The 461,373-nt window shown below is 39.3% G+C and carries 424 protein-coding genes, 2 tRNA genes, 1 other RNA gene and 13 pseudogenes (1 of these 440 running past the window's edge); 164 read left to right on the plus strand and 276 right to left on the minus strand.

Annotation, left to right across the window (positions count from 1 at the left end):
- Positions 1-58 precede the first annotated feature (58 nt).
- On the plus strand, positions 59-1,324 hold the full coding sequence (xseA, locus tag H7R46_RS11690) for an exodeoxyribonuclease VII large subunit (RefSeq protein ID WP_005070235.1): 1,266 nt from the start codon (positions 59-61) through the stop codon (positions 1,322-1,324).
- On the plus strand, positions 1,314-1,508 hold the full coding sequence (gene xseB / locus H7R46_RS11695; RefSeq protein WP_002119890.1) for an exodeoxyribonuclease VII small subunit: 195 nt from the start codon (positions 1,314-1,316) through the stop codon (positions 1,506-1,508). The genes xseA and xseB overlap by 11 nt, the downstream gene beginning before the upstream one ends.
- A gap of 253 nt (positions 1,509-1,761) precedes the next feature.
- Here xseB and H7R46_RS11700 read toward each other — a convergent pair whose 3' ends face one another.
- Both H7R46_RS11700 and H7R46_RS11705 read right to left on the minus strand, forming a co-directional pair.
- Positions 1,762-1,980 (minus strand): hypothetical protein, encoded by a 219-nt coding sequence (locus tag H7R46_RS11700; RefSeq protein ID WP_002119919.1) that lies wholly within the window; start codon positions 1,978-1,980, stop codon positions 1,762-1,764.
- Positions 1,981-2,028: 48 nt separating this feature from the next.
- A complete protein-coding gene (locus H7R46_RS11705; protein WP_005070239.1) occupies positions 2,029-2,622 on the minus strand; it encodes a LysE family translocator in 594 nt (197 codons plus the stop codon).
- A 441-nt stretch (positions 2,623-3,063) separates the two neighbouring features.
- On the opposite strand from H7R46_RS11705, the gene H7R46_RS11710 reads away from it, so the two are divergent.
- A complete protein-coding gene (locus H7R46_RS11710) occupies positions 3,064-3,393 on the plus strand; it encodes a hypothetical protein (protein WP_005070242.1) in 330 nt (109 codons plus the stop codon).
- 459 nt (positions 3,394-3,852) lie between these two features.
- On the plus strand, positions 3,853-4,209 hold the full coding sequence (locus tag H7R46_RS11715) for a four-helix bundle copper-binding protein (RefSeq protein ID WP_005070246.1): 357 nt from the start codon (positions 3,853-3,855) through the stop codon (positions 4,207-4,209).
- Between the two features lie 608 nt (positions 4,210-4,817).
- On the opposite strand, the gene H7R46_RS11720 is transcribed toward H7R46_RS11715, so the two are convergent.
- From H7R46_RS11720 to H7R46_RS11730, 3 genes are all read right to left on the minus strand, one after another.
- Positions 4,818-5,225: a GFA family protein gene (locus tag H7R46_RS11720; RefSeq protein WP_086260906.1), complete on the minus strand. Its 408-nt coding sequence runs from the start codon at positions 5,223-5,225 to the stop codon at positions 4,818-4,820.
- A 27-nt stretch (positions 5,226-5,252) separates the two neighbouring features.
- Positions 5,253-5,654: a Cu(I)-responsive transcriptional regulator gene (cueR, locus tag H7R46_RS11725; RefSeq protein WP_005070253.1), complete on the minus strand. Its 402-nt coding sequence runs from the start codon at positions 5,652-5,654 to the stop codon at positions 5,253-5,255.
- Between the two features lie 75 nt (positions 5,655-5,729).
- Positions 5,730-8,201 (minus strand): heavy metal translocating P-type ATPase, encoded by a 2,472-nt coding sequence (locus H7R46_RS11730; RefSeq protein ID WP_005070256.1) that lies wholly within the window; start codon positions 8,199-8,201, stop codon positions 5,730-5,732.
- Between the two features lie 166 nt (positions 8,202-8,367).
- On the opposite strand from H7R46_RS11730, the gene H7R46_RS11735 reads away from it, so the two are divergent.
- A complete protein-coding gene (locus H7R46_RS11735) occupies positions 8,368-8,568 on the plus strand; it encodes a heavy-metal-associated domain-containing protein (RefSeq protein ID WP_001985155.1) in 201 nt (66 codons plus the stop codon).
- A 57-nt stretch (positions 8,569-8,625) separates the two neighbouring features.
- Here the strand turns inward: H7R46_RS11735 and mobR are convergent, their stop codons facing one another.
- Positions 8,626-10,296, minus strand: a complete 1,671-nt coding sequence (gene mobR / locus H7R46_RS11740) for a phenol degradation transcriptional regulator MobR (RefSeq protein ID WP_005070258.1) — start codon at positions 10,294-10,296, stop codon at positions 8,626-8,628.
- A 370-nt stretch (positions 10,297-10,666) separates the two neighbouring features.
- Between mobR and H7R46_RS11750 the strand changes: the two genes are divergently transcribed.
- The 7 genes from H7R46_RS11750 to H7R46_RS11780 all read left to right on the plus strand — a co-directional run bounded on the left by H7R46_RS11750 (position 10,667) and on the right by H7R46_RS11780 (position 16,387).
- A complete protein-coding gene (locus H7R46_RS11750; protein WP_000193471.1) occupies positions 10,667-10,954 on the plus strand; it encodes a phenol hydroxylase subunit in 288 nt (95 codons plus the stop codon).
- Positions 10,955-10,975: 21 nt separating this feature from the next.
- The gene (locus H7R46_RS11755; RefSeq protein WP_005070261.1) at positions 10,976-11,974 is read left to right on the plus strand and encodes an aromatic/alkene monooxygenase hydroxylase subunit beta; all 999 of its coding nucleotides are present in this window, start codon (positions 10,976-10,978) and stop codon (positions 11,972-11,974) included.
- An 11-nt stretch (positions 11,975-11,985) separates the two neighbouring features.
- Complete coding sequence (locus H7R46_RS11760; protein WP_005070263.1) at positions 11,986-12,252, plus strand: MmoB/DmpM family protein; 267 nt, start codon at positions 11,986-11,988, stop codon at positions 12,250-12,252.
- 45 nt (positions 12,253-12,297) lie between these two features.
- Positions 12,298-13,824, plus strand: a complete 1,527-nt coding sequence (locus H7R46_RS11765) for an aromatic/alkene/methane monooxygenase hydroxylase/oxygenase subunit alpha (RefSeq protein ID WP_004702709.1) — start codon at positions 12,298-12,300, stop codon at positions 13,822-13,824.
- 59 nt (positions 13,825-13,883) lie between these two features.
- A complete protein-coding gene (locus H7R46_RS11770; RefSeq protein ID WP_005070265.1) occupies positions 13,884-14,246 on the plus strand; it encodes a phenol hydroxylase subunit P4 in 363 nt (120 codons plus the stop codon).
- A 14-nt stretch (positions 14,247-14,260) separates the two neighbouring features.
- Positions 14,261-15,322 carry an NADH:ubiquinone reductase (Na(+)-transporting) subunit F gene (locus H7R46_RS11775; protein WP_005070268.1) on the plus strand — a complete coding sequence of 354 codons (1,062 nt, stop codon included), beginning with the start codon at positions 14,261-14,263 and terminating at the stop codon, positions 15,320-15,322.
- Positions 15,323-15,505: 183 nt separating this feature from the next.
- Complete coding sequence (locus tag H7R46_RS11780; RefSeq protein WP_005070269.1) at positions 15,506-16,387, plus strand: transporter; 882 nt, start codon at positions 15,506-15,508, stop codon at positions 16,385-16,387.
- Between the two features lie 49 nt (positions 16,388-16,436).
- Here the strand turns inward: H7R46_RS11780 and H7R46_RS11785 are convergent, their stop codons facing one another.
- Positions 16,437-17,396, minus strand: coding sequence for a LysR family transcriptional regulator (locus H7R46_RS11785; RefSeq protein WP_005070270.1), 960 nt, complete (start codon positions 17,394-17,396; stop codon positions 16,437-16,439).
- A 44-nt stretch (positions 17,397-17,440) separates the two neighbouring features.
- Entirely contained in the window at positions 17,441-17,569 is a 129-nt protein-coding gene (locus tag H7R46_RS11790; RefSeq protein ID WP_002011251.1) for a hypothetical protein, read from the minus strand.
- A gap of 106 nt (positions 17,570-17,675) precedes the next feature.
- Here H7R46_RS11790 and benA point away from each other — a divergent pair, with 106 nt between their 5' ends.
- The 7 genes and pseudogenes from benA (at position 17,676) to H7R46_RS11825 (ending at position 25,837) form a co-directional block, all read left to right on the plus strand.
- Positions 17,676-19,058 carry a benzoate 1,2-dioxygenase large subunit gene (benA, locus tag H7R46_RS11795; protein ID WP_005070272.1) on the plus strand — a complete coding sequence of 461 codons (1,383 nt, stop codon included), beginning with the start codon at positions 17,676-17,678 and terminating at the stop codon, positions 19,056-19,058.
- Positions 19,055-19,574: pseudogene (gene benB, locus H7R46_RS11800) on the plus strand (benzoate 1,2-dioxygenase small subunit). Before benA ends, benB begins: the two are co-directional and overlap by 4 nt.
- A gap of 52 nt (positions 19,575-19,626) precedes the next feature.
- Complete coding sequence (benC, locus tag H7R46_RS11805) at positions 19,627-20,643, plus strand: benzoate 1,2-dioxygenase electron transfer component BenC (protein ID WP_005070276.1); 1,017 nt, start codon at positions 19,627-19,629, stop codon at positions 20,641-20,643.
- 18 nt (positions 20,644-20,661) lie between these two features.
- On the plus strand, positions 20,662-21,447 hold the full coding sequence (locus H7R46_RS11810; RefSeq protein ID WP_032012889.1) for a 1,6-dihydroxycyclohexa-2,4-diene-1-carboxylate dehydrogenase: 786 nt from the start codon (positions 20,662-20,664) through the stop codon (positions 21,445-21,447).
- Between the two features lie 57 nt (positions 21,448-21,504).
- Positions 21,505-22,698 carry a benzoate/H(+) symporter BenE gene (gene benE / locus H7R46_RS11815; protein WP_005070280.1) on the plus strand — a complete coding sequence of 398 codons (1,194 nt, stop codon included), beginning with the start codon at positions 21,505-21,507 and terminating at the stop codon, positions 22,696-22,698.
- Positions 22,699-23,176: 478 nt separating this feature from the next.
- Entirely contained in the window at positions 23,177-24,535 is a 1,359-nt protein-coding gene (locus tag H7R46_RS11820; protein WP_005070282.1) for an aromatic acid/H+ symport family MFS transporter, read from the plus strand.
- A gap of 45 nt (positions 24,536-24,580) precedes the next feature.
- Positions 24,581-25,837 (plus strand): OprD family outer membrane porin, encoded by a 1,257-nt coding sequence (locus tag H7R46_RS11825; protein WP_005070283.1) that lies wholly within the window; start codon positions 24,581-24,583, stop codon positions 25,835-25,837.
- A 101-nt stretch (positions 25,838-25,938) separates the two neighbouring features.
- On the opposite strand, the gene H7R46_RS11830 is transcribed toward H7R46_RS11825, so the two are convergent.
- The gene (locus H7R46_RS11830; protein WP_005070284.1) at positions 25,939-27,045 is read right to left on the minus strand and encodes a beta-ketoacyl-ACP synthase III; all 1,107 of its coding nucleotides are present in this window, start codon (positions 27,043-27,045) and stop codon (positions 25,939-25,941) included.
- Between the two features lie 96 nt (positions 27,046-27,141).
- Positions 27,142-30,999, minus strand: a complete 3,858-nt coding sequence (hrpA, locus tag H7R46_RS11835; protein WP_005070285.1) for an ATP-dependent RNA helicase HrpA — start codon at positions 30,997-30,999, stop codon at positions 27,142-27,144.
- Positions 31,000-31,351: 352 nt separating this feature from the next.
- On the opposite strand from hrpA, the gene ahpC reads away from it, so the two are divergent.
- Both ahpC and H7R46_RS11845 read left to right on the plus strand, forming a co-directional pair.
- On the plus strand, positions 31,352-31,915 hold the full coding sequence (ahpC, locus tag H7R46_RS11840; RefSeq protein ID WP_003652649.1) for an alkyl hydroperoxide reductase subunit C: 564 nt from the start codon (positions 31,352-31,354) through the stop codon (positions 31,913-31,915).
- Positions 31,916-32,109: 194 nt separating this feature from the next.
- Positions 32,110-32,325, plus strand: a complete 216-nt coding sequence (locus H7R46_RS11845) for a KTSC domain-containing protein (RefSeq protein ID WP_005070287.1) — start codon at positions 32,110-32,112, stop codon at positions 32,323-32,325.
- 63 nt (positions 32,326-32,388) lie between these two features.
- Here the strand turns inward: H7R46_RS11845 and H7R46_RS11850 are convergent, their stop codons facing one another.
- Positions 32,389-32,976 carry an O-methyltransferase gene (locus H7R46_RS11850; protein WP_005070288.1) on the minus strand — a complete coding sequence of 196 codons (588 nt, stop codon included), beginning with the start codon at positions 32,974-32,976 and terminating at the stop codon, positions 32,389-32,391.
- 45 nt (positions 32,977-33,021) lie between these two features.
- On the minus strand, positions 33,022-33,240 hold the full coding sequence (locus H7R46_RS11855; protein ID WP_004702746.1) for a DUF1653 domain-containing protein: 219 nt from the start codon (positions 33,238-33,240) through the stop codon (positions 33,022-33,024).
- 256 nt (positions 33,241-33,496) lie between these two features.
- On the opposite strand from H7R46_RS11855, the gene ahpF reads away from it, so the two are divergent.
- The gene (gene ahpF / locus H7R46_RS11860) at positions 33,497-35,062 is read left to right on the plus strand and encodes an alkyl hydroperoxide reductase subunit F (protein WP_005069727.1); all 1,566 of its coding nucleotides are present in this window, start codon (positions 33,497-33,499) and stop codon (positions 35,060-35,062) included.
- A 172-nt stretch (positions 35,063-35,234) separates the two neighbouring features.
- Entirely contained in the window at positions 35,235-35,579 is a 345-nt protein-coding gene (locus tag H7R46_RS11865; RefSeq protein WP_002121546.1) for a hypothetical protein, read from the plus strand.
- A gap of 60 nt (positions 35,580-35,639) precedes the next feature.
- Here H7R46_RS11865 and H7R46_RS11870 read toward each other — a convergent pair whose 3' ends face one another.
- Both H7R46_RS11870 and H7R46_RS11875 read right to left on the minus strand, forming a co-directional pair.
- Positions 35,640-36,251, minus strand: a complete 612-nt coding sequence (locus tag H7R46_RS11870) for a glutathione binding-like protein (protein ID WP_002121577.1) — start codon at positions 36,249-36,251, stop codon at positions 35,640-35,642.
- A gap of 207 nt (positions 36,252-36,458) precedes the next feature.
- On the minus strand, positions 36,459-38,900 hold the full coding sequence (locus H7R46_RS11875) for an ExeM/NucH family extracellular endonuclease (protein WP_005070292.1): 2,442 nt from the start codon (positions 38,898-38,900) through the stop codon (positions 36,459-36,461).
- Positions 38,901-39,045: 145 nt separating this feature from the next.
- Between H7R46_RS11875 and trmB the strand changes: the two genes are divergently transcribed.
- The 3 genes from trmB to H7R46_RS11890 all read left to right on the plus strand — a co-directional run bounded on the left by trmB (position 39,046) and on the right by H7R46_RS11890 (position 41,234).
- A complete protein-coding gene (gene trmB / locus H7R46_RS11880; protein WP_005070294.1) occupies positions 39,046-39,762 on the plus strand; it encodes a tRNA (guanosine(46)-N7)-methyltransferase TrmB in 717 nt (238 codons plus the stop codon).
- Between the two features lie 172 nt (positions 39,763-39,934).
- The gene (locus H7R46_RS11885; RefSeq protein WP_005070296.1) at positions 39,935-40,309 is read left to right on the plus strand and encodes a hypothetical protein; all 375 of its coding nucleotides are present in this window, start codon (positions 39,935-39,937) and stop codon (positions 40,307-40,309) included.
- 298 nt (positions 40,310-40,607) lie between these two features.
- Positions 40,608-41,234: a glutathione S-transferase family protein gene (locus H7R46_RS11890; protein WP_005070298.1), complete on the plus strand. Its 627-nt coding sequence runs from the start codon at positions 40,608-40,610 to the stop codon at positions 41,232-41,234.
- A 14-nt stretch (positions 41,235-41,248) separates the two neighbouring features.
- On the opposite strand, the gene H7R46_RS11895 is transcribed toward H7R46_RS11890, so the two are convergent.
- The 5 genes from H7R46_RS11895 to H7R46_RS11915 all read right to left on the minus strand — a co-directional run bounded on the left by H7R46_RS11895 (position 41,249) and on the right by H7R46_RS11915 (position 46,490).
- Positions 41,249-42,028: a Rossmann-like and DUF2520 domain-containing protein gene (locus H7R46_RS11895; protein WP_005070301.1), complete on the minus strand. Its 780-nt coding sequence runs from the start codon at positions 42,026-42,028 to the stop codon at positions 41,249-41,251.
- A 93-nt stretch (positions 42,029-42,121) separates the two neighbouring features.
- Entirely contained in the window at positions 42,122-43,543 is a 1,422-nt protein-coding gene (locus H7R46_RS11900; protein ID WP_182924207.1) for an OmpA family protein, read from the minus strand.
- Between the two features lie 213 nt (positions 43,544-43,756).
- Positions 43,757-44,992 carry a dihydroorotase gene (locus H7R46_RS11905; protein WP_005070303.1) on the minus strand — a complete coding sequence of 412 codons (1,236 nt, stop codon included), beginning with the start codon at positions 44,990-44,992 and terminating at the stop codon, positions 43,757-43,759.
- 12 nt (positions 44,993-45,004) lie between these two features.
- Entirely contained in the window at positions 45,005-46,021 is a 1,017-nt protein-coding gene (locus H7R46_RS11910) for an aspartate carbamoyltransferase catalytic subunit (RefSeq protein ID WP_005070304.1), read from the minus strand.
- Between the two features lie 124 nt (positions 46,022-46,145).
- Positions 46,146-46,490 carry a hypothetical protein gene (locus H7R46_RS11915; RefSeq protein WP_005070307.1) on the minus strand — a complete coding sequence of 115 codons (345 nt, stop codon included), beginning with the start codon at positions 46,488-46,490 and terminating at the stop codon, positions 46,146-46,148.
- A gap of 240 nt (positions 46,491-46,730) precedes the next feature.
- On the opposite strand from H7R46_RS11915, the gene rlmKL reads away from it, so the two are divergent.
- Complete coding sequence (rlmKL, locus tag H7R46_RS11920; protein ID WP_025469846.1) at positions 46,731-48,941, plus strand: bifunctional 23S rRNA (guanine(2069)-N(7))-methyltransferase RlmK/23S rRNA (guanine(2445)-N(2))-methyltransferase RlmL; 2,211 nt, start codon at positions 46,731-46,733, stop codon at positions 48,939-48,941.
- An 18-nt stretch (positions 48,942-48,959) separates the two neighbouring features.
- Here rlmKL and H7R46_RS11925 read toward each other — a convergent pair whose 3' ends face one another.
- Positions 48,960-49,376 carry a hypothetical protein gene (locus H7R46_RS11925; protein WP_005070310.1) on the minus strand — a complete coding sequence of 139 codons (417 nt, stop codon included), beginning with the start codon at positions 49,374-49,376 and terminating at the stop codon, positions 48,960-48,962.
- 268 nt (positions 49,377-49,644) lie between these two features.
- Here H7R46_RS11925 and H7R46_RS11930 point away from each other — a divergent pair, with 268 nt between their 5' ends.
- Positions 49,645-50,139, plus strand: a complete 495-nt coding sequence (locus H7R46_RS11930; RefSeq protein ID WP_005070312.1) for a CinA family protein — start codon at positions 49,645-49,647, stop codon at positions 50,137-50,139.
- Positions 50,140-50,189: 50 nt separating this feature from the next.
- Here the strand turns inward: H7R46_RS11930 and clpB are convergent, their stop codons facing one another.
- Positions 50,190-52,769 (minus strand): ATP-dependent chaperone ClpB, encoded by a 2,580-nt coding sequence (clpB, locus tag H7R46_RS11935; RefSeq protein ID WP_005070314.1) that lies wholly within the window; start codon positions 52,767-52,769, stop codon positions 50,190-50,192.
- A gap of 299 nt (positions 52,770-53,068) precedes the next feature.
- Between clpB and H7R46_RS11940 the strand changes: the two genes are divergently transcribed.
- Positions 53,069-53,878, plus strand: a complete 810-nt coding sequence (locus H7R46_RS11940; RefSeq protein WP_182924208.1) for a M23 family metallopeptidase — start codon at positions 53,069-53,071, stop codon at positions 53,876-53,878.
- Here H7R46_RS11940 and H7R46_RS11945 read toward each other — a convergent pair.
- From H7R46_RS11945 to H7R46_RS11955, 3 genes and pseudogenes are all read right to left on the minus strand, one after another.
- Positions 53,875-54,301 (minus strand): annotated as a pseudogene (locus tag H7R46_RS11945) (GNAT family N-acetyltransferase). The gene H7R46_RS11940 and the pseudogene H7R46_RS11945 overlap by 4 nt on opposite strands.
- Positions 54,302-54,397: 96 nt before the next feature.
- Positions 54,398-54,820, minus strand: a complete 423-nt coding sequence (locus tag H7R46_RS11950) for an OsmC family protein (RefSeq protein ID WP_005070319.1) — start codon at positions 54,818-54,820, stop codon at positions 54,398-54,400.
- 78 nt (positions 54,821-54,898) lie between these two features.
- Positions 54,899-55,018: a hypothetical protein gene (locus H7R46_RS11955; RefSeq protein WP_002121587.1), complete on the minus strand. Its 120-nt coding sequence runs from the start codon at positions 55,016-55,018 to the stop codon at positions 54,899-54,901.
- Positions 55,019-55,258: 240 nt separating this feature from the next.
- Between H7R46_RS11955 and crp the strand changes: the two genes are divergently transcribed.
- Positions 55,259-55,966, plus strand: a complete 708-nt coding sequence (gene crp, locus H7R46_RS11960) for a cAMP-activated global transcriptional regulator CRP (RefSeq protein ID WP_005070320.1) — start codon at positions 55,259-55,261, stop codon at positions 55,964-55,966.
- A gap of 159 nt (positions 55,967-56,125) precedes the next feature.
- The gene (locus tag H7R46_RS11965; protein WP_005070322.1) at positions 56,126-57,175 is read left to right on the plus strand and encodes an NADP(H)-dependent aldo-keto reductase; all 1,050 of its coding nucleotides are present in this window, start codon (positions 56,126-56,128) and stop codon (positions 57,173-57,175) included.
- Positions 57,176-57,230: 55 nt separating this feature from the next.
- Here the strand turns inward: H7R46_RS11965 and H7R46_RS11970 are convergent, their stop codons facing one another.
- The 5 genes from H7R46_RS11970 to H7R46_RS11990 all read right to left on the minus strand — a co-directional run bounded on the left by H7R46_RS11970 (position 57,231) and on the right by H7R46_RS11990 (position 62,446).
- Positions 57,231-58,010, minus strand: coding sequence for a M48 family metallopeptidase (locus tag H7R46_RS11970; protein ID WP_002121572.1), 780 nt, complete (start codon positions 58,008-58,010; stop codon positions 57,231-57,233).
- A 115-nt stretch (positions 58,011-58,125) separates the two neighbouring features.
- Positions 58,126-58,443 carry a hypothetical protein gene (locus H7R46_RS11975; RefSeq protein ID WP_002121533.1) on the minus strand — a complete coding sequence of 106 codons (318 nt, stop codon included), beginning with the start codon at positions 58,441-58,443 and terminating at the stop codon, positions 58,126-58,128.
- Between the two features lie 122 nt (positions 58,444-58,565).
- Positions 58,566-59,885, minus strand: a complete 1,320-nt coding sequence (locus tag H7R46_RS11980; protein ID WP_002121613.1) for an adenylosuccinate synthase — start codon at positions 59,883-59,885, stop codon at positions 58,566-58,568.
- Between the two features lie 63 nt (positions 59,886-59,948).
- Positions 59,949-61,115, minus strand: coding sequence for an ATP phosphoribosyltransferase regulatory subunit (locus H7R46_RS11985; protein WP_005070329.1), 1,167 nt, complete (start codon positions 61,113-61,115; stop codon positions 59,949-59,951).
- A gap of 311 nt (positions 61,116-61,426) precedes the next feature.
- Entirely contained in the window at positions 61,427-62,446 is a 1,020-nt protein-coding gene (locus H7R46_RS11990) for a type I glyceraldehyde-3-phosphate dehydrogenase (protein ID WP_005070332.1), read from the minus strand.
- A 269-nt stretch (positions 62,447-62,715) separates the two neighbouring features.
- Between H7R46_RS11990 and alaS the strand changes: the two genes are divergently transcribed.
- The gene (alaS, locus tag H7R46_RS11995; protein WP_005070334.1) at positions 62,716-65,352 is read left to right on the plus strand and encodes an alanine--tRNA ligase; all 2,637 of its coding nucleotides are present in this window, start codon (positions 62,716-62,718) and stop codon (positions 65,350-65,352) included.
- 286 nt (positions 65,353-65,638) lie between these two features.
- A complete protein-coding gene (locus H7R46_RS12000) occupies positions 65,639-66,841 on the plus strand; it encodes a tyrosine-type recombinase/integrase (protein WP_001229162.1) in 1,203 nt (400 codons plus the stop codon).
- A 258-nt stretch (positions 66,842-67,099) separates the two neighbouring features.
- Here the strand turns inward: H7R46_RS12000 and H7R46_RS12005 are convergent, their stop codons facing one another.
- Positions 67,100-68,746, minus strand: coding sequence for a phosphoethanolamine transferase (locus H7R46_RS12005; protein WP_004793693.1), 1,647 nt, complete (start codon positions 68,744-68,746; stop codon positions 67,100-67,102).
- A gap of 178 nt (positions 68,747-68,924) precedes the next feature.
- Here H7R46_RS12005 and H7R46_RS12010 point away from each other — a divergent pair, with 178 nt between their 5' ends.
- A complete protein-coding gene (locus tag H7R46_RS12010; protein WP_001066069.1) occupies positions 68,925-69,698 on the plus strand; it encodes a membrane protein in 774 nt (257 codons plus the stop codon).
- A 144-nt stretch (positions 69,699-69,842) separates the two neighbouring features.
- Here the strand turns inward: H7R46_RS12010 and H7R46_RS12015 are convergent, their stop codons facing one another.
- The 18 genes from H7R46_RS12015 to H7R46_RS12100 form a co-directional block, all read right to left on the minus strand.
- The gene (locus H7R46_RS12015) at positions 69,843-70,388 is read right to left on the minus strand and encodes a glycoside hydrolase family 108 protein (RefSeq protein WP_001019728.1); all 546 of its coding nucleotides are present in this window, start codon (positions 70,386-70,388) and stop codon (positions 69,843-69,845) included.
- 43 nt (positions 70,389-70,431) lie between these two features.
- Positions 70,432-70,821: a hypothetical protein gene (locus H7R46_RS12020; RefSeq protein ID WP_000433907.1), complete on the minus strand. Its 390-nt coding sequence runs from the start codon at positions 70,819-70,821 to the stop codon at positions 70,432-70,434.
- A gap of 67 nt (positions 70,822-70,888) precedes the next feature.
- Positions 70,889-74,335 carry a host specificity factor TipJ family phage tail protein gene (locus H7R46_RS12025; RefSeq protein ID WP_017399363.1) on the minus strand — a complete coding sequence of 1,149 codons (3,447 nt, stop codon included), beginning with the start codon at positions 74,333-74,335 and terminating at the stop codon, positions 70,889-70,891.
- Positions 74,328-74,690, minus strand: a complete 363-nt coding sequence (locus tag H7R46_RS12030) for a hypothetical protein (RefSeq protein WP_000835157.1) — start codon at positions 74,688-74,690, stop codon at positions 74,328-74,330. The genes H7R46_RS12025 and H7R46_RS12030 overlap by 8 nt, the downstream gene beginning before the upstream one ends.
- Positions 74,687-75,193: a DUF1833 family protein gene (locus tag H7R46_RS12035; RefSeq protein ID WP_000368392.1), complete on the minus strand. Its 507-nt coding sequence runs from the start codon at positions 75,191-75,193 to the stop codon at positions 74,687-74,689. The genes H7R46_RS12030 and H7R46_RS12035 overlap by 4 nt, the downstream gene beginning before the upstream one ends.
- Positions 75,193-75,591 carry a hypothetical protein gene (locus tag H7R46_RS12040; RefSeq protein ID WP_004793699.1) on the minus strand — a complete coding sequence of 133 codons (399 nt, stop codon included), beginning with the start codon at positions 75,589-75,591 and terminating at the stop codon, positions 75,193-75,195. The genes H7R46_RS12035 and H7R46_RS12040 overlap by 1 nt, the downstream gene beginning before the upstream one ends.
- Positions 75,592-75,655: 64 nt before the next feature.
- Positions 75,656-75,817: a hypothetical protein gene (locus tag H7R46_RS12045; RefSeq protein WP_002121607.1), complete on the minus strand. Its 162-nt coding sequence runs from the start codon at positions 75,815-75,817 to the stop codon at positions 75,656-75,658.
- 504 nt (positions 75,818-76,321) lie between these two features.
- Positions 76,322-80,656, minus strand: a complete 4,335-nt coding sequence (locus tag H7R46_RS12050) for a tape measure protein (protein ID WP_017399364.1) — start codon at positions 80,654-80,656, stop codon at positions 76,322-76,324.
- A gap of 130 nt (positions 80,657-80,786) precedes the next feature.
- Positions 80,787-81,050: a hypothetical protein gene (locus tag H7R46_RS12055; RefSeq protein WP_001275792.1), complete on the minus strand. Its 264-nt coding sequence runs from the start codon at positions 81,048-81,050 to the stop codon at positions 80,787-80,789.
- Position 81,051: 1 nt separating this feature from the next.
- A complete protein-coding gene (locus H7R46_RS12060; protein ID WP_000721572.1) occupies positions 81,052-81,732 on the minus strand; it encodes a hypothetical protein in 681 nt (226 codons plus the stop codon).
- Positions 81,733-81,830: 98 nt separating this feature from the next.
- Positions 81,831-82,235 (minus strand): type II toxin-antitoxin system HicB family antitoxin, encoded by a 405-nt coding sequence (locus H7R46_RS12065; protein ID WP_000966688.1) that lies wholly within the window; start codon positions 82,233-82,235, stop codon positions 81,831-81,833.
- A gap of 92 nt (positions 82,236-82,327) precedes the next feature.
- On the minus strand, positions 82,328-82,510 hold the full coding sequence (locus H7R46_RS12070) for a type II toxin-antitoxin system HicA family toxin (protein ID WP_000838146.1): 183 nt from the start codon (positions 82,508-82,510) through the stop codon (positions 82,328-82,330).
- A gap of 325 nt (positions 82,511-82,835) precedes the next feature.
- A complete protein-coding gene (locus H7R46_RS12075; protein ID WP_025464105.1) occupies positions 82,836-83,351 on the minus strand; it encodes a hypothetical protein in 516 nt (171 codons plus the stop codon).
- A 70-nt stretch (positions 83,352-83,421) separates the two neighbouring features.
- On the minus strand, positions 83,422-84,339 hold the full coding sequence (locus tag H7R46_RS12080) for a phage tail tube protein (RefSeq protein WP_002121543.1): 918 nt from the start codon (positions 84,337-84,339) through the stop codon (positions 83,422-83,424).
- A 52-nt stretch (positions 84,340-84,391) separates the two neighbouring features.
- Positions 84,392-85,642 carry a hypothetical protein gene (locus H7R46_RS12085; RefSeq protein ID WP_002121592.1) on the minus strand — a complete coding sequence of 417 codons (1,251 nt, stop codon included), beginning with the start codon at positions 85,640-85,642 and terminating at the stop codon, positions 84,392-84,394.
- Between the two features lie 124 nt (positions 85,643-85,766).
- Positions 85,767-86,222, minus strand: a complete 456-nt coding sequence (locus tag H7R46_RS12090) for a hypothetical protein (RefSeq protein WP_001136775.1) — start codon at positions 86,220-86,222, stop codon at positions 85,767-85,769.
- Positions 86,223-86,884: 662 nt separating this feature from the next.
- Positions 86,885-87,121, minus strand: a complete 237-nt coding sequence (locus tag H7R46_RS12095) for a hypothetical protein (protein WP_000152665.1) — start codon at positions 87,119-87,121, stop codon at positions 86,885-86,887.
- A gap of 208 nt (positions 87,122-87,329) precedes the next feature.
- Complete coding sequence (locus H7R46_RS12100) at positions 87,330-87,674, minus strand: hypothetical protein (protein ID WP_002118344.1); 345 nt, start codon at positions 87,672-87,674, stop codon at positions 87,330-87,332.
- Positions 87,675-88,317: 643 nt separating this feature from the next.
- Between H7R46_RS12100 and H7R46_RS12105 the strand changes: the two genes are divergently transcribed.
- Positions 88,318-88,551, plus strand: a complete 234-nt coding sequence (locus H7R46_RS12105; RefSeq protein ID WP_000401164.1) for a hypothetical protein — start codon at positions 88,318-88,320, stop codon at positions 88,549-88,551.
- 174 nt (positions 88,552-88,725) lie between these two features.
- Here the strand turns inward: H7R46_RS12105 and H7R46_RS12110 are convergent, their stop codons facing one another.
- From H7R46_RS12110 to H7R46_RS12155, 10 genes are all read right to left on the minus strand, one after another.
- The gene (locus H7R46_RS12110; protein ID WP_001984397.1) at positions 88,726-89,277 is read right to left on the minus strand and encodes a hypothetical protein; all 552 of its coding nucleotides are present in this window, start codon (positions 89,275-89,277) and stop codon (positions 88,726-88,728) included.
- A 213-nt stretch (positions 89,278-89,490) separates the two neighbouring features.
- The gene (locus tag H7R46_RS12115) at positions 89,491-89,709 is read right to left on the minus strand and encodes a hypothetical protein (RefSeq protein WP_001017713.1); all 219 of its coding nucleotides are present in this window, start codon (positions 89,707-89,709) and stop codon (positions 89,491-89,493) included.
- A gap of 245 nt (positions 89,710-89,954) precedes the next feature.
- Entirely contained in the window at positions 89,955-90,209 is a 255-nt protein-coding gene (locus tag H7R46_RS12120; protein WP_000861102.1) for a hypothetical protein, read from the minus strand.
- The gene (locus H7R46_RS12125) at positions 90,181-90,657 is read right to left on the minus strand and encodes a hypothetical protein (RefSeq protein WP_001277128.1); all 477 of its coding nucleotides are present in this window, start codon (positions 90,655-90,657) and stop codon (positions 90,181-90,183) included. The genes H7R46_RS12120 and H7R46_RS12125 overlap by 29 nt, the downstream gene beginning before the upstream one ends.
- Positions 90,654-91,055, minus strand: a complete 402-nt coding sequence (locus H7R46_RS12130) for a DUF559 domain-containing protein (protein WP_000100165.1) — start codon at positions 91,053-91,055, stop codon at positions 90,654-90,656. The genes H7R46_RS12125 and H7R46_RS12130 overlap by 4 nt, the downstream gene beginning before the upstream one ends.
- Positions 91,055-91,270, minus strand: a complete 216-nt coding sequence (locus H7R46_RS12135) for a hypothetical protein (RefSeq protein ID WP_001288428.1) — start codon at positions 91,268-91,270, stop codon at positions 91,055-91,057. Before H7R46_RS12135 ends, H7R46_RS12130 begins: the two co-directional genes overlap by 1 nt.
- Positions 91,263-91,664, minus strand: a complete 402-nt coding sequence (locus H7R46_RS12140; protein ID WP_031978667.1) for an HNH endonuclease — start codon at positions 91,662-91,664, stop codon at positions 91,263-91,265. Before H7R46_RS12140 ends, H7R46_RS12135 begins: the two co-directional genes overlap by 8 nt.
- A complete protein-coding gene (locus tag H7R46_RS12145; RefSeq protein ID WP_000017854.1) occupies positions 91,661-92,068 on the minus strand; it encodes a hypothetical protein in 408 nt (135 codons plus the stop codon). The genes H7R46_RS12140 and H7R46_RS12145 overlap by 4 nt, the downstream gene beginning before the upstream one ends.
- Positions 92,065-92,814, minus strand: a complete 750-nt coding sequence (locus tag H7R46_RS12150; RefSeq protein WP_057066793.1) for a hypothetical protein — start codon at positions 92,812-92,814, stop codon at positions 92,065-92,067. The genes H7R46_RS12145 and H7R46_RS12150 overlap by 4 nt, the downstream gene beginning before the upstream one ends.
- Complete coding sequence (locus tag H7R46_RS12155; RefSeq protein ID WP_057066796.1) at positions 92,807-93,757, minus strand: YdaU family protein; 951 nt, start codon at positions 93,755-93,757, stop codon at positions 92,807-92,809. Before H7R46_RS12155 ends, H7R46_RS12150 begins: the two co-directional genes overlap by 8 nt.
- Before the next feature lie 226 nt (positions 93,758-93,983).
- Between H7R46_RS12155 and H7R46_RS12160 the strand changes: the two genes are divergently transcribed.
- The 5 genes from H7R46_RS12160 to csrA all read left to right on the plus strand — a co-directional run bounded on the left by H7R46_RS12160 (position 93,984) and on the right by csrA (position 96,613).
- Positions 93,984-94,193, plus strand: coding sequence for a hypothetical protein (locus H7R46_RS12160; protein WP_032063650.1), 210 nt, complete (start codon positions 93,984-93,986; stop codon positions 94,191-94,193).
- The gene (locus H7R46_RS12165; RefSeq protein WP_002061614.1) at positions 94,190-94,405 is read left to right on the plus strand and encodes a hypothetical protein; all 216 of its coding nucleotides are present in this window, start codon (positions 94,190-94,192) and stop codon (positions 94,403-94,405) included. Before H7R46_RS12160 ends, H7R46_RS12165 begins: the two co-directional genes overlap by 4 nt.
- A 1-nt stretch (position 94,406) precedes the next feature.
- Positions 94,407-94,622 (plus strand): hypothetical protein, encoded by a 216-nt coding sequence (locus H7R46_RS12170; RefSeq protein WP_000362184.1) that lies wholly within the window; start codon positions 94,407-94,409, stop codon positions 94,620-94,622.
- A gap of 209 nt (positions 94,623-94,831) precedes the next feature.
- The gene (locus H7R46_RS12175; RefSeq protein ID WP_002115333.1) at positions 94,832-96,112 is read left to right on the plus strand and encodes an aspartate kinase; all 1,281 of its coding nucleotides are present in this window, start codon (positions 94,832-94,834) and stop codon (positions 96,110-96,112) included.
- Between the two features lie 246 nt (positions 96,113-96,358).
- Positions 96,359-96,613, plus strand: a complete 255-nt coding sequence (gene csrA / locus H7R46_RS12180) for a carbon storage regulator CsrA (RefSeq protein ID WP_000906487.1) — start codon at positions 96,359-96,361, stop codon at positions 96,611-96,613.
- A gap of 67 nt (positions 96,614-96,680) precedes the next feature.
- Here the strand turns inward: csrA and rnhB are convergent, their stop codons facing one another.
- Both rnhB and H7R46_RS12190 read right to left on the minus strand, forming a co-directional pair.
- Entirely contained in the window at positions 96,681-97,247 is a 567-nt protein-coding gene (gene rnhB / locus H7R46_RS12185; RefSeq protein WP_002163155.1) for a ribonuclease HII, read from the minus strand.
- Between the two features lie 70 nt (positions 97,248-97,317).
- Positions 97,318-97,707, minus strand: a complete 390-nt coding sequence (locus tag H7R46_RS12190; RefSeq protein WP_002163174.1) for a hypothetical protein — start codon at positions 97,705-97,707, stop codon at positions 97,318-97,320.
- A 241-nt stretch (positions 97,708-97,948) separates the two neighbouring features.
- On the opposite strand from H7R46_RS12190, the gene H7R46_RS12195 reads away from it, so the two are divergent.
- Positions 97,949-98,506, plus strand: a complete 558-nt coding sequence (locus tag H7R46_RS12195) for a cytochrome b (protein WP_005070378.1) — start codon at positions 97,949-97,951, stop codon at positions 98,504-98,506.
- 45 nt (positions 98,507-98,551) lie between these two features.
- Here the strand turns inward: H7R46_RS12195 and H7R46_RS12200 are convergent, their stop codons facing one another.
- The 3 genes from H7R46_RS12200 to H7R46_RS12210 all read right to left on the minus strand — a co-directional run bounded on the left by H7R46_RS12200 (position 98,552) and on the right by H7R46_RS12210 (position 101,536).
- Positions 98,552-99,550, minus strand: a complete 999-nt coding sequence (locus tag H7R46_RS12200) for an adenosine deaminase (protein WP_002163181.1) — start codon at positions 99,548-99,550, stop codon at positions 98,552-98,554.
- A gap of 116 nt (positions 99,551-99,666) precedes the next feature.
- Positions 99,667-100,986: an NCS2 family permease gene (locus H7R46_RS12205; protein ID WP_005070381.1), complete on the minus strand. Its 1,320-nt coding sequence runs from the start codon at positions 100,984-100,986 to the stop codon at positions 99,667-99,669.
- A 322-nt stretch (positions 100,987-101,308) separates the two neighbouring features.
- Positions 101,309-101,536, minus strand: coding sequence for a hypothetical protein (locus H7R46_RS12210; protein WP_002163179.1), 228 nt, complete (start codon positions 101,534-101,536; stop codon positions 101,309-101,311).
- Positions 101,537-102,140: 604 nt separating this feature from the next.
- Between H7R46_RS12210 and H7R46_RS12215 the strand changes: the two genes are divergently transcribed.
- Complete coding sequence (locus H7R46_RS12215; protein ID WP_005070386.1) at positions 102,141-102,863, plus strand: pirin family protein; 723 nt, start codon at positions 102,141-102,143, stop codon at positions 102,861-102,863.
- A gap of 78 nt (positions 102,864-102,941) precedes the next feature.
- Here H7R46_RS12215 and H7R46_RS12220 read toward each other — a convergent pair whose 3' ends face one another.
- Positions 102,942-103,562, minus strand: a complete 621-nt coding sequence (locus H7R46_RS12220; RefSeq protein ID WP_002163161.1) for a TetR/AcrR family transcriptional regulator — start codon at positions 103,560-103,562, stop codon at positions 102,942-102,944.
- A gap of 524 nt (positions 103,563-104,086) precedes the next feature.
- Here H7R46_RS12220 and H7R46_RS12225 point away from each other — a divergent pair.
- The 4 genes from H7R46_RS12225 (at position 104,087) to H7R46_RS12240 (ending at position 108,480) form a co-directional block, all read left to right on the plus strand.
- A complete protein-coding gene (locus H7R46_RS12225) occupies positions 104,087-105,046 on the plus strand; it encodes a metal-dependent hydrolase (RefSeq protein ID WP_005070390.1) in 960 nt (319 codons plus the stop codon).
- Positions 105,047-105,111: 65 nt separating this feature from the next.
- Positions 105,112-105,945 carry an SDR family NAD(P)-dependent oxidoreductase gene (locus tag H7R46_RS12230; RefSeq protein WP_017386375.1) on the plus strand — a complete coding sequence of 278 codons (834 nt, stop codon included), beginning with the start codon at positions 105,112-105,114 and terminating at the stop codon, positions 105,943-105,945.
- 22 nt (positions 105,946-105,967) lie between these two features.
- A complete protein-coding gene (locus H7R46_RS12235) occupies positions 105,968-107,491 on the plus strand; it encodes a flavin-containing monooxygenase (protein WP_005070402.1) in 1,524 nt (507 codons plus the stop codon).
- Positions 107,492-107,604: 113 nt separating this feature from the next.
- Positions 107,605-108,480: a class I SAM-dependent methyltransferase gene (locus tag H7R46_RS12240; RefSeq protein ID WP_005070405.1), complete on the plus strand. Its 876-nt coding sequence runs from the start codon at positions 107,605-107,607 to the stop codon at positions 108,478-108,480.
- 11 nt (positions 108,481-108,491) lie between these two features.
- Here H7R46_RS12240 and H7R46_RS12245 read toward each other — a convergent pair whose 3' ends face one another.
- The gene (locus H7R46_RS12245; protein WP_005070407.1) at positions 108,492-109,505 is read right to left on the minus strand and encodes an AraC family transcriptional regulator; all 1,014 of its coding nucleotides are present in this window, start codon (positions 109,503-109,505) and stop codon (positions 108,492-108,494) included.
- 135 nt (positions 109,506-109,640) lie between these two features.
- On the opposite strand from H7R46_RS12245, the gene H7R46_RS12250 reads away from it, so the two are divergent.
- The 4 genes from H7R46_RS12250 to H7R46_RS12265 all read left to right on the plus strand — a co-directional run bounded on the left by H7R46_RS12250 (position 109,641) and on the right by H7R46_RS12265 (position 114,691).
- The gene (locus H7R46_RS12250) at positions 109,641-111,128 is read left to right on the plus strand and encodes a flavin-containing monooxygenase (RefSeq protein WP_005070408.1); all 1,488 of its coding nucleotides are present in this window, start codon (positions 109,641-109,643) and stop codon (positions 111,126-111,128) included.
- A gap of 44 nt (positions 111,129-111,172) precedes the next feature.
- Positions 111,173-112,027, plus strand: coding sequence for an SDR family NAD(P)-dependent oxidoreductase (locus tag H7R46_RS12255; protein ID WP_005070410.1), 855 nt, complete (start codon positions 111,173-111,175; stop codon positions 112,025-112,027).
- A 72-nt stretch (positions 112,028-112,099) separates the two neighbouring features.
- A complete protein-coding gene (locus H7R46_RS12260; protein WP_005070412.1) occupies positions 112,100-112,993 on the plus strand; it encodes an alpha/beta hydrolase in 894 nt (297 codons plus the stop codon).
- 27 nt (positions 112,994-113,020) lie between these two features.
- Positions 113,021-114,691: a GMC family oxidoreductase gene (locus H7R46_RS12265; RefSeq protein WP_005070414.1), complete on the plus strand. Its 1,671-nt coding sequence runs from the start codon at positions 113,021-113,023 to the stop codon at positions 114,689-114,691.
- Positions 114,692-114,754: 63 nt separating this feature from the next.
- Here the strand turns inward: H7R46_RS12265 and H7R46_RS12270 are convergent, their stop codons facing one another.
- The 3 genes from H7R46_RS12270 to H7R46_RS12280 form a co-directional block, all read right to left on the minus strand.
- Complete coding sequence (locus tag H7R46_RS12270; RefSeq protein WP_182924210.1) at positions 114,755-116,953, minus strand: OsmC domain/YcaO domain-containing protein; 2,199 nt, start codon at positions 116,951-116,953, stop codon at positions 114,755-114,757.
- Between the two features lie 251 nt (positions 116,954-117,204).
- Positions 117,205-118,485 (minus strand): OprD family outer membrane porin, encoded by a 1,281-nt coding sequence (locus H7R46_RS12275; RefSeq protein WP_005070418.1) that lies wholly within the window; start codon positions 118,483-118,485, stop codon positions 117,205-117,207.
- Positions 118,486-118,516: 31 nt separating this feature from the next.
- Positions 118,517-119,863, minus strand: coding sequence for an MFS transporter (locus H7R46_RS12280; RefSeq protein ID WP_005070421.1), 1,347 nt, complete (start codon positions 119,861-119,863; stop codon positions 118,517-118,519).
- A gap of 371 nt (positions 119,864-120,234) precedes the next feature.
- Here H7R46_RS12280 and H7R46_RS12285 point away from each other — a divergent pair, with 371 nt between their 5' ends.
- The 5 genes from H7R46_RS12285 (at position 120,235) to H7R46_RS12305 (ending at position 126,366) form a co-directional block, all read left to right on the plus strand.
- Entirely contained in the window at positions 120,235-121,920 is a 1,686-nt protein-coding gene (locus H7R46_RS12285) for an arylsulfatase (RefSeq protein WP_005070422.1), read from the plus strand.
- Between the two features lie 25 nt (positions 121,921-121,945).
- Positions 121,946-122,899, plus strand: a complete 954-nt coding sequence (locus tag H7R46_RS12290; RefSeq protein WP_080631214.1) for a formylglycine-generating enzyme family protein — start codon at positions 121,946-121,948, stop codon at positions 122,897-122,899.
- Between the two features lie 12 nt (positions 122,900-122,911).
- Entirely contained in the window at positions 122,912-124,099 is a 1,188-nt protein-coding gene (locus H7R46_RS12295) for an OprD family outer membrane porin (protein WP_005070425.1), read from the plus strand.
- Positions 124,100-124,332: 233 nt separating this feature from the next.
- Positions 124,333-125,409, plus strand: coding sequence for an aromatic ring-hydroxylating oxygenase subunit alpha (locus tag H7R46_RS12300; protein ID WP_005070426.1), 1,077 nt, complete (start codon positions 124,333-124,335; stop codon positions 125,407-125,409).
- A 12-nt stretch (positions 125,410-125,421) separates the two neighbouring features.
- A complete protein-coding gene (locus H7R46_RS12305) occupies positions 125,422-126,366 on the plus strand; it encodes a PDR/VanB family oxidoreductase (RefSeq protein WP_182924211.1) in 945 nt (314 codons plus the stop codon).
- Between the two features lie 43 nt (positions 126,367-126,409).
- Here H7R46_RS12305 and H7R46_RS12310 read toward each other — a convergent pair whose 3' ends face one another.
- The 3 genes from H7R46_RS12310 to mhpT all read right to left on the minus strand — a co-directional run bounded on the left by H7R46_RS12310 (position 126,410) and on the right by mhpT (position 128,984).
- Positions 126,410-127,102, minus strand: coding sequence for a GntR family transcriptional regulator (locus tag H7R46_RS12310; RefSeq protein ID WP_005802836.1), 693 nt, complete (start codon positions 127,100-127,102; stop codon positions 126,410-126,412).
- Between the two features lie 123 nt (positions 127,103-127,225).
- Positions 127,226-127,681 (minus strand): MarR family winged helix-turn-helix transcriptional regulator, encoded by a 456-nt coding sequence (locus H7R46_RS12315; RefSeq protein ID WP_005070428.1) that lies wholly within the window; start codon positions 127,679-127,681, stop codon positions 127,226-127,228.
- A 70-nt stretch (positions 127,682-127,751) separates the two neighbouring features.
- Entirely contained in the window at positions 127,752-128,984 is a 1,233-nt protein-coding gene (gene mhpT, locus H7R46_RS12320; protein ID WP_005070429.1) for a 3-(3-hydroxy-phenyl)propionate transporter MhpT, read from the minus strand.
- A 246-nt stretch (positions 128,985-129,230) separates the two neighbouring features.
- On the opposite strand from mhpT, the gene H7R46_RS12325 reads away from it, so the two are divergent.
- The 8 genes from H7R46_RS12325 (at position 129,231) to H7R46_RS12360 (ending at position 138,881) form a co-directional block, all read left to right on the plus strand.
- Positions 129,231-130,070 carry a p-hydroxycinnamoyl CoA hydratase/lyase gene (locus tag H7R46_RS12325; protein ID WP_170825830.1) on the plus strand — a complete coding sequence of 280 codons (840 nt, stop codon included), beginning with the start codon at positions 129,231-129,233 and terminating at the stop codon, positions 130,068-130,070.
- Between the two features lie 37 nt (positions 130,071-130,107).
- Positions 130,108-131,559 carry an aldehyde dehydrogenase gene (locus H7R46_RS12330; RefSeq protein ID WP_005070430.1) on the plus strand — a complete coding sequence of 484 codons (1,452 nt, stop codon included), beginning with the start codon at positions 130,108-130,110 and terminating at the stop codon, positions 131,557-131,559.
- A gap of 81 nt (positions 131,560-131,640) precedes the next feature.
- On the plus strand, positions 131,641-133,527 hold the full coding sequence (locus tag H7R46_RS12335) for a feruloyl-CoA synthase (RefSeq protein WP_171066748.1): 1,887 nt from the start codon (positions 131,641-131,643) through the stop codon (positions 133,525-133,527).
- Between the two features lie 74 nt (positions 133,528-133,601).
- The gene (locus H7R46_RS12340) at positions 133,602-134,741 is read left to right on the plus strand and encodes an acyl-CoA dehydrogenase family protein (protein ID WP_005070432.1); all 1,140 of its coding nucleotides are present in this window, start codon (positions 133,602-133,604) and stop codon (positions 134,739-134,741) included.
- Between the two features lie 81 nt (positions 134,742-134,822).
- Entirely contained in the window at positions 134,823-136,073 is a 1,251-nt protein-coding gene (locus tag H7R46_RS12345) for an OprD family porin (protein ID WP_000041308.1), read from the plus strand.
- 56 nt (positions 136,074-136,129) lie between these two features.
- Complete coding sequence (locus tag H7R46_RS12350; protein WP_005070433.1) at positions 136,130-136,666, plus strand: DUF3237 domain-containing protein; 537 nt, start codon at positions 136,130-136,132, stop codon at positions 136,664-136,666.
- A gap of 40 nt (positions 136,667-136,706) precedes the next feature.
- Entirely contained in the window at positions 136,707-137,096 is a 390-nt protein-coding gene (locus H7R46_RS12355) for a PaaI family thioesterase (RefSeq protein ID WP_005070434.1), read from the plus strand.
- Positions 137,097-137,129: 33 nt separating this feature from the next.
- Positions 137,130-138,881 carry a tannase/feruloyl esterase family alpha/beta hydrolase gene (locus H7R46_RS12360; RefSeq protein WP_005070435.1) on the plus strand — a complete coding sequence of 584 codons (1,752 nt, stop codon included), beginning with the start codon at positions 137,130-137,132 and terminating at the stop codon, positions 138,879-138,881.
- A 64-nt stretch (positions 138,882-138,945) separates the two neighbouring features.
- Here H7R46_RS12360 and H7R46_RS12365 read toward each other — a convergent pair whose 3' ends face one another.
- From H7R46_RS12365 to gudD, 4 genes are all read right to left on the minus strand, one after another.
- Positions 138,946-139,659: a FadR/GntR family transcriptional regulator gene (locus tag H7R46_RS12365; protein ID WP_000092886.1), complete on the minus strand. Its 714-nt coding sequence runs from the start codon at positions 139,657-139,659 to the stop codon at positions 138,946-138,948.
- A 241-nt stretch (positions 139,660-139,900) separates the two neighbouring features.
- Positions 139,901-141,487, minus strand: a complete 1,587-nt coding sequence (locus H7R46_RS12370) for an aldehyde dehydrogenase (NADP(+)) (protein WP_005070438.1) — start codon at positions 141,485-141,487, stop codon at positions 139,901-139,903.
- Between the two features lie 30 nt (positions 141,488-141,517).
- Positions 141,518-142,429: a 5-dehydro-4-deoxyglucarate dehydratase gene (gene kdgD / locus H7R46_RS12375; RefSeq protein WP_005070439.1), complete on the minus strand. Its 912-nt coding sequence runs from the start codon at positions 142,427-142,429 to the stop codon at positions 141,518-141,520.
- Positions 142,430-142,694: 265 nt separating this feature from the next.
- Complete coding sequence (gene gudD / locus H7R46_RS12380) at positions 142,695-144,029, minus strand: glucarate dehydratase (protein WP_005070441.1); 1,335 nt, start codon at positions 144,027-144,029, stop codon at positions 142,695-142,697.
- 285 nt (positions 144,030-144,314) lie between these two features.
- On the opposite strand from gudD, the gene H7R46_RS12385 reads away from it, so the two are divergent.
- The 3 genes from H7R46_RS12385 (at position 144,315) to H7R46_RS12395 (ending at position 148,313) form a co-directional block, all read left to right on the plus strand.
- The gene (locus tag H7R46_RS12385) at positions 144,315-145,673 is read left to right on the plus strand and encodes an MFS transporter (RefSeq protein ID WP_002120540.1); all 1,359 of its coding nucleotides are present in this window, start codon (positions 144,315-144,317) and stop codon (positions 145,671-145,673) included.
- A 70-nt stretch (positions 145,674-145,743) separates the two neighbouring features.
- Positions 145,744-147,291 carry a galactarate dehydratase gene (gene garD / locus H7R46_RS12390; RefSeq protein ID WP_005070442.1) on the plus strand — a complete coding sequence of 516 codons (1,548 nt, stop codon included), beginning with the start codon at positions 145,744-145,746 and terminating at the stop codon, positions 147,289-147,291.
- Positions 147,292-147,416: 125 nt separating this feature from the next.
- Entirely contained in the window at positions 147,417-148,313 is an 897-nt protein-coding gene (locus H7R46_RS12395; RefSeq protein ID WP_005070443.1) for a DMT family transporter, read from the plus strand.
- 15 nt (positions 148,314-148,328) lie between these two features.
- Here H7R46_RS12395 and H7R46_RS12400 read toward each other — a convergent pair whose 3' ends face one another.
- Positions 148,329-149,399 carry an AraC family transcriptional regulator gene (locus H7R46_RS12400; protein WP_005070444.1) on the minus strand — a complete coding sequence of 357 codons (1,071 nt, stop codon included), beginning with the start codon at positions 149,397-149,399 and terminating at the stop codon, positions 148,329-148,331.
- 129 nt (positions 149,400-149,528) lie between these two features.
- Between H7R46_RS12400 and H7R46_RS12405 the strand changes: the two genes are divergently transcribed.
- The gene (locus H7R46_RS12405) at positions 149,529-150,989 is read left to right on the plus strand and encodes a coniferyl aldehyde dehydrogenase (protein WP_005070445.1); all 1,461 of its coding nucleotides are present in this window, start codon (positions 149,529-149,531) and stop codon (positions 150,987-150,989) included.
- A gap of 261 nt (positions 150,990-151,250) precedes the next feature.
- On the opposite strand, the gene H7R46_RS12410 is transcribed toward H7R46_RS12405, so the two are convergent.
- Positions 151,251-151,616, minus strand: coding sequence for a DUF6882 domain-containing protein (locus tag H7R46_RS12410; protein ID WP_227591709.1), 366 nt, complete (start codon positions 151,614-151,616; stop codon positions 151,251-151,253).
- A 5-nt stretch (positions 151,617-151,621) separates the two neighbouring features.
- Between H7R46_RS12410 and H7R46_RS12415 the strand changes: the two are divergent.
- From H7R46_RS12415 to H7R46_RS12425, 3 genes and pseudogenes are all read left to right on the plus strand, one after another.
- A pseudogene (locus tag H7R46_RS12415) lies at positions 151,622-152,818 on the plus strand (NAD(P)/FAD-dependent oxidoreductase); the annotation flags it as partial.
- Between the two features lie 145 nt (positions 152,819-152,963).
- Positions 152,964-154,322 carry an amino acid permease gene (locus H7R46_RS12420; RefSeq protein WP_080631138.1) on the plus strand — a complete coding sequence of 453 codons (1,359 nt, stop codon included), beginning with the start codon at positions 152,964-152,966 and terminating at the stop codon, positions 154,320-154,322.
- A 365-nt stretch (positions 154,323-154,687) separates the two neighbouring features.
- Positions 154,688-155,047, plus strand: coding sequence for a hypothetical protein (locus tag H7R46_RS12425; protein ID WP_002120526.1), 360 nt, complete (start codon positions 154,688-154,690; stop codon positions 155,045-155,047).
- Between the two features lie 157 nt (positions 155,048-155,204).
- Here H7R46_RS12425 and H7R46_RS12430 read toward each other — a convergent pair whose 3' ends face one another.
- From H7R46_RS12430 to H7R46_RS12440, 3 genes are read right to left on the minus strand one after another with little or no spacing between them, the layout of a single operon-like run.
- Positions 155,205-155,885: a DUF799 domain-containing protein gene (locus H7R46_RS12430; protein WP_002120567.1), complete on the minus strand. Its 681-nt coding sequence runs from the start codon at positions 155,883-155,885 to the stop codon at positions 155,205-155,207.
- Positions 155,882-156,250 (minus strand): DUF4810 domain-containing protein, encoded by a 369-nt coding sequence (locus tag H7R46_RS12435; RefSeq protein WP_005070471.1) that lies wholly within the window; start codon positions 156,248-156,250, stop codon positions 155,882-155,884. The genes H7R46_RS12430 and H7R46_RS12435 overlap by 4 nt, the downstream gene beginning before the upstream one ends.
- A gap of 17 nt (positions 156,251-156,267) precedes the next feature.
- The gene (locus H7R46_RS12440; protein WP_086260892.1) at positions 156,268-156,936 is read right to left on the minus strand and encodes a CsgG/HfaB family protein; all 669 of its coding nucleotides are present in this window, start codon (positions 156,934-156,936) and stop codon (positions 156,268-156,270) included.
- A gap of 299 nt (positions 156,937-157,235) precedes the next feature.
- On the opposite strand from H7R46_RS12440, the gene H7R46_RS12445 reads away from it, so the two are divergent.
- Positions 157,236-157,706 carry a hypothetical protein gene (locus H7R46_RS12445; protein WP_005070475.1) on the plus strand — a complete coding sequence of 157 codons (471 nt, stop codon included), beginning with the start codon at positions 157,236-157,238 and terminating at the stop codon, positions 157,704-157,706.
- Positions 157,707-157,837: 131 nt separating this feature from the next.
- Here H7R46_RS12445 and H7R46_RS12450 read toward each other — a convergent pair whose 3' ends face one another.
- Positions 157,838-158,389, minus strand: a complete 552-nt coding sequence (locus H7R46_RS12450) for a TetR/AcrR family transcriptional regulator (RefSeq protein WP_025469850.1) — start codon at positions 158,387-158,389, stop codon at positions 157,838-157,840.
- A 920-nt stretch (positions 158,390-159,309) separates the two neighbouring features.
- On the opposite strand from H7R46_RS12450, the gene H7R46_RS12455 reads away from it, so the two are divergent.
- Complete coding sequence (locus tag H7R46_RS12455; protein WP_005070478.1) at positions 159,310-160,398, plus strand: YjgN family protein; 1,089 nt, start codon at positions 159,310-159,312, stop codon at positions 160,396-160,398.
- A gap of 20 nt (positions 160,399-160,418) precedes the next feature.
- The gene (locus H7R46_RS12460) at positions 160,419-161,519 is read left to right on the plus strand and encodes a M48 family metallopeptidase (protein WP_182924212.1); all 1,101 of its coding nucleotides are present in this window, start codon (positions 160,419-160,421) and stop codon (positions 161,517-161,519) included.
- Positions 161,520-161,530: 11 nt separating this feature from the next.
- Here H7R46_RS12460 and H7R46_RS12465 read toward each other — a convergent pair whose 3' ends face one another.
- On the minus strand, positions 161,531-161,854 hold the full coding sequence (locus H7R46_RS12465) for a hypothetical protein (protein ID WP_080631216.1): 324 nt from the start codon (positions 161,852-161,854) through the stop codon (positions 161,531-161,533).
- 529 nt (positions 161,855-162,383) lie between these two features.
- Between H7R46_RS12465 and H7R46_RS12470 the strand changes: the two genes are divergently transcribed.
- From H7R46_RS12470 to H7R46_RS12490, 5 genes are all read left to right on the plus strand, one after another.
- Positions 162,384-163,655: a tyrosine-type recombinase/integrase gene (locus tag H7R46_RS12470; RefSeq protein ID WP_086260890.1), complete on the plus strand. Its 1,272-nt coding sequence runs from the start codon at positions 162,384-162,386 to the stop codon at positions 163,653-163,655.
- A 219-nt stretch (positions 163,656-163,874) separates the two neighbouring features.
- Positions 163,875-165,269 (plus strand): hypothetical protein, encoded by a 1,395-nt coding sequence (locus H7R46_RS12475; RefSeq protein ID WP_182924213.1) that lies wholly within the window; start codon positions 163,875-163,877, stop codon positions 165,267-165,269.
- A 104-nt stretch (positions 165,270-165,373) separates the two neighbouring features.
- Positions 165,374-165,607: a helix-turn-helix transcriptional regulator gene (locus tag H7R46_RS12480; protein ID WP_086260889.1), complete on the plus strand. Its 234-nt coding sequence runs from the start codon at positions 165,374-165,376 to the stop codon at positions 165,605-165,607.
- Positions 165,608-165,992: 385 nt separating this feature from the next.
- Positions 165,993-167,174, plus strand: a complete 1,182-nt coding sequence (locus tag H7R46_RS12485; protein WP_086260888.1) for an inovirus-type Gp2 protein — start codon at positions 165,993-165,995, stop codon at positions 167,172-167,174.
- The gene (locus tag H7R46_RS12490; protein WP_086260887.1) at positions 167,171-168,235 is read left to right on the plus strand and encodes a hypothetical protein; all 1,065 of its coding nucleotides are present in this window, start codon (positions 167,171-167,173) and stop codon (positions 168,233-168,235) included. The genes H7R46_RS12485 and H7R46_RS12490 overlap by 4 nt, the downstream gene beginning before the upstream one ends.
- Positions 168,236-168,442: 207 nt before the next feature.
- Here H7R46_RS12490 and H7R46_RS12495 read toward each other — a convergent pair whose 3' ends face one another.
- From H7R46_RS12495 to H7R46_RS12525, 7 genes are read right to left on the minus strand one after another with little or no spacing between them, the layout of a single operon-like run.
- On the minus strand, positions 168,443-171,658 hold the full coding sequence (locus tag H7R46_RS12495) for a DEAD/DEAH box helicase (protein ID WP_086260886.1): 3,216 nt from the start codon (positions 171,656-171,658) through the stop codon (positions 168,443-168,445).
- 11 nt (positions 171,659-171,669) lie between these two features.
- Complete coding sequence (locus H7R46_RS12500) at positions 171,670-173,070, minus strand: EH signature domain-containing protein (RefSeq protein ID WP_086260885.1); 1,401 nt, start codon at positions 173,068-173,070, stop codon at positions 171,670-171,672.
- Between the two features lie 5 nt (positions 173,071-173,075).
- A complete protein-coding gene (gene zorB1 / locus H7R46_RS12505; RefSeq protein WP_031980558.1) occupies positions 173,076-173,807 on the minus strand; it encodes a type I Zorya anti-phage system protein ZorB1 in 732 nt (243 codons plus the stop codon).
- Positions 173,808-173,825: 18 nt separating this feature from the next.
- Complete coding sequence (gene zorA, locus H7R46_RS12510; RefSeq protein WP_086260884.1) at positions 173,826-175,886, minus strand: anti-phage ZorAB system protein ZorA; 2,061 nt, start codon at positions 175,884-175,886, stop codon at positions 173,826-173,828.
- A gap of 49 nt (positions 175,887-175,935) precedes the next feature.
- Positions 175,936-179,184: a type I restriction endonuclease subunit R gene (locus tag H7R46_RS12515; RefSeq protein WP_086260883.1), complete on the minus strand. Its 3,249-nt coding sequence runs from the start codon at positions 179,182-179,184 to the stop codon at positions 175,936-175,938.
- A complete protein-coding gene (locus tag H7R46_RS12520; protein WP_086260882.1) occupies positions 179,181-180,536 on the minus strand; it encodes a restriction endonuclease subunit S in 1,356 nt (451 codons plus the stop codon). The genes H7R46_RS12515 and H7R46_RS12520 overlap by 4 nt, the downstream gene beginning before the upstream one ends.
- Complete coding sequence (locus H7R46_RS12525; protein ID WP_086260881.1) at positions 180,536-182,821, minus strand: type I restriction-modification system subunit M; 2,286 nt, start codon at positions 182,819-182,821, stop codon at positions 180,536-180,538. Before H7R46_RS12525 ends, H7R46_RS12520 begins: the two co-directional genes overlap by 1 nt.
- A gap of 300 nt (positions 182,822-183,121) precedes the next feature.
- Between H7R46_RS12525 and H7R46_RS12530 the strand changes: the two genes are divergently transcribed.
- Together H7R46_RS12530 and H7R46_RS12535 are read left to right on the plus strand one after the other, a co-directional pair.
- Entirely contained in the window at positions 183,122-183,292 is a 171-nt protein-coding gene (locus H7R46_RS12530) for a YhfG family protein (RefSeq protein ID WP_079454551.1), read from the plus strand.
- A gap of 12 nt (positions 183,293-183,304) precedes the next feature.
- Positions 183,305-183,900 (plus strand): annotated as a pseudogene (locus H7R46_RS12535) (putative adenosine monophosphate-protein transferase Fic).
- Positions 183,901-183,967: 67 nt separating this feature from the next.
- Here H7R46_RS12535 and H7R46_RS12540 read toward each other — a convergent pair.
- The 7 genes and pseudogenes from H7R46_RS12540 to merT form a co-directional block, all read right to left on the minus strand.
- A pseudogene (locus tag H7R46_RS12540) lies at positions 183,968-184,543 on the minus strand (ISL3-like element ISPpu12 family transposase); the annotation flags it as partial.
- Positions 184,543-184,623: pseudogene (locus tag H7R46_RS12545) on the minus strand (mercury resistance protein); the annotation flags it as partial. The pseudogenes H7R46_RS12540 and H7R46_RS12545, both read right to left, overlap by 1 nt.
- Positions 184,620-184,883, minus strand: a complete 264-nt coding sequence (merD, locus tag H7R46_RS12550; protein ID WP_001277458.1) for a mercuric resistance transcriptional repressor MerD — start codon at positions 184,881-184,883, stop codon at positions 184,620-184,622. The pseudogene H7R46_RS12545 and the gene merD, both read right to left, overlap by 4 nt.
- A 16-nt stretch (positions 184,884-184,899) precedes the next feature.
- The gene (merA, locus tag H7R46_RS12555; RefSeq protein WP_086260879.1) at positions 184,900-186,585 is read right to left on the minus strand and encodes a mercury(II) reductase; all 1,686 of its coding nucleotides are present in this window, start codon (positions 186,583-186,585) and stop codon (positions 184,900-184,902) included.
- Between the two features lie 38 nt (positions 186,586-186,623).
- Entirely contained in the window at positions 186,624-187,049 is a 426-nt protein-coding gene (gene merC, locus H7R46_RS12560) for an organomercurial transporter MerC (RefSeq protein WP_000522996.1), read from the minus strand.
- A 27-nt stretch (positions 187,050-187,076) separates the two neighbouring features.
- Complete coding sequence (merP, locus tag H7R46_RS12565) at positions 187,077-187,352, minus strand: mercury resistance system periplasmic binding protein MerP (RefSeq protein ID WP_004178136.1); 276 nt, start codon at positions 187,350-187,352, stop codon at positions 187,077-187,079.
- A gap of 13 nt (positions 187,353-187,365) precedes the next feature.
- Positions 187,366-187,716, minus strand: coding sequence for a mercuric ion transporter MerT (merT, locus tag H7R46_RS12570; protein ID WP_001294659.1), 351 nt, complete (start codon positions 187,714-187,716; stop codon positions 187,366-187,368).
- Between the two features lie 71 nt (positions 187,717-187,787).
- Here merT and merR point away from each other — a divergent pair, with 71 nt between their 5' ends.
- A complete protein-coding gene (gene merR, locus H7R46_RS12575) occupies positions 187,788-188,222 on the plus strand; it encodes an Hg(II)-responsive transcriptional regulator (RefSeq protein ID WP_025467725.1) in 435 nt (144 codons plus the stop codon).
- A gap of 32 nt (positions 188,223-188,254) precedes the next feature.
- Here the strand turns inward: merR and H7R46_RS19230 are convergent.
- The 3 genes and pseudogenes from H7R46_RS19230 to H7R46_RS12590 all read right to left on the minus strand — a co-directional run.
- Positions 188,255-188,467: pseudogene (locus tag H7R46_RS19230) on the minus strand (transposase family protein); the annotation flags it as partial.
- A gap of 21 nt (positions 188,468-188,488) precedes the next feature.
- A complete protein-coding gene (gene lspA / locus H7R46_RS12585; protein WP_000905420.1) occupies positions 188,489-189,001 on the minus strand; it encodes a signal peptidase II in 513 nt (170 codons plus the stop codon).
- A gap of 3 nt (positions 189,002-189,004) precedes the next feature.
- Entirely contained in the window at positions 189,005-189,901 is an 897-nt protein-coding gene (locus H7R46_RS12590) for a cation transporter (RefSeq protein ID WP_004964805.1), read from the minus strand.
- A 95-nt stretch (positions 189,902-189,996) separates the two neighbouring features.
- Between H7R46_RS12590 and cadR the strand changes: the two genes are divergently transcribed.
- Positions 189,997-190,404: a Cd(II)/Pb(II)-responsive transcriptional regulator gene (gene cadR / locus H7R46_RS12595; RefSeq protein WP_001219642.1), complete on the plus strand. Its 408-nt coding sequence runs from the start codon at positions 189,997-189,999 to the stop codon at positions 190,402-190,404.
- 190 nt (positions 190,405-190,594) lie between these two features.
- Here cadR and H7R46_RS12600 read toward each other — a convergent pair whose 3' ends face one another.
- The 7 genes from H7R46_RS12600 to H7R46_RS12630 all read right to left on the minus strand — a co-directional run bounded on the left by H7R46_RS12600 (position 190,595) and on the right by H7R46_RS12630 (position 195,662).
- Positions 190,595-191,491, minus strand: a complete 897-nt coding sequence (locus H7R46_RS12600; protein ID WP_017395932.1) for a hypothetical protein — start codon at positions 191,489-191,491, stop codon at positions 190,595-190,597.
- Positions 191,492-191,630: 139 nt separating this feature from the next.
- Positions 191,631-192,704 (minus strand): YqaJ viral recombinase family protein, encoded by a 1,074-nt coding sequence (locus H7R46_RS12605; protein WP_086260878.1) that lies wholly within the window; start codon positions 192,702-192,704, stop codon positions 191,631-191,633.
- Positions 192,705-192,848: 144 nt separating this feature from the next.
- Positions 192,849-193,886, minus strand: coding sequence for a DUF932 domain-containing protein (locus H7R46_RS12610; RefSeq protein WP_182924214.1), 1,038 nt, complete (start codon positions 193,884-193,886; stop codon positions 192,849-192,851).
- 111 nt (positions 193,887-193,997) lie between these two features.
- Positions 193,998-194,297, minus strand: coding sequence for a hypothetical protein (locus tag H7R46_RS12615; RefSeq protein WP_058972173.1), 300 nt, complete (start codon positions 194,295-194,297; stop codon positions 193,998-194,000).
- Positions 194,298-194,410: 113 nt separating this feature from the next.
- A complete protein-coding gene (locus tag H7R46_RS12620) occupies positions 194,411-194,791 on the minus strand; it encodes a hypothetical protein (RefSeq protein WP_058972172.1) in 381 nt (126 codons plus the stop codon).
- 11 nt (positions 194,792-194,802) lie between these two features.
- Positions 194,803-195,384: a hypothetical protein gene (locus tag H7R46_RS12625; protein ID WP_058972171.1), complete on the minus strand. Its 582-nt coding sequence runs from the start codon at positions 195,382-195,384 to the stop codon at positions 194,803-194,805.
- 17 nt (positions 195,385-195,401) lie between these two features.
- Positions 195,402-195,662: a hypothetical protein gene (locus tag H7R46_RS12630; protein ID WP_002058491.1), complete on the minus strand. Its 261-nt coding sequence runs from the start codon at positions 195,660-195,662 to the stop codon at positions 195,402-195,404.
- 1,043 nt (positions 195,663-196,705) lie between these two features.
- On the opposite strand from H7R46_RS12630, the pseudogene H7R46_RS12635 reads away from it, so the two are divergent.
- From H7R46_RS12635 to chrA, 4 genes and pseudogenes are all read left to right on the plus strand, one after another.
- Positions 196,706-197,047, plus strand: a pseudogene (locus H7R46_RS12635) (tyrosine-type recombinase/integrase); the annotation flags it as partial.
- A 72-nt stretch (positions 197,048-197,119) separates the two neighbouring features.
- Positions 197,120-197,998, plus strand: a complete 879-nt coding sequence (locus H7R46_RS12640; protein ID WP_000027438.1) for a TIR domain-containing protein — start codon at positions 197,120-197,122, stop codon at positions 197,996-197,998.
- A 333-nt stretch (positions 197,999-198,331) separates the two neighbouring features.
- Positions 198,332-199,270, plus strand: a complete 939-nt coding sequence (locus H7R46_RS12645; RefSeq protein ID WP_002065076.1) for a chromate resistance protein ChrB domain-containing protein — start codon at positions 198,332-198,334, stop codon at positions 199,268-199,270.
- 46 nt (positions 199,271-199,316) lie between these two features.
- Entirely contained in the window at positions 199,317-200,738 is a 1,422-nt protein-coding gene (gene chrA / locus H7R46_RS12650) for a chromate efflux transporter (RefSeq protein ID WP_002040866.1), read from the plus strand.
- 115 nt (positions 200,739-200,853) lie between these two features.
- On the opposite strand, the gene H7R46_RS12655 is transcribed toward chrA, so the two are convergent.
- The 4 genes from H7R46_RS12655 to dmeF all read right to left on the minus strand — a co-directional run bounded on the left by H7R46_RS12655 (position 200,854) and on the right by dmeF (position 206,748).
- Positions 200,854-201,986, minus strand: a protein-coding gene (locus H7R46_RS12655) for an IS3 family transposase (RefSeq protein ID WP_223235881.1) whose coding sequence is annotated in 2 segments (ribosomal slippage) — positions 200,854-201,734 and positions 201,734-201,986 — 1,134 coding nt in all. Because the reading frame shifts where the segments join, the coding sequence is not laid out codon by codon here.
- 553 nt (positions 201,987-202,539) lie between these two features.
- Positions 202,540-204,495 carry an alkyl/aryl-sulfatase gene (locus H7R46_RS12660; protein WP_000693745.1) on the minus strand — a complete coding sequence of 652 codons (1,956 nt, stop codon included), beginning with the start codon at positions 204,493-204,495 and terminating at the stop codon, positions 202,540-202,542.
- Positions 204,496-204,577: 82 nt separating this feature from the next.
- A protein-coding gene (locus H7R46_RS12665; RefSeq protein WP_085944219.1) for an IS3 family transposase occupies positions 204,578-205,722 on the minus strand; the annotation gives its coding sequence in 2 pieces (ribosomal slippage) (positions 204,578-205,458 and positions 205,458-205,722; 1,146 coding nt in all).
- Between the two features lie 90 nt (positions 205,723-205,812).
- Positions 205,813-206,748 carry a CDF family Co(II)/Ni(II) efflux transporter DmeF gene (gene dmeF / locus H7R46_RS12670; protein ID WP_001175951.1) on the minus strand — a complete coding sequence of 312 codons (936 nt, stop codon included), beginning with the start codon at positions 206,746-206,748 and terminating at the stop codon, positions 205,813-205,815.
- Positions 206,749-206,803: 55 nt separating this feature from the next.
- On the opposite strand from dmeF, the gene H7R46_RS12675 reads away from it, so the two are divergent.
- Positions 206,804-207,073, plus strand: coding sequence for a metal/formaldehyde-sensitive transcriptional repressor (locus tag H7R46_RS12675; protein ID WP_000018740.1), 270 nt, complete (start codon positions 206,804-206,806; stop codon positions 207,071-207,073).
- A 31-nt stretch (positions 207,074-207,104) separates the two neighbouring features.
- On the opposite strand, the gene H7R46_RS12680 is transcribed toward H7R46_RS12675, so the two are convergent.
- The 14 genes and pseudogenes from H7R46_RS12680 to H7R46_RS12745 form a co-directional block, all read right to left on the minus strand.
- A complete protein-coding gene (locus H7R46_RS12680; protein WP_000733641.1) occupies positions 207,105-207,230 on the minus strand; it encodes a YHYH domain-containing protein in 126 nt (41 codons plus the stop codon).
- Positions 207,231-207,321: 91 nt separating this feature from the next.
- Complete coding sequence (locus H7R46_RS12685; RefSeq protein WP_000895211.1) at positions 207,322-208,629, minus strand: MFS transporter; 1,308 nt, start codon at positions 208,627-208,629, stop codon at positions 207,322-207,324.
- A gap of 80 nt (positions 208,630-208,709) precedes the next feature.
- On the minus strand, positions 208,710-209,348 hold the full coding sequence (locus H7R46_RS12690; RefSeq protein ID WP_000282061.1) for a hypothetical protein: 639 nt from the start codon (positions 209,346-209,348) through the stop codon (positions 208,710-208,712).
- A gap of 11 nt (positions 209,349-209,359) precedes the next feature.
- Entirely contained in the window at positions 209,360-210,073 is a 714-nt protein-coding gene (locus H7R46_RS12695; protein ID WP_001165581.1) for a HupE/UreJ family protein, read from the minus strand.
- Positions 210,074-210,078: 5 nt separating this feature from the next.
- Positions 210,079-210,450 carry a hypothetical protein gene (locus tag H7R46_RS12700; protein WP_000181823.1) on the minus strand — a complete coding sequence of 124 codons (372 nt, stop codon included), beginning with the start codon at positions 210,448-210,450 and terminating at the stop codon, positions 210,079-210,081.
- Between the two features lie 11 nt (positions 210,451-210,461).
- A complete protein-coding gene (locus H7R46_RS12705) occupies positions 210,462-213,590 on the minus strand; it encodes an efflux RND transporter permease subunit (protein ID WP_000460236.1) in 3,129 nt (1,042 codons plus the stop codon).
- Positions 213,591-213,604: 14 nt separating this feature from the next.
- A complete protein-coding gene (locus tag H7R46_RS12710; RefSeq protein WP_001041870.1) occupies positions 213,605-215,080 on the minus strand; it encodes an efflux RND transporter periplasmic adaptor subunit in 1,476 nt (491 codons plus the stop codon).
- 10 nt (positions 215,081-215,090) lie between these two features.
- Positions 215,091-216,290, minus strand: a complete 1,200-nt coding sequence (locus H7R46_RS12715) for a TolC family protein (RefSeq protein ID WP_000039774.1) — start codon at positions 216,288-216,290, stop codon at positions 215,091-215,093.
- A gap of 48 nt (positions 216,291-216,338) precedes the next feature.
- Positions 216,339-216,794 carry a hypothetical protein gene (locus tag H7R46_RS12720; protein WP_002086797.1) on the minus strand — a complete coding sequence of 152 codons (456 nt, stop codon included), beginning with the start codon at positions 216,792-216,794 and terminating at the stop codon, positions 216,339-216,341.
- Between the two features lie 156 nt (positions 216,795-216,950).
- On the minus strand, positions 216,951-217,847 hold the full coding sequence (locus H7R46_RS12725; RefSeq protein ID WP_000589670.1) for a hypothetical protein: 897 nt from the start codon (positions 217,845-217,847) through the stop codon (positions 216,951-216,953).
- 212 nt (positions 217,848-218,059) lie between these two features.
- Positions 218,060-219,103, minus strand: a complete 1,044-nt coding sequence (locus H7R46_RS12730) for a YqaJ viral recombinase family protein (protein WP_001090272.1) — start codon at positions 219,101-219,103, stop codon at positions 218,060-218,062.
- A gap of 168 nt (positions 219,104-219,271) precedes the next feature.
- Complete coding sequence (locus H7R46_RS12735; protein WP_000951122.1) at positions 219,272-220,315, minus strand: DUF932 domain-containing protein; 1,044 nt, start codon at positions 220,313-220,315, stop codon at positions 219,272-219,274.
- 58 nt (positions 220,316-220,373) lie between these two features.
- A complete protein-coding gene (locus H7R46_RS12740) occupies positions 220,374-220,661 on the minus strand; it encodes a hypothetical protein (RefSeq protein ID WP_000058781.1) in 288 nt (95 codons plus the stop codon).
- A 215-nt stretch (positions 220,662-220,876) separates the two neighbouring features.
- Positions 220,877-221,242, minus strand: a pseudogene (locus H7R46_RS12745) (glycine zipper family protein); the annotation flags it as partial.
- Positions 221,243-221,317: 75 nt separating this feature from the next.
- Here H7R46_RS12745 and H7R46_RS12750 point away from each other — a divergent pair.
- Positions 221,318-222,525, plus strand: a pseudogene (locus H7R46_RS12750) (IS256-like element ISAba26 family transposase).
- Positions 222,526-222,561: 36 nt separating this feature from the next.
- Here the strand turns inward: H7R46_RS12750 and H7R46_RS12755 are convergent.
- Positions 222,562-224,349 (minus strand): annotated as a pseudogene (locus H7R46_RS12755) (glycine zipper family protein); the annotation flags it as partial.
- 613 nt (positions 224,350-224,962) lie between these two features.
- Here H7R46_RS12755 and H7R46_RS12760 point away from each other — a divergent pair.
- From H7R46_RS12760 to H7R46_RS12770, 4 genes are read left to right on the plus strand one after another with little or no spacing between them, the layout of a single operon-like run.
- Positions 224,963-225,217, plus strand: a complete 255-nt coding sequence (locus H7R46_RS12760; protein ID WP_005271760.1) for a hypothetical protein — start codon at positions 224,963-224,965, stop codon at positions 225,215-225,217.
- Positions 225,218-225,219: 2 nt separating this feature from the next.
- The gene (locus H7R46_RS19430; RefSeq protein WP_005271762.1) at positions 225,220-225,348 is read left to right on the plus strand and encodes a hypothetical protein; all 129 of its coding nucleotides are present in this window, start codon (positions 225,220-225,222) and stop codon (positions 225,346-225,348) included.
- On the plus strand, positions 225,349-225,576 hold the full coding sequence (locus H7R46_RS12765) for a hypothetical protein (RefSeq protein ID WP_005271766.1): 228 nt from the start codon (positions 225,349-225,351) through the stop codon (positions 225,574-225,576).
- 12 nt (positions 225,577-225,588) lie between these two features.
- Positions 225,589-226,242, plus strand: coding sequence for a hypothetical protein (locus H7R46_RS12770; protein WP_000838342.1), 654 nt, complete (start codon positions 225,589-225,591; stop codon positions 226,240-226,242).
- Between the two features lie 57 nt (positions 226,243-226,299).
- Here the strand turns inward: H7R46_RS12770 and H7R46_RS12775 are convergent, their stop codons facing one another.
- Both H7R46_RS12775 and H7R46_RS12780 read right to left on the minus strand, forming a co-directional pair.
- Positions 226,300-227,250 (minus strand): inovirus-type Gp2 protein, encoded by a 951-nt coding sequence (locus tag H7R46_RS12775; protein ID WP_000284561.1) that lies wholly within the window; start codon positions 227,248-227,250, stop codon positions 226,300-226,302.
- A 386-nt stretch (positions 227,251-227,636) separates the two neighbouring features.
- The gene (locus tag H7R46_RS12780) at positions 227,637-229,352 is read right to left on the minus strand and encodes a hypothetical protein (RefSeq protein WP_005271769.1); all 1,716 of its coding nucleotides are present in this window, start codon (positions 229,350-229,352) and stop codon (positions 227,637-227,639) included.
- A 184-nt stretch (positions 229,353-229,536) separates the two neighbouring features.
- Between H7R46_RS12780 and H7R46_RS12785 the strand changes: the two genes are divergently transcribed.
- On the plus strand, positions 229,537-230,274 hold the full coding sequence (locus H7R46_RS12785; RefSeq protein ID WP_005271770.1) for a hypothetical protein: 738 nt from the start codon (positions 229,537-229,539) through the stop codon (positions 230,272-230,274).
- Between the two features lie 30 nt (positions 230,275-230,304).
- Here the strand turns inward: H7R46_RS12785 and H7R46_RS12790 are convergent, their stop codons facing one another.
- Entirely contained in the window at positions 230,305-231,225 is a 921-nt protein-coding gene (locus tag H7R46_RS12790; RefSeq protein ID WP_005271772.1) for a hypothetical protein, read from the minus strand.
- Positions 231,226-231,402: 177 nt separating this feature from the next.
- On the opposite strand from H7R46_RS12790, the gene H7R46_RS12795 reads away from it, so the two are divergent.
- Positions 231,403-231,669, plus strand: coding sequence for a helix-turn-helix transcriptional regulator (locus tag H7R46_RS12795; RefSeq protein WP_182924215.1), 267 nt, complete (start codon positions 231,403-231,405; stop codon positions 231,667-231,669).
- A gap of 55 nt (positions 231,670-231,724) precedes the next feature.
- Here the strand turns inward: H7R46_RS12795 and H7R46_RS12800 are convergent, their stop codons facing one another.
- From H7R46_RS12800 to H7R46_RS12810, 3 genes are all read right to left on the minus strand, one after another.
- Positions 231,725-232,939, minus strand: coding sequence for a tyrosine-type recombinase/integrase (locus H7R46_RS12800; RefSeq protein WP_000235462.1), 1,215 nt, complete (start codon positions 232,937-232,939; stop codon positions 231,725-231,727).
- Positions 232,940-233,107: 168 nt separating this feature from the next.
- Positions 233,108-233,197: transfer RNA gene (locus tag H7R46_RS12805), tRNA-Ser, on the minus strand.
- A gap of 85 nt (positions 233,198-233,282) precedes the next feature.
- Complete coding sequence (locus H7R46_RS12810) at positions 233,283-235,313, minus strand: NADPH-dependent 2,4-dienoyl-CoA reductase (protein WP_005070485.1); 2,031 nt, start codon at positions 235,311-235,313, stop codon at positions 233,283-233,285.
- 297 nt (positions 235,314-235,610) lie between these two features.
- Between H7R46_RS12810 and argG the strand changes: the two genes are divergently transcribed.
- Positions 235,611-236,969, plus strand: a complete 1,359-nt coding sequence (gene argG, locus H7R46_RS12815) for an argininosuccinate synthase (protein WP_014206117.1) — start codon at positions 235,611-235,613, stop codon at positions 236,967-236,969.
- A gap of 61 nt (positions 236,970-237,030) precedes the next feature.
- Here argG and H7R46_RS12820 read toward each other — a convergent pair whose 3' ends face one another.
- Positions 237,031-238,293: a GGDEF domain-containing protein gene (locus tag H7R46_RS12820; protein ID WP_005070488.1), complete on the minus strand. Its 1,263-nt coding sequence runs from the start codon at positions 238,291-238,293 to the stop codon at positions 237,031-237,033.
- 149 nt (positions 238,294-238,442) lie between these two features.
- On the opposite strand from H7R46_RS12820, the gene pyrC reads away from it, so the two are divergent.
- From pyrC to H7R46_RS12835, 3 genes are all read left to right on the plus strand, one after another.
- Positions 238,443-239,477: a dihydroorotase gene (gene pyrC, locus H7R46_RS12825; RefSeq protein WP_005070491.1), complete on the plus strand. Its 1,035-nt coding sequence runs from the start codon at positions 238,443-238,445 to the stop codon at positions 239,475-239,477.
- Complete coding sequence (gene rnt / locus H7R46_RS12830) at positions 239,462-240,124, plus strand: ribonuclease T (RefSeq protein ID WP_002117536.1); 663 nt, start codon at positions 239,462-239,464, stop codon at positions 240,122-240,124. Before pyrC ends, rnt begins: the two co-directional genes overlap by 16 nt.
- An 18-nt stretch (positions 240,125-240,142) precedes the next feature.
- Positions 240,143-240,218, plus strand: a tRNA-Glu gene (locus H7R46_RS12835).
- A gap of 89 nt (positions 240,219-240,307) precedes the next feature.
- Here the strand turns inward: H7R46_RS12835 and H7R46_RS12840 are convergent.
- Entirely contained in the window at positions 240,308-240,895 is a 588-nt protein-coding gene (locus H7R46_RS12840; protein ID WP_005070495.1) for a DUF2726 domain-containing protein, read from the minus strand.
- A 305-nt stretch (positions 240,896-241,200) separates the two neighbouring features.
- Between H7R46_RS12840 and H7R46_RS12845 the strand changes: the two genes are divergently transcribed.
- A complete protein-coding gene (locus H7R46_RS12845; protein ID WP_005070498.1) occupies positions 241,201-243,315 on the plus strand; it encodes a TonB-dependent siderophore receptor in 2,115 nt (704 codons plus the stop codon).
- A 41-nt stretch (positions 243,316-243,356) separates the two neighbouring features.
- On the opposite strand, the gene H7R46_RS12850 is transcribed toward H7R46_RS12845, so the two are convergent.
- From H7R46_RS12850 to H7R46_RS12875, 6 genes are all read right to left on the minus strand, one after another.
- The gene (locus tag H7R46_RS12850; protein ID WP_005070501.1) at positions 243,357-244,601 is read right to left on the minus strand and encodes an NADH:flavin oxidoreductase/NADH oxidase family protein; all 1,245 of its coding nucleotides are present in this window, start codon (positions 244,599-244,601) and stop codon (positions 243,357-243,359) included.
- A 188-nt stretch (positions 244,602-244,789) separates the two neighbouring features.
- Positions 244,790-246,385: an ABC transporter ATP-binding protein gene (locus H7R46_RS12855; protein ID WP_086260997.1), complete on the minus strand. Its 1,596-nt coding sequence runs from the start codon at positions 246,383-246,385 to the stop codon at positions 244,790-244,792.
- Positions 246,360-247,370 carry an ABC transporter permease gene (locus H7R46_RS12860; RefSeq protein ID WP_005070506.1) on the minus strand — a complete coding sequence of 337 codons (1,011 nt, stop codon included), beginning with the start codon at positions 247,368-247,370 and terminating at the stop codon, positions 246,360-246,362. Before H7R46_RS12860 ends, H7R46_RS12855 begins: the two co-directional genes overlap by 26 nt.
- Entirely contained in the window at positions 247,370-248,422 is a 1,053-nt protein-coding gene (locus H7R46_RS12865; RefSeq protein WP_005070508.1) for a microcin C ABC transporter permease YejB, read from the minus strand. Before H7R46_RS12865 ends, H7R46_RS12860 begins: the two co-directional genes overlap by 1 nt.
- A gap of 31 nt (positions 248,423-248,453) precedes the next feature.
- Positions 248,454-250,289: an extracellular solute-binding protein gene (locus H7R46_RS12870; protein WP_005070509.1), complete on the minus strand. Its 1,836-nt coding sequence runs from the start codon at positions 250,287-250,289 to the stop codon at positions 248,454-248,456.
- A 15-nt stretch (positions 250,290-250,304) separates the two neighbouring features.
- A complete protein-coding gene (locus H7R46_RS12875; RefSeq protein ID WP_005070511.1) occupies positions 250,305-253,520 on the minus strand; it encodes a LysM peptidoglycan-binding domain-containing protein in 3,216 nt (1,071 codons plus the stop codon).
- Positions 253,521-253,753: 233 nt separating this feature from the next.
- On the opposite strand from H7R46_RS12875, the gene dnaQ reads away from it, so the two are divergent.
- From dnaQ to nudC, 3 genes are all read left to right on the plus strand, one after another.
- A complete protein-coding gene (gene dnaQ / locus H7R46_RS12880) occupies positions 253,754-255,133 on the plus strand; it encodes a DNA polymerase III subunit epsilon (RefSeq protein WP_005070513.1) in 1,380 nt (459 codons plus the stop codon).
- 130 nt (positions 255,134-255,263) lie between these two features.
- Entirely contained in the window at positions 255,264-256,907 is a 1,644-nt protein-coding gene (locus H7R46_RS12885; protein ID WP_005070515.1) for a hypothetical protein, read from the plus strand.
- On the plus strand, positions 256,907-257,650 hold the full coding sequence (gene nudC, locus H7R46_RS12890) for an NAD(+) diphosphatase (RefSeq protein WP_005070517.1): 744 nt from the start codon (positions 256,907-256,909) through the stop codon (positions 257,648-257,650). Before H7R46_RS12885 ends, nudC begins: the two co-directional genes overlap by 1 nt.
- Before the next feature lie 28 nt (positions 257,651-257,678).
- On the opposite strand, the gene H7R46_RS12895 is transcribed toward nudC, so the two are convergent.
- The 3 genes from H7R46_RS12895 to H7R46_RS12905 form a co-directional block, all read right to left on the minus strand.
- On the minus strand, positions 257,679-258,542 hold the full coding sequence (locus H7R46_RS12895; RefSeq protein ID WP_005070519.1) for an alpha/beta hydrolase: 864 nt from the start codon (positions 258,540-258,542) through the stop codon (positions 257,679-257,681).
- Positions 258,543-258,545: 3 nt separating this feature from the next.
- The gene (locus H7R46_RS12900) at positions 258,546-259,253 is read right to left on the minus strand and encodes a BON domain-containing protein (RefSeq protein WP_002117601.1); all 708 of its coding nucleotides are present in this window, start codon (positions 259,251-259,253) and stop codon (positions 258,546-258,548) included.
- A gap of 79 nt (positions 259,254-259,332) precedes the next feature.
- Entirely contained in the window at positions 259,333-259,734 is a 402-nt protein-coding gene (locus tag H7R46_RS12905) for a YraN family protein (RefSeq protein ID WP_005070523.1), read from the minus strand.
- Positions 259,735-259,943: 209 nt separating this feature from the next.
- On the opposite strand from H7R46_RS12905, the gene rsmI reads away from it, so the two are divergent.
- Complete coding sequence (rsmI, locus tag H7R46_RS12910; RefSeq protein ID WP_005070526.1) at positions 259,944-260,780, plus strand: 16S rRNA (cytidine(1402)-2'-O)-methyltransferase; 837 nt, start codon at positions 259,944-259,946, stop codon at positions 260,778-260,780.
- 2 nt (positions 260,781-260,782) lie between these two features.
- Here rsmI and H7R46_RS12915 read toward each other — a convergent pair whose 3' ends face one another.
- Positions 260,783-261,673, minus strand: coding sequence for a LysR family transcriptional regulator ArgP (locus H7R46_RS12915; protein WP_005070528.1), 891 nt, complete (start codon positions 261,671-261,673; stop codon positions 260,783-260,785).
- A gap of 105 nt (positions 261,674-261,778) precedes the next feature.
- On the opposite strand from H7R46_RS12915, the gene H7R46_RS12920 reads away from it, so the two are divergent.
- Entirely contained in the window at positions 261,779-262,381 is a 603-nt protein-coding gene (locus tag H7R46_RS12920; RefSeq protein WP_005070532.1) for a LysE/ArgO family amino acid transporter, read from the plus strand.
- A gap of 55 nt (positions 262,382-262,436) precedes the next feature.
- On the opposite strand, the gene H7R46_RS12925 is transcribed toward H7R46_RS12920, so the two are convergent.
- A complete protein-coding gene (locus H7R46_RS12925; RefSeq protein WP_005070534.1) occupies positions 262,437-263,078 on the minus strand; it encodes a cation transporter in 642 nt (213 codons plus the stop codon).
- Between the two features lie 65 nt (positions 263,079-263,143).
- Here H7R46_RS12925 and H7R46_RS12930 point away from each other — a divergent pair, with 65 nt between their 5' ends.
- Positions 263,144-263,545, plus strand: coding sequence for a Cd(II)/Pb(II)-responsive transcriptional regulator (locus H7R46_RS12930; protein WP_005070536.1), 402 nt, complete (start codon positions 263,144-263,146; stop codon positions 263,543-263,545).
- 38 nt (positions 263,546-263,583) lie between these two features.
- Here the strand turns inward: H7R46_RS12930 and H7R46_RS12935 are convergent, their stop codons facing one another.
- The 5 genes from H7R46_RS12935 to H7R46_RS12955 form a co-directional block, all read right to left on the minus strand.
- Positions 263,584-263,835 carry a hypothetical protein gene (locus H7R46_RS12935; protein ID WP_002117665.1) on the minus strand — a complete coding sequence of 84 codons (252 nt, stop codon included), beginning with the start codon at positions 263,833-263,835 and terminating at the stop codon, positions 263,584-263,586.
- Between the two features lie 207 nt (positions 263,836-264,042).
- Positions 264,043-265,275 (minus strand): FAD-dependent monooxygenase, encoded by a 1,233-nt coding sequence (locus H7R46_RS12940; protein ID WP_005070538.1) that lies wholly within the window; start codon positions 265,273-265,275, stop codon positions 264,043-264,045.
- Positions 265,272-266,480, minus strand: a complete 1,209-nt coding sequence (gene ubiH / locus H7R46_RS12945; RefSeq protein WP_005070540.1) for a 2-octaprenyl-6-methoxyphenyl hydroxylase — start codon at positions 266,478-266,480, stop codon at positions 265,272-265,274. Before ubiH ends, H7R46_RS12940 begins: the two co-directional genes overlap by 4 nt.
- Positions 266,481-266,511: 31 nt before the next feature.
- The gene (pepP, locus tag H7R46_RS12950; RefSeq protein WP_005070543.1) at positions 266,512-267,834 is read right to left on the minus strand and encodes a Xaa-Pro aminopeptidase; all 1,323 of its coding nucleotides are present in this window, start codon (positions 267,832-267,834) and stop codon (positions 266,512-266,514) included.
- Positions 267,835-267,901: 67 nt separating this feature from the next.
- Positions 267,902-268,531, minus strand: a complete 630-nt coding sequence (locus tag H7R46_RS12955; RefSeq protein WP_005070544.1) for a UPF0149 family protein — start codon at positions 268,529-268,531, stop codon at positions 267,902-267,904.
- A 64-nt stretch (positions 268,532-268,595) separates the two neighbouring features.
- Between H7R46_RS12955 and H7R46_RS12960 the strand changes: the two genes are divergently transcribed.
- The 3 genes from H7R46_RS12960 (at position 268,596) to ssrS (ending at position 269,814) form a co-directional block, all read left to right on the plus strand.
- Positions 268,596-269,156 carry a hypothetical protein gene (locus H7R46_RS12960; protein WP_002117619.1) on the plus strand — a complete coding sequence of 187 codons (561 nt, stop codon included), beginning with the start codon at positions 268,596-268,598 and terminating at the stop codon, positions 269,154-269,156.
- A complete protein-coding gene (locus H7R46_RS12965; RefSeq protein ID WP_005070547.1) occupies positions 269,153-269,437 on the plus strand; it encodes a cell division protein ZapA in 285 nt (94 codons plus the stop codon). The genes H7R46_RS12960 and H7R46_RS12965 overlap by 4 nt, the downstream gene beginning before the upstream one ends.
- Positions 269,438-269,629: 192 nt before the next feature.
- A non-coding RNA gene (gene ssrS, locus H7R46_RS12970) (6S RNA) lies at positions 269,630-269,814 on the plus strand.
- A 139-nt stretch (positions 269,815-269,953) separates the two neighbouring features.
- Here the strand turns inward: ssrS and H7R46_RS12975 are convergent.
- The 3 genes from H7R46_RS12975 to H7R46_RS12985 all read right to left on the minus strand — a co-directional run bounded on the left by H7R46_RS12975 (position 269,954) and on the right by H7R46_RS12985 (position 270,938).
- Complete coding sequence (locus H7R46_RS12975; RefSeq protein WP_005070549.1) at positions 269,954-270,274, minus strand: hypothetical protein; 321 nt, start codon at positions 270,272-270,274, stop codon at positions 269,954-269,956.
- 93 nt (positions 270,275-270,367) lie between these two features.
- A complete protein-coding gene (locus H7R46_RS12980; RefSeq protein ID WP_002117788.1) occupies positions 270,368-270,481 on the minus strand; it encodes a hypothetical protein in 114 nt (37 codons plus the stop codon).
- A 112-nt stretch (positions 270,482-270,593) separates the two neighbouring features.
- Positions 270,594-270,938 (minus strand): hypothetical protein, encoded by a 345-nt coding sequence (locus H7R46_RS12985; RefSeq protein WP_005070552.1) that lies wholly within the window; start codon positions 270,936-270,938, stop codon positions 270,594-270,596.
- A 223-nt stretch (positions 270,939-271,161) separates the two neighbouring features.
- On the opposite strand from H7R46_RS12985, the gene H7R46_RS12990 reads away from it, so the two are divergent.
- From H7R46_RS12990 to H7R46_RS13010, 5 genes are all read left to right on the plus strand, one after another.
- Positions 271,162-271,746 (plus strand): 5-formyltetrahydrofolate cyclo-ligase, encoded by a 585-nt coding sequence (locus tag H7R46_RS12990; RefSeq protein WP_005070553.1) that lies wholly within the window; start codon positions 271,162-271,164, stop codon positions 271,744-271,746.
- A gap of 461 nt (positions 271,747-272,207) precedes the next feature.
- On the plus strand, positions 272,208-274,637 hold the full coding sequence (gene lon, locus H7R46_RS12995) for an endopeptidase La (RefSeq protein WP_002117591.1): 2,430 nt from the start codon (positions 272,208-272,210) through the stop codon (positions 274,635-274,637).
- Between the two features lie 303 nt (positions 274,638-274,940).
- Positions 274,941-275,420, plus strand: a complete 480-nt coding sequence (gene rlmH / locus H7R46_RS13000) for a 23S rRNA (pseudouridine(1915)-N(3))-methyltransferase RlmH (RefSeq protein WP_002054393.1) — start codon at positions 274,941-274,943, stop codon at positions 275,418-275,420.
- Positions 275,421-275,532: 112 nt separating this feature from the next.
- A complete protein-coding gene (locus tag H7R46_RS13005) occupies positions 275,533-276,309 on the plus strand; it encodes a DODA-type extradiol aromatic ring-opening family dioxygenase (RefSeq protein WP_005070556.1) in 777 nt (258 codons plus the stop codon).
- A 168-nt stretch (positions 276,310-276,477) separates the two neighbouring features.
- A complete protein-coding gene (locus tag H7R46_RS13010) occupies positions 276,478-277,587 on the plus strand; it encodes an META and DUF4377 domain-containing protein (protein WP_086260996.1) in 1,110 nt (369 codons plus the stop codon).
- 46 nt (positions 277,588-277,633) lie between these two features.
- Here H7R46_RS13010 and gdhA read toward each other — a convergent pair whose 3' ends face one another.
- Positions 277,634-279,037, minus strand: coding sequence for an NADP-specific glutamate dehydrogenase (gdhA, locus tag H7R46_RS13015; RefSeq protein WP_005070561.1), 1,404 nt, complete (start codon positions 279,035-279,037; stop codon positions 277,634-277,636).
- A 272-nt stretch (positions 279,038-279,309) separates the two neighbouring features.
- Here gdhA and H7R46_RS13020 point away from each other — a divergent pair, with 272 nt between their 5' ends.
- Together H7R46_RS13020 and nth are read left to right on the plus strand one after the other, a co-directional pair.
- Positions 279,310-280,101 carry an RnfABCDGE type electron transport complex subunit B gene (locus H7R46_RS13020; RefSeq protein WP_005070562.1) on the plus strand — a complete coding sequence of 264 codons (792 nt, stop codon included), beginning with the start codon at positions 279,310-279,312 and terminating at the stop codon, positions 280,099-280,101.
- On the plus strand, positions 280,102-280,791 hold the full coding sequence (gene nth, locus H7R46_RS13025) for an endonuclease III (protein WP_002117539.1): 690 nt from the start codon (positions 280,102-280,104) through the stop codon (positions 280,789-280,791). It begins immediately after the preceding gene.
- Positions 280,792-280,828: 37 nt separating this feature from the next.
- Here the strand turns inward: nth and H7R46_RS13030 are convergent, their stop codons facing one another.
- The 4 genes from H7R46_RS13030 to H7R46_RS13045 form a co-directional block, all read right to left on the minus strand.
- Entirely contained in the window at positions 280,829-280,966 is a 138-nt protein-coding gene (locus tag H7R46_RS13030) for a hypothetical protein (RefSeq protein ID WP_002117672.1), read from the minus strand.
- 71 nt (positions 280,967-281,037) lie between these two features.
- A complete protein-coding gene (gene adk / locus H7R46_RS13035; RefSeq protein WP_002117671.1) occupies positions 281,038-281,691 on the minus strand; it encodes an adenylate kinase in 654 nt (217 codons plus the stop codon).
- 86 nt (positions 281,692-281,777) lie between these two features.
- Positions 281,778-283,091 carry a membrane protein gene (locus tag H7R46_RS13040; RefSeq protein WP_005070566.1) on the minus strand — a complete coding sequence of 438 codons (1,314 nt, stop codon included), beginning with the start codon at positions 283,089-283,091 and terminating at the stop codon, positions 281,778-281,780.
- 61 nt (positions 283,092-283,152) lie between these two features.
- The gene (locus H7R46_RS13045) at positions 283,153-283,671 is read right to left on the minus strand and encodes a hypothetical protein (RefSeq protein ID WP_005070568.1); all 519 of its coding nucleotides are present in this window, start codon (positions 283,669-283,671) and stop codon (positions 283,153-283,155) included.
- Positions 283,672-283,906: 235 nt separating this feature from the next.
- Here H7R46_RS13045 and mrdA point away from each other — a divergent pair, with 235 nt between their 5' ends.
- Together mrdA and rsmD are read left to right on the plus strand one after the other, a co-directional pair.
- Positions 283,907-285,925: a penicillin-binding protein 2 gene (gene mrdA / locus H7R46_RS13050; protein WP_002117576.1), complete on the plus strand. Its 2,019-nt coding sequence runs from the start codon at positions 283,907-283,909 to the stop codon at positions 285,923-285,925.
- Complete coding sequence (gene rsmD, locus H7R46_RS13055; protein WP_005070570.1) at positions 285,925-286,476, plus strand: 16S rRNA (guanine(966)-N(2))-methyltransferase RsmD; 552 nt, start codon at positions 285,925-285,927, stop codon at positions 286,474-286,476. Before mrdA ends, rsmD begins: the two co-directional genes overlap by 1 nt.
- A gap of 42 nt (positions 286,477-286,518) precedes the next feature.
- On the opposite strand, the gene H7R46_RS13060 is transcribed toward rsmD, so the two are convergent.
- The 9 genes from H7R46_RS13060 to H7R46_RS13100 all read right to left on the minus strand — a co-directional run bounded on the left by H7R46_RS13060 (position 286,519) and on the right by H7R46_RS13100 (position 292,714).
- Positions 286,519-287,088, minus strand: a complete 570-nt coding sequence (locus tag H7R46_RS13060) for a HupE/UreJ family protein (protein ID WP_005070572.1) — start codon at positions 287,086-287,088, stop codon at positions 286,519-286,521.
- 9 nt (positions 287,089-287,097) lie between these two features.
- Positions 287,098-287,712, minus strand: coding sequence for an urease accessory protein UreG (gene ureG / locus H7R46_RS13065; RefSeq protein ID WP_002117800.1), 615 nt, complete (start codon positions 287,710-287,712; stop codon positions 287,098-287,100).
- Between the two features lie 24 nt (positions 287,713-287,736).
- Positions 287,737-288,402, minus strand: a complete 666-nt coding sequence (locus H7R46_RS13070; protein WP_005070574.1) for an urease accessory protein UreF — start codon at positions 288,400-288,402, stop codon at positions 287,737-287,739.
- Complete coding sequence (gene ureE, locus H7R46_RS13075; protein WP_005070577.1) at positions 288,389-288,871, minus strand: urease accessory protein UreE; 483 nt, start codon at positions 288,869-288,871, stop codon at positions 288,389-288,391. Before ureE ends, H7R46_RS13070 begins: the two co-directional genes overlap by 14 nt.
- A 70-nt stretch (positions 288,872-288,941) precedes the next feature.
- Positions 288,942-290,642: an urease subunit alpha gene (ureC, locus tag H7R46_RS13080; protein WP_005070581.1), complete on the minus strand. Its 1,701-nt coding sequence runs from the start codon at positions 290,640-290,642 to the stop codon at positions 288,942-288,944.
- A gap of 12 nt (positions 290,643-290,654) precedes the next feature.
- Positions 290,655-291,113 (minus strand): GNAT family N-acetyltransferase, encoded by a 459-nt coding sequence (locus H7R46_RS13085; RefSeq protein WP_182924261.1) that lies wholly within the window; start codon positions 291,111-291,113, stop codon positions 290,655-290,657.
- Positions 291,103-291,423, minus strand: coding sequence for an urease subunit beta (locus H7R46_RS13090; protein ID WP_005070586.1), 321 nt, complete (start codon positions 291,421-291,423; stop codon positions 291,103-291,105). Before H7R46_RS13090 ends, H7R46_RS13085 begins: the two co-directional genes overlap by 11 nt.
- Before the next feature lie 11 nt (positions 291,424-291,434).
- Complete coding sequence (gene ureA / locus H7R46_RS13095; RefSeq protein WP_005070589.1) at positions 291,435-291,737, minus strand: urease subunit gamma; 303 nt, start codon at positions 291,735-291,737, stop codon at positions 291,435-291,437.
- A gap of 101 nt (positions 291,738-291,838) precedes the next feature.
- Positions 291,839-292,714, minus strand: coding sequence for an urease accessory protein UreD (locus H7R46_RS13100; RefSeq protein ID WP_025469851.1), 876 nt, complete (start codon positions 292,712-292,714; stop codon positions 291,839-291,841).
- A gap of 201 nt (positions 292,715-292,915) precedes the next feature.
- Between H7R46_RS13100 and H7R46_RS13105 the strand changes: the two genes are divergently transcribed.
- Positions 292,916-293,239 carry a hypothetical protein gene (locus H7R46_RS13105; RefSeq protein ID WP_005070594.1) on the plus strand — a complete coding sequence of 108 codons (324 nt, stop codon included), beginning with the start codon at positions 292,916-292,918 and terminating at the stop codon, positions 293,237-293,239.
- 186 nt (positions 293,240-293,425) lie between these two features.
- Entirely contained in the window at positions 293,426-293,896 is a 471-nt protein-coding gene (locus tag H7R46_RS13110) for a copper resistance protein NlpE (protein WP_005070596.1), read from the plus strand.
- A gap of 56 nt (positions 293,897-293,952) precedes the next feature.
- Here the strand turns inward: H7R46_RS13110 and H7R46_RS13115 are convergent, their stop codons facing one another.
- Positions 293,953-295,557: an isocitrate lyase gene (locus H7R46_RS13115; RefSeq protein ID WP_002117581.1), complete on the minus strand. Its 1,605-nt coding sequence runs from the start codon at positions 295,555-295,557 to the stop codon at positions 293,953-293,955.
- A gap of 587 nt (positions 295,558-296,144) precedes the next feature.
- Here H7R46_RS13115 and H7R46_RS13120 point away from each other — a divergent pair.
- The 3 genes from H7R46_RS13120 to H7R46_RS13130 all read left to right on the plus strand — a co-directional run bounded on the left by H7R46_RS13120 (position 296,145) and on the right by H7R46_RS13130 (position 300,491).
- Positions 296,145-297,134 (plus strand): LysR family transcriptional regulator, encoded by a 990-nt coding sequence (locus H7R46_RS13120; RefSeq protein ID WP_004703082.1) that lies wholly within the window; start codon positions 296,145-296,147, stop codon positions 297,132-297,134.
- Between the two features lie 123 nt (positions 297,135-297,257).
- Positions 297,258-298,583, plus strand: a complete 1,326-nt coding sequence (locus H7R46_RS13125; protein ID WP_002117726.1) for a hemolysin family protein — start codon at positions 297,258-297,260, stop codon at positions 298,581-298,583.
- 570 nt (positions 298,584-299,153) lie between these two features.
- Positions 299,154-300,491: a CitMHS family transporter gene (locus tag H7R46_RS13130; protein WP_002117607.1), complete on the plus strand. Its 1,338-nt coding sequence runs from the start codon at positions 299,154-299,156 to the stop codon at positions 300,489-300,491.
- A gap of 44 nt (positions 300,492-300,535) precedes the next feature.
- On the opposite strand, the gene H7R46_RS13135 is transcribed toward H7R46_RS13130, so the two are convergent.
- Positions 300,536-301,048 (minus strand): hypothetical protein, encoded by a 513-nt coding sequence (locus H7R46_RS13135; protein WP_002117749.1) that lies wholly within the window; start codon positions 301,046-301,048, stop codon positions 300,536-300,538.
- A 213-nt stretch (positions 301,049-301,261) separates the two neighbouring features.
- On the opposite strand from H7R46_RS13135, the gene H7R46_RS13140 reads away from it, so the two are divergent.
- Positions 301,262-301,819 carry a DUF2239 family protein gene (locus H7R46_RS13140; RefSeq protein ID WP_005070602.1) on the plus strand — a complete coding sequence of 186 codons (558 nt, stop codon included), beginning with the start codon at positions 301,262-301,264 and terminating at the stop codon, positions 301,817-301,819.
- A gap of 52 nt (positions 301,820-301,871) precedes the next feature.
- On the opposite strand, the gene cysN is transcribed toward H7R46_RS13140, so the two are convergent.
- From cysN to lysS, 5 genes are all read right to left on the minus strand, one after another.
- Positions 301,872-303,485: a sulfate adenylyltransferase subunit CysN gene (cysN, locus tag H7R46_RS13145; RefSeq protein ID WP_005070603.1), complete on the minus strand. Its 1,614-nt coding sequence runs from the start codon at positions 303,483-303,485 to the stop codon at positions 301,872-301,874.
- Between the two features lie 30 nt (positions 303,486-303,515).
- Complete coding sequence (gene cysD / locus H7R46_RS13150) at positions 303,516-304,424, minus strand: sulfate adenylyltransferase subunit CysD (protein WP_000140408.1); 909 nt, start codon at positions 304,422-304,424, stop codon at positions 303,516-303,518.
- Positions 304,417-304,548, minus strand: a complete 132-nt coding sequence (locus H7R46_RS13155) for a hypothetical protein (protein ID WP_002117520.1) — start codon at positions 304,546-304,548, stop codon at positions 304,417-304,419. The genes cysD and H7R46_RS13155 overlap by 8 nt, the downstream gene beginning before the upstream one ends.
- A gap of 253 nt (positions 304,549-304,801) precedes the next feature.
- A complete protein-coding gene (locus tag H7R46_RS13160) occupies positions 304,802-306,256 on the minus strand; it encodes a capsule assembly Wzi family protein (RefSeq protein ID WP_002117621.1) in 1,455 nt (484 codons plus the stop codon).
- Between the two features lie 185 nt (positions 306,257-306,441).
- Positions 306,442-307,971 carry a lysine--tRNA ligase gene (gene lysS / locus H7R46_RS13165; protein WP_005070604.1) on the minus strand — a complete coding sequence of 510 codons (1,530 nt, stop codon included), beginning with the start codon at positions 307,969-307,971 and terminating at the stop codon, positions 306,442-306,444.
- Positions 307,972-308,227: 256 nt separating this feature from the next.
- Here lysS and H7R46_RS13170 point away from each other — a divergent pair, with 256 nt between their 5' ends.
- Positions 308,228-308,716: a YqiA/YcfP family alpha/beta fold hydrolase gene (locus tag H7R46_RS13170; RefSeq protein ID WP_005070605.1), complete on the plus strand. Its 489-nt coding sequence runs from the start codon at positions 308,228-308,230 to the stop codon at positions 308,714-308,716.
- A gap of 15 nt (positions 308,717-308,731) precedes the next feature.
- On the opposite strand, the gene H7R46_RS13175 is transcribed toward H7R46_RS13170, so the two are convergent.
- A complete protein-coding gene (locus tag H7R46_RS13175; RefSeq protein WP_005070606.1) occupies positions 308,732-309,172 on the minus strand; it encodes an SRPBCC family protein in 441 nt (146 codons plus the stop codon).
- A gap of 447 nt (positions 309,173-309,619) precedes the next feature.
- Here H7R46_RS13175 and rubA point away from each other — a divergent pair, with 447 nt between their 5' ends.
- The 4 genes from rubA to oxyR all read left to right on the plus strand — a co-directional run bounded on the left by rubA (position 309,620) and on the right by oxyR (position 312,972).
- Positions 309,620-309,784, plus strand: a complete 165-nt coding sequence (gene rubA / locus H7R46_RS13180; protein ID WP_000760495.1) for a rubredoxin RubA — start codon at positions 309,620-309,622, stop codon at positions 309,782-309,784.
- 94 nt (positions 309,785-309,878) lie between these two features.
- A complete protein-coding gene (rubB, locus tag H7R46_RS13185) occupies positions 309,879-311,060 on the plus strand; it encodes a rubredoxin reductase RubB (RefSeq protein ID WP_005070610.1) in 1,182 nt (393 codons plus the stop codon).
- A 52-nt stretch (positions 311,061-311,112) separates the two neighbouring features.
- A complete protein-coding gene (gene estB, locus H7R46_RS13190) occupies positions 311,113-312,057 on the plus strand; it encodes an esterase EstB (RefSeq protein ID WP_005070614.1) in 945 nt (314 codons plus the stop codon).
- 6 nt (positions 312,058-312,063) lie between these two features.
- Positions 312,064-312,972 (plus strand): LysR family transcriptional regulator OxyR, encoded by a 909-nt coding sequence (gene oxyR, locus H7R46_RS13195; RefSeq protein WP_005070616.1) that lies wholly within the window; start codon positions 312,064-312,066, stop codon positions 312,970-312,972.
- A gap of 29 nt (positions 312,973-313,001) precedes the next feature.
- Here the strand turns inward: oxyR and H7R46_RS13200 are convergent, their stop codons facing one another.
- Positions 313,002-313,592, minus strand: a complete 591-nt coding sequence (locus tag H7R46_RS13200) for an SPOR domain-containing protein (protein ID WP_025469853.1) — start codon at positions 313,590-313,592, stop codon at positions 313,002-313,004.
- 57 nt (positions 313,593-313,649) lie between these two features.
- Here H7R46_RS13200 and H7R46_RS13205 point away from each other — a divergent pair, with 57 nt between their 5' ends.
- Positions 313,650-313,778 carry a hypothetical protein gene (locus H7R46_RS13205; protein ID WP_002117691.1) on the plus strand — a complete coding sequence of 43 codons (129 nt, stop codon included), beginning with the start codon at positions 313,650-313,652 and terminating at the stop codon, positions 313,776-313,778.
- A 60-nt stretch (positions 313,779-313,838) separates the two neighbouring features.
- Here the strand turns inward: H7R46_RS13205 and ppk1 are convergent, their stop codons facing one another.
- Together ppk1 and mtgA are read right to left on the minus strand one after the other, a co-directional pair.
- A complete protein-coding gene (gene ppk1 / locus H7R46_RS13210) occupies positions 313,839-315,917 on the minus strand; it encodes a polyphosphate kinase 1 (RefSeq protein ID WP_005070619.1) in 2,079 nt (692 codons plus the stop codon).
- A 105-nt stretch (positions 315,918-316,022) separates the two neighbouring features.
- A complete protein-coding gene (mtgA, locus tag H7R46_RS13215; protein ID WP_005070629.1) occupies positions 316,023-316,700 on the minus strand; it encodes a monofunctional biosynthetic peptidoglycan transglycosylase in 678 nt (225 codons plus the stop codon).
- Between the two features lie 76 nt (positions 316,701-316,776).
- Between mtgA and H7R46_RS13220 the strand changes: the two genes are divergently transcribed.
- Positions 316,777-317,586, plus strand: coding sequence for a rhomboid family intramembrane serine protease (locus tag H7R46_RS13220; protein WP_005070631.1), 810 nt, complete (start codon positions 316,777-316,779; stop codon positions 317,584-317,586).
- Position 317,587: 1 nt separating this feature from the next.
- Here H7R46_RS13220 and H7R46_RS13225 read toward each other — a convergent pair whose 3' ends face one another.
- The gene (locus H7R46_RS13225) at positions 317,588-320,047 is read right to left on the minus strand and encodes an ABC transporter permease (RefSeq protein WP_005070632.1); all 2,460 of its coding nucleotides are present in this window, start codon (positions 320,045-320,047) and stop codon (positions 317,588-317,590) included.
- Positions 320,048-320,050: 3 nt separating this feature from the next.
- Entirely contained in the window at positions 320,051-320,743 is a 693-nt protein-coding gene (locus tag H7R46_RS13230) for an ABC transporter ATP-binding protein (protein ID WP_005070633.1), read from the minus strand.
- 44 nt (positions 320,744-320,787) lie between these two features.
- Here H7R46_RS13230 and H7R46_RS13235 point away from each other — a divergent pair, with 44 nt between their 5' ends.
- Positions 320,788-321,411, plus strand: a complete 624-nt coding sequence (locus H7R46_RS13235; RefSeq protein ID WP_005070634.1) for an arylesterase — start codon at positions 320,788-320,790, stop codon at positions 321,409-321,411.
- 35 nt (positions 321,412-321,446) lie between these two features.
- On the opposite strand, the gene H7R46_RS13240 is transcribed toward H7R46_RS13235, so the two are convergent.
- Positions 321,447-322,061 (minus strand): carbonic anhydrase, encoded by a 615-nt coding sequence (locus H7R46_RS13240; protein WP_002117769.1) that lies wholly within the window; start codon positions 322,059-322,061, stop codon positions 321,447-321,449.
- 284 nt (positions 322,062-322,345) lie between these two features.
- Between H7R46_RS13240 and H7R46_RS13245 the strand changes: the two genes are divergently transcribed.
- Complete coding sequence (locus H7R46_RS13245; RefSeq protein WP_005070648.1) at positions 322,346-323,371, plus strand: alpha/beta fold hydrolase; 1,026 nt, start codon at positions 322,346-322,348, stop codon at positions 323,369-323,371.
- A 26-nt stretch (positions 323,372-323,397) separates the two neighbouring features.
- Positions 323,398-324,405 carry a hypothetical protein gene (locus H7R46_RS13250; protein WP_005070650.1) on the plus strand — a complete coding sequence of 336 codons (1,008 nt, stop codon included), beginning with the start codon at positions 323,398-323,400 and terminating at the stop codon, positions 324,403-324,405.
- A gap of 23 nt (positions 324,406-324,428) precedes the next feature.
- On the opposite strand, the gene H7R46_RS13255 is transcribed toward H7R46_RS13250, so the two are convergent.
- A complete protein-coding gene (locus H7R46_RS13255; protein ID WP_005070652.1) occupies positions 324,429-326,693 on the minus strand; it encodes a TonB-dependent siderophore receptor in 2,265 nt (754 codons plus the stop codon).
- A 169-nt stretch (positions 326,694-326,862) separates the two neighbouring features.
- Positions 326,863-327,501, minus strand: coding sequence for a Fe-S biogenesis protein NfuA (nfuA, locus tag H7R46_RS13260; RefSeq protein WP_002117617.1), 639 nt, complete (start codon positions 327,499-327,501; stop codon positions 326,863-326,865).
- Between the two features lie 159 nt (positions 327,502-327,660).
- On the opposite strand from nfuA, the gene H7R46_RS13265 reads away from it, so the two are divergent.
- From H7R46_RS13265 to H7R46_RS13285, 5 genes are all read left to right on the plus strand, one after another.
- Positions 327,661-328,278, plus strand: coding sequence for a rhomboid family intramembrane serine protease (locus tag H7R46_RS13265; RefSeq protein WP_002117778.1), 618 nt, complete (start codon positions 327,661-327,663; stop codon positions 328,276-328,278).
- Positions 328,279-328,446: 168 nt separating this feature from the next.
- Positions 328,447-330,123 carry an arylsulfatase gene (locus tag H7R46_RS13270; protein WP_005070656.1) on the plus strand — a complete coding sequence of 559 codons (1,677 nt, stop codon included), beginning with the start codon at positions 328,447-328,449 and terminating at the stop codon, positions 330,121-330,123.
- Positions 330,120-331,124, plus strand: a complete 1,005-nt coding sequence (locus tag H7R46_RS13275) for a formylglycine-generating enzyme family protein (RefSeq protein ID WP_005070657.1) — start codon at positions 330,120-330,122, stop codon at positions 331,122-331,124. Before H7R46_RS13270 ends, H7R46_RS13275 begins: the two co-directional genes overlap by 4 nt.
- 109 nt (positions 331,125-331,233) lie before the next feature.
- Positions 331,234-331,398, plus strand: a complete 165-nt coding sequence (locus H7R46_RS13280; protein WP_000854552.1) for a hypothetical protein — start codon at positions 331,234-331,236, stop codon at positions 331,396-331,398.
- Between the two features lie 554 nt (positions 331,399-331,952).
- Complete coding sequence (locus tag H7R46_RS13285) at positions 331,953-333,500, plus strand: hypothetical protein (RefSeq protein ID WP_005070660.1); 1,548 nt, start codon at positions 331,953-331,955, stop codon at positions 333,498-333,500.
- Between the two features lie 47 nt (positions 333,501-333,547).
- Here H7R46_RS13285 and H7R46_RS13290 read toward each other — a convergent pair whose 3' ends face one another.
- Both H7R46_RS13290 and H7R46_RS13295 read right to left on the minus strand, forming a co-directional pair.
- A complete protein-coding gene (locus tag H7R46_RS13290; protein ID WP_005070663.1) occupies positions 333,548-334,882 on the minus strand; it encodes a D-serine ammonia-lyase in 1,335 nt (444 codons plus the stop codon).
- Between the two features lie 165 nt (positions 334,883-335,047).
- On the minus strand, positions 335,048-336,679 hold the full coding sequence (locus H7R46_RS13295) for an inorganic phosphate transporter (RefSeq protein ID WP_005070664.1): 1,632 nt from the start codon (positions 336,677-336,679) through the stop codon (positions 335,048-335,050).
- A 464-nt stretch (positions 336,680-337,143) separates the two neighbouring features.
- Between H7R46_RS13295 and metH the strand changes: the two genes are divergently transcribed.
- Complete coding sequence (gene metH, locus H7R46_RS13300) at positions 337,144-340,830, plus strand: methionine synthase (RefSeq protein WP_025469855.1); 3,687 nt, start codon at positions 337,144-337,146, stop codon at positions 340,828-340,830.
- A gap of 60 nt (positions 340,831-340,890) precedes the next feature.
- On the opposite strand, the gene H7R46_RS13305 is transcribed toward metH, so the two are convergent.
- The 6 genes and pseudogenes from H7R46_RS13305 to H7R46_RS13330 form a co-directional block, all read right to left on the minus strand.
- Positions 340,891-341,598, minus strand: coding sequence for a retron Ec48 family effector membrane protein (locus H7R46_RS13305; protein WP_005070669.1), 708 nt, complete (start codon positions 341,596-341,598; stop codon positions 340,891-340,893).
- Positions 341,599-342,777 (minus strand): reverse transcriptase family protein, encoded by a 1,179-nt coding sequence (locus H7R46_RS13310; protein ID WP_005070670.1) that lies wholly within the window; start codon positions 342,775-342,777, stop codon positions 341,599-341,601.
- 435 nt (positions 342,778-343,212) lie between these two features.
- Positions 343,213-344,217, minus strand: coding sequence for a transketolase family protein (locus tag H7R46_RS13315; RefSeq protein WP_086260995.1), 1,005 nt, complete (start codon positions 344,215-344,217; stop codon positions 343,213-343,215).
- A 10-nt stretch (positions 344,218-344,227) separates the two neighbouring features.
- The gene (locus H7R46_RS13320; protein ID WP_080631221.1) at positions 344,228-345,073 is read right to left on the minus strand and encodes a transketolase; all 846 of its coding nucleotides are present in this window, start codon (positions 345,071-345,073) and stop codon (positions 344,228-344,230) included.
- A 19-nt stretch (positions 345,074-345,092) separates the two neighbouring features.
- Positions 345,093-346,394 carry an MFS transporter gene (locus H7R46_RS13325; RefSeq protein ID WP_025469856.1) on the minus strand — a complete coding sequence of 434 codons (1,302 nt, stop codon included), beginning with the start codon at positions 346,392-346,394 and terminating at the stop codon, positions 345,093-345,095.
- A gap of 77 nt (positions 346,395-346,471) precedes the next feature.
- A pseudogene (locus H7R46_RS13330) lies at positions 346,472-347,220 on the minus strand (SDR family NAD(P)-dependent oxidoreductase).
- Between the two features lie 184 nt (positions 347,221-347,404).
- Between H7R46_RS13330 and H7R46_RS13335 the strand changes: the two are divergent.
- Positions 347,405-348,280, plus strand: a complete 876-nt coding sequence (locus H7R46_RS13335; protein WP_032036302.1) for a LysR substrate-binding domain-containing protein — start codon at positions 347,405-347,407, stop codon at positions 348,278-348,280.
- A gap of 11 nt (positions 348,281-348,291) precedes the next feature.
- Here the strand turns inward: H7R46_RS13335 and H7R46_RS13340 are convergent, their stop codons facing one another.
- Positions 348,292-348,738 carry a hypothetical protein gene (locus H7R46_RS13340; protein ID WP_005070682.1) on the minus strand — a complete coding sequence of 149 codons (447 nt, stop codon included), beginning with the start codon at positions 348,736-348,738 and terminating at the stop codon, positions 348,292-348,294.
- A gap of 192 nt (positions 348,739-348,930) precedes the next feature.
- On the opposite strand from H7R46_RS13340, the gene H7R46_RS13345 reads away from it, so the two are divergent.
- Positions 348,931-350,076 (plus strand): aldose epimerase family protein, encoded by a 1,146-nt coding sequence (locus tag H7R46_RS13345; protein ID WP_005070683.1) that lies wholly within the window; start codon positions 348,931-348,933, stop codon positions 350,074-350,076.
- Between the two features lie 67 nt (positions 350,077-350,143).
- On the opposite strand, the gene H7R46_RS13350 is transcribed toward H7R46_RS13345, so the two are convergent.
- Positions 350,144-351,364: an MFS transporter gene (locus H7R46_RS13350; protein WP_005070691.1), complete on the minus strand. Its 1,221-nt coding sequence runs from the start codon at positions 351,362-351,364 to the stop codon at positions 350,144-350,146.
- Between the two features lie 106 nt (positions 351,365-351,470).
- On the opposite strand from H7R46_RS13350, the gene H7R46_RS13355 reads away from it, so the two are divergent.
- Positions 351,471-352,259, plus strand: coding sequence for an AraC family transcriptional regulator (locus tag H7R46_RS13355; RefSeq protein WP_005070692.1), 789 nt, complete (start codon positions 351,471-351,473; stop codon positions 352,257-352,259).
- Here H7R46_RS13355 and H7R46_RS13360 read toward each other — a convergent pair.
- Both H7R46_RS13360 and def read right to left on the minus strand, forming a co-directional pair.
- On the minus strand, positions 352,226-353,548 hold the full coding sequence (locus tag H7R46_RS13360; protein WP_002060167.1) for a glutaminase: 1,323 nt from the start codon (positions 353,546-353,548) through the stop codon (positions 352,226-352,228). The two genes, H7R46_RS13355 and H7R46_RS13360, sit on opposite strands and share 34 nt — an antisense overlap.
- A gap of 178 nt (positions 353,549-353,726) precedes the next feature.
- Positions 353,727-354,209 carry a peptide deformylase gene (gene def / locus H7R46_RS13365; protein WP_005070696.1) on the minus strand — a complete coding sequence of 161 codons (483 nt, stop codon included), beginning with the start codon at positions 354,207-354,209 and terminating at the stop codon, positions 353,727-353,729.
- A 233-nt stretch (positions 354,210-354,442) separates the two neighbouring features.
- Here def and H7R46_RS13370 point away from each other — a divergent pair, with 233 nt between their 5' ends.
- On the plus strand, positions 354,443-355,741 hold the full coding sequence (locus H7R46_RS13370) for an MFS transporter (RefSeq protein WP_005070697.1): 1,299 nt from the start codon (positions 354,443-354,445) through the stop codon (positions 355,739-355,741).
- A gap of 61 nt (positions 355,742-355,802) precedes the next feature.
- Here the strand turns inward: H7R46_RS13370 and H7R46_RS13375 are convergent, their stop codons facing one another.
- From H7R46_RS13375 to H7R46_RS13440, 14 genes are all read right to left on the minus strand, one after another.
- Entirely contained in the window at positions 355,803-356,999 is a 1,197-nt protein-coding gene (locus H7R46_RS13375; protein ID WP_005070700.1) for a hypothetical protein, read from the minus strand.
- A gap of 155 nt (positions 357,000-357,154) precedes the next feature.
- The gene (locus tag H7R46_RS13380) at positions 357,155-358,795 is read right to left on the minus strand and encodes a thiamine pyrophosphate-binding protein (protein WP_005070702.1); all 1,641 of its coding nucleotides are present in this window, start codon (positions 358,793-358,795) and stop codon (positions 357,155-357,157) included.
- 38 nt (positions 358,796-358,833) lie between these two features.
- Positions 358,834-360,300, minus strand: a complete 1,467-nt coding sequence (locus H7R46_RS13385; RefSeq protein ID WP_005070703.1) for an aldehyde dehydrogenase — start codon at positions 360,298-360,300, stop codon at positions 358,834-358,836.
- Positions 360,301-360,313: 13 nt separating this feature from the next.
- Complete coding sequence (locus tag H7R46_RS13390; protein WP_005070705.1) at positions 360,314-361,105, minus strand: aspartate dehydrogenase; 792 nt, start codon at positions 361,103-361,105, stop codon at positions 360,314-360,316.
- Between the two features lie 15 nt (positions 361,106-361,120).
- On the minus strand, positions 361,121-361,915 hold the full coding sequence (locus tag H7R46_RS13395) for an SDR family oxidoreductase (protein WP_000009972.1): 795 nt from the start codon (positions 361,913-361,915) through the stop codon (positions 361,121-361,123).
- Positions 361,916-361,930: 15 nt separating this feature from the next.
- A complete protein-coding gene (locus H7R46_RS13400) occupies positions 361,931-362,755 on the minus strand; it encodes an alpha/beta fold hydrolase (protein ID WP_005070712.1) in 825 nt (274 codons plus the stop codon).
- Positions 362,756-362,790: 35 nt separating this feature from the next.
- Entirely contained in the window at positions 362,791-363,312 is a 522-nt protein-coding gene (locus H7R46_RS13405; RefSeq protein ID WP_002117566.1) for a cupin domain-containing protein, read from the minus strand.
- A gap of 23 nt (positions 363,313-363,335) precedes the next feature.
- Entirely contained in the window at positions 363,336-364,559 is a 1,224-nt protein-coding gene (locus H7R46_RS13410; protein WP_005070715.1) for an MFS transporter, read from the minus strand.
- Positions 364,560-364,601: 42 nt separating this feature from the next.
- Entirely contained in the window at positions 364,602-365,813 is a 1,212-nt protein-coding gene (locus H7R46_RS13415) for an NAD(P)/FAD-dependent oxidoreductase (RefSeq protein ID WP_005070717.1), read from the minus strand.
- 28 nt (positions 365,814-365,841) lie between these two features.
- Positions 365,842-366,771 (minus strand): VOC family protein, encoded by a 930-nt coding sequence (locus tag H7R46_RS13420; RefSeq protein ID WP_005070721.1) that lies wholly within the window; start codon positions 366,769-366,771, stop codon positions 365,842-365,844.
- Positions 366,772-366,782: 11 nt separating this feature from the next.
- Positions 366,783-367,547: an SDR family oxidoreductase gene (locus tag H7R46_RS13425; RefSeq protein WP_005070723.1), complete on the minus strand. Its 765-nt coding sequence runs from the start codon at positions 367,545-367,547 to the stop codon at positions 366,783-366,785.
- Positions 367,540-368,607, minus strand: coding sequence for an aromatic ring-hydroxylating oxygenase subunit alpha (locus H7R46_RS13430; RefSeq protein ID WP_005070727.1), 1,068 nt, complete (start codon positions 368,605-368,607; stop codon positions 367,540-367,542). The genes H7R46_RS13425 and H7R46_RS13430 overlap by 8 nt, the downstream gene beginning before the upstream one ends.
- 16 nt (positions 368,608-368,623) lie before the next feature.
- Positions 368,624-368,923: a recombinase-like helix-turn-helix domain-containing protein gene (locus tag H7R46_RS13435; protein WP_005070730.1), complete on the minus strand. Its 300-nt coding sequence runs from the start codon at positions 368,921-368,923 to the stop codon at positions 368,624-368,626.
- Between the two features lie 27 nt (positions 368,924-368,950).
- Positions 368,951-369,256, minus strand: coding sequence for a non-heme iron oxygenase ferredoxin subunit (locus tag H7R46_RS13440; RefSeq protein WP_002117586.1), 306 nt, complete (start codon positions 369,254-369,256; stop codon positions 368,951-368,953).
- A 273-nt stretch (positions 369,257-369,529) separates the two neighbouring features.
- On the opposite strand from H7R46_RS13440, the gene H7R46_RS13445 reads away from it, so the two are divergent.
- On the plus strand, positions 369,530-370,342 hold the full coding sequence (locus H7R46_RS13445) for an IclR family transcriptional regulator (protein ID WP_005070731.1): 813 nt from the start codon (positions 369,530-369,532) through the stop codon (positions 370,340-370,342).
- A gap of 44 nt (positions 370,343-370,386) precedes the next feature.
- On the opposite strand, the gene H7R46_RS13450 is transcribed toward H7R46_RS13445, so the two are convergent.
- Positions 370,387-370,686 (minus strand): hypothetical protein, encoded by a 300-nt coding sequence (locus tag H7R46_RS13450; protein WP_005070733.1) that lies wholly within the window; start codon positions 370,684-370,686, stop codon positions 370,387-370,389.
- Positions 370,687-370,700: 14 nt separating this feature from the next.
- Positions 370,701-371,282 carry a nicotinamide riboside transporter PnuC gene (gene pnuC / locus H7R46_RS13455; protein WP_005070736.1) on the minus strand — a complete coding sequence of 194 codons (582 nt, stop codon included), beginning with the start codon at positions 371,280-371,282 and terminating at the stop codon, positions 370,701-370,703.
- A gap of 247 nt (positions 371,283-371,529) precedes the next feature.
- Here pnuC and H7R46_RS13460 point away from each other — a divergent pair, with 247 nt between their 5' ends.
- On the plus strand, positions 371,530-372,318 hold the full coding sequence (locus H7R46_RS13460; RefSeq protein ID WP_005070739.1) for a crotonase/enoyl-CoA hydratase family protein: 789 nt from the start codon (positions 371,530-371,532) through the stop codon (positions 372,316-372,318).
- A gap of 103 nt (positions 372,319-372,421) precedes the next feature.
- Here H7R46_RS13460 and pgaD read toward each other — a convergent pair whose 3' ends face one another.
- The 5 genes from pgaD to H7R46_RS13485 form a co-directional block, all read right to left on the minus strand.
- The gene (gene pgaD / locus H7R46_RS13465) at positions 372,422-372,841 is read right to left on the minus strand and encodes a poly-beta-1,6-N-acetyl-D-glucosamine biosynthesis protein PgaD (protein WP_005070742.1); all 420 of its coding nucleotides are present in this window, start codon (positions 372,839-372,841) and stop codon (positions 372,422-372,424) included.
- Between the two features lie 83 nt (positions 372,842-372,924).
- Positions 372,925-374,184, minus strand: coding sequence for a poly-beta-1,6-N-acetyl-D-glucosamine synthase (pgaC, locus tag H7R46_RS13470; protein WP_002117710.1), 1,260 nt, complete (start codon positions 374,182-374,184; stop codon positions 372,925-372,927).
- 13 nt (positions 374,185-374,197) lie between these two features.
- The gene (pgaB, locus tag H7R46_RS13475; RefSeq protein ID WP_086260994.1) at positions 374,198-376,192 is read right to left on the minus strand and encodes a poly-beta-1,6-N-acetyl-D-glucosamine N-deacetylase PgaB; all 1,995 of its coding nucleotides are present in this window, start codon (positions 376,190-376,192) and stop codon (positions 374,198-374,200) included.
- 243 nt (positions 376,193-376,435) lie between these two features.
- Positions 376,436-376,774 (minus strand): FKBP-type peptidyl-prolyl cis-trans isomerase, encoded by a 339-nt coding sequence (locus tag H7R46_RS13480; RefSeq protein WP_002117532.1) that lies wholly within the window; start codon positions 376,772-376,774, stop codon positions 376,436-376,438.
- An 87-nt stretch (positions 376,775-376,861) separates the two neighbouring features.
- Positions 376,862-377,392 carry a YaeQ family protein gene (locus H7R46_RS13485; RefSeq protein WP_005070748.1) on the minus strand — a complete coding sequence of 177 codons (531 nt, stop codon included), beginning with the start codon at positions 377,390-377,392 and terminating at the stop codon, positions 376,862-376,864.
- 189 nt (positions 377,393-377,581) lie between these two features.
- On the opposite strand from H7R46_RS13485, the gene dctA reads away from it, so the two are divergent.
- Positions 377,582-378,844 (plus strand): C4-dicarboxylate transporter DctA, encoded by a 1,263-nt coding sequence (gene dctA, locus H7R46_RS13490; RefSeq protein WP_005070751.1) that lies wholly within the window; start codon positions 377,582-377,584, stop codon positions 378,842-378,844.
- A 45-nt stretch (positions 378,845-378,889) separates the two neighbouring features.
- Here dctA and H7R46_RS13495 read toward each other — a convergent pair whose 3' ends face one another.
- Entirely contained in the window at positions 378,890-379,888 is a 999-nt protein-coding gene (locus H7R46_RS13495) for a CobW family GTP-binding protein (RefSeq protein ID WP_002117661.1), read from the minus strand.
- 500 nt (positions 379,889-380,388) lie between these two features.
- On the opposite strand from H7R46_RS13495, the gene H7R46_RS13500 reads away from it, so the two are divergent.
- The gene (locus H7R46_RS13500) at positions 380,389-380,589 is read left to right on the plus strand and encodes a hypothetical protein (protein WP_005070754.1); all 201 of its coding nucleotides are present in this window, start codon (positions 380,389-380,391) and stop codon (positions 380,587-380,589) included.
- 131 nt (positions 380,590-380,720) lie between these two features.
- On the opposite strand, the gene H7R46_RS13505 is transcribed toward H7R46_RS13500, so the two are convergent.
- The 4 genes from H7R46_RS13505 to H7R46_RS13520 form a co-directional block, all read right to left on the minus strand.
- Positions 380,721-381,236, minus strand: a complete 516-nt coding sequence (locus tag H7R46_RS13505; RefSeq protein ID WP_005070756.1) for an acyl-CoA thioesterase — start codon at positions 381,234-381,236, stop codon at positions 380,721-380,723.
- A gap of 250 nt (positions 381,237-381,486) precedes the next feature.
- A complete protein-coding gene (locus H7R46_RS13510; protein ID WP_002117499.1) occupies positions 381,487-382,101 on the minus strand; it encodes a MarC family protein in 615 nt (204 codons plus the stop codon).
- An 11-nt stretch (positions 382,102-382,112) separates the two neighbouring features.
- The gene (locus H7R46_RS13515) at positions 382,113-384,179 is read right to left on the minus strand and encodes a choline transporter (RefSeq protein ID WP_005070759.1); all 2,067 of its coding nucleotides are present in this window, start codon (positions 384,177-384,179) and stop codon (positions 382,113-382,115) included.
- A gap of 121 nt (positions 384,180-384,300) precedes the next feature.
- A complete protein-coding gene (locus H7R46_RS13520; RefSeq protein WP_005070761.1) occupies positions 384,301-385,923 on the minus strand; it encodes a BCCT family transporter in 1,623 nt (540 codons plus the stop codon).
- 264 nt (positions 385,924-386,187) lie between these two features.
- Here H7R46_RS13520 and betI point away from each other — a divergent pair, with 264 nt between their 5' ends.
- The 7 genes from betI (at position 386,188) to H7R46_RS13555 (ending at position 395,177) form a co-directional block, all read left to right on the plus strand.
- Entirely contained in the window at positions 386,188-386,811 is a 624-nt protein-coding gene (gene betI, locus H7R46_RS13525) for a transcriptional regulator BetI (RefSeq protein WP_005070763.1), read from the plus strand.
- Positions 386,804-388,276, plus strand: a complete 1,473-nt coding sequence (betB, locus tag H7R46_RS13530) for a betaine-aldehyde dehydrogenase (RefSeq protein ID WP_005070766.1) — start codon at positions 386,804-386,806, stop codon at positions 388,274-388,276. The genes betI and betB overlap by 8 nt, the downstream gene beginning before the upstream one ends.
- A gap of 95 nt (positions 388,277-388,371) precedes the next feature.
- The gene (gene betA, locus H7R46_RS13535) at positions 388,372-390,030 is read left to right on the plus strand and encodes a choline dehydrogenase (protein WP_005070767.1); all 1,659 of its coding nucleotides are present in this window, start codon (positions 388,372-388,374) and stop codon (positions 390,028-390,030) included.
- A 510-nt stretch (positions 390,031-390,540) separates the two neighbouring features.
- Positions 390,541-392,181, plus strand: coding sequence for a malate dehydrogenase (quinone) (mqo, locus tag H7R46_RS13540; protein WP_005070768.1), 1,641 nt, complete (start codon positions 390,541-390,543; stop codon positions 392,179-392,181).
- Positions 392,182-392,272: 91 nt separating this feature from the next.
- Complete coding sequence (locus H7R46_RS13545; RefSeq protein ID WP_005070770.1) at positions 392,273-392,743, plus strand: hypothetical protein; 471 nt, start codon at positions 392,273-392,275, stop codon at positions 392,741-392,743.
- 215 nt (positions 392,744-392,958) lie between these two features.
- On the plus strand, positions 392,959-393,837 hold the full coding sequence (locus H7R46_RS13550) for a homocysteine S-methyltransferase family protein (RefSeq protein ID WP_005070772.1): 879 nt from the start codon (positions 392,959-392,961) through the stop codon (positions 393,835-393,837).
- Positions 393,838-393,842: 5 nt separating this feature from the next.
- Positions 393,843-395,177 carry a basic amino acid/polyamine antiporter gene (locus H7R46_RS13555; RefSeq protein WP_005070775.1) on the plus strand — a complete coding sequence of 445 codons (1,335 nt, stop codon included), beginning with the start codon at positions 393,843-393,845 and terminating at the stop codon, positions 395,175-395,177.
- Between the two features lie 55 nt (positions 395,178-395,232).
- On the opposite strand, the gene H7R46_RS13560 is transcribed toward H7R46_RS13555, so the two are convergent.
- The 7 genes from H7R46_RS13560 to H7R46_RS13590 all read right to left on the minus strand — a co-directional run bounded on the left by H7R46_RS13560 (position 395,233) and on the right by H7R46_RS13590 (position 404,500).
- The gene (locus tag H7R46_RS13560) at positions 395,233-397,146 is read right to left on the minus strand and encodes an esterase/lipase family protein (RefSeq protein WP_182924216.1); all 1,914 of its coding nucleotides are present in this window, start codon (positions 397,144-397,146) and stop codon (positions 395,233-395,235) included.
- A gap of 149 nt (positions 397,147-397,295) precedes the next feature.
- Complete coding sequence (locus H7R46_RS13565; protein ID WP_005070779.1) at positions 397,296-398,003, minus strand: YoaK family protein; 708 nt, start codon at positions 398,001-398,003, stop codon at positions 397,296-397,298.
- Between the two features lie 191 nt (positions 398,004-398,194).
- On the minus strand, positions 398,195-399,883 hold the full coding sequence (locus H7R46_RS13570) for a T6SS phospholipase effector Tle1-like catalytic domain-containing protein (protein ID WP_005070781.1): 1,689 nt from the start codon (positions 399,881-399,883) through the stop codon (positions 398,195-398,197).
- 13 nt (positions 399,884-399,896) lie between these two features.
- Entirely contained in the window at positions 399,897-400,313 is a 417-nt protein-coding gene (locus H7R46_RS13575; RefSeq protein WP_002117504.1) for a hypothetical protein, read from the minus strand.
- Between the two features lie 201 nt (positions 400,314-400,514).
- Complete coding sequence (locus H7R46_RS13580) at positions 400,515-400,958, minus strand: hypothetical protein (protein WP_005070782.1); 444 nt, start codon at positions 400,956-400,958, stop codon at positions 400,515-400,517.
- 8 nt (positions 400,959-400,966) lie between these two features.
- A complete protein-coding gene (locus tag H7R46_RS13585; protein WP_005070783.1) occupies positions 400,967-401,872 on the minus strand; it encodes a DUF4123 domain-containing protein in 906 nt (301 codons plus the stop codon).
- Positions 401,873-404,500: a type VI secretion system Vgr family protein gene (locus H7R46_RS13590; protein WP_182924217.1), complete on the minus strand. Its 2,628-nt coding sequence runs from the start codon at positions 404,498-404,500 to the stop codon at positions 401,873-401,875.
- Between the two features lie 412 nt (positions 404,501-404,912).
- On the opposite strand from H7R46_RS13590, the gene H7R46_RS13595 reads away from it, so the two are divergent.
- Entirely contained in the window at positions 404,913-405,188 is a 276-nt protein-coding gene (locus H7R46_RS13595; protein ID WP_000061136.1) for a hypothetical protein, read from the plus strand.
- Positions 405,189-405,201: 13 nt separating this feature from the next.
- Here H7R46_RS13595 and H7R46_RS13600 read toward each other — a convergent pair whose 3' ends face one another.
- Positions 405,202-406,092 (minus strand): LysR family transcriptional regulator, encoded by an 891-nt coding sequence (locus H7R46_RS13600; protein ID WP_005070785.1) that lies wholly within the window; start codon positions 406,090-406,092, stop codon positions 405,202-405,204.
- 185 nt (positions 406,093-406,277) lie between these two features.
- Between H7R46_RS13600 and H7R46_RS13605 the strand changes: the two genes are divergently transcribed.
- The 5 genes from H7R46_RS13605 to H7R46_RS13625 all read left to right on the plus strand — a co-directional run bounded on the left by H7R46_RS13605 (position 406,278) and on the right by H7R46_RS13625 (position 411,708).
- Positions 406,278-407,222, plus strand: a complete 945-nt coding sequence (locus H7R46_RS13605) for a dihydrodipicolinate synthase family protein (protein ID WP_000050871.1) — start codon at positions 406,278-406,280, stop codon at positions 407,220-407,222.
- A 172-nt stretch (positions 407,223-407,394) separates the two neighbouring features.
- Positions 407,395-408,780 (plus strand): MFS transporter, encoded by a 1,386-nt coding sequence (locus H7R46_RS13610; protein ID WP_005070787.1) that lies wholly within the window; start codon positions 407,395-407,397, stop codon positions 408,778-408,780.
- Between the two features lie 77 nt (positions 408,781-408,857).
- The gene (locus H7R46_RS13615) at positions 408,858-410,204 is read left to right on the plus strand and encodes an OprD family outer membrane porin (RefSeq protein ID WP_005070788.1); all 1,347 of its coding nucleotides are present in this window, start codon (positions 408,858-408,860) and stop codon (positions 410,202-410,204) included.
- A gap of 636 nt (positions 410,205-410,840) precedes the next feature.
- The gene (locus H7R46_RS13620) at positions 410,841-411,125 is read left to right on the plus strand and encodes a hypothetical protein (RefSeq protein WP_005070789.1); all 285 of its coding nucleotides are present in this window, start codon (positions 410,841-410,843) and stop codon (positions 411,123-411,125) included.
- Between the two features lie 280 nt (positions 411,126-411,405).
- Positions 411,406-411,708 carry a hypothetical protein gene (locus tag H7R46_RS13625; RefSeq protein WP_005070790.1) on the plus strand — a complete coding sequence of 101 codons (303 nt, stop codon included), beginning with the start codon at positions 411,406-411,408 and terminating at the stop codon, positions 411,706-411,708.
- A gap of 5 nt (positions 411,709-411,713) precedes the next feature.
- On the opposite strand, the gene H7R46_RS13630 is transcribed toward H7R46_RS13625, so the two are convergent.
- From H7R46_RS13630 to H7R46_RS13670, 9 genes and pseudogenes are all read right to left on the minus strand, one after another.
- On the minus strand, positions 411,714-412,664 hold the full coding sequence (locus H7R46_RS13630; protein WP_005070799.1) for a hypothetical protein: 951 nt from the start codon (positions 412,662-412,664) through the stop codon (positions 411,714-411,716).
- Positions 412,665-412,915: 251 nt separating this feature from the next.
- A pseudogene (locus tag H7R46_RS13635) lies at positions 412,916-413,826 on the minus strand (GIY-YIG nuclease family protein).
- 133 nt (positions 413,827-413,959) lie between these two features.
- Positions 413,960-415,363: a restriction endonuclease subunit S gene (locus tag H7R46_RS13640; RefSeq protein ID WP_005070817.1), complete on the minus strand. Its 1,404-nt coding sequence runs from the start codon at positions 415,361-415,363 to the stop codon at positions 413,960-413,962.
- Positions 415,363-416,925, minus strand: a complete 1,563-nt coding sequence (locus tag H7R46_RS13645) for an N-6 DNA methylase (protein WP_005070819.1) — start codon at positions 416,923-416,925, stop codon at positions 415,363-415,365. The genes H7R46_RS13640 and H7R46_RS13645 overlap by 1 nt, the downstream gene beginning before the upstream one ends.
- Before the next feature lie 20 nt (positions 416,926-416,945).
- Positions 416,946-420,461 carry a type I restriction-modification system endonuclease gene (hsdR, locus tag H7R46_RS13650; RefSeq protein WP_005070821.1) on the minus strand — a complete coding sequence of 1,172 codons (3,516 nt, stop codon included), beginning with the start codon at positions 420,459-420,461 and terminating at the stop codon, positions 416,946-416,948.
- 400 nt (positions 420,462-420,861) lie between these two features.
- On the minus strand, positions 420,862-421,452 hold the full coding sequence (locus tag H7R46_RS13655) for a hypothetical protein (RefSeq protein WP_005070823.1): 591 nt from the start codon (positions 421,450-421,452) through the stop codon (positions 420,862-420,864).
- Positions 421,453-421,704: 252 nt separating this feature from the next.
- On the minus strand, positions 421,705-422,148 hold the full coding sequence (locus tag H7R46_RS13660) for a hypothetical protein (RefSeq protein ID WP_005070825.1): 444 nt from the start codon (positions 422,146-422,148) through the stop codon (positions 421,705-421,707).
- Positions 422,149-422,373: 225 nt separating this feature from the next.
- Positions 422,374-424,422 carry a DUF262 domain-containing protein gene (locus tag H7R46_RS13665; RefSeq protein ID WP_005070827.1) on the minus strand — a complete coding sequence of 683 codons (2,049 nt, stop codon included), beginning with the start codon at positions 424,420-424,422 and terminating at the stop codon, positions 422,374-422,376.
- Positions 424,423-424,913: 491 nt separating this feature from the next.
- Complete coding sequence (locus tag H7R46_RS13670) at positions 424,914-425,579, minus strand: hypothetical protein (RefSeq protein ID WP_001050367.1); 666 nt, start codon at positions 425,577-425,579, stop codon at positions 424,914-424,916.
- 148 nt (positions 425,580-425,727) lie between these two features.
- Between H7R46_RS13670 and H7R46_RS13675 the strand changes: the two genes are divergently transcribed.
- The 4 genes from H7R46_RS13675 to H7R46_RS13690 all read left to right on the plus strand — a co-directional run bounded on the left by H7R46_RS13675 (position 425,728) and on the right by H7R46_RS13690 (position 429,101).
- A complete protein-coding gene (locus H7R46_RS13675) occupies positions 425,728-426,363 on the plus strand; it encodes an SOS response-associated peptidase (protein WP_000332605.1) in 636 nt (211 codons plus the stop codon).
- A 141-nt stretch (positions 426,364-426,504) separates the two neighbouring features.
- On the plus strand, positions 426,505-426,999 hold the full coding sequence (locus H7R46_RS13680) for a LexA family protein (RefSeq protein WP_068560402.1): 495 nt from the start codon (positions 426,505-426,507) through the stop codon (positions 426,997-426,999).
- A gap of 3 nt (positions 427,000-427,002) precedes the next feature.
- On the plus strand, positions 427,003-428,301 hold the full coding sequence (locus H7R46_RS13685) for a Y-family DNA polymerase (protein ID WP_057695197.1): 1,299 nt from the start codon (positions 427,003-427,005) through the stop codon (positions 428,299-428,301).
- Between the two features lie 134 nt (positions 428,302-428,435).
- A complete protein-coding gene (locus H7R46_RS13690; protein ID WP_057695196.1) occupies positions 428,436-429,101 on the plus strand; it encodes a hypothetical protein in 666 nt (221 codons plus the stop codon).
- A 136-nt stretch (positions 429,102-429,237) separates the two neighbouring features.
- Here the strand turns inward: H7R46_RS13690 and H7R46_RS13695 are convergent, their stop codons facing one another.
- The 39 genes from H7R46_RS13695 to H7R46_RS13885 form a co-directional block, all read right to left on the minus strand.
- Positions 429,238-429,783: a glycoside hydrolase family 108 protein gene (locus tag H7R46_RS13695; RefSeq protein WP_068560399.1), complete on the minus strand. Its 546-nt coding sequence runs from the start codon at positions 429,781-429,783 to the stop codon at positions 429,238-429,240.
- 42 nt (positions 429,784-429,825) lie between these two features.
- Positions 429,826-430,215, minus strand: a complete 390-nt coding sequence (locus tag H7R46_RS13700) for a hypothetical protein (RefSeq protein ID WP_057082113.1) — start codon at positions 430,213-430,215, stop codon at positions 429,826-429,828.
- A 59-nt stretch (positions 430,216-430,274) separates the two neighbouring features.
- Positions 430,275-430,817 carry a DUF4376 domain-containing protein gene (locus H7R46_RS13705; protein WP_005070349.1) on the minus strand — a complete coding sequence of 181 codons (543 nt, stop codon included), beginning with the start codon at positions 430,815-430,817 and terminating at the stop codon, positions 430,275-430,277.
- Complete coding sequence (locus H7R46_RS13710) at positions 430,814-438,775, minus strand: phage tail protein (RefSeq protein WP_086225813.1); 7,962 nt, start codon at positions 438,773-438,775, stop codon at positions 430,814-430,816. Before H7R46_RS13710 ends, H7R46_RS13705 begins: the two co-directional genes overlap by 4 nt.
- Positions 438,776-438,830: 55 nt before the next feature.
- Positions 438,831-439,496: a tail assembly protein gene (locus tag H7R46_RS13715; protein ID WP_032046679.1), complete on the minus strand. Its 666-nt coding sequence runs from the start codon at positions 439,494-439,496 to the stop codon at positions 438,831-438,833.
- Positions 439,480-440,235, minus strand: a complete 756-nt coding sequence (locus H7R46_RS13720) for a C40 family peptidase (protein WP_068551068.1) — start codon at positions 440,233-440,235, stop codon at positions 439,480-439,482. The genes H7R46_RS13715 and H7R46_RS13720 overlap by 17 nt, the downstream gene beginning before the upstream one ends.
- Positions 440,232-440,402: a hypothetical protein gene (locus H7R46_RS13725; protein WP_164528212.1), complete on the minus strand. Its 171-nt coding sequence runs from the start codon at positions 440,400-440,402 to the stop codon at positions 440,232-440,234. The genes H7R46_RS13720 and H7R46_RS13725 overlap by 4 nt, the downstream gene beginning before the upstream one ends.
- Positions 440,403-440,409: 7 nt before the next feature.
- Positions 440,410-441,108, minus strand: coding sequence for a phage minor tail protein L (locus H7R46_RS13730; protein WP_086225812.1), 699 nt, complete (start codon positions 441,106-441,108; stop codon positions 440,410-440,412).
- A gap of 9 nt (positions 441,109-441,117) precedes the next feature.
- Positions 441,118-441,468, minus strand: coding sequence for a hypothetical protein (locus H7R46_RS13735; RefSeq protein WP_068560390.1), 351 nt, complete (start codon positions 441,466-441,468; stop codon positions 441,118-441,120).
- Positions 441,469-441,524: 56 nt separating this feature from the next.
- Complete coding sequence (locus tag H7R46_RS13740) at positions 441,525-441,866, minus strand: phage tail protein (RefSeq protein WP_032046671.1); 342 nt, start codon at positions 441,864-441,866, stop codon at positions 441,525-441,527.
- Between the two features lie 108 nt (positions 441,867-441,974).
- Positions 441,975-442,259, minus strand: coding sequence for a hypothetical protein (locus H7R46_RS13745; protein ID WP_032024118.1), 285 nt, complete (start codon positions 442,257-442,259; stop codon positions 441,975-441,977).
- A gap of 62 nt (positions 442,260-442,321) precedes the next feature.
- Positions 442,322-446,404: a tape measure protein gene (locus tag H7R46_RS13750; protein WP_086225810.1), complete on the minus strand. Its 4,083-nt coding sequence runs from the start codon at positions 446,402-446,404 to the stop codon at positions 442,322-442,324.
- 128 nt (positions 446,405-446,532) lie between these two features.
- A complete protein-coding gene (locus H7R46_RS13755) occupies positions 446,533-447,222 on the minus strand; it encodes a hypothetical protein (RefSeq protein ID WP_057077659.1) in 690 nt (229 codons plus the stop codon).
- Between the two features lie 145 nt (positions 447,223-447,367).
- A complete protein-coding gene (locus H7R46_RS13760; protein ID WP_057077658.1) occupies positions 447,368-447,772 on the minus strand; it encodes a type II toxin-antitoxin system HicB family antitoxin in 405 nt (134 codons plus the stop codon).
- A gap of 91 nt (positions 447,773-447,863) precedes the next feature.
- The gene (locus tag H7R46_RS13765) at positions 447,864-448,046 is read right to left on the minus strand and encodes a type II toxin-antitoxin system HicA family toxin (RefSeq protein ID WP_057077657.1); all 183 of its coding nucleotides are present in this window, start codon (positions 448,044-448,046) and stop codon (positions 447,864-447,866) included.
- A 68-nt stretch (positions 448,047-448,114) separates the two neighbouring features.
- Positions 448,115-448,375, minus strand: a complete 261-nt coding sequence (locus tag H7R46_RS13770) for a hypothetical protein (RefSeq protein ID WP_081033405.1) — start codon at positions 448,373-448,375, stop codon at positions 448,115-448,117.
- Between the two features lie 2 nt (positions 448,376-448,377).
- Entirely contained in the window at positions 448,378-448,911 is a 534-nt protein-coding gene (locus H7R46_RS13775; RefSeq protein ID WP_057077656.1) for a hypothetical protein, read from the minus strand.
- A 46-nt stretch (positions 448,912-448,957) separates the two neighbouring features.
- Positions 448,958-449,887, minus strand: coding sequence for a phage tail tube protein (locus H7R46_RS13780; protein WP_057077655.1), 930 nt, complete (start codon positions 449,885-449,887; stop codon positions 448,958-448,960).
- Positions 449,888-449,995: 108 nt separating this feature from the next.
- Positions 449,996-450,208 carry a hypothetical protein gene (locus H7R46_RS13785; protein WP_057077654.1) on the minus strand — a complete coding sequence of 71 codons (213 nt, stop codon included), beginning with the start codon at positions 450,206-450,208 and terminating at the stop codon, positions 449,996-449,998.
- Between the two features lie 6 nt (positions 450,209-450,214).
- Positions 450,215-450,418, minus strand: coding sequence for a hypothetical protein (locus H7R46_RS13790; RefSeq protein WP_057077653.1), 204 nt, complete (start codon positions 450,416-450,418; stop codon positions 450,215-450,217).
- Position 450,419: 1 nt separating this feature from the next.
- Complete coding sequence (locus tag H7R46_RS13795) at positions 450,420-450,818, minus strand: phage tail terminator-like protein (protein WP_057077652.1); 399 nt, start codon at positions 450,816-450,818, stop codon at positions 450,420-450,422.
- Between the two features lies 1 nt (position 450,819).
- On the minus strand, positions 450,820-451,188 hold the full coding sequence (locus H7R46_RS13800; RefSeq protein WP_057077651.1) for a hypothetical protein: 369 nt from the start codon (positions 451,186-451,188) through the stop codon (positions 450,820-450,822).
- Entirely contained in the window at positions 451,154-451,564 is a 411-nt protein-coding gene (locus tag H7R46_RS13805) for a hypothetical protein (protein WP_086225809.1), read from the minus strand. The genes H7R46_RS13800 and H7R46_RS13805 overlap by 35 nt, the downstream gene beginning before the upstream one ends.
- 11 nt (positions 451,565-451,575) lie before the next feature.
- Positions 451,576-451,746, minus strand: a complete 171-nt coding sequence (locus H7R46_RS13810) for a hypothetical protein (RefSeq protein ID WP_164528213.1) — start codon at positions 451,744-451,746, stop codon at positions 451,576-451,578.
- A gap of 2 nt (positions 451,747-451,748) precedes the next feature.
- Positions 451,749-452,015, minus strand: a complete 267-nt coding sequence (locus tag H7R46_RS13815; RefSeq protein WP_086225808.1) for a hypothetical protein — start codon at positions 452,013-452,015, stop codon at positions 451,749-451,751.
- Positions 452,015-452,383: a glutamate 5-kinase gene (locus tag H7R46_RS13820; RefSeq protein ID WP_086225807.1), complete on the minus strand. Its 369-nt coding sequence runs from the start codon at positions 452,381-452,383 to the stop codon at positions 452,015-452,017. Before H7R46_RS13820 ends, H7R46_RS13815 begins: the two co-directional genes overlap by 1 nt.
- Positions 452,383-452,760 carry a hypothetical protein gene (locus H7R46_RS13825; RefSeq protein ID WP_057090125.1) on the minus strand — a complete coding sequence of 126 codons (378 nt, stop codon included), beginning with the start codon at positions 452,758-452,760 and terminating at the stop codon, positions 452,383-452,385. The genes H7R46_RS13820 and H7R46_RS13825 overlap by 1 nt, the downstream gene beginning before the upstream one ends.
- A gap of 3 nt (positions 452,761-452,763) precedes the next feature.
- Positions 452,764-453,363 carry a HeH/LEM domain protein gene (locus H7R46_RS19360; RefSeq protein WP_227591710.1) on the minus strand — a complete coding sequence of 200 codons (600 nt, stop codon included), beginning with the start codon at positions 453,361-453,363 and terminating at the stop codon, positions 452,764-452,766.
- A gap of 42 nt (positions 453,364-453,405) precedes the next feature.
- Positions 453,406-454,383, minus strand: coding sequence for a hypothetical protein (locus tag H7R46_RS13835; protein ID WP_057090124.1), 978 nt, complete (start codon positions 454,381-454,383; stop codon positions 453,406-453,408).
- 2 nt (positions 454,384-454,385) lie between these two features.
- A complete protein-coding gene (locus tag H7R46_RS13840) occupies positions 454,386-455,153 on the minus strand; it encodes a hypothetical protein (protein WP_078210446.1) in 768 nt (255 codons plus the stop codon).
- A gap of 89 nt (positions 455,154-455,242) precedes the next feature.
- Complete coding sequence (locus H7R46_RS13845) at positions 455,243-455,794, minus strand: hypothetical protein (RefSeq protein ID WP_057090136.1); 552 nt, start codon at positions 455,792-455,794, stop codon at positions 455,243-455,245.
- A gap of 121 nt (positions 455,795-455,915) precedes the next feature.
- Positions 455,916-456,068: a hypothetical protein gene (locus H7R46_RS13850; RefSeq protein WP_005802759.1), complete on the minus strand. Its 153-nt coding sequence runs from the start codon at positions 456,066-456,068 to the stop codon at positions 455,916-455,918.
- A 15-nt stretch (positions 456,069-456,083) separates the two neighbouring features.
- Entirely contained in the window at positions 456,084-456,326 is a 243-nt protein-coding gene (locus tag H7R46_RS13855; RefSeq protein ID WP_005802761.1) for a hypothetical protein, read from the minus strand.
- A 98-nt stretch (positions 456,327-456,424) separates the two neighbouring features.
- A complete protein-coding gene (locus H7R46_RS13860; RefSeq protein WP_000965230.1) occupies positions 456,425-456,853 on the minus strand; it encodes a hypothetical protein in 429 nt (142 codons plus the stop codon).
- A gap of 9 nt (positions 456,854-456,862) precedes the next feature.
- Positions 456,863-457,966 (minus strand): minor capsid protein, encoded by a 1,104-nt coding sequence (locus H7R46_RS13865; protein ID WP_086225733.1) that lies wholly within the window; start codon positions 457,964-457,966, stop codon positions 456,863-456,865.
- Between the two features lie 9 nt (positions 457,967-457,975).
- Complete coding sequence (locus H7R46_RS13870; protein WP_086393480.1) at positions 457,976-459,316, minus strand: DUF4055 domain-containing protein; 1,341 nt, start codon at positions 459,314-459,316, stop codon at positions 457,976-457,978.
- A gap of 40 nt (positions 459,317-459,356) precedes the next feature.
- Positions 459,357-460,649: a terminase large subunit domain-containing protein gene (locus tag H7R46_RS13875; protein WP_057090122.1), complete on the minus strand. Its 1,293-nt coding sequence runs from the start codon at positions 460,647-460,649 to the stop codon at positions 459,357-459,359.
- The gene (locus tag H7R46_RS13880; protein WP_057090121.1) at positions 460,609-461,124 is read right to left on the minus strand and encodes a DUF2280 domain-containing protein; all 516 of its coding nucleotides are present in this window, start codon (positions 461,122-461,124) and stop codon (positions 460,609-460,611) included. The genes H7R46_RS13875 and H7R46_RS13880 overlap by 41 nt, the downstream gene beginning before the upstream one ends.
- A gap of 58 nt (positions 461,125-461,182) precedes the next feature.
- On the minus strand, positions 461,183-461,373 hold the 3' portion of the coding sequence (locus H7R46_RS13885; protein ID WP_057090120.1) for a putative metallopeptidase. The gene runs 448 nt beyond the window's last position; only the last 191 of its 639 coding nucleotides appear in the window; its start codon lies beyond the right edge, outside the window; the stop codon is at positions 461,183-461,185.

Consider the following 461,373-nt stretch of genomic DNA (forward strand, 5'->3'; position numbering starts at 1 on the left):
TTGCCTTGATTGGATGGCTTTTATACTATCTAGTTTGGCCCTTTAATTTTTACTTCGTATGTCTGAACCTCAGTTTTCCCTTAGTGAATATCTCGGCACAGTTCAGGAAGTCATACGTGTGGCTTTTGATGAGCCAGTTTGGGTAAAAGCAGAAATTCGAAATTTAAATATTAAGGGCGGTCATTACTATTTAGAACTCGCAGAAAAAGATGCAGAGACGGATAAAGTCATTGCCAGCTGTAAAGCCACAATCTGGAAATTTTCAGCGAGTAAAATTGTTTTAAAGTTCGAACGTGAAACTGGAATTGAGATTTCAAGTGATTTAAATGTACTCATCAAAATTAGAGCACGTTTTGATCCTCAATATGGATTTTCGGTCAACATTGAAGAGATTGACTCAAGCTTTACATTGGGTGAAATTGCTAAACGTTACCAGCAAATTATTGAACGACTTACTCAAGAAGGTTTAATCCATAAAAATAAACTTCTTCCCACTCCTTTTGATATTCAAAATGTTTTAGTCATTGCCCCTCAAAATGCTGCGGGCCTTGGTGACTTTAAAAAAGATGCAGATGCACTTGAGCGAAATGGGGTTTGCCATTTTGTGTATCACACCGCTACTTTTCAAGGAAACACGGCTGCAACCAGTTTGATTGAATCCTTAGGTTCAGGTTTAAGACAATGGGCCAGCACCTTTAACTTTCCACCTGATTTGATTGTGATTATTCGCGGTGGTGGATCGGTCAATGATTTAGCTTATTTAAATGATTATGAACTTGCCGCCCTACTTTGCAAACGTAGTGTACCGATTTGGGTAGGTATTGGTCATGAAAAAGACCGTACAATTCTTGATGAAATTGCTCATCGCTCATTTGATACACCAAGTAAAGTCATTGCTGGTATCCGAAACCACATTGTTGAACGCGTCCAAGAAGCTGTAGATAGCCTGCAAACGATTAAGCTACTTTCTCAGCATCAAATCACGACCTATCAAAGCAAGAATGATCAACTGCTTCATCACATTAAGTCATCCGCACAAAATCAACTCAACTCGGCGCATCGCCTGCTTGATCAGATGAGAGAACGTATTCAGTTCAGCTCACAGCAACAAGTTAAATTTTCATTAGCTCAAATCGAATCTTTAATGAAGGAAATTCTTTTGCAAAATCCTAAACAGGTCCAAGCCAAGGGCTATGCAATTGTCAGATCCGAAGGAAAAGCGATTCGCTCTATCCATCAAATTTCAAGCCCTGCCATTGCTATTGAAATGCAAGATGGTGTGGTTGAAGCCAACATTACGCAGGTAATTCCAAATGAAGAATGAAGAGTTAACGTTTAAAGATGGTCATGACATTTTGAAGAAAAATGCCGAATTACTTGAATCTCAGGAAAGCCCAGATATCGATAATTTAATGAAGATTGTTGAAGAATCTATTACGGCTTATAAAGCGTGTAAATCACGTATTGAAGCTGTTCAACAAGCTCTAGATGAGACATTCAAAGAATAAAAAAAGCCCACTCCTACTTCTCATTGAAGGAATGGGCTTAGTGAAATCCACTTAATCCTGAAATGCAAAAATGTGGATTAGGTCACATTTTTACACAGGCATAGTCCCATAACCATTTTAGATGTTCAATATTTTAATTGTGTCTATACGTTAGTTTGGCTTAATTTTCACCATCTCTTAACTAAATGACTTCTATTAAGAACATACAAAATACAAACTCTGCTCATGGTTATTGTTAAATTTAATTTAAGAGTTATTCCTCACTGAATGGACCAATTAACTGATAAATTTTGCCGTCTCTAGGGTTTTCATAGAGCAAATCCATATTGGGTAAAATAATATCGTCATTAATTTCAATATGTTCAACACTTTTATGAAGCTCAAGCGCATGGTCATTCATGGGTCTAACTTTTGCCAAAGCAATTGATTCTTTATCAAACTGATCCTTGATAATTACTTTTAATCTTGTCATGAAAATCTCCTGAAAATTAAATTTTTTAATATAAATAAAGGGTTAAGTTTAAAATGAGCTAATCGCAGAATAGCCGATTGGCATCGCAAAAAAAGTTAAAATAAATGCAGCCGTACGTTGTAAATTACGTTGGTTTAACCAAGTTACTCTGTTTGAAATTAATACGGTTCCAAAAGCAATCCATAAAAATGCAATGGGTGTAATTAATGATAAAAAAATAGCAATATGCACAAAATAAACGTGAAGCACTTCCCATGCTGCATGTGGAAAAATAGCAGAAGCAAAGAGTAAAGCTTTAGGATTCAAAAGTGTTGCAACAAATAAAGCCTTAGGCGTAATTAGTGGGCTGTCTAATTTGATATCATTTGTTGATGTTATCCAAAGTTTAAATGCAAGGTAGAGAATAAAAGTTGCACTTATTAACTTTAATAAGGCAGGAAGCCAAGGGATAAAATGTGAAACTGACTCAAGCAAAACACCCCATGAAGTAATTGCAATGAGATAACCCATCACTTCAGCAGGAATAAGTTTAAGAGACTGCTTCACCCCTGCTTGTATTCCAGCCGAGGCTAACAATGTATTTGTTGGGCCTGGAGTCAACAAAATGGTGACCACAAGTCCAATAAACATAAATGACACCATAGGCAACGAACTCTTTAGTTATGCTAGGCGAAATATGTCAAAAAGGAATATCTATTGTCGACATAATGGTTGTAACAAGAAATATTAAAGTTTATTTTTTTAATTTTAAAACAAATAATTAACTCCACCTGACTACAAATTCACTTACTATTTCAATAATTTTAAATATGCAAAATTGATCACAGAAATATAGAATAAGCGCTATTTTTTCTGCTCGCTAAACTATTAAATCAAGCTTTTTTTCACAGAAAAATAGGCCGTTATTTTTAATATTTAGTTCTTATTCAGTTTATTTAATAAACACTTTTTTCTGACTTGAAATTTGAGAATTGATCAATATATAAACAACTAGAAATCGTGATTTTACTGAATATGATGTCCCGTTCCCCATCAATTCTTTGATTGTCGCTTTCATCAAATAAATCAGATGATGGAGGATGCATGATGAATGCTTATGTTCGCCCTCATCCAGATGGTTTTAAATCTTATTTAGGCAAGAATCAGAAAACCGGACTCTACATTGTACGAGTTGGTTGGACGGTTTATGAAACGAATGGCAATGGCTCTGTGCTGTACATTGTTAAGAATGAAGATACGATTCCGTTGGATGTAGAAAAGTTTAAAACTGATCGTCCCAAAATTTATGCTGCTCTTCTAAGTGAAGTCCAGTTTCAACGCAAGAAACAACTCGCGATTGATCTCCAGCAATCAAACATCCCTTCTTATGACCGTAAAGCCTACAAAAAACGGCGTGGCTTTATAGACTCTTAATTAAAGGTATTTACTTTAAACTCATATAGAAAAAGCACCCTTAGGTGCTTTTTCTTTTAACGACCAGTTGTAATTAATATGAGCATACTCAGTATTAAAGTGCTTAATGATCGTTTGCAATGTATGTGGACTTCATGCTCAGATCCGTGAGCAAATTGATTAACGTTTTCCATTTCGTGTGCCCTTAAAGTTCACACTGATAATTTGCACAATTTTCACACAATAAGAAATTAGCCAAAAGTATTATATAGAATCAAATTTTAAATCTAATGCTGGGCAAGTAGTTTTGAAATTTATAACTGAAGTAGCTAGATGTAACATTCTTATACGAGGTTAAACCCTATTGAGCGTTTGTAGACCTTTCATTTCAAACTCACCTACCAAAGAAATGATTTTATAAAATGAAAAGAGATAACAATATTCTGTTTTTTAATAATAGTCTTCGACAGGAGAACTTTTATGGAAACTCAACAAGAAACCAACTCTTCTTTATTTTGTAATGCTTCTACCTCAATTCAAGCATGTATTGAATGTATGATTGCCTGCAAAACATGTGCAGCTGCATGTTTGCAAGAAGAACATGTGCACATGATGCGTGAATGTATTAAGCATTGCATGACATGTGTAGAAACCTGCCAACTTTGTACGTCTTTAGAACTCAGAAACTCTGAACTAGCAGAATCAGCCATGCAACTTTGTGCGAACGCTTGTCAACTTTGTGCAGCAGAATGCAGTAAACATGACCATGAACACTGCCAAGTTTGTGCTAAAGCGTGCCTTGCTTGCGCACAAGCTTGTCTGGCATATCGTGCCTAAGTGGTATTTACAACTTTAAGCCTACGCAATCTTTAGATCGTAGGCTCATTAAAATATTTTAAATAACATTGAATTAAATATTCTTTATTTAAACTAATTACAATTTTTACTTTTTTATAGGCATAAAAAAAACCCGCATCTTGGGGAAAATGCAGGCTCTTAGATCTCCCACAACGACCATGAGTTCATTATTAAACTTGAACTTTAAACCGTTAACCAAATGTACCCCTAATAAAAACAAATTGCAATACAGAAGAGTCTGTATATTTGAAATATTTTATTATTTTTACATTACTTTTTCATAAGTATTTTAAAAATATAAGATATTTCCAAATAAGAAATAGTTTTTTTACAGGCATTAAAAAAGCCCGTTTCACGGGCTTTTCTGCAACGGTGAGCAATATAAGCGTTGTGTCTATCCAACTCTTGTTTGCTCTTTGCTAGCTATATGTAAGGTCTTATCGTATCTTTTGCCCTGTCCCAAGTTTCCCTGTGGAGCGAGGAGATATTACGATTACCTTAAGTACATTTATAGCACATTATTTATTCATGACTAGTCTTGTTCACGTTTTTTTACAAATGAATAAAATACGATCTATCCTTAATATTTAAGGGTTTTCTACTCCATTTGGATATTGGCGAGCATCATCACAAATTGGATACCACTTCACTTGTGAATTGACAAAAGCATGAGAGATGACTGGCGTCGATATTTCTTCATTAATAAGTCCAACCCTCAGGCGTACCACTTCTGGCTTATCTAGACGTTCACTCCAGATCGGTGAACCACAAGTTTTACAGAACACTCTCTTTTTATTAGGTGATGCAAAAAAAGCCTGTAACAGGTTTTCACCCTGAACAATGTTTAAATCAGTTTTCTGTACCTGTGTAATAGCTGCAAAAGCAGCCCCTTGTGCTTTTTGGCATTGCTTACAGTGACAAACCATAATGGGATTTAATTCAGCATTAATACTGAGTTGAACACCATTACAAAGACAAGAAGCTGTATAAGTCATCATTTTTCCTTTTTATTTTTATAAGTTTTAGCTTACACCCACGCCTTTTTCTATGTGATCTAAAATGGCACAAGAAGCTTGTTGGTTACCACAGCAATCATCGGCTGAAGCCTGCAAGATATTAACCATTTCTTGTAGGTGGGCAATTTTTTGCTTTAATTCGGCAATGTGTTTTACAGTTAGGGCTTTCACTTCTGCACTATGCCGATCTGTGTTTTTCCAAAGCGAAATAAGTTCTTTCATCTGTTCAGATGAAAAACCTAACTCTCGAGCATGCTTTAAAAAGTTTAAAGTTTTAAGGTCTGTTTCTGAATAGATGCGATAGCCAGAAGCAGAACGCTGAGCTGCTTCAAGTAAACCGATTTCTTCATAGTAGCGAATCATTTTCGCCGAAATGCCCGAATGTTTGGATGCCTGACCGATATTCATCTCACACCTCAAATACTAAATTTGGTTTAAGACCTGCTGTCATGATCTTAAACCAAAAGTTGATTTTCAGCACGCTTACTGTACTGGCGCATGAAAGCGTTTTAAGCGTAATGCATTACCTAAAACAAAAACCGAAGAAAGTGCCATTGCACCTGCTGCAAACATTGGCGAGAGTAAAACGCCAAATGCTGGATATAACGCACCTGCTGCAATTGGAATTAGGGCTACGTTATATACAAATGCCCAGAACAGGTTTTGACGTATGTTTCGCATGGTGGCTTTACTTAATGCAATTGCATTCGGTACGCCTTTTAAACTACCTGACATGAGCACAACATCAGCTGCTTCGATGGCAACATCTGTTCCTGTACCAATAGCTAAACCGACATCTGCTTGCGCCAAGGCTGGTGCATCGTTAATACCATCACCAACAAAAGCTAAGCGCCCATACTGTTTTTGCAGTTGGCGGACTGTGTCCACTTTGCCCTCGGGTAAAACCTCTGCCACAACTTCGTCAATGTTCAGCTTTTTGGCAATTGCTTGCGCCGTATGACGGTTGTCTCCTGTAATCATAGCAACCTTGAGACCTAATTGATGCAAGGCCTCAATCGCAGCATAGGTTGTTTCTTTAATGGGGTCTGCCACAGCAATAATTGCCGCAAGTTTTTGATCAATAGCAACGTATAGCGGGGTTTTGCCTTCTTCACCTAACTGAGCAGCAATCGCTTGGAAAGAGTTGGTGTCCAAACCAAGTTGGTGCATATAACGATCTGCGCCTATTTGTACTTTTTGGCCTGAAACTTCAGCTTCAATACCTGAACCTGTAATCGAGTTAAAAGCGGTTACGGGTAATAAGTTTAGGCCTTCGCTTTCTGCTGCTTGAACAATCGCGAGTGCAATCGGGTGTTCAGACTTGGCTTCGACTGAGGCAACTAAAGTCAGCACTTGTTTGCGTTCAAAGCCCTGTTGCACATTAAAGTCAGTCAGTGTCGGTTTGCCTTCGGTGAGTGTGCCCGTTTTATCAACTGCAACTACTTGCGCTTCTTGTAAAAGCTGCAAAGCTTCACCTTTACGGAACAAGACACCTAACTCGGCACCACGTCCAGTACCGACCATAATAGAAGTTGGTGTTGCAAGTCCCATCGCACAAGGACATGCAATAATCAGTACTGCAACGGCATTCACCAATCCAAAAGTGAGCGCAGGTTCTGGCCCAAAAATAAACCAAACCAAGAAAGTAATTGCAGCAATTAACATCACTACAGGTACAAACCACATGGTGACTTTATCGACTAAGCCCTGAATCGGAAGTTTAGAACCTTGGGCTTGTTCAACCATACGAATAATTTGTGAAAGTACAGATGAGCTACCCACTGCGGTTGCCCGAATGTTCAGTGTTCCGTTTTGATTGACCGTGCCTCCAACCACCTGTTGTCCCACTACTTTTTCAACAGGAACTGGTTCACCCGTAATCATAGATTCATCAATGTAGCTGTGCCCTTCAACCACCTCACCATCAACAGGCACACGTTCACCCGGACGAATTTCTACAATAGTTCCACTGACTACTTCGGCAACAGCAACTTCAACCACTTGACCGTCACGTTGAATACGGGCTGTTTTAGGCTGCATTCCTACCAAATGTTGAATAGCTTGCGAGGTTCGTCCTTTAGCTTTGGCTTCAAAATATCGTCCGAGCAAAATTAAACTGACAATAACTGCAGCCGCTTCAAAATAAGCATTGACCGTGCCTTGGGGTAATACGTGTGGCATAAAGGTTGCCACAACTGAAAAACTGTAGGCAGCTAAGGTTCCAACAGCAACCAGCGAGTTCATATCTGGCGCTAAACGCCATAAGGCTGGAATCCCTTTTTGGTAAAAGCGGCGACCAGGAAAAACGAGTACTAAGGTTGTTAAAACAAATTGTAAAAGCCAGCTATTGTATTGACCAATGGTGTGCATGACCCACATGTGAAAAGCTGGAATGAGATGTGAGCCCATTTCCAAAATAAACACAGGTAAAGCCAACACAATCGAAATGATCAAATCTTTTTTAAGCTGATCTAACTCTGACGCTTTTTTATCGAGTTGCTCATCTTGATTTTTTTCAGATGCTTTCGCGTCGTAACCTGCTTTTTTAACAGCGCGAATTAAGTCTTCAACATTAACTGATGCATCTGCTTGTACCCAAGCCTGCTCTGTTGCTAAGTTGACTGTGGCTTCTTGAACGCCGTCTACTTTTTTAAGGGCTTTTTCAACACGTGCAACACAAGATGCACAGGTCATGCCCTCAATAGACAACTCCACTGGCGCAGCTTTTGGAACATCATAACCTGCTCGTTCAACTGCTTTAACTAGTGCTTCGCGCTGAATCGGTTGATTTGAATAAACAACGGCTTTTTCTGTTGCCAAATTAACGTTAGCAATCTCTACATTTTCAACTTTCTTAAGTGCTTTTTCGACACGACCTACACACGAGGCACAGGTCATGCCTTCAATTGGAAGTGTTTCACTATATGCTGGCAATTTTGTGTTTTTTGAGTCCATCAAACACCTCTGCAAATCTGCAAAATTTAATATTCTGTATTGAGCATACAGATTCCCATCATGGGAAGGTCAAGCATATTTTTTTAAAAAATTGGTCTTGACCTTACAATCATGACAAGGTTTAGACTCAGTATTATCCAAACAAACATCTCATTCTTGATGGAGTATGAACATGAAACTACTTATTGAAAATATGACTTGTGGTGGCTGCGCTCGTGGCGTGACTGCAACGATTCAGGACGTCGACCCAAATGCAAAAGTAGATGTAGATTTAGCGACCAAAATCGTGACTGTTGAAAGCAGTGAAAGCGTCGATAAAATTACCGAAGCGCTTGAAGAAGATGGTTTCCCAGCGAAAGTGCAATAGTCGATAAGGCCTAACGTTTAAAGTTAGGCCTTTATTTTTGAGTTTGTTGATATTGATTCAAAGCTGAAATTTTTTAATTCGATAATCTAATGCTGCCCGAGATATTCCCAATAAACGTGCCGCTTCAGACACATTATGATTTGCCTTTTTTAAAGCCGTTAAAATTAACTGCCTCTCGTGTTCTTCTAAATTAAACTCTGGCTGTAATAAGTGCTCAAAGTCACTTTCAACAGTCACCGCCTGCTCTGGGTCGTGCTTGATCTGTGGGAAAATGGCATTTAACTTTATCAGTTGCTGATCGTCCGTTAATAAAACAGCCCTTTCTAATAAGTTTTCTAACTCACGAATATTGCCAGGCCATTCATATTGCTGCATAAAAACTTTGGTCTTTTCACTTACACCCTGAATGGTTTTGCCGTACATTTTTTCAAAGCGACGAAGAAAATGTTCAGCCAGTAAAGGAATGTCTTCACGGCGCTCTCGCAAAGGCGGAATCTGCACTGGGAAAATATTTAAGCGATAATATAAATCTGCCCGAAATCGCCCTGTTTTTACAGCCTGCTCAAGATCTTCATTGGTTGCTGTAATTACACGGACATCTAAAATACGTGTCTGTGAATCTCCTACTCGCTCAAACTCTCCTTCTTGCAAAATGCGTAATAGTGCTGCTTGTGCACGAGGAGAAAGCTCAATCACTTCATCTAAAAAAATCGTACCACCATTGGCTCGTTCAAACTTCCCCAAGCGAGATTGATGCGCCCCCGTATAGGCACCCTTTTCTACCCCGAATAATTCGGACTCAATTAACTCTGGGGGAATCGCTGCACAGTTTACCGCAACAAAAGGTTGGTCTTTTCTTTGGCTATTTTCATGAACTCCTCGAGCAAAAGCTTCTTTACCAACGCCGGTTTCACCTTGTAGCAAAATAGAAACTTTCGAACCTGCTGCTTTTGTTAATAATGCACAGACCTGTTTATAAGATGCTGACTTACCCACAGAACTAAATAATTGGTAATCGGCTTCACTGTCGCTATAAATTGATTTTTTAAGTTCAAAAAGTTCAGCCTGCAACGCAATCAGTTCTTTTTCCATGGGTTCGGGAGACATGAACTGAATCAGTTCATCAGCATTTTCCCACTCTTCTAAAGGCTTACCAATAATACGGCAATGCTCATCGCCGCAAGCTTTACACTCTATTTCTTGATAAATAATGGTCATGCCCGTCGCAAAACTACTGTAGCCGCACGCATAACCCAGAAGCATCCAGCACGCAGGTTCATCACTTGGGCCAAAATGCTCTAAATGCACATCAGCTTCAAAAGAGTTAAGCCAATTTAAATCGGCATAAAACTGTTTTTTATCGTGGCTTAAATTGAGCTGGTTGGCCTGTACTTGCACCATTCCACGAATGGCGTGCATTTGTGGGCCTGCCATAAAAGCATCGTGTTCATTTAGATCTGGACGCATTTTTGTTGTCACTTCTGCATCCTTTAACCCTGCTTGATACCCTAAACGAATAAAGAAACGCTTGGTTCGCTCAAGCCCAATCATGTTCGCTAAATCTTTACGCAAATATCCCATAATGCTGGTGTGTAAAAGCAGCATCCGATATTCATCAAACCAGATTTGGCCGTGGGCAGTATCAAAGTGCAATTTAGACAGCAAATCGTGAATTTCTTGCGGATGATCTGCGTATCGTCCCGTTGTATCGTATTTTACTCGAGCCATGAGTGATCTGTTTTAATCCATTAAACACATTTGGGTGTTATCTCATCTTATCGAAGAACCACATAAATGTCCTAGTACCTTAAAGACATAACTTCATACTAAAAAAGTATTTCTAAATCTCTCCTTTTTAAAGCCTCAAACAAGCTAAAAATAAATTTTTGCGGCCCTCTTCATCAAATCATGAATCTGTCTATTTCACCATTCAAAAAAATTAATGAAATGGTGAATTTAAAAAATACCTCACTTTTAATAAAAATACTAAGCAATTGTTTTTAATTATAAAAATAAAGTTGGCATAGCTTTTGTAAAGCTTATAGCGAGAGCAAGGAGCATTCATCAATTTCAAGACCATGTCTTGATGGAGTACAGCATGACGCAACCTCAAGTCGAAGCATTAACCAAATATATTCGGGTCACTGGCGACTTAAACGCAGAGTTTATCGAATTCGATTTTGCCATTCATGACCCAAGTCTATTTGTGGAACTGGTTTTGCCTAAACATGCATTTAATGATTTTTGTAAGACCAATCAAGTGGTTGAAATGACCCAAGAGCAGCAAGCTTTTAACGATGCGCAGGAAGAAAAATGGCGCTATGGCACTGAAGCAACCTTAGTCGGCACGCAACGTAATAGCAACGATCACGATGATCAAATGTAAAAAATATAAGGAGATAAAGCCATGACTTTAGAAATCAAGACATCAAATGTCGAACCTATTCGCCAGAACTACGCCTATATCGAAAGACGATTTGGTAGTAAGCCAGCAACTCGATATCAAGAAGTAAGTTTCGATGTACAGGCAGAAACTAACTTTCACTATCGTCCTTTGTGGAAACCTGAAAAGACCTTAAATGATAAAACCCATACTGCCCTGCAAATGCAAGATTGGTATGCATTTAAAGATCCACGTCAATTCTATTATGGAACTTATGTTCAGCACCGTGCACGTTTACAAGACACCGCCGAAAGTAATTTTGCTTTTTTTGAAAAACGTCAGCTTGCAGAACATTTGTCTGATGAAGTCAAAGCTAAGATCATTGAATGCTTATTGCCATTTCGCCACGTTGAACAAACGGCAAACTTACACATGATGTCTGGTAGTGCCTATGGTTATGGCACCGTGCTTACCCAAGCTTGTATCTATGCCGCGATGGATCATTTAGGTATTGCGCAGTACATCTCACGGATTGGCTTAGCTTTAGATGGTAATAGCGGCGACTCACTACAACAGGCAAAACAGGCTTGGATGCAGCATCCTGCATGGCAAGGCTTACGCCGTCTATGTGAAGAAAGCCTCACCGAGCAAGACTATTTCAAACTTTTCTTATTACAGAACCTTGTGATTGATGGCTTTGTGACAGAGCTGGTCTATCAACAGTTTGATCAGTGGTTAGTCACTCAACATGCTCGCGACTTAGCCATGCTGACTGAGTTTATGAAAGACACTTTAGGTGATTTACGTAAGTGGTCAGACACTGTCATTAAAACTGCGGCAGCAGAATCCAATCACAATAAACAACTATTAAATGAATGGTTCACCCAGTCTTTAGCTCAAGTAAAAGCAGCTTTTACGCCGTGGGCAACAGCAGCCTTAACAGCAGATGCAGTTGATCAAGCAGAACAAGCCGTTATTGAACGTGCAAAAAAACTCGGCCTGCAACCACTTACAAATGCTTAAGGAGAAGCAACATGTCTAAAGTCTATCTCGCATTACAAGACAACGATACTTCACGCTACATCCTCGAAGCGATTGAAGAAGATAACCCTGAAGCTTCAATTCAGTATTTACCCGCCATGATTCGCATTGAAAGTGAAACTGATTTGGTGATTAAAGCTAAAAGCGTATCTGAAAAACTAGGCCAAGATTGGGACATCCAATCGTTACAACTCAACATGATTACGCTAGGCGGCAACGTCGAAGAAGATGATGACACTTTCCGCCTTCACTGGAATTAATCACAACATAGATGTTGTTTAACAAAGATTTAAGGATGATCAATCATGACAACTCAAACGAAAGAAACCAGTAAAAAATTAAATGCGAAAGATCGTTACCGTGCATTAACCCGTGATCTGGACTGGGACTTTTCCTATGCTGACCGTAAAGAGGCCTTCCCTTATGAAGAGTTTGAAGGCATCAAAATTACGGACTGGTCTAAATGGGAAGATCCATTCCGTTTAACCATGGATGCTTACTGGAAATATCAGGCAGAAAAAGAGAAAAAACTTTATGCCATTTTTGATGCGTTTGCTCAAAACAATGGTCAGATGAATGTCAGCAATGAACGCTACTTAAATGCGATCAAGCTCTTCTTAACAGCGGTGACGCCACTTGAATATCAGGCTTATCAAGGCTATGCACATGTAGGCCGCCAATTTAGCGGTATTGGAGCACGTATTGCTTCTCAGATGCAGTCGATTGATGAGCTGCGTCATGTGCAGACCCAAATTCATGCCATGAGCCATTACAACAAGTTCTTTGATGGCTTTCAGGACTGGGCGCACATGCATGACCGCGTTTGGTATTTGTCTGTGCCTAAATCATTTTTTGAAGACGCTCGTTCCGCAGGCCCTTTCGAGTTTTTATTAGCGATTAGTTTTGCTTTTGAATATGTGCTTACCAATTTACTGTTTGTACCGTTTATGTCAGGTGCAGCTTATAACGGCGATATGGCAACCGTGACCTTTGGCTTTAGTGCGCAGTCAGATGAAGCACGCCACATGACGCTTGGTCTTGAAATCGTAAAATTCTTACTCGAACAGCATGAAGACAATGTGCCGATTGTGCAGGAATGGATTGATAAATGGTTCTGGCGTGGGACGCGTTTGCTTTCAATTGTAGGCATGATGATGGATTACATGCTGCCAAACAAAGTGATGTCTTGGAAAGAAGCTTGGGAAGTTTATTTTGAACAAGCAGGCGGTGCGCTATTTAAAGATTTAAGCCGCTATGGCATTCGTATGCCGAAATATAGCGATGTCATTGTGAAAGAAAAAGAGCATGTCTCACATCAGGCATGGTGGATTTTCTATAACTTTGGTCATGCTGCCGGTTTCCATACATGGATTCCAACCGACGAAGAAATGGATTGGTTATCTGCTAAATATCCAGACACTTTCGACAAATACTACCGTCCAAAATGGGAATTGGCTCGCAAAATGGAAGCTGAAGGTAAACGCTTCTATAGCGCAGGTTTACCACAGCTTTGTCAGGTTTGTCAGATTCCAATGACCTTTACTGAAATGGGCGATGACCCGACTCAGTTTAGTTATCGCCATAGCATCTATCAAGGCGAACGCTACCACACCTGTTCAGATGGCTGTCATGACATTTTCGAGCGTGAGCCTGAGAAATATATACAAGCATGGCTACCTGTAAATCAAATTTTGCAAGGCAACTGTGGTGGCGGTGACCTCGAAACCATGCTCCGCGATTATTACCGCATGAATGTCGGGGCCGACAATCTGGATATTGAAGGCTCACCAGACCAACAACGCTGGAAAAAATGGAAAGGCAACGCAGCTTAAGCACAAGGAATTGTTCAGGCAGTCATCAAACTGCCTGATCGGAAATAAGGAGATTGAATATGACTGTTCGCGCGATACACAACAATTATCAATTTGAACCACTTGATTTGCAAAAAAATTATGGCGATCAATTCTTACTTTACGTGGGTTGGGATCATCACACACTTTTTTGCTCAGCGCATGCCATGCTTGCCTCACCTCAACAAACTTTGGGACAGTTGATTGAGCAACAAATTACAGGTGGTTTTGCCCAACATCCAGATTTTGCCAAAATTGATTGGTCAAAAGTGCAATACACTTTAGATGGTCAAACAATCAATCCAGAGAATACACAAAGCTTGGCAGAGCTTGGTTTTGGGCATAAGTCATTGCTTCGTTTCGTTACGCCAGAATTAAATGGCTATAACGACAGCTACGTTTAATTCGGAGGTGTGTCATGAGTTATCAAGTCACCATTGAGCCGATCGGAACAACGATTGAAGTAGAAGAAGACCAAACCATTTTAGATGCCGCTTTACGTCAAGGCGTTTGGTTACCCTTTGCCTGTGGTCATGGCACTTGCGGGACATGTAAGGTTCAAGTCACCGACGGTTTTTACGATGTTGGTGAAGCCTCGCCATTTGCGCTCATGGATATTGAACGTGATGAAAATAAAGTGCTTGCCTGTTGCTGTAAACCACAGTCCGACATGATCATTGAAGCCGATGTTGATGAAGACCCAGATTTCTTAGGCCATTTGGTTCAAGACTATCAAGCGACAGTCATTGAAATAAAAGACTTATCGCCAACCATTAAAGGAATCCGACTACAACTAGATCGCCCAATCGAGTTCCAAGCTGGCCAATATATCAATGTCCAGTTCCCAGATATTGAAGGAACTCGAGCGTTTTCAATTGCCAATTCACCAAGTGAAGTGGGCATTGTTGAGTTGCATATTCGTAAAGTTGAAGGTGGTGCAGCGACGACTTATGTACATGAACAACTTGCCACAGGTGATCAGCTTGATATTTCAGGCCCTTATGGTCAATTTTTCATACGCAAGTCAGATGATCAAAATGCCATCTTCATTGCAGGTGGTTCAGGTCTTTCAAGTCCACAATCGATGATTTTAGATTTACTTGAATCTGGAGATAGTCGCACGATTTACCTCTTCCAAGGAGCACGAGACTTGGCAGAGCTATACAACCGAGAATTGTTTGAACAACTCGTGAAAGACTATCCGAACTTCCGCTATATCCCTGCCCTGAATGCACCAAAACCAGAAGACCAATGGACTGGATTTACCGGATTCGTGCATGAGGCTGTTGCCGATTACTTTGAAAATCGATGTGGTGGACACAAAGCGTATTTGTGCGGTCCTCCAATCATGATCGACTCGGCAATTTCAACACTCATGCAAAGTCGCTTATTCGAACGGGACATTCACACTGAACGGTTCTTAAGTGCAGCCGATGGCGCTGCTGGACAGTCACGTTCGGCTTTATTCAAACATATTTAAAGATAAACCTTTAAGCACTCCACTTTTTAAAATGAGCTTTGTATTTGTAATTTAGAGAGTAAATACAAAGCTCACAGGAGTTCTGCATCCCAAATTTTTAGGTTAAACAGACTCAAATTTTAAAGACCGTTAAGGAATAACGTTTTTTAGTGACAAGCCAAACAATACAGAATAGGACATTCTATGAATAACAAAATTGCTGCAATCATATGTGGTGTAATCAGCGCCCTTTACCTTCCCTCTGCATTTGCGACAGAAAACGGCTCGGACTCTTTTGCTTTAGGTGCCGAAGGTATGATGGCGGGTGCCTTACCACCTGCTGGGGTTTATCTACTCAGTTATTATCAAAATTATCACGCATCAGAGTTTCAAAATGGTCCCGATCAGTTCCATGTTGATGTCAACGCCGTGGTTCCTCGGTTGGTCTGGATGACCGATCAAAAAATTATGGATGGACAACTCGGGTTTTATGCAGCCCAGCCATTGGTTGATCTAAGACTCAAAGTAAATGGAATGGCTGACTCAAACCAAGGTCTCGGAGACTTGATTTTGGGTGGCATGCTCGGCTGGCACCAAGGAAATCATCACTGGATTGCAGCCCTAGAAACTGTGCTCGGGACAGGAGAATACGACACTCCAAGTACGACACATCCAGTTGAAGCTAATCTCGGGAAAAACTATCACACCATTCGACCGATTATTGCCTATAGTTATGCCAACGCAGCAGGTTTAGACCTTTCTACTAAACTGTCTTATAGCTGGAATACGCGTAACGACGCGACTGACTACCAGTCTGGACAATACATTGCGGGTGACTATAGTTTGGGTTATCGCATTAACCCAAAACTCAAAGTTGCAGTTGAAGGCTATGCCTTTAGACAAACCACAGATGACAAAGTAAACGAAAGTGACATTGGGTTTAAAGGACAGGCTTTTGCAATTGGTCCAGGCATTCAATATGCCGATAAGAACTGGTCTATTGAAGCCAAATTTCTAAAAGAAACCGAAGTCGAATATCGTCCCGAAGGCCATACTAGCTGGCTAAAACTGATTTGGGCTTTCTAAAACACATCAACGCATAGCTTCAACTTTTGAGGCTATGCACTTCTCTTATTTAAAAATCGATACCGTTTGAATCATCTATCGGGTTTTGATCGAGTATAAAGACAGTCCGTTGATAAGATATCCCTTCTAAGTCATAAACCTGATAAATACAATCAAATAGTGACTGTAAATCTTCACTTCGGTCCATTGCCCGTGCTGTAATAAAAATTGGGCTGACCGCGCCGTTATCTAAAATCGGAATATAGTTTAGGTGTGGAAATCGAATGGTATCGGCACTTGCTGGAATAATGCAGATCCCTTCTCCCGCTGCAACTAAGCCCAAAGCCAGTTGAATTTCTCGTATTTCATGCATATTTTTTGGAACCAAACTATGCTCGGCAAAAATATTCAAAAGCTGAGTTGAAAAATTAGGCTTTGGCGAAGTGGGATACATAAACATCTTTTCATCAATGAGATCGGCCAGATATACCCCTTCCGTACGCTGTGCAATAGGATGACTCGTATGCGCAGCAACCACCAAGCGTTCTTTACGTAGCAAAATACGTCTCACAGCAGGATCACTAATTCTTAAACGTCCAAAACCGACATCAATACGTCCTTCTTTTAATGCCTGTAGCTGTTCAGTAGTACTTAACTCCATAAGCTGAATATTCAAATGGGGTTGCTGCTGGCGAAATAAATAAATAATTCGAGGTAACAAACCATAGAGTAAAGACCCAACAAAACCAATGGTCATACTTCTTTCGATGAGACCAATACGTTTGGTCATACTTTTTATTTCTTCAGCATTCGACAAAAGTTTAAGGGCATGCTGATAAAAGAAATGTCCGGCTGGGGTTGTCTGTAAAGGACGGCTTCCGCGCTCAAACAGTTGAATTCCAAGCTCACTTTCCAGATTTTGAATCTGGCGACTCAAAGGTGGTTGAGCAATAAATAGTTTTTCGGCTGCCTTTGTAAAGCTCTGCTCTTCAACAACCGCAACAAAATACCGTAAATGTCTTAGTTCCATAAGGTTTCCATACCTTTAAGATATAAAAAAATGCAAATTCAGTCTTAGACACAGTTTAACCATTCTTTTAAGGTATATACAAGCAACAAACCGATGAAGTGATGAATTGCTTTGTGAACAAGCCTTTTGCCAATCTTCCAGTTATTCATCTTCATCAATTCACGGTTAAACACTCAGCGCACTCATGCGCTTCATTGAAAATATTAGGATATCAAGACCTTGTAGATCGTAGCTAAGGCCTTGGTGACTTCCACACTTTTGGAAAGTCGGAGAACGGACATGCCACGTATTCCTGTAATCAATACTAGCCATCTTGACCGTATTGATGAATTACTTGTCGATAACATCGATACAGGTGAGTTTAAACTTCATCGCTCAGTGTTTACTGACGAAGCTCTTTTTGACCTCGAAATGAAATATATCTTCGAAGGCAATTGGGTTTACTTAGCACACGAAAGCCAAATTCCAAACAATAATGACTACTACACTACTCATATTGGTCGTCAGCCTGTCATTATTGCACGTAACCGTAACGGTGAATTGAATGCCATGATCAATGCGTGTTCACACCGGGGAGCACAACTTTGCCGTTACAAGCGTGGTAACAAAGCAACGTATACTTGCCCTTTCCACGGCTGGACGTTTAACAACTCAGGTAAATTACTCAAGGTTAAAGATCCAAGTGAAGCAGGCTATTCTGACTGTTTTAACCAAGACGGCTCACATGACCTTAAAAAAGTGGCTCGTTTTGAAAGCTACAAAGGCTTCTTATTTGGCAGCTTAAATCCCGATGTTCCTTCACTTGAAGTATTCTTGGGTGAAACCACCAAAATCATCGACATGATTGTTGACCAGTCTGAACATGGTTTAGAAGTTTTACGTGGTTCATCTACCTATACCTATGAAGGCAACTGGAAACTCACCGCTGAAAATGGTGCCGATGGTTATCATGTTTCTGCTGTTCACTGGAACTATGCAGCAACAACTCAACACCGTAAAGAAACTCAAGCGGCGGATAACATCCGTGCGATGAGTGCAGGTTCTTGGGGTAAACAAGGCGGTGGTTCATATGGCTTTGAAAATGGCCACATGTTGCTTTGGACACAGTGGGCAAACCCAGAAGACCGTCCAAACTTCCCGAAAGCAGATGAATACACCGAAAAATACGGTGAAGCGATGTCGAAATGGATGATTGAGCGCTCACGTAATCTTTGTCTCTATCCAAATGTTTATTTGATGGATCAGTTTGGTTCGCAAATTCGTGTACTTCGCCCACTTTCGGTTAATCGAACTGAAGTCACCATTTACTGTATCGCACCTAAGGGCGAAGCACCTGAAGCTCGTGCACGTCGTATCCGCCAATATGAAGATTTCTTTAATGCATCAGGTATGGCAACACCAGACGATTTAGAAGAATTCCGTGCTTGTCAAGCAGGCTACGCAGGGATTGCACTTGAATGGAATGACATGTGCCGCGGTTCAAAACACTGGATTTATGGACCAGACGAGGCAGCAAATGAAATTGGTTTAAAACCCATGTTAAGTGGGATCAAAACTGAAGATGAAGGCCTGTATCTTGCCCAACATCAATATTGGTTATACACCATGAAACATGCGATTGCATCAGAGAAAGAAATTGCTGATCAGGGAGAAACAGCATGAGTGCTCAAGACAAAGCAACTTTAGAAAATATTGCTCAGTTTCTCTATCGTGAAGCTCGTTTTTTAGATGATGAACAATGGGATGAATGGATTGAATGCTATGCACCGGAAGCTTCTTTCTGGATGCCAGCTTGGGACGACGACGATAGATTAACTGAAGATCCACAATCTGAAATTTCACTTATTTATTACCCAGACCGTCAAGGTTTAGAAGATCGTGTGTTCCGTATTAAAACCGAGCGCTCATCTGCAACCATGCCAGACACACGCACAAGCCACAATATTGCCAACGTTGAAGTCGTAGAGCGTGACGGAGACAAAGTTACTGTTCGCTTTAACTGGAATACCTTGAGTTTCCGTTACAAGACAAATTACAGCTATTTCGGTATGTCACGTTATGTGATCGATTTTTCAGGTGATCAACCAAAAATCTTGAGCAAGTATGTCGTTTTGAAAAATGACTACATCAATCAAGTCATTGATATCTACCACCTTTAAGACATACCCCCTCAGTTAAACGGACTGTTGACTGAGGGTAAAAGTTTCAAATATTTTGTAGGATACATGCCATGTCAAACCATAATATCGCACTTCAATTTGAAGATGGTGTTACACGTTTCATTAACGTAGCTCAAGGCGAAACCCTATCTGACGCAGCCTATCGCCAAAAAATTAATATTCCTTTGGATTGCCGTGATGGTGCATGTGGAACTTGCCGCGCATTTTGCGAGTCCGGTAGTTATGACATGCCAGAAGAAACCTATATTGAAGATGCATTAACCCCAGAAGAAGCTGAGCAAGGCTATATTCTTGCTTGCCAATGTCGCCCAACTTCCGATGCAGTATTCCAGATTCAAGCCTCATCAGATGTTTGCAAAACAGAAATTCATAGTTTCCAAGGTACTTTAGCCCGCGTTGAAAACTTATCAGATTCAACCATCACATTTGATATTCAACTTGATGAAGGTCAACCGGATATTCATTTCCTTGCAGGTCAGTATGTAAATGTTGCAATTCCAGAAACTGGCGAAACCCGTTCATATTCATTTAGCTCAAAACCGGGCAACCGCTTAACGGGCTTTGTGGTCCGTAACGTACCGAACGGAAAAATGAGTGAATTCTTAAGCAAGAATGCTAAAGCTGGCGACAAAATGACATTTACCGGTCCATTCGGTAGCTTCTACTTACGTAATGTAGCGCGTCCTGTGCTTATGCTTGCAGGCGGTACTGGCATTGCCCCATTTATGTCGATGTTACAAGTACTTGAAGAAAAAGGTTCAGAACAACCAGTTCGTTTAGTCTTTGGTGTAACCAATGACTTTGATTTGGTTGCTTTAGAAAAACTCAATGAGTTGCAGGCAAAATTCCCATGGTTTGAATATCGAACTGTAGTTGCAAGCCCTGAGAGCAACCATGAACGCAAAGGCTATGTCACCAGTCATATTGAAAGTGAATGGTTAAATGGCGGTGATGTCGATGTTTATCTATGTGGCCCAGTACCAATGGTAGAAGCTGTACGTGGCTGGTTAGAAACTGAAAATATCAAACCTGCTAATTTCTTGTTTGAAAAATTCTCTGCGAATTAATAGGTGGAGAAATTATCTATGTCAAACCTTCAAAGATTTACAGATAAGGTCGTGATTGTTACGGGTAGTGCTCAAGGCATTGGTCGTGGCGTGGCACTGCAAGTTGCAGCTGAAGGCGGCCAAGTCATCATGGCTGACCGCTCCGAATATGTTGAAGAGGTTCTCAAAGAAATTCAGAGTGCAAATGGCAATGCCGTCACGGTTAATGCTGACCTTGAAACCTATGCAGGTGCACAAGCGGTTGTTGCAAAAGCCATTGAACATTATGGTCGGGTAGATATCCTGATTAATAATGTGGGTGGCGCGATCTGGATGAAACCTTTTGAAGAGTTTTCCGAAGAAGAGATCATTAAGGAAGTAAATCGCTCATTGTTTCCAACATTATGGTGCTGCCGCGCCGTGTTACCTGCCATGATTAAGCAACAATCGGGTGTAATAGTAAATGTATCTTCAATTGCAACCCGTGGCATTAACCGTATTCCCTACTCTGCATCGAAAGGTGGTGTAAATGCTTTAACGGCATCACTTGCTTTTGAACATGCCAAAGACGGAATTCGTGTCAATGCTGTTGCGACTGGTGGAACCGAAGCACCACCTCGCAAAGTACCGCGAAACGCCAACCCATTAAGTCAAAATGAAAAAGACTGGATGCAGCAAGTAGTTGATCAAACAATAGATCGAACATTTATGGGGCGTTATGGCACAATTCAAGAACAAGTGAATGCAATTTTATTTCTTGCATCAGACGAAGCATCATATATGACTGGCTCGGTTATTTCGGTCGGAGGTGGAGATCAGGGTTAACCCTGATCTTTTTGCATGATTGGGTAAATAATATGATTTGCATGGAGGCAATCACACATGGCAACCCTGTTAAAGACATTAAAAAATGACTGGTCCATATCAGCAACAGTTGCTGGCTTTCTTGCGGTTTTAATTTCTTATTCAGGCCCACTGATTATTTTTTTCCAAGCTGCTCAGCGTGCTCATGTGTCCACCGACATGATGGTGTCATGGATTTGGGGAATCTCAATTGGTGCCGCCGTTTCAGGTATTTATCTTTCGATTAAATATAAAACGCCTGTCATAACCGCGTGGTCTGCACCAGGTACAGCCCTGTTAGTTACCTTATTTCCAAACGTCTCATTAAATGAAGCAGTAGCCGCGTATATTACTTCTGCCATTGTTATATTCTTAATTGGTTTTACAGGTTACTTCGACAAGTTACTGAAGTGGATTCCACAAGACGTCGCTGCGGGCATGATGGCGGGTATTCTTTTTCAATTCGGTATTGGCCTATTTACCGCGTCTGATAGCATGCCTTTTATTGTCTTTAGCATGCTTATTGTCTTTTTAATTGCCAAACGTTTAATGCCGCGCTACACCATGATTTGGGTGTTAGCTGCAGGAGTTTTATTAAGCCTCATTTTAGGCAAAATGAATCCGGTTGATGTGAGTTTTAGTTTAGCTATTCCACAGTGGATTAGCCCAGAATGGACATGGAACTCAACATTGAACCTCGCCGTTCCTCTCATTTTAGTCAGTCTAACCGGCCAATTTTTACCGGGTATGGCGATTATGAAACTCAGCGGTTACGATACCCCAGCCAAACCCATTATTACTGTCACTAGTATTGCCTCTTTAGCTGTTGCCTGCGTCGGTGGTATTACCATTGTGCTTGCCTCAATTACCGCCGCTTTATGTATGGGCAAAGATGCACATGAACTGAAAGAAAAACGCTATATCGCAGGAATTGCCAATGGAATTTTTTATATTTTAGGAGGCTTATTTGCTGGCAGTATTGTCATGCTATTTAGCTTACTTCCTAAAGAGTTGGTTGCAGCATTGGCAGGTTTAGCCTTGCTTGGAGCAATTGCCACCAATATTTCTGTTGCCATGAAAAATGACAATCAACGTGATGCTGCACTTATTACCTTTTTAGCTACCGCATCAGGCATGCATTTTCTTGGATTAAGCTCAGTTTTTTGGGGTATTTGCATTGGTGTAATCGCCCATTTCATTCTCACCCCACGCTCAACGCCAGCCACAAATTAAGTTTTTTATCTAAGCGCCTACCACTAAAATAAAGCCTCAATCGCCAAATCAGGATGCAAATAATTTGCTAATTCTGATTTGGCGATTTTTATTAAATATAAATTAAATTTCATTTTTAAGATCAATTTCTAAAATAATTAAATAATAGATTTTAGTATTTTGTTTTTATATTTTTACTTCAACTCATAATATAAATTTAACGATATTTTCAAGCGTGATTATCATCAATAAAATCTATAAAAAAACATCTCTAAAATCCTTAAAATTCTCATAATACAATATTTAACCCTATTTTAAAGACACAACAAAGCCAACTAAAACAATAAAAATAAATACATGTTTTTCAAATAATTAAATTAATAAAAGCACAATACCTTAAAGACATAAAGATATATCAATTAGGTTTTTGACTCTAATCCAACAACAAAATAGTTTATTAAAAAATAACGCGATGCTTCACAAATTGGAGGTGAAGAAAATGGATACGAGTAAGGTTAATATTAATGAGTTAATTGATAAAGCTAGTTTTACATCTTTTCATTGGAAAGTTTTAATCTGGTGCTTACTTATTATTATTTTTGATGGATATGATTTAGTTATTTATGGGGTTGCTCTTCCTCTGTTAATGCAGCAATGGTCATTAACTGCTGTTGAAGCTGGTTTACTCGCCAGTGCTGCGCTATTCGGGATGATGTTCGGTGCTATGATTTTCGGCACACTTTCAGACAAACTGGGACGTAAAAAGACCATCCTGATTTGTGTCACCTTATTTAGCGGATTTACCTTTATGGGTGCCTTTGCCAAAGGACCAACAGAGTTTGCTATTTTGCGCTTTATCGCAGGTCTTGGGATTGGTGGCGTTATGCCAAATGTTGTCGCACTTATGACTGAATACGCACCCAAAAAAATCCGCAGTACATTAGTCGCAATCATGTTTAGTGGCTATGCAATTGGTGGCATGACATCTGCTCTACTCGGTGCATGGCTAGTAAAAGATATGGGCTGGCAAATCATGTTTTTAATTGCGGGTATTCCCCTGTTGCTGCTCCCACTCATCTGGAAATTTTTGCCAGAATCTCTCGCCTTTTTAGTGAAATCAAACCATAGCGAGCAGGCGAAAGGTATTGTGAGTAAAATTGCACCTCAAACTCAGGTAAACGCCAATACTCAACTGGTATTAAATGAAAGCACCACAACAGATGCACCTGTCCGTGCGCTTTTCCAACAGGGTCGTACCTTCAGCACATTTATGTTCTGGATTGCTTTCTTTATGTGCCTACTCATGGTGTATGCCTTAGGAAGTTGGTTACCTAAACTCATGCTCCAAGCGGGCTACTCATTAGGTGCAAGCATGTTGTTCCTGTTTGCACTCAATATTGGCGGTATGGTCGGAGCAATTGGTGGCGGTGCTTTAGCAGACAGATTCCATTTAAAACCTGTTATTACGATCATGTTTATTGTGGGATCGGCAGCTTTAATTCTGCTTGGCATTAATAGTCCACAATTTATTTTATATAGCCTGATTGCGATTGCTGGTGCTGCCACCATTGGTTCACAAATCTTACTCTACACTTTCGTGGCACAGTTCTATCCGACAGCACTTCGTTCAACTGGCATGGGCTGGGCATCTGGAATTGGTCGTATTGGCGCGATTATCGGACCAGTTTTAACAGGAGCCCTACTCACACTTGAGCTTCCTCACCAAATGAATTTTTTAGCGATTGCAATTCCGGGTGTGATTGCTGCACTTGCAATATTTATGGTCAATCTCAAAGCCTCTGTTGCCGCACAAACGCCTTCAACCTTTAACCCTCAAAACACGCTTACCCAGCAATAAATATAAATGCGCCGAGGACTGGCGCATCTTTTTTGGAAATGGATTATGGAATTATTTCACCGTTTTAAACCACACACTTTAGCCGTTGCCACTTTATTACTGATGTGCAGTAACTCATGGGCCGCAAATCCAAATCAGCAAACTGAAGATGAATGGAAATTCACTTTAAAAAATGCCTATATCAACCGTAATTTTGATAATGATTCACTCAAAGATACGGGCAGTTGGTCTCAGGCAGCGTCTTTATTTTATAAATCGAAAATGCATGACACTCCGTTAGTCATAGCAGACAAGCCAATCACAATTGGGGCCGATGCATCGGTTCAATACGCCGTGCGCTTGAGTTCAGACAAACATGTCGCTGACACAGTTTTGCCTTTTAATAAAGAAACGCAATCTCAGGCTTCAGATTATTTAAAATACGGCGCGACTTTAAAGCTGGGTTATGACAAAACTCTTTTAAGTGTCGGTGAACTCTGGCTAGATTTACCTGTAACGGCTGTAGATGCTAGTCGTCAGTTACTCACTTCATATTGGGGAACCAATTTAAAGTCACAACTTTCAGATCAGCTTTATGCCGAAATTGGACGGGTTGAAAAAGTCTCTCCACGTAATGAAGAAGACTTTAAAAAGTTTTCCTTTACTGCAAATGGAGTTACTAAAGAATCTGATGGGTTAAATTATATTGACCTACGTTATCAATTCACGCCGTCTTTAAAGGGTGAATATTACTTCGGTAATTTAGAAGATCTGTATAACAAACACTATGTAGGACTTGAACATACGTGGAAACAGCCAAGTTTTGCTCTGACCTCTAAGTTTAAATACTTTAATGCAAAAGATGATGGCAATACCTTTGATATTGATGCTCAAAACATCGGGGTGCTAGAAACGCTCAAAGTAAAAAACCATACCTTTGGCTTGGGGTACCAGCAGATTATCGGTGAGTCGGCTTATCCATTACCAGATGGTTTCTTACCAGAGACGTATTTCATTAACTGGAACGCAACTGGATTCTTTAAAGAAGACGAAAAGTCCTATCATGTAATGTATGGCTACGACTTTAAAGACTATGTACCGGGCCTAAATGCGATGGTGAAATATGTCTATGGCCATGACTTTAAAGCAGCCAATGGTGAAAAAAACCATGAAACTGAGTCGAATGTGATTTTAAACTACGCATTTCAGCAACCGTTCCTAAAAGGTGTTGCCCTGCAATACATTCGTATTGATTACAACGTTAAACATGGTAATGACTTTGGTGAAGATCGCCTGTTTGTAAACTACACCAAAAAGTTTTAATCATTTTTGATTCAATTGAAGCGGGCTAATTTTAGTCCGCTTTATTATTTTTGACTCATAAAAAAACGCTCTTACGAGCGTTTTTTAATTAACTTTGCAACTTAAGCAACGTGCTTTTGTACAACAATCGAACCGACTGAATAACCAGCACCGAAAGATGAAATCACACCATATTCGCCATTATCTACTTCATGGCCTGTACGGTGTAAAGCAATAATCACACCTGCTGAAGAAGTATTGGCAAACTCATCTAGAATAATTGGGGCACGGCTTAGATCTGCCTCTTTACCAGCCACATATTTCAAGATTAATTCATTCATGTTGGCATTGGCTTGGTGTAACCAGAAACGCTTAATATCGTTTGCAGTTAACTGCATTTTTTCCAACTGCGCATTAATAATTTTTGCTACAAGCGGACAAACATCTTTAAATACCTTGCGGCCATCTTGACGGAATAGCTTGTCGTCAACAACTGCATCTTCACTACGGTTTAAGAAACCAAAGTTATTGTGAATGTTGTTTGAAAATTGAGTAAATAAATGAATATCTAAAATTTCAAAACCAGTTTTAGTAGTGGTTTCTTCAATAATAGAAGCCGTTGCAACATCACCAAAAATGAAGTGACAATCACGATTACGGTAATCTAAGTGACCCGATGTAATCTCAACGTTCACCAATAAAACACGACGAGCACCCGAGCGAATTGCATCTGCCGCTTGTTTCAAACCAAAAGTTGCAGCTGAACATGCAACGTTCATGTCGTAGGCATAACCTTGAATGCCAAGTGCTGACTGAATTTCAATCGCTACAGCCGGATAAGCACGCTGCATGTTTGAGCATGCCAAAATTACAACATCGATATCTTCAGCAGTTACGCCTGCATTTTCCATTGCCTGCTTCGCAGCAATAACGCCCCACTCTGCTTGAAGTGAAAGTTCGTCATTTGAACGTTCAGACAAACGAGGACGTAAACGATTTGGATCGAGAATACCTGATTTCTCAATCACGTAACGGCGCTTAATACCAGACGCTTTTTCAATAAATTCAGCACTAGAACCACGTAATTCTTCTAGCTCACCTGCTGCAATTTTCTCTGCATTCTCTTGGTTATATTGTTCCACATAAGCATTTAAACTGTCGGCCAGTTCTTCATTAGAAATGATTTCTGTTGGGTGAAATAACCCAGTACCTGTGATACGAATGCCCATGTAAAACTCCTAAAAAAATGAATAGGGTCTGTTAATCTTTCATTTATAAATTGCGTTGTAGGCTAAACAACAGCATAAACAGACCCCCGATCTATCTTAACTGATTCCCAAACGATCCCATAACTTTTGCAGTCGAGTTGGCGAAATAGGCATCTTGGTTTTCATCGGTTGAGAAAATAAAGAAATGCGGAATTCTTCCAACATCAAATACAATTCTTTGATTTTGGGGTTGTTTTTGAATTTAAACACCTTGTCCATCCATGGATCGACATCATCAATAGCGGCATGATCTCGCTGTAGATTATTTGGCAATCGATCTAAACGCAATAGCAGCGCTTTTAAATATCGCGGATATTCCTGCCAAAGATCGACGGGTTGGCAATAAACAAAATTGCTAAGTGACATTAAATCTAGCTGATCTTCAATATCATCAATACTGCGTCCAAACACCCCTGCATCAAGTACTAAAAGCTGACGACGGATTTGCTGCCATTGAATATAAATATCACTTAACTGCTCAAGTGCTTTCTGACCATAACTCAAAAATTGCTTTTTGACTTGCTCGAGTAGTTTATTAAATTCATCTGCATTAATTGGCAAAGTTGTAATTGCCATTTGCAACGTAGCATAGACCAACATCTGCTCAAGCTTAGCTTTATCACCCAAAGGTGAATAAGCCAACGCGAGCGGTTTTGAAATCTGCTTTTTCAACTGACGAACTAAATCACCAAGTTGCATATGGACTAGACGAATAATACCTTCACGATGCTGTTTAATCGCCTCAGCTTGATCATTAAACGTTTGAATAACAATGCCTGACTCATCTTTAGCTTCGAGGTCAGCAAAAGCCTTGGTCGGAACTAAAGCCTGATATTGTTTAACTACAACGCCCGTGACTTTATGAGAAGCCTCAAAAGTAAAGTTTTCAGGAAAGTCTTTAAACTCACCTTTTTGCTGTTTAACTGGACGATGCGTTTCTACGCGGCAACGCGCTTTTAATTCAGGTAAATCGCGGCCTTTCGCAATCAGCTTACCTTTTTCATCAATCACTTTAATGAAAGGCACCAAATATGGATCAATACGTTCAAACGAGAAATCTTTTTCAGTAATTTGTTCACCACGTAAGGCAAAAGCTAAATAACTAAAAATATGTTCACGTAAATGTACTGCATCAACCCCTTGCATGAGCTTACGAGCTGTATCAGGAATTGGCACCACATTACGACGCTTGTCTTTAGGTAAAGCTTTGAGTAAAGCCTCAATTAAATCTTGGCGCCAACCTGGAATTCCCCATGACCAGATATTTTCATCCACTTGAGGCAGCGCCTGTACAGGAATTTGAACAGTAGCACCATCTTCGTCATGGCTCGGGTCAAAATGATATGTGGTTGCTAAACGCAGCTGCCCATTATGTAAATGATCTGGGAATTGCTGCGTTGTTGGTCGATCATTGAGCCAGAGCGCCTCATCGTCAATAAATAAATAACGAGGATTATTTGCTTCTACTGTCGCACGCCAGTCTTCAAAACTACGGCGGCTCGCAATTTCTTCCGGAATTTTCGACGCATAAAACTGATAAATCGTTTCTTCATCGACGACTAAATCACGGCGACGCAATTTATCTTCAACTCGCTCCACTTCTTCAAGTTTAAGCAAATTATGTTTTAAAAATGGTGGAACTGTACCCAAGTTACCTGTGGTTAATGCATCGCGTAAGAAAATCTCATGAGCAGCAGGTTGGTCAACTTTCTCAAAATTAATTAACCGCTTTGGCTCAATAATTAAACCGAATAAAGAAATTTGTGCATACGCATTGACGATTCCCGCTTTCTTAGACCAATGTGGCTCGAAATAGTGATATTTCAATAAGTCGCGTGCAGCAAGCAAAATCCATTCAGGGTCAATTTTGGCTAAAGTACGTAAGTATACTTGAGAGGTTTCGACCATCTCAAAAGCCATCACCCAAGATGTATTGGTTTTGTGCAGCGTACTTGCAGGGAAAACTTTAGCCTTTTGCTGACGCACCGCCATAAAGGTATTACGTTCATCTGTTTTATTAGCAATAAACGATAATAAACCTGTCAGCAATGCACGATGCAAGTTTTCATAATTCGCAGGTTTTTCATTAAAACTGAGTTTTAAGCCTTCGGCTAACTCAACCAATTGCTGGTGTGTCTGTTTCCATTCACGTAAACGCAACCAGCTTAAGAAATGCTGCTTGGCAAATTGACGTCGTTTATTTTCCGACATCCCTGCTTCGCCTTTAGGATTTAAAGTCTCCCAAAGTTTTAAATAAAACAGAAAATCTGAATCCGCTTCTTTGAATAATGCATGCTTTTGGTCAGCTTGCATTTGTTTATCAGCTGGGCGCTCACGCGGGTCCTGAACAGCTAAAGCACTTACCACAATTAAGATTTCTTTGAGTACGCCAAAATGAGCACCGCCCACGATCATACGAGCGAGTCGTGGGTCAATTGGCATACGTGCCATCATTTGCCCAACTTTGGTCAGCTCATTTTTCTTCTCGTTAAGTGCGCCTAACTCAATCAGCAACTTACGCCCATCATTGACTAGACGGAAATCTGGCGGCTCAATAAAATCGAAGTTTTCTAACTCACCTAACCCTAAGCTCTGCATTTGCAAAATAACAGATGCTAAGTTGGTTCGTTTAATTTCAGGTTCGGTAAATTCAGGACGACTTAAAAAATCTTCTTCGCTATATAAACGAATACACACACCCGGAGCAATACGGCCACAACGCCCTTTACGCTGATTGGCTGCGGCTTGAGAAATTGCTTCAATTGGTAAGCGTTGTACACGTGAACGATAGTTATAACGCGATATACGAGCAAAACCGCTATCAATCACATAGCGAATATTCGGAACCGTAAGTGCAGTTTCGGCCACGTTCGTCGCAATAATAATACGACGGCCTTTTCCGCCAGGGCTAAAAATCTTCTGCTGTTCAGAAACGGCTAAACGCGCATACAAAGGTAAAATTTCGGTGTGTCTTGGCCCGTACTTTTGCAAGGTTTCCTGCAACTCTCGAATTTCTTGTTCGGTGCTTGAGAAAATCAGAATATCGGCATGTTCAGGATGACCTTTTGCTTCTGCATCAGCAAAGCATTCTTCTACCGCTTGTACCACTGCACGAGGAAGGTTTTCTTCAAAATCATCAAACTCATCGTCATCACTGCCGCCGATATTCATTTCTGAAATTGGGCGATAAAGCACTTCGACAGGATAACTACGCCCCTCTACTTCAAAAATGGGGGCGTCATTAAAGTAATTACTAAAGCGATTTACATCTAAAGTAGCTGAAGTCACAATAACTTTTAGATCTGGGCGTTTTGGCAGTAATTGCTTTAAATAGCCCATAATAAAATCGATATTGAGTGAGCGTTCATGCGCTTCATCAATAATGATCGTGTCATATTTAGACAAGAAGCGGTCATTACCTAACTCAGCAAGCAAAATACCATCGGTCATTAACCGTACGATTGAGTCCTGCGAACCTTGCTCATTAAAACGAATTTTAAAACCAATCGATTCGCCAAGCTTTTCACCGACTTCTTCTGCAATACGCTGAGAAACACTACGTGCAGCTAATCGACGAGGCTGTGTATGACCAATCATACCCGTTAAGCCACGACCTGCTAGCATTGCAATTTGAGGAAGCTGAGTGGTTTTACCTGAACCTGTTTCACCCGCCACAATAATGACCTGATGCTTTTGAATCGCATCAATTAAACGGTCAGCATATTGAGAAACAGGTAATTCCTGATTCAGTTTAATTTTAGGTAGGCGTTCAAATCGTTGTCTTACTTTGGCATTCGATTGTTCAAATAATTTTTCAATCTCTGCTGCATTGGCTTTTTTATCTTTACGCAAACGATTTAAACGGTAACGATCTCTTGCCATCACCCACTGATCAATATTTAAATCATTCTGCACAGACAAATTTTCCTGAAAATACAACAATCCTCTATTTTACGCTCTAATGACCATAAGGTAAAACAGTTGGTTTTTTATATATTTTTAATTTTTTAAAATTTTACCCTTGAATTTTGATTCACTAGACTTCATGTTGTTAGGCAAGTTTCTTTTACGATAACTGTCATTTGATTTACATGTTTTTGCAGTCAAATCGAATACAGTGTGTGGGGACTTAAAAATCGTAAATTTATCACTTATTCGATTTTCCGATTTTAGTCATGTAAAAATACTATTTCCCCAATAAAGAATTTTTATTTATTCTACATCTCGTAAACAAGTTTAAATATAAACCTCAATCATGGAGACAATGATGAGCTTGATTAATACTGAAGTTAAACCATTCCAAGCAACTGCTTACCACAACGGCCAATTTGTTGAAGTTAACGAAACTAACCTTAAAGGTAAATGGTCTGTTGTATTCTTCTATCCAGCTGACTTCACTTTCGTTTGTCCAACTGAACTTGGTGACTTAGCTGACAACTACGCTGAATTCCAAAAACTTGGTGTTGAAATTTATGCTGTATCTACTGATACACACTTCACTCACAAAGCTTGGCACGACACTTCTGAAGAAATCAAAAAAATCCAATACCCATTAGTTGGTGACCCAACTTGGACTCTTTCTAAAAACTTCGACGTTCTTATCGAATCTGAAGGTTTAGCTGACCGTGGTACTTTCGTTATCGATCCAGAAGGTAAAATCCAAATCGTTGAACTCAACGCTGGTGGTATCGGCCGTGACGCATCTGAACTTCTTCGTAAAGTAAAAGCTGCTCAATACGTACACGCTCACCCAGGTGAAGTTTGCCCAGCTAAATGGAAAGAAGGCGAAGCAACTCTTGCTCCATCTATCGACCTAGTTGGTAAAATCTAATCTCTTATTAGATTTTAAAAACTCAAAGAACCATCCTTCATCGGATGGTTCTTTTGTTTTGAATAAGCACATCACATTTTCTACTGATACTTTTACAATTATGCCCTTCCCCATTACATGAAGTTTGAGTAATGTCGAATAAATAACCGATGTTTTTTGAGCTTAAGTAATATGAAATAAAAGGGGAAAAATTTATGGCGAATACTGTGGCAGTCACTTCATGGAAATACAATGCGACTTCACGTCATCTAAAAATATTTTATAGCGATGGTTCGGGCGAACTTTATCATCCTGTACCAGAATTTATTTATGACAACTTATTACGATCAACAGACAAAGCTGCTTTTGTACATAAATATTTAGAATTCGACTTACACTTTACTCGCCTATCTTTAGTGAATGCTTCATAACATAATGAAATAAGGCCTGCTTTAACAGGCCTTTATGAATGAATAAATCATTTTTTAAATGGCTTACCTTGCCACCACAATACATAAACCAGCACCTACAGGTAAAATACTGCTCATAAAATTTTCATCTTTTTTAATTAAAGCTAAGAATGAACTGACTTCAGCCGCATGTGAAATAACATTATCAATAATGAGTACGCCACCTTTTGGCTTCATTAAACGTTTTAAATCTGGCCAATAATTCTCATAAGCAGGACGCTCAGCATCTAACAAAATAAAATCGAAACTTTCCTGAGCTTCTTTTAAATAATCGGCTGCATCTCCAACCCAAAAATCAACCAATTCATCTAATGCTAGTTCGGTTGCATGGCGTTTAGCTTCATTACTACGATTGGCGTCAATTTCAAGCGTGGTTACTTTTCCATGAGTAGCTTGAACAGCCTCAGCAAGCCATAAAGTAGAATAACCTGTTGAAGTACCGATTTCTAAAATTGATTTGGCTTGCTGCATCCGAATAAATTGCGATAGTAATTTTGCAGACTCCGCCTCAATATTACGATACCGCAGCAAACGATCTGTCTGCTGTGCATCATGTCGTTTAAAGGTGTCATATAAATCGGCAACTCTTTGTAAGAAAAAAGTATTTGGCATATATTCACCCTTTAAAATCGTTATTTTATATAAAAGTCGTTTGAGTTAAGTGCTTTGAATTAACTTGAAACGCGGCACGATACTTCCATCAGCCATTTGAACCGTTTCAGTAAACATATCTAAAGGACGTACCCAAGTTGAATAGTCACCATAAAGACACTGATAAACGACTAACTCTTCTTCAGTCTCGCTGTGTTTTGCCACAGAAAAAACTTGATAGAGATTACCTTTATAATGCTGATAAATGCCGCGTTGCAATGACATGAAAGTACCTTTTAATGTTATGACATAAAATCTTTACAGCCATATAACATATATAAATTTTTAAATACTTTCACTTTAAAACACTACAAAACATAAAAAAGAACATTTTAGAGATAAATTATTGATCTTACTTATTAATAGCCTCAATAATTCAAAAAACCGATCAAATATATAAAAACATACTGTTTTACCTATTCTGTGTTTTCACGTACTATGCATCTATTGAAAGAATTTGGATGCATTGGAGTAAAAACAGATGTTAGATCAAAACATTAAAACTCAATTAAAAGCTTACTTAGAACGTCTAGAAAGTCCAATCGAATTAGTTGCTGCCTTAGATGAATCAGATAAAGCTGCTCAAATTAAAGAATTAGTGACAGAAATTGCTGAGCTTTCTGACAAGGTGACTGCCCGTTTTGACGGTAATAATACACGTCGTCCAAGCTTTGGTGTGGCTAAAGCAGGTGAACAACCTCGTGTATTCTTCGCAGGCTTACCAATGGGTCATGAGTTTACGTCTTTGATCTTGGCTCTGTTACAAGTGTCTGGCTATGCACCTAAAGTGTCGGATGAAGTTTTAAATCAAATTAAAGGCTTAAACCTCAAAGCTAACTTTGATGTGTTTGTATCATTAAGCTGTCATAACTGTCCGGATGTGGTACAGGCGCTTAACCTGATTGCCATTTATAACCCGAACACTACAGCAACCATGATTGATGGTTCATTCTTCCAAGATGAAGTGGAACAACGCAAAATCATGGCTGTGCCAATGGTGTTCCAAGACAACGAACACATTGGCCAAGGTCGTATGACCCTTGAAGAGATTGTAGCGAAACTCGACACTAACTCAGCTGAAAAAGATGCAGCAGCACTCAATGCTAAAGATGCATTTGATGTGTTGGTGATTGGTGGTGGTCCTGCGGGTGCAACGGCTGCGATCTATGCTGCACGTAAAGGCATTAACACTGGTATCGTGGCTGAACGCTTCGGTGGTCAAGTGATGGACACCATGGACATTGAAAACTTCACTTCTGTGCAAAAGACGCAAGGTCCTAAGTTTGCTGCCGAGATGGAAGCCCATGTTCGTGAATATGATGTCGATATCATGAACCTGCAACGTGTCAGCAAAATCACGGGTGCCAACCAGACTGCAAATGGCTTGGTTGAAGTTGAACTTGAAAACGGTGCAAAACTTGAATCGAAAACTGTAATCCTTTCTACAGGTGCACGTTGGAGAGAAATGAATGTACCGGGTGAGCAAGAATACCGTACCCGTGGTGTTGCCTACTGCCCACACTGTGATGGCCCATTGTTCAAAGGCAAACGTGTTGCCGTGATTGGTGGTGGTAACTCAGGTGTTGAAGCAGCAATTGACCTTGCAGGGATTGTTGAGCATGTCACTCTGGTTGAGTTTGACACCAAGCTTCGTGCTGACCAAGTGTTGCAAAACAAATTGCATAGCTTGCCAAACACAACGGTGATTATGAATGCCTTAAGTACAGAAGTGTTAGGTGATGGTTCACAAGTGACTGGTCTTAAATATAAAGACCGTGCGACTGATGAAGAGCATGTAGTCGAGCTTGCAGGGATCTTTGTACAGATTGGTTTATTGCCAAACACTGACTTCTTGAAAGACAGTGAAGTTGAATTAACCAACCGTGGCGAGATCATTGTCAATGACCGCAACGAAACCAATGTGCAAGGTGTATTTGCTGCAGGTGACTGTACGACTGTACCTTACAAGCAAATCATTATTGCTACAGGTGAAGGTGCTAAAGCATCGCTCTCTGCGTTTGATTACATCATCCGTTCTGGGCAGTAAAATCGGTCAAAATTATTATTATTTATTTCAAGCCTAGCATTACAAAATGCTAGGCTTTTTTAATACTAGAGTTACAACTTTTTAACAATTTTCGATCTTTATTAATCATTTACTTTATGTTTATATTTTAGACATCCATATTTGGATGCCATGAATTAGAAGGAAAAACACAATGAATAAATTACTTGTTGCTTTAGGTCTTGCTGCGACTGTTGCCCTTGTTGGTTGTAATAAAGATAAAGCTCCAGAAACTGGTGCGACTACAGGTGAACACTTAGAAAATGCTGCTCAACAAGCAAGTGCTGATATCAAATCTGCTGGTGATAAAGCTGCTGACGATATTGCAACTGCAACTGATAATGCTGCTGAGAAGATCGATGCTGCAACCGATCACGCTGCTGATGCGACTGCTAAAGCTGCAGCTGAAACAGAAGCGACTGCACGTAAAGCGACTGCTGATACAGCTCAAGCTGTTGAAAATACAGCTGCTGAAGTGAAAAAAGACGCTCAACACTAATCGTCTTTAGTATAAAAAAGCCCCTATTGATTAGGGGCTTTTTTTGGCACTTAAAATCTTTTATGAAATTAAGCCTTCGTCACGCATCGCAATTTGTACAGATTGACGCTCTGCAACTTTATTACGTAATGCAATAATGTGCTTATACGGTGTTAAGTCGTGCTCAATTGAGTTTGACCAATTTGTTAAAACAAATAGATAAGCATCTGCTGGACCAAAATTATCATTTACCAAATAATCGTAATCAGATTCAGACAAATAGTTATCGATATATTTTAAAAGACGGTCGATTTCAGCATAAGCTTTGGTTTTTTCATCACTTGTTAACGGTGCCCCAAAGAAAACTGCATAAGCATCATGCAATTCAGAGTTCAAATAACCCAACCATTCCAATACTTTCGCACGGCCCATCCCTGATGGCGGAATTAAATCCTGCTTAGGATCGTGCTGAGCAAGGAAAGGTAAAATCGCAACGTTCTCAGTTAACATTAAACCAGGGTTAATTTCTAAAGCTGGTACATATCCTTTTGGATTAATCTCGTAATAATCTGCACCTTTTTCTGTTTTATGTGTTTTTAAATTTACTCGTTCTAAGTCAAAATCAACATTAATTTCATTTAAAATAATATGTGCAGCTAAAGAACATGCGCCTGGCGAATAATATAATTTCATATCTGATCCTTGTTATCTCATATTAACGTTTTAAATTGCTTCTAGAAAACCTGCAAGGTTTGCACAATTCTTTAATTGTAAAAAAGCGTAAACTTATAAAATACTTACACCATCTAATATTCTTGAAAAATTTATTCCTTGCAAGTTGTCTTGCGTGACGATTGTTTAAAATATGATAAAACACATTTACGTCACGCAATTTTTCCATTAATTACGTTTAAAAAGCTGGCTAATCCAATTCATTAATTCAGTTAAGAAATCAAAAATACCGTTTTTCTTATCATCATCAGGCTGGCTTGAATCTTTACCATTTAAATCTAGATCAACAATTATCGGATCATGATCCGAAGAACGATAAGCATTTTCAACATAGAACGATGCCTTTTGCTCATCAGTTTTATATTCTTCGTTGTAGTCTAAAACGGTTGGCTCATCTGCATTGATATGCCATGCAAAGGTTCTCACTACTTTTGGATATAGAGCTGCGTCAGCAATTGCATGGTCTAAGTTACCCGCTCCACCATTTCCGTTGGCATCACTCGCAACACCAAACACATAGCTATATGCCTGAGCACCCTGTCCTACCTTAGCGTCATTCAGCAAAACTTTGTAGTTTGCTTTTTCAAATGACAAAATAGGTTCTTCTTTTGCATAGCTATTCATATCCCCTACAAGTAAAGCATTTTGCTTAGGCACTTGAGTCGGATTTTTCGCTAACCACTGCACAATTTGATCTACTGCTTTCACACGAGTCGGGTTCCAACAGCCTTGACCATCTTTTTGGTCTGCATCAATAGAGCTAGCATCCACCCCACTACAGCTTTTCGATTTCAAGTGATTTGGAATAACGGTAAACGTTTTATTACCACGAACTGCTTGGAAACTTTGCGCCAATGTTGTTCGGTTCTTGTCGCCCAAATCAAGCACAACAGGTTTATTCAAAGGTCTAACACGCTTGCTGTTATAAATAATAGCAACCGCAATCGCATCACCACCTAAACGGTCTAAGTTTTCAGGAACAACGTATTTCCAATCACTACCTAAAGCACTGGTTAAATGAGCAATTGCACTGTTCGGACCATAACCATTGTTCGCAATTTCCATTAAACCATACACATCGGCATCAATTGCTTTGAGCGCACTCACAATTTTACGGTGCTGTTTATCAAACTCAGCTTGTGTGGTTGCACCACGCTCTGTTGGGAAACCAGTTGCACCATTGTCATAGTTCAAAACGTTAAATGAAGCTACACGAATGTGATTGGCATTTTTGGTAATGACATTTTGACGCGGGTTTGTTTGAGTAATTACTTCAGGCTGATTACGTCTAAGCACTGGTTGCACACGCCAACCATTAAAACGGTATTCCAAAATACCTTCAGCATTCTTAAGTTGATAACCCGAACGTAGGGTATTAGCAGCACTAAAATTTGACGGTAACCATGGAGTACGGTTTTGATTGTTATAGCCGTCATCAAAAATAATTTTCGACAATAAATTCTTCTGAGCAAGAGCTTTAGCTTCAGGAGATAACGCTGGATATAAATTAGTCGGAATATATAAGCGGCCTAAGCTTAGAGATAGTTCACCATAACGGCCGTAATTGTAATTCTCACTCACCGTTAAAGTCTGAGGTAGTTTGACCAACATACCTTGATAACGCTGCGGAGAATGGGTTGAACCACCTGTTAAGCTAGCAAATGGAAGTTCAACGCTAATCGGCTGTACCTGATTTGCCATATTGCTATTACAAGTTTGAATATCTTGTTGTAATTGATCTAATTGCAATTGGTTTTGATAAGTTGTTAAACGACCACGCAAAATAACTTCATCGCCAACTTGTCCACCTTTTACAGCACTGCTATTTGGAATATAAACAAAAATCGCATTGCTAACATTCGAACGTGCTTTCGTATCTGGTGTCTGAACATAGAAACCAGAGAAACCATTGGCATAACGATAGTCAGCAGTTATCACCCCACGCACGGTATAAGTTTGATTTTGTGCTGCGGTTGATAAATCAGCAATTGGTGTATCGGAGCTTGAACAACTTACTGTTTCAACAGGAGGCTGTGTTGTTGATGAGCCAGATAAATTTGAAAAGTCATTTCTATTTGTCCAAGCCGACCATGAACGGTCCAAATCAAATGCTGCAGTTGCATCAATACTTAAAGCTGGGTTCTCAGTTTCAATACGCTTAAAACTATTTCCCAAGCTCGAAACGGCTGTTCCCCACCCCGCCTCTGGTCGCTCACCAATACGCCCAAAACGGTCTACAGGTGTGCCTTTATAAACAAGTACAACGGCATCATCACCGTTAAAAGATAATGCAGCGACCTGATTGACCTTACTACCAAGTTCAGCCTGTAACTCAGAACGACCTACTAAAAACTTTTGCTTACTGGTTAACGTCCCTTGTAAACGGAAAGTCGCTGTTTTTGCTGTACCGCCATTATTAAATTGTTGAATTTCATAGTCGGCTAAATTAACTGTAGTCCCGTCTGGATTATAAATTTCCAAACCTTTGCGGTTACTACTGCCGTCAACATATTGACTAAACATGAGCTGTGCTTGTGCCCAAGGACTATATGTAAAAGCACCAAGTGCCCCTAATAGCACAGAAAGTGTGCGTAATTGAAAAGTTTTCATGAGTAAAAATGTTCATTTGAAATTTATATAGATTCTTAGATTAAATATTGAACATGACATCTACATGAAGAAAAACATCGAAACATTTGACTTGACCACATGAAGACTTAAAATACCGCATTTGAATTTCAATATTGCCAAGGTTATGTCGATCGATCAGTTAGAAACGCAAATTGCAGACTTAGACAATTTGCCTGAACACCGTGAAATTGTGACGTTTATGCGTCGTTCAGCACCACTTAATACGTCTCAACGCACGGCATTAGAACAACATCGCGATTTAATTTTGGAATATCCTGTTGGCGACTTACGCCAACACTTCGAACATCCAGAACGTCCTTTAACTGTTGAAATCGGTTTTGGTATGGGTCGTTCGTTAGTGCTTATGGCAAAAGCAAACCCTGAACGTAACTATGTGGGTATTGAAGTCCACGTACCTGGCATTGCTCAATGCCTATATGAAGCAGGTATAGCAGAAGTTAAAAACTTACGTGTACTTGATGCAGACGCGATTCAGGTTTTACGTGAAATGCCAGACAACAGTATTAACTGTGTACAACTTTACTTTCCAGACCCTTGGCAAAAGAAACGTCATTTCAAACGCCGTTTTGTTATTCATGAGCGTATGCAATTGGTTGAACAAAAACTTGAGCTTGGTGGTACATTCCACGCAGCAACAGACTGGGAACCGTATGCTGAATGGATGCTTGATATTTTAGACAACCGTCCAGATCTTGAAAACTTGGCGGGTAAAGGCAACAGCTACCCACGTCCAGACTGGCGCCCAGTAACTAAGTTTGAACGCCGTGGTATTGAGTCAGGCCATAAGATTAATGACTTTATCTTTAAGAAGATAAAGTAAATAATAAAAAAGGCCTAGTTTATTACTAGGCCTTTTTTATTTTAAAACCAATCTAGTGAATAAGTAGAATTAAAAATTAACTGAGTATAAAGATTTAAATGAAAATAACTTTTGAATTATTAGTTATATAAATATAATAATAACCACCATTTTAACTAGACAGAAAATAACAATGAAGCTTTTCGCATTTCTAATTTGTGTAATTGTATCAAGTGGCTGCTTTGCCTCAACTCAAGAAGACTTTGAACTTAAATATTACAAGTTAATGGAACGATACATTCAAACACAATCGGACAGAAATCAAGTCATTTCCACAGAGGCAAAAACTGAGCAAGAAGATCTAGTTAGGTCTAATAAACTCAAAACTCTAGATTGCAAAGGATGGAAAGAAAATATTGAACTTTTTGACTTTATTTTAAGTAGATTTAAAGAATATGAATCAGCCTCAGAAGAAGTTCGAATAATGGGATATACTAAAGAAAACCTAAGAGAAGATTCTGAATGGCTACGCGAACAATTAGACAAGCCAGAGAACAAATGTAAATAAACAAAATTCAAAGAACCGCCGAAATGAAGTGCGGTTTTTTATTACCTGCTAAAAGCGGATACAAACAACGTAACAACCGGATACTCATTTTGTTTCCAAGTACCAGCATCCCCCTCTTGAGGTATATTATCTTCCTTTATTCCCCCCTAAAATAAAAAGCTCTCATTCATTATAATTTTCTTTAAATGTCACTTTATCTATTCTCTAGACTTATTAATATTCATAAATCATGTTAAACATATAAAAATGAACGCTTCAACAACTAATTACTTAAACTCACGAGAAGTCAGAAAACACTATGTTAAAAATTTTAGGGCGCGATAACTCCATTAATGTTCGCAAAGTCTTATGGCTGTGTGAAGAACTAAATCTTGAATATGAAAGAGAAGATTGGGGACGAGGCTTTCGCTCTGCTCAATCACCTGAATATTTACAATTAAACCCAAACGGGCAAATACCTGTTGTTATAGATGGTGATTTAGTGCTTTGGCAGTCCAACAGTATTATCCGTTATTTGGCAAATGCTTACGATAAAGAACATCAGCTTTACCCTACTCAAGCAAAAGAAAGATTTTTTGTTGACCAATGGATTGATTGGCAAGCGATCGAGCTGAATAACAGCTGGACTTATACAATTATGTCTTTACTTAGACATTCACCAGATCATCAAGATCCAAACTTATTAAAACAAGGTATTGATGACTGGAATCATCATATGCAGATTCTCAATCAGCAACTTGCAAAAACCCAAGCCTATGTTGCTGGTTCACAATTTAGCTTGGCCGATATTCCAATTGGCCTGTCTGTACAACGTTGGAAAGCCACTCCTTTTGACCATCCAACGCTTAAGCATGTTGACCAATATTTTGAACGTTTAAATCAACGTGCGGGTTTCTTAAAATGGGGCAATAACGGCGAACCTTAATTTTTAAATAAGCTTTAAACCGAGTGATGGCGCTTCACGATGCCATCACTTAAAATTTGATAGACCTGTTTTAAGTCATCTTGATTTGCTTGAGCCAATAAGCCTTGATGCATTGTCAAGATATTTTGATCCCCCCTTACGGCAGGCCCTGTTTGCATTTGCTTTGGATCATTTTCAGTCGCTTTTTTTGCTGTTTCCAAAATTAAAGGATAGAGCAAACTAAAGTCGACCTGCTCTTTATCTACTACCTGCTTTGCCATATCAAAACAATAATTAGTAAAATTACAGGCAAATACTGCTGCCAAATGCAAAGTTAAACGCTGTTTTGAGGTGTATTGATATACTCGATTACTTAGGCTATTTGCTAAATCTGAAAGTAGTTCTTGATCAGTATCTGTTACCGCTTCAACAAATAATGGTGTGGCTTGCCAATCGACGTCTCTTTCAAGACTGAAAGTTTGCAAAGGATAAAATACCCCTGCTTTTGTATGTACCTGACTGATGACTTCAATATCAGTACTACCAGAGGTATGAACCATAAGTGTGTCAGGAAAGAATTCATGAACTTTTTTTACAAGCTCTGCAATAGCACTATCTGAAACCGCTAAAATGATAAGATCGGTCGGTTGAAATTCGCGAAGAGACTGACATGCTTTTGACTGGAATTGCTCTGCAAACTTTTGGGTTTTCTCAAAATCACGCGCATAGACTTGTATGATGTGATGACCTTGGCCCAATAAAGCCTTTGCCAAATGAAAGGCAACTCGCCCACTTCCAACCAAACTGATTTTCATATCAATCCAACACTATTTATTTCAACAAAAAAGCTTCTCAAAATGAGAAGCTTTTTTCAAATTAAAATAACTAATTTTTAATTCATCAGAGCATTATTGAGCTACTGAAAACTCGATACGACGGTTTTTAAAACGTCCTTCTTCTGTCGTGTTCTCTGCAACTGGTTGATCAGAGCCATGACCTTGTGCAACTAATTTAGACCCGTCTACACCTTTAGATATTAAATAGTCAACTACTGCTTGAGCACGGCGTTGTGATAAAGCTTTATTTGCTGCTGCATTACCCGTCGAGTCAGTGTGACCACCCACATTTAATTTCACACCACTGACTTTATTTAAAAGTGTTGCAGCTTGATCAAGAATAGCTTTGTTGTCTGCTGGAATATCGCTTGAGCCACTCGCAAAGTTAATGATTTGCAAGTTAAGTGCTTTTACTAATGCATTTACATCGACATTATTCGGATCAATTGAGCCTAGAGCAGTTTGCGAAGCAGTTAAGCTATTGCTTACAGATTGCTCAGCTGTTTCTGGTGCAGTAGAAACAACTTCAGTGTGAGGAACAAGAGCTTTTACTTTTGCGGTTAATGCTGCTAACGCTGCTGCATCACCTGCTTTCAAAGTAATTTTGTCACCTATCCATTCTAAAGATGCATTTGGCACACCTTTTAAGGCACCAAGCACGCCAGCAAGTGCATCTTTATCTGTAAATCCAGATGCATAAGTTTGACTAGTATCAACGTTACAATCTTGAGTTGATGAGAAAACCTGTTTAACTTGAGTTTGTAGGGTTGCTAAGAATCCTTGATCGCCAATACCTGCCTGACACTGGCTAACAGCACCTTTATCATCTGTGCTTAAGGTTAAACTCGCAGGTGCAGCTGCGGTAGTAGCCTCAACACCACTGGCAGCCGTTGGTTCAGGTGCTGGTACAGCTTCTTTATGCTGGCAAGAACGCCATAACCAAGCAATTATAAGACCCAAAATAATTAAGGCAATAATAGGGAGGAACCCACGAGATTTGCCTGTTTTTTCAGTCGCAGCGGCAAGTGGTGGTGCTGTTGACGGTGTAACAGAAGACAAGCCTGCATCAAGCCCTAGTGGCGCTAATAGGCCAACAGCCCATCCCGGTAAATGTGAACGAATTGTTTCGGCATGCTGACGTAAATAATTCACAATACTTTGTTGATCATTTCCGGCAACATCCGAAATTGCATTAAGGCTGGGTTTAATTGCACTATTGAGTGTACTTTCGATTTCATTATTTGGTGCCGTACCGCTTAAATGAGTAAGTACCGTATTCTTGATTTGGTCATTATGAGAAAAGAGGTCTGATAATGAAGGAGTCAAACTATTTTTTAATTGTCCAATAAGATCAGGTTTAGCAGCTAACAATGAAAGTAAAATTGGATAAAACTTAGATAAAGCATTCGATTTTTCGCCTAGGTATCCGTCCTGATTATTTAATATAGTTGATGATACTTTTTCTTTAAGCAGTTCTATAGGGTTTATCGACATTGGTTATTCTCCCGAATTTTATACGTCGTAACCAGCAACTTTTGATTATTCAAATACTTCTCTTTGCTGATAGTTTTTTATTCTAATCTGCGTTCAATCTTTTATTGTTTTTTAAATAATTTATATACAAATTTGCATCTAGTCTTTACAAAACAGGCAGATCTTATTGATCTACCTGTTTATATTTTAAATTTACTTTAAATAACCACTTTATCAGTTAGCAAAAGTTTGAAGTACTTTACCGCTAAGGTTTTGGCCCAACAATGGAGTATTTTTCCCTTGCGATAAAATCGTGTCTTTGCTTACTGTCCAGCTTAATTCAGGATCGACTAACACCCATCCTGCTTCATCTTTCCAACGCGTAGTCATATTGGCAACCTGCGCAGGTACGCTAGTCACTTTCTCCACCCATTCTAAAGGTTCAAATAAGCCTTCATTAATGAGTTGAATGCCTAAAGATACATAAGTATCAAAAGCAGTAATGCCCGGTTGAGTTTCAGCAAATGGTGCCATTTTTGCGGAGCTGCTTAAAGGTTCGTGATGCGTACAAATTGCATCAATCACGCCCTCTTTTAAACCTTGACGTAAAAGTTCTTTATCTTGCTCAGAACGCAATGGTGGACGAACATGTGCTAGCGAATTGAAACCATCAGTTAAGTGTTCAGTTAAATGCAACTGATGCATTGCTACATCGGCAGTCACAGGTAAACCTTTTGCTTTTGCTGCGCGGATTAATTCAACCGATGCACCACAAGATAACAAACCAAAGTGGGCTTTTACGCCAGTTGCTTCAATCATAAGCAAATATTTCGCAATCGCCACAGTTTCAGCAATTGCCGGAATCATTGGCAAACCTTGGCGAGAAGCAATAAAGCCTTCGTGTGCACATCCGTCTTTAGCAATCTGTGGCTCTTCAGCATAAAACACAACCGTTAGACCAAGACCCGCTGCATATTCCAAGGTACGAATAACTACATCGTCATTTTCAAAAGCAGCATTCGCATTAGAAACAGCAGTACAACCACCTTTTTTCAGGCCCGCCATGTTTGCTGGTTGCTTACCATTTAAACCTTGGGTCTGAGCACCAATGATATGCATATGAATGCCCCCATCATGCCATGCCTTTTCAATCAAGCCATGAATGAGAGCACCGTTGTCTTGTACAATCGGCTTTGAATCAGGTGGTGTAATAACATGCAAAATACCATTGCCACGTGCTGCCTTACCTTCCGATTTCAATGTCCCATGTTGCTGTTGACCTGGTTCACGCAAACGCGCGCATAAATCAACCATGGTTGGCATTAACCATTTACCTTGGCCGTCAATGGTTTGCTCCACTTGCTCTACAGGAGCAACCAACTTTCCATTTTCAATATATACAGTTTGTACGCTATCTGTTTTTTGGATTGGGTCTAACACACGTACATTTTCAATTTTTACAATACTCATGTGATCCATTCCTTACAACGTAATCGCTTCAATTAAACCTTGCTCTTGGAGTTGGCCTTGCATTGATAACGCCAATACGGCCATACGAACTGCAATACCATTGGTTACTTGTTTCAAAATAACCGACTGATCTCCATCAGCAACACTTGAATCAATTTCTACACCACGGTTCATAGGTCCCGGATGCATCACAATGCAATCTGGTTTAGCTAAACCAAGACGTTCTTTGTTTAAACCATACATTCTGTAAAATTCAGACTGTGAAGATAACGCTGGAGAGTCAATACGTTCGTTTTGAATACGTAAGGCAATAATCACATCACAACCAGTAATGCCTTCATCCATCTTGTTAAACAAGCGGACATTCTCACCATATTCAGAAAAGCCCACTGGCAATAATGTATTCGGTGCAATCACGCGAATATCTTTACAACCTAGGGTTTGTAATGCAGCTACATCCGAACGTGCTACGCGAGAGTGTTTAATGTCCCCGATAATGGCAACGCTTAAATCTTCAAATGGTTTTTTAGTTTCACGGCGAATAGTCAGCATATCAAGCATCGCTTGCGTTGGATGCGCGTGACGCCCATCCCCTGCATTAATAATCGCGACCTTTGGACATACATCTTTAGCAATGAAATGTGCAGCACCCGAAGATGAATGGCGAACAACAAAAATATCCGCGGCCATTGCTTCAAGGTTCCAGAGAGTATCGCGCAGAGTTTCACCTTTTGAAGTACTTGAACGTGCAATATCAATGTTCAGTACATTGGCAGACAAACGTTTTGCTGCTGCTTCAAAAGTAGTACGGGTACGTGTGGAGTTTTCAAAAAAGAGATTCATAACCGTCAATCCCTCTAAGAGCGGACGGTTAATTAAATTATTATTATCATCTAAAAAGCTTTGTGCGGTATCTAAAATCTTGGTGAGGTTTTCTTTTGAAAGTCCCTCAATCGTTAAAAAATGTTTTAAATTTCCGTCTTGATTGAGCTGAACCTGGCTCGGTTGATGCAACGCTGCAATATGCATAATGGATTCCTATGGGTCGAATCGCGAAAACGTGCATAGTGTAGCTGAATTCCGCTCTTTTCGCAGAAGAACTTTACAGAATAAGGCCCTAAATTAACCAGAAAATTTAGGACCTTGATCTAGATTATCTCAAGGCACCAATATAATGATGTGGAACTTGTGCTCGATAAATGTCTTCGGCACTGATTTCTGAATCTTCATCATCGTTAACAACAGTAATTTTTTCTTTCAGAGAAAGCTCCGGTATTGTGTCAACCAACGATCTTAATCGTTCAACACATCGTTTTAATTCGTCATCGTCCGACTCTAGTGCAAGCCCAATGACATATTTTGCATAATCTTTATTTTGAACCACATACAGGGCATCTATTACCCGCCCCGTCACCCTACGCATGCGTACATATATTTGTGTAGCTACTGAGAAAGCATCTGCATTAGAAACAAAACCATTCCCCATCATGTCTTTCATTTATAATTACCCCATCAATCTAAAATAATAAAAATGGTTAAAAAATAGCTGTGTTTGTTAAATAAATAACCATTGATAGGATTGACTTAGCAAAATACATACCACTTTTACTGTATTAATCTTTAAAAATCAGTTTATTGGTTGGATTATGATAGGTTGCAATAATTTAAAAACCTTTACACATCAAAATAAGTTAAACTTTGCATCGTTAATATTTATATGTTTTGGTCAATCGAGTTTATGAATACCTCTTTACGTTTAAACCACTATTGGATTACTTGTGCTGATGGTTTAGAAGCCCTCTTACAAGAAGAAATAGAACAGCTTGGCACCAAAGTGACAGAACGTAAAGCAGGACGTTTAATCATTGAAGGGACGCTTGAACATGCTTATCGCATCTGTATGTGGTCTCGTCTAGCATCTCGTGTTTTACTTCCAATTCATACTTATGAACTCGAACATACACATGATGCACGTGATGTAGCTGAAGAGCTTTATGAAGGTGCGATTAGCTTTGACTGGTCACTTATTTTTGCACCACAAAGTACCTTCGCAATTCGCTTACATGCAGAACGTGAAATTAAGGTTAATACTCAATTTGCAACACTTCGAGCAAAAGATGGTGTTGTCGATTCTTTCATGGAAGCTGTAGGTCGTCGTCCGAGCATTGACACCAAACAACCAGAAATTACGTTATATGTTTTAGCAGGTAAAACCGAACATACTTACTGCTTAGATTTATCTGGTGATTCATTACATAAACGTGGTTACCGTCGTTATATGACGGATGCACCAATCAAAGAAAACCTTGCGGCGGCAATCTTACAAAAAGCTCAGCTTCAACAACGTAAGCCAGAGATTGTGCTCGACCCAATGTGTGGTTCTGGTACATTTATTATTGAAGCATTAATGATTTTGACTGACCGTGCGCCAGGACTTGTTCGCCGTTTTGGATTTAATGGTTGGCATGGTCATGACCGCGAACTTTGGCTTTCAATTAAAGCTGAAGCAGCAGAACGTCATGAAAAGGCACTTGAATTACCTTTACCTAAATTTTATGCCTACGATGCAGACTGGGAAGCTGTAAAAGCAACCCGTGAAAATATTATTGCGGCTGGCTTTGAAAAAGTATTAGGTCAAATTCAGATTGAAGAACGTACTTTAGCGGACTGGCCTGATTTTTCAGCTGAAGGCAAAACTGCATTTATTGTGACAAACCCTCCCTACGGTGAACGTTTAGGTGATAAAGCATCTAACCGCTCTCTTTACCTAGGTTTATCTGCGCTTTTACAAAAACATTTCCCAAATCAATATGCAGCAATTATTGCAGCGCAAATTGAACAAGCCGATGTTTTAGCGTTTGAAGCACCTGAAACTTTACGGTTAATGAATGGTAAATTACCGATTTACATTCGCTTTGGTTCAATTAAGCCGGAAAAAGTTACACAACCATTCTTAGCAACTTGGCAAGCTCAACCTATTGAAATGGAAGAAGCTCAAGATTTTGCTAACCGTTTGCAAAAAAATATGACTGCCTTGAAAAAATGGGCAACGAAAGAAAATATCTATTGCTTACGTTTGTATGATGCAGACTTACCTGACTTTAATGTCGCTGTAGATTTATATGGCGATCGCTTACACGTTCAGGAATATGCCCCCCCAAAGACAATTGATCCTGAAAAAGCAAAGAAACGTTTTAATTTAGCACTTGCTGCAATTCGTGCTGTTACTGGTTTAAACCGCGATGCCATCTTTATTAAGACACGTGCGCGCCAAACAGGTACAAATCAATATACAAAACAAAGTACTGCCTCAAAACGTTTTATTGTTCAGGAAGGTAAAGCTAAAATTTTAGTTAACCTGACAGATTACCTAGATACGGGTTTATTCCTTGACCATCGTCAAATGCGTTTACGTATCGCTCAAGAAGCTCGTGGCAAACACTTCTTGAATTTATATAGCTATACCTCTACAGCAAGCTTACATGCTGCTTTAGGCGGTGCAGCAAGCACGACAAGTGTAGACTTATCTAATACTTACTTAAGCTGGTCAAAAGAAAACTTCGTTTTAAATGGCCTGACTGTAGATCATGCAGATGAACAGCACATGTTCTTTGCAAGTGACTGTTTTGAATGGTTAAAAGAAGGTCATGAACAATACGACCTTATTTTTATCGATCCACCGACATTCTCCAACTCTAAAAAGTTCTACGGTACTTTCGACGTCCAACGTGACCATGTTTCACTCATTAAACGTGCAATGAACCGTTTACATAGTGAAGGCACACTCTATTTCTCAAACAACTATCGTGGTTTTGAAATGGACGAAGAGATCGAAGCTATTTTTCAGGTTGAAGAAATTACTTCTGAGACCATTGGCCCTGATTTTAAACGTAATCAAAAAATCCACCGTGCATGGAAAATCCAGCATCCTGGCCTAGATCAATATTAATAAGACTAGAGGTTATTATTACTTCACGGTAATAATAACCTCACCATGAACATTTTTTGATTCAAAATCATATTTGGTAAATCGGTCTGCTCTTTCGGGTAATGCCATCATTTCCAGTTTCTTCTTTTCTTTACTATCGATAACATGGTTTTGTTTTTGTTCTTGATAAGGTGAAAGTACACTTGTTCTAAGTGCATCCCATCGAACTTGTTGTAAATAATTATCCCCTAACACCTGACGTGCTTGTTGTTGTTCTATCATTGGTTTCTTAGCATCGTCTTGAGCTTTCGCAATAATCACAGGTAAGGCTGCGTTCACCGCTCCTGTTTGCGTTGCTAAGGCCCCCTCACTTAGAGGCTGCGCAGCCCATACGTTAATTGGTATCAGTATAATACAACCTAAAATACACAGCGCAGGTCCTTGTTTATTGTTCATTGCATTTATCCTAAATTGTTATTGTTCGTTATATCGAACAAAATTAACAATTTTTTAAACATGTCGCAATGTTATAAATAGACTTCCCGACAATTAACATTGATCATTTTAAAACCTGAAATATTTCACAAGCATTTAGTGAATATTCAAGTTGTTTTATAGATTTTTATTTCAGACTTGTACGACACTGCTAAATCACTTACTGTAATTTTAAAATTTATCTGTAAATTGATTTTATTTATAAATAAACACCATTCGAGGTGAAATAATGCTTCAGCAGTGCTGCCAATTATTAGAAGATCGCCAGTTCAAAATTGCTTTTATTGAGAGTGCGAGTTCGGGTTATTTAACAAGTCAGTTTTCTATTCACAAAAATAGTGGTGCAGATATTTTACTAGGTGGCTTAGTTAGCTACGACCCAAGCATTAAAATTAGTATTTTAAATATCGATCCAAAGTTAATAGAGACTTACACGGCAGAGTCACCGCAAGTCACAGAAGAAATGTGTAGGCTGGGTCAAAGCTTATTTCAACAAGCTGATATTATTGTCAGTTGTACTGGGCTATTAAAATCTGGAGGAAGTGAAACCCCAGAAAAACCTGTGGGCACCTTTTTTATTTGCATTTCTTACCAACATCATATTTATCATTATCGTTATTTTTTATCTGGTCACTCAGAACAAAAGTTAAAGACATTAACTCAGAAAGTTTCAGATGCCATAATTGCTTTGCTCACATCAACCCTAAAAACTGATTCACCATAAAAAAAGAGAATATGTTTCCATATTCTCTTTCCGGTTTTAGCAGACAAAGCTTAGCTGAGTTTCATTTTATCGAAGACTAAATGCCCATTTTCGCCTTTAACTAGAATAGTATCACCTGCGACAAAATCACCCGACAAGATTTTTTGTGCTAATGTGTTTTCAATCTGTTGTTGAATCGCACGTTTCAATGGACGCGCGCCATAGACAGGATCGAAACCAGCATCAATCAATAAATCAAAAGCGGTATCATCTACGGTTAAACTCATGTCACGATCAACAAGACGCGAACGTAATCGATCCAACTGAATATCGGCAATGCCACGAATTTGTGCTTTTTTGAGTGAATGGAAAATTACAAGCTCATCAATCCGGTTAATAAATTCCGGACGGAAATGCTGACTAACTGCATTCATTACAATGGTACGCACTTCATCGTCTGTTGCACCCTCGCCTAGCTCACGTACATCTTGTGAACCTAAGTTCGAAGTCATCACAATTACCGTATTTTTAAAGTCTACTACTCGACCTTGTGAGTCTGTTAAGCGGCCATCGTCCAACACTTGGAGCAAGATATTGAATACATCTGGATGTGCTTTTTCAACCTCATCAAACAACACCACACTATATGGCTTACGGCGAACAGCTTCAGTTAAAACACCGCCTTCTTCATAACCGACATATCCTGGAGGTGCACCAACCAAACGGCTAACAGAATGTTTCTCCATGAATTCACTCATATCGATACGAATCATGGCATCATCACTGTCAAACAAGAAGTTAGCCAGCGCTTTAGTCAACTCAGTTTTACCAACACCTGTTGGACCCAAGAACAAGAATGAACCACTTGGACGATTCGGGTCAGACAAACCGGCACGTGAACGACGAACTGCATTCGACACCGCAACAACAGCTTCATCTTGCCCAACTACGCGGTCATGTAAAAACTCCTCCATATTAAGAAGTTTTTCACGTTCGCCTTGCATCATTTTAGCAACGGGGATACCTGTCGCAGCACTAACAACTTCGGCAATTTCATTTTCAGTTACTTTAGTACGAATGAGTTTTGGCTCTTCGTTCTCTTCTGCAACTTCATCTTGCTCCAGTTGTTTTTGCAACTCTGGAATTACGCCATATTGTAAGCGTGCTGCCTCAGCCAAATCACCTTCACGCTGAGCTTTCTCAAAAGCAATACGCGCTTTATCAAGTTCCACCTGAGCCTGTTTAGTACCCTCGACAAGAGTCTTCTCAGATTTCCAGATTTCTTCAAGATCGTTGTACTCTTTCTCGACTTCAGCAATCTGTTTTTCAAGATGAGTGACTTCAGCTTTACTGCCGACATCTTCATCTTTTTTCACAGCTTCCAATTGCATTTTCAACTGGATTAAACGGCGATCGAGCTTATCAAGTGCTTCAGGTTTAGAGTCAATCTCCATTTTAATACGAGAAGCTGCCTCATCAATCAAATCAATTGCCTTGTCTGGTAATTGACGATCAGTGATGTAACGATGAGACATTTTCGCCGCAGCAATAATCGCAGAGTCTAAAATTTGCACACCATGGTGAGTGGCATATTTTTCTTTAAGTCCACGTAAAATTGCAATCGTATCTTCAACACTTGGCTCATCAACCAGTACTTTCTGGAAACGACGCTCTAAAGCTGCATCTTTTTCAATATATTGACGATATTCATCTAAGGTCGTCGCACCCACACAGCGCAATTCACCACGAGCCAACGCAGGTTTTAACATATTACCTGCATCCATCGCGCCATCACCTTTACCTGCACCTACGAGTGTATGTAACTCATCAATAAACAGGATGATTTCGCCTTCGTGTTTTGCCAAGTCTTTTAGAACAGCTTTTAAACGTTCTTCAAACTCACCACGATATTTAGCACCAGCCAGTAATGAACCTAAGTCGAGGGATAAAACACGTTTATTTTTTAATCCCTCTGGCACTTCACCATTCACAATACGCTGTGCCAAACCTTCAACAATAGCGGTTTTACCTACACCCGGCTCACCAATAAGAACAGGGTTGTTTTTGGTACGACGCGATAACACCTGAATGGTACGGCGAATTTCATCGTCACGCCCAATGACAGGATCAAGTTTTCCAGATAAAGCACGCTCTGTTAAATCAATCGTATATTTATTAAGTGAGTCACGTTGGTCTTCGTGATTATTACTCATGACTTTGTCATTACCTCGAATATGTTCAATTACTTTGCGTAAGCTGTCGGGAGTTACACCTACCGCACTTAAAATATTTTTAGTTTCGCCTGTCTCTGCCAAACCTAATAAAACCCAGTCAGTTGATAAAAATTCATCACCTGCCTTTTGCGCATATCTGTCTGCCAAATTAAGCGCTTTAACGGCTTCTGGGTTTAAGTTGACATCACCCGTTGGGTTGGCAATTGTCGGCGCATCTTTTATAGCCTGTTCAAGTTTTTGTTTAAGTTCAGGTAACCGTGCACCTGCTTGTTGCAACAAACTAATATTTGATGGCTCTTCTAACAAGGTAGACAAAATATGAATACCTGCGATAGCGGTATGGTCTTTACCCATCGCTAAAGATTGAGCATCTGAGAGGGCTTGCTGCAAGCGGTTTGTAAATTTCTCAAAACGCATTCTTGTTATTCCTCACAACAAATTTGTACTTGTCTAATAGATGGGAACACTTCTTCGGATTTCAAATAAATTTTTATATATTTTTCATAATGTTATAAAAATAACAATGAGTAAAACTCCATTATAATATGGGATTGTTTTGTATATATTTCAAGTACAGTTCAGCTACATTTTATTAAAATGATTGAATATTTAGATTCATGCTTATTCTTACTACGCTTTTCACAAAGTCCTCATTGAGAATGTAGTGATTAAGCTTTAGTTTATCTTGCTAGTTTCCTACTCGTTTTGAAATGAAAATGCACTTTAAACACATTATATTAACAACAACTTGTCTTTTTACTTCGGCACTAGCAATCGCTCAGCTTCCACAAGACTCCAGACGACCTGGTGGAATTGCAGTTGTTCCTCTAAGTACTGATATTACTCAGGTCACTTTTCAACAAAAGCCTGTTTTAATTAGCCAAGAAGGTCAGCAGCGTTATGCCGTGCTTGGTATTCCTTTATCTACTCCAATCGGCAGTATTCAACTCGACACAAATAAAGCCCCGATTCAAATAGAAGTTAAGTCTTATCATTACGCAGAACAACGGATTAAAGTCACGAACCAAGATTATGTGAACCCTAATCAAAGTCAATTAGACCGCTACGCTCAAGAAGCAAAAGAACAAAATGATGTGTATACCTCATTTACACAGAGCTCATGGCAAATCCTACCTACATTTATACGCCCGACTTCAGGGAAATTTAGCAACTCTTTTGGAAGAAAACGCTTCTTTAACGGCGAGGAACGCGCGCCTCACTCAGGTCTAGATATTCCTGCGCCAGTAGGACAAAAAGTTGTTGCTCCCGCAGATGGTGTGGTTATCCAAACTGGATCTTATTTTTTTAATGGACAAACCGTGTTGATTGATCATGGCCAAGGCTTAGTCAGCATGTTCTGCCATTTAAGCGCAATTAAAGTAGAGAAAGGCCAACATATCCGCCAAGGAGAAACACTAGGTTTAGTAGGCAAAATAGGACGCGTGACAGACCCTCATCTGCATTGGGGCATGAGCCTTAATAATGCTCGGGTAGATCCTCAGCTCTTTCTAAATACAGCTCGTTAATTTAAAGCTTTACGAAAATACTTTGGCGCTTCGATATAGCCTTCTCTTAGGTAAAATTGATGTGCCAAAGGTCTTTGCATTCCTGAATGCAGTTCCATTCGATCACACCCTCGGCGTCTGGCTTGTTGCTCAGCCTCCTTTACAAGTAAATGCCCTACACCTTTGCTACGCATATTCTCATCAACACACAGATAGCATATTTTGGCAAAGTCACCGTGTAAGGCAATTTGCGGAATAAAGTAGAGAGATAAAAAACCATAAATTTTACCCCCTCTCTTCAGCAATCAAAATTTGTGAGTTAGCGTCATTATGGAGTATCTCAAATTTTTCTTGAATAAGAGCAAGAGGCTGTGGGTATCCCATCTGTTTAAGTAGATCACATATGGCTTGAGTATCTTCTAATTTAGCAGAACGAATATTCACTTTTCTTCTCTCTATTATTTTTTAGTTATTTTTGACAATAAAAAAAGCCAACTCTCATGTCAGCTTTTTTTAATTTCTAGTTATCAAAAAAATGCCTTATTCCGCTTCAATAATTTCGAAGTCATGTGTAATTTCAACACCACCGTCAGAAAGCATTTTACTCGCTGAACAATATTTCTCGGCAGACAATTCAACTGCTTTTGCAACCTGCTTTTCTTTCACAGCTTTACCAGTTATCACAAAATGTAAGTGGATTTTAGTAAACACAGCCGGAATTGCGTCAGCGCGCTCAGCTTTTAAATTACATACAACATTTGTCACATCTTGGCGAGATTTCTTTAAAATGGTCACAATATCAAACGAAGCACACCCACCAAGTCCCATTAATATCAATTCCATAGGGCGTGGACCACGGTTTTCACCACCATACTCAGGTGAGCCGTCCATGATGACACTATGCCCACTATCCGATTTCGCTTCAAAAGCAACATTCTCTAGCCAATGTACACTTGTTTGCATTGCAACTACCCAAAAAAAATTATAAATTTAAGCAGGGTCTGTTGACATTTCATCTATGGATTGCGTTATAGCTAAAAATTAATCCAAATAAGACGCAAAACCCAGACAATGGCAATCCTTTGTCCAGTTTTGTAATAAAGTTTGTGAAATTTCAGCCATAATCTGAGTTGCAATTAAAGCAGCGCAGGCATAGCGCAAGACCAAGTTATTTTGTACGTTCCATTGTTAAGATCTATTTATTTAGAATGGCTAAATTTCATAGTTCTTATTTGGTACGTCTAAAAGAATTGTCTTATGTTGCAACCATCTGTGAAATGTCAACAGGCCCTTGTTTTGTACACTAACATAAAATGAGTTGATAAGGAATTTCATCTCTTCTGTGTAATAGCTCATCTCGAGCTTGTGTGAATTGTTTACCCTATTCGGAACATATTAAGCATGACTTCAAATTTTTCACAACTCAGCACAGATGCTTTATCTCCGGGGCAACTACCTGAATCCGTTAAAGCATTGTTAAAACGTGCTCACATCAACAGATATCCAAAACGAACCACAATTGTTGATGCCGGAACAGAGTCAAAATCTTTATATTTAATTTTAAAAGGCTCAGTTTCAATTATTTTGCGTGAAGATGACGAACGTGAAATTGTTGTTGCGTATTTAAATCCGGGCGATTTCTTTGGGGAAATGGGGCTTTTCGAACCGAACCCTCAACGTACAGCCGAAGTTCGAACTCGTGATGTCTGTGAAATTGCAGAGATCTCTTATGACAACTTCCACGAACTTAGCAAACAATACCCAGACTTAAGCTATGCTGTTTTTGCACAATTAGTTCGCCGTCTAAAAAATACGACTCGTAAAATGACAGATCTTGCGTTCATTGATGTGTCTGGCCGTATTGCACGTTGCTTAATCGATCTATCTTCTCAACCAGAAGCAATGATTTTGCCGAATGGTCGTCAAATTCGTATTACTCGTCAAGAAATTGGCCGTATTGTTGGATGTTCGCGTGAGATGGTTGGTCGTGTACTTAAAACCTTAGAAGATCAAGGTATGATCCAAACTGATGGTAAAGCCATTCTTATTTTTGATGCATCATTAGAAGAAAACACTGTTTCTGATGATGACTACGACGATGAAGAATAATATTCATTAAATTTTTAATAAAAAGCAAACTTCGGTTTGCTTTTTTTATATGCAACAATGAGTTAATACACAAAACTTACAAACTATTCTAATTTTATGATTTAAGTTGAATACATATTCTCCGTTAGGCTAACTCAAAATTTCCAAGGATTCCGCTGTATGCAATTTAACCCACTTAGTCGCACAGGCCTTAAACTTCCAGAAATTTGTTTAGGCACCATGACATTTGGTGAGCAAAACTCCCAACAAGAAGCTTTTGAACAACTCAATTACGCCTTGGCCCATGGTTTATATTTTTGGGATACGGCAGAGATGTATTCCGTTCCACCAAAACCTGAAACTTATGGCGCAACTGAAACGATTATTGGCAATTGGTTTGCCCAAAATGGACAACGTGACAAAGTCTTTCTCGCATCTAAAATTGCAGGTCCTGGCTTTGGAGGAACACACATCCGAGAAGGCAATACACGCTTTAACAGTGACCATATTGCCAAAGCTCTAGATGGATCACTTAAACGCCTCCAAACGGACTATATCGACCTTTATCAACTGCATTGGCCTGAACGTCATACCAACTTTTTTGGTACGCTCGCTTATGGTAATCAGCAAGCTGAAAATGATTACGACACAACACCTCTAGAAGAAACATTACTTGCTCTACAAGAAGAGATTAATCGCGGACGCATTCGCTATATTGGTTTATCAAATGAAACCCCGTGGGGCACCATGAATTTTTTACATTTGGCCGAAAAGCTAGGTGTCAGTAAATTTGTAAGTGTTCAAAACCCTTATAGTCTTCTTAACCGTACTTATGAAATAGGTATGTCAGAGATTGCTAAATATGAGGATGTCGGCTTGCTCGCCTACTCTCCTCTGGCTTTTGGTTACCTAACTGGCAAGTTTAGAAATGGTGCACGTCCCGCTAATGCTCGTGTGACACTATTCCCTCGCTTTAGCCGCTACAGTAACCCTCAAAGTGAGTGGGCAACAGAACAATATGCACAGCTAGCAGAAAAGCATGGACTAAGCTTGACTCAGATGGCCTTAGCTTTTATTAAACAACAGTTCTTTGTGACCAGCACAATTATTGGTGCCACTAATTTAGATCAACTCAAAGAAAATATTCAGGCATTTGAGATTGAATTACCAAGTGAAGTTCTAAAAGGTATTGAGGCCATCCATACCCAACAACCCAACCCTGCTCCTTAAATAAAAAAACGGATGCTTAAGCATCCGTTTCCTTTATCTATATAAAATTTACATCTTATTTGCGGCTATTATAAACTGCCATTGCCGCAGGTAAGTTTTTACGCATATCACCAATACGTTGTGAGTTAGATGGGTGAGTAGACAAGAATGATGAACCACCGCCACCTTCAAGCTTATTCATTTTTTCCCAAAGCGTAATCGCTGCATTTGGATTATAGCCTGCACGCGCCATCAACATTAAACCACCTTGGTCAGCACGACTTTCCAAGCTACGAGAATATGGTAAGCCTACACCCACTTGTGTACCTAACTGAGCGGCAGCAGTACCAAGCTGGCCTACATTATTACCCGCATAGCTTAAACCGATGCCTAGAGCTAAATCAGTTAAAGCTTGTGCACCGATTTTACTTTTTGCATGCTCCTCTAAAGCATGTGTCATTTCATGTCCCATAACAGCTGCAATTTCAGCATCTGTCAGGTTCAACTTATTCACAATACCTGTATAGAACACGACCTTGCCACCAGGTGCAACGTAAGCGTTAATTGTATCTGATTTCAACACCGCTAACTGCCAGCTAAATGGTTGACCAGTCTGATTCATCTGGTTGGCATATGGTTTTAAACGGTTGAATACAGCATTAATACGGTTATATGTACTAGAGCTTGTATCGAGAGCACCCTTACCACGTGCTTCCTGCACCATCTTATTAAAACCTTGAGCAGATTGAGCATTTAAGGTTGCAGTATCTGCACCAGCCATGTCCGCTACTGTTGCACAGCCAGAAATGGTCATCACACTTGCTGCACACAAGCTTAAAAAGAGTTTTTTATTCATAACACGGATCACCTAAATCGATAAAAAGCTGTTTATTCTTTTGCACTTATTATAAGAAATACCACTCATGCTTTGAATGTCTCATTTCTTCATGATCATAGTATTTATGTAACGATCAAGTAGATAAAGTCATCAAATAAATCCAGAAAATTAAACAGATTACATTTAAACCCAGATAAACATGACTTAAGGTTTTAACTTTCTCTTCAAGATTAGGACTTTCCCGTTTCCAGAGTAAATAACTATTTTGTATGAGTACAACAGGAATTAACACACATGCGAACAAAACCGACAAACTCATAAAAGCAGTCATAAAGAAATCTTCATGATATTCCTGTCCATAAATAACCAACATCGCCAGCGTGGGTGAACCACCAATAGCAAATAAAAAAGAATAAAAAATTGTTTTTGAAATAGTTGGTTGCAGCTTCATCCTGAGCCCATCCTTCCTTATCTATATATAACGTTTTAATCTGAATCTAATAAAACGAAAACTGCACTTTAGTCGGGTATAAAAAAAGCCCCCTTTCAGGAGGCCTTTTTAATCTTTGCTAATTAAGCAGAGAATGGATGACGTAAAACAATTGTTTCTGCACGATCTGGACCAGTTGAAACGATATCAATCGGACATTCGATTAATTGTTCAATACGCTTAACATAAGCCAAAGCATTTGCTGGTAATTGATCGATACTAGTTAAACCAACAGTCGACTCGCTCCAACCAGGCATAGTTTCATAGATTGGCTTCAAGCATTCAAAAGAAACCGCATCTGAAGAACCGACACAACCTGAATCTGTATTTTCATAACCTACACAGATTTTTACTTCTTCCAAACCATCTAAAACGTCAAGTTTAGTTAAGCAAATACCTGAAAGTGAGTTTACATCTACAGAACGGCGAAGAATTTCAGCATCAAACCAACCACAACGACGTTGACGGCCAGTAGAAGCACCAAATTCATGACCAACTGTACCTAGGTGTTTACCAATCGGATCACCAGAATCAGCAGCTGCATCGTAAACCAATTCAGTTGGGAATGGACCTGCACCTACACGTGTTGTATAAGCTTTAGTAATACCTAATACATAATCAAGATGTAAAGGCCCCATACCTGAACCAGAGCTTACGCCACCCGCAGTTGTATTTGAACTTGTAACATACGGATAAGTACCGTGGTCGATGTCTAGAAGTGAGCCTTGAGCTCCTTCAAACATTACAGCCTTACCTTCTTTGCGATAGTCATGCAACACTTTAGTAACGTCAATCACTAATGGAGCAAGCACTTCACGCCATTGGTTGCAAAGAGCCAATACATCTTCAAATTTAACAGCTTCTACACCGTAGAACTGAGTTAATTGGAAGTTATGTAACTCAAGCATTTCTTGAAGTTTTTCTTCTAACGCTGCACCACCACGAACAAGGTCAGCAACACGCACTGCACGGCGAGCTACTTTATCTTCGTATGCAGGACCAATACCACGACCTGTAGTACCGATTTTAGCATTACCACGTTTCTTCTCACGTGCCTGATCAAGTGCAATGTGGTTAGGCAAAATGAGTGGACAGTTTGGAGAAATACGTAGACGTTCTTTAACAGGAACACCTTCTGCTTCCAAAATTCCCATTTCTTCAATTAACGCGGCTGGTGAAAGTACTACACCATTACCAATTAAGCACAATACGTTTTCACGTAAAATGCCTGATGGAATGAGGTGCAATACAGTCTTTTTACCACCTACGACAAGAGTATGACCTGCGTTATGTCCGCCTTGATAACGTACTACCGCAGCCGCCTGATCTGTGAGCAGGTCGACGATTTTACCTTTACCTTCGTCGCCCCATTGGGTACCAAGTACCACAACATTTTTGCCCATAATAGCCTCATTACATCATGCTGTTAAAATTGGAAACCACCAGTAAAAATTTACCGTTGGCGATTAAATCTTTTCAATATTCCATTGTCCATTTTGCGACACGAGTTGATGGGTCGCATATGGAATAGAACTTAAATCATCATTACCTAACAATTGAACTACACGTAAACCTTGAGCACGTGCATTCGAAATTGCTAAGAGTAAATCCTGTTCTGAGCCTTTTGGAGCAACAACAGTTTCGATTTCGGCGAACTGATTTGCACCTAGGGCATATAAATCACAACTAAAGCCAGTAGCAGGACGTGCGCGGCCAAAGTGCTCACCAATACCATCATAACGACCACCCTGCGCTAAAGGCGCGGCACGATTCGGTGCATAGACCGCATACATTAAGCCAGTGTGGTAGTGATAACTACGTAGCTCTACAACATCAATACCGATATTGAGATTTGGCCAACGGCCTTTAATTTGCGCAAGTGTCGTTTTAAGTGCATCTAATGCTGATTTAAACTCAACATCTTGTAAGATGTTTGCACTTAAATTCGCCTGCAATGCTTCTAGATCACTAGAATAGCGGCCAAGTGCATAGAAATCAGAACCCATATTGAGGTTTTGAGTAAATTCAGCTAACTCTGGTAACGCTTTTCTTTGATAAAGATCTGAAAGCTCATGCTCTTCATTTTTTGACAGTCCAGCACATTTTACTAAACTGCGGAACAATCCTACATGACCCAAATCTAAATGCGCGCCTTGTAAAGTATAGATGTTCTCGATCAACCCCAGCATAACATCGACCATTTCGACATCAGCTTCGATACTGTCATGCCCGTATAACTCTGCACCTAATTGTAGAGGTGCACGTGTGGCATTGAAATTTTGTGGTTTAGTATGTAATACAGTCCCTGAATAACAGTAACGTGCAACGCCTTCAACTGGTCTTACATGTGCATCGATACGTGCAACTTGCGGCGTCATATCAGCACGAACACCGAGTAAACGGCCTGAGAGCTGATCAATGACCTTAAAAGTTACTAAATCTAAGTCTTGATTTGATTCTGATAATGAAGACAACGATTCGATGTATTCGATAAATGGTGTATATACCAATTGATAACCTCGTACCGCGAGGAAATCTAAAGCTTCACGGCGAAGTTTTTCAATGACTTGCGCCTGTTCCGGCAATACATCTGCTACCCCGTCAGGCAGCAACCATGTCTCTGAAATGGTCATATTTCAAGCCTAAAATCTGATCAACGTGGAACGACCCCACATAAAAAAATCGGGAACACACCCGATTTCTCTTAGTGTAGCATGATACTTTGTGCCATGCACCTGACAATTTGCATAAATCTTTCTTAATAAACTCTAAAGTCAAAAAGAAGATTTTATGATTTAATAATAATATTCAACATCTTATTCTCATTCACTCATATCATAGACAAAAGTTCTTCGACCAAAGAATGGGCCAATATCTGAGCTATCTCCTTGTTGCCAGTTAACCAGATTTAATCTTTGAATAGCTTTCTTAAGGTATTTTAAATTTAGAAAGAATCACACAGATCCAATAAACGATTTGCATAGCCCCATTCATTATCGTACCAAGCGAATACTTTAGCTTGATGGCCAACAACCATCGTCTGAGTTAAATCAACGATGAGTGAGTAAGGTGAATGATTGAAATCACTCGAAACTAATGGCTCATCTGTTACCGCCATAATTTCCGCATAATCTGTTTGAGATGCTTTAATTAGCAACTCATTAATGTGATGCACAGTAATTGGAGATTGCGCGATAAAAGTTAAGTCAATTGCAGCTACATTAATAGTCGGTACACGAATTGAATAACCATCAATACGGTCTTCCATTTTAGGCATAACACGTTTTAATGCGCCGAGTGCACTAGATGTGGTCGGGATAATATTTTGCCCTGAAGCTCTAGCACGACGTAAATCACGATGTGCGTGGTCAAGAACAGATTGATCTGCTGTCACTGCATGAATTTCTGTCATAAGCGCAGTTTCAATACCGAAAGCATCATCAATGATTTTTACTAATGGAACCAAAGCCTGTGTAGTACATGAAACACTTGATATGATCTGATCAGTCACTTTGACTTCATTATGGTTCACACCATAAACAATGGCTGCATCGACATGATCAAAAGGTGCTGCACCAATAATAACCCGCTTCGCCCCTGCTTGTAGATGACGTGTTGCATCCGCATGAGAACGGAACAGTCCCGTACACTCAAGTACCACATCAATATCTAAACTAGACCATGGTAAAACTTCGGGTTGTTTCTGCTTTAAAACCTCAACTTTTAACGCTCGTTGATTTGACTGAATATTCAAAAAAACTTTTTCATTTTCAATCAATATATCTACATTTCCATTGAAGCGGCCATGCGTAGAATCATATTTAAATAAATGCACTAATGTCTGAACATCTGCTATATCGTTAATCGCCACGATTTCAAAATGAAATTGTTTTGGGCTTTCGAACCAGGCGCGTAAAACATTACGTCCAATCCGACCAAACCCATTAATGGCGATACGTTGCATGACCTATCCTTATCAACAAAACTACAAACTAAAGAAGGCATATAGTAAAGCACGTCAAGGCCAATTGAATATAGATTTTTAGCCAAATCACAGTTTTGTAAGATATTCCTTTTAAAATCGTTGGTTCGGTGGGGTTTTTCCGCTACAATTTAGCGTTTTTAAAAAATAAGCCCCGTATCACATGCAAGGTTTGGCATAAAACAAACAGGCATTGATACATTTAGCCAAATTCGAAAATATGGAGTGACTTGGTTGTGAGTACTCGTTTAATGACATCTGCTGAAATTCGTGAAGCATTTTTGCGCTACTTTGAAACGCAAGGGCATACACGTGTCGCGTCGAGTTCTCTTGTTCCTGCCAACGACCCAACTTTACTATTTACAAATGCTGGGATGAACCAGTTTAAAGACTGCTTTTTAGGTCTTGAGAAACGTGACTATGTACGTGCAACAACATCTCAAAAATGTGTACGTGCTGGCGGTAAACATAATGACTTAGATAACGTTGGTTATACTGCACGTCACCATACATTCTTTGAAATGTTAGGTAATTTCTCATTTGGTGATTATTTCAAACGTGATGCACTTAAATTCGCATGGGAATTTTTAACCAGCGAACAATGGCTTGCTTTACCAAAAGATAAACTTTATGCCACGGTTTACCACACCGATGACGAAGCTTACGACATCTGGAACAAAGAAATCGGTTTAGCGCCAGAACGTATTATCCGTATTGGTGATAATAAAGGCGAAAAATACGCATCTGACAACTTCTGGGCAATGGGTGATACTGGCCCATGTGGTCCATGTTCTGAAATTTTCTTTGACCATGGTGATCACATTTGGGGTGGTTTACCAGGCACACCTGAAGAAGACGGTGACCGTTTCATTGAAATCTGGAACAACGTTTTCATGCAGTTTAACCGTACTGCTGATGGCGTGCTTCACCCTCTCCCTGCTCCATCTGTTGATACAGGTATGGGACTAGAACGTATTTCTGCTGTATTGCAACATGTTAATTCAAACTACGATATTGACCTGTTCCAACACTTATTAAAAGCTGCTGCAAATATTATTGGTATTGAAGACCAAGGTCAGCCTTCTTTACGTGTTGTTGCAGACCATGCACGTTCATGTTGTTTCCTCATTGCTGATGGTGTAAACCCAAGTAATGAAGGTCGCGGTTATGTACTTCGCCGTATTATCCGCCGCGCCGTGCGTCACGGTAATAAACTTGGTGCAACTGGTACGTTCTTCTACAAAATGTTGCAACCTTTAATTGAAGTTATGGGTGATGCATATCCAGAGCTTGCAGCGCGTAAAGATGTGATTGAAGCAACTTTAATTCGTGAAGAAGAACAGTTTGCTAAAACACTTGAGCAAGGCTTAAAACTACTTGAAGGCGAGCTTGCTCAATTAAAAGATAAGACGATTCCTGGTGCCACTGTATTTAAACTTTACGACACTTACGGCTTCCCGACAGACTTAACTGCTGATATTGCACGTGAACGTGACTTTATTATTGATGAAGCTGGTTTTGAAGTAGAAATGGCAGCACAGCGTCAACGTGCTCGTGATGCTGGTAAGTTTGCAGTTGACTACAACAACATTGTAAAAGTTGAAGGCGAAACTCAGTTTGACGGTTACATCAACACCACTGGTCAAGGTCAAATTGTAGCGATCTACAAAGATGGCGTACAAGTTGATGAAGTTTCTGAAGGTGATGAAGCGCTTATCGTTTTAAACCAAACTCCTTTCTATGCTGAAAGTGGTGGTCAGATTGGCGACACTGGTATCTTCAAAAATGAAACTGGTATTTTTGAAGTTCAAGATACTAAAAAGTCAGGTGGTGCCTTTGTTCATCAAGGTATTGTGACCGTTGGTAGTCTTAAAGCCGATCAAAATGTTGAAACGATTGTTAAAGCAGACATTCGTGAAGCAACTGCACGTAACCACTCTGCAACTCACCTATTACATGCTGCCCTTCGTCAAATCTTAGGTTCACATGTACAACAAAAAGGTTCTTTAGTTGCAAGCGATATCTTACGTTTCGACTTTGCTAATGACCAACCTGTAACTTTTGAACAGTTACAACAAGTTGAGCGCTTAGTGAATGCAGAAATTATTGCAAATAGTGCTGTAACAACCGAACTTCTTGATATCGAGGCTGCAAAAGCTAAAGGTGCCATGATGTTGTTCGGTGAAAAATATGGTGATGAAGTACGTGTACTTTCTATGGGTTCAATTATTGATGAGAAAAACTTCTCAATTGAACTTTGTGGTGGTATCCACGTTAAACGTACAGGTGATATTGGTTTATTCAAAATCACTTCTGAAGGTGGTGTAGCTGCCGGTGTACGTCGTATTGAAGCTGTTACAGGTACTAAAGCGCTAGATGTAGTACAAAAAACTGATGCTGATATCCAGCACATTAATGGCTTATTAAAAGCACAGAAAGACCAAACTGTTGAGCGTGTACAAGCCAATGTTGAATTGGTTTCTGCATTACAAAAGCAGATTGAACAGCTCAATCAGAAATTGGCAAACTTCCAAGCGTCAGAATTGATTGACCAGGTACAAACCATTGCTGGTCGTCAAACGCTTATTACCACTGTTCAAGGTGTAGATGCAAAATCACTTCGCAACTTACATGACAGTGTTAAATCGAAATTAGAGAATGCAATTATTGTGTTAGCTGGTGTAGAGGGTGACAAAGTCAGCCTACTTGCTTCAGTTGCATCACAATACACTGCAACTCTAAAAGCAGGTGACATCATCAAACATCTAGCAACCGAGTTAGGTGGTAAAGGTGGTGGTAAACCTGACTTAGCACAAGGTGGCGCGCCACTTAACGAGAAGTTTGGACAAGTTATCGCAGCATTGCCTGCATGGCTTGAACAAAAATAAGACTTCACTTTTTGTGTAACTGACCCTGAAAAGCCTCTCAGGGTCATGGCTTATATGGAACAACTATGGCATTAATCGTTCAAAAGAATTAATGCCATTTAGCCACTCTAAGACACACCAAGACAAAAACAACAATAAAAGCCTTATTTCTCAATATTTCCCTCGTTTTTAATATAGACATACTAAGACATTTTAGGACAGAATAAGTCTCATTAATTATGTACACATACGTGTACATATTAGTACTTATCTCTTACTTGACCAAAATTATGTACACAGGTGGACTATGGCTTTAACTGAAGTGTGGCTGAAAGCTAATAACGGCAAGGCACGTGATAAAGTTGAAGAAATAGCAGATCGGGATTCAATGAGTGTCAGAGTCTCACCTAAAGGTAAAATTGTTTTTCAGCTTCGGTACCGTTTTGCTGGAAAAGCTGAACGTTTAGACCTTGGTACCTACCCTCATATCTCTCTCAAAGATGCACGTGTAAAAGCTAGTGAAATGCGTTCACTATTAGATAAGGGAATGAATCCTAAAGTTGAGGTTCGTGTACAGCAGCAAAAATACATCGATGCAAGCACATTTGAAGATGTCTTTAATGACTGGTATGAAAGTTATTGTCTAAAGAAAAAGACTTCTGCACAGCAAATTAAAAACACCTTTGAACAACATGTCATCCCTGAAATTGGTGATTTACCAGTTGACCGCATTACTCTGCAACAATGGTTGGCCTTACTTGAAGAATTAGCTGATGATGTACCTTCGATCGCAGATCGGGTATTAACGAATGCAAAACAGGTTCTAAAATGGTCTAAAAAAAGACAATTGCTTGAAGTGAATGTCTTATCCGATATCTATGCTAAAGAAGATCTAGGAATTGAAAGAAATAGAGGTACCAGATTTCTTTCGGATGAAGAAATTAAAATGGTTTTGATGGCTATTGAAGAATCAAATATTTTGCCTAAAAACAAAATTTTCTTAAAACTATGTTTAATGTTTGGTTGTAGAAATGGCGAACTCAGAAAAGCCAAAAAGACAGATTTCGATTTAAATAGAAAGGTTTGGATTGTTCCTGTAGTAAACAATAAGACTGGCAAGAAAACTGGCCGTGAAATTATTCGCCCTATTTTGCCTGAAATGGAGGCATTAATTGTCGAGGCTTTTGAATACAGCACATGTGAGTACTTCTTAACTAATGACAGTGAAGCAACCCCTATGAGCCATGGTTCTTCAAATTCATTGCCTGGTTATGTAATGGAACGCCTTAGAAGACATCATGATTATCACATGAAACATTGGTCGCTTCATGATCTACGAAGAACTGCTCGTACTAATTTCAGTGCATTTACATCGCGTGATGTTGCACAACTCATGATTGGCCATGTAATGTCTGGTGAACAAGGCACATATGATTATTATGAGTACCTACCCCAGCAAACTGAAGCATATGCAAAATGGTTAGAAAAAATTAAATTACTTACTAAATAATTGAGAATTAAGAAATGAAATATTGGGTTTACTTTTATATCGAGCATACAATTAAATATGGTGAACCTTTCTATAAAGAATCTGGGTGGTCTTTGGGTTTTAAGAATAATTATATTGTTGTAAGTTTGATGCATAGCTGACGAAGGTTTATTAAATAATTTTAGAGGGATCTTAAAATGTGTGCTAATTACGAACCAATACATTTTATAAAACGAAACAAGTCTATTTTGCTTCGTTTTATATAAATTAAAAATATATTTATTTACATTGGCTCAACATATCAAGTTTGTTATTTACTACCTTAGTTTTTACATCCAGCAAACTTAACAAACTTGGGAATAAATTATCCTGACTTAACTTTTGTTTAGTTTTTTGGCTTAAACAATTCACTTGAGCAAGATTATGTTGTTTCCAACTTTCAGAGAACCACATAATCATTGGTACATGTGTTTGTTGGCTCGGTGCGATTGCATAAGGTGAACCATGTAAATATAAACCATGTTCTCCGGTTGATTCGCCATGATCAGATAAATACCATAAACCTGTCTGATACTTTGATATTTCTTTTAGAGTATTAATCATTTGGCTTAATACATGGTCTGTATATACAATTGTATTATCATAACTATTTAGCAATTCAGTATGCGAACAGCCCTGTATCGCATTAGTATCACAAGTCGGTTTAAAAGGTTGATATGCCTCAGGTGCACGCTTGTAATATGCAGGTCCATGACTACCCACTTGATGCAGAACAATCAAACGCGGACGATCATCATCTTTGGCAATAGTAGCCAAATACTGCTTTAAGCTGTCAATGAGAATGTCATCATAACATTCGCCATCTTTACACCATTTTTTCTTTAAGTTTTCTGGAATCTGGTATTGTTCAACGCGATCACATACACCTTTACAACCCGAGTTATTATCAATCCAAGTCACTTGGTAACCCGCACGTTTTGCAATATCTAATAAACCTTCGCGGTGACTAGCTAATTGCTCATCATAATCTACACGTGGCATACCCGAGAACATACATGGCACAGAAACAGCTGTCGCCGTACCGCATGAGCTCACTTGCGAAAAGTTGAAAATATCTTGTTTAGAAAGCTCCGGATTCGTATTTTTTGCATACCCATTTAGAGAGAAACTTTCGGCACGTGCCGTTTCACCGACAACAAGTATCATTAACTTAGGGAGGTTCTTTTGTACTTGCTGAACTTGATGAGCATCTTGTCCATATATCACAAGAGGCAGATTTTTCTTCGGAGCCTTCTTATGATAGTAAGACATAAGCGATGAAATACTATTTTGCGGTGAAATCATCCCTTTTAAATCACGATGCTCACGAAATATTGCAGCGAAATCGACATAGTAAGTAAAAAGTAAAACACCGACCACTGCAAATGAAGCTACCAGTGAGAATACTTTCTTCAATAACAACCGTGATGCTTTTTCTTGTTTAAATTTAACTTGAGTAATTAAAAAAATGGGCAAAATAACAAAAAAAACTGTCCATAAAACAAAGCGTAAAGAGATTAGATCGGTAACTTCCGAAACATCGGTCTGCACCATATTTTGAATTTGGTCGGGTGAAATAATGACACCCAATGTATTTACAAAATAAGAGCTAAAACCACCAATAAATATCAATAAAATTGCAAAGATTTTGGCAGTCCATTTCCAATTTATTAATTGAAAAATTAAATTATATGCCGCTATTAAAATAACTAATGTCGCCCCTAAGAAAAGAACTGACTTAATACCATTATAAGGTGTAAGTTGATGGATTTTTTTAAAAAAACCTATATTCAGAAATAAACCTAGCCAGATAGATAAAAGCAAATTAAAATTTAATAGTGTAATATTATTACATATCTCTTTGAATTTTAAAAAATTTACTAGCATTTAAAAACCACTAAATATTAAAAACTCGAAATCTTAGCTAGTAAAACTTAAATAGAAATTAAAAAATGAGCTTAGTAACCAATAAGAATACAAAGCTATATTATTAAAAACAAATCTTTAAGCTCATCTTAATTTTAAAAATTTATTGTTTGATAAATTTATCATTTGAGACTCTTAGATGAATAATTCAAGTCATGAAATGAGTGAGTATATAACTAAAGTCCCCCAAGTTACCCTTCTATTCTGGATTACTAAAATCTTCGCAACTACTTTTGGTGAAACTGGCGGAGATAGTTTTTCAATGTCATTGAAACTTGGGTATTTAACTAGTACTTTTATTTTTGCCATAGTTTTTATTATCTTATTGATCTGTCAAATTAAGGCAAAAAGTTATAAACCATATTTATATTGGTTTACCATTATTGCGAGTACAACTGTTGGTACAACATTAGCAGACTTTGTCACTCGATCTTTAGGTATTGGTTATAGTGGAGGAAGTAGCTTACTCCTCGGCTTAGTCATCTTCTCATTATTGGGTTGGTATAAAGTTGAAGGCAGCGTCTCCCCTCATACCGTTAATAAACCTAAATCAGAAGTCTTTTATTGGTTAACAATTACCTTTAGCCAAACTTTGGGTACAGCTCTTGGTGACTGGTCAGCAGATACGATTGGATTAGGCTATAGTGGCGGGATTGCTCTTTTCTCAGCACTCATTTTATTGATGGTGTTTTTGTATAAATTCACTTCTGTTTCACGAACATTTTTATTCTGGAGCACTTTTATTTTAACTCGTCCTTTGGGTGCTTTAGTTGGAGACTTTCTAGATAAGCCCCTTTCCGCTGGAGGTTTAGACTTAAGCCGTTTTGCAGCATCAGGAGTAATATTAGTTGCTATTTTAATATGTATTTATTTTAGTAAAAATAATCAGTTAGGTAATGTAAAAAATGCATAAATTGTAAAAGCTCTCCTCAGAGGGCTTTCACACAAATACCAACACTCACATTGTTATTGATCGTATGAGCTGTGCATCCTGAAAATAGAATGCACAGCAGTGTGATTGTGAAAGCTATCTTTGAACGTCTGTATTGAAAGAAAGTCATATAACAACCCGATTGGCAATCCAACCATAGAAAAACTGTTCCTGCTTTGGATTACGCTCACAGATTTCAATGTAGCGTTGTCCTTGCATAATATTGAGAACTCGCACCAGAACTTTCTCGCCTTCTTTCCCGCGTTTGGCCAGATAGGTTTTTAGAGCTCTAAGAGTTTCAGATCCATAAACACCATCAACCTCTAAATCTGCATATCCAGCTTTACCTTGGTTGTTTAGTAAGTTCAAAGCTCGTTGTAAAAGAGGTTTTGCAAAGCCGGTACCGCAATTCACACCAGTGTCTAGAAGCTCTTCGGCCACTGCTGAGCTGATTGTATTTACTTGGTCAAATCGCGGAGCTGTCCAATAGTTTTTGCGGTAAATTGCTTTGGCCACATCCAGAGGTAAATCTTTCATATTACCCTTATAGCCGTTTTCACGTGCTACAGCTTGAGTTATACCGTATTTGGTTGCACCGCCCCGATCTGCTGGGTTATTTACGTAACCACCCTCGCGCTTAATTAACTCATCAAGATATTGTTCAATATTCATCTCAGTTTCCTTTAGATATAAAAAAAACCGCCCGAAGGCGGCATTAACTGTTTTCAATGTCTTTTCTGGCTTTTTTAAACTCTTTGATCACTTCAACGATCGTTTTACCTTCCTGCTTATCAATGAAGTTAAAGATCCATCGGACCAAAGCCCAACCGGGTAATCCACAAACAAAGAAGAATCCACCAAGTGCTATCATCCCCCATACATCAGTAACCCATTCATGAAGCCCCCACTTCACAATGATGAACGAGCCACCAGCCAAACTTGAAACAACCGTACAGATCAAGCCCACTGCCCACTCTTGTGGTGAACGTGGCATACGAGTCATTAATACCACTGCTGCAACCAAACCGACCGCTAAAGTCACCATGATTGCAATCCCGTACAATTTTAGTAGTGCTGTAAAACCGCTTGTGGAAACTGGTTCCATTAATATCTCCAAAAAATTTAGACAATAAAAAAGCACCCGAATTGGGTGCTCAAAGTTCTTTTAAAGTTTAAAGTGTTTGTAAGATTTTCCCTCCATTAATCAATTGAGTTGTCAGTGGTGCAACTCCCACAATTGCAGGTCCACCCGGCCCCGGCTGACCTTCAGTCGTTCCATGGTATTGCCAGTTCCACGTTCCATCATTAGTGGACTTGGTACCACGTTCGCCCCAGTTTCCGCCATCACCTGATAATGGAGATCCATAACGGTCATTTTGGGTTCGGTAACCTTTACCGGGCACTGCAGCTTCAGCATCGGTTACTTTGACAACCATAAAGTCACCATTTAAGTACCAACGCCAATCTTGTGAGTCGCTAGTAATAGGCTGTCCTGTCATTACCCGACCAAAAGGTGCACCAGCTCCTCCCGGAATACCCTGAACCCCATACGATAATCCTGTATAAATACCACTTGGTGTTGCTCCACCACCTGAACCGCCTCGAGCTAACGTCCCTCCATCGATAATCAGGTTTAGTTTGCTGTGTCGGTTTAATAAACCTGGTGCACCTTGAAATCCATCACGGCGGGTTTTGGTAAAGTTGTAATCCGGATCCGTTTCCCAAGCGCCAAAGGCCAAATGAGGCAAACCGCCATCTCCACCACGTCCAACAACAGCACCTTTAATCGTTAGATTCACCACCAGATCAGGTGGGAACTCCCCTGTATCTATCGCTGGTAATTCAGTTGCAGCAGGAACGATATACTCTCGTTTTGCAGGACTAGACTTATAGTCGAATTTATAGACAAATCTGGTTTCCGGTCGATAAGAACTTGAGCTTGAAACTAGTGCACCTGCTTCAACTACAAAACTGATTTCTCCAGTCGTTGGCAAATCCCCTCTTTGCATCTGATATAAACGTGCCAGATTAATATCCAGCTGGTCATATCGAATGTAAATCGGTGAATCATCAACCGGCACATCAATAAAGTCCTTGTCATTGAGGTAATAACGTTCATCGTAATTAATTGCAGTAATGGTATTAGAGAACTGGTCAGCCGGTTCTCTTTTTGCAACCAGATAAGGCAGTGAGCCTTTGGTATCGTCATTAACTACGGTGTAGATAGTATTCACAAAGTCATCGGGACTAAGCTTTAAGGCCCCGTTCGGTAAACGCCCTAAAACTACTTTGTTCTTGGCTGAACCCGGCGTAACGGGAATCAGGTCCACGGTACCATCCCCCATTTGCAGATAGATCACATAGCTCTTGCCTGCAATGAAATCGACATCATGGCTTAGGGTGAGAATTAAACCTTCTTGCTGTACCACCTCGCCGCTTTGATGAATACCATTGCGATAATCCGCTACAGCAATCCGGTCACGTAAAACCAGTAATTCTGATTCTGGTGCCGCATCAAAGGTAATGGATTTGCGCTGGAAGCGAAGCTTGTTCCAAAGCCGGTACGCATTAAAATGAGCTTGCCACTTGTTACGCACACCTACAGATTTCACCTCTTTGGGGTTCTTGGCCCCTTTATCCGGTAGATAGATATTGATACGACTATCGTCGGTCGGATCCGTGTATTCATAGATCAGTCCGTCGTAGTCATCCATCACGCCAAAGGTCAGGTCATGCTTGTAACTATCCGGAATGATATTCCTGAAGTTAAACAGCATTACCGAGTTATCAGTTGGACGTTCAAAATAAAGCTTGAGCTTATTATTTTGCCGATATGCAGTACAAAACACGGCATCACAAAGATTGGTGACCAGCTCTTCAAAAGACAGGTTTGTATCATCAATCGTAGTACAGAACTCAGCCGCAAGTGGTGTACCAAAATAATCAACTACATCGTTATATGTGCGATAGATGTTTTCCAGATCAATCTCATCAATCGTACGGCGACCAATCTTCTCATCCAGTGCCATTGAGACTAGTGCATCAGCAAAGCTAGACGTTGGATATAGCTCTGTTGTCATTGCCCCGTTTTTATAAGTCGGCAACATTCGCTGGAGATCAAAATTGATCTTGCGGGACTTAACAGATAAAGCTCCAGTGGTTGCATAAGTACGCGCACGAAAAACCGTTTCATGCTCATACACTGTACTTTGCAAAGGATAAGCACCGTAAAGCGCCTGCCACTTTACTTCATCAACAACAGTGGTAACTGCCGGTGTTGGAGTTAAACGGCGTGCACGGACACTACAGCGACCCTGAAAAGTCACCATATCCAGCGTTGCACCAACTGTCTGACGTGACTTTGCTGAACCCTTTAGAATGATCTGCTTCAGCATTGGATTGCCAATGGCTGCACCAGATTCATTTACCGGTGTTACCTCAACTTCAATCGTGACGTTTACAGCACCCTGATTTCCACCTGCTGAAACGGTATAAAGTCCATTTGTGGCCACAAAATTACACAGCACCCGGCTACGTTCAACATTGTCCAGAATGAAAGGACCAATCCACTTTTCACCTATTGAACTTATCTTTGGTGATAAAGCTGTTGTTTGTTGGTTACTTAACTCTTTAAGCTTTAACCAGTTGGAGTTTACCGCAGCCGGATTAGACAATGCCATACGGTCATCAGCTACCGATAGAACGCTATATGTACCGTTTAAATCATAAGTCTGGCCGTTAAAAGTAAACGAAGCATTTGTGATTTCTACCCGGTCATTACTAACAAACTTAGTGGTTAAATCCGTATTGTTTGCAGATGCACGCAAGATCTCATTTGGATATGCAAAAAGAAGATAGTTGGTACCTTCCAAGCTTTGAGTATCTGCCGGACGCAAGATCTGGCCATTCACCGAGTTTTGATGCTGAACCGTTAGTGGCGGCGTGGTAATTTCGGTACCAAGCGAAAAATATGGCTCACCCGAGACAATATCGACACCCGGTCGATAGACTTCTACCGATGCACCGGCAATATCAACAATGTTGGTTTCACCGTCATATGCACCGTTAATTTTATAGTGACCACGACCAATACAACCAACAACATGCTCTACTTCGACATTGTTTTCATATACCTTGTAAGGCACAGTAATCAGATCAGGGGTATCGTGAGCGGCACCATAAATATCTGCGATACGACCATTTACGCGAGTTTTATTTTCACGGTTTGATAATTCGTTATTTGCAGACGAGGATTGATTGTTATTCTGGTTGGTTTGGGTAATTGATGGTACTGGCATTAATAATGCAACAGCCACACCCATAACTATAGAGGCAACCACTATCCAAGCTAGAGTTATGGGGTCCATACCCTTGGGATTCTCAATTACAATGAAAGTGCCTGGCAAGAAATCGAGCTGCTTTAATTCATATGCATTCTTCGGCGTGACTTCATTCGCAAATGAAATTTCTGCATGATCCATATTGCTTGTGGTATGAAAAATACGGACATGCTCAGGCATATGGTCATATTTTGAAGTAAGCCATTGACCCAAAGTTTCGGCGTGTTCAATTGTTTTGTCTTCGGATAAAGGGTCTTGTTTATAAATAATCTTAATCATAGAAACTCACACGATTAAATCCAAATGCTTGAACGACTTGAATTGGCATCCATGAAACGCCTGATTCCTGCAAATGCAAAATACGCCCCAAACGAAAAAGCCCCACATGTGGGGGCTTGTTTCGGTATCTAGAGTGAAAGGCGACTATGCAGCCTTCCTTAGGCATAGGCAATGGATTTAGTAACTTCAATCTTGATGGCAGAAATACCTTCTCTTTGACGGGCTTCATAAAAAACTCAAGCGCCTCTCCTCGATCAATATCATATAGATCCATTGCAGCTTCATGCGCGAAGTGAACACAGTTGTAGTATTCCTCGTCATATTGCTTATCGAGCAAATGATCGTGACTCTTCATATAGCCCCCTTCAAACCACTAAAACGATCCAGTGCAAAGATATCTCCAGTCTTCGCAGTATTTAATCGTGGTGATTCAGCCTTGAATGTCACAGCTTTATGATTCATGGCAACACTGGAGAGTTGTAGACCTAGTAGATAAAACATTGGTGTATTCAAGTTATCTGAACTATAAAGGCGGTAATTTACGGTCGGCTTTACATTAGAATATTGCCCCTCAATTACCCGTTCAAACTCATCCGGCAAAATATCACCAAGCCCAGATATTGAAACGGTCAAAGTCTGGTCCAGATCACCGAGCATTCCGGATCTTTGAATTGTCATTGGTAGGTATTCGTAAAATACTTGCCCCGCGCCTTCATTGTGCTGAACATACACCCCGCGATCATCATTACGGACCACCCGGTAAGTATTCATAAAAGAAGGGTGTGATAGTTCAATACATTCCAGTTGATAAACATCTACTTTTCGATTGAAAAAGAATTTGGCATATTCGTTATCCATTAGACCTCCCAATCTTTGATAAGTGCCTGATCAGCGATAAGGTTAGGCTGGTTTTGAACAACTTCGAGCTGTGCATTTACCCGGTAAAGGTTGCCATTCACTTCATTGGTCTTGAACGAGTTTGGAATGAAATTGCATAGATATTGCTGACGTGCTCCCTGATCAATCACCAGATCCGCATAAAATGAAGCTGGCTTATTCTGATAGATCCGCCAGAAGGCCATCATTTTATTGAAATCGGTTTTACTTAAATTCCAGTTCACATCAACAATGTGGCTATTACGTTTTACATCGATGTAATAGCGACCACGTCCGCCATCCATCTGCTGACGTTTCACATCATCACCTGGTGTTACGCCATAGCCGCTGGTCTGGGGATTTAGCTTTAACTTGTACATAACTTTCCTTCAGGCAATAAAAAACCGACCTTTAATTAGGTCGGTTCTTAATATTCAAATTGATTTATTTTAATAATAGCCATGCAACGCCTCCTAAAGCACTTATCAAAACTGAGATTGCAATAATAAGTAATGCATAACTTTGGATCTTACCTACATAATCAGCACCAGATTCGCTCATTTTTCCATCTACCTTTAAATGTGATTTTGATGTATGATTTGTCATATAGAGATTTCTCCTCTTAACTTTGATCGGTTGAGTTGAATTGAAAACCTCAGTGCGCCAACACTGGGGTTTTTGCTTTTTGGAACTTTATAAATTTCCAACCTGTTTATCCTCATGCGGTTTTTCCGCATACAGACATAAAAAAACCACCCGAAGGTGGTCATTTCATAATATTGGCTGTCAATGGGTTTTAGAAGTAGATGTAGGTTTAAGGTGTCAACAGCTCTTGCCCTTCTATAAGGGTAGCGTTAAATTATCCTCCTTATACCCACCTCTTTAAAAATTAGCTATTACCTTCCATTAACTTTCCACTCCACTCTATAAGTACAATGTTAAATTTATCTCTCCTTATACCTGTTACTTTAAAAGGTATCTGTTACGCTCCATTAACATTTCTCTCTTCTATAAGTGCAACTTTAATTTTTCCTCCTTATACCGTTATCTTTAAAATGTTTTAGTTACATTCCATTAACATCTCTTCCTTCTATAAGGGGGAATCTAAAACTATCGATTCCGTCTTGCTGTCGTATTCTCAGTCAAAGACCGACTAATAGTTGAGTTTGGATTACCAATTTGGTCACTTACAAGTTTCGGTACCTTTCTTGGAAGCTGCTTATCCAGTTCATCTGTAACAATGATCCGGACTGTTTGCTCGTCCAGTTGTTCGGCTTCAACTGTCGCCCCACTCACCTGATTAATCACTTCAATTTTGAAATTGATTGTCGGTGTAGAAGGTTCAATTGAAGGCATCATCTCAGCTTGAGGGCGTGAAATACGTCCTAAAGTAAAATCCTGAACATCATCCAGATTTGAACGATTCTGAACTAAACCATTAGATGAGAAGTAGACCTTGCCATCATGGAATAAGTCAGAATTTGCCGAAGACGCCAACTTAGGTGTGTCTCTATTAACTTTATAGATAATCTGAGTATCTTGAACCGATTGATTAAAGATGTCAGCTTGCTTTTGGCTTTCTATAAAGGCATTAGAGCTCATCATTGCACGGCGCATGACACTATCAGCTGAGGCATTGTTATTGAGAAAAGCTTCAGGGTTTGCACTCTTACGCATTTTCTCAACTAAACCAACTCCCCCCCAGCGTTTAATATCTTCTTGGGACCAGACCACCTCTCCTTTATGGACAATACCAGCAGGCTGATATTTCCCACCTCGACCTGTATAACCACCTTCCGCAAAACCTTGATCTTTGATTGCCCGGATGTTTGCAATGATGCTTGCACCCTGTGCAACAGCTCCAGCAATTAATGGAATGTTAAGAGGAAAACCAGCTTTTGAAGCTGCTGCAATATTTTGCTGAATCGCAATACCCGCAGCTGCAATCGCATAAGCTTTATCTGCAGCGAACATGATTTTGTAAGCTTTAGATTGCTCTCCAAACATTGAACCAAACATAGATGTAAGAGAACCCATCATTTGGCCACCAAATGCAATTTGAGTGTTCAAGCGGTCTTGCTGATACTTATCTTCAATATCCTGAGCATTCTTTGCATATTCGGTGGCAATCTGATTACGTTGATCTTGAGCAGCTTGAATGATAGCTGTTTTTTGATTTTCGTAATCCTGCTGCTTAATTAGCCCTGCTTCGAATTGAGCGTTCAAACCATCTAAAGAGTTTTGCTCATTCAGGTCGGTAGCAGCAAATTGACTATCTGCTAAATCATTTGCAGCATTTAAACGGCTAAAACGTTCCTGATCCTGTCTGAAAAACTCGCCAGCACCATTCATATCGGCTTGGATACCACCCCAGTTTTGAACAGCGTTATTCACTTTATCGCGTGTCTCTTTATCCTGATTGGCTTTAGATAATGCGATTAGCTTTTGCCGCTCTTCTATAGAAAGCTTGGTATTCTTAAGAATTTCCTCCCGTTCGAGTCTGTAACGTTCCTGCATGGCTTGCGTTTCCGAAAGCAATGATAAACGTGCCTGAAATAAACGCTGTTCCTGAGCTAATTGCATTAACCCAAGTTCTTGCTTTAATTGTTGAGCTAATAGATCAACAGCCTCTTTACGCTGATCTTTAGTTAAATCTAGGTCATGCTCGGCCTCAAACTGACGCTTGGCATAGCTATCTTTTAATATTTGCTCTTCCGTCTTTGTGTAGTCTCGGAATGAATCAAGCTTAGTCTTTGTAGCTTGCTCAGCAATAGCAATATCATTATCTGCACGTGCTTGAAGTTCTGCTTTAATTTCGGCCTTGCGTTCTGGGCTAAAGTTAGCTTTATCAACATCCTCAAGTTTTTTGGCCAGATCATTCCTAATCTTTGTTACTTGATTAGCAACCTCATTCTCTAACTGAAGGCGAAGTTTTGCCTGCTCCTCAGCCATTTTAGTTGTATCTTGAATAAGCTTATCAAAGTCTTTTGATGAAATATCGCCAGCAGAATAGCCATTAATACCAGCCATATAACTTTGATAGTCTTTCCAGTATTGATTATTATTTTTACCAATACCTTTACCCTTCATTACATTGCCTTCACCTGCATGGTATGCACGTACAGCCTTTTCTAAATCACCTTTAAAAAGCTTCAAAAGATAAGACATGTACTTAGCCGCACCTTCAGCAGACTGTGCTAAATCAGTGCGGTCTTTTACGCCATATTGCTTGGCAGTACCTTCGAGAAACTGAAATCCACCAGTCGCCCCGGTTTCTTTGTTATAGGCTTTTGCATTACCTTTCGATTCGATCATATGAATCGCGGATAATGTTCCTGATGGAAGTTTGTATTTAGACTCTAGATCTGCAAAGCCGAATTTTGAAGCATTCGCTAGGACTTTCGCATTTACACTTAGTACTTTTTGCTGATTTTTAAGCTCCTTGTTTTGCTCACGTATAGAATCAGTTCTAGCATCCGTGATGGCTTTGATTGATTCTTCTGCTTTCCAAGTATCCGTTAATGCTTTCATAGCCTCTCGGTCTGCTGCCTTAAGACCCTTAGCTAATGAATCTTTATAAAGCTTCAGTAAATCATTAGCCTGAGACTCAGAAAAACCTTTTTTCATTACTATCTCGACAAATTGCGTATCCCACAATTTATCTGCATACAATTTCTGTAAGGACTTTTGAGCCTCATCTGCAGCCTGTTTTGTATTCTTGATAGCATCAGCATGCTTCTGTTGCTCAATTGCTGCATTTTGGGCTTTATTACCCGTTAAGGTAACTTCAATACCAAACAATTTAATGGCTGTTTTGGTCTTATCAGCCTTTTCATAAGCTTCATTATATTTGTCGATTTGCTCCTTTAATGCATCTCTTAGGCTTGGGGGTAACTTCTGCTTTGCAAGTTGCTCCATAGCCTCCTTGTAGCTAATCGTGCCCAATCGAGCTTCATTAGAAATCCTTGTAAGTTCAACATTACCTTTACCGTAGTTTTGAATATCAATTAAAGCTGAACCAACAGCCATTTCTGTTTTTTTCAACTCCTCATTTTGAGCTTTAAAAGCCGTTGTTAAGTCATTAATAGCTTTGGTTTTTGCCTCACCTTTTAAGCCTTTTAATTCTTCAGCAGTACGGTTAGCCACTTCGGCTTGTTCAGCGAGAGTTCTATTCGCTTCTTCTGCCTTACCTTTAAAATAAGTGTAAGTTGCAGCCAGAGCGGATACACCTAAGGTAATTGCTCCAATTGGACCCCCGATAAGTCCTAATGCTCGGCTACCAATACTACCAACTAAAGAAGAAGCTGCTGAGAGGCGTGTTTGCGCAGCAGTTTGTGCATTTGTAGCAGCAGTTACTGCTGCCTGTGCTTGTGCGTATCGAGTTGCTGCCGCAGTTGCTCCAAATTTAGCTTGGGTTTCTGCATTTGTTGCTCGCACATTCGCGAGATGAGCTTTTGCTGCATTCAAAGCAGCGGTAGCTTCTGCATATTCTGCTTGAGCATTTAATACAGATGCTTGGCGGCTCGCTAAAGTTGAAGCCATTCCCTCTTTAATAGCAGCGCTCTTAATCAAAATTGCACGAGTTATATAACCAATACCAACGACCAAAGCCCCATCAGCAATTAAATCTAAATTACTTGCAAGAGTTTGAACTGATCCAGCTAATACCTGTGCCGCACCACTTCCCTTACCTGCTTCGCCAACAAATTTTGTGATCTCGTTGTTTAGGAGTGTGAGAGACTGCCCGATTGTGATATCTGTTTTAGCAAAAAGAGCATCAACATCAGATTCTACATTTCTAAGCGCTTTTACAATTTCTTGTGAAGTAATTTTTCCTTCAGCCGCAACTGAACGCAACTCTCCTACGGTGATCCCCATACCTTTAGCAATAGCCTTTGCTAGAGCTGGTGTTTGTTCCATAACTGAGTTGAGTTCTTCACCACGTAATGTACCGCTTGCCAAAGCCTGCCCGAATTGAACTAAAGCTGCATCAGCTGCTTCTGCACTTGCACCACTGATCGCAACTGCTTTTGATACTGTTTCAGTTAGTCGAGCAGTGTCATCCATAGTTAAATTCAGTGTTTTAGCATTATCACTAAAACGTTGATATACCTGTAACACAGAATCCCAAGCTGAATAGGTTTTTTGAGCAATTCGGAAAGTGTCTTCCGTAGCCTTGTTTAACTCAGCTTGATTGTTAGTGACTAACTTAAGGCGATTTTGTAATCCAGTATATGTATCCATCTTTGAAATGGCTGAACCTACTGTTAATAAACCAGCCATGTGTCCAGCTAAAGCTCTGGTGGCTACAGACAAGCTGTCCATAGACTTAGATGCAAATTCACCTTTACGTTCAATGCTAACAAGTTCATTGCCTAGATTACGCGCATTACGTTCAGCATTTTGCGAATCAATAACAATGACCAAACGGGATTCTTGTGCCATTTTACTTTCCTCTAGGCAATAAAAAACCCACTCAATGAGTGGGTAGTTCTTTTTAAGTTAAATATAATTACCAAGCAGGGTAGTTAAACCAATTTTAAAAAGCACCCTAGGGTGCTTTTTATACAAGATATTATTTATTCTCATGGTAACGAAGAATACTAGCTACTTTTTGAAATAAGTAGCCTGCAAGGAATCCATTAAATATAATTCCGATTCCTGTTGCTATCATAACTCCAGACCAAACCGTTTCTTTACCATAGTAAGAAGCTACTTCAATTCGACCAAATGCAAGAATAAATAAAAAACCTGCGATAAAGCCGAGAGCTATTAACACCCACCCGATAGCATTACAAACTTCACTTTCTCTCATTGGTTTATATTGTGGTGCACTCATCTTAATCTACCTTGTTAAAGTTCTTCAAAACTTTGTAAGTAATATCTTGATTAGTGGCATCAATTACTTCCAATAAAGCACCTTTATAACCTATTTGCTTAGATTGGCTTAAATCATATTCAACATCATTATTGAATGCAGGACGTGCTTGATTACTTGAGAATTCACGGTACCCGACATTAATTTTATTTCCAAATTTTCCACTATAAATTAATGTTTGTTGGAAGGAATTATCTGATGCAATTGCTACTGTCTTCATAGTAGCTTGATGTTTATCAGTACAGTTTTTTGCATTAAATACTGTTACTACACAGAGCTTACCTTCAGTATCTAACATAACTACTTTAAATGGGTCAGCTAAAGGGTTTTTCTGAACCATCCCCCCACCACTGACAGTGTTGAATGGCTGAAAATATTGCCCTTTTTCATTTTTGCCTGTTTTTAAGTAAATGCCTGAAGTAAGTGAATAAGCAAAACTAATTTTAATATTTTCAGGGACGTTTAGAACTTCACGATCAACCACCATTCCCTGTTCAAGCATTTGATCCCCTACAAATGCTTTATTAACTGATCCAATTGGCGGTTTGCTTATATTTTTAGGTATAGCTTGATAATTATAGGCTGGAGTAGCGCACCCCACCAACCCAAGACCAATTAAACCCGCAGCCAATATTTTTTTCATGAATTTCACCGTTTGTTATAAAGTGTACTAACTTTAACAAACTGGTTACTAAATGTCACATAAAGGAAAACCACCCGAAGGTGGTCTTTTAAATCAGGCTATGCATGTAAAAGTTTTTCAGCACCAGCAGCCAAGAAAGCCGATCGAGTAGTATATCTCTTACCTTTACCTACATTCTCATCAATTTTACGAATCAAACGGCTTGGTAAAGTAACATTGATTTTTTCTGGTTTACCCAGATAACGACTAACATCAACTTCGGTAACCGCCCAGATCATTCCTTTATATTCAGGATCATCGACAAATTTAACTAGTTCGGAAGCTAATGGGATTTCCTCACCATCTTCAGCCAATATTTCTAAATGGCCTGAAATAGCTTCTTTAACATTCTCAATAGCTTCTTCAAGTGTGTCACCAGCACTAAAACAACCTGGAATATCAGGAACAGTGACACCAAATGCCTCAGTATCTGATCCTCGTTCAATTGCAATTGGATATAACATCTCAACACTCCATGCCCTTGGCATAAACATATCGCCCACTGCGTTATGATTAGTTGTAAGGGATATAGTATTTAAAGTCGGGAAACAGCGGGTCAATTTAGACCCGCTTGTTTCAAAATGCTTTTAACAGTTCCGTTTGGTAAATCCTTTTTAGGATGTGGGATTGTAACTAACCCCTTTTTGGTTGGGTGTTTAAAGTGATGATGACTTCCTGAAACCCTAACCTCATACCAACCATCTGCTTCAATCATTTTGATTAAATCCAGACTTTTCACACCAATCCCTTATTAACTTGATGAGATAATAATAACCCTAGAGTTATTATATGTAAATAACTCTAGGGTTACTTTTTTGAGGACTTGGAATTTATTTTTTTATGGGCTTCATCTAAAAACAAGTTATCCAATGCAAAAATACAGTCATTAAAGATATGAGCAGCTACTGGTAAATCATTATGCTCTGCATAGACATTGATTGCCTGCTGATCTAAAGATAACGGGATGCCCTGCTCATACCGTCTGGATCTGGCAATAGTACTAAATGCCGAAAAAATAGAGTCAGCCGCATGCGAATATTCTGGCGGATCCGGAATACGGCCACCTAAGAACTTGATTTGCTCGATTTCGTGCGGCGTTTTCGACGCATACGTTTTTTGATATTTGTAGAGCTCGATGACTTTCCCAGAATTAAAGCCTTGTCCTTGTCTGCGTCTTCCTGAATCTTCTGGGCCTGTTCTTTAATGAATAGCCAGATTGAAATACCAATATCACCAAGATTAAGAAGCTTTGAGGCATTCTCAGGTGTATAGGGCTTTTCAGACTCAACAGTTTTACCGTCTACGATTTCGGCAAATACCACACCCTTCCAGTCTTCTATTAAATGGGCAGCACATGCATCCATTAACAACTCGTGATAAAGCTTGGCATCTTCATCTTTGACCATTACATCGTAGCCCTTAGACGAGATCTGGTTACCTGCTCGTTCAATGGCTACCTGAAAAGGCTTATAAGCGATACCACGGACTTTGAACTCTGCCTGTACTTCGCCATCAACCCCCTTGTATTCACACCATTTTGATACGTCCGAGCTTTTAATAATTCCGACTTTTAAAGCCATAACAACCTCTGAAATTTTAGAAATAAAAAAGCCCATGGGATTCCATAGGCTTTGTTACTGAATGAGCTGATTAAACAAGAGCACGCACAATCGTTGGCGCTGTACGGACTTGGGCAAAGTTGATGTCTACAGTAATAATGTCGTCACCACCGCCATCTGGGTGATTGGCTTCCATGACTTCCAGTTGCGGGAAGTTAAACGAATATTTACTGCCTTTGCTGTCTTTAATATCAAAGGTCAATGTAAACACATCTCGGGTTTTAATGGCATCAATCCACCCTGCTGAAGTTGACGAGAACATGAAAGAAGCATTCGCCTCAATATCCATCATCTTTTCAATATAGAACTCTGGTGTGTACTTACCCGAACCGATACAACGGATTGCTTCAAGGTTGTTATTGATAGAAATGGTAAGAGACTGTAGACACGCTTTACCCTGAATTGACTGGCCGTTTACAAGCAAGTTTTCCACGTTTGGCATACTGACCAGTGGACGTGTTGAAGCTGCAACCGGATTTACAACAGGGTTGACTTGCTGTCTAGTAAATGAGCTACCTACAAGACCAAAGTTACCAGTGATCTTTCCTGTAGTCTGGATAGTAATTTCACCAGAATTGACCTGAACTCCACGGTAAATAAACACCTGCCCAATATCTTCAAAAACTTTAACTAACGTTAATGATTTTCGAACAGTACCGCCAATTGTTAAGCTGTTTGTCGCCCAGTTATTAAAGGCTAAAGCACTTAAGAATAAGTCAAATGTTCCAAGAGATAGTTCAAACTCTAACTGCCCTGCCACTTCGGCTTCAGTAACTACCCCGCCTTGTCGATAGCGTGAATCCACTACTTCGCTGCTTTCTTCAGTAGATACGTTTTCTGATAAGCCATCTGTTACTCTTCGAACGGTGTACCAAATTGGATTTGCTGGAGTCGTCCCTAATACTGCTTCTTCACAAGCATATAATCGAATTTTTGCGCCTGAACTCATTTATGGTTCTCCAAAATTTAGGCAATAAAAAACCCGCTGAAATAGCGGGTCATTAAAGTGTTTCGTCTGTATCCGAGATTTCTGGCGGTTCCACACCATTCATGGCTGCAGCTACAGCCTCGGATAAATTTGTTGGTTGAAAGTCTATAGGAGTCTCTGTTGGAATAATTTCGGAATCTGGCTCAGGTTCTTCATGTAATCGAATATCGATCCAACGGGTTAATGGAATATCCATTGGATTTTCATGATCAGCAACAACTGCAGCAAGCTCAAAATCAAATTTACGCTTATAGGTCTTAATTGAAATGTCGCCATTTTCTAGAGTTGAATACTCTACGGCAACCACTGTATTACCGTTGGCATCTTTGGGTAACTCAATGTACCAACCTTCTTGAGCAAAACCCAAAGAACCTTTTAGAAGATAATTACCTACATCAATTTTTTCAAATTCAACCGGCTGTTTTCTTGCTTGGTCATTTAATTCTATTGAGTCAGCAAATAACTTAACGATTGGTGAAGATGACTTAATAAACCCATTTGCATCTACGGTAGTATTTGACTGTGTCCAAAATTTATACCAAGAACTCCATGCTCCCCCCAATTTACGACGAATTGAAGGAGAAATTAATTTAGTGTCTCCTCCATTACCATCGAACGAAATTTGTGTCTGATAATTAGGACCATCAGATGCTAGATTTAATTGCAGTACTGTTTGCCATTGAGAAGTAGTGCCTGAGTTCGTCCAAGTTTGCCCAGAATAAATACCACTCGGTAAGTTTGCAGTATTTAAATCAATACTATTCGTAGCCTGTAGAGTGTTTAATCCTAGACCAAAATTATTGTAAGTTTTACCAGTACGATAAATATCGCCACCAGCAGAAATAAAAAGGTTTGCAGCCTCATTTCCAGCTGTAACCTGATTAAATGTTGGTAAAGAGCGAAGCTTACTATTAAAGATAGTTGTATTTGCTGTCACATTTAAAATGCCCGCTCCCGCATTAGCCGTATCACCGCCTGTAGCAAGCAACCGAACATCGTAATCAGTAGGAGCTCCAGATGTGTGAAAATCAATAAAAGTATTGCCCGCTACTGACGTTGAACCCATTTCTATAGCAGTGGCAGAGGAGCTTGCTGATGTACCTAAATCTAACCGCTGCGCTCCCTGACAATTAACAAGAATACCTGTCACACCAATTACATTTCCATCTGCATTTCCAATATTGGCTGCAGCAGCTGTACCTGCACCTTGAACTTGAGAAAGCTGTGGATTTAAGTTTGGAATACCCGAGGCAAATGGCAGCATAAACTGCCGTTTTCCCTGCGAAGCGTTATATGGGAATGGCCGATGATCCCTTCTGTAGAATCCATTATTCTCACCCAAAAAAAACCGCCCTAAGGCGGTGGCTAAACTCACAGGCAATATAGTATTACTTCTTAAAAGTTGCCTTATAAAGCTTTGAATTAAAGTAATCCGTAATTTCTTTACCTTCGTTTTGAATTTTTTCCTCATTTAAGGGTAAAAAATCTAATTCAAATTTCAAGCTCATATACTCTGGAATAAACTTCTTTATAGGCGGAGGTGGTTTAGGTCCACCTTCTGTAATTTTTTCGATTAATCCAGCTAACCATAAAATATACTCACCTTCTGAATTATGAGGAGGAATCAAACTCACATCTATTTTTACTTTACATTCATCTAATGGTCTACTGAACAATTCAACAAAATCAATAAAATTATATTTTAATTTAAATTCTGTTCCCTCAATTTCTCTGCGTATACATGTCATAAGTAAGTTCATATTTTCAATACAGTCATGTGAAAACAATTCCTCATCTTTAATTTTGTTATAAATATTTTCCGCAAACATGAGATACTGTGGCATTTCAGCAGCTCCTCATTTTTATAAAGTATTTTTCTTAAGGTAATCCTATTATAACAATGTTGCAACAAGAAATTTTCCATTTTTAGTTTAAGGAAATTTTAAAAATTATAAAAACGATTATATTCAATAAATTAGTACGAATAAAAGCTAGGGAAGTTTGATTTTTCTATTGAGCTTTAAAATGGATTATTGTGTTTAAATTATCAATTTAAAAAGCTTGCCTAGTAGGCAAGCTCCCCCTTTTTTTGATATTTGCGCTGATCAATAAGGTTTAGTGTTACTTAAAGCAACACACTGATAATACTGAAATATTTAAAAATAAAAAAGCCCACTTCCTATTTTTATTCAGAAATGGGCTTAGCGAAAAAAAACGCTTAGACCTGAAATAGGAAATATCTATTCGGAAATATCTCCAACTTCATATTGGCATAATATTTAAGCACTAGCAATAGGGATTGAATTAAAAATATCAAATATTCATATTTAAATAGATAAAGATTTCTTTTTAAATAGTTTTATTTTTAGCCTACATAATTTTTTTACTTATCAAGAGTTATAAAGAATATGTGCCCATCAATAGGTAATACTTAATAAGGTCTTATGTGTAGTAACCATTAGGCTCTAGAGAGTAAGAACTCAAACTGACTAAAAATAAAAAATAATTAATTTTCAATATTAATGATCATATACTGCAAAGTTATGTATATTCCAACTTCTCCATTGTTGAGTGCCTCATATAAGTCTTCATCAACGAAATCTCCAGATTCATCATATAGCCATTTATGAATTTGAATAATTTGTATATTCCCTTTTTTGTCTATTCTTGCTATTGGGTCTATTACGGACCGAACTATCACCTTCTTCTTCGTCTTAACATCGAGCAATGTGATAATTGTCATTTTAAAATCCTTATAAATATCCTGTATAACAACTACTCTCAATCAATAAAGATTTTTATATTTAAATTACTTAAATAGCAATCTTTTCAATCTAAAAAATAAATAAAATACACTTCAATAGTATGTGCCTATTAGAAAAGATACCTTAAATATTCTACTAGCAATAAAAAACCGCTTTAAGGGCGGTTCATCTAAAATTCACAGGTACTTAATGAAGATTTTTTTTCTGTCTTTGCATCTTTCTGGGCACACAAATTTTTCCAATAAAGTTAGTTAACCACAAAATACTTTCTTCACGATCTTCAAAATGAGGTATAAGGCTTAAATCTACTTTTATTTTGCGATCAGCTAAAGGCAAACTTAAACAATGTTCAAAGTCTATTGAGCTGTACTTCAATTTGAGTCTTTTTTCTGCAGCTTGATTCTTTATCTCAGCCATAATGCGATTTAGATTAACAATCAAATTATTTGAAATTTTATTATTTTCATATACCCGTTCGTAAACTGTCTCAGCTACATCAATGTAATTTATTAGCTCTACATTCTTATTCATGACATTTGTACTCCGTTTTTTATAATTATCCGTCTAAAATAATGTTTATTTGAGTTACTAAATTCATCACGTACGTAAATATTGTTAAAGTTTTATCACTTATTTTTAATTTAAATATTTGAATTTATTTAATAATTTTATAATTTACTAATATTTATACACATCTTTGTTCTTAACACCCCTTTTTTCTATCACTTGCCCATTGAGCTCACCATCAACGCAAATAAACATTGTACTAATCCATAAAATTATGGAGATCAGCTTAACACAAAAAGAAAAAGCCCCCACTAATCAATAGTGAGGCTTTGCCGTATTTCCCGGCTAGCACATTTAAAAATCGATAGCTAAAAAAAAGCCAACTTGTTAGAGTCAGCTTAATTCAATCGTTTGAGAATCATGCTTGCATAGTTATTGTCCGTTGCAATCTTCTATCATTTTTATTTTTATAAATATAATTTAAACCAGCCATGTGACATTTTGATTAAATTTCACTCAACACTTTTTTTTGTTAAATAAGTCACATTTAATCTTATTAATGCACTAACCATTACAACCAATAAACACAATGTGTATCAATTACTTCTGCTTGATTTTGTAAATTACAGTATCCTTAGTTTACCTAACTGCCAAAATCAATAACACAATGGAACACCAAACACTTTTAGACGAATTAAATTCGCAGATTGAATATTACTCAAAAAGAACTGACTGCCCACCAACTAGAATTCGTATTGGGTATAAAACCTATTACAAATTAATGCAGAATCCTAAATTTGCCGATGAAGTATCAAACTCCGCTTTAGATCCAAACAAACGCAAATACAAAAAATTAAAAATAAAAGTTACTAAGGATGACAATCAACTTGAACTTGAATGATTTCTCATAAAAAAAGCCTACTCTTTCAAGTAGGCTTTCCCCTTATGACTTTTGCGCTGATCATTAAGGTTTATTGTTGTTTAAAGCAACACTCAGATCTTACAGAAATACTTAACAATTAAATAGCCCCGCCAATAATCGATATTTAGCAGAGCTTCTTAAAGCTTATACAGTTTATCGTGGAAGATATCTTTTTGAACCTGTGCTATTAAGGCAGTAATGTCCACCTCTAGGCCCAACACAATAAGTTCCAGATGTGCAGTAACAAGAGTTATTAGTCGTTTTACTATAACTTCTTGGAGTCCGTGTAGTAGCAGAACTTCTAGTTCTAGTATTATTATAGCCTTTTGATTCTCTTTGAGGAGTTGAGTAAACAGGCTGCCTGTTATCAAAACTCCCTTTTGAATATCTATAGGTGACTGGTGGAGTATAACAACCAGCAAAACTGCACAAATATTTAGTATCAATCCATTGTTGTCTATCCATATTTGGATTTAATAACGCCCATTCATCTTGGTACCAGAATACATAAACTTCACTTCCCCCTTTCAATTTAAAGATTTCTTTGCCATTTGGCATATCCTTGACTGGAGCGGTATCAACACTAATCCAATTTTTAACTGGATTAAACCTTTCAACTTTTTGCTGCGAAAAGTCTATGGACGGTATAGATACACATCCACTAATACCCAAAGTAATAACTAACCCTATTAAATAATTTTTCATTTTATTAACTTCTTAGAAAGAATAATTTTAATGCGAAGTAAACAATAAGCTACCTAATAAAAGCAACATATACTTTCATCTAATTTAAATACATAAAGAAAAATTAAAAAACCCGCTTCTAAAAAGAAACGGGTCAAAAAACAAAAAACTTTCAGCGCAGTATTTGTGACATATCATACAAGTTAGAAGATGTATTTACAATATACTTTAAGCTTAATTTTTTGATGCTCTCAAAATATCCAAAACTCGCTTTGACATTTCATGCAAGTTGGACCCTATTGGTAGCCAAAAATGATAATTAATGTTGTCACGGTTAAAAACTTGCTTGTAGTACTCAGTTTTGAATGATGGATCAATGTCAGAAGCCTTAAGTAATCTGCCTTCTTTTTCGATCACTTGCCCATCTAATTCACCACCAACACAGATATTCATTTTTACCAGCCTGGACTATATAGCAAAAAATAAAAAAAATCCGTACCTTGGGGAAAGTACGGACTAAGCTTTTCAACTGAAAAACACTATAATGGAAATAGACATCATATAGTAAGTTTAATATACGATAAATTTCATGTTTTTTCAAATCCTAATTAAAAGCCCACGATTAAGTGAGCTTTTAAAACAAATTGGTGCAACGCTTATAACTTTGTCCACTATATCAAAAATATGCCATAAAGCGTCTAGACAGTCAACAAGTCTAAATTATGCTTTTCTACTAATTGAGAAGCTTTTAAACGTTCAACGATTTTAATCATTAGATCATTGGCAGTTATAACGTCGATTCCTTCAAATGCTTTTAGTGTTAATTGCAATTTATTATTAATTACATTTGTAATTATTGATATTTTACCAAAATAATCAGGGTAGTATTTCAAAGTTTCATTAACTTTCTCCCGACTAACGCCTTCATATAGTTTTACAGTGTATGTTTTCATTTGAACCTCCATTTTGTCTTAATCTTTTATCATGACCTAATAAATAAAATCTAGCGCAACTCACCATAATTGCGACCTGAGCTTTAGATTGGTTTGTTTCTTGAGCAACCTTCAACAATCCTTTATTTTCAACCTTATTTTTAATTAAACAAATTAATGCAAACTTAGTTGTAAAATCTGTTTTATCAGAATTTAATAGACTTCGTAAAAGTGCTTGAATTTGATCCGCCTCATAATCACTGATCTCACATCGAATATAAGATTTACTTTTTTGTACTTCTTTGCCAGCTTCACGCATCAACCAGTAAATTTGATTGATATGAAGCCCATCTGGCAAATCACCCCCTTTCATTCTAACTGTTTCACACCATGCGCCAAACTGCTCTAACCAACCGTCAATAGTATATTTAGACCAATCCATTTGTTGTGTTTTTAAAACTGCACTCATTTTTCACCTACCAATTGCTCAATTTGTTTAATCGCCACGCCTGCTTTCACTTGCTCTGTGCTGAACCGTAAAACTGTAAAACCCATCATTGCTGCGGAGTTGTATTTCTCCATATCCCCTATATAGCCTTTGCCCCTTGTATGACGGCCTCCACTCCAGATCCCGCCTTCAACCTCAATCAAAATTTTTGTACCAGTAATCAGAAAATCAGCTCTCCATTTGCGTTTTGGATGGAACTTATATTCCTGTTCAAAACCGATCTTGCATGCTCTTAAATGCGTTGCCAGAACCATTTCACCCACACTTGGTTGTCTGGCAACTTGCTTTGCTGAACGCCGCTTTTTATTTTTCTTTATAGGAAATAACTTGCGGTATTCAGCAATGCTGACTGATGACATCAAGCACCACCTTTCAGCAAATTTTTCAACTGATTAGCAAAGCAGTTATAAACTCGTGCTTTATCTTGATCGCCAAAAAGGCTTGAAGCATGAGCATCGTGTTTATACTTTTGAACTAGGTTTTCAATTGAACTTCTTAGCTCAACTAAATTCGCTTGTTGTTCTTTTTGAATCTCCCAAGCCCACTTTCCAGATTTACCCTCAAACTCACTCATGACTGGCTCCTTTATAATTCTCAAAGAAGAACGTCACAGGTTTTGTCTTAATTTCAATCAAACCGAAACGAAGTAAATGACGAGCATGTGTGCTATCGCGTAGTAACTGCACATCACGGTAATGTGTAAGCATCTTTCGCCACCCTTCCAGCGGCATAGACGATTTGTTTGTATTGCAAGAAACACATGCAGGGTTCATGTTTTCTAAAGTGTCGTTTTGCGGTCTAGTCATTTCACCCGTAATTAACTTTCCACCACCCACATGAATTAAATCTCGCTTCACTGCTTCGATATGGTCTGCATGCCACTTATCGCCAAGCAACTCACCACAGTAAGCGCAATGTCCACCAAACTTTTGTTTTAGCTCAGCACGTTGCTGTTTAGTTAACTTCATCGGCTATGCTCCACTTTCATACCGTCAAACTCTTGATCAATTACGGCCATACCGCGCACTACAGCTGCTTGTGAAGGAAGCTTCTTAAAATCAATAGTGTTTACTTCATGGCAGTGTTTGCACATAAACTTATTTTTCTTTTCAAGCTTTGCCTGTATTTCACGGACCTCTGCCAGCATTCTGTTATTACGTTGGGTGACTTGATTCAATTGGTCTAAATATTTGGCAATCCATAAAACTGGATTAAGTTTTGTTTTGCAGTCCATACAAAGGATCTCATTATCTTCCTTTGATATTTGAATACGCCCGTGATCACACTCCACAATCTCATTTCTACGTGTGAACTTGATAACTTGATTTTGTTCATCAACATGAATCACATGCTTATCTTGGAAATGGCTCATACATTCGCCCCTTCAATTAGCTGAAGAATATTTCTAGGTATCGGCATACCTTCTCGGCGACACATCTCTGCGTATTCATGCGGATTGTCGAAAGGATCTGGCCCTAATTCTTTTGCAAGTTCTGGCACTTTTTCCTTAGCCTCAAGTTTTTGAACTGGTGCAGGTTTACGACCATTGATTTTTAATCTTTCCATCAATGATTTGAGATGCTTCTGAGCCTCGTCATTGCTCACAGGAACGTGTTCAGGTTCTTTATGCTCTAGTTGTAGCGGCGGTATGTAAAACTCTTGCTGACGACCTTTCAATTGAGCTTTAGCCACCATCACGTTGTAGGTTCCGAAGAAATTATCTTGAGCTGCTCGCATTTGGCCGGCTTCGATCAAATACATCACTTCGTCTAATGCATATTTTGTAATTTGTGTAATAACCACGGTACTGTCAGTCGTAAACTTACATGCACGTGACCAAGCTTCCTCTGGAGACATCCAACTTTCACCAATACACCAGGTGCGAAACTCAGCAAATGACGGCATAAAACGTCCACCTGCTGTAAGTAATCGAGCAAGTGCGTTGTTAAATTGGTTTTGTTGAACGCCAACCAGTGTTTTAAGTGCGATTTGCTCAACCACTGACAGAGGAATTGCGCTTTCGCCTGTTGCTGGAAATTGCTTATTGAACTGAGCAGCGTAAACAGTGCGAAGAGATGCGATTAATTGACGCACTTCGTTCAAGGTAATCTCATGCATGACCTACCTCCTCACTCACTAGAAACTTTTTTGAAGGAGTTACATCCACGATTTGAGATTGGTTTTGTTCTTCAAAAAGATTTGCGAAGTAACTCGGCTCTTGTGTTTTTTGACCAGATGAAGTGATTTGCTCTTGTTTCTTGCGGTTAGCAGCAACTTGTTTCTCGTTGTTTTGAACCCAAGAGAACCACTTAACCAACCAGATGCTTGGTGTATTCAATGAACTTGATTCGTTTGCAAAGTACCAGTCACCGAAATTTTGAATCATGGTTCTCAAGTCGATTTCAGGTACAGAAACAAATCTTTGTTGAGCAAGTGAGATGAAATCGTATTGAAACTCTGAGTATTCAGAAATGAATTCACGCATTGAGTAACGCTTGTGATCATCGATCTGATACTGAGCAAATTGAATTGGGGTTAATTGCGAATTTTCTCCACGCGCATTACTACTACTATCAATAATTGGTTCTTGGTTTATGGTTAATGGTTTATGGTTATTGGTTGGTTGCACGCCCGTTTGTTCTTCGTTTAACGGATTTTCAACGACCGTTGAATTTTCGTTAGACGATTGATCATCTTTTGATGAACCACTGTTGGACGAACCTTTCTTTTTCGCTGCACGTTTTGCAGCAGACGCTTTACCAGCCTCACTCGCTTGTTTCTTTTTCCCGTGATATTCAGCAATTTCTCGTTCACAACGATTATTGCGATAAACACCTTCTTCAAGAATGAAAAACTCATCAAGTACATATTTGAGAGCTTCTTTTTGCTCTTCAGTAGTACATTGCAAACGACGTGCTAAACGATCAATGCTTGATGCATCAATCGCCTTCTCGGTGTCGTAATACATGTCTAATAAGTCACGGTAAATCGCACGCTCAATTAAACTGAGGTGGCGAGTCGCATTGTTAAAGTCACCAATATGGTGTTGGTAATAATTCATGCGGCCCTCTCTTTTAATACTTTCTCTAAGCGTTCTTGCTGCAATTCGTAATATTGAGGGTTCAATTCACTCCCTAAATATGGGCTGATGCACCTGATGTTACCCCCGAACAAGACTATATGACTATTGATGAAGATTTAAATAGTGTATGGGCAAATTATCATAATGATCCGCCTTCACACTGGATGCATTTTCATAGTGTGCCAAACGTATCTGGAGCTGAACAATGAGCATAACACTTAGCGGTCATCAACTAAAAAGCCTTCTCGAATTTGTAAATCCAGATGGTGAGAAAGATTTAGATCAACTTGATAATGAACTAACAATTAAATTCTTTGAAGATGGCCACAGTGGAAAAGGCTATTACTTTTGGATGACCGAATATCCAGAAGAAGGTGCAATGAAGTTGGATATTGAATCGGGAGCTGAGGGATGAGTGAATTTGAAATACTTGAATCAGCACCAAAAGATGCTACCCATTATTTTCTTGTGCCTAATGGATCTGGTGAACCTTATTACGTTCTTGAAAAAGAAAAAAAGTTCTACTGGTTTCACGGTCAGGATGAAATAACTAAGCCACACATTTTAAGTTGGATTAAGTCAATTGAATCACTGAAAGAAGTTAAAGCGGAAAGTAAGGAGGGGTAAGGTGGATAAATATCTGACATCTAACAATGTGTGTGAGATGTTTCATATTACTAAACGCACACTTAATCGGTGGGAAATTAACACACCTTGGGGGATTCCATTCCCAGCCCCGGCATTAAGTTCTGAGGGCGGAACAATGAAAAGATACCTCGCTACTGATGTAATGAAGTGGGAGGAAGAATGCCAGCAAAAGAAGCAACTAAAAAAAGCTATATAAGTTGTACCGAAGCTAACAATCAGCAAACTTGATGAAATTAGTCCAGATCAATGATTGTTAGCATATTTACGTTACTATATACTGTCCGCCGAATCACGGCTTGCTAGATAAACTCAGCAATTTCATTTATGTACATAATGGTGTACATATAATGAAACCAAGGAAGCAAGAATATACTTTTCCCGTTTAATTATAAGGGTTTAGGCGATATGGCATTAATCGTTCAAAAATATGGCGGTACTTCTATGGGTACCCCCGAGCGCATTTTAAATGTTGCTCGTCGTGTGAAGCGTTGGCATGATCACGGTCACAAGGTTGTTGTGGTCGTATCTGCAATGAGTGGTGAAACAAACCGCTTACTTGCTCTCGCTAAAGCCATTACCGAAACACCTGACCCACGTGAGTTAGACCAAATGGTTTCAACCGGTGAACAGGTGACGATTTCCATGTTAGCTATGGCACTTAATTCGATTGGTGTGGAAGCTAAATCCTATACCGGACGTCAAGTCGGTATTAAAACTGACAGTGCATTTACCAAGGCGCGTATCGAGTCTATTGATACAGATGTCATGACCAATGACCTAGATGCAGGCCGTGTTATTGTGGTTGCCGGTTTCCAAGGCTTTGATGCTAATGGAAATACCACAACACTAGGTCGAGGTGGTTCAGATACTTCAGGTGTTGCTCTTGCTGCTGCTTTAAAAGCTGACGAATGCCAGATTTACACTGATGTAGATGGTGTTTACACTACTGACCCTCGCGTTGCTCCTAAAGCCAAAAAAATCGACCGTATTTCTTTTGAAGAAATGCTAGAAATGGCATCATTAGGTTCTAAAGTTTTACAAATTCGCTCAGTAGAGTTTGCCGGGAAATATCAAGTTCCTTTACGTGTATTATCAAGCTTTGATAATGACGACGACGGCGTTTTTGACGACGAATTTAAAGAAAATGTTGGTACACTCATTACTACTGAGGCAGAAGATACTATGGAACAGCCAATTATTGCAGGTATTGCTTTTAACCGTGACGAAGCAAAATTAACGATTTTAGGTGTACCTGATGAACCAGGCATTGCTTCTAAAATCTTATCACCAGTAAGTGATGCCAATATCGAAGTCGATATGATAGTGCAAAATGTTGAAGAAGATGGCACAACAGATTTCACTTTCACTGTAAACCGTGTTGATTTAGCGAAAGCTGAAAAAATCTTAAACGAAACTGCTAAAAATATTGGCGCACGTGAAGTTTCAACACGTGATGACATCGTTAAAGTATCTATCGTTGGTGTAGGTATGCGTTCACACGCAGGTGTAGCGAGCAAAATGTTCACTGCCCTTGCTGATGAAGGTATCAATATTCTTATGATTTCAACTTCTGAAATTAAAGTTTCTGTGATTATCGACGAGAAATACCTTGAACTTGCTGTTCGCTGCTTACATACCGCTTTTGGTTTGGATCGTGAACATGGTGAAAGCAGCGCCCGCGCTTAATTTTACCAACCGGTCAAGAATTCATTAAAAAATGTTTACTTGTCCGACAATAATCAAAGAAAACACAGAGCCGCTATAGTTTTTTTTATAGCGGCTCTGTTATATTAAACGGAAAGTTTTTTGGCAGAGATTATCAAAATATGACTTTGTTCTCATATTTCTGTTAGAATCTGACTGAAAACTGAGGTTGAGCTTTTTATTTGGGTACCAATATTGCAGTTTTAAGCGTTTAGCAAGGAGATAAACATGCTGATTCTGACCCGCCGTGTCGGGGAAACATTAATGATTGGGGATCAAGTCAGTGTTACTGTGCTTGGCGTCAAAGGAAACCAGGTTCGTATCGGTGTGAATGCACCAAAAGAGGTTTCTGTTCATCGCGAAGAAATTTATCAACGTATTCAACATGAACGTGCAATGCATGAACACCTTCAACATCTTGATCAAGATTATCAAGTTTCTTATGAAGATGATAATTATGCACAGAAAAACTTCAATCGTTAGTATGAAGTTGTTCTCTCCCTAATTAAAGCGACTTTATAGTCGCTTTAAATTTTTTAAGTGGTTGTATTTATAGACCTAAAGCACGTTTAACAGGTGCGTAACTACGACGATGCTGATCAATCACGCCATGCACGGCAATCGCTTCAAAATGTGCTTTGGTTGGATATCCTTTATGTTTGGCAAAACCAAATAACGGATATTGCTGATCTAATTCTGCCATCTGTCGATCTCGTGTCACTTTTGCCAAGATACTTGCTGCACTAATTTCAGCATGGCTTGCATCTCCACCAACAATGGCTTCACAAGGAATAATAATTCCTTTCGGAATTTGATTACCATCAACGATCACTTTTTGAGGTTGAGTTTTCAAGCCGTCAACAGCGCGTTGCATAGCCAAAAAAGTCGCCTGTAAAATATTTAGTTCGTCAATTTCAGCATGAGTTGCTTCAGCAATTGACCAAGCTAAGGCTTTTTCTTGTATTTCAATAAACAACTTTTCACGTTTCTTTTCAGTTAATTTTTTAGAATCATTTAATCCTAAAATTGGATTATTCGGATCTAAAATAACGGCTGCTGCCACAACCGAACCTACTAAAGGTCCCCGTCCCGCCTCATCTACACCAGCAATAAACATCAACTCACTACCTTTAAACAAAAGAGGCTGATCAATAGTAATCAGCCTTCTTTAACACATAATTTATTAATTACTTTTGTAAAGCTTCTGCCACACAAGCATTTACAGTTTTAGAAACCACTTGGTTTACGATTGTAGCACGTGTATTTACATCAAGTGCAGCTGCAGCTAATTCTACTGCTGTCACACTGTTTGGAGCCTTTTCGCTCACACAACCACAAACATTGGTTTGGATGCTATCACGTTGCTCAGCAGTCATATATTTTGTTGCTGTTTTCCAAGCTGCGACATTATTAATCTCTGTAATACATTTAGCATTTACAGCAACCTTTAACGCAGCAACTCCCAATTGTTGAGTTGTGGTTTGTGCAGAAGCAGCACCTGTAGCAGTGCCTGTAGTTGTTGCACATGCTGTTAAAGCTAAAACAACTGGTGCTAGAGCGAGCATCAATTTTTTCATCATTTTTTCCTTTGATTGAACGTTGGCAGCGCGTATTGTGCCTAAACTCAACTTTAGAAGAAACAAATAATTTGATGCATTTATGCAAACTATTTTGCCGACCGAAACCCAGCTCATCAAATGCTTTTTTTATGCAGTAAAACGTTCTGTTTTTAGCACGCTCTGTCACATTTAAAACATTTCTCAAAATCTGTGCTTTCCCCTAAAATCACAAATCAAAACGACAAAAAAAGGGTCTTTTATGCCTGCTGCTTCCTCTCAGTATTACACCCGTATCGCACAAATTCTGCATTGGGTGATGGCAATCATTTTCATAGTCGCATGGGTTATTGGCTTTTATAGTGGAAATTTTTTAAGCTATGACGTTGATGGCAGCTTTAAAGGTGATGTGATTACGTTGCACAAGAACATTGCAACCACAATTATCTTTTTAGTAATTATCCGGATTTTATGGCGCTATACACATCCAGCTCCAAAACTACCTGACACCATGTCACCGATGATGAAAACTCTGGCACACGTGGGTCATCTATTCCTTTATGTAATTTTAGTGGCTTTACCTGTCACTGGTTGCTTGTTTAGTTGGAGTGCTGGTCACCCTGCCCCTGTTTTATATTTATTTGAAATTCCGCGTTTAGTGCAAGATAACCCAGAGCTTTTAGCTATTGTTAAACCATTACATATTTATATTTCTTGGTTTGCAGGTTTTCTTATTGTTGGGCATGTACTTGCAGCTTTAAAACATCACTTTATTGATAAAGACAATATTTTAAATAGTATGACTAAACAGCCTAAATAAACCCGATGTATAAAAAAAACCGCCTATCTCGGGCGGTTTTTTTATTTAGATTTTTTGGATTTCTGCAATCCACTTTTGTTTCTCTTCATCTGAAATGAAAGAGGCTTCAAAAGAGTTAATTGCGAGTTGTTTCAACTCATCATTGTTTAAGTCTAAAGCTTGCTGGATGGCAAAGAAATTATCATTCATATATCCACCGAAATATGAAGGATCATCTGAGTTAACAGTCACGTGTACGCCTTTTTGTAAAAGACGGCGGATATTATGATCTTTCATATCCTTAACAACACATAGCTTTAAGTTACTTAAAGGACAAACCGTTAACGGCATTTTTTCATTAATTAAACGCGCCATTAATTGTTCGTCTTCTTCAGAACGTACACCATGATCAATACGATTCACTTTAAGTAGATCTAAAGCTTCCCATACATATTCAGGGGGACCTTCTTCGCCAGCGTGAGCAACGATTAAGAAACCTTCTTCACGTGCTTTTGCAAAAACACGTTCAAATTTAGCTGGCGGATGCCCTACTTCACTTGAATCGAGACCGACTGCAATAATGTCTTGTTTAAATGGTAAAGCTTGTTCAAGTGTTTCAAATGCAGCTTCTTCACTTAAATGACGTAAGAAACACATAATCAGTTGAGAGCTGATACCAAACTTAGCTTTGGCATCTGCACACGCACGCTTTAAACCATTAATCACAGTTGAGAACGCAACACCACGGTCAGTGTGGGTTTGCGGATCAAAGAACATTTCTGTGTGAACGACATGATCTTCGGCACATTTCTCAAAATAAGCCCATGCTAAATCATAAAAGTCTTGTTCATGTACAAGAACATTTGCACCAGCATAATAAATATCTAAGAATGATTGAAGATTATGAAAGTTATAAGCTTGCTTTACTTCTTCAACAGATTTGTAAGGAATCTGAATCTGATTGCGCTGGGCAATTGCAAACATTAATTCAGGTTCAAAAGTCCCTTCAATATGCACATGCAATTCGGCTTTTGGTAAGGCGCGAATCAGCTCGACTTGATTCATATTAACTCCACGTCTAAAGAAAAAAGGGTGTGGTCAAAATCACACCCTTTTATAATTTTCTTCTTATTGAAAACTATGTCTAAGATAGCTCAAGAAGAAAATTATAAAAAATCATATTAACCGCCAAACGCGATAAATTTAAATACCCAAAGCGCAGCAATAATCCATACCATGTACGGTACAGTTTTTGCCTTACCCGTGAATAATTTAACTAATGCATAGCTAATAAAACCCATTGCAATACCATCAGCAATTGAATAAGTGAATGGCATAAATACAATGGTTAAAAATGCTGGAACAGCTTCAGTAATATCATCCCAATCAATGTGAGTGATCCCTTGGATCATCAACACACCAATAAACAATAAAGCTGGCGCCGTTGCAAAACCTGGTACAGATTGAGCAAGAGGTGCTAAAAATAAACAGCAGATAAATAAGACTGCAACTACAACAGCAGTTAAACCAGTACGTCCGCCTGCTGCTACACCTGAAGCTGATTCAATATATGGTGTGGTTGAAGATGTACCTAATGCTGCACCTGCAACGATTGCAGTAGAGTCTGCAAATAATGCTTTCTTCAAACGAGGTAATTTACCGTCTTGTAAAAGACCTGCACGGTGTGAAACACCAACCAAAGTACCTGTACTGTCAAACAAGTCGACAATAAAGAATACGAAAATGACGCCGACCATACTTGCAGTAAATAGACCTTCAAAGTCCATTTGCATGAATGTTGGTGCAATTGAAGGAATTTGACCCACTACACCTTTAAACTCATTTAAACCTAAAGCAGTAGCGATGGCCGTAACAACTAAAATACTAATAATGATTGCACCGCGAACCTTTAACTGGTGTAAAACCACAATCATTAAAAATCCGAATAGCGCTAATAATACTGTAGGCTGTTTGATATCGCCCAAACCGACTAATGTCGCTTGGTTATCAACAATGATTCCAGCATTTTTTAGTGCAATCAGCGCTAGGAACAAACCGATACCACCGCCAATTGCAAACTTAAGTGACATTGGAATGGCATTAACAATCGCTTCACGAATTTTAAAGAAGCTAATTGCAAGAAAGACAAGGCCTGAAACAAAAACAGCGGCTAAAGCTGTTTGCCATGGCACGCCCATTCCCATACAAACCGAGTAGGTAAAGTAAGCGTTTAAACCCATACCAGGGGCCAGTGCGATTGGATAATTTGCAATGATCCCCATTACTAAACATCCGATTGCTGCTGCCAAACAGGTTGCAACGAATACGGCACCATGATCCATGCCGGTTTCAGATAAAATGAGTGGATTGACAATAATGATATAACACATCGTTAAGAATGTAGTTACACCAGCAAGAACTTCAGTTCGGAAAGTGGTTTTATTGTCGCTTAGCTTAAATAAACGCTCTAACCAGCCTGCCGAAGAATTGGGCGCCGCCATAAGTAGCCTCTATGCAAAATCTGAACTGTGGAATATTTACGTCTATGTAGGTCGCTGAACAATATTGTTTTTCTGTTCAGTCCTATAAACAAGAATCTCAAATTTAAGAAGCAACAAATATGCCACTCATTTGATTTCTAGCTTTATACATAGCAAACAACCACAGCCCCTCTTGAAACACAAAAAAGCTGCATAACCCCTATGCAGCTTTTTTACTATACGTTCAATAAGTTTAACAGATTCAACAGAAACATGATCAAAATTTATGAAAAGATATGACCAATGACACTGTAAAAAGTTAGAAATTTATAGCTCGTTATTGTTAGAAAATAATTTTTTTCTCGCCTATATATTGTTGCATATGAAAAGAAGCTAAATTGCTGTGATGAGCATGATTCGGATTTCGTTCGATACTTTGCAGGTTTTTTTCAGCTTCTTGTATGATCTGCATTAGCTCTTGATGTCTTTTATTTTGAGTATCTAAATAAGCCCAATACCCTAATACAAAGACGATACCCACACACAACACTATTAATACTTTATTGATCATTATTATTATCTCTATGTTTTTAATGTTAATGATCTTAACAAAAAATTATAGCTTTGTGAATATTTTCACATTTATTTACAATAGCATACTCTTATTCAAATTATTGAAAATAAAAGTTATTTTAAAAATATCATTAAAAAACCTACTAAATACTAAACTTTTCCATTGAAAAGTAACTTTATTTAATAAGAGCTTATTTTAGTTATTTTTAATATTATCTTTTTATAGGTTTTAACTCTTAAGTTATTTTAAAGATAGAGCATAGACAAATGCGTATACGGCTTGAAATTTCTTTTTATTTGCTAAGCTTTAAATGAGATAAAAAGGAGCTATTTTCGTTAATGTACTTTTCTTTAAAATTGTTTCATTAGCGACTAATTTCTATGTTGCATGTTTAGCATGGAAAGTAAAAATTCATCTCAAAGAAATCTTCATCTTATTTAAAAATATTTTTCTCCTTTAACTCTATTGGTTGACTAGCAAAATTACGTCCAAGTTTCATCGTTCTATAAATCGCACCAAGCTTTCTATTTTCATAGATTCATTCCAATAAACGCTACGATAAACTGTACTCAGATAAAAAATTAAATTAGGAGAATACATCATGTTTGATATGCGTTTATCTCACGAGCGTGGTGCAGCACATCATGGTTGGTTACAATCAAAACATAGCTTTTCATTTGCTAACTATTGGGATCCTAAACAAGTTGGTTTTTCGGATCTGCTTGTAATTAACGATGATAACGTTGCTCCATCTAAAGGCTTTGGTACTCACCCTCACCGTAATATGGAAATTATTTCCTATGTGCTTGAAGGCGCATTAGAGCATAAAGACTCGATGGGTACAGGTTCTGTAATTGTACCAGGCGATATTCAGCTGATGAGTGCAGGTCGTGGTGTTGCTCATAGTGAATTTAACCATTCAGCTCAAGAAGGTGTTCATTTCTTGCAAATTTGGGTTGTTCCAAATGAAGTGAATACAGAGCCAGGCTATCAACAAGTTCATATTGATGAAGCAGACAAACGCGGTAAATTGCATTTGATCATCTCACCAAAAGGTGGTGAGAAAACTTTATCGATCAAACAAGACATTAATATTTACTCAGGTCTTTTTGATGGTGAAGAAACTGCTGAATTTGTAATTCCTGAGGGTCGTTATGTGTACCTACACGTTGCCAAAGGTCGTGTTGATGTAAATGGTAAAACTTTTAATACTGGCGACGCAGCACGTATTCGTGACGGTGGAAGCTTATCGTTTACCAATGGTGATAACGCCGAAATTTTGATTTTCGATATGCGTCCTGAAGAAGTTCCAACCATGCCATAATGCAACTAAGCCCTCACATAAAGTTTATGTGAGGGCTTTTTATATTGTTTAGTCGACTTATGAAAATGCTATCTCTGCTCAATGCTCTTCTGAACGCGCCATCTCTGTGTTGATATAACTCATGATCATAGTGGTTAGCCCCTGTACCATTTCATCAAAACTAATATAAGGGTTTGGCAAAATAAGATGCCGTGCGACATTAAAAATTCCACTATTGATACAGATATAGGTAATTACGGGTAAATTATTAATTTTTAGGTATTTGGGATTATGCATCATATATTTCATGATGACTTCCATTAAAGCCTGTTCAATTTTGGGAATGTATTTGTCGTACTGCAATTCCCCTGCATAGCGCAAAACAGTCAAATAGCGGTCATTATTTTTCTTTAATAAATCACTAAAAGTATAAAAAATCATTTCAATGACAGGCTCTAACTCCAACTGTAAAATCGTCGGTGTAAGCTCTGTAATCATGTCCAGAATTTCCCGAACAAAAAAGTGATTCATCGCATCATAAATTTCTTCTTTATTTTTAAAATATTCGTATAAAGACCCGACACTCACTCCTGCAATTTCTGCAATATGACGTGTCGTGGTTCCACTCGGTCCATGAAGTGCCACCGCAATAAAACCTGCTTCAATAATCGTGTCGACAGTGACTTTGGCTCGAGTTTGACGAGGTTTACGCGTAGTCATACGATCTAATCAATAATCCGAACATAAAGTCAGATTAGCATGTAATCTAACTCGGTAGAAATAAAAAAACAAAATCCGAATAGTTGTCAAACTTAGGTGAAAAAACTGAGAAAAACAGATCTCAACTTATCAATCAATCGATGCTTTTATTTACTATTTTCCGAGATCAGGAATAAATTTAATTTGTTATATTTCAAAAATATAAATCAAATTTATTTAAAATTATTATTACAAAGAATGTCTATAAAATACTTTTATATATTTAAAAATTTACCCGAATTGAATCCGAACATAATGTCAGATTAATATGAAAAAATTAAAGAAGAGTCATTCAGCAGCTCTTGTCTGCCTCGGTTCTTCTTCCGTTATTCAGCCAAATAATCAAACAAATAACGGAGCAACAACACCGTAGTCAATACAGAGAATCATCTGTTTTTGAAAATGGAATTTTACAGTGCTTTGTTGATCATTGAGTTTATTGATTTTCATCAAAATGCACCACTACTTTGCCTCAGGGTGTCGCCATGATCTCGACCGCAGTTAAAAAATCATTCAACAAACTTAAATTTCAGCGTGAAATTGAGCTACCAGATTTTGCTAGCAAAAGCTCAATTCCAATCAGACATTTAAATATTGGTTTTGATGGTAAAGAAATTGATGTCAGATTCTATATGGACAATCAATTTGCTACTTTGTTTTTTGCCACACTCTCAGTGTTTTTAACTTATGGCGAAGATCTGGTTATTGAAACCGCTCGCCATCACCGTGAATTTATCAAAGATCCAATATTAAAGCAGCGAGTAACGTCGTTGATTGGCCAAGAAGCAATTCATTCAAAATTGCACAATGAATATAACGATGCCCTTCAAGATGCTGAATATCCTGTTGCGCTATATCGTTTTCTTGGCTCAAACTTCTTTAAGTATGTTTTCTTAAAGTTTCCACAGCCACTCAAATTATCAATGATGGCAGGTATTGAGCATTTTACTGCGGTACTTGCTGAATACATGATGAAGCATGAAAAGAATTTCTATTATTCAGATGACGAAAAAAGCCGTGCATTGTGGATGTGGCATATGCTTGAAGAATCTGAGCATAAAGATATTGCCTACGATGTCTATCAACTTTTAAATGGTAGCTATGCACTACGCGCATCTGGTTTCTTCCTCGCGCTATTTACCATTTTAGGTTTAATCCCTGCGACTACATTATTTGTGCCTGTGTTAAGAAAGCCACAAGAGATGCTGACTTTGAAATTCTGGAAAGATGCTCGTCGCGGTGTAGGCTTAATCTTTGGTCCAAAAGATGGGGTTTTCGGTAGTACGATTGGTCAAATTCTTGACTACTTACGTCCAGACTTTCATCCGAATGATCATGATACAACTGAATATCTTGAGTATTACAAAAAGAAATTGCTGACCGAAGGCGGCGCAATTGCTCCTTACTTTGTTAAAGAATTTACCCCACCAGTACGCATGTCTTAATCGTCCTGCATTTCCAGCTATCAAAGAGGTAGCTGGTATCTCTTCAAGCTATTTATGGATGAATCATGATTTTATTTGGCAAAAAGAAAGTTAAACCAAGCCAAAAAGCTTATGCCGTAGTGACGGGTGCAGGCAGTGGGATTGGTCGAAGTTTTGCAATTGAACTTGCGAAACGTGGTGGCAGCGTAGTCTGTGCAGATATTAATCTGGAAGCTGCTGAAGAAACAGTAAAACTTCTTGAACAAGAAGGTGCAAAAGCTTTTGCTATGCGCTGTGATGTGGGTAATGCTGAACAGGTTAACCATCTCGCTGAAACTGCTGAAATCTTGCTTGGGCACCCTGTAACTCTTGTCATTAATAATGCTGGTGTGGGTTTGGGTGGTAAATTTGACGAACTCAGCCTAGAAGACTGGAACTGGGTCATGAATATTAACCTTTGGGGTGTTATTCACGGTTGTCATGCATTTGTTCCCAAGTTTAAAAAGTTAGGTTACGGCGCGATTATTAATGTGGCATCTGCGGCATCTTACACGGCTGCACCAGAAATGACTGCTTATAACGTGACTAAAGCTGGCGTACGTGCGCTTTCAGAAACGCTTTCTGCCGAACTGCGTAAGTTTAACATTAAGGTGAACGTGCTCTGCCCGACGCTGGTACCCACCAATATCATTAAAAATGGTCGCATTCCGGGACGCTATTCAAAACTGGCAGACCATGCACTGATGAACTATGCGCTCACCACAAGTGATGATGTTGCAAGATTAACACTTAATCGCCTTGATCAGGATGAGATGTATACCATTCCTCAAATTGATGCGAAGTTATTCTGGCTAATGAAACGTGCATCCCCAAGCTTGTATACCAAGTTCCTTGGTACATCGTACAAATTATTTAAATAAGAAATTTATAGGTAGTACACATATGACTGCTCAAATGAAAACAAATGCATCAGCAAAAAAAGCTGTCAAATCACCAAGCCATATTTTCGATACTTTTATTGTGGGTGCGGGCATTTCTGGGATCGCTGCTGCCATTCGCCTAGATCAAGTTGGTTATACCAATTATAAAATTATTGAAAAAGCTAGCCGCGTGGGTGGAACATGGCGTGAGAACACCTATCCGGGTTGTGGTTGCGATGTACCTTCTGCTCTTTATTCTTACTCATTTGCACCAAGTGCAAAATGGAGCCATTTATTTGCGCGCCAACCAGAAATATTAAGTTATCTGGAAGATGTAAGTAACGAGTTTAATATTGCATCTAAAATTGAGTTTAACAACGAGTTGCTTAACGCAGCATGGGATGACTCACGTCATGTGTGGGTGCTTGATACCACTACTGGTCAATATTTGTCTAAAACCGTTATTTTTGCCACAGGTCCAATTACCGAAGCTCAAATTCCACGTCTTGAAGGCTTAGAAACATTTAAAGGCGAAATGTTCCATTCAGCAAAATGGAACCATGATTATGATTTAACTGGTAAACGCATTGCCGTGATTGGTACTGGTGCATCTGCCATTCAGTTTGTGCCACAAATTCAACCAAAAGCGAAAGAACTGTTTGTGTTCCAACGTACAGCACCTTGGGTATTACCAAAACCAGATACAGACTTGGGCGAGTTTAGTAAATCAGTCATTGCTAAATATCCGGCGATTCAGGCGAGCTGGCGTAAAAGTGTAGCGTTAACACTGAATGCAATTAACTTTGGTTTACGTAATCCACTTGCCCTAAAACCAGTAAATGTATTGGGTAAGCAATTACTTAAATTACAAATTAATGACCCAGTGCTACGTAAAAACGTAACGCCGAACTTTGACATTGGTTGTAAACGTATTTTATTCGCTAACAACTACTACCCTGCACTACAAGCACCGAACACCACACTCATTCCTCATGGTTTAGTGAAAGTTGAAGGCAACACAGTGGTTGCTGAGAATGGTGAACGCCACGAAGTTGATGTGATTATTTGGGGTACAGGTTTTGAAGTATCTCACCCACCAATTGGTAAACGTGTCCACAATGAAAAAGGTCAATGTTTACAAGATATTTGGAAAGATAGTTCACCAGAGGCTTATTTAGGAACCAATATTGAAAATGTACCAAATGCATTTTTAATTTTAGGACCTAACGTACTGGTTTATGACTCTTTCATTGGTCTGGCAGAAGCACAGCTCGACTATATCGTAGATGGCTTATTGAAAATTAAAAACAAAGGAATTAGCAAGTTAAATGTTAAATCTGATGTGATTAAAAAGCATAATGATTTAGTACAAAAGCACTTACAAACAACGGTATTTAATAGCGGCGGGTGTAAGAGTTATTACCTTGATGCCAACGGTCGTAACTTTGCTGCATGGCCTTGGTCATTGAAAAAACTTAAACAACGTTTGAAAAAAGTAGATTTGAAAGATTATGAAGTGACGTATCAAACGACAAAAGCTCACTAATTTGTATTTTCGATCAAATCAGTTGTAAGAAATAGGCAGTGTATTTTAGGTTCTCATGAAATACACTGCCTTCTTCGTTGAATATCTTCAAGAAATAAAAAAACAGGATAAAGATGAAAGAAGGACAATCAAGTCGTACTGCTGAAGCTGCTGCTGCCTTACGAGCCAATCATTTTCAAAATACACAGAACCCTGTATTTTCTGACCCTTATGCTTTTGAGCTGACCAGTAAAGGCTGGAAAAAACTTCTCTCTAATTCACTGATTGTTAAAGTGATGAATTCTGCGGTTTTAAACCGTACTTTAGGTCTACTTACTGGACAAGTGGTCGGTCGCTCTCGTTATGCCGAAGATTTACTTGCTCAGGCAGTTCAACACAACACTAAACAATATGTATTAGTGGGTGCTGGCCTAGACTCTTTTGCACTACGCCAATCACACCATTACCCTGCTTTGAAAATTTTTGAAGTGGATCATCCTGATACTCAAGCGGCCAAACAGGCCAAGCTAAAAAAGTTAGGAAATATTCCTACTACCGTTGAGTTTGTCGCGATTAACTTTGAAAAAGAGTCTATTTCGGAAGCTCTGACCAGAAGTGTCTATGATTCATCTGCTCCTGCATTTTTTTCGTGGTTAGGCACAACGCACTATTTAAATCCGCAAACGACGTTACAAACTTTAAAAAGTATTGCTGAATTTGCTGCAAACGGTAGCGAAGTAGTACTCGACTATTCGACCGATTTTCAGGAATTAAACGGTATTGAGCGACTTGGAAGTATGGGGGTTGCGCAGTTTACTCATTTGCTGAAAGAGCCTTTATTGGGCCAACTTAAACCAAGAGATTTACATCAGGCCGTGGAGCAGATGGGATTTGAAGTGATCGAAGATCTTTCAGGTGAAGCCATTACTGAACGATATTTTAATGCACGGACCGATGAAATTCGCCACACCTCAGCAACACGGTTATTGCATTTGCGTTTAAAGAAATAAAGATACCTTGATTATTGGTTGTTAAGTCGCATGGCATGAGGTGTTTTCCCATGCCATCTTTTATAAGCATGAATAAAACTGGCAGGTTCGGCATAACCCAACCACTCGGCAATCTGTTCAACCGAAGCTTTTGGTAATGCCAAATATTGCTCAGCTAGAACTTGCCTTACTTCTTCACGTATCTGAATAAAAGTCATCCCCTCTAATGCCAAATGACGGCGTAAAGTACGAACATTTAAATGCAAACGTTCAGCCACGATTTGCATAGAAGGCATTTCCCCTCGCACATTCATAAGCTGCTGTTGCACTAAGGTTGTAAATTTATTTTGTGATTGGCGTTTTTCTAATATTTGACGGCATTGTTCTTCGGCTGTATGTAAAACTAATTCATTTGCCATAAGCAACTTTTGGTCTACTTTTTGCGGATCAAGAATTACAAAGCTTTTCGCAGCACCAAATTCAGGCATCACGCCAAATAAGTCCTGATAAGGCTTGGCATCACCTTTGAGTTGGAAAGAAAAAGCCAAATATTGGCAAAAATTATCTTGGACTAGATCGCGTTGTACCGTAATTAAAGCGGCTGCATCACGTTCAATAATAAATTGACGAACTGATAAAGGAATATCTTGCTCATCAATTTCGATGCGAACTCCCTGTGATGTATCAGATACATCAAAGCGGGTAAAAGCAAAGGTTAAAGTAAAATAGGTTAAAGCCAAATCTAGTGCTTCACGAATGCTAGCACTACTCATCAGAGCCATACCTAATGGCCCAAATGTGGTGAAATGATAACGTGTGCCCACTTCTAAACCTAATGTCGGTCTGCCTCCTAGTTGCTCAACCAAGTTATGAATGAGCTGTAATTCCTGATGGCCTGTCACCACCATATTAGGGTCGAGTAATTGTTGTTGGCTAAGCCCTGTCCCTTGCAAAATCGTCTGATAAGAAATGCCTGATTCCACCGCAAAATCAGCCATTAACCGAACACTATGTACACTGCGTTCAAAAGCCCATGCATACTTCACTGTATTGCTCAGAATGTCCTCGAATCACAATATTTTGTCCTCATCCATCCTCTAAATCAAGCAAATAAACGTCTATTCTGCATACAGGAAATTGCGATTTTTTCGCTCACTGTTTTTAAGGATTTAGAGCAGCCCATGTTTAATTCGTCGTCTAATTCAAATAAAAATGTACGCATCGCCATTATTGGCACTGGTTTTGGTGGTCTAGGACTTGCCATTCGTCTCAAACAAGCAGGTTTTGAACAATTTACGCTCTTTGAAAAAGCTGCTGATGTAGGTGGTGTCTGGCGTGACAATACTTATCCGGGCGCTGCCTGTGATGTGCCTTCTCATCTGTATTCTTTTTCTTTTGAACAAGAGCTAGGCTGGAAAAATCGCTACGGTACATCTCAAGAGATTTATCAATATTTACGTCACTGTGCCGATAAATATGACATTCGTCCACATGTTCAATTTAATACTGAAATAGCCAGTGCCAAATTTGATGCCCTGCAAGGTGTATGGCACATTCAAAGCACGACTGGCGAACAGTTTGAAGCTGAATTTTTAGTGGGCGCGGTAGGCCAACTTAACCGTCCTGCTTATCCAAAACTTAAAGGCATTGAAAACTTCAAAGGTAAGGCATTTCACTCAGCACGTTGGGATCACGACTATAATTTAACTGGCAAACGTGTTGCAGTTATTGGCACAGGTGCAAGTGCAATTCAGTTCGTACCTGAAATTGCTAAACAGGTTGCTCACCTAGACGTTTATCAACGCTCAGCGCCGTATGTTATTCCCAAACCGGATCGGATTTATCAACCTTTAGAGAAAAAAGCTTTCCGCAAACTACCGATTTTGCAAAGTCTAGACCGCGCCTTGCAATATGGACACCATGAAATTCGCCTACTTGCTTTTACAACTTCACTCAATGAAATGCCGTTGGTGGAATATTTATTCCAGCGCCACATCCGTAAAGTCGTTAAAGATGGGAAGTTACGCCACCGCTTAATGCCGGATTATCCAATTGGTTGTAAACGTATTTTAATCTCTAACCACTGGTATGAAACGCTGACCCAACCTCATGTTGATGTGATTAATACGGGCATTCAAGAAATTACCGAAAATGGCGTTGTAGATACGGAAGGAAATCTGCGTGAAATCGATACCATTATTTATGGTACAGGCTTTGCCGCAACAGAATTTATGGCGCCAATGCAGATTACAGGTCTTGATGGTCGTATCTTAAAAGACACATGGAAAGATGGTGCAGAAGCTTATCTCGGTTTAACTGTTAGCGGCTTTCCAAATTTCTTTATGCTCTATGGTCCAAATACCAATCTTGGACACAACTCAATTGTGTATATGATTGAAAGCCAAGTGAACTATATTTTAGATGCCATCCAGACCACCCTACAAAACAAACTTTTGTTCACCAATGTTCGTGCAGAAGTTCAACATGAGTTCAATCAAAGTATTCAAGAAAAAATGAAAAAAACCGTATGGGCTCAAGGCTGTACCAGTTGGTATCAGACTGCGGATGGAAAAAATACCAATAACTGGCCAGGTTTTACCCTTGAATATCGACAACGTACTCGTCGCTTCGATGTTGAAAACTACACTCAGGTTGCGGCTATTTCTTAAACAAGCTTCACCATAGGAAATGAGAAAAATAAACGGAGAATTTTATGAAGTCTTTTAAAAATAAAGTCGCAGCTGTGACAGGCGCGGGTTCTGGTATTGGACAAGCAATTGCTATAGCACTCGCAAAACAAGGTTGCCATCTGGCACTTTCTGATATTAGTGAAGCTGGGTTAGCCAAAACAGTCGAACTATTAGCATCCTATTCTGTCAAAGTCACCACTCAAAAAGTTGATGTGGCTAAGCGTGATGAAGTTGCAACTTGGGCAAAGGCAATTGTAGACGAACATGGCCAAGTTAACCTGATTTTTAATAATGCTGGTGTCGCAATAGGTAGTACGGCTGAAGGTGTGAGCTATGAAGATCTTGAATGGCTCATTGGTATTAATTTTTGGGGCGTGGTTTATGGCACCAAAGAATTTTTGCCTTACTTAAAGCAAAGTGGTGATGGGCATATTATTAATATTTCCAGTATGTTCGGCTTAACAGCTCAACCAACTCAAAGTGCTTATAACGCTAGTAAATTTGCCGTTCGTGGCTTCACTGAATCCCTACGCCAAGAACTCGATCTACAAAATGCTGGAGTGAGTGCGACCTGTGTGCATCCGGGTGGTATTCGTACCAATATTGCCAAAGCTGCCCGCATGAATAATAGCGTCCAGTCTTTAGGAATGGATCCTCTAAAAAGTCAGGATGCTTTCGATAAATTACTTCGCACCCCTGCTGATGATGCAGCTCAACAAATTTTAGAAGCTGTTCGTAAGGACCGCCGCCGTTTACTTATTGGAGCCGATGCGAAAGCCGTTGATGTGATTCAACGTATTCTGCCACAAGGCTACCAAAAGATTTTTGCAACTGCCACTGCCTTGCAAACCCGTCTACTCAACAAATCAGCAAAATAAAAACAGTGGTCAGCATACTCTTCATTTTAAGAGATGCTGACTGATATTAAATGCTTAGTATGAGTCCTTATTATGAAGCAGCTTCTTGCATGGACTATTCGTACCACACTACGTCCAGCTTTATCCCCTAAAACACCACTAAAGCTACAACGTTTTTGTAGCGATGCAGCCAGTGCAATTGTGCTTGGGCCACGTGGATATAAAACAAAAAAGCAAACCATTGCGCAAGTACCGACAGTCCATATTCAGCCCAAAAAGACTCAATCAGGACGTGGCATTTTGTATTTACATGGCGGAGGCTATGTGGTGGGTAGCTCAAAAAGTCATACCAAGCTTGCGGCGCAAATCGGACATGCAGCTCAAGCACAAGTCTGGTTACCTGAATATCGCCTAGCCCCAGAGCACACAAGCCCTGCTGCGATTGAAGATGTCATTGCTGTCTATAAAGCTCTTCTTGCTCAAGGACAAGACCCGAAAAAACTCGTGATCGCTGGCGATTCTGCGGGCGGCGGACTGAGTTTAAGTACTGCAATTGCAATACGAAATGCAGGGTTACCGTTACCAGCAGCATTAGTTTTACTTTCACCGTGGGTTGACTTAAGCCTAGCTGGAAGCACGATTAAAACTCATGCAGCTCAAGATGCGATGCTGTCAGAAGACTGGTTAGCTTGGTGTGCAAAAAACTATTGCGGACAAAATTCGGCAACCGATCCAACCTGTTCCCCACTCTATGCCGACTTAACTGGATTACCACCTGTTTTAATTCATGTCGGTACCGAAGAAGTTTTATTGGACGATGCAAAACGTCTCGCTGAACAAACCGAAAAGTATGGTATTCCGACGAACTTAAGGGTTTATGACCGAGTCGGACATGTTTTTCAATTCCACGCAGGTATACTAAACGAATCTAATGACTCGATTGAGCGCATTGGGCAATTCATTGATAAACATACACAGTCAATATAAAAATATCGCCAGAGAGGAGTCCTCGGCATGACAACAAACAATTATGACTATGATTACCTCATTATTGGTTCAGGCTTTGGTGGTAGTGTTTCTGCTTGCCGTCTAACCGAAAAAGGCTACTCTGTTGCTGTAATGGAAATGGGGCGACGCTGGGAAGCTAAAGATTTTGCTAAAAATAACTGGAATACCCGTCGCTGGATTTGGCGTCCGGGCATGAAACTTTTTGGTTATTTCAACATGCGTTTTTTTCGCCATGTCACCATTATTTGCGGTAATGCTGTAGGCGGCGGCTCAATCACCTATGCCAATACCTTACTTGTTCCACCTGAACATATTTGGGATGAAGGTACATGGGCAGATGCGGCGGACTGGAAAAATGAAATGCCACAGCACTATGCTGAAGCAGAACGTATGCTTGGGGTGACTGATAATAAAATTTTCGGTCCTGCCGATCAAATGCTTAAAAAAATGGGCGATGCAGTTGGTGTTGGACATACGTTTAAGCCGACGCGTGTTGCAACGTTCTTTCCACCCGAAGGTGAACAAGGTGGCAAGACCTATCCTGACCCGTACTTTAACGGCGACGGTCCAGACCGCGGAACTTGTACGGCATGTGGCGGCTGTATGACAGGTTGTAAACACAACGCAAAAAATACATTAGATAAAAACTATTTGTACTTTGCCGAAAAAAATGGTGCCAAGGTGTACGAAGAAACCAAAGTTGTTGACGTTAAACCACTCAATGGTAAAGCCGATGGCAGCGATGGCTATGAAGTTACGACTGAATGTTCAAGCTCATGGTTTAACAAACAACGCCGTACATGGCGTGTTCGTAATGTGATTTTCTCAGCATCTTCTTTAGGTACGCAAGAAATGCTGTTCCGTTTAAAACAGTCTGGTTCTCTGCCAAATATTTCTGATGATTTGGGTAATCGAGTACGTACCAATGCCGAGTCGATTTTAGGCGTTCGCTTTTTTGGTAAAGATGTCGACATGAGTAAAGGGGTTGCGATTGGTTCAAGTATTTACCTTGACCATGACACTCACATTGAAGCGACTCGTTACCAAACTGGCTCAGATGCCATGGGCCTTATGTGTACTTACATGGCTAAAGGTAAACCGGGTTGGACGCGTATCTTCTTTTGGTTATGGGCACTCATTTGCCATCCATTTATTTTCCTTCGCATGAGTAACCCTGTCAGTTTTGCACGCCAGACTTTAATTTTCTTGGTGATGCAAACAGCAGATGCCTCTATTAACATGCGCTTGAAACGTAATTGGTTCTGGCCTTTTGGCAAGGTGTTATCGAGCGAAGGTAAAAAGCTACCTGTGTATATTCCGCAGGCCAATGCATTTACCGAAAAAGTCGCCAAAATGTTTAATGGTCATCCAATGACGACTATTACCGAAATTTTGTTTAATGTACCTTTTACAGCCCACTGTATGGGTGGTTGCGCAATTGCTTCAAGCCCAGAGCGTGGCGTGGTAGATGGACAAAACCGTGTCTTTAACTATAAAAACTTATATGTTGTGGATGGTTCAATGTTAGGTGCAAATTTGGGGGTTAACCCAAGTCTCACTATTACAGCTCTTGCGGAACGTGCAATGTCGTATATTCCCGCTAAACATACTTTGGATGAGCAACAAGGTTATAGAGCAGATGCAGAAACCATAGAGATCACCAAAGCTTCTGCTTAAACTGCGAGTTGTTTTATAAAAAAAGCCTATTTAAAAATAGGCTTTTTTCCTTCGCTTTTTAAATTACATCGCTACGGCTTTAGCACGAGCTGCATGCAATTTTTTATAGCTCTCGATCAGACGTAAATGGCGATCAAGTCCTTCTAGTTTCATGCTTGTTGGTGTTAAACCATAGAAACGAACGCTACCATCGACAGAACCTAATACTGCGTCCATTCGTGTGTCACCAAACATACGGCGGAAATTAGTCAGGTAGTCTTCAAGCTCTAGTTCTTCATCTAACATCACTTCAAGCACCACGTTCATGCACTGATAGAACAAGCCACGCTCAACGGTATTGGTGTTGTATTGCAAGTAAGTTTCGACAAGCTCTTTTGCCTCTTCAAATTGTTGTAAAGCAACATAAATTAGCAATTTCAATTCTAAGATAGTGAGTTGACCCCAAACTGTATTGTCATCAAATTCAATACCAATGAGTGTGGTGATTTCAGTGTAATCGTCTAACTCGCATTCCTCTAAGCGCTCAACCAATGCCTCAAGCTGCTCATCATCCAAACGATGGAGATTTAGAATATCTTCACGGAATGAAAGTGCCTTATTTGTATTGTCCCAAATCAAATCTTCAACAAGATAAATTTCTGAATAATCTGGTACTAAAATACGGCAAGCAGTCGCACCTAAGTGCTCGTACACTGCCATATACACTTCTTTGCCCATCTCTTCGAGAATGCCGAACAATGTTGCAGCTTCTTCTGCATTCGACTCTTCGCCTTCGCCAGAAAAATCCCATTCAACAAAGTCATAGTCAGATTTAGAACTAAAGAAGCGCCAAGATAGCAAACCGCTTGAGTCAATAAAGTGCTCAACAAAGTTGTTTGGTTCAGTGACTGCATTACTTTGGAAAGTCGGTTGAGGTAAATCATTTAAGCCTTCAAAACTACGACCTTGAAGTAATTCGGTCAGACTACGTTCCAATGCAACTTCAAAACTTGGATGCGCACCGAAAGATGCAAACACCCCACCCGTACGCGGGTTCATTAAAGTTACACACATTACAGGGAACTGACCGCCTAGTGATGCATCTTTCACTAATACAGGGAAGCCTTGCTCTTCTAGACCTTTAATACCAGCAACAATACTTGGGTATTTTGCTAATACGTCTTCAGGAACATCTGGAAGTGCAATTTCACCTTCTAAAATTTCACGTTTAACAGCACGTTCAAAAATTTCTGACAAGCATTGAACTTGGGCTTCAGCCAAAGTGTTGCCCGCACTCATACCATTACTTAAGTACAAGTTTTCAATTAAATTTGATGGGAAATAGACAACTTCACTGTCTGACTGGCGCACAAAGGGTAACGAGCAAATGCCACGTTCTACGTTGCCTGAGTTGGTATCATATAAATGTGTGCCAAGTAACTCATCATCTGGGTTGTAAATCTCAAGACAATATTCATCTAAGATTTCTTTAGGTAATTCACCATTTGGACCCGGTTTAAACCATTTTTCATCTGGATAATGCACAAATTCAGCATTAGCAATATCTTCACCCCAGAACTGGTCGTTATAGAAGAAATTACAGTTTAAACGCTCAATAAACTCGCCCAATGCAGATGCCAAAGCACTTTCTTTAGTTGCACCTTTACCATTGGTAAAGCACATCGGAGACTGGGCATCACGAATATGTAACGACCATACATTTGGAACAATATTACGCCAAGACGCAATTTCGATCTTCATGCCCAAATTTGCCAAAATGGCAGACATATTGGCAATAGTTTCTTCTAATGGCAGGTCTTTACCTTGAATAAAAGTATGGGTTTCTGAAGTTAGACTTGGCAATAACAATGCTTGCGCATCTGCATCAATGCTTTCAACTTCTTCAATAATAAATTCAGGACCCGTTTGAATCACTTTTTTAACAGTACAACGGTCAATCGAACGTAAAATCCCTTGGCGATCTTTCTCTGAAATATCGGCTGGTAATTCAATTTGAATTTTAAAGGTTTGCTTATAGCGGTTTTCAGGATCAACGATATTATTTTGCGATAAACGAATGTTATCGGTTGGGATATCTCGAGCTGCACAATACACTTTTACAAAGTACGCTGCACACAATGCTGACGATGCTAAAAAGTAGTCAAATGGGCCCGGTGCCGAACCGTCACCCTTATAGCGAATTGGTTGATCGGCAATTACCGTAAAGTCATCGAACTTAGCTTCCTGTCGAAGATTGTCGAGATAATTAACCTTGATTTCCATGCTGGCACCTAAATATTTTTATGTGTCAGCACAGACACATAAAATTCTAAATATTGAAAAATAAGCCGAATCACAGCGAAGAAATTGACTTAAAAAAATGAGAGATTAAAGCCATGTGTTTAATGAGAGACTCAATTGGCTTTAATAAGATTGGCGGTATTATAGAGGGATTTTGTGCAGTTGATAACTAAAGTTAAAACATTGCTGCTCACAATGTTTTAACTTGTCTTTAATTTAATAAATATTGAACATTAAAATTTAAAGGTGTAATCGACATTCAACCGCGTTTCATTTGTCGAATGAAATGTCATATTACTTGGCATATCGTTGCGATAGTGAGAAAAACGAGCTCGCATACCTAAGCCTTTTAACTTACCTTCAGGAATTTTATAGCCCAAATCAAATTCCATCGACTCCTCTTTAAAACGTTGGTCGCCATATTGCAATAAATCAATGTCTTCACCTTTTGCATAGCGAGTCATAAAGCGTAATCCATTTAATGAAAAATCACCTACCCGCGCATTTTTAAAGTCATACTCATAACGAATTGAGTAGACTTTTTCATCTTTATTCGAGTAGTCCGAACTCATAAAATCAAGCACAACCGGACTTTCGGTTCCCGACAAAAAAGGCAGACCAGTCGAGCCAAACGACTGCATGTAGCCCAAAGAAACCGTATGATTTTGATAGTTCAAACCAAATAAGCCACTAATATGTCGGTTGTCGAGCTCTCCTATTTTTTTACTTCCAGTTTCTTCGCTATTAAAAAAACGCACGTCGCTTAAAAAATTAAGTTGATCATTTAAAGGTTGTTTGCCGTTAAAACCTAAAAATTGTTGCTGGTAAATGTCTTTGAGTTCAGCATGGTAAGCCCGTAGACGATAATCCTTTAACTGATAGCTTCCACCTAATGTATAAAAAGAATCGGTAGTTGCCGCTTTGTCAAAACGATGGTTGATATTGTCTGTTCCAACATCGGTATAACGAATTGAATCACGTTGACGTACTTCATCGACATAAAAGCCTTCGAGTTGAAGATTTGGAATTTCATTTGAAACAAAACGGATACCACGGTAAGTCTGAGGGAACAAACGCGCTGGCGATGAAAAAATGGTCGGTAATTGTGGAACTAAGTCCCCCACAAAAAGTTCATTTTTCCTAAATTTAGCCTTTCCTGTAATGCCTATTTTTCCATAATAATCATCACGCGAGTTATCGGTATTCACTGGTAATAAGCCACTACGCGCATAGTCATCAGCTCGGCTTCCCATTAGGTTAAAACCTGCGATTGCCAGTACATCTACACCAAACCCAACTGTCCCTTCGGTATAACCAGACTGTCCTTTAAAAATTAGACCCTGCGCCCAATCTCTGGCTGCTGTATAGGGATATGGATCTTTTTTATAGTCTCGATCAAAGTAAAAATTACGTAGTGTCAGCTCAGCTTTACTGTCTGCAATAAACTCGGCATGCACAATTTGACTAAATAATGGGCACAAGCATACCCCCACCCATAATGGTGTCTTTTTCATTTTTTATCTCAACTATTTAATTTTTAATGGATTAAGGTGCTGTTTTAAGTGAGTAGCTTTGCTCTTTCTTATTTCGGTAAAAAGCACTACCCAAACTTAAAATCAGGAAAATAGCCAAAATAAACACCACACCGTAATAGGCATACAGCGTTGCGGGTGCTATACCTTTATCTAAAAAAATGCCTGCGACCGTTGGCGATAAAATTGCCCCAATTCGTCCAAAACCAATCGCATAGCCCACACCGCGACTACGAATTTCGGCATCATAAATTGTTGGAGAAATCGAATATAAACCTGCCACACAGCCATTAATAAGTGTGCCCAGTAACAACCCCACCATGAGTGCAATACTGACTTGAGCAGAAACTGCGACAAATAGGAAAACACATGCCGAGGTTAGCCCTAAAAACAAACTTAAGGCATAAAAGATTTTCATACGTGATGCCAATAAACCAATAATGGCTGCCCCGAAAATCCCGCCAATACTAATTAAAATACCGGTACTTACGCCTTGTTGTGGCGACATACCCATTGAAATAAGAATTTTTGGTGTCCAGCTCATCACAAAGTAAAAGCCAAACATCACTAAAAAGAAGGCAAACCATAAACAAAGTGTTTGAAATCCAAGTTGTCCAGCAAATAATTTGCCCAGTTCACTACCATTTTGCGTGCTGATTTTTTCATAACGCGGCATAACGGGTAATTCGTTTAGCCCCATACGATTTACAGTTGCATTAATTCGTTCTAGTGCCTGATTTGGTCGTTTTGCGAGTAAGTAATCTAAAGATTCAGGTAATAACCATGCACTGATCAGCAGCATTGCAATGGTAGTCACCCCTCCTGCTAAAAAGATTGAGCGCCAACCTAAATGCTCAATCAATGCCAGTGATAGTACCCCGCCAAGTGTCGCGCCAATTCCATAACCAGTAGACATTAAGCTCACAGCAAGACTGCGCCAGCGAGCATTGGCATATTCACTTGCCAGTACATTACTACTAGCAAGGATGCCACCCACCCCAATTCCGGTAATAAACCGAAGTGCTGCTAACATGCCGTGGCTTTGTACAAAAGCACAGCCCAACATGCTCAGACCTGCAATGACAAGACAAACCAAGATGAGTAAACGGCGACCGATTTTATCGGCTAAAGGTGCAAGAAAAATGGAACCGGCAGCCATTCCAAAAAGGCCAGCACTTAACAACAAGCCTATTTGTGCCCCTGAAAGTGACCATTCTGCTGACACGGATGGAGCAGTAAATGCCATTACCATCACGTCAAAGCCATCAATAATATTGAGACAAATACAGATCAAAATGACGAACCATTGGTAACGGCTCATGTTGTTTTGATTGATCTCACTTAGAACGTCTCTTTCCATTTGTGTATCTCCCTTGGATAAGACATACACACGACATTGCCGATAAGAGCGATTGGGTGGTTATGCATATCCGTATCCATAATGACCTAGAGGAATATTTGTTTTTTGAGCATCCTGCTCTTTTTCTATACTGAATATTTGGATCCAAAAAATCAACTAAAATTATAAATGGATTATTAAAAAGTATATAAACACATAAATTATATAAGTATAAAATTATTAAAAACATAAAACTAGAATGCTTGAATATTTTTATGGATCCATATTAAAAAATCCATTATGATCGATTCCAGAGCATTTTTTAGCCAAAAAAGCTCAGTTTATTTCCAGGAAATGCAAGATGCATTTTAAAACTTCAAAGGATTGTTGTTATGAAACTCAAAAGAGTAAGCCAGCTTACATTGGGACTTTTTTTTGCCGGCCAATTGTTTTACACAGCGCAAGCAGCACCTCCCAAAAACCAACAACCACCTAATATCATGATTATTTTGGCCGATGATCTTGGATTTTCAGACATTAGCGCTTATGGCGGCGAAATTAAAACCCCTCATATTGATAGCCTGTTAAAGCAAGGAAAAATGCTTTTTAATTTTCATGCTTCATCAATGTGCTCACCTACTCGTGCACAGCTTATGACAGGTGCAGATAATCACTTGGTGGGTTTAGGTGCCATGTATGAAACTTCAAAACGACAAGAAAAATTGGTTGGCGCCGATAGTCCGCGTGCACTACTCAAAATTGATGGCTATTCAGGTCATTTAACGCAAAATGCTTATACACTCGCAGAGATTTTAAAGACAAAAGATTATTACACCTTCATGGTTGGTAAATGGCACTTAGGCTATGCGCCCGATCAAAACCCTAAAGCCCGTGGTTTTGATCAATCTTTTGCTCTGCTCGATGGCTTCGATTTACATTTTAAAGACCAACCTAAAAACTATCCGCGCAACACTCAATATACTGAAAATGGTCAAAAGACCACTTTGCCTGACAACTACTACTCGACCGACTTTTTTACACAAAAAGCGTTTGAATATTTAGACAAAAATAAAGCGCAAAAACCATTTTTTGCCTACCTCGCCTATACCGCTCCACACTGGCCACTACAAGCACCTGCTCACTATAGAGACCTATATAAAGGCAAATATGATCAAGGCTACGATGCAATTCGTAAACAACGCTTTCTTAGACAAAAGCAATTAGGATTAATTCCTGCAAATGTAGAATACCCAGTCGAACTTGGCAATCAAGCTTTAGGCACCAAAAGCTGGAATGAACTCACCCCACAAGAGCGCAAATATGAAGCGCGTAAAATGGAAGTTTATGCGGGCATGGTTACCCAGTTAGACGACCGCGTGGGCGATGTCATTCAATATCTTAAAAAGCATCATTTATATGACAATACTTTAATTGTGTTTATGTCAGATAACGGCGCTGAGGGTGGTGATCATAATTTCCCAATGGGTGATGCCGACAATCGCTATGAAAATATAGGCAACGCCAGCTCATATGTTTATATGGGACCACGATGGGCTGAAGTAAGTAGTACGCCATTTACTTATTGGAAATCAGCCGCTTCAGAAGGTGGAGTTCGAGTTCCATTTATTGTTAAATCACCTGTGCAAATTTCTAAACAACGTGGAATTAACAATAACTTTGCGACAGTCAGAGATATATTCCCCACTGTAATGGAGCTAGCAGGCATTCAAAATAGTCAAATTTATCCAGCAACTAGTACCAAAATCAAACCATCAGGTTTTAGTTTAATTCCTGCTTTTAAAGATAATACAGCCCGTATTCGTCCTGTTAATTATTATGACTTCAAAGAATTACATGGCAGCCGCTACGCTAAAACTGACGAATGGAAACTTGTTGAAAACTCACCTTCTAAATTTAAGAGCCATGGCTGGGAGCTCTACAATTTAAAAACAGATTTTAATGAGCAACATAATGTTTATGCAGCCCATCCTGAGATCGTCAAAGTCTTAAATGACAAATATTTAAGATATGCCGATGAAAATGGTGTTGTGGATTTTGAGCAATACAACAAAAAGTAGAGAAAACCAGATGAAACAGATCATAATGCTTTCATCTTTCCTGTTACTTTGTGCATGCCAAAAAACTACACCTCAACTAGAACAGACCACCTTGCCCAACTTAGGCAGCAAAGCTAAATGTAATTCTTATTCAGGCCTTCCTTCGGGATGGCCTAACAATAAAGAAGCAGGCATGGCCAAGCTTCCGCAAGGAAAAATTGTTCTAGGCACCACACAAGGTTATGAAGATGAACGCCCATTAAATTTACAGACAACTTCCGTTCCCGCTTTTTTAATTGATGCAACTGAAGTCACCAATGCCCAATTTCAAGAGTTTGTTAAACAAACGGGTTATGTCACCGATGCAGAGAAGCAAGGCGGCGCAGCTATGTTTGTACAGCCAGATCATCCAGTTGAAGAATTACAGTGGTGGAAATTTGAAAAAGGGGCCAATTGGAAACACCCATGGGGCCCAAACAACCCTAAACAACCAGCACCTCACGAGCCTGTTCGTATGGTGACATGGAATGATGCTTACGCTTATGCAAACTGGCTAGGTCATGACTTACCGACTGAGCTTGAGTGGGAATATGCAGCCAAAGGTTTTCAGCAAAACTCCGATATTGGCCCTACTCATGAAGGCCATATTGTAGCCAACTTCTGGCAAGGTGAATTTCCATACAAAAATGTTCAGGAAGATGGTTTTAAGGATGTTGCCCCTGTTGGCTGTTTTAGTAAAAACCCATTTGGTTTATATGACTTGATTGGCAATGTATGGGAATGGACGCAAACACCCTATACAGGTCCACGAGATCACCATATGGGGGATCCATCGAAATATCGGCAAAGTCACGAACAGATTTTGCAATACACGATTAAAGGTGGATCTTATTTATGTGCAACCAACTATTGCGCGCGTTATCGTGCTGCCGCGAGGCATCCACAGGAACTCGACCTTGCCACCAGCCATGTCGGATTTAGAACAGTAAAACGCTTTTAAACGGATTTAAAAATGAAGCATATTTTTATTTATGGGATTTTCTTCTCAGGGACAACCCTTGCCTGTTGTTTAGCTCATAGTGAAGTAGATGTTAATTTTCAAAATACACTCACACTAAAAACATTCAACTTCGACAGACAATATGAAAATGGTACTAGTCCCGATACTCATAGCTTGAGCCAAGGTCTGATTTATCGTGGTGACTGGTCAACCAAGCTTAATGATGTACAGCTCCACCTCAATCCAAGCATTCAATATGCTTATCGCCTAAGTAGCGACCAACACACCAATGATATGGTCATACCTTTTGACCCTAACACTAAGAAACAAGCACAAGATCAAGTTAAATATGGCTTAGGTGCTGGAGTTGAATATCAAAACTTTCGCATGAATATAGGGGAAATTATTCCCGACTCACCCCTTACCCCACAAGTTGATACACATCAATTATGGGTGAACTATAAAGGCTTAGAATTAAAATATAAGACACCACAACAAAATTTCGAGCTGGGTTTGATTAACCGTTATTCACCAAAAAATGAGGAGGACTACCACAAACTCGCCATATCAAAACATGAATCTGATGGGCTTTACTTTTTCCAGTGGGATGGGAAAACGCCTCAATATCATTGGAAATTTTATAGTGGCTATTTAACTGACCTCATCAATCAAAGTTACTTAGCTTTTGATTATCAATGGACAAAGCAGCACACCACAAAATTACGTGTGTTTCGCCATGATGATGTCGGCAAATCAAAACTTGGAGAATATGACAATACATCCGTAGGCGCTATGCATTTTATCAAACATGGCAACTTTACAACCGGAATTGGCTATCAAGAAAACTTTGGCAAAGATGGTATTCCAAAACTCGACAATATGCCGATCCCCCATATGGTGAACTGGACCTTAGGCGCGTTTACCAAAGCAGACGAAAAGTCGTATCATTTCGTTGCCTCGTATGACTTTAAAGACTATATCAAGGGTTTAAAAATCACCTATAAATATATTTATGGCGATTCATTTCAGACCATGAACCAAAAGGATTTTGAGCAAGAAAGTGACGTGTTGATTCAGTACGATCTAAATGCTTGGGTTAAAAATCTTAAGTTTCTTTTCTTAAATATAAATTACGACACCAAACATGGCAAAAGTTTGGATGAACAGCGCATGATGCTTCACTACACGGTTAATTTCTAAATCTTTACACCCCCATAATGGCTTAACTAAAGCTATTATGGATCCAAATAAAAACCAATAAAAATTTCGCCCTAAAATTCCAAAGAATAGTAGAAGTCCTTAACAATACTTAAAAATACACAATTTAACCAACTTTAAAGATCAATATTTCTCAAAAAATATACTGCTTATCAATTGACCAATATTTTTATTTATTATAAATTGGATCCAATAAGTGATAAGGAGTCGTCACAATGTTTATTAAAAATGCTTGGTATGTTGCCTGCCGTCCAGAAGAAATCCAAGACAAACCATTAGGTCGCACTATTTGTGGTGAAAAAATTGTTTTTTATCGCGGTAAAGAAAACCAAGTTGCAGCCGTTGAAGATTTTTGTCCCCATCGCGGCGCCCCACTTTCACTTGGCTATGTCGAAGATGGAAACCTTGTATGTGGTTATCATGGCTTAGTTATGGGTTGTGATGGAAAGACCGTCTCAATGCCAGCTCAACGTGTAAATGGTTTTCCTTGCAATAAATCATATGCAGTTATTGAAAAGTTCGGTTTTATTTGGATATGGCCAGGCGAGAAAGCTTTAGCAGATGAAGCAAAACTGCCAACTTTAGAATGGGCAGATCATCCTGAATGGAGCTATGGCGGAGGCCTGTTTCACATTCAGTGCGACTATCGCCTAATGGTCGACAACCTGATGGATTTAACCCACGAGACCTATGTTCACTCAAGCAGCATCGGGCAAAAAGAGATTGATGAAGCCCTGCCAGTCACTAAAGTTGACGGTGACCATGTGATTACCGAACGCTATATGGAAAATGTGATCGCACCTCCATTTTGGCAAATGGCCCTTCGCGGCAACCACTTAGCAGATGATGTACCAGTTGATCGTTGGCAACGTTGTCACTTCTTTGCTCCAAGTAATGTTCATATTGAAGTGGGTGTCGCACATGCTGGACATGGCGGTTATCACGCACCGAAAGACAAAAAAGTGTCCTCAATCGTGGTCGATTTTATTACACCGGAAACTGAAACCTCTCACTGGTATTTCTGGGGAATGGCGCGTAATTTCCAGCCAGATAATGCTGAACTCACCGATCAAATTCGTGAAGGACAAGGCAAAATCTTTACTGAAGATTTAGAAATGCTGGAGCAACAGCAGCAAAACATTTTAAACAACCCACATCGCAAGTTACTGATGCTTAATATCGACGCAGGCGGTGTCCAGTCTCGTAAGGTGATTGAGCGACTGCTTGCCGAAGAAAATAAAACGCCTCCTGAAACATCCGCACAGAAGTTTCCAAACATTCGGATTATTTAAAGGAGTATGAACATGGACGTTATTATTCAAAAAATTCACCAGCTTACCCCGACCATTCGTGCATTTGAATTGGTTGCAGCAAATGGTACGGAGCTACCTAATTTTGAGGCAGGTGCACATATTGATGTGCATCTTAAAAATGGTCTCACCCGTCAATATTCACTTTCAAACTGCTGCACTGAAAAGCATCGGTATGTCATTGGTGTTTTACATGATGCCAATTCACGCGGTGGTTCACGTTGCATCCACACTGAATATCGTGAAGGTGACCATTTAAAAATTGGTGAACCGCGTAATTTATTTGAGATTCACCCACAAACCAAACAGGCAGTTTTATTTGCGGGGGGTATTGGTATTACCCCTATTTTGTCGATGGCATATCGGCTTAAGTCGGCCAATATACCTTTCGAATTGCACTACTTTGTTCGTAGCCATGAAATGATTGCTTTCTATGGCAACTTAACCGAGCACTTTGGTGCCCAAGTTCATTTTCATATTCAAGACCAACCAGACACTGAATGTAATATGGCAGAAGTTTTGGGCCAAGCTTCACCAGATAGACACTTATATGTGTGTGGGCCTACAGGGTTTATACAGTTTGTCATGAGCTCGGCCGAACAAGCTGGCTGGCACAACAAGCAATTACATCAAGAACATTTTGTCGCGCAAAAAGTAGATACGTCCAACGATGAAGCTTTTACCATTGAAGTTAAAGGTACGGGCCGCCGAATTGAAGTATTACCAGAGCAAACTGCTACTGAAGCATTAATTGCAAATGGTTTTGATATTCCTGTTTCGTGTGAACAAGGCATTTGTGGTACCTGTATTACTCGTGTTGTAGAAGGCACACCAGATCATCGAGATATGTTTATGACCGATGAGGAACATGCTTTGAACGACCAATTTACGCCCTGCTGTTCTCGTGCAAAAACTAAAAATCTTGTGATTGAGCTTTAATACTCAAGTTCCTTTATTCGAAAATAAAGGAACTTCTTTCACATTAAGCGCTGAGAACATTTCTTAGCGTTTCACCCAAAATCACCACACTACTGTGCTCACGCATTAAAGTTTCAGCACGCCCTGCCTGACGATGTACCAATGCATCGAAAATCGAACAATGCTGTAAATGCGCATAGTGCAAACGACGATATTCAGACAAAGCTTGATTCTGGTCATAGGTAATGGCTTGAGCAGACGCCATCGGCAATTGATTGTTTTTCGCTAAGGCTTGGATGAGTGCGACGTTTTGCGCGCCTTCAATAATCGTGTCATGAAAAATGACGTTGAAATGGTGATAACGTTCCAGTTCAGCATCACCAAACTCGTCTGTTTCATTAAATAGTTTTTCAGTTTCTTGAATGCAATGTTGCAGCGTCTTTTTCTGCTCTTCGCTTAAGCCTTGTTCTGCCAAAGTTTTCGCAGCCAACCCTTCCAACACACCGCGTACTTCGAGCGCATCATGAACAAGTTGCTCTGAAATTTCACGAACCGTGTAACCACGAGTTGGGTTTTTAATGAGAAGGCCTTCTTGCTCGAGCAAGCGAAAGGCAATACGAACAGGCTGCCTTGAAACACCAAGTAACTCGGCAGTCGGAATTTCGGCAATTCTGGCACCGCCTTCAAGTTCCCCTGAAATAATCATTTTTCTTAGTTTAAGTAAAACTTGTTGTCCTGAAGACATTCGCTGCCACACATCACCAAAAACGTCACTTCGATGCTAGCAAGTTCATTTGCAAAATGAAATAAATTTTCTGTGTGAATCAGTGCTTAAGCATTTCTGTAGATTTTAATAAATTAATTTAAAAACCACATTCAATTAAAGGTTTTTAAGATTATTCACCATAATATCGAGGTTATTCCGAATTAAATAAGCCAAGTTAATATCAATGCCTTCAAGCATTTTTTCTTCAACTTTTAAAACCACTTCATTACATTTATTTAGCTTTTCGACACCGCTTTCAGTCAGGGTAATTAAAATACGGCGACCATGTGTTGGGTCTGGTTTTTTCTCAATCCAGCCATTCACCAGTAAATCTTGCAAAATTTTGTTGGCCGATTGCGGCTTAATAAAAGAGCGCTCAGCAAGTTTGGCATTGGATACATTACTTTTTGAAGCTAAAACAGAAAGTGCAGTAAATTGCGGCAAGGTAATCTCAAGCTCTTTTAAATGTTCTGTTAAATGTTTACTAATAATTCGGTCAACACGAGCAATCATGTAACTTAACTTAGGCTCATCTTCTACTTTTTTTTGAACTGAATTCGAACGTACCATAACCTTTCAATCATCATAAGAAAATCTGTAGTGAAAGTATGAGGTTCTAACCTCATACTTTCGTTAAAACTTAGCGAGCACCTGAGCTTTGTACTAAATGTACAGGCTGTTTAGGTTTTTTGACAAGAAGTAATGCAGAGATCGCTGCAATTAAAATCACTGGAATGCTTGAACCAATTACAATGGTCGAGCTTTGTCCAAGTGAGAGTAAAAAACCAGCCATTAAAGGCCCAGCAAAAGAACCAATACGCCCGATTGCAACTGCCGCACCTACTCCAGTTCCACGCATTTCGGTTGGATAATACATGGCTGCCAGACCATACAACGCCGATTGTCCACCCACAATGAATAAGCCACAACCCACTGCCGAAAGTGCTAGTAAAGCCACTGTTGGAGAAATTGCTAAACAGCACAGTGAGAATAAAATGCCGAGATAAATCAGCTTAATCACAAAGCTCATGCGTAATTTATCAAGCAATACGCCCATGAGGATTGAACCTAAAATTCCGCCAACGTTGTAGCCCATCTGTACATAGTTTGCCTGTAGTTTTGATAGGCCTTGCGCACCCATCAGCAATGGTAACCAGTTCAACAAGAAATATAGGACTACCAGCGTACAGAAAAAACTTATCCAAAGCTGAATCGTCGACATCCGACGTTCTTTCGCAAATAAAACTTCCAAAAATGGTGTCGTTTTTTGCGCTTGAACTTTACGTTGTAAATAGTCATTTGACTCAGGTAAAAAGCGCATAATCAGTGGAATGAGTAAAATAGGTGCAATCCCACCAATATAGAAAATATGACGCCACTCTGCATCGCCTGCCAACGACATGGCGACAACAGAAGTGAGTAATCCGCCAAAAGGAATGCCGCTATACATGATGCTAACAGCAGTACCTTTGTGCTGGTCAGGTACAGCTTCAGAGGCAAGTGTAATCATCATTGGTAATGCCCCACCCATTCCTAAACCTGTACAAAAACGAATGAGTAACAGCAAACTAAAGTTAGCAGCATAAGCCGTTAGCAAAGACATAATTCCAAAAAGTAAGATACTAAAAATTAGAATTTTCTTACGCCCGACAATATCGGCAAATCTACCGCCTAATATTGCGCCTGGTAACGTCCCTAAAATTGCAGCACTAAATGCCCACGCCATCTGGGCATTGTCTAACATAAACTCAGCCCGCATTCGTGGGGCGGCTACCCCCATTGATTGAAGATCAAACCCTTCAAAAATTGCTATGGCAAAGCACAGTAGCAACGTGATTTTTGCCCTTGAAGGCTGTCCTAATATCTTTTCCATTGTGTTGTCCTTTATTGACTAGTCGTTCCATTTAGCCCTTTGTGTATTATTTTTAAACACACCAAAATATCAGTTAAACTTACTAAAAAATCAACATATTTTTATATTAAATTAATTTAAAAAATAATTAACATTTAAAATACAATGAATTAAAAAATATTTATGAAATTTTATAAAAAAGACTTGAATGTAAGTTTAACTGATATTAGATTAAATCCCAGAACAGCTAAAAATCATTCAAGGAGTATGAAGATGAGTTATGAAAACCGCTGGGAAACAGTAGATGTTAAAGTTGAAGAAGGAATTGCATGGGTCACCCTGAACCGCCCAGAAAAGAAAAATGCCATGAGCCCAACACTCAATCGTGAAATGATTGATGTGCTCGAAACTCTTGAGCTTGATCAAGATGCGCGTGTTTTAGTTTTGACGGGTGCTGGTGACTCTTGGACAGCGGGTATGGATTTGAAGGAATATTTCCGTGAAGTCGACACTCAGCCTGAAATTTTCCAAGAACGTATTCGCCGTGACTCTTGTCGCTGGCAGTGGCAACTTCTTCGTATGTATTCAAAACCAACCATTGCTATGGTCAACGGCTGGTGCTTTGGAGGCGGTTTCTCACCTTTAGTGGCTTGTGACCTCGCAATTGCAGCAGATGAAGCAACTTTCGGTTTATCTGAAATTAACTGGGGGATCCCACCGGGCAACCTTGTAAGCAAAGCAATGGCAGATACCGTAGGTCATCGTGCATCTTTGTACTACATCATGACGGGTAAAACCTTTAGTGGTAAAGAAGCTGAAACCATGGGCCTTGTGAATAAAAGCGTACCGCTTGCCCAATTAAAAGCAGAAGTGACTGAACTTGCAAATTGCTTACTTGAGAAAAACCCTGTGGTTCTTCGTACCGCTAAAAATGGCTTTAAGCGTTGCCGCGAACTGACATGGGACCAAAACGAAGACTACTTATATGCCAAACTTGATCAATGTATCCACCGTGATACAGAAAATGGCCGTCAAGAAGGTTTGAAACAATTTTTAGATGAAAAATCAATTAAACCAGGTTTACAGAGCTATAAACGTACTGGTTAACTTTTGATTCTCTAATGGCAATGTAAGGACACAACCCATGCAAAATGTACAGTTACTTATTCACGGTCGATCTGTTGATGCATCAAATCAAGCAACTTTTGAGCGTATTAGCCCAATTGATGGATCAGTGGCCAGTAAAGCTGCTGCCGCAACACTGGAAGATGTTGACCGTGCAATCGAATCGGCACAACAAGCTTTTAAAGTATGGTCGAAACTCTCGCCTACCGAACGTCGCTTACGTTTATTAAAAGCAGCCGATTTAATGGACCAAAAAACCGAGCAATTCATTGAAACTGGAATGCAAGAAACAGGTTCAACTGCAACATGGTATGGGTTTAACGTTCACCTTGCTGCCAACATGTTACGTGAAGCCGCAGCCATGACCACACAAATTGACGGAAGTCTGATTCCATCAGATGTGCCGGGCAATCTTGCGATGGGTGTACGAGTTCCTTGCGGTGTCATTGTTGGCATTGCACCTTGGAATGCACCTGTCATCTTGGCAACGCGTGCGCTTGCTATGCCTTTGGCTTGTGGTAACACGGTTGTGTTAAAAGCATCGGAAGCCTGCCCAGCAACACATCGTCTCATTGGTGAAGTGTTACATGAAGCAGGTCTGGGTGAAGGTGTCGTGAATGTGGTTACGCATGCCGCCGAAGATGCACCACAAATCGTGGAGCGTTTAGTGTCTCATCCCGCTGTGAAACGCATTAATTTTACGGGTTCAACCAAAGTCGGAAAAATTATTGCCGAGACTGCTGCTAAATATTTAAAACCAGTTTTACTTGAATTGGGTGGTAAGGCGCCTGTCGTGGTTTTAAATGAAGCTGACATTAATGAAGCCGTAAATGCAGTTGCTTTTGGAGCATTCTTTAATCAAGGGCAAATATGTATGTCGACCGAACGTGTTTTGGTTCAAGACAAAATTGCCGACCAGTTTATTGAAAAGCTGATTGAGAAAACTCGCTCTATTCAGGCAGGTAATCCAACCTCAAAAGATAATGTACTCGGTGTTTTAGAAAGTCGCCGTGCTGCAAACCGTATTCAGCATTTGCTGGAAGATGCCCAAAACAAAGGTGCTGACTTACCTTTAGGTATTCATATTGAAGATACCACCATGCAACCGACACTGGTGCTCAATATTAAACCTGACATGCTGCTTTACCGTGAAGAATCATTTGGACCTGTATGCACAGTTCAACGTTTTTCAATCATTGAAGAAGGCGTAGCACTGGCAAATGACAGCGAGTTCGGCCTTTCTTCAGCAGTGTTTAGCCAAAATATTTCGCAGGCATTAGAAGTCGCTAAACAGATTGATTCGGGTATTTGTCATATTAACGGCGCAACCGTACATGACGAAGCTCAAATGCCATTTGGCGGAACAAAATCGAGTGGTTACGGACGTTTTGGTAGTAAAGTCTCTGTTGCCGAATTTACCGAACTACGCTGGATCACCATTCAGACCCAATCACGTCATTACCCGATTTAGTTAGGGTAATGCGGACAACAACATATTAAATAAAAATTGCATGATGCAAAAAGTAAAGCGCAGTGATGCACTTTCCATGGAGTGAAAGAAATGCAAATGAATGCCACTCAATCACAAGACCGCGAACGGTTCGTAAAATTAGGGCAACATGATATTCATTATCACCATAAAGATGACACGCTCTATATCAGCCCAAAAGAGCAATTAAAACCGTATCCACAAAAACTGACAGATCGTTTAATTCATTTTGCACAAACCCAACCCGACCATATTTTTGCAGCAAAACGCAATGCTCAAGGTGAATGGGTCAAACTGAGTTATGCAGAAGTTTTACAACGTGCATGGCACATTGCTCAAGCTTTACATGAACGTAAGTTAAGCCAAGAGAGACCACTCGTTATTTTAAGTGGTAATGATCTCGAACATTTAACACTGTCTATGGGTGCTATGTTGGCAGGTGTGCCTTTCTCGGCTATTTCCCCTGCCTACTCTCTTATTTCTCAAGACTTTGGCAAACTCAAACATGTGTTTGAAGTGCTTACACCTGGTATGGTCTATGCCAGCGATGGACAAGCTTTTGCCAAAGCCATTCAGGCATGCATTACATCCGATATTGAAGTGGTGACCAATAAAGGTATTGTAGGCGATCAGATCTGTACGTCTTTTCAATCGCTGTTAGATACGCCTGTTTCAAATGTTCAAGAGTTTTATCAAACTCTTGATGAAAACCAGATTGCCAAATTCTTATTTACATCAGGTTCTACCAAATTGCCTAAAGCTGTACCGACCACGCATTTAATGTTATGTGTTAACCAGCAAATGTTATTGCAAACTTTCCCTGAGTTTGAAGAAACACCGCCTGTCCTACTCGACTGGCTATCTTGGCACCACACCTTTGGTGGCAGTCACAATGTCGGTATTGCGCTCTATAACGGCGGTACCATTTACATTGATGATGGCAAACCCGTTGCAGGAAAATTTGACGAAACCATTCGTAATCTGAAAGAAATTTCTCCAACCGTTTATTTAAATGTGCCAAAAGGTTGGGAAGAACTCACCGAAGCTTTAGAAAAAGATGAAGAATTAAGAGACCGCTTTTTTGCCAAAGTTAAAATTCTATTCTTTGCAGGTGCAGCGCTTTCAGAAGCGGGCTGGAACAGACTCGATAAAATTGCTCAGCAACATTGCGGAGAAAAAATTCGCATCATGAGCGGCTTGGGCATGACCGAAACTGCTCCCTCTTGTGCTTTTACCACTGGTCCACGCGTAATGGCTGGCTTTATTGGTTACCCTGCTCCGGGATGCGAAATTAAGCTAGTTCCATGTGGTGACAAACTTGAGTTCTGTGTCCGTGGCAAGCATGTCATGAAAGGCTATTGGCGTCTAAAGGCAGACCAGCAAAGCACTGTGTTTGACGATGAAGGCTTTTTCCATACGGGTGATGCTGTGCGTTTAGTCGATGTGAATGATCCAACTAAAGGACTGATGTACGACGGACGAATTGCAGAAGACTTTAAACTCAATACAGGTACTTTTGTGAATGTGGGCACACTACGCAACAAAGTACTGATTCAAGGTAATTTACTGGTTCAAGATGTTTGTATTACTGGTTCAAACCTAAATGCGGTTGGCTTTTTGATTTTTCCAAAACTAGAAGCGTGTGCTCAATATGCAGGTCTTAAGCTTGGTGAACATTCTGCAACAGAGATATTACAGCATCCTAAAGTCCAACAATGGTTCCGCCAATTTTTAACCACCTTTAATAAAGATGCGACTGGCAGCTCAAATACAGTCTCAATGCTTTATTTAATGACCGAGCCACCTCAACTCGATGCAGGCGAAGTGACAGATAAAGGCAATCTCAATCAAAGCAGTATTACGAAACGTCGTGCCGCTTTAATTGATGAGCTTTATCAAAAGCAGACTGATAACCCGCTGATTATTCGGGTACCCACCTTAAAACAATAAGCAATTGAAATAGAAAAGGAAGCTCAAATTTCGGTTTGAGCCTTAGCCTCACTTTTGCCAAAAAAAGGTTCAACATGCCACACGATACAGAATTTGAACTATTCCGGGATAGCTATCGCAGGTTCTTAAAAGAACAGGTTGCCCCGTATTACGAACAGTGGGAACACGATGGCCTTATCCCACGTGATCTATGGCTTCGTCTTGGGGAAAATGGCTTTTTATGCGTCGATGTACCCGAGGAGTATGGCGGTTACGGCGCTCCTGTGCACTACTCACTCATGTTGGTTCAAGAAACTGCTCAAGCTGGTTTTGCATCTTTGGCGGTTGCCATTGGCGGGCAAAATGAGTTGGTCTCTCCTTACCTGCAAAATATTGGAACTGAAGAGCAAAAGCGTTATTGGCTACCAAAAATGGTGACAGGTGAAGTCGTGACTGCAATTGCCATGACAGAGGCCAATGCTGGCTCAGACTTACAAGCCATACGCACTCAAGCGATTTTAGAAAATGACCACTACCGCGTGAATGGTTCAAAAACGTTTATTTCAAATGGTTTGCATGCCGACCTGATTGTTCTGGTTGCGAAAACTGATCCGCAAACTAAAGCAAAAGGCATTTCCATTTTATTAGTCGATGCTGCGTTAGATGGCGTTAAAAAAGGCCGTTCATTACAAAAAATCGGGCTGCATGCCCAAGATACAGCCGAACTGTTTTTTGATGATGTTTATGTGCCTGCAACTCAGCGTTTGGGTGAAGAAGGACAAGGCTTTGCTTATTTAATGCAAGAGTTACCTCGTGAACGTTTAAGCATTTCAATGATGGCGTTGGGGTCAATTTTAGGCGCCATCGAACTGACCAAAGACTATGTACTAGAACGTAAAGCTTTCGGACAACCTTTAAGTCAAATGCAAAACACACGGTTTGTACTCGCAAACGCGCAAATTAAAGCAAAAGCCGCTCAAGCTTTTGTAGACCAATGTGCAGCGCTGTATCAACAACACCAGTTAAGCGTCACTCAAGTTGCCGCACTCAAATGCTTTATCACCGAGGTCCAATGTGAAGTGATTGATCAATTACTTCAGCTTTTTGGTGGTTACGGTTACATGCAGGAATACCCAATCTCACGTTTTTTTGTGGATGCAAGGGTACAAAAAATTTATGGGGGAACCAATGAAATTATGAAAGAAATCGTGGCCCGAGAACTGCTCGGAAAATAATTCGATTTAAAAACCAAACAAGGCAGACACAACAACTATGCCTTGTTGAAAACAAAAAATGATATTTCAGGAAGAAATGCTATGTCGAAATTATGGATGTACTCTACCCTTATGCTCTCAGGTTCAGTGTGGGCTGGCAGTTTTATTGACAACAGTTCAGTAGAACTCACCACACGAAATTTCTATTTTGACCGCGACTACCAAGAGCAATCTGCTTACCCTGCTGCCAAGGACTGGACACAGGGGTTTATTCTTAAAGCCAATTCAGGTTATACCGAAGGGACTGTCGGTTTTGGGCTGGATGTGCTTGCAACGGCGGGTTTTAAACTTGATGCCGATGCAGAGCATGGAGGTACAGGTAACTTACCTAGAGACACGCGCACCAATGAACCTGCTGACTCTTATGGCGAAATTGGGGTCACAGCAAAAGCGAAAATGAGCCAGACCGAGCTACGTATTGGTACGCTAATGCCGATGAACCCTGTTTTAGTAGCGTCACCTGCTCGTTTGCTTCCTCAAACCTATCGAGGCATTTCACTAACCAGTAAAGATATTAAAGATTTTGATTTACAGGCAGCCTACCTCGATAAAGTGAATCATCGGGATTCGACCAACTATGAAAAAATTAAAATTTCTGGGGTGAATGGACGTTTTAAAAGTGCGGAAACTGATGGACTCTATTATTTAGGTGGAAACTATCAGTTTAATCCTGCACTCAAACTCACCGCTTTCTACATGGATGTTGATGATCTTTATAACCAAACCATGGTCGGTGCTTTACACCAACATAAAATTAATGACACCACCAACTTTAGCTCTCAATTACGTTACTACCGCAGCCGAGATGACGGACAGGCAAAAGCAGGCTTAGTCGATAATGACCTCTATCATGCGCATTTCGAACTCAAACATCAAAACCATAAATTTATTTTTGGGACTTTCCAACATCATGGCGACACCGCCTTTCCATATTTGACTGGCGGTGAAACTGGACTTCTTATTGATACCTGGCCGGGCGAGTTTTTAAACCCAAAAGAAAAAGCCTATAGCTTCCGTTATGAATATGACTTTAAAGATTATGTTCCGGGTTTACGTTTTATGACTCGTTACACCACAGGTCACAATATTTATGCACCTAACTTAGGTGGGACCAATTTAAAAGAACGCGAAACAGACTTTGATTTAGGCTACACCGTTCAAAGTGGCTGGTTAAAAAATCTAGGGCTACGCGCGCGCTATGCCATTTATGACAACAACATGCTCTCTACAGCCAATATCAAACCTGTAAACGAAACCCGTATCAACATCGACTACACATGGAAATTTAAATAATTAAAACCAGAGGTTCTGTCACACATAGAACCTCTTTTTATTTCGGGAAATTCATCATGAAGAAAGTTGTAACGCTACTCTGCGGAATTTGTCTCATTGGCCTGACTCATGCAGAAACGCAATATAGCCCACCACCCATTCAGCTTGAGCCTTTAGCAAAATTTAGTGTTGATCTAAATGCGCCTGTTTGGGAATTAGGCACGACCAGTGATGCAGGTAAACGCCGAATTATTCCCATTACAGGTGGGACATTCGAAGGGAAATCACTTAAGGGCCGCATTTTAAATAATGGCGCAGATTGGCAAATTGTCGACAGTAAAGGACTAGCCATTATTGATACGCGATATTTGTTAGAAACCGATGACGGTGCACTGATTTATCTTCAAACCAAAGGTTACCGACATGGCTCAGCAGAAACACTAAAACAGCTTGCTCAAGGCAAAGATGTCGACCCGAAAAATTACTATTTCAAAATTACCATGCAGTTTGAAACCAGCTCACCTAAATATTCATGGCTCAATCAGACCGTTGCGGTAGGCAGTACAATGCGCTTGGGTAAAGCAGTTATTTATGATGCCTATACCCTGAAATAATAATTTTTATAACACCTACAAAAAGGATGGAGCCTTCATTATGGATCAAAAAACTTTAGAACACTTACCGCCCATCCATCAGCATTTGGGTGGACATAATATCCATTGGAATGACAAAAACACTGAACTCACCATCCACTACACGGCGCTAGAAAGCTTTACCAATCCACGCGGCACCGTTGAAGGCGGCATGATCTGCGCCATGCTTGACGATGTGATGGGGCTTTTTGCATTTCTTGCAAATGACAGTAAACCCGCCACCACCATCAACTTAACAATGGATTTTTTAAGGCCCTGTGTTGTGGGAGAAGTCATTACGAAATGCCGATTCATTAAACAAGGCAAAACTGTACTGAATCTCGAAAGTGAAGCTTGGCAAAACAACAAAATGATTGCACGAAGCACTGCTAATTTTCTGGTTTTAGATTAATTACAACCATTCATTCAATAAGGATATGAATAAATGAATTACACCAACAATAAACGAATTTTGACCCACTCCGCTTTAGTGCTTGCCATGCTTGGCGCTTTGACAGGCTGTGGAAGTGATAATGATGACACAACTGTTCCCTCAACAACAAAACCACCTCAGTTGTCTCCGGCTGTGGGCGTAAAAATGACAGGAAGCTGTTCAGACTTACTCGGATTTCAATACAACAATACAGTTATTAGCTCAGCTACCCTTCAAGAAGCAGGCACATTGACGGTCGCCAACAAACCGATTGGCGCACATTGTTTGGTCAAAGGTTATATGGATCAACGGGTAAGCCCTGTCGATGGACAAACCTATCAAATTGGTTTTGAAATGCGCTTACCAATAGACTGGAATGGTCGTTTCCTCTATCAAGGCAATGGCGGAACCGATGGCAATTTAGTCCCTGCAACGGGTCAGGTTGGTAGCGGTGGTCCACTCACCAATGCCCTACATGATGGTTTTGCTGTTATTTCCTCCGACGCCGGACATAATGCTTCACAAAATCCAATGTTTGGTTTAGACCCTCAAGCCAGAATTAACTACGGCTACGGTGCGATTACCAAACTCACGCCTATGGCAAAAAAACTAATTAAAGCCGCATATGGTAAATTGCCAGACCGCTCCTATGCAGGCGGCACATCGAACGGCGGACGTCATGCCATGATTGCTGCAACTCGTTTGGGTGACCAATATGATGGAATTTTAGCAAGCACACCGGGTTTTCACTTACCTCGTGCAGCCGCAGCCCAACTCTACACCGCACAGCAGCTTCGTCGTGTCGCAACAGATGAAAATGACCTAAGTACCGCTCTTACTCTTCCAGAGCGTAAAGTTTTAGCAAAAGCGATTTTAGATCGATGCGATGCTTTAGACGGTATTGCAGATGGACTGGTTCAAGATGTCGAATCTTGCCGTAAGGCTTTTGATATTCACAAAGATGTACCCGTTTGCCCAAGCACAAGAGATGGTACTTGTTTAAGTACCGAACAAATTGATGTATTAGCCAATATTTACCGTGGTCCTGTAAATTCGGCTGGACAAGCACTCTATGCAACCCAACCTTTCGACCCGGGTTTAGTCGGTAGTAACTGGGCAAGCTGGAAATTCGAATCTTCGGTGGGAACAGCACGTGACCCCGTTGCAGTCGGTATTCTTTTTCAGGTTCCACCAGACCCAACTGTGACTCAAAACTCTAGACAATTTGCCTTTAATTTTAACTTCGATACCGACTATCCAAAACTCTCGGCAACCAATGATGTATATACCGAAAGTTCCATGTCATTCATGATGCCACCCGATGAACTCAATCTAGATAAACTCCGTAATCACGGTGGAAAAATGATTGTGGTACAAGGCACAGCAGACGGCGTTTTCTCTGTAGATGACACTCAAAATTGGTACGATCAACTGCTACAACACTATAAAAATGATGCAAAAGGTACAGCGCCTGAATTTGCGCGTTTCTTTAGAGTTCCGGGTATGAACCATACCCGTGATGGCATTGCGACCGACCAATTTGACGCATTGACTGCTTTAGTTAATTGGGTGGAATATGGGCAAGCACCTGACAAAATCATTGCAACTGCACGCGGTGCAGGTAACCCGAGTGGTCAAGTGAATACTGAACTTCCACAAGACTGGGCACCAAACCGCACCCGTCCACTTTGCCCTTACCCGCTGATTGCCCGTTACAATGGTCAAGGTGATAGCGAAAAAGCCGAAAACTTTAGCTGTAAATAGCGCCTTATAAAATTAAAAGAGAGCTAAACAGGCTCTCTTTTTTATCTTGATCTTAGCTCAAGCTTTACTGCTTAAACTTTTTAATACTTTTAGACAAATGAGCTCGCATCATTTGTCGGGCCAATAAACCGTCCTGATCCACAATTGCGTTATAAATATTGACATGATCATGGTGAACCGCTTTTAAATATTCTTCGCGATTTTCAGGACTTTGCTCAATAGATTTAACACGTGCACGTGGAATAATTTTTTCACCCAGATACTTCAAAAAATCAACGAAATATTGGTTTTCAGAAGCTTCAGCAATGGCAATATGGAAATCATAGTCAGCTTTTACCGTACCATCATTTGCATCTGAAGAAATATGTCGTTCAAAGTCTTCAAGCGCAGCTTTCATTTTATCGATGTGGATTTGCTTACGGCGCTCAGATGCTAAAAAGACAGCTTCAGACTCAAGACTAATCCTAAGCTCAAGCAAGGAAATAATGTCATTAATGGTTTCTAAACTGGCATTAGACAGCAAAAAATTCTGTTCAACCGTCTGCTCTTTTACAAAAGTACCAATCCCGTGACGAGTCTCGACAAACCCTAAAGAACGCAACTCAGTGATTGCTTCACGAATAACAGAACGGCTTACTTCAAAAGTTTCAATTAATTCAAGTTCGGTCGGAATTTTCTCTCCGACTTGGAAGTCTCCAGACTGAATTTTTTCGATCAGTTGTTCTACAATAATCTGGCTTAGTTTTTTTGTTGATCTAGGTTTAATTGCGCTAGACATAATCTGAAGAACTCATGAAATGTTGAAAAAATTAGAAAATTCATTTTACTATAAACTTAGACGATAGTCATATTCGGTTTTTATACCTCTAAGTTATTAAAATCAAAATATTTTATCTCCGTTATCAAACCCTCACACATATTTAAAAAGTAAGCAACTTATGCTTCTGTTGATATTTAATAATGCGTTGAATAAGTTAAAAAATATGCAGCTCAATACCATTGATTGAGCTGCACAACTTTTAAATTTGAGCCTGAGTTAATTGCCCATTGACCAGACGAGTAATCTGTAGTGGATTACTATCTTTTAATGCATCGGGTAATAAAACTTGTGGGGTATTTTGGAAACATACCGGACGCAAGAAACGCTCAATCGCTCCCGTACCCACCGAAGTTCCGCGTGCATCACTCGTTGCAGGGAAAGGGCCACCATGCACCATGGCATCAGACACTTCAACTCCAGTCGGGAAACCGTTAAACAATACACGGCCAGCTTTACCAGTTAACAAATGAAGAAGTTCGCCTGCTTCGGACAACTCATTTTCATCACCAATAATCGTTGCCGTGAGCTGTCCACCTAAAGCCTCGATCCCTTTTAACAAAGTCGCTTCATCCTCTACGCCAATCACAATCGACATTGGCCCGAAAACTTCATGTTGTAGTTTTGGGTTGCCTGACAATAAAACAGATTGATCCGCTTTAAATAGATGTGTTTTTGCTTGAGAAACTAGCTCGGCCTCTTGTCCTGTCGCAATAACTTCAAAACCAGCTTCACTGTTTAGAGCATCAATACCTAGACGGTAACTTTTTAAAGTTCCTTCATTCAGCATGACCTGAGGCACAGCTTTTTGCGTGCTTTCAGCTAAAGCTGCTACGAAACTGTCAAATTCAGGTCCTTCTACACCTAAAATTAACCCCGGTTTTGTACAGAACTGGCCACATCCCATATTAAATGAGGCAACCGTATCCTGAGCAATTTGTTCACCACGAGAACTCAGCGCTTGAGATAAAACCACTACAGGGTTCACACTCGACATTTCAGCAAAGAATGGAATTGGCTGAGGACGACTCTGCGCAAGGTTATAAAGTGCCATTCCGCCTTCAAGAGACCCCGTAAAACCAGCTGCCTGAATCAGTGGATGTTCTACCAAGTTTGCGCCAATACGACCGCCAAAAATCATATTGAATGTGCCTTTAGGCATATCGCAAACTTCGATTGCTTGTTCAATGGCTTCTGCAACAAGCTCAGCAGTTGCCATATGACCAGAGTGTGCTTTAAAGACAACCGGACACCCTGCTGCTAATGCAGCTACGGTATCACCGCCAGCTGTTGAAAATGCAAGTGGGAAATTACTCGCGCCAAACACAGCAACCGGTCCTACCCCAACTTTATATTGACGCAAATCGACACGCGGCAAGGGCTTACGTTCTGGTAATGCCACATCAATACGAGCACCATAAAAATCGCCACGGCGTAAAAGTTCAGCAAACAGTCGAAGCTGACCAGTAACACGGCCTGTCTCTCCTTGAAGACGAGCAAGTGGTAAGCCTGTTTCAAGTGAAGCGACTTCTTGCAGGTTCGCACCTAATGCTTCAATTTGGCGAGCAATTTCTTCAAGAAAAGAGGCTCGTTGCTCTTGAGAAGTTTGGCTATAAACTAAAAAAGCGTTATGTGCAGCTTGAGCAGCTTGATCCACTTCTTCAAGGGTCGCCTGACTAAATACATAACCTGTTGGCTGATAGTCTTTTGCAGCTATACTTTCTAGGGCTGGCGCATTTGCAGCAATACGTTGACCATTAATAAACTGCCGACCGTTATTTTTACTCATTTTAAAGCTCCAATACCTAAACAGTTAGAATTATTGCGGACCAAGTGTCGCAATGAGCGCAGCCAAATCTTCATAGTCTGCTTGAGTTAAATCACTTAATGGCGGACGCACTGGACCTGCATCATGCCCAACAATTTTGGCACCTGCTTTAATCATGCTTACTGCATAACCTGATTTACGGTCGCGAATTTTTATCAATGGCAAGAAGAAATCTTTAATCAAACGATTGGTTGTTTCAAAGTCATTACTGCGAAGCGCGTTATAAAACTCCATTGCAGTCTTTGGAATAAAGTTAAATACAGCTGATGAATAAACTGGACAACCTAAGGCTTTATATGGCGCTGCAAAAACTTCTGCTGTTGGTAAACCACCTAAATACGACAAACGATCACCCATAGTCTGAGTCACTGCTGTCATCATATCGATTTGACCAGAGCTGTCTTTAAAACCGATTAAGTTCGGGCACATCTCGGCTAACTTTTGGATTGAATCGAGATTTAATCTTGATACGCTACGATTATAAAAAATTACACCAAAGTCTACTGAGTTACATACTTGCTTAACGTGTTCGATCAAACCTTCTTGGCTTGCTTCAGTTAGGTAATGTGGCATTAACAAAATACCATGTGCACCTAAGCGCTCTGCTTCTTTTGCCTGTTCAATCGCCTGACGTGTCGGACCACCTGCCCCAGCAATAATCGGTACACTACCTTTACAAGTATCGACAGCTGTTTTAATCACGTCAGAGTATTCACTTCCAGTTAACGAGAAAAACTCGCCTGTACCACCCGCAGCAAATAATGCACTTGCACCATAAGGCGCTAACCATTCAAGACGTTTTGCATAAGAAGATTTGTTAAAGTCCCCACTTTGGTCAAAGTCAGTAACCGGAAAAGAAAGAAGGCCATCAGAAACAATGTTTTTTAACTCAAGAGCATCCATTAGAAAATATCCATACATGTTTATGTTGTCAGACATCTTACATCATAAATTTTATTTTAATCAATATATTTTTCCTCTGAAAAATTAAATTTTTAAAAAAGATCAAAGTTCATTATCTAAAATAATTTAACCTTTTGTTTTATAAAATATCTTCAAAAACTCTCAATATTAGGACTAATCGTTAGACATAAAAAAGCTGCCCATATGGACAGCAAAGCATTAAGAAAACTCAAAAAGCGAATTTTTCAAAGATATCGGTAAAACATTAACGAACCAAACACGGCTTTTTATTATTAAATGACCAATTTGGTATTAAAAATTGCATCGCATCGGCATCATTACGAGCTCCTAAACCTTTTAATTTATACAGTTCATGGGCTTGATTAATTCTATCCCAGTCCAGCTCAACCCCAAGTCCCGGTGCTGTTGGCACCTGAATTTTACCATCTTTAATTTCAAGCGGTGCTTTAGTGAGCTGATCTGTACCTTCTTGCCAAATCCAGTGCGTATCAATTGCCGTTACCTTACCTACCGCAGCGGCAGCAACATGGGTAAACATGGCAAGTGAAATATCAAAGTGATTATTAGAATGCGAACCCCACGTTAAGTTATACATATTGCAGAGCTGTGAAACTCGAACCGAACCTTCCAATGTCCAAAAATGTGGATCAGCCAAAGGAATATCAACAGCTTGCAATTGGATACTATGCGACATTTCACGCCAGTCCGTAGCAATCATATTGGTCGCAGTGGGTAAACCTGTTGCACGTTTAAATTCGGCCATAATTTCACGGCTTGAATAACCTTGTTCTGCACCGCATGGGTCTTCCGCATAGGCCAGCACACCTTTTAAATGTTTACCCAAAGCAATGGCCTCATCTAAAAACCATGCTCCGTTTGGATCAAGTGTCACACGCGCTTCTGGAAAACGGCGCGCGATTGCTGTAACAGCTTCAGCTTCTTGTTCGCCCTGTAACACGCCACCTTTTAACTTAAAGTCTTTAAAACCATAACGGTCATAAGATGCTTCTGCTAAACGCTGTACTGCCTCGGGTGTTAACGCTTTTTCATGACGGACTTTATACCAGTCATGGTTATGCTTAGGTGTAGTCGCATAGTCTAATGAAGTTTGTTTTCGGTCACCGATAAAGAATAAATATCCTAAAACTTCAACTTCACTACGTTGCTGGCCTTCACCTAGTAAGCTTGCGACATTCACATTTAAATGCTTGCCAAGCAAATCCAGTAATGCTGACTCATAAGCCGTTACAACATGAATTGTGGTACGTAAATCAAAGGTTTGATTGCCTCGACCACCACTGTCACGATCAGCAAAAGTTTGCTGAATTTTTTTAAGTAGATTTTTATATTCGCCAATCGGCTGCCCTTCTACCAAGGCTTTAGCATCATTTAATGTCGCTAAAATTTTTTCTCCACCCGGAATTTCACCTACACCAATATTTCCAGAGTTATCTTCGATAATAAGTATGTTACGAGTGAAATAAGGTCCATGAGCACCACTCAAATTGAGCAGCATGCTGTCATGTCCAGCAACAGGAATTGCTCGAATTGATTTAACGATAGGTGTAGAGGTCGCCATTAAAATACTCCTTGGCATTCTGATACTATTTTTTCATTACCAAAACTTATAAGACATCAGACAACTTGTCAATATAAACCCGCATAAAAATTATTTTTCGACCCTACTTGCCAAAATAATATTTTTAATCATATGATGTCATACATCTAAAGACGCGGTTTTAGAACTAGGACTATAGAGTAGATACAAAATTCCGTTTTCTCATCTATTCTATCGATGAATTTGACATGACGTCACCTATTTCACGGATATGCAAATAGGTCGATTATTAAAAAGAGTTTGTATATGGATAATCTGCAAACAAATATTGCTGTAGTGACTCAGCAAAGAGCCAAACATACAAAAACTCGCTACTACATTCTTGCGATGATTTTTTTGGTCACGGCTTTTAATTACGGTGATCGTGCAACCCTTTCAATGGCTGCAACGCCAATGTCTCATGAGCTGGGAATCGACTCAGTCACCATGGGTTATATTTTCTCGGCCTTTGCATGGGCCTATGTAATTGGTCAAATTCCAGGTGGTTGGCTACTCGATAAGTTTGGTGCTCGCCGTGTATATTTCTGGAGTCTATTTTTATGGTCGTTATTCACGGTTTTAATCGGTTTTACCGACATTTTAGGTGATACTGCGACCATCATTACTTCACTCTTTGTACTCAGATTTTTAGTTGGTTTGTCTGAGTCGCCTGCTTTTCCGGGTAACAGTAAAATTGCTGCCGCATGGTTTCCAACCAAAGAACGTGGAACTGCCGCTGCCATTTTTAACTCATCCTCTTATTTCTCAACCGTACTTTTTGCTCCCCTAATGGGTTGGCTTGTTGCAACCGTCCACTGGCAGTCTATTTTCTGGGTCATGGGTGGTCTCGGAATCATTCTTTCCTTTATCTGGCTTAAGGTCATTTATAGCCCGACCAATCATCCAACAGTAAATCCCGAAGAAGTAAAATATATTGCTTCAGAAGGTGCTTTACTCGACATGGGTGAAAATAGCCAAAATAGTAAAAAAGAGAAAATTACTTGGAGCAAAGTTAAGCAGCTGCTTGCTTCACGTATGATGCTCGGTATCTTTATTGGACAATATTGTGTAAATACACTGACCTATTTTTTCTTGACTTGGTTCCCTGTTTACCTTGTCAAAGAAAGACATCTCAGCATTTTAGAAGCAGGTTTTGCAGCAGTTGCACCTGCACTCTGCGGCTTTGTAGGTGGAATTTTAGGTGGCTTGATTTCAGATAAGTTAATTCGAATGAATTACAGCTTAAGCTTTTCAAGAAAGCTACCTATCGTAGTCGGATTCTTGGTTTCAACCTCAATTATTATGTGTAATTACGTCGATTCTCAAGCAGCAATCGTATTCTTTATGTCCTTATCTTTCTTTGGGAAAGGCATCGGCTCTTTAGGTTGGGCAGTCATGTCTGATGTTGCACCAAAAGAAATGGTGGGCTTATCAGGCGGAATGATGAATGCATTTGGTAATACAGCAGGAATCGTGACCCCAATTGTGATCGGCTATATCTTGGCAAGTACTGGTTCTTTCAACCTTGCATTGACTTATGTCGGTGTGCATGCGATTGCAGCAGTAATTTGCTATACCGCTATTGTGGGCAAAATCCAGCGCTTCGAGTTAAAACCTACCTCTTAAAACTTTAAGTCATAACGCTTAACTAACTTAAGCGTTATGACCTCTCTTCAAATGTATACAAGGAATGATCATGCTGAAGCCTCTCCTCATAAAAATTAGTCCTCTTGATAATGTAGCCATTGTAGTGAATGACGGCGGTTTACCACCTTCTACACATATTGAAGAATACCAACTCATCTTGGTTGATCATGTGCCACAAGGACATAAAGTTTTATTAAAGTCATTAAAGCAAGGTGAAGCAATTGTTCGTTATGGGGAAATTATTGGTTATGCAAATAAAGATTTATCTGCAGGCTCATGGATAAATGAAGCCGTTACCCAAATGCCTGAGGCACCTGAGCTAGATGATCTTGAGTTAGCAACTCGCCCCGACCCCAAGCTTCCAATCTTGAGCGGATATACATTTAAAGGTTATAAAAATAAGGATGGCAGTGTCGGCACAAAAAATATTTTAGGTATCACGACCAGTGTTAACTGTGTAGAAGGTATTGTCGATTATGTCGTTAAGATTATTGAACGTGATTTACTTCCTAAATATTCAAATGTAGATGGAGTAGTTGGATTAAACCACTTATATGGCTGTGGTGTAGCAATTGATGCACCCGCTGCAATTGTTCCTATTCGTACCATACATAATCTTGCACTCAACCCTAATTTTGGTGGAGAAATTATGGTGGTGAGTCTGGGCTGCGAAAAAATGCAACCCGAACGGCTTTTAAATATTCCTAAAGAAAACAAATATATTCCCCTAGCAAACGAAGATATTATTCAGTTGCAAGATGAACGCCACAACGGTTTTGAAAGTATGGTGAACCATATTTTAACCGTGGCAGAACAACACCTTGAAAAGCTTAATCAACGTACTCGAGAAGAAGTTCCAGCCTCTGAATTAGTTGTAGGAATGCAATGTGGTGGGAGTGATGCATTTTCCGGAGTTACCTCTAACCCTGCCGTTGGTTTCGCAGCTGACTTGATTGTGCAATGTGGCGGTACAGTCATGTTTTCGGAAGTTACAGAAGTCCGTGATGGTATTCACCTACTTACTCCACGCGCAGTAAATGAACAAGTTGCCAAAGATCTAATTCGGGAAATGAAATGGTACGATGACTATTTAGCAGCAGGCCAAGTAGACCGAAGTGCCAATACCACACCGGGTAATAAAAAAGGTGGACTGAATAACATTGTAGAAAAAGCGATGGGATCAATTGCAAAATCGGGCCGCTCACCGATTGTAGAAGTTCTCGCACCGGGCCAAAGACCGACTAAAAAGGGTTTAATTTTTGCGGCCACCCCTTCGAGTGACTTTATCTGTGGTACGCAGCAAATGGCATCTGGAATTACGGTCCAAGTCTTTACCACAGGTCGTGGTACACCCTACGGGCTGGCAGCCGTACCTGTTATTAAAATGGCAAGCCGAAACAATATTGCAAACCGTTGGTATGACCTGATTGATATCAGTGCTGGCGATATTGCGATTGGAAAGAAAACTATTGAAGAAGTGGGCTGGGAACTTTTTGAGCTGATTTTACAAGTAGCTAGCGGTGAAAAACAAACGTGGTCGGACCGTTGGGGTATTCATAACTCACTCGCTGTATTTAACCCTGCACCCGTGACCTAATAAGGTTTAAAAGATGAGGCATATCACCTCATCTTTTCACATTTCCCCTATTAATTACGACACATTTCACTAAAACTTAACAGCGCTGCTAAAATAACATCGAAAATTAAGAACTGTATTTCTCTATGCAAAATCAGACTGCTTCAAACCTCCCCTCTACACAACTTGGAAAAGCACTGCTTTGTCTTATGACGTCGGCATTATTATTTTCCATAATGGGAGTGTGCATCCGTTTTGCTTCACAAACGGTAGACAACGCGACCGTCGTGTTTTTTAGAAATGCAGTGGGTTTATTTATTTTTATTCCGATGCTCTTTAAACAAGGTTTAGACTTTATTAAAACCGATAAACTTTGGATGCACACTTGGCGAAGTATTGTCGGGCTTGCCGCCATGTATGGTTTTTTCTATGCCATTGCCAACTTAAAACTATCTAATGCCATGGTTTTTAGTTACTCATCTCCCATCTTTATTCCACTCATTGCATGGCTTTTTTTAAAAGAAAAAATCACCAAATCAATGATTTTTGCCGCCGTTATTGGGCTAATTGGGGTTTTATTTGTTGCTAAACCTGACCAAGGCTTATTGAATGCGTTATCTTTTATTGGCTTGGGTGCATGCTTTTTATCTGCAATGGCCTTTGTCACCGTAAGGGCTTTAACCAGTACAGAGCCGCCTGAACGTATTGTTTTTTACTTCTGTATTTTTGGTAGTTTAATTTCCTCTATTCCGATGTTCTGGCATTGGCGTATTTTCACTTGGCATGAACTAGCTCTACTCATTGCCGCAGGACTTTTAGCTAATATTAGCCAACTGTTTATGTCTTATGCTTACAGCCTAGCCCCGGCAGGACAAATTGGCCCAATGAACTACATTGCCATTATTTTTGCAGGAATATGGGGATTTGTTTTTTGGCATGAATTACCGGATCTATTCAGCATTATCGGTATATTTATTATTTTATTTGCAATTTTACTCTGTAATCCATTTTTGCAGAAAAAGTTACTTTCTCGATTTAAATAACAAACAAACCTTAATCTAATTTAGGTACTGTATTCGATACTCATTTGGTGAAATGCCTGTCCAGTGACGATAGGCTTTTCTAAAATTAGAAGTATCTGAAAAGCCAATTCTCTCAGCAATTTCATCTACGGTTAAAGTTGTTTCTCGCAAGTATTCATCAGTAAGACGGCGCCGAGTTTCATCTAATAATTCTTGATAGGTTAAATTAAAACCCGCTAACCGCCGATGTAAGGTACGCTTTGACATATGTAAACGTTCAGCCATTTCTTGGGCCGATGGAAAAAGCCCTGTTCCATCCAATAATATTAAACGGATTGTTTTCACCAATTCGGGTTCTTCAAGTTCAGCTGTACCTAACATCCGCTCACAAAAAGACTTACACATATCCGCGGTAATCGGGTTGGCATTTGGGCAAGGTACGTCAAGCCACTTTAAATCAAAATGCCATTGCATCACCCCAGCATTAAACTGAACAGGGCAATGAAAAACTTTTTCATATTCTTCTGCATAGTCAGGCGCTGGATAGGGTAATAAAAGCTTCTTGGCTTGAAATGGTCCTTCAAGCACCCGTTCAATTAAGGTTTGCATTGAGCTAAACCAAAACTCACACACTAAAGGCAAAAGCTTACCAAGTGCAATAATGTCCTGCCCTTCAAAAACGGCAACGTCATCCCGAATATAAAAAGACTTCTTTAAAATAGGCCCTGCAAGCTTAATGTGTCGAATGCCAAGCTCGACTGCTTGTCTAAAATTACGTGAGGAATATAACGCATAACCATACACTCCAAAATCTGACAGTCTCTGCTTTTGTCCTGCTCGTAGTCCAATTAAGGGATCATGAGATAGCTTTTGAATATTTTGAAATAACTGAATTTTTTGAACTTGAGAAATATATAAAGAGGATTGATTCATCGCATCTGGCGAAATATTTGTGCCAGATAGAACATCTGATATTGAATGGCCTTGCGAACCCATTTCATCAAATAAACTGGTCAAACCTAGTAAATATGTATTGGCACCTAAGGATGTATTATCATAATTTCCTTCGATAACCGCATTTGTATTTTTATAAACATTATTAGGCATTTAATTCACACCATCCCTAGAGTGACGTGCATAATGGCACTAAACTACCTCTTGTTGTCTCAATTTAACATCGACCATACAACGCTTCAAGCATAAAGTATGATAAGCAAAAGTATGGAAGGAATAATAATGGAACAGTCTACCTTAAAAGAATATAGCGGCTCTGCCACTGAACATATGGAACTTATTTTTTCCAAACAACGTGCCAATTTTGAGGCAGATCCTTACCCAAGCCTTGAAGCACGCCGCACCAGACTGCATCAACTCAAAAAACAAATTATCCGTTATCAAGATGCTTTAGCTGCTGCGATTAATTCTGATTTTAGTTCAAGATCACTTGATGAATCTAAGCTATTAGATTTGCTTGGTTCTGTGTTAGAAGCTGATCATGCGATTCATCATTTACGCCGCTGGATGCGCCCAAGTAAACGCCGTACCGAGCTTTTATTTTTATCAAACCGTTTAAGCGTGCAATACCAACCTAAAGGCGTGGTTGGTGTGATTGTGCCTTGGAACTTCCCCGTTTATTTAGCACTTGGCCCACTCATTGCCGCATTAGCTGCAGGCAACCGAGTGATGATTAAGCTACCTGAAATTACCCCAAATACCAATGCAATGCTTCGACGCATGCTTGCTGAAGTCTTTAATGAAGATGAAGTGGCGGTTTTTGGTGAAGAAATTACAGACCCAGCAAGATTTACTTCGTTGCCATTTAACCATATCGTCTTTACTGGTTCTCCTGCGATTGGCAAGATCGTCATGCGAGCAGCAGCTGAAAATCTAACACCTGTTACGCTTGAGTTAGGCGGTAAATCACCAGCAATTGTAAGCCGTAATTACCCACTTGCCGATGCGGCAAAACGTATTACCCATGGCAAAGCAACTAATAGTGGTCAAATCTGTGTAGCACCTGACTATGCGTTGGTTCCTAAAGAAAGTATTGATGAGTTTGTGGATGTAGCAAAATCCAGCTTTATAAAAATGTTTGGTCAAAACATCACAAACAATGAGAATTATACATCTATTGTGAACGACCGCCATTTAAAACGTATTCAAGATATTTTGACCGATGCACAAGAAAAAGGTGCTCGTGTTATTCCTTGCGATACGTATAGCTTTGACCAACAAGGTCGCAGGATGCCTGTACAGATTGTGCTGAATTGCACACCAGATATGCGCATTATGAAAGAAGAACTCTTTGGTCCTATTTTACCTGTGGTGGCTTATGATTCTTTAGATGATGCAATCACCTATGTAAAATCGGATGAACGACCTTTAGCACTTTATTGCTTTACGCATAGCTCGATAGAACGTGATCGTATTTTACGTGAAACTCATTCGGGTGGTGTGACCATCAATGACTGGGGATGGCATGTAGTTAACCATGACGCTCCTTTCGGTGGTATCGGCAACTCAGGCATGGGGTCATATCATGGTGAGGAAGGTTTCCGTGAACTTTCACATGCAAAAACTGTATTTATTCGCCATCGGTTTTTCCCGACTCAGCTTTTCCACCCTCCTTATGGAACATTCCTACAAAAATTAGCGATTCGCTTTTTCTTGAAAAAAGGCGATCCAAATATTAAATAAGGATGATAAAAAAGCCTCGCAATGAGGCTTTTTGGTTAATTATAGAATTGATTAATGCAATAGAGTTATATCCCAATTACTTATAGACCAATTCAGAATTTTTAGTACCAAAACCTAGTATGAGTAATAGCTATACTGTTCCTATTACAGTAGTCAATAAAATGGTACATAATTAAAAAAAGCTTGGATTACCAAGCTTTTTTAATACTAATAAAATATCTATATTTAAATAAATAATTGTCTACAACTAATCATCAAAGTTTATTTACTATCATTTTTAAAAACAATATAAATCCAATTACCATTCACTTTACCTCGATATGCTCCATCAGCTTTTGCCAAATGTGCTGCTAAAGCAGTAAAGTTCCATGCTTCTTCTTCACTACAATAAACTAATTTTTGTTGTAACTCAGCAATTTCATATTGTTCTCCGTAATTTTTAACAATTAAAGCCACTTCTTGCAGATCCTGTGGAATAGAAGGATGTTCCCATGCCCACATAAATGTTTGGTTTCTCTCATCATAAGTTCCTATCACATTAATTTCAAAAAACTCTTGTCGATCACCAATATTAAATGTTATGCCCCCTATAACAAGATCAATATCCCACTCATCTACAATATTCATACCCGGGTTCATCTACGGCCTTACATTTAGCTGAACAAGGCGTAGAGACTGTTTTATTAGAAAAAAACCGTGTAGGTAGCGCAGCTTCTGGACGCAATGGCGGACAACTCACCCCTGGTTTAGCTCGCTGGGAAGCTCAAGAAATGGCCGATCGCTTGAGTTATGAAGATGCCAAAAAACTCTGGCATTTTACCTCTACAGAAGCGATGCAACTGATTGATGACATTTCGGAAAAATACCAACTCAACTTTGACCGCAAATACGGCCACATTACCGCCGCCGTTCATGAAGGGCATTTAGTTGGTTTAACACAAGGCGCCGATGCACGAAAATACTTAGGTGAAGACCATACCCGCATTGTGGGTAAACATGAACTCATGGACTATATTAAATCTGACTACTATACAGGTGGTTTAATTGATGAGTTAGGTGGACAAATTCATCCTTTAGCTTTAAACCGTGGCTTAATTTATGGCTTTTGCCAAAATGGCGGTACTGTTTATGAGCAAACAGAAGTCCTTTCAATAGAAGAAAAAGCAGATGGTATTTATGTTCAAACTGCAAATGCGGTCGTAAAAGCTAAAAAGTCTGTAGTTTTAGCAGTACACCATGCTTCATTTAAACTTTTATCAGAGCAAAACAATACCACAATTCCGTTCTATACTTATGTTGCGACGACTGCCCCGCTAGAGCTTGATACAAAAGAGCTTTTACCATTTGGGCATCCGGTCTATGACACTCAGTTCCAAATTGATTACTATCGCCCCGTATTTAATAACCGCTTATTGTTTGGTGGCCAAGGCACTGGCACATGCTGGGGTCCAGAGAAAACATTAAATTATCTAGAGCATCGAATTCACACTGTTTTCCCTCAAATTAAAAATCTAGAGATGGATTTTGTCTGGAGTGGAACTACTGATTTAACCGTAAATGGTGCAGTCGATAGCCGTAAGTTTGGTCATAAATTCCCAATCTATGCTGTTCATGGCTGGAGTGGTCACGGCGTTGCTCAGACGGTACGCATTGGTAAAGCCATTGCAAATGACTTTGTTGGGCAATCTAACGACTTCGAAATGTTATCTAAAATTGATCATCAAAATATTATTTTTGGTCGTACCCTTGCTCCCGTTGTTATTCCACTCGCTAAAAGCATGTATGGTATCGGTGCAATGATTAATCCGGGCAAAATGGTATCTTTCTAATTTATAAAAACATCATTTTATAAAAAGGATTCGTATAGCTTTGTACGAATCCGTTTTATTTAGCTGAGTAAAATCCTTTTCAAACTAGGTTATCCCTACCCAATCTATTACAATAGCGCCAGCTTTTTTATTCAGCGCATATATTTTGAGCAATTCATCTTCCCAATTAAAACGCGGACTTAAAAATCGCCATATCCAGTTGATCGCTATGGGTGGTGCTGTCGGGACAGGTTTATTTTTAGGCTCTGCACAAGTCATCCAGTCTGCTGGTCCTTCTATTATTTTAGGTTATGCCATTGTCGGTTTGGTCGCATTTTTAATTATGCGCCAAATGGGTGAAATGATCGTAGAAGAACCTGTGGTCGGTTCCTTTAGTTACTTTGCACAAAAATATTGGGGGAAATTCCCCGGTTTTTTATCGGGCTGGAACTATTGGGTGGTTTATATTCTGGTCGCGATGACCGAGCTGACAGCAGTTGCTAAATATGTGCATTACTGGTGGCCCCACATTCCTGCTTGGATATCAGCCTTATTTTTCTTTGTTTTGGTCACATGTTTGAACTTAGGCAACGTTAAATTTTATGGTGAATCTGAGTTTTGGTTAGCCATTATTAAAGTTGCAGCAGTCATTGCCATGATCGTATTTGGCTTATATTTATTGCTCACCGCAGGTAATGATTCTATCGCTAGCTTTGCGAACTTGTGGCAGCATGGCGGATTTTTCCCGCATGGGTTCTCGGGCCTATTTTATATGCTCGCCTTCTTAATGTTTGCTTTCGGCGGTATTGAACTGATTGGGATGACTGCCGCTGAAGCTGAAAATCCTGAAAAAAGCATTCCACAAGCCATTAACCAAGTCATATTTCGAATCTTGGTTTTCTATGTGGCTTCGCTTGCTATTATTATGTCGCTCATTCCGTGGAATCAGCTTGACCTCGGTGGTTTAGATAAAAGTCCATTTGTGATGATTTTTAGCCAGCTTGGTATTGGCTGGGCAGCTCATTTACTTAACTTTATTATTTTGACGGCTGCACTGTCGGTTTATAACAGCGGTATGTATGCAAACAGCCGTATGTTATATGGACTCGCAGTACAAGGCCACGCATCTAAAATTTTTACAAAAGTCAGCAAACAAGGGGTTCCAACACCTGCTGTTATCTTTTCTTCTATTCTGATTTTTGGTTGTGTATTACTGAACTACTTTATCCCAGAAGAAGCTTTAAGCTATCTTATGTACATGGCTGTGGCTGCGCTGGTTTTAAACTGGGCAATTATTAGCTTTACTCATTTAAAGTTTAAACGTGCCATGAAACTTGAAGACAAAGTTGCCAAGTTCCCTGCTCTATTTTCACCATTAAGTAACTATATCGTTTTGATTTTTATTGGCATGATTTTATATATCATGTGGACTCAAGGGTTTGAAAAATCTGTTATTTTAATTCCAATCTGGATTACATTCATGTTTGGACTATATAAATTTTTGAGTTGGAAAAAAGCACTCTAATATTCAAAAAAGGCTTATTCAAATAGGATAAGCCTTTTATCATTTACCAGCTTGTCACCCTAAGTAACTTCAGAAAAACCCTTCACATTCTATTCATCATTATTGAATTGCTCTCTGCTAGACACATGAATATGTAAACCTTAGTCATTCTAAACATTGGTATTTAGTGGGATAATTATTAAAGTACAAGTGTTTACATGATCTATAAATATTTGTGTCAATGTTCAGCTAAAATCAAAGCAGACCAGTTTATCGTTACGATCACTCAATAGGCAAAAGATACTGCATCGCAAGACAGGTTCTTTACCCACTGCACTGATTTAGCCGTCAACTGTGTCACTCAATGATGAAAGACAGGAAATTTTATGGAAAAAGCTCTGCAATGTCCTAAGTGTGGTTCTACAGAAATTGAAGCACGTGACCATGACAAATTACTTAGAACAACTGGCGGTGTTTTACTCACAGCTGCCGGTACAACGGCAGGCACTGTAGGTGGCGCTGCGACTGGTGCTACTGTTGGAGCAGCTATTGGTACTGTTGCTGGTCCTTTAGGTGTAATTGTTGGCGGAACTGTAGGGACTTTTGTTGGTGCCATTAGTGCAGGAATTACTGGCGGTGTAGTTGGTAATATTTTTGGTAAGAAAGCTGGCGTAATAATCGACAAGAATATTTTTCAAGATTATCGCTGTCTAAAATGTAAATACCGTTTTAAGCAAAAGAAGTAATTTAAATTAAATAGGAGAACTAGTTACTCTAGCTCTCCTACCTAATCAAAAAATTTATAAACTATCTGAAATAATAAATTTTTATCTAGCATTTCATATAATTAAACTAGATTGCAGCCTATTTTTAATAAAGTAAAACTTTAGTTAAGACTTTAATTTACTTAGCTACTACTCCATCTTGTTGATATTTTGGTGAACGTGGACCATATAACAACCCCATACCCGGATTATAAGTCGTCGGGGTAAAAAGTTGAGTATTTACCATACTCGCTAATGGATAAGCCCGGTCAGTAAAGCTGCCAGCAATCTGTTCAACTAAAGCACCGACGACCATTCCGATTAAACCCGCATTACCATCATTACTTGCTTGAACAAGTTTTTTCTCACCTGTCCAAATCACATCTCCAGTTTTTAAATCAACAAGCTTTGCATCAGCACTTACTGTCGCGACACTTTGAATCACTTGGTATTTAGAACCATATTCTTTAATTCGAATATATAAAGCTGCGTCTGCACCAAAAATCTCTTGTAATTTCTGGGGTGCAATAGACTGAGCATCACTGCCATTAGTAACCCCATTCTCTTTAAACATATTGTCTACGACAGAGATTGGGAAAACGTAATAACCAGCTTCTGCCACAGGTGCCACCACAGTAGGCCAATAACTATAAGTCGCTTTTACATCAGGCGAATCATTGACTGGAGGCAATACCAAAATCGATTTTGGCATATGAGCTTTATAAGCTGTAATATCTTTATTAGGTTGTGGAGTAACGGCACATCCAGTAAATGCAAGGCTAGAGATAACCAAACCAGCAATTAGAAATTTCTTCATCATGATTTTGCATTCCCACCATTAGCATTCATTTTTTGCAATAAGCGATCCATTAAAACTGTAGATTCTGGATATACTTGTCGTTCAAGCTGGAAATACTCAATTGCTTTTTGAGAATTATTCTCTTGTAAATACAATAATCCTAAATGCGCATATAAACCTGGCGGAACGGCTAAGCCCTTGCCTTTAGTTTTCTCAATTTCAGCTTCTAATTTTGTGATTTGCGTACTTGGTGTCGCTTTCTCAGGTGAGTTATACATCAAATAGGTTTGATGAGTATAAGTTCCCCAATTATATAAAGGTTGAGGACCAGCGGCACACCCAACCAATCCCATAGCAAGAAAACTGCTTAAAAGAATTTTTTTCATTTAACACATATCCAAAATTATTGAATTGACCAACGGTTATTTTGAATATCTGTTACAAGATTATTAACTGCTTCACGAACAGCTAAATCAAGTACTTTGCCATTTAAAGTCGAATCGTAAGAAGCTGTAGTACCAAAGCCTAAAACTTCACGTGCGCCTAATGCATATTCACCAGCACCTTGTACCGAATGCACAACTTCTGATGTTTTTACATCAACAATATTTAAATTAACTTTGGCATAAGCAACTTGCTGTTTACCGCGACCTAAAATACCAAATAACTGTTGATCGCCTACTTCTTTACGACCAAATTCAGAGACATCACCAGTAATAACGTAGCGAGCACCTTTAATAGATTGAGCAGTATTGCTATAACCTACTTCTTGTTTAATTTCTGATAGATTGTCACGGTTTAAAACTGAAAAATAGCCAGTTTGCTGTAAATGTGTTTCAAGAATAGTTTTCGCCTGCCCACCTAAACGATCGACATTATCAGAGAAAACGCCTCTCTTATAACTAGAGCGATTATCAAACTTACCAATAGAAATAGGAGTTTTTACTCCGGTATATTTTGTTGTAGCAGTAGCAGCAGTGACTTGTGGACTTTGTATCGTTCTTGAAGTTTCAGTAGTTGAACAAGCAATTAAACCGAAAGAACTCAAAGTAATGATTAATATTTTTTTCATGTTTACTCTATAAAGATAAATAAATAAAAAGAATACATATTATATACAAAAAGACTATCAAATAAGCGTATAAATTAGGACTCTAATAAAAAATTTACTTAATTTGTTTAAATAATTTTTAAAGAAGCAAAAAATTTATTCTATAGATAGTTAATTATATGAAACCTATTATTAGTAAATTAATTATGGTTTGCCGTGGTATAGAAAAATCTATCTATAATATAAAAATCAGCTACTTACTTTACGCTTTAAAGAAGATATGAAACAATTATGCCCTAATACAACTTCTGAAATTACAAATGAAAAAATTATTAATTTTAAGCTTAGTTAGCATTTTCAGCTCATATAGTTTTGCAGAGGACAATAGCTCGATTTATCGGGGACTTGGTACTGGTCCTGAAGATTTTTTAAAGTTTCAAATTCTTAAACAAAAAGGTTTCCTAGCCAAAAAACCTAATATTTCAAGAGCAGACTATAACGATATATACAAACTCAAAAAACCTTATGAATTTATGGGACAAAACGTTGTGCTTATTTCAGATGAATATATGACTGAATATGTGGGCTGTTGTGTGAGTGAAGGTTGGGGAGCTGTATTTAAGCAAACCACCAATTTAAAATTAATTGAAAAATTTGCAAAAAAGAATCAATGTAATATCGCTCCGATAGAAACCGATAGCACTTACTATGGGTTTAAAATTAGTTCTCTGCCAAAAGGTAATTACTATGAATTATCCTGCCGTAAACGTGATTTAGATGAGTCTCAATAAGTCAAAATTAAACTCTGAAAATAAGAGCCAATATTCCTGTTTAACTTAAAATATCAGACCCATATAAACTAAGTGAGCAAGATGCTTTTGAACTACCTTTTCAAAAGCATCTTGTTCCAAAGCACTATTCATCAAGTTATTTTAAAAAACCGCTCCAACACCTCATCCCTTTCACTCAAACTATTGGTACTTAAAAACCCAAACATCAAACCATCTATTAGATTTAAAACCATATCGGCATCAGGTTTTAAGCCCCGACTTTCTAGACTAAATATCAAATCAAATAACTCTTTAAGCAGCCATTTTCTATATTCAATCGCCATGCGGTAAGCCCGTGGATAAAGCAGTTTTAATTCAAAAATGGCTTTAAACAAAAGATAGTAAAGGCTATTCACATCGACATGTAAGCGAACAATTTCTTTGAGTTTATCGGCTGCGGTTGGGTAGCTGTGTGAATAGACAATTGCCAGCACCTCTTCTTTAAGTCGGCTTTTTTGAAAGATTAGGCACATTTCAACAAGTCCTTCTTTCGAGTGAAAGTAGTTATAAAACGTGGCTTTTTGAATTTTGGATTTTTTGATAATCAGGTCTACCCCTGCATTATGAAATCCATGCGTGGTAAAGAGTTGGATGGCAGTTTGAACAACCTGTAATTTTTTGGAAGATATTTCTAAAGTTGGCATCGTTTTACCGTTATAAATTCTTGTTGTGTCTAAATGAGATAAAAAGCCTGTGCCCTTTCTGGGAGAAAAAAAGGCGCAGCAATGCCGTAAGACGGTGCTTGGCACATCTCAAGTTTTGTTTTGCTAAGTTTTAAGTAAAAATGACTTAAAGCCTGAAAACCTTATGGCATTCAAACTGCTTTAAATTTTTAAGTTGTGTCGTTATAGCTTTTGGCAAAGGCTGCCAAGAAATAATGAATGTGCAAAGCCAACTCCTTTTTTATTGGGAGTTCTGCCAAATCATTAAAATTATGGTGGCAGAACGAAAGGGGGTTCGCAGACTGGTCATAGATCCAGCACACCCGTGGGTGTCCCCCTCCCGTTCCACCGTAGAGGGGGCACGAGGGGCTAGACACTAAAGGTATAAAACCTTTAATGCTTCTATGAGACGGTCTGCGACAACTGACTGGCAATGTGGCCAGCATGCGAAGAATAGTATTCAACTCTCTTACAGTCAAGCACACAAAATGACATTTGTTTTAAATTAGATCATTAAAAAGTAAGGATAAATAATGAATGAGTTATTGTTAAAGTGGGGTTTATAACGGGATTGAAATTTATATAGATATATTAGTTTCAACAGGTAAGATTAGAATATAAAAAATGGTAAATGATGAAATTAATGATGTAGAAAGTTTTTCTTAGAATTACTACTAAATTTACAATCACAATAAGTCACCGATGCCTTTAAACCTATTATTTATACTTCTCGCGATAAGCTTTCTGCTCGAAACAACTCAATAAGAATATAATGGTAAAAATAGTTGTTTGCTTTTCATTCTATTTATTTCAATTTATAAAAAATATATAATATTCTCAATAGTTTTCTAATTATCTATTACATTCAATCAAGATCATATATTTTCAATAAAGAGAATAAAATGCAAGACCAAGCTTTAACCGCTCTTCCTCAAGATGTAAATGAGGATCAAAATATTACAACTCCACCAATTTCACACTCAGGAATTCATCATTTTAAGTTTCATGGGAATGCCTCAGAATATTTTGGAATCTGGATCGTTAATATTCTTTTGACTATTATTACCTTAAGCTTATATGCGCCTTGGGCTAAAGTTCGTCGCTTACGCTATTTCTATGGTAATACAGAATTTTTTGAACGCCGCTTTGATTTTACAGGGATTCCAACCAAGATTTTGATTGGACGTTTAATTGCATTAGGAATTTACGTCGTATTTGCAATTTCATCACAGTATTCAATGATTGCGACTGTGGTTGGACTAGTTGCGCTATATGCAGCAGTACCTTGGCTAATTCGCGCTACTTTGCGTTTTACGGCAAGAAATAGTAAGTTCGGCAACGCACGTTTTTATTTTGGTGGAACGATAAAAGAATCTTATAAAGTCTTTCTTTTGAGTATATTGGTATATATTTTCACTTTAGGAATCTTTACACCTGTAGCTATTTGGCTATATAAAAAATATTATCTTAACAACTTATATGCTGGACAATTAAATTTTAAATTAAACGCGAAATGGTCTGCATATATGGCAGCAGTTTATATACCAGTTTTTATTGCAATTGGTATAATTTCTATTTTTTCAATCATTTACTTTGCTATGGCAGGAACAATTTCTGGGTTCTCACCAAACGCTATATTCTTCGGAATATTTACGGTATATGCATTTATTGGATTATTTATTTATCCATTAATTGCTGCACGTATTTTTATTACGACATGGAACAATACTACAGTTGGAAACAGTCAATTTAAAACAGACTGTAATCAATGGCGTTTTGCATGGATTGTAGCATCGAACTGGATTGTAAAAATCTTATCCATAGGTTTAATGTCTGCTTGGGCTGCAGTTCGTATTCACAAATATCAGATTGAATCGATGAGTTTAATTTTATTAGATGATCCAGATCAAATGATGAATCTAGCTCAACAAGAGCAAAGTGCTTTAGCTGAAGAAATCAGTGATATTTTTGATATCGACATCTCTTTATAACAATCTGAGTTTAATAATTTATGTCCCACGCAGTAGATATCACTTTCTATGATGGCCTAGTGTCTAAACCATACCGTGCTCAGATTTCAGCTCAATCTGAATCTGAAGTTCTAATTCGGTATGGTGAGCAATTAGAACTTCAGCGCCATTATCAATATACTGATATGAAATTGATTGGTGCGCTGGGACAGTTACACCCAGTAATTGAATTATCTGATGATGCACGGATTGAATTTCATAGTGCATTACCTGAATGGTTTAATTACTCAACTAAAAAGGTTCAACATTCGATCTGGAAATTTGAACGCTCTCCGGGTCTTATTCTTTTTAGTGTAATTTTTGTGATTACTTTTGCGATCAGTCTAGTCAAATGGGGGGTTCCAGCAACGTCCCATTATCTTGCTTTTCAATTACCTGAGAATACTTTAAAGAAACTAGGTGATGAAGCCGAGAATTATGTATTAAATAATTGGACTGCACCCAGCCAATTAGCACAAACTCAAAAAGACCAAATTACTAAACAGTATTTGAATACTGTTGCTGAAAACAAACCAGCCAAATTAGTCTTCCGTAAAGGCGATCAGTTAGGGGCTAATGCTGTAGCGCTACCCAATAATACGATTATTATCACAGATGAACTAATCAAATTGGCACATACGAATCAGGAAATCTTAAGCGTATTAGCCCATGAACAAGGCCATTTGGTTTATCGCCATAGTTTGCAACAAGGGTTAACGAGTTTAGGTCTAAGTATATTATACATTGCAATGACAGGAGATAATTCAGACTTATTTACGTCCTTACCTGCCGCTATGATTGGTGCAAATTATTCACGTAAATTTGAGTCCGAAGCCGATCTATATGCTTTACAGCTGATGGATAGGAAGCATATCGAAGTCTCCCACTTCGCAAATTTCTTACAACGTTTAAGCGATACAACGGAAGAAGGTCTCGATAAGAAAAATCAGTCCACCCCACCAACTTCTCAAGAAGAATCTTCAGCTAATAAACTATCTACAGCTGTTCTTGATGCTTTATCCTCACATCCTGCAACCGAAGAGCGTATTCGAATGGTTCATGATTATGAGAAAAAACAGAAAGGCGCACAAAATAATTTATAGGCTCACAAAGTCTATCTAGAAAATTTATGGTCTTTAGGAAGTGGAGCATCACATGGTTGATCTGTCTTTACGTTGACCATTTTCACAGGTCCATCATTGTAGATTGTTACCTTGCAGCCTTTTACGACATATTCTTGTTGAATGCCACCATACATTTCATCCTCAGAAACAGCAGATGCAACATCACATGCCTCGTCAGCACGGCATGCAGTCTCCCCTCCACCAGCCTCTACAGCTTCTGCTCCAGCAGCTTCCATGGCGTCTCCAGCACTCTCCTGTACTTCAGCATCTACAGTTTGTATCTTTGCTGCATATGTATTTGAAAGATTCATCATAAGAAAAATTGCAAAAAAGAACTTACTACTGTGATTTATTAAATTCATGAATTATCCATATCTCTTAATTTAAATTTGGTACATATCAGTCAATTTTACTTTGCAAGTTAGTGATGCAAAGGGATTGGTATTATAAGGAGCTATTCTACTCATAATTATACATATAGCAGCAATAGTTGCCCCGAAAGAATTCTTCAAACAATTACAAGATATTGAGCATTATGAGGGTGCGATTAACTACACAATATAAAATTAAACTGAAATCAAAATCTGTCTAACTCAATCCAAATTTTTATGTGGGGTAGAATGAGGGGTAAAATAATAGATATAAAAAAGCCCCTGCTTTTAACAGGGGCTTTTCGAATTTGGCGGAAGCGGTGTCCGTCTAACAATAGTCCTAAGCAATCCAAATAAATATTATAAACATATATATTTCAATGTTTTAACATTTTAATCATCCTAAGCCGTCTTGCCCAATCCTACCATTTCCAGTATTTTATGAGGGGTAGGTTGTGGGGTAAGTTAGAACATGCCAAGGAAATCTAAAGAGCTATCTGCTCTCAGTGTAGCAAAAATTAAGAAGACTGGGCGACATTCTGTAGGGGGTGTTGATGGTCTTTGCTTGAATATAGAAGGCAATTCTCGTGTCTGGATTTTGCGTGCGGTAGTAGGTAAACGTCTGGATAAAAATGGAAAGTTAAAACCCCATCGCCGTGATATTGGTATTGGTCCCTACCCTGAAGTTTCTTTAGCTGAAGCCCGTGCTAAAGCAACAGAATTAAGAATACAAATTCGAAATGGCGTTGATCCAATTGCACATAAACAGGAACAACTTACAAAACTACATATCCAGAAACTACGTGACAAAACATTCATTGAGTGTGCAAAAGTTGTTATAGCAAATAAAACCCGTGAACTTAAAAATGAAAAGCATATTGGACAGTGGACATCTACATTAGAAACCTATATCTACCCAACTCTAGGTGATATTAGTATTAGTACAATTACTAAAGTCGATATTGCCGAAGTTCTTAGACCTATCTGGACTGAAAAGAACGAAACAGCTAAACGTATTCGTGGTCGTATAGAAACAATTTTTGATTATGCCAAGGCTATGGGATATTTTGTCGGTGATAACCCTGCCGAATGGAAAGGTAATCTTGAGCCAATCTTAGGCAACTTAAAGCAGGAATCACGCCCTCACCCATCCTTACCTTATGAACAGGTCTCTGAATTTATTCAACACCTGAGACAGAAAAAAGGAATTTCATCTAAAGCTCTGGAATTTGCAATTTTAACTGCCTGTCGGTCTGGTGAGATTTTTGGAGCTATATGGCAGGAAATTGATTTTGAGAATAAAATATGGATTATTCCTAAAGAACGAATGAAAGCAGATACAGAGCATCGTGTTCCTTTGTCTCAACAAGCTATTAGTTTACTTAAATCAATTCAAGCATATACTCAGCCACAAGATTTCATTTTTCCTGCGCCTCGTAATGGGCAGATGCTTTCTGATATGTCATTGACCACTCTAATCAAACGAATGCATGAACAAAAAGTTAAAGAAGATGGCTTAGGTTATATAGATCCTAAACAAAACAGAGTGATTACGACACATGGTTTCCGCTCTACTTTCCGTGACTGGTCAGCAGACAAAACAGATTACCCTAGAGAAGTTTGTGAGCATGTACTGGCACATAAGCTACCTGATGAAGTCGAAGCAGCTTATTTACGTGGGGCATATCTCGAAAAACGTAAAGGATTAATGGCTGACTGGGCTGAGTTTTGTTATAAATTATGATCAGTGTTAATTTAAAATTCACATAATAAAATTACCCGTTCAACTACAACTCACCCCTGTATATTTACAGAATATTTTATTCGTGTATATTGATGATATAGTTAATAATTACCCAAAACTCCGTACTGAAATAACGCATAAGTATGTACACTTTGGATCAGGGCATAAAGACTAAAATTTACAATAATGTTCAATCAAAATATTGAGTGTAAGGAAATAATGGACACCGTAGAAGAAAGTTCTGAAAATCTCTCTTTTGATGACCAAATCAAAATTGTAAATGATTTGGAACAGTATATATTTGAAAAAATTTATTCTAGTTTAGAATTCCGCTCAAAGATACATAATCAAATAAAACTAGATCCTCTAAACTTAGTCAAACTCAAGTATACGATATTTGATAAAAGTTTACTTTGCCAATCTTTTTATCAAATTCAAGCTGCTACACCTTTAAATTTCTTCAAACTTATTCATGACAAAATTCTTAAAACAGCAATCTATATATTACATGATCAAGGTATGTTTAAAGAATCAGATGAAGATCGAGTAAAAAGGTTATGTAGGGACACTGTCAAAAAACCTATTTCTTGTCCAAAAGATAATGATGAAGTTCCTTGTGAGATTTGTAAAGATAAAGTGCTTTGTAAAAAAGGTGATGATATAGCTGAGAAACTGGATTTTGAATATTTACCTAAACATTATCATGAAATTATTCAAGACATAAAAAATTATCGTTCCGATATCGAAACTAAAAATTATATGCAAGCCAATATTACTTATACTACTTTATTCCAAGAATACTCAGAGCATTACGATTGTTATATTATCGAGGTGTTGCCTGAAAGCTTTCAAAATAAAATTGATAAGATTCAAAAAAACAAATTGTCTAAAATTCAAAAGTCCAATAAAAAGAACATGTACATTTCCTTTGTAAGTTCATTTATTAAAAAACATGAAAATAATACTGAAAAACTTTGGGATGAAATAGGTTTTACGTCTTCCGAAAAAAAACTACTCAAAAATTCAACTACAATACTCTCAGAACAAAAAAACAAGTTCAAAAGTAGTTTTTCAAAACGAAGTAATTTTAACGAATCTGAAGAAAATTTAAATAAAATTTATGATTTATTGAATCTACTAATTGAGCATATAAATGATTTAGCTGAAAATAATGTAAAAGAAAAAATTCAGAAAGAGCATAATAGTAGAATATTATCTTTACAAGTACAAATTAATAAGATTAATTATATTTTGCAGCAAAAATTTCTCCACCCCCCAAAAACCAATTTACTGAATCATTCTAAATCACTTTATTCAAAGAAAAAATTAACACCAAAACAAACACTCAAACTGTTACATTTATTCGAACCAAATATATCTGTGCATCATCGTTCTGAGTTAATTGAAATCAGAAAAAAAAGAGAAACACTAGAAAATAAATATCAAAAAAAAGTCAAAGAATATCGAGAAGAAGCGGAAAGTAACCATAATTCAGATGAGAAAACAAAAAACTATTTTGGAAACATACAAAGAATTCTTACTGAAAATGAAGAATTATACTTAGGCTTATGCAGCCTATTAAAATGTAATGACAAAAATGATAAAAAAAGTTAAAAACTGGTCACGCACTTTTCCACGAACACAAAAATTTTTTAGTACCGTCTATTCGTTGGTTCAACACCTTCCAGATTGAACCAACGCCATAGAAGGAAATCTAAATGTCTACTATCCAAAACACAATTCAAATGCTACGTCTACCTGAGCTGATTAAACTGATAGGTTTATCTCGGTCATCCATTTATGACCGACTCAACCGACGATCTAAACGCTATGATCCCGACTTCCCGCAGCCTGTAAAATTAAATAATGCTTCACGGTGGTTACTCTCTGAAGTTGAAGCGTGGATTGAAAGCAAAATTTCAACACGTAATCAAGGGAATACTGAGAGCTAACGCTGTACTTGTAAATTCAAAACATAATGCAGCTGTGCAATGCATTCTGAAATTATAAGTATGGCTAGGCTATCATTTTAATTTTCAATGAATTACGGTCTTATATATTTACTATTACTCTATATCTATAAATCAAAGAATATTCTATCTATTTATAGATGATCAGTAGTTTTAAAGTATTCAGATACATCAATACTCATATGACCATATAGGTTGTTGGTGTATAGACGTACTGGTGTAGTAAATATGACTAAAACTCATCCTAAGTTAACTTAACCAACTTACATCCCATCTTGGATACTGCGCTAAACAGTATCCATTGGATGCCTATACCCAGAATACTGATCACAGTTGCGCTTTTAACTTTAAATCGAGTTTAATTTATATGCGCATTATAAATGTAAATGCTGGTCGACATATGGGAACACATGACCAATGGCTCCAGCAATTTGAAACCGAACTGCAAATTACTCCAGTCAACGATGGTTATAAAACCACCTTTTTAGTAAATTCACAGGATAACATCCTAGCTCCTGCTATAGGGAAAGCTAAACTGGTCAAACAGTTCAAAAAACGTAACTTCCCTGAAGTCACAGCTGAAACGAAAAGACTATCGAATGGTCGCTATGGCTTTGCCGTCAAACACCCTGCTCAAATGAGTAATTTACCTTCTGATATTGAAGAACTTCTCAACTATTCTACGCATTCAGACATTATCAGCGGTCTTGATATTCAAGCATTTGATTATGCACTAAGCCAGATGTCAGAGGATGAGTTAGAGCTTCTACGTAATGGCACACCTTTACCTTCCAGTCTAAAGGAGAATTTGCTCCCGTACATTAATGCAATGAATAAGTTTATTGGATTAATTCGTGCCTTTTTTCGTCGCCCGAACATCAGACGCAAAGTTTATGATGAGCGGAAGAATCTGAAAAAAAATAAGTCTCGAATGATCGAAATGTTCAACTCTTTAATTGAACGGTATTCACGTGTGGTCGTTGTTCGACTTGATTTATATCTCAAACATAAACCTGAAACATTACTGCAAACCTGTTTCAAAGCTGAAGATTGTTTATCTAAAAATGATTTTGATGCATTTAAAAAGTGTGTTGAACAACTACTAGAAAACAAACGGCATAATCCTGTGTTGAAACAAGCCATCGGCTATATTTTTCGTTTTGAATATACGCCAAGACGTGGATTCCATCTGCATACATTCTGGTTTTTCAATGGGAATAAAAATCAGGAAGACATTAGCCTCGCACAAGGTATTGAAAAGCTTTGGAAAAAAGTGACCAATGATCAAGGTTATGCCTACATCTGTAATATGCGGAAGCATACTTACGAAAACTGTTTTTTAGGCACGATTGAATATAACCATACGCAGAAAAGAAAGTGGCTTGAAGAGGGTTTTGAATATCACTGTAAAACCAGTCAGTTATTCATTTTCAGCAATATGAAAAATGGAAGACGTTTCCAGATTAGTCAGCCTTTAAAACCACAGACTCGTGGTCGTCCGAGAAAAAACCACCTTGATGTCAATACGTTTACGGGAGATGAAGTATGATTAGATTACAGCCTGATGAATCCTATACATCTCTACTCAGTACTCACCATATCACTCAAGCGTATATCCAGCCTTTTATTGGCTATATACCCAATAATCGCCCTCCTGTTGGCTTGGATGATTATCTGAAGTTGTATCTCATGATTACTGAAAATAAGACTTTTAAGATTATCTCCAAACAACCAACTTACGACTATCTGGTGCCTCATGTTTATCTAACACCCAAGGGTGTTAATTTACTCAAGATTATTCAAGATATTCCGATTAATCCTTTTCTGACGGGTAAATTTTCAGACGTGATCATCAGACCAGAGATCAAGCTGATGGTTGATTTGCTGTATAAACATGGACTCATCAACTTTCCACTTGGATTGTATCAACAGTTTGAAGCAGTTGTTGATGGGTTCTGTCAGGATCTGAAAGTGAGATCTAAAACACGAGATTTTATGAGCTTGAAAAATCACTGGGATTCTTCATTTGGCAATTCTAGAAAGGCTTATAATCGTTTTGAAGAAGCTGTCTTATGTAACAATTCAATGTTTCAGGTTCATTCATTGCTTGTTTCTGCTGAGTTTATGAATGTTGATGATTTTTCAATGGATCAGAAAACATTTAGTCCTGTGACTGTTGAGGATATGCTGCGTGCCACGTCAGGTAAAATTATCGAAGCAGTCTGGGCTAACAATGCTGAGAATCACACTCTAGGTATTTTGTCGAAACAGGAAACGACTATTCGAGGTTTTAGGAGTATTCGGCTCATATTTTTTGTAGCACGCGAAGATACCGACTTTACCCCTTTTGCTGAATCTCAACTCTATACAGATGTTGAACCTTTTGTATTCCGAGAAGGTAAAACCAGTATTGGGTGGAGTGATATTACCTGCATGAACTCAGGGGTAGAACCTTTAGTTTATGGTATAGAATCCAATTTTTACGATACAAATCAGAACTACATTGGTATGCGTCTTACCACTTTAAAATACAGTTTGATTGGTCCTGAATATTGGGTTCGGTTCAAGTACACCAACACAACGTTTAAAGTCGAAAAAAGCTCATATTAATCAATCGAATTATATTTAAATACACTGCTGTAACCCCGAAAGTTTCGGCTTTCGGGTTATATCGTCTGACCTTAGTGTATTAGTTCAGACTTAATCTGACAGCCTCAATCAAATATCGGTAACTGTCAGATCAGGTTTGATTTAGTACATTTAAAATGATGAAAAGCAATTACACAAAATTATTTACAGGCTCTGTAAATAATCACACTAGTCTATTAATTGCATTAACTCTTTACTCACATCCGTTTTCGGTTGAAGCATATCTGTTGCAAGTACACGTTTACTCCATAAAAGTCTATCCAACTTGACTTCAAAAGTTTCTAATTCCTCCCCATCAGGTGCAGATATCGTTGGGTAATACACATAAACTTCTTTCTGCTGTCCGATACGATAAGCGCGGTCAGTTGCTTGATCTTCTTTAGCAGGATTCCAGCTACGTGTATAATGAATAACATGATTTGCCGCTTGGATATTTACTCCAAACCCTACTGCTGTAGTGGAAAGAAGAATTACATTAAATCCTGGCTTTTCTTGAAACTTATCAATTAAATTTTGTCTAGTTAACCCACTTTTGCTGCTTGTATTAGTATCCCCATTCACAGTCGTTACATTTAAGCCAAAACGTTCCATTAAAACACGCTTCAGAAATACTTGGATTTCTCTAAATTCCGTAAAAATAATGGCCTTTTCATTCCTTTGCTGAATCATCTGCAGGGTATGGAACAACCAATCTACTTTTGGTGAATCTTTGAGTGTTGCCATTGGATCTTCTGCTAAAGGATGCGCACAAATCATTCTCAATTTGTGTAAGCTACTAAGCATGGCACCACGATTTCCCTCAGCCGACAATTGATGAAAATGTTGGGCCGCATAGGCATATAATTTTCTTTGCAAGTCACTAATATGAATTGTTTTACAACTATCTACTTCAGTTTTAGGTGGTAAATCAGCGACCTCTTTTTTCATCCGTCTTAAAACTTGGGGGGCTATCAATTTACGGAGTTGCTCTAAGATTTGCTTATCTACATCTTCCGACGTTTCAATTGGACGTCGATATATTTTATTAAACTCACTTAAAGAACCGAGTAAATTTTCTTGTATAAAATCAAATAAGCACCATAAGTCAGTGAGTGAATTTTCCACTGGAGTACCAGTACATGCTATTTTAAAGTCTGCCTTTTGAGCTTTAGCCGCTTTTGTCACCATAGCCGTAGGTACTTTAATTTTTTGTGCTTCATCGCAAACCATAATCCCCCAATCAACTCGCGCTAAAGAAAACTCTAGATCACGCATCGTTTCATAGGTTGTGAGGACAATATCCGCATCACCTAACCACTCTTCTTCAAGCAAATGCGTAATACCGTGATCGTCTCTCAATTGAGCAGAAATTAAATGCTTGGGAATTTTTCGATCTTTTAAATTCTCACCATATAGACTTAGGATCTTAGCAAATTTAGCACTGAAGAACCGATTTGCTTCTGCCTCCCAATTTTCTAACAATGAAACTGGAGCAACCACTAAAACTGGTTTTTTATCTTTTGCATTTTCTAAGTATTCACCAATAAAGCACAACAATTGCAGGGTCTTCCCCAATCCCATATCGTCTGCTAAAAGACAGCCACTTACCTGTTCCGGTGCATATTGATGTAGATTCTGCAACCATGCAACTCCATACTCCTGATGCGGTTTTAAACCGAATTCCTGACTTCTGAAACTTGAAGGCAATCTAGCTGGGGGATGGTTCTTCTCATCAAAAACCAATTGATCTGCTCGTTGTTTAGTAAACTCTGCTTTATCAATATTATTCGCGATAAGTAATGTATCTTTCTTTTTTTTCTGTAGATTAACCGTAGATTCTTCTAATGTTTCGATAGGCTCTTTTCTATTTGAATCGCTCAGACTATTTAATAATTTTTTAGCGTCATCTACTGAGACTTCAGTGTTCGCATTAGGAATTAGAACCTGATCTTTACCTTCTTGCTCAGCCTGTTTGATACGCTGTTCAAGCACCTCTATTGCTTCATTAGACAAGCGATCTTGTAGTTGTTCTTCCAACTCCATGAGATGCTGTGGCAACCACTCTGATTCACCGCTGTCCCTTTGAATGAACTCAGAGTTAAGTTTTTGTGCCTCACCAATACCAATAACCCGGTCACTGTAATTGGATAGATCTAAAACTTGCTGTGCTTGTAACTCATCTTCATATTTTTGGATTTCTGTTAGATCATTTTTTAATTCTTGAACCTGATGATCTAAATAACTTGTTTTATCAATTGTATAACCCGCCCACATGAAAATTGGTGATGGCTTTTCATAAGCAGAGATAAAATATTTTGTTTGCTCTAGATTGGAGAGTTCCAACAGAATCGGTTGTTGTTCACGACCTGAATTTTCATTAAGAGTTAATTGAGCAGAAACATAATGCGCTAACTCATTATAAAATTTATCTATCTGTAAGCTGTAACTATAGATTTCTGCATCTTGCTTTGATTTTTCAAAACCTTCAGGAGAGATGACCTCTGTGGCATCATCTCCTAATTGCGCGAAGGGGTTATGCAAAAATGTTTGAGCGCGCTCACCAGATACACGTCTATTCGGCATCTTTTTAATTTCACTCAGTACATTTTTGACTTGAGGATCAATGACTACATGAGCGACTCCACCATCTGGTAGGCTAATGCTATATTGATCTTGTACCTGATTATAGTGATCAAAAGTTTGCAACCAATTTGACGGTGCCTCATCAAAGTCGGGCTGTACTTCTACAACTGATTCCTGACTAATCAAGTTTTTACGTAGATTTAATTGTAATTTTTCAGGTGCAAGTACCACGGTCTTACGAAGAAACTCATCTAAATTTGCCTGACTTCGATTAGCTAAACTTCGTATTTGAGCCCAATACTTTTGATTGAGCTTATTATCTTTATTTGATATACGAGCAAATTCTTTAACTTTTTCTATAAGTTTCCAAGTCGCTTCATCAAGTAAATATTCTTGACCATCAACATTCAGTACGGGACCTATTCGTTTAATTAGGCCTTTAGACTTAATCCTATTTTGATCACACCATCCATCCAGAATGATTTTAAAATCAGGATCACTTAATCCTCCCTCACTACGAATCACTGGATGTAAATTCGTTGAACTCGGTAAGTTGAGTAAATTAAGTACGTTACTATGTTCGGGATCTTGCTGAAGCTGAAACAGCTCCTCCCATGGCAATACATACTGATCATCCAGGAGATACGCGATATCTTCTTCTTCTAGACTTTCCCAATAAAAATCTGCATCAGTTTTAGCATTTTGTTGATAAGGATAAATCAATCCTACTTCATCATATTGTAAAGACTTTAGACTCACCACCAAGTTATCTTCAACAACAGAGTCAGTACTTTTTTTCTTTTTCCAGAATGCTAGCTTCATGCCATTACCTTTTAATAATGCCTTTTATATCTTGAATTAGAATTATTTGCTTGACTGGAAAAGATTCCCAATTCAGCTAATTTTTCATCAAATCGTATTTGCCAACCTGGTGTATGACTTAATTTTAATAAGTGTACCCATGGTTTGAGCTCATCAATACTGACCTCCCTTGCTCTTTCACTATAAGGTATTGAATTTGTAATATAACAAGCATTACCTACACTCGAAAAATCCATAACATAAACATTTTCAATTTTGAGCATAAAAGCATTATTATTTGCAGTCGATCGAGTTAAACGTTTTAGCCTTCCTTTATTCATTTCTCTAAATTTAATATGCTCTGCCTGAGTCGAGTGTAATGCATTAGGACCTAAGAAAATCTGGGAAAAAGAAATCTTATCAATATATTTAATCCAGTAATTAAAACGTTCTATATCTGCTACGCGACTGAATAAATTGAAAAAAGCTTCTAAATCTGCCCTTACAAACCACTGAATCACCATTTTTTTGGTATCAACATTTACGTTATTCCATCCCGCTGATGATTCATACTGAGGATTACCCCACTGATCCAATGCTAGATGTTTTAATACCTCATGTACTTTCTCTCTCTGAGAGGTACTAGCATACCGTTCTAGAAGCGCAGCTAAAATATCCGTCGCATATATTTTATTTTTTTCAAGCAATACTAAAAAACGTGGGATAATTTGAAAATACTCATCTTCTTTCATTGTCTTGATCGACTTAATTGCAGATCGAATCAAATCATCCCAAAACCAACTAACCGAAGCTATTCTTAAACTTTCTAATTGATTAGCAACTCTGTTTTCATCATTATCTTGTAAAAATTCACGTACAAATTTTTTCGTAGGTTCTGTGGTTAAAACCTCTGAATTATCTATAAGAGTCGTCATCCATTTTTTAGGCCGAGTTGAAGCTTTAAATATCGAAGATTTATTTTCATCTAGTATTTTTCTTAACTGAATCCAATTACTAGGTAAGTTTTCTAGTTCATGTTGCTCAAAAGCAAAATAACTATACAACAGTGGAAAATAAACAAACTGGAGTTGGTCAATTCCCAATTGGTTGAAATAATCAATTAATCTTACACCTACAGGTGTGAATAAAAGTTTTTCTTCATAATTGGGCAGTTTTTTACTGAGAGACCAAGCCAAATTTTTCCAATCTCGTTTAGTCATCCCATCAAACCCATGTTGTTCAAGTTTGAGAACTGATTTGATAATTTTTTCTTCTAATGGTTGTACATTTTCAAGATCATCGAGTTTATGCTCAATAATCGACAATGTTTTCATTAAACGCTGAGGTCTAACAAATTTAGTCTGTATATGAGTTGGTTCAGAAAATACACTTATTTTTTCTTCAAGACGACGTTTCAGATTCGCAATACTCATCACTATCACCGTGTCAATTGGCATGTTTCAACAGGTGCTGAAACAAAATGAGGTTGCGGTTCAGCGTTCTCTTTTTCTTTTAAACCATAGAATTGCATCCGTAGCTCAACACGACGTGAGGCTTCTTTACTATCCTTAGCTGAATTAAAAGAGACCCCACCAGCTAAAAATAATTGTTTAACCTGGTTCTTTTGTGCTTCAGTTAAACTTAACCCTTGGCTAAACTTGGGATCAAGTAAATTGCACATGACCCATTCTGAACGACGTAAACTTAAGTTTAAGTTATAGAGATATGAACCGTCCGTATCTGTGAATCCTTCAATCACAATTTGTTTAAACCATTTTTTTCCATTTTCACTATTAGCAGCATTTAAAACAATGGGTACTAACGTATTTAATGCCTCTACACCTGCTGCATTTAACCGGTAGTCATTATGGCCAAACCGACCAGCTTCTCCAAAGTTGATACGATTGTCCTTACAATCAACAGCAATAATCTTGTTTTTCAACGCGGCGTCATTTTGAATACTAGTACAAATATCCAAAATCTCTGAACTGCGTTGATTTTCGGCTTGAGTCGCTTCATTGATTTTTTTCGTTACGACCATTAATGACACAGCCATTACGACTAAAAACAAGGTCATTAATGCTGTCATTAAATCAGCGAATGAAATCCAAAAAGGTTTTTCACCATCATCTTTAGAACGTGGTTTCTTAGAGTACCTGTTACCTAACATTAATCATGTACCCCAAAATTAGTTTTTCTTTTGTTGTACAAGATCTTCCAGATCTTCTACAAAATTACCCAAGCCCTCTACACCAGTTGCAAGGCGTTTTACAGCTTGATCAAGGGTATTATCAAAAGCTCCTAAAGAATGATTTAAGCTGGTTTCCACTGAGGAACCAAAACTGTCAAAACCTTTCACCAGCACATCACTGACTTGCTCAAGATAATCCTGCATTTCTTTCTTCACTTGATTCAATGCATTTGTCATGTGATTCATATCTTCAAGCATTTTGGTACTCATACCAGCTTCAGATTGAGCTTGTTTAATCAAACCATCTAAAGTACTGATTGCCTGTTTGACACTCTCTTGTGAGTCTTTATAGTCTTTCAATAGAGAGATTAAATTGCTGCTTGCGCTGGTCAAATGCGTAGAGGTGGTACTTACTTCTGCAATTAACTGTGATGTCTTATCAGTCACTGTAATCAAAGAACTGCCCGCAGTATTAAACTGTTCAGAAGCTAAGCGCATTTTTTCAGCACCGTTATTCATACCCGTAATACTATCCGTTGTCACTTGAGATAATTTCTGAATATTTTCTTTATAGACTTGGACCGCATTTTGACTGTGTGCAATCAAATCTTTAATTTCAGTTCCTAAATTATCAATTAATGCAGATGATTGTTCGTGCAATTTTTGCTGATTTTCTAGAATTACACGATCTTGTTCCATACGCTGTTTCGTGACATCTGACATTAACTCAGACATCGTTCCGCCTAGATTCCCCATCAACTCCGAGACTTTGCCATTTAACTGCTCAATCGCATGTTGACCTTGTTCTCCAATTTTTGCGGCACCTTGAGATAAATGATCCACCATTAAATTCATTTGATCAGACATCTCATTTTGTTTTTGTTGAATATCTTCAATCATTTTCGACATCTGTATTTCTAATGTTTTCGTCGAAGTTTCACTATTAATTTTCATATCTGTCAGTAATTGAGAGAAACCTAATTGCATTTCCTTCATAGCAGATACTGATTGAGTCATCATCTCATTCATGCCCGTCATTTGACTGCCGAACGTAGACTCCAATTTACTCATAAAGGCTGTAAGCACATCAGTCATGAGTTCTTGGACGGCTGAACCTTGGTCACCACTCACTTGTTGTACGCTAGACGCAATTTTATCTAGAGGTGCTTGCAAGGTATCCGTAATCGATTGACCAATCTGAGTCGCCATATCCTGACTTGATTTCGCATAGCTTTCACTTAACTGTGCAGCAAAAGCAATCTGATTCTTTTTATTTTCCTCAACCAAATTCGTCATCATGACTTTTAAGTCATTAACAAGGCTATCTTTTAATTGACGAGCATTGGTTTCGTTTGCTTGAGAGGATTTTAATAATTTAGCTAGATACTCTTCTCCAGTGGAATCAGTTTCAAAAAGCTTATCAATTTCTGTCGTTAAAGTTTCTAACTGTTCATAACACTGACGCAACCACGATTTTTCGCGCCAAGTGATAATCATTGCAGTCCCTATCGCAAGTGCAGAAGCCATAAATGCTTCACTTACCCCACCTAATAACAAGCCTAAACTGTCTTGAACTTTTGCTGGATCGCCTGCGGGATCAAAAGCTAATAATCCAAATAGAAGGCCGGCAAATGTAGCAATAATACCTACACCAGTGATGATACCTGGCAAGTGCTTATAAAACTCAACTCTTAAAGGGGTATCCACAATGACAGCTTGTGAAAAAAATACATCACTTGATACCGTTGCACGTGAGGAAACTAGTACATCTTCTCCATCTACAGTTTCATAGATGTCATGAAAAGAATTTTTGTAATTCAACCAAGCATGTTTTAAAGGCGTATCATTTTCGAATTTTGCATCTAATGAATGCTTATTTAGACTAGAGTTTTTATCCATTCCTTTTAAGGCATTAATTAGTACTGATAATTGCTCACTAAGGTTTTTAGCAGGTTTGATATATTTAGAATAGAATTTAAACCCAATCCATAATACAAAAATGAGCATTCCCACAGGAATGATAAAATAATCCTGCAGAAATTCAGCAAAAGCCAACATATCAATACACCCCTTTACTCAAAAATTTAATTCTAAAAATGTTTAAAAACTATCGACTGCTCAACATATCAAAGATCACTCTCGCAAAGATGCTGGCCTTCGCCGGATCAGACAGCAACTGCATCATCTGTTCCTGATGTGCCGCACTACTGCCAAGAATGGCATCATCCATGGCTTTCGGGAAATCACCCAGCATGGCCTGTTCGCGGGTATTGTTGGCGATCTGCTTCATGACAATTTCATTCTCAGCCAGTTTGTCACGTACCGTATAGGCATAGTTGAGCATATCTTTATCAGTCAGGTTATCGGTGATAAAGACATCATTCAGACGCTCAATAATCTGTGACAGGAACTCTTCTTTCTTATCACGTGGCTTGGCTGCACCGAGGTCATTGCCCGGTTCTAGCTTAAAATCTTCGGCATCTTCTTTCAGCTTGATGTCCTGCTGACGGATCTTGGACAAGCGGTAATGGCTCATGCTGACATTACTTAAGTCCACCTCATCATCTTTCGTTGCGGTTTCACGCAGCAATGGACGCAGGTTACGCGCATACAGACTAAGTTTTTCCAGTTCTTTGTCATCGTAGTCCACGATCTGCGACATAAACTCGTAAAAACGAGTAAAGCTTCCCAAGTCTTTTTTAAAGATTTCCAGCTTGTCTTTTTCGAGCTTGGCCTCTTTAAAGGCATTGTCGGCATTAGCAATCAGCACCGCATCATTGGTTTTCTTGCAGCGTTCCAGCATATCTCGGGTGGTGTTATAGGCTTCGATGGCCTGACTATAACGTTTCTGCCAGCGTTCAACCGCCGGTTTGCAGATATTACTAATCGCAGCATTGGATTTGTTCTTGGTAAAGAACGCATCGACAAACTGCTCGACTTCCGTCCACAGAAAAATCTTGGTAGCTTTCAGCTTTTCAAACAGGTCAAAGATCTGATCCGGATTCGATACATCAGCCAGTTCTGCGGTTTGATAGTAAGGCTGGAAGGCCCCAAGAATGTCTTCAGGATCGTTAAAGAAGTCCAAGACAAAGGTGCCAGATTCCGCTTTGCCTGGATAGGTACGGTTCAAGCGTGACAAGGTTTGTACGCACTCAACACCACCCAGCTTTTTGTCTACGTACATGGCACACAGTTTCGGTTGGTCAAAGCCAGTCTGGAACTTGTTAGCCACCAGCATCACCTGATAATCATCACTGTCAAAGGCCTTACGCATTTCCCGCCCTTTCAGTCCCGGGTTCATGTTGCGTTCATTAAAGGTCTGCCCGACTAAACCACTGCTGTCGGTATCCTTGTCATTAAACTCAACCTCACCCGAGAATGCGACCATAGCCTGAATGGACTTATAGCCCTGATCCGTCACGTATTTGTCAAAGGCCAGCTTGTAACGCACGGCTTCTTTACGTGAACTGGTCACCACCATGGCTTTAGCCTGCCCACCCAATAAGCCCATCACGTTATTTTTAAAATGTTCGACAATAACTTTCACTTTCTGGGAAATGTTGTGGTCATGCAGGCGTACCCATTGATTCAGCCTGATCTTGGCTTTTTTGGCATCGACCTGTTTGTCGGCTTGTTCAATTTTTTGTTTGAGCTTATACACCACTTTATAGTTGGTGTAGTTTTTCAGCACATCCAGAATAAAGCCTTCTTCAATGGCTTGACGCATGGAGTAGACATGGAAGGCTTCCGGCTTGTTTTGCTTGGATGGCGGTAGCTCAGGATTGGGTACACGGCCAAACAGTTGCAGGGTTTTGTCTTTCGGTGTCGCGGTAAAGGCATAGTAGCTGAGGTTCTTACTGCCCTTACGTGCAGCCACCACCGCATCCAGAATGTCTTCCGAAGACAGTTCTGCATCTTCTTCACGTTCTTCCAGCATCAACACTTCTTTCAGCTGTCGTGCCGTAGAGCCGCTTTGCGAAGAATGCGCTTCATCGGCAATCACCGCATAGCGTCGCTGTTTCAGGTTGATGCTGTTTTCAATGGCACGTAACACAAAGGGGAAAGTCTGGATGGTCACAATGATAATCGGCTGTGAGGTTTCCAGTGCCTTGGCCAGTTTTTCCGATTTGGAGCCATCGCCTTCTTTGTTATTGATGCGTCCGACCACGCCATCGGCATGTTCAAACTGGTAGATGGTGTCCTGTAGCTGGGCATCCAGAATGGTACGGTCAGTGACCACAATCACCGAATCAAACAGTTTCTGATTGTGTTGATCGTACAGGGTCGACAGCTGATGTGCTGTCCAGGCAATCGAGTTGGACTTACCTGAACCTGCACTGTGCTGAATCAGATATTTCTGCCCAGTGCCCTCCTCTAAGGCGGCATTGATCAGTTTGGTGACCACATTCCATTGGTGGTAACGTGGGAAGATCAGCAGTTCTTTTTTGTATTTGCGTCCTTCCCAGTCTTCTTTTTCTTCAATTTGCAGATGGACAAAACGTCCAATGATATTCAGCAAATTGTCCGGCGTGAGGACTTCATTCCACAGATAGGCCGTAGCGTACTGATTCTGGTCTTCTGGCACATCATTGCCTGCGCCACCGTCATGTGTGCCTTTATTGAATGGCAGGAAGAAAGTATCTTCTCCGGCCAGTTGGGTCGCCATATAGACTTCGTATTGACTCACGGCAAAGTGTACCAATGCGCCACGCTTAAACATCAGCAAGGGTTCAGGTTTGTTGGTTTCTGGATCTTTCGGCAAGCGGGTGCGTTTGTACTGCAACATGGCATTCTGCACCGCCTGTTTAAACTCGGACTTGAGTTCGAGAGTAGCAACAGGAAAGCCGTTAATAAACAATACCAAGTCAATACGCCATTTCTTGGCCTGTTTGCCCATGTCCTGTAACTCGGCAGCCGTAGCATACGGGCTATAGACCAGCTCCGGCACAATGCGGCAGATGTTCTTCTTGTAGTTGGCTAAGGTATCCGGATTCAGCGCATGTTCAGGTTTAAACTGACAGAGGAAAAATCGTGCGCTGCGGGTTTTCACTCCGTGACGCAGCACACCTAAAGTGCCATAGCTACGTGACTGTTCATCGGTGGCATTGATGTCGGCTTTCTTCAGCTGGGCAACCACGGCTTCCAGAAAATGCCGTTCGGTATCCTGCGGAAAGATGCGCTGAAACTTCTGCCAGTCTTGTGCTTGGGTTTGTTGCACAAAATCTAGTACGTCCTGCTCATACAAGGCGGTTTCACGGTTGTAGCCTTGTGGCGTACCCAGTTGCCAACCCTGTGCCAGCATTTGGGAAATAATATCGTTCTGGAAAATGCTTTCACGGGTGGCGTCTAGACTCATGCGCTTAACTCCGTGTGTGCCTCAGCAACTGTTGGGGCTTGCCAGTGGCGAACATCAATTTTTCCAGTCACTGCGGCTGAGATCAGGGCGGTGCGGCGTTCTTTTAATAATTCAATTTGCTCACAAGCTCTACCAATTAAATGACTAAATTTTATTTTTTGTTCAGCTATGAATACATAAATAGCTTCTTGCTCATTTGTGTCTGGTGCCACTGCTACAATTTCATTTAATATTGCAATATTGATAACTCCCATCGTTCCCCCTCTAGAGAGTTGCTCAAATTGCTTAAATACAGCTTCACTCTTAAGAAATTCTCGATAAAAATATGAATTATGATCTTTAGAAAGAGTAGCTTTTATTAGGCGAGGGTTAATTATGCCTTTTTCCCCATTTGAAGGAAAAACGGCTATTTTACCGAATGTACCCACACAACTTATTAGAATATCTCCTGGATCAACCGCATATCTAGCTAACTCTTTATAGTTTTTTTCAGAAATATAATAATCGCCTATTTCAAAATTATTTGGAATTACTTGCTCTTGACCATAAACTTTAAAACCTTGATTAACATACATATCTTTAGTAATACTAGAACCAAATGGTCCAGCAACAATACTGTCACACAAGAATTTAAAACGAGTTACTTTCCAATGCTCCGGCACTTCCCCTAACCATGCCACACCCGAATCTTTCATCGGGACATTCGGATCAAGCCCTTTGGTCACAGCATGGCTAATTACCGCTTGGCGCTTTTCTTTCAGCAGTTCGATCAGTTGTTGTTGTTTTTCAATCAGATGATCGATTTTGGCAGTTTCGTGGTCGAGGAAGTTGGCGATCTTTTCCGCTTCAATATAAGGTATCTTGACTAATAAAGCATTTCTTATCAGTTCTTGATTAAGAATATTTGCACCATAAATATTGGTTGAAGCATTCTCGATAACAAATTTAGGCAAAGCATAATACAAATAAGACAAAGGCAGTTTTGCTGAATGTAGAAATGATGCGATTGCTTCATTGGTATACATATCACAACCAGCAAATGAAACAGTTCCAACAGATAACTTAAAGCTATACATCAGAGAGCCTTTAGGGGTGATATCCATAGATGCTTCTAAAGCGGCTTTATCAGATATCTGCTTAACCGTATTGTTAATTACCTTACCTTTTAAATCTGAAATATTAACCCAAAGATTATCTCCAATAAAATTGGAATCATTTTTAGTCGGCGGAGTCCATCCCACTTGAAATGGAGCTAAGTATTTAACTTTACTGACAATCCAATGTTCAGGAATCTCACCTAAAAAACCAACCCCTGAATCCTTATACTCTGCATAGGCCTGATACTTCGCCATTATGAATGCACCTCTTGTAGCAGCTGCATAATCTCGGCACTCACCGCATCCAAATCCGCATCAATCTCAGCTAAATCACGCGGTGGCTGGTAAACGTAGAAATGACGGTTAAACGGAATTTCATACCCAACAATACCAATCTCGCCATCTTTTTCATCACGCTTGTCGGCATTGATCCAGGCATCCGGCACGTGTGGCTGTACTTCACGTTTAAAGTAATTTTCAATCAGCTCGGTAGTGCTGACTTTTGGGTTCAGTGCGATATTCTCGGCATCACGCAAGTCGCCATCCTGTACAAACTCCACCACTTTGCCCTGGTAGCTGAACTGGCCATATAGTGGATTTTCCGCCTGTTTCACGACCTTGTTAATCACTGGTTCTGCTTCCGGATTCTTCCAGGTAATGGCATCTAACAGTTGTTTCTTCTCTTTGGCATCCAGCTTGATGTCGGTTTGCTTGAGGGCTTTTTTCAGCACTTCATCAAACTGGTTAAAATCATCAAACTGCTCAGTACCAATCACATTCTGTAAGGCTTGGGCTTTTTCCATCAAGGCTTTCTGGAATAGCCAGATTTTGCTGTCCAGTACCTCTTTAATGTCTTTTTCTTTTAGCTCAGGGAATTCCGCTTTAATCAGGGCACGCACCTCAAGCGCCACATCCTGCAACTGACCATAAGTTTCAGCTGTCCATGCTGTACCAAAGGCTGTGCCCAATTGTGCATCGATACTTTGCATCAGGGCATTAAACGGTTTTGGCGCAAAACGTAATGCAGCAATCGCGCTATCCGTGATCTGTGCCGATAAACGTAATGGACGTTCAATGGTCACGCGACGATAGCCAAATTCATGGCTGTCAAAGATTTTGCTGGCGAATGGTTTTTGCTGTTCGGTTTCACCATCGTTTGCCAAAGTATCTACCGCCACAAAGTCACCGTAATTTTGGGTAATGGTGGCAATTTCAGCTTCAGTCAGATAGTTACGTTTTGAACCCAGCGACTTACGCATTTTGGTACTGAGGTTTGAGGCATTGATCAGCTGTACCTTGCCTTTGCGTTCAGCGGCTTTTTTATTGCTGAGTACCCAGATATAGGTGGCAATGCCGGTGTTGTAGAACATGTCGTTCGGTAAAGCAATAATGGCTTCCAGCAAGTCAGCTTCTAAAATGTAGCGACGGATCTCACTTTCGCCACTGCCTGCACTACCGGTAAACAATGGTGAACCATTCAGGATAATCCCGATGCGGCTGCCACTCTCGGTACTACTGGCATCACGCATCTTGCTGATTAGGTGCATCAGGAATAATAGTGAACCATCCGATACCCGTGGCAAGCCTGCACCGAAACGGCCATCAAAGCCTTTTTGTTCATGTTCATCTTTAATGTCTTGTTCGATCTTTTTCCAGTCCACGCCAAAGGGTGGATTCGACAGCATGTAGTCAAACTGATCCACAGCAAGCTGGTCATTTGACAGCGTGTTACCGAGTTTGATTCGGCTTACATCCTGACCTTTAATGAGCATGTCGGCTTTACAGATAGCGTAGGATTCTGGATTGAGTTCCTGACCAAAGGCACGCATCACCGCATTTGGGTTCAGCTCATGCAGATATTCCATGCCTGAAGACAGGAAGCCACCCGTCCCCGCAGTCGGGTCATAAATGGTCCGGATAATGCCGTCTTTGGTCAGCACGTCATCATCTTCCATAAACACCAGTGCCGTGGTCAGACGCACGATGTCACGCGGGGTAAAGTGTTCCCCTGCGGTTTCATTAGAACCTTCGGCAAAACGACGGATCAGTTCTTCAAACACCAAGCCCATGTCATGGTTGGATACGTTCTTTGGACTCAGATCCGTGGTGGCAAACTTTTGCACGACTTTATACAAAAGGTTGGCATCATCGAGGAGGCCCACAAATTCGATGAAGTTAAAGTATTCAAATATCTCACGGGCATCTTTAGAGAAACTTTGCACATAAGTGCTTAAGTTGGCCTTGATATCACTCTGCCCCATTTTGCTAAGATCCATAGGGGAGGTGTTAAAGAAGGCTAGACCGTTGGTGGCACGCAGCAATAACTTTTCTTGAGCTTCTTCTGGCAGATTCAGCTTGGAGACTTTTTCATGTTCTGCCAGTACCGCAGCCTTGCTTTCTTCCAGTACACATTCCAAACGACGTAACAAGGTAAATGGCAGAATGATGCGACCGTATTGCGATTGTTTGAAGTCACCACGCAGCAGGTCGGCAACCGACCAGATGAAAGAAGCGATTTGTGAAAAGTTATTGTTGGTCATAGTCGTGAATCAATTCCTGAATTCTTATCTGTGATCAGTATCTGGCGACACTTCGGTTGCTAGAGATAATACTGATAATTTTTTAACTGTTGGATAATATTATATTATTTAAAAGCAGATTGTTGATTATTCATTTATTGCATGAGAGTTAAGCGACAAATTTTGTCGTCTGGTTTCAGATTTTTCTCATAGAAGGTTTATCCACCATAACGCTACAACCCTGCTTTTGAAAGCCGTGCCTATTTATAAGCCCATCTGCTAAACTAGGCTTGCATTACCTTTGTTCAAGGAAATTCCAGAATGCTAAACACTCTCGAACAGAAAAAAAAATATATCCAAGCTACGCGCCTACAGAATTATCAGGCCAGTTTAAAGTTGGAAGGGATCCAGCCATCTTCAACCGCCCCAACATTAGATAAAGCACAGATTTTAGAAAAATATAAAAAGTTCTCACAAACTTCGGAATCGTGATCAGGCTTCCTTATGGATAAATATGGTGAAATGGGTGACAGCATTTACTGTTACCCCACTCGGACGTCCTCAAAAACAAACTGAACATTCAGGATGCTAAAATTCTGCAACAAGCAGAACTGGAGTTGACTGAGTATGCCAGCACACGAATTGAGTATGCGGAGCCACCTTACAATCTCAAATACCTGCAATCCATTCACTTTCAGCTCTTTTCAGACCTGTATGCCTGGGCAGGTGAACTAAGACAAGTGGATATTGCCAAAGGCGATACCCGCTTTTGTACCTTCCCGCGTATTGAAATTGAAGCCAATAAGCTCTTCAAGCAACTTGAGCAGCAGCACTATTTTCAAGGTTTAGCCAAACCAGTACTTATCCAAAAAATCGCTGATTTTTATTGTGAAGTCAACGTGATTCACCCATTTCGTGAAGGCAATGGACGCACCCAGCGTATCTTCTTTGAACACCTACTTGCTCACTGCGGCTATGGGGTACAGTGGAGTAAAATTAACAATAAGGAAGTCTGGATTCAGGCCAATATTGATGGATTCAACTGCCGGCTAGATGGACTGATCGCTATTTTTGAAGCCTGCATTATCACTCCTGAATAACAAAAAAATGGGTATACGGATTTAATGGTTGATGGGGCACCTTCACCCCATCAATCTGATACCACCCTCAGATGGTTGATAGATCGACTCCGTAGTTGAGTTCCTCTGCGAAGTCCGGCAGTCCGTAACCGATGGTTTTCTTGTAGAAAGGAGAGACCTTCGCAGTCGGTGCCTTCTTCTTGTGCTTCGTGGTGTAGAGCATTCGTGCCCGCATCACCTCGAAGGAGTAACCGCGCCCTTCACGGTTCTTGTCCTTGGCCAGTCGGTTGATGGACTCCGTGTAAGCGTTGGTGACGGGCATGTCCGTCTCGAAGTAGGTCATGGTCTCTTCGCGCCAGTTTCCCACTGCCCTGACCAGATCGCTCCAGACTTCCTTTTGGCCCTTCGGGATGGTGGCTATCCACTCGTCCAGGGCGGCTTCTGCCTGGAGCCGTGTGGTGGCGTCCCAGATGCCGTAGAAGCGCTCCTTGTGCTCGTAGGCGGCCAGCAGTTGCGGGAACGCGCCTGTCCAGGTCTCCATGATGAGGCGCTCCCGGTCTGAGACTTCGTGAGCGCGTTTCAGCAGGATTTTCCGGTCTCCCTTGAGAGTCCGGCTCTGGGACGGTTTCAGCTCCTTTCTGAGGCCCTTGCGCACTCTCTCTAGGTCAACACGGCCAGCGCACCCCACAGGTAGCCGGAAACGGGTTGGCGCGTCTCGGGCGGCAGTTTGTCAGGGGCGTTCACGGCAATGCCTCCTCGTGCGCCCGCTCGGCTGGCATGGAGGCCAGTTGCGCGTCCAGATGGGCCAACGCGTCCAGGCCGATGCCCGCCTCGAAGGCCGCCCGCACGAAGCACAGCCGTTGCAAGGCGGCATCATCGAACAGGCCATAGCCGCCCGGGGTGCACGCCACCGGACGCAGCAATCCGCGCAGCAGGTAGTCGCGCACGATATGCACGCTCACCCCGGCATCAAGGGCCAGCCGGGACACGGTGTAGGCGCTCATTGAAAACCTCCTTTTTTTATCCAGCGCAGCAGGAAAGCTGCTTCACGTCCTTGTTGAAGGTCTGCGCCGCAAGCTTCAACCCCTCGACCATTGTCAGGTAGGGGAACAACTGGTCAGCCAGTTCCTGCACCGTCATGCGGTTGCGGATGGCGAGCACCGCCGTCTGGATCAGTTCGCCCGCTTCCGGGGCCACCGCCTGCACGCCGATGAGCCGTCCGCTACCTTCCTCGATGACCAGCTTGATGAAGCCGCGTGTGTCGAAGTTGGCAAGCGCTCGCGGAACGTTGTCGAGTGTCAGCGTGCGACTGTCGGTCTCGATGCCATCGTGGTGCGCTTCCGCCTCGCTGTAGCCCACGGTGGCGACTTGCGGGTCGGTGAACACCACTGCCGGCATCGCGGTCAGATTGAGGGCTGCGTCGCCGCCGGTCATGTTGATCGCGGCACGGGTGCCGGCGGCCGCTGCCACGTAGACGAACTGCGGCTGGTCGGTGCAGTCGCCGGCCGCGTAGATGTTCGGGTTGCTCGTGCGCATGCCTTGGTCGATAACGATGGCCCCTTGCGCATTGACAGTGACCCCCGCCGCGTCCAGCGCGAGGCTGCGCGTATTCGGTGCCCGACCGGTGGCAACCAGCAACTTGTCAGCGCGCAATTCACCGTGTCCGGTGGTCAGCACGAATTCGCCGTTCACATGGGCGACCTGGCTGGCTTGCGTGTGCTCCAGCACCTCGATGCCCTCGGCACGGAAAGCGGCTGTCACCGCCTCGCCGATGGCCGGGTCTTCACGGAAGAACAAGGTATTGCGCGCCAGGACCGTGACCTTGCTGCCCAGCCGGGCAAAGGCTTGCGCCAGCTCCAGCGCCACCACCGACGAGCCGATTACGGCAAGGCGTTCGGGAATGGTGTCGCTCGCCAGGGCCTCGGTGGAAGTCCAGTAGGGTGACTCTTTCAAGCCCGGAATCAGCGGGACCGCCGGGCTGGCACCCGTGGCGACCAGGCAGCGGTCGAACATCACGACGCGCTCGCCACCCTCGTTCAAACGGACGGTAAGGCTCTGGTCGTCCTTGAAGCGCGCCTCACCGTGCACAACGGTGATGGCCGGATTACCGCCCAGGATGCATTCGTACTTGGCGTGCCGCAGTTCGTCGACGCGGGCCTGCTGCTGGGCCAGCAGCTTACTGCGGTCAATCGTAGGCACAGTTGCCGCAATACCGCCATCGAACGGGCTTTCCCGGCGCAGATGGGCGATGTGGGCGGCGCGGATCATGATCTTGGACGGCACACAGCCGACATTGACGCAGGTGCCGCCGATGGTGCCGCGCTCGATCAGCGTGACCTGCGCGCCTTGCTCGACGGCCTTCAGTGCTGCCGCCATTGCCGCGCCACCGCTACCAATGACGACGACCTGCAACGGGCGTTCGTTGCCACTGGGCTTATCAGCGGCCCCTATCCAGCCGCGCATCTTGTCGAGCAGGCCGGCGCGGTTGTCCGTCGGTGGCGCATCGGCAAGCGTTGCCTCGTAGCCCAGTCCGGCCACGGCGGTAGTCAGCGCATCCGATGACGTGCCCGCCTCAATGGCGAGTTGCGCTGTGCCCTTCGGATAGGACACCAGCGCCGATTGCACGCCGGGCACTTTCTCCAAGGCTTCCTTGACGTGAGCCGCGCACGAGTCGCAGGTCATCCCGGTGATTTTCAGGGTGGTCATGTATTTTTCCTTTTCTGTGGTGGCTACGGCTGTTGCCGTCAGCCACGTTGTTCTGGCAATTCACAGCTGTCCGGCCCGCAGCGGCGATGTGCTGGCGAGATGAAATCCCAGACCGACACCCCAACCATCAAGGCCAGGCCGACATAGAGCAGTCCACCGCTCTGCCAGCCGTAAGCCCGCATTAAAAACACCGCTGCCAGCACCAAGATCGGGCCTATCGTGCCGAGCGCCGTGCGTCGCCACTGTCGATGATTGAGCCAAGCGATAGCATTGGCGAGTAACGCGATGCCGGCGAACATCGGCAGCAGGATGCCAATGAATAGCCCCTCGTACTGGCTCAAGAAGCCCAGTCCGATGGCCGCGCCAAAGCTGGCGATGGCAGGAAAACAGGCGGCGCAGCCCATCGCGGAAACGACGCTGCCGAGCGCGCCGGTTTTGCCAGCGATGCGCGTGATGAGTCCCATGTGTCGCTCCCGAGTTCGGTTAACGGATCAGCGTTTGAGGCTGGACGGATAGCCCGCGTCCTCGGTCGCCTTGGTCAACTTCTGGACGTTGGTCTTGGCATCGTCGAAGGTGACGACGGCCTGGCGCTTGTCGAAACTTACGTCGGTCTTGCTCACGCCCTCAACCTTGGAAAGCGCGTGCTTGACAGTGATCGGGCAAGAGGCGCAGGTCATGCCAGGCACGGACAGCGTTACGGTCTGAGTGGCGGCGAACACGGGGGCAACGAAAGCGGCGAGAGCGAGGGAGGCAAACAGCTTTTTCATGATGAACTCCTGATTAGTAGAAAAATGGCATGACGTAGGGAAAACCAAGCGCGACCAAGACCAACACGGCGACGAACCAGAAAATGAGCTTGTAGGTGGTGCGCACTTGCGGAATCGCGCACACCTCGCCCGGCTTGCAGGCTGCGGTCGGTCGGACGATGCGCCGCCAGGCAAAGAACAGTGCAACCAGCGCCGCGCCGATGAAGATCGGCCGATACGGCTCCAATACCGTCAGGTTGCCGATCCATGCCCCGCTGAACCCCAAGGCGATCAAAACCAGCGGCCCCAGGCAGCAGGCCGACGCAAGAATGGCGGCCAGCCCACCGGCGAAGAGCGCGCCGCGCCCGTTTTGTGGTTCAGACATACGCTTGTCCTTTCAAATTTGGTTTGGATAGCTTAAGCTTACTTCCGTAGTTATGTACGGAGTCAAGCGATATGCAAATTAATTTTGAGAATCTGACCATTGGCGTTTTTGCCAAGGCGGCCGGGGTCAATGTGGAGACCATCCGGTTCTACCAGCGCAAGGGCCTGCTGCCGGAGCCAGACAAGCCCTATGGCAGCATTCGCCGCTATGGCGAGGCGGATGTAACACGAGTGCGGTTCGTGAAATCGGCCCAGCGGCTGGGCTTTAGCCTGGACGAAATCGCCGAGCTACTGCGGCTGGAGGATGGCACCCATTGCGAGGAAGCCAGCGGCCTGGCCGAGCACAAGCTCAAGGATGTGCGCGAGAAGATGGCCGACTTGGCACGCATGGAGGCCGTGCTGTCTGAACTGATGTGCGCCTGCCATGCGCGGAAAGGGAACGTTTCCTGCCCGCTGATTGCGTCACTACAGGGCGAAGCAGGCCTGGCAAGGTCAGCTATGCCTTAGCGTGCTTTATTTTCCGATTTCTGAGGTGCCCCCACCCAGAGAGTGACCCGCTTGCCGTGGATGGGCAGATCACGATAGGGAACGTCACGCTTGCCGAACCGTACGAACTCACCCTGCACGCCGCATTCCTCGCAGGCGATGGGATCGGGCACGTCCACCTCGAAGTGCATTTCGTCGTCGGTTGATTTGCAGCCCAGTACTTGGTATTGCGGCAGGTCAAGGATGTTGTCGGGAAGTTCGGTCATGGTGTTGTATAGGCGTAGGTGTCAGTCAGATCCATCCGACTCGGCATTGGTGTTTGCTTTTTTACCCAACAAGCTGCTGGAAACTAAAAGTAAGGCACCGAGGACAATTGCAATATCAGCCAGGTTGAAGGCCGGCCAATGCCAGTCTCGCCAATAGAAATCAAAGGAATCCACAACATAGCCGCGAAAGACCCGGTCAATCAGGTTGCCCATGGCGCCACCGAGGATAAGACTGTAAGCGATGGCTTCTCCTTTATGACGATTTTCAAGGATCAGCTTGATCAGAAAAATCGAGACCACTACCGCGATTCCGATAAAAAAGTAGCGCTGCCAGCCTCCACCATTCGCAAAAAGACTGAATGCGGCACCGGTATTCCATACGTGTACCCAGTTAAAGAATGAGGTCACTGAAATAGACTCGCCATATGCCATTGATTGTTGCACCAGCCATTTTACGGCCTGATCAGACGCTGCCAGCAGGCCCGATATGGACAATAGGGCATACGGCGAGAGCTTTTTGCCAATAATGAGCATTATTTAACCCTTCAACGCCAAAATGCGTCTAGCACCGTTAAGTACAATTACCCCCACGATGGTGCCGATAATCAGATCCGGATAATTGGACCCGGTCCACGCGACCAGAGCGCCGGCGGTGATGACCCCCAGGTTGATCACCACGTCGTTGGCCGAGAATATCCAGCTTGCCTTCATGTGCGCTCCGCCCTCCCGATGTTTGGATATGAGCAGCAGACAACTGGTATTGGCAATCAATGCGACGAAGGCGATCGCCATCATCATCAGCGATTCAGGCTCACTACCGAAAACAAAGCGTCGCACCACCTCGACGAGTACGCCGATAGCCAAAATCAGTTGCAGTACCCCTGCCAGATGCGCGGCACGTACCTGCATTTTCGCACTGCGCCCTACGGCATAGAGAGCCAGACCATAGACGGCTGCATCGGCAAACATATCCAGGGAATCAGCGATCAGGCCGGTAGACTGGGCGATCAGGCCAGCAGTCATTTCCACCACGAACATGATCGCATTGATACCGAGCAACACGCGCAGAGTGCCTGACTCCTGCGTAGCAGAGACTGCCGAGCTCTCAGCGGCCTTGATCGTCTCTGGGTCGGCAATGACGGTTTCCTGAAGCGAGGCGCCTAGCCCCAAGGTCGCCAGTTTCGCGGTAATGGGCTCAGCCTCGCCGTCATGCACGACCTTCAACCGGCGGTTCGACAAGTCGAAGGACAGTGCCCGAATCCCCTCAACGCCGTTCAGGGCCAGGCGAATCATGCGCTCTTCTGATGGACAGTCCATCTTCGGCACGGCATAAACACTGACCCATCTCCCTGGCGCCTCGGAGGAGGCCTGCATATCGATATCCGCCGCAGGCCTTGCATGGTCGCCACAGGGGCCTCCGCAGTTTTTACTCATGATATGACTCCACTTGAATGTGATCGGGTTTTCATTTAAAACTATATAGTAGCTATAATGTCAATAGCGTAGAGAATCCGTTGCGGAGGAACCCGATGCGTATTGGTCAGTTGGCACAGTCAGTAGGGGTAGATACACAGACGATCCGCTTCTACGAACGGCAGGGCTTGTTGCCGCCGCCTGGTCGGCAGGAGAACGGTTACCGTGTCTATACCGAGAAACACGTTGAGCGGCTGGCCTTTATTCGTCGCTGCCGCATCCTGGATCTGTCACTGGCAGAAATTCACGAACTAAAGCGCTATCAGGACGACCCTCATCAGTCCTGTACCGCTGTCAATGCCTTGCTCGATGATCACATCTCTCATGTGCGCTCGCAGATAACCGCTCTACAGGCGCTTGAGAAACAACTCGTTTCACTAAGAGCGCGTTGCAACGATGACCGGGAAGTTAAGGCGTGTGGGGTTCTTGCTGGAATTAGCGAGGGAAGCATGCATCAGCAGTAGGTTGGAGTGCCAACCAGATAATCCGATGAGATGCCGGTTTGCCTCACTCTCATGCAAAGGTAAGATCAACCATTTAATCCGCTTACCCAAAAAAATTAAGGGAGCCAAAGCTCCCTTCAATTAGTGACTAGCCAACTTGTTCAGAATCCATTAATTGACTTACCAAACTGACTAGATAATTCAACTGTGCTCAATTCACAGCTCTAACACTCTGCTGCAACCCCTGCTGAATCTCCTGCACATAGCTCAATTGCGCTGAATGCTCTGTATCTACAGCACTGTCACTGTGTGGATAAAACTCCTCCAGCAATTCCATCCCCTCCTCTGCATGCACCTCAAACTTGGCATTGGCAAAACCCTGCCGTGCAATCTGATCTAATGCCGCCTGATCAAACCCTGCCTGTTTTCCCTGTTGGTCAATCTCCTTGGCTGTCTGAATTGCTGTTTGTAAATCCACGCCTTCCCGTAACGTTAAATCCACGTAATACACGGGCTGACGATAGCTTTGGGTTGTGCTTTTCCCACGCAACGTGAGCTGCAACGGCAAACACGACAACAAACCACCTGATGCCGCATGGTAGTAATTCAAACGTGCTGCCAAAGTGCGAATGCTGTTAAAACCAGTGGTTCTGAAGATAAAAGTCCCAAACTCATCGGCTTCGCCTAAATTGACATGCAGGCGTCCATAAGGCTTACAATGTCCACCCTGTCCAAGTGGGCATAAGTCGGGGGATGGACAAGGATGTTGCTCTACACCTTGTGATGTCATACGCTGACACGTCTGACCATTCCCCACACAAATCGGGCGACCTGTCTGTCGGTCAAATAAACTATATTCAGCTCGAAGATTGAGTTCAGGGTCATTGAAGATCATACGTACAGGGATGCTACGCAGCTTTTGATTCGGTGCTTGACTACGCAATTGCTCATCCAAGGGGTGTTTAATCCAACCGTCCTTACCCTGTATTTGACTGGTAATGGTGAACTGATCGTCTTTCTCTGGCAGACGCTTGCCATTCTTTTCTATTACACGGCCAATACTGATCCGTCCCAAGATGGGTGGTGTGATTGCTAAACCTTTAATCATGTTGAAATTCCTCTGTCGTTGAGATGTTTAGATGTGTTGTCCTATGTGCTTAAAATAAAATCGGCATAAAAAAATCCCATGCAGGGCTGCACGGGATTTCAGATTTCTTCTTGCTGAGTGATTAACTCTAAACTTTGAGCTAATCGTGATAAATGTTGAAACGACGACTGCCTGCTTTCTGCAGTGGGTACTGTTGGATGAGTTCAGGTTGGTGCTGAAGTAAGGACTTGATGTCTAGGCTGATACTGTCCTTGCTCTTTTTCCAAGTCACCGAGCCTTGCTGAAATACGGCACGTTCATGTTCCTGCATCAGTGCCTGAACACGGTGTTTAAGTAGGTCAAATTGGCTTTGGTGCTGTTCAATCTGCTGTTTCTCCTGTATCAGCTGATCAAACAGTTCATTGGCAAGTTCCACCTCCGTTAGATCAACACAGCTCAGTGGGGTATGTTCAGGATAGAGCTGTTGTAAAGCTTTGGCTGCCGATTCACTGGCATCCACTGCTGGTGGAACATCATTTTCTACACATTCCCAAAACAGCCGTTCTGCCTGAATGATCTGTTCAATCAGAGCTTCATTACGACTGACTTTGTAGATTTTGGTTTCCTGCCCACACAGCAACACACAAATATGTGCCGCTTGCTTGCCTGTCACCGCCAGTTGATGTTGTACTTGACACAGTACATACAGAGGTACGCCTTCCTTCCACAGTTTGGCACCATATTCCCCTGCAGTTTTGCATTCCAGTATTTGTACTTCTTCATTGCCCACCACGGCATAATCCAAGTTTGCCAACATAAAGGCTTTGTCAGGATCAGGATGCTGCAGTACAGCATTGACCCGACGGACTTTATTGTTGGTGTGCATGCTGTAGTATTCTGCGACCAAGGGTTCCAACTGTTTGCCCCAATATAAAGGTGCATGTCCTGAGCTTTCATCTTCAATATTTTGCTGTACCCGTCCTGTTTTAATCATCCACAGTTCTAGCATCGACATATAAGGATTCAAGCCACAGGCAGCTGCGGCATCACTGCTGCCTATTCCCTGTTTACGCACTTCCAGCCATGCCTGATAGTCCAGTTGTTTGGTGTTGATCAGACGTTTGGCATTTAAGCTGCGTTTTGAACCTGATTGACTTTGTTTAGGCTTGTCATTGGCTATAGTTGGTAAATACTGAGATTGAGACGTTACTGTTGGGTTTATAATCTGATTCATGGGTTTATCCTTCTATCATTGATTTTAAAACGGCATAAAAAAAGCCACATCCGAAGATGTGGCAAAGAGGGATCGTTGATTAGGAGGACACTTGATCGTGCTGATCACATGCCCTGATGATAAAATCTCAAGATTAAATCAAGCTTAAACAGCTAAGTGTAAAGCTTGTTCCAATCCACGTTGTTTCAATGCTGCGCCTGCACCAAACCAAGCAGAGTCAAGGCGGTGATCGGTACTCATCGCGCGACGTTCATGATCTACAAATTCGGTGATTGCACAAAGCAGTCCATAGGCGGTGTCTTTGGCTGAAGATAAGTCTGCCCGACGTCCCTGCCCATTAAACATATTCATGACTTTGGTCATGGCACGTCCATTCGGTTCAGTTTTATTGGGTTGTGGATTGGCTTGAGACGCGACATTACGGTAGTACTGAATAATGTTATCCTCCTGTTCCATCGCACTTAGGCTATTGTTGTTAAATACCGCATCAAAATAAGCTGCTGCTTCCTTCTGGGTGACTTTACGTTGGGTAAGTTGTTTCATTTCATACATGTGGTCGTACCATGTTTTCACTGAAATACCGAGTTGATCTTTGACTTTGTCGGCATCAAACTTAGTACTGTGCGGTACTTTGACCACGCCTGCATTGGAACTCTGCCCTCGTAAGGCAATCGCTAAGGTGTTATTGCACACCACACGGATATTGGTGAATTGTGCGGTTGTGGCTAAGGTGCCATCACATGCTGTTGCCAGCAGGATATAGCCATTGCTGACATCCCCACCTTCCAATTCTGCTGTTTGGCCTGTGCGTGCCAAGGCCCAGAACTTTTTCCCACCTTTAAGTACACCTGCGGTTTCCAGTTCAAAGCCGGATTGCTCGGTTAGATCACGGTAGAACTCCAGAATTTCCATCGGTTGGACTTCCTGATAACGCTGACTCACCACCGATAAAGGGGCATGAGTATCTGAACGGTACAGTACCCGTTGTTCTTCATACGGCATGATGATGCTTTGTCCACGTGAGTTTTGAGCCATGTAACTGACATTGGATGATTCAATGCGCCAATCCATACCTGCTTGCTTGGCCCAGACTTCAATCGGTTGGTTTTGGCTAAGTTGATTGCCCAGACCATGCCACGGGGTTTGTCCGACATACGCCATTTGTTCAAGTTGATGTGCCATTTTGATTATTCCTTAAATAAAAGTGAAAGATGTGAAAATGCAGAAATGCGCTGTAAGGGTTTAAACAATCCATCTATTCAAAGATGTAACCGTGTAAAGTCAGAGATGCGATTACGGCACCCATGCAAACGTTTGTTGGCAATCCAAACAGAGATACTGCTCGGCATTGCTGTAATATTTTTCATAGCAGTACTGACTGACAATAACCAATACACCACCCACCACAACACCGATGGCTGCGCCTGTAAAAGGCGGGAATCCTGCCTTTTTGGCAAGCTGCATGCCGAACAGCGCCATCTGTGTCGGTGAAATACAGCGTTGCAGTTGTTCGAAATAGTTGGCGTTTGCATGACTTGAATCAGTCTGTCTGACATAGGTGGATTGACAATAGGGGCATTGAATTAAGGACATTGAATATTCCTTGTTAAATGAATTGGGTACGAAAAGCTGAATTGAGGGCATAAAAAAACCGTGCCCATTGAGGACACGGTTTGATTTAAATTTCACTTTGGCGAGGAGAGTCGCTATTGAAAGTTATAGCTTGCAGTGCCTTTATCTGTTTCGACATCAACCTGCACCACATTACTGTAGCTACAGTCTGTTAATTTCAGTCTTAAACGTTGCCCCATCTTAAAATGCTGCGGATATTCCAATGATCGACGATAGCCTTCATAACGGCATTGTCCATGATTGACAGAAACATGGCTGACATCGATAGGCTCTGCAATATTGGAACGGATGGTCAATACCGTAGCGGATTGATTTTGGGCATACCAGTTACTGGTATCAATTACATCGAGTTCGACCGTAAACGTGTTTGGATCAAGACCTGCATTACAGCCACTCAACATGATGCCTGTCGTTGTAGTCACTGCGATGAGTAAGGGTTTTAAAAGTTGCTTCATCTAGTTCATCCTTAGCAGTAGTTATAGCTCACGCCATAATCGCCTGTATTTAAATCAATGCTGGCCAAATGGATTTCACAGTCTGTGCCGTTATCAAATTTATAAACGTAGTAGCGATTACCCGCTTGCTCCGACTCCAGTGCGCCATGTTCTTGCAAGCTAAAGTCTTGCACTGATTTGCCTGTATCTTTTGCGGCTTTGGCAAAGATATAGCGTTGATACTTGTCTATATTGTCCTGCTCAAATTCAGGCAGTTGATCATAGGGCAGCATCGACAGTAAGGTATCCACCGCCTTAAGGTTTTGATCAAACTCAAAACTCAGCAATTCAGGTTCATGATCTGATGGACTTAGACTTTTTCTTCCCGTGGTCAATTCTTTGACATCGATCCCATCCACTTCTGCTGCTGCAATCTCAGTGGATACTGCTTCTGAACCGGCGGATTCTAAAAGTTGTGCAGAGCTGACCTCAGAAGTGTTGGCTGGAACCGTTTTTTCAGTTGCGTATTTAGGGCTAAAGAAGTAGAAGCCTGCGATGCTGATCAAGGTCAGGGCTAAGATTGCCGCCAAGCCCAATATGGTTTTTTGGGTCATTTGAATGTTCCCCTCATTTAGTTGGGCACAGTGACTTGACCATTCTGCGCATTAAAGTGAACAAAGCGTGGACAACCACCTTGAAAGTTCACCGTGAAATTACGCCAACCACGATTGCCAGGATTGGTTTTATAAAGACATTGATAAACCCCACCGCCTGTATGACGTGCTTGAACAAGGTAGGATTCACTGGCTTGTGCAAACCAGCCTGCCTGCGCCAATGATGCGCCTGCAAGTAGTGATGAAATCAGGGTCGTTTTTAGGAAAGTTTTAAACATCATCATTTTCTCTTTTTATAGGCATCACTGGTCTTGGTCTTAATCAGACACAGTGTTCCCCATGTCATAAATGTTGGAATGAATATCTATGTTTTTTGAAGTGTTATAGACGATAAAGCACACAAATCTACGCCCCTCAAAACAGCATGAGAGATTCATCTTCATATCGGTAATATGTACTTGAAAAAGTTTTATTCTTAGAAAGTCATGGACACAGCTATGCACAAAATACACGGCATCAGGTCTAATCACCCAACGGCACAAACATGAAAAAAGAGAAATGTAAAAGACGGTCTTGATGTAAGCGCATGGCGTACTCCTTGTGTGAAAGAGTTCTACCAGAATCACTGTCAATTGATGGTGGCAGAACGAGAAAGGGTTGACAGACTGACACACAAGAATCAGCACGTACAAGGCGTCCCTCCCTCGCCCTACCGCAACGAAGGGGGACGAACGAGTTCGCCACCAAAAAATTACTTTTTTGATGTGCTAGATGATAACGGTCTGTCAAAACCGACTGACGATGTAGGTCAGCAGGCTAGGGATAATCTGCGCAATGTAGAGCGTCAAGCAAGCTAAATAAATGGGGAGTGAAAATATTTATAATTAAGAAATGTTTGAATAAGAATATAGTTAGATTTAGATACAGTTTTTTAAACTACATTCCTTAATCTTCTAAATACGGCTAAAAGAAACCAATCCAATCCAAAATTTGATGAGGGGTAGGTTGTGGGGTGAAACCACAGACAAAAAATAAGCCCTTGTAAAAACAAGGGCTTATTTAGATATTTGGCGGAAGCGGTGTTAGTCAAATTAAACAACCAAACCACTGATAAACATACAAAAAATAATTTAATTTTAGTTTTTTACTGTTATTTTTACTACAATAAAATTTCAACCAATCATTTGTTTATATTTCATTCACCTGACACTATTCTTGCTTAGTAAGCTAATGATTGTAAATTACAAATCATCTTAAACTACCCATTCTAAGACAGTTCATGTAATTTTACCTCAATTAAGAGTTCATTCGAGAATATATTCAATTAGAAGATTTTATATTCCCCGCCCCACGTAGTGGTGAAATGCTTTCCGACATGCCATTGACTACACTAATCAAGCGTATGCATGAACAAGAACTAAAAAATGGCTTAGGCTATATTGATCCAAAACAGAATCGTATAATTACCACACATGGCTTTCGGTCTACTTTTCGTGACTGGTCTGCGGAAAAAACTAATTATGCGCGTGAAGTCTGTGAACATGTATTAGCGCACAAACTACCAGATAAAGTTGAAGCTTCTTACTTGCGTGGAGATTAACTAGATAAACGTAAAGAATTAATGGCAGATTGGGCAGAGCACTGCTCTACGCTTACAGAGTGATGTAACACATAAACCTTGTATTTCGCCTAACCAAATAATAATCTTACCCTTTATATTTATCATAGAGCCAACATGTCAATACAAACTATAAGCAGTACCATAACAAGGTTAAATAAGGAGTTAGCAGATATTACTCATCGAATGAGCTTAGAGCAGAAAAAGGGAGCTGATATAATTTCTAAAATTTTACAAATTCAAAATTCTATCGGGAAGACAACTAGCCCCTCTACATTAAAAACAAAGTTATCAGAAATTAGTAGGAAAGAACAAGAAAACGCTCGTATACAATCAAAACTTTCAGACTTACAAAAGAAAAAGATTGATATTGATAATAAGCTGCTGAAAGAAAAGCAGAACCTTATAAAAGAAGAAATACTGGAAAGAAAAAAATTAGAGGTCCTGACTAAAAAACAGCAGAAAGACGAAATTGAACATCAAAAGAAGCTGAAACGTGAAATTGATGCTATTAAAGCTTCTACCCAATATATTACTGATGTTTCAATATCATCTTACAACAATACAATACCTGAGACGGAACCAGAATATGATTTGTTTATTTCACACGCTTCAGAAGATAAAGAAGATTTTGTCAGACCGCTTGCAGAGACATTACAGCAACTTGGAGTAAACGTTTGGTACGATGAATTCACGTTAAAAGTTGGGGACAGTTTACGTCAAAAAATTGATAGTGGTCTCCGAAACTCTAAATACGGTACCGTTGTTCTTTCAACTGACTTTATTAAGAAAGACTGGACCAACTATGAACTTGATGGCTTAGTAGCTCGAGAAATGAATGGCCATAAAATGATTTTACCGATTTGGCACAAAATTACTAAAAATGACGTTTTAGATTATAGTCCGAATTTAGCCGATAAAGTCGCCTTAAATACTTCTGTAAATAGTATTGAGGAAATTGCCCATCAATTAGCTGATGTTATCTTAAATCGATAAGCGCCTTCTAAGAATTAAAATTTTGACTGAGATTTACAAATAACCTAATTCTCAGTCAACTTTTGAACACCCTACAATTTAGACACTTTACAATCAATAATTTAATTATAACTAAAACAATTTTTTTTGTGATGAGTAATACTGAATTCACAAATATTGATGTATATTGAAACAATAAAACCAAATAATTTATATAAAATCAAAAACTTAAAAAATTCTTCTTTAGCCATTTCCGCCCTTTAATATTTCTTTTGATATAAGAAATCGATTCTTCATATTTGTATCCAAGCCAAATTAATGTTATATATTTAACAAATAAGTTGAGTATACAACATGAAAATATCTTTACTCATATCCTCTTTGCCTACACAGAACACATCTACACGTATGAGAGTATGGCGTTCTCTTAAAGCAAGTGGAGCCGCAATCCTTAGAGATGGTGTGTATTTACTTCCCATTTCTCATAGCGAGAAATTTGATCCTATTGCAAGTGACGTTATTTCAGAGCAAGGCTCTGCGTATGTATTCCATGCGGAGCAGCCTTTAAACCTTGAATTAGCTCCTTTCTTCAGTCGAAAAGAAGAATACGATGTCCTCTATAAACAACTCTCTGAGTTAAGAGATCGTCAATCTAAAGATGAAAAGAAAGAGCTGCTCAAGCAAATCCGTAAATTAAGAAAAAGTATCGATGCACTCGTAGAAATTGACTATTACCCCGATGAGACTCAAGCACAGGTACTAAATGAACTTTCTGCTTTAGAGCTTTCAATAGCTCGACTTGGTGAAGTGAATGAGCCTCAAGCAATACAAGCACATATTCAACTTCTAGATAAAAATAGTTATCAAAACAAAATATGGGCAACTCGTAAGAGACCTTGGATTGATCGTCTAGCCTCTGCATGGCTAATCAAGACTTTTATTGATTCAACTCCTACATTTATTTGGTTAGAAACACCAAGTGAATGTCCAGAAGAAGCTTTAGGATTCGATTTTGATGGTGCAGCTTTCAGTCATATCAATCACTGGGTTACCTTCGAAGTTCTTTTACATAGTTTTAATTTAGAAACACCTGCTTTGAAAAAAATTGCAGAGATTGTCCACTATCTTGATATTGGCGGGATTGAGCCACCCGAAGCTTCAGGCATAGAAACCGTCTTTGCAGGAATACATGAAAACATTACAGATGATGACCAATTATTAGTCGCATCAAATGCAATCTTTAATGGCCTATTGTCTAGCTTTAATAAAAATAGCTCTGTACTGAATGATTAAACGCATCAAATACTTTTTAAATTTCAAAAATTTAGGTGAAATAGCAATGAATACAAATGAAGATTCCACTGCTTTAGCTGAAAGCATTCCCCCACATGAACTTCATGGTGTTTCATTTCGTGAAGCTTTTTGGGTATGGCTTAAAGTAGCTGCGCTTAGCTTTGGTGGACCTGCGGGGCAAATCGCAGTAATGCATAAAATTTTAGTTGAAGAGAAACAATGGATTAGTGAAACGCGTTTTTTACATGCCTTAAATTACTGTACACTTGTTCCTGGTCCTGAAGCACATAAGTTGGCTGTATACATAGGTTGGTTATTACACCGAACACGTGGCGGACTCGTTGCGGGTACTCTCTTTATTTTACCGGGTCTACTTGCATTAGGAATACTAAGCTGGATTTATGCAAGTTATGGTCAGATTAGTATTGTTCAAGCATTATTCTTTGGATTAAAAGCAGCCGTACTTGCAGTAGTTCTTGAAGCTGTCATGCGTGTAGGTCGTCGAGCCTTAAAAAACAAGGTGATGGTCATTGTCGCTATCTTGTCATTTATCGGCATCTTTATCTTTGCTTTGCCTTTTCCATTTATTATTTTAGTTGCTGCGCTTATCGGTTACATCGGAAATAAAAGTGGAAGTAAAGCATTTAACGCCTCCTCATCTCATTCTGACGCTAATAGCTCTAATGCTTCATTAGCAGCTATTGATGCTGCTTTTGCTAAGCAGATCCCAGAGCATGTACAACCTTCCCATACAAGAGCTCTAAAAATTACTCTCATTGGTTTGGTCTTATGGCTCGGCCCACTTATAGCTTTTATTACTTTAATGGGCAAAGATAATGTTTATACGCATATCGCTCTATTCTTCAGCAAAATGTCCGTACTTACGTTTGGTGGTGCTTATGCAATTTTATCTTATGTTGCACAGCAAGCCGTCGAAAACTTCCATTGGCTTAAACCTAGTGAAATGCTGATCGGACTTGGTATGGCTGAAACCACCCCTGGCCCCCTGATTAGTGTAGTTCAGTTTGTAGGCTTTATGGCAGCGTATCGAGACCCAGGATCATTGAATCCTGCCTTGGCTGGTACTCTTGGAGGTATATTAGCGAAATGGGTAACATTTGTACCCTCTTTTCTATTCATTTTTATTGGTGCTCCATATATTGAAGCATTAAGAAATAATAAGGCTTTAAATGCCATACTTTCGACAATTACAGCAGCTGTTGTTGGAGTGATCCTTAATCTATCAGTGTGGTTTGCATTACATACATTATTTGCTGAAGTTAATGTAATTCATAAATATGGAATGGTTTTACAAGTTCCAGTTTTATCCAGCATTAACCCATGGTCACTAATGTTATCAATCATAGCTATGCTTGCTTTATTCCGTTTCAAACTTGGAATGATGACTACTTTAGCTGGTTGCTGCGCTATAGGAATTATTCTTCACTTTTTCGGGATAAGCGGCTAATCACTTATAACTATATAAAAATGTTTTAGTTGGACTTATTTGTCCAACTAAAACAGAGGTGGTCCCACATGTTTGAACAACTAAAAGCTTATTTATAAGTGATACTCTGCTCTAGTTAAGCTACCTTATTTTGTTGTGGTAGCTGGTCATAGTAAAACTCATCTGGAGTCATTTTGTCCAGACTCGAATGAGGTCGTTTCAAATTATAAAATTCAAAATATGCGTTTAATTGCTTCTTCGCATCCAAAACATTGCTGTAGGCTTTGAGATACACCTCTTCATATTTAACGCTCCGCCATAATCGTTCAACCATCACATTATCAACCCATCGACCTTTACCATCCATACTGATTTGAATGCCATTTGATTTCAATACATCAATAAATGCATCACTGGTAAACTGACTGCCTTGGTCTGTATTAAATATTTCAGGTCGACCATATTTTTCAATAGCTTCATTTAATGTTTCTATGCAAAATGTAACCTCCATACTAATCGATACTCTATGCGCAAGTACCTTGCGGCTATGCCAATCAATCACAGCACATAAATAAACAAAGCCTTTTGCCATAGGGATATACGTTATATCCGTAGACCACACTTGATTACTGCGCTGAATAGCCAATCCTTTGAGCAGATATGGATATTTGCGGTGAGCTTGATTAGCCTGGCTTAAATTTGGTTTGCAATATAACGCATTAATGCCCATTTTCTTCATTAAAGTACGTGTATGACGTCGTCCTATATGATGTCCTTGACGATTCAACAAATCACGCATCATACGGCTACCTGCAAAAGGGTATTGCATATGTAACTCATCCATACACCGCATCAGCTTCAGATCTGATGCACTCACAGGTTTTGGGCGATAGTAATAACAACCACGGGAGACTTTCAGCAGCTGAGCTTGCTTAGATACTGAAATCTGAAGTGAGTCATCGATTAACTTTTGTGGTTGAAGCGGCCCAGTTTCTTCAACACACCTTCTAAAAAATCAATTTCTAATGCCTGCTCACCGATTTTTGCATGTAGTTTTTTTAGATCGATGGGTGGTTCTGTTGGAGCTTTTGATTGATCGAAAGCTTGCGAGGAAGCTGAAATCAGTTGATTTTTCCAGTCGATAATTTGGTTTTGATGAACATCAAATTCAGCACTCAATTCAGCAAGTGTTTTTTCTGCTTTAATCGCAGCAAGTGCTACCTTAGCTTTAAAATCATTTGAATGATTTCTTCTTGGTCTACGTGCCATAAAATACTCCATATATTGATGTTTATAACATCATTTGGGGAGCAAAATATCACTTATAAGTGTTGTTCAAATTTCCTGATCCACCTCTAAAATATAAGCTTGGCAAAACAAATATTGAGCTCTTAAACTATCGGATATTGATATGATCATCATGACCTATATATTTACTCAATATAATCATCAAATAGTGCAATCAAGTTAACCTAATATAAAAGCTTATTTTCAATAAAAAACACATCATAATACCCCCTTGCCTTTTAACCACAAAAATATTGAAGTTATTATTTAGAAGCAATTAATAGAAAAATAAACAAATCTTTTTTAAACAAGCTACTAATAAAAATATCTCCATCGAAAATAAAGTATAAAAATTCAAAAACCATTTAATAAAGTATCAATAGAGTTAAAATACATATAGCTTACTTTTAATTTTAAAGAGGAATACAAGAAATAATTTCTTGTATTCCTGTTATAAGATTGGGAGAACCAAGTTGATAATTTCACCCATTTCTTTGGATCTATTAATTTAAGTTTCGACTTTACTTATTTGAGCTTAGCCATTTGGTCGAGTCACAATCGGGAAAATTGAATCTGGACGTTTAAACATTGCAAAGAATTTTCCAATTTTCAGTGGATTACCTTTGACTTTACTGTCTTTAGAAAGCAGGACTTTTACCCCTTCTATTTGACCTGTAATCATTTTTAGATATAAGGGCTTGGTTAAGGTTAATGTAGGGCAATCCAATGCCAAATCTTTACTTTCATCATAACGCTTAAACTGCATGACTGAGTTTTCAACCCATAATGAAAAATGCTCTTTGGTATCCGACAAAACCAGATTGATACACTGGTTTTCATTTTTTAAATTTTCCACATCTAAATTTGTCGCCATAGCTTCAAGAAATCTTTCAGTTGGTGTATGAATCAATAAATCACTCGGATCAGAAGTATTTTGTAGGGGTACATTATTTTGTAGCTCTTGAGCGCCCACCAAAAAGAAATTACGCCAAGTTGAAGCCTCAGCAGCATAGCCCAATTGACGATAAGTATTCGCCAATAAGTCTTTTGCTTGTTGGTTTTGAGGGTTATTCAACACAATATGTTTTAAAATCTCGGCAGCCCATCTATAGTCAGCTTGAGCGTAGGCATCCCGCGCATTTTTCAATGCATTGTTCTCCCCACCTGCTAACTCAATATATTTTTTTGCAACAGCTTTAGGGGGTAATGGATCTAAATTGGAAGGATGGGCATCGAACCATCCCATATAATATTGGTATACTGCTTTTACATTATGTTTTAGGGTTCCATAATAGCCATGAGCATATAGTTTTTGATCAAGTGCCGCTGGAAGCTTAATTTTTTCGGCAATTTCAGCGCCATTAAAACCAGAGTTCATATATCTCACCGTCTGATCATGCGTGAACTTATAAACATCTCGCTGGGTTTTAATAAAATCTTGAATATTGTCATTGCCCCAGACAGGCCAATGATGCTGTGCAATCAATACATCGGATGCTTTGGCATGCTGCATTGCTTGGTCTAGATAGCCCACCCATTTTAAGGCATCACGGACTTTAGCACCCCGAAGGGTATAAAGATTATGCATGGTATGAGATAGAATTTCTGCGCCGTTATAAAGTTTCAATGATGGGATAGAGAACGTTAATTCTGCTGGTGCTTCTGAACCCGGCACGTTATAAAACACAAAATCCAAGCCATCAACCGTCATTTTCTGTTCTGGTTGAGTGATCAGTTGTGTAGGCTCAAGGATGCCCATTTTTCCCACAGCAACAGCCTTACCTAAACCTGTATCCACCAATCCTTCCGCATTTTTAGGTAGAAAAGTTCCATACATATAAGTCGCACGACGTATCATGGCTGAACCTGCCATCACATTTTCACTGGTCGCTTCTTCCATAAAGCCTTTTGGCGCAATAATTGGAGTTTTTCTAGCGTTAATTTCTTCGCTAGAAAGAACGCCTAATGCACCACCAAAATGATCGATATGGCTATGGGTAAAGATAATGGCTGAAATTTTTTGCTCACCTAAATGCTGTCTAGCAAATTTAAGTGCTGCTTCAGCCGTTTCTTTAGAGGTTAATGTATCCACAATAATCCAGCCAGTATCACCCTGAATGATGGTCATATTTGCCAAATCAAAACCACGAATTTGCCAAACTCGATCTGTTACTTTAAATAGCCCAACATTGTTGTTTAATTTTGCTTGTCGCCATAGAGTGGGATTAACGGTATTTGGTGCTTGATCTTGTAAAAAACTAAATGCATCAAAATCCCAGATAACATTGCCTTTCTCACTTTTAATTTGACCTGTTGGCTTGGCAATAAAGCCCTTTTGAGCCTGATTAAACTCAGTCATATCCTCTAAGTTATACTTCGCCTTATATGTATTATTTGATTCAATGACCGCTTTTTCTACTACAGTATTTGCTGCAAAAACAGAAAATGGCAGAATAAGCATCAATGAAACTGTTAAAAACTTAATTTTCATCTTCTTTCCTTTTTTTAAATAAGAGGTGGTCCCACATGTTTGAACAACTAAAAGCTTATTTATAAGTGATACTCTGCTCTAGTTAAGCTACCTTATTTTGTTGTGGTAGCTGGTCATAGTAAAACTCATCTGGAGTCATTTTGTCCAGACTCGAATGAGGTCGTTTCAAATTATAAAATTCAAAATATGCGTTTAATTGCTTCTTCGCATCCAAAACATTGCTGTAGGCTTTGAGATACACCTCTTCATATTTAACGCTCCGCCATAATCGTTCAACCATCACATTATCAACCCATCGACCTTTACCATCCATGCTGATTTGGATGTCATTTGATTTCAATACATCAATAAATGCATCACTGGTAAACTGACTGCCTTGGTCTGTATTAAATATTTCAGGTCGACCATATTTTTCAATAGCTTCATTTAATGTTTCTATGCAAAATGTAACCTCCATACTAATCGATACTCTATGCGCAAGTACCTTGCGGCTATGCCAATCAATCACAGCACATAAATAAACAAAGCCTTTTGCCATAGGGATATACGTTATATCCGTAGACCACACTTGATTACTGCGCTGAATAGCCAATCCTTTGAGCAGATATGGATATTTGCGGTGAGCTTGATTAGCCTGGCTTAAATTTGGTTTGCAATATAACGCATTAATGCCCATTTTCTTCATTAAAGTACGTGTATGACGTCGTCCTATATGATGTCCTTGACGATTCAACAAATCACGCATCATACGGCTACCTGCAAAAGGGTATTGCATATGTAACTCATCCATACACCGCATCAGCTTCAGATCTGATGCACTCACAGGTTTTGGGCGATAGTAATAACAACCACGGGAGACTTTCAGCAGCTGAGCTTGCTTAGATACTGAAATCTGAAGTGAGTCATCGATTAACTTTTGTGGTTGAAGCGGCCCAGTTTCTTCAACACACCTTCTAAAAAATCAATTTCTAATGCCTGCTCACCGATTTTTGCATGTAGTTTTTTTAGATCGATGGGTGGTTCTGTTGGAGCTTTTGATTGATCGAAAGCTTGCGAGGAAGCTGAAATCAGTTGATTTTTCCAGTCGATAATTTGGTTTTGATGAACATCAAATTCAGCACTCAATTCAGCAAGTGTTTTTTCTGCTTTAATCGCAGCAAGTGCTACCTTAGCTTTAAAATCATTTGAATGATTTCTTCTTGGTCTACGTGCCATAAAATACTCCATATATTGATGTTTATAACATCATTTGGGGAGCAAAATATCACTTATAAGTGTTGTTCAAATTTCCTGATCCACCTCTAACCATTCAATAATTCAAATAAAATGTATTTCAACACTTGCATGCACAATTTCTTCATGGATAGAGAGTGCCTGTTTCACTACATCTGGTGTTAAATCTACACCTGTACTCTCTAAAGCCAAGATGCAAGAAAACTTGCCTCTACCAACTTTCCAAACATGTAAATCAGTAATATTAACTTGAGGAAATTCCTCTATAACCTCTTTGATTTCATCAACCACAGGGTGAGACATTTCTGCATCGAGTAGTGTCTTTCCTGTCTCATTTAATAATCCCCATGACCATTTAGCGACAAGAATAGCTCCAACTACACCTAATAGTGCATCTAAGAAACTCCAACCAAAATATTTCCCCGCAAACAATGCAACAATTGCCAATACAGAAGTAACCGCATCAGCTACTACATGCAGAAACGCCGCCTTTTGATTTAAGTCATGATGATCGTGGTGGTGGTCGTGTTCATGGTGATGATCATGCTCGTGGTGATGGTGGTGGCCTCCGTCATGTAATAACCATGCACAAACCAAGTTTACCAATAAACCAACAATTGCAATTGGTATTGCCTCATTGTAATGAATATTCACGGGATTCATTAATCGATCGATAGATTGAATACCCATTAAAAGTGCTACAACCATAAGTAAAATAGCACTACTGTACCCTGCTAGAATCTCAATTTTCCAAGTACCAAAACTAAATCGCTGATCATGAGCATAATGTCGGGCCATTCGATATGCGAAATAAGCTAAGCCGAGAGCAACCATATGTGAACTCATATGCCAGCCATCTGCGAGTAAGGCCATCGAATTAAAAATCCATCCCCCCAATATCTCTAGTACCATCATGATTGCTGTAAGAATTGTCGCAATCAGTATTTTCTTTTGTGCTAAAGGATTTCCTTCATCGAATTGATGAGAATGACGACGATCTAAGTTACTATGAAGTTGCATAAATTTTATCTTTCCAAGATACTCCCCCCAGTATATATTTTTTTTAGGAAAAATCATGTCTCATTTGCATCAAGATAAAAAAATACTTAATCGCATCAAGCGGATTCAAGGACAGGTTACTTCTGTTGAAAAGTCATTATTAACACCTGAAAGCTCTTGTCTTGAAGTATTACAACAAGTTGCAGCAATTAAAGGTGCTGTTAATGGGTTAATGCAGCAACTTCTTGAACAACATTTAAGAGAACATGTATTGAAAGGGGATCAAAATTTTGATGAAGAAGAAATGAAACAGTACTTATTATTATTAGATCGTTATTCAAAATGAGTAGAACAAAATGTTCTACTCATTTTTATTATTAATGGCAGTGACGATCCCCTGTCTTGCTATTCGTGTGGCAGCCTGAAGAATCAGTACCACCTGAATGAGCAAAAGCATTTGTTACCGCAAGCCCCATTAAACATACCAAGATTAGTTTTTTCATGTTGTTCCCCTTTTTTTATTGAACAATAAAATAAGCTTATAATTGTACAACAAACAAACGGAATCTTTCTAAGTCATTAGTCGAAAAAGAGTTATTTAGGCCACTTTTCATGATAGTCATCAATAATATATTCATGGACGTGTACTCCATTGATTCGATGCTGCTGCAAATGCTCATGATCTGGAGGTAAATCATCATGACTGTGGGGTAAAAGAGCCTCATCCTGTGATGGCCACAAACGCATTGCAAGTAATAAAGAAATCGTTGCAATCACTGCCATCGGTATAAAAGTTTGTAATGTTCCTATGTTAGTAGTGAGCCATCCAACCAAGGGATAAGTCACTAACCAGCAAGCATGTGAAAACGCAAATTGCGCTGCGAATAGAGAGGTCCTACTCTCACTCGATGCAGATTTTCGAATCAAACGGCCTGTAGGTGTTTGTGAAACAGAATATCCAATACCAAGCACAAACCAAAGTACAAGCAAACCATTATAAGATGTAATGAAATAACCACTTAACAGCCCAATTACAAGAATTGTTGTTCCCGTCAACATCACTGATCGATCTGGGAACTTATCCAATATCTTAGGCAAAATGAAAGCCGAAAGCATTGAACCAAATCCAAATAAACCAAAAGCCCAAGTAGTCGCATTTTCAGTTAGCTTAAATGTCGATTGAACCAATACCACGGTATTTACAATCACTACAGCGCTTGCTGACGCAATTGCTAAATTGAGAGCAAGCAATGCTTTAAGTCTAGGCGTATTAAAATAAATTTTAGCTCCCTGCTTAATACGGCTATAAACACCTCTAAACGCAGGTACTTTGGCAACTGGTAATTTCGCACTTACCACAAACAAAGCAGAACCGATAAAACCTAATACCGTTCCCAAAAATAAGTTGTGATAACTCATCAAAGTTAATAAAAATGCCGCGAGCATCGGACTAATAATATTTTCTAAATCATAGGCCAATCGTGATAATGATAGCGCATTGGTATAGTCTTTTTCTTCAGGTAAAACATCTGGAATCATTGCCTGAAATGTTGGTGTAAATGCAGCAGAAGCAGATTGCAAAATAAAAATGAGAATATAAATTTGCCAAATTTGTGTCACAAACGGTAGACACAATGCTGTTAATGCTCGAATAACATCTAGCCCAACCAATACTTTTTTTCTTGGTAATCGCTCAGCAAATGCAGATGCTATAGGCGCTACACCGATATAAGCAATCATCTTAATTGCCAATGCAATACCAAGAACTTGGGCTGCTTCCCCCTTTGCAATATCGTACGCCTGTAAAGCTAGGGCGATTGTGATTAACCCCGTTCCGATTAGCGCTATTACTTGGGCCAAAAACAAATGCCGATATGTTGTGTTTTTTAGTACTTCTAGCATCTTATGGATTCCTTTTAGAACCTGACTTCTTTAGCAATTGAATCTCCTTGGAATATTATTCCAAGGAGATTGATCAAAACTTAAAAGACTTTCTTCATTTCACTAAACTGCCCTTCTACAAGTAGAGTTACAGTCACTGGATTTTCCGTACGGTTACGCCAGAACCAACCATGCTTGCCATCAAAAGCTGCCTTTAAGACACCCTGCTGAGTTGTTTCATTCTTTCCTTTTCCATAGCCATGATAGAACCCTTTAGGAGCGTTCACTGGATCACCATGGGTATCATAATTAAGACCACCTCCAACAGCTTTCCAGTCAAAGTTGACACTTGCACTTTGTGGCATCGTCAGTTTCACTTCGGTTGCTTGGCCCGGTTTAAGCTCAATACTAATGCTCTCTTTATTAATAGCAGGCATAATCATTTGAGCATTATCAGTTGCCGTTTGAGTCGAAGTTTCTACTGATATTTGTTCAACACTATTCACTGCCTGTGCAGCATTGATACCATTTTCTGACTCTTCAGTTAGTGATTGTTTGATTTCTCCCATTTTCGTTAAACCAAGCACTTTACCCATACCTGTCGGATCAATTGCATACTCCGCAGGCATGACACAGGTAACTAGCACAATAACGGCACTTACGGCAGCAATTGCTGTTGATTTAATTAACTTTTTTGATGAAGGTAATTCGATATCTTTTGGAATTTCAGCGTTATACATAATTTAGATCCTTATTGAGTAATGAAGCCAGTAAGTTGATAGCCAACAAGTAAAAAACCGAGGAACATGAGGAAGACATTGCTTTGATAAGCTGTTTTAAAGAAATAAGGTGTCTTTCTCCAAAACGTCATTAATAACAAGATGATGCACAGAGCCATAAACTGGCCTAATTCAACCCCAATATTGAATGAGATTAAATTTGCCAACAGTCCATCACTCGGAACTTCATATTCCTGAATTTTTACTGCGAGTCCAAAACCATGAATCAGACCAAAAATTAAAGTCGCGATTTTCGTGTTTGGTTGAAAACCAAACCAACGCTGATAAGCCCCCAAGTTATCTAGAGCCTTATAAACAATCGAAAAACCAATGATTGCATCAATGATGTAGGCGTTTATCGAGATATTGTAATAAACACCCACCAGCATCGTAATCGAATGCCCAAGTGCAAATAGGCTGACGTACAAGCCGATATCTTTCATTCGGTATAAGAAGAAGATAATGCCAACAAGAAATAGTAAATGGTCATATCCAGTGACCATATGCTTCGCACCCAAATAGATGAATGGAATCACATGAATGCCATAAATTTCTTGAATATAGCCCTTATCACCTTCCGCTACTCCATGAGCAAAAAGTGTAGGGCTTACCAATGTAATGAATAAAGCAAGTAATAGCTTTATGTAAGCACTTAATTTCACAATGTGTGAAGCAATAATTTGCATGTATATCAAACTCCAAAATTTAAAATGAATTGAAAATCCATTAACTTTTTGGGCGGTTTAAAAATACGACTCACCATCAGATAAACATATTCTTTTGACCAATCTAAAATCGAAATCCCTTTTAAGAGATGAGCTAAAGCGGCCGATTTAAGTACGTCATAGCCAACAAAATGTTCATAGTAATTATCTTGGTGACTATGTGAATGTTGTTGGCTTATCTCATGATGGTGAGAGTTAATTGCATCAATTGAAACGTGTCTCTGAAATTCATTTTCAGTTACATGCTCTTTAAAGTGCAAACATAAAGCGAGACTGATCATGCAGACTAGCAACATCATCACAAATTTGTTTTGTTTATCTCGCAATATATTTGTCATTAAAGATGCCCCTAAACAACCTGTTTAGCAGCTTCGTTTGATTTTCTTGACCTACCTTGGTTAAACCACACATATAAGGTTGGCAAAATAATCAAAGTCAGTAAGGTTGATGAAATAATCCCACCAATAACAACAGTTGCAATTGGGCGCTGAACTTCAGAGCCAATGCCTACGTTTAAGGCCATCGGAATAAAACCTAATGAAGCGACTAAAGCTGTAATCAACACGGGACGGAGTCTTTCCATTGCACCATGTTTCACTGCATCAATGACACTTTCACCTTGAACTCTAAGTCGCTGAATGGCTGAAACAAGAACCAAACCATTCAGCACAGCAACACCCGATAAGGCAATGAAACCCACAGCCGCAGAAATTGAGAATGGAATATCACGTAGTGCTAAAGCAATCACACCACCTGTTAGTGCAAATGGCACACCTGTGAATACCAAGATACTGTTTCTAACATTACCTAAAGCCATATAGATCATGGCAAAGATCAGAATTAAAGCAATCGGTACTACAACCATAAGACGATTTGAAGCAGATTCCATTTGCTCAAACGTACCGCCCCAAGTCAGCCAATAACCATCTGGTAATTTAAAATCAGCATTCAGCTTAGATTGTGCTTCTGAAATGTAACTACCAATATCAGTTCCACGAACATTTGCTGTAATGACGATACGCCGTTTACCATTTTCGCGAGAAATCTGGTTTGGTCCTTGAACGTTTTTTAACTCGATCAATTCTGATAAAAGAACACTCGAACCATCAGCTAAGCTCACAGGAATCTGATACAGCTTTTCTAGATCTGTTACCGAGTTTTGATCCATACGTACCACAATGTCGAACTTTCGATCTCCTTCAAACACCTTACCTACTGTCTCACCTGTGATTAGGCTAGAAACCTGTTTTTGTACATCCTCTGCATCAAGCCCATAGTTGGCAATCATGTCTTTTTTCAGCTCAACAGAAACCATGGGTAAACCAGACATCTGTTCGACTTTAAGATCAGCAGTACCTTTGACTCCCTCTAAAATCTTAGCGGCAGCGTTTGCTGATTCAAGCAACTGCTCTAAATCATCACCATAAATTTTTACGGCAACATCTGTTCGGACACCTGAAATAAGTTCGTTAAAACGCATTTGAATCGGCTGTGTAAACTCATAATTGTTTCCATATACGCCTTTAGATACGCGTTCAATTTCAGCAACAACCGCAGACTTTTCCTTATCAGGATTAGGCCACTGACTACGAGGTTTCAGCATGACAAAGTTATCTGCTACGTTAGGTGGAACAGGATCAGTCGCAATTTCAGCAGTCCCCACTTTGGCAAAAATAGTCTGAACTTCTGGAATTTTCTTAATCTCTTTTTCTAACGTGTATTGCATTTCAATTGCTTGAGTCAACGACGTACCAGGGATACGCAAGGCATGTAGTGCTACATCTCCCTCATCCAAGGAAGGTATAAACTCTGAGCCTAAACGAGTCGAAAGACTTGCACTAAAAACAAAGAAAATAGAGACAAAAGCGATTAGCAAATATCTGTGATTTAAAGACCAATCTAGAATTGGGTTATAAAATCTTTTGATGCCATGGACGATTTTTGACTCTTCTTCTTTAATTTCACCAGTAGTGACCAATGCCACCATTGCAGGGACAAACGTAATTGAAAGAATCATTGCTGCCACTAAAGCCATAACCACTGTTGCAGCCATTGGTGTAAACATCTTTCCTTCAACACCAGTCAGAGTCATTACAGGTAGATACACCAAGATAATGATCAATTGACCATAGAGAATCGCTTTGCGGGATTCTTTAGTCGCCTCAAACACAGTCGTAAAGCGTTCTTGCCTTGTTAAAACTCGCCCAAGCTCTTTTTGTTTAATTGCCAACTTTGCTAAGGAGGCCTCAACAATTACAACAGCACCATCTACAATAATCCCGAAATCTAGTGCCCCAAGACTCATAAGGTTTGCACTAATTTTCTGGTTCACCATACCTGTGATTGTCATCAGCATGGATAAAGGAATGACCAAAGCGGTAATCAGCGCAGCACGGAAGTGACCAAGAAATACAAACAGAACAACGATTACCAGAATCGCACCTTCTAAAAGATTCTTTTTCACCGTCTGTATCGTTGCATCAACCAAAGTTGTACGGTTATAGACAGCTTTTGCTTCCACACCTTCTGGTAATGATTTTTGAACCTGTTGTAGCTTTTGATCAACAGCGTGAGCAACATTTCGTGAGTTCTCACCAATAAGCATGAATGCTGTACCCAGTACAATTTCTTGCCCATCTTTAGTTGCAGCACCTGTACGTAATTCGTGACCAATAGATATTTTGGCAACATCTTTCAATCTGAGGATATAACCATTGCTCGTCGTAATCGGGATATTCTGGACTTGCTCAATCGAGTTAATTTGAGAATCAGAACGAATTAAATACTGTTCACCATTTTTCTCAATATACCCCGAGCCTTTATTCATGCTGTTCTTAGAGATAGCCTCTAAAATTGTCTTCTGATCCAGCCCTATGCTACGTAAATAAGCATAATCAGGTTGAACTACAAATTGTTTGAGATAACCACCAATGGTATTGATTTCATTAACACCCTCTACATTTCGAAGCTGAGGTTTAATCACCCAGTCTTGTAAGGTGCGTAATTCCGTTGGTGAAAGTGGATTAGGATTGTTCTTGGCATTTTCAACGGTATACATGAAGATTTCGCCAAGTCCTGTAGAAACAGGCCCCATAGAAGTTGCAATTCCAACGGGAAGATTTGGTGTCACTCCTTGTAGCTTCTCATTGACTAATTGTCGGGCAAAATAAATATCCGTCCCTTCTTTGAAAATTGCCGTTACTTGAGATAGACCATATCGAGATACGGAGCGTGTATAGTCTAAATTTGGAATACCTGCCAAAGCAGTTTCAATGGGATAGGTCACTTGAGACTCCATCTCCATTGGAGAGAGTCCTTGAGCTTCACTATTAATCTGGACTTGTACATTCGTAATATCAGGGACTGCATCAATCGGTAACTTGAAATAGTTATAAACCCCTAATGCACCAACAAATAAAAATACGATAAGTACAAGCCAACGATTCTTAATCGAGAGCTTAACAATCTGGTCAAACATAGTCGCTACTCCCCTTAGTGGTCATGAGTAGCGCCAGATTTCCCTAGCTCTGCTTTTAAAAGATATGAATTTCCAGCGGCATAAACCTGTCCTACGCGTAATCCAGATTTAACTTCCACATACCCATTGTACTTTTCACCAAGCTCCAGAGGCCTAGCTTCAAAATCATTGCCAACACGAATGAATACAACATCCCAATCACGGAAGCTCTGTAGAGCATCTTCACGCACAACCATCGGCTTCAAACTTTGATTTTCAAAAATTTGGGCCGTGATTAACTGTCCTGAGCGCCACTTAAACTGGTTTGGTACTTCAATAAAGACCTGTGCTGTACGTGTCTTTGGATCAATGACATCACTGATATATTTAATTCGTCCTAAAGCTTCTTCTGTATCCACAGGGCTTTGAGGTTTAACTTTAACCTTATTGTTAGGATTTATAGCATTTAGCCTGTCAGCGGGAACATTAACAACTGCTAAAAGTTGAGAAGTATTTGCGATTTTAAAAATAGGTGTTGAAGAACTTACATTTGATCCAACAGCACCAAGGACTTCTAATATTGTTCCAGACATTGCAGCACGAACTTCAACAGTACCATTACTAGAACCACCATAAGAGTTGATTAAGTTATTCAACTCATTTGCACGAGTTTGTGCTGCGTCAAAGTCTCGTTTTGCTGAAATATAATCAATTTCAGGTGATACACGCTTTTGCCATAGCGCTCGTTCCTGTTCCATTTTTTGACGAGCAAACTGTAGGCTGTCCAAAGCAACTTTACGATCGGCATTCAAACGAATTACATCTTGGCTTTGAACTACAGCAAGTAAGTCTCCCTGACTCACCTTATCACCTAGATTACGGTAAGTTTTGATCAATGTCCCACTGGCTTTAGGCGTAATAAAGCTTTCAAAATTATCAGGAAACTTCAGTTCGCCTTTTAACTCCAAAGCATTTTCAAACATCTTTGATTCAACTTTTAAAAGCTCTAATCCACTGCTCTTAATACTACTGTCCAACATGGTGACACGGCCTTCCTTCGTATCCCATTTCCAAGTATGCTTTTTCCCTTGATAATCAACGTTTATCATCATTAAAAAGGAATGTGGCTCGTAAACAATTTCATTCCCAATTAAGTAATCACTCTCAGGTTGAAATTGAATATTTTGCTCGGCATCCAAACGTTTGATGTAGATATTTGCTGTTAAGTCTTCAGGTTTAAGTAGTTTATCTTTCAAATACCCATAAACACGGAGGTGTGGTTCCACTCCTTCCTCAAATATCTTGACCTCAGCAGAGAAATCTCCATCTCGATATAAACGACCACCGTGAGGCCCTTTCTCATCTCCAGCCACAGCTACTTTTTCTTCGGCGACCTCACCATGTGCGCTCGCTTGTGTTTTATTGCCCGATTTATACCAAGCAATTGCACATAAGACGATAAGTAAGGCAACGACACCAGTTGCAATCAATGTATTGGTTTGTTTATTCATATTCTTGCCCTTATTCTTGATCTAAATGAGTAATGTAGTTACGTTCGACATCTGCAATTTCAGTTTGCAAAGCCAACCACATATCGAATCGAGCAAGATGTTTGTCTAACCAAATTTGCTTAATATTATTGAATTCAAGTAAAGAGTTTTTCCCTGCTTGGTATCCCATTTCAGCAATTCGGAGACTCTCATTTGTTGCGGGCAAAACCGTTTGATCATATTGCTTAATCGCATCAATCAAGTTGGAAACCTCAATAGCCTTGTTTTCCAATTCAATTTTAGAATTACGATTCACAAGCACCGACTGTGTTTCTGCTTTCGTATGCTCTGCTTGAGCGATCGCAATATTGCCTTTATTTCGACTAAAAATATTGAGGGGTATTGATGTCGAAACCTGAAAGACTTTGTCATTGGTTTCTTGGTAGTTTCTAACCCCTACTCCCAAAGTAATATCTGGTATTGCTTCTTTACGAGCCAACTCAAACTGAGCTTTTTTCAGCTTTGAACTTAAAGTTGCTTCTTGCTCAGACAAACTTATTTTGTCTGTGAAATTAAAGCTTAGCGGAACCTCCAATGCACTACTGGGCAGGTTGGAAGTGAACTTAGAACATAGATTTTTCTGGAACTGAATCTTCTTCACTTCATTTTGATGGCGCAATTTCGACTCAGATGAAAGTGCTATGCTTAGTTGAGCATCGGAAGGAATTACTCGCCCGTACTTAAGACGTTCGGAAAGAACGTTAGCTTGTCTGGCATTCAATTTACTCTCAGAAGAATAAATTTCAGCACGCTGAGTAGCTACATACCAGTTCGCCATACAGATTCTTAAATCTGCTTTGAGTTCAGCCTGACGCTTTGCTATTTCGAACTGATTACGATCACCTTGAAAACTCGCAATCTGTTTTCTCAAGGAAAGTTTATTACTGAGGGGGATCTCTTGTGATAGCCCCAGCAAGGTTGTTGGGCCATCCAAATCTTTCAATTTTGAATTACCGAGATTATCCAACTCCATATTGAAAGTCGGATTAATTAATCTGCCAGCAAACTTTTGATTGATTTCATAAGCTTGCTCGGACTGCTGTAAGCTATTGAGTACAGCATCATTTGCGATTACCTGCTTTTGTAGTTCTGCATAATTCGTTTCTGCGAATACATTTGCTGCTGTTGCTACAAATCCACAGGTAAGAAATATCTGATATTTTTTAGACATGACTTTACCTATACAAAAAAATTAAAAACTATTTTTTGTATAGAAAGATCAATTACGTAGGACGATTAAATCTTTAGAGAAAGTATAAGAATTACTAAATACTAGAGGGGATCGCCGCTTTAAAAAGACTCGATAAACGGGCTTTTCAAAAAGCTGGAAAAAGAATAAAACTAGTGGAAGTGCGAAACTAAGAATAAAGATTGGATCTATGCTGAAATCACTATCAGAAGAAATTGGCTTTACTGAATGATGATAGATCGGCTCATCAAAATTCTTCCACGTATGTGCTTCTGCATCATGATCAGCAGAACTTTTTAGAGAATCATCTGAGTGCTGTAAAGACCAATGACTAGAAGCATCATCCTCTACAATGATACTCAACTCATGCTGATGTTCAATATTTTCAAGTAGAACAGGCGCCCACGCATGAACTCCCGTAATTGTTATGGTAAACAAAAACAGGACAAATGCGAGTATAAGCTTAGAAAACCTACTTGAACGCATAGTCATGAACATACTTCTGATTTGCTACCAAAATACTAAAAAGCGTTATTAAAGTAAATCCATCTCTCAAAAATTCTAGGAGTGAGTATTTTCTTATCTACAGTCCAAAATCTGCAAAAAAAAGAGTACAAGTACTCTTTTCTAACTAGGTCCATTTCAATTGAGAGCCTGCACAGAATGCTGCAACCCTTTCTGAATGTCTTGAACATGAGTTAAATCACTAAGCTGCTGACCCTGCTCTGGTTTTGGTTCATTGATATAAAACTCCTCAACAATATCCAGTCCCTCCTCACCTCCTACCTCAAATCTGGCATTACCATAACCTAGCCTTGCCACATGATCTAAAGCCTCCTGATAAAACCCTGCTGTCTTGCTTTGTCCATCGATCTGTTTGGCTGAAGTAATGGCTTCTTGTAGATTGATTCCATCACGTAAGGTTAAGTCCACGTAATAAATTGGGGTACGGTAACTTTGCGTTGTGCTTTTTCCTCGTAAGGTCAGTTGCAATGGCAAACATGAAAGTAAATCACCTGAAGCCGCATGGTAATAACGAAGCCGTGCAGCTAAGGTACGAATGCTATTGAAACCTGTAGTCCTAAAAATGAATGTACCCAACTCATCCGACTCATCTAGATTGACGTAAAGCCGCCCATAAGGCTTGCAGTGTCCACCTTGGGCCAAGGGGCATAAATCAGGTGATGGACATGGATGCTGTTCAACCCCGTTTTGTCCAAGTCGCTGACAGGTTTCACCATTACCAGTACAGATGGGCCGACCAGTTTGTCGGTCGAATAGAGTGTACTCAGCTCGCAAGTTGAGTTCAGGATCATTAAAAATCATCCGGACAGGAATGGTTCTGAGTTTCTGGTTTTGTGCCTTGGCTCTTAGCTGCTCATCCAGTGGGTGTTTCACCCAGCCATCCTTATTCTGAATTTGGCTAGTAATCGTAAATTGATCATCTTTTTCAGGCAGACGTTTACCATTCTTTTCGACCACTTTACCGATACTAATTCTGCCGAGTATTGGCGGTGTAATCGCTAAACCTTTGATCATGTTGTTTGTCCTATAAGTAAAATTTTACTGATTACCCCTTGCTATGTAAGTAAACAGAAATATGAAAAGCTACGACTTCGCAAAAACCGCCATTGTTGGTCTACCGCTCCTTCGGGAGTCGGTAGATCGGGGGTGGTTTTTTTGCGCTTTTGGGAAGAATGGATATTTCATGCATATATAGTTAGCGATATAGATGCATGGTTTTGATCGGGTCAGTCATCATTGCTATAGATTTGAAAACGTCGTGTCCCCACCTTGTTTTGTGGAAACTCATTGATTAGTTCAGGATGCATTTTCAATACAGCCTTATTATCTAAAGCAATGGAGTCTTTAGATCGTTTCCACGTCACTGAACCATTGGCAAAAGTTGCTCGTTCAGCATCTTTCATTAACATCTGAATTTGATGCTTAGTTTCATCAAAGCTGTTTTGGTGTTTTTCAATATGATGCTTTTCTTGAATCAGTTGAGCAAACAACTGATTGGCTTGTTCATTTTGACTGAGATCTTCGACACTGAGTGGAATATGTTGAGGATAGAGTTGCTGAATGGCTTTAGCTGCCGATTCACTGGCATCGACTGAAGGTGGCGTGTCATTTTCCACACACTCCCAAAAGTATCGCTCTGCATTCACAATATGTTGAATGACTGATTCACTGCGTGCCACTTTATAGATACGAGTTTCATGACCACAGATCAGCACACAAATATGCGCTGCCTTTTTGCCTGTTACAGCGAGTTGATGTTGCACCTGACACAATACGTATAAAGGCACACCATCTCGCCATAACTTTGCTCCATATTCCCCTGCGGTTTTGCATTCTAAAATCTGTACTTCCTCACTACCTACCACCGAGTAATCTAAGTTAGCCAGCATAAAATGCTTATCCTCATCAGGATGTTGTAGTACGGCATTGATACGACGAACTTTGTTGTTGGTATGCATGCTGTAGTATTCAGCGACCAAAGGTTCAAGTTGTTTACCCCAATATAAAGGGGCATGACCTGTGCTTTCATCTTCAATGGATTGTTTAACTCGACCTGTCTTGATCATCCACAGTTCTAGCATCGACATATAGGGATTAAGTCCACAGGCTGCGGCACAGTCACTACTGCCAATACCTTGGCGTCTGACTTCAAGCCATTCTGCTTGAGTCATATTCTTTGTATTGACCAAGCGTTTGGCTGTGAATAATTTTGGGGCAATAAATGGGGTACTTGCCTGTTGCATAGATGGATTTAAAATTGCGGTATTCATATTGAAGTCCTGATTATTTTGCTATGTAAAATGATGGGGATCACAAAAAATGGGCATAAAAAAACCACAGCCGAAGCTATGGTTTTAATAATTTTTAAAATTCGAAATTCCATTTAAAAATGCTTAGTTAGGTCTAACTTTCCATGATTGAAAAATGTATATTCCGCACTATGCAAGCATGTTAAGTGCCTGTTCCAATCCTCGTTGTTTGATCGATGCGCCAGCACCAAACCAAGCTGAATCAAGCCGGTGATCGGTACTCATGGCACGACGTTCGTGGTCTATAAATTCTGTGATTGAACACAGTAATCCATAGGCTGTTCCTTTGGCTGAACTTAGCTCCGCACCTCGTCCTTGACCATTAAACATTTCCATAGCTCGACTCATCGATTTGGCATTTGGTTCAGCTTTGTCCTTGCCATTGGCTTGGGCTTGTAAGGCTACATCACGGTAGAACTGGATGATGTTGTCCTCCTGATCCACCACGTTGTTCATTGTGCTGTTATTGAACACGGCATCAAAGTAAGCGGATGCTTCCATCTGACTCACTTTACGTTGTGTCAGTTGCTTCATTTCATACATGTGTTCATCCCATGCACGTACTGAAATACCGAGTTGCTGTTTGACCTTATCAGCATCAAATTTAGTACTGTGTGGAACTTTGACCACACCTGCACTGCTGTTCTGTCCTTTTAAGGCAATCGCTAAAGTATTGTTGCACACTACTCGGATCGAGGTAAATTGTGCGGTGGTGGCAAGGGTTCCGTCACATGCTGTTGCCAAGAGCATATAGCCATTACTGACATCTTTGCCCTTCAACATGGATGTTTGCCCTGTACGTGCTAGTGCCCAGAATTTCTTGCCACCTTTGAGTACACCTGCGGTTTCAAGTTCAAAACCTGATTGCTCGGTGAGGTCACGATAGAATTCTAAAATCTCTCTCGGTTGCACTTCCTGAAAGCGTTGACTGACGACTGACAGTGGAGCATGGGTATCAGAGCGATATAAAACTCGTTGTTCTTCATAAGGCATGATGATGCTTTGCCCACGGTCATTCTGCGCCATATAACTGACATTAGAAGATTCAATCCGCCAATCCATACCTGCCTGCTGTGCCCAGACTTCAATCGGTTGGTTTTGTGTCAGTTGATTCCCTAGTCCGTGCCAAGGGGTTTCTCCGACATACGCCATTTGTTCAAGTTGATGTGCCATAGTTTTATTCCTTTTAATTTGAAAATGAAATTTGAATTTGTGTGGTTACTAACGATCTTTAATGCAAAAGGTGCGCTGGAAACTTTTGGTAGCAGTTGTGGCAGAAGCATAAATTCTGCTGTGGTGGTGTGCTTTGTTCGGTAAATGAATTCAACACACTGCCGAGTACCGTTCCTGCTATTCCACCGACAATCGGTGGCAGATTGAAAGACTTTGCGACCGTGGTTCCCAATGCACCCAATGTGGTCGGTGTGACCAAATTGGTTAAGGTCGTATTTGATTGTTGTGTACTTGCTTCAACCAATATCACATTCGTTGAATGGCAAAAGGGACAGCTCAAGCTCATAGCTCGACTCCTTAAATTTTGTGCATAAAAAAAGCCTGCTCGATGGCAGACTTTGTTTTCATATTTTCATGAAGAACTCAAAAGAGTTTCATGATTCTCATTAGGATATTATGTGTCTGAAATTATTTGGAATAACTTTTAATTTACTAATTCAATTAGTAAATAATCTCTCCAATTTTTTATTTCAAATACAACTATCAATATTATTCCAACACTCAAGCAGGTTTAAGCTGATGAGTACGATTAGGCTGTGCTGAATCAGGTTTGGCAAGTTCCCTATAAATCTCTAATTGACGATTAATTTCATTAATTTTTGGCTGTAGATCAACTGATATAAAATTACTTGACTCATCAATAGCCACCCAACCAGCTTGAACCTTTTCCATTTCATTACCTTTTTGCAACTTATGTAATATCCATTGGTTCAGATGATAGGCACGCATATAAGCTTCATGTTGATAGATCAATAAAGTACTAAAAGTAATAATACGATCAGCATTATTCAACATATGAGTTTCAAAACTTTGTAGCTGTTTGAATAGCACATTTGTTCGATGAACCAATAAATTTTCATTGAACCAGGGACTGTTCTAAATTTTGTGTAAGTACTTAATTTTCATTTATCCTTCAGAGGATAATTACAAAAGGTACTTCACATGGATGAAGCAACAATCAAAAGTATGGCTGCCGAATTGGCTAAAGGTCTAAAAACACCAGAAGACTTAAACCAAATGACAGCAGTCTTTAAAAAATTCATGATTGAAACTGCACTCAATACTGAACTTTCAGACCATCTCGGTTATGAAAAGCATCAGCCCAAGAAAGGCTCAAATAGCCGTAATGGGTTTAGTTCTAAAACCATTACAACTCAAGATGGACAACTGGCTTTAGATATTCCCCGTGATCGAGAAGGTTCATTTGAGCCACAAATTATAAAAAAGCACCAAACACGCATCACCAGTATGGATGACCAAATCCTCTCACTGTATGCAAAAGGAATGACTAATAGGGAAATTGTAGCCTTCTTCAAAGAAATGTACGATGCCGATGTGTCAGCATCTCTCATCAGCAAAGTTACCGATGCTGTGATTGAGCAAGTGACTGAGTGGCAAAATAGAGCCTTAGATAGCCTTTATCCTGTTGTCTATCTTGACTGTATTGTTGTCAAAGTCCGTCAGCACTCCAATGTGATTAACAAGTCCGTATACCTTGCTTTAGGCATCAATATGGATGGGCAAAAAGAATTACTGGGTATGTGGATTGCTCAGACAGAAGGTGCCAAATTCTGGCTGTCAGTCATGACAGAGCTAAAAATCGAGGAGTACAGGACATTCTTGTTGCCTGTGTAGATGGATTAAAAGGCTTTCCTGACGCGATAGCCTCTGTTTACCCTCATACTGATATTCAACTGTGTATCGTGCATGTTGTACGCAATAGCCTGAGATTTGTAAGCTGGAAAGACTACAAAGCTGTTACGTCGGGTCTGAAAGCGATTTATCAGGCAAGTACAGAGGAAAATGCTTTAAAATCCCTAGACATCTTCTGTGATCAATGGAATCACCAGTATCCCAAAATTGGAGAATCCTGGCGGGCCAATTGGGAAAATATCCGAACGATCTTTAGCTATCCAGCCGAAATACGTCATGCAATTTATACAACAAATGCGATTGAGTCGTTGAATAGCGTAATACGCCATTCAACGAAGAAAAGGAAAATCTTTTCATCTGATGACTCAGTAAAGAAGGTCATTTACTTAGCAACATCAAATGCTGCGAAGAAATGGACGATGCCAATTCAAAATTGGCGTTTAGCAATGAATTGGTTTACGATTCAGTTCGATGATCGATTAAAAGATCATTTATAAAAAATGGAACTTACACAAAATAATTTACAGGCTCTTGAACCACGCTGCGAATTCAATGAGTAATTTCACTACGATATCTCTCTGATTACACAAGGCTTCTCGATTCATACTATTTGCACCTGTAGAACCAGCAACCCCTCCCATATATGCACCAATACCACTCGCAACAATGACTCCAACACCACCTGTAGCAAGACCTGCTAATGCGCCGAGTAGCATTGACCCTGTCATTGCACCTCCAGCAATTGCAGCAGTTTCTTTGCCAACATTTTTTAAGTATTGCTCGCCATCCACTTTACCTGAATTAAAATCACCATAATTACGATATGCCGCTAAACCAATCGTTAATAGTGGGATTGGTAGCATATCTCCTACATCCGCAAAATCTGAAACTTGCTCTAGTCCTACACCAGTAGTTTCCTGAACAGCTTCATAGCTTAAAGTGGTATCCACTAACACCATCGGATGATTACCTAGCTGCTCTGCAAGTTCACTGTTCACAATCACTGGAATATCTGGATACTTATCAAAATGACTTAATACATAATCAGCATCCATTGAGCACTTAACTTGCATCGGTGTGCCATCAACAATCAAATCATAACCAGCTTGGTTTGCGCTATCGGGAAATTCAACTGTATGTCCTTGTTGTTGTAAATTCAGTGCAACCTGTTGTTCAGCAACATAACCAGTTAAACGAGTCACTGCTCCTGCACTATCTAGTGTATTCGCTGAAATGTCTTGTAAAGTATTTAAGTTTTCAGGATTTCCTTTTGATGCAAAGCTCAATGCATCTAATACAGATGGATCAATATGTGCATAATCCCAAATTAATCCTAAAGAATATGCGGATGCCGTTAAGCCCACACCCACCTTTAGCCCTTGATCAGATAATATTTTTTCTAGCTCTTTTTGTGCTTTTTGATTTTGGTTAAGACACTCAACAATTTTTTTATTTTTCAAAAGTTTTGGTGCACTCGCAATAATTCCTTCACTATATGGAATCTGCGAATCACGCCCTCCAAAAAATGTACCAACTCCCTTACTAAAACTATTTAGCCCACGTCCCATGTCAGCTAAGAAATTCGTATCTTCAGGACGAGTTGCAATAACGTCTTCTGGTAAAAGGGCTGTTATAGCACGATTGAGTAGATTCCCTTGTAATGCTCTATCTTTCGCATCGTCTATAGAGCAAAGTAAATATACAGCATATTGCAAATCACCAAACTCTCCTTTTTCCTGATTATAGATAACATTCTTCCGCATTATTAAACATTCAAGATAATCAAAATATAATGTTTCTTGATAAGAACAATGCTCAAAATAGTACTCAAACTTTTCTATAGCGCTAGTATAGATTTGACTACGTTTGTACACTATCGCCTGTGCTTTAATGACAGCATTGCTAGGCTCACGCTCAAATAAAATTTTTAAGATCTCTCGACTAATCTGTAAATGTTCACTTTTTTCAATCTTCGATAAATACCGACTGACTAATTCAGAAATATTCATCGACGCTTGATGCTTGAGTTTGAATAAAATACATTGCTCTAACCAAGCATAATTTTTTGCATGCCCCTGATAGTGAGGGATAAATACTGTTTCAATCAATTCAACCAATTCTAAAGCAACGCCAATTTCCTCAGATGAATTGATAGAAAATTCCCATTTTTGTGGAATAGTCACACTAAATAAGCGAGAGAAAAACCCCGAATTAAGATCAGCTTTTTCTTGAGTAACTAACATCAACATATCTTCTGGAGTAAGTGTATGTTTTTGAGTTTTAATTCTATCTAGTCGTACTTTAAGTAATTTAAAATTCATATATCCCCCTAATTTTTTGAATTTTCAGATAATTTACTATTTTAGACATCAGAATTATATTACTTAAAATTGAAAAAGTACTAGTGTATTAAAAATAATAAAATTATTGATTTATTTATATATTTTCATTAGCTGAATTGACTAAACCCATCCTTAATTTTATCATTCAACTGCTGGCCTACATTGTCAGTCGGTTTTAGCAGACCGTTTCATACAGCGCATCAGGGTTTATTCTTCTGAGTATCTCTTATGCGTAAAACCTTCTCGTCCCCCTTTGCGGTAGAACGGGAGGGGGACGCGTCCGCGCGTGCTGGTTCTGTATGTCCAGTCTGCTAACCCCTTTTCGTTCTGCCACCATTATTTAGCAGTAAGTTGGTAGAGCTTCTTAATACATACAGGAGTAGTCGCCATGACTAAACTTTTTCTATCTTTATTGTTTTTCCTAAAACGATTTTCTATTCCTCTATTGCATTAACAGCATTCATAAATTTTTTGCTTATTTGACTAATCTAAACGCTGTCTAGCCTTGGAAAGCTTTGTCACATCTACACTTTAGTTCATTCAGCAAAATTTATTACACATCAAATAACACAATAAAAAATTAGGGGAAATGATGAAAACGCTTACTTCGCTTGCACTCATCTCACTTACATTGATGATTGCAGGTTGTGCCAGTAAAACAGAACGCCAATTTATCAGTGGTTGTAAAACAGGCGGCATTGATGGCAATACCTGTTCATGTATCTACGACAAACTTGAAGATAAATATGGAGAGGATGGTCTTAAAAACAATCTGTACACCCTTCAACAAACTGAATCCTTCCAGATGGATATGGTCAATGTGTCCTATCAGTGTATGAAGGAGTAGCCATGAGAACACTTGCAGGCATTATCTGCGTCATCGCTGTGATTTGTGTACTGGGTCTACCCTTCATTAGCTTCATGATCGTGATGGGACTATTTATTGCATTGGCAAAATATGCAATTGGGGGAAAGTAAATGAATTCAAATATTAAGACATGGGTGATTAGTAGCTACTTGGTGATTGGTTTTTTCTTTGCCATCTATCAACACTTTTGGGGACAGTATAACTACAAGCCATTTACTTACAATTTGGGGCAAGGCTTAGTGTGGCCTGCTGTAATGTTTCCAGTCATCGGTAAAATTGTTGGTGGAATTTTGATTCTACTATTCGTCTGGTTTGTTGTTATTCGTCCTAAATTATAAGGGAGTGCAATCATGAAATCATTATTTTCCACCATTGCCTTGTGTTCCCTGTTAATGGCATGTAGCCAGAACAATCAACCACCAAAAACTGATACTTCAGGTGAGCCTACCAATAATGCTGCTCAGCATACTCAATCAATCTATGCTCCTTATACCGAGGAAGCAGTTAAAGCTAAACTCAATGAAATGCAGATGATTATTGACAATGGTCATGTCTATTTACCTGCTGAGGTCAAGGAAGCGGAGTCTTATATCAGTGGATGGAATAAGTATCCTGATGTGCTGAAAGCCATGATGGAAACTGACCTTAATCCAAACAACACTCAGGAAGCTGCTGACATTCCGCTTGAGAATGAATCTGCACAAGTTAGCGATCTAAATGTTAAGGCTCGCATTAGTGCTAGAGAATCTCAATCTGCTTTTAATGTACAAGGGGCAATTGAATATATTCTTGAAATTCAATCGACCAGCAATCAGCCTTTTGTTCTACAAGGCATGAAAATTAATCGTGGTCGTTGTGGTTATTACACCGCTGACTTTCATAGCAAGATGCCTGTGCAAATGAGCTATAGCTCTACAGTATCGTACTTATTGAAATGCCGTGGTGATCAGGTGCTTGAAGCTGAATTAATCACCGATCAAGGAAATGTAAGTTTGTCTTTTTGATGTCAAACTGTACAAGATAGAGAATACATCTGATAGTCGTGTTCTCTATTTTTAATATCATAATGACTCATTTTGTTCAATATCTCTGCGCCATTTTACTTCAAACTGACCTGTACCAAAAGTCCGCATCTGTGGAGAGGTTTTAGCCCGTAAGCGCTGATCTTCTTTTTCAGGATTGACCAAGTACATCGCTGCACGAATCGCATTTGTAACTTGTATTGGTTGATCACGATGAATCATTCCAACCCCAAGCAATCCATTTTTATCAAATTTTTCCTTGTTGTCTTTGGTATTACAGTTGTAGTGAGTACCCTGTTGATTGGTGATGTGCTTCCAATACTCAGCCACCAGTTTTGCTAAACCTGAATCCTCTATACGACTATTCCCATCATAGATGAGTAATAAATGGCAGTGATAGCCTTTTTCTACACCCTGCTCTAATGCCCATACATAACCTTGTAAGTGCTTAAAACAGGTATCTTTATTTGACATACGATTACATAGAATATCCAATGCATACTTAAAGTCTTGAATACCCCAATGGATTTGATATTCTTTAAGAATAGAGATATCTACTCGAACAAACTGTAATCTAGCATAGTGTGTAAGCAGTTTATTTAGGTAGCATTCCAGTTTAAAGCGATTACGTTGTTCTTGACGCTGAAAATCGAATTGTTCTCGTATTGTATTTTTCATCTCATGTTGAATTATGCCTTGAATATGGAAGATGTGGTTTAGTTCAAATCGTAAAATATCTTCATAAAGATGGGAGTCCAATTTATCCATAATGTAATCTACGAGATTAATCACTCTTTTGAAAACATTAATGATTCTGGAATAAGTAAAATCTTCTCTGTAAATCACCTTAAAAGCACACACAGCATCCAACAGCTCTCGCTTGAATTCTTCATGATCATCAACAAATTGCTCATGGCATGTACTAACCATAAAATCTTCGATTGAGATAAGAATGGATGATTCACTTTCTAATGGATTATTCTGGTACATTTAGGTTCTCACTGAAACATAAGGTTCATATCTAAGTGAGAGATGTAAAATTTTACTGATCATGATTCTAAAGCAGGATGTTGTGGTCATCCTGCTTAGCTGAACATGCTTAGAGACTTTGGAACATACTATAGGGTTAATTTAGAATGCTTTTAGTGATTTGATATTGATACATTGTCTATAACCCATTTGAGTATGGGCTATACTTAACTAAATAACTCACTGTATTTAATCAACGATATAAGTTATTGTTTATATTATTAATAGATAATAATATATATTACCTGTTAAGCAAACCTGTCTAGACTGACCATTACCCCGCTGTCCCATACAGCGAGAATAACCAAATTATGGGAATGTTGCAGAAGCTAAAGTTACGCTACTTTTTAATTCAGCAATTCAGTTCCTCCTGTATAAAACTGATCCAGCAATCCATATTTTTTCATGTCATTAACACTAGGTTCAGTGAATTTCAGCAAACAGTCTTCACTCGAAAATTCATCCTCTTTCTCACGAATTGGATAAGGCATATCGATCAGAAAAAACTCATCTTTAGTGAGTGTTGAATCGGGCACATAGATACAACTATACATTTTCTGCGACTCGACTTTTGGTATAATTTGAAAAAACTTGCCTGCTACATGACTGAGTCTTCGTGTACTTTTTAAAAATGGTAAAATCTGATTTTTGGCAATCAAATTCAAACAAAATAATAAGAATTCCAGGATGACTAGTTGCTCCTGCTTCTCCAGCTTCTGAATCTGTATTTGAATGTCTGCATCTAGGTCGCCTTTTTTGATTAAGCCAGGATTTGCAATCAATTCCAAACGGTATTTTTCCTGAAAGACAAAAGGATAAATATCTTTTTCAATTGTAGTTCGATTTAAAATATCCACACCATATAACAGTGAACCCTGTATAATCTGCTGACGTAAACCCCGCTGATCAAGCAGTCTGCAACACCATGATTCAAAATAACATTGCATCATGGTCAAATTTGAATCCAAATCATTCAATTTGATATGTTGTTTCTTTTTATTGATTGATGCTTGTTTGAACACTTTTGCAAATACTGTCAAATCTCCTTGTTCCTGATGGCATTGTTGTAATTGTAAATAATGAATTAGACATTCTTTAATGAAACTAGAAATCGTCTCCTGAACTTGTGATGAAGCCTGGATACGCTCAATCATTGTTCCAGTAATAATGTTGATTATATCTGAATCAAGACGCTTAAGAACCAATTCCGTAAGATGATTGAGATCGCGTGAGTTGTCAGAATCCAACGGCTGCACCTGCTCAGAAATTACCGTAAAAATATCAGCAATCATTTTTATTTCAAAATGATGTCTTTCACTGGCTTCCGATATATAAAACCGACCATACCGAGCATGATTGCCCCAAAAGGCATGAGATAAATTCAACATGTAGATTGGCGTTATATTTTTTATAAATTTGTTATTGATCGTCCCATGCACATGTACCCGAAGCAAACCTATTTTTTTCAAAAAGCAGATCGAATCAAATATTGCTTGCTTATTTAACCCTGTTTTAGCAACCAGTTGTGTTGTACCTATATTACGTATCACCCCATAAACATCACATGAGCGAGTCAGGTGTAATAGCGTCAATAATACCCTAAAATCCAGTTTTTGTTCGGGTAGTAAATCAAACTTTTTAGTGGTCACTCTGACTTGAGATAATTTGATAAAAATAAGCATTAAAAGGTCAAACTGCTTAATCGCTCTCTTAAGGCGGACATACCTATGATGGGATGTTTCATGTTGATTAACTTTACTCAATAGCTGATTTAAATAATCTAAATTCAGCTGTATGGTTGTAACTCTTGCCCGCCGACCTGTTTCTGGATATGAAAACTCCAATATCTCAAAGCCTGATAACTCCTCCAATACCAGTTTTAATTTTTTATGTTGCACACCTATCTTTTCAGACAATTCCAACAATGAATCGTTGGTTTTTTGTGTACCAAAGAGACTAATAAATTTAATCAGCACCAGTCTAGCGTAGGAACTTAATCTATGTGGTGATAACTCATTAAAATTAAAAATGAGCTGCTTATGCTCTTCTGTCATTTCATCCATACATTTTTATTCATTCAACATTGCTATTAGTAAATTTTAGAATTATTTTTAGATAGGCACAAATATTTACTATAAAATAAATTTAAAACAAATAAACATTTACTAAACGTATTTAGAAATGTTTATTCCACCTTAATTAAAATCTATAATCATATTAGAATTTCAAACATCATAGAACATCAAAATGGCAAGAAAACAACTGACATTGCAACAATGGCTTGATAAAGATCAGACATTAAAATCCTTGTTTTTAGAGCACGAATGTAACAAAGAACAGGCACTACTGCAGATAGTCCAGCTTCCTGATGGACGATTGCAAATTCAGCCCATCGAAACCATGATCCACCCATTACTCGTAGCAGAAATAACGAATCAATGGGTACTTTTACTCAATGAAAAATATTTTTCCGATCTGAAAAATAGATTCAGAAATTTCAAATATTCCAAGAAAAATCATGCGAATGTGAGAAAGCAATTTTATCTAACCTCACATACAGCAAAAAAAATGGAGACATTGACTGAAAAACTCAAACTTAAAACTGAGGCAGAGTGTCTAGAATTCCTGATGAATACGTATGAGACAAAGCAAACGCTCCCTCTACCCTATAAGCAAAAATTAAATGAAAAAGACATGATTATTGAGGAATTGAACCAACGCATCAAAGCCCTTGATAAAATGCTTTATATTAAACAGCTTCAGGTACGCAAACAGGATGAAGTTATCCAGAAGTATCTCATTAATGAATTAATCAATAGTAAAATTACCATTAATGAATTAACCAATAGCCCCCTTCAGGACGCCAGTGAAATTCAGAAATTAAAACTCCAGTTTTTAAAGGAAATACAGAAAAATATTCAGCTAGAGCAAATCAGGCACCTATCCGTTGATCAAATTGCTTCTGATACTTTTGGTAATGAATAAGTTGATGATTGTTTTTTTGAGTACTTCTTATCACTTTTGAATAAGAATATCCTGTAACAGTTCAGGACAATCTCTTAAGTGGTGAAGAATACTTTCATCATTATAAATGGTGTTATAGGGTATTTTTTTCCCCAGCAGCAAAGCAGGGTCAGTTGACTTCTGAGCAATGATTAATTCGTTTATTTCTAACTGAAGTTTGTCGATCCTGTTCTGATATTTACGATTCTGATAAACCTTTCCATGATAATTTTCATTCTGTTTATTATGGGAATTAATGAGTCGTCCCTTTTCCAATTCTTCAATCAATGCCAGCTTAGAATCTATTTCATTCTGAATCCAGACCAGATTATTTTTTTGATATTCAAGTCTAAGTATTGGCAAAATTGATTTTACCGCCTGTGATAAATTCTCCCACCGACCATTTTTATGAGCTTCATCCCTTAAAACCCGATACAGAATTTGATGGCGTGGGTATACATTCTTATCATTACGAACTTTGACTGCACGAATACCTCTCATTCGTTTCAGAATCTTTAAATTGCGTTGGGTGCAAATATTTTCATCCAAAGCCTGATAAGCCTGTAAAATTACACTATAACGTTTTTTTTGAATTGTATTTGAAAGCGTACCAAACTCGTCTTTTAATACATCCAGCTGTTCTAATAGTACCAATATCTGCATAGGTGAAATGACCGTATTCTCACCTAAAATCAGTTGATGAAATTCATTTATTTCTTTCGGAATTAAATCGTTAAGGTGTAGTCGCTCGTTCAGCACCTTCCGCTGCATCTCATTTAACTCAGAAACGATAATTCTTTTTTCTGGCTCATCAGCTGTTTTTATACTTCCACTTGCCTCACTCTGTAGAAAGCTGGATTCATAATAATTAAACAGACAATCAAAGAGCTCCTGCTCCAGTTCGCTTAAGTCTTCAAATTTCATAATACTCATATCATTATATTTCAATATGTTAACAATGTATAATAGTACTATTTTTTTATAATTATGCACTGTTCTTTTATCACTGTATACCACTGTCTATCATGAGCCATATGAAAGTATGCAATGTTCAATATCAATACTTTCATACTGTTAATATTTATGTGTATAAAATCCTAGAGGTGGAAAATGATAGAACAGCATTATCGTGTCAAAGACTTAGTCAACTACCCTGAACGCCCTGCCAATGACTATGTAGATCGTGGTGGTCGCAGACGAAAGCTATCTTATAAGCCTGCAACCAAAGGGATATTGAATATTGCAGAATCCACCTTCTGGAAAATGATTCGTCGGGGTGATTTTCCTGAACCTACCTATTTAACAGCAAGTATGCCCACATGGGCTGAAAGCCAGATTATTGAATGGCTTGAACTCAAAGAGCTTAAAGCAGCATAAATTAAATAGCCTGTCGTTTGACAGGCTATTTTTTTATCATTGGATTTTCATCTTTTTACTGTTGCTGATCCAGCAATGATTCTAGGTAATTCGCCCACTCCTGCATCATCTCCCGACGATTGTTTAAAAATTTGGTTCGATTGTAGGCTGTACCATTATTATCTTTTACTTTATGTGCCAATTGATGCTCAATAAAGTCTACACGTTGTTCTAATATTTCATCCAACATGGTTCGTGCGGTTGCACGTAATCCATGTGCCGTTTGCTTCCCAGCATAGCCCAAGCGTTTTAACGCTGAGTTAATCGTATTATCAGAAATAAAAGTTTTACCATCCCGACCCACGAAAATGTATTCACTGTATGGGTGCAGATCAATAATTGAATCAATTAAGTCAAAGGCCTGATCTGACAATGGTACAATATGAAGCTGCTTGGTTTTACTAGCTGTAAATTTAAAGCATCTTTCTTCACAATAGAAATACTCCTTTTTCAGCTTGCGTATCTCCCCAGGTCGCTGAAAGGTCAACACGGAGATTTTTAACGCCACTTGTGTGATATGTGAACAACGTGGATAAAGTTTGGAGTAGTTCCAAATTTTATTGAGCATTGGAGCTAGTTCCTGCTCCTCTGTCACGGCTGCAAAGTTCCCACCCTGTGGTTTGGGCAGTTCAATATCCTCAATAGGATTGTATTGAATCAGCTTCTTTTTACGTGCTGACTTAAATATCTGGTTCAAGTCCGATTTTAGGCGTTTGGCAACTGACAATGCACCACGTTCAATAATGCGCTTAAAGACCTTAATCTCAAGAATTTCCAAGGTAAGCTGTGGAAAGGTTAAATCACCAATATAGGGATAGACATCGTGCTTTAAACGACGGATCGTCTCTTCATCCTGTTTTTGCTCTAGCTCACGTTTATATAGCCATGCTTCAGCAACAATACGAAAGGTATTTTCTGCTTCTTTCTGTTTCTGGGACTTGGTTTCAATCCGCTCCATTGCTGGATCGATGCCCTGCTTAATGAGCTTCTTATATTCATCACGAATAGTGCGAGCATCATCCAGTGAAACTTCAGGATAAGTACCTAAAGATAAATCATTACGTTTGGCTAAAAATGGACGTGTGTAATTGAATATCCAGTACTTGCTACCACTCTGATCAATACGCAGGTACAGGTTTCCCCCATCAGACAGCTTATACATCTTGTCAGGATCAGGTTTAGCTTTTTTAACTTGTAAAGCACTAAGCTTATTGATTCCACGAGTCGCCATAATTCAGACATAAAAAAATGCAGTAAGAAATAATCTTACTGCATTTTTTACTACTTTATAACTACCGATTGGCGTAGTGCGTCACGGCTTGTCATATCGTATATTTCCAACTTTAACCTTATAAATCATAAACTTATATAGTGTTAAACAGTGTCAGAAACTTGAATTTGGCGGAAGCGGTGAGATTCGAACTCACGGAGGACTCACACCCTCGTCGGTTTTCAAGACCGGTGCATTAAACCGCTCTGCCACGCTTCCATGTGCGTAAGAATACAAAGCTTATTCATTTTATTCAAGAAAAATATCATCGCTTTGTGTTCAAGTGCATATTGTTTCATCAATTTTACAGTTGAGCAGCCAATTCTGCTCCTTCTTTGATCGCACGCTTCGCATCTAGCTCTGCTGCAAGCTTTGCACCACCAATAATATGGTAGTTCGCTATAGTCGACTCACCTTCTTTTGGCATCAAGTCTTTTACCGACTCTTGACCTGCACACACCACCACAGTATCTACACGTAAAAGCTGGTCTTGACCATTGTGCTCAATCCAAAGCCCTTCATCAGTGACTGCTTTATATTGCACACCACGCAGCATACGTACACCATGCTTTTTAAGCTGTGCACGGTGTACCCAACCCGAAGTCTTGCCAAGACCAATACCAAGTGGTGTGGTTTTACGTTGTAGTAAATAAATTTCACGGATTGCTGGTTCAACTTCTGGCGGCTGCATACCACCTTCAGAAACATAGTTCGGATCTGGGTCCACCCCCCATTCACGTTGCCAATCTGCCAAAGGTTGAGGCTGTGGTTGATGTGCCGGTTTAAGTAAAAACTCTGACACGTCAAAACCAATACCACCCGCACCAATCACTGCAACTTTTTGCCCGACTTCTGCCCCTTTTAAAACTTGAGCATATGAAAGGACTTGTGGTGCATCACTTCCTTCAATTTTTAATGCACGAGGGATTACACCTGTTGCAACAATCACTTCATCAAAACCTTCGCGTTCGAGCTGCTCACGATTTACGCGAGTATTTAAACGTACGTCCACCCCTGTTTTTTCGAGTTGGACTTTAAAGTAGCGGATCGTCTCGTGAAATTCTTCTTTGCCTGGTACAACTTTGGCAAAGTTAAATTGACCACCTACATCCGAAGTTGCCTCAAACAGCGTCACTGCATGGCCACGGCTTGCCGCAACAGTTGCCGCCGACATACCCGCTACTCCACCGCCAACAACTGCAATTCGCTTAGGCTGTTTAGTCTTTAAATAGACCAGTTCAGTTTCATGGCCTGCACGAGGGTTAACCAAACAAGATACACGCTTATTTTTAAAAGCATGGTCTAAACAGGCTTGGTTACATGCAATACAGGTATTAATTTCATCAACGCGGTTAGTCGCAGTTTTATTTACCCAAAATGCATCGGCCAATAAAGGACGTGCCATTTGAACCATATCTGCTTTGCCAGTTGCCAAAATTTCTTCGGCAGTTTCAGGCATGTTAATACGGTTTGACGCAATAATCGGAATAGAAATATGTTGTTTTACATGAGCAGTGTAGTCGACAAAAGCTGCACGAGGCACAGATGTTACAATGGTCGGCACACGAGCTTCATGCCAGCCAATGCCGGTATTTAATAAAGTCACCCCTGCTTTTTCTAAAGCTTTGGCTACAGTCACCACCTCTTGCATGGTGTTACCGTCATGGACTAAATCGAGTAAAGACAAGCGGAAACAGATAATAAATTTCTCACCGACTTTGGCACGAATCGCTTTAACAATCTCGACTGGAAAGCGCATACGGTTTTCAATTTCACCACCCCAACGGTCAGTACGCTGGTTCACGTGGCGACTTAAAAACTGGTTAATTAAATAACCTTCCGAGCCCATAATTTCGACGCCGTCATAACCTGCTTTTTTGGCAATGTCAGCGCACTGTGCGTAATCTTCTATTGTGCTCAGAATATTTTTTTCAGAAAGCTGGCGTGGTTTAAAAGGTGAAATTGGAGATTTAATTGCAGTTGAAGACACAACAAACGGCTGGTAACCATAGCGACCTGCATGCAAAATTTGCATTAAAATTTTTGAACCATGTTTATGCACAGCATGTGTAACCAGACGATGCTGTGGAATATCAAATAAGCTATTCATGGTTCCGCCAGCAGGTGCTAACCATCCTTGACGGTTCGGTGAAATACCACCTGTCACAATCAGGCCAACCCCACCTTTTGCACGCTCTTCAAAATAAGCTGCCAGTTTTGGATAATTGTAAAAACGGTCTTCAAGCCCCGTATGCATGGAACCCATCACCACACGGTTTTTAATGGTGGTAAAGCCTAGATGTAATGGTTTTAATAAATTGGCGTAACTTGTCATGCTGCGTCCCAATAATTTTTTGCAACTTGTTGCATAGTACTTTAATACTTTTTTGATAATTTTGGATGACCATGCAAAGAAATTTATCGGAGCTTATGGTCAATCCATTTATTTAAGAACAATACTTCATTCACTTCTTCTTATTCTATAAATAGCCTTATATTTTTTATCAAATTAAAACTTCGAATCAGAACAAGTGAATTAATGCTTTTTTTGCGAAAAAAAGCACCATGAATAGTGCTACAATAGCCGCCATTCAGAATTCTCAAGACCGCCTATATGGGGTCTTTTTCATAAATGTTAGGATTAGCAATGACTGATAATGCAACTATCTTGCAGCATGTACCAGTAGGCAAAAAAGTTGGGATTGCCTTCTCCGGAGGCCTAGACACTTCAGCTGCCTTATTGTGGATGAAACAAAAAGGCGCAGAACCTTATGCATATACTGCAAACTTAGGTCAGCCTGATGAAGATGACTACGATGCAATTCCAAAGAAAGCAGAACAATACGGCGCTGTAAAAGCTCGCTTAATTGACTGCCGCTTACAACTTGCGCTTGAAGGTATTGCTGCAATTCAGTGTGGTGCATTCCATATCAGTACAGGTGGTGTTCCTTATTTCAATACGACTCCACTCGGTCGTGCAGTAACAGGTACAATGCTAGTTACCGCAATGAAAGAAGATGATGTAAACATCTGGGGTGACGGTTCAACTTATAAAGGTAACGATATTGAACGTTTCTATCGTTATGGTTTGTTGACTAACCCGAATCTTAAAATTTATAAGCCTTGGTTAGATCAAAACTTCATCGATGAGCTCGGTGGCCGTGCAGAAATGTCACAGTTCCTGATCGACAACGGTTTTGACTACAAAATGTCAAAAGAAAAAGCTTACTCGACTGACTCAAATATGTTGGGTGCGACTCACGAAGCAAAAGATCTTGAATACCTAAATGCTGGTATCAAAATCGTTGACCCAATTATGGGCGTTGCTTTCTGGAAAGATGAAGTTGAAATTACTCCAGAAGAAGTGACTGTACGTTTTGAAGAAGGTGTACCTGTTGCATTAAACGGTCAAACTTTTGACAATCCGGTTGAGCTTATTCTTGAAGCAAACCGTATTGGTGGCCGTCATGGTTTAGGTATGTCTGACCAAATCGAAAACCGTATTATCGAAGCAAAATCTCGTGGTATTTATGAAGCACCGGGTATGGCTCTTCTTCATATTGCTTATGAGCGTTTGGTTACTGGTATTCATAACGAAGATACGATCGAACAATACCGCATTAACGGTTTACGTTTAGGTCGTTTACTTTACCAAGGCCGCTGGTTCGACTCTCAAGCACTTATGTTGCGTGAAACTGCACAGCGTTGGGTTGCTAAAGCGATTACTGGTGAAGTGACTCTTGAACTTCGTCGTGGTAATGACTACACCATCATGAACACTGAATCTCCAAACTTAACGTACGAAGCTGAACGTTTAACAATGGAAAAAGGCGATTCAATGTTTACGCCAATGGACCGTATTGGTCAGTTAACTATGCGTAACCTCGACATTACCGATACACGTGCAAAACTTGGTATCTATACAGATGCTGGTTTGCTTTCAATCGGCCAAGGTTCTGCTGTACCACAACTCGATAGCAAGAAAAAATAATTTTCTTACTTAATAAAAAAGCCACCGACAAAGGTGGCTTTTTTATTTCAAATATTTGTGCTCAAACAAGTTCTGCTACTTCCAAAGGTTGATAATAAATCTGGTTACGTCCAAGCTGCTTAGCCCGATATAAAGCTTGATCCGCAGCGTGAATTAATTTTTCCTGATTTACTTTAAAACCTTCTGTATAAACAGTAAAACCTAAACTAATCGTGACATGCTTAGAGACTAAAGATGCTGCATGAGGAATCGCTTGTCGCTCAATCGCTTTATAAATATTTGCAGCGACGGCATAGGCGCCTTGAGCAGGTGTTTTCGGTAACAGCACGACAAACTCTTCTCCACCATAACGGGCAACAAAATCAACATGCCGAATCGAATTTTTAATTGCAGCGGCAATAGATGAGATGACTTTATCCCCCATTTGGTGCCCATAAAAATCGTTATAATTTTTAAAAAAATCGATATCAATAAATAAAACAGCCAATGGGCGCTTTTCTTGCTTTGCACGATAGTAAAAAAAGTCGAACATCTCATCAAAAGTACGTCGATTTGAGATATTCGTCAGTGCATCCTGCTGGCTTAAATGAAGCAATTCAGATGCTTCAATACGTAAAATCTGTTCGTTAAGCTCAGCAAGCTGATTATTTAAAAAAAGGCTTCTTTCTCTTGAGGTAAGCATCGTACTAATTGAAAAACCTAAAATACAACTTCCAAACAGCGCTCTTCCCAAAGCAATAAAATCACAATTCGCTTGCCATAAAATCAGTAGGGAAAAAACACAAAAGGCTGCTGTTAAACCTACATAAAGCATATGTAGAGGCTTTATTCCGCTTAAAATAAAACCCAGCATATATAAGAAGGAAAGTAATAACATCGACTGGTTTTTAAGAGCGACATTTTCTACGCTAAGGAGCAACATTGCATTGATAATAATAGTCAAAAATACAATGCCACATGCGGCGATATAAAAATATTCAGTGAGTTTTTTAAACTTTGCAAAAACCCAAAATAACAGCAGTGCACAAGCAATATTAATTGCGCTAAGTAAACAGTAAATAAAATCCCAAGTAATATAAGGCACCCCTATGACCAAATAGTCTGTAGGTAGAGCCAGCAATATGAAAATGAGATAGGTTAAAACGCCACTTGCTAAAAATTTTGAGATATTCTGTTTAGTTCGCTCAAGATTTAAACACCAGAATTTTTTTTCTAATTGATGTGGCAGAGGTATATTGGCATAACGATGGGTATGTAGAGTTACTAAATATTCTATTTCTTCTTTTGCTTTGAGTAATTCATGTACATTTCCCCTATTTGCCACTACTTGATTCCTGCCTCTCACACATTAACAAAATATAACATTATTTTTTAAGGCCTCTGGCGCTTTATTTTGCCATTTGTCCGTAATTCTCGTTACCATTTTCACACTTTATCGATTATCATTTGTTTTATTTCGAAGTTTGAACTGCCTTGGACTCTATTACCCTGCTCCAGCCAGATGACTGGCATGCACATTTACGTGATGGTTTAGCATTAAAACGTACTGTACCTGATTTGGCCAAACAATTTGCTCGTGCGATCTGTATGCCAAACCTTGTTCCACCTGTAAAAACTGTGGAAGAAGCACTGGCTTACCGTGAACGTATTCTTGCTCATGTTCCAGAGGGTCTTAACTTTGACCCACGTATGGTGCTTTATTTTACTGATTTCACCTCACCAGATGAAGTTCGTAAAATTAAAGAATCTGGACATGTAAATGCTATTAAACTTTACCCAGCAGGTGCGACCACCAATTCTGATAACGGTGTAAGTGACATCCGTAAAGTTTATGCAGTCATTGAGCAACTAGAAGAGCATCAAGTTCCGTTATTACTTCATGGTGAAGTGACTCATAACCACGTTGATATTTTTGACCGTGAAAAACGCTTCTTAGATGAAGTTTTATCACCGTTATTAAAACAGTTTCCAAAACTTAAAGTGGTACTTGAGCACATCACAACAAGCGATGCTGCACACTTTGTTTTAGAACAAGACCGCAATGTGGCTGCAACGATTACGCCTCAGCATTTATTATTTAATCGTAATGATATGTTGGTTGGTGGTATTAAACCGCATTTCTATTGCTTACCAATTTTAAAGCGTCAAACTCACCAGACTACTTTGCTTGAAGTTGCAACGAGCGGTAACCCTAAATTTTTCTTGGGTACAGATAGTGCTCCTCACTCGCAAAATGCAAAAGAAAATGCGTGTGGCTGTGCGGGCTGTTATAGTGCGCCTAATGCAATTGAACTTTATGCTCAAGCATTTGATCAAGTAGGTAAACTAGAGCGTTTAGAAGGTTTTGCAAGCCACTTTGGTGCAGACTTCTACGGGCTACCACGTAATACTTCTACCATTACTTTGGTAAAAGAAGATAACCTCGTTCCGGAATCTTTTGATTATTTAGATGATCAAAAAATTATCCCGCTGCATGCCGGGAAAACGCTGCAATGGAGAAAAGTGTGACACAAGAAACCTCTGTCCCGGTCATTGGCCAACGTTTTCGTGGCTTCTTACCTGTTGTTGTTGACGTTGAAACGGCAGGTTTTAATGCCCAGACAGATGCATTGCTAGAAATTGCGTGCATTCCAATTGTGTATGATGCTCAGGGACAATTTGTCCCTGGTCCAGCATTTCATGCACATATTAACCCGTTTGAAGGGGCTAATCTCGATCGTCGTTCGCTAGACTTTATTGGTATTGATCCATTCAATCCAATGCGTATTGCAATGGCTGAAGATGAGCGCACTGCATTACGCCGTATTTTTAAATCGGTGAATGAAGTCCGTAAACAGCAACATTGTACACATGCAGTCTTAGTGGGCCACAATGCTCATTTTGACCTTGGTTTTGTGCAAGCGGCGATTGCGCGTACAAGTACAAAAAACCAAAACCCATTTCATAGCTTTTCAGTGATGGATACGGTTACTTTAAGTGCTGTTATGTTTGGACAAACTGTGCTTGCGAAAGCGTGTATTCAAGCTGGAATTGAGTTCGATGGCAAAGAAGCACACTCTGCTTTGTACGATACTCAGAAGACTGCTGAACTGTTTTGCTATATTTTGAACAAACTGTCACCTTACCTCCTTGACAGTTTGGTGGCGGCTTCTTAAGATACCGCCATCCTCAACGTCCCTATCGTCTAGAGGCCTAGGACATCGCCCTTTCACGGCGGTAACCGGGGTTCGAATCCCCGTAGGGACGCCATATTCTTTCTATCTATAAAGAATCCTATATCCAAATTATTTTATCTCACTTCAAATATCATCCATGAGATAAATTTCTTATTTTCAAAATCAAGAATTCAACTTTACTTCATCAATATGTTGAGTGGGTTGTACACGTGGATCATCTCTCTCAATAATTATTGCATCAGCAACTAACTTTGTATTTGTTAAATCTGGTTCTATTGAAACTTGAGCTAATGAACTCGATGCAATATTAAAATCACTATGTATTTGTGCCAATTCTGGTGTTCGTTTATAGCGTATGACTTTAAAACCAGCTTCTTGAATTAAAGCATCTCGCTCTGCATCAAGGTTTTCTTTCCCCTTATGGCTAGAATCATCCAGTTCAACAATAACAACTATATTAAACGCTTTATCCAACACAACAAAATCAGCAACTTTGCGATTAAATAAATTACGCGTCGCGTATCCTTGTGCTGTCATAAAAGCACTGAAAGCAACTTGCGCCAAAATAATATGTTCGGGCAAAGCTTCCTTTAGTTTCATAAAAGTAGGTTGTTCATTCATAGTAATGATACGCTTTCCCTTGATTGGGTTACGTTTTACATTTCTATTTTTGCTTTCCCCTTTCTTTAAAACATTTAAAATTACCAATATCATCATGGCTATTAAAAATATACCAACAATCGCAAACATCGAATTTCCCCTAAATAAATATAAAAAACTATTTTGATTTTCAAAAATACAATTAGAAACGGCTAGCTATAAATTATTTAATTGATTTTAAAAGCTATTGTTCTATGTATTTGATACCCTATTTTAGTCTGTAATTTATAATTATTTAAACTTATCAATTCTTGTTGTTTAATTTTTTGCCATTTGTATTTCCCAATAAAATACACTTGTACATATATATCACTGATCCAGTATTTCCTTTACATAGATTTACAATATAATAATTCTTATTTTTATACTGATATTTATTATCAACAAGGTTTTAAATGGATCTTAAGCTTCGCCTTCTCTCCCTGAGCATCGCTCAACTATGCTGTATTTCAAGTACTTTCGCAGAAACCCATAATTCCTCAACAACGCTCGCTACCATTAAGATTAAAGCCCAACAAGCTGCCGATCAAGCTTATAAAGTCGACAGTTCAAGTAGCGCAACACGTAGTGAAGTCGCATTAAAAGATACACCACAATCTGTCAGTGTAGTTACTCAAAAAGTAATTGAAGATATTGGCGCGACACGTTTGATTGAAGCGCTTGATTTAGCTGGCGGGGTGACTCGTGCTAATAACTTTGGCGGCCAAGGGTTAACAGGCTTTAATCTTCGTGGTTTCACTAGCGGAGAATTTTATCGTAATGGATTCCCGATTAACCGTGGTTATCCAAATGCTCCAGATAGTAACACTATTGAACGTGTAGACGTTTTACGTGGCCCCTCTTCTAGCTTATATGGCCGTGGTGACCCAGGTGGTACGTTTAACTTAATTTCTAAAACACCGAAGTCTGAGCAACAAACCACTTTAGGTGCTCAGCTCAGTAGTGAAGGTTTATATCGCACTACGGTAGATACCACAGGTACTATCCCTAATACAGAAAATATTGGTTATCGCCTAAATGTGATTGCAGAAGGCGGTGATAGTTATCGCGATCATGTCGAGTCCAAACGATATGGAATTGCACCAGTCATTCAATGGCAAGCTTCTGACGCAACAAAAGTTACTTTTGAAGCGGATATTTTACGAAATCAACATCCACTTGATCGTGGCCAAACACGTTATGCAGGCCAGAAGTCCTTTAATAGTTCACCCGAAACCTATTTGTGGGAAACAGGTAAATACAACAACCGACTCTACAATGATAACAATATGACTCAATTACGAGTCGAGCACGACCTTGGTAATGACTGGAAGCTAAATGCTGGTGTGCAATATTTAAATGGCAAATTGCATGGCTATGCGGTAGAGGCAAATGGCATTCAAGATGACGGAGAAACTTTAAACCGAAATTACAACTATCGCGAATTAAAATGGCAAGATACCGATGCCCAAATTAATCTAACAGGTAATTTCCAACTTTTAGGTCTAGCTCATACTTTAGTGACTGGGCTTGAATATGAAAACTATGATTATAAGTCATATATTATTCGTTCAGATGCTAAGTCAAATAACTACCCGATCAATATTTATGATCCAGTTTTAGGCCAACCTCTACCCGAGCTTAAAAACATTACGACCCATGACCGTGAAAATTTAAAAACAACTGCCCTTTTTGTACAAGACCAAATCGATTTAAATGAGCGTTTAAGTGCACTAGTGGGTTTACGTTTTGAGCACTACGAACATGATTACAAAAATCTTTTACCGAATACTGCAAACTGGAATACCAGTCATGACGCATTTATTCCGCGTTTAGGTTTAGTTTTTAAAGCGCGTGATGACCTTTCAATCTATAGCAATGCTGCAAAATCTTTTAAACCTAACACTGGTGCTAGCCGTAATGGAGAGGGATTTGACCCAGAGGAAGGCATGGCTTACGAGTTAGGCTTTAAATGGCAAGCACTCGACAATATGCTATCGGTTGACTCTGCGATTTTTTATGCAAAAAAAGAAAATGTCTTAACTCTCGATCCTGTAGATTCAGCCTATAAAGTTGCTGCTGGTGAAGTTCGTAGCCAAGGTATTGAGCTAAATGTTGCAGGGCAAATCACTCCAGCTTGGAAAATTATTGGTGGATATGCCTATACAGATGCAGAAGTCAGCAAAGATAATACTTTGAAAAAAGGAACCACTTTAGCCAATATTCCAAAGAATAGTTTTAATCTTTTAAATATCTATGAATTTCAGGATGGCCCTTTACAAGGCCTAGGTCTGGGCATTAATCAAAAATATATTGATAAACGTGCAGGTCAAACAGCCAATAGTACTTACACAATGAAAGGTTATGCTGTTACAGATTTAGTTTCTTATTATCAGGCAACACCAAAACTTCGTATTAACTTAGATCTGAAAAATCTTTTTGACAAAGTTTATGATGAAAGTGCTTTCAATCTATATGTATATCCGGGTGAATCACGTACTGTTCAATTAGGTATGAGCTATACGTTCTAAAACAAATACGCCATTTCAGTTATTGAAATGGCGTATTAGAATTATGCAGACTTACGTGAATTAACTTGTCCTTGAATCACCGCTTTAATATTGCCTTTGGCGTAATTGAAAAACACTACCAGTGGTGAAAGTTTTGGATTTGGCTTTTTACCTTTGCCAATCGTTTTAAATTGAGCTGCATACCAAATAATTTCCATAATTGCCATCTTATCAACAAATGGTAAGCCTGTTTTAATTGGTTTTACTGCATAGCGAACATCTTGCCCTGCAATTAAACGCTCAGTTAAATCAGTTTCTACTGCAAATGGACGAGCAATACCAATAAAGTCACATGCACCACTTTCAAGTGCGGCATTCATGCCTTCTACAGTACGGAAACCGCCTGTCACCATGAGTTTACACTTAACATGCTGGCGGATTTTCTCTGCAAAATCTAAAAAGTATGCTTCGCGTGCAATCGTACTTGCTTTACGTTTGTCGGCCTTAGCTCCAGCCATTGCTGGTGCTTCGTAAGTACCGCCTGAAATTTCAATTAAATCGATACCAGCTTCATCCACTGCTTTAAACACTGAAATTACATCTTCTTCGCTAATACCACCACGCTGGAAGTCAGCTGAGTTAAGTTTCACTGAAATGATAAAATTATCTGAAGTCGCTTCACGTACCGCTTTATAAACCTCTAGTAAAAAACGACTACGATTTTCAACTGAACCGCCCCACTGATCTGTACGCTTATTGGTTAATGGCGATAAAAACTGACTAATTAAATAGCCATGAGCACCATGTAATTGTACTCCCTCAAAACCTGCTTTTTCACAAATGTGAGCTGCTGTCGCAAAACGTTTAATAATATCTAGAATTTCGTCATGAGTAAGTTCACGTGGCGTTCCAAACATGGTTGCTAAAGCTGGGCTAAAAGGTACGGCTGAAGGCGCTACAGTTTCTTTATTTAAACCTTTTGGACACTGACGACCTGGATGCGATAATTGAATCAACTGAACCATGCCATATTTTTTACCTAATGCCGCCCATTCTTTTAAGCGCTCTAGGTCGCGTTCAGTTTCAATAACAACAACACCTGGTTCATTTTTTGCGCCGGCATTTACCATGACGTTGCCAGTAATGGCACAGCCAAGCTCACCTTTTGCCCATGCACCATATAAACCCAAATGTAAGTCATTTGGCTGGCCTTCATAATTTGCAAGTGCCTCACTCATTGCACCTTTAATAATTCGGTTTTTAAAGGTGGTATTGCGAATTGTGATGGGTTCAGCAATCTGGTTCATGGTTAACCTCTGTTCTTTGAATTTTAGAGCAATTACTCTAATTTAAATGAGTTATTGGGCATGTCAAGTCATAATCGATAACTGACAATAGCACATGTCAATTTTAAAAAATATAAAAATATGCAACTTTTTGCATTAGAAGTTTAACCAAAATTTATTTATATAAAACAATTAATTAAAAAATATCTTTAAAAGGATGCTTTAATTAACTGTTTCGTATATTCACTGTTAGGCTTAGAAAATAAGAGTTCAGTTTCCTGATATTCAACAACTTTTGCATGACGTAATACCATCACTTTATGGCAAAGTGCTTTTACTATATTGAGATCATGACTAATAAAAATATAACTTAACTGCTCAGTTTGCTGTAATTGTCTCAACAACTTGATCATGGCTTTTTGCGTGGTCCGATCTAAGGCCGAAGTATGTTCATCCAAAATTAAAAGTTTAGGCTGAACCACTAAAGCTCTAGCTAAGGCCACACGTTGACGTTGGCCACCTGAAAGCTCATGAGGATAACGGTGTTGAAAATCTTCAGTCAATTCAACTTTTACCAAAGCAGATTTAACTTGCTGGGTTACCTCTTTTTCATTCACAGCTTTTAACTTTAACCCTTCAGCAATAATCTGCCCTATTGTCATACGCGGGTTTAAACTACCAAAAGGGTCTTGGAATACAAGTTGAAAATCTGATCTTATCAAACGCAAGGCTTTTGGCTGCAACTGATTCAAATCTTGCCCTAAAAAAACAATCTGCCCTTCACTTTTAATAAGTCGGACCAAAGCCATCGCCAGTGATGACTTACCAGCACCACTTTCTCCCACCACCCCAAGTGATTCACCTTGAGCAAGATCAAAACTCAAATCTTCTATTGCGGTGAAATACCCTTGAATGCGATTTAAAATTCCTTTTCTTATAGGAAACTGCACGCTGAGCTGTCGAACTGATAAAACATTCTGTTGAGCAGGTCTAGACTCTACACTTCCAAAGTCATGATCTAACAACTGTGCCGTATAACTTGTTTTAGGATTTGTAAAGATTTGGCTCAGTTCACCTTGCTCTACTACACGCCCACTTTGCAATACAATAAGTTTCTCAGCATAGCGATGTACTAAATTGAGGTCATGGCTAATTAAAATAAGTGCCATCCCATATTTGCTTTGCAAAGATTTTAATAGCTCTAAAATCTGTATCTGTAAAACCACATCCAATGCAGTAGTAGGCTCATCAGCAATCAAAATTTTAGGCCGAAGCGCCAATGTCATCGCGATCATGACACGTTGTCTTTGCCCACCAGAAAGCTCATGTGGATAGCGTTTTAAAATTCGTTCTGGTTCAACAATTCCCACATCTTTTAGCAGCTCAACTATTTGTTGTCGAATTTCAAGTTTTGAGAAACCCGATAATAGAAGGTTTTCCCCTATAATTTTTTCAACACGATGGAGCGGATTTAACGCGGTAGCAGGCTCTTGAAAAATCATAGCGATTTGTCGACCACGTAAATTTGATTGAGCTCTTTCATCTAGCTCAAGCATATTTTGCGGTCCAATCCAGACCTGCCCCGTTATTTCTAATTTTTCTTGTAGCAAGCCCATTATTGCTAAGCAGCTCATCGATTTACCTGAACCACTTTCGCCCACAATAGCCAATGTTTCCCCTTCATTTAAGTAAAAATTCAGATCTTCCAATAAAACCTTTTTGTCTTTAGTTTGAACCGAAAGTTGCTCTACTTTTAATAATGCTAAAGCGGGATTTAAGTTATTTTCTTGGGTCAAAAGCATCACGAGCCGCCTCCCCAATATAAATTAAAAGTGAAAGAACAATCGCCAGACTAAAAAAGCCTGAAATTGCTAGCCATGGCGCATCTAAATTATTTTTACCTTGTAGTAATAATTCACCTAAAGAGGCCGCATCTGGCGGTAGTCCATATCCTAAAAAATCAAGAGCAGTTAAAGCGCTAATGTTAGTTGTTAAAATAAAAGGTAACTGAGACAAACTCGAACTGATCGCATTTGGCAAAATATGCCTAAAAATAATCGCACGATCAGTCACTCCCAATACTTGGGCTGCACGAACGTAATCAAGCTGACGAGCTTTTAAAAACTCTGCCCTAACAATGCCCACCAAAACGGTCCAGCCGAAAAACAACATAATGAAAAATAGCCAATATACATTTGGAACAAACATACTCACTAAAATCATGACCATAAAAAGCATGGGTAAGCCATTCCAGACTTCAACTAAACGTTGCCCCAATAAATCGACCCAGCCACCATAGTAACCTTGAATAGCGCCTACGGTAATTCCAAATAAAGCAGAACAAAAGGTTAAGGCTAAGCCAAAAAGCAACGACACTCTTAAGCCATAAAGAATACGCGCAAGAACATCCCTTCCTTGATCATCTGTTCCCAACCAGTTTTGCTTGGAAGGTGGTGATGGCACAGGAACTGCCAAATCTAAATTAGGAGTTTGATATGAAAATTGAATGAGGGGCCAAACTGCCCATCCCTTAGTATTAATAAGCGCTTGTACAGCAGGGTCTTTATAATCAGCTTCTGTTTCAAACACCCCACCAAACGCCGTTTCAGGATAAGTTTTCAACACAGGCAAATAGTAAGAATCTTCATACTTCACTAACAGCGGTTTATCGTTAGCAATTAACTCCGCGGCTAATGACAAAACCAAAATTAGACTAAATAAAATAAAGCTGGCCCAGCCCAATTTATGCTGCCTAAAACGCTGTAATCGTGTACGCACAATCAGAGACATTATTTGCCTCCTTGTGTATCAAAGTGAATTCTTGGATCAATCCATTGGTACAATACATCACATATGAGACGTAAAATTAGGCTAAATAAAGTAAAGAAAAATAAAACCCCAAAAATAACAGGATAATCACGCTGAACAATTGCTTCAAAGCCCAACAACCCCACCCCATCTAAATGAAAAATAATTTCTACAAACAGGTTACCCACAAAAAAAATGCCCGCTAACGCTTCTGGCAACCCTGCGAGCACAACTAAAATAGCATTACGAAAGACATGCTTATATAAGACCTGTTGGCTGTCCAACCCTTTTGCATAGGCTGCCAAAACGTAGGGCTTATTGAGTTCTTCTAAAAATGAGTATTTAGTTAAATAGGTTAAACTGGCAAAACCGCCTAATACCATGGTAATGAGTGGCAGAGTCATATGCCATAAATAATCGCTAACTTTGCCCCAGAGACTGAGTTGATGAAAGTTATCTGAGACTAAGTTTTGTAGTGGAAACCATTGAAAATAAGACCCACCTGCAAAAAAAACAACTAACAAAATGGCAAATACAAAACTTGGTACGGCGTATCCCACTACGAGGATTAAAGAAGTGGAGCGATCAAACCAAGAGCCCTGCTGTTTTGCCTTTTTAATTCCCAACGGAATAGAAATGAGATAAATGAGTAAAGTACTCACCAGCCCAAGTGAAATGGAAACAGGCATTTTTTCCCACAACAATTGCACAACAGGTTTATCTTTAAAGAAACTTTGTCCAAAATCTAAAGTTAAATAGCCTTTTAACATTAAGAAAAACCGTTCAGGAGCAGAACGATCAAAGCCGTACTGAGCCTTAATTTGTTCAACCATTTCAGGGCTTAAACCTTGAGCACCTTGATAATAAGTTTCTGCACTCAATGCACGGCCAATTCCCAAATCGCTTTGTGCCTGATGTATTGCTTGCTCAACTGGCCCACCCGGTGCAATTTGCACAACCACAAAATTAATCAATAAAATGACAAACAATGTGGGAATCATTAAAAGAAGTCGCTTGAGAATATATGAACCCATATAACAGGATTTCCTTTATGGCAGCTGCTTTTTATTGTTGATGTAAATATTTGGCAACTTTTTGGGCCTTGTTTGCATCACTCCACCAATATTCTATTCCAGAAGAAAGTGCTGGTTTAACTTTAGGTTGTTGATACATATTCCAATAAGCATACCAGTTTTCACCTTTACCATAGGTCGGGATTTGATAATAACCAGCTCTAAGCAATCGATCGAGAATGCGAGTACAAATAAGCTGCTGTTCACGATTTTTACTCGCAACGAGTTTTGAAATCACTTGATCAATTACTGGATTGCGAATTCCAGCATAATTGTAATTTCCATCCTGAGCTGCGGCGATACTCCCCCAAAATTGAGTCTGTTCATTTCCCGGATTGAGAGATTGAGGCAAATTCATTGTGGTCATATCAAAATCGTAACGACGAGTCCGTTCTAAATATTGCGGAGCATCAACCTGACGCAAATTAACTGCAATACCTAATTTTTTTAAGTTACGAATAAAAGGTAGAAGTGTTCGTTGTTTACCATCTTGCTGAATTAGAAATTCAAGCTGAACTTTTTTTCCTTCAGGTGTAAATAGCTGCCCTTCTTTAACTTTATAGCCAGCCTGTATAAGTAATTGCCGTGCAGTTAACAAGTTCTGACGGTTGAACCCACTTGCATCCGACACTGGATATTTCCAGTCAGCTAAAACACCTTGTTGCATGAGTGGAGATAACTTAGGCAATAACGGTTTTAACAACTCTAATTCAGGTTTTGAAGGTCGACCTGTTGCTGCTAATTCACTATTTTCAAAATAACTTTGTAAGCGCTGATATTGTCCATAAAACAAAGCTTTATTCTGCCATTCAAAGTCATAGGCATAGGTTAAAGCTTGTCTAAAACGAATATCATTTAAAGGTTTTCGTCGTGTATTAAAAACATAGCTTTCAGTGGCAATAGGATTATGGTGACGAAACTTATATTGAGTAACCAACCCTGCTTTTACGGCTGGAAACCGGTAATCAGTTACCCATTTTTTAGGATTAGTTTCTTCATGCAAAGTGTATTGCCCAGATTTAAATCCTTCAAAAGCAATATCCCAATTTCGATAATAAACATATCTCAAGCGGTCAAAGTTATAACGCCCCTTATTAATAGGCAAATCTTTTGCCCAATAATTTGGGTTCCGTTTATAACTAATGCTTCTGCCCGGATCAATTCGATCAACCACGTAAGGTCCCGAACCAATAATCGGTTGTAGGGTAATTCGGCTAAAATCTCTTTTTTGCCAATCTGCTTTTGAATAAATGGGTAAGGTTGCCAAAATGAATGGCATTTTAGGGTTATGTGTAGACTTAAAACTAAACTTTACTTGATGAGTATTTATTACTTCTGTTTTAGCCAAATCGGCAAGGTACATTTGCAAACCTAAATTGGACTTCGTCTGATAGGCATCAAAACTAAATTTAACATCTGCCGCAGTGACTGGCTGCCCATTACTAAAACGCGCTTTAGGGTTTAAATAGAAAGTCACTGATTGTGTTTTTTCTGGGTCATAACTCACTTTCTGTGCCAAAAGCGGATATAAAACCCCGACCTCATCAAGTGATTGAGTCATTAAGGTATCAAAAAGATAATTCACTCCTTCTGTAGCATTCCCCTTCCCATTCATACTATTAAGGTTATCAAAAGTTCCTTGAGCTGCCTGACTTAATAGGCCACCTTTAGGAGCATTAGGGTTTGCATATGGCATAGCCATCATTTCTAAATATTTAGGTTTGGAATAAATTGCTATATATGATGTGGTTTGCTGTGCAGAAAAAACTGCATTCGAAACGACACTGAGCCCGACTAGCAGGCTCAGTTGAAAATTTAATTTATGCATAAGTGGCTAATTATTTTACAAATTAGGCACTTTAATCACATCACCAATGCGAAGCTGAGTAGAAGGCGTTAAATTATTCAGCTCAGCCAATAAATTGGTTTCTAGACCATATTTACTCGCAAGACCAATTAAGGTATCGCCACGCTTCACTTTGTATTCCACGACAGTTTTTGGAATCACAATATTCTGACCGCGCTGTAAGTTAGCATTTGCTTTTAATGCATTCATTTCAGCCAGTTCACGCACTGAAATACCCGCACGGCTCGCGATACTATTTAAAGACTCACCAGATTTAACCGTATATCTTTCAGTGTTTTTACCAGCGGCAACTGTTTTAGTTGAAGACTTAGTATCTGCTTTAGCTGTTTCAACTGTAGGCACATCACCCGTTAGCTTTAAACGCTGCCCCACACGAACGCTACTGTTGCGTGAAAGACCATTTAATGAAGCAAGGTAGTCCAACTGTAAGTGGTAGCGATTAGCGATATTACCTAAGCTATCACCAGATTTAACTGTATAAGTTTCCGGTGTTTCTTCTTTGGCGTTTTTAGAAGATTTAGTTGGCGCCTCTTCAACAGTTCCTGTTAGTTTTAAGCGTTGACCAGCACGCAAACCCGCAGTACGAGATAAACCGTTTAGGTCAGCCAAATAGCTTGTTTGCAAATTATATTTACTCGCAATTGCATTTAAGCTATCGCCAGACTGTACAACGTATTGTTCTGGAACACTTAAGCCTGCCGGTACTTTTAAAGTTTGACCAAGCTGCACATGGCTATTTGCTTTTAAGTTATTTAACTCGGCTAACTCAGCCAGGCTAATTTTTGATTTAGTTGCAATACTCGATAAAGTATCACCACGTTGTACTTTATAGCCTTCTGTTTTATAAGAAACACTTGCTGGTGCTTTCTCGGATTTACTAGAAGCCTTAGTTTCAGCAACATCATCTACAGAAATATCTTGTGTAGGCACATTAATTTTTTGGCCTACCATCAAGTTACTGCCCGCAGTTAAACCCGGAGTTAATTCAGCAAGTTCCTGATTAGAGAGCGCATAACGATCTGCAATTAATTTCAGGTATTCACCGCGCTTAACAGTATAGCTTTTAGTCGCTATACGCTTTGCACTTGCCTGAACAGCTTTCGGTTCTGCTTTAGCACTTGAGCGACTATTTTTTGGTTCTTTTAACTGTAGTTTTTGCCCAACAAATAAGCCATCAGTCACTGATAAATCGTTATATTCAGCCAATTGTCTTACTGACAAATTAAACTGGTTAGCCACACCGCTTAAACTATCGTTAGCCTGAACGACATATACATCTGGTTTAGCTGTGCTTTTTGAAGTCGTTTGAGCTTCTTGTGGCTTAGCGTCATAAAGATAAAGCGTTGAACCAACATATAACGTCTTTTCTGGATCAATCTGGTTCCACTTAGCAACATCACGCCAGTTTACGCCGTTTTTCATCGCAATAACGGCTAAAGTATCACCCGGTAAAACTGTATAGGTACTGCGTTTGCCTTTAGGCTGCACAACCACTACATCTGTATCAGTTTTAATGTAAGGCTTGTCTTTATTACGCTGCCCATCTTCAGAGTTAGCTACAGTCACATCTTCAGCTAAAGTTTTTGGATATGCAAAACCTTTACTTACTTCTTTACCTTGTTGCTCTGCAACTGACTGACTTGTTTGAATCGCAGTTAACTTAATTTTGCCATCATAAGGATCAACAATTTCTGTTCCTTGTGGTGCAATAGCTTTTAACTCGGCAACTACTTGATCTTTTTCAGCCTGCGTTGGTTGTGGCTCTAAAGCTTGTTGAACTGTTTCTTTCTCACCTTCAGCTCGAACTGCCGCTAAAATCTTTTCACGTTCTGCAGCCGAGATTGGTGGCTCTGTCTTCACTTGCTTGATATTTGCCGCAGGTGTCACAGCAACAGGAATACGTGGAGCACTTGGTACATCAGCCGAAGCTGCAAACGCGGCTAAAGCATCAGACCCACGAGGAGTTGAAGTTTTTACCGTGGTAGAGCTACTGGTTGTTCTAGTAGGTGTTGACGGTTTAACTGGTTGAACCTGATTTGCAGGCGTGGTTTTAATTGTCACAGATGTTGAAGCACTTACATCTGGCTTAGATGGTGAAGTCACATTTGCCCACCAACCTGAACCACCGCCAGACTTCATACCTTTTAATTTATTATCAATTGAAGGACTTAAATCTGCTGGAATCAAGATACGCATTGGACTTGCTGGGTCTACCATTTCACCACGATATCCCGGGTTTAATGCATAGAGTTCCGAACGACTTAATCCAGCTACAGAAGCAATTTCATTTAAAGATAAAGGTGCAGATAAAGTTACTTCACGGAAATGGGGTCTATTTGCAATTGGTGGTAAAGAAATACCGTAAGCTTTTGGATTTTTAATAATTTGAGCAACGGCCAAGAAACGCGGAACATAATTCATGGTTTCTTGAGGTAATTTTAAAGACCAATAATCAGTAGGTAAACCTGCTGCCTGATTTCGGTTAATTGCTTGTTGAATACGTCCCGGTCCAGCGTTATAGGCTGCTAAAGCAAGCTCCCAAGAACCGAATTGGTTATATAAGCTTCCTAAAAACTCATAGGCGGCACGGGTCGACTCAACAACATCGCGACGGCCATCATACATACCAGTTTGCTTTAAGCCATAAATACGACCAGTACTCGGAATAAACTGCCATAAACCTGCTGCTGCGGCACTACTTGTTGCAGCTGGATCATATGAACTTTCAATTACAGGTAATAATGCAAGTTCTGTCGGCAAACCACGGCGTTCAGCTTCTTTAACTGTATGGTACAAATAACGACTTGCGCGGGCACTTAAACGATCAAGATAAGGCTGACGAGAAATAAACCAACTACGCTGAGCTTCAATACGTGAATCCCAATGGTTCAAATCCATTTTGAAACCAACAGACATACGTTTCCAGACATCACCATGCTTTAAAATAAGCAGACGGTCGCCCTCTACAGCACGCATATCAGTTGCTGAAAGTAAGTCTTCCAATGAATCAAGACTACTAGCATCTAAATAACCTGCACCACTGACCTGTTTCGATTTTGAGGTTTTTGCAGATTGCGGAGTCGATGAACAGCCTGTTGTAATACCCAACGCAGCTAACGCAGAGCTAAGTACGGTAATTTTAAACAATGATGCTGCAGATGGCTGCCACACAAATGTGGTTGGTTTATACATAAAAACTTCCAAACAACTCGCGTAATATTTTTTTGGGGTCTGCCCACAAACCCTAGGTCTTCGATGCCATTGTAGTAAAGCATGCAAGATAGACAAGGCAATAATTTAATGTCATTTGCATGGAAATGTTACAAGAAATTAAAAAAACCTTGCTTTGATACGATGGAACCGAACTTTTTGCGTATACAATACACCATATTCAGTTCTTTTTCTTTTAGTTTAGGTTTCGATTTATGTCTCAAACAATCACACTGTATGTTGATGGTGCATGTCGTGGCAATCCGGGTTTAGGTGGTTGGGGCGCATATGTCATTACTGAGCAGGGTGAACATAAATTATTTGGCGGTGAGCCTGATACGACCAATAACCGTATGGAACTCACTGCTGCCATTGAAGGCGTTTCATTTTGCCCAACCGATGCACATTTGATTATCTGGACAGATTCAAATTATGTGAAGCAAGGTATTACTGAGTGGATTCATGGCTGGAAAAAGAAAAACTGGAAAGATGTAAAAAATCCTGACCTTTGGCAGAAATTAGATGCTGTCTGTACAGGTAGAAATATTGAGTGGAACTGGATTAAAGGCCATGCAGGACACCCTGGCAATGAAATGGCAGACCAGCTTGCTAATTTAGGTGCAGACAAAACTGCGAAAGAACTCAAGCAACCACAGTCTGCCACTGTATCGCAAGATATAAAAAAGCCTGAACAGGACTGGCTGCTAGATGACCCTTTCGGGTTTGATCTGGCTGATTCAACTGAAGAAGAAAATATTCATCTTGAAACATCTGAAGAAGTTGAGATGATTATTGTGGAAGAAGAAATTATTGACGTTGAAACTGCCAAACAAAAAAGTAAGCAGCCAACCAATAATATTCATCCCCAAATCGTTGTGACCGAAGCCAAACTAAAATTACAAGGTCCTCGACAACTGATTCTCGATACGGAAACTACTGGTTTTTATTTCCAAGATGGCGACCGCATTATTGAGGTGGGCGCGATTGAGATGATTAACCGTAAGCTTACGGGTAGCTCGATTCATATTTATATTAACCCACAAAAACCAGTGGGAGACTCAGAAAACATCCACGGTATCAGTGATGATTTCTTAAAAGATAAACCGCTCTATGCGGACATTGCTGACACCTTATTTGACTATCTCAAAGGTGCAGAGATTATTGCCCATAACGCGACCTTCGATATGAACTTCCTTGATATGGAGTTTAAACGCGTAGGGCTTCCTGCACTTTCTGAAGTGTGTGAGGTAACGGATACTTTAGCTTTAGCGAAAAACAAACATCCGGGACAAAAAAACTCCCTTGATGCGCTTGTAAGACGTTATGAAATTCCAGCACGTGACCGTACTTTCCACGGCGCGTTACTCGATGCTGAAATTCTTGCTGATGTCTACTTGGCAATGACTGGTGGTCAGGTTTCTTTTGATATAGATGCCTTATCTCAGAGTGAAAATAGCCAGCAAACAACCAATAGAAGCAGAGTTCAAATTGACCTCCCTGTAATTTACCCTTCAGATGAAGAGTTAAATATACATGAGACTTGGGTCAAAGAATATGAGGAAAAACACGGAGAACCTTGCCTTTTTGCAAAATAAATTTTTGATTCTTTAGTGTTTTTAGCTTTTCCCCTTTGTAAGTTAAGTTATATTAGTCGCATAGATTTTTAGCTCAAAGTATTGAGCACTACGAATATAACAATTGATTTTTTTGCAAAGGGGAACGTTTATGTCTGAGCATACGTCGATTCATTTCGATCCAACAGCTTTACTCATCATTAAACATGAAATTGATCGTTCAATAAAACTGGTTGAAGGTGCGGTAAGTACCTTAATTGAAGAACAGGCTCTCCCTTTTGGTATTGATGATGCATTAGAACAATTTAAACAATGCACTCAAGTTCTACGCTTAATTGATGTTCCTTATCTTGCAAAAATCACTCAGTATTCAACTGAGTTGATGCAAAAAATTATTGCGAATCCAACCCAAATTAATACGGATGATGTGGTTGCCCTAAGCGAAGGCACGACCATGGTAAAGCGCTATATTGAATTTATCTGTTTGCGTGAAATACAAGTTCCACAATTTCTTCTTACGACCTTAAATAATTTAGAATTAGCTTTAAATAAGCCCCTGACTACATCCGGACAGGCTCTTGTTCCCTTACTTGCAGATACTTCGCTTGAACTACCCTTGCCCGAAATATTAATTAGTGAAAAAACTCAGTTCATCCATCAACTATACAAACTATCTCTACACCAATTTTTAAAAAAGACAGCCTCAGCTCAGGATTTTCAAGCCTTTAAACTTATTGCAACCTATTTGGTCAGCATGGCGAATACTCAGCCAAGCCAAAAATATTGGCAGCTCGTCAATTACGCTTTTAACCATATTGATGACCTCCTTTTAAATGATTCACGCCTACGTGTACTGATTAATATTGAAAGTCATATTGCTCTATTTTTGGCAGCACCCGAAAGTTTTCAACCTAATTTAGCGGCATTCGCAGATATTTTAAGTATTGTAATCGCTCAAGAAGATGAGATTGCTCACCTTATTCGTAACCAAATTCATATTGGTGATGAAACACCGACTGATACTCAATTACTCGTTTTAAGTCGCCATCTTTTTGGTCCTGACTTTGACACGATGCACACAGTCAGCCAATTAATCTTAGATGAAATGAATAAGGTGCGGAACGATATTGAATACAACTATCAAAATATGTCGCCTGAAAAAGCACAGCAACTACAAGCGAGCCTTTTACAATTGGCTCATACCTTTAAACTTCTAAACCTTGATGAAGCCGCATCTGCTCTTTCTCAACAAGCCAGCAGTTTAAGTCAACTTAACATTTTAAGTGATGAAAACTATGCTCAGCAGCTGATGAACAGCATTTTATCTGCTATGAACTCAATTGGTATTTTGGTACGCAATTACACGTCAAATCGTCTACAACTTAGCGTAAATAATACGGCTATTTCTTTAGATCGTCTTGATGAAGCTCATCAGGCTTTGCTTACCGAGACAAAAAATTTAATTGATTTTATCTGTCAGAGTCTTACGTTGTATGCCAATGACCAAACACAAAATATTGAAGCCATTGCAGGTTCATTAAAAGAGTTAGCAGGTGCAGCCGAATTTTTAGGAAGCACGACTCAACAACATGCTTTACTCCAAACTGCCCAATTTGTTCAAGAGCAACTTGAACAAAGCCAGCCTTTTAATACAGACCAAATTCACTGTATTTTTAACGTATTGGCAGGCATTGACATGTTAGTTGACAATTTAAAAAATAAACAACCTGTTCTACAATCCATGTTTAATGTAGCATTGTCGAGTAGTCAACAACTTCAAAAAAAGGCAGCTTAATGTCTGAATTATCACTTGCTTATATTTTCCATCATCAACAATTACTGGTTGACCAGAATCTCCAACTACCCAAAGTCGAAAAGTTAGCAAGTGATTTACTTTTCACTCATGATGAGCAAGTCATTGCACGTGACTTGCTTGCTGAGGAACCTATCCCCGAAGGCTTACAGCTTGTTCCAATTCGCCAGCTTATTACCAGCTGGTCGAAAGAACAGTTTTTGCAAGCAAGCCGTGCTGTTCAATTACTTGAATGGCGACGTAACCATAAGTTTTGTAGTCACTGTGGACATCCGACAGAAGTTCATCCAACCGAATATGCAATGGTATGCCCTTCCTGTCGCTACCACCAATATCCTCGTGTAAACCCTTGCATTATTACCGTCATTACTCGTGGTGATGATGAAATCTTGCTGGCTAAGTCAGTTCACAACAAAACCAATATGTATGGTTTGATTGCAGGTTTTGTTGAGGTGGGCGAAACACTTGAAGAGGCAGTACAACGTGAAGCCTTTGAAGAAGTAGGTTTAAAACTCAAAAATATTCAGTATATGTCAAGTCAGCCTTGGCCATTCCCAAGTAACCTTATGGTGGCATTTCGGGCAGAATATGAGTCGGGTGAAATTAAGCTTCAAGAAGAAGAAATTGCAGATGCACAATTCTTCAAAATTGATCAATTACCTGAGATTCCGTTTAAAGGAAGTATTGCTCATTCAATGATTATGCAGATTACCCAAGCTGGGTAATCTGCCGTGTTTTAAACGAGACTCTCGTTTAAAACACTTCTTCGAGAAAATGTAAGATCGTTCTTTTCGTTCTGAAATAGTGGCTAATAAAGCTAGAAAGACTGGCCAAAATTGTAATATGTCCAGTTTTAGGAATCACAGCGATATGACTGTGATTTCCACTCTGTCTTAAAGCCCGATCCAAATCCAACGTATTCTCTTTGCCGACAAGCTGATCATTTTCAGCCATGAGTAAGTAATGTTTAATACTATTTTGATTGACGAAATAGTATGGCATCACTTCTTGATAAGAAATACTTTGATCAAAAGCATCTTCAGCTAGTGGGTCCCCCTTATAATCAAAATGATAAGGTCCAGCTAAACCGAAAATCGCCTTAATATTTCCTAAACATTGAATAGGATTTGGCGTTGGGTGATAAACAGCAGACATTACATTAAATGCCCCTGCTGAATGCCCCATAAGCACAACATTTTCTGTAGAAATTTCTAGTTTTTCTTGGTTTTGATGTAAATAATTCAGTGCCTGTGTCAAATCATCAACAAAACTCGGAAAAATATTTTTAGGAGCTAATTGATAGTTGATAACTGCAACGTCATAGCCTTCTTTAGCAAACGTCTCACCAATAAAAAGATAATCTCGCTTATTACCATGTTGCCAAGCACCACCATGTACAAAAACAATAAGAGGCTGATGTGCTAGTTTTTTAACAGATCGGTAAATATCCAAACGGTGACGCGGCTTTAGACCATAACGTACATTTGCGACCTGTTCAAAACCATCTTTTGGCGTAAAACGGTTTAAAGCAAAACTCCCCAAATCATAAAGGCGGAACTCTTTATAAAGAGTTCGCGCCTGTTCAATTTTACTTTGTAGTTGTTCAATCAGATTCATATATTACTGTGCATTCGAAGCTGGATCTGTTTGGTCAGGATCAATTGCAACAGGAGTTTGAACTGTTGGTTGAGCAATGACGTTATTAATAATTGGTGTAGTCGTTGCACTAGCAGTACTCGCCGCTGGCGCAGGTGCTAAATCAACGTTATCAATGAGTGTCACAATTTTGGTCACGTTACCAACATTTTGAAGCACATTATTTAAATCATTAATTTCAGCTGTATTTAAACGGCCCATCACATAAAGTACGCCATCTTCGGTATGGACAAGTACTTTACTGTCCGATACAACTGGCGCTTTCATTAATAGAGCACGTGTATTTGCAGTTACACCAGCATCTTGCATGATCGTGTTATAGCTGACCTTATTACCCACGGTAATGTAGTTATGTACAGCTTTCACATCGCTCATGGCTTTAAGATTGTCTTCTGCCAATTGTTTCAAGTATGGGTCTGGCACTTGTCCTGTTAATAAAACAGTACTATGGAAACTTTCGATATTAATACGTGATTGTTTAAAACGCTGATCAAGCTTATAGAGGTTAATATTCGCTGTACGTTTAATTGAAGAATCAATGAATACCTGACCTAAGCTACGTACACCACTATCTGTTCCGACTGGAGCTGTACCTGTTCCACCAGAAATAAAACTTGCGCAACCTGACAAACTTGCGACACAAAGCGCTGTTACAGCAATACGTTTCAACACTCCACCAGACTCCTATCAATCTCTTCTTGGCTTGATCATAAAACATCGGTTTTAATTTGCTCAAAAGAGTAATGAACTCTTAATCCAAAGTAAATGCATTTTCGATCCATTGCAGATCATAATGGAAATTTGAAAAGTCTTGCTGTACTGTTTTTGCAATTTTCTGTGGAAAATCAAAACAAATCACATCAAAACGACAATAAAAATCCTGATAAGATGGGTAGCGCTGTAAAAAACGCATCGCGGTTTTAATAATTTTCTTCTGCTTTGTTCTTGTCACCATTTCACAAGCCTGTCCATAATTTCCTATAGTACGCGCTTTTACCTCGACAAAAACCAGTTCTTGCCCTCTTTTAACAATCAAATCCACTTCACCACGGCGTGAATGGTAATTACTGGTTACCCATACATAGTTTTGCTTTTGCAACAGGTTTAAAGCCGTTTGCTCTGCCCATTTACCCAACTGCTGCGCTAATAGCATTCTTATCTTCCCCAAATTAAAAGTAGCACCACAGATTTTGATGCTTAAATTATTTCGTTAAATCCACCCGTACTTTCTGATCTAAATTGAACAAATGAAAATCAGATCATTTTGGAAAAGCAAAGGTTGGCAGACTTTGTTCACGCCCAAATCATAATTTCAGGTAAACTACCCCATTAAAATTGTTTATCTGTACGGAGTAAAACCAAATGAGTGCTCAGTTATTCGTTGTAGCCACCCCAATCGGGCACTTAGATGATATGACTTTCCGTGCAATTGATATTTTAAAATCAGTTTCTATTGTAGCTGCCGAAGATACGCGTCAATCAGCACAATTATTTAAGCACTATAATATATCGACTCAACTTACTGCATGTCATGATCACAATGAAAGTAATAAAATTGAGCAGTTAGTTCAAAAATTACTTGCAGGCGATGATATTGCTTTAATTAGTGATGCGGGTACACCGCTTATTAGTGACCCTGGTTTTAAGTTAGTTCGAGCTGCTCAAGAACATGGTATTAGGGTTATTCCCGTGCCTGGCGCATGTGCTGCGATTGCCGCTTTAAGTGCAGTAGGCCTACCGAGTGATCGTTTTAGTTTTGAAGGATTTTTGCCATCAAAAGCTTCTCAACGTATTTCTCAATTAGAAAAACTCAAAAATGAGACTCAGACCTTAATTTTTTATGAAGCACCACATCGTATTTTAGAGTGTGTAAAAAATATGGCTGAGGTATTTGGTGAAAATCGTCCTGTAGGTTTCGCACGTGAAATTACAAAAACCTTTGAAACCATCAAAAAAATGACTTTAAAAGATTTGGTCAGTTTTATTGAAAATGATCACAATCAAGAAAAAGGCGAAATTGTTCTAGTAGTTGGCGGTGCACCAGAAAAGACAGATCTGGAACAAGAGAAATTAGATGAGCTTTTAAAGCGCTTACTTCAAGATTTATCTGTTAAAGCGGCATCTCAACTGGCTGCTGATTTAACAGGAGTTAAGAAAAAAGTCGCTTATCAACGTGCGCTTGAGTTAACACAATCTTAATCTTATCTCAATATCTTTTTTGCTGACTGAACAATTGTCTCAGTTAATACATCAAGTTGCTGTGACTGTCTTTTCCAGTGGTGCCAATATAAAGGAACATCAAGTTCGGCTTCAGGCATAATATCAACAAGTGTTCCATTTCCGAGTAGTGGCTGAACCTGCAACTCGGGCACCATGCCATAGCCTAAACCTAATTGAATTGCTTTGACGAAAGCATCTGTTGCTGGAATAAAACTATAAGGATAACTTTGCATCGGTAAACCGTATCCTTTTAGTAAGACCTCTGAATGCATTAAGTCTTTATGATTAAAAATAACTGCTGGTGCTTTTCTTAATGCATCTCTATTCACTCCAGCGCTAAACCATTTATTTACGAATTCAGCAGAGGCCAACATTTTATAACGCATTTTTCCTAGTGGTTGAGCTAAACAACCTGACATGACCTGCTCTTCTGCCGAAATACAGGCATTGACTTGACCTGTCTCCAATAAAGTGTGCGTGTGAGATTGATCATCAATTTTTAGTTCTAATACTATTTTTTCTTTAAAAAGCGTTTGCTGAATATTTGGTAAAAGCCAAGTAGCTAATGAATCTGCATTTGAAGCTAGAGCAATTTTATAAAATTCAGATTCGGAAGATTTCCCCATTAAACCTTGTAATAAATTTTGCTCCATTAACCTCGTATGACGTAAATGTTGTAATAAAGTTTGCCCTGCTTGAGTGAGCACACACGGGCGCCCCCGTATAATTAGAATTTGTCCTAAATACTTTTCTAAAGCCTGTACGCGTAAGGACACTGCCGAGGGTGTAATATATAAATGCTCCCCTGCCGCATCAAAACTTCCCAATTCTGCTACTGCAAGAAAGGCTTCACACTGTTTGCTATCTAACATATCAAGCCTAAATTTTTTTTAGCCAAACCTAAATATTCTTAATTTTACTTATTTCTTAATAAAAAGTCAGATAATTCCCACATCTGATTTTTCCATCTTATTGTTATGTTCTCTCTTAGTATATTTTTTAAAGGTTTCGGTATTGGCAGTGGGCTTATCGTAGCAATTGGAGCTCAAAATGCTTTTGTCCTCAAACAAGGACTTAAACAGCAATATGTATTTTGGTTGTGTTTAATCTGCGCTCTGTCCGACTCAATTTTAATTGCCTGTGGTGTATTAGGCTTTGCCGAAATCATGACGGCATCACCTATCTTAATTACCGTAGCTAAATATTTAGGGGCAACGTTTTTATTAGTTTACGGTGCCAAAGCATTTTATGCTGCATTTAAGACTACCCAAAGTATGGACCTTGATAGCAGTCAAAAACAAACATTAACTCAAGCATTAGTGACCTGTCTTGCCTTTACTTGGCTTAATCCTCACGTGTATTTAGACACTATTGTTCTGATTGGTTCAGTTGCAACTCAGCTTGAAGACAAAGTGAGTTTTGCTTTGGGGAGCATTCTTGCCTCTTGGGTTTTCTTTTTTAGTCTGGGCTATGGTGCAAGATTATTAAAGCCACTATTTACCAATCCCAAAGCTTGGAAAATTTTAGATTTCCTTATTGGTTGCGTTATGTGGAGTATCGCTATAACCCTCTTGTTTTAACGGCTTAAAATAAAAAAGGATCAGATAAAAGATCCTTTTTTATTACTCTTTAGTATTACGCTTCACTCGCAACTATAACTCTTGCCTGTTTTCTTTCTTGTTGTGACTGTTTTATAACAGCGTAGCCGGAGGATACTCCTAAGTAAGCAATTACAAAGGCAACCAATAAATCAGGAAATACACTACCTGTTCCAAATACCCCAACCGCAGCTAAAATTACAGCAATATTAGCAATTGAGTCATTTCTACTGCACAACCAAACAGAACGCATATTGGCATCCCCATCACGAAATGCATAAAGCATAAGCGCGACAGAAACGTTAGCAATTAAAGCCATTACACCAATTGCCCCCATCACCATTGGTTCGGGTGAAACACCATAAAAATATGACCAGACCACTTTCGCAATAACAAAAATGCCGAAAGCCGCCATCGTTATTCCTTTAAGTAATGCAGCTGTTGCACGCCAATATAAACTCATCGAAAGAACGACTAAAGATAGTGCATAGTTTGCTGCATCTCCGGCGAAGTCCAATGCATCTGCCCAAAGTGAAACAGATTGGGCCTTATAACCTCCCAATATTTCCACCACAAACATTAAGGCATTGATCACAAGTGCAATCCATAACGCTTTTCTAAAACGTGGACTCACTTTCTTTGAAGGAGAATATGTTGAAGCACAACCACATCCAGCCATTTTATTTCCTCAAAAACTCTTTTATAGTGATTAAAAACCCTTGAGTAGCTCCAGAGTCAAGTCTTATGAGTCTTTCTATTGGTCAATTATCAAAAAAAGCGGATATTCCAATTGATACGATCCGTTATTACGAAAAAGTAGGTGTACTTGATCGCATCCAACGTTCAGAAAATAATTATCGTGTTTACACCGAACAAACACTTGCAGACCTTTTATTTATTAAGCATTGCCGTGAATTAGATATTTCACTAAGTGATATTAAAACATTAAAAGAAATGAAAACTCAGCCTAAACAGGCCTGTACAGAAATTGATAATTTAGTCGATAAATACTTAAAAGAAGTATCAGAAAAAATCGAACGATTATTACTTTTAAAAGAATCTTTGATTGATTTAAAACAGCACTGCTCTACCAACCGAACAGTAGATGAATGCGGGATTTTGAAAGAACTTCAAAACTCTCCTTGAAAATAAAAAAAGCATCACTCATGTGATGCTTTTTAGGATTAATGGTCGCTATGTTCATCTGGAGGAACTTCAGTAATTCTCCCCCCTCGAGCTAAAAATGCGGCAACTTCATCTTCCAGCGCTTGTCGCTGTTTTTGCTTAGCAGTCACAGTCAGTGTTTCTGCCTCAGCAATATCAGTATCATTAATACTGCTTGCTTCTTCATCAGCTGCACCGCTTTCAGCTGCCTTCGCTTCATCTTCATCTACAGCAGAATCTTCTGCATCTTCATAATCATTGATATCTGACATTTTTCACTCCCCAGAATGATTTCTATTGCATCATCGCTATGGTCCCAAGACCTCAGAAATTTAGCAATCTCTTTGCATTTAGCAAAGAGCCAAATTGGTCAAATGTGTATCTTTTTCAACCCAATTGGTAATGATATATAAATGATTGTTTAAAAAATATCTACTGATATTTATTTAGACCAGTAGAGCATAAACTTCGTAATTATTTTAACGACTATACTGGGTGTTTTGTAAAGGCCCTAAACCGTTTGCTTGTTGCATAAAACGCTCTTTTAAGAAGGAAATTTGTTCAACCTGCTTGAGTCCCACATTCCGAGCCCAGATAAATGGAAATAGCTCACTACTTTCCAACCAGCCAATTGCCGACATGCTATGCATCATTGCATCATTCTGGCCTTTACGGCGATGCTCATAACGCAACAATGTCTGTTCATTTGCCCATGCACCACGCCCTAAGTCATGTAGTAATGCATCACAGAGTACGGCTGCATCTAAACAACCAATATTTACGCCTTGTCCAGCAAGTGGATGGATAACATGTGCTGCATCCCCAATTAAAGCTAAACCAGCTTTCACATACTGTTTTGCGGCGCGCGCTTTGAGCGGGAATTGGGCTCTTGAACGTACATCTAACACTTCACCCAACATATGTTGGCTTTCTCGAGTTAAAAGCTGCATAAACTCATGATCGGTTAAAGCAGAATATTCATCGGCATAATCATCAGGTAGTGTCCAGACAATTGACTGCCAGTAGCCATTTTCACTTTCTTCAAGACTAGCCATCGGTAAATAGGCTAAAGGCCCTGTAGGTAAGAAAATTTGCCGAGCAACATGATTGTGGGGTTTAGATGTTTTAATGGCACAACTAATCGCTGCTTGCTTGTAATCTAAGACATCTAGGTCAATAAAGGCCTGTTCTCGTACAAATGAATTGGCACCATCTGCCCCAATCAGCAGTTTTGTTTTAAGTGTCGTACCATCTGCCAATTGAATATGCCAACAACCAACACCCTGCTCAATGCGAGTCACACGAACCTGAGTACGATAATCTTTTAGTTGCTCAAGCATTTTTTGTTGAATGGCAACATTCAATACACTTGGCTCAACCATAGAACCCAAGGACTGTTCTGGCATTGGCCTTTGTACGGACTCCTGGCCAAAATTAATTTCACCATAGCCATTCAGATTCCATACCTGCATTCCTGTATATGGCATTTGACGTGCTAGATCATCCCAAACATTGACAGTTTTAAGTAAATGAATGGTCGCTTGGCTCAGTGCTAAAACACGTGGGTTCATCACACTTAGTGTTTTTTCAACATCCAGTACAGGAGCAGCATCAAGCACAGTAGGCTGTACACCACCTTGTGCAAGTAATAAAGCTGTTAAACCACCAACCAACCCACCACCAACAATGACAACATCTAGTACTTCACTCATGCTTTTAACCCCATTGCATAGTTCGCTACCAGTGGTTTAACACCTGGAATGACATCGAATGCAATTAATCCCGTATTACGAATTAATTTTAATAATGGATTTTGGTTACTAAAACCACGCACAACAGTGTCACAGAACTTAATTACTCGCTGTTGATCTGACAAACGAGCCTTTTCATAAGCCAGTAAATTATCAGGGGTGCCAATATCGTCAGAAGCGGTTAGCTGGTTTACTAAATAACGCACTAAAACATCCGCATCGCGTAGACATAGGTTAAAACCCTGTCCTGCAACAGGATGGATTGTATGCGCCGCATTACCCATTAAAATAACGCGTCCGACAGCTTGTTTATGTGCGAGCACTTGTGAAAGCGGATAACTAAAGCGTTTGCCGGTTTTTTCAAATTTGCCCGCTCGGTCACCGTAAGTTTGTTGTAACGCACTTAAGAAATGCTGATCATTTTCATCGCCTAACCACTCACTTTCAGTGCCTTTTTTAACAGGCCATACAACCGAACGGCGATATTCGCCCGGTAAAGGCAATAAAGCTAAAGGGCCTAATGCACTAAAACGCTCAAAACCTACTTGATCATGTGGTTTTGAAGTCTGAACGGTAGTGACAATTGCAACCTGATCATAATCATGAACATCTACACCAACGCCGATAGCCTGACGACAGAAAGAGTCACGTCCATCTGCGGCAATTAATAGCTTTGACTCAAGTTTTAAAACTTCATCACCACGCTTGGCCTCAATATGTACTTGCTCAGCATCTTGAGTTAAAGCAGTCACTTGAACGCCATCAATCAGCTCAATCAAAGGCTGCTGACGTACTTGAGTCAATAAAACACGACCCAACCAAGCATTTTCAATCACCTGCCCAAAGCTTTCGACTTTTTCTTGTTCTGCAATTAATCGTGCCTTACCAAAACTGCCTTGTTCAGTAATGTGAACTTGTAGAATTGGAGTCGCGTGCTGCTGTAATGCATCCCATAACCCCAGCTTCTGATAAATCTGGACACTACGACGCGATAAAGCCGTATTACGCGCATCGAAACTGGAATGATAAGGGGCAACATTTTGATCATCATAGTTTGGGTATTTCACAGCTTCTAACAGCTTTACTGCAATATTAGCCTTCGCCAGCATGAGTGAAAGGCTAAGTCCAACCATTCCCCCACCTACAATAATCACTTGTTGTTGCATCGAGTTGTGCTCCTTTGGCGAATACGTTTAATTATGATTTAGCTTGCGCCATTAAATGTTCAATATCTGCAATATTTTTAACTACATCAGCAGTTAAAACTCGTGGACCTTTCGAGGTTGCGACCACATCATCTTCAATACGAATACCAATACCACGCCATTTTTTATCTACAGTTTCATCGTCTGGTGCAATGTATAGGCCTGGTTCAACGGTAACGACCATACCTTCTTCATATTGACGCCAGTCTTCACCTTTTTTGTAAGACCCGACATCATGTACATCCATTCCTAACCAATGGCCTGTACCATGCATATAAAATTGACGGTATGCTTCAGTTTCGATAAGTTCGTTAATATCACCTTTGAGCAAACCTAACTCAATTAGGCCTTCGGTTAAAATTTTAACGGCTACTTCATGAGGCTCACGGTACGAATTACCAATGCGTACTGCATCAATCGCCGCATATTGAGAAGCCAATACAACTTCATATAATGCTTTTTGTTCAGCACTAAACTTACCATTGACCGGAAAAGTACGGGTAATATCTGACGCATAGAACTCATATTCGCATGCAGCGTCAATTAAGACTAAATCACCGTCTTTAAGAGGTTGGTTATTTTCAACGTAGTGTAAAATGCAAGCATTAGCCCCGCCACCAACAATACTGTTATAAGATGGGACACAGCCGTTTTGCCCAAATATATAATTGAGCTCGGCCTCTAGTGCATATTCCATCATGCCAGGGCGAACAGTTTGCATCGCACGAGTATGTGCCTGAGCACTAATTTTTGAAGCAGTTTGCATCAGCTCAAGTTCTTGTGGTGACTTGATTAAACGCATTTCATCAACAATACGGTCGAGCTGTACCAGTTGAGCTGGAGCACCTTGATGTCGATGCTCAGCATCTGCTTTTTTAATCCACTGGCTCACTCGTGCATCAAACGCAGCATTTTGCCCAATCCGATAATAAAGGCGTTCTTTATTTAATAACTTTTCAATAATTTCTTCATCAAGCAGATCAATTGCATAGGCCTCATCTGCATCATAGTCTTCGATTGCACCGTCAATTCCGGCACGGTAACCATTCCAGATTTCCATCTCGCGGTTACGTTCACGGCAAAAAAGACTATAGCTATAGTCAGTTACATCCTCAAAAGTTTCAATAACTGCAACTGCCTCAGGCTCAGCAAAGCCCGTCAAATAGAAAAAACTGCTATCGGCACGGAATTTATAATCCGCATCACGATTACGGTACATCTCCTCACGCGTTGCAATAATTGCAATACTGTTAGGACCCATTTTTTCTGCTAAACGGTCTCTACGATGTTGAAAATCAGCTTGAGGCAATTTCATAATGATCTACTTGATTTAGAATTTTAAAGTCAAAAAATAAAATACAACCAATAACACATCGCCTCAATTAGCTTGGACGATGTGGTGTGAACATTTCTACAATATTCTGATCTGTACCTAGAGCCGCAGTTTTACTTTTTGCATGAAAGTTTTTCAATAATGAACTTTCAGCTACAGTGATTTTTTTTCTGCCAATAGACAAGCTCACAGGGATTAAGCGTACAAATTCATACAATTCTTCGTAACTGCTTTCACCTTCCTCATCATTGTCAGAATCTTCAAATTCAACTGCTGCAACATCTTGAAGGTGTTCAATCAATTCACGCTCATCACTACGAACATGACCCGATGCCAAACCAAAACCTAACACAACACCCGCACACCAATCAGATAATGCTTGCACACGCTCTTGAAGTAAATGTTCATCATCTGGAAGCATTGGTAGATAATCTAATTCATCTTCAGATAAAGCATGAACCACATCTTCTGCTTCGTCAGTCAAAAGCACTAAAGCATCTTCACTTAACTCTGGCACATTAAGGGTTGTTAAAATTTGTGACCATTCTTCACGCTTAGGCGCTTCTGTCACACAAACAATACCTGTTAACAGACCATGTAACTCACTAGGGCTTGAAATTTCTTCAATTCCTTCAAAATGAGCGTTCCAATCTGTCCAGCCTGAAATATCGTCTTGCATTCGTTTATCCAATCTCTATACTTTGTATATATTACCTTTGATTGCGATTCTGTGCGACCTCGTTATGTTAGAACAATTACAGCGGCTACAAGCGCATATTAGCGTTTTAAAAACACGCTTACATCATTTAGAGAGTGAACATGCGGCACTCTCGGAAGCTAAAGAACTGGCTGAAACAGAGCATCACGCACAAGTTGTGCAAAAAAATAGTATTATCACTAAAAAACAAGAGGAAATTGAGTCGGTAACTGAGCAACTTTCTCAGTTAAAAGGCCAATTTCAACAATTGAATCAAGATGCTAACACACTTGCCGAACGTTATAGCCGATTAGAAAAAAGTACGACTGATTTAAAAAATCGTTTTCAAGAAATTCTTGCAGAACGAAATGAATTACGTGTTGCAAAAGAGAAGTTACAAGCCCACCAGCGTCAAACCCAACAAGAGCTGCATGATTTACAACAAGATCGTGACCGTTTGTTACAAAAAAATGAGCTTGCCAAATCAAAAGTTGAAGCCATTATTCAGCGTTTAGGAATTTTAGGCACTGCTCAAGATCAACATGCTCAAGAAATCCAGCAACTTGCCCATCCTAATGCTGAAACTGGTGAGGAGATCCAATCATGAGTGAACAAGTCATGGTAGAGCTTAGGCTGATTGAGCAGACTTTTAGACTCGCGACTACCTCAGATAAAAAAGATGAACTTGAACGCGCTGCACAACTTCTCAATGAGAAATTTAATGACATGCGCCGTAGTGCCCCACGTGTTGAGCACAACAAACTAGTCATTATGGTCGCTCTACAGTTAACTCAAGAAGTGCTGAGTCTTAATAAATCTTTGCAGGAATACACTCACTGTGAACGCCTACTGCAAACGATTTTAGAAGATGTGGAACAGGTTATTTAACAAGCTTTGATTACCACAAAATGCCTTGCTCTATAAATCATAGATGCAAGGCATTTTTATTTTTGACTATCCATTACGGTTGAATATCGTTTTATCCACGTTCAATGTACAAAGCTTCATCAAACGCAAACTAAGTTTACAGTTCCATAGACTCAAGTGATTGCCAACATAGTCAGATCGGTTATACTTAAGCTATCTCTGGGATGTTCGCCAGCGGGTCTATTCCCCTGCCGATACTTAAACTTATGGATTGCGTTCTGTATATTTAGAGTGTATGCCTACCTTCGAGTAGGAAACCCAGCAAGTATACGTCGCGTCCACCTTGAACTCATCGGGTTCAGGGTAACGACACATGCAGCGGCATCTTCGGAGCATTTACTTTTAATTAAATAATAAAATTTCAAATATTTATTTTAATTTGCCTTTTAATACAGACCTGTCGGTACGATATTTTCTCAAGCATTCAATAAGTATCACATTATTATTTTAGAGATGAACGAGTCTCTGCATTCAAAATTACTTTTCTTTTCTACTCAGGCATTCTTGATACCAAGCTGTTTGAAAATCTTCTATCGCTTTTCGTTTAAAGAAGCTGGTCTTGAATACTTTGGTTGAATAAGCAGAAGTAATTAAATCTTGATAAAGTTGTTTTGCCTTTGGATCTTCAAGACTATTCGCTATATGCTGCAAGTCTTCAGATGGGACTTTTTGTTGACGCGCTTCCATGACAGTATAAGAAACTTTCTTCACCACATTACAAATTTCGGGGTCATTTACACTTTCATCGGCATAACAGCCAAAAGTTAAAAAACTAAGAAAAAATAATTTAAACTTCATATACCTACCTTATTTTTATAGCTTTAAATTAATTACAGAGTTTTATTATTAATAAAGAAATAGGAAATTGATCCCTATTTCTTTTAAATGTGTTTATGCTGGATTAATCACATAAAAATAAATAATTAGACCTACTAAAACGGTTGAAGCGATCGTTAAGTATGTACCAACTGTATTAAAACTCTGTAAGAACTTTAAGATTTCCATATCTAAATCCCCTAAACTTTCACTTATATAGATAGAAGAAAATTTACCACAACCCAATAATGCCAATCAATTCACATTTATCGGATTTTTTGAGATTAAATTCAATTCAAAATTATTGAGTACATCTAATTGCAAAAGCATCCTTATAGTAGTCAGTCGCACTTTTCAAATCCGCTAATAATTTGTCTTCGGTATAAGGTTTAGGCGAAATTTTTATTAAGGCAGGCATATATTGGGTCTTATAAACTTCTGGATAGTCATGACATAAGATTTTGACTTTAATTTCTTGCGGTGTATTCGGGTTATCTAGTTGATCTAGAAACTCTCCTATTTTACGGTCAGATTCTTCAAATTGAGCTTTATAGTCAACTTCAGCAGCTTCAGGTTCTGTTTGTTTTGTACACCCACCAAGTAGCAGACTAGCGCTTATTGTAATGGTTAAAATTTTTAACTTCATAGGCTTAACAATTTCACATTCATCCTTTTAAATATTCTTATCTGATTAAATGTAAATAAATACTGGTAATACGTAAAGAAATAGAATTTTTTATCACTAAAGAAAATACCTTGTATCAAGTAAATTTAAAGTTATTTCTTAATTAGTTCTCTATTTCCATAAATCTTAAGAAAAATAGGTATAATTTTGCTCGACTGATCTCAAATCTTTGTTAGATTTACGCATGAATGAACTTAGTTTTATTAGAAAAAATTTAAGATCTAAAAGACGCTCTTTGTCCCCATTGGAGCAAAAAAAAGCTCAGCTTAATGTTCTCCATCATTTAAACAGTCTTGCTATTTTTCATTCATCAAAAAAAATTGGTTTATATTTACATGCCTTCGGAGAAGTTCATACAGATCTGATCATAAAGTTATGTTTTCAAAAAAATAAACAAGTTTATTTACCTATGATTTGTTCTATGAACCAACGTTTAGTCTGGGTAAGAATATCTAAAAACCAATATGTAAATCGACGTTTTTCTCATCATCCATTGGGAATGAAAGAACCGATGGCAACTAGAGCAAAACATGTTTCATCACTTGATTTATTGATCATGCCACTTCTGGCATGCGACCAATATGGTACGCGTATTGGCATGGGAGGGGGCTATTATGATCGTACCTTGGCAAGTGCAAAACACAAACCTTATCGTTTAGGGTTAGCTCATCAATTTCAATTTATCGAACATACTTTAAAACGTCAGAGTTGGGATCAGCCATTAGATGCTTTACTCACACCTCAACGTGTTTATTATTTTAAAAGATAATATTTATATAAAAACTACTAAAATTTAGTCATATAAAACCAGTTTTTTACTTTTATGTCTTTCAAAATCATAAAAGTAACCACCCTAAGGATGGTTACTTTTACGTGACAGACCGTTTCACCAATTTATATTAGCACCTCTATTAGACACCAAGCATTGAATAAGTTGTGAATTATTGTTACCCATATAATGTCTATAAATCGCCCACAAAATGATTATTTTCTATTCGTAAACATTTTTGGTGATATGGATATTTATAATTATTAAGCTAAATTACTTAGCATTAATACAAAATTTTATTCTTCTTAAGAATTAATCTCTTGATTCATAACATTTTTTAAAAAAAGTTGACTAAATTAGTCCTTTTTTCCACATTTTCTCTAGTGAGGCCCTTGTAATTTTTAAAATACACATCACTATAAAAAACATGGCAACCTCGTTGTCACTCATTAGGAGTGCCCATGTCTGAACTTATTATGAATGAAAAAACTGACTTAGAGCCTCAGGTTCCAAGTGTATTACCACTTTTAGCGTTGCGTGATGTTGTGGTTTACCCACACATGCAAATTGCGTTATTCGTGGGTCGTGAAAAATCGATCAATGCAGTTGATGTGGCTCGTAACAGTGACAATTTAGTATTTGTAGTTGCGCAAAAAGATTCGCTTACAGAAGAAATTGATCACGATAACCTTTATCAGTACGGAACTGTCGCTAAGATTGTTCAAGTCGTAAATCATGAGAATGATGAAAACTGCATTAAAGTACTTATTGAAGGTTTACATCGCTCTAAACTTGAAAAGATTATCGATGAAGATAGCCATTTGACTGCTGAACACAGCTTAAGTCCAATGACAATTAACGTAGATAAAGCTACTCAAGAAACTCGTTTGCAAGAGTTACGTACTTTATTTGCTCAATATGCTGAAGCAAAATTACGTAATGCACGCGAACTCGTTGCTGCGGCTAATAAAATTGAAGACTTGCTACAACTCATGTTCTTCGTAGCAACACGTGTGCCTCTAAATATTGAAATTAAACAGAAGTTTTTAGAGCACGATGAGTTTGAAGCACATTTGCAAGAGCTTATGAGCTACTTGGTAAATCAATCTGCTGAACAGCAAATTGAACAAACTTTGCATGACAGCGTAAAACGCCAAATGGAAAAAAACCAACGTGAATACTTTCTAAATGAAAAAATGAAAGTCATTCAACGTGAACTTTCTGACATGAATGGCGGTGCTGAAGATGACGTTGCTGAAATAGAGAAACGTCTTGCTGAAGCTGATTTACCTGAACACGTACGTAAAAAAGCTGAAGCTGAGTTCCGTAAGCTTAAAGCAATGCAACCAGCGTCTAGTGAAGCAGCTGTTGTACGCAACTATCTAGAAGTAATTTTAGATACGCCGTGGAATAAAGCGAGCAAAGTGAGTATCAACCTTGCGAAAGCACAGGAAATTCTCGATACAGATCACTACGGCTTAGATGATGTTAAAGACCGTATTGTTGAATACTTAGCTGTTCAGTCGCGTGTTAAAAAGCTCAAAGGTCCGATTCTATGTTTAGTAGGCCCTCCTGGTGTAGGTAAAACTTCACTTGGTGAGTCTGTTGCGAAAGCAACAGGTCGTGAATTTGTTCGTATGGCACTTGGTGGTGTACGTGACGAAGCTGAAATTCGTGGTCACCGTCGTACTTATATTGGTGCGATGCCAGGTAAAATTGTGCAATCTTTAACAAAAGTTGGCGTGAAGAATCCATTGTTCTTACTCGACGAAATTGACAAGATGGCGCAAGACTACCGTGGCGATCCTGCTTCTGCATTGCTTGAAGTATTAGATCCATCACAAAATAGCAAGTTCAACGATCACTATTTAGATCTTGATCTTGACCTATCTGAAGTGATGTTCATCTGTACTGCAAACAGTATGAATATTCCAGAAGCCTTGCTTGACCGTATGGAAGTTATTCGTCTACCGGGTTATACCGAAGATGAGAAAGTTAACATTGCTGAACGTTATCTTGTTCCAAAAGCAATTAAGAACAATGGTCTACGTCCAAAAGAGTTAACAATTCATGAAGAAGCGATCCGTGACATTGTTCAACGTTATACACGTGAAGCTGGTGTACGTAGTTTAGAACGTGAAGTGTCTAAAATTGCACGTAAAGTGGTAAAAGAAGCAGTAAGTAAAAAGTCTAAAAACTTACAGCTTGATGTGACTTCTGCCAATCTTCCAGAATACTTAGGTCCACATAAGTTTGACTTTGGTATTGCAGAAGATGAAGCACAAGTGGGACGTGTAAATGGTCTAGCTTGGACATCTGTAGGTGGTGAGTTACTTACCATTGAAGTTGCAGCGGTTAAAGGTAAAGGTAAATTCATTACAACCGGTTCACTCGGTGACGTAATGAAAGAATCTATTACTACAGCAATGACTTTAGTGCGTACACGTGCGGATGAGTTAGGTATTGAAGCTTCTCGTTTTGAAGAAACTGATGTACACGTTCACTTACCTGAAGGTGCAACACCAAAAGATGGTCCATCTGCTGGTTTAGCATTAACAACTGCGCTTGTATCGGCATTTACAGGTATTGCAATTCGTCCTGATATTGCAATGACTGGTGAAACAAGCTTAGGTGGTCGTGCAATGCGTATTGGTGGCTTAAAAGAAAAACTTCTTGCAGCACACCGCGGTGGAATCAAGCTTGTCTTTATTCCTCAAGATAACGTTCGTGACTTAGCAGAAATTCCTGCGAATGTTAAAGAAGGTTTAGAAATCAAAGCTGTGAAAAGTATTGATGACATCTTACCTTTAGCATTAGTTTCGATGCCAAAGCCTTTACCTAAAACACCGATTGTAAAACCGGTGGAAGGCTCAAAAGCAGCACGTCACTAATTAAAAATATAAAAAAGAGAGCTTCGGCTCTCTTTTTTTTGTTACACAATTTGATTGAAAAATATCCAACCATCCTCATAATAGGTAATAAGAGTATTTAAATAAATGAGTACTCTTAACTATCTAATTCTTAGATAGCCTTGTTTTTATTCTCTATGATCATCTGAACTCCAGACAGATGATCATTTGATCGCAGTCCAACACTGTTTTTTGGACTGCGTTTTTTATGCCAGCTTTTTAGATCGTCAGATACTTTCATTCATCAGGTATAATGCGCCAGCTGTATTTGAATGAATAGATAACATGAAAATTCGTATTCTGACCATTGGTCAAAAAATGCCTGCTTGGGTTCTTACTGGTTTTGAAGATTATTTCAAACGCATCCAACCTTTTGTTCAAACCCAAGTTATTGAACTACCTATGGCCAAACGTGGTAAGAATGATTCAGAAGCGGATATTTTAAAGTATTGCCAAATTGAAGGCGAAAGTATTTTAAATGCTTTAAAACCCAATGAAACCTTAATTGCTCTTGAAGTTGGTGGTCGGGAACTAAGTACAGAAAAATTAGCTGATACAATGAAACAATGGATGCTTGAGGGTAATGATGTAGCACTTGCGATTGGTGGTCCAGATGGTTTATCCGATCAGGTACGTAAAGCTGCCGCTTGGCATTGGTCACTTTCAAAACTTACGATGCCCCATCCTTTAGTACGTGTTTTATTAATCGAGCAACTATATCGAGCCATGAGTATTAATCACAATCATCCCTATCACCGTGCATAAAAGGAACAAACGTTTCATTTTAAGAACAATCCGTTGAAATCTGGATACTTTTATCATGTCCTGATTTTGGCATAATACCTATTATTCTGCTTTTCAACTCAGGTGTAATGAAATGGAACTACAAACCCTTCCCGGACTGTTTATTTCACATGGTTCACCCATGCTTGCACTTGACCCGGAACAAGTGGGACCTGCTCTACACCGTTTTGGTACAAATCTTCCTATACCTAAGGCAATCATTGTGATGTCTGCGCACTGGGAAAGTAAAGCACTTGAAGTGAGCATTTCAACTCGTCCTGAAACATGGCATGACTTCCGCGGCTTTCCTAAAGAGTTATATGAAATTCGCTACAGTGCGCCTGGCGAACCAGCATTAGCAGAAGAAATCTTAAAACTATTGGCAGATGCTCACTTTGTTGCACATGCCAATAGTACACGTCCTCGTGATCATGGTGTATGGATGCCTTTATTGCATATGTACCCAGATGCAGACATTCCTGTGGTCGAAATTTCTTTGCCATCAAATTTAAGTGCACAAGAAATTTATCGGATAGGACAAACACTCGCCCCTTTACGTGATAGACAAATTTTACTCATTGGTTCGGGAAGTATTACTCATAATCTTGCAGAGTTATCTTGGCAAGGAGACAACTCTAAAGTTCCTGAATGGGCTTCAACTTTTAGAAATACTGTCGTTAATAAGCTTTCCCATCAAGATTATGATGGAGTTTTAGTCTGGCAATCACTGCCGTTTGTGAAACGCAACCACCCTACGCTTGAACATTTTGCACCTTTGTTTTTTGCTATGGGTACAGGCAATCGCTTTACGATTGTTCATAGTAGCTTCACAATGGGCTCATTAGGAATGGACATCTATCGTTTTGATTAATTATTAAGAAATACCCCGTTTTGCGGGGTATACCATTATTTTTGTTGAAAATTAGAATAATTTACAAACTTATACATTTTAAAAACCGAAACAATCAAATGTTTACATTTTCTTTTTTTAAGAATGTTTTAAGCTTATTACTGTTGTTTTTTTACTTGAAGTTTTTAAATGAAAATTAAATATTTAATTCTTGCGTTATTACCTTTTTCTTTGATGGCGTGTCAAACAGTTACTAATACTCCTGCTCCAATTGTTTCTGAGCAACAACAAAACCTTGCAACCACTTTAGGTGAATATGCATGGACTTATCAAAATGTAAAAGCTTCTAAACCACTTATTCTTAACTTTAATGCAGATGGTAAATTAGCCATTAATACGGGCTGTAATGGCCAAGGCGGTACTTGGAAAGTTGAAGGCAACCAACTTGTTACTTCTAATCTTGTTTCAACGATGATGGCTTGCCAAGACGATTTAATGAAACAAGAACAACTTTCTACTAGCATCTTTAATGAAGCAAAATTACCAATTGAAATTAGCAACACTAATGGTCAGGTGATTTTAACGGTGACAGATAAAACTGGTCAAAAACACATTTTCCAAGGCCAAAAAGCAGTTAATACTCAAGCTTTAACAGATTACTCTTGGTCATATCAGCCTGAAAATACTAAAAAGCCAATCGTTCTTAACTTTACAAATGATCGTTTATCTATCGCAACAGGTTGTAACCGCCAAGGAACAACTTGGAAAGTTGAAAATAATACGATTGTAACAGCTGACATAATGTCGACGATGATGGCGTGTGAACCTGCTTTAATGAAACAGGAACAGTTCTCTAGCAGCCTCTTCCAAAAACGTGCAATTCCATTTGAACTCAATACTACAAATGTTGATCAACCAACATTGACAGTGTCTGATGCTCAAGGCCAGAAATATACTTTCACTGGTAAAATGACACCTGAAGCAAAATATCAATCTGAAGGAAAAACAGTTTTCCTTGAAGTAGCTCCGGAAACTAAATCTTGTACTGGTGTTGCGCCACAAACTTGTATGCAAGTTCGTGAAATTAAATATGATGACAAAGGTGTTAAAACTTACGCTGACAAAAACTGGTCATTATATTACGGTCAAATCGAAGGTTTTGAACATAAACCAGACCAACGCGTAATTTTGCGCGTAAAACGTTTTGAAGTGAAAAACCCAGCTGCAGACCAATCTAGTCAAGCAGATGTATTAGATATGGTTGTAGAACAAGAGTTAGTTAAAAAACCTAAAAAATAAGTTTTTAGACTAAAAAATCCGATGCTTATGCATCGGATTTTTTATTTTAGAAAATACCTTGAGCAAGCATTGCATCAGCAACTTTTACAAAACCTGCAATATTGGCACCGTCTACATAGTTCACAGTACCGTCTTCTTTAGTACCATATCTTACACAGTTGGCATGAATGTCTTTCATAATTGCATGTAAGCGTTCATCGACTTCAGCATGGGTCCAGCCTAAACGAATTGCATTTTGAGACATTTCTAAACCAGAAGTTGCCACACCACCCGCATTAGATGCTTTACCTGGCGCATACAAAATTTTAGCTTCGATAAAGTGTTCAACTGCTTCAAGTGTAGATGGCATATTAGCGCCTTCAGCTACACAAATGACACCGTTAGAAATAAGTGTTTTAGCGTCCTCACCTGTTAATTCATTTTGCGTAGCACATGGCAAAGCAATATCGACAGGAATATGCCAAGGCGTTTTTCCTTCAAAGTATTCAAAACCATGTTTAGAAGCAAACTCGGAAATACGACCACGTTTAACGTTTTTCAGTTCCATTACTTCAGTAAGCAACTCATCTGTAAAACCATTTTTTAAATAAACTGTGCCGTTTGAGTCCGACAAAGTAACAACTTTTGCCCCTAAGAACATCGCCTTTTCTGCCGCATATTGTGCGACGTTACCAGAGCCTGAAACGGAAACAGTTTTACCAGCAAAAGATTGTCCACGGGCTTTTAGCATTTCTTCTGCAAAATAAACCGTACCATAACCAGTTGCTTCAGGACGCATCAAGCTACCACCAAATGAAATTCCCTTACCGGTAAAGACGCAAGCGGTGTCGTTACTCAGCTTTTTCATCATGCCAGCCATGTAACCCACTTCACGTGCCCCCACGCCAATGTCACCCGCTGGAATATCCGTATTTGGTCCTAAATGGCGATAAAGTTCAATGATTAATGCCTGACAGAATCGCATAATTTCAGCATCAGATTTACCTTTAGGATCAAAATCTGAACCACCTTTTCCCCCACCCATTGGTAAGGTGGTAAGTGAGTTTTTAAAAGTCTGCTCAAAACCTAAAAATTTTAAAATTGATAGATTGACCGATGGATGGAAACGCATTCCACCTTTGAATGGACCAATTGCTGAATTGTATTGAACGCGAAAAGCACGGTTAACTTGAGTCTGGCCTTGATCATCCATCCATGAAACACGGAATTGAATCACACGCTCAGGTTCAACCAAACGTTCTAGCAACCCCTGCTCTGCATATTCCAGATTTTTTTCAATGAATGGCCACAAACTCGTCATGACTTCTTCGACAGCTTGTAAGAACTCAGGTTGATGCGGATCACGCGCTTGCACGTAATTCAGGAATTCATTCAGGTTGTTGTATTTCAATGCACGGTCCTCAGCATAGTAATGAATTAAATTGGTGCAATACATTTTTAAATGCATCATTTAGCAGCAAAATATTAAATCCCTTTCCATCAATTTTAACAATACTTATTTTAAATTATTTTATTTACCTTAATTATCAAAAAGTTATTTTTAGAAAAACTACTTAAAAATAAGAAATATTAATTTATCTTTTCATTTTTATTGATCTATTATTGTGCAATATTAGCTACATTTTAGGTCAATCAAAAAGCCAATAAATTCGTTAAAATCCATTGACCTTACTTAGGTTTTTCTTCATTATCGCATCGTTTTAACCAAGCTATTTGCCCACTATGAATTCATCTATTTCTCTCATACGCGAGATTGATGCGTTATTACCACAGACTCAGTGTGGTTTATGTGGACATCGTGATGGATGTCTACCCTACGCAAAGTCGATTGCTGAAGGTGAAGAAGCAAATAAATGTGTTCCAGGTGGTCAGCCTGTAGCCAATGCACTCGCAAATCTATTAAATCGTCCTGTGTTAACCGCTGAAACTAGCGTATGGCCTGTACAGGCCGATGGTCGTCCCCAGCGAATGAAAGCGATTATTCGGGAAGATGAATGTATTGGTTGCACCAAATGTATTAGTGCTTGCCCTGTAGATGCTATTATTGGAAGTGGTAAGCTCATGCATACCATCTTGACTGACTTATGTACAGGTTGTGAGTTATGTATTCCACCTTGTCCGGTAGATTGCATTGATTTGGTCGAAGACACGCAAGCATTACCAAATGAGCAACAGCGTATCGCTGAACAAAATGATTTAAGACAACGTTATTACGCTCACATTCAGCGAGAAGAAAAGCGTCGTACTTACCGTAAAGGGCCTGTAGTACGCGCTGAAATTGATACCCAACTGTTTGCCCAGTTCTCTCAGGTACTTGATGAAGTACCTTCAATTGAGCTCATCGAGAAACCCAAAGAAGTTGTGTCAACTGATGCAAAAACTACAATTGAGTTAGCGAAAATTCGTACGCAAATTAAGAAACTGGAAAAACAACTCAGTGTACGTGAAGATGCTAAAAAAAGTCTTCAACTTGAAGAACTTCAACAGCAACTCATGCAATTACAGGAGGTCTGAATGGCCGTCAAGAATATGACGAAAAAGCAGATTCAAATTTTCTTTGAACGCCTTCGCGAACAACGACCTTCACCTCAAACCGAGTTAAAATATTCATCTCCATTTGAGCTACTTATTGCAGTTATGTTGTCAGCTCAAGCGACCGACGTAAGTGTTAATAAAGCAACTGATAAACTCTACCCTGTGGCGAATACAGCTGAAAAAATCTATAACTTAGGTGTAGATGGGTTAAAGGAATATATCAAGACAATTGGTCTCTATAACGCAAAAGCCGAAAATGTCATTAAGACCTGTAAGATTTTAATGGAACAATTTAACGGCGAAGTTCCAAGCAACAGAAAAGATTTAGAAGCTTTACCGGGTGTCGGGCGTAAAACAGCCAATGTTGTTTTAAATACGGCTTTCGGACAACCCACCATGGCTGTCGATACTCATATTTTCCGAGTGGGAAATCGAACTGGTTTAGCAGTAGGTAAAAATGTTCTTGAGGTTGAGCACCGCTTAATTAAGGTCATTCCTAAAGAATTTATTTTAGATTCACATCACTGGCTCATATTACACGGTCGTTATTGTTGTATCGCCCGTAAACCGAAATGTGCAGAATGTGTTGTTGCAGATGTCTGTAACTGGCCTGATCGCTTTGAATTTGGCGCACAAAAGCAAATTGCCATTAAAAATATTGAAGCTTAAAAATATGGTTGGGTATAGGGATCATACCCAATCAAACTTACTTTAGACGCTTTTTTTCATTACGCTCTTCTTTTGCTTGTTTTTGAACCTGTCTTAGCATTTTGTAGCTTTGAAAAGCCAAAAATATTACTAGTGCCAGACTCAGCAATACCACCAAAATCAATATGATTTTCATATTGTTCTCCTGCACTTAATGAAAGAAAAGAGCCCTCACAAAGAGGGCTCATTATTACAAACAATATTAAATTATTTGTCTAAGATGTTGAACAAATCTTTTTGTACATCTTCAATTGTACGCAAGCCATCAAGCTTGTCATAAGTTGGAGCATTTTCACCAGAAGCAGCACGGCCTTGGTAGAAACCAACCAATTGCTCTGTTTCAGTGTGATAAGACGCTAAACGCTTACGGATTGTTTCTTCTTGGTCATCTGGACGTTGAACAAGATCTTCACCAGTTTCATCATCTTTACCTTCCACTTTAGGTGGATTGTATACAGTGTGATAAACACGACCAGAAGCTGGATGCTGACGACGACCAGAAAGACGTTTTACGATTTCTTCATCAGGAACATCAATTTCAATCACGTGATCGATGCTGATCCCTTCTTTTTCCAAAGCTTCAGCTTGTGGAATAGTACGTGGGAAACCATCGAAAATGCAGCCATTTGCACAGTCAGGTTGAGCAATACGTTCTTTTACTAAACCGATAATAAGTTCATCTGAAACCAAACCACCAGATTCCATTACACTTTTAGCTTTTAGACCTAATTCAGTACCTTCACGAATCGCAGCACGGAGCATATCACCGGTTGAAATTTGTGGGACATTGTAGCGCTTACAGATCAACTGAGCCTGAGTCCCTTTGCCTGCTCCAGGTGGTCCGAGTAAAATAATGCGCATAAAAAACATCCTCATTTAAAACAATGAATATGAAGTCCGGCAGAAAAAGTCTCGTTAATCTTCAATAGATCCTGCCTGACATCGAATTATAAGAAAGCCACAAACAAATGTATTGTACCAGCAATAAATCCGGTTACCCCACCTAGTACAATAAGAATCCACTCATCCTCCTGAAATGCAGGACGTAATAAATTCTGAAATTCTTTTGGTGTTAGTTCACGAATACGCTCTTTAAACATTTGAAAAATCTTCTGTGCCCGGCTTGCGTTCAGTGCTGGGTCACATACGGGTCCCATCGTAATTTCAATTGAACGATCAATCAAGTCCGTCTTTAATCTTGCGTACTCTCTTGGCCCTAAAGAAAGCTGTAAAGAGGTGCGAACTAACGGGGTTTCCATGATTTCGTTAATATGACGCTTAACAATGCGGCGCGTTTTATCTTTACGCGGCCCGTACATCATTTCGGTCATAATCGATTTTAACGTGATCAGATCTTCTGTGACTACGCTCGAAAACACATCAGAGACTTCCTCTTGACGCTTCATGAAAGCGCCTTGGACATTATAGGTCCCAATTCGAAGAACTGGTACAATCCATGGAAACTTACGATCTTTTGTTAATCTAAAAATCTGTGGATAACGAATATAATGCGGCTCAATTGGGTTAAATACCATCCAGATTGCGATCCAGTTAGTTAAAAAGCCCCAAATTGCAGCCCAAAATGGTACTGTCCAGTGCCATGGTACTACAAACCAAACCACCATTTGGAAAATACCAAAGAACATCCCAATCAGTGCACTAATATGCCAAATAAAGTTAATTTCTTTTTGACCCACCTTTAAGAACATACGTACCATTAAACGGCGATCACCTTCCATCTGGCTCACGACCATTTCACGCATGTTAACCAGTGACTCTACATTCATGGTCAGCTCAGTCACTAATTCTTTTAGCACACCCGGCAATTGCTTATGTGCTTGAGCATAAATACGGCGTTTAATTGAATAAGGTAGATTTTCCCAAAGCACAGCATTACGATCGATCATTACTTCATCAATAAGATGTTCAAGTTCAAAACCGACTTGTTCACCAATAATACGGGCCATATCTTCAGGATCCATTGCTTCTAAAAATTCACGCAATGAGCCTAATTTAGATAAAGTGTTATCGGTAATAATCCCAGAGATACGTCCTGCTTTACGTGGCACGATACCTTGCCAACCTACTGGCAAGGGTCCTAAATGGAATCCCCAAAATTTAATTGGGTAAAATACCATTTTTAAAGCCATCCACACATGTGCCCATGTGACAAAAGCCGTTACGGGAATAATACTCAAAACGGCCCAAAAATCAGGTCTGTGTAAAAAGGTCTGCCACAATCCACTGACGTACTCTAACATGTAAGACTCTCGTATTTATTTGTGCTCTGCTTATGGCGAGTTAACGATAAACTGCTTTGTTTTATAAACCAAAACTTAGAGAATAAGAAAATTGAATTTGTGGTTTAGTATCTGCAGCAACATTTCCGTTCTGGTCATTTAATTTTTCAGCCGCACCGATACCCACACTAAAAGTGCTAATTCTTTCTGAATTTAACCACACATAGGCCAAATCAACACCCGCACCTAAACGGGATTTAAAATCACCATCGACCTCTTTACTATCAAGATGACCAGCATAGAAACCGATATAGTAACCATTTTTGTCTGTGCCAGTAAGATAATAAGGATATCTAAAACCAACTTGACCACCAGCGGTTTTGTCACCATTCAAAAATGCGCCGGCTTTCGCATAAGCAATCCCATACGGGTTTACCCATTCACCGTTAAGATGTAATAATTTTTGAGTAACTCCGGCACCCACATTCCAAGTAGATGCTTTATGATCTGCTAATTTTGCTTCTGGAAGAAACGAGTAGTCTTGAGCATGGGCCCAATTACTTACCGTCAAAACTGCAAGTAAGGGATAAATTTTTCTCATTATTTTCTCCATTTTCCCTAATCGTATGGTGAGAACAACCCTATTCTATTGAATGAGAGACTTTAACAGAATTATTTTGCTTCTTATATACAAGTATCTACAATTTTGTTGTCTGCAAAGTCAAAAAGTATCTTATTAAAATGCAATGAAACTTTGAAAATTATGCAATATTTTAAGTGCTCTTGCGTTAGAATAAGCAGCTATTTTTCTACCCTATGTCATTAAGTCGATCCTTATGAAACAGCACTTTCCTTTAAAAGATATCCAGCAAGAAAAGCGCATTTATCGAGGTCGTATCTTTTTTGCCGTAGGGATCGTGACCATCTGCTTATTAGTTTTAATTAGCCGATACGCTTATCTACAAATTTTTCACTACGACGAATTCTCGACTGCATCTGACAAAAACCGAATTCGCTTGCAACCACTTCCACCTGCTCGTGGTTATATCTATGACAGAAACGGTGTATTACTAGCAGATAACTATCCTGTTTTTACAGCAACTTTAAGTAAAACAGATGTAGAAGATGTTGATAGTGTCATCGAGCAATTACAGCCTATTTTAGATTTAACGCAAGAAGATATTGACCGTTTTAAAAGCCGTATAAAAACTGCCCGTAAAACTGAACGCGTCGCGATTAAACTTAATCTAACTGAAGCCAATATTGCTAAATTTAGTGAAGCCAAATATAAGTTTCCGGGTGTAAGAATCGAGACACAAATGACTCGCTATTATCCACACGGTGAGTTATTTGCTCATGTGATTGGCTATGTCGGGCGTATCAACGATAAAGAATTAAAAAGTATTGATAAAGACTTATATGCTGGGACCAACCTAATTGGAAAAATTGGCGTTGAGAAAAGCTATGAAGACCTATTGCACGGAACACCCGGTTATGAATCTGTTGAAGCAGATGCACATAGTAATGTATTGCGTCATTTAGGTCGTAAAGACCCTACTCGCGGTAATGACCTCTATTTATCTTTAGATTACGGTTTACAAGTTGTCGCTTCTCAGCAGCTCGCAGGTCGTCGTGGAGCTATTGTCGCTATTGATCCTCGTACAGGTGAAATTCTAGCTTTAGTGTCTAGTCCAAGTTTTAACCCTAATTTGTTTGTGACTGGAATTAGTCATACTGACTACAGCTCACTACGCGATAATTTAGACCAACCTCTTTATAACCGTGCTGTGCAGGGTGTATATCCACCTGGTTCTACCATTAAACCAATGGAAGCAATGGGTGGCCTACACTACAGTATTGTAGACTGGTCAACAGCAATTTCTGATCCTGGTTATTTCCATCTACCTGGTGATTCACATAAGTTCCGTGACTGGAAGAAATCTGGTCATGGCATCGTGAATATGCATAAAGCGATTGTGCAATCCTGTGATACCTATTTTTATATTCTTGCCCATCAAATGGGTATTGATCAAATGAACCAATGGATGCGCCAATTTGGATTTGGTCAAAAAACAGGTGTCGATTTACCAAGTGAAAGTGAAGGCCTTTATCCAAGTCCCGAATGGAAAATGCGTACGCGTAAAGCGAAATGGATGAAGGGTGAAACTATTTCTGTCAGTATTGGTCAAGGCGCGTTTACAGCCACTCCATTACAGCTTGCGATGGCAACAGCAATTACGGCAAATCATGGTTCTCATGTAACGCCTCATGTTTTACGCGCAACGCATGGTGCAAAACCATTTACAGTACGTAATGCACCTGATGGCAAAATCAAATTCAACGGCACGGATGAAGACTGGATTCAAATGCGTGATGCCATGATTGATGTAATTCAATCAGGTACTGGCCGCGGTATTCGTACTCCCCTCTACCAAATTGCAGGGAAAACAGGTACAGCACAGGTTAAGAGTATTGCACAGGGTAAACGCTATAACGAAGCAGCCTTGAGTGAACGTCAACTTGACCATGGTTTATTCGTTGGATTTGCCCCTGCTGAAAAACCTGAAATTGCGATTGCAGTCATTTGGGAAAATGGTCGTCATGGTGGTTCAGCTGCTCAACTTGCAAGACCTGTCTTTGATTACTGGCTATTAACTCGTAAGAAAAACCCGATTCGTCCAGCAAATCACCAAGTCAATGGCGGGCTAATGACAGCAGGAATTAAACCAGGTGAACTTCCAAGCGGCGGTGAAAGTTCTGGTCCTGCATCGGCTACAGCCACCACCAACAAACCAGCAGCATCAACACCGCAAGCTGCTCCTGCTCGTCCTGCTACCAATGAGGCCGATGAATAATGAAAAATCAATTACGTATAATTGGCGGCGAATGGAAAAGACGAGTACTGCCTTTCGCTAGCATTGATGGCTTACGCCCAACCCCAGATAGAGTACGCGAAACTTTATTTAACTGGCTCATGTGGGATATTCAAAACGCTAAAGTTCTCGACATCTGTACAGGCTCTGGTGCATTAGGTTTTGAGGCTCTGTCACGTGGTGCTGCATCTGTTTATATGATTGAGCCTGACAAAACTCAGGCACGATTTTTAAAAGATAATATTGAACTATTAAAAGCCCAAAACTGTCATCTAATTAATGCAACGGCTCAACAAGCTCTACCCCGTTTAAAAGAACAGTTCGATGTGGTTTTTTTAGATCCACCTTATAGTCTTGATTTATGGCAAGAACTCTCGAACTTGGCCGAGCCTCATATTAAAAAAAATGGATATATTTATGTTGAAGCTGACCGAGATTTATCTCAGCTTCATCTTCCAGCCACATGGCAACAAGTTAAAACCACTAAAGCTGGTACAGTTCACGCGGGGCTTTACCAGAAAGTAAACGAATAAAAAAGGTAGCTCAAAGCTACCTTTTTCTTTGCAAAGTTTTAGTTAGCTTAAGCCAATCACTGCAACAACTGCTGCACAGGCGCCAACAATTTTTTTGCCATAAGGTACATATCGGGTAAGCACAACACCCAACACTAATCCACCCGAATAGATGAGCGCCATACCAGCAACCATACCAGTTACTAATGCAACAATATGCCCCGCATGTGCTAACTCAACACCATGAGCCATGCCATGGAAACTTGCAAGTAATGCCGCGGCAATTGGTAAAACTTTATTGGATTTTGTCCATAGGGCAATTGCTGTAATAACTAAAGAAGCAACAATGCCGTATTCAGCCATATTAACTGGTACCAAACCTTGAGCACCTACTAAAAAGCCTATAATTAAGGTAATACTTAAGGCAATAACTCCAGCAATTTTCCACTGTTTAGCAGCTGACCACAGTAAGACACCGAAACCCAAGGCCATGACTAAATGGTCTAACCCAGTAAAGGGATGAATAAAGCCCGCCATAAAACCAGAATGTGCATGGTCATGTCCCGGATGAGCCATTGCAAGTGCTGGCAATAATGAAAGGAGCACTACACTCCATTTTTTCATGAAGTCCATAATCTCTCCTTAAGCCTTAAACAGCCCTTGCTTCTCAATAAATTGAATAATTTCTTCAAGCCCATCTTGTGTTTTCATATTTGAAAATAAAAATGGCTTTTCACCGCGCATACGTTTTGCATCTTGGTCCATGACATCAAGGTTTGCACCAACCATTGGCGCAAGGTCAGTTTTATTAATAATGAGTAAATCTGACTTGGTAATACCTGGCCCACCTTTACGAGGAATTTTTTCACCACCAGCTACATCGATCACATATAAAGTTAAATCAGAAAGCTCTGGGCTAAATGTTGCAGCTAAATTATCACCACCACTTTCAATGATAATGAGTTCTAAACCTTCGAATTTTTCACACAAATCATCAATTGCAGCCAAGTTAATTGAAGCATCTTCACGAATTGCCGTATGCGGGCAACCACCTGTTTCAACACCCACAATACGATCTGGCGACATCGCTTCATTACGGGTTAAAAAGTTTGAATCTTCTTTGGTGTAAATATCATTTGTCACCACAGCCATATTGTATTTATTACGCAAGGCTAAACATAAATTAAGTGTAAGTGCTGTTTTACCCGAACCCACTGGTCCGCCAATTCCAACTCGTAATGGACTACGTTCTGTCATGATTTTTATCCTTTTTTCCTAAACTTAAGATCTGAATAACCGTGAATATTGTGTTTCGTGTTTCATGCTCAGCATGGCATAACGAGGTAAAGCGCTGCTCAATTGTTCATCACTAAGCTTCAAAGCTTTCTCTACCGCTTGTGGGACTAAACCATGCAAATGCCATAAAATTCTTTGCCCAGCCATTTGTCCTAAAGGAACTGTTTTTACTGCGGCTAAAACCTGATTTTCTAAAACAGTGAAGGTATAAGCCGTAAGTACATCCATGTCGTTGAGTTCCAGTCGGCCACACAGCTGTGCATAGACCGGCACGAAACCAAACTGCTTTTTAACCTCAACTGCTTTTCTTAAAACATCTTTAATCCATGCATTTAAAGAAAATGCCAGCTGTTGAGATTCTGCCAAAAGTTCTTTACTTTCTCGGCTGGCCTTATACAAATTTGCCCAAACCAAGAACTCTTCTGAGTCATCATGATGCTGCATAAGACGCTTTAGTACGGGCAACTCAAACCTCACCAACAACATCTCAAGCACTTCTTCAAAGTAAGCAATTGCCGAGGTTTCATCATGTATTAGGCCAATATCAATTGCTGTTTCTACACCTTGCGAATAACAATACGCTCCAACTGGCAATGCCGTAGAAGACAATGTCAGTAATTGCAGTAATTGCGCGGCACTATGAATGGACATGGCGCAAAGCTTTAATCGGGCTTAAACGATGATCATGACTATGCTGCGCATAAGCACCACTTTCAGGTTCAAACGGATGATCAGTTTCTGAAACTGTAAGCCCTAAACCTTCCACCATTTCTGCAAGCACATGATCAGGCTCAAAATACAAAGCTGTAGGGGTCAACATTAATGGTACATGTCTATTACCTAAGTGATAGGCAGCTTTAAGCAAATCAAAATCGGTTTGAGCAGTGACTTGCATTAATCGCTCAGGTTTGGCATCAACACGTAATACATCGCCCTCTTGCGTTGCAATATATGAACCACTACGCAAAATGCCAGTACGCGGTAAATCCGCACCAATATCGATGCCACTCGCTAAAGCCGCTCGAAAGCGGGATTTTTGGCGGGTATCAAAAGTCAGTTCAACCGTTTCAAATGCCTGATCAGGAGAAATATCTTCAAGTCGTTGGGTATAGATTTTCATTTAGCTTTTCTCTCCTTATTTATTTCTTTCATATCTAGAGTAATGAGGCAAATCATCTCTATAAAATTCATCAAAATAAGAAATAACGCTGAGCCATGGGTAATACGTCTGCAGGTTCACACGTTAATAATTCACCATCAGCCCGCACCTCGTAAGTTTCAGGATGAACATGCATGACTGGACAATATGTGTTGTGCTTCATATCAGCTTTAGTAATTGCACGCGTGTTTTTACATGGGCTAATTAACTTTTTAAGATTTAGTTTCTCAGCAACTTTTTCATCAATTGCCACTTGAGATAAAAAGGTAATACAGGTGTTATGTACACCACGCGGATAAGCCCCAAACATTGGGCGATAATGCACGGGTTGAGGTGTCGGAATTGAAGCATTAATGTCACCCATTGGTGCCGCTGCAATCATGCCACCTTTAATAATCATGGAAGGTTTTACACCAAAAAATGCAGGCTTCCATAGCACTAAATCAGCAAGTTTTCCGACCTCAACCGAACCAATTTCATGGCTTAGACCATGGGTAATGGCTGGGTTAATCGTATATTTGGCAATATAGCGTTTAACGCGATTATTATCATGAAACTCATTGTCACCCTCTAAAGGGCCACGTTGAATTTTCATTTTATGAGCAGTTTGCCAAGTACGTAAAATCACTTCACCCACACGACCCATCGCCTGAGAGTCAGAGGACATCATGGCAATTGCCCCTAAGTCTTGCAGAATATCTTCAGCGGCAATGGTTTCACGCCGAATACGACTTTCAGCAAAAGCGATATCTTCAGCAATTGCCGGATCTAAATGATGGCAAACCATGAGCATATCTAAATGCTCATCAATAGTATTAATCGTATAAGGACGTGTTGGGTTGGTCGAAGATGGCAACACATTACTTTGCCCAATTGCCTTTAAAATGTCAGGTGCATGCCCACCACCCGCACCTTCGGTATGGTACGTATGAATTGTACGATCTTTAAATGCAGCTAGAGTCTCTTCTAAAAACCCACCTTCATTTAAAGTATCTGTATGAATTGCAACCTGCACATCAAACTCATCTGCCACACTCAAGCAGTTATCAATGGCTGCTGGTGTTGAACCCCAATCTTCATGCAGCTTTAAACCAATTACCCCAGCTTTAATTTGCTCTCGAATTGGGGCTGGCAAACTCAAATTACCTTTGCCTAACAGTCCAATGTTCATAGGTAAATCATCAATGGCTTGCAACATGGTCGCAATATGCCAAGGCCCTGGAGTCACTGTCGTTGCCGAAGTACCTGCCGCAGGTCCCGTACCACCACCCACCATTGTTGTTGTCCCCGACATTAGTGCCGTTTCAACTTGCTGTGGGCAAATCCAGTGAATGTGAGTATCAATACCACCTGCCGTTAAAATTTGGCCTTCACCCGCAATCACTTCTGTTGCAGCACCTAAAGGAATAGTAATGTCAGGTTGAATATCAGGATTTCCAGCTTTCCCTATTTTCCAAATTCGACCATTTTTTAAGCCAACATCAGCCTTTACAATCCCCCACCAATCTACAATCAAGGCATTAGTAATGACAGTGTCGGCAACTTCATCAGCTAAAAGTTGAGATTGCCCCATTCCATCACGAATAACTTTGCCACCGCCAAACTTAACTTCTTCACCATAAGTCGTTAGATCTTGCTCAACCTCAATAAAAAGCTCTGTATCAGCCAAGCGAATACGATCACCAACCGTTGGACCAAACATTTCAGCATATGCACGACGTGACATTTTCATATGATTAGTTCCTTATTTTTCTGATGGCAAAGCATAATATTTTGTCATCGGGATAAACCGGATTCCCCATTTTTCAGCAGCATCACCACTTACAATAAAACCAAATTTTTCATAGACATCTTGAGCATAAAAACTTGAATTTACCGTAATTTTCTCAACGTCTATATTTTCATTTTTAATTTTTTCTTCTATGAAATCCCAAAGCTGTCGCCCTAGACCTAGTTTCAAATGCATTTTTTTAATAAAAAAATGCATTAAATGTGAGGGTTCCATATAAGCGACTATACCCACGATCTGTTGATCAATCTCTCCAACAAAATAATGAATATCTTCTCGATCAAAAATTGTTTGTATGACTTCTGGTTTAAAGCGTGAGCGCCCTTCTTCATTTGCAATCACTTGATCTACATATAGAGCGATTATGGCAACGATAGTATCTGTGTCATCTTTCATTGCTTTTCTAATCAACATTTTCATCCAAACGCCCCATGACTCGACCAGCAAAACCATATACTTCTCGCTTACCCGCTAAAGCAACAAGCTCCACTTCCCGACTTTGTCCCGGTTCAAAACGTATTGCCGTGCCTGCTGCAATATTTAACCGAAAGCCTTTCGCTGTTTCACGGTCAAACTGTAGTGCATCATTTGCTTCATAAAAATGAAAATGTGAACCCACCTGAATAGGCCGATCGCCAATATTAGCAACTACAACTTTTAAAGTTTGTCGTCCAACATTCAGCTCAATGTCTGTATCTGGAGTAATGATTTGACCAGGGATCATAAACGCTCCTTTTATATGATTGGCTGATGAACAGTGACTAACTTCGAGCCATCAGGAAAAGTTGCTTCGACCTGAACCTCAGCAATCATTTCTGGCACACCATCCATCACATCTTCGCGCTTTAATAAAGTTGTTCCGTAATGCATCAAGTCACTCACCGTCATACCATCCCTCGCCCCTTCAAGCAAAGCAGCAGAAATAAAAGCGATAGCTTCCGGATAATTTAGCTTTAAGCCACGAGCTTTACGGCGCTCAGCGACCAGCCCTGCGGTAAAAATAAGTAATTTATCTTTTTCTGTTGGATTGAGTTCCATATCTCTTTCCTAAATAGCATCTAACTTTCTTTAAGCAAAATACGTGCTCAAAAGCAGCATACTTGTTTTAATCGTTTTTTAAATACGCAATTTAACGTAACTTAGGTTCTCCAAATTCTCGGAAATTCTTCATCTAATTCAAACCAATAACGTCTTAATCTTGCTCTTATTGCCGCAAATGCATCATGGCAATGTCGGACATCATTTCCCAAGAAACGCGCACAAACTACATCATCTAATAATGTTAAAGTTACAGGTGCTTGCATACGCATCATCAATTCGCGAATGAGTTCGAGCTGTTGTTCTAAATAAAATGATGACCGATATTTCTCAGGTGCTACGGCCCAAAAACTTCCCATTACTGCTTGATTATTCATACCTAAACACGAACTAAGCCAACGGTCTTCACCCTCAAAAAACAATGTATCTGCAACCAATAATTTTTGTTCTCGCCACAACTTAAACTGGTTGTGATAACTTCCCTGCACAAAACGTTCAGCGCGTGCCTGCCGCCCGAGTACCAACATATCCCAGCCAATAAAACTGGCAGCAAGATCAAGATGAATATGAGTTTCTGAGTGTGCTAGAGCTCCATCAAACAGCATCGTTTCTTGTGGAACCCACTCCAAAATAGACCGATCTCGGACATGAAGATGAATATGCTGAAAGGCCTGCTTCCCATTGGTTTTATACCACTTTCCCGCACCAGGAGTCGTTACAACCGCATGAGCTTGATCTTTGGTTTCAATTTGAAAAGTAAGATGATCTCCTCCTGCGATTCCTGCTGGAGGATGTACAATAATCGCATGACATACGCGTGTTTTTTCAGGCCAGAGCATTTTTTGCACCCTTACAGGGCCATGGTGCTTTCTATGACTCATTATGGTGCGCGAATTTTCAAAACAAAATCCGAGCTCTAATCGCGCATACCAAAATGGTGCTAAAGAGTTTTTTGAAAACGTTTGTACCTGATTCATTCTGGTTCATATGTTCAAAATAAGTGCTTAAAGTTATAAGCAAAATACGCACCAAATATAAAAATAAGCAAAATGATAAAATTAGATACAATTTTTTGATTTTAATGAGTTAAAAAACAATCAATGTCTAACATAAAACCACAGTAACTCATGGAATTATTTATACAATAGCGCCCACCGTTGCTTCCATACTTGCTCTCCATGAAACTTTTTTTCGTGTTAACGCCACTTGTCTTTTTAACTGGGTGTATTTTTGGCCAATCTAGTGAGGTCAAACGTGCAGAAAAAATTCTCCATAATTTTGAATGTAAAAATGTTGAGACAAGTCAGATTGCAACAAGCTCAATCAATTCTTACTACCAGCAGTCTTTAGCGGTAAGCAAAGAAAAGGCGACTTCATATGTAGAAAGTTACAAGAATGGTGAAGAGTTATTCGACATGCCGCTCGATGAAGTTTTAAAGCAACAATATCAACTTTATAAATCAGCTTGTGATTCTTTAGGTGGGGTTTCTTCTCAACCTTAATATATAAAGGTATTCACTTAATTTTTTAGTGGATACTTTTTTTAATTTTATATCTTTCTTTTTGATTAAATTTCACTCACTTTACCTTTTGTTAAAATTAAATTACATACTTAAACTTTTATTAGGCTCTTATATTTCATAGCCTGTTTACTTGTTTTTTATTTATTTTCCGAGGTTTAGATCATCATGAAAAAAACATTATTATCAGTAGCACTCTTAAGTATCCTTCTTGCCGCTTGTAGCAAAAATGAAAATAAAGCCGAGACGACAACTCAAGCATCTGCTCCAGCGCAAACCACTGAAGCAAATAATAATGCTGTAGATACCGCACACACAGCTGAAAACTCACTCGATTGGGACGGCACATATAAAGGCACTCTCCCATGTGCGGACTGTGAAGGTATTAAAACTGAATTAGAACTTAAAGATGATAAAACCTACGAGCTGACCGAAACTTATCTTGGTAAAGGTGATACAAACCCATTTGAAACCCATGGTACCTTTACTTTCGACAAAGATAATACTTCAGTCATTACCTTAGATGATAAAGGCCAAAACCGTAAATTCTTTATTGGTGAAAATACTGCAACTGCTTTAGATATGGAAGGTAAAAAAGTTGAAGGCTCTTTAGCCGAACACTATGTTTTGAAAAAATAATTTTTAATAATTAAAAAAACCCGCTCATTTGAGCGGGTTTTTTTATGAATCAATTCTTAGTGAGCTGCGAATTGGTTCATTGTGTTTTTAGCATCGTCATGTGCTTTAAGAGCATTGTCACCAGAGAAGATTTCTTTGTGATCATCACCGATGTCAGAACCCGCCATTGCTTGGTGTTTAACACAAGCGATACCACCGCGGATTTCTTTACGTTGTACGCCAGCAACATAAGCCAACATACCTTCAGAACCGAAGTAACCTTGTGCAAGCTCATGAGTAGAAAGAGCAGCAGTGTGGTAAGTCGGAAGTGTGATCAAGTGATGGAATACACCCGCTTCACGAGAAGCATCTGCTTGGAAAGTACGGATCTTGTCATCAGCATCAGCAGCTAATTCAGTGTTGTCATATTCAGCACTCATTAATTTAGCGCGGTCATATGCAGAAACGTCTTTACCTTCAGCAACCCAACGGTCGTAAGCTTGTTGACGGAAGTTTAAAGTCCAGTTGAATGATGGACTGTTGTTATAAACAAGCTTAGCATTTGGAACAACTTCTTTAACACGGTTAACCATGTGTGCGATTTCTTCTACGTTTGGAGTCGCAGTTTCGATCCAAAGAAGGTCAGCACCATTTTGTAAGCTAGACACACAGTCAAGTACAACACGGTCAATTTGAGTGTCAGCACGGAACTGATATAAGCCAGAAGGTAAACGCTTAGGACGGTGTAATTTACCATCACGCTTGATTAAGATTTCATCTTCTTGAGCATCAGCAATGTCAATTTCTTGAGTATCTAAGTAGCTGATGTATTGAGAAGCGATGTCACCTGGCTCTTTAACCACTGGGATTTTTTGAGTCAAGTCAGCGCCTTCAGAGTCAGTACGCGCAACAATGATACCTTCTTCAAGACCCATTTCTAAGAATGCATAACGTAATGCATGGATCTTAGCGATGAAGTCTTCGTGTGGAACAGTTACTTTACCAGCTTGGTGACCACATTGTTTAGCATCAGAAACTTGGTTTTCGATTTGAAGCGCACAAGCACCAGCTTCGATCATTTTCTTAGCAAGTAGGTAAGTTGCTTCTTCGTTACCGAAACCAGCATCGATGTCCGCAATAATTGGGACAACGTGTGTTTCAAAGTTGTCGATTTGAGCTGTGATTTCAGCTGCTTTAGCAGTATCACCAGCTTCTTGTGCTTTTTTAAGCGCACGGAATAAATCGTTTAATTCTTTTGCGTCAGCTTGACGTAAGAAAGTATAGATTTCTTCGATCAATGCAGGAACAGAAGTTTTCTCGTGCATAGATTGGTCAGGAAGTGGACCAAATTCAGAGCGAAGAGCAGCAACCATCCAACCAGAAAGGTAGATATAACGTTTGCTTGTAGTACCGAAATATTTTTTGTTCGCAATCATTTTTTGTTGTGCGATGAAACCATGCCAGCAACCTAATGATTGAGTGTATTTGCTTGAGTCAGCATCGTATTCAGCCATATCACGACGCATAATCGCAGCTGTATACTTAGCAATATCTAAACCAGTTTTGAAACGGTTTTGAAGTTGCATACGAGCAGCATCTTCTGGGCTAATGTCTGCCCAAGTATTGCCGAATTTTGCTTTTAATTGACGTACTGCATCAATCGCTGTTTGATATGTAGTCATGATATTGTCCTGTATTCATTTTAGGATTTCATCGATTGAAGCCTAGAGTCACGTTACTTAAATTTCTTATGACACCAGCTGCTTCCTCATGAACACAGCTTAGACTTAGCCAATCAATTAATCCAATATCCTTTGTTAATCTTCAGTATTTATTTAAAAAATATACCAATAAATCGATATTATAGATAAAACCAAAAAACTTAACACTTTGTTTATAAAAATAAAATTATCCTAAAGGAGTATAGAGTTTTATTCTAAAAACTCCCTAAGTCTTATTTTTATACAATTTTTGGAGATTTTCCACTCATTTTTAAATCTAAAAGTCAATTGTAAATTAGGCTATTTTTGCCAATGCAAAAAGTCAATTCATATGCTAGAAATTGAGAAGTTATTCATAAATATATTCTATTTAGATTTCTTTCATTCAAAACTGAGCAAAGACAGTAAAATCGTGCCTTTGAAACGCCTTTCCACCATACTTAATTCCTACAAAAAATGTCGCTTTTCTCATCATTTTTTCACACAATGATTATTAAATATGGCATAATTTGAAACAATTTCAGGGTTTTATTTTCGGTATTTTTTTTATGAATCTGGAGCGAGTAGATCTTAATCTATTAATATATCTTGATGTACTTCTTCGTGAAAAAAATGTTACGCGCGCAGCCGAACAGCTTGGAGTAACTCAGCCTGCAATGAGTAATATTTTACGTCGCTTACGTAATTTATTTAATGATCCGCTTCTTATCCGTTCCTCCGAAGGGATGACCCCGACAGAACGTGCACTTGAATTACAACCTCGTATTCGAGATGCCCTTTCTGATCTCTCCATGATTTTGGAACCCCGTACCGAATTCCGCCCTTATACAAGTAATCGCGTTTTCCGCATTATGACATCTGACTATGCCGAGGCAACTTTAGTCCCTCGTCTTGTCAAAGCTCTACGCTCTGAAGCTCCAAATGTTGTACTCGACTTTCTTACACCAAGTGATGTGTCTTATAGAGACATGGAACAAGGTAAAGTTGATCTTGCGATTAATAGATTTAATGAAATACCGCAAAGTTTCCACCAAGTGTTAGTTTGGCGTGATAGTTTCAGCTGTATTCTTAATGACAAACACCCTGCTGTAACCCATTTGAATCTCAAAAGTTATCTAGATGCGCAACATATCTGGGTTTCTAAAACGGGTATGGGCGTAGGTTTTGGTGTAAATCCAGACAAACAAGGCGGTTTAGGCTGGATCGATCAGGCATTAGAACGTATTGGTCAACGTCGTAAAATTTCTGTATTTACTCGTCACTACCAAATGCCAGCATTACTTGCTCAAAATGTTGACCTGATTGCCACCCTTCCAACTCGAATGGCACGCTTACAAACTCAAAATCCAAAACTGGTTATAAAGGATCCTCCTTTTTATATTCCAGAATTTGAACTTAAAATGGCTTGGTGCCCGTTATTACATCATCATCCAGCTCATCGCTGGTTGCGCCAACTTATTTTATTTGTTGCTCGTCAAATGATTGAAGAAGAAAATCGTGAATTTCTAACCAACAATTCACAATTTTCTCACTATTAAATAAATTTTAATTTAATTGTCGATTTTAGACATTATCTTCAAGCGCTGAGCAATCAATCTGATTACCTCAGCGCTTTTTTGTGTTAAAACATAGTCATAATAATGATGAACCTCGGGTGATTTGTGAGTCTCTTTCAAAATATCATTATCATCGTACTGCTCATCATCGCAGCAGGCTTTTTATCTTTAACTGAAATTGCATTGGCTGGCGCCAGAAAAGTAAAGTTAAAAATTTTAGCCGAAGCTGGCGAAGAACGTGCCCAACAAGTACTTGATCTACAAGAACAATCTGCCGATTTTTTTGCAGCTTCTCAAATTGGCCTAAATGCAGTTGCAATTTTAGGCGGTATTTTGGGTGAAGCTGCTTTTCGTCCTTTTTTTGTCACTTTAGTTGACCGCTTTTATGAAGGTCCATGGACACAAACTATCGGTTTTGCCCTTTCCTTCACTTTAGTAACTTCTCTATTTATTTTATTTGCCGATCTTATGCCAAAGCGCTTGGCAATGATTGCACCTGAAAAAATTGCAATTAGCGTTATTAACCCGATTCAAGTTTTTATTAAGGTGTGTAAACCCTTAGCTTGGGGAATTAATGCTATTGCGAATCTGTTATTTCGCTTATTTAAAGTCAATACAACACGCGAAGATAACATTACTTTTGATGATATCTCAGCGGTCATGGATGCAGGTGCTCAAGCTGGCGTACTTCAAAAACAAGAACACCACTTTATTGAGAATGTTTTTGAACTAGAAGAACGTACCGTACCTTCAAGCATGACGACACGCGAGAACGTCGTTTATTTCACCTTAAACGAACATGAAGATAGTATTCGTCAAAAATTAGCAGAATATCCTTACTCAAAATTTTTAGTGTGTAATGAAAATATTGATCAGGTTATTGGTTATGTTGATGCTAAAGATTTCTTAGTACGCATTTTAAATAATCAATCACCAACTCAATTAAATGAGTCTACCATTCGTACTGTACTCATGATTCCCGACACTCTCACACTCTCTGAACTACTTGACCGTTTTCGTTCTACAAAAGAAAAATTTGCTGTCGTTATCAATGAATATGCACTCGTTGTCGGAGTGATTACATTAAGCGATATTATGATTACAGTTATGGGTGATTGGGTTACTCCTATTGAAGAAGAACAGCAAATCATTAAACGTGATAATAACTCATGGTTAATTGATGGCAGCACACCAATTGATGACCTAAGACATGCTCTTGAAATTGATGAAATGCCTGATGAAGAAAACTATGAGACGCTTGCAGGTTTCATGATGTACCGTTTACGCAAAATTCCACGTCCAGCAGATTTTGTGGAATTTGGTGGATATAAATTTGAAGTTGTCGATGTCGACCATTTTAAAATTGACCAACTTCTTGTAACTCGAATTTTAGAACAAACCGAAACACACTCATCAATTGATGAAAACTAATCGTTATTAATTTAAATGCCCCACAATTTAGCTGGGGTATTTTTTTTAAAACTAAATAACTTTTTTAAATATATGTAATAATTATTTTAGATTCATTTATTCAATTTGCTCTTTTAATCTAAAAGTATTATTATTTTATTTAACAACTCTATTAAAGCTTAAATACTGAAAATTAATAAAATAATCTATATCTCTTAACTGCCTATAAAGTGATCAAGCCCCATTTAAATTGCAAACAAACTTATGTAGCTTAGCTCAAAGTAAGCTCCTAAATGCTTCTTCTTCTCATTTCACTCATCAAAATATATATAATTAAAAAAAATGCCATATAATTTTTATTTTTATAATACCTTTATATTATTTTATAATAGCATTCATTTATTATAAAACCATTATAACCTTAATATATATGTTCAGTATTTCATCTAAATATACCCATCCAAACGAATATATATTAACCAAATAAACTAAATATATTATTTGTCTTTTTAATAAAAATTAATAAGAATAACCAAGGTCAGAGTTTTGAATAAACTTGTTCAGTAAAACTATAGGCAAAGGATTGATTGTATGCTGACATTACTTGGTGTTGGCATGATTTTGTGCTTCATGTACTTAATCATGTCCAAACGTTTAAGCCCTATTATTGCTTTAATTCTCATCCCGTTTATTTTTTCTCTCATTGCTTGGGGCCTAGGTCATTACTTTGAAAGTTTAAGTCACATTGAACTTAAAGGTCTCAGTGAGATGATGCTGGATGGCATCAAAAAATTAGCGCCAACTGGCGTAATGCTTTTATTCGCAATTTTGTATTTTGCCTTAATGATCGATGCAGGTCTTTTCGATCCACCGGTTAAATGGATTTTGAAAAAAGTTAAAGGCGATCCTTTAAAAATTACTCTAGGAACTGTCTTTTTAACCACTCTCGTTTCTTTAGATGGTGATGGCTCAACCACTTATATGATCTGTGTGGCTGCAATGTTGCCACTTTATCAACGTCTAGGAATGAACACACTCATCATGACTGCGCTTATGCTGTTATGTAGTGGTGTAATGAACCTAACGCCATGGGGTGGCCCTACTGCTCGTGCTGCAAGTGCGTTACAAGTTGATCCAAGCCATATTTTCGTACCAATGATCCTTCCAATGATCATTAGTATTGGCTGGTTATTCTTCTTGGCATATTTATATGGTCGTTATGAGCAAAAACGTTTAGGCGTGATTGAGCTTGAAAGTCATCATGGTGACAATATTACCGTGTCAAAAGACCCTGAAGCGACACGTCCACATTTACGCAAAGTAAATATGGTACTTACTATTATTCTCATGATTGCATTAATCAAAGGCATTTTGCCAATGTCAGTGCTATTCATGCTAGCGTTCTGTATTGCAATGCTGATTAACTATCCTGATGTTGATATGCAGAAAAAGCGTATCGCAATGCATGCAGATAGTATTTTAGCTGTTGTAGGTTTAATTTTCGCTGCAGGTATTTTCACAGGGATTTTATCTGGTACAGGTATGGTTGAGGCGATGTCTAAAGAATTCGTCGCAATGATTCCTCCAAGCATGGGCCCATATCTTGCACCGATTACCGCTTTAGTCAGTATGCCTTTAACATTCTTTATGTCAAATGATGCATTCTTCTATGGTGTTTTACCAATTCTTGCTGAAGCGGCTTCACATTACGGTATTAGCCCAGAAGCTATTGCTCGTGCATCAATTGTAGGCCAGCCAGTACACTTGCTATCACCTCTTGTTCCTTCAACTTACTTGTTATGCGGTCTTGCTAAAGTTGACTTTGCAGATCATCAAAAGTTCACATTTAAGTGGGCATTTATAACATGTATGGTTTTGATGGGCACTGCATTAGTGATTGGCGTTTTCCCGCTCTTTAGTACACTTTAATTATTCCCCTATAAATAAAAAGCCCCAAACGGGGCTTTTTATTTTTATTTATTTATATACTCAATCATGGCGTCTAAGAACGCATGAAAGTGCAAGCTAATATCTTCTTCTAAAATTTTATAGGCATTATCAAATTGCACCATTGGCCAACCTTCTTTCCAAAATGGAAAGATGTCATGTAAGTCATGAGTAACTATTGCGTCTTCTCGAACAATTGCTTGTGAAATTTGTGCCAAAACTTGCGCTGTTTCTGCACCATCAATAGCTAAATAATCAATACCACGCGCTTTCAAAATACGAATTCGATCTTTTTTATAGCGAATTTTTTTAGCTTGAGCTGCATTTAAACCTAGTGCAAGAGTAACTGCCTCTACAAACTTTTCTTCAAAATTTGTATTTAGTGCCACTAAAGCCTGTTTATGTGCTTCCTGACGTCCCGCTTTCCCCCCGTTACGGATGATCTCATTTGCTTCCGTATCTAGCTTATCTTTTTTCATTGACTGTAAAATGTCTAAAATTTCGATATCGCTTAAAGATTCAGGAGATTGCTCAAACATAGGAGTCTCTATACATACAACTAAAGGCGTATTCTCTCATAAAAGCGATACTAAAGCAGAGTAAAATTTTAAATAGCCCATTATCTTGACTATTTTTATAGTCCTAACTTCATAGACTACACTCATAAAATCAAATAATTCTTTGGTTATAATTTTAATTATTTGCCAAAACAATTTTACCCTGATAATATTATTTTACCCAGATAAAAATATATGGCTAAAATGAATACTAAAATCACCTATACTGCCTTCACTGGAAGTACGCTTATTGCGAGTGGCTCCCTTATTGAACTTGCAAAAAAACTAAAAACTCTGCCTAAAACAACGGAAAATATTCTGATTTTTAATGATCAAACAGGTCAACAAATTGATCTTGATCTTTCTGGTTCGGAACAGGAAATTCAACAACGTTATGCTGAACCGGAAGAAATTAAAAAAGTTGGGCGACCTAAACTCGGAGTAATTTCTCGTGAAATCACTTTACAGAAAAAACATTGGGATTGGTTAGATCAACAAAGTGCGAGTGCATCAGCAGTAATTCGTAAGTTAATTGATAAAGAGTTAAATAACCCAAATTCTGAAGGTAATATTATGCTCGCTAAACAAGCCATCGACCGTTTTATGTCTGCCATGTTGGGCAATATGCCAAATTACGAAGAAGCAACACGTGCCTTATATCAAGGCGATCAAGATATATTTTTAAAAATGATTCAGAGCTATCCTAAAGATTTAAGAGAATATTTAACTTTAAAAACTCAAAGTATTTTCTAAACCCAATAAAAAAACCCGCTTACGCGGGTTTTTTCAAAATCAATTCAGTCTATTAAAGACGAACTAATTCCACAACTTTTTCAGCTGCCTCTTCAACGGTTTCAGCAGTAACTTCTGTATCTGTACCATCCACAGCCGTAGTAATAACTACAACACCTGTCTCACGCAATAAAGTAATTTGCTCAGCAGTTAAGTTGGCTTTTGCAATCGCAACTACACCTTGCTGAATCAGCAAGCTTTCTAAAACTTGAGCTTTCTCGATTAACTGTGCAGAAATCCCAATCACTGCTGGCTTTTGGCCCAAACGTGCAGCACGATCTTCAGCTGTTACAGGATTGCTATGTGCAGTCCATTCAACAGCAGCCTCAACCATACCTGCACCAACAGTTACGTTGCTTAAGCGGTCAATGAAGATGAATGAACCTGTATAACGAGAATCTTGATATTGATCAAACACAACTGGCGCGTCGAACTCAACTACAACATCTGCAATTGCATTTAACTCAAGCTCTTCCACATGAGTATGTTCAAGTGTATTCACATTCACACGGTAATGGATATTAGTGACTTTAGCAGGAACAGTCTGGGTACCAATCTTAACGTTGTATAACTTACCTTTCACGAGCGGATGTTCATTCATCCACACCACTGAAGCACGAACACTACGTGAAATTAACGGCTGCTCGCCAGCACGTACCAAAACGTTACCACGGCTAATATCAATTTCATCATTCAGGGTCAATGTAACCGCTTGACCTGCTACAGCCTGCTCAAGGTTTCCATCAAAAGTAACGATTTCTTTAACTGTTGAACGCTTACCTGATGGCAGTGCAACAATCTCATCACCAACATTGATTTCACCTAAAGCAACGGTACCCGCAAAACCACGAAAATCAAGGTTTGGACGATTTACATACTGAACAGGGAAACGGAATTCGTGTTTATTCGATTCACGACTAATTTCCACCGACTCAAGAATGCTCATTAAGGTTTGACCCTTGTACCACGGCGTATGAGCTGACGGATTCACAACATTATCGCCATTTAAGGCAGAGATTGGTACAAACTGAATATTGGCTGGACGACGATCACCTAATTGGCTTACGAAAGCATCATATTCAATCTGAATTTCAGTGAAACGTTCAGGTGAATATTCAACCAAGTCCATCTTATTGATTGCAACAACGATATTTTTAATACCAAGCAAACTTGCAATAAACGTATGGCGACGAGTTTGAGTTTGTACACCATAACGCGCATCAATCAAGATGATTGCCAAGTCCGCAGTTGACGCACCTGTTGCCATGTTGCGTGTATACTGCTCATGCCCTGGGGTATCTGCAATAATAAATTTACGCTTTTCTGTTGAGAAATAACGGTAAGCTACGTCAATGGTAATACCTTGTTCACGTTCCGCTTGCAAACCATCTACCAGTAATGCCAAGTCTGGTGCATCACCCGTAGTTCCTACTTTTTTACTGTCACGCGTTACTGCTTGCAATTGATCTTCATAAATCAATTTTGAATCGTAAAGTAAACGTCCAATAAGCGTACTTTTACCATCATCTACGTTACCGCAAGTCAAAAAGCGTAGAAGGTCTTTTTGTTCATGTTGCTTTAAATAGGCCAAGATATCTTGACTGATTAATTCTGATTGATGAGACATTGCTCAAACTCCACAAATTTAGAAATTGTCTTAGAAATAACCTTCTTGCTTTTTCTTTTCCATTGAGCCCGCTTCATCATGGTCAATCATACGACCTTGACGCTCAGAACTCGTGGCTAAAAGCATCTCTTGGATAATTTCAGGTAACGTATCTGCTTCAGACTCAACTGCACCAGTTAACGGGTAACAGCCAAGTGTACGGAAACGTACAGACTTCATCTGTGGAACTTCACCCTCTTTTAGACGCATACGCTCATCATCAACCATGATTAACGTACCACTACGCTCTACTACTGGACGAACAGCAGAGAAATAAAGAGGAACGATTTGAATATTTTCTAAATAGATATATTGCCAGATATCTAACTCAGTCCAGTTAGATAAAGGGAATACACGAATACTTTCACCTTTGTTCACTTTACCGTTGTAAAGATTCCAAAGTTCAGGGCGTTGGTTTTTCGGGTCCCAACGGTGTTTACTATCACGGAATGAATATACACGCTCTTTTGCACGTGATTTTTCTTCATCACGACGTGCACCACCAAAAGCAGCATCAAATTGATATTTATCCAAAGCCTGTTTTAAAGCTTGGGTTTTCATAATATCGGTATATTTTGAACTACCATGATCAAATGGGTTGATCCCAGCTTCACGGCCTTCTTTGTTCTGATGAACAATTAAGTCAAAACCATGAGTTTTTGCCATGTTATCGCGAAACGCGATCATGTCTTTAAATTTCCAACCCGTATCTACATGTAATAATGGGAATGGAAGTTTAGCTGGATAAAATGCTTTTAACGCAAGATGAAGCATAACAGCCGAGTCTTTACCAATTGAGTAAAGCATGACTGGGTTTTCGAATTCTGCAGCAACTTCACGGATGATATGAATGCTTTCCGCTTCAAGCTGTTTGAGATGTGTGAGTCTTGATTCAGTCATGAACACGTCCTTCTCTATCCATTTTGCCCATAAAATCTAGAAGTAGTATTAAACCACCACCTAGAAGACCATGTGGAGGAACGAGTGCCATAACAACTCCAATTTTTCGTGATAGATAATCCAACCACAAGCCTTTATATGGCTTATAGCATTAGTTATGCATTATAGTGATTTAAAACCGATTCCTTTTGCTTGTTTTTTCATATTGATATTCGATTTAATCATATACATGTAATATGCTGATTCACTTGCATAACTTTGTAATCCTAGCTTGTGTAACCAACTTAAGCAAATCATGTTCTAGTCTTTAGTTTTCTTTAAAAGCCATAAAAAAGAGAAGCATTAATCGCTTCTCTTTTCTAAAACATGATCTAATCTTAGAAACCAAACATTTTACGTTCTAATGGAATTTCAACACCAATAGATGCACCTGCATCATTACCCTCAAGATCCGAATCACTTACCCATCCATTAATTTTTAATGGAAGATCAGGTTTGATGAAATGCGTCCACGTTAAATCAAGTGCTTTAATTTCATCATCTTTAGGGAATGCTTTATTGATTGCCAAGTTAGATTGGTTAACTTTAACCACCATAGCGCGACCACTTAAACGGTTCATGACATCAAAGCGGATATCGCCACCCACCGAATACATTTGCCCGTCACCACCCATCGCATGACCTAACGAGAAACCATGTTGATAATAGCCATCTGTATATTGGTGGTGATTATATGAAATCCCTCTTGCATCACCATTTGTACGTGTATCTGCCCATTCAGCATAGAGTTGATAAGGCATATTATTAACTATTGAAGAATAATCTGCTCCAGCCAAATACATTTTTTTAGATGGTAAACCACCCGCCTCATCTTCCCCTACATATTGCCCGTAAACACTGACTGGGATATTAAACAACGGTTGTAATTGTAAACGAGCATCAAAACCTGCTAACTGATTAGATGCATTATCTTCGCCTACACAACTACTTTCAGTACAACCATTATCTTTACCGATAATCGCATTCCAATAGGCTTTAAAACTATTTGGCTGACCATCTCCACCAATTTGAATCGCTCTAGAAGCACCAAGTTCTAAAGCAGGAAATGGTTGTGCAGTTAAACGCATCCCAATTAATTTTGCATTATGTATTTTATAATCATCTAATTGACCAGCAAAAGCTTGATATTGCCAAGGTCCAATCCAAGACAACCATTTTGTCTCAAAAGCATTTTGCACAGCACGTTGTGCAGTTACCCCATAAACTGGTCGACTTGCATCACCACGAATTAAGCTACCATCATGTCCAGGTCCCCACCATGTTGGAATTTGACCTGCAACTACCCATTGATTCCAAAGTTTACCAGCGACATATGAACCCTCAACATTGACATCTTGACCATTATCAATTTGTGGGTCTTTTTCTGCATTTACTCGGATTTTAGCGTCCCAGTTTTCACCGCCAGCATTAAACTCTAATGAACCTTGGTACTGTGATTTTTGGTTATCGCCAAATGCTTGTGGAATATTTTTAATATCAGATTCAGCAAAAGCACCCACTTTAACTGTATTGTTATCTGCTTTTAACGCATTAAGTACTGAATTAATAACTTTTTGTTGAGCTGGATGCGTCACTTTTGCTTGAGAAAGTGCTCTTTGAATTTCATCACCACTTAACGGCCAAGTTGAAGTGCTAATACTGATAACACCTTGTTGATTTAACCAGTTTAAGTCGGTACGTAAGTCTTCATTATTTAGCACTAAACCTTGTGCAAAAATAGCGGATGAAGCAGTTGCCAATATTGCAATTGAAAGTGTTTTTCTTAGAAACATGCCAGCCAATTCTCAAAGTTATTTATGAGCAACACCTTAAATTTTTTATCACAACTTTGCAATTGTTAAACTGTGCAATTACATTTTTTAACGCTATCTTAAGATTAGTATAATTAGGTAAGTTTCTAGATATAAAAAGTAATAAAAAAGGCAGTATAAATACTGCCTTTTTGCATCTTAGAAGATTAACCTTCTTTACGGCGCATATGCGGGAATAAAATTACATCGCGGATACTTGGCGCGTCAGCAAATAACATGACTAAACGGTCAATGCCAATACCTTCACCTGCTGTTGGAGGTAAACCATATTCAAGTGCTTCAACAAATTCTGCATCGTAATGCATTGCTTCATCATCACCAGCATCTTTTTCAGCAACTTGCGCTTGGAAACGCTCAGCTTGATCGATTGGGTCATTTAACTCGCTGAAGCCATTTGCTAATTCACGACCACCGATGAAGAATTCAAAACGATCTGTAACGTGTGGATTGTCATCATTACGGCGAGCGAGTGGAGAAGTTTCCGCTGGGTAATCAGTAATAAATGTTGGCTGACGAAGTTTAGTTTCAACAGTTTCTTCAAATACGATCGTTTGAAGCTTACCTAAACCAAAACCAGGCTTAACCTCTTCTTTCAATTCTTCACGAATAAATTTTGCAAGAAACTCGCGATCACTTACATTTTCAGGTGTGAACTGTGGGTTATTCTCTAAAATCGCATCGAACATAGAGATTTTCTTGAATGGTCCTTTGAAGCTAAACACTTCACCTTGGTAAGGAACATCAGTTGTACCTAAAATATCCAAAGCCAACTTTTCAAGCATATTTTCAGTTAATGCCATTAAGTCTTTATAATCAGCATATGCCTGATAAAACTCGATCATCGTGAATTCAGGGTTGTGACGTGTTGAAACCCCTTCATTACGGAAGTTACGGTTAATTTCGAACACACGCTCAAAACCACCCACAACTAAACGCTTCAAATAAAGTTCAGGCGCAATACGTAAGAATAAAGGCATATCCAAAGCATTGTGATGTGTTTCGAATGGACGTGCAGAAGCACCACCCGGAATCACATGCATCATTGGCGTTTCAACTTCCATGAAACGTTCATTGTTTAAGAATGCTCGAATACCTGCAACAACTTTGGCACGGATTTCAAAAGTTTTACGTGTTTCTTCATTCACGATTAAGTCAAGGTAACGTTTACGGTACTTAACTTCTGTGTCATTTAAGCCATGAAATTTGTCTGGTAACGGACGAAGAGATTTTGTAAGAAGTTCAAAACCTTCAAGATGAACATATAAGTCACCTTTGCCTGAACGTCCGATATAACCTTCGGCAGCAATAATGTCACCGAGATCTAAACCTTTAATAGTTTCAAGAATATCTTTTGGTAAGCCTTTACGGTCAACATATAACTGAATACGACCAGTCATGTCTTGAATCACCATGAAAGAACCACGGTTTAACATGACACGGCCAGCTACTTTTACATAGACATGCTCAGCGCTTTCAATTTGTTCTTTCGACTGATCTTTAAATTGTTCTTGTAGATCAGCTGCGTAATGTTCACGCTTAAAAGTATTTGGCCAAGGACTCTTTCCAGTTTCCTTCGCAACATCTTGGATTTGCTTTAATTTGGCATGACGCTGTGCAATTAAATCGTTTTCGGAAATAGTTGGTTCAGAAGTCGATTGAGCGTTTTGTTGCGTCATCTCTGCCTCGATTAAGTAAAAATGAAGTGGCATAGCTTAACAGATTGCAGGAGTTTTTCGAATGATTTCAATCAAACAAAAATGAAAAAAGACAATTTATGAAAACGAGCAGTACTTTTTAAAGGCAAAATGACTTAGACCAATCGCTAAGATCATTTTTTAAAGCTTTTAGTAAAATATAAAAAAATCCAAATAACCTCGATATTCAAAGGCCTTATTTGCCTTGTATTTTATCAATGAGATTGTGTCGTAAATAATGAAAATTCTATTTTTACATGGCTTGGATTCTTCTCGTGAATCAACAAAGTTCCACGCCATTTTACATCCTGAAAAATTTTGTATTGACGTTGATTATCGTAACTTAAGTTATGCGTCTGTTGAGTACTTTTATCATCAGGCTATTCAGACGATCAAACCAGATTTACTGGTTGGTCACAGCCTTGGAGGATATTGGGCCTTAAAAACTGCCGCTCAACATAAATTAGCTGTGATTGTGGCAAATCCAAGTCTTACACCTAGTTTTCGACCTGACTATCCTCAACTTTCTGAAGAGGAGCTCACCATCTCTAATCCTAAAATGGCCTATTTAGAATTAGGAGATGAGCAACTTGATATGTATCAGGTTCAAGAAAAACTTGCTCCCTATATGAATGTTGAAACATTTGAAGGTGGACATCATCGATTAGCCTATCCTTCTCGCATCAATGATTTGATTATGAAAATTTATAAAAAATATTTGGCTTAAATTGATGCCGATTGCCTATTTTCCTTCTGCCAATTTCTTGATTACATCAAATCCTTGAACGAAGCCACTTTTCAACATACCCATGTATTCAGGTAAGGTGGCTAATTCGACTTTTAAAGTAGTTACACTATCGTGCTGGCTCAAAAAATATTTTTCTTGGGAACCACTCCAGCCTTTAACTTCTTCACTTTCTAAATCTTCCTTACCGTCCTTAATCATTCCTAAATGTTTAAAAATCAATATTTCCGGCTTTTTCAATTCTTCAATGGTGGAGACCATGCCATTGCCTTCACCATCTAGAAAATAAGTTTTACCACCGATTTGCCAATCGGTACGCATTGAAGAGTCTGGGGCAAAGAATTTTGTCCAAGCATTATATGTCTCGTTATTCCAAAGTAATTCCCATACTTTTTCTATAGGCGCCTCAATTTCTACTTCGTATACTAAATTTTCCATACTTAAGTTCCCTGATTTATTCCGTTCTTATACTGTCGAATTTTTAATTTTCGTGTTTAATAATGACATCTGTTGAATCTTTATTTGTTGTTATTTAGCTTTCTTATTATATAAATCTTTTAAATGAGCCGACACTTTTTATTTCTCAATAATTTCACAAACAACATTAAGTTTAAAATTAACGTTAAGAATGTATTAGTTATTATTAGTTTATGCTCAAGTTTTGCCTAAAAAACCACTTATTTGTCCTAACCTGCCATTCATCTTTGCTTACGAATGATTAAACTCCGTTATTTGCTTTACATTAAATGTAGAACTGCGTAAAAATTTGATATCCGATCAAAGGCACATTGGTTATTATTGACCGGATCGTGGTTACATTATTAATAGATGGAATAGTTTTACTGAAAGGCAGCTTTGAGCAAACTTATCAGTGCGGAGAGTCTCATGAAAAAATATCAATGTATCGTTTGTGGATGGATTTACGATGAAGCAGAAGGTTGGCCACAAGACGGCATTGCAGCTGGAACAAAATGGGAAGATATCCCTGATGACTGGACTTGCCCTGATTGCGGCGTTTCAAAAGCTGACTTCGAAATGATCGAAATCTAATGATTTAAAGCAAAAGGCCATGATTGACATGGTCTTTTTTACGAATATTACCCATTACCGTATTAATTAAACAATTCTAACTCTGGAGAGAAAAATGCATCCTATCGTCATTATCGGATCAGGCATGGCGGGTTATACCTTAGCACGTGAGTTTCGTAAACTTAGCCCAGAGCAAGAACTTGTGATGATTTGTGCGGATGATGCAGTGAATTATGCAAAACCAACATTATCAAATGCATTTGCAGGTAAAAAAGCACCTGAACAGATTGCTTTAGGTGATGCTGCTAAAATGGGTACCCAACTCAATATGCGTATTGAGCCTTTCACTTTTGTAAAAGAAATTTTAGCTGAACGTCATGAGCTCGTTCTTGAGAAAGATGGGGTAACTTCGAATCAACCCTATTCAAAACTGATTTTAGCGGTTGGTGCTAACCCAATTCGTCTTGCAATTGCAGGCGATGGTAGTGATGACATTCATGTAGTGAACTCGCTAATTGATTACCGTGCTTTCCGTGAAAACCTAGCTCAACGCAAAGACAAACGTGTTGTTATTTTGGGTGCCGGTTTAATTGGTTGTGAATTTGCCAATGACTTACTTCACAGTGAATATGACATTACTGTCATTGATTTGGCACCTCAACCATTAGGTCGCTTATTGCCAGGTCATATTGCTTCTGCATTCCAGCAAAATCTCGAAGAGGCTGGTGTTAAATTTGCATTAGGCACAACCGTTGAAAAAGTCAGCAAAATTAATGGTGGCGAAGATTATGCGATTACACTCGCAAATGGCCAAACTTTGGTAGCAGACATTGTTCTTTCAGCCATTGGTTTACAGCCAAATATTTCACTTGCTAAAAGTGCAGATATTCAAACAAGCCGAGGAATTATTACCAATAGTTTACTGGAAACGAATCAAGCCGACATTTATGCAATTGGCGATTGCGCTGAAGTAAATGGCACGCTACTTCCATATGTAATGCCGATTATGCAGCAAGCTCGTGCTCTTGCTAAAACCCTCAGTGGGCAACAAACTGCCGTACACTACCCTGCTATGCCCGTTGCAGTAAAAACTCCTGCAGCTCCACTTACAGTATTACCGGCACCAGTAGATGTAGAAGTGAACTGGGAAACAGAAGAGTTCGACGATGGTATGCTTGCTAAAGCAATTGACAATGAAGGAACATTGCGTGGTTTCGTATTGTTAGGTGCAACAGCAGGTAAACAACGCTTAACTTTAACAAAGCTTGTTCCAGATCTTATTCCAGCTCAAGCATAAGGTTTGAATCAGGAATACTCTTTTGTGAGTATTCCTTTAAGGAATGAATAACATGAATAGTGCCTTACAGTTTAACATTTCGCCGTACACATCTTTCATGCAAGAAACCAAAGTCAACTTAGGCAATGGTATTGAGCTACATGTAGAAGTAGGTGGAAAACCGGAACATCCAACCATTTTGCTGATTATGGGTCTTGGGGCTCAAATGCTTTTCTGGCCAGATTTCTTCTGTAAATCACTCATTGATCAAGGTTTTCGTGTTATTCGTTTTGATAACCGTGATATTGGCCTTTCTTCAAAAGTACGTCATGAAGGTAAGCGTTTAAATACTGTTAAATTGATGGGTCGCTTTGCACTCGGTCTAAGTAATCAAGGGGCACCTTATACCCTGCACGATATGGCAGATGATGTATCAATGCTCATTGACCGTTTAGGCGTGGCTAAAACACATGTCATTGGCGCATCAATGGGTGGGATGATTGCTCAAATTCTTGCAGCAAAATATCCTGAAAAGGTTGAGAAATTGGGGCTCATGTTTACAAGTAATAATCAGCCTTTTTTACCCCCTCCTTTTCCGAAACAGCTTTTGAGTTTAATTGGCAAACCTGAGTCACGTGACGAAGAAGGTATTGTTAATCACAGTTTAAAACTATTTCAATTGATTGGTTCACCTGGTTACGTCAACCAGATTGAAGCAATGCAAACTGCACGCAAACTTTATCAACGTAGCTATTATCCTGCTGGTGTACTTCAACAGTTTTTAGCAATATTATGTACAGGCTCCTTACTTCAACTGGACCGTAAAATTAAGCAACCCGCGTTAGTCTTACATGGCTCTCGTGATCGCTTACTTCCACCTAGTCATGGTAAGGCTGTAGCAAAAGCAATTTCCGGTGCTAAGTTTGAATTAATTGATGGAATGGGGCATGATATCCCTGCACATTTTATTCCTCAGCTTAGCGGTTTATTTGCGCATCATTTTAAATCATCATACTAGGACACTATGGCTGCATTACCCTCACTAAGACAGCTATCATATTTAGTTACGTTGTCGGAAACTTTGCATTTTACTGAAGCAGCACGCCGCTCTTTTGTCACGCAATCGACGTTATCAGGCGGCATCATGGAGCTTGAACGGTTATTAGGTGGCGTTCTGGTAGAGCGTGACCGTCAGAATGTGCGTTTAACACCATTGGGTGAACAAGTTGTTGCTCGTGCCCGTGTATTACTAGCAGATGCTCAAGATTTAATGCGATTGAGCCGTGAAATGAGTGAACCGTTAACAGGTGATTTGCATTTGGGAGTTATCCCAACCATTGCACCTTTTATTCTGACACGGTTACTTGATGAAGTGCATCAGCAGTTACCTAAAATTCAGTTGCATCTGCATGAAGCTCAAAGTGAAAAAATTGTAGAGCGTTTAGAACACGGTAATCTAGACATGATTGTTCTTGCTCTACCGTTTGATACTAGAGGCCTAAAAGTCGCTGAAATCTCGAAAGAAAATTTGTACCTTGTATGTAGTAAGCAAGATACAAATGCTTTGCAAGCAAACTCACTAGATGATCTTGATTTATCGAGATTAATTTTGCTTGAAGAAGGCCACTGTTTACGTGACCACGTTTTAAGTGCATGCCCTATCGGTGAACGTAAAAACGACAACCGTTTAAAAGCAAGCTCTTTACCAACTTTAGTTGAAATGGTTTCTTCTGATTTAGGTTTTACGCTTTTACCAGAAATTGCAATTGATAACAGTATGATCAAGTTTAATGATCAAATTACTGCAAAACCAATTGAAGATGCCCCGAGTCGCACTTTAGCGCTAGTCACTCGTAAAAGTACGCCGCTACAAAGTGAATTCGACGTGTTACTGCAAATTATGCAGAAAATCACGACAAACCTACATGAATAAAAAAAGGAGTCTTCGGACTCCTTTTTATTTTATTGAGGTGTAAGGGATGCCCACTTAAACACCCAAGCAGATTGCATATTCAAACTATTATCAGAAATAATTTTTTCTCTAATAATCTGTGCTATAGCATAGTCGTTGGCTGGATCTATCATAACTCGTACCCCTTTAGTGGTTGAGCTGGTTACGACCTTATAGCCCTTTGCTTCAAGCTGTGACTGAATCCTATTTGCTTTATTTTGATTAGAAGCTAGCGCAACTTGTACCATCCATTTTTTTTCACCATTTTCTAAAATTTCTTTAGCGATCGCAGCATCAAGTTGTTTTTTATTTTCAGAATTTTTCTTTTCTTCTACTTTTTTTGTGTGAACTTCCTCATTTTTCTTTTGCGCTAAAAACTCATCTTGCTTTTGTTTTCTTTTTTGAATAATTATTGCTTTATTCTTTACCTCACTCTTTTTAGTTTTATCATTGGAAACTGGCACAAAATAAGGATATATCGCTTGATCATCAAATCTTTGAAATACGATGATATCCCCATAACACTTCTGATCTGCGTAAACGGTCACTGGCATTATCCCCAAAAGTATTCTAATAAGTAAATTTCTAATAAAGCATTGCATCTTATTCATTTACCGAAGTTAAGTATATTTAATGCGGCGTATTAAAGTAGATTTCACATGATTTGTATATTTATAAAATTCAATGTTTTATGGAAAGAATCACATATTTTAAAAACATCTTGCCGTGCTTCAAATTATTATCGTTTACCCAACAACCATTTAGAAAAACTAATTAAATTATTTTGAATTTCAGTGAATTAAAAAAGCCGACATTTTGTCGGCTTTTTTAATTAAATTTAAAACTTATTATTTAATCATTTCTAATAGTGCTCTTTGAGCATTATGCAATTTTTCACCCTCTGCTGGCTCAGCACGTACCCAAGTACCATCTGACTGTAACAACCAAGCTTGCTGGTTATCTTGCAAATAGTTCACTAGGCCTTGTTGATAAATACGTTTTTTCAATGCAGGATCTTCCACAGGGAAACATGCTTCAACACGGTTAAATAAATTACGATCCATCCAGTCTGCGCTTGAGCAGTAAATACGCGCATCGCCATTATTGCTGAAGTAATAAACACGGGTATGTTCAAGGAAACGTCCTACAATTGAACGTACACGAATATTTTCTGATAAGTTAGGCAAACCTGGACGTAAACAGCAAATAGAACGAATAATCAGATCAATCTGAACACCCGCTTGAGATGCTTCATATAATTTATTGATTAATTGAACTTCTGTTAAGGCATTCACTTTCACAATAATTTGAGCTTTACGCCCCGCCTTAGCATTGGCAATTTCATCATCAATAAAGTTGATGAGCTGAGCATGTAAGGTAAATGGTGCATGTAATAGCTTTTTCAATTTCGCCATTTTGCCCATACCAGTCAACTCTTGGAAGATACGGTGCACGTCTTCACACAGATCTTTATCAGTCGTCATGAGACCATAATCGGTATAAATTCGAGCATTCATTGCATGGTAGTTACCAGTGCCTAAATGAACGTAACGCACAAGTTTGTTGTTTTCACGGCGCACCACCATAATCATTTTGGCGTGAGTTTTATAACCAACAATACCGTAAACAACGACAGCCCCCGCTTCTTGTAAAACGTTAGCTACTTCAATATTTGATTCTTCATCAAAGCGGGCACGCAATTCAATAACTGCGGTCACTTCTTTTCCATTACGCGCTGCTTCCGCCAAAATCTGTACAATTTCAGAGTCAGCACCACTACGGTAAAGCGTCTGCTTGATTGCCAATACTTGTGGATCGCGAGCAGCTTCACGAAGTAGCTGAATCACGGGTGCGAAAGATTCAAAAGGATGATGAAGCAAAATGTCTTGCTTCTGCATTGCAGAGAAAATGCTCTCGGTCTTTTTAAACACTTTAGGTACAACCGGCGTATGTGAGTCATAACGCAAATGAGGGCGTTTAAAATTTGAAACCAGACGAGCCAAGTTTACAGGACCATCAACTTTATATAATTGCTCATCAGTTAAATCAAATTCTTCTAATAAGTACTCGTAAATATGCTGCGGACAGTTATGAGTTACTTCTAAGCGAACAGCACGACCAAAACGTCGAGAACTTAATTCACCTTTTAAAGCTTTTGCTAAATCTTCAACATCTTCATTTAATGCCAAGTCTGCATTACGTGTAACACGGAATTGATAACATCCAGTTGCTGTCATGCCAGGGAACAAATCGGACACATGCTCATGGATAATTGCAGATAGCATGACGTGATGTTCTTTACCACCTGTTAACTCATCTGGCAGGCGGACAACGCGAGGTAATGAACGTGGGGCTGGAACCACAGCTAAATCAATTTGACGGCCAAAAGCATCTTTACCTTCTAAGGTAATAATAAAGTTTAAGCTCTTGTTTACGAGACGTGGGAACGGATGCGCTGGATCTAAGCTAATTGGGGTTAATACAGGTGCAACTTGTTCTTGAAAATACTTCTTAATCCAAGCTGACTGTGCTGGCGTTAGTTCACCACGACGGAGGAAGCAAATATCTTCTTCACGTAACTTAGGTAAGATTTCTTCATTTAAAATACGATATTGACGTTCAATCGCAGCGTGAGCAGTTTCAGAGATTTTTTGTAAGACTTGTCTTGGCGTCAAACCATCAGGGCTACGACTCTCATTGCCCAGAGAAAATTGCTCCATCACCCCCGCAACACGAATTTCGAAAAACTCGTCTAGATTACGTGAAAAAATGAGCAAGAAATTCATTCGCTCAAGTAATGGATGTAAAGGGTCTACCGCTTGCTCCAATACACGCAAATGGAAGTCAAGAATAGACAGTTCACGATTTATATAACGGTCATTATAACTATATTCTGTTGGGGTCGTTGGTGTAATCGCTGTATTCATGTCTAACTCAATTCTCTATCCAGCCAAAATCTCTATAAAACAGTATGCTGCAAAAATATGACAATTTGGTAAAAACTAAAAAATTTACACATCTTTAAAACATCATTATTCAGGAATCTGGGTGCTATTCATATAACGTAGAATAACGCGTTTTCTATATTGTAGTTTACGATCGTTGCGGTGATCTTGATAATATTTCGGATCAGGCAATAATGCGGCCAAAAAAACAGCTTGTTCGCGCGTTAAGCTTCTCGCACTTTTACCATAATAATATTGCGCGGCTGCTTCTACACCATATCGATTTTTGCCAAATTCAACAGAGTTCATATATACCTCAAGAATTCGGCGTTTTGACCACATCCGCTCCATCATCCAAGTTGCGATAGTTTCTTGGCCTTTACGAATAAACGAACGCTTATTGTATAAAAACAAGTTCTTTGCCAGTTGTTGAGACACAGTAGAACCACCAGCAACAACCTCTCCTTCTTCATTATTCCGCTCTAGAGCAAAACGAATGCCATCCCAGTCAAAACCATGGTGATGAATAAATTTTGCATCTTCCCCAGCTAAAATCGCATGTTTGAAATTGTCGCTAATATCATCATAGTCAAGCCATTCATGAATGATCGGCTCTGAGGTATCTGACCAATAATCAATTCGCATAAACATGGTGGTATCGACTTCATGTGTACGCCACCAAACTAAACTTGAGAAAATCCAAAGCTGAATAAGGAGAATTGCCCCTATAAAAATTAACAACACGCGAACAATAAAAGCTTTCATGTTCGTCCTGATCTCCTGTATTCAACTTTTTTCATGTTAAGCTGTTAAGCATGTTCATATATAACAAAAGCATAGCATGACTCAATATCAGCCTCCGCACATTAATCGTAAACTCAATGTACAAACTTGGTGGCTGACCGCCTTATTGATCTTGATTAATGTAGGTTTGTTTGTCTGGCAAATTGCGACTGGTGTCGATATTAGCGACCCAGCCATGAAAGATGCTATTCATTGGGGTGCAGATTTTACACCACTTACTTTTTCTGGGCAGCCCGAACGCTTATTTACCAGCATGTTTTTTCATTTTGGTCTTGTTCACCTCATGCTTAACATGTGGGCCCTCTATATTTTCGGTAATGTTGCTGAGTCACTATTTGGTCGCTTCTATTTTATAAGCCTGTATTTACTTGCTGGCTTATTTGGTAGCCTTCTCAGTAGCTATATGACTATTCAAAATGGGCATGAATTACTGCAACATTTCGATCAAAGCTTACTTCCTCATGTCAGTGCAGGTGCTTCGGGTGCCGTGATGGGATTAGGTGCTGCGTTAACAGTACTTTCTCTATTTCCCCCGCTTCCACACCAAGCCTACATACTCGATAAAAAAGCTTTATTAATGGTTATGGTCATCAACCTTATTTTTGGTTTTGTCGCAACGGGTATTAATAATGCCGCGCATATTGGCGGCATGATTATTGGAGCATTCCTTGCACTGATGTGGTACTTAAGCTATGTCAGCAAGTTAAAAACCATACTTAAAATTTTAGGCTTATTAGGCGCAGTAATCATTACGGGTGTTTTTTATATGTACTGTGTACAAATCAACTCACCGTTACTTCCACTATGGCATGAAATCATCATCCAGAACCCAGACATTATTCCTTAAACTACAATTGGTTTAATTCTCTTAAACTTTGTAAAGGTGGTAAATTACAGAGATAGCCTAGTCGATAACGACCAATCAGGGCACAAACCAGCATCATGCCAAGAGGTAAAATCAGCCATATTTCAATATGCCATTGTATTGCCATATTCATTTTATAGCTTGCGATCGCACTAATCACTTCCGCAAAAAAGCAGGCAACTATGCCTGCTAACAGACCAAGAAACCCAATCTCAAAACTGAGCATTTGCTTCATTTTATTTTTAGATAAACCAAATGAACGTAACAAAGCAACTTCACGGCGTCGCTCATCCATTAATAAATTTAGACATGCAATTAAAACGAGTATTCCAGAAAAACCGACTAATGCCGCTAGAACAGTCACGATTTTGACTAGAACATTCATTAAACGTTTTACTTCATCTAAAATCCGGTCAACATCAATAAATACTGTATTTGAGAACTGCTGAATAATATTGATCATTTTAGGTTGATCTTGCTTAGGCACATAGAAACTACCTAAATAACTTCCAGCATTTTCATCTAAAGTTTTAGGTGAAAAAATAAAGAAAAAGTTAGGGCTAAAACTTTCCCACTCTACACTCCGGAAATTCACAACTTTGGCCTGTAAGTTGCCTTCGGGCAAACTAAAAGTAAGCTTATCTCCAATTTGAATTCCTAAACTTTCGGCAGTTTTACTTTCGACTGAAACTTGTCCCACACCATCAAACTGGGCTTGACCACTTGTAATGACATTGTCCTTTGGTAGTAGATTTGATTGAGTCAAATTCAGTTCACGGCGCAAAGAATTGTTTTGCTTTATAGCCTCTTCTGAAAAAGGCACATCATTCTTAGCTAACAATCGGCCACGAATATTTGGATATAACGGCGTGCTTTGCCAGCCATTCTGTTTTAATTGTTGCTCAAATGCTTTTAAATCGAATGGAGGTAATCCATAAACAAATTGATTCGGTGTCCCTTCTGGAAGTTGTTGCTGCCAACGCTCTAATAAATCTGTTCTTAATACACTGAGCACCGTAATGAGGCTTAAGCCTAAAGCCAATGCAGTAATTTGTAAGGCGCTTTGTGATGGCGAACGAATATAAAAAGACAATCGATTTTTCAGCTTTTTTAAGCTACGAAGCAATAGCCAAACAACGGTGTAAAGCAAAATACAAAGAACAATAATTGCCGCTAAAACCAGAATGCTGAGCATTAAGTTTTCACTCAATACCAAACTAAAAACGACTAGGCTAGTGATTCCTGCAAAAAACATAAAAAATAAAGATTTGCGAGATTTGGCTTGCTCGCGAATAACTCGAATTGGAGGTGTATTTAAAAGTTCCCAAATGCTTGGCAAAATAAAACCAAGCAGTACGATCACACTCGTAAAAATAGCAATGGGTAAAGGTCCAACTAAAAGTGGTATGACCGAAAAACTTAGCTCTAATTGAGGTATTAATTGCAGCATAAGCTGGAGCAGGCCATAACCCATAATTAAACCTAATAGACTGCCCAACACAATTGAAATCGCACTAACAACACAAAGTAATCCAATATATGCCCACAAGATTTGGAACTTACTGGCTCCTAAGCATCTGATCAGCGCAATATGATCTTGGTTTTGTTGCACATAACGTTGACTCGTTAGAGCGATGGCAATACCACATAATAAAATCGTTAAAATATTAGCTAATTGCAAAAAGGTATCTAAATTTTCAAGCGGACGTAATAACCTACTGTTCGATTCACTTGCATCACGTAAACGCAATCCAGCCGCTTCATCTACATCTTTAGAAGGTTGATGCTGTTGCTTAAATTGCTTTGAAAATGACTGAACCTGTTCAGGGCTACCTGCCATTAATAAACGATAGTCAATTCTGCTCCCTGTCTGAATCGCATGAGTCTTAGCAATATCGGCTTGATGAATAATAACGGTTGGTGAAAAGCCTGAAAAACCGAGCTCCTGATTTGAATCACGCACAATCACGCCACTAAAACGGAAGGTAGCATCAGCAATAGAAACAGTATCTCCTAGCTTTACTTTAAGTAAATCGGCTGCTCTTTGACTTAGCCAAACTTCACCAGATTGAATCGCTTTAGCACTTGGTTCAATTTCCAACTGTCCTCTGAGTGGAAATAAAGGCTCAATTGCCTTTACATTCACCATGACAAACTGATCTTGGGTATGAGCCATCGAGCTAAATATAGTGACATTAGTTTGTTTTAAACCCAGCTGTTCTGCCCTTTTTTTCCACGACTGTTCGATAGGCTCGTTATTTGACAGAACCAAATCCGCACCCAGCATTTGTGAAGCTTGCAGACTGACTGCATTTTTAACTTGGTCGTTACTAAATTTCAGGGCAGTTGTTGCACTGATCGCAAGCGATAGAGCAATAATGAGTAGATATAATCCACCCGTACGAAAACTTTGTAGCAAAAGTGGTTTGAGAAGATTACGCATAGTTTAACCACCCTGTACTGTCTTTAGTCGGCCATCATCTAACTCAACATGACGCTGACAAAGGGATGCTAAATTACGATCATGGGTCACCAAAATCAGAGTCGTACCTAACTCTCGGTTTAAATCAAAGAGCAAGCTTTCAATTTCTTGTGCTGTCTGACCATCTAGATTTCCAGTCGGTTCATCCGCAAAAATAATTTGTGGTTCTGCAATAAGAGCGCGTGCAATGGCTACACGCTGCTGCTCGCCACCAGATAAGACTTTAGGCGTTTGTTCAACTTGACGACTCAGCCCTACTCGATGCAACCAATCTAAAGCTTTTTTCTCCGCTGTTTTATAATCAAAGTCTTTACGTAATCGTAAAGGTAACATCACATTTTCAAGCGCACTCAACTGAGGCAGAAGTTGAAAAGACTGAAATACAAAACCAATATGCTGCATTCTGATTTGGGCACGTTGTTCCTCTGTTAACTGATGAACAGCTTGACCACACAACCAGACTTCTCCTTCAGACGGTTGATCTAAAGTCGCCAAAATTCCTAGTAAGGTTGATTTACCTGAGCCGGAACGTCCCGTAATTGCTACCTGTTCCCCTTCAAAAATCTCTAAATCAATATCTTTTAAAATCGTAAACTGATTTTGGTTAATCTGAATAGTTTGTGTAACTTGATGGGCAGCAATGATGGGTTGTGGCATGATGTGAAAAGTCCTATGTATTCAGAATCAGGGTCGAAGTACAAATGTCTAAATCTTTTTTGATTGGTTCTAAAAGCATCATGCTCATCTCATTAAGTATGCTGCCTATGCTTGTATCGGCGAAAACTATTTTAATTTTAGGAGATAGTATTAGTGCCGGTTACGGAATTGATCCCAAACAAGGTTGGGTACAATTACTGCAAAAACGTTTAGACAAACAGTATCCCAAACAACACAAAGTGGTCAATGCAAGTGTTAGTGGAGAAACAACAAGCGGCGCTTTAGCCCGATTACCCAAATTATTGCAGACTTATAAGCCTAATGTGGTCGTGATTGAATTAGGCGGAAATGACGGCTTGCGTGGGCAACCACCTCAAATGATTCAAAAAAATCTGGATCAGCTCATTCAATTAAGCCAGAAACAAAAAGCCAAAGTTATTCTTTTTGGCATGAAGATTCCGCCAAATTATGGGGCTGCGTATAGCAAAGCTTTTGAAAATAATTATAAAGTTGTAAGTCAAAAATATCAGGTGAAACTACTACCGTTTTTTCTAGATGGTGTTGCTGGTCAAAAACAGCTTATGCAAAATGATTTAATTCATCCCAATGCTCAAGCGCAGTCAAAACTACTTAATTTAGCTTACCCATATATAAAAGGTGCCCTATAGGCACCTTTTATCTTTAAATATTCTTTTTAATATGATCAGAAATCAAAAAAAGTAACTTCACCAGTTTCTAGTGAATATTCTGCACCGACAACAATTAATTCACCTTTTGCAATCAGGCTCTCTAACACCGCTGAACCATGGCGTAATTGATTTACAGAAGCAAAAACGTTTGAACGTACCGCATGACATGAAAGTTTTTTCAAATCATTTTTTAAATCAGTCTGCATTAAAATTTCAACTGATGGACGAACGCGGTTCACAATCGACATTAGGTTAGATGATGGCGGGTGATCAGGATTCATTAACGTATCAATTGTTGCTTGAATCGCACCACAATGGCTGTGTCCTAATACAACTACAACTGGACAGTCATAACGCTCTGCTGCGAACTCGACACTACCGACTTGTGAAGGTGCAACCACATTACCAGCTACACGGATTACGAATAAGTCACCAAGACCTTGGTCAAATACCATCTCTGCTGGAACACGAGAATCTGAGCAGCCAAGTACAATTGCAAACGGATTTTGATCCTTTGCCATTTCAGCGCGTTCTTGATGAGATAAGGTTTTTGCAAGGGAAGTATTTCCATTTACAAATCGTTGATTACCGGCTTTCAGACGATCTAAAACTTCTTGCGCAGTAGGCATTTTATATTTCCATTGTTTTTTCAAGGTTGGAAATCATTTTAATGTGTCAAAATTTGAATGTCACTGACAAAAAATAAATCCTTTTCTATGAAAAAATTTAAAAATACTTAACCTGTTCTAATGTAGAGCTCACTGCATATTCGCTACTGTTTAGTGAAAAAATAGACATACTTTGGTTCTCGGATTGACTATAATTTTCTTCATTCCAAACATTTGGCAAATGACTCATTGGCAAAGTTTTTCAATAATTTTTCAAACTCGCTTAAGCTTCAAGGATGAAATCTATGACAAGGCTGTCCACATCAATTAAGGCCTCTATGAAAAAAACTGCTACAGCACTGACTTTGGCTTGTAGCGTATTGTCAGTGATGAGTATTTCTCAAACACAGGCAGCCAATAATATTGATGTGACATTCCAGAATGTATTACAGCAAGAACGTAACTGGGCAGGTCTACAAAGTAAAAGCTTAAAAGTCGGTGATGTGACTTGGTCTTATAGCGAAGGCGGCTCTACAACAAAACCGACTTTACTCCTTATTCATGGTTTAGCGGGTAGCCGTGATAACTGGAACAGAGTGGCTCGTTATCTCACCACAAATTACCATGTCATTATTCCTGACTTACCGGGTAGTGGTGAAACTATCGTTTCTCAAGACTTCGATTATTCGGTACCAAATCTTGCTGAAAAGTTACGTCGCTTTGTTGAGGCGGCAAATTTAAAAGGTCCAATTCATATTGCTGGGCACTCACTCGGCGGATCTATTGCCCTACTCTATGCTGGACAATATCCATTTGAAACGAAAAGTTTATTTTTAGTAGATAGCGGTGGTATTTTTCGCTCAGCCAATACAATTTATTTAAAAGATCCTGCTTACCTAAAACAGCTTTTAGTGTCTAAAAAAGGTGACTTTAATTATTTATTAAAACAAACCATGTTTAATCCTCCGTTTATTCCTAAAGAGTTTCTTCAAGCTCAAGAAAAGTTGATGATTGATCAGGCACCTCAAACACAAAAACTGGTTGATCAATTGATTGCACTTAATAAAGTCTACACACCAGATTCCTTTGCGGTACTTACCAAAACGATCGATGCACCGACGCTCATTCTATGGGGCAAACAAGATAAGATTATTAATGTCGAAGTAGCAAGTGAACTAAAACGACTTTTAAAGAATGCTCAGCCTCCAGTTATTTTAGAAAATGTAGGCCATATGCCGATTTTGGAAGCTGAACAGTTGGTTATGCAACAATATCTACCGTTTTTACTTAAAGTAGAAACAAATCAGTCGTCAAAAACGACCACACCTTAAATAAAACCTCGGACTTGTGAGACCTTATGTCTACCCAACCACTTATTGAAAAACTTATTGAAGCTCATCTAGATTTTTTAGATGAGCAATTTGCTCAGACTCAGGTGATCCAGCAAGAGTTTGAGCAATTTTATCATTGGTTGGGGAGTCGGCAATTACAACATCTGTGGACTTTTGAACAAATTCAACAGCTCATTCAAAAGCAGATTTTAGATACGCCTGCTTCTGATTTTCTAATTGAACAAATTGCTGAGCATATTCGCTTTGCATTAATTCATCCTGCAAATGACACCTCAACTATTGAGGATGTTATTCCTGTTCTAACGATTGACCGAATTGCACAATACGTTGCAAGTAAAGAAGAGCACCGTAAAAAACTGATTAAAACGATTGTGAATAATCCTGCTTTTTCGGCCCTACTCACGCAACTGATTCAGCAAACAATGCATGATTATTTAGATGAATCCATGTCAAAACGCGTACCTGGTGTAGGGCGTTTTATGAAAATGGGGAAATCTGTTTTAGAAACAGTAACCGATTCCAATCTGGACGATACGATTAATCATTATTTGCAAAAGAATATTCTAAAACTCAGCCAAATGAGTGAGCGTGTTTTAAACCAACATTTTGACAATGATAAGCTCTACCATTTTCAGGCAAATGTTTGGCATAAAGTTAAAACTATGCCACTTTCTGTTTTAAAAAATTATGTAGAAACTCAAGACTTATCAAAAACGGTTGGTTTAGGGCATGAAATATGGGATCACATTCGCCAAACTGATTATTTAAAACAACAAGTACATGATGGTATCTATACTTGGTATGTACGTAATCAAGAGCGTAGTTTTGATTTATTGCTTCGTGACCTCAATATTGATGAAGGTTTAGTACAACATGAGCTGACCAAGTTACTTGTGCCTGTATTACAGCAGTTAATTACCACAGGACATTTAAGACGTCGTGCCCGTATGTACTTAGAGAAGTTTTATTATTCTGAAAAAGCATTAGATATTTTAAATAACAAAGGCGCTTAGAGCGCCTTTGTTATTTATGTTGATTAGAAAGAATATTTTAAAGAAGCGTAATAAGCTCGACCTGGTTCATTATAAGTTTGGCTGATTGAATTACTGTCTCTTAAAATTTGTTTATCAAACAAGTTGCTCACACCAACACGCGTACTTATATTGTCTGAAAATTTATAACCGACATTTATTCCAGCGGTACTATAGCTTTTTACAGTACTTGGCTTAAGCGCAGAATTTGCTCCACCTGAACCAATACCAGATTCGATTCTACTTTCTGCAAACTGACGTGATTTTTGACGACCATATTGAGTAAATACAAAATTTACATCTAACTGATCTGTGATGTCATAATCAAGAATTGAGTTAATTGTATAGATTGGAACTAAAGATAATGGATTACCTGTTTGTTTATCTTTTGAATCCATCATATACGTAAAGTTGTTAGTCCAGCGGATATCACCGAAATCTAATCCTAAGCTTCCTTCAAAACCTTGAATTAATGCTTTAGGCGTATTTTCCCAACGTAAGATATTCCACTTAGTATTGGTCACAGCTCCTGTATTTGCATTCGTGCTTGAACCATCAACTGTTCCAACAACGTTTGTACCAGCCACAATTTTATCTTTATAGTCATTGCGGAACCAAGTTAAGCTCGCATTCACGATGTCTTTTTGGAACTGGATACCGAGCTCTTTGTTAACCGAAGTTTCTGGTTTTAAATCACCATTACCTTGTAACAAGCAACGTGACTCAATATTGGCCGGACAACCATTCCCATTTGTACTTAATAAATACCCTTCGGCATTTTGATACATATTCGGTGCTTTATAAGCTTTTGCTACCCCACCTTTTAAAGTGAAATAATCGTTAAGTCTTTGGGTAATATTTAAGCTTGGACTCCAGTTAGAACCAGATTTACTATGGTCATCAAAACGCAGGCCTAACACGACATCTGTACTGTCTGTGAGTTTCAAGTTATCTTCGATATATGCAGATGCAATACGTGATTCCATTTTACTACGATCACCTTTAGCTAATTGATCGCCATAACCTGAACCACTACTGTCTTTCCCTTGATTTGTCGATACATTATCTTTAAATCTGTCTTCAACCCATTCGGTACCAAGTGTTAATACATGCGGTACATAATATTCAAAAGGAATATTGGCTTCACCATTAAATCGAAGAGTTTCTAAACGTGAAGTGGCTTTATCATCAAGATTATTAATTTTTCCTTCTGTGCTGCCACCAAGGCCTTCTGGAAGACGTTTATTATGCGTTTTATCGTATTGAGCAACGAGCTTACTCTTACCCCAAGACCAATCACCCTCATGGGTTAATGCGTAGCTATCACGGTACATAGTATTGGTTTCTTTACCAATAAGTTCCGAAAGAATCGCATCAGCTTCCGCATTTGCATTTAACTGAGAGTCACCAGAATAAATATTACCTTGTTTGCTAGAAGAAACATCAAGCAAAATAGTTTGCTGGTCTGTTGCCTGCCAAGCTAAACGGCCCGAAATATCTTTATTTTTAACGCCTTCACGCCCAGCTGCGGTACTACCAATTGATTTATTAATATCAACATCGTCAGCTTCTGTTTTATTGTAATTACCATATAAACGATAAGATAAAACGTCTTTAATCAGTGGCCCACTTACGTTAAAACCAACACGATTTGATGCACCTTCTTTAGAGTCTTCAGGCTGTGACGTATAAAACTCTACTGAGCCATGGGTTTCATTAGTCACTTTTTTAGTAATGATGTTAACCACACCACCTGCCGCACCGGAGCCATAACGAGCTGCTGCTGGACCACGTAAAACCTCAATCGATTCGATTGCTTCTGCTGGCACCCAGTTTGAGTCACCTCGTGTATCACGCTCTCCTTTCCAGCCATAACGGACTGAATTACGAGAATTAATTGGTTTTCCATCCACTAAAATAAGCGTGTTTTCGGGCCCCATTCCACGGATATCAATTTGTCTATTATTGCCACGCTGACCTGTTGCGCTATTACCTGTTAAATTGACACCAGGCATACGGCGCACATAATCAGAAATATCATTACGAACTGGTAGTTTTTCTAAATCTTCTTGGGTGATTACTGATACGCCGAGCGACTGCTTCACCTGCTCTTCAGCTGTTACAAAAATTGTTTCCAATTTCACAGGTTCAGCAGGCTTTTCTAATGCTTTTTCAGCTTGTTCTTGCTCATTTTGTGCAGCATAAGCCATAGACATCATACTTGCCAGTACTGAAACAGAAAGCACTGACTGGATAATACGCTTCGACATAAGTATTCCCAATATATTGATTTATTAAACATCTCTCATTTTCAGTTCCGCATTGTAACAAAGATAAATAAAATTACAAATGATATTGATAATAATTATCATTATTTATATTGAATAATAAAAAAACCTCATTGCGAGGCTTTTTTATTTCACTTTTCAAATAATTTGATTATTTGAAATAAGCACCTTCAGCTTGCGTATGGTCTGTTTGGTCAACCACACGTTGAAGCTCAGGAATGTTCTCTCTTAAAGTAGTTTCTACACCTTGTTTCAAGGTAACATCAATTGCAGAACAACCTTGGCAACCACCACCAAATTTCAATACAGCAGTTAAACCGTGTTCTGGATCATCTTGTACTTCTACCAAACTACAATTTCCGCCATGCCCTGCAAGACCTGGGTTAATTTCTGCCTGAAGAATGTAAGTAATACGTTCTTCAATCGAAGCATCTGGACCAACACGTGGAACTTTAGAATTTGGAGCACGGAAAGTGAGCTGACCACCAAAACGGTCTTTGTTGTAATCAATTACGGCATCTAAAAGATAAGGAATAGATGGCGCATCAATATACGCAGGAAAATCAGGATAGTCCTGTTTATAATCCGTTGGGATCACTTCTTCTGGCGCACTATATGCCATACAGCATTCCGCACGTGGCGTACCCGGATGCTCAACAAAAATTCGAACGCCAATTCCCGGAGTATTTTGCTTCGTTAGTAAATCGTGCAAATACTCTTGTGCAGATGGTGTAATCAAAAGGTTTGGAATTTCTTCTGCAACAGCAGTGTTGGTGTTCTCAGTCGACATAACAATATTCCTCAAGCTGATGCCTTTATATTAACCGAAGATGAGGTGGATTTAAAAAAAATCAACTAAATTTGTCGGATTTATACACAACAGGGTTTCAAGTTAAGTTTTTAATGGCATTATTGAACTCAGTATTGATCATTTTTTTAAATATTTCTTATGTTGCATTTGCCGTTTAACCATACAGTTACTCTTATTATTATTACGGTCATTATCTCTTTACTTGCTTTTAGCAATCAAAATGTAATGAACCGATTGATTTTTTGGCCGCCTGCAATGCAACGTGGACAAATTGATCGATTCATTACTCATGGCTTTATCCATGCCGACGGAACACATTTACTGTTCAACATGATTACCCTGTTTTTCTTTGGCAGTATCATTGAAAGTTTTTACCGCCAATATTTCTATGACATGGGTTTTGTGTTGTTCTATTTAGGTGGCTTAATCTTTGCGATTTTGCCAAGCTATTTACAACATAAAAATGATGCGAATTGGGCCAGCCTAGGTGCTTCAGGTGCTGTTTCAGCGGTTTTATTTGCTTATATTCTATTTCAGCCATGGAAGCTGATTTTTGTATTCTTCATTCCTGTACCCGCTATTATTTTTGCTATTTTATATGTGGCGTACAGTATTTGGGCTGGTAAACGTGGTAATAGTCATATTAACCATAGTGCTCATTTATGGGGTGCAGCTTACGGAATCATCGTAACCATTTTACTTGAACCTAAAGTTATTCCACATTTCTTAGACCAGCTTACTCGTCTTCCTTTCTAAACGATATAAATCAAAGAAAAGCCTCTTGGGGCTTTTCTTTTTTTCTGATTTATTTATCTGCATAAATTCTCAGTCTTTTTTCTGATTTTCTTTGATCAATTCATTGCTTTGTTTGCAAAAACCATCTGATTAAACTCGTGCCAATCTTTTAATAATTCAGATGATACAATGAAGTACAGAGCAATTTTATCTAGCCTTTCTATTGCCTTATTTAGCTTATCTTTGGCTGGATGTAATGACAACGATAATCAAGAAAATGTTGTAAGCACGCCTAAGCAACCGAATATCTTATTTATTATGGCTGATGACTTAGGCTATTCAGATTTAGGGGTTTTTGGCGGCGAAATTCACACCCCTAATATTGATAGTCTGGCTCAAGAAGGTCGTCTTTTAACGGATTATCATACTGCCCCGACCTGTTCGCCAACACGTTCTCAACTTATTTCCGGTACTGATCACCATTTAGCTGGTATTGGGGCAATGGCGGAACTCACCCCAGAGCATTTGAAGGGACAACCAGGTTATGAGGGCTATTTAAACGAACGTTCTTTATCGATTGCCCAAGTACTTAAAGACAATGGTTACCGCACGTACATTAGCGGTAAATGGCATTTAGGCTTAACCCCTGAAACCAATGCACATGCTAAAGGTTTTGATCATTCATTTACCTTATTACAAGGTTTAGACCATCATTTTAAACAAGCTCCAAGTGCCTTTAAACGAAATTCAACTTATACAGAAGATGGGCAAATTATTCCTATTTCGGCATTGCCTGATGACTTTTTCTCTACCAACTATTTTACCGATAAATTACTGAGCTACTTAGATTCAGGCAAAAATAGCGGCAAACCATTCTTTGCTTATGCTGCTTACACGGCACCTCACTGGCCAATTCAAGCCCCAGCCGAATACCGTGAGAAATATCGCGGAGTTTATGATGTAGGTTACGATGCAATTCGTAATGCCCGCATTTCTAGACAAAAACAGCTTGGAATTATTCCTGCAAACTTTGATGCAGCAGAACCAATTGCGACTCAAAATGCTCCACAAAAATATGGGAAATGGGATGAGTTAACAGCCGAACAAAAGGCACTAGAAGCTCGTAAGATGGAAATCTATGCGGGTATGGTAGAAAATCTTGATGCCAATGTCGGCCGCATTATTCAATATCTCAAACAAAATAATCTTTATGACAATACTTTAATTTTCTTTGTTTCAGACAATGGCGCAGAAGGTTTTGTACGTGGCGGATATGGCAGTGAATCTGGTTTTGATAACTCAGTAGCCAATGTTGGTACACCTACTTCATATCACTATATTGGGCCACGTTGGGCCGAAGTCAGTGCGGCACCTTTCCACTTATGGAAAGATACGGCGGGCGAAGGCGCAACGACTGCCCCTGCTATTGTGAAATTACCAAATCAGAAAAAAGCGGAAGAGACAAATCATAGCTTTGCATCTGTACTCGATGTTTTCCCTACCTTACTAGAATATGCTCATATTCCAGTACCACAAGGTCAATACAATGGCCGGGCCATTAATACGCCATCTGGAATTTCATGGAAACCTTTGCTTGAAAACAAAACCGATACTATTCGCCCTGCAAATTTTAGCTTTGCCGATGAGCTGCATGGCAGCAAATATGCAAAACAAGGTGAATGGAAAATCGCACTTCAAGGGCGGCCTGAATTAGGCACAGGGACTTGGGAGCTATACAACATTAAATTAGATCGCGGTGAAAGACAAAACGTTGCTCAGCTTTATCCTGCAAAAGTTCAAGAACTCTTATCGGTCTATCAAAAATATACTGAAAAAAATGGTGTGCAGGAATATAACGCCAAATGAAATTGAAGCCATTTTTAGTTACCACAATCAGCCTGTCTATTATGACAGGCTGTAGCGAATCTTCAAAATTTTCTGAATCTAGGTCTTCGACGCAACAGCAAACATCTTTAGCTGATTTAGGGTCTATTGAAAAGTGTCAAAACTATAGTGGTCTGCCTCAGGGTTGGCTCAAACAGCCTACAGCAGGAATGGTTTTAATTGCCGATGGAGATTTTAACTTTGGTTCTGAAAAGGCCTATCCCGATGAACTTAATTTTGGAAAAAAGCAGCGCGAAGTCAAAGGATTTTGGATTGACCAAACTGAAGTTACGGTCGCTCAGTTTGCAAGTTTTGTAAAAGCAACTGGCTATATTACCGATGCCGAAAAACAAAAACAGGCTGCTGTTTTCTCACCAGACCCTCATCACCCACAGCAATGGTGGCAGCTAAAATCAGGGTATACATGGAAAACGCCAAACGGCGGTACTGGAGCTATAGCAAATCCTAATGAGCCTGTGCGATATGTGAGTAAAAATGATGCTGAACATTATGCAGTGTGGCTAGGACGTGATTTACCAACAGAACTAGAATGGGAATATGCAGCTAAAGCCAATTCAAAAACTGATACCCCTTTACATCAGGCCCCTACTGATGAACATCAACATCCGCAAGCCAACTACTGGCAAGGCGAATTCCCTTTTCAAAACCTAAATCAAGATCACTTTAAAGGTGTTGCACCTGTTGGATGTTTTGCGGCAAATAAATTCAAACTATTTGATATGATTGGAAATGTATGGGAATGGACATCTTCTCCTTATCAAGGTGCTCATGACCAGCATATGGGAAATTATTCTGATTTACGTCAACAAGAAATCACCAGCACTCAATATGTAATTAAAGGTGGATCTTTTCTTTGTGCACAAAATTATTGTTCACGTTATCGTAGCAGTAGCCGTTATCCACAAGATTTTGATTTAGCTGCAACACATGTTGGATTTCGGACTATTTTACGGTCTCCTTAATTTTTACTTAATTCGACTTATTAAAGATATTTTTTAACCAAAATTAGGTCGAAAAATAATCAAAATGTTTTTATAGTACAAGTGAGAATGATAAAAAAGTGAGAACAAGATGAAAACTCTACTTCTTTGTGCCGCAGCAATTTTCACAATGTCACTATCAGCCTGTGCGGTCCATACACCTGAAGGTAGTATTGTGATTGACCCTGATTCACCATATTACGGACATCCAGGAGGCTTTTGCCCACCAGGACAAGCTAAAAAAGGACGTTGTTAGAAATACCCTCTTTTAAAGTAATTTTGAAGTTACTCTAAAGAAATAGGCTTCAATCAAGTGATGAATTGAATACTAAATGGAGGGTTCCAGCCCAAAAATAGATGGGATGAAACTAGAAAATTATGGTGTAAAAAAATCACCATATCCCCAAGATTTTTAAAAGACAATCTTACGTTGTCTTCTATCTAGTTTCACCCCAATTCTTTCTTATTCCGTTTGACTTTTCTTATCGCTTAAGAAAAAAGTCTAGTTTTTAATCATTTCTGTATCTCTATTATTGATACATTTTGAACATTTTACCTTCAGGTTAATACTGATGTATTTGCTTAATACAAAATAAACATTTATGTAACGTAAGTCTATAAAAATGTTCTAAAAATGTGAAAAAAATTAAGGCCAAAATGAGATGAATTTATCATAATAACTTTCTCTTTCACGTTTCATCACATAAATAATCAATATTATTTTGTCAGTTATTGCCACTCGTTTCCTTTCATTGGCATAGATAATGTATACACATGTATATTAACCCAGTCGTATAAACGAGATATTTTATGTCCAGCACAAGTCAAGTCGAAGGTCTACAATTTCCGGTACATGCCTCAACAAAAAAACAAAGTACATCTCTTACAGGCCAAGAGATTTTGTCAGAGGCCTTATCTATTGTAGATAATAAAACCGCACAACAAGTGTTGAATGAAAAAAACTGGCGAAAAAACTATCCTTTATATTTTAAAGCTCTTGTTAAACAAGGGATTTCTAATATCAACAACCCAATTACTATTGCGAAGCAAGGATTGCATAAAGCTCACCATATTTTTGATTATTATCGTGATGGTAAACACTACCTTTTAAAAGATGCCGTTCATATTGCTTCATCTACTCCTCTTTATACAGTAAAACTTAAAGGTGAAAGTGACGCAGCACCTGAATGGTATGTTCCCTATAAAGGACAAAAACTAAGTGGACAAAGCTTATTAGACCAGATTCAACGCTGGGAAGAGACTGGTATTATTGAGCCAAGTCATGCCAAAGCACTTCGTGAAGCTATTGCTCATCCAGAATGGTTCGATTTGTCTGACCGTACGATGGTGCTGTTTGGTGCAGCCTCAGAAGCAGGACCACTGCCTTGGTTAGCCAAATGGAAAGCAAATATTGTTGCTATAGATTTACCAAACTCACGAGTCTGGGGCAAAATCCTAAATACAATTCAACAAGGGAATGCAACACTTATTGCACCATGTGTTGAAGCCGTTGATTCGTCAGCAAAAGCTTCTGAGTTAAAAGATAAGCTGGGTGCAAATTTACTGACTCAATTACCAGAAATAGCGCAGTGGCTGGTGCAGTTTCCACAAAAGTTAGATTTGGCAGCAATCGCCTATTTAGATGGTGAAAAGCATGTCCGCGTTTCCATGGCAATGGATAGCATCATGCAATTTGTGAGCGAGCATAAGCCTGATACAAGCCTTATGTTTATGTGTACTCCAACCGATGTTTATGCAGTACCAAAAGAAGTTGCAGAGGCTGCTCAAGAGAAATTTAAATCCCGCAGAAAAATGCAAAAGTTGGCAGTAAAAGGTGTTTCTGCTCTTTCGCTCAATCGTTTTTTTCAAGCGCCATATCAAGACTTGGTTACATGTGAAAATGGAAAAACTTATGGTATTGCCGACTGCTTAGTGGTTGAACAAGGTCCAAACTATGCTTTGGCAAAGCGTATTCAACAATGGCGTGCTATTTTGGCCCGCCATCAAGGACAACGTGTCAGCATTAATATTGCACCATCGACAACGACTCATTCAGTGACTAAAAATCCATTATTGAAAGCAGCTTTTAATGGCGCAGAACTTTTCGATGTAGAAGCATTTAGCCCTGAAACCACCAATGCCATTATGGCGGCACTCTGGATTCATGACTTAAGAAATGAGTCTTCTGTCGCGAATCCTGAAACTGTCTTAGACCATCCGCTTGAACTTATGATGGAAGGTGCCAATCATGGTGGTCTATGGCGTGTCGCTTATTTAGCACGAACTGCCCTACCTTTTGCGGCAATTTATGGTTTTGCTACCGAAAAACTTCCTTTTAGAAAATCATCTAAAAAATAATTTGATTAAAGCCCAATCCTAGAATTGGGCTTTTTTCTAATGTGTCTTTATTTATATTGAAAGTGTGATAGATATTTTTGCATTTCATCAGGAGGCACCATGCCGCCCCCAGTAGCCCATATTACATGATTTGCCTGTTGCAACTGCTCAGCTGTAAACTGGTGTAAAGCCAAGTAATCAGGACTCGTCTGAACATAATACGGCCCCATCATGCCTGCTACTGCAGAAGGCTCAAGCTGAATATTCTCAGTTTGATTTAAAAGCGCAATGAGCTCATATAAACGTTCATCGTGAATGGTGTAGTAGCCATCGATTAATTGTTGCATAGCACGCCCGACAAAACCTGAAGCACGCCCTACCGCAAGCCCGTCTGCCGCAGTAACGTTATCAATACCAATATCATTGACTGAAATCTGATCATGCAAACCTGTGTGGACACCAAGTAACATACACGGCGAATGTGTTGGTTCTGCAAAGATACAATGTACATGCTCACCAAAAGCCAGTTTTAGTCCAAAACTCACCCCACCAGGGCCACCACCGACGCCACACGGCAAATAAACAAATAATGGGTGTTCAGCATCGACTTTAATTTGGTTTTGCTCAAATTGCTGTTTTAAGCGTATTCCTGCAACTGCATAACCTAAAAATAATGTGGTTGAGTTTTCATCATCAATGAAAAAGCAGTGAGGATCTTGCTCTGCGGCTTTACGTCCCTCTTCAACAGCTACTCCGTAATCACTGGCATATTCTACAACGTTGACGCCGAGTGAACGTAGTTTGTCTTTTTTCCACTGTCTAGCATCAGCCGACATATGAACAGTAACTCTAAAGCCGAGTTTGGCGCTCATAATACCAATAGAAAGCCCAAGATTGCCCGTAGAACCTACTGCAATTTGATACTTAGAAAAGAATGCCCTAAATGAATCTTGATCTAATTTACTATAATCATCTTCTGGTTTGAGTAACCCTGCCTGCATGGCAAGTTTTTCAGCATGTGTGAGCACTTCATAAATACCACCACGTGCTTTAATGGAGCCTGAAATAGGTAGATGACTATCCTTTTTCAGCCAGAATGTTCCATTAAGCTGTACTTGTTTTGCTGAAGAAAGTGCTTGTTGCATATGAGCAATTTCAACAATATCTGATTCAATTTTTCCCTGTTGTGCTTGAGTTTCAGGAAATACTTTTGCCAAATAAGGTGCGAAACGCGCTAGTCTTGCTTCTGCTTCACTTACATCCTTAGCGGTTAGTCCAACTTTTTCTAAAGCTTCTTTTAAAGGATAGCGATGAGGTGTAAACCAAAATGTTTCTTGATAGGCTTGAAGTGTTTCAATAAGTGGAAATTGTTGTTTTAGCTGATCTATTTGAACCGCATTCATAATATATCCTGATATAAAATTTTAAGCCCAATCTATAAAGCTGTTTGATGGCCTATAACAACCTATTAATTTATAGATGAATGTACATGAAAAATAGTCTCAACTTTAAAAACTAAACAAATAAAAAAGCCACTGTGAACAGTGGCTTTAATTTTTTAAATGCTTTTATACAAACTGTAAGAATAACCAGTACAAACCACCTGACAAGCAGATTGTTGCAGGAAGAGTAAATACCCATGCAGAGAGAATTGTCTTCACAGTATTAAAGTTTAAACCTGATTTATTCGCGACCATCGTACCCGCAACAGCACTGTTTAAAACGTGTGTTGTTGAAACTGGCATACCTAAACCATCAGCAGCTGCAATTGTACTCATTGCAACAAGCTCAGCAGACATCCCTTGACCATAAGTCATGTGGTGCTTACCAATACGCTCACCTACAGTCACAACGATACGTTTCCAACCCACCATTGTGCCTAGACCAAGTGCTAAAGCAACAGCCACTTTTACCCAAGTCGGAATGTATTGTAAGAATGAATCTAAGCTACTACGGTATTCTTTCACAAGCTTTTTCTGTGAGTCATCCATTTTTGGTAAAGCATCTGCTTTATCCAAACGCTTAAACGTCGTGGTGCTTAAATACATGTCATTACGAATTTCGCTAATTGCAGCTTCAGGAATATCTTTTAAGTTGCTATAGCTAGAAACTCGCTCACCCAAGTGATCAGTCATACTTGCCAATGCAGGCACAACTTCCGGAGTTTGCTGTTTAGTTTGAATATATTTAGTCAGAATAACACGTGCTTTTTCATCGGTTAATTCTGGCTGATTTTGATTCAAAAATACGGCAGTTTGAGAAGAAAGCTGATGGAATGATTGAACTTGCTGAGTATCAAGATTTTTATTTAATGAATAAGCCAACGGCACCAGACCAACCAAAATCAGCATGATGAGTCCCATACCCTTTTGACCGTCATTAGAACCATGTGCAAAACTCACACCTGTACAGGTAAAGATCAAGATTGCACGAATGATTGCTGGTGGTGGTTTATTCCCTTCAGGTGGCTGGAATAATTCTAATTGGCGTTTAAAAATAGTTTTAACCAACAAGAATACAATCGCTGCAAAAGCGAAACCAATTAAAGGTGAAAATAATAATGCCTTACCGACTTTAATCACCTGATCCATATCAACACCACTGGTCGTTACGCCAGTCGATGCACTCAATAGATGGTTCATAATACCCACACCCAAGATTGAACCAATCAAGGTATGAGAGCTAGAAGCAGGAATACCCAAGAACCAAGTACCTAAGTTCCAGAGAATCGCAGCAATAAGAAGCGCAAAAACCATTGCGAAACCTGCACCGCTACCCATATTCATGATCAGCTCAACAGGCAACAATGCAATAATGCCGTAAGCGACTGCGCCGCTTGCAACCATTACCCCAAGGAAATTACAAAAACCAGCCCACATGACTGCAACTGGTGCTGGTAAAGCATTGGTGTAAATCACTGTTGCTACTGCATTTGCAGTATCGTGGAAGCCATTTACAAACTCAAAGCCTAAAGCAATCAAGAGTGCAGTTGATAAAAGAATAACTGAATAAAGACTCAAAGGTGGTACATGTGCTAAATCAGCACTCACCTGAAATCCAATATAAATAAGTGTTGCAACAATAATCGTCAGAAACACCGGCATAAAAAATTTAGGTGTCGGGACATGTACATTCGTCGATTTGACTTGCAGGTTTGCCGCAAGTTTTGAATCCGAAACAGGGGGTAGATTAGAATTCATGCAGACGGTAAGAGGATAAAAAAATCCTCTGTATTCTTAAATTAAATTATGACAATTATATGACAAAGCGGCGCCCGATGAAGTCAATTTTTCACATTTTGACCTCATTTGATGCACCTTTCCTCTACGGTTTTTATTTTTTTATTTAAATACAATGATTTACATAAATCCCCATCCATCTATTTTATGACTATTTTTGAAGCAAAAATATCTAAAAAATTACCTAAACGACTATTTTTTAAACACCACAACTGTCATAAAACCGAATATTGGAGATGAAATATTTCAATATCATGATCATTTTATGAATATTTGATGAAAAAACAGTCTTCATTTGTCATAAAAGCCGTTTTTTAATGAATCTATTACAGTGAATGATGGGTCGTTATAGCTCATCAATTGCGCAACTATTCTGTTACAATAGCGCCGCATTTTTAAATTCATATAAAAGATCGGGGTTTTCTATGTCTACGCTTGCCACCCTAAAAGCGCTTCTTGCTAAACGCATTCTGATTATTGATGGTGCAATGGGAACTATGATCCAGCGCCATAAATTGGAAGAAGCAGACTACCGTGGTGAGCGTTTTGCCGATTGGGCACATGACTTAAAAGGTAACAATGACCTTTTGGTTCTGACCCAGCCTCAAATCATTCAAGGTATTCATGAAGCTTATCTTGATGCTGGTGCTGACATTATTGAAACCAACAGCTTTAACGGCACGCGTGTTTCTATGTCTGATTACCACATGGAAGATATTGTTCCAGAGATTAACCGTGAAGCAGCACGTTTAGCTAAAGCAGCTTGTGAGAAGTATTCGACTCCAGATAAACCGCGTTTTGTAGCAGGTGTACTTGGACCAACATCGCGTACTTGTTCCATTTCACCGAATGTAAATGACCCTGCCTTTCGTAACATCACTTTTGATGAGCTAAAAGAAAACTATATTGAAGCGACACATGCGCTGATTGAAGGCGGTGCAGATATCATTTTGATTGAAACCGTATTTGACACATTAAACTGTAAAGCTGCAATTTTTGCGGTTAAAGAAGTCTTTAAACAAATTGGTCGTGAATTACCAATCATGATTTCAGGGACCATTACTGATGCATCGGGTCGTACCTTAACAGGTCAAACTGCGGAAGCGTTTTGGAACTCTGTACGTCATGGTGACTTACTATCGATTGGTTTTAACTGTGCGCTTGGTGCAGATGCAATGCGACCTCACGTAAAAACCATTTCCGATGTCGCAGATACGTTTGTTTCAGCGCACCCAAATGCGGGCTTACCAAACGCTTTTGGTGAATATGACGAAACGCCAGAACAAACGGCAGAATTCTTAAAAGAATTTGCAGAAAGCGGCTTAATTAATATTACTGGTGGTTGCTGTGGTACAACACCTGACCATATCCGCGCGATTGCCAATGCGGTAAAAGATATTGCGCCTCGTCAAGTTCCTGAAACTGTACCTGCGTGTCGTTTGAGTGGTTTAGAACCATTTAACATTTACGATGACTCACTTTTCGTGAACGTGGGTGAACGTACTAACGTTACAGGTTCAAAAAAATTCTTACGCTTAATTCGTGAAGAAAACTTTGCTGAAGCTTTAGAAGTTGCACAGCAACAAGTGGAAGCTGGCGCACAGATTATCGACATTAACATGGATGAAGGGATGCTCGATTCGCAAAATGCGATGGTGCATTTCTTAAACCTTGTAGCTTCTGAGCCAGATATTTCACGTGTGCCAATCATGATCGACTCATCAAAATGGGAAATCATTGAAGCTGGCTTAAAATGCGTACAAGGTAAACCCGTTGTTAACTCGATTTCTTTAAAAGAAGGTTATGACGAGTTTGTAGAAAAAGCTCGCCTGTGCCGTCAATATGGTGCTGCGATTATTGTCATGGCATTTGACGAAACAGGTCAAGCCGACACTGCTGCACGTAAGCGTGAAATCTGTAAACGCTCATATGACATTTTAGTGAATGATGTTGGCTTCCCTGCTGAAGATATTATTTTTGACCCGAACGTGTTTGCAGTTGCAACAGGTATTGAAGAACACAATAACTATGGCGTCGACTTTATTGAGGCCACAGGTTGGATTAAACAAAACTTACCTCACGCCATGATTTCTGGTGGTGTGTCGAATGTTTCGTTCTCGTTCCGTGGTAACGAGCCTGTTCGTGAAGCCATTCACTCTGTGTTCTTGTACCATGCCATCAAGCAAGGCATGACCATGGGTATTGTGAATGCTGGCCAAATGGCAATTTATGATGATATTCCAGCCGAGCTAAAACAAGCAGTTGAAGATGTCATTTTAAACCAAAACCAAGGTGAGTCTGGTCAGGCTGCGACTGAAAAATTGCTTGAAGTGGCTGAAAAATACCGTGGACAAGGCGGCGCTACAAAAGAAGCCGAGAACCTTGAATGGCGTAATGAGTCAGTCGAAAAACGTCTTGAATATGCTTTAGTTAAAGGTATTACAACTTACATTGATGAAGATACCGAAGAAGCTCGCCTCAAAGCCAAACGTCCTTTAGATGTAATCGAAGGTGCTTTGATGGACGGTATGAACGTGGTTGGTGACTTGTTCGGTTCGGGCAAAATGTTCTTACCACAAGTTGTGAAATCTGCACGTGTTATGAAGCAAGCTGTGGCTTGGCTCAACCCGTACATTGAAGCTGAAAAAACAGGTAGCCAATCTAAAGGTAAAGTCTTGATGGCAACTGTTAAAGGCGACGTACACGATATTGGTAAAAATATTGTAGGCGTGGTACTTGGCTGTAATGGTTACGACATTGTTGACCTTGGTGTAATGGTACCGTGCGAGAAAATCTTGCAAACCGCAATTGATGAGAAATGTGACATCATTGGTTTGTCAGGTCTGATTACCCCATCTTTAGATGAAATGGTGTTTGTTGCCAAAGAAATGCAACGCAAAGGCTTTAACATTCCTTTATTGATTGGTGGTGCAACAACCTCAAAAGCACATACAGCAGTAAAAATTGATCCTCAGTACCAAAACGATGCTGTGATCTATGTAGCTGATGCTTCACGTGCTGTGGGTGTTGCAACCACCCTGCTTTCGAAAGAAATGCGTGGAAACTTTATTGCAGAGCACCGTGCTGAATATGCCAAGATCCGTGAGCGCTTAGCCAACAAACAGCCAAAAGCTGCAAAATTGACTTATGCAGAGTCAGTTGAAAACGGTTTTAAAATTGACGAAAGCTATGTACCACCAAAACCAAATCTTTTGGGAACACAAGTCCTCACCAACTATCCTCTTGCAACCCTTGTAGAGTATTTTGACTGGACACCATTCTTCATTTCTTGGAGCTTGGCAGGTAAATTCCCGAAAATTTTAGAAGATGAAGTGGTTGGTGAAGCTGCAACTGACTTGTACAACCAAGCTCAAGCGATGTTGAAAGATATTATCGACAATAATCGTTTTGATGCTCGTGCTGTATTCGGTATGTTCCCCGCTCAACGCACTGACGCAGACACAGTGAGCGTATTTGATGAAGCTGGTCAAAATGTTACGCATACTTTTGAGCACTTACGTCAACAATCGGACAAAGTCACAGGTAAACCAAACTTGTCTTTAGCAGATTACATTCGTACTGACCGTGAGCAACAAGACTACTTAGGCGGATTCACTGTATCGATTTTTGGTGCAGAAGAATTGGCAAATGAGTACAAAGCCAAAGGTGATGACTACTCTGCAATTTTAGTTCAGTCACTAGCCGACCGTTTTGCTGAAGCCTTTGCCGAACACTTACATGAACGCATTCGTAAAGAGTTCTGGGGCTATAAAGCGGATGAACAGCTTAGCAATGAAGAACTGATTAAAGAGAAATATGTCGGTATTCGCCCTGCACCGGGTTACCCTGCTTGCCCAGAGCACTCTGAAAAAGCGGTGTTGTTCGACTGGTTAGGTTCTACCGACAAAATCGGCACTAAACTGACTGAACACTTTGCAATGATGCCACCATCTTCGGTAAGTGGTTTCTATTATTCTCACCCACAAAGTGAATACTTTAACGTAGGTAAAATATCTCAAGACCAACTTGAAGATTATGCAAAACGTAAAGGTTGGACACTGGATGAAGCGAAACGTTGGTTAGCGCCGAATTTAGATGATTCGATTGTTTAATGTTTATTTTATAACAATTGAGATCAGGTATGATTTATTTTAATGCCTGATCTCATATAATTAGTATTCTGGTTTAGTTAACTCGTCCACAATCAAACTTTTATTAATATTATTAATAAACAAATAAAAATCATGCTCTAATTTAATAAAATCTTTTCTCTCACACTCTTGAATAGTAATACCAAGACTTTCAGCATTAATAATTAGTTTCTTAATATGATCAGCATATCCAAGTTTTCGAGGAAGTCCTTTATTTAAAAAATTTATATCTACATCTATCAGCTTAATAATATTTTTATAATTATTAGAAACATTTAAATCACCTTCAAATGAATTTGGATATATAACACGATAAAAAAACAAGCGATCAATTGAGTTAGATTTCAAATAACTACTATGTTCTAGATAAATATCAATAGTTTCAATAAAATTCCTATAATGCTGTAAATATGTCGAATACCTATTAACTTGCTGTGTATTTAAATTATTAGCATGCGTAGTTATATAAGTTTCTAAATAAATCTGTACTGATATCCAACCTAATAAAACTGTTGTAATTGCTATTGCGAGCACAGGTATTTGAAAAATATATTGAGTTAATTCAATGAATTTTTTTAAACCTTCACTAGTTGGTTCAAAATGATATCCGCTCTTCAAAATGAAGAAAAAATTACAAATAAAAAAATAAAGAGTAGCACATGCTGCCAAAAACCAGATACGTTTTATTATTCTATTAATTAACGAACTATCCCTTGCTAACTTATCCATCTATCTAATTAACCTGTACTTTTGCAATTCCGTATTTAGAGAAATAGCTTTCTCTGTATATATTCCTTTTGGATGAGATTTAAGAAACCCAATTCTATGTTGAATTTTAAAAAACTTTCTATTATAAATAAAAGAACCATTTTCCTTTTGTAAAGGAAAATGTTTTTTTAAAGATTTAATTGAGTCTTCAATAAACTTTATGTCTGCTTTATTTGGTAATGGTTTAATTGCATTAAGCTTTCGCTGAAGTTTCTCTACAGACACATGATTTACTCTAGATAACTTACTTACTAATCCCTGACATCTATTAAAATCAATTCGATAAAAATAATGTGTTCTATAATTAGGTTTTTTAACTAATTGCTCTAATCTATGAATTGCCGCTCTAATATTTTTTACTTCAATCTTATCAAACTTTGGTGTTTTTAAATCAACCCTAATATTATGAACTTTTAATGCTTTACTTGAGAATCTTTCTACCTTAATTTTATCTATATTTAATGGAAGATCTATACTATTTAACTGACCTTCAACAATTTTTATAATAGAATCAAAATTATATTCTGAATTTTTACTAGAAATTGTAATATCATCAATATAACGGGTATAAATTAACTTTTTATTTTTCAAACGAAAGAATAGTCTTTCTTCTATTGAAAATAATGCTAAAGAAGCTATATAACTTGAAGTAATACCTCCTTGAGGAACTTTACCATCAACACAACATAATTGCGCTAAGATTTTCGACAACTCATCATTATATTTAAAGAAATTTTTAAATATTTTTTCTACTAATTCTTGAGTAATATTATCAAAAAAATCTTCTATATCTAATTTAAGTAAAGCTCTAGCACCACAATGTTTTTCAGCACTAGCAACATAATCATTTGAGGATATTTCATCAGCTGGAATAGAACCAAAAATATAGTCTGGCCATTCTATTTGTTGAGTAAAAATTCTATTCTTAATTCTTCTTTGTATTTTTCTTAAAGAGGTATTTGGATTATAGATATTCCTTAGTTTACCATTACTTTTTTTTATAAATCCAGCTTTATATTTAGCTTCATCTTCTAATAAAAGTACATTTGTTAATTCATCAATATCAATAGATAAAACTTCAGATAATTTATCTAAACTATCAATTTTAGAGCCTTTATAAATATATTTGGACTTGATCATTTGATATAGCGAGGGCACTCTAAATGCTAAGTAGATATAATAAACTCTAAAGAACAATACATAGAGCTTGTAATCTCAATTTACTTGGTTACTCAACAGCACTTAAATAAACACTGAGATTACTACCCTCGGCTATCAGGATTATTTGGGACAAATGACGGAAACGACACTTCTCCCCACAAGCTATCTATTCAATAGCACTAGTTAAAACTAGCCAATAAGAGCTGAAATTAATTGAGTAACATCCGTAACCAAACGAAACATTTGGGATAACAAGATTTATACCATGTTTAAAAAATTTGTAAAAGTATTAGCAACTATTTTAAGAAAAAAATAGATATCCATTTGAATTTTTATTAGAAATCCCTCAACCTTAAAGGACTGAGGGATTTAAAAGAATTTATTTCAATACTCTGCATCAAGCAGACATTACTTTTACTTCAAATGTGCCTTAATCTTCTCTTTAACTGCTTCAGTTGAAATACCATAGCGATCATGTAAAGTGGGCAATGCCCCTGCATCTAAAAATGCATCTGGCAAACCAATCATGTCAAAACGAGGATGTTGTCCATTTCTTAGAAATAGTGAGCCAACGGCTTCCCCTAACCCACCAATGACTGAATGATTTTCGGCAGTTAAAACAGGTCGGCCACCTTTTGTGACTTCATCTAAAATAGTTTGTTCATCTAGAGGCTTAATGGTCGGTACATGTAGCACTGAAACCTCAATGCCCTCTTTTTCAAGCTCTTCGGCTGCCTCAAGCGCACGCATGGTCAATAAACCAGTCGAAATAATGAGTAAGTCTTTACCGGGTTTAATCACCTGTGCCTTACCCAATTTAAACTGGTAGTTGTATTTATCGAGCACTAACGGAACCTGACCGCGTAATAAACGCATATATACCGGACCATTATGCGCGGCAATCTGAGGAATCGCCTGTTCTATTTCCAAGGCATCACATGGATCGATAACCATCAAGTTCGGCATAGCGCGGAAAATCGCAATATCATCTGTCGCTTGATGACTTGGGCCATAACCCGTGGTTAACCCTGGAAGTGCTGCCACAATTTTGACATTCAGATTATCTTCCGCAATTGCCATACAAATAAAGTCATAGGCACGACGTGATGCAAACACGGCATAGGTGGTCGCAAAAGGAACAAACCCTTCACGAGCAAGTCCTGCTGCTGCGCTCATCAAAAGTTGTTCTGCCATGCCCATTTGGAAAAACTTGTCTGGGTTTTCTTTTGCAAAAATATGTAGGTCTGTATATTTTGATAAATCGGCTGATAAACCTACTATATCGTCACGCTCTTTTGCCAAGTCATTCAGTGCATGTCCAAATGGAGCTGGTTTGGTCGGTTGGCCCTCGGCAGCAATAGAAGCAATCATTGCCGAAGTGGTTAGTTTTTTCTTAGGAGGATTAGCTAACTGGCTCATGGTGTACTCCTTACTGTCCGTAGTGGGTCAAAATATTTAAAGCATCATCCCATTCATGTTCATCAACACGAATAAAGTGTGTTTTTTCGCGGCTTTCCAAGAACGACACGCCTTTACCCATTTTAGTGTCACAAATAATGACGCGTGGGCATGTACCTTTATGGTTTCGCGCTTGATCGAATGCTTCAAGCAAAGCTTCCATGTTGTTGCCATCTACACGTTGGGTGTACCAACCAAATGACTGCCAACGATCAACAATTGGCTCAAACGCTAAAATTTCGCTGGAGTGCCCATCTGCCTGCTGATTATTCACATCAATAATCGCAATTAAGTTATCTAGTTTCCAATGCGAAGCAGACATTACGGCTTCCCACGTTGAACCTTCATTTAGCTCCCCATCGGACAGTAAGTTATAGACAAAAGCATCTGATTTTTTCTGTTTCAGTCCTAGACATGCACCAACTGCAATTCCAAGACCATGACCCAATGAGCCACCTGTAATTTCCATACCGGGTGTATAGGAAGCCATGCCCGACATTGGTAACCGACTGTCATCGGCTCCGTAGGTTTCAAGCTCTTCAAGCGGAATAATTTTTGCTTCAATTAAGGCTGCATAGAGTGCAATTGCATAGTGCCCAATAGAAAGATAAAAACGGTCACGGCCTTCCCATTCAGGGTTTTCTGGCTGATATTTCATCGCATGAAAATAAGACACGGCGAGCAAATCTGCTGCACCTAAAGCTTGTCCAACATAGCCTTGGCCTTGTACTTGCCCCATGCGTAAAGCATGTTGGCGAATGTGGTAGGCACGTTGTTGCAACTCGGCAATTTGGCCTGCTTTATCAACATTTAACATTGTCATTTACTATTCCTTATTAACGATTGACCAGTTTTGCCGGAACACGCAGAACCAAACTGGCACCGAAAATTAATACTGCTGTGATTAAGAACATGCCGATTGCATTTGAACCCGTGTTGGTAGTGACCCAACCGATTAAATAAGGTGAGCAAAATCCTGCAAGATTGGCGAAGCTATTCACTGCTGCGATACCTGCCGCTGCGGAAACACCACCCAAAAAGTTGGTCGGTAACATCCAGAATAAAGAGGATGCCGTCAGCACACCTGAGGCTGCGATGCAAAGGCAAATTAAAGAGAGCGTTAGATTTGAAGCGAATAAAGTCGCAAATGTAAGTGCTAAAGCGCCTGCACACATCGGGATAATTAAGTGCCAGCGGCGTTCTTGAAAATGGTCACCGCTACGCCCTGCCAAAATCATGACCACAATGGCACACATATAAGGCAGACTGGTGAGCAAACCGATATGCCAGTTATCACTAATGCCCGAGTTACGAATGAGAGTTGGTAGCCAAAATGTAATGGCGTATTGCCCCATCACGACACAAAAGTAAATACCTGCCAGTAGCCATAAGCGTTTATCTGCAATGAACTCTTTGACGCTAGCATGACCTTCTTTGTGCTGGTTATCCTGAGCAAGTTCTTGCTTCACCAAGTTCTTTTCATCTTGGGTTAACCAATTGGCGTCTTGAACTGAATCTTTTAAAACAGCAAGTACAAGTAAGCCGACAATCACTGTGGGAATGGCTTCAATTACAAACATCCATTGCCAGCCGAACCAGCCATGTACACCGCTCATTCGGTCTATGATTAAGCCTGAAAGTGGTCCACCAATCATTCCTGAAATTGGAATCGCGATAAACCAAAGAACTGTCATGCGTGCGCGGCGGTAAGACGGGAACCAATAAGTGAGATAAAGCAACAAGCCCGGAGCTAGTCCAGCTTCGGCGACACCAAGCAAAAAACGTAAGGTGTAAAATTGCCATTCGGTTTGAACAAAGGCAAAACAGCCTGACAAAATGCCCCATGTAATCATGATTCGGGCAATCCAACGCCGTGCACCTACTTTGTGAAGCACAATGTTACTTGGTACTTCACAGAGGAAATAACCAATAAAGAAAATCCCTGCGCCTAGACCATATACAGCTTCACTAAACTGTAAATCGCTCATCATTTGGAGTTTGGCAAAACCCACATTTACTCGATCTAAATAGGCACAAAAATAACAAAGCATTAAAAATGGCATGAGCCGAAATGCAATTTTTCGATACGCCGATTTACGAATCGTTGTATCTACTTCAGATGAAAATACTGTATCCATCATGCGAATCCCTTTACATTTGGCCACAGTATCCTCTTGTGACCATCATTCTATTTTTAGTTTTTAAATGACAAGCGTTAATGAATCAGCATGCCACCATTTACATCGAGTGTGACACCAGTTAAGTAAGCTGACAGATCACTTGCCAAAAATAATGCTGCATTTGCAACATCTTGCGCTTTACCTAAGCGGCCAAGTGGAATACCTGCCAAAATGTCGTGACGACGGTCATCATTCATTAAACCGCCAGTAATATCAGTCTGGATTAGACCGGGGTAAGAGAATTTACACGGATCTGGTCACCACCAAACTCACGTGCCATCGCTTTTGCCAGACCTAATACACCTGCTTTGGCAGCACTATAGTGTGGCCCGCCAAAAATACCACCACCGCGCTGCGCTGAAACTGAGGATAGGCATACAATGCTTCCACCACCGTTTGCTTTCATAGATGGAATAACCGCTTGCGACATAATCAGTGTTCCGCGCAGGCTGACATCTAAAATACGGTCATAGTCATTGCGTTGAATATCAAGTGTTTTAACTGGCTGAGTAATACCAGCATTGTTAATTAAAATATCAATCTTGCCATAGTGCTGTAGTGCTCGTTCAACAGCTGCTTTGACCTGTTCTTCGTTCGCAACGTTTGCAGCAAGTCCTAAATGTCCTTCACCAAGTGCCTTTGCAGCGTTTTGGCTTTGAGCAAGATCTAAATCAACAATAATGACTTTGGCACCTTGTTGTGCAAAGATTTCTGCGGTTGCTCGCCCAATTCCACGTTCTGATGCTGCACCGGTAATTAATGCCACTTTTCCTTGTAGTAACATATTCAATCCTCTTTTACGCTTTATTTCCTGAGTTCTGACTTAGAATCTCTTTTTTCACAAAGCCCAGCAATCATCTCAAATTCAACAAGGCATGAAAAAAATTCATGCCTGTGCTATTTTCAAATAAGTTTTAGGGATAAAAACGGATCATTTCATGGATAGCAGTGAAAACAATTTCAACCAAATGCCCTCAATTAAAACCTTACAGGCTTTTGAACAAACCGCCCGTTTCGGCAATGTTGCCAAGGCAGCCGAGCATTTGAATCTCACGCCTTCGGCAGTAAGTCATCAAATTGCTAAGCTTGAAGAAATGATTGGGCAGAGTTTATTTATTCGTGGTGCCCGTGGTGTGACGCTTACCCCTTCTGGCGAACGCTATTTTCAAGATGTCACCACCATTTTGCATAACCTCATGTTAGCCACGGAAAAAGCTGCCGATAAAAGCCCTAAAGACAGTTTATATATTCATTCATCCCCAAGTTTTGGTTTGCTTTGGTTGCTCCCTCGCCTCGAGTCATTTAAAGAAAAGTTCCCCATGATTCAAGTCAACTTGTCATGTTCTTATGAAAATTTGCACTTTACTCGCGACAAGATCGACATTGATATTCGTCATGGTTTGCCCAACTGGACAGGGGTAGAAATCAGAACGATTCGTAATGAAAAGCTAGAAGTACTTGCATCCCCCAAACTACTTGAACGTAGTCCAGTAAATAAACCTCAAGATTTATTAAAGAAAGAACTGATTTTATCGCGCTCGACCTTAGTCACTTGGCCACAATGGTTTGCCCATCAGGGTCTAACTATTCCTGAGTTTCCCTACACTTTGAGTTTTGACCGCTCTTATATGTCACTTGAGGCGGCCACACACGGGCTAGGTTTTGTTTTAGAAAGTAATTTGCTTACCCAAAATTATTTAGAATCTGGGAAATTAGTTAGAGTTTTTGCAGATGAGCTATCGATTCCAATCTCTGCTCATCACTTGGTATATCCACGAACCCACCAATTTATTCCTAAAATTGAGCTATTTTTAAACTGGATTCATGATGAATTGGCAGGCTGAGAAATCATTTCTTAAATGATCTGAATTTGCTCAACTCGTAAGTGATGCATCATCTCTCGAACAAATACAAAGTAGCTAAAAACATAAAGCTGATTTGGAGCCATTTGATTTGTGTAGTAGCTCAAACGCTCAATAAAACTATTAAATCCATGCTCAAGCTCGATACGGCTGATTTGCTTTTTAGCACTAAAAAATAACTCACTGAGTTGTGCCATGGCGGTGTCAGCCGTAACCGCTAAACCACTTATATTCAGATTTCTGAGGGGCCTTGACTCGATGATTTCTTCAATAAAATAAATCATCTTTTCGATAGCGAGTTCATCAACAACCCCATGGCCGATACTTTTTGAACCAACAAAACCTAAGCCCTGCTCAAGGTGAATGTGTTGGCTGTCTACATCAAACGAGAGACTATTTAGACCAAGTGAAAATTTTAAAACCGAGTCGGAATGAGTCATAAAAATAACTTACCGTTGAATTTTGCTCATAAGATTAGCTTCTTTATAAGCATAAATTGAACCAGTTTTTCCAATATTTAACATTAACTAATCGATTATTATTAACACTACATATAATAAAAACCTCTTTAAAAAGATGAAAAATCAATCTTATATTCATCCAGTCTTACTATTAAAAAATAGAGTATAAACATGAAAAAATTAGTAATTTTAGGTATTACGATTTATAGCTTTGCACAACTTACCAATGCAGCCACATTAAATGTAAAACCATATAGTACAACTCAAGACGGTCAAAAAGTTGATCTATACACCATGAGCAATAACAAAGGAGTCTCAGTTTCTTTTATTAGCTTCGGTGGTGTAATTACACAGATTTTGACTCCCGATGCCCAAGGTAAACAAAATAATATCGTTTTGGGCTTCGATGATCTAAAAGGCTATGAAGTTACTGATACCAAGGAAGGAATTCATTTTGGCGGATTAATTGGTCGTTATGCGAACCGTATTGGCAATGCTAAATTTAGCTTAGATGGAAAAACGTATAACCTCGAAAAAAATAATGGCCCGAACTCATTACATAGCGGCAATCCTGGTTTTGATAAACGTGTTTGGCAAGTTAAGCCCCTCGTTTCTAAAGGTGAAACCGTTAAAGCTTCTCTTAAGTTGACCAGTCCAAATGGTGATCAAGGATTTCCCGGAAAATTAGATGTAGAAGTGATCTACAGTCTTTCAGATCAAAATGAATTCCAGATTGAATATAAAGCCAAAACTGATCAACCGACAGTCGTCAATCTCACCAACCACAGTTATTTCAACTTATCAGGCGCTGGCAATAACCCTTATGGCATACTAGATCATGTGGTACAACTCAATGCAGACCGTATATTGGTAACCGACCAAAACTCCTTACCAACAGGTGAGATTGCTTCAGTTGCAGGTACACCTTTTGATTTTCGAACGCCTAAGGCGATTGTGAAAGATATTCGAGCGAATAATCAGCAATTGGCCTATGGATATGGCTATGACCAAACTTGGGTAATTAATCAAAAGTCTCAAGGGAAACTCAATCTTGCGGCTGTTGTAGTTGATCCAAAATCTAAACGAACAATGCAGGTTTTAACCACTGAACCAAGCGTTCAAATGTATACAGCCAATCATTTATTAGGAAATATTGTTGGCGCAAATGGCGTACTCTACCGACAAGCAGATGCGCTAGCATTAGAAACACAGCATTTTCCAGATAGCCCGAATCAACCATCCTTCCCTTCTACACGTTTAAACCCGAATCAAACTTATAACAGTGTTACCGTATTTAAGTTTGGTATTCAAAAATAGTATTGTGAATTGACACTATATTTATCTAAAAAAGACTCTCAGCTGAATATGGCTGAGAGTCTTTCATTTATTTTACTTTTGTGTCGGGTAAAAATGCAGTTGCAAAACCAAGTAATGGCAACAATGAACATAAACCAAATACCCATTCAATGCCGTTAATATCGGCTAAATGCCCTAACCCTGCTGCGGCAATACCACTGACCCCAAACATAAGTCCAAACATAAGACCTGCAATCATACCCACACGGCCCGGAACAGCTTCTTGTGCGTAAACCACCATTGCAGCAAAAGCAGACGACAACACCAAACCTGCAATAATTGAGAAAACCGTTGTCCAAAATAAGTTTGCATACGGCATCATTAATGCAAACGGTGCCATACCAATAAATGAAACCCAAATCACTGCTTTACGGCCAATTTTGTCACCAATTGGACCACCTGCAAATGTACCTAAAGCAACGGCTGCCAAAAAGGCAAACAAATGCAACTGAGCTGTTTGAATACTGATATGGAACTTTTGAATTAAGTAAAAGGTAAAGTAGTTACTAATGCTGGCAATGTAGGTAAATTTGGCAAACATCAGCACACTAATTGTGCTCAAAGCAATAATTAGCTTACGGCCATGCAATTTAATATGTGCTTGGGTAGCACGTGCAACCACCTGACTTTTAGCATGGCTCACTGTCCAACGGCTTACACCAAATAAAACCCAAATCGCTAAAAGTGCAAATATCACCAAACCCGCAACTGCATGCTGTCCAAACGGGACAATCAGTAAAGCTGCCAACAATGGACCAATGGCTGTACCGGTGTTCCCGCCCACCTGAAAAGTCGACTGCGCTGTACCGAAGCGCCCGCCCGATGCCATTCGTGCCACACGTGAAGCTTCTGGATGAAATGTTGCAGACCCCACCCCAATCAACCCAGATGCACATAACAACACAGCAAAACTTGGTGAAAATGCTAACAAGATAATGCCGCAGAATGTGACAACCATTCCGAGTGGTAGAAGATATGGTTTTGGATGTTTATCGGTATAAAGTCCAATCCAAGGCTGTAGCAGTGAACCTGTAATTTGATATACAAACGAGATTAGGCCAACCTCCGCAAAACTCAGCGAAAAGTTTGCTTTTAGCATTGGATAGATGGCTGGTAGCACCGCCTGAATTAAATCATTCAGTAAATGTGCGACTGCCACGGCGCCTACAATTTTAATAATCATTCCTTGAGGCTGATCATTTGCAACGGTATTGGCAATACCATCTTTCAATTGTATTGAAGACGTCATACCTGAAAAACTCCAATATTTTTAAATGAGATGCTTATTGTAAATTGTCGCTTATAAAGTTATCTTCCAATAATTATCGTATAAGTGACAATTTTTAGGATAGTTTATGTCCGATTCTCTTATTCAGTCTGATTTGTCTGAACTTGTGATTGGGCTATCTTCTGAGCATTCTTACCGAGAAATCACACCTACCCATACGCATACACGTGCGCAGTTTTTATATGCCTCTACTGGAACTATTCAGGTTTTTACGCCTAATCATGTGTGGATTGTGCCGCCCATGTGCGCGTTATGGATTCCAGCACATGTAGAGCACAGCGTGATTTCACTGAGCCACGTGAAGTTAAATACAGCATTGGTTGAAGTAAATGCAGCCGCTTTAATGGGACAACATTGCTTTATTATTCGGGTAAGCAATCTGTTGCATGAACTTTTGATTCGTTTAAATGAAATTGAACGTGAGGAAACTCCAAATACAGCAACCTCTCAAGAGCTTTCCCGTTCTTTACAAATTTTGATTTTTGAAGAAATTCATCGGGCCAATTTGTTGCCCATTCAGATTCCGTGGCCGAAAGACAAAAGACTCTTAAAAATTTGCCAAGAGTTATTACATACGCCTGACCATTCAAAAGATTTAACAGATTGGGCTGATGATATTGGTGCGAGTTCTAGAACTTTAATGCGTATGTTCCAAAAAGAAACTGGACTGTCATATCGGGCATGGATACAGCAAATGCATATTGCACTTGCCTTGAGTAAAATCGCGAATGGTGAATCTATTGCTCAAATTTCAGAGTCACTGGGGTATACAAACCCCAGCGCGTTCAGTGCAATGTTTAAGCGACATCTAGGAAAAACACCTCAGCAGTTTAGAAGTGCCGCGATGTCGCTATAAGTCTTTTTTTTTGCAGGTAGGTCATGCTTTTCGAGCAAATCATCAAAATCGTGATAGACATGCAGTTCTCGATCTTTACCAGTTCTGGCATGATCTAAGCGCTGTTCAGGGTCGACTAAAACAAGAGTATGGCCATCATCAATCAGACGATCTACGCCTTCTAAAAACATACGTTTACCCACATCGTGGATAAGTGAAATCTGCGTTAAATCAATAACGATCGTGCTTTGATCAGTTGTCTCGTCTTGTAAAATACGCAACAACATTTCAGCTTCGGTAAATTTCAATACCCCTCGAAGCACATACACACTCAATGATGCGTCTTTTCCTGTGCGGTAATGACTTTGTACAATGGTCTGGGCAGAAGGAGTGCCTTCCATGAGATGTAACCCCATGTCACGAGATAATCGTTCTAAAATATCGATTCCTCGAACACTATGACCATGCTCATCTAGTCGAGGTGAAAAAGCAGCAATACTGACCTGCCCCGGTAGCACACCCAAGATACCGCCTGCTACACCACTTTTAGCAGGAATACCTACAGTTGAAAGCCAGTCACCCGCTGCATCGTACATACCACAGCTCATCATGACACTGAGGACTTGTCTAACTACAGATCGATTTAATAGGCGCTTTCCAGTTCTAGGATCGACCCCGCCATTAGCAAGTACACTGCCCATACGTACCAAGTCTTTAACTGTAACCATGATCGCACATTGACGAATGTAACCATTCACAATATCGACAGGGTCAGTTTCCAAAATCCCCACCGTGCGCAACATATAACCGATCGAAAGATTACGATAGGCTGTTTTGACTTCCGAATCATAAACAGACTCATCAAAACTTAATTCACGACCAGCAAGCTCGCTCATAAAACGGCGTAGAATTTCTGCGCTATGCAAACCATGTTTAACCTGAATCAAGGAATGTACAGTAATTGCGCCAGAGTTGATCATCGGGTTTTTTGGACGTCCGTCTTTACCCAATGAAATTTCATTGAAGGCTTCTCCCGAAGGCTCTACCCCCACTTTCGCAAGTACCGCATCAATGCCAAGTTGTTGTAAAACATAGGCATATACAAAAGGTTTAGAAATCGATTGTATGGTGAATTCAACATCATCATCGCCGACCGAATAAATTTCACCATCTACCGTAGACATTGCTAAAGCTAATCGATTTGGGTTTGCATTTGCCAACTCAGGAATATAATCGGCGAGATGACCGCTGTTATCGATGTCACAGGCTTCTATAACATTTGCCAAATAATCTGGGAGAGGGGTTTGCATGGTCAGTAACCTTAAATGAGGAGATTTACAACATCGCGTAAAATTTCAGCACAACCTGCTGATAATATTAAAATTATATCTTTTGTAATGATTTAAATATCACGCTATAAGTATTGTAATTCCGATGACTTACCCTTTTCAAGCTCATTATAGATTTTTCAAAACTTTAAACTGAAGATTAGCTTATTCTTTCTACAAACAAGATCCCATTTAAATGATCGACCTCATGTTGAACAATACGAGCAGGAAAACCATGAAAAATTGTTTCCACCGTCTCGCCCTGAAGTGTTAAATATTTCACCTTAACCATTTCTGCGCGTTCAACTTGTCCACGTTCGTCTGGCACACTTAAGCAGCCTTCTTCACCTAAACAAACTTCTTTTGAGAACTCTAATATCTCAGGATTTACCATTACTACCGCATCCATTTCAGGTGCATCGGGATAGCGTGGATTTGGTCGAGATGCCACAATAATGACGCGTTTAGAGATGTAAACTTGCGGTGCAGCAATCCCTACTCCATTACGTTCGAGCATTGTCGCATGCATAGCGTCAGCAAGCTGATAAAGCCAATTACTGTTTAACTCATTTGCCGAGACGGGAGCCGCAATCAATTTCAAAATATCTTCACCACGCTTCGCGACAGGTAAAACTACACTCATCCTTTGAATCTCTTATTAAACTGGCTATAACAAGTTTTATTGTGTCGCTGAACGAAACAAAAGAAAAGCCATTCCTACATCTGTTTTTGTTTCATCTAAAGCGTTTTTTGTTTTAAAGCTTTTGATCTGAGCAAGCCCAATCGACGTTGCTACATAGAACAAATTTCCTCCATTTACTTTTACTTCACTTTTCCATTAATATCCAAACTTCAATTACAACAATTAAGTAAAAAATGGATCAGGAATTAACTTTGCAGGATGCGAACTATCTTAATAAAGAAGATAAACGAACCCTCGCCCTTTCTTCATTGGGTGGAGCTTTAGAGTTTTATGATTTTGTGATTTATGTATTTTATGCCAAAATCATTTCCGACCTCTTTTTCCCCAGCACGCTTAGTCCATTTTGGGCCATGCTTAACACCTACGGTATTTTCGCAGCAGGTTACTTTTTTAGGCCCTTAGGTGGGGTTGTTATGGCCCATTTTGGTGATTTGGTTGGGCGTAAAAAACTATTTTCGCTTTCTATTTTGCTGATGGCACTGCCTACCCTATTTATCGGGATATTGCCTACCTTTGAAAATATCGGATATTTGGCACCACTACTTTTATTACTCATGCGTGTGGTGCAAGGTATTGCAATCGGGGGTGAAATTCCAGCCGCGTGGACATTTGTGTCTGAACATGTACCTGAAAGAAAAATTGGGCTGGCAAATGGGTTACTCACCGCTGGGCTGTCTTTAGGAATTTTACTAGGCGCGCTCATGTCTTTATGGATTTCACTGAATTTTAGTGAAGGGCAAATCCATGACTGGGCATGGCGTATTCCTTTCATTGCAGGTGGTATTTTTGGTTTGGTTGCACTTTATTTACGAACTTATTTAAAAGAAACGCCTGTGTTTAAAGCCATGCAGGCTCGTAAAGAAATTTCTAAAGAAATGCCTGTAAAACAAGTCTTAAAAACGCATAAAACAGCCGTTGCGATTGGCATGTTATTTACATGGTTTTTAACAGGCTGTGTGGTAGTGGTGATTTTAGCCATGCCAAATTTATTAACTGGTACGTTTGGCTTTGAGCGCGCACAGACTTTTGAAATGCAAAGTGCCGCGATTGTTATGCAAATGGTCGGTTGTATTTTGGCAGGCTATTTTGCTGACCGTTTTGGTTGTGGCAAAGTCATGATGTTTGGTGCGCTTGCCGTAGCACTCACAGCAGCAGTTTTTTATAACAGTTTGGGGCATGCCGCACATTCAACTATTTTTGGTTTATATATGCTGTTGGGCCTATGCTCTGGTACTGTCGGCATGGTGTCGAGCAGTATGGTTAAAATGTTCCCCGCGCCTGTGCGTTTCTCGGGCATTTCATTTTCTTATAATTTGTCTTATGCAATTGTTGGTGGTATGACCCTGCCTTTAGTGCATTGGCTCAGTCAATATAGTGATATTGGTGCGATGTATTATATTTTCGCGCTAACCATTTTGGCCTTTGTGACTGCCTTTGTATTTTGGAATAAGTTTGAAAAAAACAGGTATTAAAAATTTTCACTTATTAAATAAAAAACCACGCCGATCGCGTGGTTTTTTATTGCTGCTTACTTTAGAAAGTAAAGCCAATATTAAAGTTAATACGGTATAGCCATTTATCACTGTTTGGCGAGGTTGCAGAGGTATAACCCGTTGAGTTAGTCGAGCCACCAATAATGTTGGAGTTTTTACCCCACGTATAATCCGCCCAAACCATAAATGGTGAAGCAATAAACATCATCCCTGTGGTGTTCATTTGCGAATCTGACCAATCATCACGTTTTTTATCGAGATAACTATAGTCATTATAAAACTTAATGGCTTTTAGCTTGCCCATATTGGTCACAGGCAGTGTATAAGCAAGGTTTAAACTGGCAATCGTACCTTCCGAAGCAATGAAATAAGCTGGCGTAAGGCCATTCGCTCCCATCAAAGTCATATCACTATTTACACCATCCGGATTTTTAGCATCGTATTGATAATGAATGACAGAACTTTGTAAGTTAAAGCGCTTATAGTTGTTTTCGGTATGTAAACCGACTGCATAATATTTGCCGTCTTTATCGGTAATATCATTATGCAACTGGGCAATTGCACCTGATACACCAAACTCTTGTTTACCGAAATCAGTTTCTAACTTGCGAACAATGCGGGTATTCACCTGATTGCGTTTTTCATTTTGATAGACTTTTTGAGATGGAAATGCATTTCCTGCCAAGTCATCATAAGTTGCACTTTCTGGTGAGTAGCGCAGGTTCGTCTCTAACATTTGCGGGTAATAACCGAGTTTTACATCCCAATCTTTGTCGTGATAATTCCAGTTAATCCCTGGCGCAATATTGTTGCCATAACCTAAAAAGAATGGGATGTGGTAGGTCCAGCCATTTTGCGGGTAAGGATAAATCGTAAAAGGCTTATAAACTAAACCTGCTTCAATGCTGTTATTGGCATCTAAGTTATAGCCGACATATGCTTTCTCAATGGACGTTTTCTGTTGGTCTTGAACCATATAACTGGCATTGATGTAAGCATCATCAAATTTACCTTTGAGATCAACCCTGAAAATATCAAAATGGAGCTTACCAAAACCACGGTTTGGCCCTTCCCAATCTTCATAGCGTTGATTTAACCGAACCACCCCACCTAACTTTAATGAGTCGGTGCCATCATCACTTTTCCATTCAAGCAATGAATCTTTTGCAAATGCATTGACGCTTACCCCCAGCGTAAGCGGTGCAATGAATGCCATGATCAATGAAGTCTTTTTCATCTCTACATCCTTGATTGAGTTCCAGCGTCCTGCTGGAACTTTATTTGTTTTACCTGTAAAACTTCGTTTTTATTGTTTTTTAGACAAAAAAATTTATCTAAAAAAAGGATGGCTTAGCAGCTCCCATCGCATATGTACTAAACCATCCAAACTGGTTAATACAGTTTCTTTTGCGGTGGACCCGCGAAGTTTAATGGTCCAATCGAGTTCATATCGAGCTCGATTACAGTTGGCCCTTCAAAAGCGACAGCCTCTTGAATAACCGTTTTAAATTCATCTGCACTACCGACTTTCCAGCTCTTCACACCCATTGATTCGCCAAGAAGTTTGTAGTCAGGTGTGTGCAATTCATTGAAATACTGGCGGCCACCAAAGTAGTTATTTTGAATGCCACGCATTACGCCATAACCACCGTCATTCATAATCATTAAGACCATGTTGGTGTTTTCTTGCACCATGGTTGCAATCTCACCAATGCCAAGCATTAAGCCGCCATCACCGACTAAACCAATTACTTTTTTGTCAGGGTTAGCAACCGAAGCACCGATTGCAGTTGCAAGACCTAAACCAATTGCACCCGCGAGTGAGTGGATGTTTTGGTTTGGCGCTTGTACAGGGAATAAACGGCTACCCCATGTGCTACCCGACATGGTGATGTCTCGTACAAAAATGCCGTCTTGTGGTAAAGCTGCACGTAAGTGATCACAAATTAATGCGTACTGATCGATTTGCTTACGAAGTGCCTCAATTGCAGCCTGTTTAGCAGCCACAACAGCAGCATCGTAATCGGTATCAACTTTTGAAGTGCCTTGAAGCTGTTCTAACACACGTGTTAAGACATCTTTGGCATCGCCACAAATGAAGTTGCGGATTTTGTAATTACGTTGCTGAGCTACTGGGTTGGCATCTACCTGAATAATGTTTTCAGGAAATTCAACCGAATAAGTTTTTGTTTCATTACTACGTAAACGAGAACCCACTACCACCATCAGGTCGGCATCTTTTAATAACTGCTCAACACCCGCCGAGTTATGGAACGCACCTAAACTACGTGGATGATCATCTGCCAACACCCCACGAGCATGAGTCGATGAAACAACTGGAATACCTAAATCTGCAATTGCTTTAACTTCTGCAATGCTATTTAAAGTTCCACCGCCAATCCAGAAAATCGGACGTTTTGCTTTTTTGATTTCACTGACAAGAAGATCAATTTCAGCTTGCTCTGCCTGTGGCAACTCAAGTGCTTTCACTGGCCCAAGATTAAGTGGTAAATCGATTTCTGCTGCTTGTACATCAATGGGAAACTCAACACTAACTGGTCCCATTGGAACTGTGGTTGCTACACGGATGGCTTCACGTATTACACCAACGGCATTGTCTGGGCTGGTAATACGGAACGCCGCTTTGCTTGATGCACGTAAGAATGTAAGTTGGTCTTTGGTTTCATGGATGAAGCTTGCATCACGGTCGAGATATTCACGCTCAACTTGACCTGTTAAATGCAATACAGGGCTACCGGCATTCATTGCTTCAATGAGTGAACCTACTGCATTACCTGCACCAGCACCCGTACTGGTTAACGCTACACCTAGGCCTTTAAAACGCGAGTGTGCATCTGCCATGGTGACTGCACCCGCTTCACCGCGTGCTGCAACAAAGCGCATTTTTTCACGGCGCCCTACTGCATCGGCAATAGGTAAATTGTGGATGGAAATAACACCATAAATACTATCAACTTGGTGCGCTTCTAAAACTCTTGCGATTGCTTCGCCTACATTTACACGTTCAGTCATGTCTGTTCCTCAAAATTTGTTTTCAGTCCTTGAATTTATTAATCGCACCAAGGGTTAGGCTGTTCATTCAGCCCCATATAAATACTCTTTTGTTGCATGTACGATAAAATGCCCAAACGGCCTTTTTCGCGCCCGATTCCACTGTCTTTAAAGCCACCAAACGGCGCACTAATCGAGAATTTTTTGTAGGTATTAATCCATACCGTTCCTACTTCTAATGCACGTGCAATGCGCCAAGCTTTGCGATAGCTTTCAGTCCAGATGCCTGCGGCAAGACCAAAACAACTGTCATTGGCTTGTGCAATTAAATCTTGCTCGTTGTCATATTTCATAACGACTAAAACAGGGCCAAAAATTTCTTCCTGACAGGTTTGAGCACTGTTATTTAAGCCCGTGATAATGGTTGGTAAGTAATAGCTTCCTTTGGCATAGTCACCAGTGGTAAGTGCCTCTCCACCAATCAGAACTTGACCACCTTCGCTTTTAGCAAGCTGCACATAACGGTCAACTGACTGCAAATGTTTGTCATTGACCAATGGCCCTAAATGCACACCCGCCTGTTCTGGATGGCCCACACGTAAGCCTTTAGTAATTTCAACCAGACGCATTAAAAACTGATCGTAAAGACTGCTATGAATAAACAAGCGAGAACCTGCGATACACGCTTGGCCTGCCGAGCTAAAAATACCGTAAGCGACACCTTTCGCAGCCAGTTCGACATCTGCATCCGGCAAAACGATGGTTGGTGACTTACCACCTAACTCAAGCGAAGTGGTAATCAGTTTATCTGCAGCAATGTGTGCCAAATGACGACCTGTGGTTGTGCCACCTGTAAAAGAAATTTTACGAACCAATGGGTGCTGAGCAATAGCATCACCAATCACAGAACCACGCCCCACTAACACACTGAGTAAGCCTTTTGGTAAACCGGCTTCTTCAAAAATTTTGGCAAGCTCTAAAGCAATCAGTGAAGTTGCTTCTGCTGGTTTTAACACCACGGCATTTCCTGCTGCCAAAGCAGGAGCAAGCTTTTGAACCTCACTCGCAATTGGAGAGTTCCAAGGAGTAATAGCTGCTACAACACCTACAGGTTCATGCACACTCATGGTCATAAAGTCTGGAGCACGTTGAGTGGTAAGCTCATCGTTCAACGTTTCACATGCCGCAGCAACATAACGTGCAGTCGCCGCAGCGCTCATCACCAAACCACGAGTTTCGGTTAAAGGCTTCCCATTATCTCGGGTTTGCAGTTTCGATAATTCATCTACACGTGCTTCAATAATGTCTGCAACTTTGTAGAGAATACGGGCGCGCTCATGCGGCAAGCTGTTTCTCCAGCTCGGTTGACGCCAAGCCTGATCTGCTTTTTCAATTGCCTCATTCACGTCTTCAAGCGTTGCCGTTGAAAGCTCAGCGTTTACCGACTGATCTGCCGGAAAAAGGCTTTGAATGACTGCACCACTGCCTAATCGCCATTCACCCGCAATATAAATTTCCTTTGCCATGATCAAATCCTTCTTAAATTTGTATTGCTTCTACACTGTTGCGACAAGCACGAATCACGCTAAGCGCAGCCAAAGTTGATGTTTTTGGGTTACTTGGCAACGGCACGCCCACCAGTTCAATAGTCATTTGTCCAAAGCCACCTTCTGCCACAATGGTGTGTTTGTTTTTGTTGATGGTTGGATCAACAGTTAACTCAACCATGGTTTCATCCATACCAAGTCCTGCAAGTGCAATAGTTGCTGCAACATTGGCATTGGCTGGAAATTTGGTCGCAGCTTCACGGGCAGTTCCTGTGAAAAAGACTGTAGCTTCTGAAACATGGTCTAGATCGACCAATTGCTCTGCATAACTACCCTTCCAGCTTTTTGGACTTTTGCAGCCTTTGTAAGTGACTTTTTGCAAACCACCTTCTTTAGCCGCAGAAATACCGTCAATACCTGCGATAGCCCCTGCAAGTAAATGCAGATGTGCATCATTTTTTTCGGCAGTTTGTTTAAGCTGAACCAAAAACTCGCTATCAGCCAACGTACCCACCGAGATCAGACCAATAGTCCAGCCTTTCGCTAAAACTTTTTGAGCATGCTCTTTCACTGCTGCTTGACCTGCCACCTCAATGACATAGTCAGGCTCACCATCACATTGCTCAATATCGGAAATCACCTGAATCTCGGAAGAGACTTGTGACTGCACTTTTTCAATACTGCGAGATGGCACGACAATCCATTTGAGTTGCAGATCTTGAGGCAAATGGGCATACACTTCTGCTGCCATTGCGCCAAAACCAATCATCATCAACTTTTTCATGACAGCACCTAATATTTATAAATGTTTGTTAAAACCACCCGAGACATCTATTGCCGAACCTGTGGTGTAAGATGCCAATGGTGATGCCAAGAAAACTAAAGCACGTGCGGGCTCTTCTGGACGGCCTAAGCGCTGCATAGGAATGCCACGATTTTTTGCGATATTGCCTGTCCACTCTTCCCATGACAGATTTAAATCTGAACGGGTTTCATAACGGCGTTTCCACTGCGCAGATTCGACCATTCCGAGTAAAATTGAATTCACGCGAACACCATATTGAGTAAACTCATGCGCCAAAGAATGGGTTAAATTCAACAGTGCAGCGCGTGCAGATGAAGTCGCAATCATGTGCGGTTCTGGTTGCAATGCCAGTAACGAGTTCACATTGGTAATTGATGCATTTGCCGATTGTTTTAAGTCGTCAAGAAAAGCCCGTACCGGATGTAAAACACTGAAATATTTCAGCTCGATTTCTTTCATCCAGTCTTCATCTTGCGTATTTTCAAAATTTGAAACACGGCCTTGCCCAGCATTGTTAATGAGCATGTCCACATTGCCCAAATTGAGTTTGACCTCTTTGGCAAATTGCTGAACTTCTTCTTTTTTCAACACATTACATGCTTTAGTAAAAATATGGGCATGTGGAAATTTTTCTAAAATATAGTGCTTAGAAGCATTTAAACGTTCTTCATCGCGACCACACCAAGCAACTTTTGCACCCTCTGCAACCAGTATTTCAACAGCAGCCAGCCCAATCCCAGATGAGCCACCGGTAACAACTGCAACTTTTCCTTCAACTTGGAAGCTCATAATCCTTAATCTCTCTTACGATTGTTCCTGAATCGTCAACATAATTTGGTTAAATGCTTGCGGTTGGTCGACATAACTTAAATGTCCTGCATCTTCTATGACGAAGCGCTGTTCCAACTGCAATTCCTGAGCAAGCTCTTGTATACCTAACGCAGGAGTGATTTGATCTTGCTGCCCTGCAATGACTGTGCATGGGACTTTTAAATGGGTTAAGTAATTACGTATTTCGTCATATGCCAGTAAGTACGATGCATGGGTGAAACCTTTTAGGGTCAGCTGCTGCATCACCTCTGAAACTAAAGCTAAGGCTTGTGGCTCTTGTTTATAAATCAAATGAGGTCCACGGCTTTGGGCCATGCCTTTAGCGCCTAGTTCTTTCAACATTTTTGGTCTTTTTTCAAAAACCTGAATTTGTGTTTGTTCATCGTGGCGTTGATAGCCTTGTGCCAAGTTAGCAACAATCAAGTGCTTTACTCGCTCTGGGTAAAGTGCAGCAAATGCACTGGCCTGTAAGGCACCTAATGAGTGTCCGACCACAATTGCTTTTTCAATTTTTAAAACATCGAACAATGCTGCTAAACGCTTTGCGTAATCAGTAGCATTGGGCTGATCAGTTAAAAGTTCATCTGATTTGCCATAGCCCGGTGCATCCCAGGCAATGACATGAAAATGATGAGACAGCACTTCAAGTTGGTTTACCCATGAAGCAGAACCTGAACTAATGCCATGCAACAGCACAAGGTACTCACCCTGACCGGCTTCCCGATAGGCTTGCTGCTGGCCTTGAACAGTGACCGTTTTCACCGGAAATTCTGCTAACTTTTCAATGAGTGTCATCATTTTCAATTCTTTCCTTCATTCACTTCATCAAACAATTAACGTTTGATTTGAGACAACGGATGCTCTGGTGGATAGTTCGGAATGGTTGGTTTACCTGTTCCCAACATCACACACATCAAGGCATCTTCTTGACCTGGGTTAAATAGACCACGGTAAATACCTGGTGGAATTGAAATCAGGTCACGCTCTTTTAAACGGGTTTCAAATTTTTCGCCGTTGTGCTCAATGAACAAATCAATTTCGCCGCGAAGCATAAAGAAAACTTCTTCAACATCGTGATGAATATGCAAAGGACCTTCACACTGTGGTGGCAAAACCATGGTTGAAAACGTGAAGTTTTCTGCTGGAACGGTGTTACCGTCATTTGCAACACCTGTTGCACCCGTACCCATGTAACGCATTTGTGCACGGCGATATTTCGGGTCGTAATCTGCTTGGAACTTCAAAGCATCGAAGTCGTATTTACGTGTCTCAAAGCGAGCAATACGTGTGTTTAACCAATCTTCTAAAGAAGCACCCTCTGGTTGTGCCCACGATTCGAATTGTTGTGTAGTCATTTTTTAAACTCCTATACAGTGAATTAATAACGTTTTAAAAGAGGAACCAAGAACAACGACCCAATGACAGCGACAGCAGCCAAGAAGGTAATTCCTAAATTAAAACTGTGTGTTTGCATCACGATGTAACCGATAAGAACAGGCGCAATTGCACTTGCAAAATTACCTAAACCGTTAAATATTCCACCCGCAGTCGCACCTACATTTGAGGTCGTCACTCTTGCAAGCAGAGCAAATACAGCTGCTACTCCAAAACCCCACGCCATAGCACTTAAAGACATGGCAGCAATAATCAATAGTGGCTCAGTCATTATGACCATCACATACATGAAGATGCCCGCGAGTAATAAACCGCTAAATACTTGAATTGCACGGCGGCCTAACTTGTCAGATAAAAACGCACCGATAATTTCGCCAATTAACATGGCAATGAACGGAAAGCTTGAATACATCCCAAACTCTTTGAGATTGAATCCTTTGTCTTGCATTAAGTAAGAAGGAACCCAGCTGTTTAAGCCCCACAAATACGTCATCAATGCAATGTTAAAGAGACAAACCAACCAGAATGCGCTGTTGCTGAGCAGCAATTTAGTATTAGTAATGTGACCTTTGAAATTAGTGCGTTTACTCTCGCCCTCAATTTCGACAGTTTTCTTGAGCTGCAAGTTACGCAGACCAAAAACAATGCTAAAAATCGCAATCAGGGTTAGCGCAGCCATCACAAAAAACGTGGTGTGCCAGTCGTGGTGAGCTAAAACATTTGCAGTGATCGGGAACCCAAGAAATGCACCTATTGGCGTTCCAAGTAAGAACATAGTAGAAGCACGTGCCTGCTGACGGTCTGTGTAAGTCTGCTTAACAATGGTATATGCCAAGGCAAATAACGGACCTTCAGCTAAACCAAGCAATACACGTAAAATCAACATGCCTGAATAACTGGTGGTAAACCCCATGCAAAACATGAGTACGCCCCACGACGTTACGCTCCAGAACAGCATTTTCTTTGGGTTAAAAATGTCACCCAAAAAGCTTAGAAAGACTGATGAAAAACCATAAGCAAGTAAGAAACTTGTCATGAGCCATCCGAGCTTGGCCTTATCTTCAGCAATTCCCATTGCAGTTTGAAAATGAGGATCTGAAAATAAAACCGCAATACTAATCTTGTCGAAAAACGCCAGTACCACACACACCATAAGGACAAAAGCAGGTACCCAATGCTTCAATCCACTTTTTTCTTCATTACTCATGTGTCATTCCTTCGATTTGGTAATGAGAACCAGATTTAATGTTTACGGTTTTAACTTCATGACATTAAATTCAGCATCTGCTAATAGTTTTGGATCTAAAACGGTGTTGGCTTGCATCCAACGTTTTGCCAGTTTGACCAGTTTAGAATCATTAATGGCAATCATGTTGAGCAAACGATTTTCATGGTCCAGATATAAATAACTCACCTGATCTTCACCGCCTTGGCGAATCACCACTTCCTTCGTCTTTTCAGGCTGATAGGTTCCTAAAATCTGAATATTGAAGTGATATTGATCAGACCAAAGCCATGGAATATCGCTATATTCAGTTTCAATTCCGAGCATCGACTTTGCTGCGGCAATCGCCTGATTTTGTGCATTTGCCCAAGACTGAATGCAGTAGCCCAAGCTCGGATGAATTGCGACATCGCCTGCGGCATAAATGTTTTGATCTGAAGTTTGCCCAAAGCAATTCACCACAATGCCATCTTTCACATCGAGACCAGCGTGCACACCTAATTCTTTGGCAATCTCAGCGCCTGCACCTACCACAACACAGTCAAATAACTGACTATTTTGTGGGTGATTCACCACTTCAACTTTTTGATTTGGCGCTTCAACTAAATGAAGACTCTTGCTGTCTAAATGAATTTTTGTGCCTTGATTTTCATGCATATTTTTTAAAAAAGCAGAAACTTCCGGACTCACGCTTCTTGCACATAAACGATCGCCATATTCAAATATATGAACATCTTTACCTTGCTTACGTGCAGTTGCAGCAATTTCTAAACCAATCCAGCCGCCGCCAATCACAGCGACATTTTTGGCATTCTTTAAAATTTCAGCTAAACGTTCACAGTCATGCACATTGCGTAAAGTCACAACATTTGGAATGAACTGCCATGTATTGACGGGTACACGTGCACGGCTTCCAGTTGCAATCAGCAATTTGTCATACGGCAAGATTTGGCCGCTTTCTAAATGAACCTGTTTTTGCTCACGGTCGACTTTTGTCGCAATTTCCGGTTTATGCCACTGAACGTTGAACTCTTGAACCTGCTCAGGAGAGAACAGATTCAAACTCTCATAAGTTGCCTCTTTTGAAAGTACTTGTTTAGACAGTGGCGGACGCTCATAAAACACTTGATCTTCATTTGAAACCACGTGAATTTCGCCCACATACCCATTTTGACGTAAGGTACTTACTGCCCAACCCGCTGCCTGTCCGGCACCTACAATTACGATCTTTTCCATAGCCATCTTCCTTGTAAAGCAATACCTATTAAACAGGCTTCACCTGACGGCGGGTTGTGTCATCAAGACCACCTTCAATCGCCCATTCGGTGAAAAGCTCTAGACGATGTTCTTCTACACGTGGTTGCCATTCTTCTGTCAAATAATCATCGTTGGTGTAGTATTCAAATGCACCACCTAATGGTGAGTTGACGTACCAGAAATAAGCAGAAGAAATTGGGTGACGTCCGGGTCCAATAAAGGTTGACCACTCTGAACGATTCATATTTAAACCGCCCCCAATCACCTCATGGATATCACGTACTACAAACGCAACGTGATTTAAGCCAGCAGGTTTATTTGGAACACTGAGCAAGAATAAATCATGGTGATACCCTTCTCCGCGGCAACGTAAGAAAGCACCGCGATTTTTGTAAGCATCAGATAAATGAAAGCCTACTTTTTCAATATAGAAATTTTCAGTTGCTGCCAAATCTGGTGTGAAGAACACCACATGTCCAATCGCAACAGGTTGACCTTTTTCATAGACAGGACTTGCTGCATTCACACGTTGAATGTTGCCGTATTGGTTAATACCTTCCGTTTTAAGTTCTGGTACTTCTTTTACAAAACTTTGTTCAAAACGAATGGTCATGCCATTTGGGTCAAGACACTGAACTGTATTTTCAGAACGTTTAAAACCTTCTACATCGGCCAAACGTACTGCTAAGTCTTCTAGGTCTTGTGTGCTTTCAACACCCCACGTGACTTCACGTAAAGTTGAACCTTGCTCAATAGCAGCAGGCAAACGCTCATCATCACAATTAAATAGATAAATTTTGCTGCCATTTTGGGTTTGGTAAAGATCTGTGCCTTCAATATCCGAAGTACTTTGGCTTAAACCAAAATCTGCCAAAAACTTGTTTGAAGCGGCTCTATCTTCAACTCCAAACTTTAAAATCTCGATCCCTGTAATCATTTGACTACTCCTTAGTTAAAGACAAAACCGCCATTGACCGGAATATTTTGACCTGTCACAAAAGAGGACAAATCCGACAGTAGATACAATGCTGTTCCATTTAAATCTTGTGGAAGTTGCTGACGTTGAATCGCTCTTCCGTTGACATATAAATCGTGACGTTCTTGAGGCACATACTCGGTTGCTTCAACCAAAGTTAACCCCGGAGACAATGTGTTGACACAGATATTGGACTGCCCCAACTCTCTTGCCATTGAACGTGTCATGGCAACAATTGCACCTTTACTTGCCACATAAGCCATCAGATTCGGTGCGCCCCAAAGTGCTGTATCGGAAGCAACATTAATAATTTTGCCAGCAGCCGATTGCTTTAAATGGGGAACGCAGGCCTTACTGATCAGCCATGTGCCTTTCACATTAATATTCATGACCCGATCCCAAAGTTCAGGATCGTAATCAATCATATTTTTTCCACCGACATTGGTTGCCAGTGCCGCACAGTTCACAAGGCCATCTAGTCCCTGTAATACTTCAACGCTTTTTGCAACCGCATTTTCAATAGAGTCTGCATTGGCAAGGTCAACGGTGACAGCATGAACGTTTAGTCCTTGTTGTTGTAACGCTTGTGCTTCTTGTTGCACCAAGTCAGACAAAATATCTGCCATCACAACTTCAGCACCTGCCTCGGCAATCGCTTGAGCGAAATCTCTACCTAAACCACGCGCAGCACCAGTCACTAAAACTTTTTTGCCTTGCAACAACGCTACATTAGCCATGAGCTTCTTCCTGCATCTCGATACGGTTTGATGCATTTAGTGCAGCAATTTTCTTTAATTGCTTCTCAGCTTCTTTTTTCATTAAACGGCGTAAACGTGCAAGACCAACATCGTGTTGATAGAGGAATTCTTTTTCACGCGCATTTGGCGCAAGATTTTCTAAAATAATTCGGTCTTGTTCCAATACATCCCAATGCAATTGTTCTAAGTGATTGCGATATAAGAAACGCCATACATTACGTTGCCAACCACTCACCTTACGGCAGCGCCAGAAAAATACGCGAGTATTGTTGGCATCAATTGGCGTTGCATAACCCACAATCCAGAATTCACCACCTGGGCCAAATTGTTTACGGTATGGAATTGAAAGACGTAACCAGCTTGCACCTGTTGAACCATATTCAACCCAGTCAAAGTTCACACCTGTTTGACCTTCTTTTTCAAAAACAAAGCCATTATCGGTCGTGCGGTGCTTCATCTCTGCAGTACGTTCACCATCTGCCATCGAGTGCGATGTCGCATGTAAATAGGTCCCGTGCATTGGGTCCATCACATTATCAATCGCGTATTGATGGTTTACTTTCCAGTCTGCTTGGCAAAGGAACGCACTCCACTCTTCACTTGCAAGTTGCTCTGGGAACTCAAGCGGTGCTGGTTGTTCATTTGCATCAATACCAAACCAGATAAAGATTGCGCCATGTTGCTCAATGACAGGATAGTTCTTTAAACATTTAGTGCCGGTCATTGGACATTCATGAACCGCTGGCACATCAGCAACTACACCATCAGCACGAACTTCAACACCGTGATACCAGCAAGCAACTCGGTCACCCAAGTTCCAACCTAGGGAAAGACGAGCACCGCGGTGTGGACAGCGATCTTCAAGTGCATGAACCTGACCTTCGGCATCACGCCAAACCACGATATTTTCGCCTAAACGGGTAATACCGACTGGATTAGCAGCGACTTCCCAACTTGCCAAAACCGGATGCCATTGGTCACGTAAACCAAGTTCTAAATATTCTTCAGCGCTTTGTGAAGTTGATACGATTGCGTTCATTTTATTCTTCCCTGAATCAATAACCTAAACGTTGCATTTCTTCTGTAAAGCTTGCAGAAGTCCATTCATCACCAGATTCACAGCGGAAACCCTGTTGATTAAGTGCAGAAACAACGTCATCTAACTCTGTTGCGCCCGCAGAAAATGCCTGAATCAAGTTTTTTACAAAATCCTGTTCATAGAGCGTTGGCTCTTTATAACGTGTCTGCCAAACCAACAATTCAGATTGACCTGGAATTTGAATATTGTTGATACCTGCTTCGGTTGCCGGCGTTGCATGAATCCAGCTTGCCAACTTTTCATTAAATGTCTTCATTGTTCTGCTTCCTTGTACATGTGAGGACTAGAGTTGAATTTGAATATCCTGTCCTTCAACACGAACTGGGTACGTACATAGGTTTCTACACCCTGGCCCACTTTTTAGCTCACCTGTTTGAATGTCAAAAATTGCTTCGTGCAATGGACATTCAACAGTCTGATCTTCGATAAATCCTTCGGTTAATAAGGCATACGCATGAGGGCAAACATTTTCGATAGCAAAGTAATTTTCATCGACAAAAAATACGCCTATTTTTTTCCCTTCAATTTCGATGGCTTTCGGCTCATCTTCGCTAACGTCACCCTGCTGACAAACTGAGATCCAACTCATACCTTGCGTCCTCATTTTGTTTTATATACAAAACATAATTTGATTTTCAAAACACAAGCTAAGCATAATCCCCTTGATCATTTTTTGTCAAAGTAAAAATAAATATAAAATTCATTGGTTTATTAATTTTTAAATATTTTGTTACGTTTCAAGAAGGAAACAAAGTTTTGAATATAAAAATTGTTTTATGCATTTTTAACAATTACAATAGTTATAAAATAAAGCAGCATGCCCCAAATTGAATCATGTTTTATTTATAGGAAAATGACACGAATGAGCATAGCAATTGATGAAGATTCGCAAGAATCGGAAACAACAAAAAATGATGACCGATATTTAGTTCCCGGACTTGTACGGGGTTTAGCTATCTTGCAAGCATTTAATCAACAAGCGCAAGAAATGACCATTACAGAAATTGCTGAAATTTTAGAAGTGAACCGTTCTAGTGCATTTCGCCTGATCTATACACTCGAATCTTGTGGCTATTTAAGAAAAGCATCTCAAAAAACTTACGCTCTCGATTCAAAAGTTATGGAACTTGGTTTTAACAGTTTATCTAAACTTTCATTACTCGATTTATCGACACCTTTAATGAAAGAACTACGTGACCAGACCAAACTCGCGGTACATCTTTCAATTTTAGAAGGCACTCATATTGTCTTTGTAAATAATATCCAGTCGATGGGAACCTTCACGAGCAATATTAGTTTAGGAACTCGCTGGCCTGCCCATGCAACCGTCATTGGTCAAATGCTTTTATCTGATTTACCTGAAACGGAAGTACGTCAGCGTTACCGCAATTTTAGCGATTGGGACAGTTTCTCTGAACTGACGCCAACTACTTTAAAAGCTTTATTGCAAAGACTCTCTTACGTAAAAACTCAAAAAACCATGGTGAGCTGGGGTCATTACAATCATGATATGGCAGCCTGTGCAGCACCTATTTTTAAACAGTCAAATGGTAAAATGGTCGCTGTTATTTCTGTAAGTTGTCCAATTACGACTTATGATGAAAGAACATTTAAAGAAGATATCGCAAGTTTAGTTTTTGAAACAGCAAATAAAATTTCCAAATTTATTTATTAAAGAAAGCGACGTTAAGTCGCTTTTTTTAGATTTTATTTCATAAATTAAAAGTTACTTTTAAAAATGTTCCCATTCATATCTTTAAAGATAATTGTCGAATCATTTTCTTTAATATCAAATTTTAAATACTGCTCTTTAAACTGAATAATTGCATAAAACTCTTCAGCACCATCATCTAAACCTGTCGCAGAGACCTGAGTACCTTGAGGAAAACCGTTTAGCCATGCAGCATTATAAAAATCTGATACAGAATTAAATTCACAATACTGTTTTGGCTCTGCCATTATTTTTGCAACAATTTGATCAAACTGTTGTTGTTTATAGACCTCTAAGCTCAACAACATGATCACACTCCAAATTAAAGCTGGTTTGAGGCTAAAAGCTGTTTCTTTTTAACCTTTTCCCATTGATACCAACCATAAGCTGCCATCAAAACAAATGCTGCATACAAAGCGGCTGTTAAAAATAAATCTTTATAGATGAACATGCCGACATAAATAATATCGACAAATACCCAAAGTATCCAAGTCGCAATATGTTTTCGGCTGGTCCAATACGTTGCGAGCAAACTAAATGCGGCAAGTTGTGAGTCGAGCATAGGCACTGCTGCATCAGTAAAGTTTTTAAGAATTAAACCAAAAAGCAAGCCACCTACCGCAGCAATAATCATTTGGATGATAGCGGTTTGAACTGCTATCGGTTCAATTCGAATATCGTGATCTTGCTGCTTTCCTTTGAGCCAGTAGTAAAAGCCATAAAAATTTACGACCATAAAAAAGAACTGCAAAATCGTTTCGCCATATAGCTTAAATTCGTAAAACAAATAGGCATATAAAACAAAGGCAAAGAAATTAAACAGCCAACACCACATATTACGGATTACCGTTAATCCGACTCCAATCAGGCTAATCAAAACCGCAAAGATTTCTAGAGGTGACATAAAAACAGCTGCTTATTGAGATCAATTTGACGAAGTATTATGAGAAAAATATAAAGCGAAGCAAACTGCTAATTTAAATAAATGATGCAAATTGGCATTGTCTGAGGTTTTATTCTTTTCTAATGCTGTCGATTTATTTTCAATAGATAGACAAAAAAATACTGATCGAGTCGCAAACAAATTATATTTGCTAGTTTTTAAACGATTGTTTAAAACATGATTAAAGACAAATAAAGAGCGTGACAATATGTCAAATCAAGAAGGAAAAGTCAGCCGTGAAACTCGCGGACATATTTTTTTAATTGGTCTAGATCGGACAGCAAAACGTAATGCTTTTGATAGTCACATGATCAAAGACTTATCACTAGCGCTCACCGAATATGAAAATAATGATACCCTGCGCTGTGCAGTTATCTTTGCTCATGGCGAGCATTTTACAGCTGGTTTAGACCTAGTTGAGTTACAACCTAAACTCGCTACAGGTGTTTTTGATTTTAGTGAAAATGAGATTAACCCTTGGGGCACTGTAGGCCGAAAACTGAGTAAACCTTTAATTGTTGCAGTACAAGGTTATTGCTACACCGCTGGTATCGAACTATTTCTGAATGCAGACATTACTTTAGCAAGTGAAAATACACAATTTGCTCAAATGGAAGTTCAACGTGGCATCTTACCTTTTGGTGGGGCAACTGCACGCTTTACTCAAGCTGCGGGTTGGGCCAAAGCCATGCGCTATTTACTCACCGGTGACTCTTTTGATGCAAAAGCCGCTTTTGATATGAACCTGATTACCGAAATATGTCCAGAAGGCTCTCAGCTCAACCGTGCAATAGAACTTGCTGAACATGTTTCACAAGCTGCACCACTTGCGGTAAAAGCGACTCTCGTCTCTGCTCGCGAAGCTATTAACGAAGGTTACGGGGTTGCCTTTAATCACCTGCAAAGCCATCTTCAACCTTTGCTCACAACAGAAGATGTTCAAGAAGGTGTTTTTGCCATGTTGCAAAAAAGGCCTCCTGTTTTCAAAGGTAAATAATACCTACTCAAACACTGCGCTCTACAGTTTAAAACTTATGGATATACTGAAATTAGCGTAAAAAAAAGCCCACATGATGCGGGCTTTTTTTCATTAATCTTCTTTATTCAACTCTAACGATTTTACCTAGTTCATCATGGTGAACAACTGTAATTTTCTGACTACGTCCCTGCTCAATTTCATGTTCAGGTAAATCAAAATAGCGCGCATAATCATCTGTCTGTTTTGCTTTAAGCGCATTATCACCAACACGATGCTCAGGCAGCACATGACTCCACAACAATAAGCAAATTGCACAGGCAATTAACGCAGTAATGCCATGTTCAATACCTAAACCAAAGGCACTAAACAAACGGTGAACCAAATGTGTTTTTTGGAGCTCAGCCAAAACCCAGATTAATACAAATGGACGCCACAGCAACAACCAAACCGCCCACATCATGGCTGTGCTTGTTGTAGAAGCATAGCGTTTATGCCATGGTAATTGACGGCGTAAATCAATAATCAACGAATTTGTCTTCATTTCTCTCTTTACCTAACGAAGTGCTGTGGTTTTCCCCAGACATCAATACAGCACGATCTTTAAAATCTCATGACTCTTGCATTTCATCCACGAATGCCCCGATCCGGGCTCACCCAACGCGCACGTTTCTCATCTCCACGTTTTAAAACTTTTGGAAATGCCACAATAGTTGCCGAGATGGTGATTAGCCAAAAGACCAATGGATACCAGATCATCCAGAAATAGTTTTTTCCCAGATGTGGTTCATAACGACTATCCATCCATTTGCTTAAAGCAAACTGAATGAGACAGGTTGCCCCCAATAAAATACCGCTACCATACGGTAAAAATGGAGAGCTCACAACGGCTAAAGCAGGGACTGGTAAAATAAAATGTACCAACCATAATAAAGCCATCGCCAGCATTAAATATGACCAAACTAAGGTTAAGCACAGCTCAAACATTAATGGCCATAAAAAATTTAATTTTGGTTTGGTGAACACATCAATATTTTTAATTAATACCTGTGCCCCACCCATAGCCCAACGTAAACGTTGTTTCCACAAACCGTTTAAAGTTTCAGGCATTAAAATCCAGACTAAGGCATTCGGTTCAAAACGAATGTCCCAACCTGCACGCTGCAATTTCCACGTAATATCGATATCTTCAGTCAACATATTGGGTGACCAATAATCGACTTGGTGAACAGCGCTCTTACGAAAAGCGGTAATTACACCCGATACGGTAAACAGTCGACCAAAGGTACGTTGTGCCCGTTTAATCATGCCGACAATCGAAGAAAACTCACCGACCTGAATACGCCCTAGCAAAGTTGAGCGAGTACGGATACGCGGGTTACCCGTAACTGCTGCAACTGTTGGATTTTCCTGAAAATGACGAATCATCCACTTTGCTGCATGAGGATCAAGTAAAGCATCGCCATCAATACCAATTAAAAACTCGGCATCGGTCATTAAGCTTCCGGCTTGCAACCCCATTGCTTTACCTTGGTTTTGAGCCAAATGAACAACACGTAGTTTTTCATGTTGTGCTGCTAAACGGTCGAGTACCTCACCAGTATTGTCCGAGCTACCATCATTAATCGCAATCACTTCAAAATGGGGATAGTCCAGTTTTAAAGCATGGCTAATGGTTTCTTCTGCATTATCTCCTTCATTAAAACAAGGAATTAACACAGCGACTTTAGGATAACTCTCTAATGGAGCAGGTTGATCGTAAGGCGGAGCCTGACGTTCTTTCCAATAGAAAATAATCGCGCCAATCATCCATAAATACGACATGAATAATGGATAATAGAAAACGAATTTTAAGGCATGCGACCATATTGCAGCAAAGATTGTCATGTTTTAGCCTCAACTACGGCACAAGACGAGATGATTTTTCAGCAAATGCTTTATGCATAGTGTCCACATCCGGATGATCTTTAATTGGGTCATCTGGGTAATATCCGACATGCATTACACCTTGCTGATAAAGAGAATGAATTGTTGCGGCCATTTCAGTTGAAGGTACCTTTTCGTTTTTACGCCAGTCGGTTGCCTGTAATTCAAAAACGGTTTTCTTAATACCATTTGGATATTGTTTCACGCGATCAACCATATCTTTATAGAATTGATCAGCATTATCTACCTGTTCCATATAAGGCATTGCCATAATAGCCGTAAAGTCATAGCGTTTTAACGACTCTTCAAGCGATTGTGAATACCAGTTTTCTGCATATGGTTTTAAAGCAACTTGCGCGTATAAGTTACGTGCGGTGAGTAAGAACGGTTCATATTGTCGCACGTCATCAACGAGTTGCATTGCAAAATCATCTAGATATTTTGTCTTATATGCCGTCCATTTTTGCAAATCTTGATCGTTATCACGAATTTTTGCTAAATCTGTTGGCAAGCCTTGTTTTGCATAGGCTTTTAATGCATCTGGGCTTGCATCTTCATAGTCAGATAAGGTGACATCATCATGGAATAAAATGCCGTTAAATGAAGATGACTTAGCCAAATCTTGATAAATCTCACGAATAGTTTGGCGTGCGTCTGCTGAGAACGGACTTAAACGGATATACCCCATGTTGAGGTGTTCACCAGATTTTGCCTGTTCAGTCACAACTAAGTCTTTAGAAACTGGATCAGTTTTTGGTAGTTCCCATGCCAATAAAGGCATCCATGCATAAATACGACTTACAGGCGTACGGGTTTGAATTTGCCATGCTACACGGTTAAACAAGTCGGCACGCATTGGAAGGTGACGGTTCGGGAAATAAACCATATCGGCAGAGCCATTCGCATCTGGATCTGAAAATGCTTGTAAATAGACTGTATTTACGCCCATCGCATTAATTCTGTCTAACAAGTGACCTAGATTACGCTCTTGCTGTTTCGGGTCTGGATCATAAATATAGTCCAGATCGACATGCATAATTTTTTGCGGACGATTGTTATCCGTTAAATTCAATTCACGATTTTTAATTTCTTGAGCCAAATCATCAGTCGTCATATCGCCTTCTACCAAAATACGGCTCATATTTTGGAGAGATTGTTTTGCGTGGTCTGCCCCATCATCAAGTGTAATGGTAATTGGCATACCCAGCTTTTTAGCAATTTGAACAGTTTGCATATTATAACGACCATAAGGCCATACCATAATACGTGGTGAACGTAAGCCGTGTGCTTTGAGTAGTTCGTTATTTTTCTTTAAGTCGTTATAGATACGTGATTGATATTGTTCATCGTTCTCGTAAGTTTGAGTTTTAACATCATAAAAACGAGTAGTTGCAGCAGGTTCAGAGTTGCCTTGTGGGTTGCCTGTAATACCACGGTGCAAATGATAGCTATGGTTTGCAATTTCTACAAAGCCACTATCCTGCATTTCTTTCAGCTCAGGCCAGCTTAAGATTTTATCGCGTGGAATTTCTTCCCCTGAAAAATCGACTTTCTTCCCTGCTTTTGGCTCTAACCATGAACCTACTACTGCAAGTACTACAGGGATTTTTTTAGCTTTAATAACAGGATAAGCATTTTGATAAAAAGATTGATAACCATCGTCTACAGTTAATAGAACAGGTTTTGTAGGTAATTGAAATTTACCTTGATGAGCACGGATCAACTGATCAACCGTAATAAAATGGAATCCGTTTTTTTGTAGCCATTCAACGTGCTGTGTAAATTGTTGAGTGGTCACTGCATATTGAGGAATTAAGGCATTTTTAGTATCGGTAATTTCATGATAACCAATCACCGTAAGTGTTGAAGCGTCCAGTTTAGGTGGTTTAGCTAATGCCATGCCTGACAAACCTGCCAAGGCCAAGCCAAGTGATATGTTCAACAAAGGAGATGCAAAGCGGATAGTCATGAAATAGCGTCTCAATAACAATATAGATTATTTATGCGAAGTTTGATTTTAAGACGCAAACTTTTTGGAATTTGGTCTTAATGTCAGCCTGCCCATAAATGAACAGTTTCTCAGTCAGCATTTATAATCAAATAATCTGAAAATAATCTTAAATATTTAAAAAGCTAAAATATAAATTAATAATGTATTTATATTTAAAGCTCATATAAACAAGAAAGCCCTCTAAAGGGCTTTAAATTTTCACTAGTCACGAGTTTTGACATCGAATAATTCAATTTCAAAAATTAAATTAGAATTAGCAGGAATAATCTTACCCATTTTACGCTCACCATAAGCTAAATGAGCAGGTACGATGAGTTTACGCTTGCCGCCAACTTTCATTCCCATAATGCCTTGGTCCCAACCTTTAATTACACGGCCTGTTCCAATCACGCATTCAAAATAATTACCGCGGTCAATTGAAGAATCAAATTTTGTGCCGTCTTCTAACCAACCTGTGTAGTGAGTTGTAATCAAAGCACCTTTAACCGCTTCTTTGCCTTCACCTACTTTTAAATCGATAATTTCTAATTCATTTGACATGGTTTACCCCTTAATCTGAATCTTTAAAATCGCAATTGGTACTTAGTGTACCAACTGAATCTGTAGAATTTGTTGCGCTTTTCTATGTTACTGTAACTGTGTCCACACAACACTTGCCTGACCCTTTTCACCTAAAAGCGTCCACTCGTTGTCCATGACATTTAATTGAAGCTGCATTGTACGTTCACAAAGTTTTTCAAGCTCTGCTGTACTTTGAGGAGCAATTTGCCACACCTGAACGTTACTTAACGTTTTAATTTTACTGTTCCGTTTCCACCATTCTTCGACTTGTGTGCCATACACAACAAGCGCAACTGTTTTACAGCGCGCACTGGCTTTTTTGACTTTATCTTCAGACGGTAAGCCAACTTCAATCCATGTTTCTAACTGACCCGTTAAATCTTTTTGCCATAATGCTGGCTCATCAGTTTCAAAAAGGTCTTTAGTAAACTCAAGCTCATCACTTGCGAAACGGGCAAAAGCCATCAAACGAACCATTAAGCGTTCTAAAGTTTCCGAAGGATGCAAGGCAAGCGTCAGTTGATAATCACCATAAATATGGTCATCCATATTGGCAATATTCAAGTCTGCCTTATAAATTGTTGCTTTAAGCGCCATGATTAATATGTCCAAAAATTTGGCGCTAAGGATACTCGATTTTGGGTAAAAAATTATAAAAAAACTAAACAATGCAAAGCATACTCATGTGAAATTTGCATATTCTTCCAAAACGCTCAGCTTATTTTATAGTTGGCCGGCTTTTTGCTTTAGAGAGAGATATTTTCCTCTTGCTAAAATTGATGACTTATGTGGCTAAAGCTCAAGCGTAGTTTATTTTTACAGGTTCTTTGTGCTCTCTTTCTTGGGGTTGCAGTTGGAATCGGCTTTCATGATTTCTCCCTATCTTTAAAGCCATTAGGTGATGGTTTTATTTCTTTAATTAAGATGCTGATTGCACCAATTGTGTTTTGTGTTGTTGTACTGGGAATCTATGGTGCAAACGACATTAAAAAAATGGGCAAAGTCGGTGCAAAAACGATTCTCTACTTTGAAGTCGTCACCAGTATTGCCTTAATTTTAGGCATTATTGTGGCCTATGTATTTAAACCGGGCGTCGGTATGAATATCAATATTAGCCATTTAGATGCAAAAGATTTAAGTACCTATACCGAACGTGCCCATGAAATGCATACGGGTTCGGAATTTCTACTCAATATTATTCCAAAAACCTTCACTGCCGCTTTTGCAAACGGCGATATTTTACAGGTTTTATTGATCGCTATTTTATTTGGTGTTTCCCTACTTTTAATTCCAAAACATTTAGCAGAGCTGGTACGTCAAGCACTTGAAGCTTTTTCAGAAGTCTTCTTTAAAATTATGGGGCTTATTATTCGTTTAGCTCCAATTGGTGTATTCGGTTCAGTGGCTTATACGACTGCCAAATTTGGTTTAGATTCACTCTTACAATTGGGTTATTTGGTTTTACTGTTTTATGCAACCTGCATTTTATTTGTCGTTATTGTTTTAGGTTCGATTTTAAAACTTGCCGGTTTCAACATTTTCAAATTTGTGGGTTATTTTAAAGATGAACTCGCTATTGTTTTAGGTACAGCTTCTTCTGACTCTGTTCTTCCTCAAATTATGAAAAAGCTCAAAAATTTGGGAATCAAAGATTCAACTGTCGGTCTGGTTATTCCAACTGGTTATTCATTTAATTTAGATGGCTTTTCAATTTACTTAACTTTAGGGGTGATCTTTATTGCACAGGCCTGCAATATTGATTTATCTATGCATGACTTACTGGCTATTTTGCTGGTTTCGCTCATTACATCTAAAGGCGCTCACGGTATTCCCGGCTCGGCTTTAGTTATTCTTGCAGCCACGCTTTCAGTGATACCAAGTCTCCCTGCAATTGGCTTAGTGCTTCTACTTTCAGTGGACTGGTTTATTGGAATTATTCGTGCCTGTACCAACTTAATTGGTAACTGTGTCGCGACCGTAGTGATTGCTCACTGGGAAAAAGATATTGACCATGCGCAAGCTAAAGCTGTGTTAGATAGCAAACCTTAATCCCACTCTTCAGAGAACATTGAATTAGTTTTGGTTTAATGTTCTCTATTCTTCAAGCTGACAGGCAAGTAATGCTGTTTCAAAAGCCAACCAATCATGGTGATGTTCGCTAATGATTTCAATACGGTTATCAATGCCCTCTTCACCAGACTTATAATTAAACTGATCAGGATTAAAGTTAAAAACTTTCCACCCTTGATCTGTGTTAAAAATTCCCTTAATTCGAAGCCAGTCTTGCTGTGCACATAATAAATCTAGCAAAGCATAAAATTCGAATTTCCAGCGTTTAGGCAACTTCCAACCTGCCACAATATAACCTTGTGCCGACTCGACATAATGATAAGGTAATTGATTAATTTCCTTCGCAACTTCGGTTTCAGTCATTTGCTTTTGAAGTTTAAGTAAAGGTTGTATAGATCGCTCGGTTAAACGAGCAGCTATATCAATTTTATTTAAAGCTAATTGACCATGTTCAATTTTAATCCACACTTGGTGATAAGGCTGATATTCGTCTTTTAGTAACTTAAGCGCTTGATCATCTTCAAAAGTCATCACATCGGTATGTGACACCACCACAATTTGGGCAGCTTTTAACTGATCTTCATAAAGGTTTTGTTTAACCCAATTAGTATCATGCAAACGACTACCATCTACCACAGTAATCAGTGCCCGCATGGCTAAACTACTTTGCCAATGAGGCTCAGTCAGTTGGTCAAATAACTGAGAAGGATGCCCAAGTCCAGTCGGCTCAATAAAGAGTCGGTCTGGTTTTTGTTCACTCAATAGCCGTGCTAAAGCAATATGCATAGGCAATTGACTGCTACAACATAGACAGCCCCCTAATAGCTCTTTGACTGCATATCCCTCATCTTGGGGTAATAGTTGTTGGTCTACTCCAATTTGTCCAAACTCATTCATTAATACAGCCCAAACCTCATCTTTAGGCTTTTGGCTTAATAAATGCTGTAATAATGTGGTTTTTCCTGCCCCTAAAAAACCGGAAATAATATGGGTAGGAACAGTTTTTGGGGCAATCAGTTTCACAAGCGGCTCAAATCAACAAGGTTTAAAAAACTAAGAAAGGTATATCACTGTTTAAGTAGCATGAAAATGATTTTTAACTTTGAAGATATACTTTTCAATTATCAGGCTAAAGCTCTCAATTTGTGACAGGCATCTCATCAACTATCTAAATTAGCTTTTAAAATCTATAACTCAAACGAAATATCCTATTCAAGCACATTCACAATTTATGCCAGAGTGTTAGGTTTACGTAACAGAGTTGGCTTTTTTTTACTCGATAAGAAATATTTTTTCACATTTTAAGGTGTATTTAAGTCCCTTTATTTTACAGATTGCTCACATAAATGACCCGTATATTTCATATTGTTAAGATAGCCGTAATAGATTGTTAAGTTAATTGATGTAATACCAACCTCGGCTTAGCATGTGTCCTAGCTTAGTCATTCAGCCATACAGGTTTCAGGTATGTATGAACGATTAGGTTTAATTTATTTTTAAATGAAATTTAAGGATGCCATAAAATGAAATTAGCTAAAACTTTACTCGCTACTACACTTGCTTTAACTGCTGCTTCAACTTTTGCTGCTTCTAAGCACGACCAAGCACATAACACTGCTGGTGAAGAAAAAGTTGTTGTTTCAACTCAAGAACAAGCAAACGCTGCAAATGCTGCATCTGATGCTGTAGGTTCTGCTTCTGAAGCTGCTCCTGCAACTCGTTAATTCTCTCAGCATTCTCCTCCAAGCTCAGAGATAATTTTACTGAAATGAAAAATGGACGCTGAATTTTGGTAAAGAAGAAAAAGGATCGAACCATGCTGCGGTTCGATCCTTTTTTAATTTGATCTATTTTTTTAAGAAGTTTTCTTATACATGCTACAAGATGGGTTGTGGTTTTCTTGAAGACGTAAAACCTTACGATGCTCAGCAGCTTCAAAGCGACAACGCTTCCATTCTGTATTAAGATTTAATTGAGGTACTTCACATGGCTTGCCCTGTTCATCAACAGCAACCATCGTGAAATAACAGCTATTGGTATGGCGCACTGTCCGCTTCTGGATATTTTGCGCTTCAACACGGATTCCGACTTCCATTGAAGTACGGCCTACATGGTTAACACTTGCCAAGAAGGTTACCAACTCACCTACATAAATAGGTTCTTTAAAATTTACTTTATCTACAGATAAAGTCACCACGTAGCCACCCGAATAACGACTTGCGCAAGCATAAGCGACTTGGTCTAGTAGTTTTAGAATCGTACCACCATGAACATTACCTGAAAAATTTGCCATATCAGGCGTCATCAAAACTGACATCGTCAATTCAGACTGATCATCAGTTGCTGTGGTCATTTCATCTAATGTAGGCATAGCTCAACTCTGTCTTAAAACAAGCTCAGTCAACATTATGGTTGATAATTCACAAAAAAAACATGCTTAAATCCACAACATAGCATTGTATTTTTTAATATCTTTGATTGTTTTTTAAAATTTAATTTTTTAAGACACTATTTTTAAAGTTATTTTTTAAAGCTGTTCTCTTTATCTTAGAATTTTTTAGAAGATGCTATGCCATTTTATTCCATGTTCAATGGCATAGCAGGTTGTTATGAGTGACTTGCTAAACTTTATTAATGACGCCTGTCACACCATTAATGATCATATCAATGGCGATCGTACCGATTAATAAAGCAGATAAACGCCCAACAATATCAAAATAGCGGTCGATATGCTTGGCATGTTTATAGCGTAAATGATCATGTGAAAATTTCATTAAAATCAAAATACTGCAAGTTAAAAACAAGGTGAAGGCAATTACTAGCGCTGCCTCACCAATTGACATTTCAATCCCTGTGACTACCGCAGCGCTAATAGTCCCTGGGCCAATCATAAACGGCATGGCAATGGTGCCAGCTAGATGTTCTGGAGCACCACGCATTTCTCCAATGGTGTCGGCACCCTGAAACACATAGCGGTAGCCAATCACCAAAAAGATTAGGCCTCCAAAAATCTGAAAGGCTTCAAAACGTACATTCAGATATTTACTAAAAATTGTTTCGCCGCCCCATGCAAATAGCATGAACACGACAAAAGCAATCAAACTTCCCTGAATCAGTGCTTTATTAAACACCTTAGCTTCTGAATGGCGGATCAGGCCAATCATGTAGATGCTCATTAGAAATGGATTGAGCAAAGAGAAAAATAAAGCAAAAGAATGTAGATAAGGAGAAGCCATGCATTTTCCTCTTAAGCTTGTGGATCTGGGAACAATGGACGATTCCCGGGGCTAATACGATTAATATGTAAGAACGTCATATGTCTTTCATATTTATCTAAAATATCGTTAATGACCTGTTCTTTACTGTAACCGACCAGATCGTTATCTTGAGAGCCATCATAAAGATAGGTTTCAAGTCGGAAATAGAACTGTTTGCCTCGTTTTACACGCTGACTGAAGTTCGGCGCGCTATAGCGTACAGGCCAGATCTGATAAACAAAGTTTTGCTCTTCTTCCAAATGGATAGTCAGATCTAAATGGTAAAGCGTATCTTCATCTTCAAGCGGGGTTTGCTGCACGTCCACATTCATGCCCTGCTTAATCAACTCATCAGCAACAGCCTGAACAGCCGGCAAACACACCGTATCTAGCATGCGCTGTGTTTCAGTAGTCCCCGGATGATGCATGACTCGAGTTAAACGCTGTTTCCAGTTCAGAATATCAACGTTCCCTACCACTGGTGCTGCATTCATACTGAGACTAGCATGCCTGTAATCTTCAAGTCTGAGCGACTTATAAAGCCCTGCCATCACAAGGAACATCACAAAACTAAACGGCAATCCCATAATAATAGTTGCGTTTTGCAAGGCAGTAATGCCGTTGGTCATGAGCATGGCGAGCGTGAGCAAACCAATCGCCACTGCCCAAAACACGCTTAACCAACGTGGAGCATCATTATCGATATTAGTAAGTTTAGTGGTGAAGTTACCTAAAACCAGCGCTCCCGAATCGGCAGAAGTCACGTAGAACAAAAGCCCTGTTACGGTTGCAATTGAAGCGATAAAGGTAAAGCCCGGATATTGCGCTAACAGGTCATAAAAACCATGAGCTGGATTTGCTAAAACTGTCGCTGCTAAGGTTTGATTGCCTTCAAAAATAACACTGTGCAGTGCGCTATTACCAAAAATAGATAACCACGTAAGTGTAAATAGAAGTGGAATAATTAAGGTACCGCATACAAACTCACGAATGGTACGCCCTCTTGAGATACGTGCCAAAAAGAGTCCTACAAATGGAGACCAAGCAATCCACCACGCCCAGAAGAAGAAAGTCCAACTACTCATCCATTCTTTAGGCTGCTCAAAAGCAAAACTTTGTAATGCTAAAGCAGGGAAACGAGTTAAATAGTCACCAATATTTTGGACAAGGGCATTAAGTAAAAACTCGGTATTTCCCAAGAATAAAATAAACAGCAATAACCCGACCGAAACATAAATATTGATTTCAGATAAAATTCGCAGGCCTTTATTGACCCCGGATGTCACTGAAATAATACTAATACCCACCGCAACAGCAATCAGGATAAATTGCATCCAGATATTTTCTGGTAACCCCAATAACACATGTAGGCCATAATTTAGCTGTACTACTCCAATCCCGCAGGTGGTCGCAATACCAAAAATTGTCCCGATCACGGCAGCCGTATCAACACTATGCCCGATTGCCCCATTAATTCTTTGTCCAAAGATTGGATAAAGTGCAGAACGAATGGTAAGCGGCAAATTATAACGATAGCTGAAATATCCCAATGACATACCAATCAAGGCATACATACACCAACCAGTTAAGCCATAGTGGAATAAGGTCCAAACCATACTCTGGCGTGCTGCTTCATAGGTTTGACCTACTCCGACCGGAGGTTGCATGTAATGAGACAATGGTTCAGCGACCGAGAAGAACATGAGGTCGATACCAATACCAGCCGAGAACAGCATGGCAGACCAACTGAGCAAACTAAACTCGGGCTTTGAATGCTTAGGTCCTAATTTGATACTGCCATATCTTGAGCAGGCAATAAAAATCACAAAAGCCATATATAGTGTTGCTGCCAGCAGGTAATACCAACCAAAGGTTGAAGTTACCCACTGAAGCACAGCATTCATGACTCGATTTGCAAAATCGTTGAACAAAAACGTGACGAGAGAAAAAATTAAAATAAGTACAGCTGAAAAATAAAAAACCACACGGTTGAGCGGGTCTTTTTTAGATTTAGATAATGTTAAATCATCAACTGCTCTTGGATTATCTGTTGCCATACAATCCTCAAGGAATAAAATAAAAACAAAATATTTAATTTCGTCTTTTCACTCTTATTTAAAACAATGAAAAGACGACTTTAAACGCAAAAAAATAATATATAGATGTGATCGATTGAGGTTATAAAACCTCGGTCACTTTATTCTGGTCACAATTCGATGGGACTGAAATGTCTTTTGAAACAGCTAACTGTTTTTTCACTAATTGAGGGTCAAAATCATCTTGCTTTAACGCTTTGGCTAAACCAAACATATAGAGCAAAATAATGACTGAAAATGGTAAACCACATAACACCACAGCACTTTGCATGGAGTTAAAACTACCGGCTAAAAGCAAGCCAATACTTACAATGGTAATTACCACAGACCAAAAGACGCGTAACCAGATCGGTGAATCACTATCATTGGTGCCCCCTTTTGAGGACAAATTAGCGATCATTAGTGTACCAGAGCCAACTGGTGTCAAAAATAAAACGAAACAAATTACAACAACAATACCCGCAACGTAAGGATTAAACGGCAGATATTCGAGTAACTTAAATAAAGATAGTGCCGGATCAGTTAAGACCATATCACCTAATACTTTCTGTTTTTGCTGCAAGATTAAATAAATTGCAGTGTTTCCAAAAACCGAAATCCAAGCCAGTGTAAAGCCGAGTGGAATCAGACATACACCTAATACTACTTCACGAATGGTACGTCCTTTTGAAATGCGGGCAATAAACATACCGACAAAAGGCGCCCAAGCAATCCACCAAGCCCAATAAAATACAGTCCACGAACCCAACCAGCCACTGGCTTTTTGATTGTATAAATACATATCAAAACTTTTACCAATAAAATTATTGAGATAATCGCCCGTATTTTGCACCAGACCATTTAATAAATGGTTTGTCGGACCTGTTAAAAATACAAATAAAAGTAAAGCATATAGCAAACGTAAATTAATACGCGACAACCATGCCAAACCTTTTTCAATACCCACCACTGTCGTAATCGTGGCAACGAACATCATGATGAGCACGGCAGTAATTAGAGTCGCAGAGTTATCTGGAATTTGCGGCAGTAAATAACAAATACCCGATACGAGCACCAGCGCTCCAATTCCCAAGTTGGTGACCAAGGAAATGACCGTCGCTAAAATTCCAAAGCCATCGACAAAATCACCCACCAAGCCATGCACTCGCTCTCCAAAAATTGGGTAGAGCGCTGAGCGAAGTGCCAATGGTAAGTTTTGTCTGAAAGCAAAATAACCTAAAGTAACTCCGAGCAATGCATAGAGCACCCAGCCATGAATCCCCCAATGCAAAAAGCTATAAGTCATCGCATTACGGGCTGCCTGAATCGTTCCTGCCTCACCTTCTGGTGGTCTTAAAAAATGGTCAACAGGTTCGGCCACACCATAATAAAGTAGCGCAATACCAATCCCTGCCGAAAACAACATTGAAGTCCAAGCCAAATAACTAAACTCAGGTTTGTCGTCATCTTTTCCCAAAGGAATCTGCCCTACTTTCGAAAAAGCGAGCCAAGCGACAAAGCCCAGACACAGCACAATAACCAACATGTAATACCACCCAAAAAAGTGATTTACTTGCTCTTGTACATAGGTCAGCCAAAACTGACTTTTTTCTGGAAACAGCACAAAAAGTAGGCCAAAAATGCCAATACTGATGGCTGAACTCCAAAATACGAAACGATTTAACCGAATATGGTCTGAAGAATATCCATCACTTTTCAACACCATCTTATTGCTCCTTGCAATCGGTGTATTTTTCTCAAAATAACGTGATAAGTAATGTACTTATGCGCATCATCCTATCCTTAAGAACCTTTGATTTCACCTCTTTATTTTTAGAAGCTTGTTCAAAAATTCATTGATTTTTACATATCATACTTGTTATTGATTGAACGTTCAATCAATAACAAGTATGATAAAAAAGTGCTATGATGCTCTGCAAGTTAACATGTTGAATTTTAAGCACCCATAAAAGTGCTGATGTGGACAACCATGACAAAACGCAGAGTAAAACCAGAACATGTGCGACGTGAAGAAATCATGAACGCTGCACTCGACGTAATTTATGAAGTGGGGTTATCCAATACCACCATTGCGCAAATTGCAAAAAAAGCCGAGCTGTCGACCGGCATTGTCAGCCATTACTTTGGCGACAAACAGGGGTTGATAAATACCTGTATGCAAGAAATGTTAAATGTTCTGCGTCGTAAAACCGAACAGTACAGAGCAGAAGCAGATTCGCATCCAGAGAGCCAAATTAAGGCTATTATCGACTCTAACTTTGACATTAGTCAGGTCAATGAAAAAGCAATGCGGGTCTGGTTGGACTTTTGGTCAGCAAGTATGCATGTACCAGACTTAAGCCGCTTGCAAAAGATTAATGATCAACGCTTGTACTCCAACTTAAAGTTTTATTTTCTTAAGTTAATGGATGAACAACAGGCCAGTGTTGCCGCTAGAGGTTTGGCAGCATTGATTGATGGATTATGGTTACGAGGCAGTTTAAGCCGTCATAACGAATTTGACAGCAACCTTGCTCGTTCCATTGCTTACGATTATGTACAAACGCAATTGCAATTTGCGAACAAGCCTTTGCAGGAGAGACAAAATGAGTGATGTACAAGTTCATCAATTGTATATCCATGGACGCTACGTTAAAGCAACCAGTGGTAAAACATTTAATAGTATTAACCCTGCCAACGGCGAGACAATCGCGACTCTTCAACAAGCTTCTGAACAAGATATTGAAGCTGCTGTACAAAGTGCCCAACAAGGACAAAAAATCTGGGCTGCCATGACTGCCATGGAACGTTCACGTATTTTACGTCGTGCTGTCGACATTCTTCGTGAACGTAATGATGAGCTTGCCCGTCTTGAAACACTCGACACAGGTAAAGCTTTTAGCGAAACATCTACAGTCGATATTGTGACTGGCACAGATGTACTCGAATACTACGCAGGACTTGCAACAGCCATTCAAGGTGAACAAATTCCACTTCGCGAATCAAGTTTCTTTTATACACGCCGTGAACCGTTAGGTGTAGTTGCTGGTATTGGTGCCTGGAACTATCCAATTCAAATTGCTTTATGGAAATCTGCCCCTGCCCTCGCTGCGGGTAATGCCATGATTTTCAAACCAAGTGAAACCACTCCACTCACTGCATTTAAACTTGCAGAGATCTATACAGAAGCAGGCGTTCCAGACGGCGTCTTTAACGTGGTGCAAGGTGCTGGTCGTGAAATTGGTCAGTGGCTCACTGAACATCCTGTGATTGAAAAAATCTCATTCACTGGCGGTGTGGAAACTGGCAAAAAAGTTATGGCAAGCGCTGCTGGCTCTACGCTAAAAGAAGTGACTATGGAACTTGGTGGTAAATCTCCACTCATTATTTGTGAAGATGCCGACCTTAATCGTGCCGCAGATATTGCAGTCATGGCGAACTTCTTTAGCTCAGGTCAGGTATGTACCAACGGTACACGCGTATTTGTTCCAAAATCACTTTTAGCCGACTTTGAAAAAGCCGTTGTAGAGCGTGTAAAACGTATTCGCATTGGCGACCCAATGGCTGAAGACACAAACTTCGGTCCGCTCACTAGCTTCCCTCATATGGAAAAAGTGTTGTCCTTCATTGAGTCAGGCAAACAACAAGGCGCTAAAGTGTTAATTGGCGGTGGTCGTGCTACAGAAGGCGAACTTGCCAAAGGCGCTTATGTACTACCGACAGTATTTAGCGACTGCACTGACCAGATGGCTATTGTTCAAGAAGAAATTTTTGGACCTGTCATGAGCATCTTAAGCTATGAAACCGAAGAAGAAGTCATCCGTCGTGCTAACGACACCACCTTTGGTTTAGCTGCTGGCGTTGTTACTCAAGACATCAGCCGTGCTCATCGCATTATTCACCAAATTGAAGCTGGTATTTGCTGGATTAACACTTGGGGCGAATCGCCTGCCGAGATGCCAGTCGGTGGCTATAAACAATCTGGTGTAGGCCGCGAAAATGGCTTAACTACGCTTGGGCACTATACCCGTATCAAATCTATTCAAGTTGAACTTGGCGATTATCAAAGCATTTTTTAATGCCTCCATCGCTTTAAACACTTCAACCTAAATCACATATGCCGAGCAGTCTTTATAGATTGCTCAGGCAAACTGTTAGTAAAAAAAGGATAGTTATGAATATTAAAGAATATGATTACATTATTATTGGCGCAGGATCTGCCGGAAATGTACTCGCTGCGCGTCTTACTGAAGACAAAGATACCACCGTTTTACTCTTAGAAGCGGGTGGACCAGATTATCGCTTGGATTTCCGTACACAAATGCCGGCAGCTTTGGCCTACCCTCTTCAAGGTCGTCGCTATAACTGGGCTTATCTAACTGACCCAGAGCCACACATGAACAACCGTCGTATGGAGTGTGGTCGTGGTAAAGGTTTAGGTGGTTCATCTTTAATTAACGGCATGTGCTATATCCGCGGTAACGCAATGGATTTAGAGCAATGGTCAACTCATAAAGGCCTTGAAAACTGGTCTTATGCTGACTGTTTACCTTACTATAAAAAAGCCGAAACTCGTGATATTGGTGGCAACGACTATCATGGTGATAGCGGTCCAGTAGCCGTTGCTACACCTAAAAATGGCAACAATGTACTGTTCCATGCCATGGTTGAAGCAGGTGTACAGGCAGGTTACCCGCGTACTGATGACTTAAACGGTTACCAACAAGAAGGCTTTGGTCCAATGGACCGTACGGTAACCCCTAAAGGTCGTCGCTCAAGCACTGCACGCGGTTATTTAGATATGGCAAAAGGTCGTCCAAACCTCACTATCTTGACCCATGCTACAACCAATAAAATCTTGTTTAATCAAAAGCAAGCGATTGGTGTTGAATACATTATTGGTGCTGATCAAAACAACTTACAACGCGCATTGGTTAAACGCGAAGTCTTACTGTGTGCAGGCGCAATTGCGTCACCGCAAATTTTACAGCGCTCAGGTGTGGGTCAAAGCACTTTCTTAAAATCAATGGACATTGATGTGGTTCATGATTTGCCGGGCGTAGGTGAAAACCTGCAAGACCACCTAGAAATGTACTTACAATATAAATGTAAACAACCCGTTTCTTTATACCCTGCCTTGAAATGGTATAACCAACCTGCGATTGGTGCCGAGTGGTTATTTAACGGTACAGGCATTGGTGCAAGCAACCAGTTTGAAGCAGGCGGATTTATCCGTAGTTCGGATGAGTTCAAATGGCCAAATATCCAGTACCATTTCTTGCCAGTTGCTATTAACTACAATGGTAGTAATGCCGTGAAAGAACATGGTTTCCAAGCACACGTAGGTTCAATGCGTTCACCTTCACGCGGCCGTATCAAACTTAAATCGAAAGATCCATTTGAGCATCCAAGTATCTTGTTTAACTACATGTCGACTGAACAAGACTGGCGCGAGTTCCGCGATGCAATCCGAATCACTCGTGAAATCATGCAGCAACTTGCGCTTGATCCATATCGTGGTGAAGAAATTAGTCCGGGCAAACATTTGCAAACCGATGCAGAGCTTGACGACTTTGTTCGAAACCATGCAGAAACAGCTTACCATCCGTCTTGTAGCTGTAAGATGGGTGAAGATGAAATGGCTGTAGTAGATGGTCAAGGTCGTGTACACGGTATGCGTGGTTTGCGTGTAGTTGATGCCTCAATTATGCCGCTCATTATTACCGGTAACTTAAATGCAACCACCATCATGATTGCCGAGAAAATTGCAGACCAAATTCGTGGACGTGAAGCGTTACCACGTTCAACTGCACCGTTCTATGTAGCATCATAAAATCTGAAAGGGCATATTTCTTATGCAGAGATATGCCCTTAATTCAATCTTTATAGAACCAATATTAATAAGAACGATGTATGACAGAAAATAAGCACTTACGAACAGCTTATTTACATAAATAGGGTACGAAATAAAAATTAATCGATTTTTATAGGCAAATATTCTTCAATTGACTTAACTTCAATCAAATCAAAATTATTATTTAAATTTCAAACACTTACATAATAGCAATCGACTTAAAATGTCTTATCAAAGCTCAATTTGGTTAAATATAAATCATATTTATGATTTTGATGAACCTCATTTATTATAAAAATTGTCTTGTCAATGCAAAATTAGTCTAAAATATAGAGTGTTTGCGATAATCCCAAGTAATTTTTATTTTTTTCAAGACTCTCTGTTTTAGAGAGTTTACTTTCGCATTTATATCCTTTTTGTCTGGATACGCTGTCTAGGTTTCCTCACACCTTAAGTGACTCAAATAACTTATTTTAAGGTCCCCCTTACATGAAAAAGTTTTTGAAATACCTTCTGGTATTAATCATTCTTATTCTAATTGCAGGTATTGCATTCTTGTTTAGACCTACAACGTCAAAACAAGTTGAAACTGCAAAAGATGAGCCAGTAGTTGATGCTGTTCTTGTTGGCGGCGGCATCATGAGTGCTACTCTTGGTACTTATTTAACTGAGCTTGAACCAAACTGGCAAATTCGTATGTTTGAGCGTCTTGATCAAGTTGCTCAAGAAAGTTCAAACGGCTTTAACAATGCCGGAACAGGCCACTCTGGCTTTATGGAAATGAACTATACCGAAGAGAAAAACGGTAAGATGGAAATTGCCAAAGCTGAAAAAGTTGCTTCTCAATTTGAAGTTGCTAAACAGTTCTGGTCATATCAGGTAAAACAAGGCGTTTTAGCTGAACCAAAATCATTCATTAATCCAGTTCCACACATTGCTTTCGTTTGGGGCGATAACGTTCAATTCTTAGAAAAACGTTATGCTGCCATGATCCAAAGCCCGTTGTTCAAAGGCATGAAATTTACTGAAGACCCAGCTGTGATTAAACAATGGGCACCTTTAGTGATGAATGACCGAGACCCTAGTCAAAAAGTTGCAGCGACCCGTATGGATGTTGGCTCTGACGTGAACTATGGTTCAATCACTAAACAATTAGTAGGTCATTTAAATCAAAACCCGAATTTCAAATTACAGACATCAACTGAAGTGACTGGCATCAGCCAAAATGATGACAAAACTTGGACTGTGTCTTTCAAAAATTTGAAAACTGGTAAAGTAGATCACGTTAAAACACGTTTTGTATTTATCGGTGCAGGCGGTGCAGCAGTTAAATTATTGCAACTTACTGGTTTACCAGAAGCTAAACAATATGCTGGCTTCCCTGTTGGTGGTGAGTTCTTAATTACTGACAACCCAAAAATTACTGCTGAACACACAGCGAAAGTGTATGGCCGTGCTGAACTTGGTGCGCCTCCAATGTCTGTACCACATATTGATACACGTTATATCGACGGTAAAAAATATGTATTGTTTGGACCATTTGCAACGTATTCAAACAAGTTCCTGAAAAATGGTTCTCAACTTGATTTACTTGCATCAACCAACAAAAACAACGTTTTACCAATGACGACTGTTGGCTTGGAAAACCTTGATCTTGTTAAATACTTGGTTAGCCAAGTCATGATGTCAGATGAAGACCGTCTCAATGAACTTCGTAAGTACTACCCAGATGCGAAAGCTGAAGACTGGCGTTTAAGCCAAGGTGGTCAACGTGTTCAGATCATCAAGAAAGAACCGGGTAAACCTGCAACACTTCAATTCGGTACAGAAATCTTTGCGTCTAAAGATGGTGCTGTAACTGCCTTGTTAGGTGCGTCTCCGGGTGCTTCGACTTCTCCATACATCATGCTTAACTTGCTTGAAAAAGCTTTCCCTGAGCAAACTGAAGGTAAGTGGAATCAGAAGCTTCATGAAATTGTGGTTTCTTATAAGCAAGACTTAAGCAAAGACCCTGTGTTACTCGACAAAGTTCGTCAGTACACAAGTTCTACGCTTGGCTTGAACTATACCTCTCCGTTCAAAGCTGCAAACGATGAAACTGCTGTTGCCCCAGTTGCAAAAGCAAACTAAGTTTGACGATGTATAAATAAAATTCCAAAAGGATGAATTTCGATTCGTCCTTTTGTTTTTTAAGACCTCAGTTGAGATATTTAGATTCACTATGAAGCCTTTAAAATCATCACCTCGCCTCTTGTCATTTGGTTTTAAGCTCGTGCTTGTTTTACTGCTGGCTTATCTTTTGGTAAGCGGTTTTTATATGTGGATGATTGGCGGCACAGCAATTTACATCAGCTCAGCAGTGTTACTTGCCATAACGGCTTATGCACTTAAGCTCGGTAAATATCAAAAGCTATGTTCTGTTTTAAATCTGCTGATGGGTGCAGTAGCGTTATATTTCAGTACTGCTCATTTATTTTTCTCCCCTGTTCAATTCTTTATATTTTTACCTGCCTTATTTTTTGTACTGTTAGCTTTTGCTCGCCTAGAAAAAGTTCGTCGCTTATCTAAAGTTTTAATATTCATCAGTTTATTAATTTGGTCAGGCATACACTTTATGCAGCTTGAACAGCTTAAAGCGTATTATAGAACGCAGCACACTGGCGAAAGTTGGCAACAATATGGCGCGTTATAAGATTATTTTTTAGTCTATATTTTCAAATAAATACGTAATCTTTTTCACATGAAGTTCATCAGTAAAACTGAACATGATCTACAGAATTCCTTTTAAGAAAAAATATTCATAACAATCTAATTTATTTAGAAATATATCGAGCATATTCGCGATTGAACACAATCCATCTACACGTTAGATTAATCAAATATTTTTCTCCCTTTATGTTGTAATTTATGAAGATTTTAGATGGCGGTTTAGGCCGTGAATTGGCCCGTCGTGGCGCTCCGTTTCGTCAACCAGAGTGGTCTGCGCTTGCACTCATTGAAGCACCAGAAACAGTAAAAGAAGTACATCTCGATTTTATTAACGCGGGTTCAGAAGTTATTACGACTAATAACTATGCTGTTGTGCCTTTTCATATTGGACAAGAACGCTTTGAAACTGACGGCGTGCGTTTAATTCAAGTTGCAATTGAACAAGCAAAAAATGCAGTTAAAGAAAGCGGCAAAAATGTCAAAATCGCAGGCTGCTTACCGCCGTTATTTGGCTCTTACCGTGCAGACTTGTTCCAACCTGAACAAGCTAAAAACCTTGCTGAGCCGATCATTAACACATTGGCACCAGAGGTTGATTTCTGGCTCGCTGAAACTCAATCGTGCTTAAAAGAAGTTGAAACAGTACATGCGTTATTACCAAAAGATGGTAAAGACTATTGGGTGTCATTTACGCTGCAAGATGAAATTAAACAAGAACAAGCTTTACTTCGTTCAGGCGAAAACATGCAACAAGTGGCGGATTTCATCAAACAATCAAATGCCAAAGCAGTGTTGTTTAACTGCTGCCAACCTGAAGTGATCTTGCAAGCAATTAATGAAATTAAAGGTCTCATTCCAGAGTCTGTACAAATTGGTGCTTATGCCAACGCTTTCCCACCGCAAGATGAAAGCGCTACTGCCAACGATGGTCTGGATGAAATTCGTAAAGACTTAGACGCTCCAGCTTATCTTGGTTTTGCTAAACAATGGCAGAAAGCAGGTGCAAGTCTAGTAGGCGGTTGCTGTGGTATCGGGCCAGAACACATTGCTGAACTTTCTCAATTTTTTAAAGAATAAATACCATGTCTGCTGCCAAAATTGGACTATTATCTCTTACAGCGCTGGTCTTTAGTTCTATGGTGGGGTCAGGCGTATTTAGCCTACCCCAAAATATGGCTCAAGTCGCTAACGGCTCTGCCCTTCTTGTTGCATGGCTCATTACCGGGGTCGGCATTATTTTCTTGGCCCTCACGCTATTGCATTTAACGCGTCAACGACCAGATCTTGACGGTGGTATTTACAACTATGCGCGGGAAGGTTTTGGAGACCTGATCGGGTTTTGCTCGGCGTGGGGCTATTGGTTGTGTACTACCATTGGTATTGTGGGTTATGTGGTGATTGCCTTTTCAAGCGTCGGCATGTTTACCGACAGCAAAGACCATATTATTTTTGGTGAAGGTAATACACTCTATTCACTGATTGGCTCAAGCATTTTTGTATGGTTGGTGCACTGGTTAGTGAGCCGAGGCATTAAAGAAGCTGCGATTGTGAATTTACTGGCAACCATTGCCAAAATTATTCCAATGGTGGTTTTTATCTTTTTTACCTTTATTGCCTTTAAGTTTGATTTGTTCAAACTCAATTTAAATGACTTTTCTTTGCAAGTTCCACTTTGGCAGCAAGTGAAAGACCTGATGTTGATTACCCTTTGGGTATTTACCGGTATTGAAGGTGCAGTGGTTTTATCATCACGTGCAAAAAAACGTCATGATATTGGTAAAGCAACCATTTTAGGTGTTTTGCTAGCATTAAGTTTTTACGTGATGGTGACAGTATTGGCTTATGGTGTGGCGAGTCGTGAAGCGCTTGCAGGCATGCATAACCCATCAATGGCGACCATTTTGCAGCAACTGATCGGCTTGCCGGGTACTATCATTATTACCATTGGACTCATTATTTCGGTTGCATCCTCTTATTTAAGTTGGACTTTATTTGCCACTGAAATTCCATTTCTGGCTGCAAAAAATGGTGCTTTCCCGAAATTATTTTTAAAGAATAATCAAAATAATGTGCCGATTTCATCACTTTGGCTAACGACGCTTGTGGTACAAGGCTCACTCATTGCTGTGTATTTTTTCAATAAAAATTACACTCAGCTTTTATTGATTTCATCGGTCATGATTTTGCTGCCTTATTTTCTGGTGTCAGCTTTTTACCTTAAAGAATCCATTCGCCATAAACGCACGCCTCATATTGCGATTGCAAGCGTTGCTTCAATCTATGCGCTTTGGTTGCTCTATGCCGCAGGACTAGACTTACTTCTGTTGTCTGGTGTGTTGTATTTGGTCGGCTTGGTTATTTTTTCAATCAGCTACTTTGAGCATAAAAAATCGCTCAAACAAAATCAGCTAAATTAATTATTTCAACCACTGTTGACCCAGTTCAGCAGTGGTTTTCTAAGAATAAAACTCTCTACTTTGAAGGCTGCGACTGCTTTAAATGCAATCGTAAAATACGGCGTAATTCTAAAATTGCCTCAGGGCTAGTTTGAATCGAATGGCCACCTTTAATAATCAACTCCGACTGCTCCCCTCCCAAATGCGAACTTTGATAAGGCACAATCCCATCACTGCTTTTTAACTTATCAGTTGTCCTATTAATATTACCCATAATCGAGTGATAGACCACTTGTGGCGATGGCTGAATGGCTTGAGTCAACTGCATGAAGTTAGAAGAGCGACTTAAATTACTCGCCCCATTTTCAATTAAGCCTTTTCTGAGTTTTGTATTTTTCTCATCCCTCATTTCAACTGCAATAAAAAAATCAGCGGGCAAACGAATGATACGGCGGGCAATTTGGGTAAACCATCGGTCAGCGTAGTCTGTACCATGGTGCGGTGCCGAAACAAAAACAACTCGATTAAAATATGGCAAAGCCTTAAACTGAAAACGCTCACGAATCACCGGATTTTCTTTTAAACGGTTTAGCTGTGCTTCATTCATTTTTTGCATGGCTTGCTCTGAAACATCGGCATTGCTCACCAGTAAACGGCTAATCACGCCGCCCATACTATGCCCAACTAACACCGCATCATGTGCAGCATGACTGTCTTTGGCAATGTTTTGGAAAGCCTGATTCAACAATGAATAAATCTGAAAACGACTTTCAAAAATCGGCATATTGGTTGAATAAAACACTTGCCAAACTTGATAATTTTTCCTTAATTCGGCATCGCCCATAATGTCATTGGTTAGGCTCACCCACGCCTCTGGGCTACTTGCTAAACCATGAATAAACACAATAATTTTCTTATTCGGGTTAAAAGGTTCCAGCATATATAAATGCGGCATGATTAAATTGGCTTCTTTATTAATTAAAGACCAATAACCTGCTGCGCCTAAATTATATTTCGATAGCCACAGCCCATAAGGTGCCGAATAGTTTGCAGTCAGTGGATAGTCCACTCCTTCGATTTTTACACGGTCTTGTCGAAATGGATCGAACATTGAAATTTCTAACTCTGCCCCAGCAATGACCTGATCGGCTGTGGCTTTTTGTTTTGGGTATGCAATAGCAGTGGCTGGAAAGAAGCGTGGTAAATGAATATTAGGGTTGGCTTGGTGAGCATAAAAATTATCGGGGTCTAAAATGAAGCCGTGATTCACATCATTTTCTTTACGCCCAACAATAAACTCTGCCCCCAAACCATCCTTACGGTTAACGGTATTAAAACCAGAAAAGTTCATGTTATAGCTTGAGCGAAAAGTATCGACTTCAATTTTTTGTACATCTAACGCGTGGTCAAAATTGACATGGTACTCATGCCCATCTGCTTTCAGCAATGGCGGAAAACGATGTGTATTTAAATGATTAAAATACGTGGTCATAAGCTTTGACAAGGCCACGTTATAAAAAATACGTACCTGATTTTGGCGATGGTCAAATACCCGATCGAACGGCGACTCTTCAGAGTCAAATAAATAGACATAACTATAGCGTAAGCTTTTATCGAACAGCGCTAACTCTTGCTCAACGCAACTCTTACTTTTATTAATAACATGACACTGGCTACTACGCCCAACATCTAAAGCTTTTGCCAAGTAAATTTCACTCAGCGCAGCATAGCGTTCTTCTCGGCTACTATTTTCGGACAGGCTCTGAACCTTATTTAAACAATCATCAAAATTTTGTAGGCAAGTTTTTTCATCTTCTTTGACCAAATACAGTAAGTTTTGGGTTTGATGACTTAAGGTGCCATCGGTCAAAATACTTTCATTCTTACTTTTTAAAGCATTGCTTAAATTACTTTCTTTTAAATGAATGACCTGACAGCCACTGAGCAAAGCCATTATTGTTATGATTGAATAATGGTAAGACTTTGTCATTCTGCCTTCCTTAATCGAATGTATTCCCCATCTGGTCATTATGCCTGTAAAGCACTGAACGAACAATTTCGACTCCGCTTCCGTCTTCCTTTTTTACGAAAAAAAGCCTGAACTCATTTTAATTCAGGCTAATTTGTTATTTTTTCAAATCAAGCTTGATTGAACTTTTGCTGTGAAGCTAAATATGAAAAATACAAAATTGGTAAGATAAACGGCGCTACACTCCAGAAATCAAAATAGACATAAAGTATCGCCCCTAAGAAAGCACCAATCACAAAACCAATTACAATACTGGCACTTTTTAGAAAACTGGCCCGATTGGCTGCGTTATTGTTTTTAAGTAAGTTGGCAATATCAATTCCGAGCTGGGTAGTGTTGCCTGTCATCATGGTGCTTGGGCTAATATTTTTAATAAGGGTTTTGCTTGAAGTATTACGAATAGCCAAAGCAATTAAACCTAGCCCACCCGTTACTGCAACTGTTAATACATCCGGATCTTTAAATGGCTCGAAGTAAAGCCCTGCCACCATAAAGGCACATAGAAAAATAGCTTCAAATAAAAATAAATAAGAAAGCGTTTTGTGCTTGACCTGACTGCGGTCAATCAACAGTTTGGTAATGACAACAGTCAAAATAAATAGTGGAATTGCTGCGAGCTTAATCCATAAACCCGAGCCACCTTTAACCCATGCTGCCCCTGCCAACACTAAGTTTCCCGTCACATGCGCGGTGAAAAAGCCAAACAATGCAATAAAGCCAATAGTATCAATTGCCCCACCCACCATAGTGAGTAAAACAGGATCTCGACATATGGCCCATGTGCTTTGTGTTTCTTGTTGAATTGAAGTCTCTGGCATTACACTTCCTATCAAATATTGGTTTTTTAATTAGAAATTTTTGTCAGAAATTTAATATAAATTTCGATCTTTAATAACAACAGATCTTTATGTAAAAACCTAGCTGTTCATTTTAAGTCAGAGTGTATTTAAAAAAGATACAATGCAATTGGACTTTTTATTTTTAAAGCTAAGGTATTTTAAATGCATCACTAAGATGCATTTAAAAAGTTATCTGTCTGTTGAGCTTGTTTATAAGCATCAATAAACTGATTTTGCGGTATTTCTTGTTTAGGGAAACTACAAGTTACTTTCTGTTCAGCAGCTTTTTTATCCCACCCTTCACCACTGGCGCTACGACGTGACTCATAAACTTTTCTCTGACGGAAATAACTAAATGGTTCTACATTACTTAAAAAGCCATATTTAGAGTCATGAACATAATTTAAATAGAATTTTTTAACATCATCACTGACATTTGTATTCCAACTCTCAAATTGCCAATCTTCTACACCAATCATATATTCATAGGCAGTTGAAACCGGTGAAAAAACTCTAAAAATATTAAAACCATCTTTTTTCGAAGCGGTTGCTTCTTTTAGTTTCATCAATCTTTGCATTTCAGTTGCCATATCGGATGGGCCAACTGGTATAAGTTCACGATATTTATTTTCCTGACGTACACGCTGACTAACAGAAAGTTCATTTCCAGCACGTGCAATCGTACCGTAGGCACCGTAGTAAAGTTTCATACAACCTTTAATCTGATTTTGAATACTTCCTTGGCTTGGTATAGCGGCTTTTACAGCATCATAATATTTTTGAGAATCTGGTTGAATTTCAAACTGCTCAAAAATTTCGGAATGTTTTAATTTCAACTCATCATAGCTATACATTTTGACACCTGCTTGTAAGGCATCCTCTAGCATATGTTTTAACGGAATTCGGGCAAAATTGTCATTTACTCCTTGGCTACCTGGTTCATAACCACCACCAACGTCAGAATGTACTCCGGGATATACCACTTCTTTCCAATTACTGTTAGCTAACTTATTGTCTTTATGAATAACATCAACAGGGAAAGCAAAGCGCAGTTCATTACCAGCGATATAATGTGAACAGTTTTGAACCCGCTCATCTACAACCAAATCACGTTCTAAAAAAGGTAAGCTATTACTTAAATTTGTGGCAGGCAAGCCAAATGAAGCAACCGTATCAAAAATTCCTAAAAACTTAAATTCAATCGGATACTTACCTTGACCATACGTCAGCCCATCACAGTCTGATTGACACTGCCACATAAACTGATTTGTAAAAGCACGGGCAAGTGCAGCGCCACGTGAAAAACCGAACACAGAAATATTAATTTTCTTAATTAAGCGATGTTCTTTTAAGCTTTTATCGACTTCAGCAAAGCTGTACTCCTTTTTTTCACTTACATATTTTTTAATGTCTTTTTCAACCTTTTGTGCATTAAAAATCAGGATTTGCTTTAAAGCATCATTTAACTGGTCTTCACCATAATCTAAACGTCTTGAACCTCCCAACCCAGCACCAGCACCCAGACCAAGGTTATCTTGTACCCACGAAATAGCTCTTTGAAAGATATTTAGCTCAGCATTAAATTTTGTTCCAACACCAGAAATATAAATTGCATAATTTGAAGTTATTTTCTCTTTAGAAGACAATAAGTCACTCAATGCATATTCACTAGCATTTTTCCACAATCGAGCAGGATTTGACCACCTTTTGGTATCTTCATCATCTTTTTTATTATTACCAGTACCATCAAAAAATACTGATATATTGATGATATCTCTACAGTCTTGTTTACAAGATGGTTTTTCATTTGAGACATCTGTATTTATTGAATTTGTTCGCTGTAATAAACTTTGAATCATTTATTGTTCCCTATTATTTTCTTAATTGATCTAATAGTTTGAGTCCTTTTTCTGTAGGTTTAGGCCAATCATTTGAAGTCGTTATTTCTACGGTTTCATCAGGATATATATGTACAGCTAAATATTTTTTCCCTTTTAATTGTTCTTTTGTAAGAACAATTTGATTCTTCGCTACATGCTTTCTTTTACTATTTGTCTCACCCCATGTAATGACTTGTGAACCAATCTTAACTGGAGAAGTATTCATGCCTCCACCAAATCCTCCTCCAATTTCTTCACCATTTAGCTCAGTCATATAAGCATGGTAAGAAGTAAAATATTGAAAAGATGTGGTTCCCATATAATAAGTCGCATTGGGACCAATACCTGCGCAACCAGCTGCACTCATCATTAGGCTTATTGGTAATAACAATATTTTCTTTAAACTCATTTAATTAAACCTCATTTTAAAACTCAATTATCAAATTTATAAAAACTTAGGATTCTTATAAATTAAGAATTTACAATAAGTTTACTTACTCACTAATTAAAAAGTGAAATATATACCACCTTACGAAAATAAGATTTATGAATTTCCTCATCATTTAATATTTTTATCCTATTTAAATTTTATATTCATAGTATAAGCCTCTTAATTTCTATGAATTTTCTTCCAGATTTCAGTTCGCCAATCTAGTCCCTTTTGAATAGGTTCAGGCCAATCATTTGAAGTTGATATTTCAACCGTATCATCAGGATAAATATGTACTGCTAAATATTTTTTCCCTTTCAATTGTTCTTTTGTAAGAAGAACTTGATTCTTCGCTACATGTTTTCTTTTACTATTTGTCTCGCCCCATGTAACTATCTGTGGCCCTATCTTTACACTAGAGGTATTTGTTCCACCTCCAAATCCACCACCTATTTCAGAACCATTCAACTCCACCATGTAACTTGTATAACTTGGATCATAATTAAAAGATGTTGTTGCCATATCATAAGTCGCATTTGAACCAAGGCTAACACAGCCTACAAGACTGAATATCAAACCAAATATTAGTAATAATCTATTCGACCATTGTGTTTTATTCATCATAAAATTTATTAACTCGCATTTGCTACAAGTTGGACCATCACTTCATCCATAGATATTTTTTTATCTTTTAAGCGTTCTAGTTTTTGATTTAACCCTTTATCTGTTAAAAAGTTTTCTTTATAAATCAATTTTAAACAAATAAAATTTAAAATATCTCGTGTACCAAATAAGTTATACGCTCTAGCCTCAGGAATGGATTTAATAACAAATTGATATAATTCATTATCTGTCATATGACTAATAAGGAATTCATTATTGAGTTTTAAATAATAAATAAGATTATCAGGAAAAGTTGCCTCAACCATCATTTCTTCTTGTTCAACAGTAAAAGTTAAAGGAACTTGCACATAAGGTAATTGTTCAACCCGTTCATTTATTCCCCAAATTACTTGAAGTTTTCCTAACCTATCCCAATACCACCAACTTTGAATAGGAGTAAGTAAGTCTTTAATCTGCTGAGCATTGAATACAGGCCCATCGACATACAAAGTTTTATTTTCTTTATGGCCAACCAAGGTAGCTAAGATTACAGGGTCCCAAAATGCCAAAAACATTTCGAGTCCACCTTCAAATTTCACTTCTAAAAATTTTCTTAAATGCTCAAACAAATAATTGAAGGACAAAGGGCTTACTATAATTGTCATGCGAGCCGTGCCTGCAATATTTTGTTGTATCCATTGCCATTCTTGTGATGAAAAATCTTGAGGGAGTTGAAGTAAATGGGGAGATACCGCTTTTGCCTCCTCACCACTAGCTTCTAACAAAAGGCATTTTTGACGTAGATGCTCAAATTTCTTCAAGAAACTATCATCTTGTGCAGCATCTGCAAGTGCAAAAACGTTTAATCCAACTTCTGCTAAAGAGTGTGGCTCAAATGTTTTAAAAAATGTCTGAAGCGGTAGTTTAGCAGTCATTTATCGACCATCCCCTTTGTTTATAAATGCACCCCTCTGCGCTGCTCGTCTCGCCAAACATTCCCAGCATACATTATTTGGAAAAATCGGTAAGGTTGGGGTTTCACTTGCTCCTGTTGTAAAGAGATGTTGACCAGCTTTAGCCGTAAATTTTTGCGGGGTAATTATTGTTACCCCTGATGCATCAATTCTTAATGCACTCTCTTTAGCCCTTAATACAATTTCATTAGGACTATTGATTTCAACTTTGCCTTCTGATGAAGTAATTTTGACATCTAATCTTGCAGAAGCGTCGAGTACATTGTCTTGGGCCTGAATATCAAACTTGCCTTTAGCAGCATAAATTTTTAAGTCTTCTTGACCTGCAAATAAACTTACTTTTTTCTTCGCATTTAAAATTAGATTTTCATCTGTACTTGTATTAATAGATTTTCCGCTACCAAGCGTAATGCTTTCGGATGCCTGAATATGGATATCTTTGCCTGAAGTTAGGCCAATACTTTCAGGGGCAGCTAAAAGCATGAGTGCATCTTTCATGGCTTTTAAATCTTTCCATTGAGATTCTATTTTTTTGATATAGAACTCAACATTTTGAAGCATATCTGCTGCCTCTGCTTGCTGTTTACCTGCATATTCAGATAAAGCTTTCATACGCTCCAAGCCCTCGGAAAGATTTTCAATAGCTTCCTTTGCTTCGAGTTGTGTTTTTTGAGCACCCGGTTGAATGAAAGTTGAAACATATAGTCCTTTACTACGAATCGCACCAGATAAATCAGACCTTAATTCAAATCCCTGACCTCTTCCATCACTTTCAGCCTGCTCTTTAGGGTGACTTAAGTTACCTAAATTTAATTGACTTGCCCCATGACTACTATGAAGCTGAGTACTAATTTGCCCAGTCGTATCATCAAACCGAAGTTGGTTAAAACCAGACCCACTTACTTCTTTAGTACGAATACCACTTAACTTTTTGGTATCCGGTAGCTGGCCTTTAATATCAAATTTGGTAGGTGACCGTTGCCCTTCATGGACTCGCCCTGTAACAAATGGACGATCAATATTTCCATCAAAAAAGTCAATTACAACGATTTCACCCACTCGTGGCAAAAAGCGTGCACCGTATCCTTCCCCTGCCCATGGCGTTAATACATCTACCCAAGCCGAGTCAGTATCATTGTCATTGCTTCCTGCACCTCCATCATGTTGATGGTCATCGGTACGGGTGAATAAAAAACGAACCTTGATACATCCCCATTCATCTACATGAATTTCTTCTCCATCTAAACCCACTACTTTGGCCCGTTGCACATGGGCAGAGGGACGATGTAATGGGTCAAACTCTGGAACAATATCGATATAGCGGCGTACAACCATGAGTTCATTGGCTTGACGTTCTTGCGCTCGATCATGGCTGACTTGCCAATGGCTCAAACTTAATAGTTGTACAACTTGATCACGTATATCTTTTGGTAAATTGTTCTGGTTATAAAACCGCTTACTTAAAATCAAAAACTCTTTATCAGAACTTTCATGATTTCTTTCAAGTTCAGGGTGTTCATTTAACTGAAACCAATAGCCAACTTGAGCATCTCGTACGCTGCTTCGAGCAATAAAATACTTTGCCTGCAAAGCTTGATATTGATTTAATTGTTTATTTAGTTTTTCAATCTGACTATTGCTTGAAGTGGTTGCCTGATCTTCTCCGTTTAAGTCCGTAATCCAAGCAGGTGCAATTGTCCATGCCTGTTCAAGACTTAAACTTTCATTATCACGTTGTGAACTATGCTGATGTGCGCTTAAAACACTACCACTTGCATCTTCTTGACTTAAGTTATCTGCTTGCCAACGTTGAAGATGGATTGCCGTGGGCTGCAGCTGTCTTTGTGCAATAAAACTGGTAATACTGTCATTTTGTTCAGTTGCATCGCTTCTATGATAGCGAATAGCTCGACGCTCTAAGACTTTATATTCATTATTATGATCAATAAGGCGTAGTTTTTGAGGCTCAATCGTCTGGCTATTACTCAAGACCATAGTCTCTGATTCATCAATTAACCAGTTAATACCCTCTTCCCGCATGAGACGGGTTAAATACGCGTAATCACTTTCATTCGACTGCATAGAAAAAGGTCGAATATCATAATTCCTAGTTAAGCCACTGCTATCTAGTTGTAAACTTGCGGCAAATAAAGAACTTTTGTTTTGCCATTCTTTAAAAATAATCTCAATAATTTCTACTGCACTTTTATTCATAAACACCCGACTATTACGTCGTTTGTGCCATAAACTTGTCGCATCTTGCATAGTCAGTTTATATAAACAAAGTGCGCCATCACTTTGCCCTTGACTCGCCCCTGTGATAATTCCTGTCGTTCTAAATAATTTACCTGAATCTGTTACTTGTTCTACGGCAACTTGGCATCCAATAAATTGTTTTAAAGAAATATAAGGGTTTATTGATAAGCAAATAAGCTCAGCAGAAAGCCCTTCATTTATAGAATGAAAGCCATCAATACGTTGTAAAAAAACCTGATTATTTATTTCAGGATTAGTAAAATAAATATGTAGAGCCCGTTTTTGTGAAGCAAAACCAATCTTGTCTAAGAAATCAAAAATATTATTCAACATTGTTATTTTAACCACGAATTGACTTAATTATATTAACAAACAGATACAATAAGCTCAAACAAAGAAACATATTAAAATCCAATAAATTTAATTAAAATCAAACAATTAAATATAATAATATTTTTGTATTAAAAAGTTATCTTAAAATAAACTTTTGCTTAATTGAATAAATGTAATTTCATAATATTTATCGATTTTAATTAAAAATAAAATAATCTTAAATTTTTATTTAAAAATATTTATTAAATTCTGAAACTTATCTCAAAAAATTAGTTAGTCATTTTATCACCAAATCAATTTGACCTCTAAAACCGTTCTAACTATGATGAAGCCGCAAGTTTCGCCAATATTTTGCACAAACGGCTGTTGTGCTGAGTGATTGATAAAGAAAACAACAACGACGAGAAGGAATATGTCTCTTTATAATTTTTCAGTTTTTTTGGGTGGATTATTATTTGTATCAATTGCCTCTGCTGGCTATAAAAGTAATGCACACCGTGACTTTTACTTAAAATGCGTAGCCGCTGGACATAGCCGCGCGACCTGTCTGTGTATTTATCACCGTTTAGAGCGCCAATATTCCCCAAAACTCATGCATAAGCTTGGAAAGTTAAGTCTACAAAGCCCAGAAGTGCCGCGTGATTTTGTAAAAACCATGCTTCGAACGATGCAACAGTGCCAGTCATAAAGTTACAAGTTTTTTAAAGCAAATCAGCCAAATTCCTAATTTCTTCCATCACTGCCTTACACGCAGGCGTTAAATAGCCGTGCTTAGAAATAGACAAAGAAATATAGCGCTTGAGCGCAGGGTTAATAATTTTTGCGGCTTGAATTGAGGTGTATTGGCTGGCCTTCTTTAACGCTTGCGGCCCCAGCATGGTATACATGCGAGATTCGGAAACCAAATGCGTTTGTAAACTAATCGAGTCAGCTTCAAACACAATATTCAGGTCTACCCCATTTTCATAAGCCATGTGGTCTAAAAAATTGCGCCAGTTACTTGGCCTGCAAAACGTGACCAGTGGTAACTCACTTACTTCTTTAAAGTCGACTTCATTGGCCTGAGTGAGCACATCTCCTTCACAGCCGACCAAATAGGTATCGGCTTGGGTAAGGTAAACATCACCCTGTTTAGGCGTTGGGTTAAACCGATAGAGTATGGCTAAATCGACGCTGCCATCTTCGAGCCATTTTTCTAAATGTACCCCTTGCCCTTCACGCACCGACAGTTTAATTAAGGGATATTTCTCTTGAAGCACTTTATACAGAGTCGATAACAATGGATGTGCTGTAGACGGCAAACTGGCAATACGAACCGTACCAATCGGAGTATCGGTCGAGTGCAAAATTTCATTATTCAGTTGATCGGTCACGTTTAGCCATGAACGAATTTTAGGAAGTAAATGCTGGCCAAAATCGGTCAACTCAACGCCGCGTCCAGTTCGGTTAAACAAACGACCGCCACATTGCGCCTCAAGTTCGTTCATTTGCCGACTGATTTGCGGTTGGTTGGTGTTATGCAGCATCGCGACTTTGCTTAAGCTGCCGAGTTCTACTGCGTCTAAAAATATTTTCCATAATTCATAATTCATCGATTCTTCCTAAATCGTAAATTGGCATTTTTGAGCCATACATTTTCAGTATAACTGAAATTCAAGAATTGGTAATTCCTACATAGCTCACCTATTTCTATACTCCAATCATGTTCTCTACAACACGATTTAAGTCAGATTAAGAACCAGAGAATATTTAATTACACTGTATAGGAAGTACGATTATGAGTTTAGATTTACGTGGATTAACCCCAGCACCTGTGACTCCTTTTACCCGTGACGGACAAGTAGACCATGATGCAATTCAACGTTTAGGTTCATGGTTAGGCAGTATTGATGGTGTGAAAGGCTTGGTTGTTCTTGGGCATGCAGGTGAAGGAACATTCTTGTCGCAAAAAGAACAAATGCAGGTCATCGAAAGCTTTGTTAAATCGGTAGATGACAAAATTCCGGTAATCGCAGGGATTACACTCGAAGGTACTTCGGTTGCAGCAGAAGAAGCAAAACGTGCAGTCAGCGCGGGTGCTTCGGCAGGTTTAATTTACCCTTCACATGGTTGGTTGCGTTTTGGCTATCAAAAAGGCGCACCGCAAGACCGCTATAAAGCGATTTATGAAGAAAGTGGTTTGCCATCTATTTTATTCCAATATCCAGATGCAACGAAGGCCACTTACGACCTAGACACTCTACTTGATATTTCTGCACAGCCAGGTGTATTTGCCATGAAAAATGGTGTGCGTAATATGCGTCGCTGGGATGTCGAAATCCCGATTATTCGCCGTGAACGTCCAGACTTACAGGTGTTGACATGCCACGATGAATATTTGCTTCACACCATGTTTGATGTAGACGGCGCTTTGGTTGGCTACGGCAATATTGCTCCTGAACTTTTAATTGAAATGATTAAAGCAGGTAAAGCTAAAGATTACGCTAAAGCTCGTGCGATTCACGACCAATTATTACCAGTGACTCGCAATGTTTATCACCGCGGTTCACACATGGAAGGCACCGTCGCGCTTAAACATGCATTAGTTGCTCGCGGAATTTTGGACCATGCCACTGTACGTTCGCCTCTGCTTCCACTGGCAGATGGTGCTGAGCAAGAAATTCATGATGCGATGCGTCAAGCCGGAATTGGCAAGGTCGATTTAACCCAAGCCGTTGCTTAAATTCTATTCGGGCTAGCATGTACGCTAGCCTTTTTTTCCTGTACGCTGCCTGAGGCCAAACATCGGGCATGTCTCTTAAAAACAATAATAAAAAGCATGCAAACTGTGGTGAACAGGCAGTGCGAAATAGAACAAAAAAACTACGAGGAATGTAGTAATAAGGAGATAGAAGATGACAAATCTAGCGGATGTAGAACAAATTAGTCATCATCAAAAAAATGCGGAAATTATTGCAAGACTTGAACGACTACCCGTCACCGGTCGATTGCAATTTATGCGTATAACCATTGGTATAGCGACCTTTTTTGACGCTTATACTGTTCTTGCAATTGCCTTTGCTTTACCCCAACTGATTACCGAATGGCACCTGACGCCCGCCTACGTCGGTGCGATCATTGCCGCGGGCTATGTCGGGCAACTAGTCGGTGCGATTTTTTTTGGTTCACTTGCCGAAAAAGTCGGTCGTTTAAAAGTGCTGTCTTTTACCATTTTACTGTTTGTGGCAATGGACATTTCCTGTCTGTTTGCGTGGAGCGGAATGTCGCTGTTAATTTTCCGTTTCTTACAAGGTGTTGGCACAGGTGGCGAAGTGCCTGTTGCGAGTGCCTACATTAACGAGTTTATTGGTGCAGAAAAGCGCGGTAAGTTTTTCTTGCTCTATGAAGTTTTATTCCCACTTGGTCTTATGTTTGCAGGCATGGCAGCATTTTTCCTGATGCCAATTTACGGCTGGAAAGTCATGTTTATTGTGGGGCTCGTTCCATCATTACTGGTCATTCCTTTACGGTTTTTCTTGCCTGAGTCACCACGCTGGCTTGCTTCAAAAGGCCGTTTTAAAGAAGCAGATCAAGTCGTCAAAAGCTTTGAAGACGGTGCTATTAAAAGCGGTAAAACTTTGTCTGAACCAGTGGTTAAAGAAATTAACCCGCAAGGCATGGCAAAAACCGACTGGCGCGAACTGTTCCGTGGCATTTACCGTAAACGTACTTTTACTCTGTGGGGCATGTGGTTTTGCGTGTATATGGTGAACAATGCCATGGTGACTTGGCTGCCATCTCTCTACAAACAACACTTTGGTCTGTCGCTGCAAACCAGTTTAGGTTATGGCTGGATTACTTCGGGTGTGGGTGTCATTGCCTCTATTATCTGTGCGTTAATGATTGATAAAGTCGGCCGCCGCCCTTGGTACAGTGCAGCGTTTTTCTTGGCAATTATTCCACTCATGAGCCTCTCGGTTTTAGGTGCAAAATCGGCGATGGAAGTTGTGATTTTAGCAACGCTGAGCTATGCCATTTTGCAAACTATTTCATTCTCTTTATACCTTTACGCTGCCGAACTTTACCCAACTCGCCTACGTGCGATGGGCATTGGTTTTAGTACCGCTTGGTTACGTGCCGGCTCTGCAATTGGGCCAGTTATAGTCGGCCTCGTGGTTGGTGGTTATGGCATTCAATATGTGTTTAGTGTGCTTGCTGTTGTGGCGCTCATTGGTGGCCTTGTGACCTTCTTGTTTGCCATTGAAACCAAAGGCCAAGTGCTCGAAAAACTCTCTCCTTAATTCATCCATTTCATAAAAAGCTTGCCTAACCCAGCGTTAGGCAAAGGGCTTATTCATGCTTAAAAAAGGAATTTAAAATGAATAAATATTTACTATGGGGCTGTATTGGTTTAAGCAGTGTGAGCAATGCTTGTGCAGAGCTTCCTCAAGAATTTGGCAAGTTAGAATTAAAACTCAACACCCGTTACTGGAACGATGAAGGCACTGCCCACCCTACGCTTGCCAACCCTTCGCCTTCGTCAAGTGAATATGAACAAAGTGCGTTAGGACTTGAGTTAAATTATCAGTCACCTTACATGTGGGACTGGCTTGGAGTAGATGGTTCACTCTATGCTGTCACCAAGTTATTTGACTCTGGCAAGCCGAGCGCTCAGCTTTTAGAGGTTGAAAATAACGGCAAGCTCGATCAAAATTTTGCAACTTTAGGACAGCTCTACCTCAAAGCAAAACTGGGCGACAAAGGCGAAATTAAATTAGGCCGTCAGTTGCAAGACTCGCTATTACTTAAAAGCACCAATAACCGCGCAGTGCCCGATACTTTTTCAGGGGCAAGTGGTCAGTTTCAATTGAATGATCAGCTACAGACTTACATCGCTTACTATGACCGCTGGAAACCGCGCAGCATGGACTCATTTGAAAAACTGGTGACTGAAAATGACGAGCGCATTGATTATGTCGGTTTACTTGGTGCCAAGTATCAATACAAAAACTGGAGCGTAAATGCCGAATATTTAAATAGCAAAGATTATTTAAAAAAGTATGGGGCGATTGCTCAATATAAATTGCCCTTACATGGCTTGGTGTGGACATTTAACACAGGTGCTTTTTTCTCGCGTGATGATGGCAAGCTGTTTAAATGCGGTGCCGAAACCGAGCTGGACTGTGTCAAAGGTCAAGACATTAATAACCGTGGTAATGGTTATTTTATAGATGTGAATGTAGCCAAGAATAATCTCGAAGGTGGCATTGCCGTTTCAAAGTTTGATGGTTTTTGGATTGAAGATAACTTTGCCGTGCACTCCGCCCGCAACTCGGTTTTAACGCAAGATCACGGCACCAATCCGTTTCCGACCTCTGCGACCATTGGCCCAGACTTTACCAACAACGATGAAACCGCCGTTGCCCTTCGCCTGAAATATAACTGGAAAGACTATGTGAAAGGTTTAAAAACCGAAGCGAAGTATATTTATGGCTTTGGCGCGCACCAAAGTAACATCAGCAGTGATATTGAGGGTAAAGAGCGTTACTTTGACTTTACGGTAAGTTATGTCTTGCCGTGGGTTAAAAACTTAGATGTGCGTTATTCATTTTTGCATTATGAGTCAAAGTTTGAAAATGCAAACCTAGGTGAGAAAATAAATGGTATGACCCGTAAAGATTGGGACCAGCACCGAGTATTTATTAATTACCGTTACACATTTTAAGCACAGGCTAAACGTTTAGTTTAGCTTTATTATTTTTATTAATTTATAGCTTTAGAGATATTAACTTTTGAGTCTAATTAAAATATAAATTTATATTTAAAATTTTTATAATATTTTATTTAAATTGAATTGACCTGTTAAAAACTTATGATTATTATGGTCCCGCTGGCCTACATTGCCAGTCGGTTTTAGCAGACCGTAGATCCATGGCGGGTTATAGTTCCACTATAAGTCGTTAGACCCTTGCGTCCCTTTTCTTTGCGGTAGGACGGGAGGGGGACGCGCTCGCGCGTGCTGGTTCCTTGGATCCCAGTCTGCTAACCCCCTTTCGTTCTACCACCATAATCAATTGACGGTGATTTTTGGTGGTAGGGCTCCATAAATTTTCAGGAGTTGACCATGACCTTTTTTAGATTAATCCCCTCTCCCTTATAAACTTTTTATTTGTTTAAAATTTGGGTTTTCTGTTATCTAAATTTTCAAATTTATAAATTATTTTTATTTTAAAATTTAAGTCATTTTATTTTATTGCTTTTATATGCGGGTTAACTATTGCCTTTAAAAATGATTTTAAAACTTAAAATATAGCGGTTTATTTTTTCTCATTGATATATCCCCAATCATTACGAGAATAATATGAAATTTTATAAAACTATTTTGGTTTTAGGCCTTGTGATCGGTGATTACAGCGTTTCGGGTTGTGACCTCCACACTCAGCAGGATTTTGAAAAAATTTGCCTGTCGGGTGGGCATACCCAAGCCAGTTGCGACTGTATTTACCAACGGCTTGAACAAGTGTATTCGCCTAAGCTCATGCAACGTCTAGAACATGTCAGTTTGCAAAGTCCTGCTCTCCCACAGGACTTTGCCCCTACTTTTTTTAGTGTGATGCGGCGGTGCGATAAAGAAGACATGGGCTAAGCATTTGGCTTAGCTCCCTTATCTCTGTGTCGCAATGGTGGATGACTTTAAATCAGCGCAAAAAATTAAAGTTCTGTTGTGGCATGGGGGCCTTGGGGGGAAATGATTTCATTACTTCCTTTTCTAAAGATTAGTTCCTACCATTTGTCTTGAAGTATCTATGTTAATCAAAAAATTTAGTCTATTCTTTTTACATAGAAAGAATGCTCAAAAAAATTAATCAGTTGATTTAAAAAAAATTGTTCATCTAAAATTTAGTATTTCTAAGCGAGCCATTCCTATGTCAATTGAAGATTTCTTTATAAAAGATTCTCCCTCTAAGAGATATCTTTTAATTAGCTTAGCCCTATTCATGTCAATAATGGCTTTAATTGCTTACTTTAAGGGAAAGTTGGGATTTGAATATATATTTTCCCTTACTGTAGGGTACGCCTTAATATTTTTTATTTTAAAAAATGCAGCATTCCCACTTTTTCCCCCACTTACGGAAAAAAGTAGTGATGCAAACGCTATGGCTAGAACAACAATTGCAATTGTTTACATCCTTGCTTTCATAATTCTAACTATTTCTTATTTTTTATAATTTAATTACTCTTCAATTTTCTTGCTTCGCTCTACAGTAATATATTCATTAGGAATCACTAACTGCTTTTCCATATCCTTTACCTTATAAGAAACTAAAGTACTTTTACCAATACCTTGAAATAACACTTTAACATCTTTAAAAATAAAGGTTTTATACTGACTCAGTTCTTTAGTAGTCGTTTTTGGCAATTCAATTAAATTTGCATAAGGTTCTTTAATATACAGGGTTGCCTTTTCTATTCGTACCCCAGTATTTTGCATAGTGTAATTTAGGAATGCTTTACCAACATCACCAATAAGGATAAGGGGAACAAGTGGAGTCAGGCTAATAAAAAAAGCTATTTCTAAGCTATCTCTAATATGCTTTTCTAATCTCTTTAATTTTTTTCTTGCGAATGTTTTAAGATGGTCACTTGCATCAGGATCATCAACAATATCTGCTAGATTTTCAAATTTTATATTAAATTCTTTAATCTTCTGCCTATTCATATAAAAAGGATAATATGCAAAGGCAATAAAAAACACGGTAATACCTATGTACAGATTAATTTTCCAATGTAATAAAAATATGCCGTGAATAACGTATAAAAGATAAAGAGAGCCAATTAACGTAATAATATTAATTTTTGGAAAAGGAAGTTTTTTCCCAATTCTAATATGTGGTGGTAAATACTTATCAACCCAACTTAAGACAAGATATGTCACTGGAGCTAAGGATGTGCCAAAGAAAAAAAGCATAAATCCTAATACAGTGTAAGCAATGGAGAACGCGGCAAAAATTAGTAAAAAAATAAGTGTATCACCAAAGCTAATTTCCGAAGGGATATAGCTAATTGTTAAAAGATAAGCAACTAAGCACAACACCCCTATTGCAACTATCGCTTTAGTCACTGTCAGCGCAACTTCATACCACTGCCCCAGATTATTTAAATATCTCGTTATCAAGTCGTTCATTTGATCTAACCAAATTTTATAAATTATTTAGAAAGAGATAATTACCTTTTTCATAAACCGCTCCCCAGCGGAGTAATCATCTTTTGAAATTTCCCCAAATTTCAAAGTATGTCTCGGCATACTGTATAGCTAATTGTCTCCTTTTGAATACCTGTATCCCTTCAGATCAATACAAAAGTAAAGTTCTGTTTGTTAAAAAGGACTCATGATTAAAAAAAATCAATTAAATTTTTCTTTTCTACTATCTAAACTTATGCACTATCTACTTGCTTTTGCTGCCACTCTGCATAAGTTAAATGGGTATTTATTTCTTTCCACTCTTTTCTCCCATTTGATGAACGACCTTGTATTACACCTGATGCTGCAGACGGGCTACTAAACAAATAATCTTGGTTAAAAGTAAAATCTTTAGAGTCAATAATTTCATTTTCAATTAAATAGTTACGCAATTTTGTATAATTAAATGTAGAAGAGGATACTCTTTTTACTTGGGAACCTTTTAGAACAAAAAACTCTCCATCTATTTCTTGTGCTTTAGCTTCTACTTCACGGCTAGATAAATAAAAGTTTGCTGTTTTATCAATCTCAGGTTCTACAAAACTATGCGTTTTTGATAAGTATTGTTGATAGCTAGGTCTTTTTAAATCTTTTAGGAAATCGTAGCCTAATACAGGCAAAACAATTTGTATTTGCTCTAAAAAAACTCCATATCAGCAATATCTGATTCAGGTAAGCGACTATAATTATGTGCTGTACCATTTTCGAGCTGACATTGTCCATTTTGCTTAGCAATATCCATCAGACGACTTTCAAGATATTTGATGTGAGATTTAGTTAAATTCTGGTCTTTACTTGTAATTAGACAAACCTTTTCCCAGAAATCTTTTCCTCCACTCTCTTCTGTTCGGTTATGTTGTTTTAAACGATTAGCAACATCATCTGACTCTCCAATATACACTCTTGGATATAATGGATTTTCCGGATCATGGCTAATGAGGAAATATACACCTGTTTTTGTACATTCATCACGCTGAATCAACTCGGCCAATTTACTACGAGGGGCAGAAAGCACATGTCCAGTCCAGTTAATAATTTCGGCTGTTAAAATCCCATTAGGTGTTCCATCCACCAAGAATAACTTAACACTTTTACCTTGTCCCACTGCTTTCACCCCTATAAATTTCCAGAGCTAAAACTGACTAAAACAAAGATATTCTTCTTAGTATTTCAATAAACAAAATACTGTTTTTTCATACCTTCATTTTGCTCAATAAGCTCTAAAGAAGATAAATATATTATGTTTCAGCTCTACCACGCTTTGTAGTCGGTTTAGCTGATTCACGTTCTGCTTTGATTCGCTTTAATAATGCTTCAGCACTATTTTCACCACTGATTAAATCGGTATTAGCCTCACGCCACCCAGCAGTAAGCTCACCACGAAATGCTTTAGCCAGGATAGATTGAGTAAGATTATTTACTCTGTTTAAGGCTGAATGAACATATGTATCAATCACATCAGCATTATTAAATAGTTTATCAATACACAGTACCACTTCTCTCTGCTCTTCAATTGAAGGTACCGGTAAAATAGCTTCTCTACATTGGGACAAAGAAATATTTACCTGCCCAACACTACCTTTAGTTTCTGGCATAACTTCGCGTACAAGAGCACCTTCGCATAATACATAATACAAATATTTATGGTCTAATAGCTCTTTTTTTACACGAAATAAGGTAATAGCTTGATTCAAATTCCATTCAGGAAATTGATTTGTCAGAATAGCAACCTTCCCAAGAGGTGGTCCTACAATATTCATCAGGACATCATTCGGAAATGCTACAGATCTAGCAGATGATCCCTTACTATGCGTTTCAGATGTTATAAATTGAGGTTTATAATCGAAATCAATCTTTTGATCTACGATGTTATACACCTTTAAGAAAGGAACTGTTCCATTTTGATCAAAGGGGTTTTCTCTAGGCGTTGATCCACTTTGAACCTTTTCACATACATTTTTTGCAGCTTCATATTTCCAAGTTTCAATTGTAATGCCTTTAGCAACACGCCACTCCTCCGTCAACTTCCCACTCACCGCAGCGGCAAGTACAGACTGACGGAATTGTTTAAGAATCTCAGGAATACGCTCTAAACGAGCTTTAATACTTTCTACTTGAGCCAGTAAGGTATCAAGCTTATCTGCAATGACTTGTTGTTCAGCTAATGGTGGGAGTGGAAATTTACAATCTCTAATCCTAAATAGTGCCAATTTAGGCTGACCACTTGAAGTAACCTTATCCTCAAATTGCTCTTTAGCAATTAAGCTATTCAAGACATACTTTAGATAATGCTTTTCCACTCCCATTAAACTACATATTTTTGCTGCATTTTCAGTTAAGTTGGCACCATCCAACTCATTTGGAATATCACCAACCAAGCCGATTGTGCCTGCAATACTGATATACAAGTCATCCTTAGAAATGAAATAGTTACTGATTTCTTTATATGTTTCTTCATCAATATAACGTATATCGCTCTGATCAATACTTCCATTGTTCATATCAGTCACACGTATATAAGCGTGAGCAGTCTTTTGATCTGTAAGAGCTTTCCCTTTTGGAAGTCTTTTACCACCTTTAACTTCGGCTACATCTTGAATAGTAGCGTTAAACCATCCCTCTGGAAGCTCAAACTGACTCATCAATTAGCTCCTAAAGCAGCTAACAACGAATCCAACTCAACCAATGCAGCCACAAGCTCCTCTTTTGCTTCACTCGCCAAAACTTTAGGCTCCGGCAAATTCGCAGCATCAATGCTGTCTTTATCTTTCAGCCAGCTAATATCTAATGAATCACCCTTGTTCTCAGCAATCCACTTGCGGCTAAAGCAACGCCAACGGCTATGGGCCAACTCTTTATCTACATTTTGATTTGCATCGTCATTTGCTAACTCTACTGATAAAGCATCAAAACTGTATTCACCTTCTTGTCGTGGGCTAGTACCTTTAGGATCATCACCATATACCACTTCAAATGGCTTTAAATGTTGCTCTGTAAATGGTGTACGTTTACCAAAACTTGGCATGTTTGTACGTAAATCATAGACCCAGACTTGTTTAGTACAATTTTCTTCTTGGTATTTGTCTTCAACACTACCTTTCGTAAAAAACAAGACATTCGTTTTCACACCTTGTGCATAAAAAATCCCTGTTGGTAAACGCAAAATCGTATGCAGATTGCACTTGTTCATTAAATCACGGCGAATTTCTGTACCAGCACCAGACTCAAATAAAACATTATCAGGCAATACAACTGCTGCACGTCCACCTGGTTTCAAACCACGATAAATATGTTGTAAGAATGCTAATTGTTTATTACTCGTTGGATAAGTTAAATCATCACGAGTAATACTTGCCTCACCACCTTTTGATGTACCGAATGGAGGGTTTGCTAAAATAACATCGACTTTCGGCAAATTTGCCCCGATTTGTCCTAAAGAGTTCCCTAGGTGAATCACACCTTCATCATCGCCTTCCATACCATGCAATAAACAGTTCATGAGTGCTAAGCGACGTGTACTAGGAACAAGCTCAACACCAACGAAAGCCTTATTCTTTTGAAATTTTTGTTGATCACTCGTTAAATCATAAAGATCATCAGTTTGTTCTTTAATATATTGATCAGCGGCAATTAAAAATCCAGCAGTACCCGCAGCAGGGTCTTGAATTGTTTCTCCAGCTTGTGGCTTTAAACAACGTACCATGCTGTTAATTAAGGGACGTGGTGTAAAGTATTGGCCTGCACCAGATTTTGTTTCAGACGCATTCTTTTCTAATAAACCTTCGTATAAATCACCTAGACCATCTTTCGTGGCACTAAACCAATCAATCTGATCTAGTGTCTTAATCATTTGTTCTAAATGGCGTGGCTCTCGCAAACGTGTCTGCGCATCTGCATAGATAGCAGAAATTAGAGGGTCTTCATGAATCTGCTTTCCATCATGGTCTTTACCAGTTGATAGGCTCAATAAAATGCGCTTGTAATCATTAAGTAGATTTAGTCCAGATTTACCTTTTAAATCTTCCCAACGGCATCCTTCAGGTAAAGGATGACTCTTTAAAGTGCCAGCTTCAGTATTCTCATGAACCATTTTAATAAATAATAATAAAACCAGTTCAGTCACATAATCTGAGTAATTAATGCCGTCATCGCGCAATACATCACACAGATTCCAAAGTTTTTGAACAATATCATTATTTGTCATGGTCAATCCAAATTAAAAAATTACGCACTTTGCGAAAGCCATATGGCTTCGCTCAATTGGTCTAAAACAGTATCGAGCTGATTGCCTAACACTTTATCCATCTGCTTAGCCCCGCCCTCATCACTAAAGCGATTATTAACAAACTCGCGGTCAATAATGACTTCATGTACAAGTTGTTTTGCTAAACGCTCTAGCCATTTACGTTGGGCTAATGTCCAAGAATGCATACTATAGATTCGCTGCATACCTTGCATCACACGTTGTTCAAATGGAATTAATGCCTCGCCTAAAGCCGCACGGCGTATGTGGCCAACAATACTCGCAGCAATATCTTGATTGGTTTGCTGGAGAACTGCGCTCCGCAAATTGGCCTCATTATATCCATTGCCGTCCAACAACAACTTAACTTCTTTCAACTGTTCTCGAGTTAAATCTTTAGGTCTATTTACTACTACCCCTAAAGCAACAGACTGGTTCAACTGTTCTTTAATAAAATGATTAAATTGATCTAGATAATCTTCAGGTTTTTGATTTGCACCATAAGTCTGTTCTCGATTGACCAACTCATCCTGATGCTCTGAAATAATAGGCTTTCTGTCAGAACCAAGAAGTTCATCAACTTTAGCTAACTGATTGACTAAGCCTGAATGCTGTATCATAAATTCAGCAGCCTTTTTAGGGCCTAGATCATGTAAATGCTTATGAAGTGTCTTAGGCTCAACACCCCACTGTTCCTGCAATTCATTTAACTTTTGTTTTAATAACGGCTTATTTTCTGCTTTTTTCTCAGCTTTACGCAAAACTCTCATTAGTTTTTGGCTTAGCTGACTAAGGACAACATGCGCATGTGTTTCCCCTAATTGCTCACCTGGGCAGTTTAAGGCTCTGTCTAACATTTCAGGATCTGTTAACTCTTCAACGAGTTGTTCTAGAGTTACATTTGGGTCTTTTACTAACGGCTTCATGGTATTTACATCTTGCAAAGCAGCATAAATATCCACAGGGTCATAGATACGAAAAACAGTTTTGCCAATCTCATCACAACGACGGGTCGCACGGCCAATCATTTGTTCATATAAAATACGAGACTTCACTCGGCGCATGAATACAAGATTACAAATCTTAGGAACATCAATCCCTGTAGTAAGTAAGTCAACAGTAACCGCAATACTCGGGTATCTCTCATTTTTGTATTGACGAATTAGTTGATCAACCTTGTCACTTTTACCTGTAATCTTGGCGACCGCGGCTTGATTATATCCACCATTGTAAATCTCTTTAAAAGCATCTCCCAACAGACGCACTACCATATCAGCATGAGCATCGGTCGCACAGAAGATCATAGTCTTCTCATCACCAAATGGATCAATTTCTTGAGCTAATTGTTCACAGATCACTCTATTAAAGTCTTTAGTAATTACTTGACGGTTAAAAGCATCAACTTCGAAATTAAGCTCATCATCTAGTTCAGCACTTTCGATTGACCCTGTCTGCGTATTGATCGCATTAACCTTTTCTCCTTTGGAAAATTTAATCCCATTTTGAGAAAGTAAAGTTTCATAGCGAATCGGTGGCTCATGATCTATAAGCCAATCATCTGCGACTGCTTCTCGGTAAGAATAGGTATAGACGGGTTTACCAAATATGTCACTCGTATGCTTTGCAGGAGTTGCTGTTAAACCCACTTTGACTGCGTCAAAATAGTCCAATACTCTTCGGTAACTAGATAGATACTGCCGCACATCACGAGTTGCTATTTCGCCTTCAGTCATTTCCTGATCTAGGGCATACCCTCGATGGGCTTCATCCACAATAATACAATCGAATTGGTCAACTGGAGGTGGGTTATCACTCTTAAATATGCGATTGACCATTGCCTGTACAGTTGCCACTTGCACACGTGTCTCTGCTTCAGCAGTCATATCTCCAAGCTCAGCTACATTATAAATTTTGGATAATGTATAGTTTTGCTCTAATGGAGCTTCGTTGAACGCATCAAGAGCTTGTTGACCTAAAGCAGTACGATCTACTAAAAATAAGATACGTTTAAATCTTTCTGTTTTTAAAAAGCGGTACATTAAACCAATAATTGTTCTTGTTTTACCAGTCCCTGTTGCCATTGCTAACAGCGCTGAACGAACACCTTGAGATAAAGCATTTTCAACTGCAATAATTGCTTTTTGTTGATAATCACGAACTTTTAGATATCCAAATGGTTCATCTTTTAATTTTTGCTGCGCCTCTTCTTTACTTCGTTTAAGGATATCTAATAAACCTTCTGGACTATGGAAGGATTGTAATGGACGACTAGTGTTACTCACACTGCGTACATCTCTAAACCAAGTTCCAGACTGTTCTGCCGATTGTTTGAAATACTCGCGACCATTACAAGAATATGCAAATGGAATACGATAGAAACTATCAACACCATCAGACCAAGGTTGTGATAGTCCCTCAAGCAGCCACGCACCTTGTAATGGAGCTTCTATGGTTATTCCACGACTGTACCGTTCCGCTTGAGTAATAGCGCCAGCCACATTCAGATTTTCTTTTTTTGCCTCAACTACAGCAATTGGTGTTAATCCTACAAAGAGCACATAATCAGCACGTTGACCTTTAAAATTTCCTTTCATCGGCCATTCAGCAATTGCCATATTCCGCCCTTTTTCAGGACGAGCACCTTTACGATAATCCAGTTCTTGTGTATCTGCTTCCCAACCCGCCTCTTGTAATTGCTGATCAATTAAAATACGAGTTAGCTTTTCGTCTAATACAATAGATTGACTCGCAGCGCGTGCATTACGACCAATTTGTTGACGTTTAACAGAAACTTCTTTTTCATTTTGATTTGAAAGTTGTTGCTGTAACTCCTTAACTTTCTCTTCATATTCTCGTTGTTGCTTTGCAAGCGCATCTTCATGTGCTTTAGCTTGAGCGGCAAATTTTTGAGCAGCTTCATCCATTGCTAAAGCTAATGCTTCATACTCTGATTTTTCCTTAGCAATTAAATCATTTAACTGCTGGCTAGAATCTAGCTGAACATTGGCTTTTTGCAGATCATTTCGTAATTCCGATATTTCAGCCTGTAAATCTCGCAATTGTTGACTAGGGTCAACAGGAGGCACAAAAGGCTCAGGCTTAAAGTCTGGCCCAGCTTTGCCAAAAGAACGATGGAACCAAATTGCTAAATTACGGGCTACAATTAAGCCGCTAATAGCTTCTTTATGTTTGGTTTTAAACTGATGAGTAGCCTTATTTCCTTCAATTCTTAAAGTATGAAATAAATCACGTACAACTTTATCTAGTTTTAATTCATTACTTAATTTATATATTAAATCAGCTTGTGTGGTTTGCTCATTAAACTCAATACCAAGTGTTACCGCCATATGTTGAGCGATAGCTTCACCTAATTGGCGCAGCTTAATTAAAGTGGTATTAGGATCACTATAAAAAACTCTTTCAGCAGCCTCACCCAATTCTACGAATAATGGGTCATATTCAGCTAAAAAACTAAAATTTGTCGATTCAAGTGCCACGCTAAGTCTCTCAGTCTTATTTTTTATTAAAAGTAATAACCAGATGAAAATTCAATTACGTATATTCAGGAATGGAACTAAGTAATTGTTATCTATGATAACCTAACAATTACTTATATATCTCTACAAATTATAAATAATTCTAAACAATCAACAAGTATCTCTACGACATTAAATGTCGCACTAGAGCTTTGATCAACTTTTATGAACATTGAGCTAGTTAAAAAAACTCCTATAAATACTCAACTATTTTTTCATTTCTATAAGTTGATTATTATGCAATTAAAATATATTAATCACTTCAAAAGTTTCGTCTATTTTGTAATTTTAGAATATTAAGATAATACCTTAGGTGCCAAATTTTAAAACCCGTATACACGGATTTTAAAATTTAAATGCCTTAATAATTTTCAGAACTACCAGTATCTAACGTTGTATCTTCAGTAGCTAATTCCTCCACAGCTACTTCTTCTTTTTGATGTCTACTAACTGATCGAGTTTCATTTTCTAAAGTTTCTCCCGCTGCCGCATCACCAGCAGCCACTGCTGATATTTGTTCTGTTGTAGATGCATCAATTGCTATCTCATCACTTGTTTCTACTGGAAACTTAGCCAAATAATCTTTATGGCAATATAGCTTTACCAAACTATCAAAATAGTAATTATCAGAACCATCAAAGATTACTTGTTTATCTGATTTAACTATAAATCTAGAGAAACCTGCATAAGCACCCCATGAGTTTTTGGCATTTACCTCACCACAATTTTTAATAACATTTCTAAATTTTGCAGAATCACCATCTTTAAGATAATAGCGAACAGCATCCTCAACTTTTTTAAGTTCAGCTTGTTCTTTTAATTTTCTTTCTTGTTCTTGTTTAATTTTAAGTGCCTGTTCTTGAGCTTGCTTTTCTTTAGCAATATCTTCTGCTGATTTACCACAACCAACTAATATCAAGGAAAATAAAAATATTCCTATTATTTTTTTCACAGTTTAACCCCTCTATATTAGAAGCTAGACTATAACGAGATTATAAAACTTTACGCAAGTAAGACTTTATAAAGAATAAATAAAATTCTACTTCTGCTGGGTTTGTTATCTATTAATTGCTTCTTCTTTCTGTCTCATTCAAGCTTAATAAAATGAAAATTTAAATACTTCTTTACCCATTAAATTCAAGTTGGTTATATAGCTGAAATGATATTTAATTTCAGCTATATTAAAGCTAAGCTTTTGAAAATATTATTTTTTATATTTAATACAATTTGGGGTTAGCTTGTTAATTTTGTTGTAGTGAAATTTCAGCATTATGGTGTCACTAGCAGCTTCTTCTAAAACTAGTTGATTATCGGTGATACTTATAATTCTTAATGCTTGCTCAAACTCCCCCTGTTCATTATACAACTCAATTTGATTTTGCTTATTAATTTTAAAGTTCGATTTTTCAATACTATCTACCGTATAAAGACCCGTTTCAAAATCACATTGCACAGGATGTAAAGTAGCTGTATTTCCTGAAAACTTAACTAAGTTGGCAATTCCATTATTAAGCGGATGCATTGCCCATATACCTTGTAAATCTTTGGGAGTGTAGCCAAAGCTATTAGCACTAAACATTGACATGCTGACTAAAAGAAATGAAGTAAGGGATTTTTTAATAAAGTTAATTTCATATTGATATGACATGGTTTAATCATTTTTGCCTAGGAATTTGAGGTATTACTCTAACTTAGTATCAGGGCAGATAATCATCTTTTGATATCACGATTTCAAAAGAAAAAAACCAAATTGATCCAAGTTGAACATCTTTAACTTGAATCAATTTGATAATTCCTTCAACTAAAGTGAAGGTCTCTTTCCTAAATCAAAAACAGCAATAACAAGTATTAGACAATCTAAATTATTTAGAATTCAGACATTATCCTCAACCTCATAAGTGGAATTAACAAGTGACTTTGGCTCGTTAATTAGGAAATCTAGTCCAAGCAATGCAACCTTTTCATCTATTGAGAGCTTGTTTTGATCTTCATCTAATTTTAACAAGATGAAATCTAAAATTTCTAAACCACGATTTTTAACATGATCAGGACTCCAAATTGATTCATTTGCAACTATTTGAGCACTTAAAGAGTCGTATTTATATCCACGATTACGATATTGGCTACCTTTCTCTGATTGATCTGCTTTGAACCTGAAAGGATCATTTTGCATACTTGAATTATCTGAGTGAGTAATCGCTAAAAGATTACCCAAACTATTACATAATCTCTTTCTTTCGCCTTCAGTGAAAATACTAAACTCATGCCAATTAAGTTGTAACTCATCATATGCACTTTTGCGTTCTGATGAATTGTCACCATTACAAAAGTTTTCTAAACTCTGAGAAGCACTTTGTGGATAAATATGCTCTATCGAATCTCTATTTTTAAAATCTTGCCAAATTAACTGTGAATTTACAGCAGATACTTTATTTTTTGCCCTTAAAAATTGATCATACTCGAAAAATATATATTTCAAACCGCTCCACTTATAAAAACCTTTCTTCTCTTCAATCAGATATTCAATTAAGTTTTTAAATTTAGTAAAGCTATAATATTCTTTTGTGTAGGTTTCAACTGAATCACAAATTGCTTGAGAATCAATTTCTCCTCTATAAACTGATGCAGACAATCGGTAAAGCTTACTATCACCTGTATTTGACTGCCGATCAGCAGCATGAAAAACTTTAAAAGCAAATTTTTCTAATCGTGTGCAAATATCAAATAAATTAAATTTATCTTTATTGTGTAAGACTGCTAATACTAAAGGTTTAAACGCAGCCCTAAATCCGACACGATGTAGTCCTAAAATTTTAATACGTACATTATCATCAGCATCTTCAAAATATTTAGGATAATGTATTTGATTCCAATAAATTGAGCTTTTTTGCAGAGATTTAACATATTTTAGAATATCTAAAGCTGTTAATTCATTTCCATATACACGTTCAATCGTAAAATAATGATTAAACAAGTGTTGGGCATAAACATTAGACTCTGACCGATCATATTGCCCAAAATACATGATCCAGTGTGCTTTAATAAAATCGTCATCATCTAAAGGGGCACTCTTTTCAGCTCCTAATGATTGATAAATAGTAATCCATGCAGTATTTACTGATTTTATAAGTTCATTTTTGTCATCAAGACTTAAGCTCATTTTATCAATAAGATACATGAGCCTATTCTTTAATTTCTCAAGTTGAGATAAAGGTTTCCCCCTATTATTCATAGTTTCAAAAACTACATATTCATCCAATTCATTAGGTAAAATATATTCATTAAGCCTTAATCCTGTTGTTACCTTATCAAATAGAAATTGCAATGCTTCTACCTTATTGCTAGCATCCTCTAGATAAAATCCAACAGCTTTTTCAAAAAACTTACGTGCTTTAATCAGGTTTTCAGTATAAATACTCTCCTTACTATCCCCCTCAATCTCATCAAGCCCAAGTATATGTTTTCTAAAATATTTATCACTTGGATTATCTTGATCATAACCAAAGATATACGCTTTTCTAGTGCCTTTAGAAATGTAAAGATAATGAAATTCAGTATCTCCCTCACGGTCTCCAAATTCATAATCAAATTGTTTTGAGTATTTAACCAACACAGTAATTAGAATCAAAATCGAAGTAATTCGCTGTTGACCATCAACTATTGAATATTGTGCTTTTCTAGGTAAAAACTCTTTATAATCAGGACTTGTATGTTCAGCTAAAGTTAGTAATCCAGTATAATGCCATTTATCATTAGGGATATTTTGAATATCATTCCAAAGATCCATCAATTGACCTTTAATTCTTACTAGATCTTTACGTTCCTTAATTTCAGCATCATTAGTCCAAGAGTAGCCTCTTTGATATGAAGGTATTCTTAAAATTCTATCTGTAAAAATAGCATGTATTGATTTTAGATCCATGAGTTTATGCTTAATAAAAATATTTAAAATATCTTAACAAGTTACATGTCATTTTAAAAAAAATATTTATTATAATTTAGAGCTTTTTACTCAAATAAATAATCTTATATTTATCTATACTCTTTACTAAACAACTTATTCAACAAATAATTTAACTTTCAAAAATATTTATAAAATCGCTTTATTAGTATTTATTCAAAGACATAATCTAAAATACTTTTAATTTAAACAAATATCCCCATTTCAAAACAATAAAAAACCCCGAAACTTACGTTTCAGGGCTTTTCACGAATCTTGGTGGAGATGGCGGGAGTTGAACAAAAATCCTAAATAATTGATTTTATAATTGCTTTTTCGGCATATAACATGCTGGTATAACTCATGTATAACATTTAATTTTGATTAAGTATGATTAACAACAGTTTCTTTTTTGTTCAAGTCCGACTATAGGAGTTGAACTCATTTTGAAAAATTCTAGGCTCTTCCCACTTTTATTTTAGCTTACTATAAAGGTCAATATAAAAATTATGATAGAAACGCGTTCTCTTTCTCTTAATTTTAGGGCTTACAACTGAGCTGTATGTAACCGAAGTTTCCTCTATTTCTTCCTCAATTAATCCTACAACTTCTAAATCTTTGAAGTCACTAACTAAAAGATTTTCAAATTCCCAATATTTGTTGTAATCAGTGGCATCTTTTGGCAATCCTTCACAAGGTATGGATTGTCCGCGGAGCCTTTCAGGATACTGCAAGTCATTATTAATTACTTCAAAAATATGTGCATCAATTTTTTTTATTAAATTTATATACTTATTAAATTGGCTTTTATCATACTTACCCTGTAAATAGTTTTGAAAGTTAATGGCTAACAAATTTGCTTGCTTTTCTATGTATGTACTTTCTAAAATTTTAAATAATTCAATTCCTAGTCGATTGTTATCTGGATTTTTGCTAAAAAAATCTTTCACTTCCCCTTCATCTAAATCGATTGTCTCAATAAATGTTTTAATTTGCATTAGATACAGTGCATCATTACATTGACTTACATGATCTTTAATTTCATAAAAGGAATTCTTTACAGCTGAACCTAGCCCTAAAGTTACGGAGTCCACCACTGCCAATCCACAATTTTTAGCTATAACTTCCAATAAATTCATTTTAACATTTCTTCCCAAAAGGCAAATTATATTAATATCTTATTCAAAAAATATTCAGTGTAATTTTCTATTGAAAACTCGATACATAATTATATAAAACCTTTTCTCTAAAATTGTCATTCTAAAACTAAATAATAAGGAAATAATCATGTGCGCTAATTATGAACCAATTTCAAAAGACCGGGTGCACCTGCTAGATCTATTCGAGCCAACATTCGACTATAAAGAAGATGTTTATCCTGGCTACGACTGCCCTCTTATTTTTTCTAAAGATGGCCAGATAGAATGGCGCCAAGTTAAGTTTGGCATGATTCCACCTTGGAACCATGACTTAAAGTTCTCAAAATATACTTACAACGCTAGAACAGAGACGGTTGATAAAAAGCCTAGTTTTCGACATGCATGGGCTAAAAGCCAGTTTGCTTTAATACCTGTAGAAAAGATCTATGAACCAAGATATGTGAATGGCAAAGCGGAAAGATGGGGAATTTATCGAGAGGATGGCATGCCATTCACTGTGGCTGCCATTTATGAATCTACAATAATTGACGGCCAGCAAATTAGATCTATGTCGATGCTAACCATCAATGCAGACAATCATCCTTTTATGAACCAATTCCACAAACCTGAAGATGAGAAACGATCAATTATTGTTATCCCTGAAGAATATCGAGAAGACTGGTTGAACTGTAAAAAAGAAGATGCTGATCAATTTTTCTTTGAAATGCCGATCGGCGAATTTACTGCTGACTACTTCCCAAAACCAAAAAAAAGTGCAAATTAGCACCGTTGATTTTCCGACCAAATGCATCGTATAACGCGACAAGTTACGACTAGTTATTATTTATCCACAACTTTTTAAATTTGAATTTAAAGCAAGCTCTAGCATATCATCTTGATTATGTAACAAAATCAAGGAGTAACTATGAGCACTATCGAACCTTTTATTATTGAAATAAAGCCACATCTCAATCTTGGCAATGCTTTGACTGATGTCGCCTCAATAAAATTAGTTACTCCATCAACGCATTTATCAATACCATTAGCTATTGAAAAGGTATCAGCTGGCTTTCCCTCTCCTGCTCAAGATTATATTGATCGTTCACTCGATATGAATGAACACTTAATTAAAAATGAGACCGCAACATTTATTGTTAGAGTGGCTTCTTTATCAATGTTGAACGCAGGTATTGATATTGACGACGAGTTGATTGTCGATCGCAGTCTTGATGCTAAGCACGGCGATATCGTTATTGCACTAATTGACAATGAATTCACAGTTAAACGTTTAATGATCGATGAAAAAGGTCAATGGCTTAAAGCTGAAAATCCTGAATATAAAAATATTTATTTAGCGGACGGCCAAGAACTGATTATCTGGGGCGTTGTCACTCATATCATTAAAATGACACGGCATTAAGTCATGAAACATGAGAACAAAGTATTTTTTCTCATCGATGTAAATAACATGTACGTTTCATGTGAGCGAGTCTTTGATCCGTCTTTGAATGATAGACCGGTTATTGTTTTGTCAAATAACGATGGGTGCGCCGTGGCGCGTAGTAACGAGGCAAAATCCTTAAATATAAAAATGGGTGTGCCGCTTTTTCAAATTAAAGACATTGTTCAGCAACATAACGTAATCGTTCTTTCAAGCAACTATGCAATGTATGCAGAAATGTCACGGCGCTTTCATTCCATCCTTGCGTCTTACGTAACTGCAGAAGAAGTTGAACCGTACTCGATTGATGAGTGCTTTATTGATTTCACAGCCTATGAAAAGAATTTTGACTTAGAAAAAGTTGGCCAGCAAATGCGCCAACAAATATGGAAGTGGTTAGGCTTACCTGTCTGTGTCGGAATCGGCAGAAGTAAAACAGAAGCAAAGATTGCAAATCATATTGCAAAGAAAAATCCCGGCTTTAACAGCGTTTGCGATTTAGTGAATATGGATCCGTGCAACAAAGAATACTACTTTGCTCAAATTGATGTTTCAGAAGTTTGGGGCGTTGGCCGTAAGCATTCAAAAAAGTTGCAAAGCATGGGAATAAATACGGTGCTTGATCTGGCTTGTGCTGAACCTCGAGAGATGCAAAAGAAATTTTCTATCGTCATGGCCAGAACCATTTACGAACTGCAAGGTATCTCATGCATTGAGATCGAGCACACCCCACCCTCAAAAAAACAAATAGTTGCAAGCCGGTCTTTTGGCGGTCGTGTAACTGAACTAACAGATCTAAAAGAAGCTATATCGATGTATGCTCAAGATGCTTGTAAGAGATTGCGCGATGAAGGGTTACTATGCGGATGTATGATTGCTTTTGTACAGTCAAATCCTTTTGATCCCAATGTGCCGTTTTATAATAAGTCAGTTAGCTATACATTTCATGAACTGACTGATTGCGCTTTAGATCTAGTTAAAGCCGCTACAGTTATGGTGAGTCATATTTTTAAGGAAGGGATTAAATATAAGAAGTGTGGTGTTGTACTGACATGTTTAGAGCCCAAATCTGGCCATACTTACGAACTTCTTACTGACTTTGAAATGATAGAAAAGAAAGAAAAATTAATGAAGACGCTTGATAACGTGCATACAAAATTTGGAAAGAAAAAGATTGGCGTTGGTCCTTGTTATATACCTGGCCGAACGTGGTCGATGTCGAGAGATAAACTCACTAAAAACCCATTTATGTGGGATGAACTTCCATTGATAACAAAATGAGAAAAGATTTTCTCATTTTTCATTAATCATTATTGATTTTGAGCAAATATTTGCTCAATAATATTATTTATGGGGATAACCTTTAAACATTTAATTGGTTATTATAAATAATTAACATCTTTTAATATTAATTTATGAAATCAGAATACAAACAATTCATAATAAATTTTATTGGATCGATAGTAGCAATTTGTACTATCGTATTCTTTTTTTTCCTATTATTGTATTCACACAATAATGTAACTGAAACACTTAAAGAATCCTTTACAATCACAATAAGTATTTTTTCTGCATTAGCAACAATTGGTGCCGCAATAATCGCACTCAAACTATATACAGATTGGCGTGATCCAATTAAGCTTCAAAATAAGTTTGAATTTCATAAGTTTTCAAAAGAACTATTTAATGATTTTTGGGTAAAAGCAAGTGAATATATTAATTCTGATCTAGATACTAGAGTAAAAATCACCAGTATAAATCTTGAGAAAAATCAAAGAGCAGCAATTGAATTTAATAGAAGTTTTTATACCCTAAAATCTATCCTTAATGAATTTGATCTTTATTTCAATAGTAATAGAGCCATTCCTCTCAAGCAAATGAATGAAATATTAGATTCATTCTTTCTAGAGATGAAGAAAATTTTACCTTTAGAGATTAAAGAAAAAGATGATAATTGTATAAACTCCATATATATGCAGCAGTATCTCAGACTAATAAATTCGTTAGAAAATTGCCAAAAATTTTATACTGAACAGTTTTTGATTCAAATATTGGCTGAACTCAAAGATGAAACAAGGTAAAGCCCTCTTTAGAGGGCTTTTACGCAAATTCCTACACTGATATTGTTATTGATCGTATGAGCTGAGCATCCTGAAAATAGAATGCACAGCAATGTAATTGTGAAAGCAATATTTGAACGTCTGCAATGAAAGACTTTCATACAACAACTCGGTTGGCGATCCAGCCATAGAAAAACTGCTCCTGCTTTGGATTACGCTCACAGATTTCAATGTAACGCTGGCCTTGCATAATGTTGAGCACTCGCACTAGAACCTTCTCACCTTCTTTCCCACGTTTGGCTAGATAGGTTTTTAAAGCTCCTAAAGTGTTAGAACCATAAACACCATCAACCTTCAAATCGGCGTACCCAGCTTTACCTTGGTTGTTAAGCAAGTTCAAAGCACGCTGTAAAAGTGGTTTTGCAAAGTTGATACCACAGTTCACACCAGTATCTAAAAGTTCTTCAGCTACAGCAGAGCTAAGATTATTCACCTGATCAAAACGTGGTTCTATCCAGTACTGTTTCCGATAAATTACTTTGGCCACATCAAGAGGTAAATCTTTCATATTGCCTCTATAGCCGTTTTCACGAGCTACAGATTGAGTAATACCGTATTTGGTTGCACCACCCCGATCTGCGGGATTATTTACATACCCGCCTTCACGCTTAATGAGTTCGTCAAGATATTGTTCAATGTTCATTTAACTTTTCCTTAGGTAATAAAAAACCGCCCGAAGGCGGCATTAACTGTTTGAAATATCGTTTTTGGCTTTCTTAACTTCTTTAAGTACCTCAATAATGGTCTTACCTTCCTGTTTGTTAATGAAGTTAAAGATCCAGCGGACTAAAGCCCAACCGGGTAAACCACAAACAAAGAAGAATCCACCAAGTGCAATCATCCCCCATATATCAGTAACCCATTCATGAAGCCCCCACTTCACAATAATGAATGAGCCGCCACATAAACTGGAAACAACGGTGCAAATCAAACCCACGGCCCATTCTTGAGGAGACCTTGGCATTCGTGTCATTAAAACGACGGCAGCAACTAATGAAATTGCTAAGGTGACAGCAATTGCCGCACCATAAAACTTTAAAAATGCAGTAATACTGCTTGTTGAAAGTGGCTCCATAGCCATTACTCCAGAAATAAAAAAACACCCGATTGGGTGCTCTCATTGAAATTTTTAAATTAGAAATTTACTGCTTCAATTTCTTCATATGTCAAAGCAGTTTCAATTTTCTGTCGTGCAATACGCCCTCTCTCATGAATGTTATTAATGTGCACTGCAAGCGCGGTTTTTAAGTCAATCAATTGATCAGGACTAAGATTAACAACTGAATTGTCTTTTAAAGTCCACTCAACTGGTACACCGAGCAAAGCTGCAGTAGCGATTCTTAGTTGAGAATTAGAGTCTGAATCATAAAGCTTATTTTCAAACTCAAATCCGCCAAACTCATACTGATCCCGAATCTGCTTGATTTGCTCCCATTTATGCCTTTTTGCATCTTCTAAAGTTCGATTATCGACCCACTTCTTAGTTTCATAATCGAAGATATGATATGGCGAGGGCTGAGTGGGAATATTTATCCACTTTCCTTCTTGAAAAAACATATTTGGACAAGGAGGATCATCTAAAGCGATACATCCCTCAGGAGTATTCAGCTTGATCATCTCTTCATTACCAAAAATATGTCCAATAACTTCACCATTCTTTGAAACTAATACCGTCACTTTTTAAGCTCCAATGTTGATAAAGATGACATGGTGACTATTGTAGGAGTTTCGGCAAAGCCACCTTGAGCTTCAAATGAACCATAATAAATATTGGAATATTTAGTGATATAGGCCAACTGAAGCACTATTGTTTTTGTACCAGTGGAAGCAGGTAGGATATAAACGGGTGTCGCAGTAACTCCAATAAACCGGATTGTACTGCTCCCATCATAAAATGTTGGGTATATTTCCTGAGTGTACGCAACAGTACCATTTACTAATACCCGACAAGCTAGCGTCACACATTTCAAAATGTCGTAGGAGGATGGATATTGTGTGATCCTGACCTTACAGTCAAACACAAACGATCCATCAATCCTTAGTTTACCTCCTTGCGTTTGCACATTAAGAGTAACTAAATCTTGTGTATAACCAACTGAACCTGCCATTGAATTAGAAACAGCGAAATAAAATTTACGCTCTGTTTGATTAATTACCCCGGAAGGGACAGTAACGGCTTCATCTTGGATTTTTAAAGTGTCTATTGCTCCGTTTTTAATGTGAGCATTATCAACTTCAATATCACCTAAATCAGCGCTAATGGTGCTTAGATTTTCTGCCCAGATTCTATTTGCATTAATATAGCCAAAGCTACCAGAATCTACATATAAACCTCTTGGAATTACTGTTCCATTCGGTAGAGTTAGTGGCGTATTTAATAGCGACATTATCGGCTTAGGAGTTACACCATCGACTCCAACTGGCGCGCCGAACTGGATAGTATCGTAATTGAAAATGAATGTTGACGTGGTACCATCATTCATTGAACCATGACCTGCTAAATGCCCATTCACATCCATTTTTAAATATTGCTGAGCTTTAACACCATCAACGCTTTCAGTTACCTGTTGAATTGCAGCTGTATTTCCACCAACAGTAGTTTGCAAAGTAGTAATACTCGATGCTTGAGTTGAAACTTTGCCATCAATAACAGAAACTTTAGAATCCAATGAACTGAGCGCAGAAGCATCGGCTTTACTTGCAAGGACACCATTAATATTCGATACACTGTTATTCAATTGTGTAATTGAATTGCTTTGGCTAGAAATGGTCCCTTCAGCATTCGTAACTCGAGTATCAAGTGAAGATAAAGCTTTTGAAGTTGCAATTTCGCCAATTGGTTGCTCCCACAGTGTTGCAACATTCCCTTGTTCCAACTTCATGCGTCTTATAGCCAATGCGTTTCCAACTGTAGTTGAATCAGACTTAAAAGACATAATGAGGCTTGTCGCATTTGCTGGAACTGTGAATGTGCAACTTTGTCGAGTGTATTGATTATTGCTGATACCGCTCATTGATTTAACAGCAATATCACTCCAAGCGCCGCCAACTTGGGCAATAATCCGCCAGCGCACTGGCAATGCAGCACCACGCACATCTGCACTAATTGTGTAAGTAGTGCTTGCGCGTAAAACACTGGTAGCGTTGACTGGTGAGGTCATACGGTAGTAGCGTTCTACACTCGCATCGTTAACAGTAAAGTAAGAATCAATATTGAAATTTGTCGAAAATCCTTGGGCAGAAGCTGTACCATCGCTTGTTTTTGGTTGATTCGCAGAGTTCGGAGCAGCCGTATTACTTAATAAGTTTGCACCAATTACTGCCGCGGCGCTTAAACCTGCCTGCAAACTGGTGATCTGGTTACCTTGGCTTGTAATAGAGTTCTCCGTCGCGGTGACTCTGGAATCCAAACTTGATAATGCAGCGTTATCTGCTTTCGTAGCTAAAGCGCCATTAATATTTGAAACACTATTATTTAAAGAAACAATGCTGTTCCCTTGGCTTGTAATCGTACCTTCTGCACTTGCGACACGGGAGGTTAGTGAAGAAACGGCTGATGCTGTTGCAGCATTTTCTAAAGATGCCGTTTTATCTACCAAGCGAATAGAAGAATAATCAACAACCCCAGCGTTTGGATACATCCATACACCAAACCATGCGAATACATCTGAGGTTGGTGCATAATCTAAAGAGAAATCAACAAAATTGGTTGTATCTGTTGCTGTTACTTGTTTTACTGCTAATGTGGCGTTATCACCTGTTCTAATCCAGCGCAGCAATAAACCTGCGGTTCCAGATACCTTACGTGCCCTTACAGTTGCTTGGTAAGTTCGCCCTGCTTTTAACCACATCCCCGAGGTCGGTGTTCTTACCGTTGGGTTGGTACCAGAGGTACCGGCATCATTTGATTTAGTTACTCGTAAGCCAGTACCCCCACCTTCACCGTAATTACCAGCAACAATTGAGTTACCTGTTGCAAGCTCACTTACGGCAATGAACTTCAAGCCCTCTCTAAAATTTGGGTCTAAATTTAGCGCATCACCTTGTGACTGAATAGCAGACTGCAAACTTGTGATGTTGCTGTTGGTTGTAGTTAGACCATTTTCTGTAGCTGTTACACGACTATCTAAAGCTGTAATAGCACTTGAATCTGCTTTTGATGCCAGAGCGTTATTAATTGTATTAACACTATTGTTCAGAGAGGTAATTGCACTTCCTTGAGAAGATATAGTATTACCTTGTGATGTCACAGTGTTAGACAATGCCTCCAATGCCGAAGCATCGGCTTTTGTATTCGCTGTCTTCTGTGCTGCATCTGCTGCGGATACTGCATCATTAGCTGTTTTTTGCGCTGTTGCTACACTGTTATTGAGTGAAGTAAGGGAGTTACCTTGACTTGTTAACGTATTTCCCTGCTGAGTAACTGTGGAACTTAAAGATGAAAGTGCAGAAGCATTTGCAGCAATTAAATTACCTGTTTCAGTAGAAGCTGCTGAATATGCGGTTGCGATTGTCCCTCTTTCTAATTGAACATTTGTAAAATATGCAACGCCTGCGGCAAGCAATGACATATACAAATTAGTAGTATCAACATGTGATGCTGACTTTCTTAAAGTTGTAATTGTGTACTTTGTCCATGTAGTTGTTAGTGCAATATTTTGGGAACCGATACCACCGAATAATTGAATTTTTACAGATAATGCAGCATCAGCTTTTGCAAAAAACGATAAGACAAGTGGTTCATTAGAACTCGCCACTGGAACAACTGATGTGGTCATTAAGATTTGATGCACACCATCTTGCCCAGCACCACTAGCTGTTACTTTTAAAACTCTAGATCGGGCATAAGTTGCGCTATCCACTGCAATACTATGATTACCATTCGCTGTGATATTACTTAAGTCGTTGTAAAGGGTGTTATAGACTAAGTTAAGACTCCCATTCGTGATCGAGTTATTCAGCGAAGTAATATTTGCAGTATTTGACGTTACTTTACCGTCAATAGTTGTCACTTTTGAATCAATACTACTAACCGCACTTGCATCCGCTTTTGACGTTAAAGCGTTATTAATGTTAGTAACACTGTTTTGCAGCGAAGTGATAGCACTACTGTTTGATGTTAGGGTATTTCCTTGTTGTGTAACTGTGTTCTGAAGCGTGCTTAACGCACTAGCATCTGCTTTATCATAAGTAGATGGTTTCCAGTAAGTTGCAACTTGGCCTTCTTCTAATTGAGGCTTTTGAATTGTTAATGTCGCATTATTGCCATCACTAGAACCGTTAAGATCAAAACGTAGGGAATAGGTAACGCCTACTGCATCCGCATTAGTTTTAAATGTTACTGAATATCGAACAAGATTCGTTGTTCCAACTGTCACATAAGTTGATTTGTGATGTGCACCATTACTAGCAATTAAGAATGATTCAACGCTCTTAACATTTGCGGTTCGCACTGCCCAAAAAGACAAAGTGTAATAAGTGTCTGGCTTAAGTGCAGGATCAGTTAAAGACCATGTGATATAGCTTTCACCCGTAGTTGCGGCCATTGATACAGTTTTTAACTGATCTGCCAAAGCAACTAAGTTTACACCCACACTGCTCAATGAATTCTGTAAAGATGCGATAGACGCGCCTTGACTTGTAATAGTCCCCTCGGTAGTAGTTACTCGGCTATCTAGGGCGGATAAGGCGATTGAATCTGCTTTTGATGCAAGCGCATTATTAATTGTAGAAACATTATTTTGAAGGGTTGTAATAGCACCGCTTTGCGATGAGATATTGCCCTCAGCAGTAGTCACACGGTTAGCCAAAGAACTTAAAGCAGTTGCATCCGCTTTACTTGCAAGTGTTCCGTTGATACTTACAATATTATTATTCAATTGCGTAATTGAGTTGCCTTGACTTGTTAAAGTGCCTTCGGCATTTGTCACGCGAGTTGTTAGATTTGTAATAGCTGATGCGTTGGCATCAGAAGCAACTGCATCCGTAGCATTAATGATACTGATCGAATCATAATCAATCGTACCAGCTGCCATGAGCCACGTTCCGAAATACACAAGGACATCTGATGGCGGTTTATATGTATAAATTAAATCGACATAAGCCGATGTTGATGCCACAGATAGTGTCGCAGACGCAAGAACAGCATTATCAGATTTTCTGTGAAAACGACCAAGAATACTTCCCGTGCCTGATATCAACTTACATCTAACAATTGCCCGATACGTATTATTAGCTTTTAAGAAAAAACCATCTGTCCGGTTTGTATTGACGTTTGTATTTGTTCCAGCAGATGTATCTGTATTTGACTTAATTACACGAATACCAAGTGACCCATTCTCACCGTAAGCGCCGTGCGTAACAGAGTTACCTGCCGGTGTTTCAGCAATTGTGTAATATTCCAAACCAGATACAAAATGAGGATCAATATTGAGCGCGTCTGCTTGTACTCTTAAAGTGCTTTTTAGCGTATTGATTGACATCGAAGCTGCATCAGCCTTGCTTACTGCTGTGTTTGCAGTTGTTTGAGCTGTGGCTGCAGATGAAATAGCTGTATTCGTCTTTGATTCATTCGTAGTTAAACGTGAATCTAGCGCGTTAATTTGCGTAGCATTGGCACTTGTATTTGTAGCATTTGTCGTAATCTGAGTCTGCAAACTTGATAAAGTGCCATTGGTGCTTGATTTATAAGTTTCAATGTTGCTTAACAGGGCCGCATCTTCAGACTTGCGCTGAGTAGTTTCAGTTGTTAATCCATCATTCAAATTAGAAATTGCAGCGATACGAGTAGAACTCTCATCTGCAATCTTTTGATTTAACAGATTTGTAGAAGTGATTAAATCATTTGCTACTTTAGATGCTGCTGTTGATGCATTATTCGCTGTATTTTTAGCATTGGTCGCTATAACACTCGCATCATTTGCTATTTTTTGGGCTGAAGAAGCTTGTGTTTGAGCAGAGGTTGCTGCCGATTGAGCACTCGAGGCCGCCGTCTTAGCTTCAGAGGCCACAGCCTGGGCATTGTTAGCTGCAGTTTGGGCGCTACTAGCAACAGCTTGGGCATTATTTGCTGCAGCTTGGGCTGCTTCAGATACATCGACTGAATTTTCAATTTTACCTTGAAGCTCTTGGGCAAGATCACTCTCATTAATATGACCAGAAATAAGATCAAGAACCGCTTCCGGATCTGCTGTGGTCGTACCATTGACCCATTCAGACCAAGGACCAACATTGCCAATCCGGTCAATTAATCGACCGCGATAAAACTGTCTAAGATTAGGTTGTAAACCTTGGATTGTGGTAGTGGTAGTCGGATATGCAAACAATCCTAATTGAGCAATATTGTTGATGCCATCAGGTGAAACTTCAATTTCGGTATAAGCTGTATCTTTTGCACCTGTTGGAGGGAATCCCCAATCAAGCTTCATTCCAAACAAAATACCTGTGGCACGTATAAAAGCTATTTTCGGCGGTAATCCCTGCTTTCCAGTAATTTCAGTTAAGGAAGATGTAACCGGTAAAGATGCGATTTCAAAAGCAGAAATTGCGGTAACACGAGCTTGATATTGACCTGAATAAACACCAGGTACCTCGACTGAATTATTACCAGTTAATGGTAAACGAATCCACGAACCATCATCTTTTCGCCACTCAACAAGATACTTAACAGCACCTTTTGCTTGTGTCCATGACACAATCATTGTGGTGACATTAATACCTTGATCAACACGACTTTCGGTCGTAATCAAAACATCTTTGACTGGTTCTTGAATTGAAGGATTGACTATTGATATAGGTGCTTCTTCAAAGAATGCACCGTTATCAATTTCATCAAATTTTTGAGGGTTATATTGGAGTGCTGTAATACTGAACTGGTGTTTTTCATCTTGTGAGATTGAAATAACACGGAATTTCATTGTCGCTAAATCTTGAGCATCAAGAACCCATACGTTTTGTACAGCAATTGAATTCTCATCGAATGGAAGTGTTACTGTGATAACCCGACCAGAGATCGACTGAACAATTCGCGTTTGTGCTTTGCCATTTTCGCCATTGATAACCAGACGATCACCAGCTTTAGCTGTAACGTCATCTCGATCAAGGGTTATGCTTTTGAGATCAGCAGAAATTTTAGATACACGTCCGCCATTAGCACGTCCTGCAAACAGTTCATCCGCAATTTCAATTACTTTCCCTGGTAACGGGATATAACCGTCTAAACCAACTTTAAAGCTAACTGTTCGGGTTTCTAACTGCTCAGACTTTAATGCCCACCAACCTGCTCGCTGCGCTTGACCTCGTGAGGTACATCCCCAAGCATCAATTTCCAAAATACGAACTTGGCCGGCCTCAGCAATCGCCTTTTCATCGCGAACAAACTCATATTCGGTTTTGTAGTGATTAGCCGGGTTATCCCACGCAATTTTTACAACATTATGACGGTCACGTGCACGGGTTCCCGCGTACTCAAAATTGCCATCAATGACATTGGCACGCGTATAAGTGAAATACGTATCTTGGGGAATATCTGCATCACAAATAATGCTATTACCATCCCAAAACGTTATCGCACGAAATACACCTGCTAATTTAGTTAAAACCTCAAAGGCACCTTCCGCGCTCTGAAGATAAACATTACAAGTAAAGCGTGGTTCCTGACCGCCCAACCCATCTGGTACCATCTGATCACAGTATTGAGCTAAACGATATAAGGACCATTTATCAACCATTAGCGGGGTTAATCGGTCACCCAAAGCATAACGGTCTACGGTGCATATATCGTAATAGATCCAAGCTGGGTTATTAGAATATGCCTCTTTGAAAGTACCGTCCCACATTCCAACATATTGCCGTGTTGCTGGATTGTAATTAGTAGGAACTTTTAGAAGCCTACCCTTTGTATCCATAGCAACTTTTGCTACGTTTCCAAAAGTCTCAGCATCATACTGAAGGCCCAATAATGCTGTGTTTGGGTAACGTAATTTCGCATCGATCACTTCTGTAACAGCTGCAATATACATCTTGTCGCTGATATATTCAGAAGTTGAATTGGGTGTAAGTCTACGAACACGAACAAGCCAGCCAGAGTCTGCACGAGGCAAATCAATCCGATGAGCACGTTCATAATTTGCAGATGTTTTATCTGAAATTTTAGTTTTTAGAACTTCAGCCCAAATACCACCATCAGTTTGCAAATCAATTGCGTATTCGATCGTTACACCTGATACATCCCCATTTGTAGCATTCTGAGTACGTAAAGGACCCCACTTTAAGCGCAAACGTACAGCATCAAGATCAAGATTACTAAAAGCTCGAACCCATGGCGTTTCAGACTTTAACTCCACATCGATGGCAGTTTCACTTTCGACTGCAGGAAAACCCTCTATGTATTCCTGATCATTAGTACCATTTCTAAAATCAACTTTTACATTTTCAAAGTTAAGACTTCCGTCTGCGTTCTGAAGAGGAGTTTCTTCTAAATAAATTGACTGAAGCCCATTAGCTAGCCCCTCAATTTCTCCCTCAGATAATCCGTAAAGGATTTTAATAAAAGTTTTCGATTGTGCAGAATCTGGAGAAATTACGGGCTGCCGTTGTTTATTACTGCCCTTTTTTGCGCCCACTACTGCATTCATAAGAAATCTCACGCAATAAAAAAGGCGCTTAAAGCGCCTATTAAATAATTAAAATCTACATCTGATCTTCAGGATATTGGCCTGCGCTCACAATGAAGCCGCCGATTTCCCGTTGACCATAAAGAATTGGAACAGGATTACCTTGTGCAACTGTGGTAACTGCACCGCCAAAGCCCTTATTTGCTCTATTGCCGTCTTGGTTTTGATCCTGCGTTGTTTCAACTTTTGGCATAAGCATTGAAGCAACACCACCAAGCATCATTCCAATCCCCGAACCAATCAATGCAGCACCTAATGGTGCTCCACCGCCCAATGTACCTACAGTCACTAAAACCCCAACCACGACCAGCACAGCACCCAATACAGTCTGTAATATTCCATTACCGCCTGCACCAACTACACGTGGAACAATATGAATAACCTCAGCTTCAGTATTCATATCAAGCTGTTCTTCACCGATGTTATCGCCGGTAATGAGCCGCTTAGTTTCGTGGTCATAAATCGCTGGGCGTTTCTTGCCTCGCTTATTACTTGAGTTCTTTGATTTTAAAAACACGGCAAAGCGTAGACCTTGCTCATGTGCATGCAACATAAAATGTTCAAACCCAACAATCTGAACAGATAATGCACGCATGGCTTCGCGAGTATTTGCGACATCGAGCTTAAATTCACGACCGAACTTTTGTCCCAATACTCCATACAGCTTAATGGTTTTTAACATCTCGATGCCTCAATATCTTTACTGTTCGCTCTTGCCATTGTTGTCCATAAATTTCACGAACAGATTTACGATTATATGGATGATGAAGAATTAAGCTTGAACCTATGCATTGCTCAGTTTGCTCCGATTTAAGCTGTCCATTATTAGCCAGCCAAACAACCGCATGATTGGGATGTTCAGTACGCCCAACACGACAAACAAGCATATCGCCATATTGTGGTGTATCTACTTCATAGAAGCCTGCTTTTTCATAATTTTCAAAATAAAGTGATGGATGATCTTTATCTTCCCACCAAGCATCTTTACGCTCGAAATCCATAAGCTCAACTCCTAATTCACGACTATAAAAATCGCGTATAAGAGCATAGCAATCCTGCCAACCGTGAAAATAATTACGCCCCACTAAAGGGGCGCGATAACCACATGGTTTATATATTTGAAAATCTAGATCCGGATAGGAACAAATTACCCAAGGCTTTTGATGTAACTCAATTTGAATTAAGTCTAGTTCTGAGGCTCTTGTAGTTCCGTCAGGGTGGGAATGCACATACGCTAATATCTCGCCCTGGTCTTCTGCAAAAGCTAAGTCTTCAGGATGTATTTCAAACTGATCAGACTGAGCGGAAACATTGCGGCAGCGGATATATTCTTTTCCAACAATTACCCCACAGCATTCTTGTGGATAGCATTCATCCGCATGGGCCATGATTGTTTTTTTGATTTTTGCTGACAGTTTCATGATGTTTTTCTCAAGTTAGATAATTTTTCCGGCCACTGACTACATCCAGTTGTAACTACTGCCCAGTCCACATCTAGTTCAAGAATTTGCACTAGAGTCCCGTTTCCTGAAACTGCTCGACCCTCTACCCAAAATTCAACAACTTCACCAACTGAAAAATCGCACATAAAAACCTCACAATAAGCTTGAAGCTGGGAACCCGCCGAAAGGTAATGGCTTGTTTTCACCATGGTGTAAAAAACAATCTCTTAACCTTCCCCCACATTTGTCCTGAGATGGATCATCTGTTGGCTCACCTTTTTCTGTGAACATAGCCGCGCCCGTATAGCCACACTCTTCGCCCCGATACTTACCAACCATGCACCAATGACAAAGTGAAGTGATTTGACGAACAGGAATTTTCAACCCTTCCAAATCGATTGGATTTGAAAGCTCAAAAGTTACTTGTTGAGCATTTTCAGATGTTTTCTGCTCGATATACCAAATCTGCTCTTTTGATTCATTTGAGGCTGTTGGATTGCCTTCAGGAAAGTTCTTGGCATCAAGATACTTGGTGAGTGTAGTAATAACTTTGAGTTTAGCTCCAACGAAATCTTTACATTGGAGACAGTAAGCTGAAATTGCACCTTGTATTCCGTTCAGGTTATTGGCGATTGTTAATGTGGGAGCCGAAGCCTTACCATCTGATCTCATTTCTAAACCAGAGACATCCAGACTAATAGCTTCAAACTCCTGACCCTGCCAAAAAATACTTTCCATTTGCTGATGGCCATGAAATCGAAGAATGCCAACTCCATACGAGCTGGCATCTAATTCATACAGGTGAATTAATCCACCTGGTTCAAGTTTCTGGAAGTCACTTTGTAAAGTCATGAGACCTCCTTAAGCTTGACCTGAAACAACTGGAGTATATTCAATAGTAATTTTTTTAGCAGCCAAGTCATATTTAAGGCTTAAAGTGTTTACATCTACCTGATAGAGATAAGCTGTGTTTAAGATCGTTTGAATTGCCCACTTTGTGATGTCAGCATCAAGTAAAGTCATACTTCCGTTTAAACCACCACCTGGTGTAACAGCAATATTCACTGAATCAGAAGGTCGATCATAATTAATCGCTAAAGTTTCAATTCTGCCAGCAGGCAAATTATTCCCGAAACTACGTGCATCTAATAATTGAGTGCGTAATTCACCGACAATATATGCTTCAGCAAGATCTAAAGTTTTAACAGCCATGGTTATGCTCCTATAAGCAAAAAAATAGCTCCAATTAGGAGCCGTTGAGTAAAATATTAGGGTTGGAAAACCTGCTTGAATGTAGTTGAAATTCGCCAGGTATTTCCACCTAAACAAGTAGGTTGATAATCACCAGCTTTTACACGCACTTGACCATCTAACGGCGAGTCCCACAAAAAAGAGTTGGCACCCTTGTGGGCATCAAAAAATGCTTTAATTTGCATAATTTCAGCCTTTTCTGCTGTGCGTTGATAAGTCCATTCACCAGATTTATTGTTTATACCAACTGAAGTTGTTTGCTCATATCCATCACCAAATTTAGTTGATAACGTATTAAAGCGTTGCGTTTGGTTATTACCATCTAGGTCACATTCAAAAGTGAATATAAGATCACTCATAAATTTTTCTCACAAAAAAAGCCCGCGTTAAGCGAGCTTTTAATAGCCATATCTAAAGTATGACCAGATTAATAAAACTATACCACAATTAACGGAAAAGTGGAAACATCATTCTGATCCCTTGAAATCATTAACATGCATGCTGAATTGTCGATTCACATGGCGAACGATATCCGAATCATCACTATGACCTTCATTTTTAAGATTTTGAATGTAAGTGTTTTTTGATTCTTCAGTAAATTTCAAGTAATCATCAAGATCAATAATTTCTTTTTGTGCCAAATAAGACACTAGGTTTCCAACTAATGAGTTAATCACCTCATCACCATCAAAACCAAGTTGAATAAGCTTATCAATCCAAGCAAGTTTATCTTTACTATTTTCTTGACTCATCTTTTCCTCTAAATAAAAAGCATAATAAGTATAAATAAGTTATCAGGTTAAACTGGTCTCATCTACCGTGAACCTCTGACAATTTTATACAATACCCCACCTTGCATACTCTCTCGTCTAGCCCAGCTGTTCATCATACTGTTAAGACTTTGAGCAATTTCCTTCTGCCCTTGCGTATCAACTTGGGCAGAACCATCATTTGTAAAAGTAATGGTTTGACTGATACTAATATCACCAGAAGGTTTGGTATTAGTATTATTGGAGTTAATCGCATCAAACTGTCTAGTCTCCCTTCTCGTAGCAATCGCATCAGATTGATTATTAGATACGTACCCGCCGTTGGCATAACCACTAGGTGAGCTCGTCCGCATAGATTCGACAACGCTTACCCCACCCCATCTTTTAATGTCATCTTGCGACCATACAACTTCGCCCTTATGCACTATTCCTGCTGGTGTATGTTTAAGTCCATTTCCTGTATATCCGCCATCTGCAAAACCTTGTGGTGTTGCAGCTTGGATCAGAGAAACAAATGTTCCTGACTTCAAGGTGGCTATAGCGGCAGCGGCTGCTTTCTGATACCAAGTACCTGGTTCATTCGCATAAGCATCGGATGCGGCTTTCCACATATTCATTCCCGCTTGTGCTAAGGCAAATGCACGCTGACTTTCATAAAGAATGCGGTAAGCACTTGATGACTCACCCAGCATATTCTTAAACATTCCAGCTAATGCACCAGTTACGTTAGCTCCATAACCTAATTGCAGGCTAATAGAGTCATTCTGATAAGTTGACTCGATGAGCTTCATTCGCTCGGTATGTTCAGCCCATATTTGTTCCCGTTGTGCTGCAATTTCCTGTAAATTTGCATTTGGATCCTCAGCCTGCATATTCAAAACAGCTTCCTGAGCATTTGCCATATTTAATGACTGTGCTGTTTGGTCGGCGCGAGTTTGGTCCAAGTGATATTGTTGGTTATTCCCTGTCATGTCTGCATATGTACGATCCCAATTTCGACTTGCCGTAGCAGCTTTATCCAGGACCTCTAACTGCTCTTGTGATTTTGATAACATTATTCTTTTTTGACGCTCTTCATCACTAAGCTTACTATTCTTTAAAATTTCCTCACGCTCAAGTCGATATCTTTCCCTCATTGCATCAATCTCTGAATATAGAAATTGTTTAGCCTGAAATAATCTCTGTTCTTGGGCTAGTTTGAGTAAGCCTAGTTCTTGCTGAAGTTGTTGACCAAGTAAATTAACTGCTTCTTTACGTTGATCTTGGGTTAATTGAAAGTCATGCTCAGCTTCAAATTGACGCCTTGCAAAGCTTTCCTTTATTAGATCCTCTTCTGTTAAATTAAATTGTTTATAGTCATCCAACTTGGTTTTTAAAGCCTGTTGGGCAATAGCAATATCATTATCAGCACGTGCTTTTAACTCTGCTTTAATTTCTTCTTTACGTGCTGGGTTGAAATTAGCTTTATCTACATCTTCTAATTTTTTCGAGAGTTCATTTCTAATTTTAGTTACTTCATTAGCAACATCATTTTCCAACTGCAAGCGCAATTTTGCCTGCTCTTCTGCCATTTTGGCTGAATCATCAAGCATCTTATCGAAGTCTTTAGAAGAAATATCGCCAGCTGAATATCCGTTTGCACCTGCTGCATACGACTTTACATTCGCAAGGTAATTTCTTGTTTCCTTAAACCCATATGCTTTTCCGCTTTTTACATTACCTGGTCCAGCGTTGTACGCCATAATGGCCTTTTCAACATCTCCTCCAAACTGTTTAAGAAGATCTGAAACGTACTTAATCATTCCATTAACACTAGATTCTTCACTTCTAACATCAACACCATACTGTTTAGCTGTAGCTGGCATAAATTGTGCCAAACCTTGAGCACCGACTGGTGATGTTAATAATTTGCCTTTACGATAAGTATCTCCTCTGCTTTCCTGCATAATCATGCCTTCAATCAGGCCTTGTGGAATACCAGCAGCTGCAGCCTTATCAGAAATATTATATTTCTTTGATAATGCTTGTACTTTTGCATTCACAGCCATAATTTTTTGCTGTTTTTCAAGTTCACTAGTATGTTTCTTTTCAGCTTCTGTTATCGCATCTTTCTTTTCCTTAAGTGCATCCAATGCTTTTTGTGCTGTAATGATTTGAGCAATTTCTTCATTTGTAACAATCACTGTTGTTCCAGCAGGAGCTACAGCTTGTTTTGCCTTTTCTAACTCCTTGATCTTTTTAACAACCTCTTCACTATAACCAAGATTCAGGTATGCCAATTCTTCATTAGAATTCAACACATCATTTCTTAGACTGTCAAAATATCCTTTTTGGGCTTTTGTAGCTTTTTGGGCGGCACTTTCATTACCAATTAAAGCTTTCGAATTTTCGTCAATCCCTGCAACTGCCGTTTGTGCTTTTTTGCCTGATAACTCAACCTCAATTCCAAAAAGTTTAAGTGAATCTTTCGTGGTCTTAGCTTCTTTAGCATTTTTTTCAAATTCTTTAGTATTTTCTTTAAGGGAATTGTAGATTTCTTTACTAATACGTAAATCATTAAAACGTTTAACTGCCTCATTCATGCTAATGGTGCCATCCCTCGCATCATTAACAACCTGGACGATCTCTTTATTCCCCTTATAAAGTTGAGCTATGGCATTTAACTGAATATTAATCTTGCTACTTGATTCTGCTAATGCCTTATTTTGCCGCTCAAATGAAGTGGCCATGTCATTAATTGCCGAATCTTTTTCAAGTCCACGCAAGGCTAAAAGTTCTTCTTTAGCTTTTTTGGCTACAGAAGCTTGTTCTTCTAATTTTTTATTAGCTTGCGCTGCTTTATCCTGAAAATACATATAGCCAGCAGCTAAAGCTGTAATCCCAAGGGTAATGGCTCCGATTGGTCCACCTACTAAACCTAAAGCACGACTACCTAATGTCGCTACTCGATTTAAATTCCCTTGAGCTACTGTATAGGCCATCGTTGCCGCAGTTGCCTCTTTTAAAGCAAGACTATGAGCAATCTCGGCAGCAGTTCGACGTTGTACAGCAATAGCACGTGCATTTGCAGTTGTTGCTGCATTATATTCTGCCCTAGCTAATCCTATTTCAGTGAGAGCCAATGCAGCTGATTGTCTTGCTCGCATTGCTTCAACACCAAGCAACTGTACCTGTGACTGTGCTTCAGCTAAATTCGCCGCTCTTTGTTGGGCTGAAGCAACAACACTTGCTTGAATGGCCACTGTTTTTGTTAATACTGCTTTGGTAATTAAACCAATCCCAGCAACTATAGCCCCATTTACTAATAAATCTAAATTGTTTGCTAAAGTCTGAATAGATCCAGATAAAGTTTGGGCAGCACCCGAACCTTTCCCTGCCTCACCAACAAATTTCGTAATACCATTACTTAGCATTTCTAATGACTGTCCAACAGTCTTGTCAGTTTTATTAAAAAGCTCTTCAACGCTATCACCAGCCTCCAACAATGCCTTAGTAATAACTTGACCAGTTAATTTTCCATCAAGCATCATTTGACGAAGCTCACCACGGGTAACTCCCAAACCTTTTGCCATAGCATTTAAAAGTCCACCAGCACCATCGACAAGGCTGTTGAACTCCTCTGCTCTAAGCACACCGCCATCTAATGCTTGCCCATACTGAAATAGAGCTGCTGCTGCCGATTCAGCATTAGAGCCACTGATTGCAACAGCTTTTGAAGTAATTTCTGTAAGTTTGGCCGTTTGTGCTTGTGTAAGATTTAAAGTCTTGGCATTAGACATATATTTCGAGTAAACATCATTTACCGCACTCCATGAAGAAGCCGAACGCTGTGCAATATCAAAGGTATCTGTCATTGCACGATTCAATTCTTCTTGGCTGTTTGTTACTAATTTAAGTTTATTATTAATACCCGTGTAGAGATCCATTTTATTAATTGCGGCCCCTACGGTAACAACCCCAGCCATATATCCTGCAAGCTGTCTGGTCGCTACAGAAAGCTTATCCATTGACTTAGTAGCGTAATCACCATTTCTTTCAATGCTATCCAACTCATTGCCAAGATTACGCGCATTTCTTTCAGCATTTTTTGAATCAATGACAATGACTAGACGTGATTCTTGAGTCATCTTACTTTTCTCCAGACAATAAAAAACCCACTCAAAGAGTGGGTTGTTCAAACTTAAATAAAATTACCAAGCTGATGCATTAGCTAGAAAAAAGCACCCTAGGGCAATTTTTTCTCATGAAATATTTTTTATTTAAATACGACAAAGAATAAAAACATCAAACAGCAAAATACAATTACTCCCCCCATAGTATGGGTAAGATTAATATTTGAGATTTCTTGTTTAAACGCTTGCTGATTTAGTTTTTCTGCCTCGTCATTTGTTGCATTAGCATGAGCTAACATTTCATCAGTCATAATGTTTAAAAATTTTTCTTGATCATCATAATTAAATCTTTCAATAAACTCATTTTGTATGTCACTCAAGTCATTAGATGCTTGATATAAACTTATACCCTTTGAATTAGCTAAAGATTTCATAAGTTCGGTTCTTTGAAACACTAATGTTCTAATATTTTCTCTGGTAAAAGGGTAAGTGACATTTACTCCAAATAATTCACCAGCATTACCTGCTTTTAAGAATTCTGCATTATGGATAGAGCTCTTACCTTCTACATTAAACCATTCTCTTGGTGCTGCGTTAACTTCTTCAGAATGAATTTTTTCAAAGATCCTTTTATCCTCTACTGAGATTTTTTTATAAAATCCTTCAAAAATATCAGCTACCTCCAGGAAAGCTTGATCTTCTGTTAAACCTTTTTCAGATTGTAATGCCACTTTAAATTCTAATTGTCTTTTTAAGACCTCACGCACTTCATCTCTAGTGATAGGCGAATGTACATTAATTCCAAAAAGTTCCCCTAAAATTTTTTGTTCCATTAGCTTTTCCCTAAGAAGTGATGATTAAATTCAAAACCAAACCCAATAAAATAATCTTTTTCATGAAATTACCCATCATTTTTTAATGGATAAAATTTAACAGGTGAGAAATAAAAAAGCCACTCAATCGAGTGGCTTCTCTATTTTAAGCATGTAGTAGCTTTTCAGCACCGGCGGCCAAAAATGCAGATCGGGTTTTAAATCTTTTATCCTTACCTACATTATCATCAATCTTCCGAATTAATCGGCTTGGCAAAGTAACATTGATTTTTTCAGGCTTACCTAGATAGCGGCTTACATCAACCTCGGTCACTGCCCAGATCATACCCTTATAGTCAGCATCATCTATAAATTTAATCAATTCTGAAGCTTCAGGAATTTCCTCTCCATCTTCAGCTAAGATTTCTAAATGACCTGAAATAGCTTCTTTAATATTTTCAATAGCTTCTTCAAGTGTATCACCAGCACTAAAACAACCTGGAATATCAGGAACAGTGACACCAAATGCCTCGGTATCTGATCCTCGTTCAATTGCAATTGGATATAACATCTCAACACTCCATGCCCTTGGCATAAACATATCGCCCACTGCGTTATGGTTAGTTGTAAAGGGCAGATATTTAAAGTCAGGAAACAGCGGGTCAATTTAGACCCGCTTGCTTCAAAATGCTTTTAACAGTTCCGCTTGGTAAATCCTTTTTAGGATGCGGGATTGTTACTAACCCCTTTTTGGTTGGGTGTTTGAAGTGATGATGACTTCCTGTAACCCTAACCTCATACCAACCGTCTGCTTCAATCATTTTGATTAAATCCAGACTTTTCACACCATTCCCTTATTAACTTGATGGGAGAATTATAACCCTAGAGTTATTCAAAGTAAATAACCCTAGGGTTATTTTTTAACAGGCCGCTTCATTTTTTTATGCGAATCATCCAGAAAAATATTATCCATCGCGAATATACAGTCGTTAAAAATATCTCTATCGACTGGAAGTTCGTAATGATCACAATATGCAGATATGGATGAAATATCCAAAGCTAGAGGAATGCCTTGCTCATAACGTCTTGAGCGCGAAATAACGTTATACGCCGATAAAATTGCATGTGAGGTAAATGAATATTCAGGCTTCTGAAATTCTTCTGGCTTTTTCAAGTTTAAGGCTTTGGCGATTGCCGTTTGTTTCTGGCCGTAGTCGTTCGCTTCTTCTTCTGAGTTGAACTTGGACCAGTTGTAGAGCTGGACGACTTTCCCACTACTTCATCCTTGTAAAAATCGGCTTCGTTTTGGATATTCTCTGCTTCTTGTCTGATGTATAACCAAACAGCTACCCCTATATCTCCCATATTTAAAAGCTTTATTGCATTTTCGGGTGAATATTCAGGCTCTGTTTCTACAATCTCTTTTTCTGCATTCTTCTCCTCAAAAACCACACCTTTCCAGTCTTCGATTAGATGACATGCAGCAGCTTCTAAAAGTAGCTCATGATAAAGCTTATCTTCTTTTGAAGCCTTACTGACATCATAGCCTTTAGAGGTAATTTGGTTATTTGCTCGTTCAAGGGCCACTTGATATGGTTTATAAGAGATACCACGAATTTTAAATTCAGCTAATACATTTCCTTCTTTATCAACATACTTCCGCCATTTACTCACTGTTTTACTAGTCTGAATGCTTACTTTTAAAGCCATGTTTAACTCCAAAAAAAAGCAGCCCTAAAGGCTGCTATCAGATTAATTAAGTTGTAGGAACTGTTGCTGGTGTACGGGTAATGGTTGGGGCAACTTCAACTACTTTATATTCAAATGAAGCATTTAAAAGATCGCCATTACCACCACTTGGCAATGGAGCTGTAATTTCAGCTTTAGGGATAAAGATTTCATATTTGTTCCCATCTGTATCAGTGATTGGAACCTTTAAAGAAATTGTTTTATTCGTGAATTGCTTTTCATACATATCCGATGTGTTACGTGACCATGCCGCCGTAAATGAACCTGTGCCATTGGCAAGCATTTCTAAAATTGCACGTGCATTGATCCCGCCGCCCAAGCAGCGTTGCAGCTGCATAGTGTTATCCCAATTAAATGTAAAAGCGGTTAAACATGAAATCCCTGCTTGAGAAACACCATCAATCAAAATATCACCGACTGAGACATTCGACATTTTTGGGCTGTTATCTGCAGCTGTAATTGTTCCAGCAGGAGCTGTAGAAAAGTTTGTGCGTCCGAGGGCCATTAGGCCAAAGGTCATTGTAATTAAACCAGCTTCAGGAATATCAATTCCAAAAGTGTTTACATGGCATCCACGGAAAACATGATAGTCATTTACATCGTCAAAACCGCGTAAAACAGAGAAGGTTTGTCGAAGTGTTCCACCAAACGTTAAAACATTTGATGACCAGTTGTTAAAAGCAGCTGCGGCCATTAGGTCTTGAACTAAAGCGCTATACTTTGCTTCGCACTTTAATTCACCAGCGTACTCGGCACCTGTAATCATTGATGAACGTGCAATACGTCCACTGGTAATTGAATTTGAATCTTCCTTAGTTACCGTTGCATCAAGGGCATTTTCAGTAAATTCGAAGGTTGTACGTGCAAAAGGTGATGGTGTGGTACCAACCGTGGTTTCCTTTGCGATTTGTGTTAGCTGACGTGCACCACTAGACATGGCTTAATACTCCTAACGATAGGCATAAAAAAAGCCACCCGAAGGTGGCCACAAAATTAGGGATATAAAAAAACCGCCAAACGGCGGTAATTTCTTTAAAGTTTTAGATCAATCATCTAGTTCAACGCTTACTCCAGTGACAATATTGTGTTTAGTTCCTCCAAGACTATGAACATTAGCCAAACGGATGTTTACATCAGAAACACATAGCTTGTTATCCAGTTGCCATTTATCTAGCACCGCACCCATTACAGCTTCCAAGTGTCTTTCGAGTTCTTGTCTTTTAATTTCAATTTCTTCTAGGGTCAGCATGCATGACATATCAATTCACCCCTTACGCTTAACAAGATTTTTTAAAAACTTAGGGGTAATGTCATAAACAAAATCAATAAAAATTAATTTTATTTTTGATTTAGCTTGTTCTTGATTAGATAGTTGGTGATAGCGAAGGGCCTTCAAATCATCCTCATCCATAAAGCCTTTAGCTTTAATTTGTTTTTTTATTAACTTAATTTGAGCGCCATGGTTCATATCAATTCACCGTATATCCAATTGTCACATTATACTGCACAAAATCAGCGTCTTCCCCCGTATCTATTGATTGACCTTGCCAGCATTTCAAATCCTGAATACTGAAGTATTCAAAATGAGTAAGCAAAGCGTCACTTAGCATTGTTATTTCTTGGTCTCCAGTATTAGGCCGTGCAAAACACTGGATTAAGATATTGCCAGTACGGCGGGTGCAAGGTGTATCAGCAAGACCAGCAATAAAACTAGATCCGCCTTTAATGGTTAATCGGCACCATAAGCCTTTTGTTGGCACAGTAAAGCCTGGAGCATTTGGATATTGGATTCTATCTTGAGAAATTCCTGTAAAGCTCATCATACGGTCAACGATAGCTTGCCTAGCTTGTTCTAAAGTCATTGCCATCTTAACCACCATACTTTTGAGTAATATAAGTGAATGTAGTGCTGTAAATACCCAGCGGTGCTTGATCTGACCAACCATCCTCCAAACGTTCCGCGTATGGTTTGTTGTTTTGAATATAGATCAGATTACCAAGCTTAAATTTCAGGGCTTGAATTGCTGCATCTTGAACGGCGTTTGTTTCTGGTCCACGTACCCCATAATCAGCAGATCCAATCGAAACAACATGTGAAGCTCGGTAAGCTCCAGTATCAACGGGACTTGAAACAACCAATGATTGCACTGTATCCATGGTAATTTTCTTTACCTGGTCTTCAGCATTTTTTACGACATCTAAACTAAAACTTGTCGGCTTTTTCCCCGTCCACCCCATGACTTACCTCGCTTTCTTCATACATTTCGAAAAGGTCTTGAGCGATCGCTTGAATTGAATAAGCTTCAAATTCCACGCTAGGTTCGCGCTCACCCATTCGCCGTTTCACTATCTGCCAGATATGCACTGCCTCATGTAAAAGCAGTCCATAAACTTGAAGTTGGTCCTTTCCCGCTGTCTCACCAATTTGGACAATTACGTAAGCTCCATCTGAATAAGAACTAACCTGAGCATCTGCACCCATATCCAAAAATTGATCAGCTTTGCCCATATCTTCAAATAACAAATCCATATGTATTTGATTTCGAGCAAGCGCATACTGCACATGTTGAAATGGTGAGATATACCACTCGGGTACATAATCAGTATTAATCATGACTAAACCTATCAACTTGGCAAAGGCGTTTCAGTGGCCTCTCTACCATCAAATGAGTTATGAACAAAAATGCCATCCACATATTGGGGATGGCATTCACAGTGAAATAATGTATGAGGCTTTAGGTCATCATCAGGTACAACCTGAACACTTTCATGAAACTCATATACAATCCAAGTCATATTTACTCCAGCCTAGGACGATATTTAAGGCGATTTTTTCTACCGATTTCGAATCGACTAGAAATAATTGTGTGCTTATTCAACTCATACCATGGCTTAGTCTGCTGAATACCTCTTTTCTCCCGCCGAATCTTCATTTGCTCAAATCCTTCAAGCTTATTTCCCTTGGATGTTTTCTTCGGTGACTTCCATTCGATCTTAATCTTAACCAATGGGCCGCAGAGAAATAAAATTACTGCAATAATAAAAATCGCTATAAACCACTCCATTAAACACTCCTTAATTGGCATTTCCAGATTGTACTAGCTGGATCTTGTTGAATATGAATAACTCGAAATGAGCCTAAGGCAGTAATCCACTCATCATCAATTTTCGGTACCATGGTTACTTCATTTTGAAGAACGACTGCTTTTTTATCGGTTGCCAGTACTCCCAATGTCTGGATCTCATATTGATTGTATGAGCCAAACAAAACGCCACGACCATTGTATTGATCAATAATATTTTCAGATGTATTCGTTTTTGGGTTCCAGCTAGTACTTACAATCCTTTCACAAGTAAAAGCATGAACGGCGTCTGCTAGATCCTCATCAAATGCTTCAGCAATTTCAGCCTGAAGTTCATCTCTTAAACCCATTAGATTCTCCGAATATAGATCACTGAGCGCCGTTTGCAGTATGGTTTGATCAAGTCAAGAATGTATTGCTCAGTTGCATTAAGCTTTACAGATCCGTCTTGATACTCTTTTTCAGACTCAACCTCAGCCTTCACTCTTTTGCGCTTTAATGCCTGTTCTTGGCCTTGATAAAGCTCACCCTTCATAATGCCTTTTATGACTTCGTATGACGCCGTTTTGAGGGCTTTAGGGACGGTTGTTATATCTTCATAAGGCTTAACATTACGCGCCAACAAATAAGCTTCTGACTTTTCAAGATAGTCAGCTTTATCACCGTCAGATAAAGCAGCAAAGCCAGCTACACGTTCAATTGCTTCTTGTTCAGTGATAAAGCTCATGGATTATTCCTTCGGATCTTGTGGAATCAATGCAATCAATTCTGGCTTTAATGCAGACTGTTTGAACTCGATACCCTTATCGGTTAAATAAGCCTTTATTTGGTCGACCTTCCAATTTTCATAATCACCTGGTGTTGGGCCATCTAATGGATCAGGTGTACCTTTGCCTGCTTCTAATTCAGCAATACGTGCTTTCATAGCAGGAATATCATTTTTGAACGATGCCAACTCACCTTTTGCAGTTGCGATTTGCTCATCGACAAGCAATGCAGCTTTTTCCGCCACTTCTTCTGCAAGTTCACCCTCTAAACGAGAATTTTCTGCTTCAAGTCGGGTCTTTTCTGCTTCAACTGATTCAAGCTTGCTTAAAGCATCGGTTAAGCGTTCTTGCAATTTTAAATCGCTATTTGAGCCCACATCAGCAGCTTCCTCTTCAAGAGGTATTGCTAATCGGCCATAAGCCTGCTTAATGATTTCAGCATCAGGAAAATCATCATCAACTTCTACTGCAGTAGCGTTCCCGATCACCCCAATAAAGTCGTTTCGATAGCAAACACTTGGGTCACGAATCAATGGGATATTATTTGTGTAAATTACTTTCATTTCTTCTCTCCAAAACAAAGGCGGCTTACGCCGCCATGTTTATTAAGGGGTTGCTGTACCTGAAATTACGGCACTAAATGGAACATTTTTACGATCAAACACTCGCTCCCAATTACCAGCAGTTGCATAGCCTGCAATTTTTGGCGAAGCATTTGGATCTACAGAACCTTTCCATGAGAAACCAGCTGGATGAAGAATGAATGTTTTACGTTCCCATAAAATTTCAGCACCACCACCATTACCGCCTGACGGTAGACGCTCAAGTTCTACTGGAGTAGTTGGAGTTCCCTCTCCATAACCAAATGCACCATTACCAAAAATGAGAGAAATATAACGACCATTACCGTAAACCAAACCATCATCCATGAAGATCGGCTTACCGAGATAAGTAGCAAGAATGATCTGACCATTACTGTCACGTAAATACTCGATCATGTCTTGCTTAACCATTTGGTTCATTACTACTGAATGAACCCCCATCGCTGTAAATTGGTCAGCAGTATCACCTGCTGTAAATGCAGCGTCTTGGAATGCATTAGCCGATACAGTTGCGCCTGCATCGATCACCATATCGCCATTATTATTGGCAATATTGGAAGCAATAACACCGCGTGCAGCTCCCAATAAATAACGCTGCCACTGGCGCTCCCAGTATTTACCAAAGCGGTTACGAATATGCTGCATTGGCTCACTATTTGCCAATTCAGTTGAAAGGTCGGCAGTTCCATAACCTTTGTTTAAATAAAGTGTACGGGCCTGCATTGAGCCTTGTGTAGCCTTACCGACCGCACCTTTATCATCAGGATTGTCAGTTGACGCATTCGCTTCTTCGTCTGCATCAAGATCATTCCAGTACGAAATCGTTGATGAACCTTGACCATTATTAGCAATGTCAGTTAAAGCTTCATTTTTTACAACAATTCCTGATTGGAATACGGCGGTTTTTTCAGGAGAATTTACTGGGTCCAAAGTCTGGTAGTAGTCACCAACGAAAATATCTTGTAATTGAACAGATGGCATAATTAGTTACCTTTAGTTTTCAATAATTGCTGGAATGCTGCTGGATTTTCACGAGCTAGACTCGCTCGCTCAGCTTCTGAATAGTCCGACCATTTTTTAATTGAAGCGCCTGAACCTGGTGCGCCCATACCACTTGCTTTAGGCCAGTAGTAAGGCTTTTGTTCACGAAGAGATTCGACCCACTCTTTTGGCGATAATGCTGTTTGGCCATCTTTACCAATGATCACTTCGCCGTTTTCATCAACAGCAACTGCTTTGCCGTTTTCATCTAATGCAAATTTTGTTTTAGCTAAAAACGCAATGTCGCCTGTTGCTTCAGGTAACGCTTCAAGCTCTACAGCTGCTTGAATGATTTGCCCTTGGATTACAGAATCTTTGAACTTATTTGCATAAGCTTCTGCTTTGTCAGCACGGTCTTTTTCGGCTTTAAGTACACGTTCATGTTCTTCACGCATCTTCTCGGTACGTTTCTGGATCACTTCGTTTACTTTGCCGTCTGCGATTAGTTTGGCTTCTTCATCCTGGTCAAGTTGAGCAAAAACCTTCTTAACAATTTCAGGGTCAATGCCCTCAAATTGTTTTTGAAAATCCTGAAGTTCTCGTTTTGCATTCTTAGCAGCATCACGCTCACTCTGAAGTGCAGATTTCAAACCTTTTGGATCTTCGTAACCTTCTAGGTCAAGGCGAAACTTCCCGTTTTCCTCAACATATAAAGCGCGGTGCTCTTCTTTGATGGCATCAAGCGAATCAACAATAAATGGCAATGACATGTTCAAACCTCTCGTTTGATTAGGGGTAAAGCCTTATCTCAAGGCATTAAAAAAGCGCCCCTTAGGACGCTGTATTTCGATTAATAAAGTTAGGCGATGTTAAAACCTTCAACACCACGCTTCTGACGATTTCGGGTACGTTGCTCTAGCCACATTTGACCTTGCTCAATATTAGTAATAGCAAGTGAATTTTCGCGGCAAGGAAACTTTTCATTCAGAACACGTAAACGATGTAAAACAATCGCAAGTAAAGCTTCATTCGTGATGCCATTAACTCCAACTTCCTTAACTGGACCAAGTTGGAATTGAATTGGAGTAAGTAAATCTCCAGCTACGACATCATAGAAATGTCCTGGTTCAAGAGACTGCTCACCGTCTCGGGTTTTAACAGTTTCATTATGGAAAACCGTTACTTCGTTATCATCTTTATGGATTTCACGGCCCATTACACAATTTTGAATACCATCTGGTTGATATGAATGTTCAAAAACATCCTTTGGTGACCAAGAGATATAACCTTCATGATCTGGATGATTAGCCTTGCCACCATCTTTGTACTCGATCAAATAGCCTGGATCTGCTGGATCTTCATTTTCAGGAATTTGCCACCCTTGGTATTCATTGTATTCACCACGCGTCATGGGCGTTGCTAAAACTGACTTAGTACCAATGTATGCAACCATAGATGCTGTTAATAGTTTCTTGCTCATTTTAATACTCACAAAAAAAGCACCCGAAAGTGCTAAGGTTAAAAATTAAGTTCTAAGTGATGAGTGCGATTGCTTTTAATCTTTCAAAAGTAAAACCATAAATTGCCATGGCTCTTGAAATCTTAATTTGAAGAAAAGGCACCAGAATTAATTTTGTGCTCAGAATATATTGAGCATCTGACATATTGATTTGCTTTTCAGTCATTTGCAGTACCTTTAGCTACGTTTCCTTTGCGCCCCAAACCCTTTGTCTAGGTTCGTCACCAACCAAGCGGATTCCTTGAGGACCACCTACATCAAATGTTGCTGTGATAGTCGCTGGACCCTCAAAAACACCACAATTCATCTTTACAGAGGTTAATCCAGCTAATGGAATACCTGTTTCCTCGTCACAAAGGGCGAGATGAGAAGATCTATCTGAAACTCTTTTAAGAACTAAATGTCTAACTTTTGATTCACTCATAGGCCAAACTCCATAAATGAGAAAAGCGCCGTTTGGGCGCTTATATAGGTGAAAATTGTGTCTTAAGTGAGTTTAGGATTACCTGTCATCGGCAATAATTACTCACATTTAAACCCTGTTCCAACAAGGTCTTTTTTCAAATTTGAAACGAGAGTTTGTTGTTCCTGCTGTTGTCCACTAAGATAATTTTGATCTAGAGCTTCTGCACCATCTAAAGATTTATAGAGCTCTTTAGATTCCTCTAAATTGTCTTTTAAAAAAGTGGTTAGGTTTAGTTTCGCCTGAGTCGCTCTACACAAATTATTTTTAGCTTCTAAATCTTGAGCAGCCTGTTTTACTTGGCCAGTTGTAGGATCAAAAGAATATGCATTTGCCATTGCTGACTCTAAAGCTTCAGACAATCGATCATATTCTTTAAGATATTTTTCACTTGGTTCAGCTAAACATGTGATTGAGATGAGAGTAAGAGATATAAAAGCTATTGTTTTCATATTGTATAAATTCTGATGTTTTAAAAAATATAACATAAGAAAAAATTACAGACCCAACTCTTTAAAAGATTTTTCATCCAACTTTCTTAACTCATCTAAGCTATACAAACGCCCTTCAGGATCGAAGAACTTATCAAAATCAAACCTTCCCTCTTTATAGAGCTTATAACGCTTTGGCCCTAGCCACTCTTTTTGGAAGAAGTCATCTGTCTTTTTGAAGAACTCTTTAAATGTAGTGTTGGCATCTAGCTGCCCTATTAATTGGCTCCGCTCATCTTTTGGAATGTCTTTAACTCGGCGTTCGTCCATTACAAATGGCCGTTCGCCAACAAGCAGACCATCTTTTTCGACTGGTACCAAAATGCTCCGGCAGTTAGGATGTAACGGCGGTACCCGTTTTGCTGGATCGTTAATCTCCCAAACCGCACCATCAAGTGAAGCACACAGTTTAGATGTTCTTCCGTCTAATGTAGCTACCAGTCTTACATATTCAAAACCAATCTGGTTAAAGCTATTTAGATATGCTTGATTGGCCACATGGCTGCGAACTGTTCTCACGGTACGGTCAATATCAGACTTTGAGCCACTTAAAAGCCCATCCTCATAATTAAGCCGTTTGGTACCACGAATACGCTGAACAATTTCCTGATTAGTTTTACCTGAGTTAATGCCTTCCCGAATAGCATATTCAACTTTTTGGCGTGCAGTCTTAGCAATATTGGAAAGAAGATCATCAACTAATGCTCCACCTACTAAGGGTACTTTTTTAGCTGCTGTATATAGCTTTTCACCGTTAGGTTTCTTAATCTTGCCGCCGTATAACTTAGCTGTGTAATTAGCCTCATATACAGCCATTGCAGTTGCTGAAACTGCAAAAGCTTCAGGCAATGAAGAATTTAGACTTGTATGCCAGCCGGATATTAAATCTCGTATCTCCTTGAGGTTGGCCGTTGTGTAAAGACCCGCTGCAAGAGCTGCTTTCTCAGAATCATTTAACTCATCCAACAAATCCCGAAGCTTTGCCAGCATTAAAGCTGACTCATCATTAAAGATTGTTAGTAATTCCTTAACTGATTGAGACGATGCCCGGAACAAATATGCTTGATGTTGAGTTAATACCTCGAGCAGTGATTTATCTTCTGAGGCCATTTATTACTCCTAAAGCGGCATACTATCGCGCTCACTTTCAACACGCTTCAACTCTTCCTGAAAATCATGAGCTGGCAGCTTACCAGTAGCGATATATTCCCAATACGTCTGGAACGAATTCTTTCCAGCTATGGCGCCTTCATATAGTTGCTTAGCAAGATTGATATCGTATTGCTGAACAATAAATTCAGGATCAACCGTAAAAGAGTATTTAGATGGGTCTAGCTTTAACCATTGAGCAGCATATTTGATAGCCTGCTCAATAGCCGCAGCAGCACAAGTGACAATGCTATGTAGGCTTGCTTGTTGGTCATCCTGACGCGCACGTCGTGCTTCACCTGACTCTTGTGAATTGGTATCAATCACCTTTGCTCCAGCTTCAAGAGCCGCATTCTTTTGTGCATCCATTTCTTTTTTAGTGAGCTCAATCCCATTACCTGAAATTTCCAAATAACCGCATTGCGCTTCACCAGGAAGATCCCAAACAGCCATAACACCAGTAACACTAATATCAGCACCATCATCAAGACCATTAATCCAAGGCTGAGGATGTGCTGTGTGATGAAGTGACTGGAAATAATCAGCGCTAAGCTGGTAATACTTCAAAGCAGCTTTGGCCATAGTGAGAAGCGGTACCGTTCCAACATGCGCTGAATTATCTGTAGTGCCACAAAAAACAAATGGTGTAAAAGAAAGCATGTTTTTACCAAGATCTGGTGTTTTATCTTCTACAGCAGATCCATCAAACAAACGTACAGTTAAGGCACCATTATCCATAGACAAAACACGATGTACTGTCCTGGTATCATGCCCAAACTCATCCTCACTATTATCAAACTGCTCCTCCAGCACTAAAAGTTTCAAATCCTTTCGACCATCAATACTGTTTTCCTTCCAGTTAATAATGGATAAAGCGTCATAAAGTGCAAAATAAGGCACTCCATTAGCATCTACATCAACAAGCAAGCCACAACGGCCATATTCAAGTAACTCTAGACAAATACGAATAAAAAGCTGTTTTAAGCCAAATCCATCATTTGTGGCATTATCGATCAGCCCTTTAAGCAAAGAACTTTCAATCACAATATTGGGCTCAAGCTTTGAGACTAGACCGATCATCGTGCGCAATGAATCCTGAACCCATAATGGATACTGAGCGCGACTGAGATAAGCTTTATAAATCGCTCCAGCCGTATCACCCTGCTTTTCAGCTTCGATCATCCCTGCCGATTTAGAAAGATACTTAGTTTGTGCTTGTTTGATTTCCTCTTCACCAGCAACGGCATCGCGCATAATCAACCAGGCTTTTTGCGCAGCAATATACTGCGGATGTTTATCAGTAACTGCCATAAAAAAACACCAAAAAAAAGCACCTAAAAAGGTGCATTGTTTAATGAGAATAACCAGCGATCGTGCGCCGTTTAAATACTTTCTGAATGATAATTGGGAACCGCTTAGCTATTGGATAACCACCAGCATCACCCACATGATCCAAGCCAGCACTTTTATCAGGCATTCCAAAATCGTCATAGACTTGCTGCTCTAAAGTAGCCGTAAAGTTAGGACACTTATTTGTGTTCACTTTTAGATGTCGTTCACCGTCAGCGTTTAGGATTTGTGCATTCACTGCATTTATTCGATCTTTAATGCTTGGGTTTACACCGTTCACTTCAACCTTAAAACCATTTTTCTTTAAGATCGCATGATCAGATTCACTAAAGTTCTTTGATGAGGTCGCTTGACCTGAAGCATCTGGTACCACAGTAATATCATGAAAAGGAAAACGCTCTATAATCAACTGACACATGGTCGGTGTATCTCTCACCCCGACCAATTCATCCAAGGCCCTTGGTTTACCTTCTCTAATGACATAAACCACAGCAGCCATCTTAAGTACGTTAAAGTCCATCCCTATGAGTAAAGGCTCGCCCTGCTTGATTTCTTCATCTGTGTGATTTTTAACTCGGTCAAAGTCTGGGTAAACAGCACCACTTGTTAAATTGACAAATTGCCCCTTTAAGTAAGCTGAAATTAATTGTGGCGGATACGACTCATAAAGCGATGAAATATAGTCATCTGGCAAATTGGCTTCGTTGTCATAAGTTGAAGCCTGGATCATTCCATAAAGCTTTCGCTTAGCTGGTGTTTTATTTGCCTCTTTTACAAACTGCTCATAAGTGAATTTAAACCCTTCAGGTGTTGTGGCCACATCAATACCATTGAGCAAACCAGCTTGCTTATAACGCATACGCGCGATGATCTTTCGCCAAGCTTGTTGTGCTTTAAGCTTAGCCATGACATCAAGTTCATCAATCAAGCCACGACCAATTTTAAAACCGACAATTGAGTCAGGAATATCCATCGATCGACAAATAATAGTAGTGCGATACTGGCGACCATAATAAATATCGACTTCTTTATTTGACTGATAAACTTTTGTTTTTAAACCCCAGTCAAATGCTACTTCATCAATTGTAGGATAAAAGATATCTCTGATCTGAGCGTAAGTCGGCGCAAAATAACCTAATGGTACTTTTGGGAACTCCCATGAAGTATTACAAAGGCTTGCACTACCAACCCAAGTTTTTCCAGAACCAAATCCCGCCACAAATGCACGGAATTTATTTTCCATCTGTAAAAAATTAGCCTGAGGTACATTCAGCGTCGGATTGATGTTCGGCATCTTTTTTACTCGCATCTACAACTTGAATGGTCACCTTGACTGGTGTTGGATCATCTTCCCGTTCGCCTTCTCTGATCTTCTCAATCTCAAGTTGTTTCAACTCAACATTTAAAAGCATCAGGTCATGGCCTTGCATTTCTTCCCGAACCTGTTTAATTACCCCCTGCTTCATCAGCCTGTTATTTTTCCAGCCCTCATAAATATTCTGGAGCTCTCTTAAACGATAGGCTTTATTGGCCAGGGGAATGTCATAAACATTCTTTTGGAAATCTGCCCTGGTCTTATTAAACAAAGTAATAAGTTTCTTACTTAAGTTCTTCCCCGTTGCCTTTGTGGGGTCATACGCCTCACATTGTCTTCGGTCAATTTCTATACCAAATCTTTGTTTGACAGCATCCGCTACTTGTTGAGGGGTATCAAAGCAGGCAAGAGACTGAACTATAAAGATTTTCACAGGCTCTTTAAGCGCCGCCATACTCCCCCCTTCGTCCAACTACGTCCAACAAGATAGGCAAAAAAAAGAGCCACCAGGCTCAGTTGATTACACAATTTCCGCAGCATCTTGAAATATCTAAATCTGAAACAAACGGCGGATTCTTCGCAGCCTCAACAAGACGTTTTACACTCTTACTTGGTCCCCACCTTTTGACAACACCAATAAACTCTTCAACGTCATGCCCAGCCAAATAGTGCTTAGGTAATCCAGTGGAACTACTGAAGAGCA

The organism is Acinetobacter sp. BEC1-S18-ESBL-01 (genome assembly GCF_014169935.1).
GTDB classification, from domain to species: domain Bacteria; phylum Pseudomonadota; class Gammaproteobacteria; order Pseudomonadales; family Moraxellaceae; genus Acinetobacter; species Acinetobacter pittii.

What these genes read in the sequence shown, in the direction of transcription:
- H7R46_RS13395 (WP_000009972.1), bottom strand. Translation starts at nt 361,915, where the DNA reads ATGAGCTTCCAAGTTGAAGGAAAAGTTGCAGTTGTTACCGGTGGCTCA.
- H7R46_RS12845 (WP_005070498.1), top strand. Translation starts at nt 241,201, where the DNA reads ATGGATCTTAAGCTTCGCCTTCTCTCCCTGAGCATCGCTCAACTATGC.
- H7R46_RS12140 (WP_031978667.1), bottom strand. Translation starts at nt 91,664, where the DNA reads ATGAAGTTAACTAAACAGCAACGTGCTGAGCTAAAACAAAAGTTTGGT.
- H7R46_RS12405 (WP_005070445.1), top strand. Translation starts at nt 149,529, where the DNA reads ATGGAACAGTCTACCTTAAAAGAATATAGCGGCTCTGCCACTGAACAT.
- H7R46_RS11975 (WP_002121533.1), bottom strand. Translation starts at nt 58,443, where the DNA reads ATGAAGCTGCAACCAACTATTTCAAAAACAATTTTTTATTCTTTTTTA.
- H7R46_RS11705 (WP_005070239.1), bottom strand. Translation starts at nt 2,622, where the DNA reads ATGGTGTCATTTATGTTTATTGGACTTGTGGTCACCATTTTGTTGACT.
- H7R46_RS12175 (WP_002115333.1), top strand. Translation starts at nt 94,832, where the DNA reads ATGGCATTAATCGTTCAAAAATATGGCGGTACTTCTATGGGTACCCCC.
- H7R46_RS11950 (WP_005070319.1), bottom strand. Translation starts at nt 54,820, where the DNA reads ATGCAAACAAGTGTACATTGGCTAGAGAATGTTGCTTTTGAAGCGAAA.
- H7R46_RS13555 (WP_005070775.1), top strand. Translation starts at nt 393,843, where the DNA reads ATGTCTGCTGCCAAAATTGGACTATTATCTCTTACAGCGCTGGTCTTT.
- rsmD (WP_005070570.1), top strand. Translation starts at nt 285,925, where the DNA reads ATGAAAAATCAATTACGTATAATTGGCGGCGAATGGAAAAGACGAGTA.
- H7R46_RS12455 (WP_005070478.1), top strand. Translation starts at nt 159,310, where the DNA reads ATGCAAGACCAAGCTTTAACCGCTCTTCCTCAAGATGTAAATGAGGAT.
- H7R46_RS13280 (WP_000854552.1), top strand. Translation starts at nt 331,234, where the DNA reads ATGAAAACTCTACTTCTTTGTGCCGCAGCAATTTTCACAATGTCACTA.
- rnt (WP_002117536.1), top strand. Translation starts at nt 239,462, where the DNA reads ATGGAGAAAAGTGTGACACAAGAAACCTCTGTCCCGGTCATTGGCCAA.
- H7R46_RS12775 (WP_000284561.1), bottom strand. Translation starts at nt 227,250, where the DNA reads ATGTACCAGAATAATCCATTAGAAAGTGAATCATCCATTCTTATCTCA.
- H7R46_RS13670 (WP_001050367.1), bottom strand. Translation starts at nt 425,579, where the DNA reads ATGAATTTATTGGAAGTTATAGCTAAAAATTGTGGATTGGCAGTGGTG.
- H7R46_RS11990 (WP_005070332.1), bottom strand. Translation starts at nt 62,446, where the DNA reads ATGCAACGTATCGCCATTAATGGGTTTGGTCGGATTGGACGTAATGTT.
- H7R46_RS12790 (WP_005271772.1), bottom strand. Translation starts at nt 231,225, where the DNA reads ATGAGTATTATGAAATTTGAAGACTTAAGCGAACTGGAGCAGGAGCTC.
- rlmH (WP_002054393.1), top strand. Translation starts at nt 274,941, where the DNA reads ATGAAAATTCGTATTCTGACCATTGGTCAAAAAATGCCTGCTTGGGTT.
- H7R46_RS12865 (WP_005070508.1), bottom strand. Translation starts at nt 248,422, where the DNA reads ATGGGTTCATATATTCTCAAGCGACTTCTTTTAATGATTCCCACATTG.
- H7R46_RS13780 (WP_057077655.1), bottom strand. Translation starts at nt 449,887, where the DNA reads ATGTCTAGTGGTGCACGTCAGCTAACACAAATCGCAAAGGAAACCACG.
- H7R46_RS13230 (WP_005070633.1), bottom strand. Translation starts at nt 320,743, where the DNA reads ATGCCACAACCCATCATTGCTGCCCATCAAGTTACACAAACTATTCAG.
- H7R46_RS12875 (WP_005070511.1), bottom strand. Translation starts at nt 253,520, where the DNA reads ATGTATAAACCAACCACATTTGTGTGGCAGCCATCTGCAGCATCATTG.
- H7R46_RS11905 (WP_005070303.1), bottom strand. Translation starts at nt 44,992, where the DNA reads ATGAGTATTGTAAAAATTGAAAATGTACGTGTGTTAGACCCAATCCAA.
- H7R46_RS11850 (WP_005070288.1), bottom strand. Translation starts at nt 32,976, where the DNA reads ATGCCAAATACTTTTTTCTTACAAAGAGTTGCCGATTTATATGACACC.
- mobR (WP_005070258.1), bottom strand. Translation starts at nt 10,296, where the DNA reads ATGGCTCGAGTAAAATACGATACAACGGGACGATACGCAGATCATCCG.
- H7R46_RS12620 (WP_058972172.1), bottom strand. Translation starts at nt 194,791, where the DNA reads ATGAAGCAACTTTTAAAACCCTTACTCATCGCAGTGACTACAACGACA.
- ubiH (WP_005070540.1), bottom strand. Translation starts at nt 266,480, where the DNA reads ATGCAACAACAAGTGATTATTGTAGGTGGGGGAATGGTTGGACTTAGC.
- H7R46_RS12605 (WP_086260878.1), bottom strand. Translation starts at nt 192,704, where the DNA reads ATGAATCAGATTATAAACCCAACAGTAACGTCTCAATCTCAGTATTTA.
- H7R46_RS12765 (WP_005271766.1), top strand. Translation starts at nt 225,349, where the DNA reads ATGAATTCAAATATTAAGACATGGGTGATTAGTAGCTACTTGGTGATT.
- H7R46_RS12400 (WP_005070444.1), bottom strand. Translation starts at nt 149,399, where the DNA reads ATGCCTAATAATGTTTATAAAAATACAAATGCGGTTATCGAAGGAAAT.
- H7R46_RS12905 (WP_005070523.1), bottom strand. Translation starts at nt 259,734, where the DNA reads ATGCTATTAGCGCAGCAGTTGGGTAAATGGGCAGAGCAAACGGCTTTA.
- H7R46_RS13660 (WP_005070825.1), bottom strand. Translation starts at nt 422,148, where the DNA reads ATGTCATATCAATATGAAATTAACTTTATTAAAAAATCCCTTACTTCA.
- H7R46_RS12370 (WP_005070438.1), bottom strand. Translation starts at nt 141,487, where the DNA reads ATGAGTAAAAATAACGGTCGGCAGTTTATTAATGGTCAACGTATTGCT.
- H7R46_RS13170 (WP_005070605.1), top strand. Translation starts at nt 308,228, where the DNA reads ATGAAAATTCTATTTTTACATGGCTTGGATTCTTCTCGTGAATCAACA.
- H7R46_RS12290 (WP_080631214.1), top strand. Translation starts at nt 121,946, where the DNA reads ATGCTTTCATCTTTCCTGTTACTTTGTGCATGCCAAAAAACTACACCT.
- H7R46_RS12250 (WP_005070408.1), top strand. Translation starts at nt 109,641, where the DNA reads ATGTTTAATTCGTCGTCTAATTCAAATAAAAATGTACGCATCGCCATT.
- H7R46_RS12990 (WP_005070553.1), top strand. Translation starts at nt 271,162, where the DNA reads ATGAATGAACTTAGTTTTATTAGAAAAAATTTAAGATCTAAAAGACGC.
- H7R46_RS12465 (WP_080631216.1), bottom strand. Translation starts at nt 161,854, where the DNA reads ATGATGAATCTTTCAAATACATATGCAGCAAAGATACAAACTGTAGAT.
- H7R46_RS11810 (WP_032012889.1), top strand. Translation starts at nt 20,662, where the DNA reads ATGTCAAACCTTCAAAGATTTACAGATAAGGTCGTGATTGTTACGGGT.
- H7R46_RS11965 (WP_005070322.1), top strand. Translation starts at nt 56,126, where the DNA reads ATGCAATTTAACCCACTTAGTCGCACAGGCCTTAAACTTCCAGAAATT.
- H7R46_RS13290 (WP_005070663.1), bottom strand. Translation starts at nt 334,882, where the DNA reads ATGAATGCGGTTCAAATAGATCAGCTAAAACAACAATTTCCACTTATT.
- H7R46_RS12690 (WP_000282061.1), bottom strand. Translation starts at nt 209,348, where the DNA reads ATGTATAACGCTGAAATTCCAAAAGATATCGAATTACCTTCATCAAAA.
- H7R46_RS12235 (WP_005070402.1), top strand. Translation starts at nt 105,968, where the DNA reads ATGACTGCTCAAATGAAAACAAATGCATCAGCAAAAAAAGCTGTCAAA.
- H7R46_RS13700 (WP_057082113.1), bottom strand. Translation starts at nt 430,215, where the DNA reads ATGGAGCCACTTTCAACAAGCAGTATTACTGCATTTTTAAAGTTTTAT.
- H7R46_RS12730 (WP_001090272.1), bottom strand. Translation starts at nt 219,103, where the DNA reads ATGAATACCGCAATTTTAAATCCATCTATGCAACAGGCAAGTACCCCA.
- H7R46_RS13275 (WP_005070657.1), top strand. Translation starts at nt 330,120, where the DNA reads ATGAAATTGAAGCCATTTTTAGTTACCACAATCAGCCTGTCTATTATG.
- H7R46_RS13295 (WP_005070664.1), bottom strand. Translation starts at nt 336,679, where the DNA reads ATGAATTCTAATCTACCCCCTGTTTCGGATTCAAAACTTGCGGCAAAC.
- adk (WP_002117671.1), bottom strand. Translation starts at nt 281,691, where the DNA reads ATGCGCATTATTTTACTCGGACCACCTGGAGCAGGCAAAGGGACTCAG.
- ureG (WP_002117800.1), bottom strand. Translation starts at nt 287,712, where the DNA reads ATGACAGAACGTAGTCCATTACGAGTTGGAATTGGCGGACCAGTGGGT.
- H7R46_RS13115 (WP_002117581.1), bottom strand. Translation starts at nt 295,557, where the DNA reads ATGACTACATATCAAACAGCGATTGATGCAGTACGTCAATTAAAAGCA.
- H7R46_RS13745 (WP_032024118.1), bottom strand. Translation starts at nt 442,259, where the DNA reads ATGAGTCAAGAAAATAGTAAAGATAAACTTGCTTGGATTGATAAGCTT.
- H7R46_RS13630 (WP_005070799.1), bottom strand. Translation starts at nt 412,664, where the DNA reads ATGAACGACTTGATAACGAGATATTTAAATAATCTGGGGCAGTGGTAT.
- H7R46_RS13575 (WP_002117504.1), bottom strand. Translation starts at nt 400,313, where the DNA reads ATGAGTTTAAAGAAAATATTGTTATTACCAATAAGCCTAATGATGAGT.
- H7R46_RS12365 (WP_000092886.1), bottom strand. Translation starts at nt 139,659, where the DNA reads ATGTCTAGCGCAATTAAACCTAGATCAACAAAAAAACTAAGCCAGATT.
- benA (WP_005070272.1), top strand. Translation starts at nt 17,676, where the DNA reads ATGCCACGTATTCCTGTAATCAATACTAGCCATCTTGACCGTATTGAT.
- nudC (WP_005070517.1), top strand. Translation starts at nt 256,907, where the DNA reads ATGTCTGAATTATCACTTGCTTATATTTTCCATCATCAACAATTACTG.
- H7R46_RS11900 (WP_182924207.1), bottom strand. Translation starts at nt 43,543, where the DNA reads ATGTCGATAAACCCTATAGAACTGCTTAAAGAAAAAGTATCATCAACT.
- H7R46_RS12230 (WP_017386375.1), top strand. Translation starts at nt 105,112, where the DNA reads ATGATTTTATTTGGCAAAAAGAAAGTTAAACCAAGCCAAAAAGCTTAT.
- H7R46_RS13110 (WP_005070596.1), top strand. Translation starts at nt 293,426, where the DNA reads ATGAAAAAAACATTATTATCAGTAGCACTCTTAAGTATCCTTCTTGCC.
- H7R46_RS12100 (WP_002118344.1), bottom strand. Translation starts at nt 87,674, where the DNA reads ATGAATAAGAATGTAGAGCTAATAAATTACATTGATGTAGCTGAGACA.
- H7R46_RS13410 (WP_005070715.1), bottom strand. Translation starts at nt 364,559, where the DNA reads ATGAGTAATGAAGAAAAAAGTGGATTGAAGCATTGGGTACCTGCTTTT.
- H7R46_RS13580 (WP_005070782.1), bottom strand. Translation starts at nt 400,958, where the DNA reads ATGATGAATAAAACACAATGGTCGAATAGATTATTACTAATATTTGGT.
- H7R46_RS13815 (WP_086225808.1), bottom strand. Translation starts at nt 452,015, where the DNA reads ATGGAGTGGTTTATAGCGATTTTTATTATTGCAGTAATTTTATTTCTC.
- H7R46_RS11735 (WP_001985155.1), top strand. Translation starts at nt 8,368, where the DNA reads ATGAACATGAAACTACTTATTGAAAATATGACTTGTGGTGGCTGCGCT.
- H7R46_RS13800 (WP_057077651.1), bottom strand. Translation starts at nt 451,188, where the DNA reads ATGGGGTGGACGGGGAAAAAGCCGACAAGTTTTAGTTTAGATGTCGTA.
- H7R46_RS13385 (WP_005070703.1), bottom strand. Translation starts at nt 360,300, where the DNA reads ATGGCAAAGGAAATTTATATTGCGGGTGAATGGCGATTAGGCAGTGGT.
- H7R46_RS13370 (WP_005070697.1), top strand. Translation starts at nt 354,443, where the DNA reads ATGGATCAGGAATTAACTTTGCAGGATGCGAACTATCTTAATAAAGAA.
- H7R46_RS12715 (WP_000039774.1), bottom strand. Translation starts at nt 216,290, where the DNA reads ATGTCTAAAAAATATCAGATATTTCTTACCTGTGGATTTGTAGCAACA.
- H7R46_RS13360 (WP_002060167.1), bottom strand. Translation starts at nt 353,548, where the DNA reads ATGCAAACCCCTCTCCCAGATTATTTGGCAAATGTTATAGAAGCCTGT.
- H7R46_RS13415 (WP_005070717.1), bottom strand. Translation starts at nt 365,813, where the DNA reads ATGGAAAAGATCGTAATTGTAGGTGCCGGACAGGCAGCGGGTTGGGCA.
- pgaC (WP_002117710.1), bottom strand. Translation starts at nt 374,184, where the DNA reads ATGACAATCTTTGCTGCAATATGGTCGCATGCCTTAAAATTCGTTTTC.
- H7R46_RS12735 (WP_000951122.1), bottom strand. Translation starts at nt 220,315, where the DNA reads ATGGCACATCAACTTGAACAAATGGCGTATGTCGGAGAAACCCCTTGG.
- gdhA (WP_005070561.1), bottom strand. Translation starts at nt 279,037, where the DNA reads ATGATGCATTTAAAAATGTATTGCACCAATTTAATTCATTACTATGCT.
- H7R46_RS13220 (WP_005070631.1), top strand. Translation starts at nt 316,777, where the DNA reads ATGACTCAATATCAGCCTCCGCACATTAATCGTAAACTCAATGTACAA.
- H7R46_RS13750 (WP_086225810.1), bottom strand. Translation starts at nt 446,404, where the DNA reads ATGACTCAAGAATCACGTCTAGTCATTGTCATTGATTCAAAAAATGCT.
- H7R46_RS12920 (WP_005070532.1), top strand. Translation starts at nt 261,779, where the DNA reads ATGTTCTCTCTTAGTATATTTTTTAAAGGTTTCGGTATTGGCAGTGGG.
- lspA (WP_000905420.1), bottom strand. Translation starts at nt 189,001, where the DNA reads ATGCTCATTATTGGCAAAAAGCTCTCGCCGTATGCCCTATTGTCCATA.
- metH (WP_025469855.1), top strand. Translation starts at nt 337,144, where the DNA reads ATGTCTACGCTTGCCACCCTAAAAGCGCTTCTTGCTAAACGCATTCTG.
- H7R46_RS13135 (WP_002117749.1), bottom strand. Translation starts at nt 301,048, where the DNA reads ATGTTTGAGCAATCTCCTGAATCTTTAAGCGATATCGAAATTTTAGAC.
- H7R46_RS13460 (WP_005070739.1), top strand. Translation starts at nt 371,530, where the DNA reads ATGTCAAATCAAGAAGGAAAAGTCAGCCGTGAAACTCGCGGACATATT.
- clpB (WP_005070314.1), bottom strand. Translation starts at nt 52,769, where the DNA reads ATGCGTTTTGAGAAATTTACAAACCGCTTGCAGCAAGCCCTCTCAGAT.
- H7R46_RS12490 (WP_086260887.1), top strand. Translation starts at nt 167,171, where the DNA reads ATGATTAGATTACAGCCTGATGAATCCTATACATCTCTACTCAGTACT.
- H7R46_RS12955 (WP_005070544.1), bottom strand. Translation starts at nt 268,531, where the DNA reads ATGCAAGACGATATTTCAGGCTGGACAGATTGGAACGCTCATTTTGAA.
- H7R46_RS13225 (WP_005070632.1), bottom strand. Translation starts at nt 320,047, where the DNA reads ATGCGTAATCTTCTCAAACCACTTTTGCTACAAAGTTTTCGTACGGGT.
- H7R46_RS13605 (WP_000050871.1), top strand. Translation starts at nt 406,278, where the DNA reads ATGAGTTTAGATTTACGTGGATTAACCCCAGCACCTGTGACTCCTTTT.
- H7R46_RS13560 (WP_182924216.1), bottom strand. Translation starts at nt 397,146, where the DNA reads ATGACAAAGTCTTACCATTATTCAATCATAACAATAATGGCTTTGCTC.
- H7R46_RS13045 (WP_005070568.1), bottom strand. Translation starts at nt 283,671, where the DNA reads ATGAGAAAAATTTATCCCTTACTTGCAGTTTTGACGGTAAGTAATTGG.
- H7R46_RS12610 (WP_182924214.1), bottom strand. Translation starts at nt 193,886, where the DNA reads ATGGCACATCAACTTGAACAAATGGCGTATGTCGGACAAACCCCGTGG.
- benC (WP_005070276.1), top strand. Translation starts at nt 19,627, where the DNA reads ATGTCAAACCATAATATCGCACTTCAATTTGAAGATGGTGTTACACGT.
- H7R46_RS12145 (WP_000017854.1), bottom strand. Translation starts at nt 92,068, where the DNA reads ATGAGCCATTTCCAAGATAAGCATGTGATTCATGTTGATGAACAAAAT.
- H7R46_RS11760 (WP_005070263.1), top strand. Translation starts at nt 11,986, where the DNA reads ATGTCTAAAGTCTATCTCGCATTACAAGACAACGATACTTCACGCTAC.
- H7R46_RS11895 (WP_005070301.1), bottom strand. Translation starts at nt 42,028, where the DNA reads ATGAAAATCAGTTTGGTTGGAAGTGGGCGAGTTGCCTTTCATTTGGCA.
- cysD (WP_000140408.1), bottom strand. Translation starts at nt 304,424, where the DNA reads ATGACTGAATCAAGACTCACACATCTCAAACAGCTTGAAGCGGAAAGC.
- H7R46_RS12085 (WP_002121592.1), bottom strand. Translation starts at nt 85,642, where the DNA reads ATGCTGCCATTTGCCTCGGGTATTCCAAACTTAAATCCACAGCTTTCT.
- H7R46_RS13865 (WP_086225733.1), bottom strand. Translation starts at nt 457,966, where the DNA reads ATGGCCTCAGAAGATAAATCACTGCTCGAGGTATTAACTCAACATCAA.
- H7R46_RS13140 (WP_005070602.1), top strand. Translation starts at nt 301,262, where the DNA reads ATGGCTAAAATGAATACTAAAATCACCTATACTGCCTTCACTGGAAGT.
- nth (WP_002117539.1), top strand. Translation starts at nt 280,102, where the DNA reads ATGGCCGTCAAGAATATGACGAAAAAGCAGATTCAAATTTTCTTTGAA.
- H7R46_RS11710 (WP_005070242.1), top strand. Translation starts at nt 3,064, where the DNA reads ATGATGAATGCTTATGTTCGCCCTCATCCAGATGGTTTTAAATCTTAT.
- H7R46_RS13420 (WP_005070721.1), bottom strand. Translation starts at nt 366,771, where the DNA reads ATGATTACAGGGATCGAGATTTTAAAGTTTGGAGTTGAAGATAGAGCC.
- H7R46_RS11785 (WP_005070270.1), bottom strand. Translation starts at nt 17,396, where the DNA reads ATGGAACTAAGACATTTACGGTATTTTGTTGCGGTTGTTGAAGAGCAG.
- H7R46_RS11940 (WP_182924208.1), top strand. Translation starts at nt 53,069, where the DNA reads ATGCACTTTAAACACATTATATTAACAACAACTTGTCTTTTTACTTCG.
- trmB (WP_005070294.1), top strand. Translation starts at nt 39,046, where the DNA reads ATGTCGATCGATCAGTTAGAAACGCAAATTGCAGACTTAGACAATTTG.
- H7R46_RS13305 (WP_005070669.1), bottom strand. Translation starts at nt 341,598, where the DNA reads ATGGATAAGTTAGCAAGGGATAGTTCGTTAATTAATAGAATAATAAAA.
- H7R46_RS13500 (WP_005070754.1), top strand. Translation starts at nt 380,389, where the DNA reads ATGAAATTAGCTAAAACTTTACTCGCTACTACACTTGCTTTAACTGCT.
- H7R46_RS11750 (WP_000193471.1), top strand. Translation starts at nt 10,667, where the DNA reads ATGACGCAACCTCAAGTCGAAGCATTAACCAAATATATTCGGGTCACT.
- H7R46_RS12135 (WP_001288428.1), bottom strand. Translation starts at nt 91,270, where the DNA reads ATGAGTGAGTTTGAGGGTAAATCTGGAAAGTGGGCTTGGGAGATTCAA.
- H7R46_RS12660 (WP_000693745.1), bottom strand. Translation starts at nt 204,495, where the DNA reads ATGAAAATTAAGTTTTTAACAGTTTCATTGATGCTTATTCTGCCATTT.
- H7R46_RS12600 (WP_017395932.1), bottom strand. Translation starts at nt 191,491, where the DNA reads ATGATTAAAGGTTTAGCAATCACACCACCCATCTTGGGACGGATCAGT.
- H7R46_RS13515 (WP_005070759.1), bottom strand. Translation starts at nt 384,179, where the DNA reads ATGGCAACAGATAATCCAAGAGCAGTTGATGATTTAACATTATCTAAA.
- H7R46_RS13675 (WP_000332605.1), top strand. Translation starts at nt 425,728, where the DNA reads ATGTGCGCTAATTATGAACCAATTTCAAAAGACCGGGTGCACCTGCTA.
- H7R46_RS12430 (WP_002120567.1), bottom strand. Translation starts at nt 155,885, where the DNA reads ATGATGAAGAAATTTCTAATTGCTGGTTTGGTTATCTCTAGCCTTGCA.
- H7R46_RS12940 (WP_005070538.1), bottom strand. Translation starts at nt 265,275, where the DNA reads ATGAGTGAAGTACTAGATGTTGTCATTGTTGGTGGTGGGTTGGTTGGT.
- ppk1 (WP_005070619.1), bottom strand. Translation starts at nt 315,917, where the DNA reads ATGAATACAGCGATTACACCAACGACCCCAACAGAATATAGTTATAAT.
- H7R46_RS13085 (WP_182924261.1), bottom strand. Translation starts at nt 291,113, where the DNA reads ATGTTGATTAGAAAAGCAATGAAAGATGACACAGATACTATCGTTGCC.
- H7R46_RS12165 (WP_002061614.1), top strand. Translation starts at nt 94,190, where the DNA reads ATGAGTGAATTTGAAATACTTGAATCAGCACCAAAAGATGCTACCCAT.
- chrA (WP_002040866.1), top strand. Translation starts at nt 199,317, where the DNA reads ATGAATACAAATGAAGATTCCACTGCTTTAGCTGAAAGCATTCCCCCA.
- rubB (WP_005070610.1), top strand. Translation starts at nt 309,879, where the DNA reads ATGCATCCTATCGTCATTATCGGATCAGGCATGGCGGGTTATACCTTA.
- betB (WP_005070766.1), top strand. Translation starts at nt 386,804, where the DNA reads ATGAGTGATGTACAAGTTCATCAATTGTATATCCATGGACGCTACGTT.
- H7R46_RS13595 (WP_000061136.1), top strand. Translation starts at nt 404,913, where the DNA reads ATGTCTCTTTATAATTTTTCAGTTTTTTTGGGTGGATTATTATTTGTA.
- H7R46_RS13720 (WP_068551068.1), bottom strand. Translation starts at nt 440,235, where the DNA reads ATGAAACTGTCAGCAAAAATCAAAAAAACAATCATGGCCCATGCGGAT.
- H7R46_RS12760 (WP_005271760.1), top strand. Translation starts at nt 224,963, where the DNA reads ATGAAAACGCTTACTTCGCTTGCACTCATCTCACTTACATTGATGATT.
- H7R46_RS13070 (WP_005070574.1), bottom strand. Translation starts at nt 288,402, where the DNA reads ATGTCCATTCATAGTGCCGCGCAATTACTGCAATTACTGACATTGTCT.
- argG (WP_014206117.1), top strand. Translation starts at nt 235,611, where the DNA reads ATGTTAGGATTAGCAATGACTGATAATGCAACTATCTTGCAGCATGTA.
- H7R46_RS12090 (WP_001136775.1), bottom strand. Translation starts at nt 86,222, where the DNA reads ATGCCACAGTATCTCATGTTTGCGGAAAATATTTATAACAAAATTAAA.
- H7R46_RS12215 (WP_005070386.1), top strand. Translation starts at nt 102,141, where the DNA reads ATGTTTGATATGCGTTTATCTCACGAGCGTGGTGCAGCACATCATGGT.
- H7R46_RS13545 (WP_005070770.1), top strand. Translation starts at nt 392,273, where the DNA reads ATGAAGCCTTTAAAATCATCACCTCGCCTCTTGTCATTTGGTTTTAAG.
- H7R46_RS13445 (WP_005070731.1), top strand. Translation starts at nt 369,530, where the DNA reads ATGAGCATAGCAATTGATGAAGATTCGCAAGAATCGGAAACAACAAAA.
- H7R46_RS12045 (WP_002121607.1), bottom strand. Translation starts at nt 75,817, where the DNA reads ATGACAAATCATACATCAAAATCACATTTAAAGGTAGATGGAAAAATG.
- H7R46_RS13690 (WP_057695196.1), top strand. Translation starts at nt 428,436, where the DNA reads ATGAAATCAGAATACAAACAATTCATAATAAATTTTATTGGATCGATA.
- H7R46_RS11970 (WP_002121572.1), bottom strand. Translation starts at nt 58,010, where the DNA reads ATGAATAAAAAACTCTTTTTAAGCTTGTGTGCAGCAAGTGTGATGACC.
- H7R46_RS13840 (WP_078210446.1), bottom strand. Translation starts at nt 455,153, where the DNA reads ATGTCATTGCCATTTATTGTTGATTCGCTTGATGCCATCAAAGAAGAG.
- merA (WP_086260879.1), bottom strand. Translation starts at nt 186,585, where the DNA reads ATGACCACCCTGAAAATCACCGGGATGACCTGCGACTCGTGCGCGGCT.
- H7R46_RS12710 (WP_001041870.1), bottom strand. Translation starts at nt 215,080, where the DNA reads ATGAATAAACAAACCAATACATTGATTGCAACTGGTGTCGTTGCCTTA.
- H7R46_RS13825 (WP_057090125.1), bottom strand. Translation starts at nt 452,760, where the DNA reads ATGAGCTTTATCACTGAACAAGAAGCAATTGAACGTGTAGCTGGCTTT.
- H7R46_RS12645 (WP_002065076.1), top strand. Translation starts at nt 198,332, where the DNA reads ATGAAAATATCTTTACTCATATCCTCTTTGCCTACACAGAACACATCT.
- H7R46_RS13345 (WP_005070683.1), top strand. Translation starts at nt 348,931, where the DNA reads ATGAAAAAATTAGTAATTTTAGGTATTACGATTTATAGCTTTGCACAA.
- H7R46_RS12425 (WP_002120526.1), top strand. Translation starts at nt 154,688, where the DNA reads ATGGAAAAAGCTCTGCAATGTCCTAAGTGTGGTTCTACAGAAATTGAA.
- H7R46_RS12255 (WP_005070410.1), top strand. Translation starts at nt 111,173, where the DNA reads ATGAAGTCTTTTAAAAATAAAGTCGCAGCTGTGACAGGCGCGGGTTCT.
- H7R46_RS12740 (WP_000058781.1), bottom strand. Translation starts at nt 220,661, where the DNA reads ATGAGCTTGAGCTGTCCCTTTTGCCATTCAACGAATGTGATATTGGTT.
- H7R46_RS12435 (WP_005070471.1), bottom strand. Translation starts at nt 156,250, where the DNA reads ATGAAAAAAATTCTTTTAAGCAGTTTTCTTGCTATGGGATTGGTTGGG.
- H7R46_RS12120 (WP_000861102.1), bottom strand. Translation starts at nt 90,209, where the DNA reads ATGAAAACATACACTGTAAAACTATATGAAGGCGTTAGTCGGGAGAAA.
- H7R46_RS13850 (WP_005802759.1), bottom strand. Translation starts at nt 456,068, where the DNA reads ATGACTGAAAAGCAAATCAATATGTCAGATGCTCAATATATTCTGAGC.
- H7R46_RS13020 (WP_005070562.1), top strand. Translation starts at nt 279,310, where the DNA reads ATGAATTCATCTATTTCTCTCATACGCGAGATTGATGCGTTATTACCA.
- betI (WP_005070763.1), top strand. Translation starts at nt 386,188, where the DNA reads ATGACAAAACGCAGAGTAAAACCAGAACATGTGCGACGTGAAGAAATC.
- H7R46_RS12930 (WP_005070536.1), top strand. Translation starts at nt 263,144, where the DNA reads ATGAGTCTTTCTATTGGTCAATTATCAAAAAAAGCGGATATTCCAATT.
- H7R46_RS13640 (WP_005070817.1), bottom strand. Translation starts at nt 415,363, where the DNA reads ATGAGTCAGTTTGAGCTTCCAGAGGGATGGTTTAACGCTACTATTCAA.
- H7R46_RS12720 (WP_002086797.1), bottom strand. Translation starts at nt 216,794, where the DNA reads ATGCGTTCAAGTAGGTTTTCTAAGCTTATACTCGCATTTGTCCTGTTT.
- H7R46_RS13665 (WP_005070827.1), bottom strand. Translation starts at nt 424,422, where the DNA reads ATGGATCTAAAATCAATACATGCTATTTTTACAGATAGAATTTTAAGA.
- H7R46_RS12870 (WP_005070509.1), bottom strand. Translation starts at nt 250,289, where the DNA reads ATGCATAAATTAAATTTTCAACTGAGCCTGCTAGTCGGGCTCAGTGTC.
- H7R46_RS13430 (WP_005070727.1), bottom strand. Translation starts at nt 368,607, where the DNA reads ATGAACGCAATCGTATCAACTTCACAAAGCGCTGAAGAATATTTAGAA.
- H7R46_RS13680 (WP_068560402.1), top strand. Translation starts at nt 426,505, where the DNA reads ATGAGCACTATCGAACCTTTTATTATTGAAATAAAGCCACATCTCAAT.
- H7R46_RS12015 (WP_001019728.1), bottom strand. Translation starts at nt 70,388, where the DNA reads ATGAATATTGAACAATATCTTGATGAGTTAATTAAGCGCGAGGGTGGT.
- H7R46_RS13620 (WP_005070789.1), top strand. Translation starts at nt 410,841, where the DNA reads ATGAAATTTTATAAAACTATTTTGGTTTTAGGCCTTGTGATCGGTGAT.
- H7R46_RS12330 (WP_005070430.1), top strand. Translation starts at nt 130,108, where the DNA reads ATGCAAAATGTACAGTTACTTATTCACGGTCGATCTGTTGATGCATCA.
- cysN (WP_005070603.1), bottom strand. Translation starts at nt 303,485, where the DNA reads ATGTCTCATCAATCAGAATTAATCAGTCAAGATATCTTGGCCTATTTA.
- H7R46_RS11775 (WP_005070268.1), top strand. Translation starts at nt 14,261, where the DNA reads ATGAGTTATCAAGTCACCATTGAGCCGATCGGAACAACGATTGAAGTA.
- def (WP_005070696.1), bottom strand. Translation starts at nt 354,209, where the DNA reads ATGAGTGTAGTTTTACCTGTCGCGAAGCGTGGTGAAGATATTTTGAAA.
- H7R46_RS12095 (WP_000152665.1), bottom strand. Translation starts at nt 87,121, where the DNA reads ATGACAATTATCACATTGCTCGATGTTAAGACGAAGAAGAAGGTGATA.
- H7R46_RS13565 (WP_005070779.1), bottom strand. Translation starts at nt 398,003, where the DNA reads ATGCCAGAGACTTCAATTCAACAAGAAACACAAAGCACATGGGCCATA.
- H7R46_RS13550 (WP_005070772.1), top strand. Translation starts at nt 392,959, where the DNA reads ATGAAGATTTTAGATGGCGGTTTAGGCCGTGAATTGGCCCGTCGTGGC.
- H7R46_RS13250 (WP_005070650.1), top strand. Translation starts at nt 323,398, where the DNA reads ATGTCTACCCAACCACTTATTGAAAAACTTATTGAAGCTCATCTAGAT.
- H7R46_RS13440 (WP_002117586.1), bottom strand. Translation starts at nt 369,256, where the DNA reads ATGAGTTGGATCTCAGTTTGTCAGCAGGGTGACGTTAGCGAAGATGAG.
- H7R46_RS12300 (WP_005070426.1), top strand. Translation starts at nt 124,333, where the DNA reads ATGTTTATTAAAAATGCTTGGTATGTTGCCTGCCGTCCAGAAGAAATC.
- H7R46_RS12260 (WP_005070412.1), top strand. Translation starts at nt 112,100, where the DNA reads ATGAAGCAGCTTCTTGCATGGACTATTCGTACCACACTACGTCCAGCT.
- H7R46_RS12325 (WP_170825830.1), top strand. Translation starts at nt 129,231, where the DNA reads ATGAAGATGAGTTATGAAAACCGCTGGGAAACAGTAGATGTTAAAGTT.
- H7R46_RS11700 (WP_002119919.1), bottom strand. Translation starts at nt 1,980, where the DNA reads ATGACAAGATTAAAAGTAATTATCAAGGATCAGTTTGATAAAGAATCA.
- H7R46_RS12440 (WP_086260892.1), bottom strand. Translation starts at nt 156,936, where the DNA reads ATGAAAAAAATATTAATCATTACTTTGAGTTCTTTCGGTTTAATTGCT.
- H7R46_RS13200 (WP_025469853.1), bottom strand. Translation starts at nt 313,592, where the DNA reads ATGCAATGCTTTATTAGAAATTTACTTATTAGAATACTTTTGGGGATA.
- H7R46_RS12485 (WP_086260888.1), top strand. Translation starts at nt 165,993, where the DNA reads ATGCGCATTATAAATGTAAATGCTGGTCGACATATGGGAACACATGAC.
- H7R46_RS13380 (WP_005070702.1), bottom strand. Translation starts at nt 358,795, where the DNA reads ATGACTGAACGTGTAAATGTAGGCGAAGCAATCGCAAGAGTTTTAGAA.
- ureC (WP_005070581.1), bottom strand. Translation starts at nt 290,642, where the DNA reads ATGAAAATGTCACGTCGTGCATATGCTGAAATGTTTGGTCCAACGGTT.
- H7R46_RS13320 (WP_080631221.1), bottom strand. Translation starts at nt 345,073, where the DNA reads ATGTTAAATGTTGATAAAGCAGGCCAAATTGCCGAGTTGCAACAACGT.
- merR (WP_025467725.1), top strand. Translation starts at nt 187,788, where the DNA reads ATGCAAATTAATTTTGAGAATCTGACCATTGGCGTTTTTGCCAAGGCG.
- H7R46_RS12225 (WP_005070390.1), top strand. Translation starts at nt 104,087, where the DNA reads ATGATCTCGACCGCAGTTAAAAAATCATTCAACAAACTTAAATTTCAG.
- H7R46_RS12040 (WP_004793699.1), bottom strand. Translation starts at nt 75,591, where the DNA reads ATGTACAAGTTAAAGCTAAATCCCCAGACCAGCGGCTATGGCGTAACA.
- H7R46_RS13610 (WP_005070787.1), top strand. Translation starts at nt 407,395, where the DNA reads ATGACAAATCTAGCGGATGTAGAACAAATTAGTCATCATCAAAAAAAT.
- csrA (WP_000906487.1), top strand. Translation starts at nt 96,359, where the DNA reads ATGCTGATTCTGACCCGCCGTGTCGGGGAAACATTAATGATTGGGGAT.
- H7R46_RS12385 (WP_002120540.1), top strand. Translation starts at nt 144,315, where the DNA reads ATGGATAATCTGCAAACAAATATTGCTGTAGTGACTCAGCAAAGAGCC.
- H7R46_RS12025 (WP_017399363.1), bottom strand. Translation starts at nt 74,335, where the DNA reads ATGATTAAGATTATTTATAAACAAGACCCTTTATCCGAAGACAAAACA.
- H7R46_RS12960 (WP_002117619.1), top strand. Translation starts at nt 268,596, where the DNA reads ATGTTAGAACAATTACAGCGGCTACAAGCGCATATTAGCGTTTTAAAA.
- H7R46_RS12305 (WP_182924211.1), top strand. Translation starts at nt 125,422, where the DNA reads ATGGACGTTATTATTCAAAAAATTCACCAGCTTACCCCGACCATTCGT.
- H7R46_RS13390 (WP_005070705.1), bottom strand. Translation starts at nt 361,105, where the DNA reads ATGAAAAAGTTGATGATGATTGGTTTTGGCGCAATGGCAGCAGAAGTG.
- H7R46_RS13600 (WP_005070785.1), bottom strand. Translation starts at nt 406,092, where the DNA reads ATGAATTATGAATTATGGAAAATATTTTTAGACGCAGTAGAACTCGGC.
- nfuA (WP_002117617.1), bottom strand. Translation starts at nt 327,501, where the DNA reads ATGTCGACTGAGAACACCAACACTGCTGTTGCAGAAGAAATTCCAAAC.
- H7R46_RS12800 (WP_000235462.1), bottom strand. Translation starts at nt 232,939, where the DNA reads ATGGCGACTCGTGGAATCAATAAGCTTAGTGCTTTACAAGTTAAAAAA.
- H7R46_RS12525 (WP_086260881.1), bottom strand. Translation starts at nt 182,821, where the DNA reads ATGACCAACAATAACTTTTCACAAATCGCTTCTTTCATCTGGTCGGTT.
- H7R46_RS12110 (WP_001984397.1), bottom strand. Translation starts at nt 89,277, where the DNA reads ATGAAAAATTATTTAATAGGGTTAGTTATTACTTTGGGTATTAGTGGA.
- H7R46_RS11730 (WP_005070256.1), bottom strand. Translation starts at nt 8,201, where the DNA reads ATGGACTCAAAAAACACAAAATTGCCAGCATATAGTGAAACACTTCCA.
- rnhB (WP_002163155.1), bottom strand. Translation starts at nt 97,247, where the DNA reads ATGTTTATTGCTGGTGTAGATGAGGCGGGACGGGGACCTTTAGTAGGT.
- H7R46_RS13730 (WP_086225812.1), bottom strand. Translation starts at nt 441,108, where the DNA reads ATGACTTTACAAAGTGACTTCCAGAAACTTGAACCAGGTGGATTAATT.
- lysS (WP_005070604.1), bottom strand. Translation starts at nt 307,971, where the DNA reads ATGACGCAACAAAACGCTCAATCGACTTCTGAACCAACTATTTCCGAA.
- H7R46_RS13100 (WP_025469851.1), bottom strand. Translation starts at nt 292,714, where the DNA reads ATGAATCAGGTACAAACGTTTTCAAAAAACTCTTTAGCACCATTTTGG.
- H7R46_RS13775 (WP_057077656.1), bottom strand. Translation starts at nt 448,911, where the DNA reads ATGGCTTTAAAAGTAAGCATTCAGACTAGTAAAACAGTGAGTAAATGG.
- H7R46_RS12515 (WP_086260883.1), bottom strand. Translation starts at nt 179,184, where the DNA reads ATGAGTCTAGACGCCACCCGTGAAAGCATTTTCCAGAACGATATTATT.
- H7R46_RS12350 (WP_005070433.1), top strand. Translation starts at nt 136,130, where the DNA reads ATGAAGAAAGTTGTAACGCTACTCTGCGGAATTTGTCTCATTGGCCTG.
- H7R46_RS13845 (WP_057090136.1), bottom strand. Translation starts at nt 455,794, where the DNA reads ATGACGCGTGGTGAATACAATGAATACCAAGGGTGGCAAATTCCTGAA.
- H7R46_RS13810 (WP_164528213.1), bottom strand. Translation starts at nt 451,746, where the DNA reads ATGACTTGGATTGTATATGAGTTTCATGAAAGTGTTCAGGTTGTACCT.
- H7R46_RS12935 (WP_002117665.1), bottom strand. Translation starts at nt 263,835, where the DNA reads ATGTCAGATATCAATGATTATGAAGATGCAGAAGATTCTGCTGTAGAT.
- mhpT (WP_005070429.1), bottom strand. Translation starts at nt 128,984, where the DNA reads ATGGAAAAGATATTAGGACAGCCTTCAAGGGCAAAAATCACGTTGCTA.
- ahpF (WP_005069727.1), top strand. Translation starts at nt 33,497, where the DNA reads ATGTTAGATCAAAACATTAAAACTCAATTAAAAGCTTACTTAGAACGT.
- H7R46_RS11765 (WP_004702709.1), top strand. Translation starts at nt 12,298, where the DNA reads ATGACAACTCAAACGAAAGAAACCAGTAAAAAATTAAATGCGAAAGAT.
- merT (WP_001294659.1), bottom strand. Translation starts at nt 187,716, where the DNA reads ATGTCTGAACCACAAAACGGGCGCGGCGCGCTCTTCGCCGGTGGGCTG.
- H7R46_RS13735 (WP_068560390.1), bottom strand. Translation starts at nt 441,468, where the DNA reads ATGGCTGTTAAAACTTTAGATCTTGCTGAAGCATATATTGTCGGTGAA.
- H7R46_RS13835 (WP_057090124.1), bottom strand. Translation starts at nt 454,383, where the DNA reads ATGCCATCTGTTCAATTACAAGATATTTTCGTTGGTGACTACTACCAG.
- H7R46_RS12345 (WP_000041308.1), top strand. Translation starts at nt 134,823, where the DNA reads ATGTCGAAATTATGGATGTACTCTACCCTTATGCTCTCAGGTTCAGTG.
- H7R46_RS11715 (WP_005070246.1), top strand. Translation starts at nt 3,853, where the DNA reads ATGGAAACTCAACAAGAAACCAACTCTTCTTTATTTTGTAATGCTTCT.
- H7R46_RS12700 (WP_000181823.1), bottom strand. Translation starts at nt 210,450, where the DNA reads ATGACAAATATATTGCGAGATAAACAAAACAAATTTGTGATGATGTTG.
- H7R46_RS12190 (WP_002163174.1), bottom strand. Translation starts at nt 97,707, where the DNA reads ATGAAAAAATTGATGCTCGCTCTAGCACCAGTTGTTTTAGCTTTAACA.
- H7R46_RS13485 (WP_005070748.1), bottom strand. Translation starts at nt 377,392, where the DNA reads ATGGCGCTTAAAGCAACAATTTATAAGGCAGACTTGAATATTGCCAAT.
- H7R46_RS13855 (WP_005802761.1), bottom strand. Translation starts at nt 456,326, where the DNA reads ATGAGTGAATCAAAAGTTAGACATTTAGTTCTTAAAAGAGTTTCAGAT.
- mrdA (WP_002117576.1), top strand. Translation starts at nt 283,907, where the DNA reads ATGAAACAGCACTTTCCTTTAAAAGATATCCAGCAAGAAAAGCGCATT.
- H7R46_RS13570 (WP_005070781.1), bottom strand. Translation starts at nt 399,883, where the DNA reads ATGATTCAAAGTTTATTACAGCGAACAAATTCAATAAATACAGATGTC.
- H7R46_RS11720 (WP_086260906.1), bottom strand. Translation starts at nt 5,225, where the DNA reads ATGACTTATACAGCTTCTTGTCTTTGTAATGGTGTTCAACTCAGTATT.
- H7R46_RS12530 (WP_079454551.1), top strand. Translation starts at nt 183,122, where the DNA reads ATGCTAAACACTCTCGAACAGAAAAAAAAATATATCCAAGCTACGCGC.
- H7R46_RS13725 (WP_164528212.1), bottom strand. Translation starts at nt 440,402, where the DNA reads ATGTGCGATTTTTCAGTTGGTGAAGTTGTTGAATTTTGGGTAGAGGGT.
- H7R46_RS12785 (WP_005271770.1), top strand. Translation starts at nt 229,537, where the DNA reads ATGGCAAGAAAACAACTGACATTGCAACAATGGCTTGATAAAGATCAG.
- H7R46_RS11885 (WP_005070296.1), top strand. Translation starts at nt 39,935, where the DNA reads ATGAAGCTTTTCGCATTTCTAATTTGTGTAATTGTATCAAGTGGCTGC.
- ahpC (WP_003652649.1), top strand. Translation starts at nt 31,352, where the DNA reads ATGAGCTTGATTAATACTGAAGTTAAACCATTCCAAGCAACTGCTTAC.
- H7R46_RS13790 (WP_057077653.1), bottom strand. Translation starts at nt 450,418, where the DNA reads ATGAACCATGGCGCTCAAATTAAGTTAATAAAAAAACAAATTAAAGCT.
- H7R46_RS13355 (WP_005070692.1), top strand. Translation starts at nt 351,471, where the DNA reads ATGTCCGATTCTCTTATTCAGTCTGATTTGTCTGAACTTGTGATTGGG.
- H7R46_RS11830 (WP_005070284.1), bottom strand. Translation starts at nt 27,045, where the DNA reads ATGGGCATTCGTATCACAGGTACTGGGTTATTTCACCCAACAGAAATC.
- H7R46_RS13270 (WP_005070656.1), top strand. Translation starts at nt 328,447, where the DNA reads ATGAAGTACAGAGCAATTTTATCTAGCCTTTCTATTGCCTTATTTAGC.
- H7R46_RS13875 (WP_057090122.1), bottom strand. Translation starts at nt 460,649, where the DNA reads ATGCCGAACATCAATCCGACGCTGAATGTACCTCAGGCTAATTTTTTA.
- betA (WP_005070767.1), top strand. Translation starts at nt 388,372, where the DNA reads ATGAATATTAAAGAATATGATTACATTATTATTGGCGCAGGATCTGCC.
- H7R46_RS12395 (WP_005070443.1), top strand. Translation starts at nt 147,417, where the DNA reads ATGCAAAATCAGACTGCTTCAAACCTCCCCTCTACACAACTTGGAAAA.
- H7R46_RS12080 (WP_002121543.1), bottom strand. Translation starts at nt 84,339, where the DNA reads ATGAGTTCAGGCGCAAAAATTCGATTATATGCTTGTGAAGAAGCAGTA.
- zorB1 (WP_031980558.1), bottom strand. Translation starts at nt 173,807, where the DNA reads ATGTTAGGTAACAGGTACTCTAAGAAACCACGTTCTAAAGATGATGGT.
- dctA (WP_005070751.1), top strand. Translation starts at nt 377,582, where the DNA reads ATGTGGCTAAAGCTCAAGCGTAGTTTATTTTTACAGGTTCTTTGTGCT.
- H7R46_RS12160 (WP_032063650.1), top strand. Translation starts at nt 93,984, where the DNA reads ATGAGCATAACACTTAGCGGTCATCAACTAAAAAGCCTTCTCGAATTT.
- H7R46_RS13710 (WP_086225813.1), bottom strand. Translation starts at nt 438,775, where the DNA reads ATGAATGCAGTAGTGGGCGCAAAAAAGGGCAGTAATAAACAACGGCAG.
- H7R46_RS13615 (WP_005070788.1), top strand. Translation starts at nt 408,858, where the DNA reads ATGAATAAATATTTACTATGGGGCTGTATTGGTTTAAGCAGTGTGAGC.
- H7R46_RS13760 (WP_057077658.1), bottom strand. Translation starts at nt 447,772, where the DNA reads ATGTTATATCCAATTGCAATTGAACGAGGATCAGATACCGAGGCATTT.
- H7R46_RS13820 (WP_086225807.1), bottom strand. Translation starts at nt 452,383, where the DNA reads ATGGGTTTAAGAGATGAACTTCAGGCTGAAATTGCTGAAGCATTTGAT.
- H7R46_RS13340 (WP_005070682.1), bottom strand. Translation starts at nt 348,738, where the DNA reads ATGACTCATTCCGACTCGGTTTTAAAATTTTCACTTGGTCTAAATAGT.
- H7R46_RS11915 (WP_005070307.1), bottom strand. Translation starts at nt 46,490, where the DNA reads ATGAAAGACATGATGGGGAATGGTTTTGTTTCTAATGCAGATGCTTTC.
- H7R46_RS11890 (WP_005070298.1), top strand. Translation starts at nt 40,608, where the DNA reads ATGTTAAAAATTTTAGGGCGCGATAACTCCATTAATGTTCGCAAAGTC.
- H7R46_RS12630 (WP_002058491.1), bottom strand. Translation starts at nt 195,662, where the DNA reads ATGTTTAAAACTTTCCTAAAAACGACCCTGATTTCATCACTACTTGCA.
- H7R46_RS12130 (WP_000100165.1), bottom strand. Translation starts at nt 91,055, where the DNA reads ATGTCATCAGTCAGCATTGCTGAATACCGCAAGTTATTTCCTATAAAG.
- H7R46_RS12050 (WP_017399364.1), bottom strand. Translation starts at nt 80,656, where the DNA reads ATGGCACAAGAATCCCGTTTGGTCATTGTTATTGATTCGCAAAATGCT.
- cueR (WP_005070253.1), bottom strand. Translation starts at nt 5,654, where the DNA reads ATGAATATCGGTCAGGCATCCAAACATTCGGGCATTTCGGCGAAAATG.
- H7R46_RS12460 (WP_182924212.1), top strand. Translation starts at nt 160,419, where the DNA reads ATGTCCCACGCAGTAGATATCACTTTCTATGATGGCCTAGTGTCTAAA.
- H7R46_RS11930 (WP_005070312.1), top strand. Translation starts at nt 49,645, where the DNA reads ATGCTTCAGCAGTGCTGCCAATTATTAGAAGATCGCCAGTTCAAAATT.
- H7R46_RS12155 (WP_057066796.1), bottom strand. Translation starts at nt 93,757, where the DNA reads ATGAATTATTACCAACACCATATTGGTGACTTTAACAATGCGACTCGC.
- H7R46_RS12360 (WP_005070435.1), top strand. Translation starts at nt 137,130, where the DNA reads ATGAATTACACCAACAATAAACGAATTTTGACCCACTCCGCTTTAGTG.
- H7R46_RS12965 (WP_005070547.1), top strand. Translation starts at nt 269,153, where the DNA reads ATGAGTGAACAAGTCATGGTAGAGCTTAGGCTGATTGAGCAGACTTTT.
- H7R46_RS12200 (WP_002163181.1), bottom strand. Translation starts at nt 99,550, where the DNA reads ATGAATCAAGTCGAGCTGATTCGCGCCTTACCAAAAGCCGAATTGCAT.
- H7R46_RS12895 (WP_005070519.1), bottom strand. Translation starts at nt 258,542, where the DNA reads ATGAATCTGATTGAACAACTACAAAGTAAAATTGAACAGGCGCGAACT.
- pnuC (WP_005070736.1), bottom strand. Translation starts at nt 371,282, where the DNA reads ATGTCACCTCTAGAAATCTTTGCGGTTTTGATTAGCCTGATTGGAGTC.
- dnaQ (WP_005070513.1), top strand. Translation starts at nt 253,754, where the DNA reads ATGTCTCAAACAATCACACTGTATGTTGATGGTGCATGTCGTGGCAAT.
- H7R46_RS12685 (WP_000895211.1), bottom strand. Translation starts at nt 208,629, where the DNA reads ATGCTAGAAGTACTAAAAAACACAACATATCGGCATTTGTTTTTGGCC.
- H7R46_RS13860 (WP_000965230.1), bottom strand. Translation starts at nt 456,853, where the DNA reads ATGTTATATTTTTTAAAACATCAGAATTTATACAATATGAAAACAATA.
- H7R46_RS12000 (WP_001229162.1), top strand. Translation starts at nt 65,639, where the DNA reads ATGGCTTTAACTGAAGTGTGGCTGAAAGCTAATAACGGCAAGGCACGT.
- H7R46_RS13310 (WP_005070670.1), bottom strand. Translation starts at nt 342,777, where the DNA reads ATGATCAAGTCCAAATATATTTATAAAGGCTCTAAAATTGATAGTTTA.
- H7R46_RS12055 (WP_001275792.1), bottom strand. Translation starts at nt 81,050, where the DNA reads ATGAGTGCACCACAATATAAACCAATGAGAGAAAGTGAAGTTTGTAAT.
- H7R46_RS12915 (WP_005070528.1), bottom strand. Translation starts at nt 261,673, where the DNA reads ATGTTAGATAGCAAACAGTGTGAAGCCTTTCTTGCAGTAGCAGAATTG.
- H7R46_RS13405 (WP_002117566.1), bottom strand. Translation starts at nt 363,312, where the DNA reads ATGACTACACAACAATTCGAATCGTGGGCACAACCAGAGGGTGCTTCT.
- H7R46_RS11855 (WP_004702746.1), bottom strand. Translation starts at nt 33,240, where the DNA reads ATGTCATTGCAACGCGGCATTTATCAGCATTATAAAGGTAATCTCTAT.
- H7R46_RS13400 (WP_005070712.1), bottom strand. Translation starts at nt 362,755, where the DNA reads ATGATGACACTCATTGAAAAGTTAGCAGAATTTCCGGTGAAAACGGTC.
- H7R46_RS13030 (WP_002117672.1), bottom strand. Translation starts at nt 280,966, where the DNA reads ATGAAAATCATATTGATTTTGGTGGTATTGCTGAGTCTGGCACTAGTA.
- pgaD (WP_005070742.1), bottom strand. Translation starts at nt 372,841, where the DNA reads ATGAAGACAAATTCGTTGATTATTGATTTACGCCGTCAATTACCATGG.
- H7R46_RS19360 (WP_227591710.1), bottom strand. Translation starts at nt 453,363, where the DNA reads ATGAAAGTAATTTACACAAATAATATCCCATTGATTCGTGACCCAAGT.
- H7R46_RS11755 (WP_005070261.1), top strand. Translation starts at nt 10,976, where the DNA reads ATGACTTTAGAAATCAAGACATCAAATGTCGAACCTATTCGCCAGAAC.
- H7R46_RS13235 (WP_005070634.1), top strand. Translation starts at nt 320,788, where the DNA reads ATGTCTAAATCTTTTTTGATTGGTTCTAAAAGCATCATGCTCATCTCA.
- H7R46_RS13285 (WP_005070660.1), top strand. Translation starts at nt 331,953, where the DNA reads ATGTCCAGCACAAGTCAAGTCGAAGGTCTACAATTTCCGGTACATGCC.
- ureE (WP_005070577.1), bottom strand. Translation starts at nt 288,871, where the DNA reads ATGAAAATCTATACCCAACGACTTGAAGATATTTCTCCTGATCAGGCA.
- H7R46_RS11825 (WP_005070283.1), top strand. Translation starts at nt 24,581, where the DNA reads ATGGAATTATTTCACCGTTTTAAACCACACACTTTAGCCGTTGCCACT.
- H7R46_RS12445 (WP_005070475.1), top strand. Translation starts at nt 157,236, where the DNA reads ATGAAAAAATTATTAATTTTAAGCTTAGTTAGCATTTTCAGCTCATAT.
- H7R46_RS13880 (WP_057090121.1), bottom strand. Translation starts at nt 461,124, where the DNA reads ATGGCGGCGCTTAAAGAGCCTGTGAAAATCTTTATAGTTCAGTCTCTT.
- H7R46_RS13005 (WP_005070556.1), top strand. Translation starts at nt 275,533, where the DNA reads ATGGAACTACAAACCCTTCCCGGACTGTTTATTTCACATGGTTCACCC.
- H7R46_RS12340 (WP_005070432.1), top strand. Translation starts at nt 133,602, where the DNA reads ATGCCACACGATACAGAATTTGAACTATTCCGGGATAGCTATCGCAGG.
- H7R46_RS13425 (WP_005070723.1), bottom strand. Translation starts at nt 367,547, where the DNA reads ATGGCTAATGTAGCGTTGTTGCAAGGCAAAAAAGTTTTAGTGACTGGT.
- H7R46_RS11865 (WP_002121546.1), top strand. Translation starts at nt 35,235, where the DNA reads ATGAATAAATTACTTGTTGCTTTAGGTCTTGCTGCGACTGTTGCCCTT.
- H7R46_RS12065 (WP_000966688.1), bottom strand. Translation starts at nt 82,235, where the DNA reads ATGTTATATCCAATTGCAATTGAACGAGGATCAGATACTGAGGCATTT.
- merD (WP_001277458.1), bottom strand. Translation starts at nt 184,883, where the DNA reads ATGAGCGCCTACACCGTGTCCCGGCTGGCCCTTGATGCCGGGGTGAGC.
- merP (WP_004178136.1), bottom strand. Translation starts at nt 187,352, where the DNA reads ATGAAAAAGCTGTTTGCCTCCCTCGCTCTCGCCGCTTTCGTTGCCCCC.
- H7R46_RS13435 (WP_005070730.1), bottom strand. Translation starts at nt 368,923, where the DNA reads ATGAAGACATTTAATGAAAAGTTGGCAAGCTGGATTCATGCAACGCCG.
- H7R46_RS12030 (WP_000835157.1), bottom strand. Translation starts at nt 74,690, where the DNA reads ATGAAGAGTCACGATCATTTGCTCGATAAGCAATATGACGAGGAATAC.
- H7R46_RS13060 (WP_005070572.1), bottom strand. Translation starts at nt 287,088, where the DNA reads ATGGACTTCATGAAAAAATGGAGTGTAGTGCTCCTTTCATTATTGCCA.
- xseA (WP_005070235.1), top strand. Translation starts at nt 59, where the DNA reads ATGTCTGAACCTCAGTTTTCCCTTAGTGAATATCTCGGCACAGTTCAG.
- crp (WP_005070320.1), top strand. Translation starts at nt 55,259, where the DNA reads ATGACTTCAAATTTTTCACAACTCAGCACAGATGCTTTATCTCCGGGG.
- H7R46_RS13130 (WP_002117607.1), top strand. Translation starts at nt 299,154, where the DNA reads ATGCTGACATTACTTGGTGTTGGCATGATTTTGTGCTTCATGTACTTA.
- H7R46_RS12810 (WP_005070485.1), bottom strand. Translation starts at nt 235,313, where the DNA reads ATGACAAGTTACGCCAATTTATTAAAACCATTACATCTAGGCTTTACC.
- H7R46_RS13645 (WP_005070819.1), bottom strand. Translation starts at nt 416,925, where the DNA reads ATGACAAATAATGATATTGTTCAAAAACTTTGGAATCTGTGTGATGTA.
- H7R46_RS12475 (WP_182924213.1), top strand. Translation starts at nt 163,875, where the DNA reads ATGGACACCGTAGAAGAAAGTTCTGAAAATCTCTCTTTTGATGACCAA.
- dmeF (WP_001175951.1), bottom strand. Translation starts at nt 206,748, where the DNA reads ATGCAACTTCATAGTAACTTAGATCGTCGTCATTCTCATCAATTCGAT.
- H7R46_RS13715 (WP_032046679.1), bottom strand. Translation starts at nt 439,496, where the DNA reads ATGTTAAAAACCATTAAGCTGTATGGAGTATTGGGACAAAAGTTCGGT.
- H7R46_RS13255 (WP_005070652.1), bottom strand. Translation starts at nt 326,693, where the DNA reads ATGTCGAAGCGTATTATCCAGTCAGTGCTTTCTGTTTCAGTACTGGCA.
- H7R46_RS12035 (WP_000368392.1), bottom strand. Translation starts at nt 75,193, where the DNA reads ATGGATAACGAATATGCCAAATTCTTTTTCAATCGAAAAGTAGATGTT.
- H7R46_RS12470 (WP_086260890.1), top strand. Translation starts at nt 162,384, where the DNA reads ATGCCAAGGAAATCTAAAGAGCTATCTGCTCTCAGTGTAGCAAAAATT.
- mtgA (WP_005070629.1), bottom strand. Translation starts at nt 316,700, where the DNA reads ATGAAAGCTTTTATTGTTCGCGTGTTGTTAATTTTTATAGGGGCAATT.
- H7R46_RS12265 (WP_005070414.1), top strand. Translation starts at nt 113,021, where the DNA reads ATGACAACAAACAATTATGACTATGATTACCTCATTATTGGTTCAGGC.
- H7R46_RS13870 (WP_086393480.1), bottom strand. Translation starts at nt 459,316, where the DNA reads ATGGCAGTTACTGATAAACATCCGCAGTATATTGCTGCGCAAAAAGCC.
- H7R46_RS19430 (WP_005271762.1), top strand. Translation starts at nt 225,220, where the DNA reads ATGAGAACACTTGCAGGCATTATCTGCGTCATCGCTGTGATTTGTGTA.
- H7R46_RS13090 (WP_005070586.1), bottom strand. Translation starts at nt 291,423, where the DNA reads ATGATCCCTGGTCAAATCATTACTCCAGATACAGACATTGAGCTGAAT.
- H7R46_RS13120 (WP_004703082.1), top strand. Translation starts at nt 296,145, where the DNA reads ATGAATCTGGAGCGAGTAGATCTTAATCTATTAATATATCTTGATGTA.
- H7R46_RS12770 (WP_000838342.1), top strand. Translation starts at nt 225,589, where the DNA reads ATGAAATCATTATTTTCCACCATTGCCTTGTGTTCCCTGTTAATGGCA.
- mqo (WP_005070768.1), top strand. Translation starts at nt 390,541, where the DNA reads ATGAAAAAGTTTTTGAAATACCTTCTGGTATTAATCATTCTTATTCTA.
- H7R46_RS13265 (WP_002117778.1), top strand. Translation starts at nt 327,661, where the DNA reads ATGTTGCATTTGCCGTTTAACCATACAGTTACTCTTATTATTATTACG.
- pepP (WP_005070543.1), bottom strand. Translation starts at nt 267,834, where the DNA reads ATGAAATTGCCTCAAGCTGATTTTCAACATCGTAGAGACCGTTTAGCA.
- H7R46_RS13450 (WP_005070733.1), bottom strand. Translation starts at nt 370,686, where the DNA reads ATGTTGTTGAGCTTAGAGGTCTATAAACAACAACAGTTTGATCAAATT.
- H7R46_RS12150 (WP_057066793.1), bottom strand. Translation starts at nt 92,814, where the DNA reads ATGCATGAGATTACCTTGAACGAAGTGCGTCAATTAATCGCATCTCTT.
- H7R46_RS12500 (WP_086260885.1), bottom strand. Translation starts at nt 173,070, where the DNA reads ATGAGTATTGCGAATCTGAAACGTCGTCTTGAAGAAAAAATAAGTGTA.
- H7R46_RS13325 (WP_025469856.1), bottom strand. Translation starts at nt 346,394, where the DNA reads ATGGATACAGTATTTTCATCTGAAGTAGATACAACGATTCGTAAATCG.
- H7R46_RS13795 (WP_057077652.1), bottom strand. Translation starts at nt 450,818, where the DNA reads ATGGCAATGACTTTAGAACAAGCTAGGCAAGCTATCGTTGACCGTATG.
- H7R46_RS12410 (WP_227591709.1), bottom strand. Translation starts at nt 151,616, where the DNA reads ATGAATATTGTAGATGAGTGGGATATTGATCTTGTTATAGGGGGCATA.
- gudD (WP_005070441.1), bottom strand. Translation starts at nt 144,029, where the DNA reads ATGGCGACCTCTACACCTATCGTTAAATCAATTCGAGCAATTCCTGTT.
- H7R46_RS13685 (WP_057695197.1), top strand. Translation starts at nt 427,003, where the DNA reads ATGAAACATGAGAACAAAGTATTTTTTCTCATCGATGTAAATAACATG.
- H7R46_RS13590 (WP_182924217.1), bottom strand. Translation starts at nt 404,500, where the DNA reads ATGTTGAATAATATTTTTGATTTCTTAGACAAGATTGGTTTTGCTTCA.
- H7R46_RS13240 (WP_002117769.1), bottom strand. Translation starts at nt 322,061, where the DNA reads ATGCCTACTGCGCAAGAAGTTTTAGATCGTCTGAAAGCCGGTAATCAA.
- lon (WP_002117591.1), top strand. Translation starts at nt 272,208, where the DNA reads ATGTCTGAACTTATTATGAATGAAAAAACTGACTTAGAGCCTCAGGTT.
- H7R46_RS12725 (WP_000589670.1), bottom strand. Translation starts at nt 217,847, where the DNA reads ATGATCAAAGGTTTAGCGATTACACCGCCAATACTCGGCAGAATTAGT.
- H7R46_RS12450 (WP_025469850.1), bottom strand. Translation starts at nt 158,389, where the DNA reads ATGCCAACTTTAGAAATATCTTCCAAAAAATTACAGGTTGTTCAAACT.
- H7R46_RS13105 (WP_005070594.1), top strand. Translation starts at nt 292,916, where the DNA reads ATGAAACTTTTTTTCGTGTTAACGCCACTTGTCTTTTTAACTGGGTGT.
- H7R46_RS12615 (WP_058972173.1), bottom strand. Translation starts at nt 194,297, where the DNA reads ATGTCCTTAATTCAATGCCCCTATTGTCAATCCACCTATGTCAGACAG.
- oxyR (WP_005070616.1), top strand. Translation starts at nt 312,064, where the DNA reads ATGGCTGCATTACCCTCACTAAGACAGCTATCATATTTAGTTACGTTG.
- H7R46_RS12355 (WP_005070434.1), top strand. Translation starts at nt 136,707, where the DNA reads ATGGATCAAAAAACTTTAGAACACTTACCGCCCATCCATCAGCATTTG.
- H7R46_RS11845 (WP_005070287.1), top strand. Translation starts at nt 32,110, where the DNA reads ATGGCGAATACTGTGGCAGTCACTTCATGGAAATACAATGCGACTTCA.
- benE (WP_005070280.1), top strand. Translation starts at nt 21,505, where the DNA reads ATGGCAACCCTGTTAAAGACATTAAAAAATGACTGGTCCATATCAGCA.
- H7R46_RS13335 (WP_032036302.1), top strand. Translation starts at nt 347,405, where the DNA reads ATGCCCTCAATTAAAACCTTACAGGCTTTTGAACAAACCGCCCGTTTC.
- H7R46_RS12640 (WP_000027438.1), top strand. Translation starts at nt 197,120, where the DNA reads ATGTCAATACAAACTATAAGCAGTACCATAACAAGGTTAAATAAGGAG.
- xseB (WP_002119890.1), top strand. Translation starts at nt 1,314, where the DNA reads ATGAAGAATGAAGAGTTAACGTTTAAAGATGGTCATGACATTTTGAAG.
- H7R46_RS12885 (WP_005070515.1), top strand. Translation starts at nt 255,264, where the DNA reads ATGTCTGAGCATACGTCGATTCATTTCGATCCAACAGCTTTACTCATC.
- H7R46_RS12840 (WP_005070495.1), bottom strand. Translation starts at nt 240,895, where the DNA reads ATGTTTGCGATTGTTGGTATATTTTTAATAGCCATGATGATATTGGTA.
- H7R46_RS13505 (WP_005070756.1), bottom strand. Translation starts at nt 381,236, where the DNA reads ATGCCTACATTAGATGAAATGACCACAGCAACTGATGATCAGTCTGAA.
- H7R46_RS12210 (WP_002163179.1), bottom strand. Translation starts at nt 101,536, where the DNA reads ATGATCAATAAAGTATTAATAGTGTTGTGTGTGGGTATCGTCTTTGTA.
- H7R46_RS13740 (WP_032046671.1), bottom strand. Translation starts at nt 441,866, where the DNA reads ATGAGTGATCTTATATTCACTTTTGAATGTGACCTAGATGGTAATAAC.
- H7R46_RS12295 (WP_005070425.1), top strand. Translation starts at nt 122,912, where the DNA reads ATGAAGCATATTTTTATTTATGGGATTTTCTTCTCAGGGACAACCCTT.
- H7R46_RS11770 (WP_005070265.1), top strand. Translation starts at nt 13,884, where the DNA reads ATGACTGTTCGCGCGATACACAACAATTATCAATTTGAACCACTTGAT.
- H7R46_RS12005 (WP_004793693.1), bottom strand. Translation starts at nt 68,746, where the DNA reads ATGCTAGTAAATTTTTTAAAATTCAAAGAGATATGTAATAATATTACA.
- rubA (WP_000760495.1), top strand. Translation starts at nt 309,620, where the DNA reads ATGAAAAAATATCAATGTATCGTTTGTGGATGGATTTACGATGAAGCA.
- H7R46_RS12495 (WP_086260886.1), bottom strand. Translation starts at nt 171,658, where the DNA reads ATGAAGCTAGCATTCTGGAAAAAGAAAAAAAGTACTGACTCTGTTGTT.
- H7R46_RS13755 (WP_057077659.1), bottom strand. Translation starts at nt 447,222, where the DNA reads ATGGAACAAAAAATTTTAGGGGAACTTTTTGGAATTAATGTACATTCG.
- H7R46_RS13315 (WP_086260995.1), bottom strand. Translation starts at nt 344,217, where the DNA reads ATGAGCCAGTTAGCTAATCCTCCTAAGAAAAAACTAACCACTTCGGCA.
- H7R46_RS11780 (WP_005070269.1), top strand. Translation starts at nt 15,506, where the DNA reads ATGAATAACAAAATTGCTGCAATCATATGTGGTGTAATCAGCGCCCTT.
- garD (WP_005070442.1), top strand. Translation starts at nt 145,744, where the DNA reads ATGCTGAAGCCTCTCCTCATAAAAATTAGTCCTCTTGATAATGTAGCC.
- H7R46_RS13585 (WP_005070783.1), bottom strand. Translation starts at nt 401,872, where the DNA reads ATGACTGCTAAACTACCGCTTCAGACATTTTTTAAAACATTTGAGCCA.
- H7R46_RS13375 (WP_005070700.1), bottom strand. Translation starts at nt 356,999, where the DNA reads ATGAAAAAGACTTCATTGATCATGGCATTCATTGCACCGCTTACGCTG.
- H7R46_RS13160 (WP_002117621.1), bottom strand. Translation starts at nt 306,256, where the DNA reads ATGTTTCTAAGAAAAACACTTTCAATTGCAATATTGGCAACTGCTTCA.
- H7R46_RS12195 (WP_005070378.1), top strand. Translation starts at nt 97,949, where the DNA reads ATGCCTGCTGCTTCCTCTCAGTATTACACCCGTATCGCACAAATTCTG.
- H7R46_RS12115 (WP_001017713.1), bottom strand. Translation starts at nt 89,709, where the DNA reads ATGAATATCTGTGTTGGTGGTGAATTAGATGGGCAAGTGATCGAAAAA.
- alaS (WP_005070334.1), top strand. Translation starts at nt 62,716, where the DNA reads ATGACATCTGCTGAAATTCGTGAAGCATTTTTGCGCTACTTTGAAACG.
- H7R46_RS12520 (WP_086260882.1), bottom strand. Translation starts at nt 180,536, where the DNA reads ATGGCGAAGTATCAGGCCTATGCAGAGTATAAGGATTCAGGGGTTGGT.
- H7R46_RS12240 (WP_005070405.1), top strand. Translation starts at nt 107,605, where the DNA reads ATGAAAGAAGGACAATCAAGTCGTACTGCTGAAGCTGCTGCTGCCTTA.
- H7R46_RS12850 (WP_005070501.1), bottom strand. Translation starts at nt 244,601, where the DNA reads ATGAACCAGATTGCTGAACCCATCACAATTCGCAATACCACCTTTAAA.
- H7R46_RS12275 (WP_005070418.1), bottom strand. Translation starts at nt 118,485, where the DNA reads ATGAAAAAGACACCATTATGGGTGGGGGTATGCTTGTGCCCATTATTT.
- H7R46_RS13175 (WP_005070606.1), bottom strand. Translation starts at nt 309,172, where the DNA reads ATGGAAAATTTAGTATACGAAGTAGAAATTGAGGCGCCTATAGAAAAA.
- rlmKL (WP_025469846.1), top strand. Translation starts at nt 46,731, where the DNA reads ATGAATACCTCTTTACGTTTAAACCACTATTGGATTACTTGTGCTGAT.
- H7R46_RS12590 (WP_004964805.1), bottom strand. Translation starts at nt 189,901, where the DNA reads ATGAGTAAAAACTGCGGAGGCCCCTGTGGCGACCATGCAAGGCCTGCG.
- H7R46_RS12675 (WP_000018740.1), top strand. Translation starts at nt 206,804, where the DNA reads ATGTCTCATTTGCATCAAGATAAAAAAATACTTAATCGCATCAAGCGG.
- H7R46_RS12795 (WP_182924215.1), top strand. Translation starts at nt 231,403, where the DNA reads ATGATAGAACAGCATTATCGTGTCAAAGACTTAGTCAACTACCCTGAA.
- H7R46_RS12980 (WP_002117788.1), bottom strand. Translation starts at nt 270,481, where the DNA reads ATGGAAATCTTAAAGTTCTTACAGAGTTTTAATACAGTTGGTACATAC.
- ureA (WP_005070589.1), bottom strand. Translation starts at nt 291,737, where the DNA reads ATGGAACTCAATCCAACAGAAAAAGATAAATTACTTATTTTTACCGCA.
- H7R46_RS12925 (WP_005070534.1), bottom strand. Translation starts at nt 263,078, where the DNA reads ATGGCTGGATGTGGTTGTGCTTCAACATATTCTCCTTCAAAGAAAGTG.
- H7R46_RS11870 (WP_002121577.1), bottom strand. Translation starts at nt 36,251, where the DNA reads ATGAAATTATATTATTCGCCAGGCGCATGTTCTTTAGCTGCACATATT.
- H7R46_RS12780 (WP_005271769.1), bottom strand. Translation starts at nt 229,352, where the DNA reads ATGGATGAAATGACAGAAGAGCATAAGCAGCTCATTTTTAATTTTAAT.
- H7R46_RS12625 (WP_058972171.1), bottom strand. Translation starts at nt 195,384, where the DNA reads ATGACCCAAAAAACCATATTGGGCTTGGCGGCAATCTTAGCCCTGACC.
- H7R46_RS12480 (WP_086260889.1), top strand. Translation starts at nt 165,374, where the DNA reads ATGTCTACTATCCAAAACACAATTCAAATGCTACGTCTACCTGAGCTG.
- H7R46_RS12075 (WP_025464105.1), bottom strand. Translation starts at nt 83,351, where the DNA reads ATGGCTTTAAAAGTCGGAATTATTAAAAGCTCGGACGTATCAAAATGG.
- H7R46_RS13205 (WP_002117691.1), top strand. Translation starts at nt 313,650, where the DNA reads ATGATTTGTATATTTATAAAATTCAATGTTTTATGGAAAGAATCACAT.
- estB (WP_005070614.1), top strand. Translation starts at nt 311,113, where the DNA reads ATGAATAGTGCCTTACAGTTTAACATTTCGCCGTACACATCTTTCATG.
- H7R46_RS12285 (WP_005070422.1), top strand. Translation starts at nt 120,235, where the DNA reads ATGAAACTCAAAAGAGTAAGCCAGCTTACATTGGGACTTTTTTTTGCC.
- H7R46_RS12860 (WP_005070506.1), bottom strand. Translation starts at nt 247,370, where the DNA reads ATGTCTCTGATTGTGCGTACACGATTACAGCGTTTTAGGCAGCATAAA.
- H7R46_RS13625 (WP_005070790.1), top strand. Translation starts at nt 411,406, where the DNA reads ATGTCAATTGAAGATTTCTTTATAAAAGATTCTCCCTCTAAGAGATAT.
- H7R46_RS12975 (WP_005070549.1), bottom strand. Translation starts at nt 270,274, where the DNA reads ATGAAGTTTAAATTATTTTTTCTTAGTTTTTTAACTTTTGGCTGTTAT.
- H7R46_RS12695 (WP_001165581.1), bottom strand. Translation starts at nt 210,073, where the DNA reads ATGCAAATTATTGCTTCACACATTGTGAAATTAAGTGCTTACATAAAG.
- H7R46_RS12680 (WP_000733641.1), bottom strand. Translation starts at nt 207,230, where the DNA reads ATGAAAAAACTAATCTTGGTATGTTTAATGGGGCTTGCGGTAACAAAT.
- H7R46_RS13480 (WP_002117532.1), bottom strand. Translation starts at nt 376,774, where the DNA reads ATGTCAAATGAATTAGAAATTATCGATTTAAAAGTAGGTGAAGGCAAA.
- H7R46_RS11820 (WP_005070282.1), top strand. Translation starts at nt 23,177, where the DNA reads ATGGATACGAGTAAGGTTAATATTAATGAGTTAATTGATAAAGCTAGT.
- H7R46_RS13785 (WP_057077654.1), bottom strand. Translation starts at nt 450,208, where the DNA reads ATGTCATGCATGCTGACCCTAGAAGAAATTGAAATTAAAAGACAAGAA.
- H7R46_RS12985 (WP_005070552.1), bottom strand. Translation starts at nt 270,938, where the DNA reads ATGAAGTTAAAAATTTTAACCATTACAATAAGCGCTAGTCTGCTACTT.
- H7R46_RS13245 (WP_005070648.1), top strand. Translation starts at nt 322,346, where the DNA reads ATGACAAGGCTGTCCACATCAATTAAGGCCTCTATGAAAAAAACTGCT.
- H7R46_RS13805 (WP_086225809.1), bottom strand. Translation starts at nt 451,564, where the DNA reads ATGATTAATACTGATTATGTACCCGAGTGGTATATCTCACCATTTCAA.
- H7R46_RS13695 (WP_068560399.1), bottom strand. Translation starts at nt 429,783, where the DNA reads ATGAACATTGAACAATATCTTGACGAACTCATTAAGCGTGAAGGCGGG.
- H7R46_RS11985 (WP_005070329.1), bottom strand. Translation starts at nt 61,115, where the DNA reads ATGACCATTTCAGAGACATGGTTGCTGCCTGACGGGGTAGCAGATGTA.
- H7R46_RS13010 (WP_086260996.1), top strand. Translation starts at nt 276,478, where the DNA reads ATGAAAATTAAATATTTAATTCTTGCGTTATTACCTTTTTCTTTGATG.
- zorA (WP_086260884.1), bottom strand. Translation starts at nt 175,886, where the DNA reads ATGTTGGCTTTTGCTGAATTTCTGCAGGATTATTTTATCATTCCTGTG.
- H7R46_RS11875 (WP_005070292.1), bottom strand. Translation starts at nt 38,900, where the DNA reads ATGAAAACTTTTCAATTACGCACACTTTCTGTGCTATTAGGGGCACTT.
- H7R46_RS12105 (WP_000401164.1), top strand. Translation starts at nt 88,318, where the DNA reads ATGGAACACCAAACACTTTTAGACGAATTAAATTCGCAGATTGAATAT.
- H7R46_RS12060 (WP_000721572.1), bottom strand. Translation starts at nt 81,732, where the DNA reads ATGAAAAAAATATTGGCTGCGGGTTTAATTGGTCTTGGGTTGGTGGGG.
- H7R46_RS11980 (WP_002121613.1), bottom strand. Translation starts at nt 59,885, where the DNA reads ATGGGCAAAAATGTTGTGGTACTTGGTACCCAATGGGGCGACGAAGGT.
- H7R46_RS13510 (WP_002117499.1), bottom strand. Translation starts at nt 382,101, where the DNA reads ATGGCTTCTCCTTATCTACATTCTTTTGCTTTATTTTTCTCTTTGCTC.
- cadR (WP_001219642.1), top strand. Translation starts at nt 189,997, where the DNA reads ATGCGTATTGGTCAGTTGGCACAGTCAGTAGGGGTAGATACACAGACG.
- H7R46_RS12270 (WP_182924210.1), bottom strand. Translation starts at nt 116,953, where the DNA reads ATGGAAATCAAGGTTAATTATCTCGACAATCTTCGACAGGAAGCTAAG.
- H7R46_RS12020 (WP_000433907.1), bottom strand. Translation starts at nt 70,821, where the DNA reads ATGGAACCAGTTTCCACAAGCGGTTTTACAGCACTACTAAAATTGTAC.
- H7R46_RS13040 (WP_005070566.1), bottom strand. Translation starts at nt 283,091, where the DNA reads ATGTTAGAGTACGTCAGTGGATTGTGGCAGACCTTTTTACACAGACCT.
- H7R46_RS12280 (WP_005070421.1), bottom strand. Translation starts at nt 119,863, where the DNA reads ATGGAAAGAGACGTTCTAAGTGAGATCAATCAAAACAACATGAGCCGT.
- merC (WP_000522996.1), bottom strand. Translation starts at nt 187,049, where the DNA reads ATGGGACTCATCACGCGCATCGCTGGCAAAACCGGCGCGCTCGGCAGC.
- H7R46_RS12010 (WP_001066069.1), top strand. Translation starts at nt 68,925, where the DNA reads ATGAATAATTCAAGTCATGAAATGAGTGAGTATATAACTAAAGTCCCC.
- H7R46_RS11910 (WP_005070304.1), bottom strand. Translation starts at nt 46,021, where the DNA reads ATGCATATTGCAGCGTTGCATCAACCGAGCCAGGTTCAGCTCAATCAA.
- H7R46_RS13520 (WP_005070761.1), bottom strand. Translation starts at nt 385,923, where the DNA reads ATGGTGTTGAAAAGTGATGGATATTCTTCAGACCATATTCGGTTAAAT.
- H7R46_RS12315 (WP_005070428.1), bottom strand. Translation starts at nt 127,681, where the DNA reads ATGGTACGTTCGAATTCAGTTCAAAAAAAAGTAGAAGATGAGCCTAAG.
- H7R46_RS13350 (WP_005070691.1), bottom strand. Translation starts at nt 351,364, where the DNA reads ATGACGTCTTCAATACAATTGAAAGATGGTATTGCCAATACCGTTGCA.
- pgaB (WP_086260994.1), bottom strand. Translation starts at nt 376,192, where the DNA reads ATGACTATCCGCTTTGCATCTCCTTTGTTGAACATATCACTTGGCTTG.
- rsmI (WP_005070526.1), top strand. Translation starts at nt 259,944, where the DNA reads ATGAGTGCTCAGTTATTCGTTGTAGCCACCCCAATCGGGCACTTAGAT.
- H7R46_RS12220 (WP_002163161.1), bottom strand. Translation starts at nt 103,562, where the DNA reads ATGACTACGCGTAAACCTCGTCAAACTCGAGCCAAAGTCACTGTCGAC.
- H7R46_RS11925 (WP_005070310.1), bottom strand. Translation starts at nt 49,376, where the DNA reads ATGAACAATAAACAAGGACCTGCGCTGTGTATTTTAGGTTGTATTATA.
- kdgD (WP_005070439.1), bottom strand. Translation starts at nt 142,429, where the DNA reads ATGGATGCTCTTGAGTTAAAAAACATTGTTTCTGATGGCCTTCTTTCT.
- H7R46_RS12205 (WP_005070381.1), bottom strand. Translation starts at nt 100,986, where the DNA reads ATGGCGGCGCCCAATTCTTCGGCAGGCTGGTTAGAGCGTTTATTTAAG.
- H7R46_RS12125 (WP_001277128.1), bottom strand. Translation starts at nt 90,657, where the DNA reads ATGAGTGCAGTTTTAAAAACACAACAAATGGATTGGTCTAAATATACT.
- H7R46_RS12705 (WP_000460236.1), bottom strand. Translation starts at nt 213,590, where the DNA reads ATGTTTGACCAGATTGTTAAGCTCTCGATTAAGAATCGTTGGCTTGTA.